350 protein-coding genes, 6 tRNA genes and 1 riboswitch are annotated in these 385114 nt (G+C 52.5%); of the genes, 137 read left to right on the top strand and 219 right to left on the bottom strand.

Annotated features, from left to right (window positions below):
* The 15 genes from cpsG to OGY09_RS16970 all read right to left on the bottom strand — a co-directional run.
* The coding region (cpsG, locus tag OGY09_RS17040; RefSeq protein WP_286590686.1) for a colanic acid biosynthesis phosphomannomutase CpsG at positions 1-1311 on the bottom strand (1311 nt) is incomplete at its 3' end.
* A gap of 135 nt (positions 1312-1446) precedes the next feature.
* Positions 1447-2883: a mannose-1-phosphate guanyltransferase gene (gene cpsB / locus OGY09_RS17035; RefSeq protein ID WP_032944479.1), complete on the bottom strand. Its 1437-nt coding sequence runs from the start codon at positions 2881-2883 to the stop codon at positions 1447-1449.
* Positions 2883-4109 carry a colanic acid biosynthesis fucosyltransferase WcaI gene (gene wcaI / locus OGY09_RS17030; RefSeq protein WP_032943924.1) on the bottom strand — a complete coding sequence of 409 codons (1227 nt, stop codon included), beginning with the start codon at positions 4107-4109 and terminating at the stop codon, positions 2883-2885. Before wcaI ends, cpsB begins: the two co-directional genes overlap by 1 nt.
* Entirely contained in the window at positions 4106-4585 is a 480-nt protein-coding gene (locus tag OGY09_RS17025) for a GDP-mannose mannosyl hydrolase (protein ID WP_008785194.1), read from the bottom strand. The genes wcaI and OGY09_RS17025 overlap by 4 nt, the downstream gene beginning before the upstream one ends.
* Positions 4586-4587: 2 nt before the next feature.
* Positions 4588-5553 (bottom strand): GDP-L-fucose synthase, encoded by a 966-nt coding sequence (gene fcl / locus OGY09_RS17020; protein ID WP_032943925.1) that lies wholly within the window; start codon positions 5551-5553, stop codon positions 4588-4590.
* A 2-nt stretch (positions 5554-5555) separates the two neighbouring features.
* Positions 5556-6677, bottom strand: a complete 1122-nt coding sequence (gene gmd, locus OGY09_RS17015; protein ID WP_032943926.1) for a GDP-mannose 4,6-dehydratase — start codon at positions 6675-6677, stop codon at positions 5556-5558.
* Between the two features lie 24 nt (positions 6678-6701).
* Positions 6702-7256, bottom strand: a complete 555-nt coding sequence (gene wcaF, locus OGY09_RS17010; protein WP_150388492.1) for a colanic acid biosynthesis acetyltransferase WcaF — start codon at positions 7254-7256, stop codon at positions 6702-6704.
* 9 nt (positions 7257-7265) lie between these two features.
* Positions 7266-8012, bottom strand: coding sequence for a colanic acid biosynthesis glycosyltransferase WcaE (gene wcaE / locus OGY09_RS17005; RefSeq protein ID WP_150388491.1), 747 nt, complete (start codon positions 8010-8012; stop codon positions 7266-7268).
* Between the two features lie 5 nt (positions 8013-8017).
* Positions 8018-9235 (bottom strand): colanic acid polymerase WcaD, encoded by a 1218-nt coding sequence (gene wcaD / locus OGY09_RS17000; RefSeq protein ID WP_020996654.1) that lies wholly within the window; start codon positions 9233-9235, stop codon positions 8018-8020.
* Positions 9210-10427 carry a colanic acid biosynthesis glycosyltransferase WcaC gene (wcaC, locus tag OGY09_RS16995; RefSeq protein WP_032943931.1) on the bottom strand — a complete coding sequence of 406 codons (1218 nt, stop codon included), beginning with the start codon at positions 10425-10427 and terminating at the stop codon, positions 9210-9212. The genes wcaD and wcaC overlap by 26 nt, the downstream gene beginning before the upstream one ends.
* Positions 10424-10912 carry a colanic acid biosynthesis acetyltransferase WcaB gene (gene wcaB, locus OGY09_RS16990; protein WP_032943932.1) on the bottom strand — a complete coding sequence of 163 codons (489 nt, stop codon included), beginning with the start codon at positions 10910-10912 and terminating at the stop codon, positions 10424-10426. Before wcaB ends, wcaC begins: the two co-directional genes overlap by 4 nt.
* Before the next feature lie 2 nt (positions 10913-10914).
* Entirely contained in the window at positions 10915-11757 is an 843-nt protein-coding gene (gene wcaA / locus OGY09_RS16985) for a colanic acid biosynthesis glycosyltransferase WcaA (protein ID WP_000206145.1), read from the bottom strand.
* Positions 11758-11829: 72 nt separating this feature from the next.
* The gene (gene wzc, locus OGY09_RS16980; RefSeq protein WP_032943933.1) at positions 11830-13992 is read right to left on the bottom strand and encodes a tyrosine-protein kinase Wzc; all 2163 of its coding nucleotides are present in this window, start codon (positions 13990-13992) and stop codon (positions 11830-11832) included.
* On the bottom strand, positions 13989-14438 hold the full coding sequence (gene wzb / locus OGY09_RS16975; RefSeq protein ID WP_032943935.1) for a low molecular weight protein-tyrosine-phosphatase Wzb: 450 nt from the start codon (positions 14436-14438) through the stop codon (positions 13989-13991). The genes wzc and wzb overlap by 4 nt, the downstream gene beginning before the upstream one ends.
* 5 nt (positions 14439-14443) lie before the next feature.
* Positions 14444-15583, bottom strand: coding sequence for a polysaccharide export protein (locus OGY09_RS16970; RefSeq protein WP_003834266.1), 1140 nt, complete (start codon positions 15581-15583; stop codon positions 14444-14446).
* Positions 15584-16238: 655 nt separating this feature from the next.
* Between OGY09_RS16970 and OGY09_RS16965 the strand changes: the two genes are divergently transcribed.
* Positions 16239-17822 (top strand): TerC family protein, encoded by a 1584-nt coding sequence (locus OGY09_RS16965; RefSeq protein WP_032943936.1) that lies wholly within the window; start codon positions 16239-16241, stop codon positions 17820-17822.
* 44 nt (positions 17823-17866) lie between these two features.
* Here the strand turns inward: OGY09_RS16965 and asmA are convergent, their stop codons facing one another.
* The 3 genes from asmA to udk form a co-directional block, all read right to left on the bottom strand.
* Entirely contained in the window at positions 17867-19720 is a 1854-nt protein-coding gene (gene asmA / locus OGY09_RS16960; RefSeq protein ID WP_032943937.1) for an outer membrane assembly protein AsmA, read from the bottom strand.
* 26 nt (positions 19721-19746) lie between these two features.
* Entirely contained in the window at positions 19747-20328 is a 582-nt protein-coding gene (gene dcd / locus OGY09_RS16955; protein WP_003834269.1) for a dCTP deaminase, read from the bottom strand.
* A gap of 91 nt (positions 20329-20419) precedes the next feature.
* Entirely contained in the window at positions 20420-21061 is a 642-nt protein-coding gene (udk, locus tag OGY09_RS16950) for a uridine kinase (RefSeq protein WP_003036776.1), read from the bottom strand.
* A gap of 315 nt (positions 21062-21376) precedes the next feature.
* Here udk and OGY09_RS16945 point away from each other — a divergent pair, with 315 nt between their 5' ends.
* Positions 21377-24706: a diguanylate cyclase gene (locus OGY09_RS16945; RefSeq protein ID WP_275399100.1), complete on the top strand. Its 3330-nt coding sequence runs from the start codon at positions 21377-21379 to the stop codon at positions 24704-24706.
* Here OGY09_RS16945 and alkA read toward each other — a convergent pair.
* Complete coding sequence (gene alkA / locus OGY09_RS16940; protein ID WP_032943939.1) at positions 24674-25543, bottom strand: DNA-3-methyladenine glycosylase 2; 870 nt, start codon at positions 25541-25543, stop codon at positions 24674-24676. The two genes, OGY09_RS16945 and alkA, sit on opposite strands and share 33 nt — an antisense overlap.
* Positions 25544-25678: 135 nt before the next feature.
* Between alkA and yegD the strand changes: the two genes are divergently transcribed.
* Positions 25679-27031: a molecular chaperone gene (gene yegD, locus OGY09_RS16935; RefSeq protein WP_032943940.1), complete on the top strand. Its 1353-nt coding sequence runs from the start codon at positions 25679-25681 to the stop codon at positions 27029-27031.
* A gap of 99 nt (positions 27032-27130) precedes the next feature.
* On the opposite strand, the gene OGY09_RS16930 is transcribed toward yegD, so the two are convergent.
* Positions 27131-27190, bottom strand: coding sequence for a type I toxin-antitoxin system Ibs family toxin (locus OGY09_RS16930; RefSeq protein WP_106672390.1), 60 nt, complete (start codon positions 27188-27190; stop codon positions 27131-27133).
* A 279-nt stretch (positions 27191-27469) separates the two neighbouring features.
* On the opposite strand from OGY09_RS16930, the gene OGY09_RS16925 reads away from it, so the two are divergent.
* The 8 genes from OGY09_RS16925 (at position 27470) to trhP (ending at position 40440) form a co-directional block, all read left to right on the top strand.
* On the top strand, positions 27470-28717 hold the full coding sequence (locus OGY09_RS16925) for an MdtA/MuxA family multidrug efflux RND transporter periplasmic adaptor subunit (RefSeq protein WP_032943941.1): 1248 nt from the start codon (positions 27470-27472) through the stop codon (positions 28715-28717).
* Positions 28717-31839: an MdtB/MuxB family multidrug efflux RND transporter permease subunit gene (locus tag OGY09_RS16920; RefSeq protein WP_032943943.1), complete on the top strand. Its 3123-nt coding sequence runs from the start codon at positions 28717-28719 to the stop codon at positions 31837-31839. Before OGY09_RS16925 ends, OGY09_RS16920 begins: the two co-directional genes overlap by 1 nt.
* Positions 31840-34920, top strand: a complete 3081-nt coding sequence (gene mdtC / locus OGY09_RS16915) for a multidrug efflux RND transporter permease subunit MdtC (protein ID WP_032943944.1) — start codon at positions 31840-31842, stop codon at positions 34918-34920.
* Complete coding sequence (locus OGY09_RS16910) at positions 34917-36329, top strand: MFS transporter (protein WP_003834276.1); 1413 nt, start codon at positions 34917-34919, stop codon at positions 36327-36329. The genes mdtC and OGY09_RS16910 overlap by 4 nt, the downstream gene beginning before the upstream one ends.
* Positions 36329-37732, top strand: coding sequence for an envelope stress sensor histidine kinase BaeS (gene baeS, locus OGY09_RS16905; protein ID WP_032943945.1), 1404 nt, complete (start codon positions 36329-36331; stop codon positions 37730-37732). The genes OGY09_RS16910 and baeS overlap by 1 nt, the downstream gene beginning before the upstream one ends.
* Positions 37729-38451 (top strand): envelope stress response regulator BaeR, encoded by a 723-nt coding sequence (baeR, locus tag OGY09_RS16900; protein ID WP_032943946.1) that lies wholly within the window; start codon positions 37729-37731, stop codon positions 38449-38451. The genes baeS and baeR overlap by 4 nt, the downstream gene beginning before the upstream one ends.
* Positions 38452-38586: 135 nt before the next feature.
* On the top strand, positions 38587-38919 hold the full coding sequence (locus OGY09_RS16895; protein WP_008785215.1) for a YegP family protein: 333 nt from the start codon (positions 38587-38589) through the stop codon (positions 38917-38919).
* Between the two features lie 159 nt (positions 38920-39078).
* Positions 39079-40440 carry a prephenate-dependent tRNA uridine(34) hydroxylase TrhP gene (gene trhP, locus OGY09_RS16890; RefSeq protein ID WP_032943948.1) on the top strand — a complete coding sequence of 454 codons (1362 nt, stop codon included), beginning with the start codon at positions 39079-39081 and terminating at the stop codon, positions 40438-40440.
* 268 nt (positions 40441-40708) lie between these two features.
* Here trhP and clpA read toward each other — a convergent pair whose 3' ends face one another.
* On the bottom strand, positions 40709-42985 hold the full coding sequence (gene clpA / locus OGY09_RS16885; protein WP_003036804.1) for an ATP-dependent Clp protease ATP-binding subunit ClpA: 2277 nt from the start codon (positions 42983-42985) through the stop codon (positions 40709-40711).
* Between the two features lie 30 nt (positions 42986-43015).
* Positions 43016-43336 carry an ATP-dependent Clp protease adapter ClpS gene (gene clpS / locus OGY09_RS16880; protein WP_003036810.1) on the bottom strand — a complete coding sequence of 107 codons (321 nt, stop codon included), beginning with the start codon at positions 43334-43336 and terminating at the stop codon, positions 43016-43018.
* 323 nt (positions 43337-43659) lie between these two features.
* Between clpS and cspD the strand changes: the two genes are divergently transcribed.
* Complete coding sequence (gene cspD, locus OGY09_RS16875; protein WP_003036813.1) at positions 43660-43884, top strand: cold shock-like protein CspD; 225 nt, start codon at positions 43660-43662, stop codon at positions 43882-43884.
* A 74-nt stretch (positions 43885-43958) separates the two neighbouring features.
* On the opposite strand, the gene macB is transcribed toward cspD, so the two are convergent.
* Complete coding sequence (macB, locus tag OGY09_RS16870; protein WP_032943949.1) at positions 43959-45905, bottom strand: macrolide ABC transporter ATP-binding protein/permease MacB; 1947 nt, start codon at positions 45903-45905, stop codon at positions 43959-43961.
* Positions 45902-47017: a macrolide transporter subunit MacA gene (gene macA, locus OGY09_RS16865; RefSeq protein WP_032943950.1), complete on the bottom strand. Its 1116-nt coding sequence runs from the start codon at positions 47015-47017 to the stop codon at positions 45902-45904. Before macA ends, macB begins: the two co-directional genes overlap by 4 nt.
* A gap of 159 nt (positions 47018-47176) precedes the next feature.
* Between macA and OGY09_RS16860 the strand changes: the two genes are divergently transcribed.
* Complete coding sequence (locus OGY09_RS16860; RefSeq protein ID WP_032943951.1) at positions 47177-48127, top strand: VirK/YbjX family protein; 951 nt, start codon at positions 47177-47179, stop codon at positions 48125-48127.
* Here OGY09_RS16860 and OGY09_RS16855 read toward each other — a convergent pair.
* Entirely contained in the window at positions 48124-49782 is a 1659-nt protein-coding gene (locus OGY09_RS16855; RefSeq protein WP_003834292.1) for an ATP-dependent endonuclease, read from the bottom strand. The genes OGY09_RS16860 and OGY09_RS16855 overlap by 4 nt on opposite strands.
* 371 nt (positions 49783-50153) lie before the next feature.
* On the opposite strand from OGY09_RS16855, the gene aqpZ reads away from it, so the two are divergent.
* The 5 genes from aqpZ (at position 50154) to OGY09_RS16830 (ending at position 56596) form a co-directional block, all read left to right on the top strand.
* Positions 50154-50849 carry an aquaporin Z gene (aqpZ, locus tag OGY09_RS16850; RefSeq protein ID WP_003840208.1) on the top strand — a complete coding sequence of 232 codons (696 nt, stop codon included), beginning with the start codon at positions 50154-50156 and terminating at the stop codon, positions 50847-50849.
* Between the two features lie 268 nt (positions 50850-51117).
* Positions 51118-52017, top strand: coding sequence for a LysO family transporter (locus OGY09_RS16845; RefSeq protein WP_032943953.1), 900 nt, complete (start codon positions 51118-51120; stop codon positions 52015-52017).
* Between the two features lie 155 nt (positions 52018-52172).
* On the top strand, positions 52173-53825 hold the full coding sequence (hcp, locus tag OGY09_RS16840) for a hydroxylamine reductase (protein WP_003834297.1): 1653 nt from the start codon (positions 52173-52175) through the stop codon (positions 53823-53825).
* Positions 53826-53835: 10 nt separating this feature from the next.
* On the top strand, positions 53836-54804 hold the full coding sequence (gene hcr, locus OGY09_RS16835) for an NADH oxidoreductase (protein ID WP_003027256.1): 969 nt from the start codon (positions 53836-53838) through the stop codon (positions 54802-54804).
* A gap of 178 nt (positions 54805-54982) precedes the next feature.
* Positions 54983-56596 (top strand): FAD-NAD(P)-binding protein, encoded by a 1614-nt coding sequence (locus tag OGY09_RS16830; protein ID WP_032943954.1) that lies wholly within the window; start codon positions 54983-54985, stop codon positions 56594-56596.
* A gap of 74 nt (positions 56597-56670) precedes the next feature.
* On the opposite strand, the gene OGY09_RS16825 is transcribed toward OGY09_RS16830, so the two are convergent.
* The gene (locus OGY09_RS16825; RefSeq protein WP_003834302.1) at positions 56671-57105 is read right to left on the bottom strand and encodes a DoxX family protein; all 435 of its coding nucleotides are present in this window, start codon (positions 57103-57105) and stop codon (positions 56671-56673) included.
* A gap of 152 nt (positions 57106-57257) precedes the next feature.
* Here OGY09_RS16825 and poxB point away from each other — a divergent pair, with 152 nt between their 5' ends.
* The 4 genes from poxB to OGY09_RS16805 all read left to right on the top strand — a co-directional run bounded on the left by poxB (position 57258) and on the right by OGY09_RS16805 (position 62685).
* Positions 57258-58976, top strand: a complete 1719-nt coding sequence (gene poxB, locus OGY09_RS16820) for a ubiquinone-dependent pyruvate dehydrogenase (RefSeq protein ID WP_032943955.1) — start codon at positions 57258-57260, stop codon at positions 58974-58976.
* Positions 58977-59131: 155 nt separating this feature from the next.
* Positions 59132-60133 carry a low-specificity L-threonine aldolase gene (ltaE, locus tag OGY09_RS16815; RefSeq protein ID WP_032943957.1) on the top strand — a complete coding sequence of 334 codons (1002 nt, stop codon included), beginning with the start codon at positions 59132-59134 and terminating at the stop codon, positions 60131-60133.
* A 10-nt stretch (positions 60134-60143) separates the two neighbouring features.
* Positions 60144-61574, top strand: coding sequence for an SDR family oxidoreductase (locus OGY09_RS16810; protein ID WP_032944483.1), 1431 nt, complete (start codon positions 60144-60146; stop codon positions 61572-61574).
* Positions 61575-61671: 97 nt separating this feature from the next.
* Complete coding sequence (locus OGY09_RS16805) at positions 61672-62685, top strand: 3-beta-hydroxysteroid dehydrogenase (protein WP_003834312.1); 1014 nt, start codon at positions 61672-61674, stop codon at positions 62683-62685.
* A 100-nt stretch (positions 62686-62785) separates the two neighbouring features.
* Here the strand turns inward: OGY09_RS16805 and OGY09_RS16800 are convergent, their stop codons facing one another.
* From OGY09_RS16800 to cspG, 4 genes are all read right to left on the bottom strand, one after another.
* Positions 62786-63616, bottom strand: a complete 831-nt coding sequence (locus OGY09_RS16800) for an N-acetylmuramoyl-L-alanine amidase (protein WP_032943958.1) — start codon at positions 63614-63616, stop codon at positions 62786-62788.
* A complete protein-coding gene (locus OGY09_RS16795) occupies positions 63613-63936 on the bottom strand; it encodes a heavy metal-binding domain-containing protein (protein WP_001160725.1) in 324 nt (107 codons plus the stop codon). The genes OGY09_RS16800 and OGY09_RS16795 overlap by 4 nt, the downstream gene beginning before the upstream one ends.
* A gap of 204 nt (positions 63937-64140) precedes the next feature.
* On the bottom strand, positions 64141-64329 hold the full coding sequence (ymcF, locus tag OGY09_RS16790) for a cold shock small protein YmcF (RefSeq protein ID WP_071692589.1): 189 nt from the start codon (positions 64327-64329) through the stop codon (positions 64141-64143).
* A gap of 10 nt (positions 64330-64339) precedes the next feature.
* Positions 64340-64552 carry a cold shock protein CspG gene (gene cspG / locus OGY09_RS16785; RefSeq protein ID WP_020996661.1) on the bottom strand — a complete coding sequence of 71 codons (213 nt, stop codon included), beginning with the start codon at positions 64550-64552 and terminating at the stop codon, positions 64340-64342.
* Between the two features lie 520 nt (positions 64553-65072).
* Between cspG and OGY09_RS16780 the strand changes: the two genes are divergently transcribed.
* The 7 genes from OGY09_RS16780 to yegS all read left to right on the top strand — a co-directional run bounded on the left by OGY09_RS16780 (position 65073) and on the right by yegS (position 70705).
* Positions 65073-65588: a lipoprotein gene (locus tag OGY09_RS16780; protein WP_003834409.1), complete on the top strand. Its 516-nt coding sequence runs from the start codon at positions 65073-65075 to the stop codon at positions 65586-65588.
* Positions 65589-65813: 225 nt separating this feature from the next.
* On the top strand, positions 65814-66542 hold the full coding sequence (artP, locus tag OGY09_RS16775) for an arginine ABC transporter ATP-binding protein ArtP (RefSeq protein WP_003027295.1): 729 nt from the start codon (positions 65814-65816) through the stop codon (positions 66540-66542).
* A 16-nt stretch (positions 66543-66558) separates the two neighbouring features.
* On the top strand, positions 66559-67290 hold the full coding sequence (gene artI, locus OGY09_RS16770) for an arginine ABC transporter substrate-binding protein ArtI (RefSeq protein WP_003027298.1): 732 nt from the start codon (positions 66559-66561) through the stop codon (positions 67288-67290).
* A gap of 6 nt (positions 67291-67296) precedes the next feature.
* A complete protein-coding gene (gene artQ, locus OGY09_RS16765) occupies positions 67297-68013 on the top strand; it encodes an arginine ABC transporter permease ArtQ (protein ID WP_003027301.1) in 717 nt (238 codons plus the stop codon).
* On the top strand, positions 68013-68681 hold the full coding sequence (gene artM, locus OGY09_RS16760) for an arginine ABC transporter permease ArtM (RefSeq protein WP_003840185.1): 669 nt from the start codon (positions 68013-68015) through the stop codon (positions 68679-68681). The genes artQ and artM overlap by 1 nt, the downstream gene beginning before the upstream one ends.
* 261 nt (positions 68682-68942) lie before the next feature.
* Complete coding sequence (gene artJ, locus OGY09_RS16755) at positions 68943-69674, top strand: arginine ABC transporter substrate-binding protein ArtJ (RefSeq protein ID WP_003027308.1); 732 nt, start codon at positions 68943-68945, stop codon at positions 69672-69674.
* 131 nt (positions 69675-69805) lie between these two features.
* Positions 69806-70705, top strand: a complete 900-nt coding sequence (gene yegS / locus OGY09_RS16750) for a lipid kinase YegS (protein ID WP_032943960.1) — start codon at positions 69806-69808, stop codon at positions 70703-70705.
* Positions 70706-70724: 19 nt separating this feature from the next.
* Here yegS and fbaB read toward each other — a convergent pair whose 3' ends face one another.
* Positions 70725-71777: a class I fructose-bisphosphate aldolase gene (fbaB, locus tag OGY09_RS16745; RefSeq protein ID WP_003834421.1), complete on the bottom strand. Its 1053-nt coding sequence runs from the start codon at positions 71775-71777 to the stop codon at positions 70725-70727.
* Positions 71778-72029: 252 nt separating this feature from the next.
* Here fbaB and OGY09_RS16740 point away from each other — a divergent pair, with 252 nt between their 5' ends.
* Genes OGY09_RS16740 through OGY09_RS16730 form a run of 3 tightly spaced genes read left to right on the top strand, consistent with a single transcriptional unit; the run spans position 72030 to position 75270 of the window.
* On the top strand, positions 72030-73307 hold the full coding sequence (locus tag OGY09_RS16740; RefSeq protein ID WP_008785233.1) for a nucleoside permease: 1278 nt from the start codon (positions 72030-72032) through the stop codon (positions 73305-73307).
* The gene (locus OGY09_RS16735) at positions 73304-74308 is read left to right on the top strand and encodes an ADP-ribosylglycohydrolase family protein (RefSeq protein ID WP_032943962.1); all 1005 of its coding nucleotides are present in this window, start codon (positions 73304-73306) and stop codon (positions 74306-74308) included. Before OGY09_RS16740 ends, OGY09_RS16735 begins: the two co-directional genes overlap by 4 nt.
* Positions 74305-75270, top strand: coding sequence for a PfkB family carbohydrate kinase (locus tag OGY09_RS16730; RefSeq protein WP_032943963.1), 966 nt, complete (start codon positions 74305-74307; stop codon positions 75268-75270). Before OGY09_RS16735 ends, OGY09_RS16730 begins: the two co-directional genes overlap by 4 nt.
* Here OGY09_RS16730 and OGY09_RS16725 read toward each other — a convergent pair.
* The 3 genes from OGY09_RS16725 to thiM are packed head-to-tail and all read right to left on the bottom strand — an operon-like array spanning position 75244 to position 77618.
* The gene (locus OGY09_RS16725) at positions 75244-75990 is read right to left on the bottom strand and encodes a GntR family transcriptional regulator (RefSeq protein ID WP_032943965.1); all 747 of its coding nucleotides are present in this window, start codon (positions 75988-75990) and stop codon (positions 75244-75246) included. The two genes, OGY09_RS16730 and OGY09_RS16725, sit on opposite strands and share 27 nt — an antisense overlap.
* 42 nt (positions 75991-76032) lie before the next feature.
* Positions 76033-76833, bottom strand: a complete 801-nt coding sequence (gene thiD, locus OGY09_RS16720; protein ID WP_032943966.1) for a bifunctional hydroxymethylpyrimidine kinase/phosphomethylpyrimidine kinase — start codon at positions 76831-76833, stop codon at positions 76033-76035.
* Positions 76830-77618, bottom strand: a complete 789-nt coding sequence (gene thiM, locus OGY09_RS16715; protein WP_032943967.1) for a hydroxyethylthiazole kinase — start codon at positions 77616-77618, stop codon at positions 76830-76832. The genes thiD and thiM overlap by 4 nt, the downstream gene beginning before the upstream one ends.
* 31 nt (positions 77619-77649) lie before the next feature.
* Positions 77650-77745, bottom strand: a riboswitch (TPP riboswitch).
* Positions 77746-77979: 234 nt separating this feature from the next.
* Between thiM and OGY09_RS16710 the strand changes: the two genes are divergently transcribed.
* Entirely contained in the window at positions 77980-78312 is a 333-nt protein-coding gene (locus tag OGY09_RS16710; RefSeq protein ID WP_003834436.1) for an RcnB family protein, read from the top strand.
* A gap of 40 nt (positions 78313-78352) precedes the next feature.
* Here the strand turns inward: OGY09_RS16710 and OGY09_RS16705 are convergent, their stop codons facing one another.
* From OGY09_RS16705 to apbC, 6 genes are all read right to left on the bottom strand, one after another.
* Positions 78353-79342 (bottom strand): fimbrial protein, encoded by a 990-nt coding sequence (locus OGY09_RS16705; protein ID WP_150388461.1) that lies wholly within the window; start codon positions 79340-79342, stop codon positions 78353-78355.
* A 9-nt stretch (positions 79343-79351) separates the two neighbouring features.
* Positions 79352-81832: a fimbrial biogenesis outer membrane usher protein gene (locus OGY09_RS16700; RefSeq protein ID WP_275399102.1), complete on the bottom strand. Its 2481-nt coding sequence runs from the start codon at positions 81830-81832 to the stop codon at positions 79352-79354.
* A 12-nt stretch (positions 81833-81844) separates the two neighbouring features.
* Positions 81845-82528, bottom strand: coding sequence for a fimbria/pilus periplasmic chaperone (locus OGY09_RS16695; protein ID WP_032943971.1), 684 nt, complete (start codon positions 82526-82528; stop codon positions 81845-81847).
* Between the two features lie 51 nt (positions 82529-82579).
* Positions 82580-83152 (bottom strand): fimbrial protein, encoded by a 573-nt coding sequence (locus OGY09_RS16690; RefSeq protein WP_032943972.1) that lies wholly within the window; start codon positions 83150-83152, stop codon positions 82580-82582.
* A 284-nt stretch (positions 83153-83436) separates the two neighbouring features.
* The gene (locus OGY09_RS16685; protein WP_032943973.1) at positions 83437-83718 is read right to left on the bottom strand and encodes a DUF2574 family protein; all 282 of its coding nucleotides are present in this window, start codon (positions 83716-83718) and stop codon (positions 83437-83439) included.
* Positions 83719-83983: 265 nt separating this feature from the next.
* Positions 83984-85093: an iron-sulfur cluster carrier protein ApbC gene (gene apbC, locus OGY09_RS16680; protein WP_003027343.1), complete on the bottom strand. Its 1110-nt coding sequence runs from the start codon at positions 85091-85093 to the stop codon at positions 83984-83986.
* Between the two features lie 164 nt (positions 85094-85257).
* Here apbC and metG point away from each other — a divergent pair, with 164 nt between their 5' ends.
* Both metG and OGY09_RS16670 read left to right on the top strand, forming a co-directional pair.
* Positions 85258-87291, top strand: a complete 2034-nt coding sequence (metG, locus tag OGY09_RS16675) for a methionine--tRNA ligase (RefSeq protein WP_032943974.1) — start codon at positions 85258-85260, stop codon at positions 87289-87291.
* A 205-nt stretch (positions 87292-87496) separates the two neighbouring features.
* Complete coding sequence (locus tag OGY09_RS16670; protein WP_032943976.1) at positions 87497-87955, top strand: YehR family lipoprotein; 459 nt, start codon at positions 87497-87499, stop codon at positions 87953-87955.
* Positions 87956-87998: 43 nt separating this feature from the next.
* Here OGY09_RS16670 and OGY09_RS16665 read toward each other — a convergent pair whose 3' ends face one another.
* The 3 genes from OGY09_RS16665 to OGY09_RS16655 are packed head-to-tail and all read right to left on the bottom strand — an operon-like array spanning position 87999 to position 90917.
* On the bottom strand, positions 87999-88469 hold the full coding sequence (locus tag OGY09_RS16665) for a YehS family protein (RefSeq protein ID WP_003834454.1): 471 nt from the start codon (positions 88467-88469) through the stop codon (positions 87999-88001).
* A gap of 46 nt (positions 88470-88515) precedes the next feature.
* A complete protein-coding gene (gene btsR, locus OGY09_RS16660; protein ID WP_003840155.1) occupies positions 88516-89235 on the bottom strand; it encodes a two-component system response regulator BtsR in 720 nt (239 codons plus the stop codon).
* Positions 89232-90917 (bottom strand): sensor histidine kinase, encoded by a 1686-nt coding sequence (locus OGY09_RS16655; RefSeq protein WP_003834458.1) that lies wholly within the window; start codon positions 90915-90917, stop codon positions 89232-89234. Before OGY09_RS16655 ends, btsR begins: the two co-directional genes overlap by 4 nt.
* A gap of 225 nt (positions 90918-91142) precedes the next feature.
* Here OGY09_RS16655 and mlrA point away from each other — a divergent pair, with 225 nt between their 5' ends.
* Positions 91143-91874: an HTH-type transcriptional regulator MlrA gene (gene mlrA / locus OGY09_RS16650; RefSeq protein WP_032943977.1), complete on the top strand. Its 732-nt coding sequence runs from the start codon at positions 91143-91145 to the stop codon at positions 91872-91874.
* Between the two features lie 259 nt (positions 91875-92133).
* Positions 92134-92241, top strand: coding sequence for a protein YohO (locus OGY09_RS16645; protein ID WP_003027354.1), 108 nt, complete (start codon positions 92134-92136; stop codon positions 92239-92241).
* On the opposite strand, the gene OGY09_RS16640 is transcribed toward OGY09_RS16645, so the two are convergent.
* The 5 genes from OGY09_RS16640 to bglX all read right to left on the bottom strand — a co-directional run bounded on the left by OGY09_RS16640 (position 92222) and on the right by bglX (position 98507).
* Positions 92222-92953 carry an ABC transporter permease gene (locus OGY09_RS16640; protein ID WP_003834464.1) on the bottom strand — a complete coding sequence of 244 codons (732 nt, stop codon included), beginning with the start codon at positions 92951-92953 and terminating at the stop codon, positions 92222-92224. The two genes, OGY09_RS16645 and OGY09_RS16640, sit on opposite strands and share 20 nt — an antisense overlap.
* Positions 92937-93884, bottom strand: coding sequence for an ABC transporter ATP-binding protein (locus tag OGY09_RS16635; RefSeq protein WP_032943978.1), 948 nt, complete (start codon positions 93882-93884; stop codon positions 92937-92939). The genes OGY09_RS16640 and OGY09_RS16635 overlap by 17 nt, the downstream gene beginning before the upstream one ends.
* Positions 93877-95043 (bottom strand): ABC transporter permease, encoded by a 1167-nt coding sequence (locus tag OGY09_RS16630; protein ID WP_275399103.1) that lies wholly within the window; start codon positions 95041-95043, stop codon positions 93877-93879. The genes OGY09_RS16635 and OGY09_RS16630 overlap by 8 nt, the downstream gene beginning before the upstream one ends.
* Before the next feature lie 15 nt (positions 95044-95058).
* On the bottom strand, positions 95059-95976 hold the full coding sequence (gene osmF / locus OGY09_RS16625) for a glycine betaine ABC transporter substrate-binding protein OsmF (RefSeq protein ID WP_008785251.1): 918 nt from the start codon (positions 95974-95976) through the stop codon (positions 95059-95061).
* A gap of 233 nt (positions 95977-96209) precedes the next feature.
* Positions 96210-98507 (bottom strand): beta-glucosidase BglX, encoded by a 2298-nt coding sequence (gene bglX / locus OGY09_RS16620; protein ID WP_003834471.1) that lies wholly within the window; start codon positions 98505-98507, stop codon positions 96210-96212.
* 232 nt (positions 98508-98739) lie between these two features.
* Here bglX and dld point away from each other — a divergent pair, with 232 nt between their 5' ends.
* On the top strand, positions 98740-100449 hold the full coding sequence (gene dld / locus OGY09_RS16615; protein ID WP_032943979.1) for a D-lactate dehydrogenase: 1710 nt from the start codon (positions 98740-98742) through the stop codon (positions 100447-100449).
* 101 nt (positions 100450-100550) lie between these two features.
* Here the strand turns inward: dld and pbpG are convergent, their stop codons facing one another.
* Positions 100551-101498, bottom strand: coding sequence for a D-alanyl-D-alanine endopeptidase (pbpG, locus tag OGY09_RS16610; protein WP_020996667.1), 948 nt, complete (start codon positions 101496-101498; stop codon positions 100551-100553).
* 180 nt (positions 101499-101678) lie between these two features.
* The gene (locus OGY09_RS16605) at positions 101679-102266 is read right to left on the bottom strand and encodes a Yip1 family protein (RefSeq protein WP_003840142.1); all 588 of its coding nucleotides are present in this window, start codon (positions 102264-102266) and stop codon (positions 101679-101681) included.
* Between the two features lie 204 nt (positions 102267-102470).
* Between OGY09_RS16605 and OGY09_RS16600 the strand changes: the two genes are divergently transcribed.
* Positions 102471-103040 carry a DedA family protein gene (locus OGY09_RS16600; RefSeq protein ID WP_003834476.1) on the top strand — a complete coding sequence of 190 codons (570 nt, stop codon included), beginning with the start codon at positions 102471-102473 and terminating at the stop codon, positions 103038-103040.
* Between the two features lie 36 nt (positions 103041-103076).
* On the opposite strand, the gene mdtQ is transcribed toward OGY09_RS16600, so the two are convergent.
* Entirely contained in the window at positions 103077-104516 is a 1440-nt protein-coding gene (gene mdtQ / locus OGY09_RS16595; protein WP_032943983.1) for a multidrug resistance outer membrane protein MdtQ, read from the bottom strand.
* 169 nt (positions 104517-104685) lie between these two features.
* Here mdtQ and OGY09_RS16590 point away from each other — a divergent pair, with 169 nt between their 5' ends.
* On the top strand, positions 104686-105420 hold the full coding sequence (locus OGY09_RS16590; RefSeq protein WP_032943984.1) for a class I SAM-dependent methyltransferase: 735 nt from the start codon (positions 104686-104688) through the stop codon (positions 105418-105420).
* 71 nt (positions 105421-105491) lie between these two features.
* On the top strand, positions 105492-105575 hold the full coding sequence (gene yohP, locus OGY09_RS16585; RefSeq protein WP_015572324.1) for a small membrane protein YohP: 84 nt from the start codon (positions 105492-105494) through the stop codon (positions 105573-105575).
* A 103-nt stretch (positions 105576-105678) separates the two neighbouring features.
* Here yohP and dusC read toward each other — a convergent pair whose 3' ends face one another.
* The 6 genes from dusC to mhbT form a co-directional block, all read right to left on the bottom strand.
* Positions 105679-106623 (bottom strand): tRNA dihydrouridine(16) synthase DusC, encoded by a 945-nt coding sequence (gene dusC, locus OGY09_RS16580; protein WP_032943985.1) that lies wholly within the window; start codon positions 106621-106623, stop codon positions 105679-105681.
* A gap of 61 nt (positions 106624-106684) precedes the next feature.
* Positions 106685-107878, bottom strand: coding sequence for a 3-hydroxybenzoate 6-monooxygenase (locus OGY09_RS16575; RefSeq protein WP_032943986.1), 1194 nt, complete (start codon positions 107876-107878; stop codon positions 106685-106687).
* A gap of 14 nt (positions 107879-107892) precedes the next feature.
* Positions 107893-108537 (bottom strand): maleylacetoacetate isomerase, encoded by a 645-nt coding sequence (gene maiA / locus OGY09_RS16570; protein WP_032943987.1) that lies wholly within the window; start codon positions 108535-108537, stop codon positions 107893-107895.
* An 8-nt stretch (positions 108538-108545) separates the two neighbouring features.
* The gene (locus OGY09_RS16565; RefSeq protein ID WP_032943989.1) at positions 108546-109247 is read right to left on the bottom strand and encodes a fumarylacetoacetate hydrolase family protein; all 702 of its coding nucleotides are present in this window, start codon (positions 109245-109247) and stop codon (positions 108546-108548) included.
* A 15-nt stretch (positions 109248-109262) separates the two neighbouring features.
* Positions 109263-110300 carry a gentisate 1,2-dioxygenase gene (gene gtdA, locus OGY09_RS16560; RefSeq protein WP_032943990.1) on the bottom strand — a complete coding sequence of 346 codons (1038 nt, stop codon included), beginning with the start codon at positions 110298-110300 and terminating at the stop codon, positions 109263-109265.
* Positions 110301-110311: 11 nt separating this feature from the next.
* On the bottom strand, positions 110312-111670 hold the full coding sequence (mhbT, locus tag OGY09_RS16555) for a 3-hydroxybenzoate transporter MhbT (RefSeq protein ID WP_032943991.1): 1359 nt from the start codon (positions 111668-111670) through the stop codon (positions 110312-110314).
* 126 nt (positions 111671-111796) lie between these two features.
* Here mhbT and OGY09_RS16550 point away from each other — a divergent pair, with 126 nt between their 5' ends.
* The 6 genes from OGY09_RS16550 to OGY09_RS16525 all read left to right on the top strand — a co-directional run bounded on the left by OGY09_RS16550 (position 111797) and on the right by OGY09_RS16525 (position 116091).
* Positions 111797-112705, top strand: a complete 909-nt coding sequence (locus OGY09_RS16550; RefSeq protein ID WP_032943992.1) for a LysR substrate-binding domain-containing protein — start codon at positions 111797-111799, stop codon at positions 112703-112705.
* A 131-nt stretch (positions 112706-112836) separates the two neighbouring features.
* Complete coding sequence (locus tag OGY09_RS16545; protein WP_003834497.1) at positions 112837-113241, top strand: CidA/LrgA family protein; 405 nt, start codon at positions 112837-112839, stop codon at positions 113239-113241.
* Positions 113238-113933 carry a CidB/LrgB family autolysis modulator gene (locus OGY09_RS16540; RefSeq protein ID WP_003027380.1) on the top strand — a complete coding sequence of 232 codons (696 nt, stop codon included), beginning with the start codon at positions 113238-113240 and terminating at the stop codon, positions 113931-113933. Before OGY09_RS16545 ends, OGY09_RS16540 begins: the two co-directional genes overlap by 4 nt.
* 148 nt (positions 113934-114081) lie before the next feature.
* Entirely contained in the window at positions 114082-114966 is an 885-nt protein-coding gene (gene cdd, locus OGY09_RS16535) for a cytidine deaminase (protein ID WP_032943994.1), read from the top strand.
* A 163-nt stretch (positions 114967-115129) separates the two neighbouring features.
* The gene (gene sanA / locus OGY09_RS16530) at positions 115130-115849 is read left to right on the top strand and encodes an outer membrane permeability protein SanA (protein WP_003027383.1); all 720 of its coding nucleotides are present in this window, start codon (positions 115130-115132) and stop codon (positions 115847-115849) included.
* A 2-nt stretch (positions 115850-115851) separates the two neighbouring features.
* A complete protein-coding gene (locus OGY09_RS16525; RefSeq protein ID WP_003834502.1) occupies positions 115852-116091 on the top strand; it encodes a DUF2542 family protein in 240 nt (79 codons plus the stop codon).
* 51 nt (positions 116092-116142) lie between these two features.
* On the opposite strand, the gene mglC is transcribed toward OGY09_RS16525, so the two are convergent.
* From mglC to folE, 6 genes are all read right to left on the bottom strand, one after another.
* On the bottom strand, positions 116143-117153 hold the full coding sequence (gene mglC / locus OGY09_RS16520; RefSeq protein WP_003027393.1) for a galactose/methyl galactoside ABC transporter permease MglC: 1011 nt from the start codon (positions 117151-117153) through the stop codon (positions 116143-116145).
* A gap of 15 nt (positions 117154-117168) precedes the next feature.
* Complete coding sequence (gene mglA, locus OGY09_RS16515) at positions 117169-118689, bottom strand: galactose/methyl galactoside ABC transporter ATP-binding protein MglA (RefSeq protein ID WP_003027396.1); 1521 nt, start codon at positions 118687-118689, stop codon at positions 117169-117171.
* Positions 118690-118760: 71 nt separating this feature from the next.
* Positions 118761-119759, bottom strand: a complete 999-nt coding sequence (mglB, locus tag OGY09_RS16510) for a galactose/glucose ABC transporter substrate-binding protein MglB (protein ID WP_003027399.1) — start codon at positions 119757-119759, stop codon at positions 118761-118763.
* Between the two features lie 293 nt (positions 119760-120052).
* Positions 120053-121078: an HTH-type transcriptional regulator GalS gene (gene galS, locus OGY09_RS16505; RefSeq protein ID WP_032943995.1), complete on the bottom strand. Its 1026-nt coding sequence runs from the start codon at positions 121076-121078 to the stop codon at positions 120053-120055.
* Positions 121079-121222: 144 nt separating this feature from the next.
* Positions 121223-122380, bottom strand: a complete 1158-nt coding sequence (yeiB, locus tag OGY09_RS16500) for a DUF418 domain-containing protein YeiB (protein WP_032944001.1) — start codon at positions 122378-122380, stop codon at positions 121223-121225.
* A 14-nt stretch (positions 122381-122394) separates the two neighbouring features.
* Positions 122395-123063 carry a GTP cyclohydrolase I FolE gene (folE, locus tag OGY09_RS16495; protein WP_003027410.1) on the bottom strand — a complete coding sequence of 223 codons (669 nt, stop codon included), beginning with the start codon at positions 123061-123063 and terminating at the stop codon, positions 122395-122397.
* A 322-nt stretch (positions 123064-123385) separates the two neighbouring features.
* Here folE and fghA point away from each other — a divergent pair, with 322 nt between their 5' ends.
* Positions 123386-124222 (top strand): S-formylglutathione hydrolase, encoded by an 837-nt coding sequence (gene fghA / locus OGY09_RS16490; RefSeq protein ID WP_008785267.1) that lies wholly within the window; start codon positions 123386-123388, stop codon positions 124220-124222.
* 279 nt (positions 124223-124501) lie between these two features.
* Complete coding sequence (locus OGY09_RS16485; RefSeq protein ID WP_032944002.1) at positions 124502-126487, top strand: ligand-gated channel protein; 1986 nt, start codon at positions 124502-124504, stop codon at positions 126485-126487.
* A 71-nt stretch (positions 126488-126558) separates the two neighbouring features.
* On the opposite strand, the gene lysP is transcribed toward OGY09_RS16485, so the two are convergent.
* Together lysP and yieE are read right to left on the bottom strand one after the other, a co-directional pair.
* Positions 126559-128028 (bottom strand): lysine-specific permease, encoded by a 1470-nt coding sequence (gene lysP / locus OGY09_RS16480; protein WP_003834517.1) that lies wholly within the window; start codon positions 128026-128028, stop codon positions 126559-126561.
* Positions 128029-128223: 195 nt separating this feature from the next.
* Positions 128224-129105, bottom strand: a complete 882-nt coding sequence (gene yieE, locus OGY09_RS16475; RefSeq protein WP_003834519.1) for a DNA-binding transcriptional regulator YeiE — start codon at positions 129103-129105, stop codon at positions 128224-128226.
* A 315-nt stretch (positions 129106-129420) separates the two neighbouring features.
* Here yieE and OGY09_RS16470 point away from each other — a divergent pair, with 315 nt between their 5' ends.
* Entirely contained in the window at positions 129421-130470 is a 1050-nt protein-coding gene (locus OGY09_RS16470) for a YeiH family protein (RefSeq protein ID WP_008785269.1), read from the top strand.
* A gap of 71 nt (positions 130471-130541) precedes the next feature.
* Positions 130542-131399, top strand: coding sequence for a deoxyribonuclease IV (gene nfo / locus OGY09_RS16465; protein ID WP_032944004.1), 858 nt, complete (start codon positions 130542-130544; stop codon positions 131397-131399).
* 32 nt (positions 131400-131431) lie between these two features.
* On the opposite strand, the gene hypT is transcribed toward nfo, so the two are convergent.
* Entirely contained in the window at positions 131432-132343 is a 912-nt protein-coding gene (hypT, locus tag OGY09_RS16460; protein WP_020996669.1) for a hypochlorite stress DNA-binding transcriptional regulator HypT, read from the bottom strand.
* Positions 132344-132696: 353 nt separating this feature from the next.
* Here hypT and cuyB point away from each other — a divergent pair, with 353 nt between their 5' ends.
* Both cuyB and OGY09_RS16450 read left to right on the top strand, forming a co-directional pair.
* Entirely contained in the window at positions 132697-133416 is a 720-nt protein-coding gene (gene cuyB, locus OGY09_RS16455; protein ID WP_032944007.1) for a cysteate racemase, read from the top strand.
* A 75-nt stretch (positions 133417-133491) separates the two neighbouring features.
* Entirely contained in the window at positions 133492-134790 is a 1299-nt protein-coding gene (locus OGY09_RS16450; protein WP_008785273.1) for an anaerobic C4-dicarboxylate transporter, read from the top strand.
* A 105-nt stretch (positions 134791-134895) separates the two neighbouring features.
* Here OGY09_RS16450 and fruA read toward each other — a convergent pair whose 3' ends face one another.
* The 3 genes from fruA to fruB are packed head-to-tail and all read right to left on the bottom strand — an operon-like array spanning position 134896 to position 138669.
* Entirely contained in the window at positions 134896-136584 is a 1689-nt protein-coding gene (fruA, locus tag OGY09_RS16445) for a PTS fructose transporter subunit IIBC (RefSeq protein WP_032944010.1), read from the bottom strand.
* Between the two features lie 16 nt (positions 136585-136600).
* Positions 136601-137539: a 1-phosphofructokinase gene (gene fruK / locus OGY09_RS16440; protein ID WP_003834544.1), complete on the bottom strand. Its 939-nt coding sequence runs from the start codon at positions 137537-137539 to the stop codon at positions 136601-136603.
* The gene (gene fruB, locus OGY09_RS16435) at positions 137539-138669 is read right to left on the bottom strand and encodes a fused PTS fructose transporter subunit IIA/HPr protein (RefSeq protein WP_032944011.1); all 1131 of its coding nucleotides are present in this window, start codon (positions 138667-138669) and stop codon (positions 137539-137541) included. Before fruB ends, fruK begins: the two co-directional genes overlap by 1 nt.
* Positions 138670-139037: 368 nt before the next feature.
* Between fruB and setB the strand changes: the two genes are divergently transcribed.
* A complete protein-coding gene (setB, locus tag OGY09_RS16430; protein ID WP_008785276.1) occupies positions 139038-140219 on the top strand; it encodes a sugar efflux transporter SetB in 1182 nt (393 codons plus the stop codon).
* Here setB and OGY09_RS16425 read toward each other — a convergent pair.
* On the bottom strand, positions 140216-140470 hold the full coding sequence (locus tag OGY09_RS16425) for a YkgJ family cysteine cluster protein (RefSeq protein WP_008785278.1): 255 nt from the start codon (positions 140468-140470) through the stop codon (positions 140216-140218). The two genes, setB and OGY09_RS16425, sit on opposite strands and share 4 nt — an antisense overlap.
* Positions 140471-140627: 157 nt before the next feature.
* Between OGY09_RS16425 and yeiP the strand changes: the two genes are divergently transcribed.
* Positions 140628-141200 carry an elongation factor P-like protein YeiP gene (gene yeiP, locus OGY09_RS16420; RefSeq protein ID WP_003027452.1) on the top strand — a complete coding sequence of 191 codons (573 nt, stop codon included), beginning with the start codon at positions 140628-140630 and terminating at the stop codon, positions 141198-141200.
* A 318-nt stretch (positions 141201-141518) separates the two neighbouring features.
* On the opposite strand, the gene torD is transcribed toward yeiP, so the two are convergent.
* From torD to torC, 3 genes are read right to left on the bottom strand one after another with little or no spacing between them, the layout of a single operon-like run.
* Entirely contained in the window at positions 141519-142151 is a 633-nt protein-coding gene (torD, locus tag OGY09_RS16415; RefSeq protein WP_032944015.1) for a molecular chaperone TorD, read from the bottom strand.
* Positions 142141-144639: a trimethylamine-N-oxide reductase TorA gene (torA, locus tag OGY09_RS16410; RefSeq protein ID WP_191215551.1), complete on the bottom strand. Its 2499-nt coding sequence runs from the start codon at positions 144637-144639 to the stop codon at positions 142141-142143. Before torA ends, torD begins: the two co-directional genes overlap by 11 nt.
* A 9-nt stretch (positions 144640-144648) precedes the next feature.
* On the bottom strand, positions 144649-145782 hold the full coding sequence (gene torC, locus OGY09_RS16405; RefSeq protein ID WP_032944018.1) for a pentaheme c-type cytochrome TorC: 1134 nt from the start codon (positions 145780-145782) through the stop codon (positions 144649-144651).
* A 165-nt stretch (positions 145783-145947) separates the two neighbouring features.
* On the opposite strand from torC, the gene pdxR reads away from it, so the two are divergent.
* Positions 145948-147420 carry a MocR-like pyridoxine biosynthesis transcription factor PdxR gene (gene pdxR, locus OGY09_RS16400; RefSeq protein ID WP_032944019.1) on the top strand — a complete coding sequence of 491 codons (1473 nt, stop codon included), beginning with the start codon at positions 145948-145950 and terminating at the stop codon, positions 147418-147420.
* 45 nt (positions 147421-147465) lie between these two features.
* Here the strand turns inward: pdxR and uxuA are convergent, their stop codons facing one another.
* Positions 147466-148656: a mannonate dehydratase gene (gene uxuA, locus OGY09_RS16395; RefSeq protein ID WP_032944021.1), complete on the bottom strand. Its 1191-nt coding sequence runs from the start codon at positions 148654-148656 to the stop codon at positions 147466-147468.
* A gap of 202 nt (positions 148657-148858) precedes the next feature.
* On the opposite strand from uxuA, the gene OGY09_RS16390 reads away from it, so the two are divergent.
* The 9 genes from OGY09_RS16390 (at position 148859) to yejF (ending at position 160514) form a co-directional block, all read left to right on the top strand.
* The gene (locus OGY09_RS16390) at positions 148859-150325 is read left to right on the top strand and encodes a mannitol dehydrogenase family protein (protein WP_032944022.1); all 1467 of its coding nucleotides are present in this window, start codon (positions 148859-148861) and stop codon (positions 150323-150325) included.
* Positions 150326-150444: 119 nt separating this feature from the next.
* Positions 150445-151431, top strand: coding sequence for a CobW family GTP-binding protein (locus OGY09_RS16385; RefSeq protein WP_003834563.1), 987 nt, complete (start codon positions 150445-150447; stop codon positions 151429-151431).
* Between the two features lie 33 nt (positions 151432-151464).
* Entirely contained in the window at positions 151465-152178 is a 714-nt protein-coding gene (locus OGY09_RS16380; RefSeq protein WP_032944023.1) for a phosphatase PAP2 family protein, read from the top strand.
* Between the two features lie 413 nt (positions 152179-152591).
* Positions 152592-153161, top strand: a complete 570-nt coding sequence (mepS, locus tag OGY09_RS16375; protein WP_003834567.1) for a bifunctional murein DD-endopeptidase/murein LD-carboxypeptidase — start codon at positions 152592-152594, stop codon at positions 153159-153161.
* A gap of 167 nt (positions 153162-153328) precedes the next feature.
* Entirely contained in the window at positions 153329-154888 is a 1560-nt protein-coding gene (locus OGY09_RS16370; protein WP_008785287.1) for a cyclic di-GMP phosphodiesterase, read from the top strand.
* 100 nt (positions 154889-154988) lie between these two features.
* Positions 154989-156803 carry an extracellular solute-binding protein gene (locus tag OGY09_RS16365; RefSeq protein ID WP_032944024.1) on the top strand — a complete coding sequence of 605 codons (1815 nt, stop codon included), beginning with the start codon at positions 154989-154991 and terminating at the stop codon, positions 156801-156803.
* Positions 156804-157898: a microcin C ABC transporter permease YejB gene (locus OGY09_RS16360; RefSeq protein WP_003834575.1), complete on the top strand. Its 1095-nt coding sequence runs from the start codon at positions 156804-156806 to the stop codon at positions 157896-157898.
* Positions 157898-158923, top strand: a complete 1026-nt coding sequence (locus OGY09_RS16355; protein WP_032944025.1) for an ABC transporter permease — start codon at positions 157898-157900, stop codon at positions 158921-158923. The genes OGY09_RS16360 and OGY09_RS16355 overlap by 1 nt, the downstream gene beginning before the upstream one ends.
* 1 nt (position 158924) lies before the next feature.
* Positions 158925-160514 carry a microcin C ABC transporter ATP-binding protein YejF gene (yejF, locus tag OGY09_RS16350; RefSeq protein WP_032944026.1) on the top strand — a complete coding sequence of 530 codons (1590 nt, stop codon included), beginning with the start codon at positions 158925-158927 and terminating at the stop codon, positions 160512-160514.
* 3 nt (positions 160515-160517) lie between these two features.
* Here yejF and OGY09_RS16345 read toward each other — a convergent pair whose 3' ends face one another.
* The 3 genes from OGY09_RS16345 to rsuA all read right to left on the bottom strand — a co-directional run bounded on the left by OGY09_RS16345 (position 160518) and on the right by rsuA (position 163109).
* On the bottom strand, positions 160518-160862 hold the full coding sequence (locus tag OGY09_RS16345; protein ID WP_085951589.1) for a YejG family protein: 345 nt from the start codon (positions 160860-160862) through the stop codon (positions 160518-160520).
* Between the two features lie 333 nt (positions 160863-161195).
* Positions 161196-162386: a Bcr/CflA family multidrug efflux MFS transporter gene (locus tag OGY09_RS16340; protein WP_003834584.1), complete on the bottom strand. Its 1191-nt coding sequence runs from the start codon at positions 162384-162386 to the stop codon at positions 161196-161198.
* Positions 162387-162401: 15 nt separating this feature from the next.
* Complete coding sequence (gene rsuA, locus OGY09_RS16335) at positions 162402-163109, bottom strand: 16S rRNA pseudouridine(516) synthase RsuA (RefSeq protein WP_008785291.1); 708 nt, start codon at positions 163107-163109, stop codon at positions 162402-162404.
* 151 nt (positions 163110-163260) lie between these two features.
* Here rsuA and radD point away from each other — a divergent pair, with 151 nt between their 5' ends.
* Together radD and rplY are read left to right on the top strand one after the other, a co-directional pair.
* Entirely contained in the window at positions 163261-165021 is a 1761-nt protein-coding gene (gene radD / locus OGY09_RS16330; protein WP_008785292.1) for a DNA repair helicase RadD, read from the top strand.
* A 124-nt stretch (positions 165022-165145) separates the two neighbouring features.
* The gene (rplY, locus tag OGY09_RS16325; RefSeq protein ID WP_003027502.1) at positions 165146-165430 is read left to right on the top strand and encodes a 50S ribosomal protein L25; all 285 of its coding nucleotides are present in this window, start codon (positions 165146-165148) and stop codon (positions 165428-165430) included.
* 120 nt (positions 165431-165550) lie between these two features.
* Here rplY and yejK read toward each other — a convergent pair whose 3' ends face one another.
* Complete coding sequence (yejK, locus tag OGY09_RS16320) at positions 165551-166558, bottom strand: nucleoid-associated protein YejK (protein ID WP_003027504.1); 1008 nt, start codon at positions 166556-166558, stop codon at positions 165551-165553.
* A gap of 134 nt (positions 166559-166692) precedes the next feature.
* Here yejK and OGY09_RS16315 point away from each other — a divergent pair, with 134 nt between their 5' ends.
* The 4 genes from OGY09_RS16315 (at position 166693) to narP (ending at position 169719) form a co-directional block, all read left to right on the top strand.
* On the top strand, positions 166693-166920 hold the full coding sequence (locus tag OGY09_RS16315) for a YejL family protein (RefSeq protein ID WP_003027506.1): 228 nt from the start codon (positions 166693-166695) through the stop codon (positions 166918-166920).
* 31 nt (positions 166921-166951) lie between these two features.
* Positions 166952-168712: an LPS biosynthesis-modulating metalloenzyme YejM gene (yejM, locus tag OGY09_RS16310; RefSeq protein WP_003834595.1), complete on the top strand. Its 1761-nt coding sequence runs from the start codon at positions 166952-166954 to the stop codon at positions 168710-168712.
* A 74-nt stretch (positions 168713-168786) separates the two neighbouring features.
* Positions 168787-168863, top strand: a tRNA-Pro gene (locus OGY09_RS16305).
* A gap of 208 nt (positions 168864-169071) precedes the next feature.
* Positions 169072-169719, top strand: a complete 648-nt coding sequence (gene narP / locus OGY09_RS16300; RefSeq protein WP_003834605.1) for a nitrate/nitrite response regulator protein NarP — start codon at positions 169072-169074, stop codon at positions 169717-169719.
* A 96-nt stretch (positions 169720-169815) separates the two neighbouring features.
* On the opposite strand, the gene OGY09_RS16295 is transcribed toward narP, so the two are convergent.
* From OGY09_RS16295 to napF, 15 genes are all read right to left on the bottom strand, one after another.
* On the bottom strand, positions 169816-170865 hold the full coding sequence (locus OGY09_RS16295) for a cytochrome c-type biogenesis protein CcmH (protein ID WP_032944027.1): 1050 nt from the start codon (positions 170863-170865) through the stop codon (positions 169816-169818).
* A complete protein-coding gene (gene dsbE / locus OGY09_RS16290; RefSeq protein WP_003834613.1) occupies positions 170862-171419 on the bottom strand; it encodes a thiol:disulfide interchange protein DsbE in 558 nt (185 codons plus the stop codon). Before dsbE ends, OGY09_RS16295 begins: the two co-directional genes overlap by 4 nt.
* Entirely contained in the window at positions 171416-173371 is a 1956-nt protein-coding gene (locus tag OGY09_RS16285) for a heme lyase CcmF/NrfE family subunit (RefSeq protein WP_032944029.1), read from the bottom strand. Before OGY09_RS16285 ends, dsbE begins: the two co-directional genes overlap by 4 nt.
* A complete protein-coding gene (ccmE, locus tag OGY09_RS16280; protein WP_003834619.1) occupies positions 173368-173847 on the bottom strand; it encodes a cytochrome c maturation protein CcmE in 480 nt (159 codons plus the stop codon). The genes OGY09_RS16285 and ccmE overlap by 4 nt, the downstream gene beginning before the upstream one ends.
* Entirely contained in the window at positions 173844-174056 is a 213-nt protein-coding gene (gene ccmD, locus OGY09_RS16275) for a heme exporter protein CcmD (RefSeq protein WP_020996676.1), read from the bottom strand. The genes ccmE and ccmD overlap by 4 nt, the downstream gene beginning before the upstream one ends.
* Positions 174053-174790, bottom strand: a complete 738-nt coding sequence (locus OGY09_RS16270; RefSeq protein ID WP_003027538.1) for a heme ABC transporter permease — start codon at positions 174788-174790, stop codon at positions 174053-174055. Before OGY09_RS16270 ends, ccmD begins: the two co-directional genes overlap by 4 nt.
* Before the next feature lie 76 nt (positions 174791-174866).
* Positions 174867-175526, bottom strand: a complete 660-nt coding sequence (gene ccmB, locus OGY09_RS16265; RefSeq protein ID WP_048234881.1) for a heme exporter protein CcmB — start codon at positions 175524-175526, stop codon at positions 174867-174869.
* The gene (ccmA, locus tag OGY09_RS16260; RefSeq protein WP_008785298.1) at positions 175523-176143 is read right to left on the bottom strand and encodes a cytochrome c biogenesis heme-transporting ATPase CcmA; all 621 of its coding nucleotides are present in this window, start codon (positions 176141-176143) and stop codon (positions 175523-175525) included. Before ccmA ends, ccmB begins: the two co-directional genes overlap by 4 nt.
* A gap of 20 nt (positions 176144-176163) precedes the next feature.
* The gene (napC, locus tag OGY09_RS16255) at positions 176164-176766 is read right to left on the bottom strand and encodes a cytochrome c-type protein NapC (RefSeq protein ID WP_003027548.1); all 603 of its coding nucleotides are present in this window, start codon (positions 176764-176766) and stop codon (positions 176164-176166) included.
* A gap of 9 nt (positions 176767-176775) precedes the next feature.
* The gene (gene napB / locus OGY09_RS16250) at positions 176776-177225 is read right to left on the bottom strand and encodes a nitrate reductase cytochrome c-type subunit (RefSeq protein WP_003834627.1); all 450 of its coding nucleotides are present in this window, start codon (positions 177223-177225) and stop codon (positions 176776-176778) included.
* The gene (gene napH, locus OGY09_RS16245) at positions 177222-178085 is read right to left on the bottom strand and encodes a quinol dehydrogenase ferredoxin subunit NapH (protein ID WP_003027552.1); all 864 of its coding nucleotides are present in this window, start codon (positions 178083-178085) and stop codon (positions 177222-177224) included. The genes napB and napH overlap by 4 nt, the downstream gene beginning before the upstream one ends.
* Positions 178072-178767 carry a ferredoxin-type protein NapG gene (gene napG / locus OGY09_RS16240; protein WP_003834629.1) on the bottom strand — a complete coding sequence of 232 codons (696 nt, stop codon included), beginning with the start codon at positions 178765-178767 and terminating at the stop codon, positions 178072-178074. The genes napH and napG overlap by 14 nt, the downstream gene beginning before the upstream one ends.
* A gap of 6 nt (positions 178768-178773) precedes the next feature.
* Complete coding sequence (gene napA / locus OGY09_RS16235; RefSeq protein WP_032944032.1) at positions 178774-181260, bottom strand: nitrate reductase catalytic subunit NapA; 2487 nt, start codon at positions 181258-181260, stop codon at positions 178774-178776.
* Positions 181257-181520, bottom strand: coding sequence for a chaperone NapD (gene napD / locus OGY09_RS16230; RefSeq protein WP_003027560.1), 264 nt, complete (start codon positions 181518-181520; stop codon positions 181257-181259). The genes napA and napD overlap by 4 nt, the downstream gene beginning before the upstream one ends.
* Positions 181510-182001, bottom strand: a complete 492-nt coding sequence (gene napF / locus OGY09_RS16225) for a ferredoxin-type protein NapF (RefSeq protein ID WP_032944033.1) — start codon at positions 181999-182001, stop codon at positions 181510-181512. The genes napD and napF overlap by 11 nt, the downstream gene beginning before the upstream one ends.
* Positions 182002-182414: 413 nt before the next feature.
* Between napF and eco the strand changes: the two genes are divergently transcribed.
* Positions 182415-182912, top strand: coding sequence for a serine protease inhibitor ecotin (gene eco, locus OGY09_RS16220; protein WP_032941984.1), 498 nt, complete (start codon positions 182415-182417; stop codon positions 182910-182912).
* A gap of 93 nt (positions 182913-183005) precedes the next feature.
* Here eco and mqo read toward each other — a convergent pair whose 3' ends face one another.
* Positions 183006-184667, bottom strand: a complete 1662-nt coding sequence (gene mqo / locus OGY09_RS16215) for a malate dehydrogenase (quinone) (RefSeq protein WP_150388457.1) — start codon at positions 184665-184667, stop codon at positions 183006-183008.
* Positions 184668-184945: 278 nt separating this feature from the next.
* Here mqo and OGY09_RS16210 point away from each other — a divergent pair, with 278 nt between their 5' ends.
* The gene (locus OGY09_RS16210; protein WP_032944486.1) at positions 184946-186193 is read left to right on the top strand and encodes a SulP family inorganic anion transporter; all 1248 of its coding nucleotides are present in this window, start codon (positions 184946-184948) and stop codon (positions 186191-186193) included.
* Here OGY09_RS16210 and mgtE read toward each other — a convergent pair.
* From mgtE to OGY09_RS16180, 6 genes are all read right to left on the bottom strand, one after another.
* Complete coding sequence (gene mgtE, locus OGY09_RS16205; protein WP_032944037.1) at positions 186156-187592, bottom strand: magnesium transporter; 1437 nt, start codon at positions 187590-187592, stop codon at positions 186156-186158. The two genes, OGY09_RS16210 and mgtE, sit on opposite strands and share 38 nt — an antisense overlap.
* 105 nt (positions 187593-187697) lie before the next feature.
* Positions 187698-189341, bottom strand: coding sequence for a multidrug ABC transporter permease/ATP-binding protein (locus OGY09_RS16200; protein ID WP_008785305.1), 1644 nt, complete (start codon positions 189339-189341; stop codon positions 187698-187700).
* A 75-nt stretch (positions 189342-189416) separates the two neighbouring features.
* Positions 189417-190067: a DNA oxidative demethylase AlkB gene (gene alkB, locus OGY09_RS16195; RefSeq protein ID WP_008785306.1), complete on the bottom strand. Its 651-nt coding sequence runs from the start codon at positions 190065-190067 to the stop codon at positions 189417-189419.
* On the bottom strand, positions 190067-191131 hold the full coding sequence (ada, locus tag OGY09_RS16190; protein ID WP_032944038.1) for a bifunctional DNA-binding transcriptional regulator/O6-methylguanine-DNA methyltransferase Ada: 1065 nt from the start codon (positions 191129-191131) through the stop codon (positions 190067-190069). Before ada ends, alkB begins: the two co-directional genes overlap by 1 nt.
* 79 nt (positions 191132-191210) lie before the next feature.
* A complete protein-coding gene (gene apbE, locus OGY09_RS16185; RefSeq protein WP_032944039.1) occupies positions 191211-192263 on the bottom strand; it encodes an FAD:protein FMN transferase ApbE in 1053 nt (350 codons plus the stop codon).
* A gap of 114 nt (positions 192264-192377) precedes the next feature.
* Entirely contained in the window at positions 192378-193478 is a 1101-nt protein-coding gene (locus OGY09_RS16180; protein ID WP_032944041.1) for a porin OmpC, read from the bottom strand.
* A gap of 736 nt (positions 193479-194214) precedes the next feature.
* On the opposite strand from OGY09_RS16180, the gene rcsD reads away from it, so the two are divergent.
* Positions 194215-196884, top strand: a complete 2670-nt coding sequence (gene rcsD, locus OGY09_RS16175) for a phosphotransferase RcsD (protein ID WP_032944042.1) — start codon at positions 194215-194217, stop codon at positions 196882-196884.
* 16 nt (positions 196885-196900) lie between these two features.
* Entirely contained in the window at positions 196901-197551 is a 651-nt protein-coding gene (gene rcsB, locus OGY09_RS16170; RefSeq protein WP_003027592.1) for a response regulator transcription factor RcsB, read from the top strand.
* A 118-nt stretch (positions 197552-197669) separates the two neighbouring features.
* On the opposite strand, the gene rcsC is transcribed toward rcsB, so the two are convergent.
* Complete coding sequence (gene rcsC / locus OGY09_RS16165; RefSeq protein ID WP_032944044.1) at positions 197670-200516, bottom strand: two-component system sensor histidine kinase RcsC; 2847 nt, start codon at positions 200514-200516, stop codon at positions 197670-197672.
* A gap of 121 nt (positions 200517-200637) precedes the next feature.
* A complete protein-coding gene (gene gyrA, locus OGY09_RS16160) occupies positions 200638-203277 on the bottom strand; it encodes a DNA topoisomerase (ATP-hydrolyzing) subunit A (protein WP_003834662.1) in 2640 nt (879 codons plus the stop codon).
* A 158-nt stretch (positions 203278-203435) separates the two neighbouring features.
* Here gyrA and ubiG point away from each other — a divergent pair, with 158 nt between their 5' ends.
* From ubiG to yfaE, 4 genes are all read left to right on the top strand, one after another.
* The gene (gene ubiG / locus OGY09_RS16155) at positions 203436-204164 is read left to right on the top strand and encodes a bifunctional 2-polyprenyl-6-hydroxyphenol methylase/3-demethylubiquinol 3-O-methyltransferase UbiG (RefSeq protein ID WP_008785314.1); all 729 of its coding nucleotides are present in this window, start codon (positions 203436-203438) and stop codon (positions 204162-204164) included.
* A gap of 419 nt (positions 204165-204583) precedes the next feature.
* Positions 204584-206869: a class 1a ribonucleoside-diphosphate reductase subunit alpha gene (gene nrdA, locus OGY09_RS16150; protein WP_032944045.1), complete on the top strand. Its 2286-nt coding sequence runs from the start codon at positions 204584-204586 to the stop codon at positions 206867-206869.
* Between the two features lie 110 nt (positions 206870-206979).
* On the top strand, positions 206980-208110 hold the full coding sequence (gene nrdB, locus OGY09_RS16145; RefSeq protein WP_003834668.1) for a class Ia ribonucleoside-diphosphate reductase subunit beta: 1131 nt from the start codon (positions 206980-206982) through the stop codon (positions 208108-208110).
* Positions 208110-208364 carry a ferredoxin-like diferric-tyrosyl radical cofactor maintenance protein YfaE gene (gene yfaE, locus OGY09_RS16140; RefSeq protein ID WP_003027609.1) on the top strand — a complete coding sequence of 85 codons (255 nt, stop codon included), beginning with the start codon at positions 208110-208112 and terminating at the stop codon, positions 208362-208364. Before nrdB ends, yfaE begins: the two co-directional genes overlap by 1 nt.
* A 3-nt stretch (positions 208365-208367) precedes the next feature.
* Here the strand turns inward: yfaE and OGY09_RS16135 are convergent, their stop codons facing one another.
* Positions 208368-209558, bottom strand: a complete 1191-nt coding sequence (locus tag OGY09_RS16135; protein ID WP_032944048.1) for an MFS transporter — start codon at positions 209556-209558, stop codon at positions 208368-208370.
* A 160-nt stretch (positions 209559-209718) separates the two neighbouring features.
* Here OGY09_RS16135 and OGY09_RS16130 point away from each other — a divergent pair, with 160 nt between their 5' ends.
* The gene (locus OGY09_RS16130) at positions 209719-210597 is read left to right on the top strand and encodes a LysR family transcriptional regulator (RefSeq protein WP_079934561.1); all 879 of its coding nucleotides are present in this window, start codon (positions 209719-209721) and stop codon (positions 210595-210597) included.
* A gap of 61 nt (positions 210598-210658) precedes the next feature.
* Here the strand turns inward: OGY09_RS16130 and glpQ are convergent, their stop codons facing one another.
* Positions 210659-211726 (bottom strand): glycerophosphodiester phosphodiesterase, encoded by a 1068-nt coding sequence (gene glpQ, locus OGY09_RS16125; protein WP_032944051.1) that lies wholly within the window; start codon positions 211724-211726, stop codon positions 210659-210661.
* A 3-nt stretch (positions 211727-211729) separates the two neighbouring features.
* Positions 211730-213088, bottom strand: a complete 1359-nt coding sequence (gene glpT, locus OGY09_RS16120; protein WP_286590659.1) for a glycerol-3-phosphate transporter — start codon at positions 213086-213088, stop codon at positions 211730-211732.
* A 270-nt stretch (positions 213089-213358) separates the two neighbouring features.
* Here glpT and glpA point away from each other — a divergent pair, with 270 nt between their 5' ends.
* The 4 genes from glpA (at position 213359) to OGY09_RS16100 (ending at position 218560) form a co-directional block, all read left to right on the top strand.
* Positions 213359-214987 (top strand): anaerobic glycerol-3-phosphate dehydrogenase subunit A, encoded by a 1629-nt coding sequence (gene glpA / locus OGY09_RS16115; protein WP_032944055.1) that lies wholly within the window; start codon positions 213359-213361, stop codon positions 214985-214987.
* On the top strand, positions 214977-216236 hold the full coding sequence (gene glpB / locus OGY09_RS16110; RefSeq protein ID WP_032944057.1) for a glycerol-3-phosphate dehydrogenase subunit GlpB: 1260 nt from the start codon (positions 214977-214979) through the stop codon (positions 216234-216236). The genes glpA and glpB overlap by 11 nt, the downstream gene beginning before the upstream one ends.
* Complete coding sequence (gene glpC, locus OGY09_RS16105; RefSeq protein ID WP_003834686.1) at positions 216233-217423, top strand: anaerobic glycerol-3-phosphate dehydrogenase subunit GlpC; 1191 nt, start codon at positions 216233-216235, stop codon at positions 217421-217423. The genes glpB and glpC overlap by 4 nt, the downstream gene beginning before the upstream one ends.
* A 183-nt stretch (positions 217424-217606) precedes the next feature.
* The gene (locus tag OGY09_RS16100) at positions 217607-218560 is read left to right on the top strand and encodes an Rpn family recombination-promoting nuclease/putative transposase (protein ID WP_032944058.1); all 954 of its coding nucleotides are present in this window, start codon (positions 217607-217609) and stop codon (positions 218558-218560) included.
* A gap of 38 nt (positions 218561-218598) precedes the next feature.
* Here the strand turns inward: OGY09_RS16100 and OGY09_RS16095 are convergent, their stop codons facing one another.
* Both OGY09_RS16095 and OGY09_RS16090 read right to left on the bottom strand, forming a co-directional pair.
* Positions 218599-219795 carry a nicotinamide mononucleotide deamidase-related protein YfaY gene (locus tag OGY09_RS16095; RefSeq protein ID WP_008785325.1) on the bottom strand — a complete coding sequence of 399 codons (1197 nt, stop codon included), beginning with the start codon at positions 219793-219795 and terminating at the stop codon, positions 218599-218601.
* A 79-nt stretch (positions 219796-219874) separates the two neighbouring features.
* Positions 219875-220417 carry a YfaZ family outer membrane protein gene (locus OGY09_RS16090; protein ID WP_008785326.1) on the bottom strand — a complete coding sequence of 181 codons (543 nt, stop codon included), beginning with the start codon at positions 220415-220417 and terminating at the stop codon, positions 219875-219877.
* 316 nt (positions 220418-220733) lie between these two features.
* Between OGY09_RS16090 and nudI the strand changes: the two genes are divergently transcribed.
* From nudI to arnF, 8 genes are all read left to right on the top strand, one after another.
* Positions 220734-221159 carry a nucleoside triphosphatase NudI gene (gene nudI / locus OGY09_RS16085; RefSeq protein WP_008785327.1) on the top strand — a complete coding sequence of 142 codons (426 nt, stop codon included), beginning with the start codon at positions 220734-220736 and terminating at the stop codon, positions 221157-221159.
* A gap of 287 nt (positions 221160-221446) precedes the next feature.
* Positions 221447-222586 (top strand): UDP-4-amino-4-deoxy-L-arabinose aminotransferase, encoded by a 1140-nt coding sequence (gene arnB / locus OGY09_RS16080; protein ID WP_020996681.1) that lies wholly within the window; start codon positions 221447-221449, stop codon positions 222584-222586.
* Positions 222587-222588: 2 nt separating this feature from the next.
* Complete coding sequence (gene arnC, locus OGY09_RS16075; protein ID WP_008785329.1) at positions 222589-223572, top strand: undecaprenyl-phosphate 4-deoxy-4-formamido-L-arabinose transferase; 984 nt, start codon at positions 222589-222591, stop codon at positions 223570-223572.
* Positions 223569-225551 (top strand): bifunctional UDP-4-amino-4-deoxy-L-arabinose formyltransferase/UDP-glucuronic acid oxidase ArnA, encoded by a 1983-nt coding sequence (gene arnA, locus OGY09_RS16070; RefSeq protein ID WP_032944060.1) that lies wholly within the window; start codon positions 223569-223571, stop codon positions 225549-225551. Before arnC ends, arnA begins: the two co-directional genes overlap by 4 nt.
* Entirely contained in the window at positions 225548-226450 is a 903-nt protein-coding gene (gene arnD, locus OGY09_RS16065; RefSeq protein ID WP_032944062.1) for a 4-deoxy-4-formamido-L-arabinose-phosphoundecaprenol deformylase, read from the top strand. Before arnA ends, arnD begins: the two co-directional genes overlap by 4 nt.
* Positions 226447-228105 (top strand): lipid IV(A) 4-amino-4-deoxy-L-arabinosyltransferase, encoded by a 1659-nt coding sequence (arnT, locus tag OGY09_RS16060; protein ID WP_032944064.1) that lies wholly within the window; start codon positions 226447-226449, stop codon positions 228103-228105. Before arnD ends, arnT begins: the two co-directional genes overlap by 4 nt.
* Positions 228102-228437, top strand: a complete 336-nt coding sequence (gene arnE, locus OGY09_RS16055) for a 4-amino-4-deoxy-L-arabinose-phosphoundecaprenol flippase subunit ArnE (RefSeq protein WP_003834709.1) — start codon at positions 228102-228104, stop codon at positions 228435-228437. Before arnT ends, arnE begins: the two co-directional genes overlap by 4 nt.
* Positions 228437-228823, top strand: a complete 387-nt coding sequence (arnF, locus tag OGY09_RS16050) for a 4-amino-4-deoxy-L-arabinose-phosphoundecaprenol flippase subunit ArnF (protein WP_003834713.1) — start codon at positions 228437-228439, stop codon at positions 228821-228823. The genes arnE and arnF overlap by 1 nt, the downstream gene beginning before the upstream one ends.
* A 2-nt stretch (positions 228824-228825) precedes the next feature.
* Here arnF and pmrD read toward each other — a convergent pair whose 3' ends face one another.
* The 9 genes from pmrD to OGY09_RS16005 all read right to left on the bottom strand — a co-directional run bounded on the left by pmrD (position 228826) and on the right by OGY09_RS16005 (position 237186).
* Positions 228826-229089: a signal transduction protein PmrD gene (gene pmrD, locus OGY09_RS16045; RefSeq protein ID WP_032944066.1), complete on the bottom strand. Its 264-nt coding sequence runs from the start codon at positions 229087-229089 to the stop codon at positions 228826-228828.
* Between the two features lie 95 nt (positions 229090-229184).
* Positions 229185-230609, bottom strand: coding sequence for an o-succinylbenzoate--CoA ligase (gene menE / locus OGY09_RS16040; protein WP_032944068.1), 1425 nt, complete (start codon positions 230607-230609; stop codon positions 229185-229187).
* A complete protein-coding gene (gene menC / locus OGY09_RS16035; protein ID WP_032944069.1) occupies positions 230606-231568 on the bottom strand; it encodes an o-succinylbenzoate synthase in 963 nt (320 codons plus the stop codon). The genes menE and menC overlap by 4 nt, the downstream gene beginning before the upstream one ends.
* Positions 231568-232425, bottom strand: a complete 858-nt coding sequence (gene menB, locus OGY09_RS16030; RefSeq protein WP_003027671.1) for a 1,4-dihydroxy-2-naphthoyl-CoA synthase — start codon at positions 232423-232425, stop codon at positions 231568-231570. The genes menC and menB overlap by 1 nt, the downstream gene beginning before the upstream one ends.
* A gap of 14 nt (positions 232426-232439) precedes the next feature.
* Complete coding sequence (gene menH / locus OGY09_RS16025) at positions 232440-233198, bottom strand: 2-succinyl-6-hydroxy-2,4-cyclohexadiene-1-carboxylate synthase (RefSeq protein WP_032944071.1); 759 nt, start codon at positions 233196-233198, stop codon at positions 232440-232442.
* The gene (gene menD, locus OGY09_RS16020; RefSeq protein WP_032944073.1) at positions 233195-234865 is read right to left on the bottom strand and encodes a 2-succinyl-5-enolpyruvyl-6-hydroxy-3-cyclohexene-1-carboxylic-acid synthase; all 1671 of its coding nucleotides are present in this window, start codon (positions 234863-234865) and stop codon (positions 233195-233197) included. The genes menH and menD overlap by 4 nt, the downstream gene beginning before the upstream one ends.
* 87 nt (positions 234866-234952) lie before the next feature.
* Positions 234953-236251, bottom strand: a complete 1299-nt coding sequence (gene menF / locus OGY09_RS16015) for an isochorismate synthase MenF (RefSeq protein WP_032944075.1) — start codon at positions 236249-236251, stop codon at positions 234953-234955.
* Positions 236252-236355: 104 nt separating this feature from the next.
* Positions 236356-236661 carry a stress response protein ElaB gene (gene elaB, locus OGY09_RS16010; protein WP_003027683.1) on the bottom strand — a complete coding sequence of 102 codons (306 nt, stop codon included), beginning with the start codon at positions 236659-236661 and terminating at the stop codon, positions 236356-236358.
* A 63-nt stretch (positions 236662-236724) separates the two neighbouring features.
* Positions 236725-237186, bottom strand: coding sequence for a GNAT family N-acetyltransferase (locus tag OGY09_RS16005; protein ID WP_008785342.1), 462 nt, complete (start codon positions 237184-237186; stop codon positions 236725-236727).
* A gap of 67 nt (positions 237187-237253) precedes the next feature.
* Here OGY09_RS16005 and rbn point away from each other — a divergent pair, with 67 nt between their 5' ends.
* Together rbn and OGY09_RS15995 are read left to right on the top strand one after the other, a co-directional pair.
* Complete coding sequence (gene rbn / locus OGY09_RS16000) at positions 237254-238171, top strand: ribonuclease BN (protein ID WP_032944077.1); 918 nt, start codon at positions 237254-237256, stop codon at positions 238169-238171.
* A gap of 64 nt (positions 238172-238235) precedes the next feature.
* Positions 238236-239240, top strand: coding sequence for a chemotaxis protein (locus tag OGY09_RS15995; protein WP_032944079.1), 1005 nt, complete (start codon positions 238236-238238; stop codon positions 239238-239240).
* A gap of 58 nt (positions 239241-239298) precedes the next feature.
* On the opposite strand, the gene nuoN is transcribed toward OGY09_RS15995, so the two are convergent.
* The 14 genes from nuoN to lrhA form a co-directional block, all read right to left on the bottom strand.
* Complete coding sequence (gene nuoN / locus OGY09_RS15990; protein WP_003027689.1) at positions 239299-240756, bottom strand: NADH-quinone oxidoreductase subunit NuoN; 1458 nt, start codon at positions 240754-240756, stop codon at positions 239299-239301.
* Positions 240757-240762: 6 nt separating this feature from the next.
* Positions 240763-242292, bottom strand: coding sequence for an NADH-quinone oxidoreductase subunit M (gene nuoM, locus OGY09_RS15985; protein ID WP_032944081.1), 1530 nt, complete (start codon positions 242290-242292; stop codon positions 240763-240765).
* 251 nt (positions 242293-242543) lie between these two features.
* The gene (gene nuoL / locus OGY09_RS15980; RefSeq protein ID WP_003834744.1) at positions 242544-244385 is read right to left on the bottom strand and encodes an NADH-quinone oxidoreductase subunit L; all 1842 of its coding nucleotides are present in this window, start codon (positions 244383-244385) and stop codon (positions 242544-242546) included.
* Entirely contained in the window at positions 244382-244684 is a 303-nt protein-coding gene (gene nuoK, locus OGY09_RS15975) for an NADH-quinone oxidoreductase subunit NuoK (RefSeq protein WP_000612644.1), read from the bottom strand. Before nuoK ends, nuoL begins: the two co-directional genes overlap by 4 nt.
* Complete coding sequence (nuoJ, locus tag OGY09_RS15970) at positions 244681-245235, bottom strand: NADH-quinone oxidoreductase subunit J (RefSeq protein ID WP_003028059.1); 555 nt, start codon at positions 245233-245235, stop codon at positions 244681-244683. The genes nuoK and nuoJ overlap by 4 nt, the downstream gene beginning before the upstream one ends.
* A gap of 11 nt (positions 245236-245246) precedes the next feature.
* The gene (gene nuoI, locus OGY09_RS15965) at positions 245247-245789 is read right to left on the bottom strand and encodes an NADH-quinone oxidoreductase subunit NuoI (RefSeq protein ID WP_003028062.1); all 543 of its coding nucleotides are present in this window, start codon (positions 245787-245789) and stop codon (positions 245247-245249) included.
* 14 nt (positions 245790-245803) lie between these two features.
* Complete coding sequence (gene nuoH / locus OGY09_RS15960) at positions 245804-246781, bottom strand: NADH-quinone oxidoreductase subunit NuoH (RefSeq protein WP_003028063.1); 978 nt, start codon at positions 246779-246781, stop codon at positions 245804-245806.
* Positions 246778-249504, bottom strand: a complete 2727-nt coding sequence (gene nuoG / locus OGY09_RS15955; protein ID WP_032944487.1) for an NADH-quinone oxidoreductase subunit NuoG — start codon at positions 249502-249504, stop codon at positions 246778-246780. Before nuoG ends, nuoH begins: the two co-directional genes overlap by 4 nt.
* 80 nt (positions 249505-249584) lie before the next feature.
* Positions 249585-250922 (bottom strand): NADH-quinone oxidoreductase subunit NuoF, encoded by a 1338-nt coding sequence (nuoF, locus tag OGY09_RS15950; RefSeq protein ID WP_032944083.1) that lies wholly within the window; start codon positions 250920-250922, stop codon positions 249585-249587.
* A complete protein-coding gene (gene nuoE / locus OGY09_RS15945; RefSeq protein WP_003028069.1) occupies positions 250919-251419 on the bottom strand; it encodes an NADH-quinone oxidoreductase subunit NuoE in 501 nt (166 codons plus the stop codon). Before nuoE ends, nuoF begins: the two co-directional genes overlap by 4 nt.
* Positions 251420-251421: 2 nt before the next feature.
* Positions 251422-253224, bottom strand: coding sequence for an NADH-quinone oxidoreductase subunit C/D (nuoC, locus tag OGY09_RS15940; RefSeq protein ID WP_003834757.1), 1803 nt, complete (start codon positions 253222-253224; stop codon positions 251422-251424).
* A gap of 85 nt (positions 253225-253309) precedes the next feature.
* Entirely contained in the window at positions 253310-253972 is a 663-nt protein-coding gene (gene nuoB, locus OGY09_RS15935; protein ID WP_003028075.1) for an NADH-quinone oxidoreductase subunit NuoB, read from the bottom strand.
* A 15-nt stretch (positions 253973-253987) separates the two neighbouring features.
* Complete coding sequence (nuoA, locus tag OGY09_RS15930) at positions 253988-254431, bottom strand: NADH-quinone oxidoreductase subunit NuoA (RefSeq protein WP_003028077.1); 444 nt, start codon at positions 254429-254431, stop codon at positions 253988-253990.
* Positions 254432-255058: 627 nt separating this feature from the next.
* Entirely contained in the window at positions 255059-255997 is a 939-nt protein-coding gene (gene lrhA / locus OGY09_RS15925) for a transcriptional regulator LrhA (protein WP_003834760.1), read from the bottom strand.
* Between the two features lie 926 nt (positions 255998-256923).
* On the opposite strand from lrhA, the gene alaA reads away from it, so the two are divergent.
* Together alaA and yfbR are read left to right on the top strand one after the other, a co-directional pair.
* Positions 256924-258141: an alanine transaminase AlaA gene (gene alaA / locus OGY09_RS15920; RefSeq protein ID WP_003028082.1), complete on the top strand. Its 1218-nt coding sequence runs from the start codon at positions 256924-256926 to the stop codon at positions 258139-258141.
* An 83-nt stretch (positions 258142-258224) separates the two neighbouring features.
* Positions 258225-258824 (top strand): 5'-deoxynucleotidase, encoded by a 600-nt coding sequence (gene yfbR / locus OGY09_RS15915; protein WP_003028083.1) that lies wholly within the window; start codon positions 258225-258227, stop codon positions 258822-258824.
* Between the two features lie 63 nt (positions 258825-258887).
* Here yfbR and OGY09_RS15910 read toward each other — a convergent pair whose 3' ends face one another.
* The 4 genes from OGY09_RS15910 to yfbV form a co-directional block, all read right to left on the bottom strand.
* Positions 258888-260720 (bottom strand): SLC13 family permease, encoded by a 1833-nt coding sequence (locus OGY09_RS15910; RefSeq protein WP_032944084.1) that lies wholly within the window; start codon positions 260718-260720, stop codon positions 258888-258890.
* 77 nt (positions 260721-260797) lie between these two features.
* Entirely contained in the window at positions 260798-261475 is a 678-nt protein-coding gene (locus OGY09_RS15905; RefSeq protein WP_008785348.1) for a sugar phosphatase, read from the bottom strand.
* Positions 261468-261962, bottom strand: coding sequence for a YfbU family protein (locus OGY09_RS15900; protein WP_003028086.1), 495 nt, complete (start codon positions 261960-261962; stop codon positions 261468-261470). The genes OGY09_RS15905 and OGY09_RS15900 overlap by 8 nt, the downstream gene beginning before the upstream one ends.
* Positions 261963-262045: 83 nt before the next feature.
* Positions 262046-262501, bottom strand: coding sequence for a terminus macrodomain insulation protein YfbV (gene yfbV / locus OGY09_RS15895; RefSeq protein WP_003028087.1), 456 nt, complete (start codon positions 262499-262501; stop codon positions 262046-262048).
* 339 nt (positions 262502-262840) lie between these two features.
* On the opposite strand from yfbV, the gene ackA reads away from it, so the two are divergent.
* The 3 genes from ackA to yfcC all read left to right on the top strand — a co-directional run bounded on the left by ackA (position 262841) and on the right by yfcC (position 267980).
* On the top strand, positions 262841-264043 hold the full coding sequence (gene ackA / locus OGY09_RS15890; protein WP_003834770.1) for an acetate kinase: 1203 nt from the start codon (positions 262841-262843) through the stop codon (positions 264041-264043).
* A 75-nt stretch (positions 264044-264118) separates the two neighbouring features.
* Positions 264119-266260 (top strand): phosphate acetyltransferase, encoded by a 2142-nt coding sequence (gene pta, locus OGY09_RS15885; RefSeq protein ID WP_003834771.1) that lies wholly within the window; start codon positions 264119-264121, stop codon positions 266258-266260.
* A gap of 199 nt (positions 266261-266459) precedes the next feature.
* On the top strand, positions 266460-267980 hold the full coding sequence (yfcC, locus tag OGY09_RS15880) for a putative basic amino acid antiporter YfcC (RefSeq protein ID WP_032944087.1): 1521 nt from the start codon (positions 266460-266462) through the stop codon (positions 267978-267980).
* Positions 267981-268036: 56 nt separating this feature from the next.
* On the opposite strand, the gene yfcD is transcribed toward yfcC, so the two are convergent.
* Genes yfcD through yfcF form a run of 3 tightly spaced genes read right to left on the bottom strand, consistent with a single transcriptional unit; the run spans position 268037 to position 269899 of the window.
* Positions 268037-268591 carry an NUDIX hydrolase YfcD gene (yfcD, locus tag OGY09_RS15875; protein WP_003834775.1) on the bottom strand — a complete coding sequence of 185 codons (555 nt, stop codon included), beginning with the start codon at positions 268589-268591 and terminating at the stop codon, positions 268037-268039.
* A 56-nt stretch (positions 268592-268647) separates the two neighbouring features.
* Positions 268648-269199: a phosphodiesterase gene (gene yfcE / locus OGY09_RS15870; protein ID WP_032944088.1), complete on the bottom strand. Its 552-nt coding sequence runs from the start codon at positions 269197-269199 to the stop codon at positions 268648-268650.
* A gap of 55 nt (positions 269200-269254) precedes the next feature.
* Positions 269255-269899, bottom strand: a complete 645-nt coding sequence (yfcF, locus tag OGY09_RS15865) for a glutathione transferase (RefSeq protein WP_003834778.1) — start codon at positions 269897-269899, stop codon at positions 269255-269257.
* A 134-nt stretch (positions 269900-270033) separates the two neighbouring features.
* Between yfcF and yfcG the strand changes: the two genes are divergently transcribed.
* The 4 genes from yfcG to OGY09_RS15845 all read left to right on the top strand — a co-directional run bounded on the left by yfcG (position 270034) and on the right by OGY09_RS15845 (position 272587).
* Positions 270034-270669, top strand: a complete 636-nt coding sequence (gene yfcG / locus OGY09_RS15860; protein WP_020996685.1) for a GSH-dependent disulfide bond oxidoreductase — start codon at positions 270034-270036, stop codon at positions 270667-270669.
* 54 nt (positions 270670-270723) lie between these two features.
* Positions 270724-271086 (top strand): dihydroneopterin triphosphate 2'-epimerase, encoded by a 363-nt coding sequence (gene folX, locus OGY09_RS15855; protein WP_003028107.1) that lies wholly within the window; start codon positions 270724-270726, stop codon positions 271084-271086.
* 20 nt (positions 271087-271106) lie between these two features.
* Positions 271107-272000: a TIGR01777 family oxidoreductase gene (locus tag OGY09_RS15850; RefSeq protein WP_003834782.1), complete on the top strand. Its 894-nt coding sequence runs from the start codon at positions 271107-271109 to the stop codon at positions 271998-272000.
* Between the two features lie 71 nt (positions 272001-272071).
* Entirely contained in the window at positions 272072-272587 is a 516-nt protein-coding gene (locus OGY09_RS15845; protein WP_071992558.1) for a GNAT family N-acetyltransferase, read from the top strand.
* Positions 272588-272620: 33 nt separating this feature from the next.
* On the opposite strand, the gene hisP is transcribed toward OGY09_RS15845, so the two are convergent.
* The 15 genes from hisP to pdxB form a co-directional block, all read right to left on the bottom strand.
* Entirely contained in the window at positions 272621-273394 is a 774-nt protein-coding gene (gene hisP / locus OGY09_RS15840) for a histidine ABC transporter ATP-binding protein HisP (RefSeq protein WP_032944490.1), read from the bottom strand.
* A gap of 13 nt (positions 273395-273407) precedes the next feature.
* A complete protein-coding gene (gene hisM, locus OGY09_RS15835; protein WP_003028116.1) occupies positions 273408-274115 on the bottom strand; it encodes a histidine ABC transporter permease HisM in 708 nt (235 codons plus the stop codon).
* Positions 274112-274798: a histidine ABC transporter permease HisQ gene (locus OGY09_RS15830; protein ID WP_032944090.1), complete on the bottom strand. Its 687-nt coding sequence runs from the start codon at positions 274796-274798 to the stop codon at positions 274112-274114. The genes hisM and OGY09_RS15830 overlap by 4 nt, the downstream gene beginning before the upstream one ends.
* A 186-nt stretch (positions 274799-274984) precedes the next feature.
* Complete coding sequence (gene hisJ / locus OGY09_RS15825) at positions 274985-275767, bottom strand: histidine ABC transporter substrate-binding protein HisJ (protein WP_003028120.1); 783 nt, start codon at positions 275765-275767, stop codon at positions 274985-274987.
* 247 nt (positions 275768-276014) lie between these two features.
* Positions 276015-276797, bottom strand: a complete 783-nt coding sequence (gene argT, locus OGY09_RS15820; protein WP_006683634.1) for a lysine/arginine/ornithine ABC transporter substrate-binding protein ArgT — start codon at positions 276795-276797, stop codon at positions 276015-276017.
* A 287-nt stretch (positions 276798-277084) separates the two neighbouring features.
* Positions 277085-277654: a UbiX family flavin prenyltransferase gene (locus OGY09_RS15815; protein WP_032944091.1), complete on the bottom strand. Its 570-nt coding sequence runs from the start codon at positions 277652-277654 to the stop codon at positions 277085-277087.
* A gap of 96 nt (positions 277655-277750) precedes the next feature.
* Positions 277751-279268, bottom strand: coding sequence for an amidophosphoribosyltransferase (purF, locus tag OGY09_RS15810; protein WP_003028127.1), 1518 nt, complete (start codon positions 279266-279268; stop codon positions 277751-277753).
* Positions 279269-279301: 33 nt separating this feature from the next.
* Entirely contained in the window at positions 279302-279790 is a 489-nt protein-coding gene (gene cvpA, locus OGY09_RS15805) for a colicin V production protein (RefSeq protein ID WP_003028129.1), read from the bottom strand.
* A gap of 213 nt (positions 279791-280003) precedes the next feature.
* Complete coding sequence (gene dedD / locus OGY09_RS15800) at positions 280004-280672, bottom strand: cell division protein DedD (RefSeq protein WP_003834793.1); 669 nt, start codon at positions 280670-280672, stop codon at positions 280004-280006.
* Positions 280662-281930 (bottom strand): bifunctional tetrahydrofolate synthase/dihydrofolate synthase, encoded by a 1269-nt coding sequence (gene folC, locus OGY09_RS15795; protein WP_032944092.1) that lies wholly within the window; start codon positions 281928-281930, stop codon positions 280662-280664. The genes dedD and folC overlap by 11 nt, the downstream gene beginning before the upstream one ends.
* 192 nt (positions 281931-282122) lie before the next feature.
* On the bottom strand, positions 282123-283037 hold the full coding sequence (gene accD / locus OGY09_RS15790) for an acetyl-CoA carboxylase, carboxyltransferase subunit beta (RefSeq protein ID WP_003834797.1): 915 nt from the start codon (positions 283035-283037) through the stop codon (positions 282123-282125).
* 149 nt (positions 283038-283186) lie between these two features.
* A complete protein-coding gene (locus OGY09_RS15785) occupies positions 283187-283846 on the bottom strand; it encodes a DedA family protein (RefSeq protein WP_003028140.1) in 660 nt (219 codons plus the stop codon).
* A gap of 24 nt (positions 283847-283870) precedes the next feature.
* Positions 283871-284683 (bottom strand): tRNA pseudouridine(38-40) synthase TruA, encoded by an 813-nt coding sequence (truA, locus tag OGY09_RS15780; protein WP_003028142.1) that lies wholly within the window; start codon positions 284681-284683, stop codon positions 283871-283873.
* Complete coding sequence (locus OGY09_RS15775) at positions 284683-285696, bottom strand: aspartate-semialdehyde dehydrogenase (RefSeq protein ID WP_032944093.1); 1014 nt, start codon at positions 285694-285696, stop codon at positions 284683-284685. Before OGY09_RS15775 ends, truA begins: the two co-directional genes overlap by 1 nt.
* 68 nt (positions 285697-285764) lie before the next feature.
* Positions 285765-286901: a 4-phosphoerythronate dehydrogenase PdxB gene (pdxB, locus tag OGY09_RS15770; protein ID WP_032944094.1), complete on the bottom strand. Its 1137-nt coding sequence runs from the start codon at positions 286899-286901 to the stop codon at positions 285765-285767.
* Positions 286902-287009: 108 nt separating this feature from the next.
* Between pdxB and flk the strand changes: the two genes are divergently transcribed.
* Positions 287010-288011, top strand: coding sequence for a flagella biosynthesis regulator Flk (gene flk / locus OGY09_RS15765; protein WP_008785362.1), 1002 nt, complete (start codon positions 287010-287012; stop codon positions 288009-288011).
* Here the strand turns inward: flk and OGY09_RS15760 are convergent.
* Both OGY09_RS15760 and fabB read right to left on the bottom strand, forming a co-directional pair.
* Positions 288008-289186, bottom strand: a complete 1179-nt coding sequence (locus OGY09_RS15760) for an MFS transporter (protein WP_032944095.1) — start codon at positions 289184-289186, stop codon at positions 288008-288010. The two genes, flk and OGY09_RS15760, sit on opposite strands and share 4 nt — an antisense overlap.
* Positions 289187-289416: 230 nt before the next feature.
* A complete protein-coding gene (gene fabB, locus OGY09_RS15755) occupies positions 289417-290637 on the bottom strand; it encodes a beta-ketoacyl-ACP synthase I (RefSeq protein WP_008785363.1) in 1221 nt (406 codons plus the stop codon).
* A 159-nt stretch (positions 290638-290796) separates the two neighbouring features.
* Here fabB and mnmC point away from each other — a divergent pair, with 159 nt between their 5' ends.
* A complete protein-coding gene (mnmC, locus tag OGY09_RS15750; protein ID WP_032944096.1) occupies positions 290797-292797 on the top strand; it encodes a bifunctional tRNA (5-methylaminomethyl-2-thiouridine)(34)-methyltransferase MnmC2/FAD-dependent 5-carboxymethylaminomethyl-2-thiouridine(34) oxidoreductase MnmC1 in 2001 nt (666 codons plus the stop codon).
* Between the two features lie 114 nt (positions 292798-292911).
* Here the strand turns inward: mnmC and OGY09_RS15745 are convergent, their stop codons facing one another.
* Genes OGY09_RS15745 through prmB form a run of 6 tightly spaced genes read right to left on the bottom strand, consistent with a single transcriptional unit; the run spans position 292912 to position 297462 of the window.
* Complete coding sequence (locus OGY09_RS15745; RefSeq protein ID WP_003028163.1) at positions 292912-293187, bottom strand: YfcL family protein; 276 nt, start codon at positions 293185-293187, stop codon at positions 292912-292914.
* A gap of 32 nt (positions 293188-293219) precedes the next feature.
* Positions 293220-293768 (bottom strand): elongation factor P hydroxylase, encoded by a 549-nt coding sequence (locus OGY09_RS15740; protein ID WP_032944098.1) that lies wholly within the window; start codon positions 293766-293768, stop codon positions 293220-293222.
* Complete coding sequence (locus OGY09_RS15735; RefSeq protein WP_003834821.1) at positions 293768-294577, bottom strand: sulfite exporter TauE/SafE family protein; 810 nt, start codon at positions 294575-294577, stop codon at positions 293768-293770. Before OGY09_RS15735 ends, OGY09_RS15740 begins: the two co-directional genes overlap by 1 nt.
* Entirely contained in the window at positions 294577-295401 is an 825-nt protein-coding gene (gene mepA, locus OGY09_RS15730; RefSeq protein ID WP_032944099.1) for a penicillin-insensitive murein endopeptidase, read from the bottom strand. Before mepA ends, OGY09_RS15735 begins: the two co-directional genes overlap by 1 nt.
* A 3-nt stretch (positions 295402-295404) precedes the next feature.
* A complete protein-coding gene (gene aroC / locus OGY09_RS15725) occupies positions 295405-296490 on the bottom strand; it encodes a chorismate synthase (protein ID WP_003834825.1) in 1086 nt (361 codons plus the stop codon).
* Between the two features lie 39 nt (positions 296491-296529).
* Positions 296530-297462 carry a 50S ribosomal protein L3 N(5)-glutamine methyltransferase gene (gene prmB, locus OGY09_RS15720; protein ID WP_003028173.1) on the bottom strand — a complete coding sequence of 311 codons (933 nt, stop codon included), beginning with the start codon at positions 297460-297462 and terminating at the stop codon, positions 296530-296532.
* Positions 297463-297628: 166 nt separating this feature from the next.
* Between prmB and smrB the strand changes: the two genes are divergently transcribed.
* Positions 297629-298180 (top strand): endonuclease SmrB, encoded by a 552-nt coding sequence (smrB, locus tag OGY09_RS15715; protein ID WP_003839296.1) that lies wholly within the window; start codon positions 297629-297631, stop codon positions 298178-298180.
* Between the two features lie 80 nt (positions 298181-298260).
* Here the strand turns inward: smrB and sixA are convergent, their stop codons facing one another.
* The 4 genes from sixA to OGY09_RS15695 form a co-directional block, all read right to left on the bottom strand.
* Complete coding sequence (gene sixA, locus OGY09_RS15710; protein ID WP_003028179.1) at positions 298261-298746, bottom strand: phosphohistidine phosphatase SixA; 486 nt, start codon at positions 298744-298746, stop codon at positions 298261-298263.
* 208 nt (positions 298747-298954) lie between these two features.
* Positions 298955-301102, bottom strand: a complete 2148-nt coding sequence (gene fadJ / locus OGY09_RS15705; RefSeq protein WP_032944101.1) for a fatty acid oxidation complex subunit alpha FadJ — start codon at positions 301100-301102, stop codon at positions 298955-298957.
* A complete protein-coding gene (fadI, locus tag OGY09_RS15700) occupies positions 301102-302412 on the bottom strand; it encodes an acetyl-CoA C-acyltransferase FadI (RefSeq protein ID WP_032944103.1) in 1311 nt (436 codons plus the stop codon). The genes fadJ and fadI overlap by 1 nt, the downstream gene beginning before the upstream one ends.
* Positions 302413-302589: 177 nt before the next feature.
* Entirely contained in the window at positions 302590-302874 is a 285-nt protein-coding gene (locus OGY09_RS15695; RefSeq protein WP_003834838.1) for a YfcZ/YiiS family protein, read from the bottom strand.
* A gap of 371 nt (positions 302875-303245) precedes the next feature.
* Between OGY09_RS15695 and fadL the strand changes: the two genes are divergently transcribed.
* Positions 303246-304526: a long-chain fatty acid transporter FadL gene (gene fadL, locus OGY09_RS15690; protein ID WP_032944104.1), complete on the top strand. Its 1281-nt coding sequence runs from the start codon at positions 303246-303248 to the stop codon at positions 304524-304526.
* A gap of 59 nt (positions 304527-304585) precedes the next feature.
* On the opposite strand, the gene mlaA is transcribed toward fadL, so the two are convergent.
* Positions 304586-305341 (bottom strand): phospholipid-binding lipoprotein MlaA, encoded by a 756-nt coding sequence (gene mlaA / locus OGY09_RS15685; RefSeq protein ID WP_003028190.1) that lies wholly within the window; start codon positions 305339-305341, stop codon positions 304586-304588.
* A 288-nt stretch (positions 305342-305629) separates the two neighbouring features.
* On the opposite strand from mlaA, the gene OGY09_RS15680 reads away from it, so the two are divergent.
* Positions 305630-306571: a formate/nitrite transporter family protein gene (locus OGY09_RS15680; protein WP_032944105.1), complete on the top strand. Its 942-nt coding sequence runs from the start codon at positions 305630-305632 to the stop codon at positions 306569-306571.
* Positions 306572-306646: 75 nt separating this feature from the next.
* Positions 306647-306721, top strand: a tRNA-Arg gene (locus OGY09_RS15675).
* 46 nt (positions 306722-306767) lie between these two features.
* On the opposite strand, the gene OGY09_RS15670 is transcribed toward OGY09_RS15675, so the two are convergent.
* A complete protein-coding gene (locus OGY09_RS15670; protein WP_032944107.1) occupies positions 306768-307400 on the bottom strand; it encodes an ECs1377 family protein in 633 nt (210 codons plus the stop codon).
* A 313-nt stretch (positions 307401-307713) separates the two neighbouring features.
* Here OGY09_RS15670 and OGY09_RS15665 point away from each other — a divergent pair, with 313 nt between their 5' ends.
* Both OGY09_RS15665 and OGY09_RS15660 read left to right on the top strand, forming a co-directional pair.
* Positions 307714-308745 carry an isoaspartyl peptidase/L-asparaginase family protein gene (locus OGY09_RS15665; protein ID WP_032944108.1) on the top strand — a complete coding sequence of 344 codons (1032 nt, stop codon included), beginning with the start codon at positions 307714-307716 and terminating at the stop codon, positions 308743-308745.
* 343 nt (positions 308746-309088) lie between these two features.
* The gene (locus OGY09_RS15660) at positions 309089-309697 is read left to right on the top strand and encodes a DUF1062 domain-containing protein (protein WP_071992559.1); all 609 of its coding nucleotides are present in this window, start codon (positions 309089-309091) and stop codon (positions 309695-309697) included.
* Positions 309698-309773: 76 nt separating this feature from the next.
* Here the strand turns inward: OGY09_RS15660 and OGY09_RS15655 are convergent, their stop codons facing one another.
* Complete coding sequence (locus OGY09_RS15655; protein ID WP_032944111.1) at positions 309774-311672, bottom strand: methyl-accepting chemotaxis protein; 1899 nt, start codon at positions 311670-311672, stop codon at positions 309774-309776.
* A 372-nt stretch (positions 311673-312044) separates the two neighbouring features.
* On the opposite strand from OGY09_RS15655, the gene OGY09_RS15650 reads away from it, so the two are divergent.
* Positions 312045-312584 carry a DUF2058 domain-containing protein gene (locus OGY09_RS15650; protein ID WP_020996692.1) on the top strand — a complete coding sequence of 180 codons (540 nt, stop codon included), beginning with the start codon at positions 312045-312047 and terminating at the stop codon, positions 312582-312584.
* 105 nt (positions 312585-312689) lie between these two features.
* Here the strand turns inward: OGY09_RS15650 and pgtA are convergent, their stop codons facing one another.
* The 3 genes from pgtA to pgtC are packed head-to-tail and all read right to left on the bottom strand — an operon-like array spanning position 312690 to position 317132.
* Positions 312690-313937 carry a two-component system response regulator PgtA gene (gene pgtA, locus OGY09_RS15645; RefSeq protein WP_032944112.1) on the bottom strand — a complete coding sequence of 416 codons (1248 nt, stop codon included), beginning with the start codon at positions 313935-313937 and terminating at the stop codon, positions 312690-312692.
* Complete coding sequence (pgtB, locus tag OGY09_RS15640; RefSeq protein ID WP_172111188.1) at positions 313927-315921, bottom strand: two-component system sensor histidine kinase PgtB; 1995 nt, start codon at positions 315919-315921, stop codon at positions 313927-313929. Before pgtB ends, pgtA begins: the two co-directional genes overlap by 11 nt.
* An 11-nt stretch (positions 315922-315932) precedes the next feature.
* Positions 315933-317132 (bottom strand): phosphoglycerate transport regulator PgtC, encoded by a 1200-nt coding sequence (gene pgtC / locus OGY09_RS15635; protein WP_122973797.1) that lies wholly within the window; start codon positions 317130-317132, stop codon positions 315933-315935.
* A 414-nt stretch (positions 317133-317546) separates the two neighbouring features.
* Between pgtC and pgtP the strand changes: the two genes are divergently transcribed.
* On the top strand, positions 317547-318938 hold the full coding sequence (gene pgtP / locus OGY09_RS15630) for a phosphoglycerate transporter PgtP (protein ID WP_008785382.1): 1392 nt from the start codon (positions 317547-317549) through the stop codon (positions 318936-318938).
* A 109-nt stretch (positions 318939-319047) separates the two neighbouring features.
* Here pgtP and OGY09_RS15625 read toward each other — a convergent pair whose 3' ends face one another.
* Complete coding sequence (locus OGY09_RS15625; RefSeq protein ID WP_008785383.1) at positions 319048-319290, bottom strand: DUF2545 family protein; 243 nt, start codon at positions 319288-319290, stop codon at positions 319048-319050.
* A 439-nt stretch (positions 319291-319729) separates the two neighbouring features.
* Here OGY09_RS15625 and lpxP point away from each other — a divergent pair, with 439 nt between their 5' ends.
* Positions 319730-320650, top strand: a complete 921-nt coding sequence (lpxP, locus tag OGY09_RS15620; protein WP_020996694.1) for a kdo(2)-lipid IV(A) palmitoleoyltransferase — start codon at positions 319730-319732, stop codon at positions 320648-320650.
* A 41-nt stretch (positions 320651-320691) separates the two neighbouring features.
* Here lpxP and OGY09_RS15615 read toward each other — a convergent pair whose 3' ends face one another.
* Positions 320692-321306 carry a lysozyme inhibitor LprI family protein gene (locus OGY09_RS15615; RefSeq protein ID WP_032944115.1) on the bottom strand — a complete coding sequence of 205 codons (615 nt, stop codon included), beginning with the start codon at positions 321304-321306 and terminating at the stop codon, positions 320692-320694.
* A 343-nt stretch (positions 321307-321649) separates the two neighbouring features.
* Between OGY09_RS15615 and ypdK the strand changes: the two genes are divergently transcribed.
* Positions 321650-321721 (top strand): membrane protein YpdK, encoded by a 72-nt coding sequence (gene ypdK, locus OGY09_RS15610; protein ID WP_010723117.1) that lies wholly within the window; start codon positions 321650-321652, stop codon positions 321719-321721.
* 68 nt (positions 321722-321789) lie between these two features.
* Here the strand turns inward: ypdK and alaC are convergent, their stop codons facing one another.
* Positions 321790-323028, bottom strand: a complete 1239-nt coding sequence (alaC, locus tag OGY09_RS15605; RefSeq protein ID WP_003834862.1) for an alanine transaminase — start codon at positions 323026-323028, stop codon at positions 321790-321792.
* Positions 323029-323415: 387 nt separating this feature from the next.
* Between alaC and OGY09_RS15600 the strand changes: the two genes are divergently transcribed.
* The 3 genes from OGY09_RS15600 (at position 323416) to OGY09_RS15590 (ending at position 327032) form a co-directional block, all read left to right on the top strand.
* On the top strand, positions 323416-325113 hold the full coding sequence (locus OGY09_RS15600) for a sensor histidine kinase (protein ID WP_008785387.1): 1698 nt from the start codon (positions 323416-323418) through the stop codon (positions 325111-325113).
* A 14-nt stretch (positions 325114-325127) separates the two neighbouring features.
* Complete coding sequence (locus OGY09_RS15595) at positions 325128-325862, top strand: LytR/AlgR family response regulator transcription factor (RefSeq protein ID WP_003834866.1); 735 nt, start codon at positions 325128-325130, stop codon at positions 325860-325862.
* A gap of 123 nt (positions 325863-325985) precedes the next feature.
* Positions 325986-327032 (top strand): hypothetical protein, encoded by a 1047-nt coding sequence (locus OGY09_RS15590; RefSeq protein ID WP_032944116.1) that lies wholly within the window; start codon positions 325986-325988, stop codon positions 327030-327032.
* A 2-nt stretch (positions 327033-327034) separates the two neighbouring features.
* Here the strand turns inward: OGY09_RS15590 and glk are convergent, their stop codons facing one another.
* Positions 327035-328000, bottom strand: a complete 966-nt coding sequence (gene glk, locus OGY09_RS15585) for a glucokinase (RefSeq protein ID WP_003028256.1) — start codon at positions 327998-328000, stop codon at positions 327035-327037.
* A 204-nt stretch (positions 328001-328204) separates the two neighbouring features.
* On the opposite strand from glk, the gene OGY09_RS15580 reads away from it, so the two are divergent.
* Complete coding sequence (locus tag OGY09_RS15580) at positions 328205-329440, top strand: ion channel protein (RefSeq protein WP_032944118.1); 1236 nt, start codon at positions 328205-328207, stop codon at positions 329438-329440.
* Here OGY09_RS15580 and OGY09_RS15575 read toward each other — a convergent pair whose 3' ends face one another.
* Positions 329441-331093 carry an alpha-keto acid decarboxylase family protein gene (locus OGY09_RS15575; RefSeq protein WP_032944120.1) on the bottom strand — a complete coding sequence of 551 codons (1653 nt, stop codon included), beginning with the start codon at positions 331091-331093 and terminating at the stop codon, positions 329441-329443.
* Between the two features lie 182 nt (positions 331094-331275).
* Here OGY09_RS15575 and mgrA point away from each other — a divergent pair, with 182 nt between their 5' ends.
* Positions 331276-332265 (top strand): L-glyceraldehyde 3-phosphate reductase, encoded by a 990-nt coding sequence (mgrA, locus tag OGY09_RS15570; RefSeq protein ID WP_032944122.1) that lies wholly within the window; start codon positions 331276-331278, stop codon positions 332263-332265.
* A gap of 137 nt (positions 332266-332402) precedes the next feature.
* Positions 332403-332729: a DUF2502 domain-containing protein YpeC gene (gene ypeC, locus OGY09_RS15565; RefSeq protein WP_032944124.1), complete on the top strand. Its 327-nt coding sequence runs from the start codon at positions 332403-332405 to the stop codon at positions 332727-332729.
* Between the two features lie 32 nt (positions 332730-332761).
* Here ypeC and OGY09_RS15560 read toward each other — a convergent pair whose 3' ends face one another.
* A complete protein-coding gene (locus OGY09_RS15560; protein ID WP_032944126.1) occupies positions 332762-334000 on the bottom strand; it encodes an Nramp family divalent metal transporter in 1239 nt (412 codons plus the stop codon).
* Positions 333997-334071 (bottom strand): hypothetical protein, encoded by a 75-nt coding sequence (locus tag OGY09_RS25465; protein WP_418219455.1) that lies wholly within the window; start codon positions 334069-334071, stop codon positions 333997-333999. Before OGY09_RS25465 ends, OGY09_RS15560 begins: the two co-directional genes overlap by 4 nt.
* Positions 334072-334344: 273 nt before the next feature.
* On the opposite strand from OGY09_RS25465, the gene nupC reads away from it, so the two are divergent.
* Complete coding sequence (nupC, locus tag OGY09_RS15555; RefSeq protein WP_032944128.1) at positions 334345-335547, top strand: nucleoside permease NupC; 1203 nt, start codon at positions 334345-334347, stop codon at positions 335545-335547.
* Between the two features lie 150 nt (positions 335548-335697).
* Here the strand turns inward: nupC and OGY09_RS15550 are convergent.
* Positions 335698-335773, bottom strand: a tRNA-Ala gene (locus OGY09_RS15550).
* 42 nt (positions 335774-335815) lie between these two features.
* Positions 335816-335891, bottom strand: a tRNA-Ala gene (locus OGY09_RS15545).
* A 221-nt stretch (positions 335892-336112) separates the two neighbouring features.
* Between OGY09_RS15545 and OGY09_RS15540 the strand changes: the two genes are divergently transcribed.
* Both OGY09_RS15540 and OGY09_RS15535 read left to right on the top strand, forming a co-directional pair.
* Entirely contained in the window at positions 336113-336475 is a 363-nt protein-coding gene (locus OGY09_RS15540) for a YfeC-like transcriptional regulator (RefSeq protein WP_003028277.1), read from the top strand.
* Position 336476: 1 nt separating this feature from the next.
* Positions 336477-336869: a MerR family transcriptional regulator gene (locus OGY09_RS15535; protein WP_003834896.1), complete on the top strand. Its 393-nt coding sequence runs from the start codon at positions 336477-336479 to the stop codon at positions 336867-336869.
* Between the two features lie 56 nt (positions 336870-336925).
* Here the strand turns inward: OGY09_RS15535 and gltX are convergent, their stop codons facing one another.
* Positions 336926-338341, bottom strand: coding sequence for a glutamate--tRNA ligase (gene gltX, locus OGY09_RS15530; protein ID WP_008785393.1), 1416 nt, complete (start codon positions 338339-338341; stop codon positions 336926-336928).
* 258 nt (positions 338342-338599) lie between these two features.
* Between gltX and OGY09_RS15525 the strand changes: the two genes are divergently transcribed.
* A tRNA-Val gene (locus tag OGY09_RS15525) sits at positions 338600-338675 on the top strand.
* Positions 338676-338679: 4 nt separating this feature from the next.
* Positions 338680-338755 (top strand) — tRNA-Lys (locus OGY09_RS15520).
* A 456-nt stretch (positions 338756-339211) separates the two neighbouring features.
* On the opposite strand, the gene OGY09_RS15515 is transcribed toward OGY09_RS15520, so the two are convergent.
* From OGY09_RS15515 to OGY09_RS15485, 7 genes are all read right to left on the bottom strand, one after another.
* Positions 339212-340096 carry a LysR family transcriptional regulator gene (locus OGY09_RS15515; protein ID WP_032944129.1) on the bottom strand — a complete coding sequence of 295 codons (885 nt, stop codon included), beginning with the start codon at positions 340094-340096 and terminating at the stop codon, positions 339212-339214.
* 98 nt (positions 340097-340194) lie between these two features.
* Positions 340195-341451: a nucleoside permease gene (locus OGY09_RS15510; RefSeq protein WP_032944132.1), complete on the bottom strand. Its 1257-nt coding sequence runs from the start codon at positions 341449-341451 to the stop codon at positions 340195-340197.
* 56 nt (positions 341452-341507) lie between these two features.
* Positions 341508-342341 (bottom strand): xanthosine phosphorylase, encoded by an 834-nt coding sequence (xapA, locus tag OGY09_RS15505; RefSeq protein WP_008785395.1) that lies wholly within the window; start codon positions 342339-342341, stop codon positions 341508-341510.
* Between the two features lie 325 nt (positions 342342-342666).
* The gene (locus tag OGY09_RS15500) at positions 342667-342936 is read right to left on the bottom strand and encodes a YdgH/BhsA/McbA-like domain containing protein (RefSeq protein ID WP_008785396.1); all 270 of its coding nucleotides are present in this window, start codon (positions 342934-342936) and stop codon (positions 342667-342669) included.
* Positions 342937-343166: 230 nt separating this feature from the next.
* Positions 343167-343562, bottom strand: coding sequence for a DUF302 domain-containing protein (locus tag OGY09_RS15495; protein ID WP_032944134.1), 396 nt, complete (start codon positions 343560-343562; stop codon positions 343167-343169).
* 77 nt (positions 343563-343639) lie between these two features.
* The gene (locus OGY09_RS15490; protein WP_032944137.1) at positions 343640-344731 is read right to left on the bottom strand and encodes a YVTN family beta-propeller repeat protein; all 1092 of its coding nucleotides are present in this window, start codon (positions 344729-344731) and stop codon (positions 343640-343642) included.
* Positions 344732-345159: 428 nt separating this feature from the next.
* Positions 345160-346086 (bottom strand): LysR family transcriptional regulator, encoded by a 927-nt coding sequence (locus tag OGY09_RS15485; RefSeq protein WP_032944140.1) that lies wholly within the window; start codon positions 346084-346086, stop codon positions 345160-345162.
* A gap of 89 nt (positions 346087-346175) precedes the next feature.
* Between OGY09_RS15485 and OGY09_RS15480 the strand changes: the two genes are divergently transcribed.
* Positions 346176-347174, top strand: coding sequence for a bile acid:sodium symporter family protein (locus tag OGY09_RS15480; protein ID WP_032944142.1), 999 nt, complete (start codon positions 346176-346178; stop codon positions 347172-347174).
* On the opposite strand, the gene OGY09_RS15475 is transcribed toward OGY09_RS15480, so the two are convergent.
* The 3 genes from OGY09_RS15475 to zipA form a co-directional block, all read right to left on the bottom strand.
* Positions 347171-347389, bottom strand: a complete 219-nt coding sequence (locus OGY09_RS15475; protein ID WP_032944144.1) for a DUF3820 family protein — start codon at positions 347387-347389, stop codon at positions 347171-347173. The two genes, OGY09_RS15480 and OGY09_RS15475, sit on opposite strands and share 4 nt — an antisense overlap.
* A gap of 1 nt (position 347390) precedes the next feature.
* Positions 347391-349406: an NAD-dependent DNA ligase LigA gene (gene ligA / locus OGY09_RS15470; protein ID WP_032944147.1), complete on the bottom strand. Its 2016-nt coding sequence runs from the start codon at positions 349404-349406 to the stop codon at positions 347391-347393.
* Between the two features lie 71 nt (positions 349407-349477).
* Complete coding sequence (gene zipA, locus OGY09_RS15465) at positions 349478-350491, bottom strand: cell division protein ZipA (protein WP_275399106.1); 1014 nt, start codon at positions 350489-350491, stop codon at positions 349478-349480.
* 230 nt (positions 350492-350721) lie between these two features.
* On the opposite strand from zipA, the gene cysZ reads away from it, so the two are divergent.
* The 5 genes from cysZ to crr all read left to right on the top strand — a co-directional run bounded on the left by cysZ (position 350722) and on the right by crr (position 355582).
* Positions 350722-351483: a sulfate transporter CysZ gene (gene cysZ / locus OGY09_RS15460; RefSeq protein WP_057066948.1), complete on the top strand. Its 762-nt coding sequence runs from the start codon at positions 350722-350724 to the stop codon at positions 351481-351483.
* 163 nt (positions 351484-351646) lie between these two features.
* Positions 351647-352618: a cysteine synthase A gene (gene cysK, locus OGY09_RS15455; protein ID WP_003038091.1), complete on the top strand. Its 972-nt coding sequence runs from the start codon at positions 351647-351649 to the stop codon at positions 352616-352618.
* 383 nt (positions 352619-353001) lie between these two features.
* The gene (gene ptsH / locus OGY09_RS15450) at positions 353002-353259 is read left to right on the top strand and encodes a phosphocarrier protein Hpr (RefSeq protein WP_002913505.1); all 258 of its coding nucleotides are present in this window, start codon (positions 353002-353004) and stop codon (positions 353257-353259) included.
* 45 nt (positions 353260-353304) lie between these two features.
* The gene (gene ptsI, locus OGY09_RS15445; RefSeq protein WP_032944151.1) at positions 353305-355032 is read left to right on the top strand and encodes a phosphoenolpyruvate-protein phosphotransferase PtsI; all 1728 of its coding nucleotides are present in this window, start codon (positions 353305-353307) and stop codon (positions 355030-355032) included.
* 40 nt (positions 355033-355072) lie between these two features.
* Positions 355073-355582: a PTS glucose transporter subunit IIA gene (crr, locus tag OGY09_RS15440; RefSeq protein WP_000522253.1), complete on the top strand. Its 510-nt coding sequence runs from the start codon at positions 355073-355075 to the stop codon at positions 355580-355582.
* 148 nt (positions 355583-355730) lie between these two features.
* Here crr and OGY09_RS15435 read toward each other — a convergent pair whose 3' ends face one another.
* Positions 355731-355970: a hypothetical protein gene (locus OGY09_RS15435; protein WP_008785406.1), complete on the bottom strand. Its 240-nt coding sequence runs from the start codon at positions 355968-355970 to the stop codon at positions 355731-355733.
* The gene (pdxK, locus tag OGY09_RS15430) at positions 355967-356833 is read right to left on the bottom strand and encodes a pyridoxine/pyridoxal/pyridoxamine kinase (RefSeq protein ID WP_032944154.1); all 867 of its coding nucleotides are present in this window, start codon (positions 356831-356833) and stop codon (positions 355967-355969) included. The genes OGY09_RS15435 and pdxK overlap by 4 nt, the downstream gene beginning before the upstream one ends.
* Before the next feature lie 82 nt (positions 356834-356915).
* Between pdxK and ptsJ the strand changes: the two genes are divergently transcribed.
* Positions 356916-358208 carry a MocR-like B6 salvage transcription factor PtsJ gene (gene ptsJ / locus OGY09_RS15425; protein ID WP_032944155.1) on the top strand — a complete coding sequence of 431 codons (1293 nt, stop codon included), beginning with the start codon at positions 356916-356918 and terminating at the stop codon, positions 358206-358208.
* A gap of 13 nt (positions 358209-358221) precedes the next feature.
* The gene (locus OGY09_RS15420) at positions 358222-358938 is read left to right on the top strand and encodes a type 1 glutamine amidotransferase (protein WP_032944157.1); all 717 of its coding nucleotides are present in this window, start codon (positions 358222-358224) and stop codon (positions 358936-358938) included.
* A gap of 90 nt (positions 358939-359028) precedes the next feature.
* Here OGY09_RS15420 and cysM read toward each other — a convergent pair whose 3' ends face one another.
* The 10 genes from cysM to OGY09_RS15370 form a co-directional block, all read right to left on the bottom strand.
* Positions 359029-359940, bottom strand: a complete 912-nt coding sequence (cysM, locus tag OGY09_RS15415) for a cysteine synthase CysM (RefSeq protein WP_032944159.1) — start codon at positions 359938-359940, stop codon at positions 359029-359031.
* A gap of 119 nt (positions 359941-360059) precedes the next feature.
* The gene (cysA, locus tag OGY09_RS15410; RefSeq protein ID WP_032944161.1) at positions 360060-361157 is read right to left on the bottom strand and encodes a sulfate/thiosulfate ABC transporter ATP-binding protein CysA; all 1098 of its coding nucleotides are present in this window, start codon (positions 361155-361157) and stop codon (positions 360060-360062) included.
* Positions 361147-362022 (bottom strand): sulfate/thiosulfate ABC transporter permease CysW, encoded by an 876-nt coding sequence (cysW, locus tag OGY09_RS15405; protein ID WP_275399107.1) that lies wholly within the window; start codon positions 362020-362022, stop codon positions 361147-361149. Before cysW ends, cysA begins: the two co-directional genes overlap by 11 nt.
* Complete coding sequence (gene cysT, locus OGY09_RS15400; RefSeq protein ID WP_003038061.1) at positions 362022-362855, bottom strand: sulfate/thiosulfate ABC transporter permease CysT; 834 nt, start codon at positions 362853-362855, stop codon at positions 362022-362024. Before cysT ends, cysW begins: the two co-directional genes overlap by 1 nt.
* On the bottom strand, positions 362856-363872 hold the full coding sequence (cysP, locus tag OGY09_RS15395) for a thiosulfate/sulfate ABC transporter substrate-binding protein CysP (protein ID WP_003835019.1): 1017 nt from the start codon (positions 363870-363872) through the stop codon (positions 362856-362858). It abuts the gene before it with no gap.
* Positions 363873-364029: 157 nt separating this feature from the next.
* A complete protein-coding gene (ucpA, locus tag OGY09_RS15390; RefSeq protein WP_003835020.1) occupies positions 364030-364821 on the bottom strand; it encodes an SDR family oxidoreductase UcpA in 792 nt (263 codons plus the stop codon).
* Positions 364822-364993: 172 nt separating this feature from the next.
* Positions 364994-365893 (bottom strand): porphyrinogen peroxidase, encoded by a 900-nt coding sequence (gene yfeX, locus OGY09_RS15385; RefSeq protein ID WP_003835022.1) that lies wholly within the window; start codon positions 365891-365893, stop codon positions 364994-364996.
* Positions 365894-365986: 93 nt separating this feature from the next.
* A complete protein-coding gene (locus OGY09_RS15380; protein ID WP_032944164.1) occupies positions 365987-366562 on the bottom strand; it encodes an RpoE-regulated lipoprotein in 576 nt (191 codons plus the stop codon).
* A gap of 59 nt (positions 366563-366621) precedes the next feature.
* Positions 366622-367071 (bottom strand): DUF2919 domain-containing protein, encoded by a 450-nt coding sequence (locus tag OGY09_RS15375; protein WP_008785415.1) that lies wholly within the window; start codon positions 367069-367071, stop codon positions 366622-366624.
* A complete protein-coding gene (locus OGY09_RS15370) occupies positions 367058-367483 on the bottom strand; it encodes a GNAT family acetyltransferase (RefSeq protein WP_003038048.1) in 426 nt (141 codons plus the stop codon). The genes OGY09_RS15375 and OGY09_RS15370 overlap by 14 nt, the downstream gene beginning before the upstream one ends.
* A gap of 212 nt (positions 367484-367695) precedes the next feature.
* Between OGY09_RS15370 and amiA the strand changes: the two genes are divergently transcribed.
* Both amiA and hemF read left to right on the top strand, forming a co-directional pair.
* On the top strand, positions 367696-368565 hold the full coding sequence (gene amiA / locus OGY09_RS15365) for an N-acetylmuramoyl-L-alanine amidase AmiA (RefSeq protein ID WP_003038046.1): 870 nt from the start codon (positions 367696-367698) through the stop codon (positions 368563-368565).
* A 2-nt stretch (positions 368566-368567) separates the two neighbouring features.
* Positions 368568-369467 (top strand): oxygen-dependent coproporphyrinogen oxidase, encoded by a 900-nt coding sequence (gene hemF, locus OGY09_RS15360; protein WP_032944165.1) that lies wholly within the window; start codon positions 368568-368570, stop codon positions 369465-369467.
* Positions 369468-369562: 95 nt separating this feature from the next.
* On the opposite strand, the gene eutR is transcribed toward hemF, so the two are convergent.
* The 17 genes from eutR to eutS all read right to left on the bottom strand — a co-directional run bounded on the left by eutR (position 369563) and on the right by eutS (position 384422).
* Entirely contained in the window at positions 369563-370615 is a 1053-nt protein-coding gene (eutR, locus tag OGY09_RS15355) for an HTH-type transcriptional regulator EutR (protein WP_008785417.1), read from the bottom strand.
* Positions 370616-370663: 48 nt separating this feature from the next.
* On the bottom strand, positions 370664-371194 hold the full coding sequence (eutK, locus tag OGY09_RS15350; RefSeq protein WP_003835033.1) for an ethanolamine utilization microcompartment protein EutK: 531 nt from the start codon (positions 371192-371194) through the stop codon (positions 370664-370666).
* 11 nt (positions 371195-371205) lie between these two features.
* Positions 371206-371865, bottom strand: a complete 660-nt coding sequence (gene eutL / locus OGY09_RS15345) for an ethanolamine utilization microcompartment protein EutL (protein ID WP_003838537.1) — start codon at positions 371863-371865, stop codon at positions 371206-371208.
* Between the two features lie 9 nt (positions 371866-371874).
* Positions 371875-372771: an ethanolamine ammonia-lyase subunit EutC gene (gene eutC, locus OGY09_RS15340; RefSeq protein ID WP_008785418.1), complete on the bottom strand. Its 897-nt coding sequence runs from the start codon at positions 372769-372771 to the stop codon at positions 371875-371877.
* Positions 372772-372791: 20 nt separating this feature from the next.
* A complete protein-coding gene (gene eutB / locus OGY09_RS15335) occupies positions 372792-374153 on the bottom strand; it encodes an ethanolamine ammonia-lyase subunit alpha (RefSeq protein ID WP_003038029.1) in 1362 nt (453 codons plus the stop codon).
* An 11-nt stretch (positions 374154-374164) separates the two neighbouring features.
* Positions 374165-375568: an ethanolamine ammonia-lyase reactivating factor EutA gene (gene eutA / locus OGY09_RS15330; protein WP_032944167.1), complete on the bottom strand. Its 1404-nt coding sequence runs from the start codon at positions 375566-375568 to the stop codon at positions 374165-374167.
* The gene (gene eutH / locus OGY09_RS15325; RefSeq protein ID WP_003835043.1) at positions 375565-376797 is read right to left on the bottom strand and encodes an ethanolamine utilization protein EutH; all 1233 of its coding nucleotides are present in this window, start codon (positions 376795-376797) and stop codon (positions 375565-375567) included. The genes eutA and eutH overlap by 4 nt, the downstream gene beginning before the upstream one ends.
* Before the next feature lie 119 nt (positions 376798-376916).
* Positions 376917-378104, bottom strand: a complete 1188-nt coding sequence (eutG, locus tag OGY09_RS15320; protein WP_008785420.1) for an ethanolamine utilization ethanol dehydrogenase EutG — start codon at positions 378102-378104, stop codon at positions 376917-376919.
* Positions 378094-378933, bottom strand: coding sequence for an ethanolamine utilization protein EutJ (eutJ, locus tag OGY09_RS15315; RefSeq protein WP_008785421.1), 840 nt, complete (start codon positions 378931-378933; stop codon positions 378094-378096). Before eutJ ends, eutG begins: the two co-directional genes overlap by 11 nt.
* Positions 378934-378945: 12 nt before the next feature.
* Positions 378946-380349: an aldehyde dehydrogenase family protein gene (locus OGY09_RS15310; protein ID WP_003835050.1), complete on the bottom strand. Its 1404-nt coding sequence runs from the start codon at positions 380347-380349 to the stop codon at positions 378946-378948.
* Positions 380350-380360: 11 nt separating this feature from the next.
* Positions 380361-380648: an ethanolamine utilization microcompartment protein EutN gene (gene eutN, locus OGY09_RS15305; RefSeq protein WP_003038011.1), complete on the bottom strand. Its 288-nt coding sequence runs from the start codon at positions 380646-380648 to the stop codon at positions 380361-380363.
* A gap of 114 nt (positions 380649-380762) precedes the next feature.
* Positions 380763-381056: an ethanolamine utilization microcompartment protein EutM gene (gene eutM / locus OGY09_RS15300; protein WP_003835054.1), complete on the bottom strand. Its 294-nt coding sequence runs from the start codon at positions 381054-381056 to the stop codon at positions 380763-380765.
* Between the two features lie 36 nt (positions 381057-381092).
* On the bottom strand, positions 381093-382109 hold the full coding sequence (gene pta / locus OGY09_RS15295) for a phosphate acetyltransferase (protein ID WP_032944169.1): 1017 nt from the start codon (positions 382107-382109) through the stop codon (positions 381093-381095).
* Positions 382106-382909, bottom strand: coding sequence for an ethanolamine utilization cob(I)yrinic acid a,c-diamide adenosyltransferase EutT (eutT, locus tag OGY09_RS15290; RefSeq protein WP_003835057.1), 804 nt, complete (start codon positions 382907-382909; stop codon positions 382106-382108). Before eutT ends, pta (OGY09_RS15295) begins: the two co-directional genes overlap by 4 nt.
* Before the next feature lie 9 nt (positions 382910-382918).
* A complete protein-coding gene (gene eutQ / locus OGY09_RS15285; protein WP_032944171.1) occupies positions 382919-383617 on the bottom strand; it encodes an ethanolamine utilization acetate kinase EutQ in 699 nt (232 codons plus the stop codon).
* Positions 383595-384074 (bottom strand): ethanolamine utilization acetate kinase EutP, encoded by a 480-nt coding sequence (eutP, locus tag OGY09_RS15280; RefSeq protein WP_003037998.1) that lies wholly within the window; start codon positions 384072-384074, stop codon positions 383595-383597. Before eutP ends, eutQ begins: the two co-directional genes overlap by 23 nt.
* A gap of 12 nt (positions 384075-384086) precedes the next feature.
* Entirely contained in the window at positions 384087-384422 is a 336-nt protein-coding gene (eutS, locus tag OGY09_RS15275; RefSeq protein WP_032944172.1) for an ethanolamine utilization microcompartment protein EutS, read from the bottom strand.
* Between the two features lie 312 nt (positions 384423-384734).
* Here eutS and OGY09_RS15270 point away from each other — a divergent pair.
* Positions 384735-385114, top strand: a 380-nt coding sequence (locus tag OGY09_RS15270) for a DUF6531 domain-containing protein (RefSeq protein ID WP_286590625.1), incomplete at its 3' end; no start/stop codon positions are given.

Genomic DNA, 385114 nt, shown 5'->3' with positions numbered 1-385114 from the left:
GCGCGATTCCACGTTCAGGCGCACCACCGGTTCGGTATTGGAAGAGCGTAAATTGAAGCGCCAGTCGACAAACGACATGCTGATACCGTCCGTTCTGTCCACCGACAACGCCTCACGGGAAAAATGCTGCTCCACGCGCGCAATCGCTGCCGTCGGCTCTGCCAGCGTACTGTTTATTTCACCACTCGCCGGGTAGGCCACCATCCGGTCGCGGACCAGTTGGCCCAGCGACTGCCCTTTCAGACACAGCAGCTCCGCCACCAGCAGCCACGGGATCATTCCGCTGTCGCAATAGGCAAAATCGCGGAAATAGTGGTGCGCGCTCATTTCGCCACCATAAATGGCATCTTCGTGGCGCATCCGCTCTTTGATAAACGCGTGCCCGGTTTTTGACATCACCGGTTTACCGCCTGCCGCCGTCACCACATCCACGGTGTTCCAGGACAGGCGTGGGTCGTGGATAATTTTTGCACCCGGATTCTTCTCCAGAAACGCTTCCGCCAGCAGGCCGACAATGTAGTAGCCCTCAATGAACTGACCTTTTTCATCGAACAGGAAGCAGCGGTCAAAATCACCGTCGAATGCAATCCCCATATCCGCGCCGTGTTCAATCACTGCATGGCGCGTGTCGGCCCGGCATTCCGGCAGCAGAGGATTGGGAATACCGTTGGGGAAGTTGCCATCCGGCGTGTTGTGAATTTTGATGAACTCGACCGGCACACCCAGCGCCTTAAAACGGGCTTCAATGGCGTCAACCACCGGACCTGCCGCGCCGTTGCCGGAATTGAGCACCAGCTTCATCGGTTTCAGTTTGGCGGGATTGATGTAACCCAGCAGGTGGTCAATGTAGGCATCACGGGCAGTAATGCGCTGGTAGCGGCCACGTTTTGTCTCATCAACCGTCGGGAAATCATTGGCTTCCGCCAGGCGCTGCACGTCGCGCAGACCGGTATCACCGCTGATAGGCCGTGCCCCTTCCCGCACCAGCTTCATGCCGTTGTAATCCATCGGATTATGGCTGGCGGTCACTTCAATACCGCCATCAATGCCCAGGTGGAAAGTGGCGAAGTAAATCTCTTCGGTGCCCGACATGCCGATATCCAGCACATCCACGCCCGCATCCTGCAGTCCTTTCGCCAGCGCCAGCTTCAGCGTCTCACTGGTCAGGCGCACATCGCCGCCGAGGACAATCGTTTTCGGCTTCAGGAACTCGCCGTAAGCGCGGCCAATACGCCACGCAATATCTTCATTCAGTTCTTCGCCCAGCCTGCCGCGAATATCGTAGGCTTTGAAACAGGTTAATTTCGTCATGATTTACCCTTCTTCAGGCAACAGGAGGCCCTGACTCTTAATGAGCCTTTTAATGAGTGTTAAATGCATTTCCCGGCGCGCTTCGCTTATCGAGCCTACGGTGCTGTAGGCTGGATAAGCGCAGCGCATCCGACATCAGGTACGCCCGTATCTGTCCGCAAACCGCACCACATCATCCTCATCGAGGTAAGATCCGGAGCGCACTTCAATCAGATCGAGCGGGATTTTCCCCGGGTTCTCCAGACAATGGGTCGCCCCCAGCGGAATATAGACAGACTCGTTTTCAGCGAGCAGTTTGATGTCGTCATTGATTGTCACCTTCGCGGTACCAGCCACCACAACCCAGTGTTCAGCCCGGTGATGATGCATCTGCACGGACAATCCCTCACCGGGTTTAACGGTAATCCGCTTCACCTGGTAACGGTCTCCGGCATCGATAGAGTCGTACTTGCCCCATGGACGGTAAACTTCACGGTGAATATGGTGCTCATGACGTCCGTCAGCTTTAATTTGCTCCACCACTTTTTTGACGTCCTGCACCGCGTTGCGATCGGCGATCAGCACCGCATCTTTGGTCTGCACCACCACCAGATCCTTCACCCCGACGGTCGTCACCAGGCCAGACTCGGCATACACGTAGCTATTTTCCGTTTTATGGCTAATGACGTCACCATGATGCACATTACCTTCAGCGGTATGGGCGCTGATTTCCCACAGCGATGACCAGGAGCCAACATCGCTCCAGCCTGCGTTCATGGGCATCACCACCGCATCGGCCGTACGTTCCATTACCGCATAGTCCACAGACTCTTCCGGGCAGGCGAGAAACGCCTGTTCATCAACGCGGATAAAATCGAGATCGGGATCAACCGTACTCATGGCGTTTTCGCAGGCCTCAAGAATGTCGGAGCGATATTTTTTCAGTTCTTCCAGATAGCGCCCGGCCCGGAACAGAAACATGCCGCTGTTCCAGTAGTAGTCGCCGCTCGCCACGTAAGCCTGCGCGGTTTCCAGATTGGGCTTTTCAACAAACTGCGCCACCTCAAAAGCCACGGCGTCGGTATTGGTCGGCGAAAGCTCGCCGCGACGGATATAGCCGTAGCCGGTCTCCGGCTGGTCCGGCACGATACCAAACGTCACCAGCTTACCCGCGCTGGCATACGGCATTGCATTGCGAACCGCCTCTCGAAATGCCTCTTCATCGGCAATCATGTGATCGGCCGCCAATACCAACAGCAGCGGATCTTCCCCCGGACTTTGACGTTTTGCCGCCAGCGCGGCCAGCGCTATCGCCGGTGCCGTATTGCGCCCGGCGGGTTCGAGAATAATATTCTCAGTCAGCTTGTGCAGTTGCCGTAGCTGTTCCGCCACAATGAAACGGTGTTGTTCATTACAGATAACCACCGGGCTTTCACACTCCACGCCGTTCAGACGACAAATCGTTGTCTGCAGCATGGTGAGATCGCCTTTCAGGCACAGAAACTGCTTTGGATATAGTACGCGGGACAGAGGCCATAAACGGCTACCCGAGCCACCGGCCATCACCACCGGAAAGAGTTTGTTTTGACTCATCATGTACCCCGAATATCTGCAATAAATTGGCTCAGCACGTTTTCTTTATCCAACGTGCGTTCGGCATACTCACGTGCCACCGTGTTCACTTTTGGCATGGTTAGCGCCTGTTGAATCCCGCCAACCAGCGCATTCACTGATTCAGGCTCGACACACACCGCGATGCCTGGGTGAGCATCACACAGCTGACCCAACTCGGTCTCAGGTTCGGCGGTAATCACCGCGTTTCCACCAACGGCGAGGATATTGGTCAGTTTGGAGGGCAATACGGCATCCGCCGCACCGCGCTTTTGTACCACCAGATGGCAGTCCGCCATCTTGAGCAGCGCAGGCAGCGCGTCATAAGATTGCAGCGGAAAGAAGATCACATTGTTCAGGCCGCGTTCGCCAGACATACTCTCCAGCCGCGCTTTACCCCCGCCCTGCCCGACAATCACAAACAGCCAGGGCTGTTCGCTCAACAGGGCCGCTGCGTCGATCACACTCTCCAGCCCTTGCTTTTCACCGATATTGCCTGAGTAGAGAATGATTTTTTTATCATCAGGTAAGCCCAGTTGCTGGCGCAACGCCAGAGCATCGGCATCGTTCACGTCACGAAAACGTGCTACTTCTGACCAGTTCGGAAAGAAAATGACCTTCTGTGCATCAACGCCCTTCTCCTGCGCTTTATTCATCATTGAGCGAGAAATGGTCGAAATATGGTCCATATTCAACAGCCCACTGCGCTCAAAGGCGCTGGCCAGTTTTGCCACCGCGCCACGCTTGCCTTTGCCCGCCATGCCAAGCCCCAGCATGGCATCGACTTCGTAATCCTGAATATGCAGCAGCGTGCGCGCCCCGGACAGCTTCGCCAGCAGGCGCATGCCCGGCGTACAACACAGCGTCGGCACTACCCCAATGATGCGATCCGGCTTCCAGCGACGCTGCGCCAGCAGCGGGAAGAAACTGCTCAGGGCGAAACTGCCTAGATGCAGCAAGCGCTTGAGCGTAGAAGGCTGCTCAGGCACATACAGCGGACAACGCCAGACGATGGCATCGCCCTCTTCACGACGATAGCGCCAGGATGAATAGCGACCGTTGACCTTCCACTGCGGATAATAAGGCGGCGCAGTGATCACCCGTACGTCATGCCCCTGTTGCGCCATCCACTCCACCATTTCACCGGTGTATTTACCGATACCGGTCAACTCCGGCGAATAGTTGATGCCATACACAAGGATCTTCATAGCCCGGGTACTCCGGCCTGACTCTTCTCACAGAAGTAAGCCCGGCTGTTGTCGTGCACGTGGTCACTGGCCAGGATCTCTTCAATTGCCAGCCAGCGGTACGCGCCATGTTGAACGTCAGGCAGTTGCAGGTCGTTTTCCGACACCCGCAGACGAAATCCCAGCACGATGTAATGCGTTGAGAAATCTTCCCCGGAAAAGTTGTCGTCATAGAAGTGCTGCCAGACCCCGTAAAACTCTGCAGCGGACAGCGGTAAACGTAACCCCAGCTCAGCGTCAGTCAGCCGCTCAAAGGCCGCACGCAGCGGTTCATCTTTTTGCACCCGACCGCCGGGCACGAACCAGTACCCCTGCGCCGGACGATTGAGGCGCTTGCCAAGCAGAAATTCGCCGTGGGCGTTTTCCACGATCAAATCGATGGAAATCAGCGGAGTTGAACGTACAACGGTGGCAAAATCCTCATGACGTAAAAACATGCTTACCCCCGGTAACGCTGCTGGTTTTCAAGGAACCACTGATATGTACTGGCAAGCCCCGCTTCCAGAGATATCTCGTGATACCAGCCCAACTGATGCAGACGCGTAACGTCGAGCAATTTGCGCGGCGTCCCATCCGGTTTGCTGGCGTCGAACACCACGCGCCCCTTGTAACCCACTACCTGCGCGAGGGTTTGGGCCAGTTCACGGATGGTGCAGTCCACACCGGTACCCACATTGATATGCGACAGCATTGGTTGGGTATATTCCTGCAACACTTCCCGAGCCAGCTCCATCACGTGGATACTGGCCGCCGCCATATCGTCGACATGCAGAAATTCACGCATTGGCGTCCCGCTTCCCCACACCACCACATCCGGCGCATTTTGCTCGCAGGCTTCGTGAAAGCGGCGCAGCAGCGCCGGGATCACATGCGAATTACTCGGATGAAAGTTGTCATGCGGTCCGTACAGATTGGTCGGCATCACCGAGCGATAATCACGGCCATACTGTCGGTTATACGATTCGCACAGCTTGATACCGGCAATTTTGGCAATCGCATACGGCTCATTGGTCGGTTCAAGTGCCCCCTGCAACAGTTCACTTTCGGCGATTGGCTGGGTAGCTTGCTTGGGATAAATACAGGATGACCCGAGAAACAGCAGTTTATTCACGTTATGCAGATGCGCTGCATGAATAATGTTGCTCTCAATCATCATATTTTCATAAATAAAATCAGCAGGATAAGTATTGTTCGCCACAATCCCCCCCACTTTTGCCGCCGCCAGATAAACCTGGTCAATACGTTCAGCGGCAAAGAACGCCTGCACCGCAGCGGCGTCCAGCAGATTAAGCTGGTCGCGGGTACGCAGCACCAGTTCTACGTTATCTCGCTGCGCCAGTTGTCTGACGATGGCGGCCCCCACCATCCCGCGATGGCCCGCCACAAAAATACGTTGTCTATTCATCCTCAGTACTCCAGCGCGATGGCGACCTCGTATCCGTGCGACTTCAGCAGGGAGTGTTTCTTCGCTGCTTCAAGGTCGTTAGCGACCATTTCCGAGATCATCTGGCGCAGCGTGATTTCCGGTTTCCAGCCCAGTTTTTCATGTGCTTTGGCCGGATCGCCCAGCAGCGTTTCCACCTCAGCCGGACGGAAGTAGCGCGGGTCAACGGCAATCATGACATCCCCGGGTTTCACCCCCGGCGCATCGTGTCCGGTCACAGAAACCACGATGCCTTTCTCATTCACGCCCTCGCCTTCAAAGCGCAATTTAATCCCCAGCTGAGCGGCCGCCATTTCCACGAATTGGCGCACGGAAAACTGCACGCCGGTGGCAATCACGAAATCTTCCGGCTTATCCTGCTGCAGCATCATCCACTGCATCCTGACGTAATCTTTGGCATGCCCCCAGTCGCGCAGTGAATCCATGTTGCCCAGGTACAGGCAAGACTCCAGCCCCTGAGCGATGTTGGCGATCGCCCGGGTAATTTTGCGAGTGACAAAGGTTTCGCCGCGGCGCGGAGATTCGTGGTTGAACAGAATGCCGTTACAGGCATACATCCCGTAAGACTCGCGGTAGTTGACGGTGATCCAGTAGGCGTACAGCTTGGCAACGGCATACGGTGAACGCGGATAGAACGGCGTGCTCTCTTTCTGTGGGATTTCCTGTACCAGACCGTACAGCTCAGAGGTGGACGCCTGATAAAAACGGGTCTTTTTTTCCAGACCAAGGAAGCGGATCGCCTCCAGCAAACGCAACGTACCGATCGCATCAACATCTGCGGTGTATTCCGGTGAATCAAACGACACCGCGACGTGACTCATGGCGCCCAGGTTATAGACCTCATCCGGTTGGACCTCTTTTAAAATACGGGTCAGGTTGGATGAATCCGTCAAATCACCATAGTGCAGATGGAATTTGGGATTGCCTGAATGCGGATCCTGGTAGATGTGGTCCACACGTTCGGTGTTGAATGATGAAGCGCGACGCTTAATACCGTGTACTTCGTACCCTTTTTCCAGCAGGAGTTCTGCCAGGTAAGAACCATCCTGCCCGGTTACGCCAGTAATGAGAGCGACTTTTGACATGTTATAACCTCTTCAGTGATCCCCTCAGGGAGTAACTTTCTCGACGCGTTCGCGCGTGACTACTGCGGGATTTCCCCGACAAATGACATTTGCTGGCAGCGATTTAAATACGCTGCTTCGTGCTCCAACGACGGTGCCATCGCCAATCGTCACGCCAGGCGCGACAAAGACATCTGTCGCCAGCCAGCATTTAGCGCCAACCACAATCGGCGTGGCGTTAATATCAAAATGTTGACTGGCATAATCATGACTCCCGGTGCATAAATAACTTTTTTGCGAAATAACCGCATGGGCGCCAATCGTAATATCACCTAACGTATATAAAACCGCGTCGTCACCCACCCAGGCATAATCTCCCAGGGTTAATTTCCACGGATAAGTAATTTTTACTGAAGGCCGAATGACTACGTTTTCTCCTATTTTTGCGCCAAACATTCGTAATAAAAATGCACGCCAGCGATACATGACCTGTGGTGACCAGCGGAATAATGTTGCTTGCACCGCCCACCATAATTGCACTTTAATAGCACCACCACCGCGAAAACCTCCAGGCACTTTAAATCCGCTTAAGTCCTGCATAATATGCCCTTACGTTTTCCCATATAAGGTTTTTGTTTTACCGGTTGTGCGCAGACGTAAATATTCTGACAAACCGGTCCAAAAACCTGGCATGTGTAATATCTGGCGCTGTACTTTTTTGGCATCCCGACACAATTCCAGATTATTCGTCGTTGATACTCCGCCCATAGAAAACTCCGATACCAACCCGCTCAGCTTTTTAAAAGCGTAACCGGACTTGTATAATTGGGCTGCCAACGCGTAATCAGACGATATTTTATATTGCAAATCATAATGCCAGACATTCAGCCCTGAGAGCGGAAAGAATATCGCCTGATGACTGGCGGGCAGGCTGTGATAAATATACCAACCTGGTTTTGCCCGGCGCTTAATTTTGTTGCCATTGCCGAAATCCAGCAACGCATCGCCAATGACCATGGTTTGGTCGCTCTGAATTTTTAGCTGGCGGATAAAATGTGCCGCATCCGCATGCAGAATATCCCCGGAGTTGAGGAACAGTGCAAACCGCCCGCGCGCCATCGCGATGCCTTTGTTCATCGCATCATAGATGCCGTTATCCGGCTCGCTGACAAACCGTAACCGGTGTTCCCCACAGAGCCCTTCAAGAAACGCCGACGTACCATCCGAGGAGCCGCCATCAACAACAATCCACTCAAAACTGATATCACCCGCTTGCGCCAGAAGTGCCAGCGATGCGTGAGTTTTGACGATCCCTTCCAGATTGCGAAAGGCGACGGTAATGATACTTAGCAGCATGTGAGTTACCTCGCGATATTCAGCGCCTTGCGCAATATAAACGGACACACAATTAAAAATGCGTATTCCGGACTAAATACTGAACCTGTAAAAAACAGTGACAACGGTGTAAAAAGATAAAGCTGCACCCGATAATTCTGATTATCGCCAAACGCATTGATCATCATTTTCATGACCTTCCCCATGTACCATAGGGCTAATATCACCGCGAACCATGAAAAATAAATAATCAGCAGATACAAACCATTGTCTATTGTTTTACCGACATCTGCACCGTTAAAAATTCCGAATGACGCAACGTATTCATAAAGTGAGCCAAATCTCACTACGCCATCAACATTCAGTAATGAATAACCGACCATCACCAATGGTCCTACGATACGATAATACGATGACGAACCTTCAGTTCCTAAATCACCAAGCCGCGTTGCGATGTACGGAAAAGCAAATATCACCCCAACTAAAAACACGCTTAATGAGATTATCGCCAGCGGTAGCTTCTTTTTTATCGCATCCTTATTCAGGTACTGGAACGCCCACTCCAGGAGATAAAACAAAATAAACGTCATTACCCCTGAAAAAGATCCTGATAATATTATCCCTGCCAAAATCATAGCATCGGACTTAGGTGTTTTGATACCAAACTGTTTGATGCTGAGCCAAATTGAGATTAACGCCAGAGCGAAGAATGCCGGTTCGAAATAGAGCGCAGTGGTACGTTTCCCACCAAACTTAATAAAGTTCAGAACATAGCTGTTACTGTAAATAAGATATTTCGAAATAACTTCCATTAAACTGCTGCCGCCGCTGAGAATTATCTGTGCCATTTCAACCGCAGCTAACCCCACCACCAGTCCCACCACCAGCCAGAAAAAACGCAAAATCTTAATGTAGTTATGCGGTGAAATGGTTTTAAAGCGAATACTCCACACCATGCCAATGATCACCACGGTATAAACAAACAGCATCGCTGACGTTACGTACTTACTGGCATCCAGTGATTGACCGAACAGGTAGTTAAACGCCGTCAGCCCGCCCCCTACCCCCAGCGCGATCATTAATTTTTTGATATTGATGCGCTCGACAAACAGCAACAGCAGAACGGGTAAGAAGGTGACGATAGTTATCGGGAAGCTCTCGCCAAGCTGGGCGAGTTTGACGTTAACCAGCAGATAAAGCAGCGGTAGCACCAGATAGCTACAGATTCTGATAGAACGAGACATATTCCTCCAGCATCTGTTGCCCACTGTATGCCACCCGACTGCGTTGACTGAACGCGGTAAGGGACGTGTCAAATACCGCCTGCGCAATGTCTGATTTTTTCAGCTGCACCAGCTGCAATACGTCCGCTTCGCTGAACGTTTTACCGCCTGATTTAGCCAGCACTTCCTGCGCGGCATCGCTGTGCGTGGCAATTACCGGTACGCCGATGGAAAGCGCTTCGCACAAAATCAGCGGGTAGTTATCGACACGGGAGCTGAACACCAGTCCATCCATCTGGTTAAGCGCACTCATCAACGTGCGCTTATCGCTCTCAAAACCGTGATTGATGACGTTATCTCCCGCAAATGGCGAAAATTTGCCGAAGGTATGCAGCTCAATTTTTTCTCCCAACGCCATCAACTCCTGCACCAGCTGCTGATTGGTTTTACCGTCATAGCGCAGGTCATGAGCTACCACGGCAATTTTCGGCCGACCGCTCTCCGCAGGCATCGCGGGTAGTTCGGCAAGAATGGCTTCAGTTGCCACATCAATTCCGTTGTTAATAATGTGACATCGTCCCACGCCATACAGGCTGTTGAATGCCTCGGCCACATGCTGACTGGGTGAGATAAACTGGCAGCCCAGCGCCAGCATGGCGCGAAACATCTGCCGCTTGCCGGGCAACTGCTGATGGGCTTTATCGATTTTTACCGGCGGATAGTTGCTGAGCGTTGGGCATTTCTGGCAGCCCGTTTTCCAGCCTTCGCAGCCATCAGTAAAGGCACAGCGCCCGGTCACGCTCCAGTGATCGTGCAGCGTCCAGACGAAGGTGATATCCGGTTTATGCGCCTTCACTTTTTGGCAAAATGTCACCACCTCTTCCAGGTTCAACCAGTAGCTGTGCAACACATGAAAATGCAGTACCAGTGGGCCGCTGGTGCGGGTAACTTCACGGTATAACTTGTTGAGATTGCCAAACATGTCGCGGTTCGCGAAACGAAACAGCGCAATGTTCGCCGCCGACGTCAGGCGCGGCGTATATTTGATAACCTGCGGGTAATTCGCATGACTGGCGCTTTTTTTACCGCCTTTGCCATAGCCATAGACAAACCGCGACGACAGCCCTTTTTCCAGCGACCTCAGATGCAAATCTAACGCCACGCCTGCCGCCCCACCTTCTGCGAGTCGCACATTAAACTGTAATATCTTCATTTTATTACCTTCACCCGTGCCTTCTCGCCCACGACCAGCGTATTGTCCGGAACGCTATCCACCACGACGCTCCCCGCGCCAATCGTCACGTTATCGCCAATAGCAACGTCGCCGAGCAGAGTGACATTGGCCCCCAACTCAACGCCGTTACCGATGACCGGACAAGATGGATCGTTGGCACCAAGATTGCCGATAGTGACGCCGTGGCGTAGGGTAAAATCATCCCCCGCCACCACGTGTTTGTTGATAACCACCCCATAACCATGATGGATGGTGAAACGACGACCGATTGATGCAGCAGCCTGAATTTCATAGCCAAACAGGCATTCGGTGATAAGGCGATACATCACCAGCACCGGGGCAGCCCACAGGTTGTTTATGATATTTTTTTTACGCCAGACGGAGCAAAAATGGGCAATCCGATAGGCCGCCACCATGCAGCAGGGGCGCAGACTCCAGCCATTCGCGCGTAAATCTTCCAGCATAATTAGCGTCCTCGCAGTCCGTCGGCCAGACGCTTACTGTTGCGAACAGAAAGCAGCGTCAGCAGCGTGCGCCAGTTCATCCGTTTGTTGCGGATCTGATAGAGGGTAAACAGCTGATATTTCTTACTCGCCCGGTCAAATTTGCCTTTGTGCTTGCGGTAAAACTGAAAGTAGCCGGAGAATTTATTCGGCGATGAGGTAATACGCATCTCGCCGTGATTCACATGCAGGATCTGCGTCGCCTCTTTGACCTTCCACGGTTTGCCATACGCCACCACCATGCGCAGGAAGATGTCGTAATCCTGCGCCGCTTTCAGCGTGGTATCGAACAGGCATGCTTTAAACCGCCATGCCCAGGTAAATACCTGATTACCAATGATGTTGCGCTTATAAAACCTGCGGCGTGAATAAACGGACTTCGGATAGAGCGGCAGACTGGTCGGCTGCGAATACACTTCGCCCTCACAGACATAGTCATTGGCATACAAAAACGCCCGTGTGACCAGTTGATGCCGATACTGCAGGAACACGCTCAGGCGGTTCGGCGTCCATTCATCATCATCATCAATCCCCGTAATGTATTGCCCGTTGGCCTGCATAATGGCCTGATTACGCACCGCACAGGCCCCGGAGTTGGTGGAATTATGCGTATACGACACGCGCGGATCGTTGAGTTCCTCAACAAACTGCTGCAACTGCTCATATGAGGAAGAGCAATCATCCACAATGATCATCTCCCAGTGAGGGTAGTCCTGGCGCAACACCGATTTAATCGCCCGAATGGCCAGCTGCTGGCGGTTCCAGGTTGGCATATAAATTGAAATTAGCGGGTTTTCTGTCGTCATTTTCGTTTCCGGATAGATACGCTTTTGTAGGCCGGATAAGGCGTTTTCGCCGCATCCGGCAGGGTTGGTGATTTATTTCGCATCCGACGTGTATTCGTATTCGTAGTAGCCGTAATCCTGATACCCGCTGGCACGGCGGAAGATCGAGTTGAGGATCACCCCTTTCACCTGAATGCCGTTTTGCTCGAAGCGACTCAGGCTGGTTTCCACCTCTTTCAGCGTGTTGACCGCATAACGCGCCACCATCAGCGTGGTGCCGACGTGACGCCCCACGATGGCTGCATCGGTCACTGCCAGAATTGGTGGAGTGTCAATCAGCACCAGGTCATAGTGCGAGCTGGCCCAGGCAATCAGTTCGCCGAAACGCTCGCTCATCAACAGCTCGGAAGGATTGGGAGGGACTTGACCGCGAGGGATCAGATCAAAATGCGGAATCGATGTCGGTTTGGCGCTGGATGAGATATCCCCCTTGCCAATCAGGATCTCAGACAGGCCGTTGACGTTATTGGTCCCCAGCAGTTCGTGGGTATAGCCTTTACGCATATCGCAGTCGATCAACAGCACGCGTTTGTTGGTCTGGCTGATGACTGCCGCCAGGTTGGCGCAGACAAACGTTTTGCCAATCGACGGGCTGACGCCGGTCAGCATCAACACGTTGTTACGCGCCTGCATCATGGCAAAGTGCAGGCTGGTACGCAGGCTACGTACCGCTTCTATGGCGAGATCCGTTGGATTACCCACGGCCAACAGCTGGCTTTGCTTGTAGCGTTTCACACCTTTAATGGTCTGAACGTTATCACGCGCTTTTTGCCATTCAGACAACGGAATACTGGCATACACGCTGATACCATGCTCTTCCAGCGCCTGCGGGCTTTCAATACCGCGATTAAACAGAGAACGCAGCAGTACGCCCACCACGGAAAGCATCAAACCGAGAATGATACTGCCGAGAATAATCAGCGCCGTTTTCGGCTTCAGCACGCCAGGCTGGGCAATCGCGGGATCGACAATGCGCACATCGCCAACCGTACTGGCCTCGGTAATCTTCAGTTCCTGTTGCTTGTTCAGCAACTGCATATAGACCTGCTGACCGGACTCCACATCACGCGTCAGACGAACAATTTCCTGCTGCGTTTTCGGCATCGCCGTTACGCGCCCGTTCAGCTTACTTTTCTCATCTTCCAGCGCCTGGCGTTTTTCCAGCAGCGTGCGGTACGCCGGATGCGCTTTGGTGAACAGCTTGGAAATCTCCGCTTCTTTGAAGGTCAGTTCATTCAGCTGCGCATCGATATTCACCATCGAATCCAGCACCGCTTTGGCTTCCAGCGGCAAATCCACGGAGTCTTTATCCTGACGAAAGGCGTTCAGCTTGTTTTCAGCAACGTCCAGCCGATTACGCACCTCAGGCAGTTGCTTTGCCAGAAACGCCAGACTTTTGGCGGCCTCTTCAGATTTACGTTCCACGTTTTGTTGCAGATAGTTGCGGGTAATACTGTCGAGGGTCTGGCGGATTTGCTCGCGATCTTCACCGGTAAAGGTCAGACTCAATACGCCGGTGTCTTTGCCTGTTTCCGCCACTATCAGATTATTTTGCAGGGTGTTTATCATGCCCAGCGTGGAGAATTTGCTGACGGTAAATTGGCTCTCCGGGCTGGCATGAATCGCCTCAACCAGCATCGTCACGCCATCATGTTCCAACACCTTGCCGACTTGCCCCCGGGCGCTAAAACCCCCGTCACTCACCAGTTGATAGCTTTTGTCATTCAGCACATTAAGCGTGAAGGTCTGTTCATTCATTGCCTTTGGCAGCGTGAAGGCGGTCACATTAACCGTTTCGTTCTGGCGGCCCATCAGCCGGTCCCAGCCCGCGCCAAAAATAGGGAATGTATCTTTGGTAACGGCGATATCGAGGTTAAGATCGTCTACCGTTTTCCCTAATACCAGACGCGACTGGATGAGCTGAATTTCCGCTTCCGAGGCCGGCGGTTTGTTCGACAACGCTGAGCCAATATCCTGCACCAGTGAATTTCCGGTATTTTGCTCAATTTGCACCAGCGCGTCCGCACTGTAGATGGGTGTGGCGAACAGCGTGTAGACCGCGGCACACAATGCAAAAGCCGTGGTAATGCCTAATACCCACCAGCGGGCTTCCACCACCGTAGAAACCAGACGACCAATATCGATTTCATCATTGCCCGTTACCGGCGCAGCAGACTGTTTAACTTTTTCTGTCATTGTTTTCCCTGCTCTGCGTTCAGTGCCTGAGCCCATTGGCGGGCAGACCGTTCAAGTAATGCGTACACCGCGTCAAACGCATCACGGCTTTTACGATACGGATCGGGAATTTCGCGCTCGCTGTCCCAGTGCCCAAAAAGCATCACTTTGCCGCGCATCTCCGGCACCATTTCACACAGGGCAGAGATATGGCGCTTTTCCATGGTCAGGATCAGGTCATACTCCCGGCACATTCGTCCCGAGATCTGCCGGGCACAATGATTATCCAGTGACAGGTTGTGCGCCTGCGCCACGCTAATAGCACACGGATCCGCGCCTTTCCCCACCAGCGCCCCAAGACCGGCTGAAGAGACCGTTAACGCCGGATGAAATTGCCTTAATAAGCGCTCTGCCATCGGGGAACGACAAATGTTCCCCACACAGACAACTAAGATTTTGTTAAACATGATGATTACCAGTTGTGAAGGTCGCTGGCCGTGTCCGTCATATAGCGAACACCGCTAATAGTCGGCAGCAACTGATTGATCAAACGGTTCCAGCGAGCAACCGGTGCGGTAGTGACGTACACCACATCGTATGGCTGGAGTCGGAATGATGTTGCCATCACCAGCGACGTCGCATCGGACATATCAAGCTGATAGATATTGGCGATCTTGCCGTTGTTCCCGCCCTCACCTTTCAATGGTCGAATAACGAAAATGCCGCTGGCATTGGAGGTGGTCAGGTCAATACCTTCGGCATTGCCCAGCGCTTCGGTAAGCGTCATGCCGCTGAAGTCCATTTTGAGGGTGCTCTGTTTTTTCACTTCCCCCATTACGAAGACTTTCAGATCGTCATTACGCGGAACAAACAGAATGTCGCCAGGATAGAGCAGACGGTTCTGGCTCAGGTCGCCATTTTGCATCAGCGCTTGCAGTGAAATGCGTTGCTCCTGCCCTTTATGAGTCAGCACAACGTTGCGCCAGTCTGCTGCCTCGGTGAGACCGCCAGCGGCGTTAATGGCATCGAGAACGGTAAGCGGCACGTTGGTGATGGCCTGCTGGCCGGATTTGTTCACCTGCCCGGAGACATAGGCCTTCTGCGAGCGGAAAGCGGCGATATTAACGTCCACCTGCGGGTCAGCAATGTACTTCGCTAAGCGCCCGGTAATATCACTACGAATCTCTGCCAACGTTTTCCCTACCACGCTGACTTTGCCGATGTAGGGGTAAAACATGGTGCCATCAGGCTGCACCCAGTTGCCGGTATCGCTTGAGCTACGGTACTGCCCAGCCGGCGTGGTGAGTTCAGGATGGTCCCAGACGGTCACATTCAGGACATCCCCCGGGCCGACCCGGTACTGATATCCGGAAATCTCCTGGTCCAGCGACATATTAGGCTGGGCAACATTTGGTCGAGGACGTAATTGTTCGACCAGCCGTGGCGTGAGTGGATAAACATTCACCATGCGATCGATATCAAAATCAGCGTCCTGCTGTTTAATCACATCTTTGCCCATCGTAGACATATTGCTGCCCGGAAGCACGGTACAACCGTTTATCAAGATCACCGATACCAATACTGGCATCAATTTAAGTTTGGATTTCATCATTGATTATTTATCACTTTGGCAGAGTATTTATCACATGCAATCTAAATAGCGACTTCGCCTGTACGCATTTACCTTGCCGTTAATTGAAATGGAATTTAACTGGCATCAGTCCTAAAAAAAATGAATTCATCTGCGGTCTCTTGACAGAATAATTTAGGCTTGTTTCAGGCGACCAGACACGCTACCGCCCCTGGCTTCACTAGCTACCAATGCACTGATTAATTTAAATTTTTATCTTCTCCTTTATTTTCATCACATTTACAGCGTTAACGCATCGGGAATGGCGCCACTGATTGATGAGGAAATATTTATCTTTTGATTATTACCGCAAGAATTGTTGCAGCTATGCGAATATCAGGCAAGATAACAAACCGCCGATACCTGGCTTTTAAGATTAATATTAAGCGTCGGTTTTATATATTTTTAGGATTTTATTGATATTGACAATATTGATATAGAAATATTCCACCTGCGATATTTCCTAAATATATTTAGATTAATAAAATCATTTCCTGTAGTTACATTAAGGCTATTATCCTGCATCAGTTCTGATATAACCGACAGAGAAATCCCTTCTCGCCATTGCATTTTTCGCCAGTTTTACCCATGATCGAATTGTGACAATTGTCATACAACTATGGGTATAGCATTTACTATGGAATGGATTGCCGATCCGTCAATCTGGGCCGGACTGGTCACGTTAATCGTGATCGAACTTGTTCTTGGCATTGATAATCTTGTTTTTATTGCCATCCTCGCGGAGAAACTACCTCCTGCCCAGCGGGATAAGGCGCGTATTACCGGGCTACTGCTGGCAATGGTTATGCGCCTGCTGCTGCTGGCATCAATATCCTGGCTGGTAACGCTGACCACGCCGCTGTTCAGCATTCGCGATCTCAGCTTCAGCGCCCGCGATCTGATCATGCTGTTCGGTGGTTTCTTCCTGCTGTTTAAAGCCACTATGGAGCTCAACGAACGGCTGGAAGGGAAAGACAGCGATAACCCCACCCAGCGTAAAGGCGCTAAGTTCTGGGGTGTGGTCGCGCAGATCGTGGTGCTGGACGCCATCTTCTCTCTGGATTCCGTCATTACCGCTGTTGGCATGGTTGATCACCTGGCGGTGATGATGGCGGCAGTCATTATTGCCATCAGCCTGATGTTGCTGGCCAGCAAGTCGCTGACGCGCTTTGTTAACAGCCATCCAACTATTGTTATTCTGTGTCTGAGCTTCCTGCTGATGATTGGTTTCAGTCTGGTGGCCGAAGGGTTTGGTTTCCATATCCCGAAAGGTTACCTGTACGCGGCCATCGGCTTCTCGGTCATGATCGAAGCATTGAACCAGTTGGCTATCTTTAACCGTCGTCGCTTCCTCTCAGCCAACCATACTCTGCGCCAGCGCACCGCCGAGGCGGTAATGCGGCTGCTGAGCGGGCAAAAAGAAGATGCTGAACTGGATGCCGAAACCGCGGCGATGCTGGCGGATCATCATGAAGGTCAGATTTTTGCGCCTCAGGAGCGGCGGATGATTGAACGTGTGCTGAACTTCAATCAGCGTACCGTCAGCAGTATCATGACCTCGCGCCACGATATTGAACATATCGACCTCAATGCGCCCGAAGCAGAAATCCGCGCCTTACTGGAAAAAAACCAGCATACGCGTCTGGTGGTCACTGGCGAAGACGAGCAGGAGGAACTGCTGGGCGTGGTGCATGTCATCGATTTGCTGCAACAGTCTCTGCGCGGCGAACCGCTCGACCTGCGTGTATTGATTCGCCAGCCGCTGGTGTTCCCGGAGACCTTGCCGCTGCTTCCGGCGCTTGAGCAGTTCCGTAATGCCCGCACGCACTTCGCGTTTGTAGCCGATGAATTTGGTTCCGTCGAAGGGATTGTGACGCTGAGTGATGTGATGGAAACCATCGCCGGCAATCTGCCAAACGAGGTAGAGGAAATCGACGCCCGCCATGATATTCAGAAAAACGCCGATGGTTCGTGGACCGCTAACGGACATATGCCACTGGAAGACCTGGTGCAGTACGTGCCTATCCCGTTAGACGATAAGCGTGAGTATCACACCATTGCCGGACTGTTAATGGAGTATTTGCAGCGCATCCCGAAAACCGGGGAGGAAGTCCAGGTTGGCGACTATCGGCTAAAAACCCTGCAGGTGGAAAATCATCGCGTGCAAAAGGTCCAGCTGATACCGCTACACAGTGAAGAAGAGATGGATTACGAGGTGTAAGTCACGAGCCGGATGGGGCATTAGCCACCATCCGGCAATATGAATCAGAGCTTATCCAGCAACTTTTTAACATCTTTGCCGTTGCGGGAATCTTTATTGCGATCTGCCCAGTCATTCAGACGACGTTTTGCTTCATCCTGCAGATGCTTACGCAAAAGCTGATCAACTTGCAGACTGTAGTTCAGTGATTGCCACTGGCCATAGACCCTGAGAGGAACCGGGGTGGCCTTCAGGAAACTAATCAACTTACTTTCGCCATCCCAACCGCCCAGCACGCGAATGTTAAACAGCGTGTCGCAATTCTGCTTCACCAGATCTAACGTTCCTTTGCCGGTTAGCGCCAACATCGCGGACTCCCCTGCCATGTTATCCAGCGTCACCTCACCGTTATCCAGACTCATATCGGTTACAAAATGATCCAACCGGGTCACGTTATCGAGGTTTTGCTGAGATTTAACATCCCCACCGCTGCGTTCTACAGCCTGTTGAATCATCTGCTGGAAGTTCATCCCTTCCATTCGCGTATCGTTCATTTCGACATGGGCCTGCCCTTGCCAGCTATGGCGAAACGCCTGGGCGTCAATATCTGAGCCGGAAAAATCTCCCGCCAGCGACAGCTTGCCGGTGAGTGCGATGGGGTAATCAAAGGCCTTCAAAATAGTGCCAATTTCCACACCTTCCAGGCGCGGATGAAAGACCGCTCGCGGTTCTCCCTTTCTGGCATCCAGCGTGCCGGGCAGTGAGATCAGCCCGCCATCACTTTTTCCCTGCAACTGCGCAATGTTCAGTAAGCCGAACTGGTTGTCTATTTTTGCCGAAACATTCTCAAACGCCATTTTCCGCCACAGCACTTTGTCAGCCTGCAAAGCGATGTCTGCCGAAAAACCCTTGAGTCCCTGATACGAAACGGCATCAACCTGGGAAGCAATGACGGGGCGCGCCAGCGTTGACTGACTCTGACCTTGCTGAACGTCACCTTTTGCTGTCGCCGCTGCGTCATGCTGTACGAGCAGGTTATCCAGATTGAGCTGACCAAATTTTAAGTCGACGGCCCATTCCGGTTTTTCCAACAAGGATACGTGTGCTTGCCCGGAGAACGAAGAGTCATTGGCGGTCAAATTTATCTGACTAAACGAAAGCTGTTTTTTCTCTTCCAGCCATTGTGTCTGAAGATGTCCCTGACCGTTGATCCCCTGGGGCGGCAAATCGGCCCCCTGCAATTGCCAGCTTAACTGCTCGATATTCGCAGATAAGTTGTGCGGATAATCGGAGGCATCGACCGTGCCGTTAAAGGATAACGCGAGATCGCGCTGATCGCGGTTCACACGCCCGGAAAAATCAAACGTGCCGCGGTGCTGGCTATCTTGTTCCATCTCCAGACGAATATCACGAACAGTAACTTGTTCATCGTCTTCATGCTGGAATACCAGAACACTGTCGGCAACGCGCAAACGGGCGATATCAAACGACCACCCTCTGTCTTCCGCCAGATCGGGCAACATATTGTCTTTTGGGGCAACAGGTGCATCTTTGCCGCGTACCGCCTCAGTTTGCGGGGTCAGTTGAATCACTGCGCCTTTGAGCATCACCTGCTTCACGCTGAGCTGGTGGCTCAACAGCGGCCATAACGCAACGTCAAGACGCATATTGTCGGCACGAACCAGAGGTTCGCTGGCACCTTCAGCCGTTAACACCACTCGCCCTGAGAGGATACTCAGTTGCGGCCATACGTGCCAACGCAGGGGGCCATCCAACTGCAGCTGATACCCGCTACGTGCGGCAACCTGCTTGACCATATACGCGCGGAAATCATTCGGATTCACCAACAGTACTAACGCAGAAAAGCCGGCCACCAGCACGACCAGAAGAATCATCAGCGTCGTCAGAAATCGTCTCATGCTATCCCCAATGGACTGATAAACACTCAGTCTTTATCGATCCGGCTGGCAACGGCGCCCTGCTGGTCGCGATACTTCGCATCCTGACGACGGTTGTATGGTCGCGCTGCCGGACCGGAAAGCGGTTCGAAACTTAGCGCGCCAATCGGCATGCCCGGACGCAGAGCCAGCGGTAATTTTCCGGAGTTGTAAAACTCCAGTACGATACAGCCAGACCAGCCCGGATCGATACGGTGTGCGGTGACGTGTACCATCAGTCCCAGACGCGCCAGAGATGAACGGCCATCTAACCAACCGACGAGATCGGAAGGCAGCGTCACGGATTCGAATGTTACTGCCAGCGCAAGCTCACCCGGATGCAAGAAGAATGCCTCGCCGTCCTTGAGGACGATTTCATCACTCATCACGCGATCCAGCGCGGCGCTGACTTCATCTTTCGGTCCGCTCAAATCGATATACGCCGCCGTATGACCGCGGAACGTACGGAATTTGTTGCCAAGACGCACATCTACCGTGGCGCCATTGATTCGCTCGACAGGAGGGCGTGGAGTGATCGACAGGCGACCTTCATCCAACCAGGCTTCAATATCTCGGTCACATAAACGCATGGCACTTTCTCCTTTCGTGCTTCAAACCCTTAATGCCAGGTGCGTTAAGGGTGAACCAGGTTATCACTGAACGGTACACAATTCGCTGAACTTATTCAAAGAACTGACTGATTTTAGCCTTCAGAATATCGATGGCGATGCGGTTTTTACCCCCGCGCGGCACAATGATGTCGGCGTATTGCTTTGAAGGCTCAATAAATTGCAGGAACATTGGACGGACGGTTTTCTGGTATTGCGCCATCACCGAATCCATTGAACGACCACGTTCATTCACATCGCGCTTAATACGGCGCATCAGACAAATATCCAGCGGCGTATCAACAAAAATAGAAAAGTTCATCTCATCGCGCAAACGCGCATCCGTCAGCAGCAAAATGCCTTCCAGGATAATGACTTTCTTCGGTTCGATATGAATAGTGTCTTGCGTACGCGTGTGCTCAACATAGCTATAAACCGGCAGCTCAATGGCAGAGCCGCGTTTCAGCGTTTGCAGATGTTGAAACAGCAGGCTGTGGTCCATCGCGTTCGGATGGTCGTAGTTGGTTTTTACGCGTTCTTCCATCGACAGATGGCTTTGATCTTTGTAATAGCTGTCTTCGGGAATAACGCCAATATGTTCGTCACCGACTTGTTCACGCAATTCGCGATAAAGAGTACTGGCAATAAGGCTCTTGCCGGAAGCCGATGCGCCGGCAATGCCGATAATGACGCACTGATGGGACTGATCAGTCATAAATTTAGCGACCTGATTAACCTGGATGTAAGGAAGGGCGGCGTCGAAACGCCAAACGCGGCAATTATAGGGATTTCAGCGGCGCGATGCCACCCCAGGCTGCACCAATGCTGTCCCTGTCGCAAATTAAAATGCTCAGATTTAGAACAGCCGCTATATTTATTCACCTGCCTTAGGAATTAATAGCTTGGGAGTGTTAATTTATGAGCAGCTGGCGTATAAATTGTAAATTGTTTGTACTAGCATAATCCCAGATTAAATGTGATGCGTCCGGCATCTCTGCTGGGCGACAACGGCTATTTGGGTAGAGTGGTAATGAGTAAACAATCCCAACATGTTTTAGTTACCTTACCCCATCCTCTACTGCGCCTGGCCAGTTTAGGTCTGGTGGCTTTCATCTTTACGTTGTTTTCGCTGGAACTATCACGTTACGGCGCACAGCTTGCCCCTCTGTGGTTTCCAACCTCTATCATGATGGTGGCTTTTTACCGTCACGCGGGAAAGATGTGGCCTGGGATCGCGCTGGCTTGCTCATTCGGTAGCATCGGCGCCTCTTTACTTTTTTTCCCCGGACAGTCGCTTAATTTCTCCTATACGGTCATTAACATTATTGAGGCTGTTGTTGGCGCAATGTTATTGCGTAAACTGCTGCCCTGGTACAATCCCTTACAAAATTTGAATGACTGGGCGCGCCTGGCATTTGGTAGCGCGGTTTTTCCGCCACTGTTGGGCGGCATTTTGATGTGGTTGTTGCTGCCGAAGGACACGTCGTTAAATACCTTTCTCATTTGGGTACTGTCAGAATCCATTGGCGCACTGGCGTTGGTGCCGTTAGGTTTACTGTTTAAACCACATTACCTGTTGCGCCATCGCGACCCGCGATTATTGCTTGAGACCCTGATTACCCTGCTGGTGACCTTAACGCTCAGTTGGCTGTCCATGATGTACATTCCATGGCCATTTACCTGCGTTATTGTCCTGCTGATGTGGAGCGCTGTCCGTCTGCCGCGTATGGAGGCGTTTTTAATATTCCTCAGCACCGTGATGATGGTTTCGCTGATGCTGGCTGCCGACCCTTCGCTGCTTTACACCCCGAAACCGAACATGATGACGGACATCCCCTGGTTGCCGTTTTTGATGATCCTGTTGCCCGCTAATATGATGACCATGGTGATGTACGCGTTTCGAGCCGAACGCAAGCACATTTCAGAAAGCGAGTCACGCTTTCGCAACGCCATGGAATATTCCGCGATTGGCATGGCGTTAGTCGGTACCGAGGGGCAATGGTTACAGGCCAATAAAGCCTTGTGTCAGTTTCTGGGCTATAGCCAGGAGGAGTTACGTTCACTGACCTTCCAGCAATTAACCTGGCCGGAAGATTTGAACAACGACATTGAACAGTTGAACATGCTGGCACGCGGAGAGATTAATAGCTATTCCATGGAAAAACGCTATTACACCCGTTCGGGCGACGTCGTCTGGGCGTTGCTGGCCGTTTCGTTGGTGCGTCATAGCGACAATACCCCACTCTATTTTATCGCGCAGGTTGAGGACATTAACGACCTGAAGCATACCGAGTGGATTAACAAACGGTTGATGGAGCGCATTACCCTCGCCAATGAAGCCGGGGGGATTGGGATTTGGGAATGGGAACTACAGCCTGACGTGATCAGCTGGGATAAACGGATGTTCGATCTCTACGAAGTTCCTGCGCATATCAAGCCCAGTTGGCAAGTCTGGTATGAGTGCGTGGTACCCGAAGATCGTGAGTACGCCGAAAATGTGATTCGTGATTCACTGGCCGCACGGGCTCCGTTTAAGCTTGAGTTTCGTATCGCGGTAAAAGATGGCATACGCCATATCCGCTCGTTGGCCAACCGGGTACTGAATAAAGACGGTGAAGTTGAACGCTTACTTGGTATCAATATGGATATGACCGAAGTCAAGCAGCTTAACGAAGCGCTGTTTCAGGAAAAAGAGCGCCTTCACATTACGCTGGATTCAATCGGCGAAGCGGTGATTTGTATTGATGTCGATATGAACGTGACCTTTATGAATCCGGTTGCTGAGAAAATGAGCGGCTGGCAGCAGGACAGTGCCATCGGCATTCCGCTATTGACGGTACTACATATTACTTTTGGCGAGAACGGTCCGCTGATGGAAAATATCTACAGTGCTGACATGTCACGTACGGCAATCGAACAGGAAGTGGTCCTGCATTGTCGTAACGGCAACAGTTATGACATTCAGTATAGCATCACGCCCCTCAGCACCCTCGACGGCGGCAGCATTGGCTCGGTGTTGGTTATTCAGGACGTCACAGAGTCGCGGAAGATGCTCCGCCAGCTTAGCTACAGCGCCTCGCATGATGACCTGACGCAGTTGGCAAACCGGGTCAGCTTCGAAAACCATCTAAAACAATTGCTGCATTCGGTACACGACACGCACCAGCGCCATGTACTGGTTTTTATCGATTTGGATCGTTTTAAAGCGGTGAACGACAGCGCGGGTCATGCCGCCGGCGATGCCCTGCTGCGTGAACTCTCTGCACTTATGCTCAGCATGTTGCGATCCAGCGATATGCTGGCACGCCTGGGCGGCGACGAGTTTGGTCTGTTGCTACCGGATTGTAATATCGAAAGCGCCCGCTTTATCTCAGGTCGCGTCATCAGCGCCATTAATGATTACCACTTCATGTGGGAAGGCCGCTTACACCGTATTGGCGCCAGCGCAGGGATTACGCTCATTGATGAGAAAAACCATGTCGCGACCGATGTGATGTCTCAGGCCGATATCGCCTGCTACGCGGCGAAAAACAGCGGCCGTGGGCGAGTCTGTGTCTATGAACCTCAGCAAAGCCAGGCCCATGCCGCGCGTAGTCAACTGACATTGGATGAACAAAGACACACCATTATGCACAACCCAATGCTGATGATCGCCAGAGGTGTGGCTTCCCCGCGTATACCGGAGACGTTTAGCTTCTGGATTATTTCGCTTCGCTTAGGCACCGCTGAGGGTGAAGTCATTGAGGAGCAAGCCTTCCGCGCCGGGCTGGTCGATCCCGCGTTAAGCAAGGCACTTGACCGTCGGGTATTTAGCGAGTTCTTCCAGAACTCTGCCCAAGCAGTAGCCAGTAAGGGCCTCAGTATTGCCCTGCCCCTTTCCGCCGTCGGCCTGCTCAACACAGAACTTATCGATGAGCTGCTGGAGCACTTGCAACGCAGTCCACTACCGCCGCGATTGCTGCATCTGACCGTTCCGGCAAGCGTCATCAAAACCAACCCAACGCAGGCGGTGTCTGCCCTGCATCGGCTGCGCCAGTACGGTTGTCGAATTGTATTAAGTCAGGTTGGTCGCGATTTAGAGCTCTTTGACAACCTGAAATACCGCATTGTCGATTACCTGTTGCTCGACAGCGAGCTAAGTGCCAGCGCTCCCGGCAACCTGATCGACGAAATGTGGGTGTCCATTATTCAGGGTCATGCCCAGCGCCTGGACATAAAAACTATCGCCGGTCCGGTGCAGTTGCCACTCATCATGGATACGCTTTCTGGCATCGGTGTTGATATGATTTATGGCGATATTATTGCCGATGCCCAACCGCTGGATCTGCTACTGAATACCAGTAATTTCGCCATCAACTGACGGTTGCCAGCCATCCGTATACCAAATATGTAACAGCGCATAGGAGCGCCAGGGTTTCCAGCGCTCTGCATACCGTCGGATCTGGGCCGGTGTCATGCCGGGAAAACGCTGTTTAATCAGATAATCATCCGGCAGAAAAACGTCCTTCGCCTGCCAACCACGTAGCGCGAAATAGTTGGCGGTCCAGCGCCCTATCCCGGGAAACGTTTGTAGCTGCTTAACGCCTTGTTCGATATCGGCAGGGGCTATTGTCGCGAGCGTTCCTTCAAGGGTTGCATGAGCCAGGTGGATCAACGCTTCAGCGCGTTTGAGTGGCATTCCTAACGCTTTCAGGTGCAGCGGATCGGCATTGGCAAGCGCTTCCGGCGAGGGAAAACACACATACTCGGGCGCATCCTCCAGCGCTTCCCCGTAAGCGTGCGCCACTTTCGCCGTCAGTTTAGCGGCCATCAATACGCTGACTAACTGCCCTAAAATCGCCCGAACCCCTTGCTCAAACGCATCGACACTGCCCGGCAAACGCAGTCCCGGACGCGCTGCACCGAGGCTACCCAGCGCGGCGATAATTTGCTGCGGGCAACAGCCAAGATCGAACAAGCGCGTTATTTTTGCCAGGCACTCGGAAGCTACCGGCTGTAACCCTGTGCTCAACGTCACGTGTAGCACGTTGGCGTGCAGATCAGGGACAACGCGCACCAGACCACGATGCTCCCCTACGCACAGGCTTCTGACATAGCTCAGTTCCTCTACGGTTTCGACACCTTCAACCGCACGGGCGGCAAGAAATCCCAGCATCCAGGGCCAGTCATAAGGCGGTTGCCAGCTCAGCGTGAACATTTAGTTTTCCTTTTTCGCAAACCTAAAGCATAAACGGTATTCAATCAGTACGCCTTGCTTTCATATTCCAGTTGTCGGGGCGTCAACTATTCGTTAAAGTCACGCCCCTTCTTCACTGGCATGGGGATTTTTACGGTGTTTATTGGTTTTGACTACGGTACGGCAAACTGTTCAGTGGCCGTTATGCGTGACGGGCAGCCTCACCTGCTCAAAATGGAAAATAACAGCACGCTGCTACCCTCAATGCTGTGCGCACCAACGCGCGAAGCGGTTAGCGAGTGGCTGTATCGCCATCATGACATCCCAACTACGGATGATGAAACGCAGGCGCTGCTTCGCCGTGCGATGCGCTACAACCGCGAAGAAGACATCGACGTTAACGCCAACAGCGTACAGTTCGGTCTGGCATCGCTGGGTCAGTATATTGAAGACCCGGAAGAGGTGTACTTCGTTAAATCGCCAAAATCATTTTTGGGCGCCAGCGGTCTGAAGCCGCAGCAGGTTGCGCTGTTTGAAGATCTGGTCTGTGCAATGATGCTGCACATTCGCAACCAGGCACAAAGCCAACTGCCGGAAGCTATCACTCAGGCCGTGATTGGTCGGCCCATCAACTTCCAGGGATTAGGTGGCGATGACGCCAACACCCAGGCGCAGGGTATTCTTGAACGTGCGGCCAAACGCGCCGGTTTTCAGGATGTCGTCTTCCAGTACGAGCCGGTAGCGGCGGGACTGGATTACGAAGCGACGCTGCAGGAAGAAAAACGCGTGTTGGTGGTGGATATCGGCGGGGGTACGACCGACTGTTCACTGCTGCTGATGGGGCCGCAATGGCATCAGCGTGCCGATCGCGAAAACAGCCTGCTGGGACACAGTGGCTGCCGCGTAGGCGGGAACGATCTGGATATCGCGCTGGCGTTTAAACACCTGATGCCACTGCTAGGTATGGGCGGTGAGACTGAAAAAGGTATCGCCTTACCGATTCTCCCCTGGTGGAACGCGGTCGCAATCAACGACGTTCCCGCGCAAAGTGATTTCTATAGCAGCGCCAACGGTCGATTGCTCAACGATCTTGTCCGCGACGCGAGAGAAGCCGATAAAGTCGCTCTGCTGCTTAAAGTCTGGCGCGAGCGTCTGAGCTATCGCCTGGTGCGCAGTGCAGAAGAGAGCAAAATCGCACTTTCCGACCAGACTATTGTAACGGCGGCGATACCGTTTATCAGCGACACGCTGGCAACCGATATCAATCAACACGGACTGGAAGCTGCGCTCAATCAGCCCCTGGCGCGTATTCTCGAGCAGGTCCAGCTGGCGCTGGACAACGCACAGGAAAAACCGGACGTGATTTATCTGACCGGCGGCAGCGCGCGTTCGCCGCTGATTAAAAAAGCCCTCGCCCAGCAGCTTCCCGGGATCCCTATCGCGGGTGGCGATGACTTCGGTTCTGTCACCGCCGGACTGGCCCGCTGGGCTGACGTTGTTTTCCGCTAAGCCGCTCGCATGCTGAAAAGTGTGCGTATTGACATCATCCTTGCTGTGGCTTATTTTCAGGAGTGAGGGTTAGGGAAGGTTTCCCCTCCCCCTGGTGTCTTAGTAAGCCGGTAAGCTAATGACTAAGAGTATCACCAGTATGATGACGTACTTCATCATAACCCTTTCCTTATTTTGGCCCCTTCCTCGGGAGGGGCTTTCCCGTTCCAGCGTCCCGCTGAAATCTCTGGCTTTCCTCCTTTTTGCCTTGTCAGCACTCTATCGCACAATTGAGTATTCGCTATCTTCACCACCGATTGTTGCGTAACGCCTCGCAAAGCCGCGTCACCATTCAGACGAATCCCGACAGTGTTTCATAATTCCTCCATTTTTCTCCCTTGTTCGCTGGCTAAACTAGTATCATTCCGCGAATCGTTTCAGGATGAGAAACTCATAACAATGAAAGGCAGTAATAAATCCCGCTGGGTGATAGCAATCGTGATCGTCGTGGCCGCCGTCGCCGCCATCTGGTTCTGGCAAAGCCGCAGCGCATCCCAGGGAACCGCACCGGGCGCGACCAAACCCGCGCAGCACACGGCGGGGTCAGGACGGCGTGGAATGCGCTCCGGACCGTTGGCTCCCGTGCAGGCTGCCACCGCCACCGAGGAAGCCGTGCCACGCTATCTGACAGGGCTGGGGACCGTTACTGCCGCAAATACCGCCACGGTGCGTAGTCGGGTGGATGGTCAACTCATCGCCTTACACTTTGAGGAAGGACAACAAGTAAAAGCCGGCGACCTGCTGGCAGAGATAGATCCCAGCCAGTTCAAAGTTGCTCTGGCTCAGGCGCAGGGACAACTGGCAAAAGATAAAGCCACGCTGGCGAATGCCCGTCGCGATCTTGCCCGCTATCAACAGTTGGTTAAAACCAATCTGGTCTCCCGCCAGGAGCTGGATGCCCAGCAGGCGCTGGTCAACGAGACGTTAGGCACAATCAAAGCGGATGAAGCCAGTGTCGCCAGCGCTCAGTTGCAGCTCGACTGGAGCCGGATAACCGCGCCTGTCGATGGTCGTGTCGGCCTGAAACAGGTCGATGTCGGTAACCAAATTTCCAACGGCGATACCACCGGAATCGTCGTCATTACGCAAACGCATCCCATCGACCTGATATTTACGTTGCCTGAAAACGACATTGCTACCGTATTGCAGGCACAAAAATCGGGGAGCCAGCTGAAGGTCGAAGCCTGGGACCGAACCAATTCGCAAAAGCTGAGCGAAGGCGTCCTGCTCAGTCTCGACAATCAGATTGATGCCACCACCGGAACAATCAAAGTAAAGGCTCGTTTTAACAATCAGGATGATGCTTTATTCCCTAACCAGTTCGTTAACGCCCGCATGCTGGTCGACACACAACAAAATGCCGTTGTGATCCCAACTGCCGCCCTGCAAATGGGTAACGAAGGCCACTTTGTCTGGGTACTGAATAGCGACAATAAAGTGAGCAAACACCTGGTTAAACCGGGAGTTCAGGATAGCCAAAAAGTGGTGGTTACTGCCGGGCTGTCTGCGGGCGATCGGGTCGTGACCGACGGTATTGATCGTCTGACGGAAGGCGCAAAAGTCGAAGTCGTTGAGGCGCACGACGCCTCTGTTCAGGACGAGAAAACAGCGCCACGCGGATACGGCAAAAAAGGAGCCAACTCCTGATGCAGGTGTTACCTCCGGACAACACAGGCGGACCATCGCGCCTGTTTATTCTGCGCCCCGTCGCCACCACGCTGCTGATGGTCGCGATTTTGCTTGCCGGAATTATCGGTTATCGCTTCCTGCCAATCGCCGCCTTACCTGAAGTGGATTACCCCACGATTCAGGTCGTTACGCTCTACCCAGGCGCCAGCCCGGACGTCATGACCTCGGCGGTCACCGCACCGCTTGAACGTCAGTTTGGACAGATGTCTGGCTTAAAACAGATGTCATCACAAAGCTCCGGTGGCGCATCGGTCGTTACGTTACAGTTTCAACTGACGCTCCCGTTGGATGTAGCCGAGCAGGAAGTTCAGGCCGCGATTAACGCCGCCACCAATTTATTACCCAGCGATCTCCCTAACCCTCCGGTATACAGCAAGGTAAACCCGGCAGATCCGCCGATCATGACGCTGGCGGTCACATCCAGCGCCATGCCGATGACGCAGGTGGAAGATATGGTCGAAACCCGCGTCGCGCAGAAAATCTCTCAGGTTTCCGGCGTGGGTCTGGTAACACTTTCTGGTGGGCAACGTCCGGCGGTCCGCGTGAAACTTAACGCTCAGGCCATTGCCGCACTCGGTCTGACCAGCGAAACCATCCGTACGGCCATTACCGGTGCCAACGTCAATTCGGCAAAAGGGAGTCTTGATGGCCCAACGCGTGCCGTTACCCTTTCAGCCAACGACCAGATGCAGTCCGCGGATGAATATCGTCAGCTCATTGTTGCCTATAAAAACGGGGCGCCGGTTCGTCTGGGCGATGTCGCCACCGTAGAACAAGGGGCCGAAAACAGCTGGCTGGGCGCATGGGCCAATAAGCAACAAGCCATTGTGATGAATGTTCAGCGTCAGCCTGGCGCGAACATCATTTCCACTGCTGACAGTATCCGCCAGATGCTGCCGCAGCTCACCGAGAGCCTGCCCAAATCGGTTAAGGTCAGCGTACTTTCCGATCGTACGACCAATATCCGTGCGTCCGTAGCGGATACCCAATTTGAATTGATGCTGGCGATTGCGCTGGTAGTCATGATTATCTACCTGTTTTTACGCAATATTCCGGCAACCATTATTCCTGCGGTCGCCGTACCGTTATCGTTAATCGGCACCTTCGCGGTGATGGTATTCCTCGATTTCTCCATCAACAACCTGACCCTCATGGCGCTAACCATTGCGACAGGTTTTGTGGTGGATGACGCTATCGTGGTTATCGAGAATATTTCACGCTATATCGAAAAAGGCGAAAAACCGCTGACTGCGGCCCTGAAGGGCGCGGGCGAGATTGGTTTTACCATCATCTCTCTGACATTTTCACTGATCGCCGTACTGATCCCACTGCTGTTTATGGGTGATATCGTAGGCCGATTGTTCCGGGAGTTCGCTGTGACGCTGGCCGTGGCGATTCTGATTTCCGCTGTTGTCTCGCTCACTCTTACGCCGATGATGTGCGCGCGTATGCTGAATCAGGCCTCATTGCGTAAGCAAAACCGCTTCTCCCGTGCCTCAGAGCGAATGTTTGATCGCGTCATTGCCGGGTACGGCCACTGGCTGGCGAAAGTGCTCAACCATCCGTGGCTCACGCTGGGCGTTGCACTCGGCACGCTGGTGCTGAGCGTTATGCTATGGGTCTTTATCCCCAAAGGCTTCTTTCCGATCCAGGATAACGGCATCATCCAGGGCACGCTGCAGGCACCACAGTCCAGCTCGTTTGCCAGCATGGCTCAGCGTCAGCGTCAGGTCTCAGATGTCATCCTGCAAGATCCGGCGGTAGAAAGCCTGACCGCTTTTGTCGGTGTGGACGGCACTAATACGGCATTGAACAGCGCGCGCTTACAAATCAACCTTAAGCCGCTGGATGAACGTGACGATCGGGTGCAGAAAGTGATTGCGCGCCTACAGGATGCGGTTGACAGAGTTCCCGGCGTTGACCTTTATCTTCAGCCCACTCAGGATCTGACGATTGATACTCAGGTCAGCCGGACGCAATATCAGTTCACGTTGCAAGCGACATCCCTTGATGCCCTCAGCACCTGGGTTCCACAGCTGATAGCAAAACTAAATCAGCTACCGCAACTGTCCGATGTCAGTAGCGACTGGCAGGACAAAGGGCTGGTAGCGTATGTGAACGTCAATCGCGACAGCGCCAGCCGTTTGGGCATCAGCATGTCAGATGTCGACAACGCCCTGTACAACGCCTTCGGCCAGCGACTGATTTCAACCATCTACACCCAGGCAAATCAGTATCGCGTGGTGTTAGAACATGACACCAACAATACGCCAGGGCTTGCGGCACTGGATACAATACGTCTGACCAGTAGCGACGGCGGCATAGTACCGCTCAGCGCGATCGCCAGTGTTGAACAGCGTTTTGCCCCGCTGTCGATTAACCACCTCGATCAGTTCCCGGTCACCACCATCTCGTTCAACGTGCCAGACGAGTGGTCGCTGGGTGATGCGGTACAGGCCATTCTGGATACCGAAAAAACGCTTAACCTGCCCGCCAATATTACCACCCAGTTCCAGGGCAGCACGCTCGCCTTCCAGGCCGCGCTGGGAAATACCATCTGGTTGATTGTGGCTGCGGTTGTCGCGATGTATATCGTCCTCGGCGTGCTGTATGAGAGCTTTATTCACCCAATTACTATTCTCTCCACGTTGCCGACGGCGGGCGTCGGGGCGCTCCTGGCGTTAATGATTGCCGGGAGCGAACTGGACGTCATCGCGATTATCGGCATTATTTTGCTCATCGGTATCGTCAAGAAAAACGCCATCATGATGATCGACTTTGCCCTTGCCGCGGAGCGCGAACAGGGAATGTCACCACGCGATGCCATTTTCCAGGCTTGTCTGCTGCGTTTTCGCCCGATCCTGATGACTACACTGGCGGCACTGCTCGGCGCGTTACCGCTGATGTTGAGTACCGGCGTGGGCGCAGAGTTACGTCGCCCATTAGGTATTGGCATGGTCGGTGGGCTGCTGGTGAGTCAGGTATTAACCCTGTTTACCACCCCGGTGATTTATCTGCTGTTTGACCGTCTGTCGTTGTACGTGAAAAGCCGCTTCCCACGTCAGGAAGAGGAAGCGTAAATGAAATTTTTAGCGCTTTTCATTCATCGTCCGGTGGCGACCATTCTTATTTCGGTAGCCATCACCCTGTGCGGCATACTCGGATTTCGTCTGCTGCCGGTCGCTCCGCTACCGCAGGTGGATTTTCCGGTGATCATGGTCAGCGCATCGTTACCGGGTGCCTCACCCGAAACGATGGCGTCCTCGGTCGCAACTCCGCTGGAGCGCTCGCTGGGGCGCATTGCGGGCGTGAACGAAATGACTTCGAGCAGTTCACTTGGCAGTACGCGTATTATTCTCGAATTCAAATTCGACCGTGACATCAATGGCGCGGCGCGGGACGTTCAGGCCGCAATTAACGCCGCGCAAAGTCTGCTACCCAGCGGGATGCCGAGCCGACCAACGTATCGCAAAGCCAATCCTTCCGATGCGCCAATCATGATCCTGACGCTAACGTCGGACACGTACTCGCAAGGTGAATTGTACGATTTCGCATCAACCCAACTGGCGCAAACCATCGCGCAAATTGACGGCGTGGGCGACGTGGACGTTGGAGGCAGCTCTCTGCCTGCCGTGCGTGTAGGGCTTAATCCGCAGGCGCTGTTTAACCAGGGCGTGTCGCTGGACGACGTGCGTAGCGCAATTGACAACGCCAATGTACGTAAGCCGCAGGGCGCTATCGAGAATGATACCCACCGCTGGCAGGTCCAAACCAACGATGAGCTGAAAACCGCCGCCGAATACCAGCCGATTATCATCCACTACAATAACGGCGCGGCGGTGCGACTGGGCGACGTTGCGTCTGTAACCGACTCGGTGCAGGACGTACGCAACGCGGGGATGACCAATGCCAAACCGGCCATTCTGCTGATGATCCGCAAGCTACCGGAAGCCAATATCATTCAGACGGTAGACAGCATTCGCGCCAAATTGCCGGAGTTACAAACGCTGGTCCCGGCCGCCATCGATCTGCAAATCGCCCAGGACCGCTCGCCGACTATTCGCGCCTCGCTGGAAGAAGTCGAACAGACGCTGATTATCTCCGTGGCGCTGGTTATCCTGGTGGTCTTTATTTTCCTGCGCTCCGGGCGTGCGACGCTGATCCCCGCGGTAGCAGTTCCGGTCTCGCTGATCGGTACCTTTGCCGCCATGTATCTGTGTGGATTCAGCCTGAACAACCTGTCGTTGATGGCGCTCACCATTGCTACGGGATTTGTCGTCGATGACGCCATCGTTGTGCTGGAAAATATTGCCCGCCACCTGGAAGCAGGAATGAAGCCGCTCCAGGCGGCGTTACAGGGTACGCGCGAAGTGGGATTCACCGTGCTCTCCATGAGTCTGTCGCTGGTGGCGGTGTTCCTGCCACTGCTGTTAATGGGCGGATTGCCTGGGCGCTTGCTACGCGAATTTGCCGTCACGCTGTCGGTTGCTATCGGTATCTCGCTGCTGGTGTCGCTGACATTAACGCCAATGATGTGCGGCTGGATGCTCAAATCCAGCACCCCGCGCGAACAGTCTCGCAAACGGGGTTTTGGTCGTGTGCTAGTGGCGCTGCAACAGAGTTACGGCACCTCGCTTAAATGGGTGCTACGCCATACGCGGCTGGTAGGCGTGGTGTTACTTGGCACCATCGCGCTGAATATCTGGCTTTATATTTCCATCCCCAAAACCTTCTTCCCGGAGCAGGATACCGGCGTATTGATGGGTGGGATCCAGGCCGACCAGAGCATCTCATTTCAGGCGATGCGCGGCAAACTGCAGGACTTTATGAAGATCATCCGCGACGACCCGGCGGTGAATAACGTCACCGGTTTTACCGGTGGTTCGCGGGTCAACAGCGGGATGATGTTTATTACCCTCAAGCCACGCGATGAACGCCGTGAAACCGCTCAACAGGTGATCGACCGCCTGCGCGTCGCGCTTTCAAAAGAGCCAGGTGCGAATCTGTTTTTAATGGCGGTGCAAGATATTCGCGTTGGTGGACGCCAGGCCAACGCCAGCTATCAATACACATTGCTGTCCGACGATCTCGCGGCGTTGCGTGAGTGGGAACCGAAGATCCGTAAGGCGCTTGCCGCCCTGCCCCAACTGGCAGACGTCAACTCCGATCAGCAAGACAATGGCGCGGAGATGAATCTGATTTACGATCGCGACACCATGTCTCGTCTGGGGATCGACGTGGCAGCCGCCAACAGCCTGTTGAATAATGCTTTCGGACAACGACAGATCTCTACCATCTATCAGCCGATGAACCAGTACAAAGTGGTGATGGAGGTCGATCGACGTTACACCCAGGACATCAGCGCACTGGACAAAATGTTCGTCATCAACAATGACGGTAAAGCGATCCCGTTATCGTACTTTGCTAAATGGCAGCCGGCGAATGCGCCACTGTCTGTGAACCATCAGGGCTTGTCTGCCGCCTCAACCGTGTCGTTTAACCTGCCGACAGGTTCTTCACTGTCAGAAGCGACAGAGGCCATCAACAGAACCATGACCCAGCTCGGCGTCCCTTCCACGGTTCGCGGTAGCTTTGCCGGTACCGCACAGGTATTTCAGGACACCATGAATTCGCAGGTGATCCTGATTATCGCCGCCATCGCCACGGTCTATATCGTGCTGGGGATGCTGTATGAAAGCTATGTCCATCCGCTGACCATTCTCTCCACGCTACCTTCGGCTGGCGTCGGGGCGTTGCTGGCGCTGGAACTGTTCAATGCCCCGTTCAGCCTAATCGCCCTGATAGGGATCATGCTATTAATTGGCATTGTGAAGAAAAACGCCATCATGATGGTCGATTTTGCGCTGGAAGCGCAGAGAAACGGCAAACTACAGCCGGAAGAAGCTATTTTCCAGGCCTGCCTGTTGCGCTTTCGCCCAATAATGATGACCACGCTGGCGGCGTTGTTTGGCGCGTTGCCGTTGGTGTTATCCGCAGGAGATGGCTCTGAACTGCGTCAGCCTTTGGGGATAACCATTGTCGGTGGGCTGGTCGTGAGTCAGCTCCTGACGCTGTACACCACGCCCGTGGTCTATCTCTTTTTCGACCGTCTGCGTCTGCGTTTTTCGCGTAAAAACAGCAAACCGGTAGCAGAGTTATGACAGAACTTCCCGACAGCACCCGCTGGCAACTTTGGATTGTGGCATTTGGCTTTTTTATGCAGTCGCTGGATACCACCATCGTTAACACCGCGCTTCCCTCGATGGCGGCAAGCCTCGGGGAAAGCCCGTTACACATGCATATGGTCATTGTGTCATATGTTTTAACTGTTGCCGTGATGCTGCCCGCCAGCGGATGGCTGGCGGACAAAGTTGGCGTGCGTAATATCTTCTTCACCGCCATCATCCTGTTTACGCTTGGCTCGCTGTTTTGCGCCGGGTCCAGCACACTCAACGAGCTGGTGATGGCGCGCGTCTTACAAGGCGTTGGCGGTGCGATGATGGTGCCGGTCGGCAGGCTAACGGTGATGAAAATCGTCCCGCGTGAGCAATATATGGCGGCAATGACGTTTGTCACTTTACCCGGTCAAATCGGCCCGCTGCTGGGCCCAGCGTTAGGCGGAATTCTGGTTGAATACGCCTCCTGGCACTGGATATTTTTGATTAATATTCCGGTAGGCATTGTCGGCGCGATAGCGACGTTAATGCTGATGCCCAACTACACCATGCAAACCCGACGTTTCGACCTCTCAGGGTTCGCGATGCTGGCGGTCGGCATGGCGGTACTGACGCTGGCGCTCGATGGCAGCAAAGGAACCGGCCTCTCCAGTATCACGCTGGCGGCGTTGGTTATCTGCGGGGTGCTGGCTATTGCGCTGTATCTGAAACACGCCCATCGTAATCCGCGTGCGCTATTTAGCCTGAATCTGTTTCGCACACCAACCTTCTCGCTAGGTCTGTTCGGCAGTTTTGCCGGACGCATCGGCAGCGGCATGTTGCCGTTTATGACACCAGTGTTTTTACAGATTGGCCTCGGTTTTTCACCTTTTCATGCCGGGCTGATGATGATCCCGATGGTGCTGGGCAGTATGGGCATGAAGCGCATTGTGGTGCAGGTCGTTAACCGCTTTGGTTACCGTCGTGTGCTGATTACCACTACGCTTGGCCTGTCGCTGGTCAGTCTGTTGCTAATGACCACGGCACTGCTGGGCTGGTATTACGCCCTGCCCTTCGTGCTGTTTTTACAGGGAATGGTCAACTCAACACGTTTTTCATCCATGAACACGCTTACGTTAAAAGATCTGCCTGACGATCTGGCCAGCAGCGGTAACAGCCTGCTGTCGATGATCATGCAGCTATCGATGAGTATTGGTGTGACCATCGCAGGCCTGCTGCTGGGCATGTTCGGCCAACAGCATATCGCCATCGACAGCGGAAGTACGCATACCGTCTTTATGTATACCTGGCTGTGCATCGCCTTCATTATTGCGCTGCCCGCCATTATTTTTGCCCGCGTGCCGAACGACACGCAAACCAACGCGGTGATTTCACGGCGCAAAAGGAGCACCTGATGAAGTTCTGGCGGCCCGGTATCACCGGCAAACTGTTTCTGGCGATTTTCGCCACCTGCATTGTGTTGCTGATCAGCATGCACTGGGCCGTACGCATTAGCTTCGAACGTGGTTTTATTGACTATATCAAGCACGGCAACGAGCAGCGGCTGCAAATGCTCAGCGACGCATTAAGCGAGCAGTACGAGCAGCACGGCAACTGGCGATTCTTACGCAATAACGATCGTTTTGTTTTCCAGATCCTGCGCTCTTTTGAACACGACAACGACGATGATAAACCGGGTCCAGGCATGCCGCCGCACGGCTGGCGTACACAGTTTTGGGTTGTCGACCAAAACGCCCGTGTGCTTGTCGGCCCGCGCGGCCCAGTTCCTCGCGACGGCATGCGCCATCCCATACGCGTTAACGGTAGCGAAGTGGGCGCCGTGATTGCCTCTCCTGTGGAACGCTTAACGCGGAATACGGATATCAATTTCGACATGCAGCAACGACGATCCAGCTGGCTTATCGTTGCGCTCTCCACGATCCTGGCCGCGCTGGCGACGTTTACGCTGGCGCGCAGCCTGCTGGCCCCGGTTAAGCGGTTGGTGGAAGGCACGCACAAACTGGCGGCGGGCGATTTCACCACTCGCGTTACGCCAACCAGTACGGATGAGCTGGGCAAGCTGGCGCAGGACTTCAACCAGCTCGCCAGTACACTGGAAAAAAACCAGCAGATGCGTCGTGACTTTATGGCCGATATTTCTCACGAACTGCGTACGCCGTTGGCGGTGTTGCGCGGTGAACTGGAGGCCATTCAGGATGGTGTCCGCCAGTTTACCCCTGACTCCGTTGCCTCGTTGCAGGCTGAAGTCGGTACGCTCACCAAACTGGTTGACGACCTTCATCAGCTCTCCATGTCAGATGAAGGCGCGCTGGCCTACCAGAAAACATCGCTGGACCTCATCCCCCTATTGGAAGTGGCAAGCGGCGCATTTCGTGAACGCTTCTCCAGCCGTGGATTGACCATACAGCTTTCGCTCCCCGACAGCATGACGGTATTTGGTGACAGGGATCGTCTGATGCAGCTGTTCAACAACCTGCTGGAAAACAGTCTGCGCTACACCGATAGCGGTGGCGGGTTGCATATCAGCGCCGAACAACGCGAACGCATGGTGTTATTAACCTTCGCTGATTCCGCTCCCGGCGTAAGTGACGAGCAGTTACAGAAGCTGTTTGAACGATTTTATCGCACCGAAGGCTCGCGCAACCGCGCCAGCGGAGGTTCCGGGTTGGGGCTGGCGATTTGCGTCAATATCGTACAAGCGCATAATGGTCTAATCCGCGCCGCCCATTCGCCTTTTGGTGGGGTTAGCATTACAGTAGAGTTACCGCTGGAACGCGATTTACAGAGAGATGTATGACTGAGTTACCCATTGATGAAAACACACCGCGTATTCTGATCGTGGAAGATGAGCCTAAGCTGGGGCAACTGCTGATCGACTACCTGCGAGCAGCGAGCTATGCCCCTACGCTGATCAACCACGGCGACCTGGTTCTGCCTTACGTGCGCCAAACGCCGCCCGATCTGATCTTGTTGGATCTGATGCTGCCCGGTACCGACGGTCTGACTCTGTGTCGGGAAATCCGCCGCTTCTCAGAAGTCCCCATCATGATGGTAACCGCTAAAATCGAAGAGATTGATCGCCTGCTGGGGCTGGAGATCGGTGCTGATGATTATATTTGTAAACCTTACAGCCCGCGCGAAGTTGTCGCGCGCGTAAAAACGATCCTGCGCCGCTGCAAACCGCAGCGCGAACTGCAACAAATGGATGCAGACAGCCCGCTTATCGTCGATGAAGGCCGTTTTCAGGCCTCCTGGCGTGGGAAGATGCTCGATTTAACGCCCGCCGAATTCCGCTTACTTAAAACGTTGTCACATGAGCCGGGTAAAGTGTTCTCCCGTGAACAGTTGCTCAATCATCTCTATGACGATTACCGCGTCGTTACCGACCGCACCATCGACAGCCATATTAAGAACCTGCGACGCAAGCTGGAGTCGCTGGATGCCGAGCAGTCGTTTATCCGCGCGGTCTATGGCGTGGGGTATCGCTGGGAAGCCGACGCCTGCCGAATTGCTTAAACTCTCCTGCCCTTCAGGGCTCCGCTGCTCCGTGAGCCCTGGTAACTAGCAACTCTCCAAATATCGCTCATACTCTTTCTGACAATACTGTCGTCAATAACTGTTTGATATAAAACTTTTAATCAAGGAGTTCATATGGCTGGTTGGTTTGAATTAAGTAAGAGTAGCGATGATCAGTACCGCTTTGTTCTTAAAGCTGGGAACGGGGAAATAATCCTTACCAGTGAGCTTTACACTACAAAAGGTGCTGCAGAAAAAGGGATCGCATCTGTCCATGCTAACAGCCCTCTGGATGAGCGTTATGAGAAAAAAACAGCGTCTAATGGCAAATTACATTTCAACCTGAAAGCTGCAAACCACCAGATTATTGGTAGCAGTCAACTGTATGCGAATGAACAGTCACGCGAGACCGGTATTGCTTCAGTTAAGACCAATGGTGTCAGTCAGACGATAAAAGATAAGACCTGATAATTATTTGCTCAGCCGGGTAACGCAACGCTGTCGCCCGGCGTTTTTCTTTACCTGACTTCCTCGCAGCGCTACAATGCCCGCCCTTAATATGGGGGCACTCCCCTAACCGCCTCATTGAGTGAGGCGAGTCTGACCTGTCATCAGAACGAGAAAATTATGTTTAAACCGGAACTCCTTTCCCCGGCGGGAACGCTGAAAAACATGCGTTACGCTTTCGCCTATGGCGCTGACGCTGTGTATGCGGGCCAACCGCGTTACTCACTGCGCGTACGCAACAACGAATTCAACCACGAAAACCTGCAGCTCGGCATTAATGAAGCCCATGAACTGGGTAAAAAATTCTATGTGGTGGTTAACATTGCCCCACACAATGCCAAGCTGAAGACCTTCATTCGTGATCTGAAACCGGTGGTGGAAATGGGGCCGGATGCACTGATCATGTCAGACCCTGGTCTGATTATGCTGGTGCGCGAAAACTTCCCTGACATGGACATTCACCTTTCAGTACAGGCTAACGCCGTAAACTGGGCGACGGTGAAATTCTGGAAGCAGATGGGGCTGACCCGCGTGATCCTCTCCCGCGAGCTGTCGCTGGAAGAAATCGAAGAGATCCGCACCCAGGTGCCGGATATGGAGCTTGAGATCTTCGTTCACGGTGCGCTGTGTATGGCCTACTCCGGCCGTTGCCTGCTTTCTGGCTATATCAACAAACGTGACCCTAACCAGGGTACCTGCACCAATGCCTGCCGCTGGGAATACAACGTGCAGGAAGGCAAAGAAGACGTGGTGGGCAATATCGTGCATAAGTACGAGCCTATTCCGGTACAAAACGTTGAGCCTACGCTGGGTATCGGCGCACCGACAGACAAAGTCTTTATGATTGAAGAAGCCCAGCGTCCGGGTGAGTATATGACCGCGTTCGAAGACGAACATGGCACTTACATCATGAACTCAAAGGATTTGCGTGCCATTGCCCACGTTGAACGCCTGACGCAGATGGGCGTGCATTCGCTGAAGATCGAAGGCCGCACCAAGTCATACTATTACTGTGCACGTACCGCGCAGGTCTATCGTAAAGCCATTGATGATGCCGCAGCCGGTAAACCGTTCGACCCGCAACTGCTGGAAACGCTGGAAGGCCTGGCGCATCGTGGTTACACCGAAGGGTTCCTGCGCCGCCATACCCATGACGACTATCAGAACTACGAATACGGCTTCTCTGTTTCCGAGCGTCAGCAGTTTGTCGGCGAATTCACCGGCGAACGTAAAGGTGAACTGGCCGCCGTACTGGTGAAAAACAAATTCACCGTCGGCGACAGCCTGGAGCTGATGACCCCACAGGGAAACATCAATTTTACCCTCGAACAGATGGAAAACGCGAAAGGTGAAGCCATGCCGGTTGCGCCGGGCGATGGTTACACCGTGTGGATGCCAGTACCAGAGGATATCGATCTGAATTATGCATTGTTGATGCGTAATTTTACCGGTGAGTCCACGCGCAACCCGCATACTAAGTAGTTAATTACGGTTATTTTTCAGCGTTCGGAAGATTCTTAGAAATCGATCACATACCGTTTCGTTCATTAAGGGTATTATCCCCTCCGCTGAAAAACATAACCCATAAATGCTAGCTGTACCAGGAACCACCTCCTTAGCCTGCGTAATCTCCCTTACGCAGGCTTATTTTTTGCCTGCCGTTTAAACTCCCTGAATATCCCAATTCAAATCACGATTATCAGGCGAAAAAAAACCGGGCATTACGCCCGGCTGATTAGGTGATTAAAGATTAATGTGCTGCTTCTGGCTTGTGCTTTTGCGCACTCTGGAAACCATAGGTCAGCTCATTTTTCTCTTTATCCAGCGCAACGGTCACCTGGCCACCATCCACCAGCGAACCGAACAGCAGTTCGTTAGCCAATGGTTTTTTCAGGTTATCCTGGACCACACGCGTCATTGGACGTGCGCCCATTGCGCGGTCATAGCCTTTCTCTGCCAGCCAGTCACGTGCTTCCTGGCTCACTTCCAGAGAGACACCTTTCTGATCCAGCTGAACCTGAAGCTCGACGATAAACTTATCAACAACCTGATGAATCACCTCGGTAGAGAGATGATCAAACCAGATAATGTTGTCGAGACGGTTACGGAATTCCGGCGTAAACACTTTTTTGATTTCGCCCATTGCATCAGTACTGTTGTCCTGATGAATCAACCCAATCGATTTACGCTCAGTTTCACGCACACCGGCGTTGGTGGTCATGACCAGCACCACGTTGCGGAAATCCGCTTTACGCCCGTTATTGTCGGTCAGCGTGCCGTTATCCATCACTTGCAGCAGCAGGTTAAAGACATCCGGGTGCGCTTTTTCGATTTCATCCAGCAGCAGTACGGCATGCGGATGCTTAATAACAGCATCGGTCAGCAAACCGCCCTGGTCGAAACCAACATACCCCGGAGGCGCACCAATCAGGCGGCTGACGGTGTGGCGTTCCATATATTCGGACATATCAAAACGCAGCAGTTCAATACCCAGCGCTTTGGACAACTGCACCGTGACTTCGGTCTTACCGACGCCAGTTGGTCCGGCAAACAGGAACGAACCGACCGGTTTATGCTCGTGTCCCAGACCGGCACGGCTCATTTTGATCGCTTCAGTCAGCGCCTCAATGGCTTTATCCTGTCCGAATACCAGCATTTTCAGACGGTTGCCCAGGTTTTTCAGCGTGTCGCGATCGCTCTGCGAAACGCTCTTCTCCGGGATCCGCGCAATGCGGGCCACAACGGACTCGATATCCGCCACGTTGACGGTTTTCTTGCGCTTGCTGACCGGCATCAGACGCGCACGCGCGCCCGCCTCATCGATCACGTCAATCGCTTTATCCGGCAGATGACGATCGTTAATGTATTTCACCGCCAGTTCGACCGCTGCACGCACCGCTTTGGCGGTATAGCGGACGTCATGGTGCGCTTCGTATTTCGGCTTCAGACCGTTGATTATCTGCACGGTCTCTTCTACCGATGGCTCAGTGACATCGATTTTCTGGAAACGGCGCGCTAACGCACGATCCTTTTCAAAGATATTGCTGAATTCCTGATAGGTTGTGGACCCTATCACACGGATCTTACCGCTGGAGAGCAGCGGCTTGATCAGGTTAGCCGCATCCACCTGGCCGCCCGATGCCGCACCCGCACCGATAATGGTGTGGATCTCATCGATAAACAGAATGCTGTTAGTATCCTGTTCCAGCTGTTTCAGCAGCGCCTTAAAGCGTTTTTCAAAATCACCGCGATATTTGGTGCCAGCCAACAGCGAGCCGATATCCAGGGAGTAAAGGGTGCAATCAGCCATGATTTCAGGCACATCACCCTGGACGATACGCCAGGCGAGGCCTTCAGCAATGGCGGTTTTACCGACACCAGACTCTCCCACCAGCAGCGGGTTGTTTTTTCTGCGACGGCACAGTACCTGAATGGCGCGCTCCAGCTCTTTGTCCCGGCCAATGAGCGGATCAATTCCACCCACTCGGGCAAGCTGGTTAAGGTTAGTCGTGAAGTTTTCCATACGGTCCTCCCCGCCAGCTTGCTCTTCGTTATTTGGCTGATTCCCAGAGTCAGAAGACTGACTGGGTTCGTCTTTGCGCGTGCCATGAGAAATAAAATTCACCACATCAAGGCGGCTCACTTCATGCTTACGCAGCAGATAAGCCGCCTGAGATTCCTGCTCGCTGAAGATAGCGACCAGCACATTTGCGCCGGTAACTTCATTGCGCCCGGAGGACTGAACATGAAAGACCGCGCGTTGCAGTACACGCTGAAAACTCAACGTTGGCTGCGTGTCGCGTTCTTCCTCACTGGCAGGCAATACAGGTGTGGTCTGTTCAATGAAGGCTTCGAGTTCCTGACGGAGCGCCACCAGATCCACAGAACACGCTTCCAGCGCTTCGCGGGCCGATGGGTTACTGAGCAACGCCAGTAACAAGTGCTCGACGGTCATAAACTCATGTCGGTGCTCGCGCGCTCTGGCGAAAGCCATGTTTAAACTGAGTTCCAGTTCTTGATTGAGCATAGGCACCTCCCCCAATGTTTATGCCTGCATTCAGGCTTTTTCCAGCGTACACAGCAACGGATGCTCGTTCTCCCTCGCATATTTGTTCACCATCGCTACTTTGGTTTCAGCCACTTCGGCAGTGAACACGCCGCAGATAGCTTTGCCTTGATAGTGAACTGCAAGCATCAGTTGCGTTGCACGTTCTACATCATAAGAAAAGAATTTTTGTAACACGTCAATAACAAACTCCATCGGAGTGTAATCATCATTGACTAATATCACTTTATACATAGATGGCGGTTTTAGCGCGTCGCGCAATTTGTCTTCCGCCAGCAGATCGAAATCCAGCCAGTCGTTCGTCTTACCCATTGTCAGTCGTCATCTTCAGTTACGGTTTCCGGCAGAAAATCTTGCCGCTGACAAGCAGCCTATGCGCACAATCAATCTACCTCAAGTATTAGATAACTATCATCTATTAGTGCCATCCGCGACATCTGTCACATAACCGACAATAGCGTTAACTGCTTCAAATTTTGATGCATTTTTACCCTATTCCGTCTGCATGGCGCTTGACGCCCCGCCTGATTTCTCTAAATTGTAGTTTCGAGAGTTGGCGAGGTTTTGAACAGCCCCCACTCCGCCACCGGTTCATTCCATCTTACTTATATAAGATTTACGAAGGATGTCGAAGTATGGAAACGGGTACTGTTAAGTGGTTCAACAACGCCAAAGGGTTTGGTTTCATTTGCCCCGAAGGCGGCGGCGAAGATATTTTCGCCCATTATTCCACCATTCAGATGGATGGTTACAGAACGCTAAAAGCCGGACAGTCTGTCCAGTTTGATGTCCACCAGGGGCCAAAAGGCAATCATGCCAGTGTCATCGTGCCTGTCATTGAAGCAGAAGCTGTCGCATAGCTCTTCTGTCTCATTGTGTACATCCCGCAGTCAAAATGCCAGCCCTTGCGGCTGGCATTTTTATCTCTGTGGCATTATTCCCGCGCCAGAGCATCTACTGGATCCAGACGTGCCGCATTCCGCGCCGGTAACCAGCCAAACAACACCCCGGTTGCAGTCGAACACAGGAACGCCGTCAACAGCGCGACGGGTGAGAATCCAATTTCCCAGCCCGGCAGAAATAGCTGTAGCGTAAAAGCGATCAGCATCGACAGGCTAATGCCCAACGCGCCGCCAACCAGACACACTAACACCGCTTCAATTAAGAACTGTTGCAGCACGTCACTGGCGCGAGCGCCAACCGCCATACGAATACCAATCTCACGCGTTCGTTCGGTTACTGAAACCAGCATAATATTCATCACGCCAATCCCACCGACCACCAGCGAAATCACCGCCACCAGCGTCAGGAAGAGTTGTAATGTACGTGTGGTCTTTTCGGCGGTTTTCAAGATGCCGTCCATATTCCAGGTGAAGAAATCCTTCTTACCGTGGCGCAACGTCAACAGTCGGGTCAGTTGCTGTTCGGCCTGGGCACTGTCAAAACCATCCTTCACCCGCACGGTGATCGAGTTCAGCCACGACTGTCCCATAATGCGCCCGGACATAGTGCTGTAAGGCAGCCAGACACGCAGGATCTTGCTACTGCCAAACATCGACTGTTTCTCTTCTGCAACACCAATCACCGTGGCAGGCATATTCCCCACCAGCACGACTTCGCCAACAACTTTCGCTTTATTGGGGAACAACTGACGACGGGTATTGCTGTCGAGCACCACCACCTGAGCACGGCCCGCCAGTTGCTCGGCGTTAAAGGTGGTCCCTTCGCTAAATGTCATGCCATAGACGTTGAAATAGTCGCCGCTAACGCCATTAGCACTGGCAGCAACGTCGATATTGCCATAGCGTAACCGCAGGTTCTTCGACACCGCAGGCGTTACTGAACTGACCCAGGGCTGCTTCTGTAGCGCCGTCAAATCGTCATACTTCAACGCCTGTTGATATTGCGGATCGTCGTCGCCGAAGTCTTTGCCTGGATAGATATCAATGGTGTTAGTACCAATAGCGCGAATATCTGCCAGTACCAGCTGTTTAGCCGCATCGCCTACCACCACGATCGACACCACCGAAGCAATACCGATGATGATCCCAAGCATGGTCAGTAGCGTACGCATCTTATTCGCGGCCATTGCCAGCCAGGCCATCGTAAGCGCTTCACGAAAACCGCTGACAAACTGGCTCCAGCCGGATGCCGTTTTCACCGTTGGCTCCGCGATATCGCGTCCGCCAGAGGGGTTCTGTGGCGGTGGATTGCGCACAATCTCGCCGTCACGAATTTCAATGACCCGTTCGGCCTGCGCGGCGACCTGGCTATCGTGAGTAACGATAATTACCGTATGCCCGCGATCGCGCAGCTGATGCAAAATCGCCATCACCTCTTCGCCGGAATGGCTATCCAGCGCACCGGTGGGTTCGTCGGCAAGAATAACCTGCCCCCCGTTCATCAGCGCACGCGCGATACTGACCCGCTGCTGCTGACCACCGGAAAGCTGGGAAGGTTGATAGTCAACCCGGTCACCCAGCCCCAGCCGCTGGAGTAATTCCTGCGCACGCGCCAGGCGCTGCTTACGTTCAGTGCCCGCATAGACCGCCGGTACCTCAACGTTTTGTGCGGCGGTTAAATGCGACAGCAGGTGATAGCGCTGGAAGATAAAACCGAAATGCTCACGACGCAGCTGCGCTAGCGCATCGCTATCCAGCGTAGAGACATCGCGTCCGGCAACCCGATACGTACCGCTGGTTGGCTTATCCAGACAACCGAGAATGTTCATCAGCGTCGATTTACCCGAACCCGACGCCCCGACAATCGCCACCATTTCCCCGGCCTGAATGCTCAAGGATACGTCCTTCAACACCTCAACCTGGCCTTCGCCTGACGGATAGCTGCGGCGGATATGGCTCAGTTCAAGCAATGCCGTCATTTTGCAGCTCCAGCGTTGCCCTCACCGGTAATGACTTCATCCCCCTCTTCCAGCCCTTTCACGATCTCCACATCGGTGTCATTACGCGCGCCGATAACCACTTCACGTTCGCGGGTTTCGCCGTTACGCAGCAGCCTGACGTTATAACGATTGTTGCCGATAGGATCGCCCAGCGCCGACAGCGGGATCGTCAGGACATTTTTGACATCAGTGAGCTGGATATGGACCTGCGCGGTCATATCCAGACGCAGGATCCCTTTCGGGTTGGGAACTTCAAAGCGGGCATAGTAGAAAATCGCATCATTCACTTTCTCTGGCGTCGGAAGAACATCTTTGAGCTTACCTTCATAGCGTGTTTGCGGATCGCCCAGCACGGTAAACCAGGCCTTTTGCCCAGGATGCAGGTGAATTACATCAGCCTCAGAAACCTGCGCTTTCACCAGCATGGTGCTCATATCGGCCAGGGTCAGAATGTTAGGTGCCTGCTGGGCGGCAATAACGGTTTGCCCCTGCAGGGTAGTAATTTGTGTTACTTCGCCAGCCATTGGCGCAACGATGCGGGTGTAATCAAGGTTGGTTTTTGCCGTATCGAGAGAGGCCTGATTACGCTTAATTTGCGCGTCAATTGTGCCAATTTGCGCCTGTTTGACCGCCATTTCGGTGGCCGCCGTGTCGAGATCCTGCTGTGAAACGGCCTGGGTTTTCGCCAGCTGTTGTTGGCGGGAGAGAGTGACCCGCGCCAGCTTCCACTCAGCTTCGGCTTGTAAACGCTGGGCGCGCAATTCCATTAGCGTCGCTTCAACCTCTTTGATTTGGTTTTGCGCCTGTTCAGGATCGATAACGCCGAGCAACTGATCTTTTTTTACTTTATCGCCAATCGCAACCGACAGCGTTTTTAACTGCCCGCTGACCTGCGCCCCGACGTCAACTTTACGCAGCGCATCCAGCTTACCGGTAGCCAGTACGCTTTGTTGCAGATCGCCAGGTCGAACAATTAATGTTTGATACTGAGGTAAAGGTGCATTAAGCGTTTGCCAAAGTGCAATTACCGCCACAATAAGGATGACGGCGAACAGAAAATAGCGTTTTTTGATTTTTCCCTTGAGCTTCATAAATGTCCCAATTCCCCCAATACGCCCACCAGAGTGGAGTGCTAAACATCAACGTTAAATAAATCGCCGTTGAAAAGCGCAAGAATAACAGAGTTATTGATGAATGGTTAAGATCCGCTGTGCTGAAATTAGTACAAAGGTATCAATCGGATTTATATTATGAGCCAGCTAACTGAAAGCACTTTTCTTTCTTCAAAACCAGTCACAAGTTTTAGCCTCTTTTGTAGCCTGATGACCGGACATTGGCGCCCAGGACAATTTTGGCATCAGCGTAGCTTTCGTCGTAAGTTTTTGTTGCGCTCAGCGCTTATGCCGCGATTAACGCGTGAATGGATGACCGAGTTGGCGCAATGGCCTGACCTTGATAGCATACTTGCACGCCAGCCACGATTGCCGGTTCGTTTGCATCGCGCCTATCTCGCGAAAAACCTTGACCACAAAACGAAACTGGATGCCGTGCGTTATCACTACAATGCTATCCGCAGCTTTTTTTCAGCCACTGAATTTAAGGATTATTTAAGTGAAGATGGATTACAACTAGCACAAATTGAGGGAAAAAATAGCGAAGTATTTAGTGTAATAATGACTTCATTCATCATACTGGATAAAGAAGGTGAAAGCACCATTCTGGTACGCAATTGCGCTGGCGAGACTTTAGCGGAAATGACGTTTACGCTGTGCAATTATGAAGGGAACAGTACGTTGTTTATTGGCGGGTTACAGGGAGGAAGCCGATTACTGCCACATGAAGAAATTCAAAAAGCGACCAAATCATGCCATGGGATTTTCCCAAAACGTATTGTGATGGAAGCCATTTGCTGTTTTGCGGAACAATTAAATATCGAACAAATTCTGGCTGTAAGCAATGAACAGCATATTTTTCGTAGCCCGCGCTACGACGATAAAAACAAGGTAATTCTTTCCGACTACAACACTTTTTGGGAGTCGGTTGGCGGTGAGTGCGACAGCAACGGGTACTATCATATTCCACGCACGCTGGCGCGAAAAAGCGAGGCGGATATTGCCAGCAAAAAACGCGCAGAATACCGCCGCCGCTATCAGCTACTGGACAGCATCCATTCGCAGCTGTCGTCGATGTTTCGCCACTAATCCGCTCTGCCGCGTGCCAGCCACAGCACGCGGGAAAACATTTTTCGCAGCAGCGTTGGCACCGCATCAACGCCCCGCCGCCCGGCTTCCATCGCCACCTCAATGGCCAAATCCGGTTTTGACGAACGATGTATCGCCTTGGAGATTATTTTGCGCATATTCATAGGCACATTCTCCGGAATTTGCGCCACCCGGTGAAAGACGTCAGCAAATCCCTGGCGATACATAAAGTGTTCCATATCCAGCGCGGGGAGCATGGTCAAATGCTCACGCTCTTCCTCTCTGTCGTCATTCAATAAGCTACGTACCGTAGCCGCATACTTTTTCCCGGCTTCATCGCCATCGACCAGCACGTGCCACTCTATCCCCATCCGGCGGGCGAATTTAACCAGCGGCTTAAGACCGGACTGGGCAAATTCAATGACTTTAATCCCTTCTGCATCAAAGTGATGTCCGCACTGGCGGGCTAGTTCGTTAATGACCCAGGTTTCCGTTTCACCTTCCACCAGCAGCCAGCAGCGGGCAAACAACGATGACGCACGATTAAAACGAATATGAAATGCGATTCGCCGACCATCTTCTGCACTGATCCCACCCGGCCCCAGCCGCCATGCAGCGACGCGGGATGATTCACGTACCAGACGAACAACATGCTCAACAGGCGTAAGGGACAGCAGCTCACCGGAGTTGGTGGTCGCCACTCGCTGCAGAGGCAGTAAATTCAACAAGTGCCAGGCCACCGACAGCATGATGGGATGTAAACGCGTTTCCGGATCTTCCACCAGCAGTAAAGGTCGGGCGTCTTTATCCAGCCTTAGCGTACCTTTGGCCTGCAACAGCGTCGAAAATAGCCCCAGCAGGATCACGCGGTGCGTACGTCCGCCGGGTTTATCAATCATGCGGTTAATAATGTCCAGATAGCGCCAGCTCCGTTGTTCGTTATTGGAGCGACGGCGCATCAGACGGTAGCGGGACTGGCCAGCCCCCTGCTCGGAAAAATAGTGCTCCAACAACTGAACCATGGCCGATAATCCCTGGCGGATCTGCCCGTCGGTCAGGTTTTGCGGCCGGGTAGCCAGCTCACGCGCCAGAAAATCCAGTTGGCGGGCGGTGACTTCGACATCCGCCGAGTCCGGCACGGTACCGTTGCGGATCCGTCGCATAAATCGCGCGTCGCGCAGACGCAGTACCGGCATCAGACGCACAAGGTGCCGCGCCTGATCGTTAATGTCATCGAGAGGTAATGGATGGCCGTCGCCATCAAGAAAACTGCGCAAGGTCAGAACGCTACCGTCATCCGCACACTCGCCTTCCAGGCGATAAAAAATGCGGTGATAGCCATCCTGGCAAGGCGTCCAACTGGCTTCCAGAGGACGATAGCGACGCACCCGGTGACGACCCGGCTGGGATTCACGAAACGTCAGGATAATGTGCAGGTGGTGTTCCCGGCCCTGTATATCACCCGGCGGGAACCAGAAATCCTCGCGGACAAAATGATACAAGTCTGACTCCGGCGACAGCAGCAGGGTTAAGGCATCCAGCAGACTGGATTTACCCCACGCGTTCTCCCCAATCAGCACGTTGCTCTGCTCCAGCATCAACGACAGACGGTTAATACCACGAAATCCAACAATCTCAACGCGTTCGAGAATCATAAAGCCTCCGGAAATGCTAACTTTTTCCTTCAAGTTATCAGGAGTATAACGGCAAGCGGGCGCTCAGGACACCCGATATCAATCTGGTGTGAATCGCAAAAGCAAAAAAAATAAGAATATTCTTCTTATGTTTTCTCCTGAATATAATTTCAGAACTTAATCATCGTCCTTTCGCTAATTGAACTATGCTTCATTCACCCAAGATTCAAAAAGGAATCGCAACATATTGCCTTAAATCAAATTTTTTCATCAATTTAACTGGCGAAGGGATGATATTTTTTTCTAAAATACCCGCTCTTTCATCATCGTCCCTTTTAGCGATGAATTACCGGGCAAGGAACACGAACCCGGAACTTTTAATTGAGGTGGTTATGTTCAGGAAATTAGCAGCTGAATTCTTCGGTACGTTTTGGCTCGTTTTTGGTGGGTGCGGTAGTGCAGTGCTGGCAGCCGCATTCCCGGAATTGGGAATTGGATTTGCCGGTGTCGCGCTGGCATTCGGCCTGACAGTATTAACCATGGCATTCGCTGTGGGTCATATTTCAGGCGGGCATTTTAACCCGGCGGTAACCTTCGGTTTATGGGCTGGCGGTCGTTTCCCGGCAAAAGATGTTATTGGTTACGTTATTGCTCAGGTTGTGGGCGGTATTGTTGCAGCTGCGGCACTGTATCTTATTGCCAGCGGTAAAGCAGGTTTTGATGCAACGGCCAGTGGTTTTGCTTCGAACGGCTTTGGTGAACATTCACCAGGCGGTTATTCCATGCTTTCTGCCGTCGTCATTGAAATTATTCTGACCGCAGGTTTCTTATTAGTGATCCACGGCGCGACCGATAAACATGCTCCGGCAGGTTTTGCACCTATCGCAATTGGTCTGGCGTTAACACTGATTCACTTGATCAGTATTCCGGTCACCAACACCTCCGTAAACCCGGCACGTAGTACCGCAGTAGCCATTTTCCAGGGCGGCTGGGCATTGCAACAATTGTGGTTCTTCTGGGTCATGCCGATTATCGGTGGGGTTCTCGGCGGTCTTATTTACCGCACCCTGCTCGAAAAACGCGATTAATCGCTAACAAAAAGGCCTGGCGAAAGTCAGGTCTTTTTTTTCCTCTCTATATTTCCTTTTATTTGCAACTTTACTCCCCTCTTTGCATTGAGTAGTGTGTATACCCGTTATACTTCAAGTTGCAGATGTGTTGACTGCGCTCACTCCCCCCAGTCACGTACTTATGTACGCTCCCGGGGATTCACTCCCTTGCCGCCTTCCTGCAACTTGAATTATTTAGGTTATAGTGACGCATTTCGTCTTACTTCTCAGCAAGGATCTGATTTTCATGTTTTCAGGGCTGTTAATCATTCTGGTTCCCCTTATTGTGGGCTACCTTATTCCGCTCCGGCACAGGGCTGCATTACAACTTATCAATCGCCTGTTAAGCTGGATCGTCTACCTTATTCTCTTTTTTATGGGTATTAGCCTGGCGTTTCTGGATAATCTCGCCAGCAACCTGTTAGCCATTCTTCATTATTCTGCGGTCAGCGTGACGGTCATTATACTGTGTAATATTGCGGCGCTGTTCTGGCTGGAGCGTTCGCTGCCCTGGAGACACAACCACAAGCAAGAAAAGCTCCCCTCGCGAATTGCAATGGCGCTTGAGTCGCTTCAGCTTTGCGGCGTCGTCGTCATCGGTTTCCTGCTCGGCCTCACTGGGCTTCCCATTCTGCAGCATGCCACCGAAGCCAGCGAATATACGTTAATCTTTTTACTGTTCCTGGTGGGGATTCAACTGCGCAACAGCGGCATGACCTTAAAGCAAATTGTGTTGAACCGTCGGGGGATGATCGTGGCCGTCGTCGTCGTCGTCAGTTCGATGCTGGCAGGGGTTATCAATGCCTTGATCCTCGGTCTACCGCTGAAAACCGCGCTGGCTATGGCATCAGGTTTTGGCTGGTATTCCCTGTCCGGTATTCTGTTAACCGAATCATTCGGGCCCGTAATTGGTAGTGCCGCCTTCTTTAACGACCTGGCCCGTGAGCTGATCGCCATTATGTTGATTCCAGGAATGGTGGGCCGCAGCCGCTCTACCGCGCTGGGATTATGCGGCGCGACATCAATGGATTTCACCCTGCCCGTTTTACAACGCAGCGGCGGTCTGGAAATGGTCCCGGCAGCCATCGTCCACGGCTTTATTCTGAGTCTGTTAGTGCCTCTGCTGATGGCGTTTTTCTCCGCCTGACGCCGGAACAAATACCTCTCTGGCGGTAGTCAGCTACCGCCAAAATTGCGCTAAATCAATCTCCCTGCAAGTAGTAGCAGAAATCCCTTTTATCCCTTCGCGCACAGGCATAACCTTAAACATGTATATCAAATATAACTTTAAAAGGTGTGACCATGTTTTGTGTGCAATGTGAACAAACCATCCGTACTCCGGCAGGAAACGGCTGCTCTTACGCGCAGGGTATGTGCGGTAAAACGGCTGAAACCTCCGATTTGCAGGATCTGCTGATTGCTTCCCTACAAGGTCTGTCTGCATGGGCTGTTAAAGCACGTGAATACGGCATCATCGACCATGAGGTTGATAACTTTGCGCCGCGTGCGTTCTTCTCCACGCTGACTAACGTTAACTTCGATTCCCCGCGTATTGTTGGCTATGCCCGTGAAGCTATCGCCATGCGCGATGCCCTGAAAGCGCAATGCCTGAACATCGACGCGAACGCAGCGGTCGCCAACCCGATGGCCGATCTGCAACTGGTCAGCGACGATCTGGGCGACCTGCAACGTCAGGCCGCTGAATTTACCCCGAACAAAGACAAAGCAGCCATTGGCGAGAACATTCTCGGCCTGCGTCTGCTGTGTCTATACGGCCTGAAAGGTGCGGCAGCTTACATGGAGCACGCGCACGTTCTCGGTCAGTACGACAACGAAATCTACGCTCAGTACCACAAAATCATGGCATGGCTGGGTACCTGGCCTGCCGATATGAACGCTCTGCTGGAGTGTTCAATGGAAATCGGCCAGATGAACTTCAAAGTGATGAGCATTCTGGACGCCGGTGAAACCACCAAATACGGCCACCCGACCCCGACTCAGGTCAACGTAAAAGCAACCGAAGGTAAGTGCATCCTGATCTCCGGTCACGACCTGAAAGATCTGTACAACCTGCTGGAGCAGACCGAAGGTACCGGTGTTAACGTTTATACCCACGGTGAAATGCTGCCGGCGCACGGCTACCCGGAACTGCGTAAGTTCAAGCACCTGATCGGCAACTACGGCAGCGGCTGGCAGAACCAGCAGGTAGAGTTTGCCCGCTTCCCAGGTCCGATCGTCATGACCTCTAACTGCATCATCGACCCGACCGTTGGCGCGTACGACGACCGTATCTGGACCCGTAGCATCGTCGGTTGGCCGGGTGTGAGCCACCTCGAAGGCGACAACTTCGGTCCGGTTATCGCTCAGGCACAGCAGATGGCTGGCTTCCCGTACAGCGAAATCCCGCACCTGATCACCGTAGGTTTCGGTCGTCAGACCCTGCTGGGCGCTGCTGATACCCTGATCGACCTGGTGAGCCGCGAAAAACTGCGTCACATCTTCCTGGTTGGCGGTTGTGACGGTGCACGTGGTGAACGTAACTACTTCACCGACTTCGCCACCAGCGTGCCGGATGACTGCCTGATCCTGACCCTTGCTTGCGGTAAATACCGCTTCAACAAACTGGAGTTCGGAGATATCGAAGGCCTGCCGCGTCTGGTGGATGCTGGTCAGTGTAACGATGCTTACTCTGCCATCATCCTGGCGGTAACCCTGGCTGAGAAACTGGGCTGTGGCGTGAACGATCTGCCACTGTCTCTGGTGCTCTCCTGGTTCGAACAGAAAGCGATTGTTATTCTGCTGACCCTGCTGTCTCTGGGCGTGAAAAACATCGTCACTGGCCCGACTGCACCTGGTTTCTTCACACCGGATCTGCTGGCAGTTCTCAACGAGAAATTTGGTCTGCGTTCCGTGACCACCGTTGAAGAAGACATGAAGCAACTGCTGAGCGCGTAAGGAGTAAAGAATGACAATGCCAACTCATCAGTGCCCATGGCGGATGCAGGTTCACCACATCCATCAGGAAACGCCGGATGTATGGACAATTTCGTTGCTATGCCACGATTATTATCCTTACCGCGCCGGGCAGTATGCACTGGTCAGCGTACGTAATTCAGCGGATACGCTGCGTGCTTACACCATTTCTTCAACGCCGGGCGTTAGCGAGTACATCACGTTGACCATCCGCCGGATTGACGATGGCGCAGGTTCACAGTGGCTAACCCGCGACGTGAAGCGCGGCGACTATATCTGGCTGTCGGATGCAATGGGTGAGTTCACCTGTGAAGATAAAGCGGAAGACAAGTTCCTGATGCTGGCCGCCGGCTGTGGTGTCACGCCAATCATGTCAATGCGTCGCTGGTTGGCAAAGTACCGCCCACAAGCGGATGTACAGGTAATCTTTAACGTTCGCTCGCCGCAAGATGTCATTTTTGCCGACGAGTGGCGCGAATATCCGGTGACATTAGTTGCTGAAAACAATGCCACAGAAGGTTTTGTTTCCGGCCGACTGACGACCGAACTGCTGAAAAGCGTACCGGATCTGACCTCGCGTACCGTGATGACCTGTGGCCCGGCACCGTATATGGATCTGGTCGAGAAAGAAGTCAAAGCGCTGGGTGTGACGCGCTTCTTTAAAGAGCAGTTCTTCACACCTGTTGCCGAAGCCGCCACCAGTGGCCTGAAGTTTACCAAGCTACAGCCGGCGAAAGAGTTCTACGCGCCAGTGGGCAGTACGCTGCTGGAAGCGCTGGAAAGCAACAAGGTTCCGGTTGTCGCCGCATGCCGTGCAGGTGTTTGCGGCTGCTGCAAAACCAAAGTGGTTGACGGTAACTACACGGTCAGCAGCACTATGACGCTGACCGACGCAGAAATCGCTGAAGGTTATGTGCTGGCTTGTTCCTGTCATCCGCAGGGTGATTTAGTGCTGGCATAATTGGCCGGGATCTGATGTGCAAAAGGCCGCCTGGCTGTACCGGGTGGCCTTTTTTATGCTGTCAGGCGTTGCAAAATTCTGATGTTTTCACTCTCCCCGCAAATTATCGACCACACTTACCCTGCGCAGATTAAACATAATCCCCGACTAGCACGTCGAACTTTCTACAAGGATCCCCATGAAAAAAGTGGCCATTGTCGGCGTCGGTCCCACCGGGATTTATACGTTTCATGCCCTGGTTGAGCGCGGTGAACCGCTGGAAATAGAGCTTTACGAGCAAGCTGAAGAGGCGGGCGTTGGCATGCCTTACAATAGCGACAACAACGCAGACCACATGCTGGCAAATATAGCCAGCATTGAGATCCCGCCGATCTATATCAGTTATCTGACGTGGCTTCAGAATCAAAGTGATGACTATCTGGCCCAGTTTCAGATTGAACGCGCGTCTTTGCATGAGCGGCAATTTTTGCCCCGCGTGATCCTCGGCGACTATTATCGCGATCGTTTTTTAGCCATTGTCGAGAAAGCGCAACAAGCCGGTTTCACGATTCGCGTACATGAATCAAGCGAAGTCACCGACCTGCGAGCAGACCCGAATGGGGTTTCTTTGTGGATCAACCACGCGTCACAGCCCGTTGAGGTGGATTTCGCCGCTATCGCCACTGGTCATCTGTGGCCTGAAACGGATGCTCAGGAACGCAAATTTTTCCCCAGTCCGTGGACCGGTCTGATGGACGCGCAGATTGGTGCTTGCCGGGTAGGGATTCTGGGCACCTCGTTAAGTGCTATCGACGCCGCGATGGCTGTGGCCAGTCAGCATGGCACCTTCACTACCAATACCGACCATTCACTGCAATTCACACCTAAATCCGACAGTCAAAACCTGAAACTAACCCTGATGTCGCGCAGCGGGGTACTGCCTGAAGCGGATTTTTACTGCCCCCTTCCGTATGAATCGCTGAATATCGCGACGCCAGAAGCAATTGAAGATGCCATTGCCCATGGACAAAACGGATTACTGGACCGCATCTTTCAGCTTATGGCGCAACAACTGCAAGACGCGGCGCCAGGCTGGTGCCAACAGGTGGCGCTTGCGACGCTTAACGCCGACACGTTCTCCGAAGTCTATTTCGACGACAGGCTCAGGCATGACCCTTTTGACTGGGCGAGACGTAACCTGGTAGAAGTTGAGCGCAACAAGCAGAAACAACATACCGTCGCCTGGCGCTATACCTTGCTGCGCCTGCACGAGGTTATCGAGGAGATAGTCCCTCATCTTGATACCCACGACGAAAAACGTTTCAAGCGCGGACTGGCGCGGGTATTTATTGATAACTATGCGGCAATCCCGTCAGAGTCAGTTCGCCGACTGCTGGCGCTGCACGAAGCCGGGCTGATTGAGATCCTCGCGCTCGGCACAGATTATGAGCGCATGAATGAACAGGAAATAACGGTAATTTCCCACCACGGTCAGCGCAGCGAATTTGATGTGTTTATTGACGCCCGAGGACAACGGGCATTGCAGAGCAAAGATATCCCGTTCCCAACGCTACGCGATCAACTGCTGGCCTGTGGCGATGAGATCCCGGATATCGGCGAAGATTACACGCTGCAAGCGCCGGAAAACGCCCGCAATCGCATCGCTTTTGGCGGGCTGCCGTGGTTAATGCACGATCGTCCGTTTATTCAGGGACTGGTGGTCAGCGCTGAAATAGGCGCCGCGATGGCAAGGGCATTGACGCAGCGAGCGCTGAGACGTCGGCACAAACTATGGAACAGTGACGACATTTAGATTAGCGACAAATTGAACGACGAGGCGGAGCAATGCTACGCTTTCCCGCCTCGGTATAGACTCTCAGATGGTAACTATCGCCAGGCTGAATTCCCGGCAACGGAGTAACGCCCCGCCCCCAAAAACGCCACGGCCAGCGCGCCGATGAAGAAATAAACCAGACTTTCAATCGCCCATGCACCGGTTTTATCCAGTGTCCAGGTTTCACCCATCCCGACCATCAGCCACGCCACAACCATCGTAAACGCCAGCCCCAACGCCGCCGGACGCGTCAGGATGCCAAGAATAATCAGGCACGGTGCCACGACCTCTCCCAACAGAACGCCATACGCAATAAAGCCTGGGAAACCTTTCGCTATCAACATACCGCTGATGCCATCAATACCCGCAAAGAGTTTATGCAGCCCATGAAACAGCATCAGCCCACCTACGGCAAAGCGTAACAATAACTTGCCAAAATCTTCGTGAGTCAGTACTCGGTTAACTGAATTTAATAGTTTTATAACCATTTGAATTTATTCCTTGTTTCACCATGTCTAAAACAAACTACGCTTAATACAGGTTAAATGAAACCTGCCGGAAATAAGGGGGAAATGAGAAGCATAACTATTATCTTCATCTAAACTTGTAACCGGTATCACATTAGAGGAGAAGGAAAACCATGAAACAAACGGTTGCCGCTTTTATTGCTAAAACACTCGAACAGGCTGGCGTAAAACGCATTTGGGGTGTAACGGGTGACTCGCTAAATGGTCTGAGTGACAGTCTGAATCGTATGGGAACAATTGACTGGATGCCAACCCGTCATGAAGAGGTTGCGGCCTTCGCCGCGGGCGCTGAAGCACAGTTGACGGGCGAACTGGCCGTCTGTGCAGGCTCGTGTGGGCCAGGCAACCTGCACCTGATTAACGGGCTGTTTGATTGTCACCGCAACCACGTCCCGGTACTGGCAATCGCCGCGCATATTCCCTCCAGTGAAATAGGCAGCGGTTATTTTCAGGAGACCCACCCGCAAGAGTTGTTCCGCGAATGTAGCCACTATTGCGAGCTGGTTTCCAGCCCAGAACAGATCCCACAGGTGCTGGCAATTGCCATGCGAAAGGCGGTGCTCAACCGCGGTGTTTCCGTGGTGGTTTTACCCGGTGACGTGGCGCTAAAACCTGCACCTGAAAGCGCCACCACGCACTGGTATCATGCGCCGCTCCCGGTGGTGACTCCACAAGAAGAAGAGCTGAGAAAACTGGCGCAACTGCTGCGCTACTCCAGCAATATCGCCCTGATGTGCGGCAGCGGATGCGCCGGTGCGCATAAAGAACTGGTTGAGTTTGCGGCTAAAATTAAAGCGCCGATTGTTCACGCCCTGCGTGGTAAAGAGCATGTTGAGTACGATAACCCCTATGATGTGGGTATGACCGGGCTGATTGGCTTTTCATCCGGCTTCCATACCATGATGAATGCCGACACGTTGATCCTGCTTGGCACCCAGTTCCCCTATCGCCCGTTCTACCCCACCGACGCCAAAATTATTCAGATTGATATCAATCCGGCGAGCATTGGCGCGCACAGTAAAGTGGATATGGCGCTGGTAGGCGATATTAAATCCACTCTCCGTGCCCTACTGCCTCTGGTGGAAGAGAAAACCGAGCGGCAATTCCTGGACAAAGCGCTGGAGCACTATCGCGAGGCGCGTAAAGGGCTGGATGATTTAGCCAAACCCAGCGATAAAGCCATTCACCCGCAGTATCTGGCGCAGCAGATCAGCCACTTTGCCGCTGACGATGCCATCTTTACCTGCGACGTTGGTACGCCAACGGTGTGGGCAGCACGCTATCTGAAAATGAACGGCAAACGTCGCCTGCTCGGATCGTTTAACCACGGGTCGATGGCGAATGCCATGCCGCAGGCACTCGGCGCACAAGCGACCGAACCAGGACGCCAGGTTGTGGCAATGTGCGGTGACGGCGGCTTTAGCATGCTGATGGGAGACTTTCTGTCGGTTGTCCAAATGAAGCTGCCGGTGAAGATTATTGTCTTCAACAACAGCGTACTGGGATTTGTGGCGATGGAGATGAAGGCTGGCGGTTATCTGACCGACGGCACTGAACTGCACGACACCAACTTCGCGCGGATTGCCGAAGCCTGTGGCATTACAGGCATTCGCGTGGAAAAATCCTCAGAGGTTGATGAAGCGCTACAAAGGGCGATGTCAATTGACGGCCCGGTGCTGGTCGATGTGGTGGTGGCGAAAGAAGAGCTGGCGATCCCGCCGCAGATCAAACTCGAACAGGCCAAAGGTTTTAGCCTGTATATGCTGCGTGCAATCATCAGTGGACGCGGTGATGAAGTGATCGAACTGGCGAAAACGAACTGGCTCAGGTAAAACATCCTTATTAAATCACACACAAAATCATTCATGATGCATCAAGGCGGCTAGCCCGAAAATCCCCAGGAGCATAGGTATACTATGTGACTGGGGTTTAAGGGTGCGGCCAACGCCGAGGCAGCTTGAAGGATGAAGTGTAATAAGGAGACACCATGATTGATTTACGCAGTGATACCGTCACCCGGCCGAGTTGCGCCATGCTGGAAGAGATGATGGCAGCCCCGGTCGGGGATGACGTGTATGGGGACGATCCTACCGTTAACGCCCTCCAGCAGTACGCCGCAGAGCTTTCTGGTAAAGAAGCCGCTATTTTCTTACCTACCGGTACTCAGGCTAACCTGGTGGCGCTGCTCAGCCATTGTCAGCGTGGCGAAGAGTACATTGCCGGTCAGGGCGCGCATAACTATCTCTACGAAGCAGGTGGCGCAGCGGTGCTCGGTAGCATTCAACCGCAACCTATCGACGCCGCACCAGATGGCTCCCTGCCTCTGGACAAAGTAGCTGCGAAAATCAAAGCGGACGATATCCACTTTGCCCGCACCCGCTTGCTCAGCCTGGAAAATACCCACAACGGCAAAGTGCTGCCGCGCGAGTATCTGAAAGACGCCTGGGAATTCACCCGTGAGCGTAATCTTGCCCTGCACGTCGACGGCGCACGTATTTTTAACGCCATCGTCGCCTACGGCTGTGAACTTAAAGATGTCACGCAATACTGTGATTCGTTCACCATTTGCCTCTCCAAAGGCCTCGGTACCCCCGTTGGTTCACTGCTGGTCGGCAGCCACGAGTACATCAAACGCGCTATTCGCTGGCGCAAAATGACCGGCGGCGGAATGCGTCAGGCCGGTATTCTGGCAGCGGCCGGGCTGTATGCGCTGAAAAATAACGTGGCGCGTTTGCAGGAAGATCATGACAACGCCGCCTGGATGGCGGAGCAGCTGCGCGAAGCAGGGGCGGACGTCATGCGCCACGACACCAATATGCTGTTTGTTCGCGTTGGCGAAGAGCACGCTGCCGCGCTGGGCGAGTATATGAAAGCGCAAGGCGTGCTGATTAACGCCTCCCCGATTGTGCGTCTGGTGATGCACCTGGACGTATCACGTGAACAACTTGCTGAAGTCGTCGCCCACTGGCGCGCTTTTTTAACCCAATAAGGAGATGGGCGTGCCGCAACGGATTTTGGTTCTTGGCGCCAGTGGCTACATTGGTCAGCATTTGGTACAGGCGCTCAGTCAGCAAGGGCACCAGGTGTTGGCTGCGGCACGTCGCATTGAACGGCTGGAAAAGCAGCAACTGGCCAATGTCAGTTGCCACAAGGTCGATTTGAATTGGCCAGATAACCTCACCCCGCTGCTGACGGGTGTTGATACGGTTTATTATCTGGTTCATGGTATGGGCGAAGGCGGTGATTTTATCGCCCACGAACGTCAGGTGGCGATGAACGTGCGCGATGCGCTGCGTAATACGCCAGTTAAACAGCTTATTTTCCTGAGCTCATTGCAGGCTCCCCGGCATGAACAATCCGATCATCTGCGTGCGCGACAGATAACCGCAGACACCCTGCGCGAGTCAGGCGTGCCAATGACGGAATTGCGCGCGGGCATTATCGTGGGGGCTGGTTCCGCTGCTTTTGAAGTCATGCGCGATATGGTTTACAACCTACCGGTTCTCACCCCTCCACGCTGGGTACGCTCGCGTACCACACCTATCGCGCTGGAGAATTTAATGTACTATCTGGTGGCATTGTTGGAAAATCCCACACCACATCACCGCGTCCTCGAAGCCGCCGGGCCGCAGGTGTTGAGCTATCAGGAACAGTTCGAGCATTTTATGGTGGTCAGCGGTAAACATCGCCTGCTCATCCCCATCCCCTTTCCTACCCGCTGGATTTCGGTCTGGTTTTTGAACGTCATTACGTCAGTGCCGCCAACCACGGCCAAAGCGCTGATCCAGGGCTTAAAACACGACCTGCTGGCTGATGACACCGAATTACGTGCGCTGATCCCACAAAAACTGATTGCCTTTGATGACGCGGTGCGCAGCACGTTGAAGGAAGAAGAGAAGCTGGTCAACTCCAGCGACTGGGGTTACGACGCACAGGCGTTTGCCCGCTGGCGTCCAGAATATGGCTATTTCGCCAAACAAGCTGGCTTTAGCGTTGAAACCTCTGCCAGCACAAAAGCGCTGTGGCAGGTTGTGAATCGACTCGGCGGCAAAGAAGGCTATTTCTTTGGCAATATTCTATGGAAGACGCGCGCGGCGTTGGACCTGCTGGTCGGCCATAAGCTGGCAAAAGGTCGTCCCGAACACCCACTATTGCAAGTTGGCGACACCGTTGATAGCTGGAAAGTCATCATCGTTGAGCCGGAGAAACAGCTGACGCTGCTGTTTGGGATGAAAGCGCCGGGACTGGGTCGCCTGAGCTTCACACTGGAAGATAAAGGCGATCACCGACGCATTGATGTACGCGCGTGGTGGCATCCGCACGGTATGCCTGGCCTCTTCTACTGGCTGTTGATGATCCCCGCCCACCTGTTCATTTTCAGGGGGATGGCGAAGCGTATAGCCAAACTTGCAGAACAAATCACAGACTAATGATAAAAAGAGCCTGTATTCTTTCATGTTTCCCATTGCATACAGGCGTAATTCACGGAAGAATGCGCACGACGTTTTTTAAACACAGTGGATTGATATGAAGGTACTGGTTACCGGAGCCACCAGCGGCTTGGGCCGAAACGCGGTTGAGTTTTTATGCAGCAAAGGCGTCAGCGTCAGAGCCACCGGTCGCAACGAAGCGATGGGCAAGCTGCTGGAGAAAATGGGCGCAGAATTTGTGCATGCGGATTTGACCGAGCTGGTTTCTTCGCAGGCAAAAGTGATGCTGGCCGGCATTGACACGCTGTGGCACTGCTCCAGTTTCACCTCTCCATGGGGAACTCAGGAAGCTTTTGATCTGGCCAACGTTCGTGCTACCCGCCGTCTGGGCGAGTGGGCCGTAGCCTGGGGCGTACGTAACTTTATTCATATCTCCTCTCCGTCGCTGTATTTTGATTATCACCATCATCGCGATATCAAAGAAGACTTCCGTCCCCATCGCTTCGCCAACGAATTCGCCCGCAGCAAAGCGGCTGGTGAAGAGGTGATTGCGCTGCTCGCCCAGGCCAACCCGCAGACTCGCTTTACTGTCTTGCGCCCACAAAGCTTGTTCGGACCTCACGATAAAGTCTTTATTCCCCGCCTCGCCCATATGATGTACCACTACGGCAGCATCCTGTTGCCGCACGGCGGGAGTGCGCTGGTGGATATGACCTATTACGAGAACGCGGTTCACGCGATGTGGCTGGCGAGTCAGGAAGCCTGCGATAAGCTGCCGTCGGGTCGCGCGTACAATATAACCAACGGTGAACATCGCACCCTGCGCAGTATTGTGCAGAAACTTATCGACGAGCTGAATATTGATTGCCGTATCCGCTCCGTGCCCTACCCGATGCTGGACATGATTGCCCGCAGCATGGAGCGCTTAGGCAATAAATCGGCGAAAGAGCCAAAGCTTACGCATTACGGCGTTTCGAAGCTGAATTTTGACTTTACGTTGGATACCAGCCGCGCCCAGGAAGAGTTAGGTTATCAGCCAGTTGTGACGCTGGATGAAGGGATTGAGCGTACCGCGGCCTGGCTGCGCGACCACGGTAAGCTGCCGCGTTAGGCTGATAGCCTTTGCAGGGTGGCGGCACAAGCGCCACAAAATCCTGCCAAATTAACCGTAGGCCTGATAAGCGAAGCGCCATCAGGCATTGGTGTCTGCGTTAACCCTGCCCGTATTTCTCCAGTAACGCTTCAGCAATCGCCTGCGTTTCAGCGTCCGCCACGCCATTCCACAACGTCGGGCGGAAGTGCATCTGGAACGCCATAATCACCCGCTGCTGTTCACGCGGCGTCATCTCAGGTTTTACCTCATAACCATAGCGTGACAGCAGATCGAGCAATGACGCGGTTTCTACCGGCGTATGGGGCGCTCGTCCAGCGAGATAAAATGCCACACGCTGAGCATCCGGCCATGCGCCAATGCCCTGAGCGGCCAGTGCTTGCCACGGAAACAGCGGACCGGGATCGTCCTTACGCTGCGGCGCAATGTCTGCATGAGCCACCACGTTTTGCGGTTTTATGTCGTAGCGGGCGATGATATCTTTCGCCAATGGGATTAACGCCTGAATCTGCGCGGGCTCAAACGGCGCAAAATACTTGCTGCCCGCTGATTTTTGCCAGCCGCGGTTTTCCAGCTCAATACCAATTGAGGTATCGTTAATACGCGTAGCACCGCGCCAGAAGCTAATCCCCGCATGCCAGGCCAGATCTTTTTCCGGCACCAGTTGCCAGATACGCGGTTTACCATGGTAAAGCGGCGGCACTGCGGGGATCAAATAGTGTGAACTGACGTTTTTATCGGTCAGCGTAGCCAGGGAAGAGTCAAAATCATCGGCCGTGTAATGGATAACCAGTACTTTAATGCGCGGATAAGCAGCCTGGGCCTGACGGCGGGTATCTAACTGATACCCGTCTTTGTCGACAATCCCTTTTTCGCCAGCACATCCCACCAGCAACAGCGTAAATGCCAGCAGACACAACAGACGTTTCATCGGCGAGTTTTCACCGCGGTACCGCTGACGCTCACCATCAGCATGCTACCGTCTTTGCCTACGGTTTCGTAATCGATATCGATACCGACCACCGCATCAGCACCCAGCGCTTTCGCCTGTTCGCCCAGCTCCTGAAAAGCAATTTCACGCGCTTTACGCAGCTCTTTTTCATACGCGCCGGAGCGACCGCCGACAATATCGCGAATACCGGCAAAAAAATCGCGGAAAATATTCGCGCCTAAAATGGCTTCACCGGTAACAACACCGCAGTACTCCACGATGCTCTGTCCTTCCAGCGTAGGGGTTGTCGAAAACTGCATGGTTAATCTCCTTTTTGCACTAAGAGCACAATCTCAAAAGCATTATCAAACCAATACACTATGACACTCAAAGGAAAGCCCGCCAAATAAAACTGCTATCCTTGTTGATGTGTAGCGGTTTCAGGTGGTGCGTTTTTTATTTTTATTTGACTGGCATGCCGCCAGAAATAAAAAAGCCCCCAGATATTTGGGGGCCTGAAGTTATTATTTTCTGAAATCTAATGGCGCCTGGCCGGACTGAATGTACATTGCTACGTTATCAAATGTAATCATTTTTGATTTACAAAAAATACATTTTGCCCCGAATGGGTTTCCTTCAGTAACATCAAAGGTTGATGTTCTGTATTGGGAACCATGGCAACATGGACAGCGAAAGTGAATATGATTAGTAATAATAGTTACCTCAAAGCGCCACAACATTAATTGCGGATGGACCTTTAGGTCCCTGCTCCACACCGAATTCGACTTTCTGGTTTTCATTCAGTGTCTTAAACTCATTACTTTGAATTGCTGAGAAATGGACAAAGACATCTTTGCTGCCATCTGCAGGCGTAATGAAGCCAAAACCTTTTTCAGGATTGAACCATTTAACTAAACCAGTCATTTTAGTAGACATATATTTATTCCTTAATTTGAGCCTTTCGGCAAGCTTGGTTTTTATGACAGAAACTTCGTAGTGCTTAATGAAGAGACTCAAAGAGGGGATAAACGGATTACACCTGAAAATGAGAACTGCTTGAGTAAACTACTTTGTATATCGTCTGTTATTCAAACCGACCGGATCATTAACGCACGGGCACCGAGATTAAGCAACTCTTATTTTAGCCATCCGGAGTCCCTTATAGCCAACAGCACGGCATGAATTTTGTTTAGCCAGGCGTAAAGCACGGCAAATGGAACATGCAAATGCTCAGATGGTCTATACAGTATAAGAAGCATGAATGGCCGCCAACGCCCCGTTGCAGGTTGATATACTAAAGCTGAAGCTGGCAACGAGCGCCACCAACATACTTCAGGTGGGGTGTCCGCGAATTTGCTTTAGCAAAAACAATGTGTTAATCGATCATACAATCTTTAGTGAGACCGAATTGTTCATCGTAGAACACAATTAGTAGGAAGCTTATAAGGAAATCATTATGCGCTATTCGAAACTCTCTCTGCTGGTTCCATGTGCACTACTTCTCAGCGCCTGTACGACCGTGACGCCGGTCTATAAAGATAACGGCACGCGTAGTGGTTCATGCATAGAAGGTGGGCCAGACAGCGTGGCTCAACAATTCTATGATTACCGTATTCAGCATCGAAACAATGATATTACCGCCCTTCGTCCGTACCTGAGCGACAATCTGGCTAAACTGCTGACCGATGCCAGCCGTGATAATGCACACCGCGATCTGTTTAACAGCGATCCGTTCTCCAGTCGCGCTACGTTACCAGACAGCGCCAGTGTCGCCAGCGCATCGACTATTCCGAATAGTGATGCACGCAACATTCCACTGCGCGTAGAGCTGAAACAGGGTGACCAAAGCTGGCGTGATGAAGTGCTGATGATCCGTGAAGGTCAGTGCTGGGTCGTTGATGATGTACGCTATCTGGGCGGCAGCGTACACGCGCCAGCCGGGACGCTGCGCCAGTCTGTCGAAAACCGCTAACCGCCCCATTCACCCGCTTAAATCATAACCCCCATAAATTGTCTGGCATTCTGCATAGAATGCCGACATTTATTCTTGCCCACTGGTGGCCCCGCTATTTTGTGCTATGTTTAGAGAAGAATGCGGTTTGCATTTAACTTTTAACGCATAAATATTGCATAACTATTCTGTCAAAGGTAGTATCTGCGGCTTCAATAGCTATCAGACTGCCAGTATCGAGTGTCAATGAGTATTCAATTAAACGGCATTAACTGCTTCTACGGCGCACATCAGGCGCTGTTCGATATCACGCTGGATTGCCCTCAGGGTGAAACACTGGTGTTACTTGGCCCAAGTGGAGCCGGGAAAAGCTCGCTGCTGCGCGTACTCAACCTGCTTGAGATGCCGCGCTCGGGCACGCTCTCTATTGCAGGCAACCGTTTCGACTTCACGAAGACCCCGTCAGATAAAGCCATTCGGGATCTGCGTCAGAACGTGGGCATGGTCTTTCAGCAATATAATCTCTGGCCGCATCTCACGGTTGTGCAGAACCTGATTGAAGCACCCTGCCGCGTACTGGGTCTGACAAAAGAGCAAGCGATGGCGCGCGCCGAGAAACTGCTGGAACGTCTGCGCCTCAAGCCTTACAGCGATCGTTACCCATTACATCTTTCCGGTGGCCAGCAACAGCGTGTGGCCATTGCCCGCGCGTTGATGATGGAGCCGCAGGTACTGCTGTTTGATGAACCGACCGCCGCGCTTGACCCGGAAATTACCGCCCAAATCGTCAGCATCATTCGCGAACTGGCGGAAACCAACATTACTCAGGTGATCGTCACCCACGAAGTGGAAGTTGCACGTAAAACGGCCAGTCGTGTGGTGTATATGGAAAACGGTCATATCGTCGAGTTTGGGGATGCGAGCTGCTTTGCCAACCCGCAAACCGAAGCGTTTAAAAACTATCTTTCTCACTAAGATTCGGGACAATACAATGAAAAAAGTTCTGATTGCCGCGCTAATCGCAGGTTTTAGTCTTTCCGCTACCGCAGCCCAAACCATTCGTTTCGCCACCGAAGCGTCTTATCCTCCGTTTGAATCTATCGATGCGAATAACAAGATCGTAGGTTTTGACGTTGATCTGGCAAACGCGCTGTGTAAAGAGATTGACGCTACTTGTACCTTCACCAATCAGGCCTTCGACAGCCTGATTCCGAGCCTGAAGTTCCGTCGTTTTGACGCGGTAATGGCCGGTATGGACATCACACCTGAGCGTGAAAAACAGGTGCTGTTCACCACCCCTTACTACGACAACTCTGCGCTGTTTGTGGGCCAGCAGGGTAAATACACCAGCATCGACCAGCTGAAAGGTAAAAAAGTCGGCGTTCAAAACGGTACCACGCACCAGAAATTCATCATGGATAAACATCCGGAAGTGACCACTGTGCCGTATGACAGCTACCAGAATGCCAAACTCGATCTGCAAAATGGTCGTATTGACGGCGTCTTTGGTGATACCGCAGTAGTAACCGAGTGGCTGAAAGACAATCCTAAGCTTGCCGCGGTTGGTGACAAAGTGACGGATAAAGATTACTTCGGTACAGGTCTGGGCATCGCGGTACGCCAGGGCAATACCGAGCTGCAGCAGAAATTTAACGCTGCGCTGGAAAAAGTGAAGAAAGATGGGACTTACGAGACCATCTACAACAAATGGTTCCAGAAGTAATATTTGATGAATGAATTTTTTCCTTTAGCAAGCGCCGCCGGGATGACCGTCGGCCTTGCCGTTTGTGCGCTGATCATTGGCCTTGCGCTCGCCATGTTTTTTGCCGTCTGGGAGTCAGTAAAATGGCGCCCGGTGGCATGGGCGGGCTCGGCCCTGGTCACCATCCTGCGCGGTCTGCCAGAAATTCTGGTGGTTCTGTTTATCTATTTCGGCTCCTCACAACTACTGCTGACGCTGGCCGATGGCTTTACGATCAATCTCGGGTTTGTACAAATCCCGGTTCAGATGCAGATCGAAAACTTCGACGTCAGCCCGTTCCTGTGCGGTGTCATTGCACTGTCATTACTGTACGCCGCTTACGCATCACAAACGCTGCGTGGCGCGCTGAAGGCCGTGCCACTCGGACAATGGGAATCAGGTCAGGCGTTGGGTTTGTCTAAAGCCGCGATCTTCTTTCGTCTGGTGATGCCGCAGATGTGGCGTCATGCCTTACCGGGACTGGGTAACCAGTGGCTGGTATTGCTGAAAGATACCGCGCTGGTCAGCCTTATCAGCGTGAACGATCTGATGCTGCAAACGAAAAGTATTGCCACCCGCACCCAGGAGCCGTTTACCTGGTACATTGTGGCGGCCGCTATTTATCTGGTGATTACGCTGGTGAGTCAGTACATTCTCAAACGCATTGACCTGCGCGCGACACGTTTTGAGCGGAGACCAGGCTGATGCTTGAGTATTTACCTGAATTGTTGAAAGGGCTGCATACCAGCCTGACGCTGACGGTCGCCTCCATCGTGGTTGCTCTGGTGCTGGCGCTGATCTTCACCGTCATCCTGACGCTGAAAACGCCGGTGCTGGTGTGGCTGGTTCGCGCTTATATCACGCTGTTTACCGGTACACCGCTGCTGGTGCAAATCTTCCTGATCTACTACGGACCAGGACAGTTTCCGGCATTGCAAGAATATCCGGTACTGTGGCATCTGCTCTCTGAACCCTGGTTATGCGCCTTAATTGCGCTGTCGTTAAACAGTGCGGCCTACACTACGCAACTGTTCTACGGCGCTATCCGTGCAATCCCGGAAGGCCAGTGGCAGTCCTGCGGAGCGTTAGGGATGAGCAAAAAGGATACGCTGGCGATTCTGTTGCCGTACGCCTTTAAACGCGCCCTCTCCTCGTATTCCAACGAAGTGGTGCTGGTATTTAAAAGTACCTCACTGGCTTACACTATCACGCTGATGGAAGTCATGGGCTATAGCCAGCTGCTGTACGGTCGTACTTATGACGTTATGGTCTTCGGTGCGGCAGGTGTGATTTATCTGATCGTCAACGGTTTGCTGACGCTGATGATGCGCTTAATCGAACGTAAAGCGCTGGCGTTTGAACACCGGAATTAAGCATATGCCTGATGGCGCTACGCTTATCAGGCCTACGGTTCATGCACCTTTTGTAGGCCGGATAAGGTGCTAGCACCGCCATCCGGAAAATATGCATAAAGCAAAATAATTAAGACGGACAAGAACCTAAATTGTCCGTCTTTTTTTATACCATAAAAAATATTTAATCATTTTTATTGCATACAAATTCATAAAATGGCATTGTTACCCCACGCCGCAGACACGGTAATAATCATAAGATTGACAGACGGGAGTTCCACCATGAAAAAGTTAGTACTGGCCGCATTACTTGCTACTTTCGCCGCTGGCGCCTCAGCTGCTGATAAAATTAGTTTCGGTGTATCAGCCACGTATCCGCCATTTGAATCACTGGACGCGAGCAATAAAATTGTCGGTTTTGACATCGACCTGGCAACGGCACTGTGCAAACAAATGCAGGCAGAATGTACTTTCACCAATCACGCTTTCGACAGCCTGATCCCCGCGCTGAAATTCAAGAAATATGATGCGGTAATTTCCGGAATGGATATCACACCTGAGCGTAGCAAGCAGGTTGCATTTACTCAGCCTTACTATGCCAACTCCGCGCTGGTGATTGCGAAAAAAGACACCTATAAAACCTTTGCCGACCTGAAAGGTAAGCGCATCGGTATGGAAAACGGCACCACCCATCAGAAATACCTGCAGGACAAACATCCTGAGGTGAAAACCGTGGCCTACGATAGCTATCAGAATGCGATTATCGACCTGAAAAATGGCCGTATTGATGGCGTATTTGGCGATACCGCTGTGGTTAACGAATGGCTGAAAACCAACCCGCAGTTAGGCGTAGCCACTGACAAAGTAACCGATCCGCAATACTTCGGTACTGGCCTTGGCATCGCGGTTCGCCCGGATAACAAAGCCCTGCTGGAAAAACTGAACAGCGCGCTGGCGGCAATCAAAGCTGACGGCACGTACCAGAAAATCAGCGATCAGTGGTTCCCGCAGTAACGTCTGCCCAATCTGAAAAGCCGCGCTCTGCGGCTTTTTTTATCTCTTCGCCTGCGCTTTCAGTCAGTTCTTACGCCATAAACGCTTTCCTGGCATACACTTGTTAAAACGAAAAAAAGTGAGGCAAACGGATGATAGCGTTCCCTGCCAGTTTACTGATCCTCAATGGAAAAAGTGCTGATAATCTCCCCCTGCGTGATGCCATTGTGAAGCTTCGCGATGAAGGCGTGGAAATCCATGTTCGCGTGACCTGGGAAAAAGGCGATGCCCAACGCTACGTTGATGAAGCTCGTCAGCTAGGCGTTGCTACGGTGATAGCCGGCGGCGGTGACGGCACCATCAACGAAGTTTCGACAGCGCTGATTCAGTCGCAGGGTGGCAATATTCCAGCGCTGGGTATTTTACCGTTGGGAACGGCGAATGACTTTGCCACCAGCGTTGGTATACCCGACGACCTTGATAAGGCGTTAAAGCTGGCTATCGCTGCAAATGCGACTGCAATCGATATGGTGCAGGTCAACGATAAAACCTGTTTTATCAACATGGCGACCGGGGGATTTGGCACGCGCATCACCACCGAAACGCCGGAAAAACTCAAGGCCGCACTGGGCGGTGTATCGTATTTTATTCACGGATTAATGCGCATGGATACGCTCAAGCCCGACATCTGTGACATTCGTGGGGAGGATTTTCACTGGCAGGGTAAAGCGCTGGTGATTGGTATCGGTAACGGTCGCCAGGCCGGTGGTGGGCAACAGCTTTGCCCGACGGCGCTGATCAACGACGGCCTGCTGCAACTGCGCATTTTTACCGGCGAAGAACTACTGCCAGGACTGCTTTCGGCGTTAACGCAATCCGAAGACAACCCTAACATTATTGACGGCGCATCGTCGTGGTTTGATATCCGCGCCCCACACGAAATTACCTTTAATCTCGATGGTGAACCACTCAGCGGACAAGAGTTTCATATTGAAATCCTGCCCGCTGCGCTACGTTGCAGACTGCCGCCAGGTTGTCCGCTATTGCGCTAACCCAACGACAATCCGAGGATCAGGCAATAGTAACTTTGCTGTCCAGATAAACGTCCTGTACGGCGTTAATCAACTTAACGCCGTCGGCCATGGTTTTCTTGAACGCTTTACGCCCCAGAATCAGCCCCATACCACCCGCACGTTTGTTAATAACCGCCGTACGTACTGCATCGCTCAGGTCGGTGTCGCCGCCGGCCGCCCCGCCAGAGTTAATTAACCCGGCGCGCCCCATATAACAGTTCGCCAGTTGGTAACGCACCAGGTCAATTGGATTCTCGCTGGTCAACTTGGTATAGACGCGATCGTCGGTGTAGCCAAAATTAACCGCTTTATACCCGCCGTTATTTTCCGCCATTTTCTGCTTAACGATATCCGCTCCGATAGTGGCAGCCAGATGGTTAGCCTGCCCGGTAAGATCGGCGGAAACATGGTAATCCACACCATCTTTTTTAAACGCGGAGTTACGCAGATACGCCCACAGCACGGTAACCATACCCAACTCATGGGCGCGCTCAAACGCCGCTGAAATCTCTTCAATCTGGCGGCGAGATTCCTCAGAACCGAAATAGATGGTTGCCCCTACCGCAACCGCACCCATATTGAACGCCTGCTCTACGCTGGCATACAGCGTCTGGTCAAAGGTATTCGGATAGCTGAGCGTTTCGTTGTGGTTAATTTTAACGAGGAACGGGATACGGTGCGCGTAGCGGCGGGAGACAGAAGCCAGCACACCGTAAGTCGATGCCACGCAGTTGCACCCTGCTTCGATAGCCAACTCCACAATATTCTTCGGATCAAAGTACAGCGGGTTAGCTGCAAACGAAGCCCCAGCAGAATGCTCTACACCCTGATCCACCGGTAGGATCGACAGATACCCTGTCCCGGCAAGTCGCCCCGTGTTATACAGCGTCTGCATATTACGCAGCACGGCAGGCGGCCGGTTGTTATCCACCATCACGCGATCGACGTAATCATGTCCAGGCAGGTAAAGTTGGTCAGAAGGAATGGTCATACAACGATGCTGTAAAAGGCTGTCGGCATCTTTGCCAAGCAACTGCGCAATATCAGTCATAGCTATGCTCCCGTAAGTTCCGGTTTAAAACCGGAATATGGATTGTCCTGACCCGCCTTTTTGCGGGCAGCATTAAGCCTGGTACCGACTGCGCTTTTTTTCCATCTTTAGCGCACTTTTCAGCAACTTCTGCTGGCTCGATTCAGGAAAAAATAATGTTAAGACGGTCAAAGTTTAATCTCAAAGGTATTTTAAAGGTATTATTGAATGGTACTATCAGCGCGTACCTTACCTGTCATGAAGGATTTAAAGATGAAAACTACAGTTAAGCTGTCGTTCATGATGTTTGTAGAGTGGTTTATCTGGGGCGCCTGGTTTGTACCGCTGTGGCTTTGGCTGAGTAAAAGTGGCTTTAGTGCCGGAGAGATCGGCTGGTCCTACGCCTGCACCGCCATTGCGGCGATCCTGTCGCCCATTCTGGTCGGTTCAATCACTGACCGCTTTTTCTCCGCGCAAAAAGTGCTGGCGGTGTTGATGTTCGTCGGCGCTATTCTGATGTACTTCGCCGCCCAGCAAACCACCTTTAGCGGATTCTTCCCTCTGTTACTGGCCTATTCGTTGACCTATATGCCGACGATTGCGCTGACCAACAGTATTGCTTTTGCCAACGTACCGGATGTTGAACGTGATTTCCCGCGCATCCGCGTGATGGGCACCATTGGCTGGATTGCCTCCGGTTTGGCCTGCGGTTTCTTACCGCAAATGCTTGGCTATAACGACATCTCACCGACCAATATTCCCCTGCTTATCACTGCCGGAAGCTCCGCATTGTTAGGCGTTTTTGCCTTCTTTTTACCGGATACGCCGCCAAAAAGTACCGGCAAAATGGATTTCAAAGTTATGCTGGGTCTGGATGCGCTGATCCTGCTGCGTGATAAGAACTTCCTCGTCTTTTTCTTTTGCTCTTTCCTGTTCGCAATGCCGCTGGCGTTCTATTACATCTTCGCCAACGGCTACCTGACAGAAGTTGGAATGAAAAACGCCACCGGCTGGATGACGCTGGGCCAGTTCTCTGAAATCTTCTTTATGCTGGCGCTACCGTTTTTCACCAAACGCTTTGGCATTAAAAAGGTATTGCTGCTTGGTCTTATTACTGCGGCTATCCGCTACGGATTTTTCGTTTACGGCGGCGCGGAGGAATATTTCACTTATGCTCTGCTGTTTCTCGGCATTCTGCTGCACGGCGTTAGTTACGACTTCTACTACGTCACGGCCTACATTTATGTCGATAAAAAAGCACCGGTACATATGCGCACCGCTGCGCAAGGGCTTATCACCCTCTGCTGTCAGGGATTCGGCAGCCTGCTCGGTTACCGTCTGGGCGGCGTGATGATGGAAAAAATGTTTGCTTATCAGGAACCGGTTAATGGTCTTACCTTCAACTGGGCTGGCATGTGGGGATTTGGCGCGGTCATGATCGCCGTCATTGCCGTGATGTTTATGATTTTCTTTCGCGAATCAGATAAAGAAATCACCGCCATTAAGGTGGACGATCGCGATGTAGCGTTGAAACAAGGGGAAGTGAAATGAAAGCAGAACGTATTCTCGGTGCTCTTTACGGGCAGGCGTTAGGGGATGCGATGGGTATGCCGTCGGAACTGTGGCCACGAACCCGGGTAAAAGCTCATTTCGGTTGGATCGACCGTTTTTTGCCCGGCCCTGCGGAAAATAATGCCGCCTGCTATTTTAACCAGGCGGAGTTCACTGATGACACGTCCATGGCACTGTGTCTGGCAGATGCCCTGCTTGAGTGCGACGGCGAAATTGTGCCAGACGTTATTGGTCGCAATATTCTGGCCTGGGCCGAGCAGTTTGATGCTTTTAATAAAAACGTGCTCGGCCCGACCTCGAAAATTGCGTTGAAAGCTATTCGTGACGGTAAACCGGTCGCCGAACTGGAAAACAACGGCGTGACCAATGGCGCGGCAATGCGCGTTTCCCCGCTGGGATGCCTGCTGCCCGCCCGCGATCTTGATGCCTTTATCGATGATGTGGCACTGGCCTCCAGCCCAACGCATAAATCGGATCTGGCTATCGCGGGAGCCGTTGTCGTCGCGTGGGCGGTATCACGCGCTATCGACGGAGGCAAGTGGTCAAAGATTGTCGATGCGCTACCTGCCATTGCCCAACATGCGCAGCAAAAACGAATCACCACCTTTAGCGCATCGCTTTGTGCACGCCTTGAACTGGCGCTGAAAATCGTCCGTAACGCCGATGGCGTCGAGTCCGCCAGCGAGCAGTTGTATCAGGTTGTGGGGGCAGGAACCAGCACCATTGAGTCCGTTCCTTGCGCTATCGCCATGGTTGAGCTGGCACAGACCGATCCTAACCGCTGCGCCATTTTGTGCGCTAACCTCGGCGGCGATACCGACACCATCGGGGCGATGGCAACCGCCATTTGTGGTGCATTACACGGCGTGAGCGCGATCAACCCGGCATTGAAGCAGGAGTTGGACGCGGTGAATCAGCTGGACTTTACCCACTACGCCAACGGGTTAATGCGACTGCGCGAGCAGCGGGAGGCGCTATGAGCAACACGCATCTGCAACAACTTCTCTCGCAATTACGTACACAGCGGCCAGTAACGGTGGTGGGTGCGGCGGTGATTGATGTCATTGCCGATGCGTATGCCCTCCCCTGGCGCGGCTGTGACATCGAGCTCAAGCAGCAAGGTGTTAACGTTGGCGGCTGCGCACTCAATATCGCCGTCACGCTTAAGCGTTTAGGTATCGATGCCTGCAATGCTCTACCACTGGGTCAGGGAGTGTGGGCCGACATTATCCGCAACCGGATGACAAAAGAGGGACTGCATAGCCTGATCGACAATGCCGAAGGCGATAACGGCTGGTGCCTAGCGCTGGTGGAGCCGGATGGCGAGCGTACCTTTATGTCTTTTAGCGGCGTTGAGAATCAGTGGAATGCCGCCTGGCTGGCACAGCTGGATATCCCGCGTCATAGCCTGGTGTATCTTTCGGGTTATCAGCTAGCGTCCCCGTGCGGTGAATTGCTGGTGCAGTGGCTGGAAGGTCTGGAAGAGGTGACACCATTTATCGATTTTGGCCCGCGCATCGGCGACATTCCCGAGCCCTTACTGGCAAGAATTATGGCCTGTCGTCCGCTGGTGTCACTTAATCGTCAGGAGGCGGAAATTGCTGCCGAGCGGTTTGCATTGAGTCAGGATGTGGAAGGTTTTGGTGCAGAATGGGTGCAGCGTTTCACCGCACCGGTGGTCGTGCGTCACGATAAAGACGGCGCATGGTATTTCAGCGCACAGACATCCGGCTGCGTACCGGCATTTGCAACGGCGGTCGTTGATACTATCGGCGCAGGCGACAGCCACGCTGGCGGCATGCTGGCTGGGCTGGCGTCTGGCTGGACGCTGGCCGACTCAGTGCTGTTAGGTAACGCGGTGGCGTCCTGGGTAGTTGGGCATCGCGGCGGCGATTGCGCCCCGTCACGCGAGGAGCTACTCCTCACACACAAAAACGTATAGATCGCTACGACAGTAACTGATGCTGTATTCAATAGGCCGTTGCTGCTGGTCAAGCGCTACCTGCTTGATCACCAGTACCGGCACTTTGCTATCCATTTGAATGTGCGCCTGGAACTCTGCGTCAGGCATTCTGGCGCTAACACGTGAACGCGTGCGCTGCGGGAAAGTATGCTGGCTACGAAAATAGTCATACAGCGAAACACCGATGGCATCCACGTCATGAATTAGATGTGCGGGTACCCAGGACTCTTCAATAGAGACTGCGTCTTCGTCAACGTAACGAATGCGTTTGAGCAAGAAGACATCACTCCCTGCGACAACAGCCAACTGCTGTGCCACCTCTTCCGGGCAAGGCACAATTCTTTTGTTAACCCACAACGTATCCGGTTTTTTACCGCGCAACACCACCTGCTGAGAAAAACCGCGCGCTTCTTTAAGCGAATACTCGAAGATATTGTTAATTTGCGTTCCGTAACCGCGGGCACGTGTTACTACACCTTCTTCTTCCAGGGCCTGCATCGCCTTACGTACCGTAATCCGAGAAACGCCGGTCAACTGGCTGAGGTCGCGCTCGCCGGGCAGGATATTGCCGTGCTCCAGGATCCCACTGCGCACAGCATTCTTCACCGTCTGCGCAAATTTCATATACAGCGGCGTGTTATCCGCCGCTGAAATACGTTCATTCAGTTGTGCGATAAGCTGGGTATGCGCTTGTTCCATTTATCTTTTTCCTGGCCGCCGTTTCTGCAGCCAGTATACCCATTACCACCACGCGTGGAAATGATGCACCGGACCGATTCCTTCGCCAACTTCCAGCGTGTCGGCCTGTGCCAGCGCCGCTGAAAGCCACAGTTTGGCTTCCTGTACGGTATCGGCCCAGCTGTTATGGCGCGGACGCAGGGCTGCCAACGCCGCCGATAGCGTACAACCGGTGCCATGGGTGTTTTTAGTCATCACCCTTGGTGCGGTAAAACGCTGCTCACCATCGCGCGTAAAGAGCCAGTCGGGGCTTTGCGCATCATCCAGATGACCGCCCTTCATCAACACTGCCTCGCAGCCCAGCGCCCGTAGCGCCCTTCCCTGCTCTAACATCTCCTGCTCAGTCTGCGCATGCGATGCCCCGAGCAGTGCAGCAGCTTCGGGTAAATTAGGGGTGATAATCGAAACCTGCGGCAGCAAACGGGTACGCAACGTTTCTACCGCCGAGGGCGACAGCAACGGATCGCCGCTTTTCGCCAACATCACCGTGTCCAGCACCACATTTTGTACCCGATGGCGATGTAAACGTTCGGCGACAGCTTCGACAATGTCCGTCTCCGCCAACATACCGATTTTAGTCGTATCAATACGCACATCATTGAACACAGAATCCAACTGTGCGGCGACAAAATCAGGTTCAATGCGATACACCGACTGCACCCCACGCGTATTTTGTGCCACCAACGCCGTAATAACGGAACAGCCGTAAGCGCCCAGCGCCGAGAAGGTTTTTAAATCAGCCTGAATACCCGCGCCACCGCTTGGGTCGGTTCCGGCGATCGTTAATGCGTTAATCCGTTTCATGCTTGCTCCTGGGCGTTCAGGTTATAGAGGGCGTCGAGAAATGCCGGGACAAAGCTGCCCGGTCCGTTTGATTGTTGTGTGGCTATTTGCCCGGCCTGTTTCATCCAGCTACAGGCGGAGGCGACGTTATCAAGTCGGTCACCACGTAAAGCGCAACTGGCCGCAACAACCGCTGATAGCGCGCATCCGGTGCCCACCACGCGAGTCATCAACGGGTCACCACCGTCCACGCAAACGGTACGCTGACCATCGGTGACGTAATCCACTTCGCCGGTAACCACGACAATGGTCCCAATCTGACGAGCCAGCGCCTGCGCTGCCGGAAGCGCAGCGACAGCCGTATCGGTTGTATCCACGCCGCGTCCCCCACCGTTCATGCCGGTCAGAGCAAGTATTTCCGAAGCGTTGCCACGAATAGCCGCAGGCTGTAGTGACAATAATTCCAGGCAGAAGCGGCGGCGAAACTCAAGCGCGCCTACGGCAACGGGATCGAGCGTCCACGGGGTTTTAGCATGATGAGCCTGCTCAACTGCGGCACGCATCGCCGTGGCCCGTTCCCGAGTTAAGGTGCCGACATTAACCAGCAATGCACTGGCAATAGCGGCGAATTGGCTGGCTTCTTCAGGCTCGATCACCATCGCAGGCGATGCGCCCAGCGCCAGTAACGTATTGGCAGTAAAGCTTTGCACGACCTCATTGGTCATACAGTGTGTGAGCGGGGATAAGATTCTAAATTGGTGCAAAGTGTGAGCCGCGAGCGCGCGGCTGTGCAGGTCAGGCTGCATGGTTCAGCTCCTGCCCGCGCGAAGAAGGGACACGAGCAGTGTCAGACTTCCCTACGCTGGCATTATCCAGATCAGGTGGTACGGGTATTTCTCAGCCTTTACCAGAAGGGCACCCCGAGTCGTTGAAACACAAACGTAATACGCTGGTTTCAGTAACAGGATACTGCCTGTGCTTAACGATGTAAATTGGCGCACTCCCCACTCCCGCAGTGAAACTACTGGTCAAGGTTGCTGCAATTCTGTACTTTCATTTACACTTTTTACGAAATGACTGGAGTGATCACAAAATAGTGCTTGTCAGACATCCGGTATGCCAGGAATGATACATGACTGATTTTGATGACCCGAAGAGGTAGAGAGGATGGGTATGAAGAATAAAATGTTGCTGGGTGCACTTCTGCTTGCAAGCAGCGTCGTCTGGGCCGCACCAGCTGCAACAGCTGCCCCCACCGGTATCGATAAGTATGAACTGAGCAGCTTTATTGCTGACTTCACCCATTTCAAACCCGGTGACAAGGTTCCACCACTGTATCTCACCGAAGAATACACCATTAAACAGTGGAATCTGCGCAACCTGCCCGCGCCGACGGCAGGCACCCACTGGACCTACATGGGCGGCGCGTATGTGCTGGTCAATGATGCCGATGCTAAGATCATTAAAGCCTACGACGGCGAGATTTTTTATCACCGGTGAAAAAATACGCACCCTATATAAAGGGTGCGTCAATTAAATATCACTGGTATTCCGTAACTACTTTAACTCTACTTTGTACTTTACCTGGTCGAATATTTTGTCCATATGCAACATATCTCCCATATAGATTTAAGTCAACACGTTGTTCTTCTGGAGTGATATCTTTAAAATTCAAAAGATCATAGCTGGAACTATTCCCTGCACTAAAACTAATTGCTTGACTTCCATTTAATGAGATTTCAAACCCAACGTCCCCAGCACCTCCATACTCATTTTCATATTCATTTTTGAGGATATTACCTTGAATACTCTCCGACTCAAAATGATAATTAAAAGAATATGAGGACAATCCTTTATTACAAATAAAAGATACGTTACCTGATGTAGGTTCAAGCTTTAGGTACCTTGAAGAATTATTATTCAGATCTGATGTCGTAATTGCCGGGGCAGTAAGTACGCCATCATTAAATCTACACGTTTTTGTCATTTTCTTGATTTGTGGAATATAAGTCACGTGATAATAATGATTTCTATTATCACGTTCACCCAAACATCCTGTAAGAATACATTTCTCAGGAGTAAAATCTATCTGGATACCTTCACCTATATTTTTTGCATGTTCACTTACCCCAGTAGCTTTTGAAACAACATCAAAGGTTAATGTAATCACTGCATTATTTATTTTCCCTACATCCATTTTTGTAAAAGTGTCTGTTTTCTCATACGAGATAAGTGTAGGGTCAGCAGAAAATGTAGCTTTCAAATATATGTCACCACCATCAGCATGGTATACATAATAGGCTTGACTGGGAAAATCTATTTTAAATGTGGTCTCAGACCCCATGTTAAGTAAATTTCTACACATAGGATTACGAGTAAATTTAAAGTTGGATATATTGACAACATTACCTTTCATATTCTCAAGCTTTAATTCATCGCCAGACACATATGTTTCAGAGCCATCAGGAATATAACAATGGCTACTTGCACTAAAACTAATTAATGCAATTAAAAAAAACAAATATTTCATATCCACCTCTCACCGACAAATATAAACTTTACTTTCATCAATCGTTTTGCCGAAGGTGATTGAGCATGAAAGTCCCTGTTGTTTATCGACCGCTACTTTTATTTCCGGCGGTACTTCATTGGTGCGAATAAAAAGCTGGCTTCCCTGGCCTACCACGCCAATATTGTGTCCATGAATATCCTCTACTTCGTAACCAAACGTCAGCGGTGAACCATCAGGGCGCTGCGCCCGGATATACCAGGGTTTGCGTTGGTCGGTATCAAACCTTGTCAGCACTACCGCTCCGCGGTAAGGGGCGGCGCTGCGGCGGTTGCCTTGCAGGTCGGTTTCACTATTGGTGTTAGACACATCCAGCGTCAGGTGGTTTTCACGATAAGGCGTTAAGCCGTCGTAGACCACCACGCCATTGCGGTTGGTGGTGCGATATTTCTGCCCGTTCACATATGCTCCTTCCAGGCCCGGCGCATGCATCACGGCAAACGTTTCCGATAGCCGGTTGGCTAAATTCACTCCACCAGACCAGGCTACCAGGCCACCTGAAATACTGCCGCCAGCTTGCGTATATTTAGACGACTGGCTGTAGCTGCCGTTTAGCGTAGCAACTGGCGCATTCCACGTCAGATTGCCGCCCGCTGTTGTCTCGCTGTCCTGTTGTTGATGGCTGAGATTCACCCCGTAATTAAACTGATCGTGACTGCCTACGGTGCCGGAAATCCCGGTATTGTTAGACGTAAAACCATCATTATCAAAGGTGGTCGAGTTAGAAACATACAGATGTCGGCGCGGAGTGCTAATGTCATCTCCCCAGTCAAACGGAATGGAGATAAAGATGTTAAAACGTTTATCTTCGTGATGATCTTCATCGTAAGTCTGACTAGCTGAAAAGGTATAGCTAATCCGTTGCCAGCTATTGGAGTAACTCAGCTGATAATCTTTGCTGCTACCGCTACGCCCCCAGTAGTCTCGCCACAGCGTACTGAGCGAGAATGAACCCCAACCTTGCGGCAGAGACTGGCTGACGTTGGCCGAAAAACTGTTCTTACGACCAAAATCATTCTGATAATAATCTGCAATGTCATACACATCGTTTTCATCACGACGGTAGTTATTTTTGTTATTTGCCCAGACGTGATCGTTAAACGTGCGATAGTCCTTGGAAGAGTAGCGATACGCCGCCAGGCCAAAACGGGTGGCAGTTTGTGTCAAATACTTGTTATAAGCAATCTGGTAACTTTGCCCGTCAAACACATCGCCATTATCCTGTTTGCTGTGCGATTGTGTCGCATCGACGGAAATCGCGCCAATACGCGTATTCCAGCCGGTACCCAACGTAAACGCATTGTAGTTATCCGCCAGCATGGTACCGCCGTACAGCGTTAACAGATTATTCAGCCCGTACTGATAGCTCATCTGTGCAAAGTCGGTCTGGTTACTGGCGCCTTCGATATGGCTACGCCCAGCCGCAAAATCATATTTTGAGACACCCGGCTGCAACATATTGGGCACCGCAGCATAGGGCACCAGATAGGTTGTTACCGATCCGTCCGCCTCTTTGATACTGACGTCAAGATCCGCACCGCCACCAGCCAACTGCAAATCAGCAATTGAGAACGGGCCAGGCGGAACCTCTTTCTGGTAACCCACAAAGCCGTTCTGTTCGATAGTGACCAGCGCGTTACTCTGCGCGATCCCCTGCACTAATGGCGTGAAGTTTTGTTTGGAGTTCGGCAGCATCTGCATATCGCGATACAGCCGTACGCCGCGAAAGCGCACCGCATCAAAAATATCTGATGAGGTATACATATCCCCGGCACGCAGCGTTCCGAGAATTTGCGGGATGCCGCGCTCCAGGTACAGGGTGTTGCTTTTCCACTCCCCGCTGCTGTCATCAGTTTTGTTATAGCTGGCATCAGAATGCAGCTGCCAGCCCAGCAGGTTTAACCCACTGGTAAAACGCGCATAGGTACTTTTGCTGTTACCAGAATCCTTATAGTTGCTGTAATACTGGCTGGCATAGTACGAGGTATAGAAGGCATTGATGCCACGATCCCAGTTTTCAGGAGGAACATACCCTTGCTCAAGCTCATCGACAAACGCCTGCGGAACGCTGAGATCCAGGCGAAACGTACCGATATTCCACGCGTAGCTGCCCCCTTGTACCGCCTGCTTCAAGGTTGGGCATTCATTCTGCTTGTCCAACGCCTGTATATTTATCCCCAGACGCGTTAATGCATCGCGGGATAAACAGGTGTCATCCGGATTATCCTTAACCGTAATTTCATACTTACCACGCCACTGTTTATTGACGTAGATGTCAATATCATATTGGCCTGGCAGGGGTTGGTTATCATCGAGGCGAAAATCAGAAACTTTCTCGCCTTTCATGCCACCCATCATAAAGTGGGTGTCAAACGTCTCTTCTGCAGCGTGGGCGTCAATGCCAACCAGCAACAGTAGTATTGCCGAAGCAATTGGAGTCATCCTTAACATAACCAGCTCCTGTTATTTTAGGCTGACGTTATCGCTAATATAATTACCGTGATCGTCAATAATGGTTATTTTATACTGATTGGCATTAGCACTTTTTAATGCCACATTTGCACTGGAGAGCGGTGCAAGCATAATACTTCCGTTGTTGATCTTGACATTATTAACTTTAACTTCTGTCACCGTGATCCAATTAGCTGCATCATTCTTAATGGAGTAAATGCTACCACTACGTTTCATCGACAGTTTTTGAAATGTGTTTTTATTAACTGGCGCTATTCCTTTAGGCCGATAGAATAATTTAATTCGATTCTGCATTGCAAATTTCAATATATTTTTACCGGTGCTGTCTGGATTGTTTGGTGGAATATCCAGCACATTGAGATAAAAAAGGCTCTCTTTGTTATTGGGCAGCATATTTGGTAATTTTTTTATTTTTAACTGCTGGCCAGAATCCCTGGCAATCTTTGCCACCGGGGGGGTGAGCATAAAAGGTACGTGAATTTTTTCCGGTGGCAACGAGCTATCGCCATCATCGATCCACGATTGTACCAGAGAAGATCGTTCCCCCTGGTTCATCAATTGTACCAGAACTTCGTTTTTTTCTGCCGGGTAGATAACACGCGTACCATAAATCACAATGCCAGCATGGACGGGTTGCACAGATGCGATTAATAAAGCGCTTAGAATCCATTTCATGTTGCGTTCGTCCTTTTAAAAAACTGCCGGTGAATACACCGGCATAAAAATCTATTCTGCAGAAACGGAAATGGTTAAAACCGATGATATTTCCCCTGCAACAACTGGTGTTGCTTCATTTAACCTAGCGTACTGAGCTGAAAACTTCAGAGAATATTCCACCCCTGAAGGATCATCTTTATCTGCGGTAAGAATATCTTTGATATTAGTTTCCTGATCATTAGTAATCAATTTACTATCTAATTTCAATTTAACACCAACGCCCTTAGAAGCATCAATATCACCGTTTACTTCTTTTGTATTTTTAAGCACACCATCTGTAGTAAATTCCCCATTAGAAATTCTTATTGTATTTAATTTTGTACCTGCTGGACATATTATCTTCATTGGCATTGGATCAGCCACTTCAGTACCAACAACGTCACCTGCAGACAATCCAGAAAAACGTGAAGCATCAATTTCCGGCAATATGATAGTACTTGAGTTCTTGTTATCTTCAAAATGGCAAGAACTATTAATAATAGTACCTTCGATTGTTAACGTCCCTTCTTCCCCAGCAGCAAAAGCCCCAGCACTCATAAATACAGCAGACAGTACAGCAACAGAAATAATTGAACGTTTCATAATATCTTCCTTAATAAAATAATTTCTATTTGTTAAGAGGGTTAACTCTTGGATTTAAATTCGCACAACAAAAACGTTATCGCAATGTGAACACGTTGTTTTGTTGATTTAAAACAAGTTACCAATTGCAATATAATTGCAACAAATAAGTGAAGATAAACACTATTTATATATTTAATAAATTAGCGTTATTAATTGTCGTTTTTTATTTGTTAGAAAAATAGAAAAGCACTCATCATTCATATAAATGATGAGTGCTTAATATCAACACTGAGATTCTTAGTCTAATCGTAACTGTTTAACACTATCTGTCGCATTGAATCCCCTGGTACAGAAACGATCTCGGTCACGACGCCCTTCGCTGGAACAGGATCCACATGACTAACATTTGAAAGATGAAGAGATTGACCGCATTTCTGTTGAACGTTGTTATTCACGACGTCAGCACTACAGGTTGGTTCAACGACTCGCCCACTGATTGTTAAGGTCGCAGTATCGGAAGCGAAGGTAGGGGCGCTCATTCCATAAGTCAGAGCTATAATTCCCATCAGTAAACTTTTTTTCATTTTAATCGTTATTCCTGTGGTTAGCATCAAATAGCATACAAAGGACCTGTTCAGCAGATTATGGGCATAACACCCTATTTGAACCAATTGAAATTGTAGATTAATGAGATAGATTTGATCAATTGTAATGATGCATCGAGGTGATTTATTCGGAAAAAGGCATGAATTATAAACGTAGAATGAACAATATCGTGAGATTTTTAAATTTAATATATTCACCGCATCAATAATACATTAATGCGGTGAATATCTGTAACGCTATAAATTACACCGCGCGGAAGGCAATCTCGCCCGGAATAACCTCTCCCTGCCAGTAGAGCTGTGCAGCCACTCGTCCTGCCAGGTCGCGGTAAATAGCAGTAAATTCGCTATCAGGACGGCTAATCACCGTCGGCGTACCACGATCGAGGTCCTCACGCAGAGAAATATGCAGCGGCATCTGTCCCAGCAGTTGAGTGTGATACTGCTCGGCCAACTTCTGTGCCCCACCGGTACCGAAGATCGGTTCATGGTGACCGCAGTTGCTGCAAATATGCATACTCATATTCTCAACAATACCCAGTACCGGCACTTCGACTTTTTCGAACATCACGATGCCCTTTTTCGCATCGATCAGCGCGATGTCCTGCGGCGTAGTGACAACAACTGCGCCCGTTACCGGAATGTTCTGCGCCAGCGTCAGCTGGATGTCACCGGTGCCCGGCGGCATATCCAGTACCAGATAATCAAGATCCGGCCATAAGGTTTCCTGCAACATCTGCAGCAGCGCTTTGCTGGCCATCGGGCCGCGCCATACCATCGCGTTATCGTCAGTGACCAGATAACCAATAGAGTTCGTCGCCAGACCGTGAGACATGATCGGTGCCATGTGGGTACCATCTGGCGAGGTTGGACGCTGGTTTTCCGCGCCAAGCATTGTCGGGATAGACGGACCATAAATATCGGCGTCCAGAATCCCTACCTTCGCCCCTTCTGCAGCCAGCGCCAGCGCCAGGTTCACAGCGGTAGAGGATTTACCCACGCCACCTTTTCCTGAACTGACGGCGATGATGTTTTTCACACCATTAATACCCGGCTGGTTTTTCACGCGCTTCAGCGTCGCGATGTTATGCGACAGTTTCCAGTCGATCGCTTTCGCACCGGTAATACGCAGCAGATCGGCGCTACATTGCTCTTTTAAGTCCTCAAACGCGCTATGCCAGACAAACGGCATGACCAGCTCAACGTGCAACGTGTCATCCATCCAGGCGACGTGGTGCAACGCTTTAAGCGTCGTCAGATTATGCTTCAGGGTTGAATGCTGAAAATTCGCCAGCGTCCCGGCAACCATGGCGCGCAGGGTCTCTGGTGATTTGGCCTGGGATTGTGCGTTCATCCCGACTCCTTTTTGTTGTTCTGAATATACAATAGTCACCAGGTAGTTTACTCCAACCGCAACAATTATTCATTTACGGATAAATGCCCTTATCGCTTGGCGCAGTAATTACCATTTTGGTACTATCAAAGCCCTTTTCACTACAAAAGAAGTAATTGCCCACTATGACTCAAGTCGCGAAGAAAATTCTGGTAACGTGCGCGCTGCCGTACGCCAACGGCTCAATCCACCTCGGCCATATGCTGGAGCACATCCAGGCTGATGTCTGGGTCCGTTACCAGCGAATGCGCGGCCACCAGGTTAACTTCATCTGCGCGGACGACGCACACGGTACGCCAATCATGCTGAAAGCACAGCAGCTTGGGATCACGCCAGAGCAGATGATCGGTGAAATGAGTCAGGAGCATCAGACTGATTTTGCAGGTTTTGACATCAGCTACGACAACTACCACTCGACGCACAGCGAAGAGAACCGTGAGTTGTCTGAGCTGATTTATACTCGCCTGAAGGAGAACGGTTTTATTAAGAACCGTACAATCTCCCAGCTTTACGATCCGGAAAAAGGCATGTTCCTGCCGGACCGTTTTGTTAAAGGCACCTGCCCGAAATGTAAGTCTCCGGATCAGTACGGCGATAACTGTGAAGTCTGCGGCGCAACCTACAGCCCGACCGAACTTATCGAGCCGAAATCCGTCGTGTCTGGCGCAACACCGGTGATGCGTGACTCCGAACACTTCTTCTTTGATCTGCCGTCATTCAGCGAAATGCTGCAGGCGTGGACGCGCAGCGGCGCGTTACAGGAGCAGGTCGCCAACAAAATGCAGGAATGGTTCGAATCCGGCCTGCAACAGTGGGATATCTCTCGCGATTCCCCGTACTTCGGTTTTGAAATCCCGAATGCGCCTGGCAAGTACTTCTACGTTTGGCTGGACGCGCCAATTGGCTATATGGGTTCATTCAAAAACCTGTGCGATAAGCGCGGTGACACCACCAGTTTTGACGAGTACTGGAAGAAAGATTCCGACGCCGAGCTGTATCACTTCATCGGTAAGGATATCGTTTACTTCCACAGCCTGTTCTGGCCTGCCATGCTGGAAGGCAGCAACTTCCGTAAGCCGACCAACCTGTTCGTACACGGTTATGTGACGGTGAACGGCGCGAAGATGTCCAAATCTCGCGGCACCTTCATTAAGGCCAGCACCTGGCTGAAGCACTTTGATGCCGACAGCTTGCGCTACTACTACACCGCGAAGCTTTCTTCACGTATTGATGACATCGACCTGAACCTGGAAGACTTTGTCCAGCGCGTTAACGCCGATATCGTCAACAAAGTAGTCAACCTGGCATCCCGTAACGCCGGCTTTATTGCTAAGCGTTTTGACGGCGTTCTGGCGAATGAACTGGCCGACCCGGCGCTGTATAAAACCTTCACCGACGCCGCAGTAGTGATTGGCGAAGCATGGGAAAGCCGTGAATTTGGTAAAGCTATCCGTGAAATCATGGCGCTGGCCGACGTGGCAAACCGCTACGTTGACGAACAGGCACCGTGGGTCGTGGCTAAACAGGAAGGCCGCGATGCCGACCTGCAGGCGATCTGCTCCATGGGTATCAACCTGTTCCGCGTGCTGATGACCTACCTGAAACCGGTTCTGCCAACGCTTGCTGAACGTGTTGAAGCTTTCCTGAACAGCGAACTGAGCTGGGATGCCATTGAACAGCCACTGCTCGGCCACAAGGTCAACACCTTTAAAGCGCTGTACAATCGCATCGACATGAAACAAGTTGAAGCGCTGGTTGAGGCGTCGAAAGAAGAAGTGAAAGCAGCTGCAGCACCGGTTACCGGCCCGCTGGCTGATGACCCGATTCAGGAAACCATCACCTTTGACGATTTCGCTAAAGTTGACCTGCGTGTAGCGCTGATTGAAAACGCCGAGTTCGTGGAAGGTTCTGACAAACTGCTGCGTCTGACGCTGGATCTCGGTGGTGAGAAACGTAACGTCTTCTCTGGTATTCGTTCTGCGTATCCAGATCCGCAGGTCCTGATTGGCCGCCAGACCATTATGGTGGCCAACCTGGCACCACGTAAGATGCGCTTCGGCATTTCCGAAGGGATGGTGATGGCCGCAGGTCCTGGCGGGAAAGATATCTTCCTGTTAAGCCCGGACGAAGGTGCAAAACCAGGCCAACAGGTGAAGTAAATCAAACATCTCAAGCGCTGCAACCGCAGCGCTTTTTTTTGCTACGCAAGTGCTTCCTCTAATCTTAACCCCTGCTCCATTTTCGGACTGCTTCGTTGTTAATATTAGATTTATTCTATACTGCTCTGGTATCAAGGTAGTCTGGGCTCACCAGATTCGTGGACGTTATTATTTAACATCCGATATTCATGAAATGGAGTTTTACATGAAAGCGTTACAAAAATTATTTTCTCTCGCCGTGGCATCGATTGTGGTTTTTTCCCTGGCGGGATGTGGTGATAAAGAAGAGACAAAAACATTCAATGCCAACATTAATGGTTCTGATATCACCGTCTCTTACACCTATAAAGGTGATAAGGTCCTGAAGCAAATCTCCGAAAGTAAAATTAGCTATGCGTCAGTCGGTGCCAGCAATAAAGAGGAAGCAGCAAAAGTATTCGACGCATTAAGCGCCAAATATCAAAACATTACTGGTATAGAAGAAAAACTCACCTATTCAGATACCTACGCGCAAGAAAATGTCACTATCGATATGGAAAAAGTTGATATAAAAGCGTTGCAGGCCATTTCAGGGATGAAACTCTCTGAAAACGCCGATAAAAACATCAGCATGAAGCAAATGCAAACGGTAATGGAATCGGCGGGTTTTAAAGAAGTGAAGTAAACCATCGGCGACCCGATGTTAATCGGTGTCGCCCATTTTTTCTTTATGGTTTCGCGTTATGTACCCGTGATGTCAAACCACGCAGAAAATAACGCAGGAACTGATCGCCGCATTCGCGATAGTTCTTATGATCAGGGGCACGCATCATGGCGGTAATTTCCGGCATCGACACACGGAATTTCTGCTCGGTCATAATTGCCAGAATATCATCGGTTTTCAGCGAAAAAGCGATACGCAGCTTTTTCAGCACCGTATTGTTATTAACACGACGCTCCAGCGCCAGTTCCGGTGCAGAATCATCTTTACCACGCAGATGATAAATCAGGCCGTTTAAAAAACCGGAGAGAATGATATCCGGGCAACGAACAAACCCAGCCTCATCTTCTTTTGTCATCCAGGTATCGAAACCTGCGGAGGTGGATTCCATGTCAGCAAGCGCAAGAATACGCACCATGTCGTTATTGTTCGCTTTCAGGGTGTAGCGCAGGCTACGAAGAATATCGTTACTTAGCATAGAGCCTTCAACTGTCGGTGATGCAATGGCGCGCAGTGTATCAGTTTTACAGTCCAATCGCCTCTTTTAGACTTTTAAGATAACGACGACTCACCGGAACGGTCAGTCCGTTACGCAAAATCAGTTCCGCCTGACCGTTGTCTTCCAGACGGATCTCCTGCAATTGCGCCATATTTACCAGATATTGCCGATGACAACGCAGCAGAGGAGTACGGCTCTCCAGCGTCCTGAGCGTCAACTCAGTGAAGCCTTCTTTACCATCGCTGCTGGTCACGTACACACCACTCATGCGACTGCTGATAAACGCCACATCATCCATTTGCAGCAAATAAATCCGACTATGGCCGCTGCACGGAATAAACTTCAGTGCCTGCTGATTTTCTGGCAGCAGTGATACATCCTGCTTGGTGCGCTCCTGACGCAAACGGATCAGCGTTTTTTCCAGCCGTGCTTCTTCAATCGGCTTGAGCAGATAATCAAACGCATGTTCTTCGAAGGCTTTCACCGCATACTCATCAAAGGCGGTCAGAAAAACAATGTACGGACGATGCTCGGGATCAAGCATGCCAACCATTTCCAGGCCGCTGATACGCGGCATCTGAATATCAAGGAACAGAACATCCGGACGCAATTTATGCACCGCGCCAATGGCTTCCACCGCATTCGAACATTCACCGACAATCTCGATGTCGCTTTGCTCTTGCAACAGGATCCGCAGATTCTCCCGGGCTAACGGTTCGTCATCGACAATCAGCACTTTGATCATGCCAGTTCCTCCAGAGGAAGTCGTAAAGTGATTCGGGTAAAGCGGTCAGGTTCACACGCTACGCTGATGCCAAAATCATCGCCAAACCGCTCGCGCAGTCGTTTATCGACCAGATTCATACCCAGTCCACTGGCTTCTGAGGTTGGCTGATACAGCCCGGCATTGTCTTCGATATCCAGCATCAGATATTGCCCTTCGCGACGGGCGGTAATCGATACTTCACCGGTATCCAGTAACTGAGAAGTACCGTGTTTAATGGCATTCTCCACGATGGGTTGCAGAGTAAAGGCGGGTAATTGCTGATGCGAAAGTTCTTCTGGCACCGTCAAGGTCACCTGAAGACGTGACTGGAATCGTGCCTTTTCAATTTGCAGATAAGCATTAACGTGTTCAATTTCATCTGCCAGCGTCACAATTTCCGACGGGCGTTTTAAATTTTTACGAAAGAACGTCGACAGATACTGCACCAGTTGGCTGGCCTGCTCGCTATCGCGTCGGATCACAGCTTTGATGGTGTTGAGAGCATTAAACAGAAAATGGGGATTGACCTGGGCGTGCAGGAGTTTTATTTCCGACTGCGTGAGCATCGCTTTTTGCCGCTCATACTGCCCGGCCAGAATTTGCGCCGAAAGCAGTTGGGCGATCCCTTCCCCCAGCGTACGGTTGATCGAACTAAAGAGGCGGTTTTTGGCTTCATAAAGTTTGATGGTCCCCATTACCCGCTGGTTTTCACCTCGCAGGGGGATCACCAGCGTCGAGCCTAATTTGCATTGCGGGTGCAAAGAGCAACGGTAAGGAACTTCATTCCCATCGGCATACACCACCTCTCCGGTTTCAATCGCGCGTTGGGTATATGACGATGAAATAGGTTTTCCGGGTAGATGGTGATCGTCACCAATACCGGTAAATGCCAGCAGTTTCTCACGATCGGTAATCGCCACCGCACCGATATCCAGCTCTTCATACAGCACCTGAGCAACCTTCATGCTGTTAACCTCGTTGAATCCCTGGCGCAAAATACCTTCCGTTGAGGCGGCAACTTTGAGTGCTGTGGCGGAAAAAGCGGAGGTATATTTTTCAAACATCGCCCGTTTATCGAGCAAAATACGCATAAATAATGCGGCGCCCACGGTATTGGTCACCATCATCGGCGCGGCAATATTGCTGACCAACCGAAACGCATCATCGAACGGACGCGCAATTAATAAGATGATCAGCATCTGCACCAGTTCGGCAACAAAGGTAATCGCCCCCGCGGTCAGCGGACTAAAGACTTTATCGGTACGACCACGACGGGTAAGCACGCTGTGCACCAGCCCGCCGAGCAACCCTTCCACAATGGTCGAGATCATGCAGCTAAGCGCAGTCATCCCCCCCATCGAATAACGATGCAAACCGCCGGTAAGACCAACTAAGCCACCGACCACCGGGCCGCCAAGCAGCCCGCCCATCACCGCGCCGATAGCACGGGTGTTGGCAATAGAATCATCAATGTGCAGCCCGAAATAGGTGCCTAAAATGCAGAAAATGGAAAAGGTGACATAGCAAAGCAGTTTGTGCGGGAGTCGGATAGTCACCTGCATCAGCGGGATAAACAAACGCGTTTTGCTCATGAGCCACGCGATAACGAGGAACACACACATCTGCTGAAGCAGCAGCAACACCAGATTAAACTCGTACATACCCGCCAACCACACATCACTTAAAAGCGCGTAACATACATGGGCTGCGTGTAACTTTCTTTGAAGTGTTGCAAAAAAAGACGAATTTGTGAGAACGATCACTCGAAAGCGCGAGCATGGTTACAAATTCACCCATTCATAGATCAAAAAACAGACAAAACTACCTGGTTCGCAAAAGAGCGTCTAAAGTAAAACTGGGACCTCGCGAGCAAGAGTGAGACGACGATGGCGCTTTACACAATAGGTGAAGTGGCTTTGCTTTGTGATATCAACCCTGTCACTTTACGCGCGTGGCAGAGGCGTTACGGATTACTTAAACCGCAGCGGACAGACGGCGGGCATCGTCTGTTTAACGACGCGGATATCGACCGGATCCGCGAGATAAAACGCTGGATAAACAACGGCGTTCAGGTCAGTAAGGTAAAAATGCTGCTCAGCAATGAGAACATTGATGTCCATAACGGCTGGCGCGAACAACAAGAGACGCTGTTGAGCTATTTGCAAAGTAATAATTTGCATAGCCTCAGACTGTGGATCAAAGAGCGTGGCCAGGATTATCCCGCACAAACGCTCAATACCCATTTGTTCATTCCGTTACGCCGACGTCTGCAATGCCAACAGCCGATCCTGCAGGCGTTACTGGGGATCCTCGACGGCGTACTGATCAACTACATCGCGATTTGTCTGGCCTCAGCACGTAAGAAACAGGGGAAAGATGCTCTGGTGGTTGGCTGGAACATTCAGGATACCACCCGTTTATGGCTGGAGGGTTGGGTAGCCAGCCAGCAGGGATGGCGCGTTGACGTCCTCGCCCACTCGCTGAACCAATTGCGACCGGAGCTGTTTGAAGGTCGAACCTTACTCGTCTGGTGCGGCGAGAGCCAAACGCCCGCACAGCAGCAACAGTTGAACGAATGGCGCGCGTTGGGTCACGATATTTATCCACTCGGTATTTAGAGCCTGGCCCATTAGGGCTATTTTGCTTGCCATTTCGAACCTGGGCAGTGCTCAGACAACACTCAGAGAGTTTTGAACGCCCTTTAGGGCGGCCCGGAGGGTGAGCGTAGCGAATAATCCTCACGTACTACGTGTACGCTCCGGTTCTTCCGCGCTGGCCGTGTTCAAACTGTCTGCGCCAATAACGCCTAATGATCCAGGCTCTTAATATTCTATTAACAAACGTGTACAATCCTTGAATTCACATAAGGAGTGCATAATGAGCGCAGCTAAAATCGGTGTCATTACCCTCTTCCTGCTGATGGCCATCGGCGGTATCGGCGGTGTCATGCTGGCAGGCTATACCTTTATTTTACGTGCCGGGTAAGATGTCTCGCTAATTTCTCAAACCCGCGGTCAACAATTACCGCCGCCAGCGCGACCAACAGCGCCCCTTGAATCACATAGGCGGTATTGAACCCACTCAGCCCGATAATAATCGGCGTACCCAGCGTGTTCGCCCCAACGGTTGAGGCGATGGTTGCGGTGCCGATATTAATAATCACCGACGTGCGAATCCCGGCCAGAATCACCGGGGCAGCCAGCGGCAACTCGACTTTACGCAGCCGCTGCCCCTGACTCATGCCCATTCCACTGGCAATATCCATCACGCTGGGTGAAATTCCGCCGAGTCCCGCCAGCGTTGCCTGCAAGATCGGTAATACGCCATACAGGATCAACGCGATAATTGCCGGTTCAGGACCAAATCCCATCACCGGTACAGCTATCGCCAGCACAGCAACTGGCGGAAAGGTCTGCCCCACGGCGGCGATGGTTTCCACCATCGGCCGGAATTCCGCGCCCCAGGGCCGGGTTACCGCTATACCGGCCCCGGTGCCAATAAGTACGGCAATCAGGCTCGAAATCCCCACCAGACCAAAATGGCTCAGTGCCAGCACCGCAAAACTTTCCTGCTGATACACGGGACGCGGTAGCGCCGGAAATAGCGCACTGAATAAGGCCTGACTATGAGGCAACCCAACTAACAGGACCAGAAACAGGACAATAAGCCATAACAACGGATCAGCAAGACGTTTCACGGGTCGGCATCTCCGAAAGCAAATCACGAAAATGAAGCGTCCCGCAGGACAACCCCTGCGGGGTCACGACCGGCAAGACGTCGCAACCGCGCGCTACGAACACCGACAACGCATCACGCAGCGTCATTTCATCTACCAACGGTTCACCGGCTGTGTGTTCACCGCGACGGATAAAATCCCCTACCGTGCGAAGCGACAGTAGACGTACGCCCAGTTCACTACGGCCAAAGAATGTTTGCACGAATTCGTTCGCCGGTGCTGTCAGCATCGACAGCGGCGTGCCTTGCTGCACTACCTTTCCTGCATCCATCAGAACCAGATGCTCCGCCAGCCTTAGCGCCTCGTCGATATCATGCGTCACCAGCACAATGGTACGCCCGAGCAGACGATGAATACGCGTCATCTCCTGCTGCAGCGCACCGCGGGTGACCGGATCCAGCGCGCCAAAAGGCTCATCCATCAGCAGTACCTGCGGATCTGCCGCCAGGGCACGCGCCACTCCGACCCGCTGCTGTTGCCCGCCAGACAGCTGATGCGGGTAACGATGGCGCAAACTTTCCTCAAGACCCAGCAGCGCCATCAGTTCGTCTGTTCGGTCATCAATACGAGAACGCGACCACTTTTGTAGCTGCGGCACCGTGGCGATGTTCTGCGCGACGGTCCAGTGGGGAAACAAGCCAATAGACTGAATCGCGTATCCCATGCGCCGCCTTAACTCCAGTACCGGTAGGCTGCGGATCTCTTCCCCGGCAAAGCGAATCTGTCCGCTGTCATGTTCAACCAGCCGATTGATCATTTTCAGCGTGGTGGATTTCCCGGAACCTGACGTGCCAATTAACACCGAAAAGCTGCCCTCCCCCAACCGCAGATTAAGGTCGTCAACGGCTTTTTGCTGGCCATAGGTTTTACTGACATGGCGAAATTCAATCATTATTCGATACCTCTAGCAGCGCGAGCCCTAAATCAAACAGCGCATCAATCAATACCGCCAGTACCACAACCGGGATCACGCCCAGCAACACTAAATCGACGGCGCTACTGAGCAATCCCTGAAAGACCAGCGCGCCAAATCCCCCTGCGCCAATCAGTGCAGCAATCACCGCCATTCCCACCGTTTGCACCATCACTACCCGTAAACTGCGCAAGAAGACTGGCAATGCCAGCGGGAACTGCACCGAGACAAACCGCTGGAAAGTGTTCATCCCCATCGCTCGGGCGCTTTCCAGTACATCCTGCGGCACCTGATTCAACCCAGCCACAACGCCACGTACCAGCGGTAACAGCGCATACAGCACTAACGCAATAAGCGCAGGCGTCAGGCCGGTTCCGGCGACGCCGAGCGAACCCAACAAAGGAAAGTGCTTCACCAACCCGGCAAGGGGCGCAATTAACAGGCCAAACAGCGCGACTGAGGGAATGGTTTGGATGATATTCAGTACCGCAAAAACCGGCCCCTGACGGGAGACAGAGAAAGCACACCAGATGCCCAACGGCACACCAATAAGCAGCGCGGGCACCACGGTAGCGAACAGAATTGTCAGATGCTGCGCCAGGGCGTCGTTGAAGACATCCTGACGGTTGGCATATTCTTTAAGCAGGGAAAGATCGTTAAACGTGCCGGAGAACAAAAGCACCAGCGGAAAAATAAACATTTGCGCGTGCAACAGCCAACGCCATGATGCCAGCTCGGTTATGCGACGAATGGCGTCACTAGCGGCCAGCAACATTAGTCCTAGCCCCAACCAGAACCCGCTGCCCAGGCTGGTTCTGGCCAGTGGACTTCCCGTCTGGGCCAGATACGTTGCCGTTGTTCCTGCGGTTACCAGCGCTGCAATAACCAGCAACTGGCTAATAACAAGCGTCAATATATTGCCGGACTTTCCCGGTACAAAGCACAGAAGAAACAGCAGCGAACAGGCTACTGCCAATCCCCACGCCATGTCGGGCCGGATATCCCAGAGTTGGCGCCCCTCACCGGAGACCAGGCGATTAGGCGCATAGTTAATGAAAGGCAGCGCTGCCGCCGCGAAGGTAAGAAGTACCAGTAACAACAGCACCCGATTAACTGAAATCTTTGACAAAACACCCACCTGCTGCAAACTCCGTTACTTCACCCATCCTTTTTGCTTCAGGTAGTCTGCTGCAACTTTTTTCGCGTCCAGCCCCTCCACGGCAATACTGGCATTCAGCTGCTGCAACGTTTTTTCATCCAGGCTGGCAAAAACCGGTTGTAGCCATTCTCCCATTTGCGGGTAGTCTTTCAGCACCGATTCACGTACGACGGGTGCTGGCGCATAAATGGGCTGGACACCTTTGGGATCGCTTAAAGTTTGCAGACCGAGCGCCGCTACCGGGCCATCGGTGCCATAAGCCATCGCCGCATTGACTCCAGAAGTCTGCTGCGCCGCTGCTTTAATCGTCACCGCGGTATCTCCCCCAGCTAGCGACAACAGCTGATTTTGATTCAGTTTGAAATCATAGGCTTTTTCAAACGCAGGCAACGCGTCAGCCCGTTCGATAAATTCAGCAGAGGCAGCAAGTTTGAACGTTCCCCCGTCTTTCAGGTAGCGGCCTAAATCAGCAAGGGACTCAAGCTTGTTCTTTTGCGCGACATCCTGGCGTACCGCAATGGTCCAGGTATTATTGGCGGGTGCAGGTGTTAGCCAGACCAGCTTATTTTGCTCTGCATCCAGCTTTTTCACTTTCTCGAAACCGGCCTGCGCATTTTTCCACGCGGGATCATTTTCATCTTTAAAAAAGAATGCGCCATTACCGGTATATTCCGGATAAATATCCAGCTCACCGGAAGTGATTGCCCCACGCACTACTGGAGTGGTACCCAGCTGTACTTTATTGACGGTTTTCACGCCATGGCTTTCGAGCACCTGCAAAATAATGTTGCCGAGCAGCGCCCCTTCGGTATCTATTTTTGAACCAACCGTGACGGGTGACGCGGCCTGTAAGGGTAGGCTTATCGCGGCTAACAGCACCAGCGAACCCACCGATACTTTTGAGATTATCATGCTGTACTCCTCATCCTTTTGCGGCCCTTTTCAGAGACTTGAGGAAAAAGCATAGTCGAAAAATCAAGCCTTAACCTGGCAATTGGGTGGTAACGCTGAGAGTTATTAGCGGTAAGGCGATAATAAAATAAAAAAAAATCCGGCAAACCCAATATGAATTTGCCGGATGATACGACTTTGTCAGCCTGATAAGCGTAGGGCCATCAGGCATGCTGCATGACTTTATTCATCTATTACAGCAGTTCAAATTCGCCCTGCTTCACTCTGGCGGAATCCACGCCGATGAAAACGTTAAATTTGCCAGGTTCTGCATCGTATTTCATCTGCTGGTTCCAGAATTTGAGCGCTTCAATATCAATCGGGAAGCTGACGGTCTGGGTTTCACCTGGCTTAAGATTCACTTTTTCAAAACCTTTCAGCTGTTTTACCGGACGACTCATGGAGGCGGTCACATCCTGTAAATACATCTGAATCACCGTTGCACCTTCGCGCTTGCCAGTGTTGGTCACCTGTACGCTGGCCGTCACGGTTCCGTCACGCTTCATCGTCGGAGAAGAGAGCTTCACATCAGAAACCGTAAACGTGGTGTAGCTCAGGCCATAACCAAAGGGATACAACGGACCATTGGCTTCATCAAAGTAGCGCGACGTGTACTTGTTCGGCTTATCGGCGTTATACGGACGACCGGTATTGAGATGGCTGTAATAGACCGGGATCTGTCCAACAGAGCGCGGGAAAGACATCGGCAGCTTGCCTGACGGATTGTAATCACCAAACAGCACATCGGCGATGGCGTTACCGCCTTCCGTCCCGGCAAACCAGGTTTCGAGGATCGCATCGGCTTGTTGATCTTCCTTCACCAGCGCCAGCGGACGACCGTTCATCAACACCAGAACCAACGGTTTACCCGTGGCTTTCAGCGCGGCAATCAGGTCACGCTGACTTTGTGGAATGGTGATATCGGTGCGGCTGGAGGCTTCATGCGCCATGCCCTGCGCTTCACCGACTACCGCGACAACCACATCAGATTGCTTCGCGGCGTTAACGGCTTCATCGATCATCGCCTGCGGCGAACGCGGGTCAACCTTTACCGCTTCTTCGTACAGGTTGAGGAAATCGACAATGCCTTTGTCGTTGGTGATATTCGCCCCTTTGGCGTACAGCACTTTGCCCTGATCGCCGACGGCATTTTTAATCCCCGTCAGTACCGTTACCGACTGATCGGCAACACCGGCGGCGGACCAACTGCCCATCACATCACGCTTGCTGTCGGCCAGCGGACCGACAACCGCCACGGTGGCCGATTTTTTCAGCGGCAACGTTTCCAGACGGTTTTTCAGCAGCACCAGGCTTTCGCGCGCCACTTCACGCGCCTCTTTGCGATGCAAACGGCTTTCTGCGTTGGTGTCCTGTGGGTCAGATTCTTTGGCCCCCAGATGGCTGTACGGATCGTTAAACAGCCCCATATCATATTTCACGTTCAGCACGTGGCGCGCGGCGTCGTCCAGCTCCGCCATCGTCACTTTGCCGGATTTAATCAAGCCCGGCAGATATTTGCTGTAATACTCATCGCTCATACTCATGTTGATGCCGGACTTGATCGCCACACGCACCGCATCTTCAGGATCGGAGGCGGTACCGTGCTTAATCAGTTCCTTAATCGCGCCGTGATCGGAAACGGTAATCCCCTTAAAGCCCCACTCATCACGCAGCACGTCTTTTAACAGCCAGGCGTCTGAGGTTGCAGGCGTACCGTTTAGCGAATTAAGACCCACCATCACCGCACCGCTACCGGCATCCAGCCCGGCTTTATACGGCGGCATATAGTCGTTGAACAGACGCTGTGGGCTCATATCGACGGTGTTATATTCCTTGCCACCTTCAACCGCGCCATAGGCGGCGAAGTGCTTGACGCTGGTCATCACCGAATAGCGATCCGCCGGGCTTTTCCCCTGCATCGCTTCCACCATGGTTTTACCCATCGTAGCCGTTAAATACGTGTCTTCACCAAAACCTTCTGAAGCACGGCCCCAGCGCGGATCGCGAGAGACATCGACCATTGGCGCCCAGGTCATATTCAGACCATCATCGGCAGCTTCATACGCGGAAATACGGCCAACGGTTCTGACCGCATCGAGATTAAAAGAGGACGCCAGGCCGAGACTTATCGGGAACACGGTACGCTGGCCGTGCAATACGTCGTAGGCAAAAAAGAGAGGAATTTTCAGGCGACTAAGCTCCATCACCTGATCCTGCATTTTGCGGATATCCTGGCGCGTGACGGTGTTAAAAATTGCCCCAACCTGCCCGTCTTTGATCATCTCGCGGATGGCTTCTTTCGGGTTATCAGGCCCGACGCTTATCAAGCGTAGTTGCCCAATTTTCTCATCCACGGTCATCTGTTTAAGTAAATCGGTAACGAATGCATCCCGCGCTTCTGGCGTCAGAGGATGGTTACCAAACAGCGTGTCCGCCAGCGCTGGTTGCAACGCCAGACTCACCGCGACACCTACAGAACATAGCCATTTCATGTTGATTCTCTCTTTATTTTTTCCCGACGAGGCAGCGAAAATATAACAAAAACCGCAGTTTGCCGTAAGACTAAACGGGAGCGATAAAGAAAGCTAAGGTTATTCTCCTAATTTTCGAAACCAACGCGACTCAGTGGAAGACAACCCAGAGACAATGTGAATGAGAAAGCGTATTGTCATACAAAGCGCTATGCTTGTTCCTGATATTGAGTCCCACCACAAGGAGTGGAGAATGTCTTCCATTACAACAGATAATAAAGCTTTTCTGAATGAACTGACCCGTCTGGTAGGTCATTCACACCTGCTCACAGTCCCTGCTAAAACCGCCCGCTATCGCAAGGGATTCCGCTCCGGTCATGGCGATGCGCTCGCCGTGGTGTTCCCTGGCTCGCTTTTAGAATTGTGGCGCGTCCTGAACGCTTGTGTCGCCGCAGATAAAATTATCCTGATGCAGGCCGCCAACACCGGCCTGACCGAAGGCTCTACGCCGAGCGGTAATGATTACGACCGCGAGATTGTCATTATCAGCACCCTGCGCCTTGATAAGCTGCACGTCATCGGCAAAGGCGAACAGGTGCTGGCCTATCCCGGCACCACGCTTTATTCACTCGAAAAAGCGCTCAAACCGTTTGGCCGTGAGCCGCATTCGGTGATCGGATCTTCCTGTATCGGCGCTTCAGTGATTGGCGGTATTTGTAACAACTCCGGCGGCTCGCTGGTTCAGCGCGGCCCGGCATACACGGAGATGTCGCTGTTTGCGCGTATTGACGAGCAGGGAAAATTACAGCTGGTTAACCATCTGGGTATCGAACTGGGCCAGACCCCGGAACAGATCCTTAGCAAACTTGATGACGAGCGTATTAAAGATGACGATGTGCGCCATGACGGGCGTCATGCACACGATCACGACTACGTTACCCGCGTCAGAGATATTGAGGCGGACACGCCCGCTCGCTATAACGCCGACCCGGATCGGTTGTTTGAATCATCCGGTTGTGCAGGCAAGCTCGCGGTTTTTGCGGTGCGTCTGGACACCTTCGAAGCCGAAAAAAACCAGCAGGTCTTTTACATCGGTACCAACCAGCCAGAGGTGCTGACGGAGATCCGCCGTCATATTTTGGCAAAATTTGAGCATCTGCCGGTCGCCGGTGAATATATGCACCGCGATATTTATGACATCGCTGAGCAATACGGCAAAGATACGTTTCTGATGATCGACAAGCTCGGCACCGACAAAATGCCGTTCTTCTTCACCCTGAAAGGTCGCACCGATGCAATGCTGGAAAAAGTGAAAATTTTCCGTCCACATTTCACCGATCGGGCAATGCAGAAATTTGGCCATTTGTTCCCCAGCCACTTACCCGCGCGCATGAAAAGCTGGCGCGATAAGTACGAACATCACCTGCTGTTAAAAATGGCCGGTGGTGGCGTGGCTGAAGCGCAAAACTGGCTAAGCGAGTTTTTCAAAACCGCTGAAGGCGACTTCTTTGCCTGTACGCCGGAAGAAGGCAGCAAGGCGTTTTTGCATCGCTTTGCGGCGGCTGGCGCGGCGATTCGTTACCAGGCCGTACATGCCGATGAAGTGGAAGATATTCTGGCGCTGGATATCGCGCTGCGCCGTAACGACACCGAATGGTACGAGCATCTGCCTGCAGAGATCGACAGCCAACTGGTGCACAAACTCTATTACGGCCACTTTATGTGCTACGTCTTCCATCAGGATTACATCGTGAAAAAAGGCGTGGATGCGCATGCCCTGAAAGAGCAGATGCTGGAGCTTCTGCACGAGCGCGGAGCACAGTATCCGGCAGAGCATAACGTCGGACATCTGTATAAAGCACCGGAGACATTAACCCGTTTTTACCGCGAGAATGACCCCACCAACAGTATGAATCCGGGGATTGGTAAAACGAGTAAGCAAAAGTTCTGGAAAGAGTCGTAAACCAGAAAAAGATAAGCGCCACCGGACATGTTGCCGGGGGCGCTTCGCTTGCCCGGCCTACCGCTACATTAGCTATGTGTATGCCGGATAAGTTGTCTTATTTAATCGTTCTGTGCAGTTTGCTCGCTCGTCACTGAACCCGCCGCTGCCATCTGCGCCGCTTTTTGCTTTTTATAGCTCAGCGCCGCTGCCGGAACCGGCATCACCTTGCCCGTTTCGATCCAGGTACGTAAACGGCTGGCATCAGCAAAGTGGGTATATTTACCGAACGCATCCATCACCACCAGCGCCACCGGTTTGTTATTGATCACGGTGCGCATCACCAGACAGTGGCCTGCCGCATTGGTAAACCCGGTTTTGGTTAACTGAATATTCCAGTTATCGCGGTATACCAGATGGTTAGTGTTACGGAATGGCAGCGTATAAGCCGGGTTGGCAAAGGTCGCCATATCTTCACGCGTGGTGCTTAACTGGCCAATCAGCGGATACTGTTTGCTGGCGATCAGCAGCTTGGTTAAATCACGGGCGGTCGAGACGTTATGAATCGATAAGCCGGTTGGTTCCACAAAGCGAGTCTGAGTCATGCCGAGCGCTTTCGCTTTGGCATTCATGGCCTTAATAAACGCGTTATAACCGCCAGGGTAATGATGCGCCAGGCTCGCCGCCGCACGGTTTTCTGATGACATCAGCGCCAGCAGCAGCATGTCTTTACGGCTAATTTCACTGTTCAGTCGCACACGAGAGTAGATGCCTTTCATTTCCGGCGTCTGGCTGATATCAACTTTCAGCTTCTCATCCAACGGCAGTCGTGCATCAAGCACTACCATCGCGGTCATTAATTTGGTAATCGACGCAATCGGACGCACAAGGTCCGGGTGGTTCGAATAGATAACTTTGTTGGTATTCAGATCAACAATCATCGCGCTACCGGACGCTATCTCAGGCTGAGAAGCTGCTGCGGTAGTTGCCGTTTTAGCCACGGCTTGGGGTGCAAAAGGAACGGCCAGCACCAGGGCAAGGCTTAATAATGAAACTCGGAATTTCAGCATGATGAGATTTCTGATAATGGTTCACGCACGTCACAACGCACACCGCCAGAGACTAAGTATTATCTCAAGCTAGCTCAGGCATCATAGCGATCCGGCAGGTTTGCCGCCACAGGAGAATCGTCTCGAAATGCTGCGTTGCTGACTTTTACGTCAACAACGCAGCGCAGACAGGTTTATCCGTCAAAATAACCGATAGCCGTAACCCCACAGGATTACCGTAATCGCCAGCAGAACTTCTAGGACCAGCACACCGATCGCCAGCGTCGAACTGGAAAAACTTAACCCTTCCTCACGAGTGATATTCAGGAATGTCGGTATGCCGAGATAAAGCAAATAGCCGGTGTAAAACAGCGCGATGGTTCCCACCAATGCGCACAGCCAGACCAGCGGATAAAGTGCGACCAGCCCGCTTAAAAACAGCGGCGTCGCGACATATCCGGCAAACACCATACAATGCGCCAGCGACGGACGTTGCGGATAATTACGCGCCATCCACCAGATAACCCGGCCCATGACGGCGACGCCTGCCAGCATCACCCCGTAGAACAGAATTGCCATCGCAAATCCGGTCAACAGAGATAACTTCAGGATATTGCCATCGCCAAAATTCCAGCCGATTTGCGTGGTACCGATAAACGCGCAAACAACCGGGATTGCCGCCATCAGCAGTACATGGTGGGTATAGTGATGCGAAACACTTTCGTTTTCGCTGTTGATCACGTGCATTTCACGATCGGGATGGGAAAACAGCCCCCAGACATGGTTCATACCGCCCCCTTCTTGTCAGCTCCGGACCTCAACACTTCAAGTATAATTCAGCTTTTGATTATTTTATGTACACATGAAAAATACCGAAGCGCCGAAGCGCCATCAGGCATTAGGGAACTGAACGACGTTAAGCGCTACTACGCGGCTTTTCCGGCATCAAATAATCATAGGGTGTATGCTATTACCGTGGAGGTCATACAACGTATGGATATAACGCATTATGTTGCGCAGTACGGCTATGCTGCGTTAATCATCGGCAGCCTGGCGGAAGGTGAAACCATAACCCTGTTAGGCGGCGTCGTGGCGCATCAGGGAGTCCTGAAATTCCCGCTGGTGGTACTCTCGGTCGCACTAGGTGGGATGATTGGCGATCAGTTGCTCTATTTACTCGGACGTCGTTTTGGCGGCAAAATTCTGCGTCGTTTCTCGCGCCATCAGGCGAAAATTCATTATGCGCAGAAAATGATCCAACGACGTCCTTACCTGTTTGTGGTCGGTACGCGCTTTATGTACGGCTTTCGCGTTATTGGTCCCTTACTGATTGGCGCCAGTCACCTGCCGCCGAAGATCTTTTTACCGCTGAATATTCTTGGCGCGTTTGTCTGGGCATTGCTATTTACCACCCTTGGCTACGTCGGTGGTGAAGTGATTGCACCGTGGCTGCACAGCCTTGACCAGCATATCAAGCATGGCATCTGGCTGGTGCTGGTTATCGGGATAGTCGCGGGCGTCCGCTGGTGGATGAAACGCCGAAGCACGCGTAAAGCGCAATGAAGATGCCCGACAGCGGAACACCGTCGGGCCGAACAATCAGGATGCGTGATAACCACCGCCCAGCGCGCTGGTCAACTGGATTGAGGCATCCAGCCATTGGCCTTGCAAAAGCAGACCGTTGCACTGCTCACGTAATGCCGGGATCTTTGCCTCGCTAACCCTGGAGCCCGCAATAATACCCGCATTAAAGCGCGCCTGTGCCAGCCCCACTACGCGCTGAGCGTCATGTTCAATCTGCTGCTGATGCTGATTTTTCTGCGCCAGTGTTTCTACCTGCGATGCCGCACGTGCCACGTCATTCACCGCATCCACCACAGCTTTGTTGTAATTCGCCACCGTCAGATTACTTTGCGCTTTCGTAATATCGAGATTCGCATTCAGTCTGCCACTGTCAAAGATAGGCAGCGTCAACCCGGCGGTTACGCCCATTTGCTGCGCGGAATGGCGGAACAGGTCACTCAGATGTAACGCATCCTGTTGTAAAAATGCCATCAGATTCACATCGGGATAAAACGCCGCTTTCGCCGCATCAATGCTGCTCAGCGATGACTCAATGTACCAGTGAGCTGCCTGCAAATCTGGTCGACGGGCCAGCAGCGAGTAGCCCAACTGGGACGGGAGCTGACTTTCAACCACGGGCAGTTTGGTCGAATGGAGCTTCAGGGCAACGGACTGCGAGTTGCTCAACGCGCTTAGGCGCGCCTCAATCACCTTCATTTTACCGCTGACATCGTTCAGTTGCTGCTCCGTCTTGCTGGAATCGATATCGGTTTCAACACCTTCCACCGAAGAAGTGAGGCCGTTTTGATACAGTTGACGATCGACGGTAATCACATTTTGCTGCTCGCTTTCGATTTGCGTCAGCACGGTTTTCAGTGCGGCCTGCGTCTGCCATTCCCAGTAAAGACGGGAGACACCGCTCGCCAGTAGCTGCCGGGTTTGCTCGCGCTCAGCCTCACGCGCCTTAACGGCTCCAATGCGCGCAGTCACTTCGGCCCGATTCTTACCCCACAGATCCAGATTCCAGCCGGCGGTTAAACCAAAGGTTCCATTGGTGTACCACGGCCCCGTGGTTCCTGCTGCGGGATCAGTTATGGCGAAAGGTCCCATCAGCCCCTCAGCTGACATTCTCTGACGCTCAACGTCTGCGGAGAAGTCGATCTCCGGGCCATCTTGCGCTTCCACGGCCTTAGCCTGCGCCTCCGCCAGTTGAATGCGCTGTTCCGCGACCTGCATATCAGGAGAATTTCGCAACGTGCTTTCAATCAACGCATTAAGCTGGGGGTCGTGATATGCCTTCCACCACTGGCTGTCCGGCCAGCCATTTTTTAACGCGGCAGGCAATGTGGTATCGACATTTGCGGCAGGCGTCTGCTGTGACAGAGACTGGCGGTCATCATGCATCGGCGCGCAGCCAGACATCAGAACAAAAAGCGGCAACAATGCCGTCGTGACAAACACAGAATTACGATTCATGGAGATATACAGGTAAGAAAAGATGTGCAGAGATTACGACTTGTCGCTGTTGCTTTTTTAGTTACGCGTGGCAATACATCTTTGGCAATAAAAATATATAATCAGAAAAATATACACCTCGTGAATAATATAGATTAAATAATTTTAATAATTAATGGATGGAGATGTTATGTCACAGAATATCTATGACGATCCTGAGTTCTTTGCCGGATATGCCACGCTGGATCGTTCAGTAAAGGGACTCGACGGCGCGCCAGAATGGCCGACAATACAAGCGATGCTCCCCTCTCTTCAAGGCAAAAATATTCTTGATTTGGGCTGTGGATATGGTTGGTTTTGCCGCTACGCGCGCGATAATCAGGCAGCCAGTGTAATGGGACTGGATATTTCACAAAAGATGTTAACCCAGGCACACAGTATGACGCAGGGTAATGGCATCGTTTATCAGCGTGAAGATCTCGAAACGCTAACCCTGTCCCCAATTTCTTTTGACCTGGTTTATAGCTCGCTTGCCCTGCACTATTTGCACGATATAGAACGATTATTCGTAACCATTTACCAGTCATTAACACCAGGCGGTATGTTAGTTTTCTCTGCCGAGCATCCAATTTATACCGCACCGCTTAATCAGGGTTGGATAAAAGATAAAACTGGGCAGCTGTCCTGGCCGGTTAATCATTATCAGCAGGAAAGTGAGCGCATCAGTAACTGGTTTGCTGAAGGCGTCAAAAAACAGCACCGTAAGCTGGCGACCTGGATTAATGCGCTGATTGCCGCCGGATTCGAGATCGTTTGTGTCGATGAATGGGGACCGTCCGCGCAACAGATTGCTGAAAACCCGGCTTTAGATGAAGAAAAAGAGCGGCCGATGGTGTTTCTGCTCAGCGCACGTAAACCTGCATAACAACGCCTCCAGGCAGAATGATTGATACTTTCCTATACTCAATCTGAACTTACCAAAAAAAAGGAAAGTTAATGAAAATTCTGCTGTGGGTAATTCTGATTATTTTTCTGATTGGGCTATTGGTGGTAACAGGCGTGTTTAAGATGATTTTCTGATGTCGTCATTTCGCCCAGGCCTGATAGCAGAAATCTCAGGCTATTCTTCTCTCTGATGCCGGATGACGGCGTAAACGCCTTATCCGGCCTACTGGAACTGAGATCAGGCAGTAATCTCGATAGCCTGAATCGCACGTGCGATATCCGGCGAATTATTTAACGCACGAATTTCCTGAAACAGTTCTGTTGCCTCTGAATATTCTTTGCGCAAATACCCTAACCACTGCTTAATCCGCGCTACATGATACAGCCCGGTGTCCCCCTGCTTTTCAAGGCGGGTATATTTTTGCAACAGCGTCACGACTTCAGGCCACGGCATACGCGGCTCGTTGTATTTCACCACGCGGCTCAGGTTCGGAATATTTAATGCGCCACGTCCGATCATCACCGCATCACATCCGCTGATGGCCATACAATCCTGGGCGCTCTGCCAGTCCCAGATTTCACCATTCGCGATAACCGGAATGGTTAGTCGCTGGCGGATCTCGCCAATCGCCTGCCAGTTGATATGTTCGGCCTTGTAGCCCTGCTCTTTAGTTCGGCCATGCACCGCCAGTTCGCTGGCGCCAGCCTGCTGGGCGGCATCGGCAATTTCAAACTGCCGGTCGCTGTTGTCCCAGCCCAGACGAACTTTCACCGTCACGGGAAGATGAGCCGGGACCGCCTCGCGCATAGCTTTTGCGCCCCGGTAGATAAGCTCAGGATCTTTCAATAACGTTGCGCCACCGCCGCTACCATTCACCAGCTTCGACGGACAGCCGCAGTTCAGATCGACACCGTATGAGCCCAGTTCTACCGCGCGTGCGGCATTCTCCGCCAGCCACTGCGGATACTGTCCTAACAGCTGAATGCGAACCAACGTGCCGGATGGCGTCCGGCTGTTGTTATGCAGTTCCGGGCAGAGTCGATGAAATACTTTTGCCGGCAGGAGCTGATCCACCACGCGCACAAACTCGGTGATGCACAGATCGTAATCATTCACTTCAGTCAGCAGCTCGCGCACCAGTGAGTCGAGCACGCCTTCCATCGGCGCCAGTAAAACACGCATATCGTCATCCGCAAAAAAAGAGGCGCTATGGTAGCGCCTCCGTTCGGGAGATTAAAGAGGCTCAGCGCGGCAACAGGCAGTTATCTTCTTTCCAACCGTACAGCCATTCCATACCGCGATAAAACTCCGCCTGCGATTTGTCTTTCCACAGCAGATTACGCACCTGCCGCTCGACGCCTGCGGCGTGGTAGACACGGCCCATTTCACGCGTTGACCAGACGATGCGTGCGGTACGCGGAATACGCACCGACTCATACAGCGCAAAGGCATCAGCCGCATCGCCATCACACTGCTGTAGCGCTTTACCGAGCGTTACAGCGTCTTCCAACGCCATACAGGCACCCTGCGCCATATATTGCGCCACCGGGTGCGCGGCATCCCCCACCAGCGTGATGCGGTCGGTTCCCCATTTTTCTACCGGCTCGCGGTCGGCGGTGGACCAGCGCCGCCATGACGTCGGTTTATCAAGCATCTGGCGCGGGCGCGGATGAATACCCGCAAAATAGGAGAGCACTTCCTCTTTGCTGCCATCTTTCACGCCCCACTCTTCCTGCTGACGACTGTGGAAGGTCACCACCAGGTTATATTGCTTACCGCCGCGCAGCGGATAGTGCACCAGGTGACAGTGTGGTCCGGCCCACAGCACCGGTGCGTTAATGCGTAAATCTTCCGGCATATCATCGCAATCAATCACGGCGCGATAGACCACGTGTCCGGTAACCCGTGGCGCATCGCCAATCAGAGACTGACGAACGACCGATTTTACACCATCACAGCCCACCAAAATATCCGCCGTCCAGCTGTTGCCGTGCTCATCAAATACCGTGACGTCATTCTCTGTCTGGCGAATATCAACCACGTTAGTTGAAGTGCGATACTCAACGTTAGGATGCACCAGCGCCGCTTCCCAAACGCTGGCGTGAATATCAACCCGATGGATAACCGCATAAGGACCGCCAAAGTGATCGCGGAACGCCTGGCCGGTTTCAATGCGGACCACCTCTTTTGCGTTTACCGCATCCATCATCGTAATGTGGTCGGTGAAAACGGCGCGCTGACGGGCGACTTCCCCCACGCCAAGGCTGTCCAGAGCAGAGAATGCATTCGGCCCGAGCTGAATACCCGCGCCAATTTCACCAATCTCGTGCGCTTTCTCCAGCAACATCACTTTAATGCCCTGACGAGCCAGCGATAGCGCGGTCGCCGCGCCGCCAATCCCGCCACCCACGATAATTGCGCGTGTCACTTTAGCCATTGTCGTTCTCCTTATCAGGCTGGAATTTTATCTTGTTGATTCTCGGGCGCGGCGGCGATAAACGCCGGAAGCTGAGTACAGGCATCATATACCGCCTTACAGCGCGGATATCCGCTCAGATCGCAACCCATACGTAACGCGTTCGCCCACTGTGGGATCAGACAGCAATCCGCCAGCGTCGGCGCATCACCCACGCAGAACTTCCCCGAATGACTCTGGCGCAGCATCTGTTCCACCGCGCTTAACCCTTGCTGGATCCAATGTGCATACCAGCGTTTTTTATCTTCTTCACTGACCTTTAACTCTTCGCTCAGGTAGCGCAGTACCCGCATGTTATTCACCGGGTGGATATCACAGGCGATGGCATAGACAATTTCCAGCACCTTACTGCGCACCGGGAAGTCGGCAGGCAGCAGTGGCGTTTGCGGAAAGTGGCCATCCAGCCAGTCAATTATTGCCAGCGACTGCCCAAGTGATTCTCCCTCATCGGTCACCAGAGTCGGCACCAGTCCCACCGGGTTCATCCGTCGGTAGGCCAGTTCGTTCTGCTGACCGATGCGAATGTTGACGCCCACCGTCTGGTAATCGAGCCCCTTCAGCGCCAGCGCAATGCGCACCCGATATGACGCCGAGCTATTAAAGAAACTGTACAGCTTCATCATCCACCTCAGACAATCTTCACGGCGATGGGGGTTAAACCGTCTACGTTTCCGGTGATCACATCCCCTTTCACTACCGCCCCCACGCCTTCTGGGGTACCGGTGTAGATCAGATCGCCCGGCTGCAGTTCGAAGAAACCAGACAGATAGCTGATGGTTTCATTCACAGACCAGATGAGATGGCGAATATCGCTCCGCTGATGATCGTCGCCGTTGACCTGCAACCAGATTGGCGCATTGTTAACATCCACACTTTCGCTGGCTTTATGCAGCGGCGCGATGGGCGCGGAGAGATCAAACGCTTTGCCAATTTCCCACGGACGCCCCATCTGGCGCATCTCCATCTGCCGATCACGGCGAGTCATATCCAGACCGGTGGCATAGCCCCAGATATATTCGTGCGCTTTTTCCAGCGGAATATCACTGCCCTTTTTGCCAATCGCCACCACCAGCTCTATCTCATAGTGATAGTTATCGGTCTGCGATGGGTACGGCAGTTCGAGGATCTGACCAGCCGCCACGGGGACTACCGCATCGGCAGGTTTACAGAAAAAGAACGGCGGTTCGCGATCCGGATCAAATCCCATTTCACGGGCATGGGCGGCATAGTTACGGCCCACACAGTAAACACGGCGCACAGGAAATTGTTCATCACAGCCAACAACCGGAACGGTAACAGGCGCTTGTGGTTCAAATACGTATTGCGTCATTTTCTCTCTCCCAAATTAATAGCGTGCTTCGCGGAACAACCCCAGTGCTTCCTGAACCGGTCTGTCCGAAAAACTGAATAAGACGGTCTCTTCGTGGGTCTGGAACGACACGCCGTGCCAGGTTGGCACCACAAAGATATCTTTTGGCGAAAAGTTGAAGGTCTCATTGCCGATGGTGACCTGCCCACTTCCTTCCACCACGTGGTAGATAGTGCTGTCGGTGGTACGCGCCATTCGTGAGGAAAAGCCCTGCGGCAACAGTTGCAGGAAGGTTCCCATCGAAGGCATGGGATAACCGCCGGTTACCGGGTTGACGTAACGCATCTTGTAACCGTCCCACTCATCGGCGTCGCCCATGCGCGTCAGGTCATGCAGTGCTTCACGGCTGCGATCGTAGCGATAGTTAAAAATCGGCGATGAGTTACCTTTCTGATGACGCAGCGGCAGCATATTGGCCGCGTAGCGCGGTAAGTAATCCCCTTCCTTGCGCGTGACCGGCTGCTGATCTTCCGGGTAGTCTTCCGCAAAGCCACAGCCCAGTAGGTTCACCAACGGCAGGTCCAGACCGTCCAGCCACACCACCGGTTCACTGCCCGGGTTGCCGTGATCGTGCCAGCGCCACTGCGGCGTCAGAATAAAATCGCCTTCATGCATTTGGGTGCGCTCACCATCCACGGCGGTAAATGCGCCTTTCCCTTCGACAATAAAGCGCAGTGCAGACTGATTATGACGATGACTCGGCGCAACCTCGCCCGGCATAATTAACTGCAATCCCGCGTACAGCGTTGGGGTGATTGAAGACTGTCCACGCAGCATTGGGTTTTCCAGCACCAGCACGCGGCGAATCGCCTCTTTCGCGCCAATCAGATCGCCACTTTCCAGCAGCAGCGGGCGGATCTCCTGATAGTTCCAGTACGCAGGCGCGCAATGTGCGTTCGGTGTTGGCGGCACCAGGCGGTGCAGCGACTCCCACAGCGGGGTCAGATTCTGCCCGGAAATATGCTGGTAAAACTGCTGACGGCTGTTCTTAACGTCCTGATTCAGTTCAGACATAGGGATTCTCCTTATTCATTCACAACACCTGCGCGTGGCAGAGTATTTGAGGCAGAGGCCGACTGGCGGATAACAACCGTCAGCAGCGTAAGCATTACCGCGCTGATGGCCGCCGGGACGGCAATAATGAAAAACAGGTTATCGAATGAGAAATTCATCGCCATCATCACCCCGCCGGAAAGCGAGCCGACAATCGCGCCGCAGCGCCCCACTGCATTAGACCAGCTGACGCCCGTCGCCCGGCTTTGTGTCGGATAAAGCGTAGCGGTTAACGCATTAAGACCAACCTGAGAACCGCTGATGCCGATGCCGGTGCCAAAAATAGCCAGTGCCATCAGCCACAGACCGTTTTCGCTCAGGCCAATCATGACGATGCACACTGCGCCCAGCGCATAACTCACGGCCAGCACGCGGAAAGGGTTATATTTGTCCATCAGCACACCCAGCGCCAGTGCCCCCAGCGTTCCTCCAATCTGGAAGGCGGCAGTTACCCAGGAGGCATGCTGCAGATCAATTCCACGATGGTTAAGCAGCGTTGGCATCCAGCTGGAGAGCAGATAAATAATCAGCAGGCTCATAAAGAACACTACCCATAGCATCAGAGTAATAGGCAGCTGTCGCCCAACGAACAGCTGGCGAATGCTGCCTTTAGCTATCGCGGCACCTTCGTTGAGATAAAAATGGGTATTGTCATAACGTACCCGGGTGATGGCGCTAACGGTTCTGGCAATCACGTTTTGCGGCAACTGACGACGAACCTGCCAGCGCGGGGATTCCGGTAGCGCAAACAGCAGAGCAACAAACAGCATTAGCGGTAGAACGCCTCCCAGCACCAGAATGCCGTGCCAACCAATCACCGGCACCAGCTGTGCGCTGACGATACCGCCCATTGCCGATCCCAGAGTAAAGCCACAGAACATCATGGTGACCAGTGCGCCACGCCGACGCGCGGGCAGGTATTCCGAGGTCATAGTAATGGTATTCGGCATCGCGCCGCCCAGCCCTAAGCCGGTAAGAAAGCGCAAAATAACCAGCGTTTGCAGATCGGGTGAAAAAGCCGAGAGCAGGCTCAGTGCACCGAACAGCGCCACGCAGAGTTCTATCACCCGTTTGCGGCCAAAACGGTCGGACAGCGGGCCACAGAGCAGCGCGCCAGCGGTCAGCCCCAGCAGACCTGCACCAAACAGCGGTGCCAGATCGCCAGCAGTCAGCTGCCAGTGAGTGCGAATATCGGGTGCGATAAAACCAATCGCCGCGGTATCAAATCCGTCGAGCATGACAACCAGAAAACAGCAGATGATAACGCGCCACTGGGTCTTACCGACGGGGGCGGAATCGATCAGTGCTTGTAGATCACGTTGTTGAGTCATAGTGAATGCCTCAGTGCAGGTAGAGTAGATGTCTGTTTTGTTTTAGGTATGTTGCGACTTTGTATGTTTGGAGATGAAATGTACAATGGCTTTTCATGCAGAGGCATAACCTGGAGGTTATAGCAAATGGCAAACTGGGCGCAGAAACTGAAGTTGCAACACCTGCAAACGCTTATCGCGCTGGGCGAACAGGGAAATCTGACGCACGTCGCCCGGATGATGAATATCACCCAGCCCGCATTGTCGAAATGGTTATCACAGCTCGAAGATGAGATTGGCATCACGCTCTTTGAACGTCACAGTAAAGGCTTGCGCCCTTCCGAAGGCGGCAAGTTGCTACTGCAACATGCCCAACGCCTGATCAATGATATGGAGCGTTCGCAGTATGAAATCGCCCGTTTTAAGCAAGGCGGCCTTGTAGGGAGTCTGAAGATTGGCTGCTCGCCGGTAGCGACCGACTGTGTTTCACAGGCAATACTGGGTTTGCTCACAGAACTGCCAACCCTGCATCTAAATATTGAAGAGAAAGTGATGACCCCGCTGCTGCACGATCTGCTCGCGGGTTCGGTGGATGTCGTCGTCGGTCGGGTCGGCGGTCGGGCGCTTCAGTTGCCGCTCAATTATCAAGTGCTGTATACCGAGCCGGTCTGTTTCGTCGCCCGCCCCGATCATCCCCTGGCAAAATTACCCCTGCTCACCTGGCACGATCTGGCTAACTGGCGCTGGATTGTCTGGCCGACAGGAACCCCTATCCGGATAAGCATTGATAACGCGCTGGTTGATAACGGCGTAATGTTGCCGGAAAACATCATTGAATCGGCATCAATCAACGTCAGTACCAACCTGCTGCAAAGTAGCGACATGATCTCTATTCTTTCTCTACGGCTGGCACAACGGTATGCCGCCCAGGGACAACTAGCTATCCTGAATCTGCCGAAGATTGAACAAAAAGGCAGCGTCGGCGTATTCTGGCGCAACAACGAAACGCCTACTACCGCCCTGAATCGTTTTCTGTACTACCTGGCACAAGTTTAGCGCGGAGAGTTAGGGCCATCGCCCGATGTTCCAGATATCTATTTCCTCTATGCTTAGAATTCATGATGTGATCGGTAGCACGTTTTTAAGTTTAATTGTATGATGAATCAGTCTCGTCAAGGGTTTCAACTATGAGCAAAGCACTGAACGTTATCTGGCAATATTTGCGCGCATTCGTCCTGATTTATGCCTGCCTCTATGCAGGTATTTTTCTTGCATCGCTACTCCCCATCACCATTCCGGGCAGCATTATCGGCATGCTGATTCTGTTTGTCTTACTGGCTTTGCAGGTGTTACCGGCAAAATGGGTTAACCCCGGCTGCTACGTGCTGATTCGCTATATGGCCCTGTTGTTTGTCCCGATTGGCGTGGGGATCATGCAGTACTTTGACCTGCTGCGCGCGCAATTTGGTCCGGTGGTGGTGTCTTGTACCATCAGTACGCTGGTCGTTTTCCTGGTGGTGAGCTGGAGCTCGCACATTGTGCACGGTGAGCGCAAAATCGTTGGGCAAAAAGAGGCTAAAGCAAAAAAATGATGTCGTATATCTGGTGGTCGTTACCTCTTACGCTGGCGGTATTTTTTGGCGCACGTAAGCTGGCAGCTCGCTTTAAAATGCCTTTGCTGAATCCGCTGCTGGTTGCCATGGTGGTGATTATTCCCATTCTGCTGCTGACCGGTATTCCCTACGATCACTATTTCAAAGGCAGCGAAGTGCTGAACGATTTGCTGCAACCTGCTGTGGTTGCACTGGCCTATCCGTTATACGAACAGTTGCACCAGATTCGCGCCCGCTGGAAATCAATCATTGCTATCTGTTTTGCCGGGAGCGTTGTGGCGATGGTAACAGGTACAACAATAGCCTTGTTGATGGGCGCATCACCGCAAATTGCCGCGTCTATTATGCCAAAATCGGTCACTACACCTATCGCTATGGCGGTGGGTGGCAGTATTGGCGGCATTCCGGCGATCAGCGCCGTATGCGTCATCTTTGTCGGTATCCTGGGGGCAGTGTTTGGTCATACGTTGCTTAATGCGATGCGTATCCGCACTAAGGCCGCACGTGGGTTGGCAATGGGCACCGCGTCGCACGCCCTGGGCACCGCACGCTGTGCGGAACTGGACTATCAGGAAGGTGCGTTTAGCTCACTGGCGCTGGTCATCTGCGGCATTATTACCTCGCTGGTAGCCCCGTTCCTGTTCCCGATTATTCTGGCAGTGGTGGGTTAATCTTCATTTTTTAGCTATTTATTTGCGATGCGTTGCACATTTTTCATTTAAGTTTCATAAGTTGCATACACAATGAGATTTGGATCACATATAAAGCCATAACAGGCCCGTAAACTACGATTCCATTACATTGTTATGAGGCATCGCCATGCATCCACGTTTTCAAACTGCTTTTGCCCAACTCGCGGATAACTTGCAATCAGCCCTGGCCCCTGTTCTGGCGGATGTGCATTTCCCCGCCATGCTGACTGCTGAGCAGGTCTCTTTGCTGAAACGCGAATCGGGACTGGACGAAGACGCGCTGGCATTCGCTCTGCTGCCGCTGGCTGCGGCCTGCGCACGTACTCCGCTGTCCAACTTCAACGTTGGGGCAATTTCTCGCGGCATCAGCGGCAACTGGTACTTCGGTGGGAACATGGAGTTCCTGGGCGCGACCATGCAGCAAACTGTTCATGCCGAGCAAAGCGCTATCAGCCACGCCTGGCTGCGCGGTGAAAAAGGGCTCGCCGCCATCACCGTCAACTACACGCCGTGCGGCCACTGTCGCCAGTTTATGAACGAACTGAACAGCGGACTGGATTTACGGATTCATCTGCCGGGACGTGCGCCACACATGCTGCGTGATTACCTGCCAGATGCCTTCGGCCCGAAAGATCTGGAGATTAAAACGCTGCTGATGGACGATCAGGATCACGGCTTCGCGCTGCAGGGCGATGCGTTGACCCAAGCGGCAATCACTGCTGCCAACAGATGTCATATGCCGTACAGCAAATCCCCAAGCGGCGTGGCGCTGGAGTGTAAAGATGGCCGTATTTTTAGCGGCAGCTATGCTGAAAATGCCGCCTTTAACCCGACCCTGCCACCGCTGCAAGGCGCGTTAAACCTGTTGAATCTGAACGGTTATGATTATCCAGATATCCAACGCGCCGTGCTGGCTGAAAAAGCCGACGCGCCGTTGATTCAGTGGGATGCGACCTCCGCCACGCTGAAAGCACTGGGCTGCAATAATATTGAGCGCGTTCTCCTGGGTTAATCGACTCAATAACGCCAGTTCGTAGGCCGGATAAGGTGTTTACACCGCCATCCGGCACTATGCAGAATGCCTAAAATCCCCTCAATCAGACTGCTGTTTCTTGCGCTACGTCTTCCGGTACAGTAGCCTGATTGAAATTCCATCCAAATAACGAGTTTTCTGCATGTTAAAGCGCGTGTTTTACAGCCTGTTAGTCCTGCTAGGCTTGCTGCTTTTGACTGTGCTTGGACTCGATCGGTGGATGAGCTGGAAGACGGCTCCCTACATTTACGACGAACTGCAGGATTTGCCCTACCGCCAGGTAGGTGTGGTTCTGGGCACGGCGAAGTATTACCGCACCGGCGTCATCAATCAGTATTACCGCTACCGTATTCAGGGCGCATTGAACGCCTATAACAGCGGGAAGGTAAACTATCTGCTGTTAAGCGGCGACAATGCCCAGCAAAGCTATAACGAACCCATGACGATGCGTAAGGATCTGATTGCCGCAGGCGTCGATCCCGCTGACATCGTGCTTGATTACGCCGGGTTTCGGACTCTTGACTCCATCGTGCGTACCCGCAAGGTGTTCGATACCAACGATTTCATCATTATTACTCAACGATTCCACTGTGAGCGCGCCTTGTTTATTGCGCTGCATATGGGTATCCAGGCCCAGTGCTACGCCGTACCTTCGCCAAAAGATATGCTCACAGTGCGGGTACGTGAATTTGGCGCCCGTTTTGGCGCACTCGCCGATCTCTACATTTTCAAACGTGAGCCCCGTTTTTTAGGTCCACTGGTGCCCATCCCTACCATGCATCAGGTACCGGACGATGCGCAGGGGTATCCGGCGGTCACGCCTGAACAATTACTCGAATTACAAAAGAAACAAGGAAAATAAGCATGGAAGGAAAAACGATCTTTATCGTTATTGGCGTACTGATGATTGTTCTCTGGACGTGCAGAGAAGGCCTGAAGGGACTGCGTTCCGGTATCGTCGAGAAAACAGTGAAAGGTTCGCAGACGCCAATGATCATTTCTCGCGCTAAAGAACCCAGCACTTACTGGAGCTATATCATCGTTTATTTCGGTATGGCCATTGGTGCACTGTTCACTGGTATCTGGTTACTCTTTATCAAATAAAAAAACCGATGCAGAATGCCTCTGCACCGGTTTTATTTTTCTCTTCCCAGATTACTTCTTACGCGCGTACTTCAGTGAGTCCAGCGCGACCGCGAAGATGATAATGCCGCCTTTGATAATATACTGCCAGTACGGGTTCACGCCGATGTAGGTCAAACCGTAGTTGATGACGGTGAAGATGATCACACCGGTCACTACGCCAAACACGGTACCTACCCCGCCGCTGAACGACACGCCGCCAACCACGCACGCCGCAATCGCATCCAGCTCATACATAAAGCCGAGGTTGTTGGTCGCTGAGCCGATACGTCCGGCTTCCAGCAAACCACCGAAGGCATAGAACACGCCAGACAACGCATAGATAATCAGCAGGTTCAGCGCAACGTTTACACCGGACACTTTCGCAGCTTCCGGGTTTCCGCCGATGGCGAAAATGTTTTTACCGAAGCGGGTCTTGTTCCACAGCACCCACACAAAAGCCACCGCAATCAGCGCATAGAAAGTGATGTAGGAGAGTCGGAAACTGCCCAGTGCAATAAAGCCCTGCGCAAAGGTTGAGAATCCACTGTCAAAGCCAGAAATTGGCGATGCGCCGACGAAGTCGTAGTACAGGGAGTTGATCCCGTAAACGATAATCATCGTACCCAGTGTGGTAATAAACGGCGTTACGTTCAGATAAGCAATGATAATACCGTTCACCAGACCGATAATGGCGCCAATCACGCAGACAATCAGCACCACTACAATGATCGGCATCGTCGCCATTTCCGGGAACACCTTGTTGGCATTCTCCATCGACTGCAACAGAGTTGCCGCCACCACTGCCGCCAGGCCAACCTGACGCCCCGCCGACAGGTCGGTCCCTTGGGTAACAATCAGTCCAGCCACACCCAATGCGATAATAATACGCACCGAGGATTGCGTGAGAATATTACTCAGGTTCAGTAAGCTTAAGAAAGTGGGATCCTGGAAAATAATAATCGCCAGCAAAACCAAAAGAACAACGTAAATTCCGCCTTCTTTCAGGTAAGTAAGAAAACTTTTCTTATTTAACGCACTCATGAGGAGCCCCTAATCTTAAAGGTGCAAAGACGCAAGACGGAGGATTTCGTTTTGCGTTGTTGTTTTAGTGTCAACAATTCCAGCAACGAGACCATTGCTCATCACCAGAATACGATCGGTAATACCCAGCAGCTCCGGCATTTCAGAGGAAATAATAATAATCCCCTTATCCTTTTTCGCGAGTTCGGCAATCAACTGATAAATTTCAAATTTCGCACCAACATCGATTCCGCGCGTCGGTTCATCCAGCATCAGAATTTCTGGCTGGGTTAATAACCAACGACCAATAACCACTTTTTGCTGATTACCGCCAGAAAGTGAACCGATTTGCGTACGATGACCCGGCGTTTTTACCCTCATAGAGTCAATTACCCACTGGGTATCACTCTTCATGCGGGAATTATCCAGCAGACCGACTTTGTTTTTGTAATTTTGGATATTAGAAATTAACGAGTTAAAACCAATGTCCAGATACGCATAAATACCGGTTGAGCGGCGCTCTTCCGTGACCAGTGCAAAACCATGGTTGATGGCTTCATTTGCACTGTGGTTATTAATCTTTTTGCCGTGTAGCGTAATCGTACCCGATGACTTCTCACGAATACCAAAAAGCGTTTCAACGATATCCGTGCGTTTTGCGCCTACCAGACCGGCAATCCCAAGAATTTCCCCTTTGTGCAAATCAAACGAGATATCACGAATCGACGGCTGGCGCAGCGAGGTCAGGTTACGCACTTGCAGAATGACTTCACCAGGTTTGTTTTCTTTATCCGGAAAACGTTGGTTCAGTGAACGTCCAACCATCATGGCGATGATCTTATCCATATCCAGCCCTTCCAGCGGCTGGGTCGCAATCCACTGGCCATCGCGCAGAACGGTAATTTCATCGCACAGCTGGAAGATTTCTTCCATTTTGTGAGAGATATAAACAATACCGCATCCACGCTCTTTCAGCTTACGGATGATGGTGAACAGATGGTTAACTTCTTTTTCGGTTAACGATGAAGTTGGCTCATCCATGATGACGATTTTGGCGTCATAGGAGAATGCTTTCGCAATTTCAATCATCTGCATTTGTGAAACGGATAATGTGCCGACACGCGCACGCGGATCGATATCAATATCCAGTTCATCAAATATCGCTTTGGTATCGCGGTACATTTTTTCCTGATCGACAAACATGCCTTTGGTGGGATAGCGTCCCAGCCACATGTTGTCCATTACAGAACGTTGTAATACCAGGTTTAATTCCTGGTGTACCATCGAAATACCATTTTCAAGCGCTTCTTTCGCAGAATGAAAATCGATTTCTTTACCCTGAAATAAAATACTGCCGGAATCTTTTTGATAGATGCCGAAAAGACATTTCAATAATGTTGATTTCCCCGCTCCATTCTCTCCCATGAGGGCGTGAATAGAATGCGGGCGGACTTTTAAATTGACATTATCAAGCGCCTTAACGCCGGGGAAGGACTTGTTGATGCCGGTCATTTCCAACAAGTATTCGCCTGACGACTGAGTATGTGTGCTGACCATAATTATACCTTGTTGGCCTTGCAGAGTGCGTTATTAAGGGCGCAATGAAATTGCGCCCACATACGGAGTATTTATTTGTTGGTGAACTCTGCCAGATTATCTTTATCGACACCTACGTACGGTACGCGAACAATCTTGTTCTCAATTTTCCAGTTAGTGCCATCTGCCGCACCTTTGCCGTCAGCCAGGTTTTTCGCCAGATCGAAGGTGGCTTTCGCCTGGTTGTTGGCATCGTTCAGGACGGTACCGGCCATGGCGCCAGATTTCACCAGAGCCAGCGCTTCAGGCAGCGCATCCACACCAAATACTGGTACGCTGGTTTTGTTGTGCGCTTTCAGCGCTTCAACTGCACCCATTGCCATCGCATCGTTGTTAGCGATAACCACTTCAATTTTGTTCGCGTTTGGACCAGACATCCACGCATCCATCTTATCTTTCGCCTGAGCGGTATCCCACATTGCAGTATCTAACTGCAGCTGCTCAGTTTTAATGCCTTTGTCGTTCAGCTCTTTAATCACGTAAGTGGTACGTGCTTCAGCATCCGGGTGTCCCGGTTCGCCTTTCAGCAGAACAAACTGAATTTTGCCGTCTTTGTTCAGGTCCCAGTTCGGGTTAGCTGCCCAGTGTTTGGCAATCAAATCACCCTGAATAATGCCGGACTCTTTAGAGTCGGTACCGACGTAATACGCTTTGTCATAGCTGTCCAGCGCTTTACGAGAAGGTTCTTTGTTGAAGAATACGATCGGTACGTTCTGTCCGCGTGCTTTTTCAATGACCGTGCCAGCAGCTGCCGGGTCAACCAGGTTAATCGCCAGTGCTTTAACGCCTTTTGCCAGCAGCACGTCGATCTGATCGTTTTGTTTGGACTGGTCGTTCTGCGAGTCGTTCATCAGCAGCTGTACATCTGGTGCCGCTTTGGCATCTTTTTCAATAGCCTTACGTACTACAGACATAAAGTTATCGTCATACTTATAGATAGTCACACCAATGCGGGTATCAGCAGCGTGCGCAGCCGCGCCGAATAACATGCTTGCCATTACAGCAGACAGGGTCAACACCTTCTTATTCATGGTATCTCCGGTTTTATTATGCAGGGTAGTACTTGAGATAAATGCTCGGCAGGCAGAACGTTACTGAAGTGTTACTGAACGCCGAAGCTCACTTTTAAAAAATATTTCTTCCGTGTCTGGCAACGCTCCAAAAACAGGCTTTAATTTTTGTTTAAGGCACCTATACCTCGATGAAAGTGATTATTCACCGTTACATAGTAGTTACAGCGCAACAAACAGTGTCATCATAGCTATCGCATTGTTAATATACTGTGAATTTACTCACATATTGAAAGCGGTTACATCGCGCAACGTTATGAGTTAGTGATCGGTGCCGCATTCTGCCGCAGCGCTACTGAATGACGACGCACCAGCGTTGGCATAAAACAATGCGATGCCTGCGGATCCAACGTGCCAGCCGCACCCTGTAGCGCAAGCTCCGTCGCCATTTTTGCCATTGAGGCAATGGGATAGCGCACAGTGGTTAGCTGCGGATCGGTGTAACGCGCGATGGGAATATCATCGAAGCCAATGATAGAAAGGTGTAATGGAATAGCGATGCCGTTATCTTTTAGCGCAGTCAGCGCGCCGGCTGCCATATTGTCGTTATAAGCGAAGACCGCCGTCAGTTGTAAGTTACGCCCCAGCAATTCCACCATCGCGGACTCTCCGCCCTGCATATCGGGCGAACCGGTGCCGACCCAGCTTTCTGCCGCAACAATCCCTTGCTCTTTCAGGGCAGTTAACCATCCTTCTTTGCGCATGGCGTCATCTTCAATGCGGTGGCTTGATGCCAGATAACCGATGCGTTGATGACCATTATTTAGCAGCATTCGGGTAGCCATTTTGGCACCGCTGATGTTATCCAGGCAGACGCAACGGTGGGCGTAGCCAGGAACAAGGCGGTTGATCAGTACCATGCCGGGGATTTGATCCATAAACTCGGCCAGTTCCCGATCGCTCAGCGCTTTAGAGTGTACAATCAGCGCGTTACAGCGTTGGCGAATCAACACCTCAATGGCATGACGTTCTTTTTCCGCCTCATGGTAGCTGTTGCCAATCAGGACATACTTCTGATGCTGCTGGGCAACCATATCCACGGCTTTTACCAGCGCGCCAAAAAACGCATCTGATACATCCATGACGACAACACCAATCGTGTCGCTAACCTGCGTCGCCAGCGCTTGTGCGTTGGCATTAGGTCGATAGCCAAGCTGAGTGACTGCCTTCATTACCGCTTCACGCGTATCGGGACTCACCAGCGCACTGTTGTTCAGTACGCGGGAAACGGTCGCTACAGAAACGCCAGACTGCCGTGCCACATCACGAATGGTTACCATATTCACTGCCCTGTTTTAGATTGCGGCTGCCCGCAGACACCCCAGGCTGGGTATTTTGTCAGCACAATGAAACGGACTGCGTGAGTGATGTCACAGGAATGAAAGCGCTTACATCCATTTTGTTAATGAATGTGATCCAGATCGTTATCTGGATGTTCGTGGTAATGATGTCCCCGCAGCACGCAGGGTTAATTGACGCCACAGCCATTCCACCGGGCCCTGGCGGTAAAAACGCAGCCATATGACAGAGAAAAGTAAGTTAATCGCCCAGACCGGGATGACGAAAAACAGCAGCTCCAGCCGGTCAAATTTCATAAATAAACCGGCCTGATAAAACAACGTGGTGCAGATTAAGGTTTGTAACAGATAGTTGGTTAATGCCATGCGCCCCACACAGGCGATAGCAATGACCCATTTGAAGCGACTAAGCTGCGGCCAGAAACCAAACATCAGCGCGGCATAACCAATGGTTTGCAAAGGCGCACCCAACTCTCGCGGGGCTTGTAACAGGAAGGCACACCAGCGGTAGGACCAGTCCAGTTGCCACTGGGCGACGATAGCAGGCAGGTTAATCGCCATGCCGATAATAACCAGCAAAACGCCAGTGCGTCGATAATGCTGCAAACTGTACTGCCCTTTTAGCCAGCCACTACGCATTAATGCCGCGCCGAGTAGCATCATCCCCGCCAGTTGCCAGCCATATTGCGCGCCTAACGCCAGCAAGCTATTGGACATCATATCCACGCGATTGCTGATTGCTTCCATTCCGCCGTTCACTTTCCAGTATTTTTCATACAGCAACGCTGAAGCATCCGGTGTCCAGGCGCGGCTGGTTTCGCTCCCGGAGATCACTCCCAGCAGCAGCAGTACGCCAACGCCCACCAGATACAGCAGCACACCGGTGTTAAATAAGCTTTTTACCGACGGCGCATCCCGGATCAGCCGCCAACAAATCAGGCCGATCAAGCCATATGCCAGCAGGATATCGCCATCCCAGAAGAGTAAACCGTGAATGAATCCCAACAGCACCAGCAACGTAAGCCGCGACTGGATCCAGCGTTTACCACGCGGGAGCAGCATTTGCAGACCAGCACCAAACAGCAGAGCAAACAGCGTGAGGAATTTTACCTGCGCGAAGAGATCGAGCAGCGCCCAGGTCCAGGCGTCGGATAAGGTGATGTTGCCATACCAGGCGGGATTGAGGTATGCCGCCTTTGGCAAGCCAAAGGCGCTAATATTGAGAAGCAGGATACCAAGAATGGCGACGCCACGAATAAAATCCAGCGTGACATTACGCTCCATGGTTCCTGCCCTAATCAGTTGTGATGACGTACTGCGCGCAGAAATTCCTGACGCGTGTTCTGGCTGGACTTAAACAATCCGCCAAGAGAAGTGGTGGTGGTCGCACTGGTCGCATCGCGAATGCCGCGCGCTTTCACACAGTAATGCACCGCATCAATCGATACCGCCACATTATTCGTCCCGAGCAGCGTTTGCAGCGCGGTGAGAATTTGCTGGGTCAGACGTTCCTGTACCTGCGGACGCTGTGCAAAGAACTGCACAATGCGGTTAATCTTCGACAGACCAATGACCGAATCTTTCGGAATATACGCCACCGTCGCTTTGCCATCGATAGTGACAAAGTGGTGTTCGCAGGTGCTGGTCAGCGTGATATCACGAACCGTGACCATCTCGTCCACCTTCATTTTGTTTTCAATGACGGTGATTTTCGGGAAGTTGGCGTAATCGAGGCCGGAGAAAATCTCATCGACATACATTTTCGCAATGCGATGCGGAGTTTCCATCAGACTGTCATCGCTCAAATCGAGATTGAGCAATTGCATAATCTCGGTCATATGGCCAGAGATAAGACGTTTGCGTGTTTCGTTATCCATCTCTTGCACGGGCGGGCGCAGCGGGGTTTCGAGACCACGCGCAACCAGCGCTTCATGAACCAGTGCCGCTTCTTTACTGAGTGATGACATTTCTTCTTCTCCTGCAGGTGGGGCGCCTCTGCCCTGCATGGGGCAAAGTTTTTAGGCTGTGTCACAGCCAGAACATTGTGCGTGAGGCGGCGCACATAATCCAGTATTCACCGTGATAATTATTGAAATTGGCACAGCCTTTCAGCATTGCTGATTTCACTTGTCGTTCAGCCCGGTGACGTCGAGTGTTAATGTAAAGTTATATAGATGATGAAGTATGTTTGCTCAATGCGGAAGTGAAAGTTACTCACAGTGCTATGAATAATCTGTATTATGATGAGTTCGCAAACACATTCAGGTTCAACACAACAAGGAGCCACGCATGGAAATGCTTGAAGAGCACCGCTGTTTTGAAGGCTGGCAGCAACGCTGGCGTCACGACTCCGCCACGTTAAATTGCGCCATGACCTTCAGTATTTTTCTTCCACCACCCCGTGATAACGCCGCGCCTCCGGTGCTGTACTGGCTGTCGGGCCTGACCTGTAATGATGAAAACTTCACTACCAAAGCAGGCGCGCAGCGCATTGCAGCTGAGCTGGGTATTGTTCTCGTGATGCCGGACACCAGCCCGCGCGGCGAGCAGGTTGCCAACGATGATGGCTACGATTTAGGTCAAGGGGCCGGATTTTACCTCAATGCCACCCAGCAGCCGTGGGCAACGCATTTTCGTATGTATGACTATCTGCGTGATGAGCTTCCGGCACTGATTCAGTCGCAGTTTAACGTCAGCGATCGCTGCGCCATCAGCGGACACTCCATGGGCGGCCACGGCGCATTGATTATGGCGCTGAAAAATCCCGGGAGATACACCAGCGTTTCCGCCTTTGCGCCGATCGTAAACCCTTGTCGCGTTCCGTGGGGTGAGAAGGCTTTTAGCGCTTATCTGGGCGAAGATAAAACACAGTGGGCAGAGTGGGATAGCTGCGCGTTAATGCTGGCCAGCAAACCCGCAGACGCGATCCCGACGTTAATCGATCAGGGAGACAGCGATCAGTTTCTTGCCGATCAGTTGCAGCCCGCGGTACTGGCCGAAACTGCCCGTCAGACCGCATGGCCAATGACGCTACGCATCCAGCCTGGTTACGACCACAGCTATTACTTCATTGCGTCGTTTATTGAGGATCACCTGCGCTTCCACGCCCAGTATTTGCTGAAGTAATTCCTGAGTTGAGGGCGGAAGCCCTCTTCATTTCTCCATCATTCCTTCACTTTTTCTCCTTTTTTCTTCCCCCACTATCTTATTGATTAAAAAAGCATTTCACTCCAAACCATATCAAACACAAATGATTTCTATTATCATTTGTGTTTACAAATATTCATACTTTTGTACAATCCCCCCGCTTCTTTACTGAAAAGAGTCCTTAAAAGACAAATACATACAATTGTCATGGCCTTTCACATGACGCGCAGTTTGATTCATTTAAATGGAATGATACAAATGACTATACCTCACGTTAAGGCTGTAGCTGCCGCAGTATGCGTCGCCTGCCTCCCATCACTCGGCCATGGCGCTGAACAAGACACCGTGGTCGTTACCGCTACCGGTTTCGAGCAGAAAATTCAGGATGCCCCGGCTTCAATATCTGTTATTACCAAGCAGCAGATTGAGGACAAAGCCTATCGAGATGTCACCGATGCGCTAAAAGATGTCCCTGGCGTCGTCGTCACTGGCGGGGGGAGCAGTAGCGATATCAGTATTCGCGGTATGGCTTCGCAATACACACTCTTCCTGGTCAACGGTAAACGCATCAGCACCCGCGGTACACGTCCTAACAGCGACAACTCAGGTATTGAGCAAGGTTGGCTGCCGCCGCTGGAATCCATCGAGCGTATCGAGGTAATCCGCGGCCCGATGTCGTCCCTCTATGGCTCTGATGCGATGGGCGGCGTCATTAACGTCATCACCAAAAAAGTGTCGAATACTAAAGCCTGGACCGGCTCTTTGCACGGCGATGCCACTTTCCAGGAAGACAGAGACTCCGGCGATATTTACCAGACCAACGCCTATGCGTCTGGACCACTGATTGACGGATTACTTGGCGCGAAGGTGACCGGATTATTCTCCCACCGCGCAGAAGATGAAATCGTAAATGGCTACAATGAACAGCGTATGCGTAGCGGGGGATTAACCCTGAACTTTACGCCAGATGATAAAAACGACATCGATTTCGATTACGCACGTGAATTGCAGGATCGCGACAGTACGCCAGGCAAATCCATGGCAGAGGAAAACTGCCGTAACGGAAGCTGTAAGCCCAACAGTAAAAGCGAAAACAAGTATGTGCACACCACGTACTCAATAACCCACAGCGGTTATTACGACGACTTCAACTCCACCAGCTATGTCCAGCAGGAAGAGACCGACAACCCCGGTCGCCAGATGAAGTCCTACAACACGATTTTCAATAACCAGAACCAGGTATTCCTTGGGGCGCACACCCTGACGTTGGGCGGGCAATACCGTTATGAAAAACTACGCGATAACGGCAACCAGCTGCAAGCGGCTGATGGACTGAACAAACTGACCCGCTGGAGCTGGGCGCTGTTTGCTGAAGATGAATGGGCCATTACCGATACCTTCACGCTGACCGGCGGTCTGCGTATGGATAAGGATGAAAACTACGGTGACAACTGGACGCCGCGCGGCTATGGCGTATGGCATCTGAGCGATCAGTGGACCTTAAAAGGTGGCGTTTCCGCGGGCTATCGTGCACCGGATCTGCGCCAGTCTTCTGCCAGTTGGGGACAGGTCACCGGCGGCGGCCGTCTGAACGGAATCATTGTCGGCAACCCGGACCTGAAACCGGAGAAAAGCCTCAGCGAAGAGATCGGTTTACTGTGGGATAACGGCAACAACCTCAACGCAGGCGTTACATTGTTCAATACCGACTTTAAAAACAAAATCACCGAAGTTCGCCGTTGTAACAGCAGTTCCGATCCGGCCTGCACCATCGGCAATACGACTTATGACTTCGTCAGCGATCGCGTTAACGTCGATAAAGCCAATATGCGCGGCGTAGAATCCACCTTCGGCTGGAAAATAACCTCCGACGTCAACTGGACCGCGAACTACACCTACACGGAATCTGAGCAGAAAAGCGGTCAGTTCTCTGGCCAGCCGTTGAACAAAATGCCGAAGCATATGTTTAACACGACGCTGGACTGGCAGGCCACCCAGGATCTCGGTTTCTGGAGCCGTCTGAATCTGCGCGGGAAAACGTCTGAATACCTGAGCCGTACCTCCATGGCCCAGGGCACGCCGTCCTATACTCAGGTCGATGTTGGTTTACGTTACTATGCAACCAAGGATCTGTTGATGACCGCTGGCGTGTATAACGTGCTGGATAAACAAATCGATTACGATACCTACGACACCGTTCTTGATGGACGTCGTTACACGGTTGGCATGACTTACAGCTTCTAAGTCTGGCGCAATAAAAAACCCCGGCACTCATCATGCCGGGGTTTTGTTTTTTCTGCCGTAGCTGGTAAGAATTATTTCTTCACGCGCCCCGGGAATTTCATTTCGCTATAGCGAACAAAACGGGTTCCTTTGGTCAGCTTATAGCCAAACCAGATAATCAGGAACAGCGGGATACCGATATAGGTAGCCATCACGCCGCCCCAGTCAATGCTGTCTTTCAGGAACGCTTCGTAGTTCTGACCCAGGGTGATAATCAGGCACAGCACAAAGGCGAAGATCGGCCCCAGCGGGAAAAAGCCAGAACGGTACGGCAGGTCCTTCACATCGTGACCCTGCAGCACATAACCGCGACGGAAGCGATAGTGGCTAATAGCAATCCCCAGCCAGGCGATAAAGCCCGTCATCCCGGAAGTATTCAGCAGCCACAGATACACGGTCTGGTTGCCAAACATTGAAGTCAGGAAGCACAGCCCCGCCACCACGGTGGTCGCATACAGCGCGTTACGCGGTACGCCGCCACGAGACAGTTTGCCGAAAATACGCGGCGCTTTACCGTCACATGCCAGGGTATAAAGCATACGCGTGGAGGCGTACATCCCGGAGTTACCTGCCGACAGCACCGCCGTCAGGATAACTGCGTTCATCACCGCTGCCGCAGACAGCAGACCCGCATGCTGGAATACCAGCGTGAACGGGCTAACGCTGATGTCTTTTACATCGTTACGCAGCAGGCTTGGATCGGTGTACGGAATGATCAGGCTGATAATCAAAATCGCGAACACATAGAACAGCAGGATTCGCCAGAATACCTGACGTACCGCACGTGGAATGTTCTTTTCAGGATCTTCAGATTCGCCAGCCGCGATACCGATAAGCTCTGTCCCCTGGAAGGAGAAGCCGACTATCATCGCCACGCCAATCATCGCAGCAAAACCACCGGCAAACGGTGCATCACCGGTCGTCCAGTTGCTCCAGCCCACCGGCTGAGCGCCTTTGAAGATACCGAAAATCATCATCACACCAACCACGATGAAGATAATGACGGTGGTAACTTTGATCAGTGAGAACCAATATTCCGCTTCACCAAATCCGCGAACGGAAATGTAGTTCAGCAGGAAGATAACGCCGAGGAACAGCGCACTCCAGATCCAGCCCGGCGTGTCCGGGAACCACCAGCTCATCACCAGCTGTGCGGCCACCAGATCAACGGCAATCGTTACCGCCCAGTTGTACCAGTAGTTCCAGCCCAGCGCGAAGCCAAAGCCCTCTTCTACGTAGTTCTGACCGTAGGTGGAAAACGAGCCGGAAACCGGCATATAGGCAGCCAGTTCACCGAGGCTGGTCATCAGGAAGTACACCATCAGACCGATCAGAATATAAGAGAACAACGCGCCGCCTGGACCCGCTGCAGAAATAGTTGCACCAGATGCAACGAAAAGACCTGTACCGATGGAGCCTCCAATGGCAATCATCGTCAGGTGACGCGCCTTCAGTTCACGACGTAGCGTGGGCGCTTCTGTGGTTTTAGTTTCGGAAACCATGTGAAAATGCTATCCATCCAAAAAATGAGGCGCGATTGTAGCAGACGAAATGGCATTCTTCCGGCACAAATACGCTGTTATAAGAGACCTTCATGACTGGCCGCGGATTATAAGTAAAGCAGAAAATTTGCGGCGCACAGCGGTTAAGATATAACCGCCGTTCTATAAAGAGATGACCTTACGACTGTAAGCGCCCTATTCGCCCAGCTCGACCTGGTCGCTGTAATGCAAAAATCGCGTAATGGCATTGGAGATGTGTTTTTGCCTGTGATGCACGCGCCAGAGAGTGCGGACTAAACGCGGCAGCGGCACGGGAACTTCGCTCAGCGTTCCCGCCTGCAGCTGCTCCGCAATGACCCGACGCGACAAGCAGCTGATCCCGAGACCATGGCGTACCGCATGCTTAATGGCCTCTGAGTTACCCAACTCCATTGCCATCTGAAATCTCGGCAGATGAGATAACAGCAGGTAATCCACCAGTTCACGCGTACCGGATCCTCGCTCACGCAGGATCCACGGCGAAGCCGCCAGCTGTTCCAGCGTAACAGGCCCCTTTGTGAGCGGTGACGACGGTGCGGCAAACACCACCAGCTCGTCTTCCAGCCACGGTTCAGAGATAATTTCAGTACTGTGACACGGCCCTTCGATCAGCCCAATGTCTACCCGAAAATCAAGCACAGCATTGATCACATCCTGACTGTTACCCACGCTCAGCTCGAGCGGCAAATCAGGAAAATCCTGCCGATAGCGGGCGATCATAGCAGGCAAGATATAGTTACCAATGGTGCTACTGGCATAGACCCGAATAGCACCATTATCTTCGCGAAAAAGCTGCTCGATTTCGGTCGTTTGCTCAAGTAACGCCAACGCTCGTGGGTAGAGCAAACGCCCGTGCTCATTGACCACTAGCCGTTTGCCGACGCGGTCAAACAGTTGCACGCCGAGTTGCCCTTCCAGATCGGTAAGTGCCGCACTCACCGCCGATTGCGACAATGCCAGCATGACAGACGCCTGGGTCGTTGAACCGCTTTTTAGTACCTCAGCAAACACTTCAAGTTGTCGCAAGGTGATATGCATAGTCGTTTTCCACCGGATATCCGTTACTTATACCCTAAATAATTCGAGTTGCAGGAAGGCGGCAAGAGAGAGACAAATTCGTCAGGAACGAATTTGACCAGCCAAAGGCTGGCCTCTGGTGAGGGACATGGATGTCCCTCATTAATCCCCGGGAGCGTACTTAAGTACGTGACTGGGGTGAACGAGCGCAGCCAACGCACATGCAACTTGAAGTATGACGGGTATACCACTTATATAGATTAATTATAAATATATAATCAATTTTATTTTTAAACCACTTCGCCGTACTCTTTTACCCAGATAAAGGAGAAGGATATGACAGAACTCACCTTGCAGACTCATCGTCGTACAGCGTGGCATTTTATTCCGGGGCTTGCCCTGAGTGCAGTTATCACTGGGGTTGCCTTATGGGGTGGATCTATTCCCGCCGTCGCAGGTGCCGGGTTCAGCGCCCTCACCTTAGCAATCTTGTTGGGGATGGTCCTCGGCAACACCGTCTATCCGCACATCTGGAAAAGCTGTGACGGCGGCGTGCTGTTTGCTAAACAACATTTATTACGTTTGGGGATCATCCTCTACGGCTTCCGCCTCACCTTCGCGCAAATTGCTGACGTCGGCGTCAGCGGTATCGTGATTGATGTGTTAACGCTGAGCAGTACCTTTTTGATTGCCTGCTTCCTGGGGCAGAAAGTGTTTGGTCTGGACCGCCACACCAGTTGGCTGATTGGTGCGGGGAGCAGCATTTGTGGTGCCGCCGCCGTGCTGGCAACCGAGCCGGTAGTGAAAGCGGAAGCCAGTAAGGTAACCGTCGCTGTTGCCACCGTGGTGATCTTCGGTACCATCGCTATCTTCCTGTATCCGGCAATGTATCCGCTGCTGGCACACTGGTTTAGCCCAGAAACCTACGGCATTTACATTGGTTCCACCATGCATGAAGTAGCACAGGTAGTGGCTGCCGGGCACGCCATTAACCCGGATGCGGAAAACGCCGCGGTTATTGCCAAAATGCTGCGTGTCATGATGCTGGCACCGTTCCTCATCCTCCTGGCCGCACGCGTTAAACAGTTGTCTCCGGCTACGGGCGGTGAGAAAAGCAAAATCACTATTCCATGGTTTGCCATCCTGTTCATTGTGGTCGCGATTTTTAACTCGTTCCACCTGCTGCCGCAGTCGGTTGTGAACATGCTGGTAACGCTGGACACCATTTTGCTGGCAATGGCAATGGCTGCACTGGGGTTAACCACTCACGTTAGCGCACTGAAAAAAGCCGGTGCCAAACCGTTACTGATGGCCCTGCTGCTGTTTGTCTGGCTGATTGTCGGTGGTGGTGCGATTAACGTCGCTGTCCACGCCCTGATGGCATAAACGATCACGACTCACCTCCATTAACCCGCTATACTCTCCCTTTTTGTATTTGAGTATGGCGGGTTAAATTTATGAAATATATCGGAGCGCACGTAAGCGCCGCTGGCGGTCTGGCTAACGCCGCTATTCGAGCCGCAGAAATCGAAGCGACCGCATTCGCCCTGTTCACCAAGAATCAACGCCAGTGGCGTGCTGCGCCGCTAACCACCGAAATCATTGATGATTTCAAATCTGCCTGCGAGAAGTACCACTACACCTCCGCACAAATCCTGCCTCACGACAGTTACCTGATTAACCTCGGTCACCCGGTCAGCGATGCGCTGGAAAAATCGCGTGATGCGTTTCTTGATGAAATGCAACGCTGTGAACTGCTTGGCTTATCCCTGCTGAACTTTCACCCGGGCAGCCATTTGATGCAGATCCCGGAAGATGAATGTCTGGCGCGCATTGCCGAATCCATCAACATCGTCCTCGCTCAGACCCAGGGCGTTACGGCAGTTATCGAAAATACCGCCGGACAAGGTAGTAATCTGGGATTCAAGTTTGAGCACCTGGCCGCCATTATCGACGGCGTCGAAGATAAGTCCCGTGTTGGCGTTTGTATTGATACCTGCCACGCTTTCGCGGCGGGTTACGATTTGCGTTCCGCAGAAGAGTGCGAAAAGACGTTTGCGGAATTTGAACGCATTGTCGGTTTCAAGTATCTACGCGGTATGCACCTGAACGACGCCAAGAGCGCGTTTGGCAGTCGCGTTGACCGTCATCACAGCCTGGGTGAAGGTAATATTGGCCATGATGCCTTCCGTTGGATTATGCAGGATAATCGTTTTGACGGTATTCCGCTGGTACTGGAAACCATTAATCCGGATATATGGGCCGAAGAGATCGCCTGGCTGAAAGCCCAGCAAACAGAAAAAGCAGTGGCGTAACGATCTCCGCGCGCCAGACAAGCTGGCGCGTATCAAGTGAGCGTAACCAGATCCTCTGGCATATGGTTGTACAAAATCCGCCAGAAATGCTCAGCCGTTTTATTCAAACGGGTATCCATTCGGTAAATATAAGCCTGAATTGGCACCATCAACTCCGGCGTGTCCAGACAAACCAGGCGCTTATCCCGTAGTTCGTTCACGATCGTCCACGCTGGCAGCCAGGCGATACCATGACCATCCAATGCCATATTCTTCAATAGCTCACTCATCGAAGACATAAACAGCGTACGCGCTGAAATACTGCCCACCTCCGCCAGGTGACGGTTAACCAATCTTCCCATGTAGGAAGTGCTGGTATAGTTCAGAATCGGCACCTGCGGCTGATAGATATCAAACAACGCCTTACCCTGTGCATCCGCAGCACAGACGGGATAGAGCTCAGACTCAAAAACCTTCAAGCCGCAGAAAGGTGACTGCATTAAGTCTTCATCGCGAAAGGAGATAATAAAATCACTTTTCCCCTCGCGCAGCGTATTCACCGCCTGGACTACGTCAATCGCTTCGACGTGGTAAACAAACTCCTCGCCCCATGCCGACATTGAATGTACTAATCTGGGCAACATCGTCAGCGACAGAGAATGTGCCGCCGCTATTTTGATATTGGGAACGCCAAGCAGGTTGTGACCACTTAGCTCATCTAAATTGCATTCCAGCTGTTGTAGCAGGCTACGGGTCTGCGAATGGAATAACTTACCCTCCTCCGTCAGCTGCAGTGGACTTGTCGTACGGTCAAACAGCAGCACCCCAACAGCGGATTCGAGCGCCTTGATCCGCCGACTAAATGCCGGTTGGGATAGGTTGCGCTCCTCTGCGGCCTGAGAAAAATGACGACACGCTTCCAGCGTCAGAAAATCATATAACCATTTTGTCTCGATATTTTTCATGCCTATCACGCGGATGTTTAAATATGTCGATTAGTCTTAAGCATCATGCCTGAATATTCCCGGTGATGATATTCAACATTAGCATCTGGTGATTCGTTTTTTGCATAATGCCTTCGTTTTTGACATTAACATATTTCTTTACCCATCGACCACGACCGCTCATCCACCGCGTAATGTCGGGCCTCTGGCTGATTACCGGCCTGCTGAGGTGGTAAAAGACATCACACTCATGCGTTTTTTGCATTGAACCAAAAATTATTGCATTTCTCCTCACGACACTCTGCTGTTAAACATAAGCACCAGATAGACACCAGTTCTGAATATTAAATATCGGTAAATTAGAGGTATATATCGTGAAAGGTTTAATTGGCGTACTTGGTGGTATGGGGCCTGCTGCAACCGTCGATCTTTTTAATAAATTCGTCACCTTTACCGCAGCACAACGCGATCAGGAACATATTCCATTAATTATTTCATCCATCCCTGATATTCCAGACCGAACTGATGCGTTAATGCATCATGGTCATTCCCCACTTCCGGCAATGCGTGATTATATGCACAAACTGGAAGATGCTGGTGCGGAGTGTATTGTGATCCCCTGTAATACCGCCCACTTTTGGTTTAATGAATTAAAAGAGTGCTGTCATACAGAGTTACTCAGTATCGTTGAAACAACCATGAATGAGGTCAAAAACTGCGGAAAATCACGTATCGGTTTACTTGCTACTAACGCCACCCTTTACATGGGACTCTACCAAAAAGGCATAGAATCTCTTGGTTTAACCTGCATCAGTCCTGATTCATCCGGTCAGGAAAAGGTCATGGAAAGTATTTATTGCTTAAAAGCCGGCGACCTTAAGCGGGCACAAACGCTGATGAATGAACAGGCTGAAGTGCTCTTCTCACGCGGCGCACAAATCATTGTACTGGGATGTACTGAAGTCCCCGTCATTCTTGCCGACGCAGTCAGAAAGTATCCAGATAAATATATTGACTCAACCGGATCATTAGTTCGCGCCGGTATTAAATGGTACGAAAAACGAGTTGGCAAACATCATCTTCTGGCGCAATAACAGCCGTCACCAGATTAATAAAGCATTAAACAACCACTTATTTTAATAACAAATTATTCTCTGGCGGAGGCCATTATGGTTTGGTTAGAAATTATCGTCGTGTTGGGTGCAATATTTTTTGGTATCCGCCTCGGCGGAATAGGTATCGGTTTATGCGGTGGTCTGGGGCTGGCTATTTTAACGTTGGGATTTGATCTGCAAATTGGCTCGCCACCCGTTGACGTTATCCTCATTATTATGACAGTTGTCGTGGCAGCATCGGCGCTACAGGCCGCCGGAGGTATGGATTATCTGGTTCGCGTTGCCGGTAATTTCATGCGGCGTAACCCTAAATATATCAATATTATTGCACCGATTATCACCTGGTCGATGACCATTATGGCCGGAACAGGGTTCATTGTATTTTCTACCCTGCCAGTGATTGCCGAAGTCGCCAAAGAGTCCGGTATCCGCCCTTCTCGTACGCTCGCCGGATCCGTAGTCGCCTCCCAGGTGGCGATATCCGGTTCGCCGATCAGTGCCGCAATGGCGGCTATGCTGACCATTATGGAAGGCAACGGTATCACTTTTATTCAGGTTATGGCGGTATGTCTGCCAGCTTCGTTTGTCGCCGCGATGGTTGCCGCTTTTATCGCCTCACGTCAGGGATGCGAGCTTCAGGATGATGAAGTCTATCTGGAACGCCTGCAAAAAGGATTAGTGCGTAAATATGAAGGGCAAAACAGCACCACGCCGGGTGCCAAACTCTCAGTCGCCCTGTTTATGCTGGCAACGGTCGTCATCGTTATTCTTGCCGCCTGCCCGCAGCTACGCCCTGGATTCGATGCAGGCAACCCAATGAATACCCGGGATATCATCATTATCTGTATGCTGGCTGCCGCTTGCCTGATGGTGGTGTTATGCAAAACATCAACCGATGCTATTGTCCTGACATCCACGTTTCGATCGGGGATGAGTTCACTGGCGGTCATTCTCGGGATTGTTACACTGGGAACGACCTTCATTGATGCCCACTTAGCGGAGATTAAGGATATCGCAGGCGATATTCTACGGGCTTACCCCATGCTGTTGGCACTGGTGTTGTTTGGTACCTGCGCGCTTCTTTACTCGCAAGGCGCCACCACGCCGCTGATCATCCCTCTGGCCGTTGCGCTCGGCGTGCCTACATGGGCAATTCTGGCCTCCTATGTGGCGGTAACCGGGGTGTTTGTTCTACCAACATACCCGACTTCGCTGGCGGCAATGGAGTTCGACACCACAGGGACAACGCGCGTGGGCAAGTATGTCTTAAACCATCCGTTTATGCTGCCAGGACTGGGTGGGATCATTGCTGGCGTTGCCTTTGGTTTTATCATCGCGCCAATGATTGCCTGACCCGTTTTATTAAGGCTGGATGGATTATTGTGGCGATGCTGCAACGTATAGGTAAATGCATAAAAAAGGGGCAGAGAATTCTCTGCCCCTGCTATTGACGTTAAATCAGGCCGCCTTTGCCACAACCTCAGCTTCCGGGCGCTTCAGCACCGCGTAGGAGAGACCGGCTACCAGCGTACCAGCAATAATTGCCAGCAGGTATCCCAACACCGGCGTGATTGCGCCTGGGATTAACAGGACAAACAGCCCGCCGTGTGGCGCCATCAGCTTCGCACCCACCGCCATCGAGATAGCCCCGGTAATCGCACCACCAACGATACAGCAAGGCAGAACGCGCATTGGGTCACGGGCAGCGAACGGGATTGCCCCTTCGGTGATAAAGCACAGGCCCAGTACCAGAGCAGCTTTACCGCCTTCCTGCTGCGCTTTGTCGAACTTACGACGCGCAACCAGAGTTGCCAGACCCAGAGCCAGCGGAGGTACCATACCCGCAGCCATGATGGCTGCCATAGGCGCATAAGTTTGCGTACTCAGCAGACCCACACCGAAAGCATACGCCGCCTTGTTAACCGGACCACCCATGTCGGTACACATCATGCCGCCAAGAATCGCGCCAAGCAGCACCGCATTGGCCGTACCCATGGTTTGCAGCCAGTGAGTCAAACCTTCCAGAATACCCGCCACCGGTTTGCCGATCAGGTAAATCATGGCCAGACCAACCACCAGGCTTGAGAACAGCGGAATGATCAGGATCGGTTTCAGCGCTTCCATACTCTGTGGGAGTTTCAGCTTCGTGCTGATAAGCTTCGCCACATAACCGGCAAGGAAACCAGCAATAATCCCGCCAATAAAGCCGGAACCGGTGCTTACCGCCAGCATACCGCCGATAAGACCCGGCGTCAGACCCGGACGATCAGCGATGGAAAACGCGATATAACCTGCCAGTACCGGCACCATCAGCGCGAAGGCTGAACCACCGCCAATCTGCATCAGCGCCGCCGCCAGCGTCCCCTGCTCTTTAAACGCTTCGATACCAAAAGCGAACGAGAGTGCAATACACAGACCGCCAGCAACCACCATCGGCAGCATGTAAGAGACGCCCGTCAGCAGGTGACGATACGCCCCCGCGCTCTCTTTCTTACTTTCGGTTGCTGAAGTCTGCGCTTTACCGGTTGGCTGGTACGGTGTTGCTTCTTCCAGCGCTTTGTCCAGCTCCTGCTTGGTTTTCTTCAACGCAAGACCGGTAGAGGTGCGGTACATCGGTTTGCCGGCAAACTTCGCCAGATCAACTTCAATGTCAACTGCCACAATCACCAGATCAGCCTGAGCCACTTCTTCCGGCGTAATGGCATTACCTGCACCAACAGAACCTCGGGTTTCAACCTTCACCCACCAGCCACGTTTTTTCGCTTCTGTTTCAATCGCTTCAGCGGCCATAAACGTATGAGCAACACCGGTCGGACACGCCGTCACCGCCACCACGCGTTTTGGACCACTGCTGGCCACAGGTGCTGTTGCAACCGGGGCGCTGTAGGGTTTTGCATGGCCTTTAGCTTCGCTGAGGAAGAGTTCAGGATGCGCAACCGCACGACCAATGTCGCCCAGCCAGACTTTTTTGCCGTTCAGCGAACTGTCGGCAGGAAGCGTATCGCCCAGAACAATTGCCAGTTCGGCATCATTCGGATTATCAATAATTTCCAGATGTGCTTTCTGTGCCGCCGCTCCAAGCAGGGTTTTCGCCATGTAAGCGCGAGCCTGGCCGAGATTAGCGTCAATAATCAGCAGCGTTTTCATTATGCCTCTCCTGCTGTCAGTTAAACGGTTTTAAGTCGACACGCGCCATCATTGCGGCCAACTGAGGACGATCGGTAATGCCTACATTACTTTGGCTTACCGCCAGGGCGGCAACAGCCGTCGCCAGACGCAGGGTATGTTCGCTGGACTCACGCATCAGCAGACCGTAAATCAGACCGCCAACCATTGAATCACCCGCGCCGACGGTGCTGACCACCTCAACTGACGGCGGTTTAGCAATCCACTCACCTGAGGCGTTAACCCACAGCGCACCTTCTGCGCCGAGTGAAATCACCACATGGGCGATCCCCTGTTCACGCAGCGCATGCGCCGCTTCAATCACATCTTTCATTTCCGGCAGCTTGCGACCGGCCCAGATTTCCAGTTCGCGACGGTTTGGCTTCACCAGCCATGGTGCCGCTTTCAGACCTGCTACCAACGCTTCACGACTACTATCAAAGATAATGCAAGGACACTGACTACGCAGGCGCGTCATCCAGTCGGTAAAGGCTTCCGGGCTCACGCCGGTTGGCAAACTGCCGCTGACGCACACCATGTCGAATTGCCCCAGCCAGCTCAGCGAATCATTTACAAAGCGTTCCCAGTCAGCCGGGGTGACTTCAAAGCCGGAGAAGTTGAAGTCAGATACTTCACCATCTTTTTCGGTCAGCTTGACGTTAATACGGGTACGGCCCTGCACGACCTGAAAACGGTTGGCAATGCCCAGCTCGCTGAACAACTGCTGAAAACCATCCTGGTTGTCTTTACCCAGGAAGCCACCCACAGTGACATCGATACCTAAATCCTTCAAAACCTTAGCGACGTTGATCCCTTTCCCTGCCGCATGCAGACCGGTGGTTTTAACCAGGTTCACTTCACCGCGTTCAATTTCCGGGCAGAAGCCCACCAGGTCGTAGGCCGGGTTAAGGGTGATAGTAGCAACACGTCTGCTCATTACGCGCCCTCCCCAAGACCTGCCGCAATGGCTTCGCCAATCGCCTTCAGTGCCTGTTCAGCATCTTCACCCTGTGCAGTAAAGCGCAGGTGATGTCCTTTCTTCACGCCTAACGCCACAACTTTCATCAGACTGCGTCCATTCGCCGGCTTGCCGGTTCCATCAAGATTTGTCACGGTAATTTCACTGTTAAATTGTTTAATCGTATTCACCAGCATGGTGCCCGGGCGGGCATGTAAACCATGCTCATTGCGCACAATAAATTCGGCGCTCAGTACATCATCAGTTAAGGCGTCATCGCTGGTCAGCAGCGCCAGCACCGTTGCCGCATCAGCTTTCAACAAACGGTCAGCTTTATTATTCAGCAGCAGATCGCCAAGGCGCTTCAGCACTGCAACCGGTTGATCGTCATTCATGGCGACGGTCACCAGCAGGGCTGCCGCTTCACCTTGTACATCGAACGCTGTTGCTGCACGGCTGACCGCAACGGCGCTACGCACGTTACCTTCAGCACAGTCATTCAGCCAGATCCCCTGACCAAGATTCATCGGCTGCTCATTGATTGCTCTGGCCACAAAGATGGCGTCAACCGCACCGACTTCTTTCAGCCGTGCCGCGTTGAGTGCCTGCAGCGTCACCAGCGAGTTGGCCACGACATCCAGCGACAGCGTTTCGTTATCAAGCTTCAGCTGTTCACTTTGCTTTTCACCCATCAGCAGCGCACGCAGTTCTTCCGCCGTGGTCACAGATTTCAGCTGTTCAGCGACGGAGTCGTCGCTCAGCACGTGTGTCAGCTGACGCAGTAAACCGAGGTGTTCATCAGAGCTTGCGGCGATGCCGATTGCCACATAAGCAACCTGCCCTTCGCCCCAGGTCACGCCTTGCGGAAACTGAAATACCTGCACACCGGTTTTCAGTACCTGATCGCGCGTGTCCGTCGTACCGTGAGGAATCGCAATACCGTTGCCGAGGAACGTGGACGTCTGTTGTTCGCGCGCCAGCATGCCATCGACGTAGCCTTCCGCGACGTTACCCGCCTGCACTAAGGCAGCGGCAACCTGGCGAATAGCCTCTTCTTTATTCCCGGCCTGTTCGCCCGGGTGAATATCCTGAACAGATAACTGGAACATGATTCTCCTCTCCCGCTGAATTGAAACGATTCAGCCAACATGAGAAAAAAGGCGTCACCCGACTCCATCAGTTAAGGCAAGATGACGCTGAAACGTTTCAAGAAGTCTTGCTCTTTTTTCTTCAGCACACAAGTAAAGTTGACAAATTACTTGCTGAATTTAGAGATAACGCACATTTTCTCTGCGGAGGAGAAAAAAATGCTGACGCAAAAACGCCGTCAGCTTGTCAGATTCAGCAACGTCAGCAAACAGCATTCTTTGACTGAAATGCTATTTTGATTTTTGATGCCGATTTTGATTTGGCTCCCTGTTTATTTTCTGACAAGCGGCGTAAACTCCGCGTCTCTTCACATCATTGATATCAAAACATGCATAACACCCCCGTAGCCGCCACACCCAAGGCGTTTGATTTAACGTCTTCGGCGTTCCTGCTTGTCGCATTTCTGACGGGTATCGCCGGTGCGTTGCAGACGCCAACGCTCAGCCTTTTTCTGACGGATGAAGTCCACGCCCGTCCCGGCATGGTCGGGTTCTTTTTTACCGGTAGCGCTGTGATCGGTATTCTGGTAAGTCAGTTTCTGGCCGGACGTTCAGATAGAAAAGGCGATCGCAAGAACCTGATTGTGTTTTGCTGCGTGCTGGGGATGCTGGCCTGCGTGCTGTTCGCCTGGAACCGTAATTATTTTATCTTGCTGTTTGTCGGGGTATTCCTCAGCAGCTTTGGATCGACCGCCAACCCGCAAATGTTTGCTCTCGCCCGTGAACACGCCGACCGCACAGGTCGGGAAGCCGTCATGTTCAGCTCAATATTACGCGCACAGGTTTCGCTGGCCTGGGTAATTGGCCCGCCGCTGGCCTACGCGCTGGCCATGGGATTCAGTTTTACGGTGATGTATCTCAGCGCGGCGGTGGCGTTTGTTGTCTGCGGCGTAATGGTCTGGCTGTTTTTACCCTCAATGAGTAAAAACGTGCCTCTCGCGACAGGCGCAGTTGAGGCCCCGCGCCGCAATCGACGCGACACGTTGCTGCTGTTTGTTATCTGCACATTAATGTGGGGAACCAATAGTCTCTATATCATTAATATGCCGCTGTTTATCATCAACGAACTGCATCTGCCGGAAAAACTGGCGGGCATCATGATGGGTACCGCAGCCGGACTGGAAATCCCAACCATGTTGATTGCTGGCTATTTTGCAAAGCGTCTGGGTAAACGTCTGTTGATGAGAATTGCCGTCGTTGCCGGATTCTTCTTTTATGCCGGTATGCTGCTGGCTCACTCTCCGGCGATATTGCTTGGCTTACAGCTGCTGAACGCGATTTACATCGGTATTCTCGGCGGGATTGGTATGCTCTATTTCCAGGACCTGATGCCGGGACAGGCGGGTTCAGCCACCACCCTCTATACGAATACCATTCGCGTGGGCTGGATTATTGCCGGATCGCTGGCGGGGATTGCCGCTGAAATTTGGAACTATCACGCGGTGTTCTGGTTTGCACTAGTGATGATCGTCGCCACCGTCGCGTGCCTGGTGCGCATCAAGGACGTTTAAGGCGCGGTTAGCGCTTCAAGCTCAATGAGATAAACCATGGCCTGGTGCGTCGTCCGCCCACACATTTCCGCACTGGGCTGTAAACCGCCGCACACCTTTGGTCGTAGCGGCGACGCAAAAATTTTGCAACGCAGGGATTCATCCAACTGAACGCAGGGCGTATTAGCGGGCTTGCCATCAGGCATACCGGGGATGGGACTGGAGATTGAAGGCGCGGTGCAGCATGCACCACAATCCGGACGGCATTCCATACAGTACTCTCTTTATCGTAAACCATCGGATTGTGCGGGAAGGGCACAGTACCACCTTTTTTGCACCAGCAAAAGCATGAATTCCGCTTGCCTGAATGCCCCGGCGCGAGTAGTTTTACGCGATATTTTAGACACTCCTCACTACAGGATTTTTTCGATGCCAAGAGCGAACGAAATTAAAAAAGGTATGGTACTGAACTACAACGGCAAACTGCTGATTGTAAAAGATATCGATATTCAATCACCGTCTGCACGTGGTGCTGCCACGCTGTACAAAATGCGTTTTTCTGATGTGCGTACCGGTCTGAAAGTTGAAGAGCGCTTCAAAGGTGACGATATCGTGGATACCGTCACTCTGAGCCGTCGTGGCGTTGATTTCTCCTACGTCGATGGCAACGAATACATCTTTATGGATAAAGAAGACTATACCCCGTATACCTTCACCAAAGACCAGATTGAAGAAGAGCTGCTGTTCATGCCGGAAGGCGGTATGCCGGACATGCAGGTACTGACCTGGGACGGCCAACTGCTGGCGCTTGAACTGCCGCAGACCGTAGACCTGGAAATCGTTGAAACTTCACCGGGGATTAAAGGTGCTTCAGCGAGTGCGCGCAACAAGCCAGCAACCCTGAGCACCGGTCTGGTGATCCAGGTTCCTGAGTATCTGAGTGCGGGTGAAAAAATCCGCATTCATATCGAAGAACGTCGCTATATGGGCCGTGCAGATTAAGCTCCTGTCGTTACAGGTGAACCAAAGATAATGACATGTTGTCTCTGGCAAAATGTTCCGTTCACTTTAGTGATATCACTTCTCTGAAACGATACTGCCTGTGAACGTGTTAAGGGTACTATCGCCGTACCCTTAACAATCCCGCCGGGAGCCTGGGTTGCAAGGGAGGCGGCGGTGAGCCTCCCTTGCACGTTCACAGGTATCTGCGCTTCAGAGAAATGACTCCGCTGAGGTGAACGGAACCCTATGCCGCAATAAAATATGCTCCATAATGCTTAACTGACTGGCATTACAACGCAGGCTGTCCCTTTGTCATATTCAGCGCTGGCTGCTGAGATAAAAATCATCCATCAGCAATGACTCCAGATACTGCTCATCCTCTTGCATAAAACGCACTATCAGATTCACCGCCTGAGGATAAAACCCCTCGTTATCCCGCACCAGACAAGCGTCGCGAAATAACGGTGCCCAGCACAGAATATGATGATGCAAAAAGTAATATTGCGCCGATAGCCTCTCCTCTTTAGCAACAATCCTCGCCATTAATGCCAACTGCACAGCAATATGATCGGAGGGTTCATTCTCTCGCGCTGCCAGACCTTGCTCAATCAGCAGCACATTCATTTGCCGACGTTCTTCTGCCGCTGTCGTGTGTGGATAGTGCCCTGCATAGGGAGAAACACTAGCCGGCGGGGCCAGCAGAAACAGCGAGGCAAAATCTGCTGCCAGCTCCAGCTGTCGGGAGTCGCGCCGCAAAACCCGGACCAGGCTACGCTCAAAACGTTTAACCTCGGCAGACACTCCAGGAACCGCCGCCAGTGAGGCAATCCAAGCCTGGCTATCGCCGTTTTCCAGACTGGCGAGCTGTTTTTCATCCAGCTCACGAAATAACAGTTGCGAAAACCACTGGTACACAGCTGCCCGCTGCTGATGAATTTGCTTATGCTGCACTGGTCCCCTCCTCTTTCACAATCTGCGGACCACCGAAAGCCGTCACCTGCGGGGCTTTCTGCTGATAACGCTCGACCTCCACCAGCACGGTATGCGCTGAAGGCCCCTGGGCCAGCTGTGAAGTACCGATATCCGCGCTCAGCACGTTCGGGTCGCCATAGGTGCATAATGTCCCGGCTTTCCCCCCTTCCTGCGGGGAGTACCATGCACCTTCATGAATACGGACCACGCCAGGGGAAAAATCCGGACTGACAACTACGCCAGCCAGTACCTGACCACGAGCGTTAAAAACGCGGGCGATATCACCGGCTTTTAAGCCACGAGCGGTGGCATCCTGTTCACTGATATAAAGCGGTTCTCTTCCGGCAACCGCATAGGTGTTGCGAAACGCCTCGCTAGAGCACAGTTGGGAATGCAGACGTTTGTCCGGATGGCAGGATTGCAGATGCAGCGGGTATTTATCTTTTTTGCCGCTATGGGTACGCTCAAAGGGTTCCATCCACACCGGATGCCCCGGACAATCCTCATAGGCAAAGCCCGCGATGGTTTTGCTGTAGATTTCAATCAGACCTGACGGTGTTCCCAGCGGATTCAGGTCTGGCTGGTCGCGAAACTCACCGTGACGTACCCACGGCTGACCCGGCGGATATTCAATATATCCGTCACCCTGCCAGAACGTTGTGAAATCCGGTAATGAGACGCCGAGCGATGCCCCCATCTTCACGCCTTCGTCATAAAGCGTCTGTATCCACTGCATTTCATCACGGTTTTCACGGTACACCGCTTCCTTGTCAAAGCGCTTACACAGCCCGGCAAATACATCAAAATCATGTCGCGCTTCATATTGCGGTTTGACGATCTGATGCAACGCCATCAACCCTTTATTCGAATGCGTACCGAACTGCTCAATATCGTTACGTTCAAAGCGGGTGGTAACGGGCAGGACAATATCGGCAAAACGGCACGACGCGGTCCATTGGTGATCCAACACCACCACGGTTTCCAGCTTCTTCCACGCGTCGATCATGCGATTCCTGTCCTGCTGCGCATGAAATGGATTCGCCGCGCTGTAGATCGCCATTTTGATGTCAGGCCAGGTTAACGTCTCGCCGTTAAAGGCAACCTTTTTGCCCGGCTCAAGAAGGCAGTCAACGATACGCGAAGTAGGGATATGCTCCGATACGCCGCGAAAATCCGCGTTGTACTTTGCCTGCGGGGGATTCGTGATCCCTCCCAGCCCAGAGAGCACAGGCCCGGCGGATGTTACCGTACCACCGCCGTTGTAGTGCCAGCCAAATCCTACCCCGCCGCCGGGCAAACCAATTTGACCGACCATGCTGGCCAGCACCACCAGCATCCACGGATACTGCTCACCATGGTGCATGCGTTGTACGCACCAACCGCCCATAAACTGTGTCCGACCTTTCACCAACAGGCGGGCGAAGTCTCGGATCTGCTCTGCCGTCAGGCCGCAGATTTCGGCCGCCCATTCGGCATTTTTCGGCTGTTTATCGGTTTCGCCCAGCAGATACGGCAAAAACTGCTCAAAGCCGACGGTGTAATCGGTAATAAACGCCGTGTCGTACAGTTTTTCTTCGTACAAGGTATGCGCCAGCGCCAGCATTAACGCGACATCGGTTTGTGGCCGCAACGCCAACTGCTCGCAGCCAAGATAGTTTTGCGACTTGCTACGCACCGGATCAACACTGATAACGCGCATCTTACCCTGCGCTACCGCCTCTTTAATCTGCTGCCAGTAGCCAAACGCATCGTGATCGGGAACCAAAAACTCGATCTGCAGGTTCTTGATCGGATCGCAGCCCCACAGCACGATGGTATTGCTGTTTTGAATCACCAGCGGAAGCGACGTCTGCTGCTCATAAACTTCCAGCGAACCAATCACATGCGGTAAAATGACTTGTGCCGCTGCCGCAGAATAGTCGCCGACGGTTGTCACATAGCTACCATGCAGGCCAAGTCCCCGATCCATCGCCCCGCCCGCTTTATGGTATTTGCCCACCATTTGCCAGTCGGCAAGCCCGGTAAATACGCCTGATGAGCCATAGGTTTTTTGCACCCGCTCCAGCTCTTCGTAAAACAGATCCAGCGCCTGATCCCAACTGACCCGAACAAAACGGTTATCTCCGCGCTGACTGCGATCTGACTTCTCACGCTTACGCAGCCAGTCCAGACGCACCATCGGGTAGCGCACCCGCGACGGGTTGTAGACCACTTCACGCACCGCGTTCAGCATATCGCAGGGGTATTTGTCATGTTTGAACGGACGGGTTTCGGTCCACTCACCGTTGACCACTTTGGCTTCAAAAGCGCCATAGTGCGAACCAGATTGGATCCACTGCTCGGGATTTTCCCCCGCCGCCCACACTTTTGATATCAGCGGATTAGGCGCCAGTGCGCTGGCAGCCCCCACCGCCAGCATTCCGTTGAGAAAACGGCGGCGGGACGGATTAAAGTCATGAATATCCATACATTATCCTTACTTTTTGTTGGTTTCAGACACATCGCTGGCGTGGGTCTGGAGGTATTTCAACAACGTACGTTCCTCCACCGGATTAAGCCGGTAATAGGTCGACATGGCTTTCAGTCCGGCGATCCAGCCGTTAGCGGTATATCGGGTTGTAGGAGGAGTGCTATGACAGGCGCTACAGGTGGATTGCAGCATTTGATCTGAGTACTCCCAGATTGGCGCAAGCGTGTTGATAAAGTCCTGATCGATGGTCCAGGCGGTGACGCTCACTTGCTGCCATTCCTGATGTGAGTCAGGATCGACCTGGGTTTGTAGCACTTTTACGTTCGCCATCAGGGGCTCATCGAGAACGGCGGAGAAAACGCGTTTCCCCATATACTGGGTGATCACCCGTCCACGCCCTTTGCTTTCTCGCCAGCCCGTGATTTCGAGCTGCACGTTACTGCCTTCTTTTTTCAGCACCTTGACCTCGGTGGCGGGAAATAACAGCGCCTTCCCGACCGGACTCCCTGCCGTTGCCGCCAGTGATTTTTCGCTTAATGAGAACAGCGTGGTCGCATCCGTTGGCGTATCTCCCTGACGCTGTAGCTGCTTATAGCGATCGCGAAAACCGCTGCTCATATCGGGTTTGTGATGGGCTATTCCTTTGTGACAATCGATACAGTTACTGTCTTTTGCTGCCGCTGCGGTCATTTGCGCAGCCGCGTTTGCCGATTGCTTGCCATGATCCATTGCCTCATAGCTATGGCAGGATTTACACGCCGCTGAATTATTCGCGCTCATGCGTGCCCACTCCCGCTGGGCCAGCTCCGGGCGTTTGGCAGCAAACTTTTCAGGAGTATCAATAGAAGGAGAAATAAAGGTGTGATAGAGGTCGTTTAAGGCTTCAGTTTTACGAATAAGCGTTGGAACAACGCCCGGGGGGATATGACAATCCTTACACTCAGCCCGCACGCCAGATGCGTTACGAAAATGCACGCTGGTTTTATATTCCTCTCCAGCCGTGCGCATCGAGTGACACGATAAACAAAATTCGGTGGTACTGGTGTAATGAACGCCTTGCCACGTTCCCCAAATAGCCAAGGCCATTGCCACCGCCCCAGCCAATACGCACCACAATGCGTTCTTTCTTATCCACGACATGCTTGCCTCCATTTTTTTAATAGCGACACGCTAAGGGATAATAAAAACCAAAAATAGAGACAGCGATAGCAAGTTATAGGAACAGCCACTACTCCATGAGGTGTATCAAATAGTAAAAACGAGAAATTCGTAATATAGTGGCTATATATTAATAAGGAATTCCTCATGCTTACATTAACGCTCAATAGAGAACTCCGCACTCCGCTGCAATTGCAAATTTTTCAATTTTATTTCCAGGCTATTCAGCGGGGAGATTTGCTTTGTGGCGATAAGCTTCCCTCTATTCGCGAGCAGGCTCAGGTATTGAACGTAGCCAAAATAACGGTAGTGATGGCCTATGATAAGCTTATGGCTGCAGGGTTAATCAAGAGCCGACACGGCATTGGCTATGAAGTGATATTCACCACGCCTGTACGTATAACACCAACGCATGTGCCCGTTACCCAGGGTTCTCCGCCGACAAAACCTAAAGCTGCCGGAGTCTCAACCGATGTTTACGCCGAGCCTGGACGAGAGTGCTACTGTCGGATGGGCGTCCCCGATCCCAACGCTTTTCCCTGGTCAAGTTGGCGGAAATGGAATAATGCTCCAAGCATACTTAAAGAACAATTATTTACCCGATACCATTCACCAAGTGGATTATTTTCACTGCGTGAGCAATTGGTCAGATACCTTAATTTATCCCGCGGAATTAATACCCGAGCAGAGAACATCATCATTACCAACGGGATTCAGGAAGGATTATCACTGCTCAGCCAAATATTTATTATTCATCATGCTGTCAGTCAGCAAAAAAAGTGCCATATTGTGACCGAATCCCCTTGTTATTCTGGCGCATGGCATCTTTTTAATTATTACGGTGCAGACATTACGTCAATTGCCGTAGATAACCACGGGCTGCAAACAGATAATTTACCCGAGTATGAAACCCAGCTTTGTTATGTTACTCCAGCGCATCAGTATCCGATGGGAAGCGTGCTTTCACTGGAGCGCCGTCAGTCATTATTAACGTGGGCGCAACGCGTCGGCGCTTACATCATTGAAGATGATTACGATGCCGTTTTTACCTATGGGGAAAATCCCCTTCCCGCGCTGAAAGCCATGGATTATCACAACCGGGTTATCTACATGGGGACATTTTCTAAAACGCTTGGGCCAGGCGCACGGCTTGGCTATCTTATTTGCCCTGATGAACTGCTTCCGGCGGTACAGAATATGAAAGCGCTCAATAACAACGGCAGCCAGTGGTTGTTGCAGCAATTTTTGGCCGAACTGATGCAAAATCAGGTGTTTTATACGCATATCAGCAAGCTGGCCTGCAGCTATGCGACGCGCCTCACCCTGTTACGCGATGGCCTTTCCACTCTGTTTCCCGAAGGGAAAATCGCTGGCGCAACGGCAGGTCTGCACCTCTCGTTACGCATTGCCAGACACGCAGAACTCATCACCAGGCTGCAGCAATGCTGCCTGTTGGCCGGGATCCGTTTCGACACTCTGCCGGATATAGAAAATGGATCAGAAACCGCATGGCGCAAAGAGAACAGCGATGCTGTTATGTTTTTTGGGTTTGGTGGATTGCAGATACAGCAGATCAATAAAGTGCTGACAGTGCTGGAGCAGGCGCTCGCGCAGCCTTGATGAAAAACAGGGATCGCGCCTGTCGCGCAATCCCTGTTGTTAGACTTACAGCAGATCGCGGAACTGCGTTTGTTTCAGCGCCAGCTCAACGCCACGGACTTCTGCCAGGCCTTTCAGGCGGCCAATCGCAGAGTAGCCCGGGTTGGTTTTCTTGTGCAGATCGTCAAGCATCTGGTGTCCATGATCCGGACGCATCGGGATAGGACGCAGGTCGCCCGCTTTTTTACGCCGCTGCTCTTCGCTCAAAATGGCAGCCACCACCGATACCATATCCACATCGCCCTGCAGGTGCGCACCTTCATGGAAGGTTTTCGGGTTATCTTCACGACAGGTTGAGCGCAGGTGCGTGAAGTGGATTCGATCGCCAAAGGTTTCGATCATTTTCACCAGATCGTTATCAGCGCGCACGCCGTAAGAACCGGTGCACATGGTGAAACCGTTATTAATGCTATCGACCGTTTCTTTCAGCCACTGCATATCTTCGATAGTCGAAACGATACGCGGCAGGCCGAGGATCGGGCGCGGCGGATCGTCAGGATGCACGGCCAGACGCACGCCGACTTCTTCTGCCACTGGCACAATCGCCCGCAGGAATACCGCCATATTATCGCGCAGATCGTCCTTGCTGATGCCGTCGTATTCAGCGAGACGCGCACGGAACTGATCCAGCGTATAGCCCTCTTCTGCACCAGGCAGGCCAGCAATGATATTGCGGGTCAGTTTTTCAATTTCTGCATCACTCATGGCATTGAAGTAGTCCATCGCCTGGCGTTGTTCTTCGGCGGTATAATCCGCTTCAGCTCCCGGGCGTTGCAGAATGTGAAGTTCAAAGGCCGCAAAAGCAATCTGGTCAAAACGCAGCGCTTTGGAACCATCCGGCAGTTGATATTCGAGGTCGGTACGCGTCCAGTCGAGGATCGGCATGAAGTTATAGCACACCGTATCGATACCACAGGTCGCCAGATTACGGATACTCTGCTGATAGTTGGCAATCCACGTTTGATATTGACCTGAACGCGTTTTGATATCTTCGTGGACAGGGATACTTTCCACTACCGACCAGGTCAGCCCTTTTTCAGCCAGAATGGCCTGACGCTGCTGAATTTCTTCTACCGGCCACACTTCACCGTTTGGAATATGGTGCAAGGCGGTCACAACACCCGTTGCGCCAGCCTGACGCACATCATCAAGCGATACCGGATCGTTAGGTCCGTACCAACGCCAGGTTTGTTCCATTGTTTCACCTCACAAGTTGTTATACCAAATTAAATCATCTTAATGACGACTACCATACAGGCATCCGTCAACTGATCAACACATTGCCGATGATTGGTTGATCAAGCTCACATTCCCCGGATAAATGAGGCACACCAATTCAATTTGTTGTCATATAACTTTATACTGCCATTGTTAATTTATGGTTAATCAGGTGTATTAAATGAAAACTATTGCCTCAGCGCCACTGGCGGAAAATGTCATGATGCCGCAATACGACCGCCAGCAATTAAAAACGCGGATTGTGCATTTTGGTTTCGGTGCTTTTCACCGCGCCCATCAGGCGTTACTAACCGACAGGGTGCTGAATGCGCAGGGTGGAGACTGGGGTATTTGTGAGATCAGTCTGTTCAGCGGCGATCGACTGATGAGCCAACTGCGCGAACAGGATCATTTATTTACCGTGCTGGAAAAAGGGGCCAACGGCAACCAGCCAATTGTTATCGGTGCCGTCAACGAATGTCTCAACGCCAGGCTGGATTCGCTGGCGGCCATTATCGAAAAATTCTGCGAGCCTCAGGTGGCTATTGTCTCGCTAACCATCACAGAAAAAGGCTACTGCATCGATCCGGCGACAGGTTCGTTAGACCTCAGTAATCCACGTATTGCTCACGATCTGCAAACACCGACTGAACCGCACTCTGCCCCCGGAATTATTGTTGAAGCCCTACACCGCCGACGTGAACGCGGGCTACAGCCGTTTACCGTCCTCTCTTGCGATAACATCCCGGACAATGGTCATGTGGTAAAAAACGCCGTCCTTGGAATGGCGGAGAAACGTTCACCAGAACTGGCAACCTGGATTCAGGAACATGTCAGTTTCCCAGGCACCATGGTCGACCGCATTGTCCCTGCCGCCACTGAAGAGTCACTGGCCGAAATTGCCCGCGAGCTGGGGGTTGCCGATCCTTGCGCAATCAGCTGCGAACCGTTTATCCAGTGGGTGATTGAAGATAATTTTGTGTGTGGCCGCCCACAATGGGAAACGGCGGGCGTCCAGATGGTCGAAAATGTGTTGCCGTGGGAACAAATGAAACTGCGGATGCTGAACGGCAGTCATTCGTTTCTCGCTTATCTCGGCTATCTGGCCGGGTTCCAGCACATCAGCGACTGTATGCAGGACAGCGCATTTCGTGAAGCCGCTTACCGCCTGATGCTCAACGAACAGGCACCTACGCTGCAAATTACCGATGTTGATTTAGACCAGTATGCCCTAAGCCTGTTGGAGCGTTTTGCCAACCCAGCGTTGAAACATAAAACCTGGCAAATCGCGATGGACGGTAGCCAGAAATTACCCCAGCGCATGTTGGAAGGGATCCGCGTACATTTAGCCCGCCAAAGCGAGTGGCCACTTCTGGCGCTCGGCGTCGCGGGCTGGATGCGTTATGTGAGCGGCGTGGATGATTCAGGCACCGCTATTGATGTTCGTGACCCGTTGAGTGAAAAAATTTCCGCTCTGGTTAAACAGAGCACAGAGTCAGAACGCGTCAACGCTCTGCTTTCGCTGCGCGAGATTTTCGCCACCGACCTCGTACAGAATCCGCAGTTTGTCACGGCCATTCAGCAGGCCTGGCAACGCATTGCCCAATACGGTGCGCATCAGGCTGTCATTGAGACGTTAAAAAGTTAACGATTTCTGCCATTAAGCAGGACGAAGCGCCTCTTCGTCCTCTCCCCCCTTCTCTTTTTCCCTGTTTTTCGCCAGGATTGTTAAATGCCATTACGGTAATTTATGATTCTGGAGTAAATGTGACTAAAACCAATCTCATCACCGGTTTTCTCGGCAGTGGCAAAACCACCTCTATTCTTCATTTATTGGCAAACAAAGATCCTGCTGAGAAGTGGGCCGTGCTGGTTAATGAGTTTGGTGAAGTTGGCATTGATGGCGCGTTGCTGGCCGACAGCGGTGCGCTGCTAAAAGAGATCCCCGGCGGCTGTATGTGCTGTGTTAACGGTCTGCCAATGCAGGTTGGCCTCAATACGCTGCTGCGTCAGGGAAAACCCGACCGCCTGCTGATTGAACCCACCGGCCTCGGGCATCCCAAACAGATTCTGGATTTACTCACCGCACCGGTTTATGAGCCGTGGATCGATCTGCGCGCAACCCTCTGTATCCTTGATCCTCGCCTGTTACTGGATGAGAAAAGCGTCGCCAATGACAATTTCCGCGATCAGCTGGCCGCTGCTGATATTATTGTTGCCAACAAAACCGACCGTGCCACGACGGAAAGCGAAAACGCCCTACAAAGCTGGTGGCAACACTACGGTGGTAATCGCCAGTTAGTTCATGCCGACCATGGGCAAATTGACGGACAGCTACTGGATTTGCCCCGACTAAACCTGGCGGAGCTTCCTGCAAGCGCGGAGCACGCCCATAGCCATGCCAACAAAAAGGGGCTGGCAGCGTTGAGCTTACCCGCACAGCAGCGTTGGCGTCGTAGCCTCAACAGCGGTCAGGGCCATCAGGCCTGCGGTTGGATTTTTGACGCCGATACGGTGTTCGATACCATCGGTCTGCTGGAATGGTCGCGTCTTGCCCCGGTTGGGCGCGTGAAGGGGGTAATGCGTATTAAAGAAGGACTGGTACGCATTAACCGCCAGGGAGACGACTGGCATATAGAGACGCAAAACGTCGCGCCACCGGATAGCCGTATTGAACTCATCGCCGATACCGAGACCGACTGGAATGCGTTACAGAGCGCGTTGTTGAGACTTCGTTTAGACGCTAGCGCGTAAGGTTGCCTTCGTTTTTAGCAATGGTAAACGACGATGAAAACCCGATACCCTTTAATCCTCCTGCTTAATATTGCGGGTCTGGCACTGTTTCTGTCCTGGTATATTCCAGCCGGGCATGGGTTCTGGTCTTCACTCGATACGGGCGTCTTCCGCTTCTTTAATCATAAACTGGTGGAAAGCCCGCTGTTCTTATGGGTTGTTGCTATTACCAATAATCGGGCATTTGATGGCTGCTCATTGCTGGCTATGGGCGCATTGATGCTGCACTTTTGGCTAAAAGAGACGTCGGAAGGTCGCCGACGCATTGTGGCAATTGGTTTGGTTATGCTGCTCACTGCAGTGGTATTAAATCAGCTGGGCCAGGCGCTTATTCCCGTTAAACGCGCCAGCCCCACGCTTATGCTGGATAATATTTATCGCGTCAGCGAACTGCTGCATATTCCGACCAAAGATGCGTCGAAAGACAGTTTTCCTGGCGATCACGGCATGATGCTGCTTATTTTTTCCGCATTTATGCTGCGTTATTTCGGAAAAGTCGCAGGAATAATCGGCCTTATTATTGCTGTGGTTTTTGCCTTCCCGCGCGTAATGATTGGCGCTCATTGGCTCACTGATATCGTGGTTGGTTCCATGACGGTGGTCTTGATTGGCCTTCCCTGGTGGCTAATGACGCCATTAAGCGACCGATTAGTCACTCTGTTCGTGAATTATCTACCCGGCAAAAACAAACAATTTTTAAACAAATAACGCAGAGTAATTAACATCATCAGGGATACTTCTGATTCCCTGATGATGCCGGGCAATATTTCATCATTCTGATTGTCATTCTCCTGTCATCTTATTCATGTTTAAAATGAGTAGGTTGCGTATTTTTTACCCTGATTGTTCTTAATTTAGACAATGCCGTTTATTCACTTTCTGTATCAATTTTTCTTATAAGAAATCACGTAAAATCACTCGCATTGACCGGAACGATCGGGTAATCTCGAACTCGTTTTGCCTCGCGGGATAATTATTCCCTTTCAGAATAAATTTGTGCGTTCTGCCACAGATTTGACCTTAAGGAATTGTCTCATCGTGCGATGGTAATTAGTCTCGTCACGTTTGGCATTTTTTATAACGATATTTATCGTTAAGGACTTCAAGGGAAAACAAACAAAATGGTCAAATCTCAACCGATTTTGAGATATATCTTGCGGGGCATACCCGCGATAGCAGTTGCGGTTCTGCTTTCTGCATGTAGCACAACGAACACCGCCAAGAATATGCATTCTGAGACGCATGCTGTGGGCAATGGAGATAACTCTTCACTGCAAGCCTCTCAGGATGAATTTGAAAATATGGTACGTAATATCGATGTTAAATCACGTATTATGGACCAGTATGCTGACTGGAAAGGCGTGCGTTACCGCCTTGGCGGCAGCACCAAAAAAGGTATTGATTGCTCAAGCTTCGTGCAGCGTACATTCCGCGAGCAATTTGGTTTAGAGCTTCCGCGCTCAACCTATGAACAACAGGAAACGGGAAAATCCGTTTCGCGCACTAATCTGCGCACAGGCGATCTGGTTCTGTTCCGTGCTGGTTCTACTGGCCGTCACGTCGGTATTTATATCGGTAACAACCAGTTTGTACATGCCTCGACCAGCAGTGGCGTTATCATTTCCAGCATGAACGAGCCTTACTGGAAAAAACGTTACAACGAAGCTCGCCGGGTTCTGAGCCGCAGTTAGTTTCGTTTGGCAGCTATCCCTTGGCTATCCTGATGAGACATTCCAAAAGCACTGCTTCGGCGGTGCTTTTTTGTTTCACCCTGCGACTAAGAAAAATCTCACAACATGAGTCATTTCAGGTTATATTCATACAGAGTAAGCGGTTAAATCAGGTAAAATAAGGATCTATGTTCAGACGCTCTTCTTCATCCGGTCGGAAAATCCTGCTTTCCTGTATGTTAACGGGGCTTATCGTCGCAATACTCGTGAGTACCCTGCAGTTTTTCGTCACCTGGCATAAACGAGAAGTTAAGTACGACACGCTCCTTGCCGATATCCAGAATTACGTCAGCAGCTACTTTACCGACCTCAAAACCACCACCGATGCCCTTCAGCCGCTGGTTGCCAACAGTTGCCAACAAGTTGGCGCTAAACTGACCTCCAGTGCAGCCTTTAGCCTGAACGTTCGCGCTTTCTTACTGGTAAAAGACGGTATCGCTTTCTGCTCTTCCGCAACAGGTTCCATGTTCACTCCGATTTTAGATTTGATCCCGAACCTCGATATCAGCAGAAATATTGATGTGGAATTACTTCCCGGTACGCCCATGATGCCGGACAAACCAGCGATCATGATTTGGCACCGAAACGCGTCGTTCAACGATAGCGGCGTATTTACCTCACTGAATATCAATCTGGCACCTTATCTGCTCTATACCGCCCGGCAGGATGATTTTGACGGTATTGCGATTATCGTCGGTAATACCGCAATTTCGACATTCTCATCGCGAATCATCGATGTCTCCGCTCTTCCTCATACCTCCTGGCGGCAGGCCACTCTTGAAGGGATCCCGCTTAAAATTCGCTTATACGCACAAGAGTGGAGCTATACCGACGTCTGGTATTCTATTTTGTTGGGATGTATGGCCGGGATTATTGCCGCCCTTCTCCTCTGGTACTACATCTACAGCATCCGTTTACGCCCAGGCAAAGATATCCTCAACGCCATCAAGCATAACCAGTTTTATGTGGTGTACCAGCCCGTCGTAGAGATGCAAACGCTGGAAGTGAAAGGCGTCGAGGTCCTGTTACGTTGGAATCACCCAACAACGGGCGAGATCCCACCGGATGCCTTTATTCATTACGCTGAATCACAGAAAATGATCGTCCCGCTGACTCAGCATCTCTTTAAGTTGATCGCCCAGGATGCCCCGGCGCTACAAAAAGTGTTACCCGCTGGCGCAAAATTGGGGATCAATATCGCGCCATCGCATCTGCATGGCGAGACATTTAAAGACGACATCCGGCACCTGCACGCTTCACTTCCCGCAAACTATTTTCAGATAGTGCTGGAAATCACTGAACGAGATATGCTCAATCAGCACGAGGCCACAAAGCTATTTGAATGGCTTCATTCCGCAGGTTTTGAAATTGCGATTGATGATTTTGGCACCGGCCATAGCGCGCTTATTTATCTGGAACGCTTTACCGTTGACTACCTGAAAATCGATCGCGGATTTATTAACGCCATCGGGACGGAAACCCTGACCTCTCCGGTTCTGGACGCCGTGTTGACACTTTCTAAACGTCTTAATATGCTGACGGTTGCGGAAGGGGTAGAAACTCCTGAGCAAGCCCGTTGGCTGCGCGATCGTGGGGTGCATTTTTTCCAGGGATACTGGATTAGCCGACCATTAAAGCTTGCTGATTTTGTGCGTTGGATGGCACAGCCCAATAAGCCGACGTGGTGATCGCAGTATGCGATTCATATACTCTCACTCGCCGCTACATCCCTTATCTTTCAGGCATGATGCCCGTCGGGTTGTGGCAGGAAAAGGAAATCGCTTTTATATGATCCCTCGCGTACTGCTTCTGTTTATTACCCTCATCGGGTTTAGCGCCCAGGCGCAATCCATCAAAGAAAGCTATGCTTTTGCCGTACTGGGTGAACCGAAGTACGCATTTAACTTTAATCACTTCGATTATGTGAATCCCGCAGCCCCTAAAGGGGGTCAAATCACCCTGTCCGCCATTGGCACATTTGACAACTTTAACCGCTACGCGATGCGCGGTAACCCCGGCGCACGTACCGAAACGCTTTACGATACGTTGTTTACGACCTCTGACGATGAACCTGGTAGCTATTACCCGCTCATTGCCGACAGCGCGCGCTACGCTGACGACTATTCCTGGGTAGAAATTGCCATTAATCCACGAGCGCGTTTTCACGATGGCTCACCCATTACCGCCCGCGACGTCGCATTCACCTTCCACAAATTTATGACTGAAGGCGTGCCGCAGTTTCGTCTGGTCTACAAGGGAACAACGGTAAAAGCCATCGCGCCATTAACCGTACGCATTGAATTAGCCAAACCGGGTAAAGAGGACATGCTCAGCCTGTTTTCATTACCCGTAATGCCAGAGAAGTACTGGAAAGATCATAAGCTCAGCGATCCCTTATCATCGCCACCGCTCGCCAGCGGCCCTTATCGCATTACGAAATGGAAGATGGGCCAGTATATTGTCTATTCGCGCGTCAAAGATTATTGGGCCGCTAATCTGCCCGTCAATCGTGGACGCTGGAACTTTGATACCATCCGCTACGACTACTATCTGGATGATAACGTCGCCTTTGAAGCGTTTAAGGCCGGTGCGTTTGATCTGCGTCTTGAAAATGATGCCAAAAACTGGGCGACGCGTTATACCGGGAAAAATTTCGCGAATCATTACATCATCAAAGATGAGCAAAAAAACGAGTCCGCGCAGGATACCCGCTGGCTGGCATTTAATATTCAGCGTCCGGTATTCAGCGACCGACGGGTACGGGAAGCCATCACGCTGGCCTTTGATTTTGAATGGATGAATAAAGCGCTGTTCTATAATGCCTGGAGCCGGACCAACAGCTATTTTCAGAATACCGAATATGCCGCGACAAAATACCCCGACGCAGATGAGCTGGTGATACTCGCGCCCTTGAAAAAAGATCTCCCCCCTGAGGTCTTTAGCCAAATATATCAGCCGCCAAAATCAAAAGGCGATGGCTACGACCGCGACAACCTGTTGAAAGCCGATACCTTACTGGAGCAGGCCGGGTGGGTACTAAAGGGTCAGCAGCGGGTAAATAGCGCCAGCGGTAAACCTCTGAGCTTTGAACTGTTGCTCCCTGCGGGCAGCAACAGTCAATGGGTGCTGCCGTTCCAGCACAACCTGCAGCGCTTAGGTATTACCATGAATATCCGCCAGGTGGATAACTCACAAATCACGAACCGCCTGCGCAGTCGCGACTATGACATGATGCCGAGGTTGTATCGCGCGATGCCGTGGCCGAGTTCGGACCTGCAAATTCTGTGGGCCTCTCAATATATTGATTCCAGCTACAACGCCCCCGGCGTACAAAGCCCGGTGATTGATAAACTGATCGACCAAATCATCGCGGCACAAGGTGATAAAGCCAAATTGATCCCACTGGGCCGGGCACTGGACAGGGTACTAACCTGGAACTACTACATGTTGCCGATGTGGTTTATGGCAGAGGATCGCATCGCCTGGTGGGATAAATTTTCACATCCTGCTATTCGCCCAATTTACACCATTGGCCTCGACAACTGGTGGTATGACGTCAACAAAGCGGCGAAACTGCCCGCTGCCAGACGACAGGGAGAATAAATGGGCGCGTATCTGATTCGACGTTTACTGCTGGTGATCCCAACGCTTTGGGCCATCATCACCATCAACTTTTTTATCGTGCAAATTGCCCCAGGCGGCCCGGTTGAACAGGCCGTCGCCGCCATTGAGTTCGGGCAAAGCGGGGCATTACCCGGCGCGGGTAGCGAAGGCGTTCGTGCCAGCCACGCGCAAACAGGCGTTGGTAACATCAGCGACAGTAATTATCGAGGTGGCCGGGGTCTTGACCCGGAAGTGATCGCCGAAATCACTCGCCGCTATGGGTTCGATAAGCCCATTCACGAGCGTTACTTCAAAATGCTCTGGGATTACATTCGTTTCGATTTCGGTGACAGCCTGTTTCGTAGCGCCTCGGTGCTGACGCTTATCAAAGACAGCCTGCCTGTTTCCGTCACGCTGGGGCTGTGGAGTACGCTCATCATCTATCTGGTGTCGATACCGCTTGGGATCCGCAAAGCGGTGCATAACGGCAGCCGGTTTGATGTCTGGAGCAGCGCATTTATTATTATCGGCTATGCCATACCGGCCTTTCTGTTTGCCATTTTGCTGATCGTCTTTTTTGCCGGGGGAAGCTACTACGACCTGTTCCCGCTTCGCGGGCTGGTATCCGCCAATTTTGACTCCCTGCCCTGGTATCAGAAAGTAACCGACTACCTTTGGCATATTACCCTGCCGGTGCTGGCGACGGTGGTTGGTGGGTTTGCCGCACTGACTATGCTGACCAAGAACTCATTTCTGGATGAGGTGCGCAAACAATATGTCGTCACCGCACGCGCTAAAGGGGTCAGCGAGAAAAATATTCTGTGGAAACATGTGTTTCGCAATGCCATGTTGCTGGTGATCGCCGGCTTCCCGGCAACGTTTATCAGCATGTTTTTTACCGGCTCACTGCTGATTGAAGTGATGTTCTCACTTAACGGCCTGGGATTGCTGGGTTATGAATCCACCGTATCACGCGACTACCCGGTAATGTTTGGCACGCTTTATATCTTCACCCTGATCGGTCTGCTGCTGAATATCCTCAGCGACATCAGCTATACGCTGGTCGATCCTCGTATTGATTTTGAGGGACGCTAATGTCGCGATTAAGCCCCGTCAATCAGGCCCGCTGGGCGCGCTTTCGCCACAATCGTCGCGGCTACTGGTCGCTGTGGATTTTTCTGGTGCTGTTCGGTCTTAGCCTGTGTTCAGAACTGATTGCCAATGATAAGCCGCTACTGGTGCGCTACGACAATAGCTGGTATTTCCCCCTGTTCAAAAACTACAGTGAAAGCGACTTCGGCGGACCGCTGGCGACTCAGGCTGATTATCAGGACCCGTGGCTACAACTGCGCCTGGAAAACCAGGGCTGGATCCTGTGGGCACCAATACGCTTTGGGGCCACCAGCATTAACTTTGCCACCGATAAGCCCTTCCCTTCCCCGCCTTCCGCACAAAACTGGCTGGGAACAGACGCCAACGGCGGTGATGTACTGGCACGCATCCTCTACGGCACACGTATTTCTGTCTTGTTTGGTCTAATGCTCACTCTCTGTTCGAGCGTGATGGGCATTATGGCTGGCGCAATTCAGGGCTATTATGGCGGCAAGGTGGACCTGTGGGGGCAACGATTCATTGAAGTTTGGTCAGGAATGCCAACGCTGTTTCTCATCATTCTATTGTCGAGCGTGGTCCAGCCTAACTTCTGGTGGCTGTTGGGCATTACCGTATTGTTTGGCTGGATGAGTCTGGTTGGCGTGGTGCGCGCGGAATTTTTACGTACCCGAAACTTTGATTACATTCGAGCCGCTCAAGCGCTAGGCGTAAGCGATCGCAGTATTATTCTGCGTCATATGCTGCCTAACGCGATGGTCGCGGCCCTGACTTTTTTACCGTTTATTTTATGCGCCTCGATAACTACTCTGACCTCACTGGATTTTCTTGGGTTCGGTTTACCGCTTGGCTCGCCATCACTGGGAGAACTCCTGTTACAGGGTAAAAACAACCTGCAGGCACCGTGGCTTGGCATCACCGCGTTCATCTCCGTTGCCCTGCTACTATCACTACTGATCTTTATTGGTGAAGCGGTACGCGATGCGTTTGATCCCAACAAGGCGATTTAAAATGACACAACCTCTGTTAGCCATTGAGAATTTATCGGTAGGTTTTCGTCAACAAGAGACCGTGCGCACCGTAGTCAATGCCCTCTCACTACGGGTTGATGCCGGACAAACGCTGGCGCTGGTGGGCGAGTCTGGCTCGGGGAAAAGCGTGACCGCGCTTTCTATCCTACGGTTGTTACCGTCCCCTCCGGTAGTTTACCCTTCCGGGGACATCCGTTTTCATGGTGAATCATTACTTCACGCCAACGAGCAGACGCTTCGCGGCGTACGGGGGAATAAAATCGCCATGATTTTCCAGGAGCCGATGGTGTCACTGAACCCGCTCCACAATCTGGAAAAACAGCTTTATGAAGTGCTGTCGCTGCATAGGGGAATGCGTCGGGAAGCGGCGCGGGCAGAAATCCTGACCTGCCTGGATCGCGTTGGCATCCGTCAGGCAGCCAAACGTCTCGCAGATTACCCACACCAACTGTCCGGCGGTGAACGCCAGCGTGTGATGATCGCCATGGCACTGCTGACACGACCTGAGCTGCTTATTGCTGATGAACCGACTACCGCGCTGGACGTTTCCGTTCAGGCACAGATCCTGCAATTGCTGAGGGAACTACAGCGCGAGCTGAACATGGGATTACTGTTCATCACCCACAACCTGAGTATTGTGAAAAAACTGGCCGATACCGTGGCGGTCATGCAAAACGGCCAGTGCGTTGAGCAAAATAGAGCAGCACAGTTGCTCACTGCGCCAACGCATCCCTACACGAAGAAATTGTTAAACAGCGAACCTTCCGGCGACCCGGTACCTTTGCCTGTCGGGCAAGCTCCGTTGCTGGAAGTGGAAAAACTCCGCGTCGCCTTTCCTATCCGCAAAGGTATCCTGAAACGCGTGGTGGACCACAACGTCGTCGTTAACGACGTCAGTTTTTCCCTCCGGCCCGGTGAAACGCTGGGGCTGGTGGGAGAGTCAGGCTCCGGAAAAAGCACTACCGGACTGGCGCTTCTGCGGTTAATCACCTCGCAGGGAAGCATTGTGTTCGATGGGTTGGCACTGCATACCTTAAATCGACGCCAGCTGTTGCCGGTCCGTCACCGTATTCAGGTGGTATTTCAGGATCCCAACTCCTCGCTGAACCCACGCCTGAGCGTGCTACAGATTATCGAGGAGGGGTTGCGCGTTCATCAGCCTACCCTGTCAGCCGAACAACGCGAGGCACAGGTGAAAGCGGTAATGGCGGAAGTGGGATTGGATAGCGAAACGCGACATCGTTATCCTGCGGAGTTTTCTGGTGGGCAACGCCAACGCATTGCTATTGCGAGAGCATTGATTCTCAAACCTTCCCTGATCATTCTGGATGAACCAACATCGTCGCTCGACAGGACCGTACAGGCGCAAATCCTGACGTTGTTAAAATCCTTACAGGAAAAGCATCGGCTGGCTTATATTTTTATCAGCCATGATTTGCACGTAGTACGCGCGTTATGCCATCAGGTTATTGTGCTACGTCAGGGAGAGGTCGTGGAGCAAGGGCAATGCGAGCACGTCTTTAACGCACCACAGCAGGCCTATACACGTCAGCTGCTCGCGCTAAGCTGACGCTCAAAAAGGATTGTTGTTTGAAAACGGTTCTGCGATAGCCACGCCGAAGTTTTTCAGTCTGCAGGTCGCGGCAAATTCGTCCTGGCGATTCACAAACAGGCACGGCTCCCCTTCACATTCCAGTACGGAACAAGGAACCTCGATATCACTGAGGGCCTGGCTGAGCTTATGCATGACTGACCACGCGCTGTCACCATCAGGACTGAGCAATTTGAGTGCCACCAGGCTGTTCTCATTACTCTGACCGTTTTGCGGAATCGGTTCAACTTTCGAACCTGCGAAACCCACCGACCAACGATAGCTCTGCGGCAGACGATGAACGATTGAGAGTTGTAATGTCATCACTTTCTTTCCCTGGAAGCACAATCACTTCACAATTATTTTACATCAATATTAACACATCATTGACAATACGTCTTTAAACAGTTGGTAAACGTTTACATCCAGTACTTATGCTGCTTACAGAACCCAGTAATTAAATTTATTCAACGGTTCTGGCATATTTCCGGGCTATATGTACTCGTTTCTGCGATCTAACTCAACCTTTTTAACTACAATGATGTGACTTTTTACATAAATTGATTTTACATAAAATAAACATAAGCGGGGGAAATGATAGATTTGCGGTTGATGTACATCAACTCTGGAGACCTTATGGCCCCCAGGTTGTGTAATAGATCACCGTTTTTGAGCGCGACTGGCGTAAAGATAGAAGAGAATTGAGCAGGTAGCGCAAAATGCGATCGACCATATCATTGGCCAGGCCGAGTTAAAGGTCGCCAGAGACAACAGGGCCCCGACAATGGCGCCAATACCAAAGCGGAATGTCCCAGCCAGCGATGACGCCGTTCCCGCCATATGCGGAAATTCATCCAGAATAACCGCCATGGCGTTTGATGACACCATCGATACACAGCCAACAAACGCCGCAACGCCAACGACCAGAGCCCAGAACCCCAGCCCAAACAGTGCGCTAAAGACCATCCATCCCGCCATCACGAACTGGATCCACAGACCGGTACGGAACATATTCAATGCCCCAACCCGACGCACAAAGCGACTGTTGATGATAGTCATCACGAACAGGAATACGATGTTCAGTGCGAAGTAATAACCGAAATGCTGCGGTGAAACGTGGTTGATCTCAATGTAAACAAAGGGTCCGGCGCTCAGAAACGAGAACATCCCGGCAAAGCTGAACCCACTGGCCAGCATATAGCTCAGCACTCGTTTATGACGAAACAGCGAGGCAAAGTTGCCAATAGTGGTACGCAGGCGAAACGGCTGGCGACGCTCTACAGGCAGGGTCTCTTTGATCAGCGTAAAGATCATCACCGACGCCAGAACAGCCGCCATGGCGAGGATCCAAAAGATATAGTGCCAGCTAAGCCATACCAGCACCCAACCACCCACGATAGGTGCCAACAAGGGCGCAATTGTCGTGACCAGCATGACGAATGACATCATGCGTGAGAACTCTTCCTTCGGATAGATATCGCGCATCAGGGCGTTGATAACCACGCTCGCCGCCGCGGCAGCCAGACCGTGGAAGAAACGCATCACGATCAGTTGATCAATAGTTTGCGCCAGGGCGCAGGCCACTGCCGCCGCCGCAAACACCAGCGTTCCGCCCAGAATCACCGGCTTGCGTCCAATGCTGTCAGCCATTGGGCCATAGAGCAACTGCCCCACTGCAAACCCCAGAATATAGGTACTGAGGGTCATCTGCGCGCTACCCGCAGGCACACCAAACTGTTCTGAGATAACAGGTAGCGCCGGAAGATACATATCAATCGACAACGGCATCAGCATGGCTAACAAGCCAAGGATAAAGACTATGGCAATTGACGAGTTCTGCCGGGTGGTCACATTTAGCTCCTGAAATTAACGCGGGGTTAAGTTAACGCTGGCGATTTCTTCTTCGGTCAATGGACGGTATTCACCCGGCTCCAGATCGTCATCAAGCCTGATGTCACCAATTCGTTCACGGTGCAGTTCCACAACGTGGTTACCCACCGCGGCAAACATACGTTTTACCTGATGATAGCGCCCTTCGCTGATGGTCAATCGCACCTGAGTTGGCGTAATGACCTCCAGAACAGCCGGTTTGGTCAGGTCTTTTTCATTATGCAACTGTACGCCATGGGCAAACTGCTCGGCGGTATCGTCTGCCACTGGCGACTCCAGCGTCACCAGATAGGTTTTCTCACAATGGTGACGAGGAGAAGTGATACGATGCGACCACTGTCCGTCATCGGTCATCAGTACCAGTCCGGTGGTGTCGATATCCAGACGCCCTGCCGCATGCAGTTTGTAGGCAACCGGTTCATCAAGGAAATAGAGCACCGTCGGATGATCCGGGTCATCCGTTGAGCAAACATAACCCTGAGGCTTATTCAGCATAAAATAGCGCGGGCCATTTTGTTGAACCAGGGAATTACCGTCATATTCGACGTCGTGTTCTGGTAACAGCTTAAAGGCACTGTTTTTAACGATTTCACCGTCGACGGTAACGCGGTTAGCACGGATCTCACGCCCGGCAATAGCGCGGCTGACGCCGAGTTGCTGAGCGATAAATTTATCAAGTCGCATGAGTGTGATTTTTGCCTGTAAAAATACGAGAAGCGGGTTTACGCCCGAAAAGTGGGACTATTATCCGCCCAGTATAGCGGTGTTACACCATCCCTCAAGGGAAATGATTCATGGCATACTATACATTGTTGCTGTTTACCTTAATGAGCTCATGATTTTTACTCTTCGCCCGTACCAAAAAGAAGCCGTGGACGCCACGCTCAACCATTTTCGCCACCACCGCACCCCGGCGGTTATCGTCCTGCCAACCGGCGCGGGCAAAAGTCTGGTGATTGCTGAACTGGCCCGCGTGGCACGTGGTCGCGTACTGGTACTGGCGCACGTCAAAGAACTGGTCGCACAAAACCATGCCAAATATTGTGCGCTGGGGCTTGAAGCCGATATTTTTGCCGCAGGCCTGAAGCGTAAAGAGAGCCACGGGAAAGTAGTCTTTGGCAGCGTGCAGTCGGTAGCGCGTAATCTGGAGGCCTTTCAGGGTGAATTCTCACTGCTGATCGTCGATGAATGCCACCGTATTGGCGATGATGAAGAGAGTCAGTATCAGCAAATCCTCACTCACCTGACTAAAGTAAATCCCCACTTACGTCTGCTCGGGCTTACCGCCACGCCTTTTCGTTTGGGCAAGGGCTGGATTTATCATTTTCATTATCATGGTATGGTGCGCGGCGATGAAAAAGCGCTGTTTCGCGACTGCATTTATGAATTACCGCTGCGCTACATGATTAAACACGGCTACCTGACGCCGCCAGAACGCCTCGACATGCCGGTCGTGCAGTATGACTTTAGTCGCCTGCAGGCGCAGAGTAACGGCCTGTTTAGCGAAGCAGATCTGAATCAGGAGCTGAAAAAGCAGCAGCGAATAACGCCACATATCATCAGCCAGATTATCGAGTTTGCCCAAACCCGCAAAGGGGTGATGATTTTCGCCGCCACCGTTGAGCACGCCAAAGAAATTCAGGGCCTGCTGCCCGCTGACGACGCCGCGCTAATCACTGGAGATACGCCAGGCGCTGAGCGCGACGTGCTGATTGAAGAGTTCAAAGCCCAGCGTTTTCGCTATCTGGTGAATGTATCGGTCCTGACCACCGGCTTCGATGCACCGCACGTCGACCTTATCGCCATTCTGCGCCCAACAGAGTCAGTTAGCCTTTACCAACAAATTGTTGGTCGTGGGTTGCGCCTTGCACCGGGTAAAACCGACTGTCTGATCCTCGATTACGCCGGCAACCCGCACGATCTGTACGCACCGGAAGTGGGTGCTCCGAAAGGGAAAAGCGACAACGTTCCGGTACAGGTGTTCTGTCCTGCCTGCGGATTTGCAAACACCTTCTGGGGCAAAACCACGGCAGACGGCACGCTGATTGAACATTTTGGCCGCCGCTGCCAGGGATGGTTTGAAGATGATGACGGCCATCGCGAACAGTGCGATTTTCGTTTCCGTTTTAAAAACTGCCCACAGTGCAACGCGGAAAATGACATCGCCGCCCGCCGTTGTCGCGAGTGCGACACGGTGCTGGTTGACCCGGATGACATGCTGAAAGCCGCGCTCAGGCTCAAAGATGCGCTGGTCCTGCGCTGTAGCGGTATGGTGTTACAAAACGGGCAGGATGATAAAGGCGAATGGCTGAAAATCACCTATTACGATGAAGACGGCGCTGACGTCAGCGAACGCTTTCGCCTGCACACTCCCGCGCAGCGTACGGCCTTCGAACAACTGTTTATTCGCCCGCACACCCGAACACCCGGTATACCCTTACGCTGGATAACCGCCGCCGATATCCTCAATCAGCAGGCGTTGTTACGGCATCCTGATTTCGTGGTGGCGCGTATGAAAGGTCAGTACTGGCAGGTCCGTGAAAAGGTCTTCGATTATGAAGGTCGCTTTCGTCGGGCACATGAATTACGCGGTTAATCGTACTTTTGATTGATGTACCAGCCGTTTGAGTATAGAATCTCGCCCGCTTTTGCATACGCAAAGCAGATCACTTACCTGTTGCTGGGTCGCCTGTAGCAGGAATTATTAAAGAGAGATTTAAATGTTTACTATCAACGCTGAAGTACGTAAAGAGCAGGGTAAGGGTGCGAGCCGCCGCCTGCGTGCCGCTAACAAGTTCCCGGCAATCATCTACGGTGGCGCAGAAGCCCCGATTGCTATCGAACTGGATCACGATGCAGTTATGAACATGCAAGCTAAAGCTGAATTCTACAGCGAAGTTCTGACCATCGTTGTTGACGGTAAAGAAGTTAAAGTTAAAGCTCAGGCTGTACAGCGTCACCCGTTCAAGCCGAAGCTGTCCCACATCGACTTCGTTCGCGCGTAATCGCAAACAAGTTGAAGAAAAACCCCGCCAAGGCGGGGTTTTTTTATGGGATTTTGTCATCGATACTGATGGTTCTCGTCGACCGGATAAGGCGTTAACGCTCTCACCCGGCACACGGTTTTATTTCCCGCCAGACGTGCGGCGCTGCAGCTGGTCGCGCAGGTTCGGCGGCGTACCTTTGATGGTCAAGGTGTCCGTCGCCGGATCCCAGAAAATACGTTCACCCAGTAACATAGCGTCGAAGTTAATGGTTAACCCACCGCCGCTGCCGGCAAATTTGGTTAACTGACGCAGCGTGCTGCGATCCGCAGGGAAGCTCTCTTCCAGCTCGTAGCCTTTATCAGCGGTAAATTCGCTGAAGCTGACTTCACTGACGCCGGAAAGCTCTTTAGACAGCGACTCCAGTTCGATCTCTTCACCAGCCTGCAGCTGCTCGTTACAGTAGCTGTACACCTGCTGACGCACGTTCTGGCGTTCGGCTTTATCGAGTTGCGCCTCGGCAGTAAAGTCATCGACCGCCTGCAGCAGGCCACGGTTTTGCGCTTTGGCGTTCAGACCTTCGCTGGCACCGAGGAAATCCATAAAGAAATCGGCGACTTTACGCCCGACCCGCCCTTTCAGGAACGTCAGATAGCGCGTGGACTCCGGATTGGTTTCCCACTCGGTTAAATCAATACGCGCCACGATGTCCGCATGATTGATATCCAGATAGTGCGTCGGATTGATATCCAGATTTTCATTGACGCGCATGCTGCTTAAATTGTTCAGCACGGCGACCAGCAGATACTCTACCGCCAGATAGCGGTAATGGCAGAACAGGACAATACCGCCGTCGGCAAAAGGATATTTCGCCAGCTCGTCCCGCAAGCGTCCGGTCGCGGCACGACTAAATGCCAGAAAATCCTCTTCGCCCTGACGCTGTAAACGCAGCGTTTGCGCCAGTTCACTCTCTTCGCTAAACAGGCCATAGGCTTTATTCTTGGCGCTATACACCCGATGCAACTCAGCCATCATATCGACAACCGTCGCTGTCGGTTCCAGTAATGAATCGCGCAAGACCAGCTCAAGGTTCTGCTCGTCACGTTTGATAAGCTGGTGCAGGGCAATCTGGTTGATATCCAGACTCATGATAAACTCTCCTTTTAGACCGGGCGGTATTCAACCACCTGCCGGGCAGTGACGCAATAGAAGATAAAAAAGCAGAAAAAAAACTGTCCGTACGGTAATATGTTGCCCTTTCATGAACAGACTGATTTCGATTTATGCCACAAATTTCCCGCTATAGTGACGAACACGTTGAACAACTGCTGAATGAGATGCTCAACGTACTGGAAAAACATAAGGCGCCGACCGACCTTTCCCTGATGGTTCTGGGAAACATGGTGACTAACCTTATCAATACAAGCATCGCACCGGCCCAGCGCCAGGCGATTGCCAACTCTTTTGCCCGCGCATTGCAGTCTTCGGTAAACGACGACCAAGCGCATTAAGAGCCTGCTCCGGGGAAACGAACAACAGTTTATGGTAACTCATCGTCAGCGCTACCGTGAGAAAGTCTCCCAGATGGTTAGCTGGGGGCACTGGTTTGCCTTGTTCAACATTCTGTTGGCCATGGTTCTCGGTAGCCGTTACCTGTTTGTCGCCGACTGGCCGACAACCCTTGCAGGTCGTGTATATTCCTACCTGAGCGTTGTCGGGCATTTTAGCTTTCTGGTGTTTGCCACCTATCTGCTAATCCTGTTTCCCCTGACGTTTATCGTCATGTCCCAGAGGCTGATGAGATTCTTATCAGCTATTCTGGCGACGGCTGGCATGACGCTGTTGTTAATCGACAGCGAAGTTTTCACTCGCTTCCACCTGCACCTCAACCCGATCGTCTGGGAACTGGTCATTAACCCTGACCAGAATGAAGCGGCGCGTGACTGGCAACTGTTGTTTATCAGCGTGCCGGTTATCCTGTTAATAGAAATGTTGTTTGCGACCTGGAGCTGGCAAAAGCTGCGCAGCCTGACGCGTCGTCGCCATTTCGCCAAACCGTTAGCGGCATTCTTCTTCGTTTCTTTTATCGCCTCGCATGTGGTGTATATCTGGGCAGATGCCAATTTCTATCGCCCGATTACCATGCAGCGCGCAAACCTGCCACTCTCTTACCCGATGACGGCGCGTAAGTTTCTGGAAAAACATGGCCTGCTGGATGCGCAAGAGTATCAGCGTCGCCTGATCGAACAGGGCAATCCGGAAGCGGTTTCCGTGCAGTACCCGCTCAGCGAACTGCACTATCGCGATATGGGGACTGGCCAGAACGTTCTGCTGATCACCGTAGACGGCCTGAACTACTCACGCTTTGAAAAACAGATGCCTGCGCTGGCTGAGTTTGCCGGGCAGAATATCTCCTTTACGCGTCACATGAGCTCAGGCAACACCACGGATAACGGGATCTTTGGCCTGTTCTATGGTGTATCGCCAAGCTACATGGACGGTATTTTGTCGACCCGAACGCCTGCGGCGCTGATCTCTGCACTGAACCAGCAGGGTTATCAGTTAGGGCTATTCTCCTCGGATGGCTTTACCAGTCCGCTTTATCGTCAGGCGCTACTGTCAGATTTCTCCATGCCGAGCGTGCAAACGCAATCAGACGAACAAACCGCAAGCCAATGGATTAACTGGCTGGGACGCTACGCGCAGGAAGATAATCGCTGGTTCTCCTGGGTCTCCTTTAACGGGACAAACCTTGATGACAGTAACCAGAAGAACTTTGCCAAACGCTACGCCAGCGCCGCTCAGGATGTGGATGCCAATATTAACCGTGTTCTTAGCGCCCTGCGCGACTCGGGTAAACTGGACAACACGGTGGTGATTATTACCGCGGGTCGCGGTGTGCCGCTGACTCAGGAAGAGAACAACTTTGCCTGGTCGCGCGGTCATCTGCAGGTTCCTCTGGTGATTCACTGGCCGGGAACACCTGCCCAGCGTATCAATAGCCTGACCGATCATACAGACCTGATGACGACGCTGATGCAGCGCCTGCTGCATGTCAGCACGCCGGCTAACGAATACTCGCAGGGGCAGGATTTGTTCAATGCTACACGTCGCCATTACTGGGTGACCGCCGCCGACGGCAGCACGATGGCAGTGACTACGCCAGAGATGACGCTGGTGCTGAACAACAACGGAAATTATCAGACCTATGATTTACGTGGCGAGAAAATAAAAGATCAGAAACCGCAGCTCAGCCTGCTGCTACAGGTTCTGACGGATGAGAAACGATTTATTGCTAACTGATTAATTATAAATCAGTTAGTGAGGCATCCTCTTGCATTCGTAGCGGAAAGCAGTAGTATTAGCAGCCATAGCGTCGGCACGTAGCGCAGCCTGGTAGCGCACCGTCATGGGGTGTCGGGGGTCGGAGGTTCAAATCCTCTCGTGCCGACCAAAAATCCCCAAAAAAACCAACCCTTGTGGTTGGTTTTTTTATGTCTGCGATTCCGCATTCCTGAGTTTTACAGCAGCCTTCAGCACAGGTTTTACTACTTACCCATGCACAAATTGGGGTAAAATTCATCCTCTCATCAGCGCGATGAATCTGGACGATTGATGCGCTGAAAACAATAATGATACTAATAAAAGCTCAGGAGAATAGTATGCCTGAAGTAACGCCTTTTCGGGTGCTGATTGTCGACGACCACCCACTCATGCGGCGGGGAATTAGTCAATTATTGCAACTGGATCCCGCATTTGACGTAGTCGCTGAAGCAGGCGACGGCGCAAGTGCTATCGATCTGGCAAACCGTCTGGACCTTGATGTGATCCTGCTGGATCTCAATATGAAAGGTATGAGCGGGCTGGACACCCTGAATGCGCTGCGTCGGGACGGCGTCACCGCGCAAATTATTATTCTTACCGTATCGGATGCCGCCAGCGATGTGTACGCCTTAATTGATGCCGGCGCGGATGGTTATTTACTGAAAGATAGCGATCCCGAAGTCTTGCTGGAAGCCATTCGTAACGGCGCAAAAGGTGGTAAAGCGTTTAGCGCTCGTGTTAGCGAATATCTGCGCGAACGTGACCTGTTTGGTGCGCAGGAAGATCCATTCAGCATTCTCACCGAACGCGAGCTGGATGTGTTACACGAGCTGGCTCAGGGGCTGTCGAATAAACAGATTGCGTCGGTACTGAATATTTCCGAACAGACGGTGAAGGTGCATATTCGTAACCTGCTGCGCAAACTCAACGTGCGTTCTCGCGTTGCTGCCACCATCCTGTTTTTGCAAACACGCGGCATGCAGTAATCAATGAGATGCCGGATGGCGACGCAACAGCGTCTTATCCGGCCTACAAAGCACGCACAGGCCCGAAAGCAGCATGCCTTCGGGCAATCTGGACTCTTACTTCTCCTGCGGCGTTAGCTGCTCCATCGCCTGCTTAATGCTGCGTTCTATCACCGCCCGACGGGTATCATTGGCCGGTAATAATTTCAGCATCATCTCCCATGCCGCAACCGCCTCACCAAAGCGCTGCTGTTCAAAAGCGTTAAACGCGTACATGCTGAGAACCCGCACGTTGGCATGTTCACCGCGCACCAGCTGGCGTAACAGCTCCCCTCCCCTGCGATTATCGTCAGGATCGGATGAACGGGTCAGTGCTTCCGCATAACCCAGCGCCGCATCGCTGTTTTTAGGATCCAGTCGATAGGCATTGGCATAGGCTTCAGTGGCCGTACTGGCGTTACCGAGTACCATGCCAATACGCCCAAGCATGATCCAACCTTCAACGTTTGTAGGATCGGCTTGTAAACGCGTGCGCAGCCCCAGCGCCAGACGTGTCATATCTTCTTCATTGAGCGGGTCAGCTTTCGGATCCAACGCGCGTTCCAGCAGCGCCGGAGCCTGAGCGGTGGCCTGCTGCCAGACCTGAACCTGCTTATAGCTGCCGGTTTCATAATAGCTCACCGCGCCAACGATCAGCGCCACCACGATGCCGGGCACAAACAACCCAAATCCACCGCGCTTGCCATCCGGGATAACGTCGTCAGGAAACTCTTCAAGCTTCACCCGGACGCGTCGGCGAGTACGGGCAAAAATAATCCAGCCGCCCAAACCAATCGCTACCACCGGCATCACCCACAAAAGCACAGTAAGCGGCGTCAACGGCGGATCGTAGGTGACAAAGTTGCCGTAGCGCGCCACCATATAATCGACAATTTCTTTCTGGCTTTTCCCTTCCTGCATCAGTTCGTACACTTTCTGGCGCAGGTCGGTGGCAATCATCGAGTTAGAATCGGCGATACTGTTGTTCTGACATTTAGGACAGCGCAGCTGTTCGGTAAGCTGACGGAACTGCTGCTCCTGCGCTTCATCCTTAAACTGCATCACATCGATGGTCGCCAGCGCAGATCCCGAGATAACCAGCATCAGCAGGCCCAGTAAAAATCTCATTGCGCAGCCTCCTTACTGTACTTATCCCACAACGGTTTGATCTCGCTCTCCCACACCCTGGCATTCAAATCACCGGCATGGCGATAGCGAATAATACCTTTACCGTCGATCAGGAACGTTTCCGGCGCGCCGTACACGCCAAGATCCAGACCGAGCATACCGTCGCCGTCAAACAGGCTTAATGAGTAAGGATTGCCCAGCTCTTTCAGCCAGACAATGGCTTTCTGACGATCGTCTTTATAGTTCAGACCCACCACCCGCACGCCTTGTGCAGATAGCTGGTTCAGATACTGATGTTCGGCGCGACAGGTCGGGCACCAGGTCGCCCAGACGTTCAGCAGTACCGGTTTGCCCTGGGTCAGCACATCGGCCTGATAATGCTGACCCGGATTCTCCAGCGACTCCAGGCGAAATGTCGGAACGGGTTTGCCGATCAGCGCCGATTCCAGATTCGTGGGATCGTCTCCCTGAGCGTTACGCGCCAGCTGCCACAGCAGCGCCGCTGCAATGATCAGAAAAATAATAAACGGAATTAACAGTGCGTTGCGCTTCATACAGCCTCCGACGCATTTTTTTGCACCGCGGCGCGAGGACGCGTGCGCTGACGATAGCGTGGATCAAACAGGCAGAACAATCCGCCCAGCGCCATCAGCAATCCTCCGGCCCAAATCCAGCGAATAAACGGTTTGTAGTACAGACGCACAGCCCATGCGCCGTTATCCAGTTCTTCACCCAGCGCGGCGTACAGATCGCGCGTGAGCCCGCCGTCAATTGCCGCTTCGGTCATCATCGAACTGGTGCTGTTATAGAAGCGTTTTTCCGCATGCAGCGTGGCTTCCGGTTTACCATCTCGGGTAACGCCAATAATGGCGACACCACCGCGGTAGTTAGGTCCGGTAATATCTTTCACTTCGCGGAACGTGAACTGATAGTTATGGATACTGACGCTATCACCTGCTTTCATGCGCACATCGCGTTCAACGCTGTAGTTCTGGCTAAAGGCAATACCGACAATAGTTATCGCCAGCCCAACGTGGCCCGACACCATGCCCCAATAGCTTGGTGTTAATTTCGTTCCGCGGGAAACACGCAGGAATGCTTCGGACATCGCCAGCACGAATATCCAGCATGCCATCGCCAGCCCTACCACCGTCATAGCGGCAACTCGATCCTCAAACAACCACGGCAGCAGCAGCGACAGAACAAGCGTGGTGACAAACGCGATAATCAGTAACGTTTTCAGTTTACGCGGTCGGTCACGGCCCCAGCGCACTAATGGCCCAATTCCCAGCAACAGCGCGAACGGCGCCATCAGCCAGGTAAACATGGTGTTGAAGAACGGTTCACCAATCGAAATACTGCCCAGACCCAGCTGTTTGTGCACCAGCGGCAGCAGCGTGCCCAAGAGCACCACCAGCATGGCGGCAATCAGCAGAACGTTGTTGCCCAACAGCAGAGATTCACGCGACCACAGCGCGTTGTTCACCCGTGAGCGGACCTTGTGACCGCGCACCGCAAACAGCAGCAGGGAGCCGCCAATCACCAATACCATAAAGGCCAGAATAAACATCCCGCGCGACGGATCGGAGGCGAAGGCATGCACCGATACCAGCACGCCGGAGCGTACCAGGAAAGTACCCAATAGGCACAGCGAGAATGCGCAGATTGACAGCAGCAGCGTCCAGGCTTTAAAGCTGGCACGCTGTTCGGTTACCGACAGCGAGTGCATCAGCGCCGTTCCCACCAGCCATGGCATAAACGAGGCGTTCTCAACCGGATCCCAGAACCACCAACCGCCCCAGCCCAGCTCGTAATAGGCCCAGGCCGAACCGAGCACAATACCCAGCGTCAGGAACACCCACGCCGCCAGCGTCCACGGACGCGAAAAACGGGCGAAGGTACTGTCCAGTCGTCCGCTCATCAGCGCGGCAATCGCAAACGCAAAGGCCACGGAGAAGCCGACATACCCCATGTACAGTAACGGCGGATGGAAAATCAGTCCCGGATCCTGCAATAGCGGGTTCAGGTCGCGCCCTTCAATAGGGAAGTTGGGCAACGTACGGGCAAACGGATTGGAGGTAAACAGAATAAACAGCAGAAAGCCAACGCTTACCATCCCCATTACCGCCAGCACGCGGGCAACGATGTCCAGCGGCATACGCTGGCTGAATGCCGCAACGGCGAACGTCCAGCCGCTCATCAGCAAAACCCATAGCAGCAGAGAGCCTTCATGGGCACCCCAGGTTGCTGCCACCCGATACCAGACCGGAAGCTGGGTATTGGAGTTGCTGGCAACGTAGGTGACGGTAAAGTCATTAACCACGAAGGCGTTGACCAGAATCAGGAACGCCCCCATCACGCAGATAAACAGAACCCAGGCAAAAGGCCGCGCGGAGGCCATCATTCGCACGTCGCCGCGCGCTACGCCCCACAGCGGATAGACCGACAGTAGTAACGCCACGCCGAGCGCAAGGCACAACAGCGCATTGCCAATTTCAGGCATCATGACGTTTTATCCTTATAAACACTTTCCGGGCGACGATGGTTTTCCTGCATCGCTTTTTCGACTTCCGGCGGGGTGTAATTCTCATCATGTTTGGCAAGAACCTCTTTGGCCTGCACATGATTTCCTTCGTCCAGTTCGCCCTGAACAACGACACCCTGCCCTTCGCGGAACAGATCCGGCAGAATGCCTTCGTAGGTGACATCCACCACACCTTCGGCGTCATAGATACTGAAATTCACCTTCAACGACTGCGGATCGCGCTTTACGCTACCGGGCATCACCATTCCGCCCACGCGCAGGCGCTGACCGACTTCGGGCATCTGCTGCGTTTCGCGCTTACCGTAGAGTATCTCTCCCGGCGTATAGAACAGGTCAATATTAGAACGCAGCGCATAAAGCACCAGCGTAATGGTCAATGCCAGACCCGCCAGTACCGCACAGGCTATCCATAACCGATTTTTACGTCGAATATTCACGCCGCCTCCCGTTGCACTTGCGCCGCACGCATACGCGCTTCTCTCGCCCGCTGCTGCGCCACACCGCGTAAAATTGCGCGATGTTGTAACGCGGAATGCAGTACCAGCACCACCAGCGGGATAACGCTCATCGCTACGGCAAGCCAGACATACAAGGCGTAGCCGCCCATCGCGAAAAAATCACTCCATGATGCAAATGCAGGGGTCATTGGCGGCCTCTTTTTAAGATCAGTTCGCTCACCCACGGGCGGCGTTTTTCCATCATCAAAATCAGGTTACGCATGCGCATCAGCGCCAGCGTGACAAACAGTAACAGGTAGCCGACGATCGCCAGACGCAGCGGCGTACGCATCGCCGGATCGATGCTTTGCTGCATGCGGGTAGAACCCTGATGCAGCGTATTCCACCACTCAACCGAATAGTGGATAATCGGTAAGTTGACCACGCCAATCAGCACCAGAATACCGGCGGCACGACCTGCCAGACGGCGGTCGTCAAAGGCATGCCACAGCGCAATGGCGCCCACGTAGAGAAACAGCAGCACCAGTTCAGAGGTGAGTCGGGCATCCCAGACCCACCAGGTTCCCCACATCGGTTTGCCCCATGCGGAGCCGGTCACCAGCGCAATAAAGGTAAACACTGCACCAATCGGCGCCATCGCAGCCAGCGCCAGATTGGCCATTTTCATCTGCCAGACCAGGCCGATAAACGCGGCAACGGCCATCGAGGCATAAATGCCCATCGACCAGATTGCCGCCGGAACGTGCAGATAAATAATGCGATAGCTCTGCCCCTGCTGATAGTCCGCAGGCGCAAAACCAAAGCCCCAGACCCATCCCGTTATCAGTACCACCGCGCTGGCAATCGCCAGCCACGGGATAAACCAGCCACAGATCTGATAGAGCCGAGGGGGCATCGCCAATTGATGAAGTGTTTTCCACATAGTTCAGTCACCAGACTCCATAAATTAAAATCCGTTGTGCCAGAGCGCCTTGCCCGGCCTACACATCTAATTCTCGTTACTGCACGCTTATCCGTAACGCCGCAGCTGTGGCAAACGGGCTTAACGTGGCGCTGCCGACCAGCAACGCGCCCAGAATTGCCATGTACCCTTCAACCGGTAAGTGCATAGAAGCCGCATCCATCGCGGCGGTTGCAAAAATCAGTAAGGGTATGGTGAGCGGGAGCACCAGCACGCTTAACAACACGCCGCCGCGCTTTAAGCCCACCGTCAACCCCACACCCGGCGCACCGAGGAAGCTCAGCGTCGGCGTTCCGAGTAACAACGTCAGCGCCATAATTTTCCAGCCGTACATATCCATGCCCAGCAGCAGCGCCACTAGCGGCGAGAGAATCAACAGCGGCAGGCCGGTCACGACCCAGTGCGCCATCACTTTCGCCAGCACCACGGCCGGTAGCGGTAACGGCAGCAGCATCAGTTGCTCAAGGCTGCCGTCCTGCAGATCATCACGAAACAGGCGTTCCAGCGCCAGCAATGACGCCAGCAGCGCCGCAACCCAAATGATGCCCGGCGCAATGCGCGCCAGTAGCTGCGGCTCCGGCCCAATGCTTAGGGGGAACAGCGTAATAACAATCAGGAAGAACCATAAAGGATTGGCGATTTCCGCACTATGACGAAACGCAACTCGCAGTTCTAAACGGAAGATTCGCCACATCATTGCGTTGCCCTCTCGCTGGTCAGCGCAATACGTCGCACTTTATCGGTTTCGACATTGAGCGGTTGGTGGGTGGTGAGAATAACAATACCGCCCTGCTCCGTATGCTGCGCCATACGCTGAGTCAGTCGCTCAACGCCGTTCACATCAATGGCGGTAAAGGGTTCATCGAGGATCCATAGCCGGGCGCGGGTCAGCCACAAACGGGCCAGCGCTACGCGCCGCTGTTGTCCGGCGGAGAGCTGGTTCACCGGAATATCTTCATATCCGGCAAGTCCCGCCTGTGCCAGCGCAGCCAGACACTGTGCAATGTCGCCGTCATGATGGAAGAAACGCAGGTTCTCCAACGCCGAAAGCCGGGTTTTTATCCCCGGCTGATGTCCGATCCACAGCAGTTGCTGATGGTAGCTGTCCCGCACGTGATGCAGCGGCTGCTCTTGCCAGCAAACCTCCCCTGCATCGGGACGCGCCAGCCCGGTAAGCAACCGCAGCAGAGTAGTTTTCCCTGCGCCGTTGCTGCCGGTAATTTGTACCCATTCCCCTGCGTTGACGCGAAATGACAGATTGCTGAACAGTATTCTGTCATCTCGCTCGCAAAGTAATTCTCTGGCTTCAAGCATACCTGGTTATCTACATCCTGTTAAAAGCCCGGTTTGACTTCGCGCATATCAGGCAGTTTGTGCGCTATCCCTTTATGACAGTCAATACAGGTTTGCCCGTCTTTCACGGCCTGGTCGTGCATTTTGGCCGCAACGCCTTTCTGGGCGGTTAAATCCATAAACTCGAAGTTGTGACAGTTTCGGCACTCTTGCGAATTATTATCTTTCATACGCCGCCACTCATTTTGCGCCATCGTCAGACGATGGTCTTCAAATTTCTGCGGTGTATCTATCAGCCCCAGTGCTTTCGCGTACAGCTCTTTACTGGCCTTGATCTTACGAATCATTTTCGGGCCCCACTCATGCGGGACGTGGCAATCAGGGCAAGTCGCTCGCACACCACTGCGGTTGTTGTAGTGTACGGTTTCCATGTATTCCTGGTATACCGTATTGCGCATTTCGTGACAGCTAATGCAGAACTCTTCTGTATTGGCCTTTTCCATACCGGTATTAAAGCCGCCCCAGAAAATAATGCCGCCCACAAAGCCGATTAACAACAGCGTGCCGAGCGCCAGACGGCTGGGGCGACGCCACCATTGCCAGACGCGCTTAATCCAGCCTGGTTTACGGTTAGAATTTTCCATAATGACCTCTTATTTCCCGTAACCTTTCGAGGGGGTGAAGGTATTTTCAACAATCGGCGCGGCGTCAGCCTGCGGAACGTGACATTGCAGGCAGAAATAACGACGCGGCGCAACTTCAGCCAATACCTTGCCGTCGCTGTCCATAAAGTGCGTCGGACTGATGCGCGGCGCACCGGTAGTGCGATAGCTTTCCACACCGTGGCATTGCAGGCAGCGGTTAGTGTTAGTCGTCACCTGATACCCTTCAACGCTATGCGGAACCATCGGCGGCTGATTCACATAGTTCAGCGGCATGCGCTCTTGCTCTTTCGGCATGCGAATCGCCCCTTCCTGTGTTCCTGAGACTTCCGGTGACTGGCTCAGATCCACTCCATTTGCAGCCCAAACGGCCCCACTGACGACCAGGGCAAGCAGGGCCGTCCATTGACACAGCGTCTTAATCAGGTCATGGCTTTTCATGATTTCGCTCCCGAACTCCATCGTGTTGTTATTGTAAAAACATCCTCAGAACAGACATCCACGCAGCGACCGCAGGCCATGCAATCGCGGCTGGTTACCTGCACTGGACTTTGCTCATCCAGCACCGGCGCACGTAGCACATGCGGTTCCGGGCAAACATGAAAACAATCCATACAGCGGTTACATCTGTTACGTTCTTTTGCCGAAACGGTTAATGCCCCTTTGCTTCCCACCACGCTATACAGCGCACCCAGTGGGCAAAGATGCCCGCACCAGCCATGCTCAACGACCAGTAAATCAAATAAAAACAGCGCGAGGATCAGCAGCGCTCCGCTACCGAATCCCATTACCAGGCTCCGTCCAAGCAGAGAGACTGGATTTATCCACTCCCACAACAGCGTACCGGTCAGGGCGGAACCGACCAGGATAACCACCAGCAGGACGTACCGTATATGGCGCGGCAGGGTTGCGGACTGATTCAGGTCAAACCTTCTGCGCAACCAACTGGCTAAATCGGTAACCGGGTTCATGGGACAAACCCAACTGCAAAACAGTCGCTTACCGGCCAGGGCATACAGCACCGTGATGATAGCTGCTCCCGTTAACGCCACCGTCGCCGGCAGATGCCCGCTGGCCAGGCTTTGCAGAGTAATCAGCGGATCGGTGAACGGGATAGCGTCCAGCAACAGGCTGCTACTGTAGTTGCCATGCAGGATCCACACGCCAAGCCACGGGCCGCTGAGGAACATCGCCAGTATCAGAAACTGACTCAAACGACGCAGCAGCAGCCAGCGATGACTCTTCCACCATCCTTTTTTTGCCTGCGCTTCACGCCCGGCATCACGTTTACGATTTGCCATTGTTCCCCTCCAGCCAACCGAAGCGGTAATGGTGTCCTAACTCCCCTTTCGCCAGCGACAGCGGCAGCACTTTTATTGCTGGCTGTTCCAGTACGCAGACTTTTTCGCATTTCCCACAGCCGGTACAGGCATCGCTGTGCACGGTCGGAATAAACCGCGCATGCTTGCCGGTACGCATATTGCGGTCCAGCTCCAGGGTGATCGCCTCATCAATTTTCGGGCACTCGCGATAGCAAACGTCGCAGCGCAATCCCTGATAGTTGAGGCAGTTTTCGTGATCCAGCAGTACCGCCAGCCCCATACGCGAATCGTCAATGGATTCAATTTCCCTGTCCAACGCGCCGCTCGGGCAGACTTTGGCACACGGAATGTCCTCACACATTTCGCAGGGAATATCACGGGCGACAAAATATGGCGTACCGGCCGCCAGCCCGGAGGCCAGCGTTGCCAGCTTCAGCGTGTCATAGGGACATGCCTGAACGCACTGACCGCAACGTACGCAGGCGCTGGCGAATGCCTCCTCGCTCAGTGCACCTGGCGGGCGCAACCGCACGCCGGTTGCGCGTGCGGTTTGTTGTTGCAACCCCAGCGCCACGCCAACGACGGCCAGCCCGCCCGCTGCGCGAACCATATCGCGCAGAAAGCGGCGGCGGCCATTTTGGGGTTTTGCTGACCGGGACATAACGCGTTACACCTTCGCCAGTTTCACGGCGCACTTCTTGAAATCCGTCTCTTTGGAGAGCGGATCCGTCGCATCCAGCGTCAGGTTATTCACCAGCTGTGCGGCATCGAAGAACGGCATGTACACCAGCCCCTGCGGCGGACGGTTACGACCGCGTGTTTCAACAATCGAAATCACTTCGCCACGACGGGAAATCACTTTGACCTTATCGCCACGGCGCAGATCGCGTGCTTTTGCATCCAGCGGGTGGATAAACAGCACGGCTTCCGGGAATGCACGGTGTAGTTCAGGCACACGACGCGTCATACTGCCGGTATGCCAGTGTTCCAGCACACGTCCGGTAGACAGCCACAGGTCATATTCTTTATCCGGCGCTTCAGCAGCAGGCTCAAATGGCAGCGCGAAGATAACCGCTTTACCGTCCGGTTTACCGTAGAACTTGTAGCTTTCACCTGCTTTCACGTAAGGGTCGTTGCCTTCGCTGTAGCGCCACTGGGTCTCTTTACCCTCAACGACCGGCCAGCGTAAACCGCGCGCTTTGTGGTAATCGTCAAATGGCGCAAGATCGTGCCCGTGACCGCGGCCAAACCATGCGTACTCTTCGAACAAGCCTTTTTGCAGATAGAAGCCCAGCTCGCGGGATTCATCGTTTAGTTGATCTTCAGCCAGTTCAGTCACTGGGAATTTCGTTACTGCTGGCGTAGCAAACAGCACGTCATAAAGCGTTTTACCGCGCAGTTCCGGTTTTTGTGCCAGCAGGTCTTCCGGCCATACTTCTTCTGTTTTGAAGCGACGAGAGAACTGCACCAGTTGCCACAGATCCGATTTCGATTCGCCCGGCGCTTTAATTTGCTGACGCCAGAACTGTGTACGGCGTTCCGCGTTACCATAGGCGCCTTCTTTCTCTACCCACATCGCGGTCGGCAGGATCAGGTCAGCCGACAGGGCGCTGATCGTCGGGTACGGATCGGAGACGATGATGAAGTTGCGCGGATCGCGCCAGCCCGGCATACGCTCTTCGTTGATGTTCGGACCGGCCTGCATGTTGTTAGTACACATCGCCCAGTAGACATTGAGCTTGCCATCTTTCAGCGCGCGGTCTTGCGCCACGGCGTGCAGACCAACTTTTGCCGGAATGGTCCCTGACGGAATATTCCAGTGCTTCTCACAGATATCGCGGTGTTTTTCGTTCGTTACCACCATGTCCGCAGGCAGACGGTGGGAGAACGTACCGACTTCACGCGCGGTGCCGCAGGCTGAAGGCTGGCCGGTCAGAGAGAACGGGCCGCAGCCTGGCTGGGAGATTTTGCCAGTCAGCAAGTGCAGGTTATAGACCAGGTTGTTGGCCCACACGCCGCGGGTGTGCTGGTTAAAGCCCATCGTCCAGTAGGAGATGACTTTTTTCTTCGGATCGGCATACAGCTGCGCCAGCTGTTCCAGCTGATCTTTCGGCACACCGGTCATTTCGGCGGTTTTATCCAGCGTGTACTCAGCAACGAAGGCTTTGTAATCCTCAAAGCTCATCGGTTCAGAAGCATCGGATCCCGGGTTTTTCGCCGCTTTTTCCAGCGGATGGGTTGGACGCAGACCGTAGCCGATGTCCGTCACGCCTTTACGCAGGTTAACGTGCTTGCTAAAGAAATCCTGGTTAATCGCATTGTTTTGAATAATGTAGTTCGCGATGTAGTTGAGGATCACCAGATCGGTTTGCGGCGTGAAGACCATACCGTTATCCGCCAGCTCAAAACTGCGGTGCTGGAAGGTGGAAAGAACCGCGACGTTAACATTAGGATCGGACAGACGACGGTTGGTGATGCGCGACCACAGGATCGGGTGCATCTCTGCCATATTCGCGCCCCACAAGACGAAGGCATCCGCATGTTCGATATCGTCATAGCAGCCCATCGGTTCATCCATACCGAAGGTACGCATAAAGCCGACTACCGCTGAGGCCATGCAGTGACGTGCGTTCGGGTCGATGTTATTGGAACGGAAACCCGCTTTAAACAATTTGGCAGCGGCATAACCTTCCCAAATCGTCCACTGGCCAGAGCCGAACATACCGATAGACTCAGGGCCTTTCTCTTTCATCGACGTTTTGAATTTCTCTTCCATCACGTCAAAGGCCTGGTCCCAGCTAATCGGGGTGAACTCGCCTTCTTTGTGATACTTGCCGTCTTTCATGCGCAGCATCGGCTGCGTTAAACGGTCTTTTCCGTACATGATTTTCGGCAGGAAGTAACCTTTGATGCAGTTGAGCCCACGGTTAACCGGCGCATCCGGATCGCCCTGGCATGCCACAACACGCCCTTGCTGCGTTCCGACCAATACGCCACAGCCCGTCCCGCAAAAACGGCACGGGGCTTTGTCCCATTTAATGGCTTCTTGCTGACCGACTACCGCGCGGGCAACGCCCGGCACGCTTAACCCGGCAGCCGCCGCAGCGGCCGCAACGGCGTTAGCTTTCATAAAGCTACGACGACTGAGTTTCATGGTGTTTCCTCACCTTGCTCATCCTGCTGGTGATAAACCAGCGACACCGCCAGTACGCCCGCAACGTTGCGTACTGACTCAATTGTTTTCATTAGCGTTTCACTTTGCTCAGCTTCCACCACCACAATCAACTGACCACTTTCCACATCGCTGAGTGCAACTTCGCAACCGGGAAAGGAACGCAACTGCGTGGCGATATCGTTGATATGCTGGCTTTTGGCCTGAACGACCAGGCTGCAGACCTGCCAGTTATTGTCCATGGTTGTACTCCGCGTTAATGGCTGATACCGGGCAGATAGCGACACAGGCGCCACATCCGTCACAGTCCTGATTGTCGAGCTGCGGCTGATAAATGCCGGACAGCGTGGGACGAAAGGTTATTGCCATGGGCTCACAGCTATCCTGACAGCGGTGACATTCAACGGACTGATGTGCGAGACAGTTTTCCCCAATCGTAAAATTCAGATCCCATGCCCTGGTGTGGCGCGGAAGAAAAAGTGATTCGGGACAGGCTTCTGCGCAGGCATAGCAAAAGCTGCACTCGCCGTGTTTGAAATTTACGCTCGGGTAACCACCCTGGCCTCGCTGCAGGATGTCGGTTTCGCACGCCTGGATGCAGGCGTCACAACGGAGGCAATGGGCCAGAAAGTGAGAGTCTTCCTTGCTCCACGGCGGACGGATCCCTGCGCTGGCGTTTCGCCAACTGCCTGTCAACATACCTCGACGGGATAAATCAACCATGACATTGTCCTTCCATAATGACGCCCTCCCTCGGCGGGTTGAACGACATAAAAAACTGCACTATTTATGAGTAGTTATTTTTAGCCGTAAGATATTTCAGGATGTGTTAGAGGTGCATACCCCAATTGGGGTAAATGCTGTTGCCGGATCAAAGGAGTGTTGAGTTGGCGGGAAAAAATGCGCTTTTGCTCACATTTCAATGAGTTATATAACTATGTATATAACGAATTATTCAAAAAGACAAAGATCTCAATATTAGGATAATTCCTAGTATATATCGCTACCATGGCAACAAAACTCTACCTAATACACTTTAAATATAAGTAAATCCAGATTAATAGATTATCCAAATATGTTAACCTGCTACAGACTCGTTCATAAGACAGAAGAAAGGAAACACTGTGAACAATAAGATGAAGACAATTGTCCCTGCCGTACTTTTCGCCGCCTTTGCCAGCACCTCTGCATGGGCTGCCAGTAACGAAACCGCCGCTCAGCCGCTGGAAAAAGTCGCCCCTTATCCCAAGGCGGAAAAGGGTATGAAGCGCCAGGTTATCCAGCTTACCCCTGAGAAAGATGAATCTACTCTGAAAGTAGAACTGCTGATCGGACAAACGCTGGAAGTTGACTGTAACCAACACCGCCTGGGCGGAGAACTGGACAGCAAAACGCTGGAAGGTTGGGGATATGACTACTATGTCTTTGACAAAGTTACGTCTCCGGTTTCAACCATGATGGCCTGCCCGGACGGTAAGAAAGAGAAGAAATTCATTACTGCGCATCTGGGTGATGACGGCATGTTGCGTTACAACAGCAAGCTGCCGATTGTGGTCTACACCCCGGAAAACGTGGACGTTAAATACCGTATCTGGAAAGCGGAAGACAAAATTCAGGACGCAGTCACGCGCTAAGTGAGAATGTGCCGGATGGCGGCATACCGCCTTATCCGGCCTACAGACGCATAAACAATGCCGGATAAGCACAGCGCCATCCGGCATTTTATTTTACAGCGCGATATCCGCGACGGCTTTCTGTTCAGGCTGCGGTTGTGCCTGAGGTTTCAGCTGTGGTTTCGGCGCTTCATCAGCAACCTGCGGCTTGTCATATTTCAGACCCAGAACCTCACTGGTGTACTGCAACTCTTGTTCCGTAGCCTCAACGTTACCGTTCAGCTTAGTACCATAAGACGGAATAATGGTTTTCAGCTTCGCCTGCCACTCGGGGCTGGCTACTTTATCTTTAAACACTTTTTCCATCAGATGTAGCATGATCGGTGCCGCGGTTGATGCGCCCGGAGAAGCTCCCAGCAGCGCAGCAATCGTGCCTTCTTTATCGCTGACGACCTCAGTACCCAGACGCAACACGCCGCCCTTCTCCGCATCGCTTTTGATGATCTGCACACGCTGGCCCGCCTGCCATAAACGCCAGTCTTCTTTTTTCGCCTGTGGATAGTACTCTTGCAGCGCAGCAAAACGGTCGTCGTCGCTGAGCATCACCTGGCTCACCAGATATTTCACCAGATCGAAGTTATCCAGACCCACGTTGACCATCGGCATAAAATTCGAGGTGGTGGTCGAGCTGAGCAGATCCCACAATGAACCATTCTTCAGGAACTTGGTGGAGAATGTCGCGAATGGCCCAAACAGCACAACGCGCTTGCCATCAAGGATACGGGTATCGATATGCGGTACAGACATCGGCGGCGCGCCAACGGAGGCCTGACCGTACACTTTCGCCAGGTGGCGATTGACCACATCCGGATTTTCTGCAACCAGGAACTGCCCGCCAACCGGGAATCCGGCATAGCCTTTCGCTTCCGGAATGTCGGTTTCCTGCAACAGCTTCAGCGCAGCGCCACCGGCACCGATAAAGACAAACTTCGCCTTGATATCGTGTTCCGCTTCGTTATTTTTCAGATCGGCGACTGTGACAGTCCAGCTATTGTCGGCATTACGCTTAAAGCCACGCACTTCGGTGCTCAACTGCAGCGCAAAGTTGGGCTTTTTCTGCAATGAGGTAATCAGTTGGCGGGTGATTTCGCCGTAGTTCACGTCAGTACCAATCTCGGTACGCGTTGCTGCGACTTTCTGCTGCGGATCGCGACCTTCCATGACCAGCGGCGCCCACTCTTTAATCTGCGCGTGGTCTTCGGAATAGCGCATACCACGGAACAGCGTGCTCCGCTGCAGTGCGGTGTAACGGGCACGCAGGAAGTTCACGTTCTCGTCACCCCAGACAAAACTCATGTGCGGAACGGTGGTGATAAACGAGCGTGGTTCATGCATTACGCCATTATTGACCTGATAGGCCCAAAACTGGCGGGAAATCTGGAAGGCTTCGTTAATTTCGACTGCCTTTTCAATGCTGATGCTACCGTCGACCTTTTTAGGCGTGTAGTTCAGCTCCATCAGTGCGGAGTGGCCGGTTCCGGCGTTATTCCAGCCGTTTGAGCTTTCCTGTGCTACACCATCCAGTCGCTCAACCATGGTCATTGACCATTGCGGCTCCAGCTCCTGTAAATAGGTTCCCAGCGTGGCGCTCATGATGCCGCCGCCAATCAACAGTACATCCGTTTCCTGCTCTTCCGCCGCTTTCGCTTTTGCCGCCATCGAGACAACATTCAGCCCAACGGCCATGGTGAAGAGCATGGCAGTCACTTTTTTCATAATGTTAATGCCTTACTTTTAGTATCGCTTTTTTGCTTTTAATGCAGGTGAAAATCGAGCGGCACCAACGGTAACACTTAAGTAAAAATAATTAAATATTGTTTATAAATTATATTTTATTTTTAAAAATGTTATTAATACGTTGATAGTTTATACGGTTATTGACAATCATTTCTGGAAACCAGTCCGTCAGACGGGTACTATGCTGCGCTTTGCTATTCACTGCACGGATGCCTGTCGGTCTGCTGTATCAGGCCATTTCTGACCTGAGTGTAACTATGTCTGCAACTCAACATTCCTCTGCCGCAGTCGCTGAACACGCGACCCGTGCCGTGCTCCGCCAACCCCGTCTGCTGGTTCGCGAAACGCTGGCCGGTGTGGTAACCGCCCTGGCGCTGATCCCGGAAGTAATCTCGTTTTCCGTGATCGCAGGCGTTGATCCTAAAGTCAGTCTGATCGCCTCCGTCGTACTGTGCCTGGCGATGTCTTTTTTAGGCGGTCGTCCCGCAATGGTTACCGCCGCTGCAGGATCGGTCGCGCTGGTGATTGGTCCGATGGTGCATCAACACGGCGTGCAATACATCCTGCCTGCAGTGGTGCTGGCCGGGATGATTCAGATCCTGTTTGGTGTATTGGGAATGGCACGTCTGATGCGATTCATCCCTACGGCCGTGATGACTGGCTTTGTTAACGCGCTGGGTATATTGATTTTCTTTGCCCAGGTCCCGCATTTCTGGGGCAAAAGCCCGCTCATCTGGGGGCTGTTTGTCCTGACGCTGCTGATTGTGCTGTGGGTTCCGCGGTTTATTAAAGCAATTCCCGCACCGCTTATCGCCATCGTGCTGCTAACCGTGTTCACTGTCACCAGCGGGCAACTGTTACCGACCGTCGGTGATGAAGGTTCAATGAGCGGCGGCCTGCCGGGTTTGACCCAGTTGTTGGTTCCGCTCAACCTGCAAACGCTGGCGATTATCTGGCCCTGCGCGCTGAGTATCGCTTTTGTTGGTTTGATGGAGTCGCTGTTAACCGCCCGTCTGGTGGATGACCTGACGGTTACGCCGTCGAATAAAAATCGCGAGAGTGCCGGGCTGGGGATAGCCAATATTCTGGCCGGATTTTATGGCGGCATCGCCGGGTGCGCGATGATTGGTCAAACCATCGTTAACGTCGAGATGGGCAAAGGACGCAGCCGCGTCTCGACGGTTGCCGCCGGACTGGTATTACTCCTGTTAGTCACAGGGTTAAGCGAAGTGATGGCAGAAATACCCATGTCGGTGCTGGCAGGTATTATGGTGATTGTGGCGGTAAAAACCTTCAGTTGGCACAGCATCCAGCCCGCCACGCTGACGAAACTGCCCGTCACTGAAACGCTGGTGATGCTGGTGACCGTCGCTGCCACGGTTTCTACCGGCAACCTGGCGATTGGCGTGGTTGCCGGGGTGATGACGATGCTTATTCTACCGCGTATCGTCAGACGCAAACGGGCGACTACATCAGAAACAGCGTTGCCAGACCGAGAAAAATAAAGAAACCACCAGTATCAGTGATAGCGGTTATCATGACGCTCGAGCCGACCGCCGGGTCGCGCCCGAGCTTCACCATCGTCATCGGAATGATAACCCCCATCAACGCCGCCATCAGCAGATTGAGCATCATCGCCAGAGTCATCACACCACCGAGCGCCATATCATCGTACAGCCACCAGGTAATGCCCCCCATAATCCCGCCCCACACGAGGCCGTTGATTAGCGCCACGCCCATCTCGCGCAGGATGAGAAACGTCAGGTTCCCCGGCTGAATATTTTGCAGCGCCAGCGCGCGGACGATCATAGTGATAGTTTGATTCCCGGTATTGCCGCCGATACCCGCCACAATCGGCATCAACGAGGCCAGCGCCACCAGTTGCGAAATCGTATGTTCAAAACCGTCGATCACCCGCGAGGCGATAAAGGCGGTACAGAGGTTAACGGCCAACCACGCCCAGCGGGTTTTTACCGCTTTGGTAACAGGCGCAAACACGTCCTCTTCGGCGCTTAAGCCCCCCATTCGACGCAGATCGGTGTCGGTTTCTTCATAGACAACGTCGACAATCTCATCGATGGTTAAACGGCCCATCAGTTTACCGGAAGGGTCAACCACCGCGGCGCTGACCAGGTTGTCGCGTTCGAAGGTACGCGCAGCGTTTTCGGCGATATCTTCAGGAGAAAAGGTGAGCGGGTCATCTTCCATCACCTCTCTGACTTTTCGCTGCACATCATTGAGTAAAATGCAGGTTAGCGTCAGTTCGCCAACCAGCACTTTATTGCGATCGGTCACGAAAAGTTTATCGGTGTTCTCCGGCATTTTCCCCAGCCGCCGCAGATAGCGTTGCACCACTTCCAGCGTCACGTCCGGACGCACAGTGATGACCTCGAACTCCATGATCGCGCCGACGCTATTTTTCTCGTAGTGCAGCACCTGGCGGACGCGCGTCCTCTCCTCTGCCGGTAACGTCGCCAGCAGACGACCGGTAAGGTTACGAGGCAAATGCTGCACCAGGTAAATCTGTTCATCGATATCGAGATATTGCAGCGCATCCAGCAGCTCGCGGTCGCTCATCTCATCGATCAGGTCGTCCCAGACGTTTTCAGACGCCTCAAGCAAGACGTTACCGCGCTTTTCATTTTCGACCAGTCGCCACAGGGCGTGGCGCTCTTCAGAGGGCAAAGCTTCGAGGGTATCGGCGAGGTCAGGCGGTGGCAGGTGGGCCACCAGCGCCCCTACCTCAGCAATATCGTCGGCTAACGTACCGACGTCATATTGCTCAGCCAGGGTAAGCTTGCCCAACAGCGTTGAAATAATGGCTTTATCAGTGGTCAGCAGCCAGATGAGGCGCGCACGCTCTTCATCACGCAGTCTGGCGCTGTTTTTGTTTATTACGGACATTAATCATAAATCCATGATATGAAATATCATTAATCATGATGCCGATTTATGTAAATAACAACAAACAGTGCCGCCGGGTGGCTAAAAAACCGGCGGCACGATGGATCAGGCTGTGCGAGCCACCGCGTCGCGCGAGGCGGCGTCACGTTCATCGCCCAACAGTTCACTCAACTGTCCGTTACGCATTTCCAGTAGACGATCGGCGTGAATAAAATAGTGATCGTCGTGGCTGATGGCGAAAATGGTTTTCCCCATTTCCTGCATCAAAGGCAATAGCACCTGATAGAACTCCCGGCGGAAATGGGGATCCTGATCGGCGGCCCATTCGTCCAGCAGAATGATGTCGCGCTCCTCCGCCAGGGCCAGCAGCAGCGCCACGCGTTTCTTCTGCCCTTTCGACAGCTTCAGATTGAGGATACGACCATCGCTCAGCTCCAGCTTATGACCCATCTTCAGATGTTCCAGCCACTTCGCGACCAGCTGCGGATTAGCCTCTTTACCTTCCGGCCCCAGCAGTTTGTCGAACAGCCAGACGTCGGTAAACACGGCGGAGAAGAGCTTGCGGTAGTCTTCCGGTTTTTCAACGGCAACGGCCTTACCATCAAGCAATATTTCGCCTGACTGCGGCTGGTACAGACCGGTCAGTAACATCGCCAGCGTAGATTTCCCGCTACCGTTACCGCCAATCAGAAAGATCAGTTCACCGCGATGAATCGTCAGATTCACCGGCCCTACGGAAAACGCATTATCCTGATAGTGAAAAACCACGTTGCGCAGCTCCAGCGTTTGCCAGTTGGGAAACGCGGTTGGGCGTGGGAATTCGGCCTTAAAAGGTGCCAGTGCGAATTTATTCAGCTTGTTGAACGCCACCTGTGCCGTGAGCAGTGTCGGCAGCGCGCCAACGGCAGAGAGCAACGGTGTTCGCAGGAATAACAGCGTCAGAGAATAGGTCGCTGCCACGGCGGTATCAGCCCATCCCAGACTGTTAGCCATCCAGAACACCAGGCCAATGGCACCCAGCATCATAATGTTCGACCAGTTAACCGCGCTCAGGTGGAAGGTATCGGCACGGATAATATGGTGGCGATACTCTTTGGCATCCGGGACGTACATCTGATTAAAGATATGCTCGGCGCGCTCGCGGTTAAGCGTCAGCTCTTTGCGCCCTTCCAGCACCGTCTGATAATCGTTGTACAACTTGTCTTCAGTTTCGCGCAAGGTGGCCATGTGTTTATACACCCGCGCCACCAGCACAAATCCGCCCCAGATGGTGATTGCCATCCAGACTGCCGTTACCAGTAGCATTTTGGTCGACAGCATCGCCAGATACGCCGCCGATCCTATGGTCAGGATAATCCCCTGCACCAGCTCAGGCAGACGAACAAAGGCGATGGTGATGTTGCGGATATCACTGGTTAAACCGGCCAGCAACGAGGCGCTGCCAAGCTGTTCAATACGCTCGACGTGAGTATCCAGAATTCGTTTGATAAATTCGCTACGCAGGCGGTAGACAAAGTGGTGACCCAGCGTGGTCAACGCCAGCTGAGAACCGAGGGTGACAACCATCAACAACAGCAGCAGGCCAAGAAACTCCGGTAGCACCATCAGCGTGGTGTCGACCGTTTCGATCAAGCGCTGGTTGATAAACGCAATCAGCCCAATCCCCAACGCGGCGCTGGCGAGGCTGAGCGCCATCACGCTGATAAATGGCCAGCGATACTGCCGCCAGACAAGAAGTAAAAGTTCCATGCACACAACCCGGACAAGTAATAACAGCCCGCAGTTTAAACATCTCTTCGCTGACAGCAATAATAATTCTTATTTTTATTCTTTTTTACCAGCCTGGCGAAAAGTCAGATTGTAACGACAGTCTCCGGTCAACGGATGATAGCCCGTCTTAAGCGGCTGGATCCCATGATAAAACAGCCGCGAATTACCGCCCCACACCACGACATCGCCGTGTTCCAGCAGTAAACGCTTTAAAGGGTCATTACGGCGCAAGCCGCCAAATTGAAAGATGGCTGGTAGCCCCAGCGATACAGAGACAATCGGCGCCCGCAGGTCGGGCTCGTCTTTATCCTGATGTAAGGACAGTTTTGCCCCTGGCGTGTAGCGGTTAATCAGGCAGGCATCGGGTTGAAAATCAGCATAGCCCGCCGCCGTCGCCGCCTGTTGGCACAAATCAGCGAACGCATCCGGCAGCGGCGGCCAGTGCGTGCCGGTGAGTGGATCAAACGGAGAATAAAGATAGCCATGCTGATCCGTCGTCCAGCCCAGATGGCCGCAGTTGGTCATCGCCACCGACATTGTATAGCCGCCGGGCGTCACCATCTGGCGAAACGGCGACTGTCTGGCGACAGCCGCTATCGCCTGAAGTAAAGTGGGCGCAGAGTCAAAAGCGAAACGTCGGAGAATAACCGCACCTGACGCCAGCGGCTCCTGCCAGGGTTTCGCATCCGCAAAGAGATCGAGCATTATGTTTCCTCGCCAGTAGCTTCCCGTTGCAGTAACTGCGCCTTGCGCGCAATACCCCATCGGTAGCCCGAAAGTGCGCCATCGCCACGGATCACCCGGTGACACGGGATAACAATCGCCAGTTTGTTGGCCCCACAGGCACTGGCCACCGCGCGCACCGCCTTCGGTTTGCCGATGGCGCTGGCCAGCTGTTGGTAGCTCACTGTTTCACCGCACGGAATTGTGCGCAGCGCCTGCCACACCTGCTGCTGAAAGACTGTTCCCCGAATATCCAGGGGTAGCGATAGCGACGCGTCACGCGAGTTGATCGCTACGATCACTTCGCGCACGCGCTGCTGAAAATTGGCATCTGCAGGAACATCCTGCGCGGCGGGAAACAGCGCATGAAGATCCGCAACCAACGTAGCGTCATCATCGCCAAGCAAGATCGCGCAGATACCCCGCTCGCTTTCCGCCACCAGACAGCGACCCAGAGCGCAATCTGCGAGGGTATAGCGTACAGAAACGTTGTCGCCACCTTTACGAAATTGCTTTGCCGTCATGCCTAATGCTTGATCGGCTTTGCGATAGTAGCTGCTGCTATCGGGGAATCCGGCATTGAGAATCGCCTGTGTAACCGGAACACCTTTCGCCAGGGCATCACGCAGACGGCGAGCACGCCATGATTGTTGCCACACTTTCGGGGTCATGCCCGTCGTGGCTTTGAACAGACGATGCAAGTGATACGGGCTCATCGCCACCTGCTGTGCCAGCTCGTCCAGCGTAAGAGGTGACTCTTGCTCCAACAACTGACAGGCGCGGGCAATTTTGTCCAGCCGATGCTGTTGCGCGCTGTGTTTATCCGGCTGGCAGCGCTTACAGGGGCGAAACCCGGCATCCTGTGCCTGCTGGGCATCGGCGAAAAAACGGACATTTTTGCGCAGCGCATGTTTTGCCCGACAGGACGGACGGCAGAAAATACCGGTGGTCTGGACGGCAAAAACAAACTGACCGTCGGCGTCGGTATCGCGATCCACAACGGACTGCCAACGGTCATCGTCAGTGATGCGTAAACGATTTTTCATTTCGGACTCCTTTGTTAAGCATAGCGCTTAGCCTCAGTGTGTCCCCATCGTCGGGCATAAAAACCCGCAATCTTGCTTTTTAATTTTTTTCGTTGACCAGAAAGCTATTAAACTGCGGCGACATCCAGGTTTTAAACCCCTCGCCCTCTTTCATAATCATATAGACCGCCAGCCCTTCACGACGCACGACTTCTTTGGCCTTTTCCGGGCCGAGGACCATCAATCCTGTATCCCAGCCATCGGCTTCCAGCGCCGTTGGCGCAATCACCGTTACGGACACCAGATTATGTTCGATCGGGCGACCGGTTTGCGGATCGATAACATGGGAAAGGCGCTTACCGTCCAGCTCATAATAGTTACGATAGCTGCCGGAGGTGCTAATGCCGTGCCCGTTAATGTCGACAATCGCCTGCACCGCGTTTTCGCGATCGGTGGGTTTCTGGATCGCCACTCGCCACGGATGCCCTTCAGCATTCATTCCCCTGCTGTTCAGCGCACCACCAACGGAAACCAGATAACGGGCGATCCCCTCTTGCTCCATCAATCGAGCCAGATGATCGGCGGCGTACCCTTCGCCAACGGTTGAGAGATCAACATACAGATCCGGCAAGTCTTTTTGCAGGTAGTTCTGATGCGCTTCATTCACAACTTTCAGATGAGAAAGCCCGGTTTGCGCTTTTGCAGCGTCAATTTGCCCCTGAGTAGGAATATGCAACGGCTGCTGATCCGGGCCAAAGCCCCACAGGTTGACTAACGGCCCCACGGTGATATCCATGGCCCCATCGGTTTTTGCACCAATGCGTAGCGCCGAAGTCACGATATCCGCCATGGCGTCGTTAACCGGCCACGGCGACAGGCTTTTCGACAGGTTAAATCGCATTAACGCAGAATCGTTTTTATAGGTGGAGAGCAGTTGATCATCGGCATCAAGCTGAGTCTGGATCTTGGCCTGCAGTTCCCTGGCGCGTTTGTCATCTACGCCTACCACACTGACCCGCCAGAAAGTACCCATCGTTTTACCTTCCAGAACCGTGGCAGGAATTGTGGTCTGAGCAGGTTTCGGGGCCTCATCGCACCCGACAAAAAAGATCGTCACAGCCAGCAGTGCTGCGCGATAAAAATTCATTTCCATACGTAATTATCCTCATGCGAACGGGCGCAAGAGTACACCAAAAATCGTTGTTTGTACGGCGAAAAAACGACATTAAAAAAGGCCCCGCAGGGCCTTTTATAGACATAATGTAGATTAGAACTGGTAAACCAGACCCAGTGCTACGATGTCATCGGTGCTGATGCCAGCATCACGAGTGAACTGGTTGTCATCCAGCAGGTTGATTTTGTAATCAACATAGGTGGACATGTTTTTGTTGAAGTAGTAGGTCGCGCCAACATCAACATATTTCAGGATATCTTCGTCGCCATAGCCGCGGCCCAGGTCTTTACCTTTGGACTGCAGGTAAGCCACGGACGGACGCAGACCGAAGTCGAACTGGTACTGTGCAACAGCTTCAAAGTTCTGTGCTTTGTTAGCCCAGCCCAGAGAGCCTGCACGCGTTGCGTTGTAGGTCTGGGTGTACTGTGCTGCCAGGTACACGTTGTTCGCGTCGTATTTCAGACCACCAGTGTAGGTTTCAGCACGGTCGCCGGTACCGAAGTTCAGCTTGTTCTGCTCGTCAGTACGTTTAGAACTGGTGACTGCAGTACCCAGCGCGAAGCCTTCACCGATATCATAAGTGATTGATCCACCAACGCCGTCGCCATTCTGACGCAGTGCATCACGACCGTTGCCGGTCACACCAGTCATACCTTCGCCTTCCGGGCTACCGTTTTTACCCTGGTACTGCAGGGCAAAGTTCAGGCCATCAACCAGACCGAAGAAGTCGGTGTTACGGTAGGTCGCGAAGCCGTTACCACGCTGCTGCATGAAGTTGTCAGAACCGTAGGTGTCGCCGCCGAATTCTGGCAGAACGTCGGTCCAGGACGTTACGTCGTAAACTACGCCGTAGTTACGACCGTAGTCGAAAGAGCCTACGTCAGCGAATTTCAGACCCGCAAACGCCACACGAGTCCAGGAGTTGTTCTCAGACTCAGGCGCGTTACCCTGAATCTGGTATTCCCACTGGCCGTAACCGGTCAGTTGGTCGTTAACCTGAGTTTCGCCTTTGAAGCCGATACGCATATAGGTCTGATCACCATCTTTAGAAGAGTCATCAGAGAAATAGTGCAGACCGTCGACTTTACCGTACAGATCTAATTTGTTGCCGTCTTTGTTATAAATTTCAGCCGCATTCGCTGCGCCTGCTACCAGCAGTGCTGGTACCAGGAGGGACAGTACTTTAACTTTCATGTTATTAACCCTCTGTTATATGCCTTTATTGCTTTTTTATGCCACTGCATACTGATTAAGGTCATTAACCAGTCGGCAACTTCATTCTCCGCAAAAACACAGAATAATCCAACACGAATATGATACTAAAACTTTTAAGGTGTTTCATTTGTCGGTATAGATGTTTCAAAATATTAATATAAGGGAACTTTTTTAAAATCAAAAACAGGCAAAATAAGCACAAATAATCAAGAATCATTTTAATAACCTTTAAAATCAACGCATTACACAAAAGCACCTTATAGCACTGAATGACAAAACATAATCTTCACTCGCAACTAAAATAGACCCGCTATCATCATTAACTTTATTTATTACCGTCATTCATTTATGAATGTCTGTTTACCCCTATTTCAGCCGAATGCTCTGCGTTCGGTTTTTTTTTACCCTTCTTTACACAAAACTTACCTTTCCGTGCTACCGATGCAAAACTATAACGACTATTAACTATCTCGGGCGGCACGATCAGATATAAGTTTGATAAATAATTTCTTGTTATTTAATGCTAAATGTATACATTCCGTACGAATATTTGTACCCGCCTTTATCTTCTGTACACCTTTGCATCGTAATGGCTGCAACAAAATCAGGCGCAAAGAATGGAGGCCAGGCGGCGTGGTGTAAGTGTGGTAATTCATACATTACCCTTTATACTGCCCTTTCATCTTTCGCGTCGTTTAACAGGTCATAAACACGAATGAGTCAGTTTGACACAACGGTTTCCACCCGATTCTCCCTGTTGCCAGGAAGTATTACCCGTTTCTTCTTATTACTGATCGTTGTGCTGTTGGTGATGATGGGTGTTATGGTCCAGAGCGCCGTCAACACCTGGTTAAAAGATAAGAGCTATCAGATTGTTGATATTACCCATGCCATTCATAAAAGGGTCGATACCTGGCGATACGTGACCTGGCAAATCTATGACAATATTGCCGCTACAACCAGTTCACCAGGCGCAGATGGGCTACAGGAAACGCGTCTGAAACAAGATATCTATTATCTTGAGAAACCCCGCAGAAAGACCGAGGCGCTGATTTTTGGCTCGCATGACAGTTCTACACTGGAAATGACCCAGCGCATTTCAACGTATCTGGACACGTTGTGGGGCGCAGAGAATGTCCCATGGTCAATGTATTACCTGAATGGTCAGGATAACAGCCTGATCCTAATCTCAACGTTACCACTGAAAGATCTGACCTCCGGTTTTAAAGAATCGACGATTGGGAATATTGTCGATTCCCGGCGAGCTGAGATGCTGCAACAGGCTAATGCGCTGGATGAGCGTGAAAGCTTCTCTTCTTTGCGCCGCCAGGTCTGGCAGAACGGACATTACTTCACGCTACGCACGACCTTTAATCAGCCAGGGCATTTGGCCACCGTTGTCGCCTTTGACCTCCCCATTAATGACCTGATCCCTCCCGGGATGCCGTTGGACGGTTTCCATCTGGAACCTGATGCCACCTCAACAACCGAGCATGTTACTGAAAAAGAGTCACCAGACAGCGTCAGTATCAGCTTCAACAATGGCAAGATTGAAATCTCTTCAGCGCTGAATTCAACGGATATGCGACTGGTATGGCAAGTTCCATTTGGCTCCTTGCTGCTGGATACGCTGCAAAACATTCTGCTACCGCTTTTGCTGAACATTGCGTTACTGGCTCTGGCGCTGTTTGGCTATACCACCTTTCGCCACCTCCCTGCCCGTTCCACCCAGGTGGCGCCAAACCTTGCGGCAAATAATGAGCTGCGCGTTCTGCGCGCAATCAATGAAGAGATTGTTTCCCTTCTGCCGCTGGGATTACTGGTACACGATCAGGAAGCAAACCGCACGGTTATCAGCAATAAAATTGCCGACCACCTGCTGCCACATTTAAATCTGCAAAACATTACCAATATGGCAGAGCAGCATCAGGGAGTGATTCAGGCCACCATCAATAATGAACTGTATGAGATCAGACTGTTTCGCAGCCAGATCTCCCCGAGAACGCAGATCTTTATCATTCGTGACCAGGACCGCGAGGTGCTGGTCAATAAGAAGCTGAAACAAGCACAGCGGCTGTATGAGAAAAACCAGCAGGCCCGCGCGGCCTTTATGCAGAATATTGGCAGCGCGCTGAAAGACCCCGCGAAAACGCTGGCTGCTAATGCCGCCGCGCTCAATACACCAGACAGCCAGAAACTGGCCAATCAGGCCGACGTTCTGGTGCGAATGGTGGACGAAATCCAGCTAGCCAACCTGCTGGAGAACGATGCCTGGAAAGGTGAATCCACACTGTTTTCCGTGCAGGCATTAATTGACGACGTGGTTCCGGAGGTTCTGCCGGCTATTAAGCGTAAAGGGCTGCAGCTACTGATTAAAAATCATCTAAGCGCGCATGACGAACGCCGTGGCGATCGCGATGCCTTGCGCCGTATTTTGCTGCTGTTGATCCAATATGCGGTAACCACCACGCAGATAGGTAAAATCACGCTGGAAGTCGACCAGGATGAGTCGGAGGCCGAACGCCTGACCTTTCGCATTCTGGATACCGGGGAAGGCGTCACATTGAATGAAGTTGATAATCTCCATTTCCCATTCATTAATGACACGCAGGGCGATCGATACGGCAAAGCCAACCCGCTGACGTTCTGGTTGTGCGATCAGTTAGCCCGTAAGCTTGGCGGACACCTGAATATCAAAGCGCGGGAAGAACTTGGAACACGTTACATCGTCCATGTTAAAATGCCGCTGCACGATCAACATGCTGACAGTGAAGAGCGCCTGTTGGATGACGTCTGCGTAATGGTTGATGTCACCTCAAATGACGTACGGAGCATTGTATTACGTCAGCTGGAAAACTGGGGGGCAACCTGCATCACGCCTGATGAACGGTTGAATAGTCAAGAATATGATCTCTTTTTAACGGATAATCCGTCTAATCTTACTGCCTCGGGCTTGCTTTTAAGCGATGATGAGTCTGGCGTACGGAAAATTGGCCCCGGTCAGCTGCGCGTCAACTTTAATATGAGCAATGCTATGCAGGAAGCTGTCCTTGAGCTGATTGAAGAGCAGCTGGCACAAGAAGAGTTCCAGGAACTCCCCCTCGGCGGAGATGAAAACGCCGAACTTCATGCCAGTGGTTACTACGCTCTCTTTGTAGACACAGTACCGGATGATGTTAAGAGGTTGTATACTGAGGCGGCTATCAGCGATTTCGCTGCATTAGCCCAAACGGCCCATCGCCTGAAAGGCGTGTTTGCCATGCTTAATCTGGTACCCGGCAAGCAGTTATGTGAAGCGCTGGAACATCTTATTCAAGAGAAAGATGCTCCAGGTATAGAAAAATACATCAGCGACATTGACGCATACGTCAAGAGCTTGCTGTAGCAAGGTAGCCCAATACATGAACACTATGAACGTAATTATTGCCGATGACCACCCGATTGTACTGTTCGGTATTCGTAAATCACTTGAACAGATCGAGTGGGTAAATGTTGTCGGCGAATTTGAAGACTCCACAGCACTGATCAACAATTTGCCTAAGTTAGATGCTCATGTGTTGATTACCGACCTCTCCATGCCGGGAGATAAATACGGTGATGGGATCACGTTAATTAAATACATCAAGCGCCATTTCCCGAGCCTGTCGATTATCGTTCTGACCATGAACAACAATCCGGCTATCCTGAGCGCGGTACTGGATCTCGATATTGAAGGGATCGTACTGAAGCAAGGTGCGCCTACCGACCTGCCAAAAGCGCTGGCCGCGCTGCAGAAAGGTAAGAAATTTACCCCAGAAAGCGTGTCTCGTCTGCTGGAGAAAATCAGCGCCAGCGGCTATGGCGACAAACGTCTGTCACCGAAAGAGAGTGAAGTTCTGCGCTTGTTTGCCGAAGGTTTCCTGGTTACTGAGATCGCCAAAAAGCTCAACCGCAGCATTAAAACCATCAGTAGCCAGAAAAAATCGGCAATGATGAAGCTCGGTGTGGAAAACGATATCGCACTGCTGAATTACCTCTCCTCCGTGACGCTGAGTCCGTCAGACAAAGAGTAATTCTTTATCACGTCAAAATGCCTGATGGCGCTGCGTTTATCAGGCCTACGAACAAACAGCATCGTGCACGTTTCGTAGGCCGGATAAGACTAACGCCGCAATCCGGCTCTTTTATTCCCTATCCCCGCGTTTTTCTCACTCTTTCCGCATAGACCGCCAGCGTTTGCTTCAATACGTCTAAGGTCACCGGCTTGGACAGACAGCTATCCATACCTGATTCCAGACAACGCTGCTTCTCTTCGGCAAGCGCGTTTGCCGTTACCCCCACAACAGGCAGCGTTAACCCTAGCTGGCGGATACGCTGCGTCAGGCGATAACCATCCATGTTTGGCATGTTGACGTCACTCAGCACGATATCGATATGGTTTTTGCTGAGTACATTGAGCGCATCCACACCGTCATTCGCCGTTTTACACTGATATCCCAACGATCCCAGCTGATCGGCCAGTAAGCGCCGGTTGATAGGGTGATCGTCAACAACCAGGATCATCATGTCATCGTTCGTCGCACCGGCTTTATCCGGGGCTGGCAGCGCCGTGGAGAGATCTTCACTCCCCAGCTCTACGCTATAGATATGCGCCAACAGCGCAGGCAGTTCGTGCGGTGACGCAACGCTGTGTACCCATTCTCCAGGCTCTCGTTCCAGCGGAATGCCAATATGGCGGCGGCAGAAAATTACCGCTGCCCGTCCCTGCCAGGCCTGTTCCAGCACATCGTCGGCCACCAACAGGTCATCCACATCGGGCTGTTCTCCCTCATATCGCAGTACCGTCATCCCGTTACGCGTCAGGCTGGATTCGAGAAATTGGTACAGTGACGCATTACGTACTGCCAGCCAGCAACGCGTGCCTGCCAATCCTTCTACCCCTTTTTTCAGCGGATACTGTGCGCCATAAAGCGGAATACGCAGCGTAAACTGACTCCCCATTCCCGGCTCGGAATCGACGGAAATATCTCCATCCATCATGCTGATCAATTTTTCACAAATCGCCAAACCGAGTCCCGTTCCCTGGAAATTACGCTGTACGCCAGTCCCCACCTGGAAGAAAGGATCGAACAACCGAACCACCTCTTTGGCAGGGATCCCTACACCGGTATCACGCACTCGAATGCTCAGGTAGTCGCCGCTGCACTGCACGTGCAGCACAATACAACCGGTATCGGTAAACTTGATTGCGTTACTCAGCAGATTAGAAATCACCTGTTGTAAACGCATCGGATCGCCATTCAGCGCCACGGGCACATCCGGGTCGATAAAGCAGTACAACCCCAACTGCTTGCGGACCACCAGCGGCAAATAGTTAGCCGTAATATGGTTCATGACTTCACGCGGTGAAAACTCTCGCGGCTCAATCTTCAGCTGTTCAGATTCAATTTTTGAGAAGTCGAGAATATCGCTGATAATTTTCAGCAGCAGGCTGGAAGAGTTATTCATCGCCGTTACCAGACGATCCACCCCACTCGGTAACTCTTTGGTTTGCAACAAATCAAGGTTACCGATAATGCCATATAACGGTGTACGTAGCTCATGGCTCACCGTCGCAAGGAACATCGATTTGGACTGGCTGGCCTGTTCCGCCGCCTGTGCCATCTCCTGCAACGACTCTTCCATTTTAACGCGCGCACTGACATCAACCAGGACACAAATTGCCACGTTTTCATTGCGATAGCGCGAGTGCACAAAGCTGATTTGCAGATTGGTATTGTTGCTGGTCAGTACATCAACAAAATTGACCTGTTGGCCGCAAATAATTTGCGTTAACCGCTGACGGTCTTCATGCGTCAGCATGTTCAGATAGGTGTGCGCCAGTTCGTTACTCAGGATGTTAATCCCATCCATCGTGCGCAGAATACAAATACCCACCGGCGCAGAAGCTACGATTTTACGGTTAAACTGCTCATGTTCTTCCAGCCGCTGAGCATCGCTTTCCGCTGGAATAAAAATGCGCCGTTCATACATGCGCGTGAGCATAAACAATGCCGCGCCAACCAGCACGTTCAACAAGATAGCGTTCAGGATCATCATACGGATCCGCTCCAGCACCAGATCGACCGGTACGGAGTACACGATGCTCAGGGAGGACGGAGGCAGATTCTTCTTCAACACCAGCTCGCGGAAACCCGGCGTGTAGCCAAACCAGGAGCGTTCCTGCATCCAGTGGGGCTCAGCCTTAATATTCCCTTCAGGGCCAGTGAGAGAAATTAGCGCATGCCCATTTTCGTCGAGGATGGTCACACCCATCGGTAAGCTGCCCGGCGTGAAGAAATTCTCCATGCGAATAGGCTGCTCTACGCCCAACAGCGCCTGGAGGCGATTGGCGAGGTAAACCGGCGTCAGCGCATAGAAATACCCTACTCCCGGACGTGGCCCCTGGCTGATCCAGAACAAGTTGTTACCGTTTTCGTCTTGCGTAGCATTGCGATACTTAATAATGCGCTCATGCAGCGCCTTCAGGGCCTCATCACGTTCGACGGGCATATCACGCAAGCCGAAATTAGCCATACAGAGGTTGTCGCTGCCAATCAGGAACACTCGATTTAAATCATAGGCGGCGGAAAAGTTGTCGCGCCAGTAGCGCATAAACCATGCCAGTGATTCCAGAGAACCTCGCCAGGCGTTGCCCATGACAGAACAGTCGGAGTCGGCAAACAGCGGCTCAAAATTTGGCACGACGGTTTTATCATCTCGCGCCCGCAGCGACATCACGCCGTTTTCCGCCGTTAAGCGATTTTCGGCAATATATTTCAGCTCTTTAATGACATCAGATGTGCGCTGAATGTAGCGCTGGGCCTGATCGGAGCTGAGATTAAGCTCCTGATGGATCTCAGACTCTCGCTGATGCAGCGCATTCACAATGTAGAACACGGAGGCGAACGCAATCAGACACCAGATAACGAGCGCCAACGCTCTGAACAGGTAGCGTGAAACTTTTAGGGTTGAATGAACGGAAGCAAGGTATTTCAAAGGGGCGAAGCTCCGCCTCAGGGCATTAATAGAGTGTGGTTAAGGTAGCGGTAAATGTCTTTTGTCGCAATGCCATTAAAAAAAGGGCCGGATTTCTCCGGCCCTTTTTATAGCGTCTTAATTACTCGTCAGCGTCATCCGCTGCTGCATCGTCATCGCTTTCCGCTTCAGGTGCGATATCCTCGTCACCTTCAGCTGCACTTCCGTCGATGGAATCGAGCTCTTCATCATCAACCGGTTCAGCAACGCGTTGCAGACCCACGACGTTTTCGTCTTCCGCAGTACGGATAAGGATAACGCCCTGGGTATTACGCCCTACCACGCTGATTTCCGACACGCGAGTACGTACCAGCGTACCAGCGTCGGTGATCATCATGATCTGGTCGGTATCTTCAACCTGCACTGCGCCAACAACGGAACCGTTGCGCTCGGTAACCTTGATGGAGATAACGCCCTGGGTCGCACGAGACTTGGTCGGATACTCTTCCGCCGCCGTACGTTTACCGTAACCGTTCTGAGTAACGGTCAGGATCGCACCTTCACCGCGCGGAACGATCAGCGATACCACGCTATCTTTTTCCGCCAGCTTGATACCGCGTACACCGGTCGCGGTACGACCCATTGCACGGACAGCATCTTCTTTAAAGCGTACCACTTTACCTGCCGCAGAGAACAACATGACTTCGTCACTGCCGGATGTCAGATCTACACCAATCAGTTCGTCGCCTTCGTTCAGGTTAACCGCAATAATACCGGCAGAACGCGGACGGCTGAACTCAGTCAGCGCCGTTTTCTTCACGGTACCGCTGGCGGTTGCCATGAAGACGTTCACGCCCTCTTCGTACTCACGTACTGGCAGAATTGCGGTAATACGTTCGTTAGCTTCCAGCGGCAGCAGGTTGACGATTGGACGTCCACGTGCGCCACGGCTTGCTTCCGGCAACTGATAGACCTTCATCCAGTACAAACGACCACGGCTGGAGAAGCAGAGGATCGTGTCATGGGTGTTGGCCACCAGCAGGCGGTCAATAAAGTCTTCTTCTTTAATGCGTGCTGCTGATTTACCTTTACCGCCACGACGCTGCGCTTCGTAATCAGTTAACGGCTGATATTTCACGTAACCCTGATGAGACAAGGTTACGACAACATCTTCCTGGCTAATCAGATCTTCGATGTTGATGTCAGCGCTGTTCGCGGTGATTTCAGTACGACGAGCGTCACCGAACTGTTCACGAATCAGCTCCATCTCTTCACGGATAACTTCCATCAGACGATCGGCGCTGCCCAGAATGTGCAGCAGTTCAGCGATCTGTTCCAGCAGCTCTTTGTATTCGTCGAGCAGTTTTTCGTGCTCAAGGCCGGTCAGTTTCTGCAAACGCAGATCCAGAATAGCCTGGGCCTGCTGTTCAGTCAGATAGTACTGACCGTCACGCACGCCAAATTCCGGCTCCAGCCATTCAGGACGCGCGGCGTCATCACCGGCACGTTCCAGCATAGCGGAAACGTTGCCCAGTTCCCACGAACGCGCAACCAGCGCAGCTTTCGCTTCAGCCGGGGTCGGCGCACGGCGGATCAGTTCGATGATCGGATCGATGTTCGCCAACGCAATCGCCAGCGCTTCAAGGATGTGCGCACGGTCGCGGGCTTTACGCAGTTCAAAGATAGTACGACGGGTAACGACTTCACGGCGGTGACGTACGAACGCGGCAATAATATCTTTCAGGTTCATGATCTTCGGCTGGCCATGGTGCAATGCAACCATGTTGATACCGAAGGAAACCTGCAGTTGGGTCTGGGAATAGAGGTTGTTCAGAACCACTTCCCCGACCGCATCACGTTTCACTTCAATCACGATGCGCATACCGTCTTTGTCAGACTCGTCACGCAGCGCGCTGATGCCTTCAACGCGTTTGTCTTTTACCAGCTCGGCGATTTTCTCAATCAGGCGCGCTTTGTTTACCTGATACGGAATTTCGTGAACGATGATGGTTTCGCGACCCGTTTTGGCATCCGCTTCGACTTCCGCGCGTGCGCGAATGTACACTTTGCCACGACCGGTACGGTAGGCTTCTTCGATACCACGACGACCGTTGATGATCGCGGCAGTCGGGAAGTCCGGACCCGGAATATGTTCCATCAGCCCTTCAATGCTGATGTCTTCATCGTCAATATATGCCAGACAGCCGTTGATCACTTCGGTCAGGTTGTGCGGCGGAATGTTGGTCGCCATACCTACCGCGATACCGGACGAACCGTTCACCAGCAGGTTAGGAATTTTGGTCGGCATGACGTCAGGAATTTGTTCGGTGCCGTCATAGTTGTCGACGAAATCAACCGTTTCTTTTTCCAGGTCAGCCATCAGCTCATGGGCGATTTTCGACATACGGATTTCCGTATAACGCATCGCCGCTGCGGAGTCCCCATCGACAGAACCAAAGTTACCCTGACCATCTACCAGCATGTAGCGCAAGGAGAATGGCTGCGCCATACGAACAATGGTGTCGTAAACGGCGGTATCACCATGAGGGTGGTATTTACCGATTACGTCACCAACGACACGGGCAGATTTTTTATAGGCTTTATTCCAGTCGTTGCCCAATACGTTCATGGCGTAAAGTACGCGACGGTGAACCGGTTTCAGGCCATCTCGGACGTCCGGCAGCGCACGGCCAACAATGACCGACATCGCATAATCCAGATAGGAGCTCTTCAGCTCTTCCTCAATGTTGACCGGTGTAATTTCTCTCGCAAGGTCGCTCATCTAACCGCTATCCCTCTACTGTATCCCGGATTCAAAGGTCGCAAATTATAACACATCCGTGCAGATTCAGGTAAATGGATTCCCCCTGACAGAGGCTTTATTCATCCCGTCAGGCTGATATACTCATTTGCATCGCAAATTTAGGAGTAGAAGCCCCAATGAATGCCGAAAAACCTCCGGTAGCTCACAACGTTGACCATGAAGAAATTGCCAAGTTTGAAGCAGTCGCGTCACGCTGGTGGGATCTTGAGGGTGAATTTAAGCCGCTGCACCGCATTAACCCACTGCGTCTGGGCTATATTACTGAGCGCTCAGGCGGCCTGTTTGGTAAAAAGGTACTCGACGTCGGATGCGGCGGCGGTATTCTGGCGGAGAGTATGGCGCGCGAAGGTGCCACCGTCACCGGACTGGACATGGGTTTTGAACCGCTGCAGGTAGCAAAACTGCATGCACTGGAAAGCGGTATCCAGGTAGAGTACGTACAAGAAACCGTCGAAGAGCATGCGGAAAAGCATGCACATCAGTATGACGTTGTCACCTGCATGGAAATGCTGGAGCACGTGCCAGACCCACAGTCAGTGGTCAGAGCTTGCGCCAGGCTGGTCAAACCGGGTGGCGAAGTATTTTTCTCCACGCTTAACCGCAACGGCAAATCCTGGCTGATGGCGGTGGTCGGAGCGGAATATATTCTGCGCATGGTGCCGAAAGGCACGCACGATGTGAAAAAGTTTATTAAGCCTGCTGAATTATTAGAGTGGGTAGACCAGACCGTGCTGAAAGAGCGTCATATGACCGGCCTGCATTACAACCCCATCACCAACACCTTCAAACTTGGCCCGGGCGTTGATGTGAACTATATGGTACATACTACCGCCAAGGTTGATTAACCGCTCCTGTAGGCCGGATAAAGCGTGCAACGCCGCTATCCGGCATGCTTACTGGAACCATGCCTGATGACGTTTCGCTTATCAGGCCTACAAATCCTGTGCCAGATCATAAGAACTTTCCTTGCCTTAGATGAAGAAATCAGCACTCGATCAAATTTTCTATTTTTTTTCTCAATTATTGACATCCCCGCCAGGCCTTATAAGACGCGCACTTAGCGATTATCACCCTTTTGCAACCTCAATTTAACCTCAAAATCAACTCTTGTGCTGAAAAGAATCCCTACTAGAATACTCACCATATAGCGTCTATTTTATCAAACAACCCCTACATATAGTATTTATCCACAGACTTAGTCACAACATGACTCTGTGGATAATATGGGGGATATTTTTTCTTTCACGGACAGGTAAAAAACCACATGAATCAGAGTCTGCTGGTGACAAAGCGTGATGGTAGTACAGAGCGCATCAATCTCGACAAAATCCACCGAGTTCTGGATTGGGCGGCAGAAGGACTGAATAACGTATCGATTTCTCAGGTCGAGCTGCGCTCCCACATTCAGTTTTATGACGGAATCAAGACCTCCGACATCCATGAAACAATCATCAAAGCAGCCGCCGACCTGATCTCCCGCGAAGCGCCGGATTATCAATATCTGGCTGCCCGTCTGGCGATTTTCCATCTGCGTAAAAAAGCGTACGGTGAGTTTGAACCGCCAAAGCTGTTCGACCATGTCGTGAAAATGGTTGAAATGGGCAAATACGACAATCATCTGCTGGAAGACTACACGGAAGAAGAGTTCAAGCAGATGGACTCGTTCATCGTACACGACCGTGATATGACCTTCTCCTACGCTGCGGTGAAGCAGTTGGAAGGTAAATATCTGGTGCAAAACCGTGTTACCGGTGAGATCTATGAAAGCGCACAGTTCCTCTACATTCTGGTAGCGGCTTGCCTGTTCTCTAACTATCCGCGTGAAACACGTCTGCAATATGTAAAACGTTTCTACGACGCCGTTTCTACGTTCAAAATCTCGCTGCCGACGCCAATTATGTCCGGCGTGCGTACCCCAACGCGTCAGTTCAGCTCCTGCGTACTAATCGAGTGCGGCGACAGCCTGGACTCCATCAACGCAACCTCCAGCGCAATTGTGAAATACGTTTCTCAGCGTGCCGGTATCGGCATTAACGCTGGTCGCATCCGTGCGCTGGGTAGCCCGATTCGCGGCGGTGAAGCGTTCCACACCGGCTGTATTCCGTTCTACAAGCATTTCCAGACTGCGGTGAAATCCTGCTCTCAGGGTGGCGTACGCGGTGGTGCAGCCACGCTGTTCTACCCAATGTGGCACCTGGAAGTTGAAAGCCTGCTGGTCCTGAAAAACAACCGTGGCGTCGAAGGCAACCGCGTTCGTCACATGGACTATGGCGTACAGATCAACAAGCTGATGTACACCCGTCTGCTGAAAAGCGGCGACATCACCCTGTTTAGCCCGTCCGACGTCCCGGGTCTGTATGACGCGTTCTTCGCCGATCAGGATGAGTTCGAGCGTCTGTACACCCAATATGAAAACGACGACAGCATCCGCAAACAGCGCGTGAAAGCGGTTGAGCTGTTCTCACTGATGATGCAGGAACGTGCCTCGACCGGTCGTATCTACATTCAGAACGTTGACCACTGCAATACCCATAGCCCGTTTGATCCGGTTGTCGCGCCGGTACGCCAGTCCAACCTGTGCCTGGAAATTGCCCTGCCGACCAAACCGCTGACCGACGTTAACGATGAAAACGGCGAAATTGCGCTGTGTACGCTGTCCGCATTTAACCTGGGCGCTATCGAAAGTCTGGACGAACTGGAAGAGCTGGCCGTACTGGCGGTACGTGCGTTGGATGCGCTGCTCGATTACCAGGATTATCCGATTCCGGCCGCCAAACGCGGTGCGATGGGTCGTCGTACGCTGGGCATTGGCGTGATCAACTACGCTTACTGGCTGGCGAAAAACGGTAAACGCTACTCTGACGGCAGCGCCAATAACCTGACTCACAAAACCTTTGAAGCGATTCAATATTACCTGCTGAAGGCTTCTAACGAGCTGGCAAAAGAGCAAGGCGCATGCCCGTGGTTTAACGAAACTACCTATGCGAAAGGCATTCTGCCGATTGATACCTATAAAAAAGACCTGGATGCTATCGTCAGCGAGTCCCTGCATTACGACTGGGAAAACCTGCGCGAATCAATTAAAACTCACGGTCTGCGTAACTCCACGCTGTCAGCCCTGATGCCGTCCGAGACCTCTTCGCAGATCTCCAACGCCACCAACGGCATTGAACCGCCACGCGGTTACGTGAGCATCAAAGCATCGAAAGATGGAATTCTGCGTCAGGTCGTGCCGGACTACGAACACCTGCACGACGCATACGAACTTCTGTGGGAAATGCCAAACAACGACGGCTATCTGCAGCTGGTAGGCATCATGCAGAAATTTATCGATCAGTCGATATCCGCCAACACCAACTACGATCCGTCGCGCTTCCCGTCCGGAAAAGTACCGATGCAGCAGTTGCTGAAAGACCTGCTCACCGCCTACAAATTTGGTGTCAAAACGCTGTATTATCAGAACACCCGTGACGGTGCGGAAGACTCTCAGGACGATCTGGTACCGTCCATTCAGGACGATGGCTGCGAAAGCGGCGCATGTAAGATTTAATCTTTTGCCGGGTGGCGTAACGCTTACCCGGCCTACAAATTAATTCGCGGTATTGTAGGCCGGATAAGCAAAGCGCATCCGGCAGTACATTCCAGACAGGATTCACATCAATGGCATACACCACTTTTTCACAGACGAAAAATGATCAGCTTCTGGAACCGATGTTCTTCGGCCAGCCGGTGAACGTCGCCCGCTACGATCAGCAAAAATATGACATCTTTGAAAAACTGATCGAAAAGCAGCTCTCTTTCTTCTGGCGTCCGGAAGAAGTCGATGTTTCTCGCGATCGTATCGACTTCCAGGCATTGCCGGAACATGAAAAACATATCTTCATCAGCAACCTGAAGTATCAGACGCTGCTGGACTCCATTCAGGGACGTAGTCCTAACGTCGCGCTGCTGCCGTTAATCTCGATCCCTGAACTGGAAACCTGGGTGGAAACGTGGGCGTTTTCTGAAACGATCCACTCCCGCTCTTACACCCACATCATCCGTAATATTGTTAACGATCCGGCGGTGGTGTTTGACGATATCGTCACCAACGAGCAAATCCAGAAACGCGCAGAAGGCATCTCCAGCTACTACGACGAATTGATCGAGATGACCAGCTACTGGCATTTGCTGGGCGAAGGTACGCATACCGTTAATGGTAAAACGGTTGTCGTAAACCTGCGTGAGCTGAAGAAGAAGCTGTATCTGTGCCTGATGAGCGTGAACGCGCTGGAAGCGATCCGCTTTTATGTCAGCTTCGCCTGCTCTTTCGCCTTCGCCGAACGTGAACTGATGGAAGGCAACGCGAAAATTATTCGTCTGATCGCCCGCGACGAAGCCCTGCACCTGACCGGCACTCAGCATATGCTGAACCTGCTGCGCAGCGGCGTGGACGATCCGGAGATGGCGGAAATTGCCGAAGAGTGCAAACAAGAGTGCTACGACCTGTTCGTACAGGCCGCGCTGCAGGAAAAAGAGTGGGCGGACTATCTGTTCCGTGATGGCTCAATGATTGGCCTGAACAAAGACATTCTGTGCCAGTACGTTGAGTACATCACCAACATCCGTATGCAGGCTGTTGGACTCGATCTGCCATTCCAGACACGTTCTAACCCGATCCCTTGGATCAATACCTGGCTGGTGTCTGACAACGTCCAGGTTGCGCCGCAGGAAGTGGAAGTCAGCTCTTATCTGGTCGGCCAGATCGATGCCGAAGTCGATACTGACGATCTGAGTAACTTCCAGCTCTGATGGGCCGCGTGACTCTGCGCATCTCTGGCACGCAGTTGCTGTGCCAGGATGAACACCCTTCCCTGCTTGCCGCGCTCGAGTCGCACGATGTTGAAGTCGAATATCAGTGTCGTGAAGGCTACTGCGGCTCCTGCCGTACCCGCCTGGTGGCGGGACAGGTTGACTGGATTGCAGAACCGCTGGCCTTCATTCAGCCCGGTGAAATATTGCCGTGCTGTTGCCGGGCAAAAGGCGATATTGAAATAGAGCTGTAGTGTTTAGTGAACTTCATGCGCGGAGACCAGTACCACGTCTCCGCGTTTTTTCATCTGCATGATATACAGCGCCCCGGCCAGTACCACCAGCAGCGCCCCCACCAGATAAATCGCCCGATATCCCACGCCCTCGACCATCATCCCCATGATAAACGCGCCGATTGCCATTCCCGCATCCATCGCATTGAAAAACAGCGAATTGGCGATACCAATTTTATGGGGTTCCACCGAACTAATAATTTGTGTCTGAAATACGGGCGTGACCGAACCATAACCGATGCCAATCAATCCACCGGAAATAATCATCATAATGCTGCCGTTAGTATAGCCAAGCGCCACCAGCCCGACAGTGAAGGCCAGCAAACACGGATAGACCACGTATTTCGGCCCTTTTTTATCACAAATATTTCCGGTAAAGGTTCGACAGATCATCAGGCAAATGGCGTAGCACAGCAGGAAATTACTGGCGGCGGCCATTAGATCGAGCTCGCGCGCATACAGTGCGAGAAAAGCGGAAACGCCCGCGTACGAAAAGGTCATGAAAAACGTCACCATCGCGAAAGGCAGTGCGGCGCGATCAAACATAGCAGCAAATCCCAGCTTCGGTTTTGAGCCGTCAGCATGACGGATAACCGGCGGTACGGCGACAATCAATGACAGGATAATACCCAGTACGGCAACCGCGCTACACAGCCAGAATGCAGTGGTAAAAGCTTCCCAGCGTGCCATGTTCAGCCCTACCCACGGCCCCACAACCATTGCCAGTCCCATGGCTAACGAGAAAAAACTGATGCCCTCCCCACGTCGGGAGGCCGGTATCAACCGCGCGGAAATCGTTCCTTTTACCGTGGTAATAACGCCAAACGTTACACCATGAAGCACCCGAATCAACAGCAGTGATTCAATTGAGTGGCAAACAGGATACAGCGCAGTGACCACCAAAAAGGCCAGAGAAGAGAGCACCAGAATTGTTTTATTCGAATATTTTCCTACCCATTGTCCCGCGAACGGGCGCACAACAATTGCGGCCCCCAAAAAGAAGGTGACTAATAATCCGGCCTTATCTGGAGTGGCATGCAGGCGATCCGAAATATAGATCGGTAACAGCGTGAGCAGGACATAAAAAACAAAAAATATAATAAAGCTGATTATCGTTATTGCCCAAAAATCTTTCGTCCACAGTTTTTCTTTCATATTCGACAACCTGTCCAGACGGCGCACGCAGGCAACGCTCAGCTCAACTGAACTACGGACAGGTGCGTCGAAGTGTGATTTTACGGTAGACCGCAAGTATAAACAGGTCCATTATATTAGAGAAATTAATCGTTTTAATATTGTTGATTAGAGGGAGCTAATGACATTAACCCAGATCCACGCCCTGCTTGCCGTACTTGAGTACGGTGGTTTTACCGAAGCCAGCAAGCGGCTGTACATGACCCAATCCGCCGTTAGCCAGGCAATTTCAGCGCTAGAGGAAGAGCTAGGGGTTGATATTATTATCCGCGAACGCCGCAAAGACATTCAACTTAGTCCGGCCGGGAGTCGGATCGTTTCACACCTGCGGACGATCGTGTCTGAAACCAACGCGGTGAAAGAGATTGCCGAGCAAGAGCGACAAAACCCGGCCAGAGCCCTGCGAATCGGCTGCTTTCCCAGCGCCTGTGCCTGTATTTTACCCGGTATCATCCACCACTTCGAGCAGCACCACCCGCATATCAAAATTATCCCTTATGAGGAAAACAGCACGGCAATCGTTGATTCCCTGCGCAGTGGGGATATCGATGCGGGATTTGTACATTTCCCGGTAAATGGCATGTACTGCGTACCGGTGTATCGCGACAAATTTACCGTTGTAGTTCCTGAAAGCCATCCGCTGGCGGCCAATAGAACGATTTCAGTGGAACAACTGGTTGGAGAACCGCTCATTATCAGCAAAGGTCGCTATGAATTAAGCATCATGGCGCTATTTAAAGAGAAGGGAATTGAACCGGTCATTAAATACGAGTTTAACCATCCGGATACCGCGATGAGCTTTATTCGTCAGGGGCTGGGTATAGCGTTATTACCGGAATTAACGCTGAAGGCGGTTGGTGGGAAAGTACGCTCAGTCGCGCTGGAACCGACGTTCTATCGACAGATATCCTTACTGGCAAAAGAGCCGCCGGTGGACGGCAGCCCTTTATTTCTCCTGCAGGCATGTATGGAAACGTTGACAGCAGACGGCCTTATCTAGCAGTTAAAACGTTTCATCCATTAAGGCCTGTGACCGGAGGTGCATCACAGGCCTTACGCCATCACTCTTTATTCAAGAATTTCACTGCTTTGTCGGGGAAGTCGGTGAACAGCCCGTCCACGCCCGCCTTGTTATAAAGAATGTCATACAGCTGGTTTACGTCAGTGGTGTAATCCGGCAGTTGATCGGCGCGAACGGTATAAGGATGCACAACCATCTTATTCTGATGTGCGTCCTGCACCATGCCAGTTAACGAGATATTGCCCTTCTTCGACTTCTCATCAATCAGCATGTGATAGTCCGGCCCAATGCCGTCCGCATACTGCGCAACCTGCTTCATGGCACCCGGTTTAAACATCCAGTCGTAGTTGTAATTAACCCAACTACCGTCCGGCTTTTTCTCCTGGGTTTCATTCCAGTCAGTGTACGCAATCAACTGTACCAGATTGAGATCCATCCCCATCTTCGGTTCCAGTTCATTTTTAATGCGCTTCAACTCTGCAACATCAAAACACTGTAGATAGACCTTGTCGTTCTTGTCGGTATACCCGTACTTTTTCAGTACTTCCAGCGTTTTAGCCGCAATGTCCTTCCCTTCCTGGTGATGGAACCACGGCGCTTTCATTTCCGGGTAAATACCGATGTTTTTACCGGTGGAATGATTTAATCCCTGAACAAACTCAATCTCTTCTTCGAACGTGTGCACGCGGAAATCAGATTTACCCATCGGGAAGCGCCCTGGGTAGGTCTGGACCTTTTTGCCATTTTCGATATCGAAGCCTTCGGTAAATTTCAGCGATTTAATTTCATCCAGCGTAAAGTCGATGGCGTAGTAACGCCCATCTTTACGCGCACGATCCGGAAAACGCTCGGCAACATCGGTGACGCGGTCAAGATAGTGGTCATGCAGGACGACCAGATGGTCATCCTTGGTCATAACCAAATCCTGCTCCAGATAATCCGCCCCCTGGGCATAGGCCATCGCCTTTGCTGGCAGCGTATGCTCCGGCAGATAACCGCTGGCGCCACGATGCGCAATCACGATTTTATCTGCGGCAACCGCCGCGCTGCTGACCACCATACCTGTGAGCATCAGCGCCACGCTGAGACTTTTCAATGTAGTTTTCATCTATTAGCCCCCGTTACGTTTCAGTTGCATCTCTTCGTGATGGCGTTTTTCGCCAATCATGACGACCACCAGCAGGATAACCGCCAGCACGCTACCGCCAATCATCACCATAAAGCCGCCGTCCCAACCGAAGAAGTCAACGGTGTAGCCAACAATGGCGCTCGCAGCCACAGAACCGCCGAGATAACCGAACAGACCGGTAAAGCCAGCTGCCGTTCCCGCCGCTTTTTTCGGTGCCAGTTCCAGCGCGTGCAGACCAATCAACATTACCGGGCCGTAGATCAAGAAGCCGATGATGATCATACAAGCCATATCCACGTTCGGGTTGCCTGCCGGGTTCATCCAGTAAACGATGGTCGCAATAGTTACCAGCGTCATAAAGAACACGCCGGTCGCACCACGGTTACCACGGAAGACTTTATCCGACATCCAGCCGCACAGCAGCGTGCCCGGAATACCCGCATACTCATACAGGAAGTAGGCCCAGGATGATTTATCGAGTGCGAAATGCTTCACTTCTTTCAGGTAGGTCGGTGACCAGTCCAGGATGCCGTAGCGCAGCAGATAAACAAACACGTTGGCGATAGCGATGTACCACAACAGTTTGTTTGGCAGTACATACTGCATGAAGATCTGCTTCGCAGTCAGCTCTTCTTCCGCTTTCTCGTTGTAATCGTCCGGATAGTCGTTCTTATACTCTTCGATAGGCGGCAGGCCGCAGGACTGCGGCGTATCACGCATCATCGCAAAGGCGAACAGCGCAACCACAATCGCACCGAAAGCAGGCATATACAGCGCCGCTTTCCAGTCATTGAACCAGGCCATACCGAGCAGGAACAGCAGAGGAGGCAGACCGCCGCCCACGTTGTGCGCACAGTTCCAGACGGAAACAATACCGCCACGTTCTTTCTGCGACCACCAGTGCACCATGGTACGACCACACGGCGGCCACCCCATCCCCTGGAACCATCCGCAGAGGAACAGCAGCACAAACATTATCGCAATGCTCGATGTCGCCCACGGCACAAAGCCCATAAACAACATCACTGCGGCAGCCAGAATCAAACCTGCTGGCAGGAAAACGCGCGGATTCGAGCGATCCGAAACGGACCCCATGATGAATTTCGAAAATCCGTAAGCGATGGAGATACCGGACAACGCAAAACCCAGATCGCCGCGAGAGAAACCCTGCTCAACCAGATATGGCATCGCCAGGGCGAAGTTCTTACGTACCAGATAGTACGCGGCATAACCAAAGAAAATCCCCAGGAAAATCTGCCAACGCAATCGACGATATGTCGGGTCGATCTCCGCTGCAAGTAAACGCGCCGTGTGTGACGCTGGTTTAAAAATGCTCAACATAGTGTAGCCTCCGTGGCCGTCTTTCATTCGAAGTAAACACTGCAGTTCGTCATTACTACCCTACCGCTCCCAGTGTGGCCGCGATGTTAAGGAAAGATACATAACAAAAATGTGAAACGCAGCACATATTGTTACAGATTTATGACAAATGTTCATAAAGGCGCACGGAATCACGTTTCATTTTCGAATAATGAGCGATTATGCGCGAAATCAAACAATCCATGTTTTTTATGTGGCTAAATGATAAAAAACGAACTGTGAGGAAAAACAATGAAAACTCGCGACTCGCAAACAAGTGACGTGATTATCATTGGTGGAGGAGCAACAGGTGCTGGGATCGCACGTGACTGTGCGCTGCGCGGGTTGCGCGTCATCTTAGTGGAACGCCACGATATCGCCACAGGTGCGACCGGGCGCAACCACGGTCTGCTGCACAGCGGTGCACGCTACGCCGTCACCGACGCTGAATCTGCCCGTGAGTGCATCAGCGAAAACCAAATTCTGAAACGTATCGCCCGTCATTGCGTTGAGCCAACGGACGGTCTGTTTATTACTCTGCCGGAGGATGAGCTGTCCTTCCAGGCCACCTTTATTCGCGCCTGTGAAGAGGCAGGGATTCGCGCAGAAGCGATTGACCCTCAGCAGGCACGTATTATCGAACCTTCTGTGAATCCACAGCTGATTGGTGCAGTAAAAGTACCAGACGGCACGGTCGATCCTTTCCGCTTAACAGCAGCTAACATGCTGGATGCGCGTGAGCATGGCGCGGTTATCTTAACGGCGCATGAAGTGACGGGACTGATCCGCGAAGGCGCAACGGTTTGCGGCGTTAACGTGCGCAATCATCTGACAGGCGAAATGCAGTCCCTGCATGCACCGGTTGTCGTCAACGCCGCTGGGATCTGGGGTCAACGCATTGCGGAATATGCCGATCTGAGCATCCGTATGTTCCCGGCCAAAGGTTCGTTGCTGATTATGGATCATCGCATTAACCAGCATGTCATTAACCGCTGCCGTAAGCCCTCTGACGCCGATATTCTGGTGCCTGGCGATACCATTTCACTGATCGGTACCACCTCACAGCACATTGATTACGACGATATCGACAGCAACCGCGTCACCGCAGAAGAGGTCGATATTCTGCTGCGTGAAGGCGAGAAGCTGGCGCCGATTATGGCGAAAACGCGCATCTTACGCGCCTACTCTGGCGTACGCCCGCTGGTGGCCAGCGACGACGACCCAAGCGGTCGTAACGTCAGCCGTGGGATTGTACTGTTCGATCACGCTGAACGTGACGGACTGGAAGGGTTTATTACCATTACCGGCGGAAAACTGATGACCTACCGCCTGATGGCGGAATGGGCCACCGATGCCGTTTGCCGTAAGCTGGGCAATACCCAGCCTTGCACAACGGCAGACACCGCGCTGCCTGGCTCACAGGAATCTACCGAGCATACGCTTAAACGCGTGATCTCATTGCCCGCGCCACTGCGCGGCTCGGCGGTCTACCGTCACGGCGATCGCACCCCTGCGTGGCTTAGCGAAGGCCGTCAGCACCGCAGCCTGGTCTGCGAATGCGAAGCAGTCACCGCAGGCGAAGTGCAATACGCCGTCGAGAATTTAACCGTCAACAGCCTGCTCGATTTGCGTCGCCGTACCCGTGTTGGAATGGGGACCTGCCAGGGCGAATTGTGTGCCTGTCGCGCCGCAGGTTTGCTGCAACGTTTCAATGTCACTACCGCAGCGCAGTCCATTACCCAGCTTTCCGACTTCCTCAACGAACGCTGGAAAGGCGTGCAGCCTATCGCCTGGGGAGATGCGCTGCGCGAAAGCGAATTCACGCGCTGGGTTTATCAAGGGTTGTGTGGTCTGGAAAAGGAGCACCAGGATGAAATTTGATACCGTCATTATCGGCGGCGGCCTCGCCGGACTGCTATGTGGCCTGCAACTGCAAAAAAGCGGACTGCGCTGCACGATTGTTACCCGCGGCCAAAGCGCCCTGCATTTTTCCTCCGGCTCACTGGATTTGCTCAGCAGCTTACCCGATGGTCAGCCGGTGACGGATATAGAAGCGGGTTTGAATGCGCTGCGCACTCAGGCACCCGCACATCCGTATAGCACCATCGGAACGCAGAACGTTCTGGAACTGGCCCAACAGGCGCAAAATTTACTGGAAGAATGCGGAACGCATTTGCAGGGCAAAGTGCATCAGGCACATCAACGTGTTACCCCGCTGGGCACCCTGCGCTCAACCTGGTTAAGTTCCCCGGAAGTGCCGGTCTGGCCGCTGTCCGCACAGCGTATCTGCGTTGTAGGGATTAGCGGGTTACTGGATTTTCAGGCGCATCTCGCCGCAGCGTCATTACGCCAACGCAATCTCAGCGTCGAGACGGCAGAAATCGAGCTACCGGAGCTGGATGTCCTGCGTGATAACCCAACCGAGTTTCGCGCCGTTAATATTGCGCGCCTGCTGGATAACGAAGATAAATGGTCGCTGCTTTATGACGCATTGCTGCCAATGGCAAAAACCTGTGACATGATAATCATGCCGGCATGCTTTGGTCTGGCCGATGAGCGGCTCTGGCAGTGGCTTAACGAGCGCCTCCCCTGCTCGCTGACACTGTTACCGACCCTACCACCTTCGGTGCTGGGCATGCGTTTGCACAACAAATTGCAGCGCCAGTTTGTGCGCCAGGGCGGTGTGTGGATGCCGGGTGATGAAGTGAAAAAAATCACCTGTCAGGATGGCGTGGTCAGCGAAATCTGGACCCGAAATCATGCCGATATCCCCTTGCGGCCACGTTTCGCCGTGCTCGCCAGCGGCAGCTTCTTCAGCAGCGGGCTGGTCGCCACGCGTGAGGCAATCCATGAACCAATCCTGGGACTGGATGTACAGCAAACAGCTACTCGCGCCGAGTGGTATCAGCGTGATGTTTTCGATCCACAACCGTGGCAACAGTTTGGCGTGACTACCGATTCCGCATTACGCCCATCACTGGCGGGAAAAACGATAGAGAACATGTATGCCATTGGTTCCGTTCTCGGCGGATTCGATCCTATCGCCCAGGGTTGCGGAGGCGGCGTGTGTGCAGTTAGCGCCTTACATGCCGCACATCATATTGCGAAACGTGCAGGAGGACAGCAATGAGCGACACACGTTTTGAAAGTTGTATCAAATGTACGGTGTGCACCACCGCCTGCCCGGTAAGCCGCGTCAATCCGAGCTACCCGGGTCCTAAGCAGGCCGGCCCGGACGGTGAACGTCTGCGCCTGAAAGATGGCGCGCTATATGACGACGCGCTGAAATACTGCATCAACTGTAAACGCTGCGAAGTGGCCTGTCCGTCAGACGTGAAAATCGGCGATATTATCCAGCGCGCGCGCGCCAAATACGACACGACGCGCCCATCGTTGCGTAACTTTGTCTTAAGTCATACCGATTTAATGGGCAGCGTATCCACCCCCTTCGCCCCAATAGTGAATACCGCCACCTCATTAAAACCGGTGCGTCAGTTGCTGGATTACGCGTTAAAAATCGATCATCGCCGTACGCTGCCGAAGTACTCCTTTGGCACCTTCCGCCGCTGGTATCGCAGCGTTGCCGCACAGCAGGCGCAGTATCAGGATCAGGTCGCCTTTTTCCACGGCTGTTTTGTGAATTACAACCATCCCCAGCTCGGCAAAGACCTGATCAAGGTGTTGAATGCGATGGGTACTGGCGTGCAACTGCTGAGTAAAGAGAAATGCTGCGGCGTACCGCTGATTGCCAACGGTTTTACCGATAAAGCGCGTAAGCAGGCTGTCAGCAACGTGGCCTCGCTCAGGGAGGCAATTGATGGCAAAGGCATTCCGGTGATCGCCACCTCATCAACCTGTACCTTTGCGCTACGTGATGAATATCCGGAAGTGCTGGATGTCGACAACTCAGGCCTGCGTGAACACATTGAACTGGCAACCCGCTGGCTATGGCGCAAGCTGGATGAAGGTAAAACGCTGCCGCTGAAGACGCTGCCGCTGAAGGTGGTCTATCACACGCCATGTCACATGGAGAAAATGGGCTGGACGCTCTATACGCTGGAGCTACTGCGACAAATTCCAGGGCTGGAGCTGACGGTGCTGGATTCTCAGTGTTGCGGGATTGCCGGGACTTACGGCTTTAAAAAGGAAAACTATCCGACTTCACAGTCTATTGGCGCACCGTTATTCCGCCAAATTGAAGAAAGCGGCGCTGATATCGTCGTCACCGACTGCGAAACCTGTAAATGGCAGATTGAGATGTCTACAAGCAAACGCTGCGAACATCCTATCACCCTGCTTGCCAAAGCGTTGGGTTAACTCTGTTGCCCGGTGGTGTTTGCTACCGGGCATTTTTGCGTAGCCCGTTCCGCTTAATTGAATACGTTGCAGTCGGATATATTTATCTCTGATTCATCCACACAAAGAACCCATTTCCCGCATGCAGCGCATATTAAAAGTGGATACCGTCACGCCATCTTCTCTTTCTGGTGACGGACTACCATGGCTAAATCCACTACATCTACACCGCATGATGCCGTTTTTAAAAAGATAATGTCTTACCCTGAGATGGCTCGGGATTTTCTGGAGATACACCTTCCTATCGCATTACGTGAGATATGTGATTTACAAACGCTGAAGCTGGAGTCCACCAGTTTTATCGAACAAGATCTCCGCGCATACTACTCCGACGTAGTGTGGTCACTAAAAACCCGCGAAGGTCAGGGCTATATTTATTGTGTTATTGAACATCAGAGTACCGCGGTACCGCATATGGCATTTCGCCTGATGCGTTATGCCACCGCGGCGATGCAGCATCATCTTGATGCCGGGAATAAAACGCTGCCGCTGGTGATCCCCATGCTATTTTATCACGGTCAACAAAGTCCCTATCCCTGGTCGCTCAACTGGCTGGATGAATTTGATAATCCGCAACTGGCGCGACAACTGTATTCTGAGGCTTTTCCGCTGGTCGACATTACCGTAATACCTGACGATGAAATTGCGCAGCATCGCAGGGTTGCGCTGCTTGAATTGATGCAAAAACATATCCGCGATCGTGACTTAATGGGGTTAGTGGATCGACTGGTCTCGCTATTAGTTACAAGCACTGCTAATGACAGCCAGCTACAAACGCTATTTAATTACCTGATACGGTACGGCGACGTTTCTCGCGTCAGCGAGTTTATCCGCGAAGTTGCCGAACGATCCCCCCATCACAAGGAGAAGCTGATGACAATTGCAGAGAGACTCAGGCAGGAAGGCCACCAAAATGGACTGCAAGAAGGGATACAGCAAGGGTTAGAACAAGGAATGCAAAAAGGGTTAGAACAAGGGGTGCAAAAAGGTACGCAAGAAGAAGCCTTACGTATCGCTCACATAATGCTGGAACAAGGTATTGATCGTGATTTAGTTCAGATAATTACCGGGCTATTGCCTGGCGATACCACCGCATGAGCCAGATTGGGAAGGCATTTAGCCTTCCCAATCAATAATTAAATCGTCAACGACTCAACCACTTCGATCCAGCCGTGTTCGCTAGCGATATCCTGATTGTTAAGCCAGCGGCGCAGCATATTTAGCGCCATCATCGCGCACACTTCCTGACGAATCGCCAGGCTGTAGCGATTTGCATTCAGCCGTACGCGCAAGGCGTGTGTCCCATCAGGCGTGGCCAGCGCAAAGTTAATATGTTCGTTTTCGAAAGCCGATATCGCGAGTGCCAATCCAGCATAATGTTTGCTGCGTCGTTCGGTTATCCAATGCGCCGTTTGCGCCAGCGTTTCTTCCTGAGGCGGAACCACTTCACTCGCCAACAGTGGCGCATTCGCACGAGAAAGCTGCAATGCCACCAGACCACCGGTGAATTGTTCGCTCAGCGTCAGGCTGAATTGCCGTTCTTGCAACGTGCGGGCGATTTGCGCGGGTAAGCCTTCCGTACCTTCAAAAATCATATTCTGCCCGGCAACCCGCTTAACTTCTGGCCACAGCGCCAGCATCGCTTCCCGTTGGGAGTCCGGCCCGGTCAGCTTCAGCTCAATAATTGGCATTGAGGAGCGATAACCCATTGTTACTCCCGGAGGCAACGGCAGCGGATCCAGGCTCTGCGCCAGGTCGCTTTCAGAACGGCCAAAGGTGGTTAATCGCAGGCATAACGGGGGCTGAGCCAAAGAGAAACGCTCACGCAAACGAGGCAGGATCTCATGCTCCACCATGACTTTGAATTCTGACGGTACACCCGGTGTAAAGAACATCAGGCAGCGGTTAAGCTTCAGGGCGAACCCGCACGCGGTACCCACCGGATTATTGATAAACTCAGCGCTGGCCGGAAGTTCAGCCTGTTTGCGGTTGCTTGGCGCCATCACGCGGCCACGATCGCGGAAATATCGCTCCATCTCGGCCAGCCATGCTTCATGCAGCACCAACCCTTCGCCTTTTGCCGTTGCCGCTGCCAGCGCGCTCAAATCATCGCTGGTTGGTCCCAGACCGCCATTAACGATCAGTACATCGGCGTGCTCGCTACGCTCACGCAAAACGGCGACCAAATCGTTAAGATTGTCACCTACCGTGTTGCGGCGTGTTAGCGGTAAACCCTGATTAAAGAAAAAATCGGCCAGCCAGGCGGCATTGGTGTCGACGATTTGTCCGTGCAACACTTCATCCCCTGTGGATAGCATCTCCACGTTTAACATCGTGTTCTCCTGCTTTTATGATGAAAACACTATAACGCATGGAGGGGGGAAGGCGCGACTGAACGCCGCGCCAGAAATGTTAGAAGCTGGCGTTAACCCCAACGTACGGGCCATCAGCAATCGCGTTATCACGGTTGCCGTCTTTGCCTGCCAGGTTCAGGTAACGATAACCGGCTTCAATGCTCAGCGGACGCAAAATGGTCAGACGCGCACCGGCATTCGCTTCTTCATAGCTGTCGATACCGCTGGAAAGTGAATCAGGAGAGTAATAATACTCACCAAACAGACGGAAGCTATCGCCAATCGGCCATTGTAAACCACCACCGACAGCGGCAGCATAGCCTTCATCGCCATCGTTTGGATTGGTATAAACACCTTTACCACCAACGGTCGCCATCAGCGGCCCCAGTGGGATATTCAAACCTAAACCCAGCCCGGCAACATCACCGTCGTCATCGTTATGCATCCAGTTACCGCTGACGGCCAGACCAGTACTCTCAGTGCCCATACCGAATCCCAGGTTAGTGTAGTCTTCGCCAGCCTGGCCGCTGATGCTAATCGCGCTCGCCGACGCGGAAACAAACAGCATTCCGGCAAAACCCAACATTAAACTTTTTTTCATTTTCTATCCTTTCCAGCAAGAATCAAAACATAGCCCCAAAACCGATGAATTGTACTGTCAGATGGCGAGGAATCAATGAGCTAAAAAAGCGATGCAATGACATATTGTAACTAAATACTACTCAGAAGATGTGGATAAGGTTAAATTCTTGTGTCATTTGTACATGTGAGCGTAGCAGAGGGTCGTTTTCAACAAACATCCTGTTTTCCCAACCAAAGTGGCGTTATTCATTGATGAAGCATTTTTTCTAGCGTCAGCAAAAGGTAAGATGCGTGCATGATGGAATTTTCTCTACCTCCCCTAAAGGACTGAACTTATGCGCCAAAGAACGATTGTTTGCCCATTAATTGAAAACGATGGCTGTTATTTGCTGTGCAAAATGGCTGACGACCGCGGTGTGTTTCCCGGTCAGTGGGCGCTTTCTGGCGGCGGTGTTGAACCAGGCGAACGTATTGAAGAAGCTCTGCGCCGTGAAGTGAGGGAAGAGCTGGGCGAACAGCTGGTGTTATCAGAAATTACCCCCTGGACCTTCAGTGATGATATCCGCACTAAAACCTATGCTGATGGCAGCCAGGAAGAGATTTACATGATTTATCTTATTTTCGATTGTGTCGCGGCGAATCGTGAAGTGAAGATTAACGAAGAGTTCCAGGCGTTCGCCTGGGTTAAACCGGAAGATCTCAGTGCCTACGATTTAAATATCGCCACGCGTAAAACGTTAACCTTGAAAGGGTTACTGTAGGTTATCATTTTAATAACGGCATAAAATTAATATTCTGAATAGCGGCATTGCACTCATCAACTTATAGCAAACAGCAATATCGCAAAAAAAACCAAAAAAAAAACTTTAATTTCATTAATATAAATAAAAAATAACTCTATTTAGCTGTCGTTCCAAAACCTTAAACTCTTAAGGATAAATTAACCTTCAGTCATTAACCTTTGTAGCCTGATGAAATAATTAACGACGCCCCTGTTTATCACTAAAAATAAAACTTCGGTGGCGTTAAATGGCTTGAAGGAATAATGATGTCTGACTTTTTGCCTTTCTCTCGCCCGGCCATGGGCGCTGAAGAACTTGCCGCAGTGAAGGCGGTTCTGGACTCTGGATGGATAACCACCGGCCCGAAAAATCAACAGTTGGAAGAGGCTTTTTGCCAGCTCACGGGGAATAAGCATGCCGTCGCCGTTTGCTCCGCCACTGCAGGAATGCACATTACGCTGATGGCGCTGGGCATTGGTGCGGGCGACGAGGTCATTACGCCGTCGATGACGTGGGTTTCTACCCTCAACATGATTGTTTTGCTGGGGGCGACGCCCGTCATGATCGATGTCGACCACGATACGCTTATGGTGACACCTGAGCAAATTGAAGCCGCTATTACCCCACGAACCAAAGCCATTGTTCCAGTACATTATGCTGGCGCCCCCGCCGACCTCGACGCAATTTATGCCATTGGCGAGCGTTATGGAATCCCGGTAATAGAAGACGCAGCCCATGCCGTAGGGACATTGTATAAGGGCCGTCATGTCGGTGCTCGCGGCACGGCAATCTTCTCGTTTCACGCTATTAAAAATATCACCTGTGCGGAAGGTGGACTGATCGTTACCGACGACAGCCAGCTCGCTCAGCGGCTTCGCAGCCTGAAGTTTCACGGTCTGGGCGTTGATGCTTTTGATCGACAAACCTACGGCCGGGCACCACAAGCCGAAGTGCTTGCACCTGGATACAAATACAACCTGACGGATATTAACGCCGCTATTGCGCTGGTACAGCTCAATAAGCTGGAGCAACTGAACTCACGCCGGGCGCAAATTGCCCAGCACTATCAAAAAGCGCTGGCCGATACGCCATTCCAGCCGCTGAGCCTACCGCAGTGGTCGCACGTTCATGCCTGGCACTTATTCATCATTCGTGTTGATGAAACGCGCTGCGGGTTGAGCAGAGATGCCCTGATGGAAGCGCTGAAGGCCAAAGATATCGGCACCGGCCTGCATTTTCGTGCAGCCCATACGCAAAAATATTATCGCGAACGCTTCACTACCCTTTCGCTCCCAAATACAGAATGGAATAGCGCACGCATCTGTTCGCTGCCGTTATTCCCCGACATGACCGACGCTGACACTCAGCGGGTCATTACGGCGCTTCGCGAGATAGCAGGACAATGAGCATGTTTGAAGCCACACCGATTAAAAAAGTCTCGGTTGTTATTCCCGTTTTTAATGAACAGGAAAGCCTGCCAGAATTAATCAGACGCACCAGCGACGCCTGCGAGAAATTGGGCAAAGACTATGAAATTCTGCTAATCGACGACGGCAGCAGCGACCGTTCCGCTCAGTTGATGATGGACGCCTCTCAGGCACCGAACAGCCATATTGTCTCTATTTTACTGAATCGTAATTACGGACAGCACTCGGCGATTATGGCCGGTTTCAGCCATGTCACCGGAGACTTGATCATCACGCTGGATGCTGATTTGCAAAACCCGCCGGAGGAGATCCCACGGTTGGTCGCCACTGCAGATGAGGGTTTCGATGTGGTAGGCACGGTACGCCAGAACCGTCAGGATAGCGTATTTCGTAAGACCGCCTCACGAATGATCAACCATCTGATCCAACGAACCACCGGTAAAGCAATGGGCGACTACGGCTGCATGCTACGCGCCTATCGCCGTCACATCGTCGATGCCATGCTGCATTGCCAGGAGCGCAGCACCTTTATCCCTATTCTGGCCAACATTTTTGCCCGTCGCGCCACGGAGATCCCGGTACATCATGCAGAGCGTGAATTTGGTGACTCCAAATACAGCTTCATGCGTCTGATCAACCTGATGTATGACCTGGTGACTTGCCTTACCACAACACCGCTTCGCATGTTGAGCCTGCTGGGCAGCGTGATCGCTGCCACGGGCTTTACCTTATCAGTCCTGCTTGTTGTTCTGCGCCTGACGCTCGGCCCACAGTGGGCAGCAGAAGGGGTATTCATGCTGTTTGCCGTCCTGTTTACCTTTATCGGCGCACAGTTTATTGGCATGGGTTTACTCGGCGAATATATCGGTCGCATCTATAACGATGTCCGCGCCCGCCCCCGCTATTTTGTTCAACACGTTATCCGCCCACAAACTACGCAGTCAACCGAGGAAAACCGCGCATGAAAGCCGTCGTATTTGCCTATCACGATATGGGATGTCAGGGTGTCCAGGCCTTGATGGATGCAGGTTATGAAATCGCTGCCATTTTTACGCACACCGACAACCCGGGTGAAAAAGCGTTTTTTGGATCTGTTTCCCGCCTCGCGGCCAGCGCCGGTATTCCGGTTTACGCCCCAGACGAGGTTAATCATCCCCTGTGGATTGAGCGCATTAGCCAACTGGCACCCGATGTTATCTTCTCGTTCTACTATCGCCATTTACTGAGTGATGAGATCCTCAGTCTTGCCCCTAAGGGTGCATTTAATCTGCACGGCTCGCTGCTGCCGAAATACCGTGGCCGCGCACCGCTGAACTGGGTATTGGTCAATGGTGAAACCGAAACCGGCGTCACGCTTCACCGCATGGTTAAACGCGCGGATGCTGGTGCCATAGTTGCCCAGCAGCGTGTCGCTATTTCACCGGATGATGTGGCGTTAACGCTGCACCATAAGCTGTGCCAGGCTGCGCGTCACCTGCTGGAAGAGGCGCTGCCCGCGATTAAAACGGGAGATTATGCAGAACTCCCCCAACAGGAAGCAGAGGCGACCTGTTTTGGTCGCCGCACACCGGAAGATAGCTTCCTCGACTGGAACAAGCCTACTGCGGAATTACATAACCAGGTCCGTGCCGTCAGCGATCCATGGCCGGGTGCATTTAGCTATGTCGGCACGCAAAAGTTCACCGTCTGGTCATCGCGCGTTTGCACAAACGACATTGCGGCCCAGCCGGGCACCGTCATCTCCGTGTCTCCTTTACTGATCGCCTGTGTCGATGGCGCACTGGAGATTATTACCGGACAAGCTGGCGATGGTATTGCAATGCAGGGTTCACAACTGGCGCAAGTTCTGGGTCTGGTGCCAGGTTCTCGCCTGAACAGCCAGTCAGTGACCACCAGCAAACGCCGTACTCGCGTACTGATCCTCGGCGTTAACGGCTTCATTGGTAACCATCTGACCGAGCGCCTGCTGCAAGAAGATAATTACGAAGTGTATGGACTCGATATTGGCAGCGACGCCATTGGGCGTTTCCTGCAACATCCGCGATTCCATTTCGTCGAAGGTGATATCAGCATTCACTCCGAATGGATTGAATATCATGTGAAAAAATGCGACGTTGTGCTGCCGCTGGTGGCGATCGCAACGCCTATCGAATATACCCGCAACCCGCTGCGCGTATTTGAGCTCGATTTTGAAGAGAACCTGAAAATCATTCGTTACTGCGTGAAATACCGCAAGCGCATCATTTTCCCGTCAACCTCCGAAGTCTACGGCATGTGTACCGACAAAGTCTTTGATGAAGACAGTTCGAATCTGATCGTCGGTCCGGTCAATAAACCACGCTGGATCTACTCCGTATCCAAGCAGCTGCTGGACCGTGTTATCTGGGCGTACGGCGAAAAAGAGGGATTGCGCTTCACCCTGTTCCGCCCGTTTAACTGGATGGGACCGCGTCTGGACAGCCTTAACGCCGCGCGTATCGGCAGCTCACGCGCCATTACACAGCTGATCCTCAACCTCGTGGAAGGTTCACCGATTAAGCTGATTGAAGGCGGTAAGCAAAAACGCTGCTTTACCGACATTCGCGATGGTATCGAAGCTCTGTACCGCATCATTGAAAACGAAGGCGGCCGCTGTGACGGTGAGATTATCAACATCGGTAATCCACAGAACGAAGCAAGTATTCAGGAACTGGCAGAAATGCTGCTTTCCTGCTTTGAAAAACATCCGTTGCGTAACCACTTCCCGCCGTTTGCCGGTTTCCGTGACGTCGAAAGCAGCACCTACTACGGTAAAGGTTATCAAGACGTTGAGCATCGTAAGCCTAACATTCGCAATGCAAAACGCTGCCTGAACTGGGAACCGACCATTGAGATGCAGGAAACGGTAGAAGAGACGCTGGACTTCTTCTTACGCAGTGTGGATATCACGGAACACACATCATGACCAAAGTAGGCTTGCGCATTGATGTCGATACATTCAGGGGGACGCGCGAAGGCGTGCCCCGCCTGCTGGAGACATTAAACCGACATAACGTTCGGGCAAGTTTTTTCTTTAGCGTTGGGCCTGACAACATGGGACGCCATCTCTGGCGTCTGGTGAAGCCACAATTTCTGTGGAAGATGCTGCGTTCAAACGCAGCATCACTCTACGGATGGGATATTTTATTGGCGGGAACCGCATGGCCGGGAAAAGAGATTGGCCAGGCCAACGCGGCAATCATTGCACAAACCGCCCAGATTCATGAAACCGGTTTGCATGCCTGGGATCATCACGCCTGGCAGGCGCGAAGCGGAAACTGGAATGACAAACAGCTGATTGATGATATTTCGCAAGGTATCACCACACTTGAAGCCATCATCGGTCAGCCAGTCACCTGCTCTGCCGTTGCCGGATGGCGTGCCGACAACCGTGTCGTCCATGCCAAAGAAGCATTCCATCTGCGCTATAACAGTGACTGTCGAGGAACGTCGTTATTTCGTCCGGTGCTGGAATCCGGGAAAACGGGGACGCCGCAAATTCCCGTCACCCTACCAACATGGGATGAAGTGGTTGGTCAGGAGGTCCAGGCGGTGGACTTCAACTCCTATATTCTCTCCCACATCCAGATGAGCAGAGGAACACCGGTGTACACCATTCATGCGGAAGTTGAAGGCATCGCCTTTCATCAGAACTTTGACGAGCTGCTTACTCGCGCCGCGGACATGGGGATGACATTCTGCCCGCTTGGCGAGCAGTTACCTGACGACATCAGTACGCTGCCGTTAGGACAGATCGTACGTGGAAAAATACCCGGCAGAGAGGGATGGCTCGGCTGCCAACAACCGGTGAGTGTGACACCATGAAACCTGCTGCCCGCTACACTCTGGCATTTATCGCTTTAATCGCACTGTATTTTATTTTACCTATCAACAGCCGTATGCTCTGGCAGCCTGATGAAACGCGCTATGCTGAAATCAGCCGGGAAATGCTCAACTCTGGTGACTGGATCGTTCCACACTTTTTAGGGCTGCGTTATTTTGAAAAACCAATTGCCGGATACTGGTTGAACAGCATCGGACAATGGTTGTTTGGCGCCAATAATTTTGGTGTCAGAGCGGGTGCTATTTTTGCCACTTTGTTGACCGCATTACTGGTAGCCTGGCTTGCCATGCGACTGTGGCATGATAAGCGTACCGCCGTACTCTCCTCCGCTATCTTTTTAACGTTTTTTTCGGTTTACAGCATCGGCACCTACGCGGTACTTGATCCCATCATAGCGCTTTGGCTGATGGCGGGCATGTGCTGTTTTTGGGAAGGCATGCAGGCCACCACCAGAACACGCAAAATCATCGCTTTTTTGTTGCTTGGGCTGACCTGCGGTATGGGTGTAATGACCAAAGGTTTTCTGGCACTCGCCGTCCCTGTGCTTAGCGTATTACCATGGGTTTTTGCCCAAAAGCGTTGGAAAGACCTCATTCTCTACGGTCTGCTGGCGGTGATCGGCTGCATCGCGATCGTACTACCGTGGGGTATAGCGATTGCACAACGCGAGCCGGATTTCTGGCATTACTTCTTCTGGGTTGAACATATTCAGCGCTTTGCGCAGGATGATGCCCAGCATAAGGCTCCTATCTGGTACTACATCCCGATATTTGTGGCAGGCACATTACCGTGGCTCGGTCTGCTTCCCGGCGCGCTGCGTACGGGCTGGCGTGAGCGGGATGTTCCACGCAGTGCTCTGTACCTGTTAAGCTGGATTATTATGCCAATTCTGTTTTTCAGCATCGCGAAAGGAAAACTGCCGACCTATATTCTTTCCTGCTTCGCGCCGCTGGCGATATTAACGGCGCGCTTCGGCCTGCAGGCTGCGGAAAAAGACTCAGCATCCCTGCGCATCAATGGCTGGATCAACGTGCTATTTGGTGTCGTCGGCATCGTCGCTACGTTTAATGTTTCCACGCTGGGAGCATTGAAGACGCCGGTCTGGTCGCATATCGAAACGTATAAGGTTTTTTGTGCCTGGGGCATCTTTATCATCTGGACGATTTTTGGCTGGTATACGCTAAATAACCGCGAGAAGAACTGGAAATTCGCAGCACTATGCCCATTAGGGCTGGCGCTGTTATTTGGCTTCTCCATTCCTGACCGGGTGATGGAATCTAAACAGCCGCAGTTTTTTGTCGAGATGACCAAAGAATCGCTGGAGCCGAGCCGTTATATTCTCACCGACAGCGTTGGCGTCGCTGCGGGACTGGCCTGGAGCCTGAAGCGCGACGACATCATGATGTACGGACAAACGGGCGAGTTAAAATACGGCCTCAACTACCCGGATGCTCAAGGCCGCTTTGTCAGTCGGGAGAATTTTGCCGACTGGTTAGCGCAACATCGACAGCAAGGAAACATTACGCTCGTGCTCTCGATTGATAAGAATGAAGATATTAATCAGCTTGCCATCCCTCCCGCTGACTACATTGATAATCAGGGGCGTCTGGTCCTGATTCAGTATCGGCCCAAATGATCTGGATAGCCTTAGTCCTCGCCAGCCTGCTCAGCGTCTGCGGCCAGCTATGCCAGAAGCAGGCGACCCGACCGGTGTCTGTTCGTGCGCGAAAACGCTACATTACGCAATGGATTGGGCTTGCTCTGGCAAGCCTCGGTCTGGCCATGCTGCTATGGCTGGCGGTTTTACAAAACATTCCTGTCGGTATTGCCTATCCCATGCTGAGTCTTAACTTTGTATGGGTAACTCTCGCGGCATGGAAAATCTGGCGCGAACCCGTCACAACCCGCCACTGGCTGGGCGTTGGGCTGATCATTACCGGCATATTTATTCTTGGGAGCGCAGTGTAATGGGCGTATTTTGGGGATTATGTAGCGTGATGATCACCTCCATCGCCCAGTTGAGCCTCGGCTTTGCGATGGATAATCTGCCGCCAATGCTGCAGCCGCTGGCGTTCATCTCTGCCGTATTCTCTGTCAGTATCGGAGCGTTTGCTTTATATGCCGGATTGACAGGGTATTTACTGTCAGTGATTTGCTGGCATAAAGCCCTACACCAACTCGCGCTGAGCAAAGCCTATGCCCTACTCAGCCTGAGCTATGTGCTGGTGTGGGTTGCCTCAATGATCCTGCCCGGCTGGCAGGGAACATTTTCAGTGAAAGCGCTGGCAGGGGTACTGTGCATCATGGCAGGGTTAATGACGATTTTTCTTCCTTCACGCAAACACCAGCCCTGAGATTACTTATCTTCAGACAGTCGTAACAGACGTTCCCATTCATCACAGATATACTGTCTGGCATCAATGATCTTAATCACCCGAGATGTATCGCGGTTAATACAATACTGAGCATCCTTCAGCGGCGAAAGAAGATCGCCGGGCTTAATCCGCTCAGATGATTGCGCCTGGGCAAGCATCTTGAGCGAACCACCGCTATCGCAAAGTACGATATAGAGCCTCCCTGCTTTTTTGTGACAGCAGGTCTTCTTCACATGCCATTCCATAGCGCACCTATTGTTAATAAATTTCACAATAGGTTACACATTAGCTCATAAACAAAAGGACAATAGCTGCGGAATGACAGAAATGAGAAATGTAATTAATGTTTTCTTAATGTTAACGATGAAGCGCTTACCCAATCCGACAACGCACGACGCGAGATTTTAATCCCTCCGGCTTTGAGTTCGGGCGGCAATGTCAGCCAACATACCGGTTGTTGAAAGCGGGCCAGCTTATCGTTTACCCACTCAGCCAGATTAGTTTCTCCAGCATTAGCGTCATACTCAATGACCGCCACCGGGCGATGGCCAAACTCTTTGTCTTCAATTGGTATAATAAAGGCCTGCAGAACATGCGGATGCGCTGCAATCACGCGTTCCACTTCTTCCGGCTGTATACCTTCCCCGCCGCTAAAAAACAGATTGTCCATACGACCGATAATGGTTAACTTGCCGTCCTTTAACACCCCACGATCGCGGGTTGCAAACCAGCCTTCCGCGTTCACTAAAGGAATAAGCTGTCCGTTACGCCAGTAACCTTGCGCCATGCTGGCAGCCCGTAACCAGACTTCATCATCAACGATTCTGACTTCTCTGCCTACCAGAGGGGAACCCACATCTGCCAGACCATCCGCCTCTTTCGCACAGACCGTAGAAGCGAATTCCGTCAGTCCATAACCGCACCAGCAGCGAATCCCCTGCTCGTGCGCCTGCTCCGTCAACTCAACAGGAATAGCCGCGCCGCCCAGCAGCACCGCTTTGAGCGTGACCGGCGTTTTATTGACCAACAAGCGCCACAACTGTGTAGGGACCAACGAGGCATGGGTGCAGCCGACCAGCATTTTCTCCAGCGGCTGCTTGTCGCGCACGGTCATTCGCGCTCCGGCGAACAACCAGCGCCACAAAATACCCTGGCCAGAAACATGAAACAGCGGCAGCGAGAGCAGCCAGTCATCCTCAGCGCCAAACGGCATTAATGACAGAACACCCTGCGCGCTTGCCAGATGCGCCTGACAGGTATGAACAGCCGCTTTTGGCAATCCGGTAGAACCTGAAGTTAACGTCATCGTGCTCAAACGTTCAGGCAACCACGCCTCAGCGTGATCGCCTGGCAACGACTGCATCTGTAACGGACTGAGTTCCGGAAGTGCGATAGCGGCCTCCAGATCCAGCGCAAAACGTAGCGTTAAGTCCGGGATAAGCGCATCAAGCAGCGGCTGAGGCAACTGTGGGTTCACAGGTAAAACCCGCGCCCCACATTGCAGCAGCGCGAGCCAGGCCAGCAAAGCGCGCGGATGATTCCAGGCGCGAAGCAGAACACCATCGCCCTCTTCCACGCCCTGAGCGGCAAAACCGCAGGCCAGATGATCTACACGTGTGCAGAGATCGCTCCAGCTTAATACCTCATCGTTGAGGCGTAAGGCTGGCGCCTTCGCACGAACCTGTTGCCAGTGACGCCAAGGCCAGTCACTGAACTGCACCAGGCCCGATAAGCTCACGCTATCGGGCATTTCCTGCTGGGTCATAGCAGACGTTCCAGCGCATCAACGTCGATACACGGCAACGTGCTACCCGGCCAAGTGCGTACCTGCTGGCACTGCATCAGACTCAGGGTATCCAGACCCGGAATGGTCTGCGGCGTTAACCAGGCGGCAATTCTCGCCAGCTGGGTTAAGCCCAGACTCGACTCGATTGACGAACTGATAACGGCAGTAAGACCAAGCGCATGCGCCGCAGCCACCTGTTCACGGACTTTATCGAGACTGCCGGTCAGCGTAGGTTTGATAACCACGGCCCTGACGCCTTCTTCGGCTTCGAAGGTGAAATCCGCTTCCCGCAAACTTTCATCCCAGGCGATGGCAATGCCGGTTTCACGCGCGAAGGCACGAGAATCATCGCGGGTTTTGCACGGCTCTTCGAGGAAGGCAATGCGTCCACGATATTCTGGATTAACGTATTTCGCGAACTGCTGTGCTTTCAACGGCGTCCAGGCCCGGTTGGCGTCAAGTCGCAAATGCAGCTCCGGGATCGCCTCAAGCAGCAGATTGGCTACCATGCCGTCGCGGACCGCTTCATACAGACCGACCTTGATCTTCGCCACTTTTTCGCCCGGCATATCCGCCAGTTGTAGCACCAGATCGTCAGGATCGCCCGTGCACAGCGGCGCAGCACGATAGTCCGCGTCCTGTGGCAATACGCCAGCCAGTTCGGCCAGCGCACAGCTTACGCCAAAGGCGACCGAAGGCAGTTGCGGTAAGGAGTCATCCCCTTGCAACCAGCCTTTTACCCAGGCCAGCAGCTCGGTTTGTGCCTCTTCCCAGCTTTCCTGACTGAAGCCCGGCAGTGGGGAAATTTCTCCCCACCCTTCACGCTCGCCGTCACAAAGACAAACGTACAGCCCGTCACGCGTTTTTAACCGCCTGTCGCGCAGAATCACCCCCGCGTCCATGGGGATCTGCCAGCGGTATACCTGCGCGCTACGCATTACGGATTCCGTTTGAATTTGCTGAAATCAGGCTGACGTTTCTGGTTAAAGGCGTTACGGCCTTCCTGACCTTCTTCCGTCATGTAGAACAACATAGTAGCGTTACCTGCCAGCTCCTGCAGACCAGCCTGACCATCACAGTCGGCGTTCAGTGCGGCTTTCAGGCAGCGCAGCGCCATTGGGCTGTTTTGCAGCATTTCACGGCACCAGCGTACGGTCTCTTTTTCCAGATCCGCCAGCGGAACCACGGTGTTGACCAGACCCATATCCAGCGCCTGTTTCGCATCGTACTGACGGCACAGGAACCAGATTTCACGCGCTTTTTTCTGACCGACGATGCGCGCCATGTAGGAAGCGCCCCAACCGCCGTCGAAAGAACCGACTTTCGGGCCGGTCTGACCAAAGATGGCGTTTTCAGCCGCAATGGTCAGGTCACACATCATGTGCAGCACATGGCCACCGCCAATGGAGAAACCTGCAACCATCGCTACTACCGGTTTCGGACAGGTACGAATCTGGCGCTGGAAGTCCAGTACGTTCAGGTGATGCACACCGGAGTCATCCTGGTATCCGCCGTAGTCCCCACGCACTTTCTGATCGCCGCCTGCGCAGAACGCTTTGTCGCCAGCACCAGTCAGAATAATTACGCCGATGTTGTCATCATAGCGGGCATCTGCCAGCGCCTGGATCATCTCTTTCACGGTGACCGGACGGAAGGCATTGCGTACCTGTGGACGATTAATGGTGATTTTTGCGATACCGTCGGTGGATTTCTCGTAAAGAATGTCGGTATAGCCTTCAGAGCAATCGTGCCATTCTACCGGTGCGTAAAGCATTGTTTCATCAGGATAGATCATAAAATGTCCTATAGTCAGCGACGCAGAATCTGAGCCAGACAGTCCACTACGCCCGCGGGGTTGTCCCGATGCGCGTTGTGTCCGGCATTACGAATCACATGGTTTGGTACTAATATTTCCGCCGCCAGAGCGCGGAATTTATCGTCACGTTCACCACATAAATAATAAAACGGAAATGTGCGCGTCGTGAGTTGCGCACGTAAATCAGGCTGTACGGCAAGCGAGGTGGCCTCCAGCATTGCCGCCAGCGTTTGCCCATTATTCTGGCTACGCAGAGCGACCAGCGCCTCTCTTTGTGTCGCGTTCAGCGAGGAAAAAACGGGCTGTTGATACCAGTCATTAAACACCTCACGTAGCGGCTCTGCGCGAAAACGCGCAGCCCAGCGGCCATCCGAGAGACGACGCTGAACGCGCGCCTCCTCGCTTTGCAAGCCGGGATGTCCGCCTTCAACCACCAGACCACAAAGCCCTGGCATCTCCTGACTGGCCGCCATCATCGCGACTCTGCCGCCAAGAGAGTATCCCACCAACCAAAAGTTAAGTATGTTGTAACTAAGCAGGGTATTACGCAGCAAAACGCCGACATCATCGAACCCGCTCACGCCGATGTCAGCGGAGCCACCGTGTCCCGGCAGGTCGATGTATAGCCGCGAATAATCCTGAAATGCTTCGCCGACCGTCTGCCATTCCTGGCAATCGCCAGAGAAACCGTGCAGGAAAACCAGCCAGGGAAATCCCGTTTGGCCCTCTTTCGCCTGCGCATGCAGGATCATAGGTGACTTACCTGCGCCAGCAGTTGCTGCAAGGTTTGCGCCCCGTCAGTTTCGTTCACCACCAGCTCAATCACCGTGGCCGCAGGTGTACGCCACGCGTTAGTCAAAGCGCTCTCCAGCTGCTCCCAGTTTTCCGGGCGCTGGTATTTAAGGTTAAACATGGCGGCAGCATGCTCGAAATGTACGTTCTGCGGCATCAGATAGAACCGTTCGCGTTCGCTGGCTGGTGTCGGCAGCAGGGAAAAAATCTGCCCGCCGTTATTATTGACCACTATCAGGACAAACGGTGCAGAAACCTGGCGCAATAACGCCAGCGCATTCAGGTCATACAATGCAGATAAATCGCCAACAATCGCCAGCGTCGATTTCGCGCTGGCACGCTGTACACCAGCTGCCGTTGACAGCAGGCCGTCAATACCGCTCGCGCCACGGTTGCTATAGACCGGGTAACCAGCCGGAAGCTGCGACAGCGCATCAATCAGGCGTACCACCAGACTGTTACCCACGAACAGCTGCCCCTGCTCCGGCAAGTAGTCACGGATACGGTGGGCTAATTGCGCTTCACCAAACGCCTCACGACGGGCTTCTACCGCCTGCCAGGCCTGTTGCGCCAGACGAGGGATCTCCATACACCAGGGATGACGTTTCTCCGCCGGATGTAGCTCCAGCCAGTCGCCAACTTTCGCCACCAACCTGCGGCCGCGATGATGGGCCGGATCGAGGCGGCCTTCGATATTATCGACAATCCAGTATTCCTGCGGATCGCAGCTGGCCTGCCATTGCAGCAGACGTTTTCCAGTCAGGCTGCTACCAAGCTGCACCACAATCTGCGCCTGCTGCAATTCAGCTACAGCTTTCGCATTTCCCAGCCACAGGTCGGCGCACGGCAGCGGTTGTCCGGTTTGCGACAGAACATCGCCAATCAGCGGCCAGCCTAACGTCTGCGCCCACTGCGCAACCTTCTTACCTTCTTCCGCGCTCATGCGGCCCGCAATGACTACGCCGCGTTTTTGTCGCCAGAAAAACCAGTCGCGTTGTTTGTCGCTTTCCAGCCGACGCGCTTCTCGCAGCCAGGGTTTATCATCCTGCCACCAGTCGCCGAGGCGCTGCTGCCAGGCAATCCCCGTTTCGTCCATATCGCCATACAGCGGTTCCGCAAACGGGCAATTGATATGAACCGCCCCGCTATGCAGGGCAGCTAACGCATTATCAATCGTGGACACCAGCCAGCTTGCCGGAATGTCCTGAGTAGGACGCGGTAAAGAGAGCGTTTGCGATGGATGCGAGGCAAACATTCCGGCCTGACGAATCGCCTGGTTCGCGCCACAGTCGATAAGCTCTGGCGGTCTGTCAGCGGTAAGTAAAATCAGTTTTTCACCGGTCAGGCCCGCTTCAATCAACGCGGGATATAAATTCGCCACCGCGGTACCGGACGTCACAATCACGGCGACAGGCTGCCGGCTGACTTTTGCCAGACCTAAAGCCAGATGCCCAAGACCGCGCTCGTCAAAATGGGTGTGGTGGATGAATGCGGGGTTTTCCGCTGCCGCCAGCGTCAATGGTGTAGAACGAGAGCCAGGGGCAATGCAGACATGCCTGACGCCGTGGCGAGTGAGTGCTTCCAGAATGACCGCCGCCCAGCGTCGGTTAAATGCGCTTACTGACATGAGATTGTCCGGTATCAATATTGCGACACAGTATAGAGAATCGAATAAATGGATTTTTGATATGAATCGGAAATATACACGAAATCACTATCCTTCCATCTGTAATAAAGTACGTAACCCTGCCGCTTTATTGTCTATTTCTTGCCATTCCTGCTCAGGATCTGAGCCACGTACAATCCCTGCCCCGGCATACAGGCGTACCACGTTTGCGCTAATTTTCGCCGAACGCAATGACACACAAAACTCGCTTTGGCGCAAAGAAAGATAACCCGCTGAACCGGCATACCACTCGCGTTCAAAGGGTTCATTTTGTTGGATGAATTCACGCGCCAGCTCACGCGGAATACCGGCAACTGCCGCCGTGGGCTGAAGCTGCATCAGGCAAAGCATATCGTCGGCCTGATTCAGTTCCGTCCAGATGCAACGGCGCAGGTGCTGCACTTTACGCAGCCTGAGCACCTGCGGTGGCAGCACATCGAGAGTTTGCGTACAGCCTTGCAGACGCTGGCAAATATCTTCGACCACCAGCATATTCTCGCGCTGGTTTTTATCATCTTTCATTAGCCAGTCGCCCAATTGCCAGGCCCGATGATCCTCAGGGTGATTGGCCACGGTTCCGGCCAGCGCCTCGGTGCGCAGCGCCGTATCACGTCGTCGATACAGACGTTCAGGAGAAGAGCCAAGAAAAGCGGTGTCGGCGGAGAATGCCATAAAGAAATGGTAGCAGTTCAGATTTAAGCGACGGCTGGAAGCCATCACGGCAGCGGCATTAACCGACTGAGAAAACTGTAAGTCGGTCGCCCGCGCCAGCACGACCTTATCGAGGTCTTCTCCTGCGATCGTTTGAGTGGCGAGTTTTATCAGGTCTATCCAGCCAGCTTTCTCCGGCCAGTGCTGTTCTCCCGTCAAATTCAAACGCAATGCAGGGAGCGGTTTTACGGGAGCAAGCGATGAGATGAAGGCGATCGCTTGTGCAGCGTCTTCACGTAGCGACACGTCGCTATAGAGATGTAAGCGTAAGCTCGCCACTCCGGCGCAACGTCGCCACTCCAGCCGCGGCAGCAGTAAATTGCCACGCTGAGGCTCAAAGGCATTCAGGCCCCAGATGCGCAGGTCGGGATGATTATCATGCTGATGTAAAAATTGCTGGGCTGATTCCAGCGAGGAAAATGCGGCGACGGCCCCTAATACGGCGGCTTCTTCATCGCCGTTACGCTGCTGCCAGTAAAACTGGGGCCAGACGGGTTGGCTGGCCAGCCATCCTAAAGCGTCAAACGCATCATTCAGTGGGAAAGGTATATCGTAAATACGAATTCCAGGTGCTGCTGGCATCTCTTGCGATAAATGACGCATCAGACTTTCCAGCGCAGTAGTGATTGAATGCACGCGGACCTCTCCCTGTTAAAAACCTCTCATTATACGGGGTACTGAGCAGAAAAAGCAGTACCCCCAGTTAGGGAGTACGTACAAATGCGATGACAGAACGGAATTTATCGCCGCGCTAACAATAATCCCATCACTAAACCGACCGTGGCGCCAACGCCGATTCCGCGCCAGGGTTTTTCGTGCACATAGTCATCCGCCCGACAAACGGCTTTTTTCGCACGGTAATAGTAGCTGTCAGAAGCATGGCTGACGCGATTTCTCACCTCTTCTAACGCCCGCTCTGCCCGCGCTTTTAACTCAAGGTATTTTTGATCTGCTGGGTCGCCAGAAGAACGCAGCACCTCTTCCAGCGTTTCACTTAATAATTCCAGATCATCATCGATACGTGATTCATAAGAATGAAAAGACATTATATTCTCCCTTTCTATTGACGTACCCGCTAACTATAGACAACCTGGACTGATTGCGCCTGTTTACGCCTGATGTGCTTCCCGCGCCATTCCGACGTGTGGAATACCATCTTCGTCATAGATATCCGTCACCGGAACAAAGCCAAAGCGTGCATAGAATGATTGCAGATGCGCCTGCGCGCCCAGATACAACGCCTTGTGTGGCCAGTGTTGCGCGCAGGATGCCAGCGTCTGGGCCATTAGCTGTTGCCCCAGTTTTTCACCACGCAGCGCTTCGCTTACAATCACCCGACCAATCACTACCGGCTCCAGCTCGTCATCGCTTTTCAGAATCCTCGCATACGCCACCAGCTCATCGTTATGCCAGCCCAGAATATGCCGATTCTCTCCAGCCAGGTCATCGCCATCCACATCCTGGTACGGACACTGTTGCTCAACTACAAACACCGCGCATCGTAGCTGAAGTAGTGCGTACAGTTGTTGGGTACTCAGCTTTGCATGGTGGAGATCTTGCCAGTGAATCATTGTCTGCCCCTATGTTGTGATAACCTGAACACCCTGCCTTATTGATGGCGAAAAGTGTAACGCAAAGATGGAATTACTATTTTTAGGCACGTCTGCGGGAGTCCCCACGCGCTCACGCAATGTAACGGCAATTTTACTGAATCTGCAACACCCGACTCAGGCGGGGCTGTGGCTTTTTGATTGCGGCGAAGGGACGCAGCATCAGATGCTCACCACGCCTTTCAATCCAGGAAAACTCGATCGTATTTTTATCAGCCATCTGCACGGCGATCACCTGTTTGGTTTACCGGGGCTACTGTGCAGTCGCTCAATGGCCGGCAATGTCCAGCCTCTGACGCTCTACGGGCCAAAAGGGTTGCGAGAGTTTACCGAAACCGCATTGCGTCTGAGCGGCTCCTGGACCGATTATCCGCTGGATATTGTAGAAATTACCGCGGGTGAGATTGTGGATGACGGCCTGCGAAAAGTAACGGCGTACCCGCTGGTGCATCCGCTGGAATGCTACGGTTTTCGCATTCAAGAGCACGACAAACCGGGTGCGCTTGACGCTAGCGCCCTGAAGGCGGCAGGCGTTAAAGCGGGCCCGTGGTTTCAGGATTTGAAAGCCGGAAAAACCATCGTGCTGGAGGATGGTCGAGCGATTAACGGTGCCGATTTTCTTTCCCCGCCCACCAGGGGAAAATCAGTCGCTATTTTCGGTGACACAGGACCCTGCGCATCCGCCATTGAACTGGCACGAGGTGTGGATGTGATGGTACATGAAACCACACTGGACGCCTCAATGGAGGAAAAAGCCAACAGCCGCGGACACAGCTCGACCCGACAAGCCGCAAAGCTGGCGCTGGAGGCCGGAGTGGGACGCCTGATCATGACCCACGTTAGCTCACGTTACGATGAAAAAGGCTGTCAGCGATTACTCGAAGAGTGCAAAGCAATATTTCCAGACACGGAACTGGCTCACGATTTCGCCATTTTCACCGTTTAACGCTCTATTTTTCCGCCTCAGTGCCGATAACAGTGGAAAGGCTGGCTTTCACACTGAGGACAGGATGAACAATTTCCAGAAAGATATTGATGACAGGACAAACCTAACCCTGTCTAACCGTTTTGAACTGCTGCTGTTTCGCCTCGGCAAATCTGTTGAGGAGCAGAAATCAGAGCTGTTTGGCATCAACGTATTCAAACTGCGTGAAATCGTGCCGATGCCGACCTTTACGCGTCCGGCGGGTATGAAGGCCCCGTTACTGGGTATGGTTAATATTCGCGATCAGGTGATCCCGGTGATTGACCTGCCCGCCGTCGCGGGCTGTAAGCCAGAGACCGGACTCAACATCCTGTTGATCACAGAATATGCCCGCAGCGTCCAGGCGTTTGCTGTGGAGTCAGTGGAAAACATTATGCGCCTGGACTGGCAACAGGTGCATACCGCCGAGAAAGCCGTTAATGGTCGCTATATCACCAGTATCGCTTGCCTGGACGACAACAAAGAGACCAACAACCTGGCGTTGGTGCTCGACGTTGAGCAGATCCTGTACGACATCGTACCAGCGAACCACGACCTGCGCGCAACCGATCTGAAAACTAATAAATTCAACATCACGCCGGGTGCGGTGGCGATTGTGGCTGATGATTCCAAAGTGGCCCGCGCCATGTTGGAAAAAGGTCTAAACGCCATGGAGATCCCGCATCTGATGCATGTAACAGGTCAGGATGCGTGGGAAAAAATACAGCAGCTTTCCGCAGAAGCGCTGGCGGAGGGCAAGCCTGTCAGTGAGAAGATCGCTCTGGTTCTCACCGATCTCGAAATGCCGGAGATGGACGGTTTTACGCTTACCCGTAAGATAAAAACCGACGAACGTCTGAAGAAAATCCCGGTCGTTATCCACTCTTCGCTTTCCGGTAGCGCGAACGAAGATCACGTTCGCCGTGTAAAAGCGGATGGCTACGTGGCCAAATTCGAAGTCAATGAGCTTTCTTCAGTGATCCAGGAAGTGATGGATCGCACAGCGAAAGGCATCAGCGGTCCGCTGGTGAGCCGTCAGCTATTAAACTGACCGTATTTCACGCATAAAAAAACCCGCCAAGGCGGGTTTTTTCGTTTCTGCATTTCGTTTACATCAGCGGAGTCGCTAACTGCACAATGCTGATCAGCGGTTGCGGGTAAATACCCAGCACCAGTACCAGCAGAGCAGAAATCAGCACCACGATACCGCCCGCGCTGTACTGCCAGTTAGACGGCGCATCACGGTTCAGCTGCTGCGGTGCGCTCAGGTACAAGCTTACGGCAACGCGCAGGTAGTAGTACAAACCAATCGCAGAACCGACCACCACGGCGGCAACCAGCCACCACAGGTTAGCCTGCACACCGACGGCCAGTACATAGAACTTACCGATAAAGCCCAGCGTCATCGGGATACCTGCAAGAGACAGCATCATCACCGTCATCACTGCCGCGAGGATCGGACGATGCCAGAACAGACCACGGTAGGAGAACAGAGAGTCCGCATCCGGGCCGCGGTACGGGCTGGACATCAGGCTGACCACACCGAACGCGCCGAGGCTGCTGAACAGGTAACCGGCCAGGTAAACGCCAACTGCTTCCATCGACATCTCGCCGCTCTGCAGAGCAATAAGCGCCACCAGCAGGTAGCCGAGGTGAGAGATAGAAGAGTAACCGAGCAGACGTTTAATATTGGTCTGGCTCAGCGCCATCAGGTTACCGAAGATGATGGAAGCAAAGGCAATCACGCCCAGTACGATACGTACCGCTTCGCTATCTCCTACCGGTGCGTACAGGAACAGACGCATCACCACGCCGAAGATAGCGATTTTGCTCGCCGTCGCCAGGAAGGTGGAAACCGGAGCCGGAGCGCCCTGGTATACGTCTGGCGTCCACAGGTGGAACGGAACCAGCGAGAGTTTAAAGCCGAGGCCAACAATCATCAGACCGAAGCCCGCCAGCAGCAGCGGTTCGTGCAGCATGCCGTCGCCGAGGCTCTTACCGAGTGCAACAAACGACAGATTACCAGACTGCGCGTACACCAGCGCCATACCGAACAGCAGGAAGGAAGACGCTGCGGCAGACAGAATGGTGTATTTGATACTGGCTTCCAGCGAACGTTTCTGACGGAAGGCATAGCCAACCAGGCCAAACAGCGGCAGAGAGATCAGCTCAATACCAAGGAACAGCGCCGCCAGATGGTTAGCGTTAGCCAGCAGAATACCGCCAAGTGCGGCAATCAGCACCAACAGGTAGAACTCTTCCCGGTTGTCATCGTAGCCTTCCAGCCACGGGTAAGCGAAGGTACAGGTGGCAAGACTCGCCAGCAGCACCAGCCCGGTGTAGAGCATGGCGAAACCGTCAACCCGCATCAGCGGGGTGACGTCCATGGCGCCCGCCTGGCCAACAAACCAGAGCGAAACCAGCGCGGCGTTAAGCCCAATGACCGACAGCGTGGCATTGAGGAAGTGATTGCGTCGCCACGCAATGGAGAGCATCACAACCACCACCGTCAAGCCGACGATCAGCAGCGGTAGCAGCGCAATCAGGTGTTGTGGAGTTATTGTCATGGCGATTTACGGCCTTGTAGTAGTAACGGAATTAACAAACCACTGCTGGATGTTGCTCATCGCAGAATGCGAGGTATCCAGAATCGGCTGCGGATAGAAGCCAAGCAGTACCAGAAGCACGACCAGCAACAGGATGATAAACAGCTCACGCAGCGACATCCCTGGCAGTTCAACACTGGCAATCTGGCTCTTCGCTTTACCGAAGTAAGCGCGATGCAGCATCGCCAGCGAGTAAACAGAGGCAAACACCAGACCAAAGGTCGAGATCACGGTAATGACCGGAACCACCTGGTAGCTGCCGAACAGAATCATAAATTCGCCAACGAAGTTACCTGTACCCGGCATACCCAGCGTACACACTGCGAAGAACATCGACAGCGCAGGCAACCATTTCATTTTGCCCCACAGGCCGCCCATCATACGCATATCACGCGTGTGCAGACGTTCGTACAGCTGACCACACAGAATGAACAGACCGGCTGCGGACAGACCGTGCGCAATCATCTGGATAACAGCACCCTGGTACGCCAGCTGGCTGCCGGTGTAGATAGCAATCAGTACGAAGCCCATGTGCGATACGGAGGTGTAAGCGATCAGACGTTTGATATCGTACTGATTAAAGGCCATCCACGCGCCGTAGAAGATACCGATAACGCCCAGCCACATTGCGATAGGTGCAAACTCCGCCGACGCGTTCGGGAACAGCGGCAGAGAGAAGCGCAGCAGACCGTAAGCCGCGGTTTTCAGCAAAATCCCCGCCAGGTCAACGGAACCTGCGGTCGGCGCCTGGGAGTGCGCATCCGGCAACCACCCGTGCAGCGGAACCACCGGCATTTTCACCGCGAAGGCGATGAAGAAGCCCAGCATCAGCAGATATTCCACACCGTGGGACATCGGGGTATTCAGCAGCTCTTCATAGTTGAAGGTCCACACACCGGTCGCTTTATAGTGCACAAACACCAGCGCCAGGATGGCAATCAACATCACCAGACCACTCGCCTGGGTATAAATGAAGAACTTGGTCGCCGCCGTGATACGCGTTTTACCGTCAGAGGCTTTATGCCCCCACAACGCGATCAGGAAGTACATCGGCACCAGCATCATTTCCCAGAAGAAGAAGAACAGGAACATGTCGATGGCAAGGAACACGCCGATCACGCCGCCTAAGATCCACATCAGGTTCAGATGGAAGAAGCCCTGGTATTTTTCGATTTCATTCCAGGAGCAAAGTACCGCCAGAACACCGAGCAGACCGGTCAGCACTACCATCAGCAGCGACAGACCGTCGATAGCCAGATGAATAGAGATGCCAAAACGTGGGATCCACGGCAGGACAAATTCAGACTGCCACTGCGGAATGCCAGCGGATTGCGTCAGTGAATAGCCGCCCTGCAACCACAGTTGCAGGCCAAGCACCAGCGTCAATCCCATGGTAATCAGCGCAATCCAGCGCGGCACCTTCACGCCAAAGCGTTCGGTCTGCCAGCACAGGAAGCCACCGATAAAGGGAATTAATATCAACCAGGGTAATAACATAGCTAAGTATGTCCCTTATATTTACTCCTGCTCAGGCTATCTCACTCGTCAGCCCAAATCCCGGCAGTGCTCGCAATCCTCACGTACTTCAGTACGCTCCGGTTGCTCTGCGCTGGCGGTCTCCGGTCTGACTTCGCCGATGACGCCTGTACATCAGGAACAGATTTTCAACGAATTCTAAAAATTATTTTTGGGTTTGTAGGCCGGATAAGCGCAGCGCCATCCGGCAATCGTTCATCCAGCCAACAAACTCAACGCAGTACCATCAACAGTGCCAGCACAACGACGGCGCCGATGCTCATTGATGCAACATACCAGCGCAGATAACCGTTCTCGCTCAACAGCAGGCCTTTACCTGCAAAGCGGGAAAGGATCGCCGGAATGTTCATCATTGAGTTGAGCGGATCGCGTTTCAGCAACCAGGCAACACCCAGGAACGGCTTAACGAACACTTTGTCGTACAGCCAGTCGAAGCCCCAGGCGTTATACCACCAGGTACCCAGCAGGCGGCCCGGCGCACTGTTCGCAATCGACGTCACCAGCGTGCGTTTGCCCAGCCACAGCCATGCTGCGATCAGGATGCCCGCAATCGCTACGATACCGGAGGTAATTTCCAGCGTCATGACGCGACCATGCTCAAGCTCGGTCGTCGCAGGCAGTACACCCTGCAGCGGCGGCACAATCAGCGCGCCAACGAAGGTGGACAGGATCATCAGCACAATCAACGGCAGATGATGGGTAATCCCCTTCCCTGCGTGGGCGTGAATTTGTTCTTTACCGTGGAACACGATGAAAATCATACGGAAGGTGTACAGAGAGGTCATGAATGCACCGACCAGACCTGCAACCATCAGATTAATATGACCATTCGCCATTGCACCGGCCAGAATCTCATCCTTACTGAAGAAGCCAGCGGTAATCAGCGGCAGAGCCGACAGCGCCGCGCCACCGATCAGGAAGCAGAGATACACCAGCGGAATTGACTTACGCAGCCCGCCCATCTTGAAGATGTTCTGTTCGTGGTGGCAAGCCAGGATAACCGAGCCGGATGCCAGGAACAGCAGCGCTTTAAAGAAGGCGTGCGTCATCAGGTGGAAAATCGCCGCATCCCACGCCTGTACGCCAAGAGCCAGGAACATATAACCAATCTGGCTCATGGTGGAGTACGCAAGAACGCGTTTGATGTCGGTCTGTACCAGCGCAGCAAAACCCGCCAGCACCAGAGTGATAGCACCGATAATCCCCACCAGGTGCAGGATTTCAGGCGTCATCAGGAACAGGCCGTGCGTACGTGCTATCAGGTAGACACCAGCGGTAACCATCGTCGCGGCGTGGATCAACGCGGAGACAGGCGTCGGACCGGCCATCGCATCAGCAAGCCAGGTCTGCAACGGCAGCTGTGCAGATTTACCGACCGCACCGCCCAGCAGCATCAGGGTTGCCCACATCAGCATGTTGTTACCGTCTGCAAAGTGCGCAGGCGCCAGTTCCACCATTTCGCGGAAGTTCAGCGTGCCCAGCTCGTTGTAGAGGATGAACAGCGCGAACGCCAGGAATACGTCACCAACGCGGGTTACCACGAAGGCTTTCATTGCCGCAGCGCCATTCTTCGGATCGGTGTAGTAGAAACCAATCAGCAGATAGGAGCACAGACCCACGCCTTCCCAGCCGAGGTACATCAGCAGCAGGTTATCCGCCAGCACCAGAACCACCATGCTGGCGATAAACAGGTTGGTGTAGGCGAAGAAACGAGAATAGCCCTCTTCTCCGCGCATATACCAGGAGGCGAACATGTGGATCAGGAAACCAACGCCGGTCACCACAGAGAGCATGGTCAGCGACAGGCCGTCCAGCACCAGGTTAAAACCGATGTTGAAGTCGCCGACTGACATCCACGTCCACAGCGGCTGGCTGTAAGCCTGCTGGCCATTGGCAAAGAAATCAACGCCAACAAACGCAGTAACCAGCGCAGCCAGACCGATCGACCCGACACCCACGGTAGCGGACAGATTTTCTGACCAACGACCACGAGAAAACGCCAGTAATACAAAGCCAATAAATGGCAGAATAATGGTTAAGGCAAGCATGTTCATCCACGCATCTCACTTACTGAATCGATGTTCAGGTTCTGGCGACGGCGATGAAGTTGCAGCAACAGCGCAAGCCCAATGCTCGCTTCGGCAGCCGCAAGGCTGATGGCGAGAATATACATCACCTGACCATCGGTCTGGCCCCAGTAGCTTCCGGCGACCACAAAGGCCAGCGCGGAGGCGTTAATCATGATTTCCAGTCCGATCAGCATAAACAGCAGATTGCGGCGGATAACCAGACCGGTTAAGCCCAGCACGAATAAGATCGCAGCGAGGATCAGTCCATGTTGTAAGGGGATCATGCGTGCTCCTCCGTTTTTCTTTTCGCGCGGTCATCGGTGCGATTGCTCAGCACTTCACCAGAACGCTCTTCGCGCCCCACGTGGAAGGCCACAACCAGACCCGCCAGCAGCAGCATCGAAGCCAGTTCAACCGCCAGTACATACGGTCCGAACAGGGAAATACCGACTGCTTTCGCGCTAATTGGCGTGCCGTCGATGCCCTGATCGTTAACGCCCAGAATGGCGTAAACAATAACCACCAGCATAATGGCCGACAGAATCGCCGGACCAATCCACACCTGCGGTTTCAGCCACTGACGTTCCTGTTCAATTTCAGAACCACCAAGGTTGAGCATCATCACCACGAACACGAACAGCACCATGATGGCGCCCGCGTAGACGATAATTTCCAGCGCACCGGCGAAGTAAGCGCCTAACGAGAAGAACACCCCAGAAATCGCCAGCAGCGAAATAATCAGGTACAGCAACGCGTGTACCGGATTGGTGTGGGTGATCACCCGCAAGGTTGCGAGAATGGCTATCAGGCCACAGATATAAAAAGCGAACTCCATTGCCCCTCTCCTTACGGTAACAGGCTCTTGACGTCGATAGGCTTAGCTTCGTTCTCTGCTTCGCCCTTATCTTTGCCGTCGATTGCCATACCTGCCATCCGGTAGAAGTTATATTCCGGGTATTTGCCCGGACCGGAGATCAGCAGATCCTCTTTCTCGTAAACCAGGTCCTGGCGCTTGTACTCACCCAGCTCGAAATCTGGAGTCAGCTGAATAGCCGTAGTCGGACAGGCTTCTTCGCACAGGCCGCAGAAAATGCAGCGTGAGAAGTTAATGCGGAAAAACTCCGGATACCAGCGGCCATCTTTGGTCTCTGCTTTTTGCAGAGAAATACAGCCTACCGGACACGCTACCGCACACAGGTTACAGGCAACGCAGCGCTCTTCACCGTCTGGATCACGAGTCAGAACGATACGACCACGAAAACGGGGCGGTAGATAGACCGGCTCTTCCGGATACATCTGCGTTTCGCGTTTCGCGAACGCATGCAGGCCGATCATCCAGATACTGCGTACCTGGGTGCCGAAACCTACGAACAATTCTTTTAAGGTCATGGTCTTTGTGTCCCTTATTGCGCCTGCCAGAGAATGACAGCCGCCGTTACCAGCAAGTTGACGAGCGTCAGCGGCAGACAGACTTTCCAGCCGAAGGACATTACCTGGTCATAACGAGGACGCGGTAACGACGCACGAATCAAAATGAACATCATCATGAAGAACGCGGTTTTCAGCGCGAACCAGACGAATGGCGGTAAGAACGGGCCATGCCAGCCACCGAAGAACAGGGTAACCATCAGTGCAGAAATGGTGACGATGCCGATGTATTCACCCACGAAGAACAGACCGAATTTCATACCGGAATATTCAATGTGGTAACCGTCGGCCAGTTCCTGCTCGGCTTCTGGCTGGTCAAACGGGTGACGGTGGCACACCGCCACGCCCGCGATGGCAAAGGTGACAAAACCAAAGAACTGCGGAATAACGTTCCAGATATCAGCCTGGTTGTTGACGATGTCGGTCATGTTAAATGAACCGGCCTGCGCCACCACGCCCATCAGGGAAAGCCCGAGGAACACTTCGTAGCTCAGCGTCTGCGCAGACGCACGCATCGCACCGAGCAGGGAGTATTTGTTGTTACTGGACCAGCCGGCGAACAGCACCGCGTATACCGCGAGGCCCGCCATCATCAGGAAGAACAGGATCCCGATGTTCAGGTCAGCAACCACCCAGTTCGGACTCACCGGCACGATGGCGAAAGCCAACAGCAGCGAGGTAAAGGCGATCATCGGTGCCAGGGTAAAGATGACGCGATCCGAGAATTTCGGGATCCAGTCTTCTTTAAAGAACATCTTGATCATGTCCGCAACCAGCTGGAGCGAACCGCCCCAGCCAACACGGTTCGGTCCGTAACGGTTCTGGAACAGACCCAGCAGACGACGTTCGCCAAAGCTCATGAATGCCCCGCAGGTGACCACCACCAGCAGGATCACGACCGCTTTGAGAATGCTCAGCAGGATCTCAATCAGATCGGGTGTAATCCAACTCATTGTTGTGCCTCCTGCAGATCCTCAAGACGCGCACCTGCCAGAACCGGCGCGATGCCAGGCATACCCATCGGCAAACCGACCTGCCCTGCCGTTAATCCTTCAGCGATTTCAACCGGCAGCGTAACCGTGTTGCCATCGTAGCTGAAAGAAACGCGCGTACCGGCATTAACACCCAACTTCGCGGCATCAGCCGGGTTGAGTTTGATGTACGGCTGCGGCATACGGGTCTGGAAGACCGGCGCACGCTGGGACATTTCGTCGCTGCCGAACAGATGGTAGTACGGCGCGATACGCCACTGACCATCCCGAGCCTGGAAGCTCGCCGGAACGGTAGTGAAGTAATCCATACCATCTGCAGAAGCTTCGATCAGACGCACGCCCGGATCGCCATGACGCAGTTTACCGCCCACTTCATCCTGGAACTTGTTCCACGCCTGTGGGGAGTTCCAGCCCGGAGCCCAGGCAAACGGAATTTGTGAACGCGGCGCAGACGGTTGGTTGTTCCCTTCCATAGAGAAGGCGAACATTGTGTCTTTGTCCTGCGGCTGGCGCGGTTCGTGTACGCTGATGTTGGCGCGCATTGCGGTACGACCGCTGTAGCGGTGCGGTTCACGAGCCAATTTCTGTCCACGGATACGGAAGCTTGCGTCCGGCGCGGCATCTTTGATACCCGCCAGTTGCGGCAGCTTCTCAACGACCGCGTCGATAACGTGGTCGAGCTGCGTCCAGTCCACTTCGCGGCTCTGCACGGTGCTGTGCAGCGAGTGCAGCCAGCGCCAGCTTTCCAGCATCACGGTGTTACTGTCGTAGTAGGACGGGTCGTAGACCTGGAAGAAACGCTGAGCGCGGCCTTCGTTGTTAATCACCGTACCATCGCTTTCGGCGAAACTTGCGGCGGAAAGCACCAGATGAGCGTTTTCCATAATTGCCGTACGCTGATGGTCAATGACCAGTACCAGCGGCGCTTTCGCCAGCGCTGCGTTCACACGCGTTGCTGAAGCATGGCGATGCAGGTCATTCTCCAGCACCACAACGGCGTCAGCACGACCTGTTTCCAGCTCGGTCAGCGCATCGTCAAGGGAACCACCGCCAATCATACCCAGGCCCATGCTGTTAACAGAGCGAGCAATCATGGTGATGCCGACGTCTGCGCCACGGCCTTTCAGCGCCTTCGCCACGTTGGCAGCCGCCTGAATCACTTCGGCGCTACCGGCGTTGGTGCCGGAAATAATCAGTGGTTTCTTCGCCCCGGCCAGTGCCTGAACGATAACGTCAATTTTGTTTTGCAGGTCACGGTCGATACCGTCAACCGCCGGAGCGTTGTTATCCAGCGCATGAGCGATAGCGAAACCTAAACGCGCCTGATCTTCAACCGGTGCACGATAGGTCCATGCGGCGATGTCATCCAGACGGGTGTTATCGACGTTGGTAACGAACAGCGGGTGCTTAGCACGCTGGCCGATGTTAAGGATTGCTGCGATCTGCCAGTCAGCCACTTTCTGTGCCGCCGCCATTTCACGCGCTTTACCTTTCACCGCCTGACGCACTGCCAGCGCAACGCGTGCGCCGGTCTGGGTGACATCTTCGCCCAGCACCAGAACCGCATCATAAGATTCGATTTCGCGCAGTGCCGGAGTATGAATCCCGCCGTCACGCAGCACGCTCAGTGCCAGTTGCAGACGTTCCTGCTCGCCCTGGGCGATACCGGTATAGAAGTTATCCGCACCCACCAGTTCACGCAGCGCGAAGTTACTTTCAACGCTGGCGCGTGGGGAGCCGATACCAATTACTTTCTTCGACTGACGCAGAATATCTGCCGCGCCCTGCATCGCCTGCTCGGCGTTCAGCGTGATCAGGTCATCGCCACGACGCTGTACCGGCTGACGCGGGCGGTCTTTCAGGTTCACGTAACCATAGCCAAAACGACCACGGTCGCAGAGGAAGTAGTGGTTAACGGTACCGTTATAACGGTTTTCGATACGACGCAGTTCACCGTAGCGTTCGCCCGGGCTGGTGTTACAGCCGATGGAACACTGCTGGCAGATGCTCGGCGCAAACTGCATGTCCCACTTACGGTTATAACGCTCGGAGTGCGTTTTATCAGTGAAGACGCCGGTCGGGCAAATTTCTACCAGGTTACCTGAGAACTCGCTTTCGAGCGTACCGTCTTCCGGGCGGCCAAAGTAGACGTTGTCATGTGCGCCATAGACGCCCAGATCCGCGCCATCGGCGTAATCTTTGTAGTAACGTACGCAGCGATAGCAGGCGATGCAGCGGTTCATTTCGTGAGAGATGAACGGCCCCAGGTCCTGGTTACGGTGAGTACGCTTCGTGAAGCGGTAGCGACGGAAGCTGTGACCGGTCATGACGGTCATATCCTGCAGGTGGCAGTTGCCGCCCTCTTCACAGACCGGACAGTCGTGCGGGTGGTTAGTCATCAACCACTCCACGACGCTTTCGCGGAACTGTTTCGCTTCTTCGTCATCAATAGAAATAAAGGTGCCTTCGGTGGCCGGTGTCATACAAGACATCACCAGGCGACCACGCGTGTCTTCCGCGTTTTGATATTGCTTCACCGCACACTGGCGGCAAGCACCGACGCTTCCCAGCGCCGGGTGCCAGCAAAAGTACGGAATATCAAGGCCGAGAGACAGACAAGCTTCCAGCAGGTTGTCCGCTCCGTTGACCTCATATTCTTTGCCGTCTACATGAATCGTAGCCATAGTCAGCATGCTTCCAGTTGGCTCGGTCGTAACCGAGCGTTAATCGAATTTCTTATCGCGACACAGGGCTAACCCTGTAATCACCAGCGCTCTTTCAGCAGGTTCGGCTGAATACCACCAATCTGATGGGTATTGCTGAAGGACTGCTTGATGCCAGCTTCGAATTCTTCGCGGAAATATTTAATGGCGCTCTGCAGCGGTTCCACTGCACCCGGTGCGTGTGCACAGAAGGTTTTACCCGGGCCGAGGAAACGACACAGTTGCTCAAGTGTCTCGATATCCCCTGGCTGGCCTTCGCCACGCTCCAGCGCGCGCAGAATTTTCACACTCCACGGCAGACCGTCACGGCACGGCGTACACCAGCCGCAGGACTCGCGGGCAAAGAACTCTTCGAGGTTACGCACCAAAGGAACCATGCCAATCTCGTGATCGACAGCCATGGCCAGCGCAGTGCCCAGACGGCTACCTGCTTTACCAATGCTTTCGAATTCCATCGGCAGATCGAGGTGTGCTTCGGTCAGGAAGTCAGTCCCTGCGCCGCCTGGCTGCCAGGCTTTGAACTTCAGTCCATCGCGCATGCCACCCGCGTAATCTTCGAGGATCTCACGCGCGGTAGTACCGAAAGGCAGTTCCCACAGGCCAGGATTCTTCACGCGACCAGAGAAGCCCATCAGCTTGGTGCCCGCATCTTTGCTCTTCGAAATGTTCTGGTACCACTCCACGCCGTTCGCGAGGATAGCCGGTACGTTACACAGGGTTTCGACGTTGTTTACGCAGGTCGGTTTGCCCCATGCGCCAGAGCTTGCCGGGAACGGCGGCTTGGAACGTGGGTTAGCACGGCGACCTTCGAGGGAGTTGATCAGCGCGGTTTCTTCACCGCAGATGTAACGCCCTGCCCCGGTGTGGACAAACAGTTCGAAGTCGAAACCGGTGCCCATGATGTTTTTGCCAAGCAGACCGGCTTCGGTCGCTTCGGCGATCGCGCGACGCAGATGCACGGCTGCTTCGATATATTCACCGCGCAGGAAGATGTAACCACGGTACGCTTTCAGCGCAAACGCGGAAATCAGCATGCCTTCCACCAGCAGGTGCGGCAGCTGTTCCATCAGCAGACGGTCTTTATAGGTGCCCGGCTCCATTTCATCGGCGTTACACAGCAGGTAACGGATGTTCATGGATTCGTCTTTCGGCATCAGGCTCCACTTCAGACCGGTGGAAAAGCCCGCGCCGCCGCGCCCTTTCAGGCCAGCGTCTTTTACCTGATTAACGATTTCGTCCGGTGACAACCCGATCAGGGCCTTACGCGCACCTTCGTAGCCGTTCTTGCTACGGTATTCGTCCAGCCAGACCGGCTGTTTGTCATCACGCAGACGCCAGGTCAGCGGATGGGTTTCGGGAGTACGGATAATGTCTTTCATTTATACCGCTCCAGTAGTTCGGGAATGCCTTCCGGGGTCAGGTGAGCATGAGTATCCTCATCGATCATCATGTTTGGCCCTTTATCGCAGTTCCCCAGGCAACAGGTCGGCAGCAGCGTAAAGCGACCATCAAAGGTCGTCTGCCCCGGCTTGATGTTGAGTTTTTTCTCAAGCGCGGCCTGGATCCCCTGGTAGCCGTTGATATGGCACACCACGCTGTCGCAATAGCGGATCACGTGGCGACCTACCGGCTGGCGGAAGATCTGGCTATAAAACGTAGCAACACCTTCTACGTCGCTTGCGGGAATACCCAGCACATCAGCGATCGCATAGATCGCCCCATCCGGCACCCAGCCACGCTGTTTCTGAACGATTTTCAGCGCTTCAATGGACGCCGCACGCGGGTCTTCGTAGTGGTGCTTCTCGTGCTCAATCGCTTCACGCTCAGCCGCACTCAGCTCAAAAGCCTCGGTTTGTGGTTGTTGATTCTCGTGCATAATTAGCGGTCCACATCTGACATAACAAAATCGATACTACCCAGATGGACGATTAAGTCGGACACCAGGCTGCCACGTACCGCTACCGGGATCTGCTGCAGGTGCGCATAGCTCGGGGTACGGATACGGGTACGGTAACTCATGGTGCTGCCATCGCTGGTCAGGTAGTAACTGTTGATACCCTTGGTCGCTTCCACCATCTGGAAGGACTCGTTTGCCGGCATAACCGGACCCCACGAAACCTGCAGGAAGTGGGTGATAAGGGTTTCGATATGTTGCAGCGTGCGCTCTTTCGGCGGCGGCGTCGTCAGCGGGTGATCCGCTTTGAACGGGCCTTCCGGCATGTTATTGAGGCACTGCTCAAGGATGCGCAGACTCTGGCGCAGCTCTTCAACTTTCAGCATCACGCGGGTATAGCAGTCAGAAACGCCGCCGCCAACCGGGACTTCAAAGTCAAAGTTTTCGTAGCCAGAGTACGGACGCGCTTTACGCACGTCGAAATCAATACCGGTCGCGCGCAGCGCAGCACCGGTACAACCCCAGTCCAGCGCTTCTTTCTTACCGTAAGCGGCAACGCCCTGCGAACGGCCTTTCAGGATGGTGTTACGCAGTGCGGCTTTCTCGTAAGAATCCAGACGTTTTGGCATCCAGTCGAGGAAGTCACGCAGCAGCTTGTCCCAACCGCGCGGCAGATCGTGTGCCACACCGCCGATACGGAACCAGGCCGGGTGCATACGGAAACCGGTGATCGCTTCCACCACGTCATAGATTTTCTGACGGTCGGTAAAGGCGAAGAAGACCGGGGTCATCGCGCCGACGTCCTGAATGAACGTGGAGATGTACAGCAGGTGGCTGTTGATACGGAACAGTTCGGACAACATCACGCGAATCACGTTGACGCGATCCGGCGTGGTGATACCAGCCAGCTTCTCAACGGCCAGTACGTAAGGCATTTCGTTTACGCAGCCGCCGAGGTACTCAATACGGTCGGTGTACGGAATGTAGCTGTGCCAGGACTGACGTTCACCCATCTTTTCAGCGCCACGGTGGTGGTAGCCGATGTCAGGTACGCAGTCGACGATTTCTTCGCCATCAAGCTGCAGCACAATACGGAAAGCACCGTGAGAAGACGGGTGGTTAGGACCGAGGTTGAGGAACATGAAGTCCTCGTTTTCGGTACTACGCTTCATACCCCAATCTTCAGGTTTGAAGGTCAGCGCTTCCATTTCCAGATCCTGTTTGGCTTTAGTCAGCTCAAACGGATCAAATTCGGTCGCACGCGCCGGGTAGTCTTTACGCAGCGGATGACCTTCCCAGGTATGCGGCATCAGCAGACGCGTCAGGTGCGGGTGACCTTCGATATCGATGCCAAACATTTCCCAGGTTTCACGCTCGTACCAGTTGGCGTTCGGGAACAGTTTGGTGAAAGTCGGTACGCGCAGATCGTTTTCAGACAAAGCCACCTTGAGCATGATATCGCGATTGCGTTCAATGGAAATCAGGTGATAGAAAACGGAAAAATCCGCGGCAGGTAACCCTTCGCGGTGCGTACGCAGACGTTCGTCCATGCCGTGTAAGTCAAACAGCATGACGTAAGGTTTCGGCAGTCTCTTTAAGAAATCGCCAACTTCCAGTAATTGTTCACGCTTGACCCAAACAACGGGTACCCCGGTGCGAGTCGCCTGAACGGTAAAGGCATCCGGCCCAAAACGGTTGCGCAGTTCGCCAATGACCGGGTCATCAAGGTGATCCCGTGTTTGCCATACGGCGTCTTGCGCGGTTAAGTCGGTCATATTGTTCACCATTGCAAATGGTCCGTGGTGGTCGGCAGTGCTTCGCGCTATTTATGTAGTGATAAGCGAAGGAAGTGCTGCTGCCGACAGGCGCAAATTAAATCTCGTCTGGTGTACGAAGATTCGTTACAGCAATACGTTCGCCGCGTTTACGCTCGCGTTCTGACTGCATATTGGCGCGATAAACGCCCTGATCGCCAACCACCCAAGAGAGCGGACGGCGTTCTTTGCCAATGGAATCTTGCAGCAGCATCAGAGCCTGCATATACGCTTCTGGGCGCGGCGGACATCCCGGGATGTACACATCGACCGGAATAAATTTATCAACGCCCTGCACCACAGAATAGATGTCGTACATACCGCCGGAGTTGGCGCATGCGCCCATGGAAATAACCCATTTCGGTTCCAGCATCTGATCGTAGAGGCGCTGAATAACTGGTGCCATTTTGGTAAAGCAGGTTCCGGCTACGACCATCAGGTCAGCCTGACGCGGCGATGCACGCAGTACTTCCGCACCAAAACGGGCCACATCGTGCACGGCGGTAAACGAGGTCACCATCTCAACGTAGCAGCAGGAAAGGCCAAAGTTATATGGCCAAATTGAGTTTTTACGGCCCCAGTTAACCATGTCATGCAGTTTGCCCATGAACACGTTTTTGTTAACTTCTTGTTCCAGGGGGTCGGTTACGATCTCCTGTTTTTGCAGGGGGTAACGGTCGTTCTCACCGTTAGGATCTATGCGGGTGAGCGTATAATCCATCTTAATGCCTCGCGGTTAGCGTTGACGATTAGCGATACTGTTCGTTTCCGGGTTCATACGCTCGCGGCGTGAACGCGCGGGCGTCCAGTCCAGCGCGCCAATACGCACCAGATAAACCAGACCTGCCAGTAACACAAAAATAAAAATTGCAGCTTCCACAAAGCCAATCCAACCGCTTTCACGGATAGAAGTTGACCATGCGAACAGATACAGCGCTTCAACGTCGAAGATAACGAAGAACATGGCTACCAGATAAAACTTGGCAGACAGGCGCAGGCGGGCGGTGCCGACCGAGTCGATACCTGATTCAAACGGCACGTTTTTAGATCTCGCGCGTGCGCGACCCCCTAAAAACCAGCCGCCGACGAGCATCAGGCAGCACAGGCCAATGGCAACGATAAGAAAGATAGCGAATGCCCAGTGATGAGCGATGATTTCAGTGGATGTTGACATACTCATTGCTTACTCATCAAAAGTAGCGCCAAATTCTCTGCTCTTTTCGGCAGATGAACGCCACATCGATTCATGGGGAGGAATAAAAAAAACCTTACAATCACTGTGAAAAATCATTTTATACAGCTAATTGATGGGGTTTTTTACTCCTTTCTATAACCTTTTGTCAACTTTAACAAAAGTTTCCTCACATTATTTTACACTGTTCCAACTTCATTAACATAAAGTGCTCTTTAGACCCATTTCGATTGCATCATCGGTCATTTTTAATGTTGTTGAATCGTGTCCGTAGTGAAGTAAAAAAGATAATACACGTCTATTTTGACAGGAATTCACCCAGATGCCTCCCCCTAAATGGGAGTATTTTCTTGATCTGTGACACGCTTTTGTTAATTCACCATAAAAAACAGCAACAATTTCTCTAGTTTTTTAACATGGAAACATTTAGCAACTCAGCTGATTATTTTTCATCCTATTGTCAGTCTGTTTTTTTACCTGCTGATTTTGTTAAGTTTTAGTATATGAATGAACAGAAAGCAGTAATATTTGCATAAAAAAAGAGCCGCTGGATGTTTTTTCATCATCAGTGGCTCTTTTTTACACTTACATTTTAAAACGTTTTTTTGTGACGCTTTACTCAAAGTCGCCTTCAACAATCAGCGAGTCATCTCCCCCTTCAGGAGTAAACTGATTGTATTGCCAAGGATTTTGATATGTTTGCATCGACTTAAAGATAACCTGAGCTAATTCATTTTGCGTGGCCGGATCGCTGCACAGCAGATACTCGGTATCAGGCAGAGGTGGCAATCCGTCTGCCGCACCCAGTACGCGTAAATCCGGGCTCATCATTTCGACAGGACGGGCAGTAACGCCCAGCCCTGCTTTTACCGCCGCGCGGACCGCAGGCAATGTTGAAGCGACATAAGCCAAACGCCACGGGATCTGTGCTGCATTCAACGTCGCCAGCACGATATCGCGAAACGGGCTGGGATCGTCCAGCAGAACTAACGGCACCGGTTCCCCTTTTTGCAGGATATATTCGGCTGCGCAATACCAGTGCGTCGGTGAAGTCCGCAAATTCAGGCACTCAAAATCGCCAGGTCGGTTAGTGGTGACCACTAAATCCACTTCTTGCGACTTAAGCATCTCCACCATGTAGGCGTTGCGTTTCACTCTGACATCCAGTGCAAGTTTCGGATAAACCGAACTTATACGGTTAAGCAGAAAAGGGAGTATGGTATCGGCGGATTCATCAGAAGCACCGATAGTTAACACCCCCTGAAGATTGTTAAACATCAATGATGAGCATGCCTCATCATTAAATCGCAGTATTTTCCTGGCGTAACCCAACAGCTGGATACCATGTTCGGTCAGCAGTTTGTTGCGTCCATGGCGCGCGAACAACTCTTTCCCCACAAGTTGTTCAAGACGCTGCATTTGCTGACTTACCGCAGACTGAGTTCGACATACCGCAGCTGCCGCAGCCGCAAAGGTATTCAGGTCGGCAACAGCAACAAAGGTTCTCAGCAGATCGAGGTCGAGGTTAATTATCGGACGATTTGCATTTATCATAGTTTTTCACTTACTCGCGGGTCATACCGGGTTAATGCTGTGCATTCAGAATCAAACAACTCCATTTGTAATGTGCCTCCCTTCAGTTTCGCTTAGTGTAACCAAGTGAAAATAAGGATGTATTTGGTTTAACAAACGAAACAATTCTCTTTCTGAGCTATTTTAATACCCGTGATATTCATCGGAATATAGCAACGAGAAAGAGCCGTATTTTTAGCTGCTGGATGATTCTGACTAATGGGAAACATGTAAATTTTGTAAATTTAAAAAATAGTTAACGAACAATAATTTACACATTAAAAACTAACTTTTCAGGATGTTAGGAACAACCAACAAACATTTGAATTATCGTAAAATTCGTACTACACACCATTTCATAGGAGTTATCTTAACCTAAAACCACTATATTTATAAGTGTTATCGCGAATAATTCCGGGCAAATTGGTGTTATGTCAGTGCAACGGTTTTCGTATTATTGGCCAACTCAATTTGATGTCGTTTAAATAATAAATAATAATTAATTAAGAATTCCTCAATTCATTAATTATGCTTAACAATGGATTCACACCGCATCACGCAGGGATCAGACCGATAACAGATTTCGCAGGCCAAACCTCAGTATTTTCGAATTACGCCATTCAGCTGAGATCTCAGCTACTTTGTCTTTACAGTCCTAACTTTTTTTGACCAGACAAATCACCACACCCACACTAACAAAGCAAAATATAAACCACAAAAAACACAATAATCCAGATTATTGCTCTACAAATATCACATTATTTAGTTATTAACAGTGAATTATAATCCTCCTGCTTTCCAAAATCTTCTACTAAAGACCCTTCAAAACTCACCGTCGTGGGAGTACATTGTGCTGGGCTGACTTCCACGGCAGGGAGTGGCATTCACAGCTAAAAAGGTCAACGTTCATGTCCCCCATTGAAAAATCCAGCAAATTAGAAAACGTCTGTTATGACATTCGCGGCCCGGTTCTGAAGGAAGCAAAGCGCCTGGAAGAAGAAGGCAACAAAGTTCTGAAACTGAACATCGGCAACCCTGCGCCTTTCGGGTTTGAAGCGCCAGATGAAATTTTGGTGGATGTGATCCGCAATTTGCCAACTGCGCAAGGATATTGCGATTCCAAAGGCCTTTATTCAGCCCGCAAAGCAATCATGCAGCATTACCAGGCCCGTGGGATGCGCGACGTAACCGTGGAAGATATCTATATCGGTAACGGCGTATCTGAATTGATTGTGCAGGCCATGCAGGCATTGCTAAACAGTGGGGACGAAATGCTGGTTCCTGCACCTGATTATCCACTGTGGACGGCGGCGGTTTCGCTCTCTGGTGGTAATGCCGTGCACTACCTGTGTGACGAATCGTCAGACTGGTTCCCGGACCTGGATGATATCCGCGCCAAAATTACGCCGCGTACCCGTGGGATCGTCATCATCAACCCAAACAACCCAACCGGCGCGGTGTATTCTAAAGAGCTGCTGATGGAGATTGTTGAGATTGCCCGCCAAAACAATCTCATCATCTTTGCGGACGAGATTTACGACAAAATTCTTTACGATGACGCCGAGCACCACTCGATTGCGGCAATGGCCCCTGACCTGCTGACTATCACCTTTAACGGCCTGTCAAAAACCTATCGTGTTGCCGGTTTCCGCCAGGGCTGGATGGTACTGAACGGACCGAAGAAACATGCCAAAGGGTATATCGAAGGCCTTGAGATGCTGGCTTCTATGCGCCTGTGTGCCAACGTTCCGGCACAACATGCCATTCAGACCGCACTGGGTGGATATCAGAGCATCAGCGAATTCATCATGCCAGGCGGGCGTCTGTATGAGCAACGTAACCGCGCCTGGGAACTGCTTAATGACATCCCCGGCGTCTCTTGCGTAAAACCGCGCGGTGCGCTGTATATGTTCCCGAAAATTGATGCTAAACGCTTCAATATTCATGACGACCAGAAGATGGTACTCGACTTCCTGTTGCAGGAAAAAGTACTGCTGGTCCAGGGGACGGCATTCAACTGGCCGTGGCCGGATCATTTCCGCATCGTCACGCTACCGCGTATTGACGATATCGAAATGTCGCTGAGTAAATTTGAGCGTTTCCTGTCAGGGTATCGCCAGCTGTAACCACGCAAAGTGCTGCCGGGTTTGCATCCGGTAGCACTCTCTGCGCAAAATACCGTTACTGAAGTCACTGAGTAAGGGTCGTTATGAAGCAGAGCCACTTTTTTGCCCACCTCTCCCGTCTGAAACTCATTAACCGCTGGCCGCTGATGCGCAACGTGCGCACCGAAAACGTGTCCGAACACAGTCTGCAGGTTGCCATGGTTGCCCATGCGCTGGCCGCAATTAAAAACCGTAAATTTGGTGGTCAGGTTAATGCTGAGCGTATTGCCCTGCTGGCGATGTATCACGATGCGTCAGAGGTGTTAACCGGCGATCTCCCTACCCCAGTGAAATATTTCAACTCGCAGATTGCCCAAGAATATAAAGCGATAGAGAAAATTGCCCAACAAAAACTGGTCGATATGGTTCCCGATGAGCTGCGCGATATTTTTGCGCCGCTCATTGATGAACATGCCTTAAGTGAAGAAGAGAGGTCGATTGTTAAACAGGCCGATGCCCTGTGCGCGTATCTGAAGTGCCTGGAAGAACTCTCCGCCGGTAACAACGAATTTCTGCTGGCGAAAACACGTCTGGAAAAAACGCTGGAGTCACGACGCAGCGAAGAGATGGACTACTTTATGGACGTGTTCGTCCCAAGTTTTCACCTTTCATTAGATGAAATCAGTCAGGATTCTCCATTGTAAGTTTGCGACGACGTTACCTTTGTAGGCCGGATAAGGCGTTAGCCGCCATCCGGCACATAAAAATCAAAACGGAAACAGCATCGGGATCATCACCACGCACACCACCATTACAATGATGGTAAACGGCACGCCAATTTTAACGAAATCGCTAAAGCTGTAGTTACCCGGCCCGAGTACCAGTGTGTTTACCGGTGAAGAAACTGGCGTCATAAAGGCTGCGGAAGCCGCCATCGCAATCACCATCGCAAAAGGATACGGCGAAACGCCCATCGACTTTGCTGCCGCCAGCGCAATCGGCGCCATCAGTACCGCCGTCGCAGTGTTAGAGATAAATAACCCAATGGTCGCGCACAGCACGAACAGGCAGCCCAGCATCATATACGGGCCGTACCCTCCACCAACGTCCATTAGCCCTTTAACCACCAGATCAACACCGCCCGTTTTCTGTAATGCCAGCGCAAAGGGCATCATTCCGACAATCAAAATAATACTTGGCCAGTGAATGGCTTTATAGGCGCTTTCGGCATCGATGCAGCGGAATTTTCCCATCAGCAAACAGGCGATAATCGCGGCAACCGTATTAGGGATTTCATCGGTAAGCATTAACGCGACCATCAGCACCAGACAGAAAATCGCATGCGGCGCCTGGCTGTGCGCCGGAGAAGCTTCACTGACTTCCACGGGCATATTCAGCACCACGAAATCGCGCCCTTTTTGCCCCAACAAAGTGATGAGTTTCCAGTTGCCCACCACCAGAATGATATCGCCCATCAGCAGTGGTTCATCCACCACCGCTCCGGCCAGTGCCGTACCATCACGCTTCAGTCCGACGACATTCAGGCCATAACGCGTACGAAAAGCGATTTCCCGTACCGTTTTGCCGATCAATTCCGATTCAGGGATTAATGAAATCTCGGCCATACCCACGTCAAGCGCCTGCTCGGAGAAGTATTCACCGCGCAGCACCATCGGCTCCAACAGTTGCTCGCTGCAAAATTCACGCAGGTCGACGTCGGCCGCTGACATATCAATCAGCAACACGTCACGGGCACGGAACTCAGAAACACCGTTAACATCGACAATCACGCGGCGAAAACGCCGCCAGCGTTCAACACCAATCACGTTTGCCCCGTAGCGCTCACGCAATTTCAGGTCATCCAGACGTTGGCCAATCATGGGAGAACCGGGGCGAATCGCCAGGCGACGGGCACGCCCTGTCAGGCGATATTCTTTGATCAAATCGCGAAAGGTCCGGCGCTTCCAGCCGTCTCCCGGCTGCCCGGAGTCTTCACCTTTCAGCATAAAACGCATCACCAGCATATAAATTATGCCGAGTACCAACACCACCAGTCCCAGTGGGGTTACGCTAAAAAAGCTAAAACCGTTAAGTCCTTCACGTAACAATTCACTGTTGACGACCAGGTTCGGCGGCGTTGCCACCAGCGTCATCATGCCGCTTATCAATCCGGCAAAGCTCAACGGCATCATCAGCCGTGAGGGGGAGATTTGCATGCGCATGGAAACGCTTAAGACAACCGGAATAAAGATGGCGACCACACCGGTCGAACTCATGAAGGCACCGAGTCCGGCTACGGTTATCATCAGCAACACCAGCATTTTGACTTCACTGCTGCCGGCGACCTTCACCAGCCAGGCACCCATTACCGTCGCCACGCCGGTACGCACCAGGCCGTCGCCGATAATGAATAAAGCCGCTATCAAAATAACGTTAGGATCGCTGAACCCGGAAAAAGCCTCTGTGATGCTCAATGTTCCGCTCAGAACAAAGGCAATAATGACCAGCAAAGCGACCGCGTCCATACGCACTCTGCCAGTTGCAAACAAGACGACGGCAATCGCCAGCAATGAGAGAACCCATATCAATTCACCGTTCACAACATATCCTTGTTAAATGAGAGGGATGGACTGATTCTGCCATAAAAAAGCCCCAACAATCTGGGGCTAAATCATGATCAGGTATTTCTTATAACGACCACATTTCCGTTGGGTTGTTTGGTCACAGAAATATGTTCCAGACTGGTCAGCGAAAAATCAACTTCGTCCAGACGCGGCGTATCCGCTGGCGCGTTAACCGCGATGACATGACACCCAGCAGCCAGTCCTGAGAGCACCCCGGCGGGGGCATCTTCCACGACTGCACATTCCTGCGGTGCCAGGCCCAGAAGCTGAGCGCCTAACAGATACGCGTCTGGCTCTGGTTTCCCTCTTTTTACCCGCTCGGCGGTGACAAACACTTCAGGAGCAGGAAGCCCGGCAACACGATGGCGCGCCCGTGCGACCGGCATAGAGCCGGAGGTCACAATCGCCCATGGAATACCCGCTTTATTGAGATGGTTGAGTAAATCAACCGCCCCCGGCAGCGCGGTGATCCCGGCGGTTTCCGTCGCTTCGATCTGTTCCAGACGGGTAAATTCCGCGGCGATCTCTGCCTCAGACTTGCCCACCATAAAGTGTCGCAGGGAGGTAATGGCCTGCTTACCATGAATAAAGCCGAGTACCTCGGCGTGATCGAGGCCGAAGCGATCGGCCCAGTTGCACCACGCACGCTCTACTGCGGGTAAGGAATCGACCAGCGTTCCATCCAGATCAAACAGAAAACCTTTGCACTGCACGCTCGCCCCCTCAGGCATTAATGATTTGGTTAATTTCATTCGCGCTCAGGTGATACTGACGCGGGCAAGAGTGCCAAACATTCAGCATACGCTGATATTTTTCCCACATTGGGGTCTGGGCGTTGAAGCCATGCGTACCCGCATCAAAGTGAGTGTAACGACCTTCCACATTGACCATAAAACGAACGTACCCGAGGAAACGGGCTTCCGTTGCGGCGTCAAAACCGAGGAAGGTCACGCGACGCTCATCAATAGCCTGCGCATCCTTAAGATTAGTCCAGGACACATGTAATGCGTGATACATCTCCATAATATCGATAATCGTACGACAGGTTTCTTCCGTCAGTTCACCAAACTCACGATCCAGCTCACGCATCTGCAAGCCGTAACCGCGTTCAATAATCGTCTGCAAACGACGATAACGCTCGGCGTTAGTTGGATCGAGCATAGTCATCATTTTGTACTGATTCGACAAAATCAGACGTTGAGCGTTGGTCATTTCCATTTGGGACTCCTGTATCACTACTACTGCGATGAAAAAAAAGAAGGCATCTTGTGCCTTCTTTTATATGCGTAATCAGGGGTCAATTACAAATCATCAAGGAAAGTTTTATCCAGTTGTTTGAAGGCGCGCTTAAGCGTGTCAGCCAGCGCCTGGTAATCCGGCTTTCCTTCTACCGGAGAGAGCGCCTGCCCAGCTTCTTGCAATTTACCCCGGACTTCATAGAACCAATTGAGAATTGAAGGCGGCAGCGGCGTTACAGAACGTTTTCCCAGCCACCACATCCCCTGCATCGGCAGGCTAAGCGCAAACAGCGCAGTCGCCACGGCCGGGCCCAACTGCCCCCCTAACGCAATTTGCCAACATAAGGTGAAGACGGCGATAGGCGGCATAAAACGAATCGCGTAACGCGTCATGCGGATCACGCGGTTCTCAACAAACACGGGCGCAAGGCGCTTTTCCATTGGCCACGTCTTTGCATAGTGCTGCCCCCGGCGAAACAAGCTAAAAAAATTGACGGAGCGATTATCCGGTGTCGACATGGCGGTTACCTCAACTTCACATATAAAAATTAAAAAATTTGTGCAAAACAACAACTACAAGGGACATCGTTCAAAACATTTTGTCTTTGATACCCACATTCAGGTATCCTGTGCCGGCCTGTAAGGCCTGTAGTCCAAAATCATTGAGTCGTCAAATTGGCATACATTATGCCATTGCCTGAAAAATACGCAAAATGACATAGACTCAAAGGTATTTATTCCATCGTGCCCAAAAAGACTATGGCGCATGATGTTAATCATAAACGTCGGTGTCATCATGCGCTACGCTCTATGACTCCCTGACGTTTTTTTAGCCACGTATCATAAATAGGTACTTCCATGTCGAGTAAGTTAGTACTGGTTCTGAACTGCGGTAGCTCCTCACTGAAATTTGCCATCATCGATGCAGTAAACGGTGAAGAATACCTCTCTGGTTTAGCCGAATGTTTCCATCTCCCAGAAGCACGTATCAAGTGGAAAATGGACGGCGGTAAACAAGAAGCGGCTTTAGGTGCAGGCGCCGCTCACAGTGAAGCGCTGAACTTTATCGTTAACACTATTCTGGCACAAAAACCAGAATTGTCTGCGCAATTGACCGCTATTGGTCACCGTATCGTACACGGCGGCGAGAAGTACACCAGCTCCGTGGTTATCGATGATTCCGTTATTCAGGGCATCAAAGATTCTGCCTCTTTCGCACCACTGCATAACCCGGCTCACCTGATCGGTATCGCAGAAGCGCTGAAATCCTTCCCTAATCTGAAAGACAAAAACGTGGCTGTATTCGACACCGCGTTCCATCAGACTATGCCGGAAGAGTCTTACCTCTATGCTCTGCCGTACAGCCTGTACAAAGAACACGGCGTTCGTCGTTACGGCGCGCACGGTACCAGCCACTTCTTCGTCACTCAGGAAGCGGCAAAAGTGCTGAACAAACCGGTTGAAGAGCTGAACATCATCACTTGCCACCTGGGCAATGGCGGTTCTGTATCTGCTATCCGTAACGGTAAATGTGTTGATACCTCCATGGGTCTGACCCCGCTGGAAGGTCTGGTGATGGGTACGCGTTCCGGTGACATCGACCCGGCGATCATCTTCCACCTGCACGATACCCTGGGCATGAGCGTTGACCAGATCAACAAAATGCTGACCAAAGAGTCCGGCCTGCTGGGTCTGACCGAAGTCACCAGCGACTGCCGTTATGTTGAAGATAACTACGCTACTAAAGAAGACGCTAAACGTGCAATGGACGTTTACTGCCACCGTCTGGCGAAATACATCGGTTCTTACACTGCGCTGATGGATGGTCGTCTGGATGCAGTTGTCTTCACCGGTGGTATCGGTGAAAACGCAGCGATGGTTCGTGAACTGTCTCTGGGCAAACTGGGCGTTCTGGGCTTTGAAGTTGACCACGAACGTAACCTGGCCGCACGTTTCGGCAAATCTGGTTTCATCAACAAAGAAGGTACCCGTCCTGCGCTGGTTATCCCAACCAACGAAGAACTGGTTATCGCGCAAGACGCGAGCCGCCTGACTGCCTGATTTCACACCGCCAGCCTAGCTGGCGGTGCTGTTTTGTAACCCGTCTAAATTGGCGGTAACGAAAGAGGATAAACCGTGTCCCGTATTATTATGCTGATCCCTACCGGAACCAGCGTCGGCCTGACCAGCGTCAGCCTTGGCGTGATCCGCGCAATGGAACGCAAAGGCGTTCGTCTGAGCGTCTTTAAGCCGATCGCTCAACCGCGTGCCGGTGGCGATGCGCCAGACCAGACTACCAGCATCGTCCGTGCTAACTCTTCTCTGCCAGCCGCTGAGCCGCTGAAGATGAGCCACGTTGAGTCTCTGCTGTCCAGCAATCAGAAAGATGTGCTGATGGAAGAGATCATCGCGAACTACCACGCGAACACCAAAGACGCTGAAGTTGTACTGGTTGAAGGCCTGGTCCCAACCCGTAAACATCAGTTCGCGCAGTCTCTGAACTACGAAATCGCGAAAACGCTAAACGCGGAAATCGTCTTCGTTATGTCTCAGGGTACCGACACCCCGGAACAGCTGAACGAGCGTATTGAACTGACTCGCAGCAGCTTCGGCGGCGCGAAAAACACCAACATCACCGGCGTAATCGTTAACAAACTGAACGCACCGGTTGATGAGCAGGGCCGTACTCGCCCGGATCTGTCCGAGATTTTCGACGACTCTTCCAAAGCGAAAGTGATCAAAGTTGATCCGGCTAAACTGCAAGAATCCAGTCCGCTGCCGGTTCTGGGCGCGGTGCCATGGAGCTTCGATCTGATCGCTACTCGTGCAATCGATATGGCGCGTCACCTGAACGCCACCATCGTTAACGAAGGCGATATCAACACCCGTCGCGTGAAGTCTGTGACGTTCTGCGCACGCAGCATTCCACATATGCTGGAACACTTCCGCGCAGGCTCCCTGCTGGTAACTTCCGCAGATCGTCCTGACGTGCTGGTTGCAGCATGCCTGGCGGCCATGAACGGCGTGGAAATCGGTGCCCTGCTGCTGACTGGCGGCTACGAAATGGACGCGCGCATCACTAAACTGTGCGAACGTGCATTTGAAACCGGCCTGCCGGTATTCATGGTAAACACCAACACCTGGCAGACCTCTCTGAGCCTGCAGAGCTTCAACCTGGAAGTTCCGGTTGACGATCACGAGCGCATTGAGAAAGTTCAGGAATACGTTGCTAACTACATCAACGCTGACTGGATTGAATCCCTGACTGCAACCTCTGAGCGTAGCCGTCGTCTGTCTCCGCCAGCGTTCCGTTATCAGTTGACCGAGCTGGCGCGCAAAGCGGGCAAACGCGTTGTTCTGCCGGAAGGCGACGAACCGCGTACCGTTAAAGCGGCAGCCATCTGTGCTGAACGTGGTATCGCAACCTGCGTACTGCTGGGTAACCCGGATGAGATCACCCGCGTTGCAGCCTCTCAGGGCGTTGAACTGGGCGCTGGCGTAGAAATCGTTGATCCAGATGTGGTTCGCGAAAGCTACGTTGCTCGCCTGGTCGAACTGCGTAAAAACAAAGGTATGACCGAAACCGTTGCCCGCGAACAGCTGGAAGACAACGTGGTTCTCGGTACCCTGATGCTGGAACAGGACGATGTTGACGGTCTGGTTTCTGGTGCAGTACACACCACCGCAAACACCATCCGTCCGCCGCTGCAGCTGATCAAAACTGCACCGGGTAGCTCTCTGGTGTCTTCCGTGTTCTTCATGCTGCTGCCGGATCAGGTTTACGTTTACGGCGACTGCGCGATCAACCCGGATCCGACTGCAGAGCAGCTGGCAGAAATCGCGATTCAGTCCGCTGATTCCGCAATTGCCTTCGGTATCGAACCGCGCGTAGCGATGCTCTCCTACTCCACCGGTACTTCTGGTGCAGGTAGTGACGTAGAGAAAGTTCGCGAAGCAACCCGTCTGGCACAGGAAAAACGTCCTGACCTGATGATCGACGGTCCGCTGCAGTACGACGCCGCCGTTATGGCTGACGTAGCGAAATCCAAAGCGCCGAACTCTCCGGTTGCAGGTCGCGCTACCGTGTTCATCTTCCCGGATCTGAACACCGGTAACACCACTTACAAAGCGGTACAGCGTTCTGCCGACCTGATCTCCATCGGGCCAATGCTGCAGGGTATGCGCAAGCCGGTGAACGACCTGTCTCGTGGCGCGCTGGTAGACGATATCGTCTACACCATCGCACTGACCGCGATCCAGTCTTCCCAGCAGCAGTAATCTGCCGAGTGTGCCGGATCTTTTATCCGGCAACACATCTGCTTTTCAAACCGGAAATAGCTGATATTTCCGGTTTTTTTATGTCTTTTTCCCCTTTGGCATAATCTGAAACATTTGCCTGGATGCGCTGCATCAATGAATAACTATTCTTCTGTTCGCATACTTACTCTCTTTTGCGTTGCAACAGGGATAGTCTTTCATGTCAGCAGTAACAGAATCACAGCCAGCTAAAAAATGGGCGATGCCCGACACGCTGGTGATTATTTTTTTCGTCGCCGTTTTAACCAGTCTGGCGACATGGGTTGTTCCCGTCGGGATGTTCGACAGCCAGGAAGTGCAGTATCAGGTTGATGGACAAACCAAAACCCGTAAGGTGGTTGACCCCCATTCCTTTCGTATTCTGACCAACGACGCAGGTGAAGAGCAGTATCACCGGGTGCAGTTATTCACCACCGGAGATGAACGCCCAGGCCTGATGAATTTCCCGTTTGAAGGATTAACCTCCGGCTCGAAATTCGGCACTGCTGTCGGCATCATTATGTTTATGCTGGTCATTGGCGGCGCATTCGGCATCGTTATGCGTACCGGCACCATTGATAACGGCATCCTGGCGCTCATTCGCCATACGCGGGGCAACGAGGTCCTGTTTATCCCAGTGCTGTTTATTCTCTTCTCCTTAGGCGGCGCGGTGTTTGGCATGGGGGAAGAGGCTGTTGCCTTTGCCATTATCATCGCGCCTTTGATGGTACGCCTAGGTTACGACAGTATCACCACCGTGCTGGTTACCTATATCGCGACTCAGATTGGTTTCGCCAGCTCATGGATGAACCCATTTTGCGTGGTGGTCGCGCAAGGTATTGCGGGGGTACCGGTGCTCTCTGGTTCCGGGCTACGCATTGTGGTCTGGGTGATCGCTACACTAATCGGGCTGACCTTCACGCTGGCCTATGCGGCGCGTATCAAAAAGAATCCGCTTTTGTCCCGGGTACATGAATCCGACCGCTTCTTTCGCGAGCAGCAGGACGAAGTCGTGGAACGACGCTTCACGCTGGGCGACTGGTTAGTGCTAGTGGTGCTGACCGCGGTGATGATTTGGGTTGTCTGGGGCGTTATCGCCAACGCGTGGTTTATTCCTGAGATCGCCAGTCAGTTCTTCACGATGGGTCTGGTGATTGGCATTATCGGCGTCGTGTTTCGGCTCAACGGCATGACGGTCAACATCATGGCCTCCTCATTCACTGAGGGTGCACGAATGATGATTGCCCCTGCCCTGCTGGTTGGTTTTGCCAAAGGCATTTTACTGCTGGTCGGTAATGGAGAGGCGGGTGAAGCCAGCGTGTTAAACACGCTGCTGCACAGCATTGCCAATGGCATCAGCGGGCTGGATAACGCCATCGCGGCGTGGTTTATGCTGTTGTTCCAGGCAGTTTTTAATTTCTTCGTCACTTCCGGCTCTGGTCAGGCTGCGTTAACCATGCCGCTACTGGCACCGCTGGGCGATCTGGTTGGCGTAAACCGTCAGGTCACAGTCCTGGCCTTCCAGTTTGGCGACGGATTCAGTCATATTATCTATCCGACGTCAGCATCTCTGATGGCTACGTTAGGCGTTTGTCGGGTGGATTTTCGTAACTGGCTGAAGGTAGGTGCTACGCTGTTGGGACTGCTGTTTATTATGTCCAGCGTGGTGGTGATTGGCGCGCAGATGATGGGTTACCATTAAAAAGTGTGCGTCCGGCCTACTCGATTTCTCGACGCAGTAGGCCGGATGAACAGAGTTTACTCAGCTTCTTCCTGCTTTTCGGCTTTCGCCCCTTCATTCTTGGCGTTGCGGGTCATCCACAGCGCCAGGGCTTTCAGGGAGTCCGGTGTAAATTCGTCGCAGCGCGCGGTAATTTCTTCCGGCGTCAACCAGCAAACTTCACTGACCTCATCTTCCTGAAGCGCAAACGGTCCGTGGGAAACGCAGCTAAACAACCCACCCCATACGCGACAGTTCTGGTCTTCAAAGTAAAACTGACCATGCTCGGCAAACGGCACGCCCGCAATCCCCAGTTCCTCTTCTGCTTCACGACGCGCTGATTCCAGCATCTGCTCGTCAGCCTGAACCACACCGCCTGCGGTGGCATCCAGCATGCCGGGCAAAAAATCTTTTGTCTCAGTGCGACGTTGAACCAGAATTTTGCCCATACCATCATGCACAACGATATACGTTGCACGATGGCGTAAGCGTTGCGCCCGCATTTGTTCCCGGCTGGACTGTGCAATGACTTCGTTGTCTTCATTCACAATATCCACCCATTCAGTACTTGCCAAACGACGCTGTTCCACCATCAGGAAACCTTCTTTTTTCTGGCGCTCTTACGGCGCGTTTATGTTTGTGGGGTAAATTACGGATTAATCTCGACCTGTGCAATAACACTTTGATCATTGAGTGCCATTACGCTGAGAACATTATCATCCAGAATCCCGTAACTTGCCGCAAAGCCCCCTTTCGGGATGCTTACCGAGCCGGGATTGAAATGATAGATACCCTCGCGCCGCTCAGCAACCGGCAGATGAGTATGCCCATAAACCAGAACATCGCCCGCATTGAGCATCGGCATATTTTGCGGGCCAAAAAGGTGTCCGTGCGTCAAAAAGAGTCGCTGGTTTTCTGTCAGAATTTGCTGCCACGGCGCAGTCATCGGAAAATGCAGGAGCATCTGATCCACTTCGCTGTCGCAATTACCACGCACCGCAATAATTCGCGATGCCAGCTCATTCAGCCGTTCAGCAACCTGCGCAGGTGCATAGCCTTCTGGAAGCGCATTACGCGGCCCGTGGTTTAAAACATCACCCAATATCACCAGCCATTGCGCGCCGCTTGCAGCAAACCGTTCGAGTACGCGTTCCGTGGCTGGCAACGAACCATGAATGTCCGATGCGAACATCAGTTTCATCACTCACTCCTCGCTGAAAATCACCTTGTAATGATACTGGATTGCGGCCCGTTTTTCAGCAGGAACGCTTCGCTGAAAGCGCGATAAAACGCTGTACTGAAGCGCGCTGCCACTGGAAGGTGGCGTATTCCGCAAGCGCTTCTGGAACCTCATCACCATTCAGGACCAGGCGATTAAGCATTAGCGCTAAATCACAGTCAGCGATACACCATTCGCCAAATAAATTCTGCTTACCGTGGCTCAGTAAACTGCTCGCAGTAGCGAACAGTTTTTCCGCACTGGCTTTTCCCGCTTCGCTTAACGGTCCTTTCTTTACGCCAGCAAAAACAACATCTGTTGATCGTTCTTCACGGATAGGCATTAAATCGCTGCGGATCCACGCCTGAACCTGGCGCGCCCGCGCGCGTTTTTGCACATCGTGCGGATAGATACGCTCCCACTGTGGCGGTGCAAAGCTCTCTTCCAGGAATTCCGTAATCGCTGATGATTCGCTCAGTTCAAAACCATCGATCTCAAGAACCGGTACGCGGCGCGTCAAGGCGTAACCTTGCCATGAAGGATGCAAGTGTTCACCACTATTGAGATCAACGGTTTTCAGCGTGAAAGGTAGCCCCTTCTCTTGCAGAGCGACATAAACAGACAGCACGTAGGGGGAGAAAAAATTGGCATCTGACCACAGCGTAATTGCAGATTTGCTCATAATGTCCTCTGAAGTGTATTGGCTTGCCTTCAAAATATAGAGTCTTTCTCTCGCTGTCACTTGATGAAAACTCACGCACGCCAACAGGCTCTATACTTGTAATGACCCGGTTCATGACAAAACGGATGCTGAAAATGATCGATCTCTATTACACGCCATCGCCAAACGGTCACAAAATCACGCTGTTTCTTGAAGAGGCACAGCTGCAATACCGTCTGATTCATGTCGATATCAGCAAAGGCAGCCAGTTTCGCCCCGATTTTCTGCTGATCTCGCCGAACAATAAAATCCCGGCCATTATCGATCATGCACCGGAAGATGGCGGAAGGCCCATCAGCTTGTTTGAGTCCGGAGAAATTTTACTCTATCTGGCGGAGAAGAGCGGTAAGCTGCTCAGCGGTGAATTACGCGAACGCCACACCACGCTGCAGTGGCTTTTCTGGCAGGTCAGCGGTTTGGGCCCCATGCTGGGACAGAATCATCATTTCAGTCATTACGCTCCGCAAACGATCCCTTACGCTATTGAAAGATATCAGGTTGAAACCCAGCGCCTGTACAACGTGATGAATAAACGTCTGGAAACGTCACCCTGGCTGGGAGGCGATCACTACAGCATTGCTGACATTGCCTGCTGGCCGTGGATCCACGCCCATCAGCGTCAGCGCATCGACCTCGACAATTACCCGGCGGTCAATAACTGGCACGAACGCATCCGTACGCGTCCTGCCACGGAACGCGCCATGCAGCAAGCACTGAGTGAGAAGCGGTGACGCAATTCGGTTCTCGTGTATCATGCAGAGGTTCATACATGGAGGAAACCTGCAATGTCACAACCTGACGCTATTATTCGTATAAAAAACCTTCGTCTGCGCACCTTTATCGGCATTAAAGAAGAGGAGATCCTTAACCGCCAGGATATCGTCATCAACATTGCCATTCACTATCCGGCAGACAAAGCGCGTACCAGCGAAGATATCAACGACGCGCTGAATTACCGCACTATAACCAAAAGCATCATTGCCCACGTGGAGGGTAACCGCTTCTCATTGTTAGAAAAATTAACTCAAGATGTGCTCGATATCGCACGCGAACATCACTGGGTCACTTATGCTGAAGTGGAGATAGATAAACTTCACGCATTGCGTTACGCCGACTCAGTATCAATGACGCTGAGCTGGCAGCGATAAAACGTAACCCGGGAGGCGACATGCAGATTCTGATTACCGGCGGTACTGGCCTGATTGGACGTCATCTGATCCCCTGCCTGCTGGAACTGGGGCATCAGATAATCGTAGTGACACGTACCCCTGATAAGGCTCGTCAGATTCTCGACTCTCGGGTCACGTTATGGAAAGGACTGGAAGAGCGGCAACATCTCAATAATATTGATGCCGTGATTAACCTTGCCGGAGAGCCTATTGCAGATAAGCGCTGGAGCGCACAGCAAAAGGAACGCTTGTGCCAGAGCCGTTGGGGCATTACGCAGAAACTGGTCGATTTAATCAATGCGAGCGAGACGCCGCCCTCAGTGTTAATCTCCGGTTCCGCTACCGGTTACTACGGCGATTTAGGCGAAGTTGTAGTCACTGAAGAAGAGCCGCCGCATAACGAATTTACCCACAAGCTGTGTGCCCGCTGGGAGCAAATTGCCAGCACTGCGCAAAGCGACAAAACCCGAGTGTGTATGCTGCGTACCGGCGTGGTACTGGCCTCAGCAGGCGGCATTCTGGCAAAAATGGTCCCGCCGTTTCGTCTTGGCTTAGGCGGCCCGATCGGTAACGGACGCCAGTATATGGCCTGGATCCATGTTGATGATATGGTCAACGGAATTATCTGGCTGCTGAATAACGATCTACGCGGTCCCTTCAATATGGTTTCGCCATACCCGGTGCACAATGAGCAGTTTGCCCACGCGCTGGGTCACGCTCTTAACCGCCCTGCCATTCTGCGCGTTCCCGCCACCGCTATGCGACTGCTGATGGGGGAATCGTCAGTACTGGTCCTTGGTGGACAACGCGCATTGCCCAAACGCCTGGAAGCTTCCGGTTTCACTTTTCGCTGGTACGATTTAGAAGAAGCGCTGGCGGATGTCATCCGATAACCCCTAAGCGCTATTCACAGTCGCCGTTGTGGTGGTAAGGTTATAGACCAGATTTCCGCAATGGCGACGTTATGGCGATAATATCGACTCCCCGACTTACCCTCTCTTTGTTTCAATTTTCTGACTGGTCATTTTTCCAGAAACTCCGTGAATGTCCTGAAGTCATGCGCTATATGGGCAACATCGCCCCGGCGAAAGATACGCGGCTGTTATTCGCCAGACGTCTGGCCGCACAGCACACTTTCGTCATCCGTGAGCATAACAGCCCGACGCCACTTGGCGATATTGGTCTGCAAATCAGCCATCTTTACCCGCAGGAAGCCGACCTCGGCTACGCCATCATGCCACAGGCTCAGGGGAAAGGTATTGCCAGCGAAGCCGTCCGCGCAGTGTGCCAGTATGCCTTCGAGCATGCAGGTGTGACGGCGATAAACGCATACGCGCTGGCGGATAACAAGGGTTCAATCCGTATTCTGGAAAAGACAGGCTTTGTACGTACGCAGGTACTGGAAAAGGCGTATGAGACTGACGGCATCGCCTACGACGACTGGGTGTTTCGGCTGGAGCGCGACGCGCTAAAATTGTAAGCCCGGAAAGCGTAGCGCCTCCGGGCTGTTGACTTACTTCAGCGATCCTTTAAGGAACTGCTGCAAACGCGAGCTTTGCGGATTACCGAATACCTGCTCCGGGTCGCCCTCTTCCTCAATTTTCCCCTGATGCAGGAAAATCACGTGCGTGGAAACATGACGGGCAAACCCCATTTCGTGGGTCACCACCACCATGGTTTTCCCCTCTTCAGCCAGCTGTTGCATAATGCGCAGCACTTCACCCACCAGCTCAGGATCAAGCGCCGACGTAGGTTCATCAAACAGCAACACTTCCGGTTCCATCGCCAGCGCACGGGCAATGGAAACACGCTGCTGCTGACCACCGGACAGGTGCACCGGATATTTGCCCTGTGCGCGCTCATCAATGCCCACTTTAGCCAGATACTTCACCGCACGGTCGCGAGCTTCCTGCTTGCTCAGCCCCAACACCTGAATCGGCGCTTCCATGACGTTTTCCAGCACTGTCATGTGGCTCCACAGATTAAAGTGCTGAAAGACCATCGTCAGACGCGTACGCAGCAGGCGTAGCTGATTTTTGTCCGCAACTTTCAACTGGCCGTCTTTGTCGCGCACCAGACCAATGCTCTGACCGCTGACGACAATCGACCCGGCACTCGGTTTCTCAAGAAAGTTAATGCAGCGCAGGAAGGTACTTTTACCGGAACCTGACGAGCCAATAATACTGATAACATCACCCGCGTTGGCCTGCAGCGATACCCCTTTCAGCACTTCATGTTCGCCGTAGTGCTTATGTAAATCGATAACGTTTAATTTATTTTCAGACATCGTGTTACTCGAATCATTTAGAGGATACATGCTGCAACCAGCGTTTTTCCGCTTTACGGAACAGACTGATCAGGACATACGAAATAATCAAATACAGCACAGCGGCAATACCGAAGGCGGTAAACGGCTGATATGTTGCCGAGTTGATATCGCGAGCGATTTTCAACAAATCAGGTACCGTTGCAGTAAATGCCAGCGCCGTGGAGTGCAGCATTAAAATGACTTCATTGCTGTATGCCGGCAGCGCAATACGCAGCGCGGAAGGTAAAATAATGCAGCGATACAGTTTGAATGACGAGAAACCGTATGCGCGCGCAGCCTCAATCTCACCGTGAGGCACGGAACGAATAGCCCCGGCGAAAATCTCCGTGGTATAGGCGCAGGTATTCAGCGTCAGCGCCAGCACGGTGCAATTCAGCCCGCTGCGGAAAAACGCGTTGAGGAAGTCCGTGCCTTTAACTATCTCCAGCGTATACATCCCGGAATAAAACACCAGTAGCTGAACGTACAGCGGCGTCCCACGAAAAATATAGGTGAACAGCCAGATGGGAAACTGGATAAATTTATTACTGGAAACGCGACCAATCGCCAAAAAAAGTGCCAGTATTCCGCCCATCACTACTGACGAAATCAAAAGCCACAGGGTGATAGCGACGCCAGTGTAGCGATATCCGTCGGTCCACAGCAGGGACTTCCAGTATTCCTGAATAATCTCGATCACAGGTCAGCCCTCTTCACACCCACGGAATAGCGGCGCTCAAGGTACAGCAGCACACCATTAGAAACAGTGGTAAACACCAGATAGATGACCCCGCACACGACGGCAAAATAGAACGGCTCCCAGGTACTCTTCCCGGCAAGCTGAGTCGCTTTCACCACGTCTTCAAGTCCAAGCAACGATACCAGCGCCGTAGCCTTAAGAATAACCTGCCAGTTATTACCGATTCCCGGTAAGGCATAACGCATCATCGCCGGGAACATAATGCGACGAAATATTTGTGGGCTGGTAAAGCCAAACGCCGTCGCGGCTTCAATATGGCCTTTTGGTACAGCCATAAACGCACCGCGAAAAGTTTCGGTAAAGTAGGCGCCGTAGATAAATCCAAGGGTGATAATGCCCGCAACCATCGGATCAATATCAATCTGGCCGATACCGATGGCATCGGTAATGGTATTCAGCGCGATTTGTAATCCGTAGAAGATGAGCAGCATTAAGACCAGATCGGGCACGCCGCGGATTAGCGTTGTGTACCCTTCGAAAATAAGCCCCATTGCCCGGCTTTGCGACAGCTTTGCTGCTGCGCCGACAAGACCTATCAGAACCGCCAGTACCACCGAGCTGAGTGCCAGCTCCAGCGTAACAATTGCGCCCTGTAAAATAACACCTGAAAAGCCATACAACATGCTGCCTGTCCTGTCGTGTGTGGTGGAGTAGTAAGCCTCTTTTGATTTCAGACTAACCGTTAAATGCCGGATGGCGACTTTGCCTTATCCGGCCTACAAAATCACCGTAGGCCTGATAAGTGCGGCGCCATCGGGCATAAATTCAACGCGTCAAAAATCTACGGGCTTTATCAGCACCTGCGGTAATTAACCGCCGTAAACATCAAAATCGAAGTACTTTTTCGCCAGCTTCTCGTAAGTACCGTCAGCTCGCATTTCGGCAAAGGCTTTATTCAGCGCTTCGCGCAGTTCGTTATCGTCTTTGCGCAGCCCCATACCGGTACCCACGCCGAACAACTTCTCGTCTTTCACAGACGGGCCGCCGAATTTGTAATCTTTACCGACTGGCTGTTTCAGGAAGCCTTCGCTAGCCGCGACTTCATCCTGGAACGCGGCGTCAATACGCCCGGCAGTCAGGTCAGAATAGATATTGTCCTGCCCCTGATAAGAGACAATCTCAATACCTTTTGGCGCCCAGTGTTCGTTGCCGAACGTTTCCTGGGTAGTGCCCTGCAGCACACCAACACGTTTGCCTTTCAGCGACTCAATGGTCGGCTGAATAGCAGAATCTTTAGCGACAACCAGACGCGAATCGGCTGCATAAAGCTTGTCGGTAAATGCGATTTCCTGCTGACGTTTTTCAGTAATGGATAGCGAGGACATGATGGCATCGATTTTCTTCGCTTTTAGCGAAGGGATCAGCGCGTCCAGCGGGTTTTCCACGAAGGTACATTGCGTATTGATACGTTTGCACAGCTCTTTAGCCAGATCGATATCAAAACCGACTAATTCACCCTGCGCATTCTTCGATTCGAACGGCGCATAAGTAGGATCGGTACCGATACGAATTTTTTGCGGAATGGCTGCAAATGCTGCGGTAGCACTGGAGAAAGCCAGAACCAGAGAAAGAGACAACACCAGTTTTTTCATAACTATCCTCAACAGACTGTCTTTTATAGGGGATCTTTACAGGACCAGGTGCAGTTATCGTGCCATTAATCAGGCCGACAAGGCAAAGCATTCTACCCTGTCGGCGGTATTTATTTGCATGAAAAGCGCTTAAGTATGCACTCATGCTTATTAAGTCAGCAATAAAAGCACCAAAACAGTGCACTGAATTTATTATGCACCGAAATGGTTACCCGCAATGGTGCAGTCAATTCCCCACGCCGCTGTATTAATCGCCGTAGACATTAAAATTAAAATATTTGCTCGCCATTTTGTCGTAGGTGCCGTCTTTACGCAGTTCGCCCAGCGCTTTGTCGAAAGCGGCTTTCAGCTCTGCATCATCTTTGCGCAAGCCAATCCCGGTTCCGTCACCAAAGTATTTTTTATCTTTCACCGACGGACCGGCAAAAGCGTAATCCTTACCAGCAGGCTGCTTCAGGAAGCCTTCGCTGGCCGCGACTTCATCTTGCAATGCCGCGTCCAGACGGCCTGCCGTCAGGTCAGAATAGATGAGGTCCTGGTTCGCATAGGCCACCACGTCCACGCCTTTGCTGCGCCAGTTGTCATTGGCATAGGCTTCCTGAGTAGAGCCTTGCAGGACGCCAACGTGTTTACCTTTGAGGGAATCCAGAGTCGGCTGAATTGGGGAGCCTTTCGCGGCGATCAGACGTGAGTCTGCAGCGTAAAGTTTGTCTGAGAACGCAATCTCTTGCTGACGCTTTTCGGTGATAGAAAGCGAGGAGATGATGGCATCAATTTTTTTCGCTTTCAGCGATGGGATCAGCGCATCAAAGTCACTGGCAACCCAGGTGCATTTGATCTGCATGCGCTTACACATCTCATTTCCCAGATCGATATCGAAGCCGACAAAGTCGCCTTTGGCATCTTTAGAGGAAAAAGGAGCGTACGTTGTATCTGTACCAATACGAACCGTCTGCGGAAGTGCTGCGTAGCTGGCCGCGGTGGCGGAGAGTCCTACCAGCAAAGACAAAGCAAGAACCGTCTTCTTCATACATAACCCTCAAGTGGCGTAATTTTATTATGTTTTACGTTGTGTTGTGTGTTTGCAGACTTTTTCATGCAGGTCTTATGCCATTTTCGCGTCGATGAGGATATTCGACGTTAAATATGTTAATAAAACGTTGCAATAATGTCCTGATTTTGAAGATAGCAGGTCTGGCGGTTGAACCGCAGCGTTTCGTTGAGTTTTAACGAATTAAATGTTGAGGATATGATCGCGGTTACAAAATTGCCCTGAAACAGGGCAACGGATGATTCTTTGCACGCTGATGGAACGGCTTACGCCCCTTGCCAGCGGGTGAACAGGTCCTGCGGAAGGGTAATATCAAACTGGTCAAGCACGCGATTAACCGTTTGATTAATCACATCATCGAGCGTTTGCGGACGATGATAAAACGCCGGGACAGGTGGCATAATTACCGCCCCAATTTCTGCCGCCTGCGTCATCAATCGCATATGCCCCAGATGCAGCGGCGTTTCGCGTACACACAGCACCAGCGGACGACGTTCTTTCAACACCACATCCGCCGCACGGGTAAGCAACCCATCGGTGTAACTGTGGACGATGCCAGAAAGCGTTTTGATTGAACAAGGCAGAATAACCATTCCGGCAGTCTGAAAAGAGCCGGAGGAGATACTGGCGGCGATATCACGGGTATCATGATTCACATTTGCCAGCGCCTGCACGTCGCGCACAGAGAGGTCCGTTTCCAGCGCCAGCGTCTGTCGGGCAGCGGCACTCATCACCAGGTGGGTTTCCACATCAGTGACGTCACGCAATACCTGCAACAGGCGCACGCCGTAAATTGCCCCGCTTGCACCAGAAATACCAATGATGAGTCGTTTCATGTGTAATCGCCCTTACTTGCTCAGGGCCGACTTTGCAGGAAATTACGGTGAGTTGCAAGCAAGGGTGCAGATTGCGCCCTTGCTTGCGAGCAAACATTAACCTTCGTTGTGCATCTCAAGGTTTTCCGCTTCGTTCTGACGCAATACCGCTTTGGCATCGTCATTACGCAGGGAGTCGAGGAAATCGAGATATTGCTGGTCGACGTCTTTGGTAACGTACACGCCGTTAAACACTGAACATTCAAACTGCTGAATATCCGGGTTCTCAGCACGGACAGCTTCAATCAGATCGTTCAGATCCTGGAAGATCAGACCATCTGCACCGATTATCTGGCGAATCTCGTCCACTTCACGACCATGCGCAATCAGCTCCGTCGCCGTAGGCATATCGATGCCATAAACGTTCGGGAAGCGAATTTCCGGGGCGGCAGAGGCCAGATACACCTTCTTCGCTCCGGCTTCACGCGCCATCTCGATAATCTGTTCTGAGGTGGTGCCACGCACGATGGAGTCATCCACCAACAGCACGTTTTTATCACGGAATTCCGCACGGTTAGCGTTCAGCTTACGGCGCACAGATTTACGACGCAACTGCTGGCCCGGCATGATAAAGGTACGGCCCACATAGCGGTTTTTCACAAACCCCTGGCGGTACGGCTTACCGAGAATACGGGCAATTTCCAGCGCGATATCACAGGAGGTTTCCGGGATTGGGATTACTACGTCGATGTCCAGATCTTCCCATTCACGGGCAATTTTTTCGCCAAGCTTAGTCCCCATATTCACACGGGCGCTGTAGACGGAAATCTTGTCGATAAAGGAGTCAGGACGTGCGAAGTAAACGTATTCAAACAGACATGGATTGCTCACCGGGTTATCGGCACACTGACGGGTAAACAGCTGGCCTTTTTCGGTGATGTACACCGCTTCGCCAGGTGCTACGTCGCGCAGGAATTCAAAGCCCAGCGTATCCAGCGCTACGCTCTCAGACGCCACCATGTACTCGGTACGGCCATCGCCAATATCGCGTTTGCCCATCACCAGCGGACGGATACCGTTAGGGTCGCGGAAGGCAACCATACCGTGACCGATAATCATCGCCACACAGGCATAGGCGCCGCGAATCTGGCGATTGGTTGCCGCAATGGCAGCAAAAATATTGTCGGCTTCCAGCGGGTAATGGCGGAAGTTATCCAGCTCGCTGGCGAAAATATTCAGCAGAATTTCAGAATCTGAAGTGGTATTGATGTGGCGGCGCTTTTCTTCAAACAGCTTTTTACGCAACTCATGCGCGTTGGTCAGGTTGCCATTGTGGGCAAGCGTAATGCCATACGGTGAGTTGACGTAAAAAGGTTGAGCTTCGGAGGCGCTGGAGCTGCCAGCCGTTGGGTAACGCACATGACCGATGCCCATATTGCCCTGCAAACGCTGCATATGGCGCGCTTCAAAAATATCGCTCACCATTCCGTTTGCTTTACGCAAGCGGAAGCAGTTGTTGGCATCAATGGTGATGATGCCCGCAGCATCCTGACCACGATGCTGGAGCACCGTTAACGCGTCATAAATCGACTGGTTTACCGGCATAACACCGGCGATACCGACAATACCGCACATACGTCTTTTCCTCGTTCAGCAACGACCCAAAGTTTATACTTTGGGCAAGAAACTTGACGAGCTTTGCAGATAGTCAAAGAACCATCTGATGATGAAACTGAACTGCGGGATCAGCTGTGACTTACCCCAGTCTTCACTTTTCGACAGACCGGTAAAGGTATCGAGAAAGAACAGTATGGCGGCGACGATCAACGCTCCACGCAAAGCACCGAAGCAGATCCCCAACACCCTGTCGGTACCCGACAGTCCTGTTTTCTCTACCAATTGGCCTATCACAAAGTTAACGATAGCGCCGACGATAAGTGTCGCGATGAACAGTATCGCGATAGCAATCCCATTTCGAACCAGTTCGTCTTCAAAGCCCGTAAACCAGACAGACAGGTAAGTGTAGTAATGGCTGGCGACAAAGAAAGCACAACCCCAAGTCACCAACGATAATGCTTCACGAACAAAGCCACGGATCAGGCTAACCAGACAGGAAAAACCAATCACCGCGATAATGGCGTAATCAATCCAGACCATATGTGTCCCACGATTTTACGCCCTGTCGTCCTGTTCGGGGCGCATTCTAACAGAAAAAGAAAACGTTTGCGTAGGGATTTCCTTTCCACGCGTAAATAAAAATGGCGCTGAAAAAATCTTCAACGCCATACGATTTTATGCCTCTTCGGGCACTGCCGGATGGCGGTGTAAACACCTTGTCCGGCCTACATCAGAGCAACGTAACGCAATCCCTTAGTTAGGGGTATACCCCATCACCACCCCGCTCAAACCAGAGATCTTCTGCAGCTCGCCCAGCGAGTTCTTCAGCTTATCTTTGGAGGCGTCAGGCCCTACGAGAATGCGGGTTATTTTACCCTGCACCGGCGTTGACGGGGAAGTATATACCCGGAAGCCCGCGCCACGAAGTTTACCCACGATCTCATTGACCTTATCCGCGTTTTTCAGCGCACCGAGTTGTACAACGTACGCTTTGCCGGTTGGGGCTGGCGCTTCCTCAGCGGCCGGTTTCGGCGCTGGAGTCGGTGCCGGTGTTGGCGTCGGGGCGACGGCAACAGGCTGCGGTTTCGGTTTAGGTTTCGGTGGTTCCACAGGCGCAGGGACAGGATCTAACTCCGCACTGTTTGCCGTCGTCAAACGTGATGGATCCAACGATGGCGCGGCAGCATCACCCGCACGCACCTCTTCTGCCGCCCCTTCCGGCGGCTGAGTCGGCAGTGCCTGCGTTGCTGCAGGCATCATGTCTGGTTCATCGCGATCGCCGGGTTTAGGCACCAGTGGGATCGCTGCAAATTCATCCTGATAATGCTTTTTCTGCCCGTCAAGCAGCCCGGGAAGCACAATTACCCCGAGCGCGACCAGCACAATTGTGCCGACTAATCGATTCTGAAACTTACTCGCCACCGCTTCTCCCCACGTCTATTACTTCCATGACATGTGCGACAGTGTGAAACGATCCACACACCAACACGGTATCTTCTGGCTTCGCCTCAGCAAGTGCCGCAGTCCATGCCTGCGCCACGCTGTCATAAGCGTTGCCTTTGCCCAGGTGCTCCAGCAGCTGTTCTGCCGTTGCACCACGCGGCCCTTCCAGGGGCGCACAGTACCAGTCGTCAACCACGCTTTTCAGCCAGGCCAACGTACCGGCAATATCTTTATCATGTAGCATACCGATAACCGCAAGTACACGCCCGCTTTTCACTAACTTTTTCAGACGTCCGGTCAGATACTCCGCCGCATGCGGGTTATGGGCAACATCAAAAATCACACGCGGCGACTCGCTCACAATCTGGAAGCGTCCCGGTAAAATCGCTTGTTCGATACCGTCACGAATGGCCTGCTCGCTGACGTTAAGACCGCTTGCGCGCAGTGCAGCCAGTGCGGTTGCAGCATTAGGTTGTGGCACCTGCGGCAACGGCAGGTGCGCCAGCGTTCCATGAGCATCAGTAAACGACCAGTCGTTCTCCGTGACCGCATAGCGCCAGTCCACACCACAACGTTGCAAAATCGCCCCGCTCTCCTGAGCGACATCCGCGATGGTGTAAGGCATTTCCGGTTCGCCGACGATGGCCGGTTTATCTGCGCGGAAAATCCCTGCCTTCTCACGACCAATACTTTCGCGATCCGGGCCCAGCCAGTCAGTATGGTCAAGCGCAATACTGGTGACTACTGCGACATCGGCATCGACGATATTGGTGGCGTCAAGGCGGCCGCCTAACCCCACTTCCAGAATAACAACATCCAGTTGGGCCTGTTTAAACAGCCAGAGTGCCGATAACGTACCGTATTCAAAGTAAGTCAGGGAAATGTCACCACGTGCGTCTTCAATCTCAGCAAACGAGGCGGTATGAGCTGATTCCGGCAGTTCACGCCCCTGCACGCGTACGCGTTCCGTGTAGCGCACCAGATGAGGCGAACTGTACACCCCAACTTTATAGCCTGCCGCAGTCAGCACAGATTCCAGCGTACGACAGGTTGTGCCTTTCCCATTGGTTCCTGCCACCGTAAAAACAAATGGCGCAGGTTTCAACACACTCAGTTTACGCGCCACCTGGCTGACGCGTTCAAGGCCCAGATCGATGGTTTTACTGTGCAGGTTTTCAAGATAAGAAAGCCACGACGCCAGGGGCGACGCGGCTTGAGGGATACGTTTATTGTCCATGATGCCTGTAGATTCTTTACGTTGAGAAAAGCAAAAGGGCAGCGCCAACCGGCCTGCCCTTTTTTACACGTCGTTTTCCACGTTGCAGATGTGTTGGCTGTACTCGCTCTCCCGAATCACTTAACGGTGTAAGTTCATCGGGATTAACACTCTTGTCGCCTGCCTGCAACCCGAAACCCATAGCGTAAACTATCAGGCCTCTGGTTCCTGATCGGGAACCGGAGGTACCACTTCGCCTTCACGCGGCTCATCCGGATTCGGCGCAGGAAGATTCATCAGCTTCGCCAGGATGCTTGCCAGTTTCAGGCGCATTTCCGGACGGCGAACGATCATATCGATAGCGCCTTTTTCAATCAGGAACTCGCTGCGCTGGAATCCCGGCGGCAGTTTCTCACGTACGGTTTGCTCGATAACACGCGGACCAGCGAAGCCGATCAATGCTTTCGGTTCTGCAATGTTGAGATCGCCCAGCATCGCGAAGCTTGCGGAAACACCACCCATTGTTGGGTCGGTCAGTACAGAAATATACGGTAAACCGCGTTCCTGCATTTTCGCCAGCGCAGCAGAGGTTTTCGCCATCTGCATCAAAGACATCAGCGCTTCCTGCATACGCGCCCCGCCAGAAGCGGAGAAGCAGATCAGCGGACAGTTGTCTTCCAGCGCCTGCTCAACGGCACGGACAAAACGCGCGCCGACCACAGAGCCCATGGAGCCGCCCATAAACGCGAACTCGAATGCCGCAGCAACGACCGGCATACCGTGAAGTGTGCCTTTCATCACCACCAGCGCATCTTTCTCGCCAGTTTCTTTCTGCGCAGAAGCCAGTCTGTCTTTGTATTTTTTGGAGTCACGAAACTTCAGCACGTCTTTCGGCTCAAGCTCGCTACCCAGTTCCACAAGAGAACCTTCATCTAACAGGCTATGCAGGCGATTGCGCGCCGACATGCGCATATGATGGTCACACTTCGGACAGACCTCAAGATTACGTTCCAGCTCAGCACGGTATAAAACCTGACCGCAGCTATCACACTTGGTCCACACCCCTTCAGGAATGCTTGCCTTGCGGGTGGGAGTAATGTTGCTTTTAATTCGTTCAATCCAGCTCATTGGTGACCTTTCTGCCTGAACCCTAGTCAGCTTTGTTATAAGGGGCGCATAATGCCATTTTTGCCCCTAACAGACCATGAATGTTGCACATTAAAACATAACAGCCCGAAACTTTGGATAAAAAAGTGGTCGAACCGCTGAGTTACTTTCTATTTTGCAGCCCGTGACGCAGCACGCTTATGGCGAATTACTTCAATCACCCCCGGCAATACGGAAAGGACGATAATCGCCACAATCAATAATTTCAGGTTTTCCTGGACGATCGGCAAATCGCCGAACAGGTAGCCTGCGTAGGTGAACAACAATACCCACAGCAATGCACCTACGACGTTATACATCGCAAAGTGACGGTAGGACATATGTCCCATACCGGCAACAAACGGCGCAAATGTACGCACGATAGGCACGAAACGCGCCAGGATAATCGTCTTACCGCCATGACGCTCGTAGAACGCATGGGTTTTATCCAGGTAGCTGCGGCGGAAAATTTTGGAGTTCGGGTTACTGAAAAGTTTTTCCCCGAACAATCGGCCAATCGTGTAGTTCACCGCATCGCCCACAATCGCCGCCACAATCATCAGTGCCACCATCAGATGAACATTAAGATCGTTGGTTGGAAGCGCAGAAAGCGCACCCGCAACAAACAGCAGCGAGTCCCCTGGCAGGAATGGTGTCACCACCAGCCCGGTTTCACAGAACAGGATCAGAAACAGAATGGCATATACCCAGATACCGTATTCCGCAACCAGCTCCGCCAGGTGCACATCAATGTGCAGGATAAAATCGATAAGAAAGTAAATCAGGTCCATAGTTTTGCCTTTATACGACTCAAATTAGTCCGCCAGAAATAGCGGGCCCATAGGCGGTTTTGGCAGGTCGAACCGGTCCGGGTAATCTACCGCAACCAGATACAGTCCTTCCGCTTTCGCCGTTGCCGCTGCCAGCGTTCTGTCCTTTGCCGCTAACAGTTCTGCTATCCAGCTCTCCGGCTGGTTGTTGGCGCCAACTTCCATCAGGCTGCCGACAATATTCCTGACCATATGATGTACAAAGGCATTCGCTTTAATATCCACCACCACATATGCACCGAAACGTTCGACGTTAATGTGCATCACGTTTCGCCACGGCGTGCGCGACTGACACTGCACCGCTCGAAACGAGGTAAAATCATTTTCGCCAATCAGACACTGGGCCGCACGATGCATACGCTCAGCGTCCAGCGGTTCATAGTAATGGGTTACCCCTTTACCCAAAACAGCAGGGCGCAACCGATGATTGTAGATGATGTAGCGATAACGGCGAGCCGTGGCGCTAAATCGGGCATGAAAATCATCGGGTACAGCTTTAACCCAGCGCACGGCGATGTCACCAGGTAAATTCGCATTTACCCCCAGTGTCCAGGCCGCATCTTTACGCTGGGCAGTGGTTTCAAAATGCACGACCTGCCCAGTGCCATGAACGCCCGCATCCGTGCGTCCTGCACAAAAAACATTGATGCGTTCATTCGCCACCTGAGAGAGCGCTTTTTCCAGTTTTTCCTGAACGCTACGCACTTCGTTCTGGCGCTGCCAGCCATAATATTTGCTGCCGTCATACTCAATGCCCAGCGCAATTTTATGGGTTGACGGCTGTTGCTGGTCAGACATTAGTACAGGTACTCCTGCACCAGTTTTTCCGCAATTTTCACCGCCATTAACGCGCCGCCAAAGCGTACGTTGTCCGCCACAGACCAGAACTGAACCTGCTCTGGCATACCGTAATCATTATGCACGCAGCCAATAGAAAGGTGCGGCGTGCCCGATGCATCGCCAACCTGAGTCGGGAAATCGGTCTCTTCCGACAACACCACGTCTTCACCGCGTGAAAACGCATCGCGCGCTTCTTCCGCCGCCAACGGGCGCAGGGCCTCAAAATTCACCATCTGCGCGTGGCCATAAAATACCGGGGACTGCACGATGCTGGCAGAGATGAGCAGACTGTCATCCTGCATAATTTTGCGCACTTCATCGACGATACGGCGCTCTTCACGCACGCTACCTTCACGATCGGGCAGCAGCGGCAGCATGTTGAATGCCAACTGACGGCCAAAGAAATCATCTTCGTCAATCGGGATACCGTTAAGCAGTTTCGCACTCTGTCCGGCCAGCGCATCCACCGCTTTTTTGCCATGAGCGGAAGCTGAGATAATATTGGTCACCGTAATACGCGAAAGCCCACCGTCATCAATCAACGGTTTCAGTGCAGACAGCAGTTGGCTGGTCAGACTGTTAGGCACCGCAATCACATTGCGGTTACGGTAATCCGCCAGCACGAACGGGTTAACGTCCGGAACCACCAGCGGAACGTCTGGCTCAAGCGCGAACAGACCGCTGCTGTCAATCACCAGGCAACCCGCATTAGTGGCTTCTTCTACCCATGCGGCGGTGGCTTCAGCGCCCGCAACAAAAAATGCCAACTGTGCCTGCGTCCAGTCAAAGTCTGCAACGTCCTGTACTATGACCGATTTACCGTTAAAACGCAGATGTTCACCGGCGCTTTCATTACGCGCCAGCGCATAAATTTCACCGACCGGGAACTGGCGTTCAGCCAGCGTATCGAGCAGGGCTTCGCCTACGGCGCCCGTTGCGCCCAGAATGGCAATATTCCAGCCTTCAGACATGGTGATTTACTCCAAGAAATACGTAAGCGTCCCTGTCGCATTATTCGACAGGGAGCATTAAGAAGACATTAATGTGCCGGATGATGAACAGCGTTAAAACCCAGCTTACACAATAAGGCAGCAGCCGTTGCGTCGTCACACATCACATATAAAGACGACCATTCACGACGCTCAAGGTAATTTTTACGCAGTTTATCAAACTCACCCGGAATTCCAGCGACTTTGCGCAGCGGCGCATCATCGCGGCGCACATCATACACTAAATGCACCAGCCTTTTCAGCGTTGGCTGATCTAACGGGCCATGCAGAGTGATACGACCAAATTCCGGCGCGGGTAACAGGGTACTGAGCGCAACGTGCTGCTCGTGACCAATAAACTTACTATAGGCCTCAAAGACCTGCGTGGTGCCACGCGCTTTTCCTTCGAGGGTATACCCGGCAATGTGCGCCGTGCCGATATCGGCTTTCTCCAGCAACGCCACATTGAGATCCGGCTCTCCTTCCCAGACATCCAGCACAACGCTCAGCGACTGACCGGCATTCAATCGGTTCAGCAATGCCGTATTGTCGATGACCGCCCCACGGCAGGCGTTGATCAAAATAGTGCCCGGCTTCAACCGGCTAATCAGCGCGTCATCCGCCATGTGCAGCGTTTTGTACGGCCCGTCTTTAAACAGCGGGGTATGGAAAGTCAGCACATCGGCTTGCTCAACCAGTTCATCCAGCGAGCAGAAATTGCCTTCGTCACCGCGATCGGCTCGCGGTGGATCGCACAGCAGCGTGCGGATCCCCAGCGCTTCCAGACGCGCCTGCAAACGCCCGCCAACGTTACCCACACCCACAATGCCTACGGTGCGATCGCGTAACGCAAACCCGTCGCGCTCCGCCAGCATCAGTAACGCTGAAAAAACATATTCTACGACCGCTATTGCGTTACAACCGGGCGCGGCGGAAAAACCGATCCCCGCCTGCGCAAGCCAGGCGTCATCCACATGGTCTGTGCCAGCGGTTGCCGTACCGACAAATTTAACCGGTTTTCCGCCAAGCAGTGATTCATTTACTTTCGTCACCGAGCGCACCATTAAAGCATCCGCATCATCCAGTTCAGCAACGGGAATCGGACGACCGGGAACCGCTTTGACCTCCCCCAAACGACTGAACAGTTCGCGGGCATAGGGCATATTTTCATCAACGAGGATTTTCACGTCTTTCGCACCTGTTTGAGAACGAGAGTTAACCGGGCAAGTGTGCCATAATCTCGCCGCCAGGCATACTGCGAGACCTGGTCAGCACAGATTTAAGGAACAGAGATGATGCAGCCCATTTCAGGTACGCCCGCACGCCCTCCCGGCGAAGGCCAAAATGCCCCTTCCGCTGCGGGTGAACAACCGTTATCCACGCAACAACGTACTGTGCTGGAACGGCTAATTACTCGTTTGATTTCACTCACCCAGCAGCAAAGCGCTGAGGTGTGGGCCGGAATGAAGCACGATCTGGGCGTCAAAAGTGATACGCCACTGCAGTCACGTCACTTTCCTGCCGCTGAGCAAAACCTTAACCAACGACTGGGGGTTGCTCAGCAAAATCATGTTAATCGTCAGGTGCTTTCGCAGCTCACTGAATTACTGAGCCAGGGAAATAATCGCCAGGCGGTGAGTGATTTTATCCGTCAGCAGTATGGGCAAACAGCGCTTAGCCAGCTCACGCCTGAGCAGTTAAAGAACGTGCTCACGCTGCTGCAACAAGGACAGCTGTCGATACCGCAGCCGCAGCAGCGCCCGGCTACTGATCGCCCGTTGCTCCCCGCAGAGCACAATACGCTGAACCAGTTGGTTACCAAACTGGCGGCGGCCACGGGAGAATCCGGGAAGATGATCTGGCAGTCGATGCTGGAGTTGTCTGGCGTAAAAAGCGGTGAGCTGATCCCTGCCAAACAGTTTACGCACCTGGTCACCTGGCTGCAGGCGCGCCAGACGCTCAGCCTGCAAAGCGCACCGACGCTTCAAACGCTCCAGGCGGCGCTGAAGCTGCCATTAGAGCCGAATGAGCTGACAGCGATAAAAGAATACGCGCAGCAGACGTATCAGATCCAACCACAATCGATTCTGACCACGGTGCAGGTGCAGGACTTGCTCAATCAAATTTTCCTGCGTCGCGTGGAACGAGAACGTGAGCTTAGCGAGCCGCGTCATCTGCAGCCCATTTACAGCCCGTTCGCGCCGATGATTGAAACGGTTAAATCTCTGTCGGCACGACCGGGACTGCTGTTTGTTGCGTTGATAATTGCGTTAGCCATTTTCTGGCTGGTCGCTTAACCTTTACGCAGCGTAAGCAACGTTACAATAATCCCCACCACGGCGGATATCGCCCCGGCAAGGAACACTGAAGGATAACCGTACGCGGTGGCCAGCACCCCGGCTACCGGACCGCTTATGCCGTAGGAGATATCCTGAAACGCGGCGTAACCGCCCAGCGCCGTACCGCGAACCTGCGCGGGCACTCTCTTCACCACTTCGACGCCCAATGCCGGGAAGATAAGCGAACACCCGGCCCCGGTTAATGCCGCCCCGAGCAGCGCAATCCAGGCCGATGGGGCCTGCCACAGCAAAATCAGCCCCGCAGTTTCCATCAGCAAAGAGACAACGGCAACCTTCACGCCGCCGAAACGGTCCGGCATCCAGCCAAACAGAATGCGCATCAGCACAAACGCCCCACCAAACGCAGTCAGGGTGAACCCCGCCATCGTCCAGCCGTTGCTGACAAAATAGAGTGAAATAAAGGTACCGATCACCGCAAAGCCAACGCCCTGCAGCGCCAGGCCCAGGCCCGGTTTCCATATAAGCCCGACTACGCTCCATAAAGAAGGACGTTCTCCTGCATGCGCAGGCACTTTACGCACGGTGCCGTTGAATGCCCATGCCAGCAGCGGTAATACCATCGTCGTTCCCGCCAGCGCCGCGAAGCCAAAGTGGCTGTGGATCAACAGGCCCAGCGGTGCACCAGCGGCCAGCGCACCGTAAATCGCCATTCCGTTCCACGACATCACCTTACCGGAGCGTGTTGGGCCGACCAGCCCCAACCCCCAGGTCAGCGTACCGGTGAGCAGTTGGCTTTCGCCAAAACCGAGGATCAAACGCCCGACGATTAACAACGCAAATTTTACAGGGACAGAAACAGGCAATAGCGCGGCTAAAAGCCACGCCGCGCCCGCCAGCCCACAGGCAAACATCCCCTGTAGTGCCGAGCGTTTAGCACCATATTGATCGGCTAAGCGCCCGGCGTAGCCGCGCGTTAATACCGTTGCCAGAAACTGTACACCTACGGCGATACCGACCATAGTATTGCCATAGCCCAGTTCCTGATGCACAAACAGAGGAATCACGGGCAAAGGGAGACCGACCGTCATATAGGTCAGGAAAACTGCAAAAGCGATACGAAACAGCGAAAAGTTCGCCGAAGGTGTTTTTTCTTGTTGGGTTACAGCTGTCATGCGTTACTCCAAAATGCAGAGTAAGGCGAGGAATGTCCACGCCCCCTCTACCTGACTATCAGGATTAAGGTGCGTTGGATAACGTTAAACGCTTACGCATTATCAAGAGGATAATGTTGAAGCTGGAGTCTGCCTGTAAACCCGATCGATTGTCAACGATATAAAAAAGGGAGCCTGACGGCTCCCTTTACTGTACAGCATGAGCCGGATATAAGATCCGGCACACTGTCTTATGCTTTCAGCTTACGCATAACCAGCGTTGCGTTAGTGCCGCCAAAGCCGAAGCTGTTGGACATCACGGTAGTCAGCGCCTGCTCGGTCGGTTTGGTCACGATGTTCAGACCTGCCGCTTGCTCATCCAGCTCTTCAATGTTGATGCTCGGCGCAATAAAGCCGTGTTCCAGCATCAGCAGAGAGTAGATAGCTTCCTGTACGCCAGCTGCGCCCAGGGAGTGGCCGGTCATGGCTTTAGTCGCAGAGATTGCCGGGCTGTTGTCGCCAAACACTTCACGAATTGCACCCAGCTCTTTCACGTCGCCTACCGGGGTAGAGGTACCGTGAGAGTTCAGGTAGTCGATCGGGGTGTCTACACCGTGCATCGCCATTTGCATGCAACGTACTGCGCCTTCACCAGACGGAGCAACCATGTCTGCGCCATCGGACGTTGCGCCGTAACCGACGATTTCCGCGTAGATATGCGCGCCACGTGCCAGCGCGTGCTCCAGCTCTTCGACCACGACCATACCGCCACCACCAGCGATAACGAAACCGTCACGGTGTGCGTCATAGGTACGGGAAGCTTTTTCCGGTGCATCGTTGTATTTGGTAGACAGCGCGCCCATGGCGTCGAATTCACACGCCATTTCCCAGCACAGCTCTTCGCCGCCGCCAGCAAAAACGATGTCCTGTTTGCCCAGCTGAATTTGTTCTACCGCGTTACCGATACAGTGCGCGGATGTCGCACAGGCAGAGCTGATAGAGTAGTTTACGCCGTGAATTTTGAACGGCGTTGCGAGGCAGGCAGAAACGCCGGACGCCATCGCTTTGGTGACCACATACGGGCCAACCGCTTTCAGACCACGCGGGCTACGCATTGCGTCAGCACCGAACACCTGAAAACGCGGGGAGCCGCCGCCGGAACCTGCAATCAGGCCAACGCGCGGGTTGTTCTGGTAATCTTCTGCTGCAAGGCCGGCATCAGCCACTGCCTGTTCCATAGAAAGGAATGCATAGATGGATGCGTCGCTCATAAAGCGCACTACTTTGCGGTCAATGAGGCCAGTGGTATCCAGTTTTACGTTGCCCCAAACGTGGCTACGCATGCCGGAGTCCTTCAGCTCCTGAGAGAAAGTGATCCCTGAACGTCCTTCACGCAGAGATGCCAGGACTTCCTGCTGGTTATTACCGATGCTGGAAACGATGCCCAAGCCAGTAATCACTGCACGTTTCATTCAATACCTCTGTAAGTCGCACTATTTTAAAGTTTCGAGTGGCACAATAGCGTACACTTGTACGCCGAACAAGTCCGATCAGCCATTTAATGTGGAAATTTGCGCAGCCAGGCACTCATCGCTAAGATCGGGGCACAGCCTGCCAGACGAGTAACTTACGTGAAACAATACGCTATACAACCTGCAAACCTTGAATTCAACGCTGAGGGTACACCTGTTTCCCGAGATTTTGACGATGTCTATTTTTCTAATGATAACGGGCTGGAAGAGACACGTTACGTCTTTCTCGGCGGGAATCATCTCGCCCAGCGATTCCCTGCGCATTCACGTCCCCTCTTCGTGGTGGCAGAAAGCGGATTTGGCACCGGACTTAACTTCCTGACGCTCTGGCAGGCATTTACCGGTTTTCGCGATACCCATCCTGAAGCTACCCTGGAAAGATTACATTTCATCAGTTTTGAAAAATATCCGCTAACGCGCGAAGATCTCACCTTAGCCCATCAGCACTGGCCAGAACTTGCCCCGTGGGCCACGGCGCTGCAAGAGCAATGGCCGCTGCCACTGGCGGGATGCCATCGCCTGCTCCTTGATGAAGGACGCGTCACGCTGGATCTGTGGTTTGGCGATATTAACGAACTGACCAGTAAGCTCGATGACTCCCTGAATCAAAAAGTGGACGCCTGGTTTCTGGACGGTTTCGCACCGGCAAAAAATCCGGATATGTGGATGCCAACGCTGTTTAACGCAATGGCCCGTCTGGCTCGTCCCGGCGGTACGCTGGCGACCTTCACCTCAGCGGGCTTTGTGCGTCGGGGGTTGCAGGAAGCCGGGTTTACGATGCAAAAATGCAAAGGCTTTGGTCGCAAACGTGAAATGCTCTGTGGCGTAATGGAACAGACGCTGACGCTCCCTTCATCGGCTCCCTGGTTTGCACGTTCCGGAACAGATAAACGCGAAGCCGCCATTATTGGCGGGGGGATTGCCAGCGCATTGCTGTCGTTGGCGTTACTGCGTCGCGGTTGGCAGGTCACACTCTATTGCGCCGACGATAATCCAGCCGGGGGTGCCTCCGGCAATCGCCAGGGCGCGCTTTATCCGCTACTCAGCAAGCATGACGCGGCCATTAATCTCTTTTTCCCCACCGCGTTTACCTTCGCTCGTCGACTGTATGACGCCCTCCCCGTTGAGTTCGCGCATGACTGGTGCGGTGTGACGCAACTGGCGTGGGATGAAAAAAGCCAGCAAAAAATCGACCAAATGCTGTCCCTTGAATTGCCTGATGCGCTCGCCGTCAGCGTTAACGCAGAGCAGGTTTTACAAACGACCGGCGTCGAAACCGGATGCGGCGGGATTCAGTACCCTGCCGGAGGATGGCTGTGTCCGGCACAGTTAACCGCCGCCGTATTCGACTACGCCGCAACGCTGGGATTACGCACGCGGTATCAACATACGCTGGCCTCGCTGTCTCGCCAGACAGAACACTGGCAATTGACGTTTGCCAGTGGCGAAACCGCCACTCACGCTGCTGTAGTTCTGGCTAACGGGCATCGCATTAACGGCGTTGAGCAAACGCAGTCGCTACCAGCGTACTCCGTAGGCGGTCAGGTGAGTCACATTCCTACTACGCCTTCGCTTTCAGCGCTGCGCCAGGTGCTGTGCTATGACGGCTACCTCACGCCGCACAACCCGCAAAACCAGCAGCACTGCATTGGCGCCAGCTATCATCGCGGAAGTGAAGAAACGGTGTATCGCGCGGACGATCAGCAGCAAAACCGTCAGCGCTTAATAGATTGTTTCCCGAATGCCTCGTGGGCAAAAGAAGTAGACGTTAGTGGCAATGCCGCCCGTTGTGGAGTGCGCTGCGCCACGCGCGATCACATGCCGATGGTCGGCAACGTCGCGGATTATGACGCCACGCTCAGCAAGTATGCCACTCTTGCCGAAGACAAAGTGCACGCCGTAAACGCCCCGGTGTATTCCGATTTATTTATGTTGGGTGCGCTGGGCTCGCGCGGGCTGTGTACTGCCCCGCTGTGTGCAGAAATTCTGGCATCGCAAATGAGCAATGAACCCATACCAATGGATGCCAACACGCTGGCAGCGCTGAATCCGAATCGTCTGTGGGTAAGGAAGTTATTGAAGGGTAAAGCGGTGAAATAAGATACCATCTCGCCATTGCCTGATGGCGCTACGCTTATCCGGCCTACACCCCCCGTCCGCGTAGGCCGGATAAGACGCCTTCGCGTCGCCATCCGGCACAATCCACTGCAATTATTATTGCGTTGCCTTCTGGAACAGTGTGTCCCACATCTCTTTCACTAACGCCTGGTCACGCGGCGAGAGTTCGCCTGCGCTGATGGCTTTTTCCAGGCTGCTGGTCACATTGGCGTACAATGCCTCAGCGGAATGGTCCTCGCCAGCATCCAGCTCAGCCACAGCCAGCGTCAGGTGCCCACGCAAATAGCCACTGGCAAACAACTCATCATCGCTGGCGTGCTCTACCATATCGTCGATTAATGCCAGAATGCGTGATTCAAACTCCGCGATCATCTTATTTCCTCATTGTAAACGTGGCAGCGGCTTCAGTTGAGCGCTTCGGGCCACGGGAATTGTTCCGCCGTAAGTTCAGGCGTGTGATAATAATTCTGTAACGCGTTAATGAAACGCGCCGGACGTTCAGGGATCCCCTTTTCCAGGTACTCCATCACCTGAGTATGAACACGGCGCTGGAATGCCACGCGATCCGGTTCAAAGTCCCCTTCCAGATTGTCGCAACTGACGTTAAACGGGTAGCCCGCCGCCATGCAAAACAACCAGTCAAACGCCTGCGGCTTCACTTCCACATCTTCAAACTGGCATTGTGTCTTCGCGTCGCGTCCGTCCGGGCAGTACCAGTAACCGAAATCGACCAGTTCACGACGGGCTTTACCGGCGATGCACCAGTGTGAAATTTCGTGTAACGCACTGGCGTAATAACCATGCGCAAAAACGATACGGTGATACGGTAATTCCGCATCCGCTGGAAGATAGATCGGTTCGTCGTCGCCTTTAATCAGACGGGTATTAAATTCATCGGCAAAGCAGCCGTTAAAAATCTCAATTAACTGTTCGTAGTGATGCGTATTATTCATTAGTTCATCCCCAGCCAGTGGAGAATCTCCTGTCCATGATTATCATAAAGTAGCTTGGCGCTCATCACGGCGGAGACAATAACGATCATTGGCCGAATGAGTTTTTGTCCTTTGCTGAGTACCAGTCGAGAGCCCATCCGTGCGCCAATAAACTGGCCAATGAGCATCACAAAACCTGTCGCCCAAATCACTTTGCCGCCGAGGGCAAACAGCAACAACCCACCGATATTCGATGTGGCATTTAATACTTTGGCGTGGGCCGTCGATTTCGCCAGGTTGTATCCGCACAGCATGACAAAGGCCAGCGCGTAGAATGACCCTGCCGCCGGACCAAAAAAGCCATCGTAAAAGCCGACGCAGCCCCCGGCCACCAGCGCGAAAGGCAAACCGTGCAGTCGGCGCTGTCGGTCCTCTTCCCCGATTTTCGGCATCAACAGAAAGTAAAGGCCAATACAGATAACCAATACTGGCAGGATCTGGCGCAGAACATCTGACTGCACGTGCTGAACCAACAGCGCGCCACTCATTGAGCCGATAAAGGTCATGAAGATATTGAGCTTCTGATCCGCCAGATTAACCACACCCCGACGAATAAAATAGAGGGAGGAAGAGATAGATCCCCCGCAGGCTTGCAGCTTATTGGTTGCCAGCGCTTGCGCAGGTGGCATCCCGGCCGCCATCAATGCCGGGATGGTGAGTAGACCACCACCTCCGGCCAGAGAATCAATAAAACCTGCCAGCATCGCCACAAAAAAAAGCACACCTAACAGCAGTGGCGACACCATAAACAGAGAGGCAAAATGATCCATTAGAGTACATGCTCGTCCAGTAGCGCCTGGCAGGAAGGCGGCAACGGCGGCGGTGTCTTCTTCTCAGGCTTGGTGGTTCCAGGTTTTGGAGGTTCGAACCAGCTTTGCAGCTCTGCGCCACAGCCGTCACCCGGTGGCGGTAACGGTTGATCTTCGCACTCAAGGCTGTCGGCAGGGCAACGTAACCGCACGTGCATATGCGCACGATGCTGGAACCACGGCCGCACTTTACGCAACCAGTCCCTGTCGGTCCCTGCATCCAGACAAAGTTGTTGCTTAATCGCCGGATTCACGAAAATACGCGTTACTTCATTATCTTTTGCAGCCAGCCTGATCAGGCTGAAAATCTCCGGTTTCCACAGTGACGGCACAACACGTTTGCCATCCTGTGAGACCAGATCTAACGCCTGCGGCCGCAGCAGTTGCGACTGGGTCCAGCGCGTTTTCGGCAGTTGCAGGAAAATATCCACATCCAGTCCCGTCTGGTGGCTGGCGTGACCGCCATTGAATCGCCCACCGGCCGGCATACCCATATCGCCGATTAACACCGTGCCCAGTCCTTGACTATTGGCCTGATAACTCAGACGCTGGATAAACCTCACCAGATCCGGATGGCCAAAGTAACGACGCTGATCGGTGCGCATCACCTGATAATGTTCTGACTGTACAGGCAGCGTATCTGCACCAACAATACAGCCATTGGAAAACGCGCCGATAGACTGCGCGCTGCCCGCAACCGGATGGGTAATTTTCTGCCAGGGCGTCGCCGCCAGACAGGCGGTACTGGCAAACAGAGCCAGCGCCGCAAGTGCCGTTTTTTTCATCTCTTACCAGCGTGGAATATCGGTCTTCACGTCCGCATTTTGCGCCCGCTGACGCAGCAGGTGATCCATCAATACGATCGCCAGCATCGCCTCGGCGATCGGTACGGCGCGGATCCCAACGCACGGATCGTGGCGACCTTTAGTGATCATTTCGACTTCTTCACCAAAGCGGTTAATAGTGCGCCCAGGAACGGTAATGCTGGACGTCGGTTTCAGCGCCATATGAGCAATGATTTGTTGCCCGCTGCTGATCCCGCCCAGAATGCCGCCCGCATGGTTACTCTGGAAACCTTCTTTGGTGATTTCGTCACGGTTCTGGCTGCCGCGCAGCGCAACAACGTCAAATCCATCGCCAATCTCAACGCCCTTAACGGCGTTAATGCTCATCAGCGCATGGGCGATGTCGGCATCCAGGCGGTCGAATACAGGTTCGCCGAGACCCGCAGGTACACCGCGTGCAACAACGGTCACCTTCGCTCCGATGGAGTCACCTTCTTTCTTCAGCCCGCGCATCAGTTCGTCCAGCGCTTCGAGTTTATCCGGGTCCGGACAAAAGAACGGGTTAAGTTCCACCTGGGACCAGTCCTTGATCTCCAGCGGAATATCGCCCATCTGCGTCAGGCAGCCGCGGATCTCAACGCCGAATTTTTCCGCCAGATATTTTTTGGCAATCGCTCCGGCCGCCACGCGCATCGCCGTTTCACGTGCGGATGAACGTCCGCCGCCACGGTAGTCGCGCAGGCCATATTTTTGCTCATAGGTATAGTCGGCGTGTCCCGGACGAAAAACGTCCTTAATCGCGCCATAATCCTGTGAACGCTGATCGGTATTTTCGATCAGCAGGCCAATGCTGGTGCCTGTGGTAACGCCCTCGAACACCCCGGAGAGGATTTTCACCTGATCCGGCTCACGACGCTGCGTAGTGTAGCGCGATGTGCCCGGACGGCGTCTGTCGAGATCGTGCTGCAGGTCAGCTTCTGTCAGAGAAATGCCCGGCGGAACACCATCGACAATACAACCGAGCGCCAGCCCGTGTGATTCGCCGAAAGTGGTTACGCGAAAGAGTTGCCCAATTGTGTTTCCTGCCATCACGGCTCCGTTATGCGTGTTGTGTATGTGCGCGTGTAATTAGTCTTTATAAATGCTGAAGTGCTCGCGAGCAGCAACTAACTGCTCTTTGGTCAGCATGAATACGCCGTCACCGCCGTTGTCGAACTCCAGCCAGGTGAACGGTACATCCGGATATTGCTCTATCAGATGTACCATGCTGTTTCCGACTTCACAAATCAGAATACCGTTATCTGACAGGTAGTCCGGGGCGTTCCCCAGAATGCGGCGGGTAAGTTTCAGCCCATCGCTGCCGGACGCCAGACCCAGCTCAGGTTCGTGACGATATTCGTTTGGCAGATCGGACATATCTTCTGCATCGACATACGGCGGGTTGGTCACAATCAGGTCATACTGGACTTTCAGCAGATCGCGGAACAGATCGGAACGGATCGGCGTGACGTGATGGATCAGGCCGTGTTCTTCAATATTGTGTTCGGTCACCGCCAGCGCGTCAGTGGAAATATCCACCGCATCGACTTCGGCTTCCGGGAAGGCATACGCGCAGGCAATGGCAATACAGCCGCTGCCAGTACACATATCGAGGATATGCTGCGGTTGCTCATTAATAAGGCCCGCAAAGCGGTTATTGATAAGCTCGCCAATCGGTGAACGTGGAACCAGCACGCGTTCATCAACATAAAATTCATGCCCGCAGAACCAGGCTTTGTTGGTCAGATAAGCAACCGGAATGCGCTCGTTGACGCGGCGAATCACGCGTTCAACAATACGATGACGCTCGCTGGAGGTCAGACGCGCGGTACGCATATCTTCTGGAATATCCAACGGCAAATAAAGTGACGGCAGCACCAGTTGTACGGCCTCGTCCCATGGGTTATCCGTGCCATGGCCATACCAGATGTTCGCCGCGCTAAAACGGCTGACCGCCCAACGCAACATGTCCTGAATGGTATGCAGTTCACTCACTGCTTCATCGACGAAAATTTTATCCACGTATTCCTCCAGGGCATGCTCGTATTAATTTCGGCGGCTAGTTTGCCACGAAGACGGCGATAAATCAGCATTCACACGGGGCCTGAACGCGAAAATTGCGTTTTAAGCGATCGGATGCCCGCCGAGTCGGGTTAAACTAACGGAAAATAAAAGTTGAGACTCTCGAATGAAAAAGAAAACATCGCTCAGCGAGGAGGATCAGACGCTGTTTCGCCAGCTGATGACCGGCACGCGTAAAATTAAACAGGACACCATCGTTCACCGACCTCCACGTAAAAAAATTGCCGAGGTTCCGGTTAAAAGACTGCTACAGGAGCAGGCTGATGCCAGCCACTATTTCTCGGATGAGTTTCAGCCGCTGCTGAATACGGACGGTCCGGTAAGATACCTGCGCGCCGACGTCAGCCATTTCGAACTGAAGAAAATGCGCCGTGGCGATTACTCTCCGGAGCTGTTTCTCGATCTGCATGGGCTGACCCAGCAACAGGCCAAACAAGAGTTAGGCGCGCTGATTGCCGCCTGTCGTCGCGAACATGTGTTTTGTGCCTGCGTGATGCATGGCCACGGAAAGCATATTCTTAAGCAGCAAACGCCGCTCTGGCTGGCGCAGCATCCGCACGTGATGGCGTTTCATCAGGCGCCGAAAGAGTACGGTGGTGACGCCGCGCTGCTGGTGCTGATCGAAGTGGAAGAGTGGCTACCGCCTGAACTTCCGTGATGCAGAAAAACAGAAAGAGCCGCATTTGCGGCTCTTTGATTTTTCGGATGACGGCTGCACCTTATCCGATTCCAGACTTTTTAAATCGCTTTTGCCATTTTCAGGTTACACGGGCTCATCTGCCAGTTAAAAGTCCCCTTCCCGCTCTCATCAAGCGTAACGCTGGCAATCGCTGATGTGGTAAACATCGGCGGTGTTTCGCCCGGGCAAAGCTCAGACACCAGATATCCCACTAAAGGCAAGTGAGAGATAACCAGTGCCGTGGCGATACCTTCATTGGCCAGAGCCTGTAAATAGGCGCTGACCAGACCGACATCGCCGCAGGGAGTCAGCTCCGGCAAAACATCCACACCGGTTGGCAGGTTCATACATTCCCCCACCACATCCAGCGTTTGTTCGGCTCGTAGGAACGGGCTCACCAGAACACGTTCGATATCCACTTTTTGACCTTTCAGCCAGTTCGCCATCAGGCGAGATTCGTCACAACCACAGGAGGTTAAGGGACGAACCGAATCACTGGCGGCATCGAGGGCTGCGTCGCCGTGACGCATGATAAAAACTTGCATATTGCACCGCTTTTGTTAACCAGAATCACCACTACCTTTATTCACAGCCCCTATTGGCTGTGGTAACGATATGGTGGCCGGCATTGTGCCTTATCCATTCACCGAATGAAACGCTGTTTTTTACCTCAACGGCGTAAGTATAGTCAATCTCTGTTTACATTTTGAGCGCGACCCATACATTCAGTGCGGATTCATCCTACCTTTGACCTCATGAATTCAGGTCAGTTTCCCCAATATTCCAGAATCTTTCACTGCGTTCCGCCATCTGCAATAACTGCTCACACGGTGTAAACCGCGAGCCGTACTGCGTGGTCAGCCGTTGCAGAGTCGCAACCACTTCACCCGCGCCGAGAGAATCCATATACCGGAACGGGCCGCCGAGGAATGGCGGAAAACCAATACCAAATACAGCGCCGATGTCGCCATCACGTGCGCTGCGGACTATCTTCTCGTCGAAACAACGGGCTGCTTCATTGAGCATTAACATAACGCACCGCTCTGCTATCTGCGCAGCGGTAAGTCGGCCCTGACCCTGGACGCCAATAAGCGTATAAATTGCAGGGTCGACCTGTTTTTTGCTTTTACGCCCTTTCGCACCATAAAGATAGAAACCCCGACCATTTTTTCTACCTTTGCGATCGTCATTCAAAATTGAAGCAACAACATTTGCAGGCGCGCTAAAACGTTCTCCATATGCAGCCTCAAGCACTGGTATAATTTTAGTGCCCGTATCAATTCCGACCTCATCCAAAAGTTGGATTGGCCCAACTGGAAAACCAAACTTAACCAGCGCGGCGTCTATGGTTTCGACCCGCTCGCCTTCGGTCAACATGCGAATCGCTTCGTTAATATAAGGCGCTAAAATGCGGTTAACGTAAAAGCCGGCCTTATCTCTGACCACTATCGGCGTTTTACCCTGTTTTTTCGCTAACTTAACGGTAGTTGCAATCGTCTGCTCAGAGGTCGTGGCATGCGGGATCACTTCGACCAACGGCATTTTTTCCACCGGACTAAAAAAGTGTAAACCAATCACTTGTTCGGGCCTTGCAGCGTTCGCAGCAATATCGCCAATGGGCAAAGATGAGGTGTTAGAAGCAAAAATGGTATGAGGTGCGCAATTTTGCTCAACTTCTGCCACCATCCGTTGTTTTAGCGACAGATCTTCAAACACGGCTTCAATAATTAGATCGCGATGCGCAAAGCCACGGTAGTCGATTGATCCCGAAATCAGCGCCAGTTGTTTATCGCGTTCGCTGGCTTTGATATGACGGCGGCGAACCTTCGTTTCAAGCTGATCCCAGCTGTACTTCAGCGCGTGGTTGATTCCCTTAGCGTTTATATCTTTGATGCGCACAGGCAAGCCGCCTTTACAGGCCGTTACGTAGGCAATACCACCGCCCATCAGACCGCCGCCCAAAATACCTACGCTGTTTAGCGGGCCAGGTTTCGCATCACTTCCGGGATCTTTTTTCACATCGGTGTTGGCAAAAAAGATGTGCCGTAGCGCCTGAGACTGGGATGTCATCGCCAGTTCACCAAACGCACGTGCCTCAGCGTCGTAACCGCTACTGCTGCCTTGCGCTAGCCCGGTTTCTATAACCTCAAGGATACGTTCTGTTGCAGGGTAGTTACCTTGCGTTTTTTGCGCCGTCTTTTTACTGGCCATGCGGAACAACAGCGCCCGCCCCAGCGGCCCCGCCAGCACTCGCTCTCTCACGGGCAGTGTTCGATGCGCAGAACTGTCCTTTTTAGCCAGTTCAACGGCTGCTTCCAGCAAAATGGAATGCGGTACAACTTCATCCACTAAACCAACTTTCAGCGCCTGTTTTGCGCGTAATTGTTTTCCGGTGAGGATCATATCCAGTGCGGTACTTACGCCAATCAAGCGCGGCAGCCGCTGCGTACCACCGGAGCCGGGCAACAAGCCAAGTTGTACTTCCGGTAAACCCAGAACGGTTTTAACATCATCGGTACAAATACGGTTGTGGCACGCCAGCGCCATCTCCAGGCCACCGCCGAGGCATGCGCCATGAATCGCGGCGATAACCGGGATCGGCAAGGCATTGATTTCAGCCATCATCTGCTGCCCCTGACGGGCCAACGTTTCGGCTTCCTGCGCGCTGCGACAGCTACCAATCATGTTGATATCCGCCCCGGCAATGAAGTTATCGGGTTTAGCCGAAATAAACACCACGCCGCGCAATGCTCTGTTATCGCGAATTTGTTTCAGAATGGCCCGTACCTGAGAAGCAAACTCCGCTTTCAGGGTGTTCATTTTCTCTCCGGGCACATCAATGGTGACAACAGCAACGTTATCCAGGCGTACGTTTAGTGTAAAAGCCGATGCCATTTCCATTATTCCGCCTCCAGAACCATGGCTGCACCCAAACCACCAGCTGCACAGGCGGTCACTAAACCAAAACCACCGCCACGACGTCGTAACTCATGGAGGGTTTGGGTAATCATGCGCGCACCGGTAGCGGCGAAGGGGTGTCCATAGGCAATCGATCCACCCAGCACGTTAAATTTACTGTCATCAACTTCGCCAGTGGCATGTGCTCTGCCCAGCACGTCGCGGGCAAAACGTTCGCTACCCAGCAACTGAATATTCGCCAGCGTTTGAGCGGCAAAGGCTTCATGCATATCGATTAGGGTTAAATCTGCCATGGTCAGGCCCGCTCTCTCCAGGGCAAGCGGCGTTGACCACGCAGGTCCCAGCAGCATGTCCTGCCAGACATCGATGGCGGTAAAAGCAAAACTACGCAGGTATCCCAGCGGCACCAGCCCCAGCTCTTTCGCACGCGACTCCGTCATCATAATCACGGCGGCTGCACCGTCCGTTAGCGGGGTACTGTTTGCTGCGGTGACAGTGCCGTGCTTGCGGTCAAACGCCGGACGTAGTTTGGCGTAATCGGCCAGTGTAGAGTTACCGCGAATATTGTTATCTTCTGAAAAAGGATCTTTAAACGGTGGCGCGTAGGTGGTCATTACCTCATCTGCCAGCTTTCTTTCAGCCCACGCCTGAGCGGCACGCTGATGAGAGCGGTGCGCCAGAGCATCCTGCTGTTCTCGGGTAATACCATAGGTTTTGGCCATTTGCTCAGCCGTATCCCCCATACGCAAACCGGTGGAATACTCGGCGACGGCTGGCGGCACAGGCATCAGGTCACGTAAACGCAGTCGGGAAAAGAGTTTAAGGCGCTGACCGGTAGTCCGGGCCTTATTGACATCCACCAGCACCCGCGCCAGCTTTTTACTAACGCCAATAGGCAAGACTGACGAGGAGTCCGCACCACCCGCAATTCCCGCACGAATAGACCCCGCCATCAGGCTTTCCGCGACATTCGCCACTGCCTGAAAACTGGTCGCGCAGGCTCGGCTTACGCTATAGGCATCCGTATGCACATTCATGCCGGTTCCCAGCACGATTTCACGAGCAATATTTGGCGCTTCAGGCATTTGCACTACCTGACCAAAAACCAGTTGCTCAATCACATCAGCAGGTATTTCACTGCGCGCCAGCAGCTCACCGACGACCATTTTTCCTAAATCAACGGCGGGAATGCCATGAAACGCGGTAGCCTGACGAGCAAATGGCGTACGCAACCCACTTACAATGGCAATACGGTCGCCCTGGCGGGTAACCAGCGGTAAAGCCTGACTCATAACACTCCCCTGTAAAAAAATAAAATAAGTGGTCTGACCTGATCATAGTCTTAACCAATTTTTTACATTTAGCCAAGCGGAGAGAAAAGAAAGTGGGAGCTAAGACACAGTGAATAATCACTGACAGTTACGAAAAAGCCCTTGCTATCTGATAGCAAGGGCTTTTGCAGAGGGGGATTAACGCAGGCCCAGCTGGAAGATCAGCGTTTCAGCTTCACAGGCAAAAACAAAGTCGATATCCAGACGCACACCTTCTGACTCTTCAGTAAAGGTCGAGGTGATTTGGCAAGGCTCAGATTCCACGCCACGCGCCTTTTCGGTCAGAGCGGCCAGCGTTTCTTCTGCCTCTGCGCGGTTCGCGAACACACGGCTGTAGGACGCGGTGCAATCGGAGTTGTCCATGATGGTGCCAACATCCATACAGCAGCAAACCGGGGTTTCATCAGCACTGCATTTACTCATTGTAGATTTCCTCTGTATTCGCACCTGAGGTGCCAGATAAACGATAGGGATATTTTACGCTCCCATTATTCGCCTCTCCAGTCGTTAATTGTATGAAATGCGATAAGTGACCGAAATCACACTTAAAAATGATCTAAAACAAAAATCGCCCAAACAGGTGAGTGCGCACCCCCGCAATTTTGCCAGCTGGATCGCGTTTCTCTGATCAAATTTGAAAATATTTATAAACATACTTGCAACATTCCAGCTGGTCCGACCTATACTCACGCCACTGGTCTGATTTCTAAGTCGTACCTCAGACCCTACACTTCGCGCTCCTGTTACGGCATGTAACATTGTTTGTATAAAAATAAATCTATGAGGTTATGGTCATGAGCCAGAAAACCCTGTTTACAAAGTCTGCTCTCGCAGTCGCAGTGGCAATTATCTCCACACAGGCCTGGTCTGCAGGCTTTCAGTTAAACGAATTTTCTTCCTCTGGCCTTGGCCGGGCATATTCGGGTGAAGGCGCAATTGCAGATGATGCAGGTAACGCCAGTCGTAACCCGGCATTGATTATGATGTTCGATCGCCCTACTTTTTCAGCAGGTGCGGTGTATATCGATCCAGACGTTAATATTTCCGGTAAATCACCATACACCGGACGCAGCACTGATGCGGACAACATCGCGCCTACGGCGTGGGTTCCCAATGCTCACTTCGTGATGCCTATCAACGAACAGTTTGGTTGGGGTGCTTCCGTTACCTCAAACTATGGCCTGGCTACCGAATTTAACGACAGCTACATCGTCGGTGAATACGGCGGTAAGACCGACCTTAAAACGGTCAACCTTAACCTGAGCGGCGCCTACCGTCTGAATGATAGCTGGAGCTTCGGTCTCGGTTTTAACGCCGTTTATGCTGATGCAAAAATTGAACGTTATTCTGGCGAGCAGACGGCTGCATTACCGAAGGTCAGCAACAAAATTGCCAGTCTGAAAGGGGACGAATGGGGCTACGGTTGGAACGCCGGGATTCTGTACGAACTGGATAAAAATAACCGTTATGGTTTAACGTACCGTTCTGAAGTTAAAATTGATTTTGATGGCGATTATAAGAGTGGCATCCGTACCCAGGCGAACGCTATACCTGGCGCTGGCACTGCATTCCCATGGGGAACAACCAATGCCACCGTCCCGGGTTCTCTGACACTTAACCTTCCTGAAATGTGGGAATTGTCAGGTTATAACCGTATTGCACCACAGTGGGCTATCCACTACAGCATGGCCTATACCAGCTGGAGTCAGTTCCAGGAGCTGAAAGCCACAGGTTCCAATGGACAGACACTGTTCTATAAAGAAGAAGGCTTCAAAGATTCTTACCGCATTGCATTGGGTACGACTTACTATATGGATAAAAGCTGGACGTTCCGTACCGGTATTGCTTATGACGATAGCCCGGTTCCAGCAAGTAAGCGTTCCATCTCGATTCCGGATCAGGATCGCCTGTGGTTGAGTGCAGGTACAACTTATGCGTTCAATGACGATGCTTCTATCGACGTCGGTGTGTCTTACATGCACGGACAAAAAGTAACAGTGCAAGAAGGCAACTATACTTTCGACTCTGAAGGTAAAGCCTGGCTGTTTGGTACAAACTTCAACTACGCATTCTGATTATCTTCAGACGTAAAAAAGGTGAGCTTTTTAGCTCACCTTTTTATTTTCATCAGTCCTTACTCGGAATCGATCTCTTTTAAATCATCCTGAATATCTTTCGCGTTCGGGTTTTCTTCTGGTTTGAGTTTCCCGCCGTTCGCAATAAAGTCATGACGCTGGAAGTAAGCTTCACGCACCATGATGTAAGGATCGGAAGACTGACGCAGCAGACCGTCAGAGTCGAGCAATTGCGCGCGAGTTTCAATCCCTTCAACCGTCCATTTGCCTATCGACAACGGCCAGGTCAGCCAGGACAGTACCGGATACAGCGTATCGACCATATCACCACCGTCATCACGCAGCGTGAAACTACCGTAGAACGGAAGCTGCATATACGGCCCATAACCAACATCATAGTGGCCTAACGTGCTGCCAAAGCGGTGTGGTTCAACGCGCTGCAACTTCGGATTAGCCATACCTGCCACATCGATAAAACCGCCCATACCTAACAGGGTATTCAGGAAGAAACGGGTAAAGTGCACCATCCCCTGATAAGGATCGCCTTGCAGGAAATAGTTGACCATGACGGCCGGCTCTTCAAGGTTGCCGGTAAAGTTACTTAAACCATTACGTGCCGGCTGCGGGACATAATCACGCCAGGCAACAGCTACGGGTCTTACAACGTATGGATCTAAAACATTAAAGTTGAAGTTGTACATGGTGCGGTTGAACCCTTCAAATGGATCCGAACGCCCCTGCTGTTCAGTACCGGAGCTCGCACACCCCACCAAAAGTGTGGTTCCCAGCGCAAGCGCCGACAGGCGAAGCTTCATAAGTGTCTCCCTGTGTTTTATGGCTATCGCTGATTGCCATCCATGACGGAACGATGACGTATCCGCCTGTTTAGATGTGAGCGATTGTAACAGCACGTCAAATGATGTCTATATACCCTGTCTTACTGTTTTGATCATAGCCTGGTAATGCGCACTCCGCGGCGGTTCTATTCTAACTAACCCGATAAAAACAAACGTTACTATTTTTGCTATCTCAGACTTTCTCCCGCTGATTTTCGGACAAAAGCCGCTACGCTTTAGCAATACGTGCTTATTCAGGATTCGGCTATGAATGACATCAAGAAAGATAAGATTGATCGACACAGCGACGAACTCGAGGTGGAAAGCGATGAAAAGCTAACAGGGAAAAAGATAGAGCTTGATGAGGACAGACTCCCCTCCCGCGCCATGGCAATCCATGAACATATTCGCCAGGATGGGGAGAAAGAGATGGAGCGTGACGCGATGGCGCTACTGTGGTCAGCCATCGCAGCAGGACTGTCGATGGGAGCCTCGCTACTGGCAAAAGGGATTTTTCACGTACAGCTGGAAGGCGTGCCAGGGGGATTTTTACTCGAGAACCTCGGTTATACCTTCGGCTTTATTATTGTCATTATGGCCCGCCAGCAACTTTTTACCGAAAATACCGTCACCGCTGTACTGCCGGTGATGCAAAACCCTACCCTCGGCAATTTTGGCCTGTTGATGCGCCTGTGGAGCGTGGTGCTGCTGGGTAATATTATTGGCACCGGGGTTGCCGCATGGGCGTTTGAACATATGCCGATTTTTGATGAAGAGACCCGCGATGCTTTTGTCAAAATCGGCATGGATGTGATGAAAAATACGCCAACAGAGATGTTTTCCAATGCCATCATTTCTGGCTGGTTAATTGCCACGATGGTGTGGATGTTCCCCGCCGCCGGAGCGGCAAAAATTGTGGTCATTATTCTGATGACCTGGCTGATTGCCCTCGGTGATACCACACATATCGTCGTCGGCTCGGTGGAAATTCTCTATTTGGTCTTTAATGGCACGCTGCACTGGAGTGATTTTTTCTGGCCCTTTGCGCTACCAACGCTCGCCGGGAATATCTGTGGCGGAACGTTTATTTTCGCGCTGATGAGCCATGCGCAGATCCGCAATGATATGAGCAACAAACGCATGGAAGAAGCCCGGTTACAAGCAAAGCGTGATGAGCAAACGCAGAAAAACCAGAAAAAACAGGCCTGAATGGTGACTGTTTGAGCAGTCGGGCGGCCTGAGACTTACCGTTGTGAGTAAAAAACGCTATACTCGTGCCGCTTCGTCCCCTTAGTTAAATGGATATAACGAGCCCCTCCTAAGGGCTAGTTGCAGGTTCGATTCCTGCAGGGGACACCATGAATTCTTAGGCATCCAGTCAAAATTCTTTCATTTACCAGTCAGTTCATCCCTGGGCCAGGCGGTAAAACGGCACATTCCTCACTGTTGCAGTAAGATTGTCGGACACCATTGTCTGCTTTGTCGCTATCCGCATCCCTGCTTTTCTCAGCCTCAACACATCAGCGGCAATACGCTGGCTGCCAAACCAGAAAAGCCCGTCCAGCGCAGTGACATCAAGGCCCGATTCCAGTGCCAGCTTCAGACGTTCACGCGGCGCTTTTACTGTTTTAGCAATCTGCTGATATGGCGCTTCGCTTGAACCTGCAGGACTAATGCGCCGGATACGATGTGACAGGCGGTACTGAAATTCATCCGGTATCCCACCGAGACTCGCTTTCAGGCTGTAAACACAACCAAAGCGTTTGCCGTTAAAGATGACGTTTTTCTGACTAAGCTGCAGCTCTTCACGCACGCTGGCAATCAGTTGTGGAGTACGGAGTAATAACAAGCGGAAAGGCAGCTCAAAGCTGGTCACATAGTCCACATTCAATAAAGCAATACGCAGACGTTCTTGGGGCCCCGCCTTCATTTCCCGGCATTCAGCAATAACATCAGCCCACTGGCCGGTAAGACGGGAACACTCTCTCGCCTCAGTAAAACTGTATTTTTCAGCCTGATAATCAATACGCTCGGTCACACTGAATTCCCTTCTGGCCAGATTTCGGTATTGGTTGCTCACTTTACCACCGACAGGCTGCAGGCATTGTCAGTGGAATGAGAGAAACTTCTGCGGAAACGCTTCATTATTTGGTAAATCAATCATTAAAAATATTTTATGACTAAAATCAATTCACATGAATTATGACTATTGAAATATAGCTATGATTAATTTTTAGCCTACTCATCAGGGAAGCTACTCCCAAGCAGGCTGGTTAATACCGGTAACAATAAAAATTACCGGTGACATTGTCCGAAATGATTCATCGCCTAGAAAAAAGGAATTTATTCATATGATCAGAATCAAAACCTGTATCGCTACCTTGACCCTATGTACCTTACTAACTACTCCCGCATGGGGAGACACGCAATCGCCGATACGGCTGGTGATCCATGGTGGTGCCGGTACTATTACAAAAGATACCATCACACCAGAACAAGAAAAGCAGTATACAGAAAAACTCACTGAAGCTCTGAATGCTGGCTATACCGTTTTGAATAAAGGCGGTAGCAGCCTGGAAGCCGTTCAGAAAGCGATTAATGTTATGGAGGATTCCCCTCTCTTCAACGCAGGTAAAGGCGCCGTGTTTACCCACGATGGCCGCAATGAACTGGATGCGTCCATTATGGACGGGAAAAGCCGAAAAGCCGGTGCCGTTGCCGGTGTAACCACTGTTAAAAACCCAATTAATGCGGCGTATGCCGTTATGACGCAAAGTCCACATGTTCTCATGGTCTCGACAGGCGCGGATACCTTTGCAAAAGAACAGGGACTCGCAATCGTTGATCCGGCTTATTTCAAAACTGATTTTCGCTGGCAGCAATTACAGAATGCAATTAAAAAAGAAAAAGTGCTCCTGGATCACGACGGAAAGAGCGCAGCTCTGTTTGCTGATCCGATGATGTATGACTATAAATATGGCACTGTCGGTGCTGTTGCACTGGATAAAGAAGGTAATCTGGCTGCCGGAACGTCTACAGGCGGAATGACCAACAAACGTTACGGACGAGTAGGAGATTCACCTATCATTGGCGCAGGTAATTATGCCGACAATGAAACCGTGGCGGTATCCGCAACCGGTTCAGGAGAAATGTTTATCCGCACGCTTACCGCTTATAACATTGCAGCCCAAGTGAAATACCGCAATATCCCTTTAAAGGACGCAGCACAGAATGCCCTGGATGAAGTTAAGGCGCTGAATGGCAGCGGTGGGGTTATTGTGCTTGATAAAGCAGGTAATTACACCATGTCCTTCAACTCTGAAGGGATGTACCGGGGAACCATAGGTAATGACGGAAAACCTGTTGTAGCCATTTATCGTTAATGATGTTTCCCCGCCATAAAGGCGGGGATGCTCTGTTACTCACGTCAGTCCCTTTCTCTTTTCAACAACCTCCCCTCGAATACCTACAGGAAGAAATTACCAGGATGACCGACGCCATAAGTTGCACTCCCTCCGGGCAACATAATAAATATTGATTGAACTCATATACTTGAGTGTATCCACACTGATAATCTCGCGAGATTCATTTGTTGGCAGAAAGGGTCACTGTGTTAGAAATCTTTTCTTAACCCACTGAAAAATATTTAAAAAATATTTTTCTCACATAAAAACGATGGTTCGTTCAAAACGGATCCGAATTTATTTGGGTTAAAAAAGGTATGGTATGAAAGTCACATGGACTGTCACCCCTGTCGGGTACCAGCGCATAGCTAAGCGTTGTCCATCATGTAATGTAAAACGCGAATTCGCACCTTCCGGAGCATTCAGAGTCAATTCGCAAAAGAAAGTGCTCGATATCTGGAGTATTTATAAATGCATCCACTGCGAATACACATGGAACATCTCGCTGTTTTCACGGCTTCACGTCAGCAAAATCAATCGCGAGCTGTATCATCGATTTATCACTAACGATGCCAGTACAGTTCACTATTTTGCCAATGATAAAGCGACCCTGAACCGGAATAATGCTGAGCTTGCAGGTAAACCTGATTTTCATATTCAGGAACAGTGGCAGGTCAGCATCAACAGCGGCCAGAACGTTACCGTCAGCATCAGACTTTCCCATTCTTTTCAGATTAATGTGCTATCGATATTGAAGCGACAGCTTTTACTCAGCACTGCAGAGATAAAGAAACTGATAGATGAAGGTCATATTCGCGGTGTTACGATGAAAGAACTTAAATCCCGAAAACTCATGACAAGACAATTAGATTTTAAGCTGTCAGTAGTCATATTATGTACTCAGCGAAAAGTTGTTCTGAGCCAGCGTTAACAGTATGCAACTTACAATAAGGCGATGAGACTTAACCGACCCGGTATGTTGTCCGGGTCGGTTAAAGGGCGTCACGTCAGACAACAAAACGGTTAACCAGATCCTTCATGGTTGCCGACAGATTGTCCAGCCGCTGGCTGTCGCTCGCAGCCTGAGATACCAACGCCGCATTTTGCTGTGTGACCTGCTCCATCGGTCGTAATGCCAGGTTTATCTGGGTTACCCCTTGTGACTGCTCCGTCGCCACACGAGCGATATCCGCAATATATTGCTTCATACTGGTGGTATTATCCGCCGCGGCTTTCAGCGCGGTAGCAGATGCAGTAACCCGCTCAACACCCTCACTAATTTTGACCATATTCTGCGCGACCAGCTCACGGATTTGGTTAGCCTCTTTGGCGCAACGCTGCGAAAGATTTCTCACTTCACTGGCTACGACAGCAAACCCCCTGCCCATCTCTCCAGCACGTGCAGCTTCCACTGCCGCATTCAGCGCCAGTAAGTTAGTCTGAAACGAAATATCATCAATCGAGGTCACAATATTCGAGATTTTCTCACTGGAAGCGCGAATATCCCCCATGCTCTGGTTCGCCGCACTGGCAACGTTACTGGCCTGTCGGACCTCTTTTTCCAGTCTGATTGTCAGATGCTCAGCTTCGCGGGCATTATCCGCTGTTTGCGTAATCGCAGTTGATAGCTGCTCCATACTGGCCACAGCTTCTACTATTGATGCAGCCTGTTCATCTGTACGTTGAGCCAGATCCTGATTTCCCGCCGTAATACTGCTACTGGCATCGGACAAAACCACGGAGCCTTGCTTAATCTCCTGTACGATATGCTGAATACTTTCCAGCATCGTGTTATAGGCACGATTAAGTGAGGAAAGCTCATCTTTGCCCGGGGTCGCCAGACGTTGAGTCAGATCGCCATTCATACCCGCAATCTTGCGTAGCGTGTCACTAAACTGACGGTGCATATTGATTGCGATGGCCCCTGCGAACGTCAATGATGCCAGGAGTGCTAACAGGCTAACAGCCATATATATTTGCCAGTTTTTTCGTGCATCTTGCGCGAGTTTTTCTGCATTCGCCAACAGACGATTCGCTGTCACATTTTCTATCTGCCGCATCACTTCAATACGCTGGGTTTGTACTTTAAACCAGACCGTAGGATCGACACCAAATCCACCGTTCTCGACATGGTTAAACGCGATCTCGCGAAATGCGAGGGCTTTTGACGCTTCTGCTGACTGTAAGCGGCTTTTCAACATGGCCGCCTGTTCCGGTGAACTCAGGCGTAACGATTCTGCCAACCAAACGTTCTGTTTACTGACGACATCACTGAGTTGATGTAACTGTCCGTCGGCGAAATGGCCGGAGGAAAAGATATTTGATAACAGCGCCCGTTCAATACCCGCTTGTTCTTTCAAATTCAGCAGGTTGTAGTAGGCGGCGAATGCGTTTGCCATCTCGCCTGAATCCGTCAACTGCCCCAATCTACCCACAAAATTCAGCACATCAGCAATGACATTGGTATAAAACTTAACCACATCTGAAGCCGGAAGCCCCAACTGCGTGACGTTTTCGCGGATGGTAGCGAGCGAAAGAATATTTTTCTTAAACGCAGCGACAGAAGTGGCGACATCCCCTTCCGGTAAGGCAGTATCGGACAGTGACCGCACAAATACCTCGATCTCGCGATCGGTCAAAGCCCGCTGTGCGTTTAACTCATCTTTGAACGTCTTCCCTTCAGCCCCCAGAAACCCGACACTCATGCCGCGTTCTTTTTGCAATTCATGCACTACATTTCCGGCACTGCGTGCGAGCGCTGTCAGTTGGGCAATATTCTCCATCTGCCGTTCTGTCTCAATGCGCGTTAATATTCCTGAACCAGCAAACCAACATAACGCCAGTAATAATGGTTGTAGCGCAATTATTAACTTCATTTTCATCGGCATTCGATAAACCCACCACATGCCACTTCCCTCCATTATCCATATATTCATTATGGTTATCGGCGTAAAGAAGCGGCTCTTTAAATTTGAACAATGGGCAACTGTTTGTTTTTTAGATTAAATTTTTGCCAAGATAACTCTATTTAATTACTTCAATTAGAATAAAACTCTAAATAATTAACACATGCGAATCTATGCTCCATTTTGCTAACTTATTTGGCATATTATTTTTTATTAAAGAATCAGGTAATCATCAACTGATTCAGATAGAGAGAGAAGCACATGACAGTGACAGCAGCCCGAGATAACAGCCATGGCGCGGCCATCATTCTGGCGTCCCGCCGAACGTTAAGGTTATAATCCTTACAACGATTTTTTGGATTAGAAGCGACAATGACAAAACTTACCCTACAAGAACAGATGCTTAAAGCGGGTCTGGTCAGCAGCAAAAAAATGGCGAAAGTGCAGAGAACGGCGAAAAAATCGCGCGTTCAGGCTCGTGAAGCCAGAGAAGCGGTTGAAGAAAATAAAAAAGCACAGGTCGAGCGTGATAAGCAGCTCAGCGAACAGCAGAAGCAGGCCGCATTGTCTAAAGAATACAAAGCGCAGATCAAGCAACTGATTGAAATGAACAAAATCACCATTTCCCGTGGCGATATTGGTTACAACTTTACCGACAATAACCTGATCAAAAAAGTTTATGTTGATAAAGTAACCCAGTCTCAGTTGATCAAGGGCCGTCTGGCCATTGCCCGCCTGACGGCTGAAAGCAGCAGCGAGAGCGAATACGCCATTATCCCGGCTGTTGTCGCCGACAAGATTGCCCAGCGCGATGCAAGCTATATTGTTCTCAATTGCGAACTGAGCCAGGAAGCGAAGGACGAAGACGATCCGTATGCTGATTTTGTCATTCCTGACGATTTGATGTGGTAAGAAAAACACCCCGATAATCACCCAGAGTTCCGTCGCGTATTTCGGTGAACGCTAGCGCCGCCACCGAAATACCGTCAACCGCTCTTCTTCCCCACACGCCATCTGCTAAAACTTATAGTGTTCCTTGCTCAGTCCGTATTTTCTCATGCGCAAATACAGTTTCTTACGCGGAATTTGTAAATACTCCGCCACTTCATTAATACGTCCCTGATGAATATTAAGCGCTTCGGTAATGATCTGTCGCTCGTACTCGTCGACCCGACGATCGAGCGGTGTCGGTTCGGGCAAATGTAGCTGTGGATTCGCGGTTTCAGCCAGTGGCAATAACCCAACTGCAAAAAGCTCGGCGGCATTGGCCAGCTCTCGAACATTGCTTAACCACACGCGACGCCGCATTCCCTTTAGTAATTCCCCGTCAACCTCGGGCACGGGATGATTCAGGCGCAGACAGGCTTTCTGCAGATAATGGCGAAACAGCGGCTCAATATCATCCGGGCGCTGAGACAACGGCTGGCAACCAATTTGCGTCATCGCAAAACAGTAATAAAGTTCGGCCACAATCTGATTAGTTGCCGCCAGTTCCACCAACGAAGTGGCGCCAATGCCAATTAAGCGAAACGGACGCCGCTCCTGGCTTTGCAAATGCACCAGCTGGTGCTGCTGTTCGCGCGTCAGGCACTCAATATGGCTCAGGACCAGCGTTCCCCCTTGCGCCTGGGCAATAAGGTCATTGAGTTGCCCCGCATTCTCTAACGTCAACTCCCCACGAATAAACGGTCCTTCAGCGCTGCGCCCAAGCTGATGCAAATAACGGGCTCCGGTCATACGCCCCGTTCCCGGCTCGCCATAAAACCAGACGGCAATATCCGTTTCCGCCAGTTGCCGTAAGCGCTGGCGGTACTGATTAACCCAGTCGCTGTAGCCGACCAGTTCAACCTGGAGCTTTTGCTGGCAATAGTGACGACGTGCAATCACAGATTTTCTCTGCCGCAACGCATCCTCTACCAACACCAGCAGTTTGCCTGGATCAACCGGTTTTTGCAGAAAATCCCACGCACCTTTCTTCACCGCGTCCACCGCCATCGGGACATCGCCATGTCCGGTGATCAACAGGATCGGAAGCTGATTGTCATCCTGATGAAACAACGTCATCAGGTCAATTCCATTACAGCCAGGCATGCACACGTCGCTCAGGACAATCCCTGGCCAGTCGGCCTGCAGCCAATTTCGGGCATCAAAAGGGTTACTGCATGCGAATACATGATATCCCTCCTGTTCAAGCAACAGGGTGTAAGCGTCAAGAACATCGGCATCATCATCAATAAGCAGAACAGAATATTCATCACTCAACATCGTTTACATCCGTCAGATTAAATTGCAGAACGACGCAGGCATTGCGCCCCGGGGTCGACGCCAGGCGCAGTTCGCCGTTCATTTGCATCATTAACGATACACAAATCGATAAGCCAATACCGAGGCCAACATCCTTACTGGTGGTAAACGGTTTTAACAGTGATGGTAATAATGCTCCAGGCCAACCGGGGCCGTTATCGCTGATAAATACGCACAACCGGCTGCCTTCGGTCTGCCAGTGAACCTCTATTTTCGCCGCAACCGGACAGGCATCCAGCGCATTTGCCAGGACGTTTACCAGCACCTGCTGAATACGCACTTCATCACCGGCCACCCACACGCCCCGGTCTGGGAGCGTCAGCGTACCCTGCTGTGGCTTGTGTCGCATGGCCAACAGTTCCCAGGCAGCGTTGAACGTTTGTCGGAGATCGACCGGATGCAGAGGCGTGCCAGGCTCGGCCCGGCGCGCAAACTGACGCAGTGAACGGATAATGGCATCGATGCGAGTAATCAGCCCCTCCGCTTTGGTTAATGTGCTTCTGGCCTGAGCGGGTTGCCCCTGTTCGATTGCCCTCCCTGCCGTAAACAGGTACATCGACAGCGCATTCAGCGGTTGATTAATCTCGTGCGCCAGCGTGGTCATAGTCTGGCCGACCACCGCCAGTTTTGCCGTCTGGATCAGCTCATCCTGCGTTGCACGAAGATCGGATTCAATCTCCTTGCGTTCGGTCACTTCCTGCTCCAGCTGATTTTTTTGCGCACTCAACTGGCCCAGGGTATGACGCAGCAAGCCTGCAATACGCCCCAGTTCATCGCGTCCATATACCGGGATAGAGGCATCCGTTCTGCCAAGACCAATTTGCACCACGGCCTGGTTGAGCGCAGTAAAACGCTTCACCAGACGCGAGCGAATGAAGTAGTGGTTAAGCCCCCAGGCGAGAAGTAGCGCCAGCAGCGTCGCCAGCAGGATAAGTCCACCGCTGACGCGAACAATTTGTTCCAGCCGCTGGTTAAACGTCTGCATTTGCTGATGGCTACTCCCCAGTTGCGCTTCCAGCAGTGTTCGAAAGCGCCCAAGCGTAGCCTCTCTGGCATGGCTGGCATCAACCAGCGCTTTTTGCGCTGCGACATAATCACGCATGGTATCGGGCATTTTATTTTTCATCATCCCGATTTCCAGCAGCTCATCGATAGTTTGTCGCAGTGTGATAGTGCTGGGCCAGTCATCGAGGGTACGGATATTTTCATCCGCCGTTTTCTTCAGATTTTCCAGGTAGCGGATGTGATTCTCCACCAGCATGCCGTCGTCGCTACCCGATTTCAGTTCATTGAGCCTGTCGCGTAAATCATCAACGATCTGGTTTTCAATTCTTGCCAGGGTATAGACCTGCTGCTGCTCGTTTTGCACCTCTCGGGCACGTTTGAGGTACAACGCCGCATCACCATTTTTGGCCTCGATTTGATCCAGCAACGTCCCCTGCTGCCAGGTAAAATCCTGCACCAGTGAATTCAGCTCAGTAGTAAAATCATCATGTAGCCAATCAATGCGCGCGGAAAGCTCGCTCACTTTTTCGCGTACTAGGAACATGTTGTAGAGCACCCGGTCCAGTTCCGCCATCAGCGCCCGGCTATCCTGCAAAATCACCGCCAGCTGCTGCTGTTCTGCTGGTTGCAACCCCCTGCTCAGCACTTCAATTTTATCCAGATGCGAGATTATCTGATTGCGCAGTTGCAGCCTTACTGTTGTATTGGGAGCCAGCAGGAATTCATTAAGCTGGTCCACAACCAGATTGAGATTCCCTTCAATCAAAAAAGCGGAATGCACGCGCGGGAAGTAATCATCAAGCGAATAGCGTATCTGCGAGCTCTGCTCATGCCAGGAGTATAAACTGACGCAGCTTACGCTCAACGTCAGTAATGCGCCCGTTAGAAAGGCTCCCCGCAGGCTGCTGCTGATGCTGAGTTGGCGAAGGCGTTGCAGTATCGATCCACCTTTCATTTTAATTCTTCCAGTTTTGATATCGCCTGACGCTGGTTTTTAAGAAACCAGAGCTGCCACTCCATCATCTGCTGTTCGGCAACGCTTTTATTATCAAACTGCGCAAGCCAGGCTTCATCTTCACTACTTTTGGCATCTATCGGAACGCTGGTCAGTAAGGCTCTGATTTCGGGTAGCGGGCGTTTCAGGCGTGCTTCCGCACTGTATAGTGCCCGCCATGCATCCTTCAGTTGCGCAAGACGGAAACTGATGGCGGTATCAAACATCCGCTGGACTAACTGTTGTCGCTTAAGGATCAGCCGATAATTAAGCGGAGGCTGGTTCATTAAAATAGCCTGCTGAGCAGCGCGGGGATTATCAGATGCGAGCTGCGTTACCGGATATTTCCCCGTATTCGCATCAGCAAGGATCCGCTGTCCCTCCGGGCTTAACAAATAGCGGATAAAACGACGCGCTTCATTGGGGTGCTGGCTGTTCTTGAGAACAGCAACATAGGTTGGCGATACCGCCGAGCGTGGAAAATAGGTAAAAGCCAGGTGAGGATCGTTAAGCAACAGGTTGGCATAGTTATCAATGACCGGCCCCGCCACGCCCAGGCCACTCTTAATTTTGTCGGCTACGCCAAAACTGCGTGATGAAATCGTCACCAGATTTCCAGCACTCGCCAGCAGCGTCGCCCACCCCGCTTCCCACCCTTTTTGCTGTAGCAATGACTCAACCATCAGATGGTTGGTATCCGAACGCGATGGGCTACTCATCAACAGCGCGTTCTGATATTTGGGCAGCGTTAAATCCCCCCAGTCGGCAGGAGGCGACAGATGTCGTGCCACCAGCGCAGAACGATTAATCAACAGACCAAAACCAGATATCGCCACTGCCACGGAGGTCGAACGGATAGAGTCTGGCACCAGCCGCTGGCTTTCCGGCAACGCATTTTCGAAGGGCGCCAGCTTCTGATGCTCCTGCAGATGCTGTAACAGCATAGGGGATGAGGTCAAAATCAGATCAACATTTTCCGCATTCGCGGTATCCAGCAGTTGCTCCAATGAACTGCTGGTCCGGTTTAACGTGCGAATCATCACCGACCCCGGTTCAGTCTGCCAACGCTGAATAATCCAGGCCGTTGCCCCAGGGGAAAAGGTTGTCGCCATTACCAGCTCTTTACCCTGCGCCAGGCAACTCACCGACAACGACATAAAACAGAGCGAGAACGCCCAACAACGCCCCCGGCCCAAAAGTCTGTTTGTGATCCCGTTCATAAATACCAACATATGCAAAAAAAATATTGAGACAAAACTTACCCGTTTATCACCGACTGGGGGAAGAATAAGGTTATTCGTAGAATAACCAAACGGAAAGTGACGACATCGGTAAAGAATACCCGAAAATGCAGTCTAAATTTGTTAATATCCGCACACGCCGATGATAAAAGCGTCCGTAAAAGAATAGAATTGAAAAGCCATTATTTAAAAAGAGTCAAAATCAGCCACACCATCCAAAAATTGAGTCAATAGTGACACATTTCATCTATTTGAATTTCTCGCCCGCCTATTTCACTCTTCACTACGAAAAATCCTGATATTCACATCAATATAAATTTAGGTGATGATATGTTATCCATATTTAAGGCAGGGCCTTCAGCAAATAAAGTCCCGGCGGAGAAAGTCCAGGAAACTTATGGCCGATACCGCATTCAGGCATTACTCAGCGTATTTCTTGGCTATCTTGCGTACTATATTGTGCGTAATAACTTCACGCTCTCAACACCGTACCTGAAAGAACATCTGGATCTCAGTGCCACGCAAATTGGTCTACTCAGCAGTTGTATGCTTATTGCCTATGGGATCAGTAAAGGCATTATGAGTAGTCTGGCAGACAAGGCCAGCCCTAAGGTCTTTATGGCATGCGGCCTGGTTCTGTGCGCCATCGTAAACGTCGGTTTAGGATTCAGTACCGGATTCTGGATTTTTGCCGCTCTGGTCGTTTTCAACGGTTTGTTCCAGGGTATGGGCGTTGGCCCTTCATTTATTACCATCGCCAACTGGTTTCCGCGTAAAGAACGTGGACGCGTCGGCGCATTCTGGAATATTTCTCACAACGTTGGCGGTGGTATTGTCGCTCCGATTGTTGGTGCCGCCTTTGCCATTTTAGGGAGCGAGCACTGGCAAAGCGCCAGCTATATTGTCCCGGCCGGTGTTGCCGTACTGTTTGCTTTTATTGTGCTGATGCTGGGGAAAGGTTCACCGCGCCAGGAAGGCTTACCGGCTCTGGAACAAATGATGCCGGAAGAAAAAGTAGTATTAAATTCCCGACACACTGACCAGGCGCCAGAAAATATGAGTGCCTTCCAGATTTTCTGCACCTATGTGCTGCGTAATAAGAATGCCTGGTATGTTTCACTGGTAGATGTCTTCGTCTATATGGTGCGTTTTGGCATGATTAGCTGGTTGCCTATTTATCTGTTAACCGAAAAACATTTCTCGAAAGAGCAAATGAGCATCGCTTTTCTGTTTTTTGAATGGGCGGCAATCCCTTCCACATTACTGGCGGGCTGGCTTACCGATAAACTGTTTAAAGGCCGTCGCATGCCGCTGGCCATGATTTGTATGGCGCTGATTTTCGTCTGTTTGATCGGCTACTGGAAAAGTGAATCCCTGCTGATGGTCACTATTTTTGCCGCCATTGTGGGTTGCCTGATCTATGTTCCACAGTTCCTCGCTTCTGTTCAGACGATGGAAATCGTTCCCAGCTTCGCAGTAGGTTCTGCAGTAGGACTGCGCGGATTTATGAGCTACATTTTTGGCGCATCGCTGGGCACCAGTCTGTTTGGCGTAATGGTCGACAAAATGGGGTGGCACGGCGGCTTCTATCTGCTGATGGGGGGTATTGTTTGCTGCATCCTGTTCTGCTACCTCTCTCATCGCGGTGCGCTGGAACTTGAGCAACAGCGAAAAAATGCTCAGCAAGAGGAAGCATCACTCCAGTTGGCGGATGCCCGGTAATTCATTTCGGTCTCACAAAAAAGTGCCAGCGATGCTGGCACTTCGATAAACTCAGATAAATAATAAATAACTCAAAGTGATAATTTATTGCTAAACGTAAGATTGCAAATTATTGCTTACCATCCGCGACCATAAAGCGAATGATCAAACCACATGTCGGAGCAAGAAACAGGAATAATCCAGTTACCATTTCGTTACCATTGGTCAGCCGCATAGTAAAAACGTAAATTAATGCCGTAAGGATGGCCATGCCGAGAAAAGCGCTAATTGACGCCGCAGCGCCTATAACCTGCCAGATATAGCAACTGACGCACAGAATGCTCAGTATGAGAAAGGTCCAGAAATAGAGCATAGCGATACCTCCTGTCTGCCGTAAACTTAACGTAAGTCCTTACACTCCCTTAACTTTATATTCTAAGACAATTCCTATCCGCTTGCAATTTGAGCAACATTTTATTCACAAAAATCATTCGACCGCTTACTATTGCACTGTTCTCCGTCGTTTATTTAATCATCATAAAAACAACGAATTATATATAGGCGAAATTTTGCCCTTAATCGCCCTAAAAACATTTACGAATCTTGAGTAATTATTTCTGGCTGACATTAATTTTCGGGTGTACATTGTGCGTCCGATCATTCATGCCCCCTCGTGGTTTTGTCCTGACTCAGTTTTACACTCTTTACAGGAACCAATGTCGTTCATGGCGGCCTAACGATCAGTGCAGAGTGTAAAACGACAGGCAAAGAATCTTCGCGATACATCTATTTCGTATCAACAACAGGTGCTTATGTTCCCCCAATGTAAATTTTCACGCGCGTTTTTGCATCCGCGCTACTGGCTCACATGGTTTGGTGTTGGTGTGCTCTGGTTACTGGTACAGCTTCCCTATCCCGTATTGTGTTTTCTTGGTACCCGTACAGGAACGCTGGCTCGTCCATTTTTAAAACGCCGTGAATCTATTGCACGTAAAAATCTCGAACTCTGTTTCCCAAATCTGTCACAGGAAGAAAGAGACAAACTGGTCGATGAGAATTTCCGTTCGCTCGGCATGGGGCTGCTTGAAACAGGTATGGCCTGGTTCTGGCCGGACCGTCGGGTGCGTAAATGGTTTGATGTAGAAGGGCTGGACAACCTGAAGCGCGCTCAGATGCAAAACCGTGGCGTGATGGTCGTTGGCGTACACTTTATGTCGCTCGAGTTGGGTGGTCGCGTAATGGGGCTTTGCCAGCCAATGATGGCAACCTATCGTCCGCACAATAATAAGTTGATGGAGTGGATCCAAACCCGCGGTCGTATGCGCTCCAACAAGGCGATGATCGGCAGAAATAATCTGCGTGGTATTGTCGGCGCCCTGAAAAAAGGCGAGGCAGTGTGGTTTGCCCCCGATCAGGACTATGGTCGTAAAGGGAGTTCTTTCGCCCCCTTCTTCGCAGTCAAAGACGTGGCGACCACCAACGGTACCTACGTGCTGTCACGATTATCGGGCGCAGCAATGCTGACCGTAACCATGGTGAGAAAAGCAGATAACACCGGTTACCGCCTGTTCATCACCCCAGAAATGGAAGGTTACCCGGCAGATGAAAGCCAGGCTGCGGCGTATATGAACAAAATTATCGAAAAAGAGATCATGCGTGCACCCGAGCAGTATCTCTGGATCCACCGTCGCTTCAAAACTCGCCCGATGGGTGAAGCTTCGTTGTATATCTAAAAAGAAAGGCCGTAAGGCCTTTCTTTTTTTCTACGGTTGAATTACTTAACGCCCCATTTGCTGTGCAGCTCAGCCATTCGCTCGTTGTAGTTGCGGGCGATGCAGGCTGATTTATCCTGTTCCTTCCAGCACTCGTTACGCCCTTTCACCCAACCGCGCTGCTCTGCTTTCAGCGTCGGGTTATTGCTCGATTTAACCAGCGCCTGCTTGTAGGCCCCGTTTAACGCTAAATCCATTTCTGAGAGCGAAGGACTCTGGCAGATAATCTCTTCGATACTGCCCTTTGCAACCGCAGCGCAGGAAAAAGAGGGTCCAGTGCTGGTCGATTTTTTGGCCCCAGAAAAGTCAATATTATCTTCAGGCAGGCATACCCCGTGCTTTCGATTCGGCCCACTCCAGGAAACGTCCGGATTTCCGTCATCTTTACGAGAAATAGAAACCGTATTGTTCCCGCTTTTGGCTTCCCAGTAATTTTCATTGAAGGCCTTCACCGTCGCCTTCGAGCCATCAATCCAAACATTGCCTTTGCCATCACTATTCACACCACCAATACTTGCGCAGCTGAAATTAAACGCCAACGGTGAGGCCGCCATCGACGTCAGTGGCGTAAAAACGAGTGCTAACATCATTAATCTGGTCATTTTTAACCTTTTCATTATCTCATTCCGCGAAAAATTAACCGCATTAACATCATGGCGATATGAGAATTCTCCGAGTAACCATTCCGTCGCTCAATAGCAATTTATTACCGGCAGAAATTAAACTGTCGCCGAATCACGACAGTTGTAAGTTATTAAAATTAAATAAAAAAATGCCTCTTGTCTCTCCTCATTTTTAGGCGTACATTAGCGCCGTCTGGAGCATTAAAGCTCAGAATTCTGAGGTGATGCAGCCAAGCAAATGAGGGGTATTCTCCCTTTCGTTCGCGAGTGCATCAGCTCTCTGTCAGGTAAGCATATGTTCATTTAGACGTACCCCAGGTACGCGGAGAGATGAAAAGTGAAATATTTCTTTATGGGCATTTCTTTTATGGTCATCGTTTGGGCCGGTACTTTCGCCCTGATGATCTAAATTAAAAGACGCAGCCAAAAAAACAGGAGCCATCAGGCTCCTGTTTTGCATTTTGGGGAAACATTCTGTCAGTCGGTACTTTCAGAAGCCGATTTTGCACTGGTCGGTAACAGGCCATCTGCGCGAAACATCGCCTTGATGCCGCGAATAGCCTGGCGGGTACGGTCACGGTTTTCAATCAACGCAAATCGCACATGCGTATCACCATAATCACCAAACCCAATCCCTGGCGAAACGCATACCTTCGCTTCGTTCAGCAGCTTCTTGGCAAACTCAAGTGACCCCATCCCGGCGTATTGCTCTGGAATTTTCGCCCAAACGTACATTGAGGCCTTTGGCATCTCGACCATCCAGCCTGCTTCATGCAGTCCTTTGACCAGCACATCGCGACGACGTTTATATTGCTCAGCGATATCCCGCACACATTGCTGATCGCCTTCCAGCGCGGCAATTGCCGCAACCTGCAGTGGCGTAAAGGTCCCGTAATCGTGATAGCTCTTGATTCGCGCCAGCGCGTTCACCAGCGTTTTGTTGCCCACCATAAACCCGATACGCCATCCCGCCATGTTGTAGCTTTTCGACAGGGTGAAAAATTCAACAGCGACGTCGCGAGCGCCGGGTACCTGCATAATCGATGGCGCCTTCCAGCCGTCATAAACAATATCAGCGTAGGCCAGGTCGTGAACCACCAACACGTCATAGCGTTTAGCCAGGGCCACCACTTTCTCAAAGAATTCCAGCTCGACGCACTGCGCGGTCGGGTTGGATGGGAAACCTAAGATCATCATCTTCGGCTTCGGGTAACTTTCGCGTATTGCGCGTTCCAGCTCATTAAAGAAGTCGACACCCTCAACCAGCGGCACTGAACGCACCTGCGCGCCTGCAATCACCGCGCCATAGATATGGATGGGATAACTTGGGTTGGGCACGAGGACCGTATCACCGTGATCGAGCGTTGCCAGCATCAGGTGCGCCAGCCCCTCTTTGGAACCGATGGTCACAATGGCTTCGGATTCAGGATCGATCTCAACGTCATAGCGTTCCTGGTACCAGCGGGAAATCGCCCGACGCAAACGCGGAATGCCGCGTGAGGTGGAGTAACCGTGAGTATCCGGGCGCTGCGCCACGGTACACAGTTTTTCGACAATGTGAGGAGGCGTGGCCCCATCCGGGTTCCCCATACTGAAATCGATAATATCTTCGCCGCGCCGACGCGCAGCCATCTTCAGTTCAGCGGTGATGTTAAAAACGTACGGGGGAAGGCGATCAATACGCGTAAAGCGACGTTCAGGGCGGGAGTCAGCCATAATATCCTCAGATTAACGTTAGCGCCCGGACCGTCCGAGCGACGCTGCCACGATGGTGGCACGTTTAGAAAATAGCCTGAATAATTTCCTTCTGTCGAGAGGCAAAACAAAATATTTTTTCCTGACGAAAAAGAGGAACAGCTGAGCAAAATGAGGAAATAACCATTTTCACAACCCGCCAAAAATTACCATCATTTAACATTTTGTTGTTAAATACATTACCTTGAACGCAGTGCTCACAGGACAGGTATTGTAAATACAACAATCATGCAACAATCCCCTTTTAATATTATGGTTTTTCCCCATTAGCTCTGAACTGCGGGGGTGCTGGTCATCCTGCCTCAGGTTACCTATCATAGTGGTTTAACCCTTGCGCAAGAGTCACCCGTGCACGAAATATTCAATATGCTGCTGGCGGTATTTGACCGGGCAGCACTGATGCTGTTCTGTCTGTTTTTCCTGATTCGTATCCGCCTGTTTCGCGAACTGTTGCACAAGTCAGCCCACTCCCCAAAAGAGCTGCTCGCCGTTACCGCGATTTTCTCCATGTTTGCCCTGTTCAGTACCTGGTCAGGCGTACCGGTTGAAGGTTCTCTGGTCAATGTGCGTATTATCGCGGTCATGTCAGGAGGGATCCTGTTCGGTCCATGGGTTGGCATTATTACGGGGCTGATCGCAGGCACCCACCGTTACCTGATCGATATTGGCGGCGTAACTGCCCTACCCTGCTTTATTACCAGCATTCTGGCTGGCTGCATTGCCGGGTGGATCAACCGTAAGATCCCCAAAGCGCAGCACTGGCGCGCGGGTATTTTAGGCGGAATGCTGTGCGAATCACTGACCATGATCCTCGTCGTCGCCTGGGCACCCACCACCGAACTGGGGCTGGATATTGTCTCAAAAATCGGTATTCCAATGATCCTAGGCAGCGTCTGTATTGGTTTTATCGTGATGCTGGTACAAAGCGTTGAAGGTGAGAAAGAAGCCAGCGCTGCAAAACAGGCCAAGCTGGCGCTGGATATCGCCAACAAAACGCTGCCGCTCTTTCGCCAGGTCAACAGCGAGTCGTTACGTCAGGTGTGCGAAATTATTCGCCACGATATCCACGCTGACGCGGTTGCCATCACCAATACTCAGCACGTTCTGGCCTATGTTGGCGTCGGAGAGATCAACTACCGCGATAACGATGACTTCGTCAGCCCTACCACGCAAGAAGCCATAAATCACGGTAAAATAATCATAAAAAACAATGATGAAGCGCATCGCACCCCGGAAATCCACTCTATGCTGGTGATCCCGCTTTGGGAGAAAGGCGTCGTGACCGGCACGCTGAAGATCTACTACTGTCACGCTCATCAAATCACTTCCTCGTTACAGGAAATGGCGATCGGTCTGTCGCAAATCATCTCCACCCAGCTTGAAGTCTCCCGCGCAGAGCAACTACGAGAAATGGCAAATAAGGCAGAGCTACGCGCACTGCAAAGCAAAATAAATCCCCATTTTCTGTTTAATGCCCTGAACGCGATTTCATCGTCGGTGCGGCTTAACCCGGACACCGCACGTCAGCTCATTTTTAATTTGTCGCGCTATCTTCGCTATAATATTGAATTAAAAGACGATGAGCAGATCGACATCAAGAAAGAGCTGTATCAAATCAAGGATTACATCACCATCGAACAGGCCCGCTTTGGCGACAAGCTGACCGTTATTTATGATATCGATGAAGAGGTAAGCTGTTTTATTCCCAGCCTGCTGATTCAGCCGTTGGTCGAGAACGCTATCGTCCATGGGATCCAGCCCTGCAAAGGGAAAGGTGTGGTCACTATCAGCGTTGCGGAGTGCGGCAACCGGGTACGGATTGCCGTACGAGACACGGGTCATGGTATCGACCCAAAAGTGATTGAACGGGTCGAGTCCAATGAAATGCCGGGCAATAAAATTGGTCTGTTGAATGTGCACCATCGCGTTAAGCTGCTCTACGGTGAGGGATTACATATCCGCCGTCTGGAGCCAGGCACAGAGATTGCCTTTTATGTACCTAATGTGCACTCGCCCGCAGCCGCGCCAACTACATTATTGCTTTAACCAGGAGTGAAGTCGTGAAAGTCATCATTGTTGAAGATGAATTCCTGGCCCAACAGGAACTGAGCTGGCTGATAAAAGAGCACAGCCAGATGGAGATTGTCGGCACGTTTGACGATGGTCTGGACGTGCTGAAATATCTCCAGCACAACCGCGTTGACGCCATTTTTCTGGATATTAATATTCCCTCGCTGGACGGCGTATTACTGGCACAAAATATCAGCCAGTTCGCACATAAACCCTTTATTGTATTTATTACCGCGTGGAAAGAGCATGCCGTTGAAGCCTTCGAACTGGAAGCTTTTGACTACATTCTGAAGCCGTACCAGGAATCACGCATTGTCAGCATGCTGCAAAAGCTGGAAGCCGCCTGGCAGCAACAGCAAACGGGAACGTCCCCTGTAAGTCCGGTGGCCCGCGAAAACGATACGATCAACCTGATCAAAGATGAGCGGATCATCGTGACCCCAATCAACGACATCTACTACGCTGAAGCGCATGAAAAGATGACGTTCGTCTATACGCGACGAGAATCATACGTCATGCCGATGAACATCAGCGAATTTTGCAGCAAACTGCCGGCTTCGCATTTCTTCCGCTGCCACCGCTCGTTCTGCGTAAATCTGAATAAAATCCGCGAGATCGAACCCTGGTTTAACAACACTTATATTCTGCGTTTAAAGGATCTGGAATTTGAAATCCCGGTTAGTCGGAGCAAAGTGAAAGAATTCAGACAATTAATGCATTTATAGTGCTGAAAAAGCGTGACGAATGGAGAGTACAGCGCACGCTTTCAGTCGTTTCCGCGACGAACGGGATAGCGGAACTAAGTTTGTAGTATATTGGTCGTCACTCTATTTTTTACAGGTGATGTCATGGCGAAGCTGAGCGAAAAATATCAACGTACATATCTACGCGAATACGCAAAAGAAGCGGAAAAAAATGCCCTGATATGGATAAGTACGGACGATTATTTAGCTGAGTGCCTGGATATTCATGAACAATGCCATCTGGATTATTCACTGCAACAACAGCTGAGTTCATGGCTTTTTATGCTGCGCATGAAGCGCAGCCCGGAGTTATTAGGATATAAAACCGCGATACAGTCAAATGATATGGAATCTCTACACTTATCCCTGCGACAGTCTGCGATGATTAAACATGTGACGCAGGGTGTGGACTCAGGCTGCGATCACAGTATTAATGTATGGACGACACTAGAGATTCTTGCCGCGGGTTTATTTGACCGAGTACCACTCTTATTGCCTGAAAAATTGGGTATGAGTGATAACGGTCACCCTGTTAACCTGGCCATGACGAATTTAATGATGGCGTTGTGGTACAAACGTGCAGACTTTGCAGTGGATGCCAGAAAAAGAGCGCAAAAGGTACTGACCACGAAGCAAACAGTAAGCGATATGTTCATCCTCCGCTATCTGATGGCGCTCCTGGATGAGGATGTGACAGAAGCAGGCACGCAACTCGATTTATATTGTAAAAGCGTGTCTGCATTGAGAGAACCAGGGCTCACTAAGCTCCATAAAATGTTCTGGCCATACGCGCACGGGTTATACAACCTGGCTTATATTGTGTTGGGCAAAGATAAAGCCAGCGCGATGCCGAAACCAACCGCAGAGTGTTTTATGGACGATCTGGCGGAATGGCAAAATAAACATAACTATTGCCATGGCCCGCTATTTATAGAATACCCTAAACCAATTGACCTTATTAACACCCTGATCTCATGCACGCCGCCAGAATGTTGTTTGCATCAACCCTATCTGGATACCGATAAAAAATATAAAAACACAAGATACCTGCATGCCGATTTATTTGAACAACAGATGATCAAGATAATTTTAGAAAATATGAACAGCCAGAACGACAAGGCCGGAGAAGCGCTGAGCGCCATCCGGCCCTGACCTTACAAAATATGGCCCAGCGTCTGACGTAAATGCGCACCAGCGCCAAGTAGTCCAGGATTATCGTGCACGATCAGATACACCGGAATATCCTGCACGTAGGCTTTAAAACGGCCTTTATCTTCAAAACCACCGCGGAAGCCCGACGCTTTAAAGAAGTCGAGGAAGCGCGGCACAATACCGCCGGCGATGTACACACCGCCAAATGTGCCCAGCGTTAACGCCAGATCGCCACCAAAACGTCCCATGATGACGCAGAACAGCGACAGCGCACGACGACAGTCAATGCAGGAATCTTCCAGCGCCCGTGCGGTGATATCCTTCGGCTGCAGATTTTCCGGCAGGCGTCCGTCAGATTTGACGATCGCGCGATACAGATTCACCAGTCCCGGACCAGACAGCACGCGTTCTGCGGACACGTGACCTATTTCCGCGCGCAGAACCTCAAGGATAATTCCCTCTTCCTCGCTGTTAGGCGCAAAATCCACGTGGCCGCCTTCACCAGGGAGGCTTACCCAACGTTTATCCACGTGGACCAGATGCGCCACGCCGAGCCCGGTTCCTGCACCATAAACCGCAATAGGTTTACCTTCAACAGGTTCCGCGCCACCAAACTGGATTAAATGCTCTTTTTTCAGCATCGGGATCGCCATCGACACAGCGGTGAAATCATTGATGATTTCCAGATGGCTGAAGCCCAGGTTTTTTTTCATCTCAGCAATAGAGAACGCCCAGGTATGGTTGGTCATTGCCACCCAGTCGCCGGTTATCGGACAGGCAATGGCAATACAACCATCTTCAACGCTAACGCTATGCTCATCCAGGTACACGCGCACCACCGCCTCCAGACTTGGATAATCCAACCCGGAATAGGTTTTTGCCTGCGAAATCTCGCCACTGGCAATATCGCACAGAGCAAGACGCGCGTTGGTGCCGCCAACATCCCCTACTAAAGCATATTTTGTCATTCTTCCACTGCTCCGCTAAAGTCAGAATAAATCTTTGCCACACTGTAAATTCATGGGGACATAACAACAACGGTCTGAAGGCTGATGCCCGTGGAAAATCGATCCAGATCACACAATTACTTTATCGTTTCAGCACCATTTGCAGCGATGTCGTCAGGCAGGCTGTGCAAACTATGTCTATGACTCTGTTTTAAGGAATAGAAAATGCTCCATCCGCGAGCCAGAACGATGCTCTTGCTATCAACCCCAGCGCTAATCATTGGCATAGCGTCCAGCCTGGTGTTGATCGTTGTGATGAAAGTGGCTTCCGTTTTACAGCAGTTTTTGTGGGAACGTCTGCCTGTTAGCATCGGTATAGCCCAGGACTCTCCGGTCTGGATTATCGGTATGCTGACACTCACGGGGATCATGGTCGGGTTAGTTATCCGTTACAGCCATGGCCACGCAGGCCCGGATCCGGCCTGTGAACCGTTAATTGGTATGCCGGTGCCAACGTCAGCAATACCGGGCCTGCTGGCAGCGCTAATCCTCGGCCTCGCGGGTGGCGTCAGTCTGGGTCCGGAACACCCCATCATGACCGTGAATATCGCACTGGCAGTGGCACTTGGTAGCCGCATGTTTCCGCGCATTGCGAAGCTGGACTGGACCATTCTCGCCTCTGCCGGTACCATCGGCGCGCTATTTGGTACCCCCGTTGCCGCCGCGCTGATATTTTCGCAAACGCTGAATAGCTCAAACGATGTGCCCTTGTGGGATCGCCTGTTTGCACCGTTAATGGCCGCCGCCGCGGGTTCGCTAACCACCAGCCTGTTTTTTCACCCCCATTTTTCACTACCCATCGCGCACTACACGCAGATGCACTTGATCGATATCCTCAGCGGCGCGGTTGTTGCTGCCATCGCCATTGCCGCTGGGATGGTTGCCGTCTGGTGTCTGCCGCGTTTGCACCATTTAATGCATCGATTAAGACACCCGGTGCTGATCCTCGGGGCAGGCGGTTTTATCCTTGGTATTTTGGGTGTTATCGGCGGGCCGCTTACCTTGTTTAAGGGACTGGACGAAATGCAGCAAATGGCGTTTAGCCAAACGCTGGGGACATCAGATTATTTCATGCTCGCCGTGATCAAACTAACGGCATTGGTGGTAGCAGCGGCGAGTGGTTTTCGCGGCGGACGAATCTTCCCGGCGGTATTCGTTGGCGTCGCGCTTGGCCTGATGCTGCACGCCCATGTTGAAGCGGTGCCGGCTGCCATCACGGTTTCTTGCTCTATTCTCGGGCTGGTGCTGGTCGTCACCCGTGACGCCTGGCTGAGCCTGTTTATGGCAGCAGTGGTGGTGCCAGATTCCACCCTGCTGCCACTGCTGTGCATCGTCATGCTGCCCGCCTGGCTGCTGCTGGCAGGCAAACCGATGATGGTCGCTGAGCGCCCTGATAAATAGCTATCCGCCGTTGCGAGATTCCAGCGCACGGGTCACCGTGCGCAATAATTCAGGAAGATCGGCTTTCGGTAGCACCACCTCAATTAACGACAGTCGTTGCGGATGGGACAACCGGGCCAGCACCTCTTCCAGCTGTACCGCCTGCTTCACCCGCCAACATTCGGCCTGACATTCACGACTAAACGCCTGCGGCACCGACGTCCAGCTCCAGGCAGCGATGTCGTTATAGCGCTGATTTGCCCCGTGTATGGCCCGCTCCACGGTATAACCGTCATTGTTGAGCAGTAAAATAACCGGCGATTGCCCGTCTCTAAGCATGGAGCCCAGCTCCTGAATGGTGAGCTGCGCCGCGCCATCACCAATAATCAGGATCACCCGACGGTCCGGACAGGCCGTTTGCGCACCGAATGCCGCCGGGAGCGCGTAGCCGATAGATCCCCACAACGGTTGAACCAGTACTTCCGCCCCGCAAGGTAGTGAGAGCGCAACCGCGCCAAAGGCGGCGGTTCCCTGATCGACGAGGATAATGTCATCAGGCTTCAGAAACTGCTGCACCGTGTGCCAGAAGTTTTCCTGCGTCAGTGGGCCCTTCTCAACCTGAACATGCCTAATTGGCGGACGTTCTGGCGGTAGAGAAAACGACATTTCCAGGCACAGCTCACGTAATGTGGTGACCGCCTGCTCCATCGGGATGTTAAACCAGTGGGATCCAATTCGTGACGCATGGGGCTGAACGTCAATGGTGCGATCCAGCGGTAGCTGTTGTGTAAACCCAGCTGTCAGGGTGTCGACAAATTGTGTGCCGACACACATTATCGTATCGGCATCTTCTATCGCCTGACGTACATAATCGCTGCTGGCTCCAGCGCTGTACGTGCCAACAAACGCCGGGTGACGCTCATCAAACAGTCCTTTGCCCATCAACAACGTGGCATGAGCCATCGGCGTTTCCGCCATCCAGCGCTGTAAAACCGGCTGCAGGCCAAAACGCAGCGCGAGGAAGTCGGCCAGCAACGCTACGCGTGGGCTGTCCAGCAATCGTTCACGGGCATGGTAGCGAAACGCCTCTATCACGCTGCTTTCCGGCTCGCTCAGAGGAACAATCATAATATCATTCGGTGGCGTAGCAGGTTGTTTAGCCACATCAGCAGGTAGCATCAGATAGCCCGGCCTGCGCTCGCTGAGCATCATTCGCAACACACGGTCAATCTCATAGCAGGCATTTTGTTCATTCAGCACCGCGCTGGCCGTCGTCACCGCCTGCTGCATACGGTAAAAATGCTGAAAGTCACCGTCACCCAAAGTGTGATGCATCAACTCTCCGCGACGCTGCGCGCCGCGACAGGGTGCGCCGACAATATGCAAAACAGGAACATATTCCGCGAAGCTACCCGCGATACCGTTAATTGCGCTTAACTCCCCCACACCAAACGTGGTGAGCAGCGCCCCAACCCCGGATACCCGGGCATAGCCATCTGCCGCATAAGCCGCATTCAATTCATTCGCACACCCGACCCAACATACGTTGGGATGTTCAATCACGTGGTCAAGAAACTGCAAATTATAATCGCCCGGCACACCAAAGAGATGGCCGACGCCACAGCCTGCCAGCCTGTCCAGCAGATAATCAGCAACGGAATACGGGGTTTGCATGACAGCTATCCTTCTGACGGTAACCTCATGTTGAGTATCGAAGAACTGTGATGACTGTCCAGGAAAGTCGCTGTGAAGGGGTGGAAAGCAGGATTTACAGTTTTGGCGGTAAAAATTCATTGAAGAATCGACGGTGTAACCGTATACACTGAAAGGCACACGCATCGTGGAAGGGGGGTGACATGGTTTATCACGCAGATGAAAATCGTTATCAGACAATGGAGTACCGCCGCTGCGGTCAGAGCGGCCTCAAGCTCCCGATTGTCTCTCTGGGTTTGTGGCACAATTTTGGCGATACCACACAGGTCGAGAACAGTCGCGCATTGTTACAGCGCGCATTCGATCTGGGGATCAACCATTTTGATCTGGCAAATAACTATGGTCCACCACCGGGTTCGGCAGAACGTAATTTTGGTCGGATCCTGCAGGAAGATTTTTTACCGTGGCGAGATGAGCTTATTATCTCCACAAAAGCGGGCTACACCATGTGGGAAGGCCCCTACGGTGACTGGGGTTCACGCAAATATCTGATTGCCAGTCTCGATCAAAGCCTGAAGCGTCTGGGGCTGGAGTATGTCGATATCTTCTACCACCATCGCCCCGACCCTGAAACACCGCTCAGAGAAACCATGCGCGCGCTGGATCACATCGTCCGTCAGGGCAAAGCGCTGTACGTCGGGTTGTCTAACTATCCGGCAGATCTTGCCAGGCAGGCGATTGAAATACTCGACGATTTAGGTACGCCATGCCTTATTCACCAGCCCAAATATTCCATGTTTGAACGTTGGGTCGAAGGTGGCTTGCTGTCACTATTACAGGAAAAAGGTGTCGGCAGTATCGCCTTCTCACCGCTGGCTGGCGGACAGTTAACCGACCGCTATCTGAACGGCATTCCTGCGGATTCTCGTGCGGCAAGCACCAGTCGCTTTCTGAATCCGGACCAGATCACTCCACAAAAACTGGAAAAAGTGCGGGCGCTAAATGTGCTGGCAGAACAACGCGGGCAAAAGCTTTCCCAGATGGCGCTGGCATGGGTGTTACGGGATGACAAAGTCACGTCCGTGCTGATTGGCGCCAGTAAACCAGCACAAATTGAAGATGCTGTCGGCATGCTGGCAAACCGTCACTTTACGTCTGAAGAGTGCGCGGAGATTGATGCTATCCTGAGTTGATTGAAATAAAGACACATTTATTAACAAAAAGTGCTCTCACTTGCGATTTAAGAGTTAAGGCGATGAAACGGGGCTTTACTGCCCCGTAATATTACGTTAACAGGCCGGCTACGGCTCGATCGTGAAGGAGAGAAAACATGTTCAGGTCACTGATTCTGGCGGCAGTCTTATTGGCTTTTACACCGCTGGCCGCGAACGCTGGCGAAATCACCCTGCTGCCATCAATAAAATTACAAATTGGCGATCGCGATAACTACGGTAACTACTGGGATGGCGGCCGCTGGCGCGACCGGGATTACTGGCACAATAACTATGAGTGGCGCAAAAATCGCTGGTGGCGTCATGACAATGGCTACCATCGTGGCTGGGACAAACGCAAAGCTTATGAGCGTGGTTATCGTGAAGGCTGGAACGATCGTGACGACCACCGCGGTCGCGGGCGTGGCCACAAACATCATCATTAATGTAACAAAAGGGCCAACAGGCCCTTTTGTTTTTACAAACCGAGTGCGGTTCCTACCAACAGCCAGATATTGAGCGCCACCACCAGCACAACAATCACCCAGCCTACCTGTTTTACCCAACGGGTATTCACCAAATCGCCCATCAGCTTACCGTCACTGGTAAAGATCAGTAGCGGCACCAACGCCAGTGCAATACCAAAACTGAGCAATACCTGGCTCATCACCAGAATACGCGTCGGATCCAGTCCCATCAAAATCACAATAAATGATGGCATCATAGTGACGGTACGGCGTACCCAAAGCGGAATGTGAAAGCGGATAAACCCTTGCATCACCACCTGCCCGGCCAACGTACCGACCACGGTAGAAGAAAGTCCCGCAGCCACCAGGCTTAAACCAAATACCGTCGCCGCAGCGTGACTCAACAGCGGTTCAAGTGTCAGATACGCTTGATCGAGATCGGCAATACCGGTATGCCCGCTAAAGTGAAATGCAGCGGCAGCCGTCGCCATCATCGCCAGATTGACAAATCCAGCAATCGTCATGGCGATTGCCACATCCCATTTCGTGGCCGCATAGCGCTGTTGACGTGTTCCGCCGTGCAGATGCTGAGTTAAGGAAGAGTGCAGATAAATGACGTGTGGCATGATAGTCGCGCCGAGCACGCCAGCCGCCAGGAACACCGCTTCGGAATTAGGCAGGCTCGGGATAACCATTCCCTTGCTAAGTTGCGCGAAGTTCGGCTGGGAAAAGATCAGTTCCACAATGTAAGCCGCTGCCACAAACAGCAGCAAGCCGCCAATCACTTTTTCCAGCGGTTTTTGCCCACGGCGCTGCAACATCAGAATCAAAAAAGTCGCGATACCGGTGAGCACGGCCCCCTGCAATAACGACACGCCGAGGATCAATTTGAAACCAATCGCGGCGCCAATGAATTCAGCAAGGTCTGTCGCCATGGCGATAATTTCGGCCTGCACCCAGTAGAACCACACCACCGGACGAGGATAGTGATCGCGAATTTGCTCCGCCAGGTTTTTACCCGTGGCAATACCCAGCTTTGCCGACAGCACCTGAATCAGCATCGCCATCAGATTTGCCCAGACCACCACCCACAACAGTTTATAGCCAAAGCTGGCCCCTGCCTGGATGTTGGTGGCGAAGTTGCCCGGATCGATGTAGCCGATCGCCGCGATGAACGCAGGTCCCATTAATGCGAGCTTCAACTTGCGCGCTGCCCGTCCAGTGCTACTCTCAACGCGATCGTTAGTCATTTTAGTGCCTCAGAAACATAGCCTTTGCTATGTTTCAAGCTACGCCTATTGAGAATGATTATCAAATTCATTTTAATGGGTGAAGTTGATTTCTCTGATAGCGTTTGTCTATGGATCGATAAGGATTCTGGAAATACCGGTGAGATGTTTAATTATTGTTATGAGATTAGCACAATGACATAACTTTTCACTTCCATACTAAACATAACAGAAGTGTATCACCGATCACTAATTTTGAATCTCGTCACAGGTCCTTATTATAGTGTGTGTTTGATCTCGTTTTCTTTATGGTTGTTACATAGAATGTGCACGAAAACTAAACCTGCCTCATATTTGGAGCAAATATGGACCGCGTTCTTCATTTCGTCCTGGCCCTTGCCGTGGTTGCGGTACTCGCACTGCTGGTAAGCAGTGACCGTAAAAAAATCCGCATTCGTTATGTTATTCAATTGCTTGTTATTGAAGTGTTACTGGCATGGTTCTTCCTGAACTCTGATGTCGGTCTGGGCTTCGTGAGAGGCTTCTCCGAGATGTTTGAAAAACTCCTCGGATTCGCTAATGAAGGGACAAACTTTGTCTTCGGCAGCATGAACGACAAAGGCCTGGCATTCTTCTTCCTGAAAGTGCTGTGCCCAATCGTCTTCATTTCCGCTCTTATCGGTATTTTGCAGCATATCCGCGTTCTGCCGGTTATCATCCGCACGATTGGTTTCCTGTTATCCAAAGTGAACGGTATGGGCAAGCTGGAATCCTTCAACGCCGTCAGCTCCCTGATCCTGGGTCAGTCCGAGAACTTTATCGCCTATAAAGATATCCTCGGCAAAATGTCTCGCAACCGTATGTACACCATGGCTGCAACGGCGATGTCGACCGTTTCCATGTCTATCGTCGGCGCGTACATGACCATGCTGGAACCGAAGTACGTGGTTGCGGCGCTGGTTCTGAACATGTTCAGCACCTTTATCGTGCTGTCGCTGATCAACCCGTACACCGTTGATGCCAGCGAAGAAAACATTCAGATGTCTAACCTGCACGAAGGCCAGAGCTTCTTCGAAATGCTGGGTGAATACATCCTGGCAGGTTTCAAAGTAGCAATTATCGTTGCGGCGATGCTGATTGGTTTCATCGCGCTGATTGCAGCCCTGAACGCCCTGTTCGCCACCGTGACCGGCTGGTTTGGTTACAGCATCTCCTTCCAGGGCATCCTGGGCTACATCTTCTACCCGGTTGCATGGGTAATGGGTGTGCCGTCCAGCGAAGCGCTGCAGGTGGGCAGTATCATGGCAACCAAACTGGTTTCCAACGAATTCGTTGCGATGATGGATCTGCAGAAAATTGCCGCCACGCTCTCTCCGCGTGCAGAAGGTATCCTGTCCGTGTTCCTGGTCTCCTTCGCTAACTTCTCTTCCATCGGTATTATCGCCGGTGCGATTAAAGGTCTGAACGAAGAGCAAGGTAACGTGGTTTCCCGCTTTGGTCTGAAGCTGGTGTACGGCTCTACGCTGGTGAGCGTACTGTCTGCATCTATCGCAGCACTGGTGCTGTAAGCGTAAGACAACATCGTATTGATAAGACCGGGGAGATTCTTCTCCCCGGTTTTTTTATGCCTGCTATTCAGCAAACCGAAGAGATACAAGGTAAGAACAGGTAGGATACAGAAACAAAAAACCCTCGCTTTTCAGCGAGGGTTTAAATTTTGGTGGAGCTAAGCGGGATCGAACCGCTGACCTCTTGCATGCCATGCAAGCGCTCTCCCAGCTGAGCTATAGCCCCACGATGCTATTACGTACGTACCAAATTTATTGGGATTAAATTTGGTGGAGCTAAGCGGGATCGAACCGCTGACCTCTTGCATGCCATGCAAGCGCTCTCCCAGCTGAGCTATAGCCCCATTACGTAAAGCTTGTCGAGTTGACGGGCGGCATCATATGAATTCCCTTCGCGTGTGTCAACGGCAAAATTAACTCATAGAATTCAATCGCTGAAAAAGCAGTCAAATGAAGAACATTGCGTAACAACTCGCATTCAGTAGTTAAACGCGTCACGGTTTCTACTAAAATGGTGCTATAAAATGAGCCACTAATTAACCCCACGACTATTCAGGGAATCGTTATGTTCAAGGAACGGATGACGCCAGAAGAACTTGCTAATCTGACCGGATACAGCCGACAGACCATCAATAAATGGGTGCGCAAGGAGGGTTGGGCTACATCACCAAAACCAGGCGTACAGGGCGGTAAAGCGCGTCTGGTTCACGTCACCGAACAAGTTCGTGAATACATTCGCAGTGCTGAGCGTTCAGCCGAAGGTTTATCAGATAATTTATCGTTATCCGGCGATACCTCTATCGAAGCTCTACTGATTAGGCTCGCCAAAGAGATGACTCCGTCAGAACAAAAAATGTTTACGTCACTGATCCTGCGTGAAGGCATTACGGGTTTGTTACAACGCTTAGGGATCCGCGACAACAAATAATATGAAAAAATTACGCAGCAAAATGACGACCGAAGAACTGGCGGAATGTCTCGGGGTTGCCAAACAAACCGTCAATCGTTGGATCAGAGAACAAAACTGGACCACCGAAAAGTTTCCCGGCGTTAAAGGGGGTCGTGCAAGGCTGATCCATATCGACTCCAGCGTCCGTACGTTTCTGCTCAATATTCCGGCTTTTCGCAAAGTCCCTGAAATTTATCAGGCTGAGGAACCGCTGGCAGAATATACCCACGTGGTGCGTAGCCACGCCTGTCGCCAGATAATCAGCGCACTGGACAACATGTCCCCAACGGAACAAGAAAAGCTGGCAATGTATATTTCGCGCGAAGGTATTCGCACTTTCCTTACCCGTCTGGGTATTGATGAGTCTGAATAACAGGCAAAAAAAACGGCAGGATGCGCTCCTGCCGTTGTTTCATCGCTCAACCGGTCTTACTGCTGGCTTTCACGCTCAGCAATAAACGCCAGCGCTTTATTAATACGCTCAATGCTGCGGGATTTACCAATCGCATGCACCGTGACGTCTAACGCCGGAGACTGACCCGCGCCGGTTACGGCTACGCGCAGCGGCATCCCAACTTTACCCATACCCACTTCCAGCTCATCAGCGGTTGCCTGAATCGCGTGGTGCACGTTTTCTGCCGTCCACTCGCTGATAGCAGCCAGCTTATCGCGAACCACTTCCAGCGGCTGACGCGCTACCGGACGCAGGTGTTTCTTAGCTGCATCCGCGTCGAACTCAGCAAAGTCTTCGTAGAAGTAGCGGCAGCTCTGCGCCATCTCTTTCAGCGTTTTGCAGCGCTCACCCAGCAGTTTAACCAGCTCAGACAGCTGCGGGCCGACGCGAGTATCGATATTTTCCTGCTCAATGTGCCATTGCAGATGCGTTGCCACATATTCAGGTGCCAGCGAATTAATGTAGTGATGGTTCAGCCACTGCAGTTTTTCGGTGTTGAACGCACTGGCAGACTTGCTCACCGCACCAAGGGAGAACAGTTTGATCATCTCTTCACGGGTGAAGATTTCCTGATCGCCGCTGGACCAGCCCAGACGCACCAGATAGTTCAGCAGCGCTTCCGGCAGGTAACCGTCGTCGCGATACTGCATAACGCTGACCGCACCGTGACGTTTAGAGAGTTTTTTACCGTCGTCGCCGTTGATCATCGACACGTGTGCATAAACCGGCACCGGCGCATTCAGCGCTTTCAGGATGTTAATCTGACGCGGAGTGTTGTTGATATGGTCTTCACCACGAATAACGTGGGTGATTTCCATATCCCAGTCGTCGACCACAACACAGAAGTTGTAGGTCGGGGAACCGTCAGTACGGCGGATGATCAGATCGTCCAGCTCCTGGTTGCTGAATTCGATCGGCCCACGGATCTGGTCGTCAAAAATAACGGATCCATCCTGCGGGTTGGCAAAACGCACCACGCATGGTTCATCAGCAGCATGATGTTCATGCCCGTGGCGGCAGCGACCGTCGTAACGTGGCTTCTCACCGTTTGCCATCTGCTCTTCGCGCAGTGCGTCCAGACGCTCTTTGGAGCAGTAGCATTTATACGCGGTACCGGCTTCCAGCATCTCATCAATCACGGCATTGTAGCGATCAAAACGTTTGGTCTGGAAGTACGGGCCTTCATCCCATTCCAGATTCAGCCAGTTCATGCCATCCATAATGGCTTCAATAGCTTCCGGAGTGGAGCGTTCGAGATCGGTGTCTTCAATACGCAGCACAAACTCACCGTCATGGTTACGTGCAAAAAGCCAGGAATATAGAGCAGTACGCGCACCACCGACGTGCAGGTAACCTGTCGGGCTTGGCGCGAAGCGAGTTTTGATTTTCATGAAATGGCCTTACGTTTATAAAGATGCCGACAACCGGCAAATCCTGGAAAGATTATCAGGCTCGTATTCTATCACTGTGGTCTGATTCCTCAATGTTGTTCAGGTTGGAACATCACGCTTTGCCATTTTCGTATACAAATCATGCTGCATGGATTGATTTGCGATCGTTTTGTTTAAATTTACGACGAACGAACAAATTCTTTAGAAAATGCGTTGACTCATTTTCAACTCTCCCTATAATGCGACTCCACACAGCGGGGGTGATTAGCTCAGCTGGGAGAGCACCTCCCTTACAAGGAGGGGGTCGGCGGTTCGATCCCGTCATCACCCACCACTTCGGGTCGTTAGCTCAGTTGGTAGAGCAGTTGACTTTTAATCAATTGGTCGCAGGTTCGAATCCTGCACGACCCACCAATGTAAAAAGGCGCCCTAAAGGCGCCTTTTTGCTATCTGCGATTTATAAGATTCGAACCTGCATCGCCTGATGCGCTACGCTTATCAGGCCTACAGACAATACCCCACACGTAGGCCGGATAAGACGTTAGTCGCCATCCGGCACAGACAACACAACACGCGTAGGCCGGATAAGACGTCAGTCGCCATCCGGCACAGACAATACCGCACGCGTAGGCCGGATAAGACGTCAGTCGCCACCCGGCACAGACAACACTACACGCGCAGGCCGGATAAGACGTCAGTCGCCATCCGGCGCAGACAACACAACACGCGTAGGCCGGATAAGACGTCAGCCGCCATCCGGCACAGACAACACAACACGCGTAGGCCGGATAAGACGTCAGTCGCCATCCGGCACAGACAACACAACACGCGTAGGCCGGATAAGACGTCAGTCGCCATCCGGCACAGACATCACATCGTCAATGCCGCTACCAGTTTCTCCAGCGCGGGTGTCGCCTGCAGTTGGTCATACACAATATACAAATCCGCCGGAATACGTTCCTCTAACGGTCGAAATACCACGCCAGGCCAACTCATCTGCGCATAGCTGTCAGCAATTAACGTAATACCAATCCCCATGCTGATCATCGCCAGCACCGTTTGCGGCTCCCTCACCTCACGAATAATCATCGGGGAAAATCCAGCACTCAGGCAAACTCGCTGCAAAAATGCCCAGTCAGTATGAATGGAAGGCATTGTGACAAAATATTCATTTCTCAACGCCTCCAGCGGTATGGACTCACAGGCAGTAAGAGGATGTTCTTCCGGCATGGCAACCAGAAAAGAGGACTCATGCAAACGCAAACTGGTAAACCCGGGAGAAAGCTCCGTAGCCATCCGCCAAATTCCCGCATCCAGTTCACGCCGTTCCAGCATCGTCATCTGCATCGCGGGCATGTTCTCGCGAAACAGCACCTCAACATTGGGATTATCCTTCATAAAACGCCGCATCACCGGACGCATTTTTCCCCACATCGCTGTACCGATAACGCCAAGCTCAATTCGCCCTGCCTCACCACGACCAATTTGCTCCACTCTCGCCAGCGCCTGATTAGCACTGGATAACAGTCGGCGCGACTCTTCCATCAATATCTTTCCCGCGTGAGTTAACGCCACGCTGCGGGAATGACGGATAAATAGCAAAGTGCCGAGCTGTTGCTCCAGCTCTTTAATATGGGTACTGAGCGGCGGTTGCGACATATTCAGGCGAGCAGCAGCACGTCCAAAATGCAGTTCTTCTGCGACAGCAAGAAAATAACGCAGTAACTTCAGATCGATGCGGTGCGTGCGTTCCATGGATAATGCGCTCCTGAAATAAGGATAATGCGCAAAGTTACCACATTGCCTCGCAGAAAATGAAACGGCGGGTATCAGAACCCGCCGCCAATGGAGTATTAATGTGCCGGTGCTTTCTGTGCCAGTCGTTCAGGCTCATGCCTGTATTTAAAGAACAATGCAAAGATAACCGCCAGAGCCAGCGCATACGCGGCAAACACCAGCCAGATAGTTTGCCAATCCTTGACGCCATCGACAGAAAAATAGTCCACCGCCATACCACTCAGAATTGATCCCACCCACGCGCCAACGCCGTTTACCATCGTCATAAACAGCCCCTGCGCGCTGGCGCGAATGTTAGAGCTAACCTCCTGCTCGACAAATACCGATCCCGAGATATTGAAGAAATCAAACGCACAGCCGTAGACGATCATCGACATCAGCAGCAGCACAAAACCAAACGGCGACGGATCGCCAAAGGCAAAGAAGCCAAAGCGCAGCGTCCATGCCAGCATGCTCATCAGCATCACCGTTTTAATGCCAAAGCGTTTAAGGAAGTACGGAATAGTGAGAATAAAGCCCACCTCCGCCATCTGTGAAACGGAAAGCAATATGGAGGGGTACTTCACCACAAAGCTGTCGGCAAATTCCGGGTTACGGGCAAAATCATGCAGGAACGGATTGCCAAAGACGTTGGTGATTTGCAACACCGCCCCCAGCATCATCGCAAACAAAAAGAAGATTGCCATCTGCGGTTTTTTAAACAGGACAAAGGCGTCCAGACCGAGCTTGCTGGCAAGCGTGGTGTTTGCTTTCTTCTCAGCAACCGGAATTTTCGGCAACGTAAGCGCATACAGAGCCAGCAGCAGCGATGCGCCTGAAGCGATATACAACTGCGCGCTGCTCAGTTCCAGTCCCATCAAGCTGACAGTCCACATCGCCACAATAAACCCAATGGTGCCAAATACACGAATTGGCGGGAACGCGGTGACCGGATCCTGACCTGATTGCGCCAGGCACGAGTATGAGACGCTATTCGATAACGCAATCGTCGGCATATACGCCATTGCGTTAACCAGCATCACCCAAAACATGGTCTGCGGATCGGTAACGGTTGTGGCATATAGCAACACGCCCGCACACACCAGATGACAAAGCATATAGGCGCGCTCGGCGCGTAGCCATTTATCGGCAATGATGCCCATAATGCCCGGCATGATAATCGCCGCCAGCCCTTTCGAACTGTAAATCATACCGACGTTCGCGCCGGTAAAATCCAGGGTATTAATCATGTAGGAACCCAGGGTTACCAACCAGCTTCCCCAGATGAAATATTGCAAAAACGACATGAGCTTTAAGCGAGATGCGATACCCATTTTTCCGTTCCTTGCCATAAAGTAAGACCCCGCAAGCGGGGTCATTTTTTAGTTATTCAGGCCAGTTTGCGCAAGAATCCGCAGATCAAATTGATGAAATTCTGCCGGGAGAGTTCCGCCGCAGCCAGCGTCTGCGCGTGAGATAATTTAACATCACCCAGACCTTCCGCCAGGTTGGTGATGGCCGCCACCGCAACCACTTTCAAGCCGCAGTGGCGCGCAGAGATAACTTCAGGCACCACCGACATCCCCACCACGTCGCCACCGATAATTTGCATCATGCGGATTTCTGCCGCGGTTTCAAAGTTCGGCCCCGGATAAGAGACAAAAACCCCTTCACTCAGCGGGAACCCTTCCTCAGCGGCAACAGTTTGCAGGATCGCACGATAGTCAGCATCATAGGCATTCGCCAGTGAAAAGAATCGCTCGCCAAAACGCTCATCGTTTGGCCCTACCATCGGCGTACCCGGCATCGTATTGATGTGATCGCTAAGCGCAACGAGGCTACCCGGTCCGACTTCGGGACGCAAAGAGCCTGCAGCATTGGTGCAAAACAGCAGCTCACAGCCCAGCAGCTTCAGCGTACGAATGGCATCCGTCATCACCGTCATACCGCGACCTTCATAGAAATGTCCACGTCCTTTCATACAGGCCACCGGAATTCCCGCCAGATTTCCCAACACCAGTTCACCAGCATGACCGTGTACGGTACTCACCGGGAACCCTGGTAGTTTCTCGTAAGAGATGGCAACCGCATCCTCAATTTGATCCGCCAACGCCCCCAGACCTGAGCCGAGGATAAAGGCTACGCGCGGCGTAAAATCCGGTTTGTAACCACGAATGATATCAGCGCTATACCAGGGATTTTGCGAGAAAAGAGAGTGGCTCATGAGATGTCCTTAATACTGAGTAATCGAAATAACGTAGCGTACCGCATTGTTATAGCGAGACTACGCAATCGATTACCAATACCGTTTATCCCGATAACCGATAGTAAATCGGTATAGATGGCACGTGCTAAATCGGCCTGAACTCACATTTTTTTTCTGCCAGAAATGGCAAGGAGTACCAACACATCAGGAATTCGTCAGACGAGTGGGCAGACAAAGCCCGCCTTGCAAATGACTGACAAACATTTGTTGATTATTAATAAGCGAAAGCAGGTACAACAACACACTTTCGCTAATCAATAATTAAAACGGGGGAAACAGCTGTTTACTTCTTATAGAGTTCGCTGGTCACTACAGCCTGAGAACCATTGCCTATAGAAGAGAAGTTCTTAATAACAAAGAAATCAGCACCTTCTTTATCTGCCATTTTCGAAATTTTGTGCATACATTGATTCACCGTATTTTCCGTTACGGTGATTGACTTGACATGCTTTAAACTATTGGCTTCTTGTTGCGAGATTTCTGTAGCAGCAAAGGCAGACAGACTGAGAAAACACAAAGAAGCGGCCAATGATGTGACTAATGTCTTTTTCATAACTATCCTCATAACTTACATATTAATATTTGAGCATCAAGATATACCCTTCACATAATATTGCAAACAAAAACCCTTCTATTTATAAAATAGACGAATCGACAAACATTGAAGAGTAATGAACATCATATGTATTATTCAATAGGTTTATTATAGCGGGTTAAATATTTGCATAATAAGCGCAGGAAAATAACACTAAATATCCACGAGGCATTTAGTGTTATTTGCAATTAATTACCGGCCACTTCGTTAAGAAGGGTTGTCAGGATGCTAACTGGAGCAACAATATTATGTGCAACACCATAGTCAAACTCCAGAACAGTACTTGCATCCTGATAATCTATATGGGTATCACCATTGTCATCCTGCCAAATAACCACCCGTAGGGGTAACTCTATTGCCGCATGAGGATTTGCTTGCATGGCAGGAGTACCACCCTTTGGGTTACCAAACAGAAATAACATCGTCGGTCGCAGAGCAAGACCTGCTTCCGTTGCCGCTTGCTGTTGATCAACCTGCACAAAAATACGAATATTTTTAGCATTCAATACGCTGACGAGTCTGTTTACAGTATCATCAAAATTGAACTTACTAGGCAGCGTTTTTGTCCGCTCCGGCTTTCTCATCTGTCGTTCCTTTATTTATAGAATATTCATGAAAATACCCGCCAGCGAATGACGGGTATTGATAAATGCTAGCACAGTTATTTAGGCGTCACTTCGACAGAGCCCCAGCTGATACCATTTGGGTTGTTGTCTACCGGGAGCGTGTTCACTACCTTACGCTCATTAATGTCAATCATCGAAACAGAGTTTGCAAATGAGTTAGTTACGTAAGCATACTTGCCATTTTTATCGACAACCACGCCATGGGCCCCATCGCCAGTGGTGATGGTTTTCGCTACCGTAAGGCTTGCGATATCAATCATGTTTATTGTGTTACCCGGCTTGCTCTTCGAGCCCTGATTGGTTACCAGCATGCTTTTACCATCCGGAGTGCCAAACAGCTGGATTGGTACGGTACCAACATTAATTTTCTTCACAACTTTACGCGTTGCTGTATCAATCACCGCTACAGCATCTTCACCAGACAGGGAAACAAACACCCGTTTTCCGTCCGGTGAGAAACCTACCTGGGCTGGCATTTTACCTAATGGGATCTGCGCGACCTCTTTATTACTGTCTGTATCAACAACGGATACCGAGCCCCCTTTCATATTCGCGATATAAACTTCTTTACCGTCAGGACTCACTCTGAGGCCATGAGGGAATTTACCTACATTAATTGTCGTTAAATTTTTCAAATGTTCTGCATCAATCACGCTGATAGTGTTATCTGCACTATTTGAGATATACGCCATTTTCCCATCAGGGGTGACGACAACATGCGCAGGATGTGCGCCAACCGGAAGTTTTGCAATAACCGTATCATTTTCGCCATTAATAACCCAAACTTCGCCATGTTCCTTTTTGCCTGCATGAGAATCTTTGCCCATATCCATTTTCTCAGAATGGGCATCTTTACTCATATCCATATGTTCAGAGCCTGATGAATGTGTCCCGTTAGCACCAAGGTTGGTTACCCAAACTGTTTTATTGTCTGGTGACACCTGAACGTTATGCGGCATTTTACCAACATGTACTTTATCTACAGTCTTTAAAGACGCAGCATCAAGTACATTAACTGAATCTGCACCTTCATTTGCTACATACACTCTGTCTGCTGCAAACGTATAACCAGACCATGCCAGCATACTAATTTGCATTGCAATTAAAATTTTATTTTTTCTTATCATCGCCGCCAATACCCCATTAGTTAAATATATTTACCGGATTAGTTTCAGCAACCAGCTATTGTAGGATTATTTAACATGTCACTAATATTACTCCATCGGGATCGTGTTAATTCTACCTATAACGAGTTACTGTATAAATTGCTTAGTCATTTCATTAATCAATCGCTATACATCATTGTATTAGATACTGCTATCCGTAATTGCGTATAAAGAGTATCAACCTTCCAGCAAGTGGAAGGTCAAGAAAAAAAGTAATAATTTAAAATAGCCTTACAAATCCGCAAGCTAAGCAATTGCCTAAGAATATCGCAGGAGAATTTATAAATATAAAGAGGTAGTCCGGTGCCGGGTAAAAATATAAAAGTTAACGATCAGTTCATCGATACTGAAAGCCAAACTTAACGACATGAAAAACACCAGCCATATCGTTAAAGCTGGTACAAAGGATCCCGTGCCCGACCGGCGGTTAATTCACTGGCCTGCATCCGTACTACGTCCCACAGCGCCTGGGCCGCAGTCGATAAAGAACGATTTTTACGTCGTGCCAGCATCAATTGTCGTTCCACAACCGGCGTCAGGCGTTTAACCTGCAAATGGCTGCCCTGTGGCAGAGGAAGCGCCAGCGCAGGCAGCACGCTGATACCAATCCCCGCCTCAACCATCGGGAAAAGCGTGGCAGGGTGACCTATCTCCTGAACGATATTGGCCTCAATGGAAAAGTGAGCCAGTGCCGCATCGATCAACGGTCGACTGCCGGAAGCGTAATCCTGTAATACCAGGCGCTCATGATATAAATCCTGCCAATTTACCCATTCGCGTTGGGCTAGCGGATGATCCCCTCGACACAACAGCAGGAACGGTTCGGATAACACCGCTTCACACTGCAGATCGGTCACAGCACCTGGATCTATCACAATGCCAAAATCTACCTCGCCCTGACGAATACTCTCCAGCACCCACTGTTGCGGACGATCGTGCAGCACAAAATCGATTGCTGGATAAAGCTGATTACTCTGGGCAATACACTGTGGAATAAGGTGAGCAGATATTGTCTGGCTGGCGGCAACGCGCACCGTTCCGGTTAACTGCGTTCCCACCTGGCCTGCTTCGCGCAGCGTGCTGTGCAGTTCATCCAGAATACGTTCCAGCCGCGCCGCCAACTGGTGCCCTGCTTCTGTCAGCACCACTTCCCGCGTTGTTCTATCTAACAACCGCACACCCGTCTGCCCTTCCAGCTCTTTAACGCTGTGGCTGACCGCAGACTGGCTTAAGCCAATGATATCCCCCGCCCGGCTAAAGCTTTTGGCCTGAGCGACGGTAACAAAAATACGGAGCTGACGCAGAGAGTAATTCATCTATTCGATTCATATATGGATGCAATAAATCAATTTTATTTCTCAAACAGAAAAACGCAAAATGTTCCTACCGAATTTCAGGAGCTTTTATGAAACTTTTTCGTATCCTTGATCCGTTCACGATAACGTTGATTACGGTCGTTTTACTGGCGTCCTTTTTCCCGGCCGAAGGTGGCTTTGTACCTTTCTTTGAAGGCTTAACCACCGCTGCCATTGCCCTACTGTTTTTTATGCACGGGGCGAAGCTTTCGCGTGAAGCCATTATTGCCGGCGGTAGTCACTGGCGTTTACATCTGTGGGTGATGTGCAGCACGTTTGTTGTTTTCCCGGTGCTGGGCGTTCTGTTCGCCTGGTGGGCACCGGTAAATGTTGACCCGATGCTGTACACCGGTTTCCTGTACCTGTGTATTTTGCCGGCCACGGTGCAGTCGGCAATCGCTTTTACGTCGCTGGCGGGGGGTAACGTTGCTGCCGCCGTGTGTTCCGCTTCGGCCTCCAGCCTGCTGGGTATTTTTCTCTCGCCGTTACTGGTTGGCCTGGTAATGAATATGCATGGCGCAGAAGGCAGTCTGGAGCAGGTGGGGAAAATCATGCTGCAGCTGCTGCTGCCGTTCGTACTGGGACATCTTTCACGTCCGTGGATTGGTAACTGGGTGTCCCGACATAAAAAATGGATAGCCAAAACGGACCAATCCTCCATCTTGCTGGTGGTGTACTCCGCCTTCAGTGAAGCCGTGGTTAACGGGATCTGGCACAAAGTGGGGATTGGCTCACTGCTGTTTATCGTGGTGGTCAGCATCGTATTGCTGGCAATTGTGATTGGCATCAACGTCTTTGTTGCGCGGAAATGCGGCTTCAACAAAGCCGATGAGATCACCATTGTCTTTTGCGGATCGAAAAAGAGCCTGGCGAATGGGATCCCAATGGCAAATATTCTGTTCCCGACGTCAGTGATAGGAATGATGGTGCTGCCGTTGATGATCTTCCATCAAATTCAGCTGATGGTGTGTGCCGTGCTGGCACGTCGCTACAAGCAACAAACGGACGCATTGCAGGCGCAGCAGAAAAGCCACGCCGCAAAGGCTTAGAGCGGGCGTTTCAGGGGCTGCACCAGTTGCGTCAGCCCTTCAGTTTTAATCAGCAGCGTGATTTGCATCAGCTCGCCGAGCTTGCCCGCCGGGAATTCATCCTTACGGGCAAACCACAGCAGATACTCTTCCGGTACATCAATCAGCCGACGCCCTTTATATTTGCCAAAGGGCATCACGGTATTGGCGATTTCAACCAGCTGCTCTTTTTCCATCTCAGGCACCCAGTAAGCGGATCATTTCAGCTTCATCGATCACGGCAATACCCAGTTCCTGCGCTTTTGCCAGCTTCGAACCCGCCGCTTCACCGGCAATCACCAGGTCGGTTTTCTTCGATACGCTGCCGGCCACTTTTGCACCCAACTCAGTCAGTCGCGCTTTGGCGTCATCGCGTGACATCAGGCTCAGGCTCCCGGTTAGCACCACCGTTTTCCCCGCGAAGGGGCTGTCGATTTCTTCAGCGTTGATGACCACCGGCGCTGGCCAGTGAATCCCCTGCGCCAGCAGTTGGACGATCACCTCGCGGTTACTCTCTTCAGCAAAGAAATTAAACACGTGGGTCGCTACCACAATGCCGACATCCGGCACTTTTTGCAGCTCTTCAATAGAGGCCGCTTCCAGCGCCTCAAGGGTGCCAAAATGCGCCGCCAGACCAGCCGCCGTAGCTTCGCCGACTTCGCGAATACCCAGCGCGTAGAGGAAACGGGCAAACGTCGTTTCTTTTGCTTTTTCCAGCGCATTCACCACTTTTTGAGCCGATTTCGGCCCCATACGATCAAGACCGGTCAGCTTACCTGCGGTCAGTGTGAAGAGATCCGCTGGTGTGTGGACATACTCCTTCTCGACCAGTTGATCGATAATTTTGTCGCCCATGCCGTCAACGTCCAGCGCACGGCGGGAAACGAAGTGTTTCAGCGATTCCTTACGCTGCGCTCCGCAGATTAAACCACCAGTACAGCGAGTAACCGCTTCGCCTTCCACACGCTCAACGTCTGAGTTGCATACCGGACAGTGTGTGGGAAACTCAATTTCACGCGTATCGTCCGGGCGCTCGGAAAGCACGACATTCACTACCTGCGGGATGACATCGCCCGCACGGCGAATGACGACTTTATCGCCAATACGCAAACCAAGACGCTCAATTTCATCCGCATTGTGCAAGGTGGCGTTACTGACCAACACCCCGGCAACCTGAACTGGCTCAAGGCGGGCGACAGGTGTAATCGCCCCGGTACGTCCAACCTGAAACTCAACATCACGTACGAAGGTCATCTGCTCTTGCGCCGGGAACTTAAAGGCCACCGCCCAGCGCGGCGCGCGGGCAACAAAACCCAGTTGTTCCTGCAACACCATAGAGTTGACTTTGATCACCACACCGTCGATATCGAATCCCAGCGTCGGTCGGTCTTCTTCAACCTTGTGATAGTAAGCAAGTACTTCCTCCGGAGAGTCGCAAAGCGTAACTCTGTCGCTCACCGGCAATCCCCACTCTTTAAATTGCAGCAGACGGCCCAGGTGGGTATCAGGCAGCACACCACCTTCCAGCACACCAACGCCATAGCAGAAGAAAGTAAGCGGTCGCTTCGCTGTGATACGCGGATCGAGCTGGCGCAATGACCCGGCCGCTGCGTTACGCGGGTTAGCAAACACTTTGTTGCCAGTGCGGCGGGCCTCTTCGTTAATTTTTTCAAATCCGGCCTGCGGCAGGAACACTTCACCGCGCACTTCCAGACGCGTCGGAATGTTATCGCCTCGCAGTTTTAACGGGATCGCACGGATGGTGCGCACGTTCGAGGTAATATCCTCACCCGTAGTACCATCACCACGCGTTGCGGCACTGACCAGCACACCGTTTTCATACAGGATACTGACCGCCAGCCCGTCCAGCTTCAGTTCGCAGCACCAGGTTAGTTTATCCGTACTCTTTAGTCTGTCCTGCACGCGCTTGTTGAAGGCGAGAAAACTCTCTTCATCAAACACGTTATCCAGCGACAGCATTGGCACTTCATGGCGAATCTGGCTGAACGCTGCTAACGGGGCGGCGCCAACACGTTGGGTTGGCGAGTCGGGGGTGATAAGTTCCGGATGCTGCGCTTCCAGCTCGCGCAGTTCACGCATCAGGCGATCATATTCCGCATCGGGAATTTCCGGCGCATCCATCACATGGTAGAGATACTCATGATGGCGAAGCGTGGTTCGCAGTTCTGTCAGTTGTTGTTCGATTGATTCCATATCGCACCATCAATGATAAAAAACCCCCGACAGGCGGGGGTTTAGCAAGGAGATGTCACGCCAGAGGAAAATCAGGCGCGAGATTCTTTAACTTCGCGGATGCGGTCCTGATACTCGCGCAGTTTCTGCGGCGTCATCATGCGACGTTGATCGTCGAGCACCACACCACCCACTTCATCGGCAATGTGCTGTGCAGACTGCAGCATCAGCTTAAAGTTTTGCAGCTCGTCACCGTAGGACGGAACCTGCATAAAAATAGTCACGCCAGGGGTGCTGAAATCACCCGTCATTTCGGGGTCAAACGTTCCTGGGTTAACCATATTGGCAAGGCTGAACAGCGAAGGACCGCTGCCATCCGGGCTCAAATGACGATGGAAAATATTCATATCGCCAAATTTAAAACCGGCTTGCTGAATGCTGTTGAGCAGCACTTCACCGTTGAGCTCACTACCGTGATGCGCCGCAACGTTCATAATAATGACCGCTTCTTTACGCTGCGGTTTTTCAGCAACAGGAGCTTCTTCAACTACCGGCTCAGGCTGCGGTTGATGTTCAACGGCAGGCTCTGCGGGCTGGAAAGCCTGCGGCGCAGGTTGCGGTGCTTGCTGCACGGGCTGCTGAACCTGCGGAGCAACGGGCTGATGCTGCATCTGCTGCTGCACAGGTTGTTGCTGAACAGGCTGATGCTGCACCGGCTGCTGCGGTTGTACAGGCTGCGGCTGCTGCTGAACATGCGGCGGCGGTACCGGCGCTTGTGCAGGCTGCGGCGCGGGTTGACGCGGCTGAGCAGACGCATAAGGCGGCTGGTACTGGTGTTGCGGCGACTGAGGAGGAACACCATGTTCCTGCGCGTTACCGGGAGCATGATTCACACGATGAACGCGAACTTCGCCCACGCCTTCGTCTTCCTCGACGTTGTCGTCGAACGAATCCTCGTCTTCACGTTTAGACTTCATGCGTTTCAGTGGGCGATCGCGGAATATAGAAGACCGCTCTTTACGGCTAGTCCAAAAACCATGTACCAGTAAAGCGATTATGGCGATCGCGCCAACAATGATTAATATCAGACGCAAATCCTGCATCATTATATTCTCTGTTGTTCTAACACCTTGCCACCACGGCAAACATTTACTCACTAAGAGTATTTGTCGATTACGCCAAGTGCAAGTGCACTCTTGGCTTTCACGGCATAAAGATGAACAAAATTGTGCTTTTTGCTGTTTTTTCGAACATTTCTGAACAGCTTAACGCTCAACAACCCGGTAAGATACGCAAAGTTTACCAGAGCTTATATAACAAGGAGTATGTCCTGACCATGGTTTCATCATCTGCAGTCGTACCTCGCAGCGGCCTTTATTACTTTTCACAGGGATGGAAGCTCATCACCCAACCGGGCATTCGTCGCTTTGTCATCCTGCCTTTGCTGGTGAATATCCTGCTGATGGGCGGCGCATTCTGGTGGCTATTCACACAACTCGATAGCTGGATCCCCGCGCTGATGAGTCACGTCCCTGACTGGCTTCAGTGGCTCAGCTACTTGCTGTGGCCGATTGTCACTATCTCCGTACTACTGGTGTTCGGCTACCTGTTTTCCACCATAGCCAACTGGATTGCCGCGCCGTTTAACGGTCTGCTGGCAGAACAGCTGGAAGCACGCTTAACGGGCGCAACACCGCCTGACACCGGCGTTCTCGGCATCATGAAAGATGTTCCCCGTATTATGAAACGTGAATGGCAAAAGCTGGCGTGGTATCTCCCGCGCGCCGTCGTGTTGCTGATCCTCTATTTCATTCCGGGTATTGGTCAGACCGTAGCCCCGGTGCTGTGGTTCCTGTTCAGCGCGTGGATGCTGGCCATTCAGTACTGCGATTATCCGTTTGATAACCATAAGGTGCCTTTTAAGGAGATGCGCGTCGCGCTGCGCACACGCAAGGTCACCAATATGCAATTTGGCGCATTGACCAGCCTGTTCACCATGATTCCGGTGCTCAATCTGTTCATCATGCCGGTCGCGGTTTGTGGTGCCACGGCGATGTGGGTAGACTGCTATCGTGCTAAGCACGCGTTATGGAAGTAATGCAAAAATGTGTAAAAGCGGGCTGGCTTATGCCCGCTCTTATTCCATACTGCAACGCATTATTTCCTGGTGGCATATAGATATACGAATTCCTTACTTCCCCATACTTTCTCAACAGGTATGCTGAAGCGGTATCCCAATTTCATACAGTTAAGGACAGGCCATGAGTAAGATTTTTGAAGACAACTCGCTGACTATCGGTCATACGCCGCTGGTTCGACTGAACCGTATCGGTAACGGACGCATTCTGGCGAAGGTGGAATCACGCAACCCAAGCTTTAGCGTCAAATGCCGTATCGGTGCCAACATGATTTGGGATGCCGAAAAACGTGGTGTACTGAAACCGGGTGTAGAGCTGGTCGAACCAACCAGCGGCAACACAGGGATTGCGCTGGCCTACGTTGCCGCAGCTCGCGGCTACAAACTGACTCTGACCATGCCTGAAACCATGAGCATTGAGCGCCGCAAGCTCTTAAAAGCGCTGGGAGCGAACCTGGTGTTGACCGAAGGCGCAAAAGGTATGAAGGGCGCGATTCAGAAAGCGGAAGAAATTGTGGCCAGCGATCCGGAAAAATTCCTGCTGCTGCAGCAGTTCAGCAACCCGGCAAACCCGGAAATCCACGAAAAAACTACCGGCCCGGAAATCTGGGAAGATACCGATGGCCAGGTTGATGTCTTTATTTCCGGCGTCGGTACCGGCGGTACGTTGACTGGTGTGACCCGTTACATTAAAGGCACTAAAGGCAAAACCGATCTGATCACCGTCGCGGTTGAACCTACCGACTCCCCGGTTATCGCCCAGGCGCTGGCAGGTGAAGAACTCAAACCGGGCCCGCATAAAATTCAGGGCATTGGAGCAGGCTTCATTCCGGGTAACCTTGATCTGAAGCTTATCGATAAAGTCGTTGCCATCACTAATGATGAAGCTATTTCTACTGCGCGTCGTCTGATGGAAGAAGAAGGTATTCTGGCTGGGATCTCTTCCGGTGCTGCGGTTGCTGCCGCGCTTAAGCTCCAGGAAGATGAAACCTTTACCAATAAGAATATAGTGGTTATTCTACCGTCATCGGGTGAGCGTTATCTGAGCACTGCACTGTTTGCCGATCTCTTTACAGAGAAAGAACTGCAACAGTAGTGCCAGCATGTTAAAAACGCGTAAAAAAGCACCCTTTTGGGTGCTTTTTTGTGGCCTGCTTCAAAGTTTCAACTCGCCTGGCATTGATTCAGCCCGCCGGAACTGGTATTTAACCAAACTAATTATTTTGATGCGCGAAATTAATCGTTACAGGAAAAGCGCTAGCTGAATCGATTTTATGATTTGGTTCAACTCTTCCTTTCGCGGCATAATGTTTAATGACGAACGAAACGTCAGCGGCAAGAAGTTGCCAGCAACGGATTGCACCGAACTCCTTTTGTGTCGCGTCCAGTTTACGCCGATGCTAACAATACAGGCTAAAGTTGAGCCGCCAGGCTAGACTTTAGTTCCACAACACTAAACCTATAAGTTGGGGAAATATAATGTTCCAGCAAGAAGTTACCATTACCGCTCCGAACGGTCTGCATACTCGCCCTGCTGCTCAGTTTGTTAAAGAAGCAAAAGGCTTTACTTCTGAAATTACTGTGACTTCCAACGGCAAAAGCGCTAGCGCCAAAAGCCTGTTTAAACTGCAGACTCTGGGCCTGACTCAGGGTACCGTTGTCACCCTGTCCGCAGAAGGTGAAGACGAGCAGAAAGCAGTTGAGCATCTGGTTAAACTGATGGCTGAACTCGAGTAAGTTCAACGAGTTCTTTTAAATATCAGTCACAAGTAAGGTAGGGTTATGATTTCAGGCATTTTAGCATCCCCGGGTATCGCTTTCGGTAAAGCATTGCTGCTGAAAGAAGACGAGATCGTCATTGACCGGAAAAAAATTTCTGCCGACAAGGTTGATCAGGAAGTTGAACGTTTTCTGAGCGGTCGTGCCAAGGCATCTGCGCAACTGGAAGCGATCAAAACCAAAGCTGGTGAAACGTTCGGTGAAGAAAAAGAAGCCATCTTTGAAGGGCATATCATGCTGCTCGAAGATGAGGAGCTGGAGCAGGAAATCATAGCCCTGATTAAAGATAAGCACATGACGGCTGATGCAGCTGCGCATGAAGTTATCGAAGGTCAGGCCACAGCCCTGGAAGAGCTGGATGATGAATACCTGAAAGAACGTGCGGCTGACGTACGTGACATCGGTAAACGCCTGCTGCGTAACATTCTGGGTCTGGCAATTATTGATCTGAGCGCTATCCAGGACGAAGTTATCCTGGTTGCCGCAGACCTGACCCCGTCAGAAACCGCACAGCTGAACCTGAACAAGGTGCTGGGTTTCATCACTGATGCGGGCGGACGTACCTCTCATACCTCTATCATGGCGCGTTCTCTGGAACTGCCTGCCATCGTAGGTACGGGTAGCGTCACCTCTCAGGTGAAAAACGACGACTATCTGATTCTGGATGCCGTAAACAATCAGGTTTACGTCAATCCGACCAACGACGTTATTGAGCAACTGCGTGCCGTTCAGGAGCAGGTTGCAACCGAGAAAGCGGAACTCGCTAAGCTGAAAGATCTGCCGGCTATCACGCTGGACGGACATCAGGTTGAAGTTTGCGCCAACATCGGTACCGTTCGTGACGTTGAAGGCGCCGAGCGTAACGGCGCTGAAGGTGTGGGTCTGTACCGCACCGAATTCCTGTTCATGGACCGTGAATCGCTGCCAACTGAAGAAGAACAGTTTGCTGCGTATAAAGCCGTTGCTGAAGCCTGTGGCTCTCAGGCGGTCATCGTCCGTACCATGGACATCGGCGGCGATAAAGAACTGCCGTACATGAACTTCCCGAAAGAAGAGAACCCGTTCCTGGGCTGGCGTGCCGTGCGTATCGCCATGGATCGTAAAGAGATCCTGCGTGACCAGGTTCGCGCTATCCTGCGCGCCTCTGCTTTCGGCAAACTGCGTATCATGTTCCCAATGATCATCTCTGTTGAAGAAGTGCGTGCACTGCGCAAAGAGATCGAAATCTACAAACAGGAACTGCGCGACGAAGGTAAAGCATTTGACGAGAACATTGAGATTGGCGTGATGGTGGAAACACCAGCTGCGGCAACAATTGCGCGTCATTTAGCCAAAGAAGTTGATTTCTTTAGTATCGGCACCAATGATTTAACGCAGTACACCCTGGCAGTTGACCGTGGTAATGATATGATTTCACACCTTTACCAACCGATGTCGCCATCTGTGCTGACGCTGATCAAGCAGGTTATTGATGCTTCTCATGCTGAAGGCAAATGGACTGGCATGTGTGGTGAGCTTGCAGGCGACGAACGTGCTACACTTCTGTTGCTGGGGATGGGTCTGGACGAATTCTCTATGAGCGCCATTTCTATCCCGCGCATTAAGAAGATTATCCGTAACACGAACTTCGAAGATGCGAAGGTGTTAGCAGAGCAGGCTCTTGCTCAACCGACAACGGACGAGTTAATGACGCTGGTTAACAAGTTCATTGAAGAAAAAACAATCTGCTAATCCACGAGATGCGGCCCAATTTACTGCTTAGGAGAAGATCATGGGTTTGTTCGATAAACTGAAATCTCTGGTTTCTGATGATAAGAAAGACACCGGAACTATTGAGATCGTTGCTCCGCTCTCTGGCGAGATCGTCAACATCGAAGACGTGCCGGATGTAGTTTTTGCTGAAAAAATCGTTGGTGATGGCATTGCTATCAAACCAACCGGTAACAAAATGGTTGCCCCTGTTGATGGCACCATCGGCAAAATCTTTGAAACCAACCACGCTTTCTCTATCGAATCCGACAGCGGCATTGAGCTGTTTGTTCACTTCGGTATTGATACCGTTGAACTGAAAGGCGAAGGCTTCAAACGCATCGCTGAAGAAGGTCAGCGCGTGAAAGTGGGCGACCCGGTTATTGAATTCGATCTGCCGCTGCTGGAAGAAAAAGCCAAGTCTACCCTGACTCCGGTTGTTATCTCCAACATGGACGAAATCAAAGAGCTGATCAAACTGTCCGGTAGCGTGACAGTGGGTGAGACTCCGGTTATCCGCATCAAGAAGTAATTCTTTTTGCAGAGAAAGATGGCGCCATCAGGCGCCATTTTTTTTATCTGATGGATATCAAAACCCTGCCGGATGGCGCTACGCTTATCCGGCCTACAGCAAACTCCGTAACGTAGGCCGGATAAGACGTTCTCGTCGCCATCCGGCATTAAATCTGTGAGGTGACCGGTCGGTAACACGCCTCGCGCATCAGAATCTTCATCCCTTCCGGCCCGCTTTCCAGCATCCTTCGCTCCGAGTCTGCCACTAACAATTCACAGTCGTAGCCACCCGCAATACCAAACATGGCCCGCGCTACACAGATATCTTCCAGCGCTGCTGCCCCGTTGGTGTCAAAATGTCCAACCATACGCCCATTCTGGCGAACTACCAGCCGGTAACTCTTCATCGCGCCTCCCCTACCGGTGGCAGAATTAATTCATCACAACCGCACAGGTTGGTCCACGTCATCACGTCCAGCACCCGCTGTGCGGCGTCGTGCGTCGCGGTCGTCAGCGCTTTACCCAACACAATACCGCTCACCAGCTCAGCACAGAACAAATCGCCAGTCCCCTTCAGATCCGTTTTCACCCGCGGGTGGGCCAGCACCTCAACCGTTTCAGCCGTCACCACCGCAACGTTAATAATCTCTTCGCTATCCCCCGGCGCGCTGGTAATCACCACCCATTTCAGCGTGTCGGTGAGCAGTGATTGTGCCGCCGTAATGGCTTCATCAAGCGTACGACACGGCTTTCCGCTCAGCATTTGCAGCTCGAACACGTTCGGCGTCAGCCCCTGCGCCAGCGGCAGCAGGTGCTGACGATAAGCTTCCGGGATTTCGGCTTTCACATACATGCCGCTATCCGTATCGCCAATCACGGGGTCGACCAAAATGCACAGGTCCGGATGCGTTGCCCGAACGGTTTCCAGCCACTGTGCCAGCAAGGCGATTTGCTCCGCGCTGCCCATGTATCCTGTAGTCACCGCCTTTAGCTCACGTAAGGCATCACGCTCGCTTAAGGCGCGGAGATAGCCGCTAAACCAGTCAGACGGAATAACGCCGCCGTAAAAGGTTTCATAATGCGGGGTATTACTGAACAGCACCGTGGGTACTGCCGTCACGCGTAACCCCTGCGCTTTAATAGCCGGGACGGCGATGCTGTTACCTACGCTGCCATACACCACCTGTGACTGGACGGCGACGATATCGGTCTGTAACGCCCGATTCGTGTCGTCAAAGAGCACTGACTGGATATCACTCTCCTGCTCCATAAATTTCTCCTCTCGCTGGACAGCGGGCCTACGCCTCACTATTATCGTCATATGCTAAAATTCATTTTGTCATAGGTCAATAATGATCGACGGAAAAACCGCTAACGAAATTTTTGACAGTATCCGTCAACATGTCACTACAGGCACGCTGGCAGCAGGCGAAACGTTGCCGCCAGTGCGGGAACTGGCAACGGAATTAAACGTGAACCGCAATACTGTCGCGGCGGCTTACAAACGCCTGGTCACCTCCGGGTTGGCGCAGAGCCTGGGACGCAACGGCACGGTGATTAAGGGGATTACTGCCCCCGTTGCGCTGGAAGGTGGTAATCCGGATACCCCGCTTATCGATCTTTCCGGCGGTAATCCAGCGCCCTCGCGTCTTCCTGACCTGAGTAGTTATTTCGCAATGATAAATAAGAATCCGCGTTTGTACGGCGATGCCGCTGTATCACCAGGGCTTAAGGTATGGGCATCACAATGGATGCAAAATGCAATGCCCGGCAAAGGGGAAATTGATATCACCAGCGGCGCCATTGATGCTATCGAACGGCTACTGTGCGCCCATTTACTGCCTGGAGATAGCGTTGTCGTAGAAGATCCATGCTTTTTGAGCAGCATCAACATGCTGCGTTATGCTGGTTTCTCCGCCAGTCCGGCCAATGTTGACCACGAAGGCATGCTGCCGGACCAACTGGAACTCGCGCTACAGAAAGGTGCGCGGGCAGTGATTCTGACACCGCGCGCGCATAACCCGACAGGATGCAGCCTGAGCGCTTCACGCGCGGCGCAATTGCAGGAAATCCTGGCTCGCTATCCGCAGACGCTGGTGATCGTCGACGACCACTTTGCGCTGCTATCTGCTTGCCACTGGTATCCGGTGATTGCGAAGGAAACCACGCACTGGGCCATTGTCCGTTCGATGTCAAAAACGTTAGGTCCGGATTTACGCCTGGCCATTGTGGCCAGCGATCCGCTCACTTCAGGGAAGCTACGTTTACGGCTCAACTCCGGCAGTCAGTGGGTCAGCCACCTGCTGCAGGATTTGGCCTGCGCCTGCCTGAGTGACGAGACTTATCAACACACGCTGGCGCAAACTCAGCAGTTTTACGCCGCCCAGCAGCAAACGTTGGCGGCAGCACTGCGGCGACATGGCATTGAGTTGCCCGTTGGTGACGGTCTGAATATGTGGCTACCGCTGGAAGATAACAGCCAGGCGATCGCTTTTGCGCTGGCAAAGTCCGGCTGGCTGGTGCGGGAAGGCGAAGTGTTTGGCGTCAACACGCCTGCCCACGGCCTGCGTATTACGCTGTCAACCTTAACTGACAGCGACATTGATAAGCTGGCGGCTGATATTCATCAGGCGCTAAAACGCTAACAGGAGAGAAAAAGTGCGAGTTCATTTTGTTATTCATGAGTCTTTCGAATCTGCTGGCGCGTATCTGCCGTGGGCCGAATCACGCGGCTATAGCGTCAGTTGGTCGCGCGTTTATGCCGGAGAAGCGGTTCCTGCGAACGCCGATGATTTCGATATGTTGGTGGTGTTTGGCGGTCCGCAGTCACCACGAACCACGCTGGCAGAGTGCCCGTACTTTGATTCTCAGGCCGAGCAGCATCTGATCAACCAGGCGATTGCGGCACGTAAAATTGTGGTGGGGATCTGCCTGGGTTCACAGTTAATCGGCGAAGCGCTGGGTGCGAAGGTGTGCCAGAGTCCGGAAAAAGAGATTGGTCACTACCCCATCGTTCTGACCGAAGCCGGTCAACAGCACCCGCTGTTCAGCCATTTCGGCTCACCGCTTACCGTCGGTCACTGGCACAACGACATGCCAGGATTAACCGACCAGGCGACCATTCTTGCTGCCAGCGAGGGCTGCCCACGACAAATCGTGCAATACGGTAATTTTGTTTATGGTTTTCAGTGCCATATGGAGTTTACGGCTGATGCTATAGAAGGGCTTATTCAACACTCCGAACAAGAACTGGCGGAAGCTAAAGGCAAGTGCTTCATCCGTTCCGTTGAAGAGATGCGAGCATGGGATTATCAGCAGATGAATGAGAAGCTGTGGCAATTCCTTGATAAGCTTGTGGAAAAACGTAACGATTGATTATGGCAGGCCGGATAAGACGCTTTGCGTCATCATCCGGCATAGTGTCGTACCTTTGCCTGATAGCGCTACGCTTATCAGGCCGACAAATTAAATCCCTGCGCCCTGGTTGAAATGCTCCTCACCAAAAACGCCGGTCGAAAGGTAGCGATCGCCGCGATCGCAGATGATCGCTACCACCACTGCCCCCGGTGTCGCGCGCGCCACGCGTAACGCGCCCGCTACCGCGCCGCCAGAACTGACACCGCAAAAAATCCCTTCGCGCACGGCCAGTTCACGCATGGTATTTTCCGCATCGTTCTGATGAATATCCAGCACCTCATCCACCAGCGAAGCGTTAAAAATACCCGGCATATATTCTACTGGCCAGCGGCGAATGCCTGGAATGCTGCTGCCCTCTTCCGGCTGCAGACCGACGATGGTGACCGGTTTTTCCTGCTCGCGCAGAAAACGCGACACGCCGGTAATCGTGCCTGTCGTTCCCATACTGGAAACGAAATGCGTGATACGGCCTGATGTCTGCTGCCAGATTTCGGGTCCGGTGGTGGTGTAGTGCGCGTACGGGTTATCAGGATTATTGAACTGATCCAGCAGCTTGCCTTCTCCACGCTGCGCCATCTCAAGGGCTAAATCGCGCGCGCCTTCCATCCCCTGCTCTTTGGTGACCAGAATCAGCTCGGCACCATAGGCGCGCATCGCCGCACGGCGCTCCTGGCTCATGTTGTCTGGCATCAGCAGCTTCATGCGATAGCCCTTCAGCGCGGCGATCATTGCCAGCGCAATTCCGGTATTACCGCTGGTCGCCTCAATCAGCACGTCGCCTGGCTTAATTTCTCCGCGTTTTTCCGCTTCGACGATCATCGACAACGCGGCGCGGTCTTTCACCGAACCTGCGGGATTATTGCCTTCCAGCTTGACCCAAATTTCACTACCGTTATCCGGCGCCAGACGTTGTAATTTAACCAGAGGCGTATTGCCAATTGTTTGTTCTAATGTGTTCACGTTTTCAGCTCAATAAAAATGCCGGGTGGCGCTGTACTTACCCGGCCTACAGGTCATGCTGCACCTGGTAAGCCCGGTAAGCGCAGCGCCACCGGATGATAACTATACGAATTAACCTATCAGGCGCTTTGCGCCAGGGCAAGTTCCTCTTCCCGCGTTTCAATACGCTGGTCGCCGTTATACAGGCGCGCATTTTGCAGCCCGACAAACAAACGTTCGCCGCGGACAGGGGAATCATCGCCCTGCATGACTACCGTCAACGGTTCGTTATACCACCCCAGGGGTTGCACAACTAATTGGGTGTAGTGTCCTTTCGGGCTGGCTTCCAGCACTTGTACCGGCAACGGCGAATCCAGGCTGGTACGACGGCTCACGTCCACTTCCCACGGGCGCAGGAACAGATCCACCGGTCCCTGATAGCCAGGCGTATAACCCAGCGGCCAGCGGTGTGCGCCCACATGGAATTGGCCGCCACGAATCGTCCCCTGCAGGCGGTTAACCTCACCCATAAATTCCAGGACGAAACGAGTAGCCGGTTCGCGCCATACCTGATCCGGCGCATCAGCCTGTTCGATATGACCCTGACTCATCACCACTACGCGGTCTGCGACTTCCGTTGCTTCTTCCTGGTCGTGGGTAACAAACACGCTGGTAAATTTCAGCTCTTCATGCAGCTGACGCAGCCAGCGACGCAGCTCTTTGCGCACCTGCGCATCAAGCGCGCCAAACGGTTCGTCGAGCAGCAGGATCTGCGGTTCTACCGCCAGCGCACGCGCCAACGCCACGCGCTGTTTTTGCCCGCCGGAGAGCTGTGCCGGGAAACGGTCCGCCAGATGAGCCAGTTGAACCATTTCCAGCAGTTTGGTCACTTTTGCTTTGATGGCCGCCGCATTCGGGCGCTCACGCCGTGGCAGCACCGTCAGACCAAACGCGATATTGTCGAAAACGGTCATATGACGAAACAGCGCATAGTGCTGGAACACGAACCCCACCTTACGGTCGCGGGCGTGCAATCGGCTGACGTCGGTACCGTGAAAACGGATATGCCCGCTGGACTGATGCTCCAGCCCGGCAATAATGCGCAGCAGCGTGGTTTTGCCCGAGCCGGATGGCCCCAGCAGCGCGACCATCTGACCTGAAGGAATATCCAGCGAGATATCGTTCAGCACCTGGGTGCGACCAAAAGACTTCTTAATATTGGCAATCTCAATGCTCATGATTTTCCTCCTGCTGCGCGCGTTTTTCCTGGTTCTCCAGACGCCATTGCAACATGCTCTTCAAAAACAGGGTAATAATCGCCATCAGCGTTAATAGCGCCGCGGCGGTAAAGGAGCCGACCGTGTTGTAGTCCTGCTCCAGTAATTCAATCTGTAGCGGCAGCGATAGGGTTTCGCCGCGAATCGAGCCGGAAACCACTGACACCGCGCCAAACTCACCAATCGCACGGGCGTTGGTCAACACCACACCGTACAGCAATGCCCAACGGATATTCGGCAGCGTAACGCGGCGGAACATCTGCCAGCCGGATGCACCCAGCAACACAGCCGCTTCATCTTCATTGCTGCCCTGGCTTAACATCACCGGCACCAGCTCACGCACCACAAACGGACAGGTCACGAACACTGTCACCAGCACCATCCCCGGCCAGGCAAACATAATTTGCAGGTTATGCTCATCCAGCCACCCACCAAGCGGGCCGTTAGAGCCGTAAAACAGCAGATAGACCAGACCGGCGATTACCGGCGAGACAGCAAATGGAATATCCAGTAACGTTAGTAGTAGTTGGCGTCCGGGGAAGTTAAAACGGGTCACCAGCCAGGCCAGCAACACACCAAACACCAGGTTCACCGGCACCGCAATTAGCGCAATCAGCACCGTCAGCCAGATAGCATGCAGCATGTCCGGATCCGCCAGGTTCTGTAATACCGGCATTAATCCCTTGCTGAACGCCTGCACGAAGATGTAAATCATCGGCACCAGCAAAATAAACGCGGAGACCAGCATGCCCGTGCCGATCAGAAACCATTTCCCCCAGTTGATGCGGGGTGCGCCATAGCGTTTCAATTGGGTAATGTCTGCCATCAGTGACCTACCACACGTCGACCAAAGCGACTTTGCAGAGTGTTAATTGAAAACAGCAGCAACAACGAAGCCCCGAGGATCACAGAAGCAATCGCGCTGGCGGCCGGGTAGTCAAACTCCTGCAAGCGAACAAAAATCATCAGCGAGGTCACTTCCGTCTTCCATGCGATGTTTCCGGCGATAAAAATAACCGCGCCAAACTCACCGAGGCTGCGGGTAAACGACAGCGCAACGCCCGCCACCAGCGCAGGAGACAGCTCCGGCAGCACTACTTTACGGAAACTTTGCCAGCGCGTAGCACCGAGCGTTTCAGCTGCTTCTTCATATTCCGGGCCTAACTCTTCCAGTACCGGTTGCACGGTACGCACCACAAACGGAATGCTGGTAAAGGCCATCGCTACCGCGATACCGAGCCAGGTGTAGGTCACCTTGATATCCAGCTTCGCCAGCCACTCGCCGTAGAAGCCATTAACCGAAAACAGTGACGCCAGCGTCAGACCTGCCACCGCCGTAGGCAGTGCGAACGGCAGGTCCATCAGCGCATCCAGCAGCGTACGGCCCGGAAAGCGATAGCGTGTTAAGATCCACGCCATCAGCAAACCGAACACGCCGTTAAAAATCGACGCAACAAACGCTGACAGCAGCGTCACTTTATAAGCCGCCACCACCTGCGGATTGGTAATCACATCCCAGTATTGCGCCCAGCTCATTTGCGCCAGTTGCATCACCAGCGCGCTCAGCGGCAGCAGCAATATCAGGCAGACAAACAGTAAGCTGGTGCCCAGGCTCAAAGTGAAGCCGGGCAGCACACGTCGGGAAGAAACAGCAAACATTTACTTACGCCCCGCCGCCAGCAGTTTGTCCAACTCACCGCCGCTGACAAAGTGCGTTTTCATCACTTCAGGCCACGAGCCAAACTTATCTTCCACACGGAACAATTCGGTCTGCGGGAATTTATCTTTCAGCTTGTCCATTACCTGTGGGTTATTCACGCGATAGTAGAAATCGGTAATGATGGTTTGCGCCTGCGGGCTGTACAGCCAGTTCAGGTACGCTTTCGCCGCTTTTTCAGTACCGTTGGCCTGCACATTTTTATCTACCCAGGCCACCGGGAACTCCGCCAGAATGTTGACCTTCGGCACCACCACTTCGAAGCCCTGGTCTTCATACTGTTTACGGATATTGTTCACTTCCGATTCAAAGGTAATCAGTACGTCGCCCAGACCGCGCTCCACGAAGGTGGTAGTTGCACCACGACCGCCGGTATCAAATACTTCCACGTTTTTCAGAAACTGGGTCATGAACTGTTCGGTTTTGGCTTTATCCCCACCGTCCGCTTTATCTGCCGCGCCCCACGCTGCCAGATAGGTATAGCGTGCGTTACCGGAGGTTTTCGGGTTCGGGAAAATCAGCTTCACGTCCGGGCGAACCAGATCGTTCCATTCGTGGATATTCTTCGGGTTGCCCTTACGCACCAAAAACGCCATGGTGGAATAGAATGGCGAACTGTTATTCGGCAGGCGGCTTTGCCAGTCGGCAGGGATCAGCTTGCCTTTGTCATGCAGGATCTGCACGTCGGTCACCTGGTTATAGGTCACGACGTCAGCTTTCAGCCCCTGCAAAATCGCCAACGCCTGTTTTGATGACCCGGCATGAGATTGTTTAATCGTCAGTTTGTCACCGCCGTTATCCTTCGCCCATTGCTGTTCAAACGGCGGATTAAGGGCGGCAAATAGCTCGCGGGAAACATCGTATGAACTGTTCAGCAGTTCCGTTGCCTGCGCCTGCCCCACCAGCAACAGCATGGCTGCCAGCGTCAGTGTTCTTTTTTTCAGTAAGTTAACGGCCATTGCGCACCCTTATAAATTAAATGACTTTCTTATGGTCATCATATTTATAACCAGTGCTAAAGGAGTAACGGTTTTATATACCGTTTGATGATTTGAAAGTTGAAAAGAGAATAAGGGGTACCTCCTCCCCAGCACATGGGGAGGAGACCGGCATCAATCAGACGCCGACGCTTACGCTTTCAGGCAAAGTGCTGCCGCCATCAATCACGTTTTGCGTGCCAGTTAAATAACTGGACTCATCCGATGCCAGGAACGCCGCCAGTTCACCGACCTCAAGCGGGCAGGCCAGACGACGCATCGGGATCGCTTTCGCCATTTCGACTAAAACGGATTCAGGATCTTCCGGGTTAGACTGACGCGCAATGCTTTCCGCCATCGGCGTACGTACGTAGCCAGGGCAAATGGCGTTCACGCGAATGCCGGACTGCGCATATTCTACCGCCAGGGATTTGGTCAAACCGATGATCGCGGCTTTCGACAGCGCGTAGGCCGTTTCGCCCGGGTCAGCAACCATATCGCCGGTCACCGATGACATCATCACGATGCGCCCGTCTTTGCGCGCAATCATCTCCGGCAGAACGGCTTTCGTCACGTTCCAGACGCCTTTAATGTTGATATCAATGTGGAAATCGCGATCTTCATCGCTCATATCAAGGAAGTTGCCGAGGCGGCATACGCCGGCATTGTTCACCAGAATATCGATTTTGCCTTCAATCTGCTTCGCGCGCGTCACCGCTTCCTTGACCGACGCAAAATCTCTGACGTCAGCGTGAACGGCTGTGCATCGGTGCCCACGCCCAGCCAACTCATCCGCCAGTTTTTCAATCTCATCGGAGATATCCAGCAGGATTAAGTTCGCACCATGGCGGGCAAACGTTCTGGCGATACCCTCGCCAATACCCTGAGATGCGCCCGTAATCAATGCTGTTTTGCCCGTGAGTTTTCCCATTTCAATATTCTCCTTTTGAATATGAAGCCTTCGCTTCATTCACGCAGAAGATACAGCAATAACAAATTAGTGCTGAGGAATAGCTCACTAAATCAGGTTAATCTCAGGTAAAAAAAATCCCCGACGATGCGGGGATGTCTATTTCGTGGCCGATAACAGGCTCAGCTCACCATTACAGCGCCATTAAACGGTCCAGCGACGGTGCAAAGTAATAACCGCCGGTTACCGGTTTGGTGAAGCGCAGCATCGCATCACGCTTACCGTCGGTGTCACCAAACATGCTCAGCAATTGTTGTTCAATGTTGTGCAGACGAGCGCAGTAGGCGCAGAAATAGAGACCATGCGTGCCGCTGGCAGTACCGTATGGCAGGCTCTGGCGCACAATTTTCAGCCCTTTACCGTCTTCTTTTAGGTCAACACGGCTCAGGTGAGAGGTGACCGGACGGTCATCACCGTCGATCTCTTCGTTGGCTTCCTTGGTGCGACCAATCATCATTTCCTGGTCATGGATGCTCATGCGATTAAGCTGCTTCAGGTTATGTTCCCAACGCTGCACAAACACATAGCTGCCACCGGCATCCACGCCATCTTTGATAACAGCAACTTCACGGCGCGTTTCTTCGCCTGCCGGGTTTTCCGTACCGTCAACAAAGCCGCTGAGATCGCGCTCTTCGACCCAACGGAAACCGTGGATTTCTTCTTTAACTTCAATACAGTCGCCAAATGCTTCCATTGCCGCCTGCGCAACGGAGAAATTCACGTCATGACGCAAAGAGAGAATATGGATCAACACGTCATATTGGGTTGCTGGTGCCAGACCTTTACCGTAAGGGATAAAGTCTTTTAACTCTTCAGCACCGACGCCGCCACTCAATGCACGCCAGGTGTTGTTGCCAAAAGCGACAACCGCGCCCAGATGCGCATCCGGGAACTTAGCTTCAAAGGTCGCCAGCTTATCGGCGAAGGTTTTGCTGGCCGCACGCAGGGCATCAACGTCGCCTTTAACATTGGCTTCAATCCAAATCGCCGCACGGCAATGTTCTGGCAAAATGCCACTCTGAACCTGAGACATTGTTCCTCCTGAAAAAAAGATGCCACGACATCGTGGCATTGATGGGCGCTATTCTACCTGTTTTTTTAACAAGCCGATTTGTTCAGACGCAAATTAACGCCGCCAGATAATTTTGCTTACTTTCCACGCTTTCAGCGTGTCGTCAGACGGCATTATATCCTCAGGTCCGCTCCATTCACCGGAAAAAATATAGCTAATATGTTGACTTCCCTCAGCTTTACACTCAACGCCCGCGCTGTCATCGCCGGTTGCTTTTTGGCAATTACCATAAGCTTTAGTGTAAAGGTCGCTAAACGGTGTACCTATTTCGACACCCGCGGCTGACGAAATATCGTGATCTAATACATCAATACGACTGATGGTTCCCTGGCTGCCGTTGATGACTATCGCCAGCTTGTCGTCTTTCATCGCTTCATAGAAGCGCACCACATTACCGTTATCGGTCTTCATTCCGCTACGCAGGCGGTAATCACCGTCCAGCGCATCAGCAATGGCTTTTTCATCCAGCGGCGTAGCGCCCGTTAACGCTCCTACGCCCTGCTCTGTGACCTGCGTTGAAGAACCAAACCAGTTCCACGGATTGGCGGCAGACCAGTTCACCGAGGACAACGTTGAACACCCGGCCAGTAGCAGCGGCATCGCGCATAAAGTCAAACGCAGTGATTTCATTTCACTTCCTTCCTTATTTATCAACGTTGCTTGGAGTCCGGTTTCCCCAAAAAGTGCCGTTATTCTTTCTCAAGGGAAAAACAGGCGCGCAGACGTTGATTGGTTAACAGCCAGATCAGCGCGACAATATCCGCCACCAACAGCGCCAGCCCGACGCCATTGAGAGGATCGCCTGCCAGCCACATCACCGGCTGCCAGCACAGCAGCACCAGTTGAGCGAGAATCAATAATCCGCGCAGCCAGCGCCAGAGCACCGGAAACGCAAAGCGTCGCCCACTGAGTAAAAACGCCAACACGGCGGGAACGCCGGGAAGCAACCCAAGCCAGAATGCGTCATGATCGGGATAAAACAGATTCAGCAAGGTGTTGCCCTGCTCACGGGAAGAACCGGCAATCACAAACAAAACCCAGGTGCGTGCCTGCAACAGCAGTACGCACCAGAAGAGAAAAGGCAGGCGCAGACGCCCATGACCGTCATAGTCGGCCGGATGAAACTCAGTACTCTTCATCTTCGATCAAACGCTTGCCCAGATTGAGTACATCCGCATGTTCATAGCCCAAACGTTCATACATGCCCTGTACGACGTCGTTATCGTCACGCACCATGATTTGAATCTTCGGACAACCGCGGGCAATGAGCTTTTTCTCCAGCCGGTTGAGCAGCGCATTGGCGATGCCGCGACCGCGAAACTCAGGATGCACGCCCAGGTAATAGGCGGAACCGCGATGCCCGTCGTATCCGCCCATCACCGTACCGACCACCTCGCCGTTCACTTCAGCAACGAGGAACAAGCTGACGTCATGATTGACTTTACGTTCGATGTCCATTTCAGGGTCGTTCCATGGACGCAGCAAATCACAACGCTCCCAGAGGGTGATCACCTCTTCGAAATCTTCCTGGCGAAAAACGCGTATTTCCATGGTATTGGGTACCTTTTCAGGACGTTAAAAAGCGATTATGGCGCGAACGGCTGATTTAGCCAATATCTGACGCGAAGCGGCGGAAAAAATGGCATAATACGGAATTGTCACGTATTGAAATGAAAAGTAAAACAATTCTTATCTCGATCCGTCGCAACGGACTACGCGATACGATATAACGTTTAGAACCTTTTTTTTACAACTCAGGCCGTATGAGCACTTTTAAACCACTAAAAACACTCACATCGCGCCGCCAGGTGCTGAAAGCCGGGCTGGCCGCCCTGACGCTGTCAGGCATGTCACAAGCCATCGCTAAAGAAGAAGCGCTAAAGACCAGCAATGGACACAGCAAACCGAAAGCGAAAAAATCCGGTGCTAAGCGCGTTGTTGTCCTTGATCCGGGGCACGGAGGGATTGATACCGGCGCAATTGGTCGCAACGGGTCGAAAGAAAAGCACGTGGTACTGGCGATTGCCAAAAATGTGCGCTCGATCCTACGTAACCAGGGGATTGATGCACGCCTGACCCGCTCCGGCGATACGTTTATTCCGCTCTACGATCGCGTCGAGATCGCCCACAAACATGGTGCCGACCTGTTCATGTCGATCCACGCCGACGGTTTTACCAATCCGAGCGCTGCGGGTGCTTCGGTCTTTGCCTTATCCAATCGCGGCGCCAGTAGCGCCATGGCGAAATATCTGTCCGATCGTGAAAATCGGGCCGATGAAGTCGCCGGAAAGAAGGCCACTGACAAAGATCATTTGTTGCAGCAGGTGCTGTTCGATCTGGTGCAAACTGACACCATAAAAAACAGCCTGACGTTAGGCTCGCATATTCTTAAGAAGATCAAGCCGGTACACCGTCTGCACAGTCGCAGTACGGAACAGGCCGCCTTCGTGGTGCTAAAATCACCTTCGATTCCGTCGGTCCTGGTCGAAACCTCGTTCATCACCAACCCGGAAGAAGAACGATTGCTGGGTACGGCGGCGTTTCGTCAGAAAATCGCCACCGCTATCGCCAATGGCATCATCAGCTATTTCCACTGGTTTGATAACCAGAAAGCACACTCGAAGAAACGTTAACCATGAAGCCCGATGCACAGCGCGTAAAACAGTTCCTGCTCAGCCTGCAGGATGAAATTTGTCAGCAGTTATCCACCGTAGACGGCAGCGAATTTGTTGAGGATAACTGGCAACGCGAAGCGGGCGGCGGCGGGCGCAGTCGGGTGTTGCGTAACGGCGGTATTTTCGAGCAAGCAGGCGTCAACTTCTCCCACATCCACGGCGATGCAATGCCGGCCTCGGCTACCGCGCATCGCCCGGAGCTTGCCGGGCGCAGTTTTGAAGCCATGGGCGTCTCGTTGGTGGTGCACCCGCAGAATCCCTACATTCCAACCAGTCATGCCAACGTACGGTTTTTTATCGCGGAAAAACCGGGGGCCGATCCCGTGTGGTGGTTTGGCGGTGGCTTTGACTTAACGCCCTACTACGGCTTTGATGAGGATGCGGTTCACTGGCATCGCACGGCGCGGGACCTGTGCCAGCCGTTTGGCGATGACGTTTATCCACGTTACAAGAAGTGGTGCGATGACTACTTCTTCCTCAAGCACCGCAACGAGCAACGCGGAATTGGCGGGCTGTTTTTCGATGATTTGAATACCCCTGATTTCGACCACTGCTTCACTTTTATGCAGGCGGTAGGTCAAGGATACACCGAGGCGTATCTGCCCATCGTCGAACGCCGCAAAATGATGAGCTGGGGCGAGCGCGAGCGTAATTTCCAGCTGTATCGTCGTGGGCGCTATGTGGAATTTAATCTGGTGTGGGATCGCGGCACGTTGTTCGGTTTGCAAACCGGCGGGCGCACGGAATCGATTCTGATGTCGATGCCGCCGCTGGTACGCTGGGAGTATGACTGGCAGCCAGAAGCGAACAGCCCGGAAGCTGCCCTTAGCGAGTTTATTCAGGTCCGCGACTGGGTGTAATTGCCTGATGGCGCTACGCTTATCAGGCCTACAACAACGGCAAACCCGTAGGCCGGATAAGACGCGTTAGCGTCGCATCCGGCACAATAATCTCATCATGCCCACTGGCGCATACGCTGATGCAGCGTCAACGACGGTTTCTCCGCAAACAGCTGCTGGTAGTCGGTGGCAAACTGCCCTAAATGCCAGAATCCCCACTGCATGGCGGCGTCTTTCACCGTCGCACTCTGCGACCATGGGCTTATCAACTCACGGCGAACGGCGTTCAGGCGAATACGTTTCAACCAGGCATTCGGGCCAATACCGAGGATCGCGTGAAAGGCGTTTTGCAACGTCCGGCGGCTAACGTGCAGCTGATTGCATAAGTCGAGCACGGTCAGCGGCTCTGACATATTTTCCAGCACATATTCGCGCGCACGTGACAGCAAGCGACGATAGCTCTGATGGCTGATGCTCTCCGCAGTCATAATCGGCTGCGCTTCTTCAAGCATGGTGCCCATCGCCAGCAGCAGGTTATCCCCCAACACTTTACGCACCGCGGGTTGGTGAAGGTTTTCAGGATTCTCACTAAACGTCGCCAGCGCCTGCTGCACAAAGCCCCATAGCGCGGCTTTGTGTTGTTCTTTAACTTCCAGCGCCGACTGATTGCGCAGCATATGTAGCACCCTTTCCGGGTTATGCAGGAAGTTGGCCTGACGAGCAATGGCCTCTTCCGAAATGACGACACCCAAAATGGTGTAATCATCCGGGGTACTCAGTTCAAACTCCGTCCCGCCTGGGCGGGTGGCAATTTCAGCGCTACCCAAACACTGGGTACCAATAAATCCCTGCTCGCCGCGCGTGGCCGGAATGCCAAACCAAAATGAGTTTGGCCAGACAAGGCACGACTGACGCAGCGCCAGTCCGGTGTATTCACGGAACACCTGAATATCATCGAGCAGGATTTCCGTGAACTCGCCATGAAATTTTCCCGGATGCAGCTGGTCGTAGATCTGCTGCCAGGCGGTAATCGTCAGCGCGTGCTCATACACATCCGTTGTTCGCCGTTGGTGAACGTTGTCCACTTCCACTTTCGGCGTCAGTTTAACGTCTTCGGGTAATACTTCATGATAAAGATGGTGCAAGTTCGCAGAACGGTTCTTTTTCATGATCTTTTAAGCCGGAAGCTTCAACGAAGCCCCCGGCCCTCCGACAGGTTAATTTTTTAAGCGGTAGCGACTACTGCGTTTACGCAACGCTCCATCAGAAAAGAGCTGTTCCAGCGCATTTCTGGCTTCATCAAGTGACCAGCCAAAGTGGGCCGCCACTTCCCCTGCCGTCATTCCTTGACGGACCGATGCTAACAGCGTCAGAAGTTGGGCAGAGGATTCAGACGTCACTGGGGCGTCCTGTGTCTTCTCTGGTTTCACTTCTGTTTTCGCTTCTGGCTTCTGTTCAGGTTTCTTCGGCTGGCGTTTAAAACCGCCGATCAGCCACTGGGTGTCATCGTCCGGCCGGCCTATTTCCTTACGGCTGATAACACGGCCCGTACGCGCTGCGGCTGCACTGCCAGCATCCAGCGCTGCGCGGCATGCCGCCAGATCGCCTTCCACCACCAGCGTCAGTCGACCAGGATCGAGCACTTCGTGGCTAAGCAGACGCACGTTCGCGGCTTTCAGCATGGCATCGGCCGCGTCCACGGCAGCCACCATGCCATCCACTTCCAGTAATCCCAGTGCATTGATCATCACTACCTCTCTTACGCGCGCTGGATTGGATTACGGGCAATATCCAGAACGGCATCGGCAAAGGCGTTGCATGCGGCTTTACAAGCGGCCTGGCTACCGGTCAAAAACGCGGCTGAATAGTTGGTTTCTGACGGCGGTGGTACATAGGTCACCAGTTGTACATCGGCAGATTTCAGCGCGGCATCAATACCAAATGTCGCTTCCAGCGGTGGTGCTACCAGATACGCCATCGGATCGCCCAGTCGGCATCCCGCGGTTGCGGAGAGATACGAACCGGTACGCGAAACCACATGCGCCAGGAAGGCGGTATCTTCTGCGTCATTCGCCCACTGGAATGCCGCCCCGCTTTCAATATTGGCCACCATCGCGTCCAGACCCGCGCGAACTTCGGCCGGGTTTGGTCCACCGAGCATAATCAGCACTTCGCCCGATGTTGGAGAGGGACTGTGCGCCGCACCGGCATACAGCGAGCGGCCATAAACCACTTCGACCATTGCCTGTTTTGTCGCTTCATCTGCGGCAATATACGCCACGTCATCAGAATCTGCTGTGATGAGTCCGAGGCTACGTATATGTGGCGGTAATTTAAGTTCGCGGGCAAAACCGTCATTTACCGAGGCAATCACACGCATTGCGGTGACTGAAGGTCTAATTAAATCTAATGCTGGCATGATGCCTCCTTAACGGGTCATATTGATGCCGGATGCTTTTTGCTCCAGCATGCGCTTGGCCAAATCCACAATCACCGCCGCCGCTTCAACCGGTGGCGTACCGCCCTGGTGAATGTTCGAGATACAGGTACGATCAGCCTCAACGGTGGTCGCCACACGCGGCGAATAGACGGCATAGCAAGAAAGACTTTCCGACTGGCCGAGGCCCGGACGTTCACCAACCAGCAGGATCACCGCTTTTGCACCCAGCAGTTCGCCGATCTGATCTTCGATTTTCACGCGCCCATAGCGAACAAAGAACGGCGTCCCGACCTTCAATCCGGCCTGTTTTAAGCCCGACAACAGCGGCGGCAGGATCTCTTCATAGTTAGCGGTAATCGCGTCGGTAGACAGGCCATCAGAAATAATCACCTGCACATCCGGATTCATTACACACTGTGATTTCAGTGCTTCAATGGCTTCCGCACTCAGACGACGCCCCATATCCGGACGCGTCAGATACAGGTTTTTGTCGCTGATTTCCGAGCGCACTTCCAGCAGCCCCTGGGCTTTTACCCACTCTTCCGGCACTTCTTTCAATACCGTATCTTTCGAACGCGAGTGGTCAGCCAGGAAACGCAGCAGCGCCTGGGTACGCGGACGAGGACCGGCACGACCGGTACATACACGCGCAGCGGTGCTACGGCGAAGTTCAGTCAACACCTCTGCACGGTGCGGATTCTCAACGCCAATCCATGCTTTGGCTTCGGCTGAGCCTAAGTCCATCGCGCAGCTTTCACCGGTCGGCGCGGCGCACTGCGTGGTGCTGCATTTTGCTGGCGCTGACGGTTCTTGAGCCTGCGGTTGAGACTCACCCATTGACGCCATTACGCTGCGTACAATTTCTTCAATCTGTTTTTGATCCATCGTGTGTCATCCCCGCGTCATCAGAAGAACAGTGACGGATCGCCCGCCCGTTTGGTCAGGCGACCGTTTGCCATAATGCCCATGGTTTCCAGCCAGCGTTCAAACTCCGGCGACGGACGCAGGTTCAGCAGCTGACGCACGGTCGCGGTGTCATGGAAGGCGGTGGTCTGATAGTTGAGCATGATGTCGTCACCGAGCGGCATGCCCATGATGTAGTTGCAGCCAGCGGTGGCGAGCAGAATCATCAGGTTTTCGTTAAGGTTCTGGTCAGCATCAGCATGGTTGGTGTAGCAGCAGTCGCAGCCCATTGAGATGCCGCTCAGCTTGCCCATAAAGTGATCTTCCAGACCCGCGCGAATAATCTGACGGTCGTTGTAGAGATACTCCGGCCCGATAAAGCCCACCACGGTGTTCACCAGGAACGGATCATAGTGGCGTGCCAGCCCGTAGTTACGCGCTTCCATCGTCACCTGATCGGCGCCGAAGTTGGCCCCCGCGGAGAGCGCAGACCCTTGCCCGGTTTCGAAGTACAGGCAGTTTTCCCCGGCGATACGGTTGAACTCAGCGCCCACTGCGCGCGCTTCATCCAGCATGGCCAACTCAACGCCAAACTCTTTTAAGCCTTTTTCGCTACCGCAGATACTCTGGAAAATCAGCCCGCCCGGCGCGCCGCGACGAATCGCTTCGATCTGGGTAGTCACGTGTGCCAGTACGCAGCCCTGGGTCGGGATGTTGAATTTGTCGATAACGCCGTACACGGTATCCAGTACGCGGCTTAAGTTTTCCACGTCATCCGTTACCGGGTTTACGCCGATCACCGCATCGCCCGCCCCGAAGGACAGCCCTTCGTAGATTTGTGCGGCAATACTCTGCACGTCATCACGGGTGTCGTTCGGCTGCAAACGGCAGCTGAAGGTGCCCGGCAGACCGATGGTGGTATTGGCCTTTTTGATCACCGGCATTTTCTTACCGCCGTAGATCAGGTCCGCGTTAGAGCAGATTTTTGCTACCGCAGCGACCACTTCCGACGTTAACCCTTTGCGCGTAAACGCAATGTCATCAACGGAGGTTTCATCGCTCAGCACGTACTCGCGCAGCTCGCTGATACTCCAGTTTTTGATACGGTTATAGGCCGTCTCGTTGACGTCATCCTGAATCAGACGAGTAACACAGTCCTCTTCATAGGAAATCACCGGGTTATTGCGGATATCCGCCACCGTCATTTCCGACAGTACCTGCTTGGCCGCCACGCGCTCCTGCGAACTGGTTGCGGCCACTCCTGCCAGCACATCCCCCGAACGCAGTTCGTTGGCTTTTGCCAGCACCTCTTTAACATCCTTAAACTGATAAACATTGCCGAACAATGTGGTCTTTAGTTTCATAAGTCGTTCCCTCAGGAAGGAAATGCGAGTGATTTCACCGTCACCGGCACAACCGATCCGCCAAAAAGAGGCGTACCAATGTCGATATAGTCCCCCGCCCGGACAACCACCTCATCGATGACTGCCAGCGGGTGTTGCTGTAACTGTGGGCGTAACAGCATGCCCAGGGCCTTACCAAAATCCTGCTCGGCTACCACCAGCAGGGGATGCGGATTCGGATAGCGCGCGACAAAGGCCAGCAGCGCATCAATCACCGTTAACAGCGCGGCGTAGCGCACCGGCAGCGAACCGGGCAGCGCCAGCACGTAGGCGTCCGTTTGCGGGTCCAGATCGAGCTGCATTAGCGCCTGTTGCCAGGCGGCCACCAAATCAGCCTCATCAACCGGAATCGCCACCGGCAGATTGCGCAGCGGAAGCGCCACACCTTCCAGCCAGATGGTGCTGCCCGAAAGCGACAGCGTATGCGCACCGGCGCCAATCACCGTGGCGCGCACGGTTTGCGCCGGGAACTGCACGTTCATATCACGCAGGCGCGGATGTTCATGCAGCGCAGTCGCTAACAGCGGGCCAATGTCGGAAAAACAGAACGGATCGGCTGGTTGGTTGCGGTAGCACTCGCCCACCCCGCCGGACAACGTAATCACTTCCGGTTTCACGCCCGCCGGTAACAGGCCGGTTTGCATCAGCGCCTGCGCCAGCGGTGATAACGTGCCATCAATCACCTCCACAATCAGCGCCGCCATCCGTCGTGCTACCTGAACAAGCTGCGCCGCATTGAGGGTTCGGACGTCGGTGCCCGGACCAAATACGTCATCAACAATCATCTGCCCCGGCTGATGCGCATGTACTACTCGCCCCTGGCCGTCCGTTTCCAGCAGTCGCCCGCCGACGTTGAGGCAAGCCGAACCGCTGACCTTTCCAGCATCAAACAGAACGTAGTTCGACGTACCGCCACCGATGTCGATATTCAGTACGCGGCACAACTTCTGCTCGGACAGGGTTTGTGCCCCCGCACCGTGACCGGCAATCACCGATTCCAGATGCGGTCCGGCGCTGGCCACCACAAAATCCCCCAGCGACTGAGAGAGCGCCATCACCGCCGGACGCGCATTACGGGTTTTGGCACTTTCTCCGGTGATGATGATCGCGCCGGAATCGACAGTCTCAGGTGCAATACCCGCCGCCTGATACTGGGCGAGGATCAGCGCCTTAAGTTCGGCCTCTTTCAACCCGCCCTGCTTATCAACGGGGGTAAAGAACACCGGGCTTTGCCAGCTAATTTCGCGTTTGATGAATTCGTAGCGCGGCACCTGCGACACTGCCGCACGGTTGACTAACTCAAGGCGCGAGAAAATCACCTGAGTGGTAGTGGTGCCGATATCGATACCGACGCTCAGTAGCTGGCGAGTATTCACGATTGCGCCTCCGGGTTGGTTTCTACTTCTGCTGGCACATCTTCATCTTTCGGTACCAACAGCATAGCCACACCAATCGCCGTCACGCCGCCAATCAACTTGCCGACAATCATCGGGAAGATCATCGCGTTCATGTTGGCAGCGGCGAAGCCTAAGTGGTCACCCAGTGCAAAGGCCGCGGAGACCGCGAAGGCGCAGTTGATCACTTTGCCGCGGGTATCCATATTCTTCATCATGCCGAACATTGGGATGTTGTTCGCCAGCGTCGCAACCATACCGGCAGCCGCAATATTATTGATTTTTAACAGGTTACCGACGCTCATCAGCGGTTTTTCAAACCAGCGGGTCAGCAGCAGTACCATTGGGTACGCACCGAGCAGTACGCAGGAAATAGAACCGATAACTTCGATGGCGCGCATCACTTCACCCGGCTTGTCGCCCGGAGCCATGAAGATAGGATCAAGACCTGGGATCAGCTCCCAGCCGAGCAGGAATTTGACCACCGCTGCTGCCAGGCCGATGGTGATCAGCGCCACCAGGAATTTCGCGAAGATCTGGAAGCCGTTGATCATTTTTTCCGGGATGAATTTCAGTCCCAGCGCCACCAGCACAGCCACGATCAGCACCGGGATCATATTCATCAGGATCAGCGCGAAGGTGAACTCCACCGGCTGTCCGTTGATTTCGACGCCGGAGTACATCGCAATCAAACCGCCCGCAATACAACCAATCGGAATGGTGACAATACCCGCCAGCACGCCCAGCGCCAGATAACGACGGTCAGACGGTTCAATAATCCCCAGCGCAACCGGAATGGAGAAGACCAGCGTCGGCCCCATCATCGCCCCGAGGATCAGGCCAGAGTACAGCCACGCCGCAACGTCGCCGCCCGCCAGTTCTTTCGCCAGGAAGAAGCCGCCCATATCGCACGCCAGCAGCGTTCCGGCAAACATCGACGGGTTCGCGCCCAGCATTTCATACAGCGGAATAATCACTGGCCCGAGCACATGCGCCAGAACCGGTGCCAGCGCGGTCATACCAACCATCGCCAGACCCAGCGCGCCCATCGCCATAAAACCTTCTTCAAACTGGCCGCCCGATCCCTCAATACTCTTACCGAACTTACCGAGGAAGCGTGCCGAACCGCCGAACTGCGACAGGATCCTGTCCACGGCGGCAATCAGCATAAAGAACATCATGATGTACATGATGATTTCGTTAATTCCCATAGCCCCTACTCCCTGTCATTTGTGATTTGTAGGCCGGATAAGACGTTTACGTCGCCTCCGGCATTAACGCCGTGTTATTGCCGGATGGCGGTGCGAGCACCTTATCCGGCCTACAGGCATTACCCGGCAGCCGCGTACAGGTCGATGATCTGTGCCTGCGTGGCGGTGCGTGGGTTACTGCGAATACAAATATCCTCCAGCGCGGCGTGAGCCCATGCGCTGTACTGCTCGGGCTTTGCCCCAACGTCAGAGAGTCGTTTGGTCTGGCCCACTTCGCTAATCAACTCGCTGACCGCGTTGATAGCATCACGATCGTCCGATTTCTTGTTGGTTAACGCGCGTCCGATATGGCTAAAGCGCTCACGACACACCATGCGGTTGAACCCCATTACCGTGGGAAGCAGCATGGCGTTAGCCTGTCCGTGTGGAATGTGCAACGTCGCTCCCGGCTGGTGCGCCATCGCATGGCACAGGCCAAGCCCAGCGCTGGAAAACGCCATCCCGGCCATACAGGAAGCCAGCAGCATGCTTTCGCGCGCCGCCAGATCCTGACCGTAGCCGACGGCCTTCGGCAGCGATTTACCGATCATCGCTATCGCACCAATCGCCAGGCTGTCGGTAAACGGCGTCGCGTTCAGTGCGCTATACGCTTCAACGGCGTGCGTCAGTGCATCAATCCCGGTCATCGCCGTTACGTGTGCAGGCACGCCTTCCGTCAATGCGGCGTCAAGGATCGCCACATCCGGCATCAGGGTTGCGTGGGCCAGCACTTTTTTGAGTCCGGTCGCGGCGTCGATAATCACCGTGACGTTCGTGGTTTCTGAGCCCGTTCCGGCGGTAGTCGGTACGGCAATCAGCGGCAGACGCGGGCGTAACACGCTGCGCTCGTCCATGTCAGCCAGCGTCTGAGTAGGATTGGTCACCAGCAACGCCACTGCCTTGGCGGCATCCAGCACGGAACCGCCGCCGAAAGCCACGACACCGTCGCACTTCGATTCACGCAGTTGCGCGACTGCCGCGCAGACGTCCGTAATGCACGGTTCGCCCACCGGGCACGGCCACAGCGTCATCGCCACACCTTTCATCGCCAGGCTGCGCTCCAGTGCCGCGGTCATCCCAGCCTGATGCAGAAAGCTGTCTACCATGACGAACATGTGCGTCAGTCCGCGCGTTTGTGCTTCCTGACCGCAGGTACTGAGCGCTCCCAATCCGCAAAGGGTGACCGGTGGAACGCTAAACGTTTTAACGCGTTGCAGATTCAGGGTATCGAATGCCTGAAAGAGCGCGGTCTGCAATTCAGCTTGCATAGATTCCTTCCGCTTTTTCTTTTCCGCTGTTTGCAATCGCCAGCGGAGTCATAAACAGGCTGTGCTGGGGTAAATGCACCTGCAGTTCCGGGAAACGCTTACGGAACAGTTCATCAACGCCTGGCTGCATACAGGAGCCACCCGCCAGCCACAAATCAGCGACACCCTGTCCGGCAATATGGTGCGCCACGATTTCCGCCATCTTTTCGTAGACAGGCTTCACCACCGGCCAGATTTCTTTGCCATTGCTGCGCTTGTACTGCTCGGCTTCCTCCAACTGGATACGACGGTTCCCGGCCAGCGTCAGAGATATATGGTGCCCGCCGGTCGCTTCATCAGCGGAGTAAGTCACTTTGCCCTGTTTAACAATCGCAATCCCGGTAGTGCCACCACCAATATCCACCACGCCGGCGTTATCAAGCTGCAACAGATCCGCCACCGCGGTTGGTTCGTCGAGGACATGGCTCACTTCAAGCCCGGCAGACTCCAGCACGTTAATAGAGATGCGTGGGTCAGTTCCCGGTGGAAACGAGGTTGCCGCATGGGTAAAACGGCAACCCAGTTGTTGTTCGAGCGTATCGAGATGGCGACGAACGATGGTCACCGCACCAAAGAAATCCCAGACGATGCCATCGCGCACGACATCGGCCCAGTCCAGGCAAACCGCGACCGGCTGTCCGTCACTGTCCACAACCATCGACACCACATCACACGTTCCCAAATCAATGCCCAACCACAGCGGTGAATCGCTCTTTACAGGCGTCTGGTTACATAGCGTTGCCGCTTTTAGCAGTCTGGGTGTCAACCAACGTTGTTCGTCGTGCGCCATCTCATTTACTCCTTATACAATTCTGAAGGCGTCTACCAACACACAGCGACGCAGACGCACAAACGTACGCGCACTGGTCACCCCTTCCCCGGTTGGTGTGGTAATAGTCATCGTGGTCCAGCCTTCACCGCCCAGTCCAAGACCGGCAATACACGGTCCGTTCTTAACGAAGATGCTGGTATCAATGGCGTTTGCCATACGGTTCATATTTTCGATATTGCGTGAGTGCATCGCCGCCGTATGGTGGCAGCCGCCTTCCAGCTTGACCGCCAGTTCAATGGCTTCATCGACGTTAGCAACTCGCACGACCGGCAGCACCGGCATCATCAGTTCGGTAACGGCAAACGGATGCGTCGCGGAGGTTTCGACGAATAACAGACGGGTTTGCTCCGGTACGTTCAGACCAATCGCCGCAGCGATTTTTCCGGCATCGCGCCCGACCCAGTCACGACTGACTGTGCCTTTACCGCGCTCATCGATATTTTTCAGCAGCACCGGCTGCAGCTGTTCAGCCTGAGCCGCGGTCAGTTTCACCGCATGCTGGCTTTCCATCAGACGCATCAGTTCATCAGCGACGCTATCGACCACGATCAGCACTTTTTCGTCGGCGCAGATGATGTTGTTATCAAACGATGCACCTTTGACTATCGACTGCGCCGCGCGTGCCAGGTCAGCCGTTTCATCAACCACCACTGGTGGATTACCCGCACCAGCGGCAATCAGACGTTTGTTGGTGTGCTTACGCGCGGCGTCTACTACGGCTTCACCACCGGTCACCACCAGCAGGCCGATACCTGGGTACTTGAACAGACGCTGCGCAGTCTCGATATCCGGGTTGGCAACCGTCACCAACAGGTTTGCCGGACCGCCTGCAGCAACCACCGCCTGGTTAAGCAGAGTGATAGCGCGCTGAGAGACTTTTTTCGCCGCCGGATGCGGTGCGAAGACCACGCTGTTACCAGCGGCAATCAGGCTGATAGCGTTGTTAATGACGGTCGCGGCCGGGTTGGTGGATGGGGTTACCGAGGCCACCACGCCCCACGGTGCGTTTTCAATCAGCGTCAGACCGTTATCGCCGGTCAGAACCTGTGGAGACAGGCATTCCACACCCGGCGTGCCGCGCGCCTGCGCCACGTTTTTGGCAAATTTATCTTCGACGCGTCCCATGCCGGTTTCAGTGACGGCAAGTTCCGCTAATTCTCTGGCGTGCTTTTCGCCCGCCTCACGTAGAGCCGTGATAGCCAGTTGGCGCATGGCGACGCTTTTCAACCCCTGCTGGGCCAGTTTTGCTGCCGCCACTGCGTCATCCAGGGAGGCAAAAACGCCCATTTCTTGAACGGCACTGACGGGTTGGCTGCTGTCTTTCATTTTCAGCAGTACCGCTTTCACGACCTGTTCAATATCCTGTTGATTCATGATTTTCTGCCTTATTTATGGAAGATCACCTGACCACCTGCCACCACTTCATCGACAATGCCAATCACGCACAGATCGACAGGCGATGATTCATTCCGGTGCGCCTGACGGGCGGAGCTTCCGCTGACCAGCAGCACCCACTCTCCGGTTCCCGCCCCGATGCTGTCGATAGCAACAGCACATTGCCCGTCGGGATTTCCCTGGGCGTCAATCATTTCCACCATCAGCAACTTGTCGTGCGCGAGCCCCTGATGGCGTACGGTACAAACAATTTGTCCTGTAACGATTGCCAGTTTCATACGCGCCTCCGTGGCATATTTCAGGTAAAACCTCCCCCTACCCTCCGCAGAAGGTAATGTGAAAAGGAGAGAGGGTGACGCCAGCAATGAAGTCTGTGGCGTCACATGGACGACTTACATGTCGTTGCTGTCGCCTTTAAAGCTGATCGGGAACACTTCTTCCAGATCGCCGTGCGGACGTGGGATCACGTGTACTGAAACCAGCTCACCAATACGCTGTGCAGCCGCAGCACCTGCGTCCGTTGCAGCTTTACATGCCGCTACGTCGCCACGGACCATGGCAGTGACCAGACCGCCACCGATCTGCTTCACGCCAACCAGTTTCACCCGTGCCGCTTTAACCATTGCGTCAGAAGCCTCAATCAGTGCAACCAGGCCCCGGGTTTCAATCATTCCTAATGCTTCCATTGTGTTTTCCTCTCATTAAGGGGTCCAGAACGGGACCTAAACAACCAGTGTTTGTGAGGCGTTTTCACGACTCACGTCAGTCTGGCGCGGCACTGCTGCCACCAACGCCAGTTCGATAATTTCCTGTACGCTACAGCCACGAGAGAGATCATGAAGCGGTGCGGCAAGCCCTTGAATCAACGGACCTACTGCGCGATACCCTCCCAGACGCTGAGCGATTTTGTAGCCAATATTGCCTGCCTCGAGCGATGGGAAGACCATCACATTGGCATTGCCCTTTAACGGACTGGCGGGCGCTTTTTGCGCTGCGACATCCGGAACAAAGGCGGCATCAAATTGCAGTTCTCCGTCCACGGTAAGCTGCGGGGCACGCTCACGAACGATCTCGGTCGCCTGCTGCACGTTAGCGACGTTAGGATGGCGAGCACTGCCATTACTTGAAAACGACAGCATAGCGACGCGCGGCTCTTCACCTGTGATCGCCTGCCATGTCTGCGCGCTGGCAATCGCAATATCCGCAAGCTGTGCGGCGGTGGGCTGCGGCACGACGCTGCAATCGGCAAAACCTAATGACGGACCAAGGTACTGCGGCAGCATCAGGAAAATTGACGACAGCGTTTTACAACCAGGCTGTAGCCCGATAATGCGTAATCCGGCACGCAGCACGTTCGCTGTTGATGAGAGATTGCCCGCAATACAGACGTCAGCTTTACCCGCGCTGACCATTGCAGCGGCGAACATCAGCGGATCGTTGAGTTTTTCCAGCGCATCCGCAGGCGTTTTATCTCCCGCGCGGGCCAGCCAGCGCAGCGCAAACTCTTCGCGCATTGGCTGATTGCTTTGCGGATCGATAACCTGAATGCCATCCATTGCCACCCGGTGACTGAGGGCAAACTGGCGCAGCGCAAACGGACTGGCAACGAGAATGGGATGTGCCAGACCGTGCTGATGCAGGTAATTCGCCGCCTTCAGCACCCGGACATCCAGAGCATCCGGGAACACCACCCGTGCCGGTGAGCGTTGGGCGAGTTGACGAGCACGTTCAATGATCATTGCTTCTCCCCCAGTCGCTGTTGAATTTGGTTAACCGTCAGCGGATGCTTCGCAACGCTCAGAATCATCATCACGTAGACCGTACTGGAAAGGCGGTTGAGCGCCTGCATAATGTCCGGTCGCATAACCTCAAAACTGCGAGTGATGAACACCTGGGCCGCCACCGTCTCCGTTTCACGGACTTTGGTACGCAGCAGATTAAGCAGCGCGCAATCACGTCCGTGGCTGGCTTCAGGCACCAGGTGGTCGTGGTCCAGATAGCGCAGCGGTTGATGAGAAAGACGGTGTAAATCTTCGTCACTTAACCCCACGACAGCTTGTGCTGCCAGCGGCTCATCCATGGCGTCAGCGCGCATAATATTGCCCAGGCGCGAGCGGATATCCGCCAGCCACGGCTGCCACGGTTCTGCCATCTCAATCTGCAACCACACAGCCAGGGCGATGGTGCTGTCCAGCGCGGCGCGAAATCCCAGCCGAGGGTCACTTTTGGCGACCATCTTGTCCGCCGTCAGATGCGTCAGGGTGTCCGGTTTCTTCGCCACCGGTTGATGGCACAGTTCGCAGCTGGCCTGTGGATGCGTATCGCTGCTGGTTAATCCATGCACCGGCTGCGGCTGCTGTTCTTCGTCATCAATAAACAGGCTGCCCTGCTCGTCGATAAACTTAATACGCAGATGTCGGCTTTCCAGTAATTCCCGGGCAGACGGCGTCAGGCGAGCGTCAGCGGGGAGATGAATTTCAGCCCCTTCGCTGAGCGTATGATTCGCTCTGAGCCATGCTTCGGTAATGAAATCCTTCATACATCCGCCTTAGCAGGACTGCCAGTTCGCAGGCCAGGCCACATACAGAAACTTCACCGTCGATGGCGTACCAAATTCGATGCTGGAACCTTTCGGGATAAACATGACGTCCCCGGCTTTTGCAATCATGGTTTCGCCTTCGTGGCGAACGTGCAGCTCGCCTTCCAGAATCATGTCGATTTCGTCGTAGTTCAGCGTCCATGGGAAAAAGGCGTTATCCCACTGCATAAACCCGGCGGCCATGCTGCTACCGTCCTGGTCGGTCACCAGATCGGTTAAGCCCACGCAGTGCGGCTGCGCGCCGTCAAAACGACCAAACTTCACGCTGCTACCGTCGATGACTTTGACGCCGCCTTTGCCGGTTACCGAGTTAAAGCTCGGCTGCATTCCGCCCTGCTCCAGCGACTGCTTCTCCTTCATAACTTTGTCCATCAGCTGGGCGACCAGGCTTTCGGTAAACTGCCCTTCCGGTAACTGCGCAATGATGGTTTCGCGAATGCGCTGGCTTTCCGTTTTGCCATCATCAACCGCCGCCGGTACAGCAGCAGTTGGCGCGGATTCATCGCATTCACTGATGGTAACGCCCAGCAGCTCCGCAACTTCGCGCGCCTCCGGGGTGATGATGCTGGCGCGCAGAACAACCGACATTTCCTGTTCGCCGCGTGCGTGGGCCGCACGAATATCGTTAGCTGTGATGAGTTTTTTCACCTGCCCTTTCCTCCTTTTGGCTGAGCTCAGTCAGATAATCCACCAGGTGCTGCACGCTGCGCGGGTCATGGCTATTGAGCTCAAAAATCGGCTCCTGAAACCCCATCCCGCGAAGTAGTTGTCGCGTTGCGGCGACGTCGGCATCCGGCATGTCCGTTTTACTGATAACGGCGATTTGTCGTTTACTGGCGCCGATATCCAACAGCCCGGCAGGTAAGCGACTTTCTTTGTCATTTGCCGCGTGTATATAAATCAACGTATCGACATCCTGCAGCGTGGTAATTAAGGCGTGATACCAGCGCGGATGGCTAAAATATTCCCCTGGCGTATCGATATCGCCATTTTCATTAAACTCCACGGCCTGTGTTTTTCTGGCGAGGGAATAATTCCCCTGTAGCGCATTAAAGAGCGTTGTTTTCCCCGCCCCCACCGTACCGACAAATGCAATACGTTTCATCGCCGCCTCTGATTAACTTTTTGTCAGGTTGCACAAAGTGAAATTTAATAATCGACCCAGACCTCTTACCGTCTGTAATAACGCTTCTTCTACTGCGCCTACCGAACCGTAGATCACCAGTGCGCCGCTGAATCTATCGAGAAAACCGATATGTACATCTGCCGCCTTCATGGCTAAATCACCGGCAATCATCGCGGTTTCACCTGGCGTCAGCGTCATGATGCCGATGGCACCCGCTTCGGGAACGCCGATCTTTTTCGCCAGTTCTTCGCCGGGGTGCGCAATGAGATGCGCCAGCGTGACCTGTTTCCCCGGCACAAATTCCTGAATAATGCGTTCTTTTTCCATTGCTCACCGCCTCCGCTAAAACTGCCCTCATCGTGGCAATTTTTTGTCAGAGTAAATAACAAAATTCGGCAACCAGGTTTAAAAGGTGAAGTAGATCACTAAGAAAGGGAAATAAGTAAGGAGAGTACTCTCAGCTAACTTTCGGCTTGTATCTCTAATGGCCCCTCAAATGAATAAACACATCCCATTGATTTTTCTTATCTAAATATATTCTCATTTTTATATTCCGAAGCTTTGGTGACTTTATTTTATGCCTTCAACACATTTATCTTTTACCGCTTAAACCAATGGATAGAATAAAAGGATTTGGCGATGAGCGGTGGTAAACCGGCAGCCCGGACGGGCGACATGACGAAGTTCGGCGGCCCGATTGTCCAGGGTGCCATGGGCGTGATGATTGGTGCCCCCACCGGCGTTGCCTGCTCGGTGTGTCCCGGCGGCGTCACCTCCGGCTCCCCGGTCAACCCGCTCCTCGGCGCCAAGGTCCTGCCCGGTGAGACCGATTTCGCCCTGCCCGGCCCGCTGCCCTTTGTCCTCACCCGCGCCTACAGCAGTTACCGGACTCGCACCCCGGCACCGGCCGGCATCTTCGGCCCCGGCTGGAAAGCACCTTTCGATATCCGCTTACAGATACGTGATGAGGAACTGATTCTCAACGACAACGGCGGGCGCAGCGTTCACTTTGAGCACCT

This window comes from Citrobacter sp. Cpo071, assembly GCF_030332765.1.
Classification (GTDB): Bacteria; Pseudomonadota; Gammaproteobacteria; order Enterobacterales; family Enterobacteriaceae; genus Citrobacter; species Citrobacter portucalensis.
This window is presented reverse-complemented; position numbering and strand designations above follow the sequence as displayed.

Coding starts and splice junctions, on each gene's coding strand:
- cpsB (WP_032944479.1), bottom strand. CDS start 2,883: ATGAGTCAAAACAAACTCTTTCCGGTGGTGATGGCCGGTGGCTCGGGT.
- wcaI (WP_032943924.1), bottom strand. CDS start 4,109: ATGAAGATCCTTGTGTATGGCATCAACTATTCGCCGGAGTTGACCGGT.
- OGY09_RS17025 (WP_008785194.1), bottom strand. CDS start 4,585: ATGTTTTTACGTCATGAGGATTTTGCCACCGTTGTACGTTCAACTCCG.
- fcl (WP_032943925.1), bottom strand. CDS start 5,553: ATGAATAGACAACGTATTTTTGTGGCGGGCCATCGCGGGATGGTGGGG.
- gmd (WP_032943926.1), bottom strand. CDS start 6,677: ATGTCAAAAGTCGCTCTCATTACTGGCGTAACCGGGCAGGATGGTTCT.
- wcaF (WP_150388492.1), bottom strand. CDS start 7,256: ATGCAGGACTTAAGCGGATTTAAAGTGCCTGGAGGTTTTCGCGGTGGT.
- wcaE (WP_150388491.1), bottom strand. CDS start 8,012: ATGCTGCTAAGTATCATTACCGTCGCCTTTCGCAATCTGGAAGGGATC.
- wcaD (WP_020996654.1), bottom strand. CDS start 9,235: ATGTCTCGTTCTATCAGAATCTGTAGCTATCTGGTGCTACCGCTGCTT.
- wcaC (WP_032943931.1), bottom strand. CDS start 10,427: ATGAAGATATTACAGTTTAATGTGCGACTCGCAGAAGGTGGGGCGGCA.
- wcaB (WP_032943932.1), bottom strand. CDS start 10,912: ATGCTGGAAGATTTACGCGCGAATGGCTGGAGTCTGCGCCCCTGCTGC.
- wcaA (WP_000206145.1), bottom strand. CDS start 11,757: ATGACGACAGAAAACCCGCTAATTTCAATTTATATGCCAACCTGGAAC.
- wzc (WP_032943933.1), bottom strand. CDS start 13,992: ATGACAGAAAAAGTTAAACAGTCTGCTGCGCCGGTAACGGGCAATGAT.
- wzb (WP_032943935.1), bottom strand. CDS start 14,438: ATGTTTAACAAAATCTTAGTTGTCTGTGTGGGGAACATTTGTCGTTCC.
- OGY09_RS16970 (WP_003834266.1), bottom strand. CDS start 15,583: ATGATGAAATCCAAACTTAAATTGATGCCAGTATTGGTATCGGTGATC.
- OGY09_RS16965 (WP_032943936.1), top strand. CDS start 16,239: ATGGAATGGATTGCCGATCCGTCAATCTGGGCCGGACTGGTCACGTTA.
- asmA (WP_032943937.1), bottom strand. CDS start 19,720: ATGAGACGATTTCTGACGACGCTGATGATTCTTCTGGTCGTGCTGGTG.
- dcd (WP_003834269.1), bottom strand. CDS start 20,328: ATGCGTTTATGTGACCGAGATATTGAAGCCTGGTTGGATGAAGGTCGC.
- udk (WP_003036776.1), bottom strand. CDS start 21,061: ATGACTGATCAGTCCCATCAGTGCGTCATTATCGGCATTGCCGGCGCA.
- OGY09_RS16945 (WP_275399100.1), top strand. CDS start 21,377: ATGAGTAAACAATCCCAACATGTTTTAGTTACCTTACCCCATCCTCTA.
- alkA (WP_032943939.1), bottom strand. CDS start 25,543: ATGTTCACGCTGAGCTGGCAACCGCCTTATGACTGGCCCTGGATGCTG.
- OGY09_RS16925 (WP_032943941.1), top strand. CDS start 27,470: ATGAAAGGCAGTAATAAATCCCGCTGGGTGATAGCAATCGTGATCGTC.
- OGY09_RS16920 (WP_032943943.1), top strand. CDS start 28,717: ATGCAGGTGTTACCTCCGGACAACACAGGCGGACCATCGCGCCTGTTT.
- mdtC (WP_032943944.1), top strand. CDS start 31,840: ATGAAATTTTTAGCGCTTTTCATTCATCGTCCGGTGGCGACCATTCTT.
- OGY09_RS16910 (WP_003834276.1), top strand. CDS start 34,917: ATGACAGAACTTCCCGACAGCACCCGCTGGCAACTTTGGATTGTGGCA.
- baeS (WP_032943945.1), top strand. CDS start 36,329: ATGAAGTTCTGGCGGCCCGGTATCACCGGCAAACTGTTTCTGGCGATT.
- baeR (WP_032943946.1), top strand. CDS start 37,729: ATGACTGAGTTACCCATTGATGAAAACACACCGCGTATTCTGATCGTG.
- OGY09_RS16895 (WP_008785215.1), top strand. CDS start 38,587: ATGGCTGGTTGGTTTGAATTAAGTAAGAGTAGCGATGATCAGTACCGC.
- trhP (WP_032943948.1), top strand. CDS start 39,079: ATGTTTAAACCGGAACTCCTTTCCCCGGCGGGAACGCTGAAAAACATG.
- clpA (WP_003036804.1), bottom strand. CDS start 42,985: ATGCTCAATCAAGAACTGGAACTCAGTTTAAACATGGCTTTCGCCAGA.
- clpS (WP_003036810.1), bottom strand. CDS start 43,336: ATGGGTAAGACGAACGACTGGCTGGATTTCGATCTGCTGGCGGAAGAC.
- cspD (WP_003036813.1), top strand. CDS start 43,660: ATGGAAACGGGTACTGTTAAGTGGTTCAACAACGCCAAAGGGTTTGGT.
- macB (WP_032943949.1), bottom strand. CDS start 45,905: ATGACGGCATTGCTTGAACTGAGCCATATCCGCCGCAGCTATCCGTCA.
- macA (WP_032943950.1), bottom strand. CDS start 47,017: ATGAAGCTCAAGGGAAAAATCAAAAAACGCTATTTTCTGTTCGCCGTC.
- OGY09_RS16860 (WP_032943951.1), top strand. CDS start 47,177: ATGAGCCAGCTAACTGAAAGCACTTTTCTTTCTTCAAAACCAGTCACA.
- OGY09_RS16855 (WP_003834292.1), bottom strand. CDS start 49,782: ATGATTCTCGAACGCGTTGAGATTGTTGGATTTCGTGGTATTAACCGT.
- aqpZ (WP_003840208.1), top strand. CDS start 50,154: ATGTTCAGGAAATTAGCAGCTGAATTCTTCGGTACGTTTTGGCTCGTT.
- OGY09_RS16845 (WP_032943953.1), top strand. CDS start 51,118: ATGTTTTCAGGGCTGTTAATCATTCTGGTTCCCCTTATTGTGGGCTAC.
- hcp (WP_003834297.1), top strand. CDS start 52,173: ATGTTTTGTGTGCAATGTGAACAAACCATCCGTACTCCGGCAGGAAAC.
- hcr (WP_003027256.1), top strand. CDS start 53,836: ATGACAATGCCAACTCATCAGTGCCCATGGCGGATGCAGGTTCACCAC.
- OGY09_RS16830 (WP_032943954.1), top strand. CDS start 54,983: ATGAAAAAAGTGGCCATTGTCGGCGTCGGTCCCACCGGGATTTATACG.
- OGY09_RS16825 (WP_003834302.1), bottom strand. CDS start 57,105: ATGGTTATAAAACTATTAAATTCAGTTAACCGAGTACTGACTCACGAA.
- poxB (WP_032943955.1), top strand. CDS start 57,258: ATGAAACAAACGGTTGCCGCTTTTATTGCTAAAACACTCGAACAGGCT.
- ltaE (WP_032943957.1), top strand. CDS start 59,132: ATGATTGATTTACGCAGTGATACCGTCACCCGGCCGAGTTGCGCCATG.
- OGY09_RS16805 (WP_003834312.1), top strand. CDS start 61,672: ATGAAGGTACTGGTTACCGGAGCCACCAGCGGCTTGGGCCGAAACGCG.
- OGY09_RS16800 (WP_032943958.1), bottom strand. CDS start 63,616: ATGAAACGTCTGTTGTGTCTGCTGGCATTTACGCTGTTGCTGGTGGGA.
- OGY09_RS16795 (WP_001160725.1), bottom strand. CDS start 63,936: ATGCAGTTTTCGACAACCCCTACGCTGGAAGGACAGAGCATCGTGGAG.
- cspG (WP_020996661.1), bottom strand. CDS start 64,552: ATGTCTACTAAAATGACTGGTTTAGTTAAATGGTTCAATCCTGAAAAA.
- OGY09_RS16780 (WP_003834409.1), top strand. CDS start 65,073: ATGCGCTATTCGAAACTCTCTCTGCTGGTTCCATGTGCACTACTTCTC.
- artP (WP_003027295.1), top strand. CDS start 65,814: ATGAGTATTCAATTAAACGGCATTAACTGCTTCTACGGCGCACATCAG.
- artI (WP_003027298.1), top strand. CDS start 66,559: ATGAAAAAAGTTCTGATTGCCGCGCTAATCGCAGGTTTTAGTCTTTCC.
- artQ (WP_003027301.1), top strand. CDS start 67,297: ATGAATGAATTTTTTCCTTTAGCAAGCGCCGCCGGGATGACCGTCGGC.
- artM (WP_003840185.1), top strand. CDS start 68,013: ATGCTTGAGTATTTACCTGAATTGTTGAAAGGGCTGCATACCAGCCTG.
- artJ (WP_003027308.1), top strand. CDS start 68,943: ATGAAAAAGTTAGTACTGGCCGCATTACTTGCTACTTTCGCCGCTGGC.
- yegS (WP_032943960.1), top strand. CDS start 69,806: ATGATAGCGTTCCCTGCCAGTTTACTGATCCTCAATGGAAAAAGTGCT.
- fbaB (WP_003834421.1), bottom strand. CDS start 71,777: ATGACTGATATTGCGCAGTTGCTTGGCAAAGATGCCGACAGCCTTTTA.
- OGY09_RS16740 (WP_008785233.1), top strand. CDS start 72,030: ATGAAAACTACAGTTAAGCTGTCGTTCATGATGTTTGTAGAGTGGTTT.
- OGY09_RS16735 (WP_032943962.1), top strand. CDS start 73,304: ATGAAAGCAGAACGTATTCTCGGTGCTCTTTACGGGCAGGCGTTAGGG.
- OGY09_RS16730 (WP_032943963.1), top strand. CDS start 74,305: ATGAGCAACACGCATCTGCAACAACTTCTCTCGCAATTACGTACACAG.
- OGY09_RS16725 (WP_032943965.1), bottom strand. CDS start 75,990: ATGGAACAAGCGCATACCCAGCTTATCGCACAACTGAATGAACGTATT.
- thiD (WP_032943966.1), bottom strand. CDS start 76,833: ATGAAACGGATTAACGCATTAACGATCGCCGGAACCGACCCAAGCGGT.
- thiM (WP_032943967.1), bottom strand. CDS start 77,618: ATGCAGCCTGACCTGCACAGCCGCGCGCTCGCGGCTCACACTTTGCAC.
- OGY09_RS16710 (WP_003834436.1), top strand. CDS start 77,980: ATGGGTATGAAGAATAAAATGTTGCTGGGTGCACTTCTGCTTGCAAGC.
- OGY09_RS16705 (WP_150388461.1), bottom strand. CDS start 79,342: ATGAAATATTTGTTTTTTTTAATTGCATTAATTAGTTTTAGTGCAAGT.
- OGY09_RS16700 (WP_275399102.1), bottom strand. CDS start 81,832: ATGTTAAGGATGACTCCAATTGCTTCGGCAATACTACTGTTGCTGGTT.
- OGY09_RS16695 (WP_032943971.1), bottom strand. CDS start 82,528: ATGAAATGGATTCTAAGCGCTTTATTAATCGCATCTGTGCAACCCGTC.
- OGY09_RS16690 (WP_032943972.1), bottom strand. CDS start 83,152: ATGAAACGTTCAATTATTTCTGTTGCTGTACTGTCTGCTGTATTTATG.
- OGY09_RS16685 (WP_032943973.1), bottom strand. CDS start 83,718: ATGAAAAAAAGTTTACTGATGGGAATTATAGCTCTGACTTATGGAATG.
- apbC (WP_003027343.1), bottom strand. CDS start 85,093: ATGAACGCACAATCCCAGGCCAAATCACCAGAGACCCTGCGCGCCATG.
- metG (WP_032943974.1), top strand. CDS start 85,258: ATGACTCAAGTCGCGAAGAAAATTCTGGTAACGTGCGCGCTGCCGTAC.
- OGY09_RS16670 (WP_032943976.1), top strand. CDS start 87,497: ATGAAAGCGTTACAAAAATTATTTTCTCTCGCCGTGGCATCGATTGTG.
- OGY09_RS16665 (WP_003834454.1), bottom strand. CDS start 88,469: ATGCTAAGTAACGATATTCTTCGTAGCCTGCGCTACACCCTGAAAGCG.
- btsR (WP_003840155.1), bottom strand. CDS start 89,235: ATGATCAAAGTGCTGATTGTCGATGACGAACCGTTAGCCCGGGAGAAT.
- OGY09_RS16655 (WP_003834458.1), bottom strand. CDS start 90,917: ATGTACGAGTTTAATCTGGTGTTGCTGCTGCTTCAGCAGATGTGTGTG.
- mlrA (WP_032943977.1), top strand. CDS start 91,143: ATGGCGCTTTACACAATAGGTGAAGTGGCTTTGCTTTGTGATATCAAC.
- OGY09_RS16645 (WP_003027354.1), top strand. CDS start 92,134: ATGAGCGCAGCTAAAATCGGTGTCATTACCCTCTTCCTGCTGATGGCC.
- OGY09_RS16635 (WP_032943978.1), bottom strand. CDS start 93,884: ATGATTGAATTTCGCCATGTCAGTAAAACCTATGGCCAGCAAAAAGCC.
- osmF (WP_008785251.1), bottom strand. CDS start 95,976: ATGATAATCTCAAAAGTATCGGTGGGTTCGCTGGTGCTGTTAGCCGCG.
- bglX (WP_003834471.1), bottom strand. CDS start 98,507: ATGAAATGGCTATGTTCTGTAGGTGTCGCGGTGAGTCTGGCGTTGCAA.
- dld (WP_032943979.1), top strand. CDS start 98,740: ATGTCTTCCATTACAACAGATAATAAAGCTTTTCTGAATGAACTGACC.
- pbpG (WP_020996667.1), bottom strand. CDS start 101,498: ATGCTGAAATTCCGAGTTTCATTATTAAGCCTTGCCCTGGTGCTGGCC.
- OGY09_RS16605 (WP_003840142.1), bottom strand. CDS start 102,266: ATGAACCATGTCTGGGGGCTGTTTTCCCATCCCGATCGTGAAATGCAC.
- OGY09_RS16600 (WP_003834476.1), top strand. CDS start 102,471: ATGGATATAACGCATTATGTTGCGCAGTACGGCTATGCTGCGTTAATC.
- mdtQ (WP_032943983.1), bottom strand. CDS start 104,516: ATGAATCGTAATTCTGTGTTTGTCACGACGGCATTGTTGCCGCTTTTT.
- OGY09_RS16590 (WP_032943984.1), top strand. CDS start 104,686: ATGTCACAGAATATCTATGACGATCCTGAGTTCTTTGCCGGATATGCC.
- yohP (WP_015572324.1), top strand. CDS start 105,492: ATGAAAATTCTGCTGTGGGTAATTCTGATTATTTTTCTGATTGGGCTA.
- dusC (WP_032943985.1), bottom strand. CDS start 106,623: ATGCGTGTTTTACTGGCGCCGATGGAAGGCGTGCTCGACTCACTGGTG.
- OGY09_RS16575 (WP_032943986.1), bottom strand. CDS start 107,878: ATGGCTAAAGTGACACGCGCAATTATCGTGGGTGGCGGGATTGGCGGC.
- maiA (WP_032943987.1), bottom strand. CDS start 108,537: ATGAAGCTGTACAGTTTCTTTAATAGCTCGGCGTCATATCGGGTGCGC.
- OGY09_RS16565 (WP_032943989.1), bottom strand. CDS start 109,247: ATGACGCAATACGTATTTGAACCACAAGCGCCTGTTACCGTTCCGGTT.
- gtdA (WP_032943990.1), bottom strand. CDS start 110,300: ATGTCTGAACTGAATCAGGACGTTAAGAACAGCCGTCAGCAGTTTTAC.
- mhbT (WP_032943991.1), bottom strand. CDS start 111,670: ATGACTCAACAACGTGATCTACAAGCACTGATCGATTCCGCCCCCGTC.
- OGY09_RS16550 (WP_032943992.1), top strand. CDS start 111,797: ATGGCAAACTGGGCGCAGAAACTGAAGTTGCAACACCTGCAAACGCTT.
- OGY09_RS16545 (WP_003834497.1), top strand. CDS start 112,837: ATGAGCAAAGCACTGAACGTTATCTGGCAATATTTGCGCGCATTCGTC.
- OGY09_RS16540 (WP_003027380.1), top strand. CDS start 113,238: ATGATGTCGTATATCTGGTGGTCGTTACCTCTTACGCTGGCGGTATTT.
- cdd (WP_032943994.1), top strand. CDS start 114,082: ATGCATCCACGTTTTCAAACTGCTTTTGCCCAACTCGCGGATAACTTG.
- sanA (WP_003027383.1), top strand. CDS start 115,130: ATGTTAAAGCGCGTGTTTTACAGCCTGTTAGTCCTGCTAGGCTTGCTG.
- OGY09_RS16525 (WP_003834502.1), top strand. CDS start 115,852: ATGGAAGGAAAAACGATCTTTATCGTTATTGGCGTACTGATGATTGTT.
- mglC (WP_003027393.1), bottom strand. CDS start 117,153: ATGAGTGCGTTAAATAAGAAAAGTTTTCTTACTTACCTGAAAGAAGGC.
- mglA (WP_003027396.1), bottom strand. CDS start 118,689: ATGGTCAGCACACATACTCAGTCGTCAGGCGAATACTTGTTGGAAATG.
- mglB (WP_003027399.1), bottom strand. CDS start 119,759: ATGAATAAGAAGGTGTTGACCCTGTCTGCTGTAATGGCAAGCATGTTA.
- galS (WP_032943995.1), bottom strand. CDS start 121,078: ATGGTAACCATTCGTGATGTGGCACGGCAGTCTGGCGTTTCTGTAGCG.
- yeiB (WP_032944001.1), bottom strand. CDS start 122,380: ATGGAGCGTAATGTCACGCTGGATTTTATTCGTGGCGTCGCCATTCTT.
- folE (WP_003027410.1), bottom strand. CDS start 123,063: ATGTCATCACTCAGTAAAGAAGCGGCACTGGTTCATGAAGCGCTGGTT.
- fghA (WP_008785267.1), top strand. CDS start 123,386: ATGGAAATGCTTGAAGAGCACCGCTGTTTTGAAGGCTGGCAGCAACGC.
- OGY09_RS16485 (WP_032944002.1), top strand. CDS start 124,502: ATGACTATACCTCACGTTAAGGCTGTAGCTGCCGCAGTATGCGTCGCC.
- lysP (WP_003834517.1), bottom strand. CDS start 128,028: ATGGTTTCCGAAACTAAAACCACAGAAGCGCCCACGCTACGTCGTGAA.
- yieE (WP_003834519.1), bottom strand. CDS start 129,105: ATGCATATCACCTTGCGACAACTTGAAGTGTTTGCTGAGGTACTAAAA.
- OGY09_RS16470 (WP_008785269.1), top strand. CDS start 129,421: ATGACAGAACTCACCTTGCAGACTCATCGTCGTACAGCGTGGCATTTT.
- nfo (WP_032944004.1), top strand. CDS start 130,542: ATGAAATATATCGGAGCGCACGTAAGCGCCGCTGGCGGTCTGGCTAAC.
- hypT (WP_020996669.1), bottom strand. CDS start 132,343: ATGAAAAATATCGAGACAAAATGGTTATATGATTTTCTGACGCTGGAA.
- OGY09_RS16450 (WP_008785273.1), top strand. CDS start 133,492: ATGGTTTGGTTAGAAATTATCGTCGTGTTGGGTGCAATATTTTTTGGT.
- fruA (WP_032944010.1), bottom strand. CDS start 136,584: ATGAAAACGCTGCTGATTATTGACGCTAATCTCGGCCAGGCTCGCGCT.
- fruK (WP_003834544.1), bottom strand. CDS start 137,539: ATGAGCAGACGTGTTGCTACTATCACCCTTAACCCGGCCTACGACCTG.
- fruB (WP_032944011.1), bottom strand. CDS start 138,669: ATGTTCCAGTTATCTGTTCAGGATATTCACCCGGGCGAACAGGCCGGG.
- setB (WP_008785276.1), top strand. CDS start 139,038: ATGCATAACACCCCCGTAGCCGCCACACCCAAGGCGTTTGATTTAACG.
- OGY09_RS16425 (WP_008785278.1), bottom strand. CDS start 140,470: ATGGAATGCCGTCCGGATTGTGGTGCATGCTGCACCGCGCCTTCAATC.
- yeiP (WP_003027452.1), top strand. CDS start 140,628: ATGCCAAGAGCGAACGAAATTAAAAAAGGTATGGTACTGAACTACAAC.
- torA (WP_191215551.1), bottom strand. CDS start 144,639: ATGGATATTCATGACTTTAATCCGTCCCGCCGCCGTTTTCTCAACGGA.
- torC (WP_032944018.1), bottom strand. CDS start 145,782: ATGTCGTGGATAAGAAAGAACGCATTGTGGTGCGTATTGGCTGGGGCG.
- pdxR (WP_032944019.1), top strand. CDS start 145,948: ATGCTTACATTAACGCTCAATAGAGAACTCCGCACTCCGCTGCAATTG.
- uxuA (WP_032944021.1), bottom strand. CDS start 148,656: ATGGAACAAACCTGGCGTTGGTACGGACCTAACGATCCGGTATCGCTT.
- OGY09_RS16390 (WP_032944022.1), top strand. CDS start 148,859: ATGAAAACTATTGCCTCAGCGCCACTGGCGGAAAATGTCATGATGCCG.
- OGY09_RS16380 (WP_032944023.1), top strand. CDS start 151,465: ATGAAAACCCGATACCCTTTAATCCTCCTGCTTAATATTGCGGGTCTG.
- mepS (WP_003834567.1), top strand. CDS start 152,592: ATGGTCAAATCTCAACCGATTTTGAGATATATCTTGCGGGGCATACCC.
- OGY09_RS16370 (WP_008785287.1), top strand. CDS start 153,329: ATGTTCAGACGCTCTTCTTCATCCGGTCGGAAAATCCTGCTTTCCTGT.
- OGY09_RS16365 (WP_032944024.1), top strand. CDS start 154,989: ATGATCCCTCGCGTACTGCTTCTGTTTATTACCCTCATCGGGTTTAGC.
- OGY09_RS16360 (WP_003834575.1), top strand. CDS start 156,804: ATGGGCGCGTATCTGATTCGACGTTTACTGCTGGTGATCCCAACGCTT.
- OGY09_RS16355 (WP_032944025.1), top strand. CDS start 157,898: ATGTCGCGATTAAGCCCCGTCAATCAGGCCCGCTGGGCGCGCTTTCGC.
- yejF (WP_032944026.1), top strand. CDS start 158,925: ATGACACAACCTCTGTTAGCCATTGAGAATTTATCGGTAGGTTTTCGT.
- rsuA (WP_008785291.1), bottom strand. CDS start 163,109: ATGCGACTTGATAAATTTATCGCTCAGCAACTCGGCGTCAGCCGCGCT.
- radD (WP_008785292.1), top strand. CDS start 163,261: ATGATTTTTACTCTTCGCCCGTACCAAAAAGAAGCCGTGGACGCCACG.
- rplY (WP_003027502.1), top strand. CDS start 165,146: ATGTTTACTATCAACGCTGAAGTACGTAAAGAGCAGGGTAAGGGTGCG.
- yejK (WP_003027504.1), bottom strand. CDS start 166,558: ATGAGTCTGGATATCAACCAGATTGCCCTGCACCAGCTTATCAAACGT.
- OGY09_RS16315 (WP_003027506.1), top strand. CDS start 166,693: ATGCCACAAATTTCCCGCTATAGTGACGAACACGTTGAACAACTGCTG.
- yejM (WP_003834595.1), top strand. CDS start 166,952: ATGGTAACTCATCGTCAGCGCTACCGTGAGAAAGTCTCCCAGATGGTT.
- narP (WP_003834605.1), top strand. CDS start 169,072: ATGCCTGAAGTAACGCCTTTTCGGGTGCTGATTGTCGACGACCACCCA.
- OGY09_RS16295 (WP_032944027.1), bottom strand. CDS start 170,865: ATGAGATTTTTACTGGGCCTGCTGATGCTGGTTATCTCGGGATCTGCG.
- dsbE (WP_003834613.1), bottom strand. CDS start 171,419: ATGAAGCGCAACGCACTGTTAATTCCGTTTATTATTTTTCTGATCATT.
- OGY09_RS16285 (WP_032944029.1), bottom strand. CDS start 173,371: ATGATGCCTGAAATTGGCAATGCGCTGTTGTGCCTTGCGCTCGGCGTG.
- ccmD (WP_020996676.1), bottom strand. CDS start 174,056: ATGACCCCTGCATTTGCATCATGGAGTGATTTTTTCGCGATGGGCGGC.
- OGY09_RS16270 (WP_003027538.1), bottom strand. CDS start 174,790: ATGTGGAAAACACTTCATCAATTGGCGATGCCCCCTCGGCTCTATCAG.
- ccmB (WP_048234881.1), bottom strand. CDS start 175,526: ATGATGTGGCGAATCTTCCGTTTAGAACTGCGAGTTGCGTTTCGTCAT.
- ccmA (WP_008785298.1), bottom strand. CDS start 176,143: ATGCTTGAAGCCAGAGAATTACTTTGCGAGCGAGATGACAGAATACTG.
- napC (WP_003027548.1), bottom strand. CDS start 176,766: ATGGAAAATTCTAACCGTAAACCAGGCTGGATTAAGCGCGTCTGGCAA.
- napB (WP_003834627.1), bottom strand. CDS start 177,225: ATGAAAAGCCATGACCTGATTAAGACGCTGTGTCAATGGACGGCCCTG.
- napH (WP_003027552.1), bottom strand. CDS start 178,085: ATGGCAAATCGTAAACGTGATGCCGGGCGTGAAGCGCAGGCAAAAAAA.
- napG (WP_003834629.1), bottom strand. CDS start 178,767: ATGTCCCGGTCAGCAAAACCCCAAAATGGCCGCCGCCGCTTTCTGCGC.
- napA (WP_032944032.1), bottom strand. CDS start 181,260: ATGAAACTCAGTCGTCGTAGCTTTATGAAAGCTAACGCCGTTGCGGCC.
- napD (WP_003027560.1), bottom strand. CDS start 181,520: ATGGACAATAACTGGCAGGTCTGCAGCCTGGTCGTTCAGGCCAAAAGC.
- napF (WP_032944033.1), bottom strand. CDS start 182,001: ATGGTTGATTTATCCCGTCGAGGTATGTTGACAGGCAGTTGGCGAAAC.
- eco (WP_032941984.1), top strand. CDS start 182,415: ATGAAGACAATTGTCCCTGCCGTACTTTTCGCCGCCTTTGCCAGCACC.
- mqo (WP_150388457.1), bottom strand. CDS start 184,667: ATGAAAAAAGTGACTGCCATGCTCTTCACCATGGCCGTTGGGCTGAAT.
- OGY09_RS16210 (WP_032944486.1), top strand. CDS start 184,946: ATGTCTGCAACTCAACATTCCTCTGCCGCAGTCGCTGAACACGCGACC.
- mgtE (WP_032944037.1), bottom strand. CDS start 187,592: ATGTCCGTAATAAACAAAAACAGCGCCAGACTGCGTGATGAAGAGCGT.
- OGY09_RS16200 (WP_008785305.1), bottom strand. CDS start 189,341: ATGGAACTTTTACTTCTTGTCTGGCGGCAGTATCGCTGGCCATTTATC.
- alkB (WP_008785306.1), bottom strand. CDS start 190,067: ATGCTCGATCTCTTTGCGGATGCGAAACCCTGGCAGGAGCCGCTGGCG.
- ada (WP_032944038.1), bottom strand. CDS start 191,131: ATGAAAAATCGTTTACGCATCACTGACGATGACCGTTGGCAGTCCGTT.
- apbE (WP_032944039.1), bottom strand. CDS start 192,263: ATGGAAATGAATTTTTATCGCGCAGCACTGCTGGCTGTGACGATCTTT.
- OGY09_RS16180 (WP_032944041.1), bottom strand. CDS start 193,478: ATGAAAGTTAAAGTACTGTCCCTCCTGGTACCAGCACTGCTGGTAGCA.
- rcsD (WP_032944042.1), top strand. CDS start 194,215: ATGAGTCAGTTTGACACAACGGTTTCCACCCGATTCTCCCTGTTGCCA.
- rcsB (WP_003027592.1), top strand. CDS start 196,901: ATGAACACTATGAACGTAATTATTGCCGATGACCACCCGATTGTACTG.
- gyrA (WP_003834662.1), bottom strand. CDS start 203,277: ATGAGCGACCTTGCGAGAGAAATTACACCGGTCAACATTGAGGAAGAG.
- ubiG (WP_008785314.1), top strand. CDS start 203,436: ATGAATGCCGAAAAACCTCCGGTAGCTCACAACGTTGACCATGAAGAA.
- nrdA (WP_032944045.1), top strand. CDS start 204,584: ATGAATCAGAGTCTGCTGGTGACAAAGCGTGATGGTAGTACAGAGCGC.
- nrdB (WP_003834668.1), top strand. CDS start 206,980: ATGGCATACACCACTTTTTCACAGACGAAAAATGATCAGCTTCTGGAA.
- yfaE (WP_003027609.1), top strand. CDS start 208,110: ATGGGCCGCGTGACTCTGCGCATCTCTGGCACGCAGTTGCTGTGCCAG.
- OGY09_RS16135 (WP_032944048.1), bottom strand. CDS start 209,558: ATGAAAGAAAAACTGTGGACGAAAGATTTTTGGGCAATAACGATAATC.
- OGY09_RS16130 (WP_079934561.1), top strand. CDS start 209,719: ATGACATTAACCCAGATCCACGCCCTGCTTGCCGTACTTGAGTACGGT.
- glpQ (WP_032944051.1), bottom strand. CDS start 211,726: ATGAAAACTACATTGAAAAGTCTCAGCGTGGCGCTGATGCTCACAGGT.
- glpT (WP_286590659.1), bottom strand. CDS start 213,088: ATGTTGAGCATTTTTAAACCAGCGTCACACACGGCGCGTTTACTTGCA.
- glpA (WP_032944055.1), top strand. CDS start 213,359: ATGAAAACTCGCGACTCGCAAACAAGTGACGTGATTATCATTGGTGGA.
- glpB (WP_032944057.1), top strand. CDS start 214,977: ATGAAATTTGATACCGTCATTATCGGCGGCGGCCTCGCCGGACTGCTA.
- glpC (WP_003834686.1), top strand. CDS start 216,233: ATGAGCGACACACGTTTTGAAAGTTGTATCAAATGTACGGTGTGCACC.
- OGY09_RS16100 (WP_032944058.1), top strand. CDS start 217,607: ATGGCTAAATCCACTACATCTACACCGCATGATGCCGTTTTTAAAAAG.
- OGY09_RS16095 (WP_008785325.1), bottom strand. CDS start 219,795: ATGTTAAACGTGGAGATGCTATCCACAGGGGATGAAGTGTTGCACGGA.
- OGY09_RS16090 (WP_008785326.1), bottom strand. CDS start 220,417: ATGAAAAAAAGTTTAATGTTGGGTTTTGCCGGAATGCTGTTTGTTTCC.
- nudI (WP_008785327.1), top strand. CDS start 220,734: ATGCGCCAAAGAACGATTGTTTGCCCATTAATTGAAAACGATGGCTGT.
- arnB (WP_020996681.1), top strand. CDS start 221,447: ATGTCTGACTTTTTGCCTTTCTCTCGCCCGGCCATGGGCGCTGAAGAA.
- arnC (WP_008785329.1), top strand. CDS start 222,589: ATGTTTGAAGCCACACCGATTAAAAAAGTCTCGGTTGTTATTCCCGTT.
- arnA (WP_032944060.1), top strand. CDS start 223,569: ATGAAAGCCGTCGTATTTGCCTATCACGATATGGGATGTCAGGGTGTC.
- arnD (WP_032944062.1), top strand. CDS start 225,548: ATGACCAAAGTAGGCTTGCGCATTGATGTCGATACATTCAGGGGGACG.
- arnT (WP_032944064.1), top strand. CDS start 226,447: ATGAAACCTGCTGCCCGCTACACTCTGGCATTTATCGCTTTAATCGCA.
- arnE (WP_003834709.1), top strand. CDS start 228,102: ATGATCTGGATAGCCTTAGTCCTCGCCAGCCTGCTCAGCGTCTGCGGC.
- arnF (WP_003834713.1), top strand. CDS start 228,437: ATGGGCGTATTTTGGGGATTATGTAGCGTGATGATCACCTCCATCGCC.
- pmrD (WP_032944066.1), bottom strand. CDS start 229,089: ATGGAATGGCATGTGAAGAAGACCTGCTGTCACAAAAAAGCAGGGAGG.
- menE (WP_032944068.1), bottom strand. CDS start 230,609: ATGACCCAGCAGGAAATGCCCGATAGCGTGAGCTTATCGGGCCTGGTG.
- menC (WP_032944069.1), bottom strand. CDS start 231,568: ATGCGTAGCGCGCAGGTATACCGCTGGCAGATCCCCATGGACGCGGGG.
- menB (WP_003027671.1), bottom strand. CDS start 232,425: ATGATCTATCCTGATGAAACAATGCTTTACGCACCGGTAGAATGGCAC.
- menH (WP_032944071.1), bottom strand. CDS start 233,198: ATGATCCTGCATGCGCAGGCGAAAGAGGGCCAAACGGGATTTCCCTGG.
- menD (WP_032944073.1), bottom strand. CDS start 234,865: ATGTCAGTAAGCGCATTTAACCGACGCTGGGCGGCGGTCATTCTGGAA.
- elaB (WP_003027683.1), bottom strand. CDS start 236,661: ATGTCTTTTCATTCTTATGAATCACGTATCGATGATGATCTGGAATTA.
- OGY09_RS16005 (WP_008785342.1), bottom strand. CDS start 237,186: ATGATTCACTGGCAAGATCTCCACCATGCAAAGCTGAGTACCCAACAA.
- rbn (WP_032944077.1), top strand. CDS start 237,254: ATGGAATTACTATTTTTAGGCACGTCTGCGGGAGTCCCCACGCGCTCA.
- OGY09_RS15995 (WP_032944079.1), top strand. CDS start 238,236: ATGAACAATTTCCAGAAAGATATTGATGACAGGACAAACCTAACCCTG.
- nuoN (WP_003027689.1), bottom strand. CDS start 240,756: ATGACAATAACTCCACAACACCTGATTGCGCTGCTACCGCTGCTGATC.
- nuoM (WP_032944081.1), bottom strand. CDS start 242,292: ATGTTATTACCCTGGTTGATATTAATTCCCTTTATCGGTGGCTTCCTG.
- nuoL (WP_003834744.1), bottom strand. CDS start 244,385: ATGAACATGCTTGCCTTAACCATTATTCTGCCATTTATTGGCTTTGTA.
- nuoK (WP_000612644.1), bottom strand. CDS start 244,684: ATGATCCCCTTACAACATGGACTGATCCTCGCTGCGATCTTATTCGTG.
- nuoJ (WP_003028059.1), bottom strand. CDS start 245,235: ATGGAGTTCGCTTTTTATATCTGTGGCCTGATAGCCATTCTCGCAACC.
- nuoI (WP_003028062.1), bottom strand. CDS start 245,789: ATGACCTTAAAAGAATTGTTCGTAGGTTTCGGCACCCAGGTACGCAGT.
- nuoH (WP_003028063.1), bottom strand. CDS start 246,781: ATGAGTTGGATTACACCCGATCTGATTGAGATCCTGCTGAGCATTCTC.
- nuoG (WP_032944487.1), bottom strand. CDS start 249,504: ATGGCTACGATTCATGTAGACGGCAAAGAATATGAGGTCAACGGAGCG.
- nuoF (WP_032944083.1), bottom strand. CDS start 250,922: ATGAAAGACATTATCCGTACTCCCGAAACCCATCCGCTGACCTGGCGT.
- nuoE (WP_003028069.1), bottom strand. CDS start 251,419: ATGCACGAGAATCAACAACCACAAACCGAGGCTTTTGAGCTGAGTGCG.
- nuoC (WP_003834757.1), bottom strand. CDS start 253,224: ATGGTGAACAATATGACCGACTTAACCGCGCAAGACGCCGTATGGCAA.
- nuoB (WP_003028075.1), bottom strand. CDS start 253,972: ATGGATTATACGCTCACCCGCATAGATCCTAACGGTGAGAACGACCGT.
- nuoA (WP_003028077.1), bottom strand. CDS start 254,431: ATGAGTATGTCAACATCCACTGAAATCATCGCTCATCACTGGGCATTC.
- lrhA (WP_003834760.1), bottom strand. CDS start 255,997: ATGATAAATGCAAATCGTCCGATAATTAACCTCGACCTCGATCTGCTG.
- alaA (WP_003028082.1), top strand. CDS start 256,924: ATGTCCCCCATTGAAAAATCCAGCAAATTAGAAAACGTCTGTTATGAC.
- yfbR (WP_003028083.1), top strand. CDS start 258,225: ATGAAGCAGAGCCACTTTTTTGCCCACCTCTCCCGTCTGAAACTCATT.
- OGY09_RS15905 (WP_008785348.1), bottom strand. CDS start 261,475: ATGCCTGAGGGGGCGAGCGTGCAGTGCAAAGGTTTTCTGTTTGATCTG.
- OGY09_RS15900 (WP_003028086.1), bottom strand. CDS start 261,962: ATGGAAATGACCAACGCTCAACGTCTGATTTTGTCGAATCAGTACAAA.
- yfbV (WP_003028087.1), bottom strand. CDS start 262,501: ATGTCGACACCGGATAATCGCTCCGTCAATTTTTTTAGCTTGTTTCGC.
- ackA (WP_003834770.1), top strand. CDS start 262,841: ATGTCGAGTAAGTTAGTACTGGTTCTGAACTGCGGTAGCTCCTCACTG.
- yfcC (WP_032944087.1), top strand. CDS start 266,460: ATGTCAGCAGTAACAGAATCACAGCCAGCTAAAAAATGGGCGATGCCC.
- yfcD (WP_003834775.1), bottom strand. CDS start 268,591: ATGGTGGAACAGCGTCGTTTGGCAAGTACTGAATGGGTGGATATTGTG.
- yfcE (WP_032944088.1), bottom strand. CDS start 269,199: ATGAAACTGATGTTCGCATCGGACATTCATGGTTCGTTGCCAGCCACG.
- yfcF (WP_003834778.1), bottom strand. CDS start 269,899: ATGAGCAAATCTGCAATTACGCTGTGGTCAGATGCCAATTTTTTCTCC.
- yfcG (WP_020996685.1), top strand. CDS start 270,034: ATGATCGATCTCTATTACACGCCATCGCCAAACGGTCACAAAATCACG.
- folX (WP_003028107.1), top strand. CDS start 270,724: ATGTCACAACCTGACGCTATTATTCGTATAAAAAACCTTCGTCTGCGC.
- OGY09_RS15850 (WP_003834782.1), top strand. CDS start 271,107: ATGCAGATTCTGATTACCGGCGGTACTGGCCTGATTGGACGTCATCTG.
- OGY09_RS15845 (WP_071992558.1), top strand. CDS start 272,072: ATGGCGATAATATCGACTCCCCGACTTACCCTCTCTTTGTTTCAATTT.
- hisP (WP_032944490.1), bottom strand. CDS start 273,394: ATGTCTGAAAATAAATTAAACGTTATCGATTTACATAAGCACTACGGC.
- OGY09_RS15830 (WP_032944090.1), bottom strand. CDS start 274,798: ATGTTGTATGGCTTTTCAGGTGTTATTTTACAGGGCGCAATTGTTACG.
- hisJ (WP_003028120.1), bottom strand. CDS start 275,767: ATGAAAAAACTGGTGTTGTCTCTTTCTCTGGTTCTGGCTTTCTCCAGT.
- argT (WP_006683634.1), bottom strand. CDS start 276,797: ATGAAGAAGACGGTTCTTGCTTTGTCTTTGCTGGTAGGACTCTCCGCC.
- OGY09_RS15815 (WP_032944091.1), bottom strand. CDS start 277,654: ATGAAACGACTCATCATTGGTATTTCTGGTGCAAGCGGGGCAATTTAC.
- purF (WP_003028127.1), bottom strand. CDS start 279,268: ATGTGCGGTATTGTCGGTATCGCCGGTGTTATGCCGGTAAACCAGTCG.
- cvpA (WP_003028129.1), bottom strand. CDS start 279,790: ATGGTCTGGATTGATTACGCCATTATCGCGGTGATTGGTTTTTCCTGT.
- folC (WP_032944092.1), bottom strand. CDS start 281,930: ATGGACAATAAACGTATCCCTCAAGCCGCGTCGCCCCTGGCGTCGTGG.
- accD (WP_003834797.1), bottom strand. CDS start 283,037: ATGAGCTGGATTGAACGAATTAAAAGCAACATTACTCCCACCCGCAAG.
- OGY09_RS15785 (WP_003028140.1), bottom strand. CDS start 283,846: ATGGACCTGATTTACTTTCTTATCGATTTTATCCTGCACATTGATGTG.
- truA (WP_003028142.1), bottom strand. CDS start 284,683: ATGTCTGACCAGCAACAGCCGTCAACCCATAAAATTGCGCTGGGCATT.
- OGY09_RS15775 (WP_032944093.1), bottom strand. CDS start 285,696: ATGTCTGAAGGCTGGAATATTGCCATTCTGGGCGCAACGGGCGCCGTA.
- flk (WP_008785362.1), top strand. CDS start 287,010: ATGCAGCCCATTTCAGGTACGCCCGCACGCCCTCCCGGCGAAGGCCAA.
- OGY09_RS15760 (WP_032944095.1), bottom strand. CDS start 289,186: ATGACAGCTGTAACCCAACAAGAAAAAACACCTTCGGCGAACTTTTCG.
- fabB (WP_008785363.1), bottom strand. CDS start 290,637: ATGAAACGTGCAGTGATTACTGGCTTGGGCATCGTTTCCAGCATCGGT.
- OGY09_RS15745 (WP_003028163.1), bottom strand. CDS start 293,187: ATGATCGCGGAGTTTGAATCACGCATTCTGGCATTAATCGACGATATG.
- OGY09_RS15740 (WP_032944098.1), bottom strand. CDS start 293,768: ATGAATAATACGCATCACTACGAACAGTTAATTGAGATTTTTAACGGC.
- OGY09_RS15735 (WP_003834821.1), bottom strand. CDS start 294,577: ATGGATCATTTTGCCTCTCTGTTTATGGTGTCGCCACTGCTGTTAGGT.
- mepA (WP_032944099.1), bottom strand. CDS start 295,401: ATGAAAAAAACGGCACTTGCGGCGCTGGCTCTGTTTGCCAGTACCGCC.
- aroC (WP_003834825.1), bottom strand. CDS start 296,490: ATGGCAGGAAACACAATTGGGCAACTCTTTCGCGTAACCACTTTCGGC.
- smrB (WP_003839296.1), top strand. CDS start 297,629: ATGAAAAAGAAAACATCGCTCAGCGAGGAGGATCAGACGCTGTTTCGC.
- sixA (WP_003028179.1), bottom strand. CDS start 298,746: ATGCAAGTTTTTATCATGCGTCACGGCGACGCAGCCCTCGATGCCGCC.
- fadJ (WP_032944101.1), bottom strand. CDS start 301,102: ATGGAAATGGCATCGGCTTTTACACTAAACGTACGCCTGGATAACGTT.
- fadI (WP_032944103.1), bottom strand. CDS start 302,412: ATGAGTCAGGCTTTACCGCTGGTTACCCGCCAGGGCGACCGTATTGCC.
- OGY09_RS15695 (WP_003834838.1), bottom strand. CDS start 302,874: ATGAGTAAATGCAGTGCTGATGAAACCCCGGTTTGCTGCTGTATGGAT.
- fadL (WP_032944104.1), top strand. CDS start 303,246: ATGAGCCAGAAAACCCTGTTTACAAAGTCTGCTCTCGCAGTCGCAGTG.
- mlaA (WP_003028190.1), bottom strand. CDS start 305,341: ATGAAGCTTCGCCTGTCGGCGCTTGCGCTGGGAACCACACTTTTGGTG.
- OGY09_RS15680 (WP_032944105.1), top strand. CDS start 305,630: ATGAATGACATCAAGAAAGATAAGATTGATCGACACAGCGACGAACTC.
- OGY09_RS15665 (WP_032944108.1), top strand. CDS start 307,714: ATGATCAGAATCAAAACCTGTATCGCTACCTTGACCCTATGTACCTTA.
- OGY09_RS15660 (WP_071992559.1), top strand. CDS start 309,089: ATGAAAGTCACATGGACTGTCACCCCTGTCGGGTACCAGCGCATAGCT.
- OGY09_RS15655 (WP_032944111.1), bottom strand. CDS start 311,672: ATGTGGTGGGTTTATCGAATGCCGATGAAAATGAAGTTAATAATTGCG.
- OGY09_RS15650 (WP_020996692.1), top strand. CDS start 312,045: ATGACAAAACTTACCCTACAAGAACAGATGCTTAAAGCGGGTCTGGTC.
- pgtA (WP_032944112.1), bottom strand. CDS start 313,937: ATGTTGAGTGATGAATATTCTGTTCTGCTTATTGATGATGATGCCGAT.
- pgtC (WP_122973797.1), bottom strand. CDS start 317,132: ATGTCGTTGTCGGTGAGTTGCCTGGCGCAGGGTAAAGAGCTGGTAATG.
- pgtP (WP_008785382.1), top strand. CDS start 317,547: ATGTTATCCATATTTAAGGCAGGGCCTTCAGCAAATAAAGTCCCGGCG.
- OGY09_RS15625 (WP_008785383.1), bottom strand. CDS start 319,290: ATGCTCTATTTCTGGACCTTTCTCATACTGAGCATTCTGTGCGTCAGT.
- lpxP (WP_020996694.1), top strand. CDS start 319,730: ATGTTCCCCCAATGTAAATTTTCACGCGCGTTTTTGCATCCGCGCTAC.
- OGY09_RS15615 (WP_032944115.1), bottom strand. CDS start 321,306: ATGAAAAGGTTAAAAATGACCAGATTAATGATGTTAGCACTCGTTTTT.
- alaC (WP_003834862.1), bottom strand. CDS start 323,028: ATGGCTGACTCCCGCCCTGAACGTCGCTTTACGCGTATTGATCGCCTT.
- OGY09_RS15590 (WP_032944116.1), top strand. CDS start 325,986: ATGGCGAAGCTGAGCGAAAAATATCAACGTACATATCTACGCGAATAC.
- glk (WP_003028256.1), bottom strand. CDS start 328,000: ATGACAAAATATGCTTTAGTAGGGGATGTTGGCGGCACCAACGCGCGT.
- OGY09_RS15580 (WP_032944118.1), top strand. CDS start 328,205: ATGCTCCATCCGCGAGCCAGAACGATGCTCTTGCTATCAACCCCAGCG.
- OGY09_RS15575 (WP_032944120.1), bottom strand. CDS start 331,093: ATGCAAACCCCGTATTCCGTTGCTGATTATCTGCTGGACAGGCTGGCA.
- mgrA (WP_032944122.1), top strand. CDS start 331,276: ATGGTTTATCACGCAGATGAAAATCGTTATCAGACAATGGAGTACCGC.
- ypeC (WP_032944124.1), top strand. CDS start 332,403: ATGTTCAGGTCACTGATTCTGGCGGCAGTCTTATTGGCTTTTACACCG.
- OGY09_RS15560 (WP_032944126.1), bottom strand. CDS start 334,000: ATGACTAACGATCGCGTTGAGAGTAGCACTGGACGGGCAGCGCGCAAG.
- nupC (WP_032944128.1), top strand. CDS start 334,345: ATGGACCGCGTTCTTCATTTCGTCCTGGCCCTTGCCGTGGTTGCGGTA.
- OGY09_RS15540 (WP_003028277.1), top strand. CDS start 336,113: ATGTTCAAGGAACGGATGACGCCAGAAGAACTTGCTAATCTGACCGGA.
- OGY09_RS15535 (WP_003834896.1), top strand. CDS start 336,477: ATGAAAAAATTACGCAGCAAAATGACGACCGAAGAACTGGCGGAATGT.
- gltX (WP_008785393.1), bottom strand. CDS start 338,341: ATGAAAATCAAAACTCGCTTCGCGCCAAGCCCGACAGGTTACCTGCAC.
- OGY09_RS15515 (WP_032944129.1), bottom strand. CDS start 340,096: ATGGAACGCACGCACCGCATCGATCTGAAGTTACTGCGTTATTTTCTT.
- OGY09_RS15510 (WP_032944132.1), bottom strand. CDS start 341,451: ATGGGTATCGCATCTCGCTTAAAGCTCATGTCGTTTTTGCAATATTTC.
- xapA (WP_008785395.1), bottom strand. CDS start 342,341: ATGAGCCACTCTCTTTTCTCGCAAAATCCCTGGTATAGCGCTGATATC.
- OGY09_RS15500 (WP_008785396.1), bottom strand. CDS start 342,936: ATGAAAAAGACATTAGTCACATCATTGGCCGCTTCTTTGTGTTTTCTC.
- OGY09_RS15495 (WP_032944134.1), bottom strand. CDS start 343,562: ATGAGAAAGCCGGAGCGGACAAAAACGCTGCCTAGTAAGTTCAATTTT.
- OGY09_RS15490 (WP_032944137.1), bottom strand. CDS start 344,731: ATGATAAGAAAAAATAAAATTTTAATTGCAATGCAAATTAGTATGCTG.
- OGY09_RS15485 (WP_032944140.1), bottom strand. CDS start 346,086: ATGAATTACTCTCTGCGTCAGCTCCGTATTTTTGTTACCGTCGCTCAG.
- OGY09_RS15480 (WP_032944142.1), top strand. CDS start 346,176: ATGAAACTTTTTCGTATCCTTGATCCGTTCACGATAACGTTGATTACG.
- OGY09_RS15475 (WP_032944144.1), bottom strand. CDS start 347,389: ATGGAAAAAGAGCAGCTGGTTGAAATCGCCAATACCGTGATGCCCTTT.
- ligA (WP_032944147.1), bottom strand. CDS start 349,406: ATGGAATCAATCGAACAACAACTGACAGAACTGCGAACCACGCTTCGC.
- zipA (WP_275399106.1), bottom strand. CDS start 350,491: ATGATGCAGGATTTGCGTCTGATATTAATCATTGTTGGCGCGATCGCC.
- cysZ (WP_057066948.1), top strand. CDS start 350,722: ATGGTTTCATCATCTGCAGTCGTACCTCGCAGCGGCCTTTATTACTTT.
- cysK (WP_003038091.1), top strand. CDS start 351,647: ATGAGTAAGATTTTTGAAGACAACTCGCTGACTATCGGTCATACGCCG.
- ptsH (WP_002913505.1), top strand. CDS start 353,002: ATGTTCCAGCAAGAAGTTACCATTACCGCTCCGAACGGTCTGCATACT.
- ptsI (WP_032944151.1), top strand. CDS start 353,305: ATGATTTCAGGCATTTTAGCATCCCCGGGTATCGCTTTCGGTAAAGCA.
- crr (WP_000522253.1), top strand. CDS start 355,073: ATGGGTTTGTTCGATAAACTGAAATCTCTGGTTTCTGATGATAAGAAA.
- OGY09_RS15435 (WP_008785406.1), bottom strand. CDS start 355,970: ATGAAGAGTTACCGGCTGGTAGTTCGCCAGAATGGGCGTATGGTTGGA.
- pdxK (WP_032944154.1), bottom strand. CDS start 356,833: ATGGAGCAGGAGAGTGATATCCAGTCAGTGCTCTTTGACGACACGAAT.
- ptsJ (WP_032944155.1), top strand. CDS start 356,916: ATGATCGACGGAAAAACCGCTAACGAAATTTTTGACAGTATCCGTCAA.
- cysA (WP_032944161.1), bottom strand. CDS start 361,157: ATGAGCATTGAGATTGCCAATATTAAGAAGTCTTTTGGTCGCACCCAG.
- cysW (WP_275399107.1), bottom strand. CDS start 362,022: ATGGCAGACATTACCCAATTGAAACGCTATGGCGCACCCCGCATCAAC.
- cysT (WP_003038061.1), bottom strand. CDS start 362,855: ATGTTTGCTGTTTCTTCCCGACGTGTGCTGCCCGGCTTCACTTTGAGC.
- cysP (WP_003835019.1), bottom strand. CDS start 363,872: ATGGCCGTTAACTTACTGAAAAAAAGAACACTGACGCTGGCAGCCATG.
- ucpA (WP_003835020.1), bottom strand. CDS start 364,821: ATGGGAAAACTCACGGGCAAAACAGCATTGATTACGGGCGCATCTCAG.
- yfeX (WP_003835022.1), bottom strand. CDS start 365,893: ATGTCTCAGGTTCAGAGTGGCATTTTGCCAGAACATTGCCGTGCGGCG.
- OGY09_RS15380 (WP_032944164.1), bottom strand. CDS start 366,562: ATGAAATCACTGCGTTTGACTTTATGCGCGATGCCGCTGCTACTGGCC.
- OGY09_RS15375 (WP_008785415.1), bottom strand. CDS start 367,071: ATGAAGAGTACTGAGTTTCATCCGGCCGACTATGACGGTCATGGGCGT.
- OGY09_RS15370 (WP_003038048.1), bottom strand. CDS start 367,483: ATGGAAATACGCGTTTTTCGCCAGGAAGATTTCGAAGAGGTGATCACC.
- amiA (WP_003038046.1), top strand. CDS start 367,696: ATGAGCACTTTTAAACCACTAAAAACACTCACATCGCGCCGCCAGGTG.
- hemF (WP_032944165.1), top strand. CDS start 368,568: ATGAAGCCCGATGCACAGCGCGTAAAACAGTTCCTGCTCAGCCTGCAG.
- eutR (WP_008785417.1), bottom strand. CDS start 370,615: ATGAAAAAGAACCGTTCTGCGAACTTGCACCATCTTTATCATGAAGTA.
- eutK (WP_003835033.1), bottom strand. CDS start 371,194: ATGATCAATGCACTGGGATTACTGGAAGTGGATGGCATGGTGGCTGCC.
- eutL (WP_003838537.1), bottom strand. CDS start 371,865: ATGCCAGCATTAGATTTAATTAGACCTTCAGTCACCGCAATGCGTGTG.
- eutC (WP_008785418.1), bottom strand. CDS start 372,771: ATGGATCAAAAACAGATTGAAGAAATTGTACGCAGCGTAATGGCGTCA.
- eutB (WP_003038029.1), bottom strand. CDS start 374,153: ATGAAACTAAAGACCACATTGTTCGGCAATGTTTATCAGTTTAAGGAT.
- eutH (WP_003835043.1), bottom strand. CDS start 376,797: ATGGGAATTAACGAAATCATCATGTACATCATGATGTTCTTTATGCTG.
- eutG (WP_008785420.1), bottom strand. CDS start 378,104: ATGCAAGCTGAATTGCAGACCGCGCTCTTTCAGGCATTCGATACCCTG.
- eutJ (WP_008785421.1), bottom strand. CDS start 378,933: ATGGCGCACGACGAACAACGTTGGTTGACACCCAGACTGCTAAAAGCG.
- OGY09_RS15310 (WP_003835050.1), bottom strand. CDS start 380,349: ATGAATCAACAGGATATTGAACAGGTCGTGAAAGCGGTACTGCTGAAA.
- eutN (WP_003038011.1), bottom strand. CDS start 380,648: ATGAAACTGGCAATCGTTACAGGACAAATTGTTTGTACCGTACGCCAT.
- eutM (WP_003835054.1), bottom strand. CDS start 381,056: ATGGAAGCATTAGGAATGATTGAAACCCGGGGCCTGGTTGCACTGATT.
- pta (WP_032944169.1), bottom strand. CDS start 382,109: ATGATCATTGAACGTGCTCGTCAACTCGCCCAACGCTCACCGGCACGG.
- eutT (WP_003835057.1), bottom strand. CDS start 382,909: ATGAAGGATTTCATTACCGAAGCATGGCTCAGAGCGAATCATACGCTC.
- eutP (WP_003037998.1), bottom strand. CDS start 384,074: ATGAAACGTATTGCATTTGTCGGTACGGTGGGGGCGGGGAAAACAACG.
- eutS (WP_032944172.1), bottom strand. CDS start 384,422: ATGGAAAAAGAACGCATTATTCAGGAATTTGTGCCGGGGAAACAGGTC.